The sequence below is a fragment of the Polynucleobacter necessarius genome (assembly GCF_900095215.1).
Taxonomy (GTDB): domain Bacteria; phylum Pseudomonadota; class Gammaproteobacteria; order Burkholderiales; family Burkholderiaceae; genus Polynucleobacter; species Polynucleobacter necessarius_H.
Genome location: NZ_LT606949.1, coordinates 1137674 through 1599046 on the forward strand (window position 1 = coordinate 1137674; position 461373 = coordinate 1599046).

Annotated in this window: 443 protein-coding genes, 3 tRNA genes, 2 other RNA genes, 78 pseudogenes and 1 riboswitch (2 of these 527 only partly in view); of the genes and pseudogenes, 224 read left to right on the forward strand and 302 right to left on the reverse strand. The window is 46.8% G+C overall.

Annotation, left to right across the window (positions count from 1 at the left end; all coding sequences use genetic code 11):
• The 4 genes and pseudogenes from rsfS to rng form a co-directional block, all read left to right on the forward strand.
• On the forward strand, positions 1 to 331 hold the 3' portion of the coding sequence (gene rsfS, locus DXE35_RS06185) for a ribosome silencing factor (protein WP_114689906.1). It extends 59 nt beyond the left edge of the window; the window shows 331 of its 390 coding nt (coding positions 60-390); its start codon lies beyond the left edge, outside the window; its stop codon occupies positions 329 to 331.
• Positions 332 to 351: 20 nt separating this feature from the next.
• A complete protein-coding gene (gene rlmH, locus DXE35_RS06190) occupies positions 352 to 795 on the forward strand; it encodes a 23S rRNA (pseudouridine(1915)-N(3))-methyltransferase RlmH (RefSeq protein WP_114689907.1) in 444 nt (147 codons plus the stop codon).
• A pseudogene (locus DXE35_RS06195) lies at positions 788 to 1433 on the forward strand (Maf family protein). The gene rlmH and the pseudogene DXE35_RS06195 overlap by 8 nt, the downstream one beginning before the upstream one ends.
• On the forward strand, positions 1430 to 2893 hold the full coding sequence (gene rng / locus DXE35_RS06200; RefSeq protein ID WP_114689908.1) for a ribonuclease G: 1464 nt from the start codon (positions 1430 to 1432) through the stop codon (positions 2891 to 2893). Before DXE35_RS06195 ends, rng begins: the two are co-directional and overlap by 4 nt.
• 20 nt (positions 2894 to 2913) lie before the next feature.
• On the opposite strand, the gene msbA is transcribed toward rng, so the two are convergent.
• Positions 2914 to 4677: a lipid A export permease/ATP-binding protein MsbA gene (msbA, locus tag DXE35_RS06205; RefSeq protein WP_114690395.1), complete on the reverse strand. Its 1764-nt coding sequence runs from the start codon at positions 4675 to 4677 to the stop codon at positions 2914 to 2916.
• A gap of 10 nt (positions 4678 to 4687) precedes the next feature.
• Here msbA and DXE35_RS06210 point away from each other — a divergent pair, with 10 nt between their 5' ends.
• From DXE35_RS06210 to DXE35_RS06220, 3 genes are read left to right on the forward strand one after another with little or no spacing between them, the layout of a single operon-like run.
• Positions 4688 to 5449 (forward strand): glycosyltransferase family 2 protein, encoded by a 762-nt coding sequence (locus tag DXE35_RS06210; RefSeq protein ID WP_114689909.1) that lies wholly within the window; start codon positions 4688 to 4690, stop codon positions 5447 to 5449.
• Positions 5446 to 6225 (forward strand): glycosyltransferase family 2 protein, encoded by a 780-nt coding sequence (locus tag DXE35_RS06215; protein ID WP_114689910.1) that lies wholly within the window; start codon positions 5446 to 5448, stop codon positions 6223 to 6225. The genes DXE35_RS06210 and DXE35_RS06215 overlap by 4 nt, the downstream gene beginning before the upstream one ends.
• 13 nt (positions 6226 to 6238) lie before the next feature.
• Positions 6239 to 7396, forward strand: coding sequence for a glycosyltransferase family 9 protein (locus DXE35_RS06220; RefSeq protein WP_114689911.1), 1158 nt, complete (start codon positions 6239 to 6241; stop codon positions 7394 to 7396).
• A gap of 14 nt (positions 7397 to 7410) precedes the next feature.
• Here the strand turns inward: DXE35_RS06220 and dnaE are convergent, their stop codons facing one another.
• Positions 7411 to 11028, reverse strand: coding sequence for a DNA polymerase III subunit alpha (dnaE, locus tag DXE35_RS06225; protein WP_114689912.1), 3618 nt, complete (start codon positions 11026 to 11028; stop codon positions 7411 to 7413).
• 3 nt (positions 11029 to 11031) lie between these two features.
• Here dnaE and DXE35_RS11020 point away from each other — a divergent pair, with 3 nt between their 5' ends.
• Together DXE35_RS11020 and DXE35_RS06230 are read left to right on the forward strand one after the other, a co-directional pair.
• On the forward strand, positions 11032 to 11346 hold the full coding sequence (locus tag DXE35_RS11020) for a glutamate--tRNA ligase family protein (protein WP_269459873.1): 315 nt from the start codon (positions 11032 to 11034) through the stop codon (positions 11344 to 11346).
• On the forward strand, positions 11339 to 11980 hold the full coding sequence (locus DXE35_RS06230) for a glutamate--tRNA ligase family protein (RefSeq protein WP_269459874.1): 642 nt from the start codon (positions 11339 to 11341) through the stop codon (positions 11978 to 11980). Before DXE35_RS11020 ends, DXE35_RS06230 begins: the two co-directional genes overlap by 8 nt.
• Positions 11981 to 12000: 20 nt before the next feature.
• On the opposite strand, the gene DXE35_RS06235 is transcribed toward DXE35_RS06230, so the two are convergent.
• From DXE35_RS06235 to DXE35_RS06245, 3 genes and pseudogenes are all read right to left on the reverse strand, one after another.
• Complete coding sequence (locus DXE35_RS06235) at positions 12001 to 13446, reverse strand: DEAD/DEAH box helicase (RefSeq protein WP_114689913.1); 1446 nt, start codon at positions 13444 to 13446, stop codon at positions 12001 to 12003.
• Between the two features lie 6 nt (positions 13447 to 13452).
• A pseudogene (locus tag DXE35_RS06240) lies at positions 13453 to 13856 on the reverse strand (GlcG/HbpS family heme-binding protein).
• A 147-nt stretch (positions 13857 to 14003) separates the two neighbouring features.
• Positions 14004 to 15123, reverse strand: a pseudogene (locus DXE35_RS06245) (pyridoxal-phosphate-dependent aminotransferase family protein).
• Positions 15124 to 15344: 221 nt separating this feature from the next.
• Between DXE35_RS06245 and DXE35_RS06250 the strand changes: the two are divergent.
• Entirely contained in the window at positions 15345 to 16040 is a 696-nt protein-coding gene (locus DXE35_RS06250; RefSeq protein ID WP_114689914.1) for a GntR family transcriptional regulator, read from the forward strand.
• 25 nt (positions 16041 to 16065) lie between these two features.
• Positions 16066 to 19095: pseudogene (locus DXE35_RS06255) on the forward strand (FAD-binding and (Fe-S)-binding domain-containing protein).
• Positions 19096 to 19128: 33 nt separating this feature from the next.
• On the opposite strand, the gene DXE35_RS06260 reads toward DXE35_RS06255, so the two are convergent.
• Genes DXE35_RS06260 through queG form a run of 4 tightly spaced genes read right to left on the reverse strand, consistent with a single transcriptional unit; the run spans position 19129 to position 21407 of the window.
• On the reverse strand, positions 19129 to 19500 hold the full coding sequence (locus tag DXE35_RS06260; protein ID WP_197714000.1) for an AzlD domain-containing protein: 372 nt from the start codon (positions 19498 to 19500) through the stop codon (positions 19129 to 19131).
• Positions 19497 to 19877 carry a hypothetical protein gene (locus DXE35_RS09790; protein ID WP_197714001.1) on the reverse strand — a complete coding sequence of 127 codons (381 nt, stop codon included), beginning with the start codon at positions 19875 to 19877 and terminating at the stop codon, positions 19497 to 19499. Before DXE35_RS09790 ends, DXE35_RS06260 begins: the two co-directional genes overlap by 4 nt.
• A gap of 54 nt (positions 19878 to 19931) precedes the next feature.
• On the reverse strand, positions 19932 to 20282 hold the full coding sequence (locus DXE35_RS09795) for an AzlC family ABC transporter permease (protein WP_197714002.1): 351 nt from the start codon (positions 20280 to 20282) through the stop codon (positions 19932 to 19934).
• 27 nt (positions 20283 to 20309) lie between these two features.
• Entirely contained in the window at positions 20310 to 21407 is a 1098-nt protein-coding gene (gene queG, locus DXE35_RS06270; RefSeq protein ID WP_114689915.1) for a tRNA epoxyqueuosine(34) reductase QueG, read from the reverse strand.
• A gap of 43 nt (positions 21408 to 21450) precedes the next feature.
• On the opposite strand from queG, the gene tsaE reads away from it, so the two are divergent.
• The 6 genes from tsaE (at position 21451) to DXE35_RS09295 (ending at position 24473) form a co-directional block, all read left to right on the forward strand.
• Positions 21451 to 21993 (forward strand): tRNA (adenosine(37)-N6)-threonylcarbamoyltransferase complex ATPase subunit type 1 TsaE, encoded by a 543-nt coding sequence (tsaE, locus tag DXE35_RS06275; protein WP_114689916.1) that lies wholly within the window; start codon positions 21451 to 21453, stop codon positions 21991 to 21993.
• Positions 21993 to 23354, forward strand: coding sequence for an N-acetylmuramoyl-L-alanine amidase (locus DXE35_RS06280; protein ID WP_197714003.1), 1362 nt, complete (start codon positions 21993 to 21995; stop codon positions 23352 to 23354). The genes tsaE and DXE35_RS06280 overlap by 1 nt, the downstream gene beginning before the upstream one ends.
• Before the next feature lie 87 nt (positions 23355 to 23441).
• Positions 23442 to 23517: transfer RNA gene (locus tag DXE35_RS06285), tRNA-Lys, on the forward strand.
• 128 nt (positions 23518 to 23645) lie between these two features.
• Complete coding sequence (locus tag DXE35_RS06290; protein ID WP_114689917.1) at positions 23646 to 23957, forward strand: hypothetical protein; 312 nt, start codon at positions 23646 to 23648, stop codon at positions 23955 to 23957.
• The gene (locus tag DXE35_RS06295; RefSeq protein ID WP_114689918.1) at positions 23935 to 24264 is read left to right on the forward strand and encodes a hypothetical protein; all 330 of its coding nucleotides are present in this window, start codon (positions 23935 to 23937) and stop codon (positions 24262 to 24264) included. The genes DXE35_RS06290 and DXE35_RS06295 overlap by 23 nt, the downstream gene beginning before the upstream one ends.
• 62 nt (positions 24265 to 24326) lie before the next feature.
• Complete coding sequence (locus DXE35_RS09295; protein WP_162784912.1) at positions 24327 to 24473, forward strand: hypothetical protein; 147 nt, start codon at positions 24327 to 24329, stop codon at positions 24471 to 24473.
• A 142-nt stretch (positions 24474 to 24615) separates the two neighbouring features.
• On the opposite strand, the pseudogene DXE35_RS10610 reads toward DXE35_RS09295, so the two are convergent.
• The 4 genes and pseudogenes from DXE35_RS10610 to DXE35_RS06320 form a co-directional block, all read right to left on the reverse strand.
• Positions 24616 to 25899 (reverse strand): annotated as a pseudogene (locus tag DXE35_RS10610) (amidohydrolase).
• Positions 25880 to 26242, reverse strand: coding sequence for a hypothetical protein (locus DXE35_RS06310; RefSeq protein ID WP_162784982.1), 363 nt, complete (start codon positions 26240 to 26242; stop codon positions 25880 to 25882). Before DXE35_RS06310 ends, DXE35_RS10610 begins: the two are co-directional and overlap by 20 nt.
• A 132-nt stretch (positions 26243 to 26374) precedes the next feature.
• Positions 26375 to 26785 (reverse strand): hypothetical protein, encoded by a 411-nt coding sequence (locus DXE35_RS06315; RefSeq protein ID WP_114689922.1) that lies wholly within the window; start codon positions 26783 to 26785, stop codon positions 26375 to 26377.
• Positions 26786 to 27054: 269 nt separating this feature from the next.
• Positions 27055 to 27261, reverse strand: a complete 207-nt coding sequence (locus tag DXE35_RS06320; RefSeq protein ID WP_114689923.1) for an alpha/beta fold hydrolase — start codon at positions 27259 to 27261, stop codon at positions 27055 to 27057.
• 69 nt (positions 27262 to 27330) lie between these two features.
• On the opposite strand from DXE35_RS06320, the gene DXE35_RS06325 reads away from it, so the two are divergent.
• Together DXE35_RS06325 and DXE35_RS06330 are read left to right on the forward strand one after the other, a co-directional pair.
• A complete protein-coding gene (locus tag DXE35_RS06325; protein ID WP_114689924.1) occupies positions 27331 to 27786 on the forward strand; it encodes a histidine kinase dimerization/phospho-acceptor domain-containing protein in 456 nt (151 codons plus the stop codon).
• A complete protein-coding gene (locus DXE35_RS06330; RefSeq protein ID WP_114689925.1) occupies positions 27780 to 28745 on the forward strand; it encodes an ATP-binding response regulator in 966 nt (321 codons plus the stop codon). The genes DXE35_RS06325 and DXE35_RS06330 overlap by 7 nt, the downstream gene beginning before the upstream one ends.
• 878 nt (positions 28746 to 29623) lie before the next feature.
• Here the strand turns inward: DXE35_RS06330 and DXE35_RS09300 are convergent.
• The 4 genes and pseudogenes from DXE35_RS09300 to DXE35_RS06350 all read right to left on the reverse strand — a co-directional run bounded on the left by DXE35_RS09300 (position 29624) and on the right by DXE35_RS06350 (position 32650).
• The gene (locus DXE35_RS09300) at positions 29624 to 29785 is read right to left on the reverse strand and encodes a hypothetical protein (RefSeq protein ID WP_162784983.1); all 162 of its coding nucleotides are present in this window, start codon (positions 29783 to 29785) and stop codon (positions 29624 to 29626) included.
• A 282-nt stretch (positions 29786 to 30067) separates the two neighbouring features.
• Entirely contained in the window at positions 30068 to 30460 is a 393-nt protein-coding gene (locus DXE35_RS06340) for a VOC family protein (protein ID WP_114689927.1), read from the reverse strand.
• A 16-nt stretch (positions 30461 to 30476) separates the two neighbouring features.
• Positions 30477 to 31400, reverse strand: a complete 924-nt coding sequence (locus tag DXE35_RS06345) for a hydroxymethylglutaryl-CoA lyase (protein ID WP_114689928.1) — start codon at positions 31398 to 31400, stop codon at positions 30477 to 30479.
• Positions 31401 to 31435: 35 nt separating this feature from the next.
• Positions 31436 to 32650, reverse strand: a pseudogene (locus DXE35_RS06350) (CaiB/BaiF CoA transferase family protein).
• Between the two features lie 475 nt (positions 32651 to 33125).
• On the opposite strand from DXE35_RS06350, the gene DXE35_RS10620 reads away from it, so the two are divergent.
• The 4 genes and pseudogenes from DXE35_RS10620 (at position 33126) to DXE35_RS09815 (ending at position 35084) form a co-directional block, all read left to right on the forward strand.
• On the forward strand, positions 33126 to 33560 hold the full coding sequence (locus tag DXE35_RS10620; protein WP_231970065.1) for a LysR substrate-binding domain-containing protein: 435 nt from the start codon (positions 33126 to 33128) through the stop codon (positions 33558 to 33560).
• 192 nt (positions 33561 to 33752) lie between these two features.
• Positions 33753 to 33989 (forward strand): hypothetical protein, encoded by a 237-nt coding sequence (locus DXE35_RS06360; RefSeq protein ID WP_114689929.1) that lies wholly within the window; start codon positions 33753 to 33755, stop codon positions 33987 to 33989.
• A 72-nt stretch (positions 33990 to 34061) separates the two neighbouring features.
• Positions 34062 to 34526: pseudogene (locus DXE35_RS10625) on the forward strand (universal stress protein).
• Between the two features lie 162 nt (positions 34527 to 34688).
• Entirely contained in the window at positions 34689 to 35084 is a 396-nt protein-coding gene (locus tag DXE35_RS09815; RefSeq protein ID WP_231970066.1) for an isochorismatase family protein, read from the forward strand.
• A 20-nt stretch (positions 35085 to 35104) separates the two neighbouring features.
• Here the strand turns inward: DXE35_RS09815 and DXE35_RS06375 are convergent, their stop codons facing one another.
• Positions 35105 to 35707 (reverse strand): glutathione S-transferase, encoded by a 603-nt coding sequence (locus DXE35_RS06375; protein WP_114689930.1) that lies wholly within the window; start codon positions 35705 to 35707, stop codon positions 35105 to 35107.
• Between the two features lie 279 nt (positions 35708 to 35986).
• On the opposite strand from DXE35_RS06375, the gene DXE35_RS06380 reads away from it, so the two are divergent.
• The 3 genes from DXE35_RS06380 to DXE35_RS06390 all read left to right on the forward strand — a co-directional run bounded on the left by DXE35_RS06380 (position 35987) and on the right by DXE35_RS06390 (position 37496).
• Complete coding sequence (locus tag DXE35_RS06380; RefSeq protein WP_269459903.1) at positions 35987 to 36811, forward strand: DUF3300 domain-containing protein; 825 nt, start codon at positions 35987 to 35989, stop codon at positions 36809 to 36811.
• An 84-nt stretch (positions 36812 to 36895) separates the two neighbouring features.
• Complete coding sequence (locus tag DXE35_RS09305; RefSeq protein WP_162784985.1) at positions 36896 to 37093, forward strand: hypothetical protein; 198 nt, start codon at positions 36896 to 36898, stop codon at positions 37091 to 37093.
• Between the two features lie 97 nt (positions 37094 to 37190).
• Positions 37191 to 37496 (forward strand): Rap1a/Tai family immunity protein, encoded by a 306-nt coding sequence (locus tag DXE35_RS06390; RefSeq protein ID WP_162784986.1) that lies wholly within the window; start codon positions 37191 to 37193, stop codon positions 37494 to 37496.
• A 53-nt stretch (positions 37497 to 37549) separates the two neighbouring features.
• Here DXE35_RS06390 and DXE35_RS06395 read toward each other — a convergent pair whose 3' ends face one another.
• The 4 genes from DXE35_RS06395 to DXE35_RS10635 are packed head-to-tail and all read right to left on the reverse strand — an operon-like array spanning position 37550 to position 39538.
• Positions 37550 to 37834: a hypothetical protein gene (locus tag DXE35_RS06395; protein WP_114689933.1), complete on the reverse strand. Its 285-nt coding sequence runs from the start codon at positions 37832 to 37834 to the stop codon at positions 37550 to 37552.
• A 20-nt stretch (positions 37835 to 37854) separates the two neighbouring features.
• On the reverse strand, positions 37855 to 38010 hold the full coding sequence (locus tag DXE35_RS06400) for a DUF2256 domain-containing protein (protein ID WP_114689934.1): 156 nt from the start codon (positions 38008 to 38010) through the stop codon (positions 37855 to 37857).
• Between the two features lie 5 nt (positions 38011 to 38015).
• Positions 38016 to 38885: a cryptochrome/photolyase family protein gene (locus DXE35_RS10630; protein ID WP_269459875.1), complete on the reverse strand. Its 870-nt coding sequence runs from the start codon at positions 38883 to 38885 to the stop codon at positions 38016 to 38018.
• Positions 38768 to 39538 carry a cryptochrome/photolyase family protein gene (locus DXE35_RS10635; RefSeq protein ID WP_269459876.1) on the reverse strand — a complete coding sequence of 257 codons (771 nt, stop codon included), beginning with the start codon at positions 39536 to 39538 and terminating at the stop codon, positions 38768 to 38770. Before DXE35_RS10635 ends, DXE35_RS10630 begins: the two co-directional genes overlap by 118 nt.
• 76 nt (positions 39539 to 39614) lie before the next feature.
• Here DXE35_RS10635 and DXE35_RS06410 point away from each other — a divergent pair, with 76 nt between their 5' ends.
• The gene (locus tag DXE35_RS06410) at positions 39615 to 39956 is read left to right on the forward strand and encodes an HNH endonuclease (RefSeq protein WP_114689935.1); all 342 of its coding nucleotides are present in this window, start codon (positions 39615 to 39617) and stop codon (positions 39954 to 39956) included.
• A 15-nt stretch (positions 39957 to 39971) separates the two neighbouring features.
• On the opposite strand, the gene DXE35_RS06415 is transcribed toward DXE35_RS06410, so the two are convergent.
• From DXE35_RS06415 to DXE35_RS06425, 3 genes are all read right to left on the reverse strand, one after another.
• The gene (locus DXE35_RS06415; protein WP_114689936.1) at positions 39972 to 40346 is read right to left on the reverse strand and encodes a hypothetical protein; all 375 of its coding nucleotides are present in this window, start codon (positions 40344 to 40346) and stop codon (positions 39972 to 39974) included.
• On the reverse strand, positions 40346 to 40573 hold the full coding sequence (locus DXE35_RS06420; RefSeq protein ID WP_114689937.1) for a hypothetical protein: 228 nt from the start codon (positions 40571 to 40573) through the stop codon (positions 40346 to 40348). The genes DXE35_RS06415 and DXE35_RS06420 overlap by 1 nt, the downstream gene beginning before the upstream one ends.
• A gap of 84 nt (positions 40574 to 40657) precedes the next feature.
• Positions 40658 to 41887, reverse strand: a complete 1230-nt coding sequence (locus DXE35_RS06425) for a dicarboxylate/amino acid:cation symporter (protein WP_114689938.1) — start codon at positions 41885 to 41887, stop codon at positions 40658 to 40660.
• Positions 41888 to 41909: 22 nt separating this feature from the next.
• On the opposite strand from DXE35_RS06425, the gene DXE35_RS06430 reads away from it, so the two are divergent.
• Both DXE35_RS06430 and DXE35_RS06435 read left to right on the forward strand, forming a co-directional pair.
• Complete coding sequence (locus DXE35_RS06430; RefSeq protein ID WP_114689939.1) at positions 41910 to 42554, forward strand: hypothetical protein; 645 nt, start codon at positions 41910 to 41912, stop codon at positions 42552 to 42554.
• A gap of 146 nt (positions 42555 to 42700) precedes the next feature.
• A pseudogene (locus DXE35_RS06435) lies at positions 42701 to 43361 on the forward strand (alpha/beta hydrolase).
• On the opposite strand, the gene DXE35_RS06440 reads toward DXE35_RS06435, so the two are convergent.
• From DXE35_RS06440 to pmbA, 3 genes are read right to left on the reverse strand one after another with little or no spacing between them, the layout of a single operon-like run.
• Complete coding sequence (locus DXE35_RS06440) at positions 43354 to 43758, reverse strand: sulfite exporter TauE/SafE family protein (RefSeq protein ID WP_197714008.1); 405 nt, start codon at positions 43756 to 43758, stop codon at positions 43354 to 43356. The pseudogene DXE35_RS06435 and the gene DXE35_RS06440 sit on opposite strands and share 8 nt — an antisense overlap.
• Positions 43759 to 43787: 29 nt before the next feature.
• Positions 43788 to 44870: a TRAP transporter substrate-binding protein gene (locus DXE35_RS06445; protein ID WP_114689940.1), complete on the reverse strand. Its 1083-nt coding sequence runs from the start codon at positions 44868 to 44870 to the stop codon at positions 43788 to 43790.
• Between the two features lie 50 nt (positions 44871 to 44920).
• Complete coding sequence (gene pmbA, locus DXE35_RS06450; protein ID WP_114689941.1) at positions 44921 to 46267, reverse strand: metalloprotease PmbA; 1347 nt, start codon at positions 46265 to 46267, stop codon at positions 44921 to 44923.
• A 73-nt stretch (positions 46268 to 46340) separates the two neighbouring features.
• Between pmbA and mog the strand changes: the two genes are divergently transcribed.
• Positions 46341 to 46925 (forward strand): molybdopterin adenylyltransferase, encoded by a 585-nt coding sequence (mog, locus tag DXE35_RS06455; protein ID WP_114689942.1) that lies wholly within the window; start codon positions 46341 to 46343, stop codon positions 46923 to 46925.
• Positions 46926 to 46986: 61 nt separating this feature from the next.
• On the opposite strand, the gene orn is transcribed toward mog, so the two are convergent.
• Entirely contained in the window at positions 46987 to 47583 is a 597-nt protein-coding gene (gene orn / locus DXE35_RS06460) for an oligoribonuclease (RefSeq protein WP_114689943.1), read from the reverse strand.
• 15 nt (positions 47584 to 47598) lie between these two features.
• Here orn and DXE35_RS06465 point away from each other — a divergent pair, with 15 nt between their 5' ends.
• Positions 47599 to 48849, forward strand: coding sequence for a M48 family metallopeptidase (locus DXE35_RS06465; RefSeq protein ID WP_114689944.1), 1251 nt, complete (start codon positions 47599 to 47601; stop codon positions 48847 to 48849).
• A 2-nt stretch (positions 48850 to 48851) separates the two neighbouring features.
• Complete coding sequence (gene rsgA, locus DXE35_RS06470) at positions 48852 to 49865, forward strand: ribosome small subunit-dependent GTPase A (protein ID WP_114689945.1); 1014 nt, start codon at positions 48852 to 48854, stop codon at positions 49863 to 49865.
• On the opposite strand, the gene DXE35_RS06475 is transcribed toward rsgA, so the two are convergent.
• The 8 genes from DXE35_RS06475 to rpsP form a co-directional block, all read right to left on the reverse strand.
• On the reverse strand, positions 49810 to 50769 hold the full coding sequence (locus DXE35_RS06475; protein ID WP_114689946.1) for a CobD/CbiB family protein: 960 nt from the start codon (positions 50767 to 50769) through the stop codon (positions 49810 to 49812). The genes rsgA and DXE35_RS06475 overlap by 56 nt on opposite strands.
• Before the next feature lie 254 nt (positions 50770 to 51023).
• Positions 51024 to 51197: an NUDIX domain-containing protein gene (locus DXE35_RS10640; protein WP_331851956.1), complete on the reverse strand. Its 174-nt coding sequence runs from the start codon at positions 51195 to 51197 to the stop codon at positions 51024 to 51026.
• 24 nt (positions 51198 to 51221) lie between these two features.
• On the reverse strand, positions 51222 to 51365 hold the full coding sequence (locus tag DXE35_RS10645) for a hypothetical protein (protein ID WP_231970069.1): 144 nt from the start codon (positions 51363 to 51365) through the stop codon (positions 51222 to 51224).
• An 11-nt stretch (positions 51366 to 51376) separates the two neighbouring features.
• Positions 51377 to 51502 carry a hypothetical protein gene (locus tag DXE35_RS11025; RefSeq protein WP_269459877.1) on the reverse strand — a complete coding sequence of 42 codons (126 nt, stop codon included), beginning with the start codon at positions 51500 to 51502 and terminating at the stop codon, positions 51377 to 51379.
• A gap of 62 nt (positions 51503 to 51564) precedes the next feature.
• Positions 51565 to 51960, reverse strand: coding sequence for a 50S ribosomal protein L19 (gene rplS / locus DXE35_RS06485; RefSeq protein WP_114689947.1), 396 nt, complete (start codon positions 51958 to 51960; stop codon positions 51565 to 51567).
• Between the two features lie 135 nt (positions 51961 to 52095).
• A complete protein-coding gene (trmD, locus tag DXE35_RS06490) occupies positions 52096 to 52842 on the reverse strand; it encodes a tRNA (guanosine(37)-N1)-methyltransferase TrmD (protein WP_114689948.1) in 747 nt (248 codons plus the stop codon).
• Positions 52843 to 52854: 12 nt separating this feature from the next.
• Positions 52855 to 53409: a ribosome maturation factor RimM gene (gene rimM / locus DXE35_RS06495; protein WP_114689949.1), complete on the reverse strand. Its 555-nt coding sequence runs from the start codon at positions 53407 to 53409 to the stop codon at positions 52855 to 52857.
• Positions 53410 to 53501: 92 nt separating this feature from the next.
• Positions 53502 to 53747, reverse strand: a complete 246-nt coding sequence (rpsP, locus tag DXE35_RS06500; protein ID WP_011902362.1) for a 30S ribosomal protein S16 — start codon at positions 53745 to 53747, stop codon at positions 53502 to 53504.
• A gap of 227 nt (positions 53748 to 53974) precedes the next feature.
• On the opposite strand from rpsP, the gene DXE35_RS06505 reads away from it, so the two are divergent.
• Both DXE35_RS06505 and DXE35_RS06510 read left to right on the forward strand, forming a co-directional pair.
• Positions 53975 to 54499 carry an META domain-containing protein gene (locus tag DXE35_RS06505; protein ID WP_114689950.1) on the forward strand — a complete coding sequence of 175 codons (525 nt, stop codon included), beginning with the start codon at positions 53975 to 53977 and terminating at the stop codon, positions 54497 to 54499.
• A gap of 25 nt (positions 54500 to 54524) precedes the next feature.
• A complete protein-coding gene (locus DXE35_RS06510; RefSeq protein ID WP_114689951.1) occupies positions 54525 to 54971 on the forward strand; it encodes a hypothetical protein in 447 nt (148 codons plus the stop codon).
• Positions 54972 to 55039: 68 nt separating this feature from the next.
• On the opposite strand, the pseudogene DXE35_RS06515 reads toward DXE35_RS06510, so the two are convergent.
• The 5 genes and pseudogenes from DXE35_RS06515 to DXE35_RS06535 all read right to left on the reverse strand — a co-directional run bounded on the left by DXE35_RS06515 (position 55040) and on the right by DXE35_RS06535 (position 61241).
• Positions 55040 to 56825 (reverse strand): annotated as a pseudogene (locus DXE35_RS06515) (acyl-CoA dehydrogenase).
• 63 nt (positions 56826 to 56888) lie between these two features.
• A complete protein-coding gene (locus DXE35_RS06520; RefSeq protein WP_114689952.1) occupies positions 56889 to 57824 on the reverse strand; it encodes an electron transfer flavoprotein subunit alpha/FixB family protein in 936 nt (311 codons plus the stop codon).
• Positions 57825 to 58574, reverse strand: coding sequence for an electron transfer flavoprotein subunit beta/FixA family protein (locus DXE35_RS06525; RefSeq protein ID WP_114689953.1), 750 nt, complete (start codon positions 58572 to 58574; stop codon positions 57825 to 57827).
• 55 nt (positions 58575 to 58629) lie between these two features.
• Positions 58630 to 60279: pseudogene (locus DXE35_RS06530) on the reverse strand (acyl-CoA synthetase).
• A 42-nt stretch (positions 60280 to 60321) separates the two neighbouring features.
• Positions 60322 to 61241 (reverse strand): annotated as a pseudogene (locus tag DXE35_RS06535) (histone deacetylase family protein).
• An 84-nt stretch (positions 61242 to 61325) separates the two neighbouring features.
• Between DXE35_RS06535 and DXE35_RS06540 the strand changes: the two are divergent.
• Positions 61326 to 62570, forward strand: coding sequence for a lytic murein transglycosylase (locus tag DXE35_RS06540; RefSeq protein ID WP_197714009.1), 1245 nt, complete (start codon positions 61326 to 61328; stop codon positions 62568 to 62570).
• A 7-nt stretch (positions 62571 to 62577) separates the two neighbouring features.
• Here the strand turns inward: DXE35_RS06540 and cysM are convergent.
• The 22 genes and pseudogenes from cysM to gyrA form a co-directional block, all read right to left on the reverse strand.
• Positions 62578 to 63489 (reverse strand): annotated as a pseudogene (gene cysM / locus DXE35_RS06545) (cysteine synthase CysM).
• A gap of 110 nt (positions 63490 to 63599) precedes the next feature.
• On the reverse strand, positions 63600 to 63941 hold the full coding sequence (locus DXE35_RS10650; protein ID WP_331851957.1) for a ComEA family DNA-binding protein: 342 nt from the start codon (positions 63939 to 63941) through the stop codon (positions 63600 to 63602).
• A gap of 152 nt (positions 63942 to 64093) precedes the next feature.
• On the reverse strand, positions 64094 to 64672 hold the full coding sequence (locus tag DXE35_RS06555; RefSeq protein ID WP_162784987.1) for an alpha/beta fold hydrolase: 579 nt from the start codon (positions 64670 to 64672) through the stop codon (positions 64094 to 64096).
• Between the two features lie 157 nt (positions 64673 to 64829).
• Positions 64830 to 65531, reverse strand: a complete 702-nt coding sequence (locus tag DXE35_RS06560) for a hypothetical protein (RefSeq protein WP_162784988.1) — start codon at positions 65529 to 65531, stop codon at positions 64830 to 64832.
• Positions 65532 to 65617: 86 nt separating this feature from the next.
• Positions 65618 to 66055, reverse strand: coding sequence for a hypothetical protein (locus tag DXE35_RS06565; RefSeq protein WP_114689956.1), 438 nt, complete (start codon positions 66053 to 66055; stop codon positions 65618 to 65620).
• A gap of 44 nt (positions 66056 to 66099) precedes the next feature.
• Positions 66100 to 67128, reverse strand: a pseudogene (locus DXE35_RS06570) (CHAT domain-containing protein); the annotation flags it as partial.
• A gap of 15 nt (positions 67129 to 67143) precedes the next feature.
• Positions 67144 to 67524 (reverse strand): hypothetical protein, encoded by a 381-nt coding sequence (locus tag DXE35_RS06575; RefSeq protein WP_114689958.1) that lies wholly within the window; start codon positions 67522 to 67524, stop codon positions 67144 to 67146.
• Between the two features lie 141 nt (positions 67525 to 67665).
• Positions 67666 to 68415, reverse strand: a complete 750-nt coding sequence (locus DXE35_RS06580; RefSeq protein ID WP_114689959.1) for a tetratricopeptide repeat protein — start codon at positions 68413 to 68415, stop codon at positions 67666 to 67668.
• Between the two features lie 163 nt (positions 68416 to 68578).
• Complete coding sequence (locus tag DXE35_RS06585; protein WP_114689960.1) at positions 68579 to 69196, reverse strand: hypothetical protein; 618 nt, start codon at positions 69194 to 69196, stop codon at positions 68579 to 68581.
• A 180-nt stretch (positions 69197 to 69376) separates the two neighbouring features.
• On the reverse strand, positions 69377 to 70396 hold the full coding sequence (gene rfaD / locus DXE35_RS06590) for an ADP-glyceromanno-heptose 6-epimerase (RefSeq protein WP_114689961.1): 1020 nt from the start codon (positions 70394 to 70396) through the stop codon (positions 69377 to 69379).
• Positions 70393 to 71322 carry a D-glycero-beta-D-manno-heptose-7-phosphate kinase gene (gene rfaE1, locus DXE35_RS06595; RefSeq protein WP_114689962.1) on the reverse strand — a complete coding sequence of 310 codons (930 nt, stop codon included), beginning with the start codon at positions 71320 to 71322 and terminating at the stop codon, positions 70393 to 70395. Before rfaE1 ends, rfaD begins: the two co-directional genes overlap by 4 nt.
• 52 nt (positions 71323 to 71374) lie before the next feature.
• On the reverse strand, positions 71375 to 72739 hold the full coding sequence (locus tag DXE35_RS06600) for a UDP-glucose dehydrogenase family protein (RefSeq protein ID WP_114689963.1): 1365 nt from the start codon (positions 72737 to 72739) through the stop codon (positions 71375 to 71377).
• Positions 72736 to 73968 (reverse strand): lipopolysaccharide assembly protein LapB, encoded by a 1233-nt coding sequence (gene lapB / locus DXE35_RS06605; protein ID WP_114689964.1) that lies wholly within the window; start codon positions 73966 to 73968, stop codon positions 72736 to 72738. The genes DXE35_RS06600 and lapB overlap by 4 nt, the downstream gene beginning before the upstream one ends.
• Positions 73969 to 74039: 71 nt before the next feature.
• Positions 74040 to 74378: pseudogene (locus tag DXE35_RS06610) on the reverse strand (integration host factor subunit beta); the annotation flags it as partial.
• A gap of 52 nt (positions 74379 to 74430) precedes the next feature.
• Entirely contained in the window at positions 74431 to 76104 is a 1674-nt protein-coding gene (gene rpsA / locus DXE35_RS06615) for a 30S ribosomal protein S1 (RefSeq protein WP_114689966.1), read from the reverse strand.
• Between the two features lie 143 nt (positions 76105 to 76247).
• Complete coding sequence (gene cmk / locus DXE35_RS06620; protein ID WP_114689967.1) at positions 76248 to 76910, reverse strand: (d)CMP kinase; 663 nt, start codon at positions 76908 to 76910, stop codon at positions 76248 to 76250.
• 4 nt (positions 76911 to 76914) lie between these two features.
• Positions 76915 to 78234, reverse strand: coding sequence for a 3-phosphoshikimate 1-carboxyvinyltransferase (gene aroA, locus DXE35_RS06625; protein ID WP_114690398.1), 1320 nt, complete (start codon positions 78232 to 78234; stop codon positions 76915 to 76917).
• Between the two features lie 8 nt (positions 78235 to 78242).
• The gene (locus DXE35_RS06630) at positions 78243 to 79124 is read right to left on the reverse strand and encodes a prephenate dehydrogenase (RefSeq protein WP_114689968.1); all 882 of its coding nucleotides are present in this window, start codon (positions 79122 to 79124) and stop codon (positions 78243 to 78245) included.
• The gene (gene hisC, locus DXE35_RS06635) at positions 79121 to 80242 is read right to left on the reverse strand and encodes a histidinol-phosphate transaminase (RefSeq protein ID WP_114689969.1); all 1122 of its coding nucleotides are present in this window, start codon (positions 80240 to 80242) and stop codon (positions 79121 to 79123) included. The genes DXE35_RS06630 and hisC overlap by 4 nt, the downstream gene beginning before the upstream one ends.
• Before the next feature lie 55 nt (positions 80243 to 80297).
• Positions 80298 to 81377 (reverse strand): prephenate dehydratase, encoded by a 1080-nt coding sequence (gene pheA, locus DXE35_RS06640; protein ID WP_114689970.1) that lies wholly within the window; start codon positions 81375 to 81377, stop codon positions 80298 to 80300.
• Positions 81377 to 82474: a 3-phosphoserine/phosphohydroxythreonine transaminase gene (serC, locus tag DXE35_RS06645; RefSeq protein WP_114689971.1), complete on the reverse strand. Its 1098-nt coding sequence runs from the start codon at positions 82472 to 82474 to the stop codon at positions 81377 to 81379. Before serC ends, pheA begins: the two co-directional genes overlap by 1 nt.
• 25 nt (positions 82475 to 82499) lie before the next feature.
• Positions 82500 to 85208, reverse strand: a complete 2709-nt coding sequence (gene gyrA, locus DXE35_RS06650) for a DNA gyrase subunit A (protein ID WP_114689972.1) — start codon at positions 85206 to 85208, stop codon at positions 82500 to 82502.
• Between the two features lie 159 nt (positions 85209 to 85367).
• On the opposite strand from gyrA, the gene ompA reads away from it, so the two are divergent.
• From ompA to ssrA, 4 genes are all read left to right on the forward strand, one after another.
• Positions 85368 to 85931, forward strand: a complete 564-nt coding sequence (gene ompA, locus DXE35_RS06655; RefSeq protein WP_114689973.1) for an outer membrane protein OmpA — start codon at positions 85368 to 85370, stop codon at positions 85929 to 85931.
• A 95-nt stretch (positions 85932 to 86026) separates the two neighbouring features.
• Positions 86027 to 86716: a bifunctional 2-polyprenyl-6-hydroxyphenol methylase/3-demethylubiquinol 3-O-methyltransferase UbiG gene (gene ubiG / locus DXE35_RS06660; protein WP_114689974.1), complete on the forward strand. Its 690-nt coding sequence runs from the start codon at positions 86027 to 86029 to the stop codon at positions 86714 to 86716.
• 8 nt (positions 86717 to 86724) lie between these two features.
• Positions 86725 to 87252, forward strand: coding sequence for an HAD family hydrolase (locus tag DXE35_RS06665; RefSeq protein WP_197714010.1), 528 nt, complete (start codon positions 86725 to 86727; stop codon positions 87250 to 87252).
• Between the two features lie 92 nt (positions 87253 to 87344).
• Positions 87345 to 87703: a transfer-messenger RNA gene (ssrA, locus tag DXE35_RS06670) on the forward strand.
• Positions 87704 to 87791: 88 nt separating this feature from the next.
• Here the strand turns inward: ssrA and DXE35_RS06675 are convergent.
• The 8 genes and pseudogenes from DXE35_RS06675 to DXE35_RS06710 all read right to left on the reverse strand — a co-directional run bounded on the left by DXE35_RS06675 (position 87792) and on the right by DXE35_RS06710 (position 94496).
• Positions 87792 to 89387, reverse strand: coding sequence for a TonB-dependent receptor family protein (locus DXE35_RS06675; protein ID WP_114689975.1), 1596 nt, complete (start codon positions 89385 to 89387; stop codon positions 87792 to 87794).
• A gap of 197 nt (positions 89388 to 89584) precedes the next feature.
• The gene (locus DXE35_RS06680; protein ID WP_162784989.1) at positions 89585 to 89794 is read right to left on the reverse strand and encodes a TonB-dependent receptor plug domain-containing protein; all 210 of its coding nucleotides are present in this window, start codon (positions 89792 to 89794) and stop codon (positions 89585 to 89587) included.
• 138 nt (positions 89795 to 89932) lie between these two features.
• Positions 89933 to 90055 (reverse strand): hemin uptake protein HemP, encoded by a 123-nt coding sequence (gene hemP / locus DXE35_RS11425; protein WP_162784990.1) that lies wholly within the window; start codon positions 90053 to 90055, stop codon positions 89933 to 89935.
• Between the two features lie 60 nt (positions 90056 to 90115).
• Complete coding sequence (locus tag DXE35_RS06690; RefSeq protein WP_114689978.1) at positions 90116 to 90553, reverse strand: energy transducer TonB; 438 nt, start codon at positions 90551 to 90553, stop codon at positions 90116 to 90118.
• A 289-nt stretch (positions 90554 to 90842) separates the two neighbouring features.
• A pseudogene (locus tag DXE35_RS06695) lies at positions 90843 to 92015 on the reverse strand (methyltransferase).
• Positions 92016 to 92869, reverse strand: a pseudogene (locus DXE35_RS06700) (pirin family protein).
• A 41-nt stretch (positions 92870 to 92910) separates the two neighbouring features.
• Positions 92911 to 93462 carry a carboxymuconolactone decarboxylase family protein gene (locus DXE35_RS06705; protein WP_114689979.1) on the reverse strand — a complete coding sequence of 184 codons (552 nt, stop codon included), beginning with the start codon at positions 93460 to 93462 and terminating at the stop codon, positions 92911 to 92913.
• A 20-nt stretch (positions 93463 to 93482) separates the two neighbouring features.
• Positions 93483 to 94496, reverse strand: a complete 1014-nt coding sequence (locus tag DXE35_RS06710) for a tripartite tricarboxylate transporter substrate binding protein (protein ID WP_114689980.1) — start codon at positions 94494 to 94496, stop codon at positions 93483 to 93485.
• An 88-nt stretch (positions 94497 to 94584) separates the two neighbouring features.
• On the opposite strand from DXE35_RS06710, the pseudogene DXE35_RS06715 reads away from it, so the two are divergent.
• From DXE35_RS06715 to DXE35_RS11030, 9 genes and pseudogenes are all read left to right on the forward strand, one after another.
• Positions 94585 to 95362 (forward strand): annotated as a pseudogene (locus DXE35_RS06715) (sulfurtransferase).
• A 138-nt stretch (positions 95363 to 95500) separates the two neighbouring features.
• Positions 95501 to 96439 (forward strand): annotated as a pseudogene (locus tag DXE35_RS06720) (Bug family tripartite tricarboxylate transporter substrate binding protein).
• A 59-nt stretch (positions 96440 to 96498) separates the two neighbouring features.
• Positions 96499 to 97211 (forward strand): annotated as a pseudogene (locus tag DXE35_RS11495) (MmgE/PrpD family protein); the annotation flags it as partial.
• Positions 97212 to 97343: 132 nt separating this feature from the next.
• Positions 97344 to 97655: a hypothetical protein gene (locus DXE35_RS11500; RefSeq protein ID WP_462803960.1), complete on the forward strand. Its 312-nt coding sequence runs from the start codon at positions 97344 to 97346 to the stop codon at positions 97653 to 97655.
• Positions 97656 to 97890: 235 nt separating this feature from the next.
• The gene (locus DXE35_RS06730) at positions 97891 to 98868 is read left to right on the forward strand and encodes a D-2-hydroxyacid dehydrogenase family protein (protein ID WP_114689981.1); all 978 of its coding nucleotides are present in this window, start codon (positions 97891 to 97893) and stop codon (positions 98866 to 98868) included.
• 19 nt (positions 98869 to 98887) lie between these two features.
• On the forward strand, positions 98888 to 99430 hold the full coding sequence (locus DXE35_RS06735) for a chromate transporter (protein ID WP_114689982.1): 543 nt from the start codon (positions 98888 to 98890) through the stop codon (positions 99428 to 99430).
• A 21-nt stretch (positions 99431 to 99451) separates the two neighbouring features.
• Complete coding sequence (locus DXE35_RS06740) at positions 99452 to 99949, forward strand: chromate transporter (RefSeq protein ID WP_231970071.1); 498 nt, start codon at positions 99452 to 99454, stop codon at positions 99947 to 99949.
• Positions 99950 to 100075: 126 nt separating this feature from the next.
• Positions 100076 to 100780 (forward strand): annotated as a pseudogene (locus DXE35_RS06745) (Bug family tripartite tricarboxylate transporter substrate binding protein).
• 36 nt (positions 100781 to 100816) lie between these two features.
• Positions 100817 to 100948, forward strand: coding sequence for a hypothetical protein (locus DXE35_RS11030; RefSeq protein ID WP_269459878.1), 132 nt, complete (start codon positions 100817 to 100819; stop codon positions 100946 to 100948).
• A 41-nt stretch (positions 100949 to 100989) separates the two neighbouring features.
• Here the strand turns inward: DXE35_RS11030 and crcB are convergent.
• The 4 genes and pseudogenes from crcB to DXE35_RS09310 all read right to left on the reverse strand — a co-directional run bounded on the left by crcB (position 100990) and on the right by DXE35_RS09310 (position 102515).
• Positions 100990 to 101364: pseudogene (gene crcB / locus DXE35_RS10660) on the reverse strand (fluoride efflux transporter CrcB).
• 13 nt (positions 101365 to 101377) lie between these two features.
• On the reverse strand, positions 101378 to 102154 hold the full coding sequence (gene ygiD / locus DXE35_RS06755; RefSeq protein WP_114689984.1) for a 4,5-DOPA-extradiol-dioxygenase: 777 nt from the start codon (positions 102152 to 102154) through the stop codon (positions 101378 to 101380).
• A gap of 10 nt (positions 102155 to 102164) precedes the next feature.
• The gene (locus DXE35_RS09375; RefSeq protein ID WP_174220942.1) at positions 102165 to 102302 is read right to left on the reverse strand and encodes a hypothetical protein; all 138 of its coding nucleotides are present in this window, start codon (positions 102300 to 102302) and stop codon (positions 102165 to 102167) included.
• Between the two features lie 45 nt (positions 102303 to 102347).
• On the reverse strand, positions 102348 to 102515 hold the full coding sequence (locus tag DXE35_RS09310; RefSeq protein WP_162784991.1) for a hypothetical protein: 168 nt from the start codon (positions 102513 to 102515) through the stop codon (positions 102348 to 102350).
• Between the two features lie 30 nt (positions 102516 to 102545).
• On the opposite strand from DXE35_RS09310, the gene DXE35_RS06760 reads away from it, so the two are divergent.
• Together DXE35_RS06760 and DXE35_RS06765 are read left to right on the forward strand one after the other, a co-directional pair.
• Entirely contained in the window at positions 102546 to 103208 is a 663-nt protein-coding gene (locus DXE35_RS06760; RefSeq protein WP_114689985.1) for a site-2 protease family protein, read from the forward strand.
• Between the two features lie 69 nt (positions 103209 to 103277).
• A complete protein-coding gene (locus DXE35_RS06765; protein WP_114689986.1) occupies positions 103278 to 103724 on the forward strand; it encodes a c-type cytochrome in 447 nt (148 codons plus the stop codon).
• Positions 103725 to 103728: 4 nt separating this feature from the next.
• Here the strand turns inward: DXE35_RS06765 and DXE35_RS06770 are convergent, their stop codons facing one another.
• Positions 103729 to 104454: a cytochrome b/b6 domain-containing protein gene (locus tag DXE35_RS06770; protein ID WP_231970072.1), complete on the reverse strand. Its 726-nt coding sequence runs from the start codon at positions 104452 to 104454 to the stop codon at positions 103729 to 103731.
• Between DXE35_RS06770 and DXE35_RS11035 the strand changes: the two genes are divergently transcribed.
• Both DXE35_RS11035 and DXE35_RS11040 read left to right on the forward strand, forming a co-directional pair.
• Complete coding sequence (locus tag DXE35_RS11035) at positions 104453 to 105193, forward strand: MFS transporter (RefSeq protein ID WP_269459879.1); 741 nt, start codon at positions 104453 to 104455, stop codon at positions 105191 to 105193. The two genes, DXE35_RS06770 and DXE35_RS11035, sit on opposite strands and share 2 nt — an antisense overlap.
• A complete protein-coding gene (locus DXE35_RS11040) occupies positions 105112 to 105660 on the forward strand; it encodes an MFS transporter (protein WP_269459880.1) in 549 nt (182 codons plus the stop codon). Before DXE35_RS11035 ends, DXE35_RS11040 begins: the two co-directional genes overlap by 82 nt.
• Before the next feature lie 29 nt (positions 105661 to 105689).
• Here DXE35_RS11040 and DXE35_RS06780 read toward each other — a convergent pair whose 3' ends face one another.
• Positions 105690 to 106634 carry a 3-hydroxyacyl-CoA dehydrogenase family protein gene (locus DXE35_RS06780; RefSeq protein ID WP_114690399.1) on the reverse strand — a complete coding sequence of 315 codons (945 nt, stop codon included), beginning with the start codon at positions 106632 to 106634 and terminating at the stop codon, positions 105690 to 105692.
• A gap of 85 nt (positions 106635 to 106719) precedes the next feature.
• Between DXE35_RS06780 and DXE35_RS09820 the strand changes: the two genes are divergently transcribed.
• The 9 genes and pseudogenes from DXE35_RS09820 (at position 106720) to DXE35_RS10685 (ending at position 111419) form a co-directional block, all read left to right on the forward strand.
• Complete coding sequence (locus DXE35_RS09820; protein ID WP_197714011.1) at positions 106720 to 106944, forward strand: hypothetical protein; 225 nt, start codon at positions 106720 to 106722, stop codon at positions 106942 to 106944.
• Positions 106934 to 107101, forward strand: coding sequence for a hypothetical protein (locus DXE35_RS11430; protein WP_197714012.1), 168 nt, complete (start codon positions 106934 to 106936; stop codon positions 107099 to 107101). The genes DXE35_RS09820 and DXE35_RS11430 overlap by 11 nt, the downstream gene beginning before the upstream one ends.
• 45 nt (positions 107102 to 107146) lie before the next feature.
• Complete coding sequence (locus DXE35_RS09830; RefSeq protein ID WP_197714013.1) at positions 107147 to 107452, forward strand: NAD(P)-dependent oxidoreductase; 306 nt, start codon at positions 107147 to 107149, stop codon at positions 107450 to 107452.
• 216 nt (positions 107453 to 107668) lie between these two features.
• Positions 107669 to 107998, forward strand: coding sequence for a beta/alpha barrel domain-containing protein (locus DXE35_RS10665; RefSeq protein WP_231970073.1), 330 nt, complete (start codon positions 107669 to 107671; stop codon positions 107996 to 107998).
• Positions 107998 to 108600 carry a dihydrodipicolinate synthase family protein gene (locus DXE35_RS10670; RefSeq protein WP_231970074.1) on the forward strand — a complete coding sequence of 201 codons (603 nt, stop codon included), beginning with the start codon at positions 107998 to 108000 and terminating at the stop codon, positions 108598 to 108600. The genes DXE35_RS10665 and DXE35_RS10670 overlap by 1 nt, the downstream gene beginning before the upstream one ends.
• Positions 108601 to 108631: 31 nt before the next feature.
• Positions 108632 to 109596, forward strand: a pseudogene (locus DXE35_RS06795) (TAXI family TRAP transporter solute-binding subunit).
• Between the two features lie 67 nt (positions 109597 to 109663).
• The gene (locus tag DXE35_RS10675) at positions 109664 to 109930 is read left to right on the forward strand and encodes a hypothetical protein (RefSeq protein ID WP_231970075.1); all 267 of its coding nucleotides are present in this window, start codon (positions 109664 to 109666) and stop codon (positions 109928 to 109930) included.
• 66 nt (positions 109931 to 109996) lie between these two features.
• A complete protein-coding gene (locus tag DXE35_RS10680; protein ID WP_231970076.1) occupies positions 109997 to 110785 on the forward strand; it encodes a TRAP transporter large permease subunit in 789 nt (262 codons plus the stop codon).
• Positions 110754 to 111419: a DUF3394 domain-containing protein gene (locus DXE35_RS10685; protein WP_231970077.1), complete on the forward strand. Its 666-nt coding sequence runs from the start codon at positions 110754 to 110756 to the stop codon at positions 111417 to 111419. The genes DXE35_RS10680 and DXE35_RS10685 overlap by 32 nt, the downstream gene beginning before the upstream one ends.
• A 78-nt stretch (positions 111420 to 111497) precedes the next feature.
• On the opposite strand, the pseudogene DXE35_RS06805 reads toward DXE35_RS10685, so the two are convergent.
• A pseudogene (locus tag DXE35_RS06805) lies at positions 111498 to 112628 on the reverse strand (mandelate racemase/muconate lactonizing enzyme family protein); the annotation flags it as partial.
• Between the two features lie 148 nt (positions 112629 to 112776).
• Between DXE35_RS06805 and DXE35_RS11435 the strand changes: the two are divergent.
• From DXE35_RS11435 to DXE35_RS06825, 4 genes are all read left to right on the forward strand, one after another.
• Positions 112777 to 112986: a hypothetical protein gene (locus DXE35_RS11435; RefSeq protein WP_415070306.1), complete on the forward strand. Its 210-nt coding sequence runs from the start codon at positions 112777 to 112779 to the stop codon at positions 112984 to 112986.
• On the forward strand, positions 112970 to 113215 hold the full coding sequence (locus tag DXE35_RS11045; RefSeq protein ID WP_269459881.1) for a 3-hydroxyacyl-CoA dehydrogenase NAD-binding domain-containing protein: 246 nt from the start codon (positions 112970 to 112972) through the stop codon (positions 113213 to 113215). The genes DXE35_RS11435 and DXE35_RS11045 overlap by 17 nt, the downstream gene beginning before the upstream one ends.
• Positions 113216 to 113240: 25 nt before the next feature.
• Entirely contained in the window at positions 113241 to 113516 is a 276-nt protein-coding gene (locus DXE35_RS06820; protein ID WP_231970163.1) for a hypothetical protein, read from the forward strand.
• A 65-nt stretch (positions 113517 to 113581) separates the two neighbouring features.
• Positions 113582 to 115051 (forward strand): M23 family metallopeptidase, encoded by a 1470-nt coding sequence (locus DXE35_RS06825; RefSeq protein WP_231970078.1) that lies wholly within the window; start codon positions 113582 to 113584, stop codon positions 115049 to 115051.
• 81 nt (positions 115052 to 115132) lie between these two features.
• On the opposite strand, the gene DXE35_RS06830 is transcribed toward DXE35_RS06825, so the two are convergent.
• Positions 115133 to 115573 (reverse strand): universal stress protein, encoded by a 441-nt coding sequence (locus DXE35_RS06830; RefSeq protein ID WP_114689991.1) that lies wholly within the window; start codon positions 115571 to 115573, stop codon positions 115133 to 115135.
• Between the two features lie 86 nt (positions 115574 to 115659).
• Here DXE35_RS06830 and DXE35_RS11050 point away from each other — a divergent pair.
• The 3 genes and pseudogenes from DXE35_RS11050 to DXE35_RS11060 form a co-directional block, all read left to right on the forward strand.
• Positions 115660 to 115902, forward strand: a pseudogene (locus DXE35_RS11050) (SulP family inorganic anion transporter); the annotation flags it as partial.
• 70 nt (positions 115903 to 115972) lie between these two features.
• Positions 115973 to 116374 (forward strand): SulP family inorganic anion transporter, encoded by a 402-nt coding sequence (locus tag DXE35_RS11055; protein ID WP_269459905.1) that lies wholly within the window; start codon positions 115973 to 115975, stop codon positions 116372 to 116374.
• A complete protein-coding gene (locus DXE35_RS11060; RefSeq protein WP_269459882.1) occupies positions 116296 to 117330 on the forward strand; it encodes a SulP family inorganic anion transporter in 1035 nt (344 codons plus the stop codon). The genes DXE35_RS11055 and DXE35_RS11060 overlap by 79 nt, the downstream gene beginning before the upstream one ends.
• Here the strand turns inward: DXE35_RS11060 and DXE35_RS06840 are convergent.
• Positions 117327 to 118049 carry a sulfite exporter TauE/SafE family protein gene (locus DXE35_RS06840; protein WP_114689992.1) on the reverse strand — a complete coding sequence of 241 codons (723 nt, stop codon included), beginning with the start codon at positions 118047 to 118049 and terminating at the stop codon, positions 117327 to 117329. The genes DXE35_RS11060 and DXE35_RS06840 overlap by 4 nt on opposite strands.
• A gap of 75 nt (positions 118050 to 118124) precedes the next feature.
• Here DXE35_RS06840 and DXE35_RS06845 point away from each other — a divergent pair, with 75 nt between their 5' ends.
• Complete coding sequence (locus tag DXE35_RS06845) at positions 118125 to 118889, forward strand: helix-turn-helix domain-containing protein (protein ID WP_114689993.1); 765 nt, start codon at positions 118125 to 118127, stop codon at positions 118887 to 118889.
• A 257-nt stretch (positions 118890 to 119146) separates the two neighbouring features.
• On the opposite strand, the gene DXE35_RS06855 is transcribed toward DXE35_RS06845, so the two are convergent.
• The 3 genes and pseudogenes from DXE35_RS06855 to ccoP all read right to left on the reverse strand — a co-directional run.
• Positions 119147 to 119350, reverse strand: a complete 204-nt coding sequence (locus DXE35_RS06855) for a FixH family protein (RefSeq protein ID WP_114690401.1) — start codon at positions 119348 to 119350, stop codon at positions 119147 to 119149.
• A 25-nt stretch (positions 119351 to 119375) separates the two neighbouring features.
• Positions 119376 to 120835: pseudogene (ccoG, locus tag DXE35_RS06860) on the reverse strand (cytochrome c oxidase accessory protein CcoG).
• 27 nt (positions 120836 to 120862) lie between these two features.
• Positions 120863 to 121534: pseudogene (ccoP, locus tag DXE35_RS06865) on the reverse strand (cytochrome-c oxidase, cbb3-type subunit III); the annotation flags it as partial.
• On the opposite strand from ccoP, the gene DXE35_RS06870 reads away from it, so the two are divergent.
• Positions 121502 to 122209, forward strand: coding sequence for a Bug family tripartite tricarboxylate transporter substrate binding protein (locus DXE35_RS06870; protein WP_231970080.1), 708 nt, complete (start codon positions 121502 to 121504; stop codon positions 122207 to 122209). The pseudogene ccoP and the gene DXE35_RS06870 sit on opposite strands and share 33 nt — an antisense overlap.
• On the opposite strand, the pseudogene DXE35_RS11505 reads toward DXE35_RS06870, so the two are convergent.
• The 7 genes and pseudogenes from DXE35_RS11505 to DXE35_RS10710 form a co-directional block, all read right to left on the reverse strand.
• A pseudogene (locus DXE35_RS11505) lies at positions 122169 to 122279 on the reverse strand (AtuA-related protein); the annotation flags it as partial. The gene DXE35_RS06870 and the pseudogene DXE35_RS11505 sit on opposite strands and share 41 nt — an antisense overlap.
• 7 nt (positions 122280 to 122286) lie before the next feature.
• Positions 122287 to 123652: pseudogene (locus tag DXE35_RS06875) on the reverse strand (acyclic terpene utilization AtuA family protein).
• A gap of 7 nt (positions 123653 to 123659) precedes the next feature.
• Positions 123660 to 124415 (reverse strand): annotated as a pseudogene (locus tag DXE35_RS06880) (2OG-Fe dioxygenase family protein).
• A gap of 35 nt (positions 124416 to 124450) precedes the next feature.
• Positions 124451 to 125248: pseudogene (locus tag DXE35_RS06885) on the reverse strand (tripartite tricarboxylate transporter substrate-binding protein).
• Between the two features lie 6 nt (positions 125249 to 125254).
• Positions 125255 to 125416 carry a hypothetical protein gene (locus DXE35_RS10700; RefSeq protein WP_231970081.1) on the reverse strand — a complete coding sequence of 54 codons (162 nt, stop codon included), beginning with the start codon at positions 125414 to 125416 and terminating at the stop codon, positions 125255 to 125257.
• A 9-nt stretch (positions 125417 to 125425) separates the two neighbouring features.
• Positions 125426 to 125773, reverse strand: coding sequence for a hypothetical protein (locus DXE35_RS10705; protein ID WP_231970082.1), 348 nt, complete (start codon positions 125771 to 125773; stop codon positions 125426 to 125428).
• A gap of 250 nt (positions 125774 to 126023) precedes the next feature.
• Entirely contained in the window at positions 126024 to 126671 is a 648-nt protein-coding gene (locus DXE35_RS10710; protein ID WP_231970083.1) for a TAXI family TRAP transporter solute-binding subunit, read from the reverse strand.
• Between the two features lie 115 nt (positions 126672 to 126786).
• On the opposite strand from DXE35_RS10710, the pseudogene DXE35_RS06895 reads away from it, so the two are divergent.
• Positions 126787 to 127548: pseudogene (locus tag DXE35_RS06895) on the forward strand (SDR family oxidoreductase).
• A 3-nt stretch (positions 127549 to 127551) separates the two neighbouring features.
• On the opposite strand, the gene ccmI reads toward DXE35_RS06895, so the two are convergent.
• The 18 genes from ccmI to DXE35_RS11235 form a co-directional block, all read right to left on the reverse strand.
• On the reverse strand, positions 127552 to 128742 hold the full coding sequence (gene ccmI / locus DXE35_RS06900; protein WP_174220943.1) for a c-type cytochrome biogenesis protein CcmI: 1191 nt from the start codon (positions 128740 to 128742) through the stop codon (positions 127552 to 127554).
• Positions 128743 to 128747: 5 nt separating this feature from the next.
• A complete protein-coding gene (locus DXE35_RS06905) occupies positions 128748 to 129221 on the reverse strand; it encodes a cytochrome c-type biogenesis protein (protein WP_415070113.1) in 474 nt (157 codons plus the stop codon).
• Positions 129218 to 129745, reverse strand: coding sequence for a DsbE family thiol:disulfide interchange protein (locus DXE35_RS06910; protein ID WP_114689995.1), 528 nt, complete (start codon positions 129743 to 129745; stop codon positions 129218 to 129220). The genes DXE35_RS06905 and DXE35_RS06910 overlap by 4 nt, the downstream gene beginning before the upstream one ends.
• Positions 129742 to 131661: a heme lyase CcmF/NrfE family subunit gene (locus DXE35_RS06915; protein ID WP_114689996.1), complete on the reverse strand. Its 1920-nt coding sequence runs from the start codon at positions 131659 to 131661 to the stop codon at positions 129742 to 129744. The genes DXE35_RS06910 and DXE35_RS06915 overlap by 4 nt, the downstream gene beginning before the upstream one ends.
• Positions 131658 to 132092 carry a cytochrome c maturation protein CcmE gene (ccmE, locus tag DXE35_RS06920; protein ID WP_114689997.1) on the reverse strand — a complete coding sequence of 145 codons (435 nt, stop codon included), beginning with the start codon at positions 132090 to 132092 and terminating at the stop codon, positions 131658 to 131660. The genes DXE35_RS06915 and ccmE overlap by 4 nt, the downstream gene beginning before the upstream one ends.
• Positions 132089 to 132277, reverse strand: a complete 189-nt coding sequence (ccmD, locus tag DXE35_RS06925) for a heme exporter protein CcmD (protein WP_114689998.1) — start codon at positions 132275 to 132277, stop codon at positions 132089 to 132091. Before ccmD ends, ccmE begins: the two co-directional genes overlap by 4 nt.
• Positions 132277 to 133047, reverse strand: coding sequence for a heme ABC transporter permease CcmC (gene ccmC, locus DXE35_RS06930; RefSeq protein WP_174220944.1), 771 nt, complete (start codon positions 133045 to 133047; stop codon positions 132277 to 132279). Before ccmC ends, ccmD begins: the two co-directional genes overlap by 1 nt.
• A complete protein-coding gene (ccmB, locus tag DXE35_RS06935) occupies positions 133044 to 133709 on the reverse strand; it encodes a heme exporter protein CcmB (protein WP_114689999.1) in 666 nt (221 codons plus the stop codon). The genes ccmC and ccmB overlap by 4 nt, the downstream gene beginning before the upstream one ends.
• The gene (gene ccmA, locus DXE35_RS06940) at positions 133706 to 134353 is read right to left on the reverse strand and encodes a cytochrome c biogenesis heme-transporting ATPase CcmA (protein ID WP_114690000.1); all 648 of its coding nucleotides are present in this window, start codon (positions 134351 to 134353) and stop codon (positions 133706 to 133708) included. The genes ccmB and ccmA overlap by 4 nt, the downstream gene beginning before the upstream one ends.
• Before the next feature lie 195 nt (positions 134354 to 134548).
• Positions 134549 to 135121 (reverse strand): YceI family protein, encoded by a 573-nt coding sequence (locus DXE35_RS06945; protein WP_114690001.1) that lies wholly within the window; start codon positions 135119 to 135121, stop codon positions 134549 to 134551.
• A gap of 46 nt (positions 135122 to 135167) precedes the next feature.
• Entirely contained in the window at positions 135168 to 135755 is a 588-nt protein-coding gene (locus DXE35_RS06950) for a YceI family protein (RefSeq protein ID WP_114690002.1), read from the reverse strand.
• Positions 135745 to 136293 (reverse strand): cytochrome b, encoded by a 549-nt coding sequence (locus DXE35_RS06955; protein WP_114690003.1) that lies wholly within the window; start codon positions 136291 to 136293, stop codon positions 135745 to 135747. Before DXE35_RS06955 ends, DXE35_RS06950 begins: the two co-directional genes overlap by 11 nt.
• Entirely contained in the window at positions 136293 to 136847 is a 555-nt protein-coding gene (locus tag DXE35_RS06960) for a flavodoxin family protein (protein ID WP_114690404.1), read from the reverse strand. The genes DXE35_RS06955 and DXE35_RS06960 overlap by 1 nt, the downstream gene beginning before the upstream one ends.
• A 27-nt stretch (positions 136848 to 136874) precedes the next feature.
• Positions 136875 to 137288 carry a MarR family winged helix-turn-helix transcriptional regulator gene (locus tag DXE35_RS06965; protein WP_114690004.1) on the reverse strand — a complete coding sequence of 138 codons (414 nt, stop codon included), beginning with the start codon at positions 137286 to 137288 and terminating at the stop codon, positions 136875 to 136877.
• A gap of 144 nt (positions 137289 to 137432) precedes the next feature.
• Positions 137433 to 138068: a metal-dependent hydrolase gene (locus DXE35_RS06970; protein WP_231970084.1), complete on the reverse strand. Its 636-nt coding sequence runs from the start codon at positions 138066 to 138068 to the stop codon at positions 137433 to 137435.
• A gap of 251 nt (positions 138069 to 138319) precedes the next feature.
• Positions 138320 to 138730 (reverse strand): carboxypeptidase regulatory-like domain-containing protein, encoded by a 411-nt coding sequence (locus DXE35_RS06975; protein WP_114690005.1) that lies wholly within the window; start codon positions 138728 to 138730, stop codon positions 138320 to 138322.
• A gap of 170 nt (positions 138731 to 138900) precedes the next feature.
• Entirely contained in the window at positions 138901 to 139518 is a 618-nt protein-coding gene (locus DXE35_RS11230; RefSeq protein WP_331851939.1) for a zinc-binding dehydrogenase, read from the reverse strand.
• Positions 139481 to 139780 carry an alcohol dehydrogenase catalytic domain-containing protein gene (locus tag DXE35_RS11235; protein WP_331851940.1) on the reverse strand — a complete coding sequence of 100 codons (300 nt, stop codon included), beginning with the start codon at positions 139778 to 139780 and terminating at the stop codon, positions 139481 to 139483. Before DXE35_RS11235 ends, DXE35_RS11230 begins: the two co-directional genes overlap by 38 nt.
• Positions 139781 to 139979: 199 nt before the next feature.
• Between DXE35_RS11235 and DXE35_RS06985 the strand changes: the two genes are divergently transcribed.
• Together DXE35_RS06985 and DXE35_RS06990 are read left to right on the forward strand one after the other, a co-directional pair.
• Positions 139980 to 140354 (forward strand): DUF2237 family protein, encoded by a 375-nt coding sequence (locus tag DXE35_RS06985; RefSeq protein ID WP_114690006.1) that lies wholly within the window; start codon positions 139980 to 139982, stop codon positions 140352 to 140354.
• 16 nt (positions 140355 to 140370) lie between these two features.
• Entirely contained in the window at positions 140371 to 141279 is a 909-nt protein-coding gene (locus tag DXE35_RS06990) for a histone deacetylase family protein (RefSeq protein WP_331851941.1), read from the forward strand.
• Between the two features lie 29 nt (positions 141280 to 141308).
• On the opposite strand, the gene DXE35_RS06995 is transcribed toward DXE35_RS06990, so the two are convergent.
• From DXE35_RS06995 to DXE35_RS09315, 8 genes and pseudogenes are all read right to left on the reverse strand, one after another.
• A complete protein-coding gene (locus DXE35_RS06995; RefSeq protein ID WP_114690008.1) occupies positions 141309 to 141860 on the reverse strand; it encodes a phasin family protein in 552 nt (183 codons plus the stop codon).
• Positions 141861 to 142011: 151 nt separating this feature from the next.
• The gene (locus DXE35_RS10715) at positions 142012 to 142260 is read right to left on the reverse strand and encodes a hypothetical protein (RefSeq protein ID WP_231970085.1); all 249 of its coding nucleotides are present in this window, start codon (positions 142258 to 142260) and stop codon (positions 142012 to 142014) included.
• Positions 142247 to 142579 carry a lipid-binding SYLF domain-containing protein gene (locus tag DXE35_RS10720; RefSeq protein WP_231970086.1) on the reverse strand — a complete coding sequence of 111 codons (333 nt, stop codon included), beginning with the start codon at positions 142577 to 142579 and terminating at the stop codon, positions 142247 to 142249. The genes DXE35_RS10715 and DXE35_RS10720 overlap by 14 nt, the downstream gene beginning before the upstream one ends.
• 5 nt (positions 142580 to 142584) lie before the next feature.
• Entirely contained in the window at positions 142585 to 142779 is a 195-nt protein-coding gene (locus tag DXE35_RS07005) for a hypothetical protein (RefSeq protein WP_114690009.1), read from the reverse strand.
• Complete coding sequence (locus tag DXE35_RS11440; protein ID WP_114690010.1) at positions 142754 to 142999, reverse strand: linear amide C-N hydrolase; 246 nt, start codon at positions 142997 to 142999, stop codon at positions 142754 to 142756. The genes DXE35_RS07005 and DXE35_RS11440 overlap by 26 nt, the downstream gene beginning before the upstream one ends.
• A pseudogene (locus DXE35_RS07015) lies at positions 142996 to 143325 on the reverse strand (linear amide C-N hydrolase); the annotation flags it as partial. The pseudogene DXE35_RS07015 and the gene DXE35_RS11440, both read right to left, overlap by 4 nt.
• Before the next feature lie 50 nt (positions 143326 to 143375).
• Positions 143376 to 143501, reverse strand: a complete 126-nt coding sequence (locus tag DXE35_RS11065; RefSeq protein ID WP_269459883.1) for a hypothetical protein — start codon at positions 143499 to 143501, stop codon at positions 143376 to 143378.
• 42 nt (positions 143502 to 143543) lie between these two features.
• Positions 143544 to 143693, reverse strand: coding sequence for a hypothetical protein (locus tag DXE35_RS09315; RefSeq protein WP_162784993.1), 150 nt, complete (start codon positions 143691 to 143693; stop codon positions 143544 to 143546).
• A gap of 294 nt (positions 143694 to 143987) precedes the next feature.
• Between DXE35_RS09315 and DXE35_RS07020 the strand changes: the two genes are divergently transcribed.
• On the forward strand, positions 143988 to 144665 hold the full coding sequence (locus tag DXE35_RS07020; protein ID WP_114690012.1) for a DUF1345 domain-containing protein: 678 nt from the start codon (positions 143988 to 143990) through the stop codon (positions 144663 to 144665).
• A 231-nt stretch (positions 144666 to 144896) separates the two neighbouring features.
• On the opposite strand, the gene DXE35_RS07025 is transcribed toward DXE35_RS07020, so the two are convergent.
• From DXE35_RS07025 to DXE35_RS07045, 4 genes are all read right to left on the reverse strand, one after another.
• On the reverse strand, positions 144897 to 145343 hold the full coding sequence (locus tag DXE35_RS07025) for a hypothetical protein (RefSeq protein WP_114690013.1): 447 nt from the start codon (positions 145341 to 145343) through the stop codon (positions 144897 to 144899).
• Between the two features lie 317 nt (positions 145344 to 145660).
• Positions 145661 to 146023: a hypothetical protein gene (locus DXE35_RS07030; protein WP_162784994.1), complete on the reverse strand. Its 363-nt coding sequence runs from the start codon at positions 146021 to 146023 to the stop codon at positions 145661 to 145663.
• Positions 146024 to 146566: 543 nt separating this feature from the next.
• Positions 146567 to 146875, reverse strand: a complete 309-nt coding sequence (locus tag DXE35_RS07040) for a hypothetical protein (protein ID WP_162784995.1) — start codon at positions 146873 to 146875, stop codon at positions 146567 to 146569.
• A 140-nt stretch (positions 146876 to 147015) separates the two neighbouring features.
• On the reverse strand, positions 147016 to 147372 hold the full coding sequence (locus DXE35_RS07045; protein ID WP_114690017.1) for a hypothetical protein: 357 nt from the start codon (positions 147370 to 147372) through the stop codon (positions 147016 to 147018).
• A gap of 279 nt (positions 147373 to 147651) precedes the next feature.
• Between DXE35_RS07045 and ahpC the strand changes: the two genes are divergently transcribed.
• Both ahpC and DXE35_RS07055 read left to right on the forward strand, forming a co-directional pair.
• Positions 147652 to 148215 carry an alkyl hydroperoxide reductase subunit C gene (gene ahpC, locus DXE35_RS07050; protein ID WP_114690018.1) on the forward strand — a complete coding sequence of 188 codons (564 nt, stop codon included), beginning with the start codon at positions 147652 to 147654 and terminating at the stop codon, positions 148213 to 148215.
• 109 nt (positions 148216 to 148324) lie between these two features.
• Positions 148325 to 149322, forward strand: a pseudogene (locus DXE35_RS07055) (FAD-dependent oxidoreductase).
• A gap of 75 nt (positions 149323 to 149397) precedes the next feature.
• On the opposite strand, the gene DXE35_RS07060 reads toward DXE35_RS07055, so the two are convergent.
• Together DXE35_RS07060 and DXE35_RS07065 are read right to left on the reverse strand one after the other, a co-directional pair.
• On the reverse strand, positions 149398 to 150063 hold the full coding sequence (locus tag DXE35_RS07060) for a YoaK family protein (protein WP_114690019.1): 666 nt from the start codon (positions 150061 to 150063) through the stop codon (positions 149398 to 149400).
• A gap of 7 nt (positions 150064 to 150070) precedes the next feature.
• Complete coding sequence (locus DXE35_RS07065; protein WP_114690020.1) at positions 150071 to 150358, reverse strand: DUF1622 domain-containing protein; 288 nt, start codon at positions 150356 to 150358, stop codon at positions 150071 to 150073.
• 111 nt (positions 150359 to 150469) lie between these two features.
• Between DXE35_RS07065 and DXE35_RS07070 the strand changes: the two are divergent.
• The 4 genes and pseudogenes from DXE35_RS07070 (at position 150470) to DXE35_RS07080 (ending at position 153007) form a co-directional block, all read left to right on the forward strand.
• Positions 150470 to 151142, forward strand: a pseudogene (locus DXE35_RS07070) (NAD(P)H-dependent oxidoreductase).
• A 144-nt stretch (positions 151143 to 151286) separates the two neighbouring features.
• Positions 151287 to 151907 carry an amidohydrolase family protein gene (locus DXE35_RS07075; RefSeq protein ID WP_114690021.1) on the forward strand — a complete coding sequence of 207 codons (621 nt, stop codon included), beginning with the start codon at positions 151287 to 151289 and terminating at the stop codon, positions 151905 to 151907.
• Positions 151840 to 152247, forward strand: a complete 408-nt coding sequence (locus tag DXE35_RS09320; RefSeq protein WP_162784996.1) for a hypothetical protein — start codon at positions 151840 to 151842, stop codon at positions 152245 to 152247. The genes DXE35_RS07075 and DXE35_RS09320 overlap by 68 nt, the downstream gene beginning before the upstream one ends.
• The gene (locus tag DXE35_RS07080; RefSeq protein ID WP_114690022.1) at positions 152183 to 153007 is read left to right on the forward strand and encodes an amidohydrolase family protein; all 825 of its coding nucleotides are present in this window, start codon (positions 152183 to 152185) and stop codon (positions 153005 to 153007) included. Before DXE35_RS09320 ends, DXE35_RS07080 begins: the two co-directional genes overlap by 65 nt.
• 143 nt (positions 153008 to 153150) lie before the next feature.
• Here the strand turns inward: DXE35_RS07080 and DXE35_RS07085 are convergent, their stop codons facing one another.
• From DXE35_RS07085 to rpsU, 11 genes and pseudogenes are all read right to left on the reverse strand, one after another.
• A complete protein-coding gene (locus DXE35_RS07085; protein ID WP_231970088.1) occupies positions 153151 to 153510 on the reverse strand; it encodes a phasin family protein in 360 nt (119 codons plus the stop codon).
• A gap of 402 nt (positions 153511 to 153912) precedes the next feature.
• Positions 153913 to 154569: pseudogene (locus DXE35_RS07090) on the reverse strand (nitroreductase).
• Between the two features lie 83 nt (positions 154570 to 154652).
• Positions 154653 to 156291: pseudogene (locus tag DXE35_RS07095) on the reverse strand (OsmC domain/YcaO domain-containing protein); the annotation flags it as partial.
• 677 nt (positions 156292 to 156968) lie between these two features.
• On the reverse strand, positions 156969 to 157388 hold the full coding sequence (locus DXE35_RS07110) for a DUF2971 domain-containing protein (RefSeq protein WP_162784998.1): 420 nt from the start codon (positions 157386 to 157388) through the stop codon (positions 156969 to 156971).
• A 22-nt stretch (positions 157389 to 157410) separates the two neighbouring features.
• Positions 157411 to 157782 (reverse strand): hypothetical protein, encoded by a 372-nt coding sequence (locus DXE35_RS07115; protein ID WP_162784999.1) that lies wholly within the window; start codon positions 157780 to 157782, stop codon positions 157411 to 157413.
• Positions 157783 to 157820: 38 nt separating this feature from the next.
• Positions 157821 to 158777, reverse strand: a complete 957-nt coding sequence (locus DXE35_RS07120) for a hypothetical protein (RefSeq protein WP_162785000.1) — start codon at positions 158775 to 158777, stop codon at positions 157821 to 157823.
• 202 nt (positions 158778 to 158979) lie between these two features.
• Positions 158980 to 159474 (reverse strand): GNAT family N-acetyltransferase, encoded by a 495-nt coding sequence (locus DXE35_RS07125; RefSeq protein ID WP_114690405.1) that lies wholly within the window; start codon positions 159472 to 159474, stop codon positions 158980 to 158982.
• 390 nt (positions 159475 to 159864) lie between these two features.
• Entirely contained in the window at positions 159865 to 162252 is a 2388-nt protein-coding gene (gene rpoD, locus DXE35_RS07130; protein WP_231970089.1) for an RNA polymerase sigma factor RpoD, read from the reverse strand.
• A gap of 245 nt (positions 162253 to 162497) precedes the next feature.
• Positions 162498 to 164465 carry a DNA primase gene (gene dnaG / locus DXE35_RS07135; RefSeq protein WP_114690028.1) on the reverse strand — a complete coding sequence of 656 codons (1968 nt, stop codon included), beginning with the start codon at positions 164463 to 164465 and terminating at the stop codon, positions 162498 to 162500.
• Between the two features lie 48 nt (positions 164466 to 164513).
• Complete coding sequence (locus DXE35_RS07140; RefSeq protein ID WP_114690029.1) at positions 164514 to 164960, reverse strand: GatB/YqeY domain-containing protein; 447 nt, start codon at positions 164958 to 164960, stop codon at positions 164514 to 164516.
• A gap of 142 nt (positions 164961 to 165102) precedes the next feature.
• Complete coding sequence (gene rpsU, locus DXE35_RS07145; RefSeq protein ID WP_114690030.1) at positions 165103 to 165315, reverse strand: 30S ribosomal protein S21; 213 nt, start codon at positions 165313 to 165315, stop codon at positions 165103 to 165105.
• A gap of 74 nt (positions 165316 to 165389) precedes the next feature.
• On the opposite strand from rpsU, the gene tsaD reads away from it, so the two are divergent.
• Positions 165390 to 166463: a tRNA (adenosine(37)-N6)-threonylcarbamoyltransferase complex transferase subunit TsaD gene (tsaD, locus tag DXE35_RS07150; RefSeq protein ID WP_114690031.1), complete on the forward strand. Its 1074-nt coding sequence runs from the start codon at positions 165390 to 165392 to the stop codon at positions 166461 to 166463.
• 1 nt (position 166464) lies between these two features.
• Here tsaD and folE2 read toward each other — a convergent pair whose 3' ends face one another.
• The 4 genes from folE2 to xseB are packed head-to-tail and all read right to left on the reverse strand — an operon-like array spanning position 166465 to position 170408.
• Positions 166465 to 167292: a GTP cyclohydrolase FolE2 gene (folE2, locus tag DXE35_RS07155; RefSeq protein WP_114690407.1), complete on the reverse strand. Its 828-nt coding sequence runs from the start codon at positions 167290 to 167292 to the stop codon at positions 166465 to 166467.
• A gap of 25 nt (positions 167293 to 167317) precedes the next feature.
• Positions 167318 to 169219, reverse strand: a complete 1902-nt coding sequence (dxs, locus tag DXE35_RS07160; protein ID WP_114690032.1) for a 1-deoxy-D-xylulose-5-phosphate synthase — start codon at positions 169217 to 169219, stop codon at positions 167318 to 167320.
• 52 nt (positions 169220 to 169271) lie between these two features.
• Positions 169272 to 170174, reverse strand: coding sequence for a polyprenyl synthetase family protein (locus tag DXE35_RS07165; RefSeq protein WP_114690033.1), 903 nt, complete (start codon positions 170172 to 170174; stop codon positions 169272 to 169274).
• Complete coding sequence (gene xseB, locus DXE35_RS07170) at positions 170175 to 170408, reverse strand: exodeoxyribonuclease VII small subunit (RefSeq protein ID WP_114690034.1); 234 nt, start codon at positions 170406 to 170408, stop codon at positions 170175 to 170177.
• Positions 170409 to 170574: 166 nt separating this feature from the next.
• Here xseB and DXE35_RS07175 point away from each other — a divergent pair.
• Both DXE35_RS07175 and DXE35_RS07180 read left to right on the forward strand, forming a co-directional pair.
• Positions 170575 to 171673: pseudogene (locus DXE35_RS07175) on the forward strand (aromatic ring-hydroxylating oxygenase subunit alpha).
• Between the two features lie 67 nt (positions 171674 to 171740).
• Positions 171741 to 172571, forward strand: coding sequence for a sulfurtransferase (locus DXE35_RS07180; RefSeq protein ID WP_114690035.1), 831 nt, complete (start codon positions 171741 to 171743; stop codon positions 172569 to 172571).
• Positions 172572 to 172587: 16 nt separating this feature from the next.
• Here the strand turns inward: DXE35_RS07180 and DXE35_RS07185 are convergent, their stop codons facing one another.
• The 4 genes and pseudogenes from DXE35_RS07185 to polA all read right to left on the reverse strand — a co-directional run bounded on the left by DXE35_RS07185 (position 172588) and on the right by polA (position 176681).
• Positions 172588 to 173361, reverse strand: coding sequence for a ZIP family metal transporter (locus DXE35_RS07185; RefSeq protein ID WP_114690036.1), 774 nt, complete (start codon positions 173359 to 173361; stop codon positions 172588 to 172590).
• A 5-nt stretch (positions 173362 to 173366) separates the two neighbouring features.
• A pseudogene (locus DXE35_RS11445) lies at positions 173367 to 173633 on the reverse strand (dienelactone hydrolase family protein); the annotation flags it as partial.
• A 99-nt stretch (positions 173634 to 173732) separates the two neighbouring features.
• A pseudogene (locus DXE35_RS11450) lies at positions 173733 to 173816 on the reverse strand (twin-arginine translocation signal domain-containing protein); the annotation flags it as partial.
• 36 nt (positions 173817 to 173852) lie between these two features.
• A complete protein-coding gene (gene polA / locus DXE35_RS07195; RefSeq protein WP_114690038.1) occupies positions 173853 to 176681 on the reverse strand; it encodes a DNA polymerase I in 2829 nt (942 codons plus the stop codon).
• A gap of 137 nt (positions 176682 to 176818) precedes the next feature.
• Between polA and DXE35_RS07200 the strand changes: the two genes are divergently transcribed.
• The 3 genes from DXE35_RS07200 to DXE35_RS07210 are packed head-to-tail and all read left to right on the forward strand — an operon-like array spanning position 176819 to position 178964.
• The gene (locus tag DXE35_RS07200; protein WP_231970090.1) at positions 176819 to 177172 is read left to right on the forward strand and encodes a hypothetical protein; all 354 of its coding nucleotides are present in this window, start codon (positions 176819 to 176821) and stop codon (positions 177170 to 177172) included.
• A 41-nt stretch (positions 177173 to 177213) separates the two neighbouring features.
• Positions 177214 to 178188, forward strand: coding sequence for a homoserine kinase (locus DXE35_RS07205; RefSeq protein WP_114690040.1), 975 nt, complete (start codon positions 177214 to 177216; stop codon positions 178186 to 178188).
• Positions 178185 to 178964 carry a BPSS1780 family membrane protein gene (locus tag DXE35_RS07210; RefSeq protein WP_114690041.1) on the forward strand — a complete coding sequence of 260 codons (780 nt, stop codon included), beginning with the start codon at positions 178185 to 178187 and terminating at the stop codon, positions 178962 to 178964. The genes DXE35_RS07205 and DXE35_RS07210 overlap by 4 nt, the downstream gene beginning before the upstream one ends.
• Positions 178965 to 178972: 8 nt before the next feature.
• Here DXE35_RS07210 and DXE35_RS07215 read toward each other — a convergent pair whose 3' ends face one another.
• Positions 178973 to 181348: a UvrD-helicase domain-containing protein gene (locus DXE35_RS07215; RefSeq protein WP_114690042.1), complete on the reverse strand. Its 2376-nt coding sequence runs from the start codon at positions 181346 to 181348 to the stop codon at positions 178973 to 178975.
• Positions 181349 to 181372: 24 nt separating this feature from the next.
• On the opposite strand from DXE35_RS07215, the gene DXE35_RS07220 reads away from it, so the two are divergent.
• Positions 181373 to 184264 carry a valine--tRNA ligase gene (locus tag DXE35_RS07220; RefSeq protein WP_114690043.1) on the forward strand — a complete coding sequence of 964 codons (2892 nt, stop codon included), beginning with the start codon at positions 181373 to 181375 and terminating at the stop codon, positions 184262 to 184264.
• A 31-nt stretch (positions 184265 to 184295) separates the two neighbouring features.
• Positions 184296 to 185180 carry a UTP--glucose-1-phosphate uridylyltransferase GalU gene (gene galU, locus DXE35_RS07225; RefSeq protein ID WP_114690044.1) on the forward strand — a complete coding sequence of 295 codons (885 nt, stop codon included), beginning with the start codon at positions 184296 to 184298 and terminating at the stop codon, positions 185178 to 185180.
• An 86-nt stretch (positions 185181 to 185266) separates the two neighbouring features.
• Here galU and DXE35_RS07230 read toward each other — a convergent pair whose 3' ends face one another.
• Positions 185267 to 185512 carry a sulfurtransferase TusA family protein gene (locus DXE35_RS07230; protein ID WP_415070135.1) on the reverse strand — a complete coding sequence of 82 codons (246 nt, stop codon included), beginning with the start codon at positions 185510 to 185512 and terminating at the stop codon, positions 185267 to 185269.
• On the reverse strand, positions 185509 to 188133 hold the full coding sequence (alaS, locus tag DXE35_RS07235) for an alanine--tRNA ligase (RefSeq protein ID WP_114690045.1): 2625 nt from the start codon (positions 188131 to 188133) through the stop codon (positions 185509 to 185511). The genes DXE35_RS07230 and alaS overlap by 4 nt, the downstream gene beginning before the upstream one ends.
• A 122-nt stretch (positions 188134 to 188255) precedes the next feature.
• Between alaS and DXE35_RS07240 the strand changes: the two genes are divergently transcribed.
• The 3 genes from DXE35_RS07240 (at position 188256) to DXE35_RS07250 (ending at position 192080) form a co-directional block, all read left to right on the forward strand.
• The gene (locus DXE35_RS07240; protein WP_114690046.1) at positions 188256 to 188717 is read left to right on the forward strand and encodes a tripartite tricarboxylate transporter TctB family protein; all 462 of its coding nucleotides are present in this window, start codon (positions 188256 to 188258) and stop codon (positions 188715 to 188717) included.
• Between the two features lie 19 nt (positions 188718 to 188736).
• Positions 188737 to 190239 carry a tripartite tricarboxylate transporter permease gene (locus DXE35_RS07245; protein WP_114690047.1) on the forward strand — a complete coding sequence of 501 codons (1503 nt, stop codon included), beginning with the start codon at positions 188737 to 188739 and terminating at the stop codon, positions 190237 to 190239.
• Between the two features lie 71 nt (positions 190240 to 190310).
• Complete coding sequence (locus DXE35_RS07250) at positions 190311 to 192080, forward strand: glutamine--tRNA ligase/YqeY domain fusion protein (RefSeq protein WP_114690048.1); 1770 nt, start codon at positions 190311 to 190313, stop codon at positions 192078 to 192080.
• On the opposite strand, the gene DXE35_RS07255 is transcribed toward DXE35_RS07250, so the two are convergent.
• The gene (locus DXE35_RS07255; RefSeq protein ID WP_114690049.1) at positions 192061 to 192948 is read right to left on the reverse strand and encodes an NAD-dependent epimerase/dehydratase family protein; all 888 of its coding nucleotides are present in this window, start codon (positions 192946 to 192948) and stop codon (positions 192061 to 192063) included. The genes DXE35_RS07250 and DXE35_RS07255 overlap by 20 nt on opposite strands.
• Positions 192949 to 192984: 36 nt before the next feature.
• Between DXE35_RS07255 and DXE35_RS07260 the strand changes: the two are divergent.
• Positions 192985 to 194025 (forward strand): annotated as a pseudogene (locus tag DXE35_RS07260) (CDP-6-deoxy-delta-3,4-glucoseen reductase).
• A 65-nt stretch (positions 194026 to 194090) separates the two neighbouring features.
• Positions 194091 to 195284: an acetylornithine transaminase gene (locus DXE35_RS07265; RefSeq protein ID WP_114690050.1), complete on the forward strand. Its 1194-nt coding sequence runs from the start codon at positions 194091 to 194093 to the stop codon at positions 195282 to 195284.
• A 25-nt stretch (positions 195285 to 195309) separates the two neighbouring features.
• On the opposite strand, the gene DXE35_RS07270 is transcribed toward DXE35_RS07265, so the two are convergent.
• The 7 genes from DXE35_RS07270 to DXE35_RS07300 form a co-directional block, all read right to left on the reverse strand.
• Positions 195310 to 196026: an ABC transporter ATP-binding protein gene (locus DXE35_RS07270; RefSeq protein WP_162785001.1), complete on the reverse strand. Its 717-nt coding sequence runs from the start codon at positions 196024 to 196026 to the stop codon at positions 195310 to 195312.
• A complete protein-coding gene (locus tag DXE35_RS07275) occupies positions 196023 to 196802 on the reverse strand; it encodes an ABC transporter ATP-binding protein (protein ID WP_114690051.1) in 780 nt (259 codons plus the stop codon). The genes DXE35_RS07270 and DXE35_RS07275 overlap by 4 nt, the downstream gene beginning before the upstream one ends.
• A complete protein-coding gene (locus DXE35_RS07280; RefSeq protein ID WP_114690410.1) occupies positions 196799 to 197890 on the reverse strand; it encodes a branched-chain amino acid ABC transporter permease in 1092 nt (363 codons plus the stop codon). The genes DXE35_RS07275 and DXE35_RS07280 overlap by 4 nt, the downstream gene beginning before the upstream one ends.
• Positions 197883 to 198818 (reverse strand): branched-chain amino acid ABC transporter permease, encoded by a 936-nt coding sequence (locus DXE35_RS07285; RefSeq protein ID WP_114690052.1) that lies wholly within the window; start codon positions 198816 to 198818, stop codon positions 197883 to 197885. Before DXE35_RS07285 ends, DXE35_RS07280 begins: the two co-directional genes overlap by 8 nt.
• 83 nt (positions 198819 to 198901) lie before the next feature.
• Entirely contained in the window at positions 198902 to 200080 is a 1179-nt protein-coding gene (locus tag DXE35_RS07290) for a branched-chain amino acid ABC transporter substrate-binding protein (RefSeq protein ID WP_114690053.1), read from the reverse strand.
• A 29-nt stretch (positions 200081 to 200109) separates the two neighbouring features.
• The gene (ispH, locus tag DXE35_RS07295) at positions 200110 to 201051 is read right to left on the reverse strand and encodes a 4-hydroxy-3-methylbut-2-enyl diphosphate reductase (protein WP_114690054.1); all 942 of its coding nucleotides are present in this window, start codon (positions 201049 to 201051) and stop codon (positions 200110 to 200112) included.
• A 3-nt stretch (positions 201052 to 201054) separates the two neighbouring features.
• The gene (locus tag DXE35_RS07300) at positions 201055 to 201501 is read right to left on the reverse strand and encodes an FKBP-type peptidyl-prolyl cis-trans isomerase (protein ID WP_114690055.1); all 447 of its coding nucleotides are present in this window, start codon (positions 201499 to 201501) and stop codon (positions 201055 to 201057) included.
• An 82-nt stretch (positions 201502 to 201583) separates the two neighbouring features.
• On the opposite strand from DXE35_RS07300, the pseudogene radC reads away from it, so the two are divergent.
• The 3 genes and pseudogenes from radC to rpmG all read left to right on the forward strand — a co-directional run bounded on the left by radC (position 201584) and on the right by rpmG (position 202773).
• A pseudogene (radC, locus tag DXE35_RS07305) lies at positions 201584 to 202138 on the forward strand (RadC family protein).
• 222 nt (positions 202139 to 202360) lie between these two features.
• Positions 202361 to 202594 (forward strand): 50S ribosomal protein L28, encoded by a 234-nt coding sequence (gene rpmB / locus DXE35_RS07310; RefSeq protein ID WP_114690056.1) that lies wholly within the window; start codon positions 202361 to 202363, stop codon positions 202592 to 202594.
• Positions 202595 to 202605: 11 nt separating this feature from the next.
• Entirely contained in the window at positions 202606 to 202773 is a 168-nt protein-coding gene (rpmG, locus tag DXE35_RS07315) for a 50S ribosomal protein L33 (protein WP_114690057.1), read from the forward strand.
• A 107-nt stretch (positions 202774 to 202880) separates the two neighbouring features.
• Here rpmG and DXE35_RS07320 read toward each other — a convergent pair whose 3' ends face one another.
• The 3 genes from DXE35_RS07320 to purN are packed head-to-tail and all read right to left on the reverse strand — an operon-like array spanning position 202881 to position 206288.
• The gene (locus tag DXE35_RS07320; protein WP_114690058.1) at positions 202881 to 204074 is read right to left on the reverse strand and encodes a DesA family fatty acid desaturase; all 1194 of its coding nucleotides are present in this window, start codon (positions 204072 to 204074) and stop codon (positions 202881 to 202883) included.
• Between the two features lie 28 nt (positions 204075 to 204102).
• Positions 204103 to 205662, reverse strand: coding sequence for an RsmB/NOP family class I SAM-dependent RNA methyltransferase (locus DXE35_RS07325; RefSeq protein WP_114690059.1), 1560 nt, complete (start codon positions 205660 to 205662; stop codon positions 204103 to 204105).
• Positions 205659 to 206288, reverse strand: coding sequence for a phosphoribosylglycinamide formyltransferase (gene purN, locus DXE35_RS07330; protein WP_114690060.1), 630 nt, complete (start codon positions 206286 to 206288; stop codon positions 205659 to 205661). The genes DXE35_RS07325 and purN overlap by 4 nt, the downstream gene beginning before the upstream one ends.
• A gap of 39 nt (positions 206289 to 206327) precedes the next feature.
• Between purN and DXE35_RS07335 the strand changes: the two genes are divergently transcribed.
• The 6 genes from DXE35_RS07335 to DXE35_RS07360 are packed head-to-tail and all read left to right on the forward strand — an operon-like array spanning position 206328 to position 212868.
• Positions 206328 to 207278 (forward strand): bifunctional riboflavin kinase/FAD synthetase, encoded by a 951-nt coding sequence (locus DXE35_RS07335; RefSeq protein ID WP_114690061.1) that lies wholly within the window; start codon positions 206328 to 206330, stop codon positions 207276 to 207278.
• Entirely contained in the window at positions 207253 to 210132 is a 2880-nt protein-coding gene (gene ileS, locus DXE35_RS07340) for an isoleucine--tRNA ligase (RefSeq protein WP_415070310.1), read from the forward strand. Before DXE35_RS07335 ends, ileS begins: the two co-directional genes overlap by 26 nt.
• A gap of 11 nt (positions 210133 to 210143) precedes the next feature.
• Positions 210144 to 210635: a signal peptidase II gene (gene lspA, locus DXE35_RS07345; protein ID WP_114690063.1), complete on the forward strand. Its 492-nt coding sequence runs from the start codon at positions 210144 to 210146 to the stop codon at positions 210633 to 210635.
• 9 nt (positions 210636 to 210644) lie between these two features.
• Positions 210645 to 211856: a bifunctional phosphopantothenoylcysteine decarboxylase/phosphopantothenate--cysteine ligase CoaBC gene (gene coaBC, locus DXE35_RS07350; protein ID WP_114690064.1), complete on the forward strand. Its 1212-nt coding sequence runs from the start codon at positions 210645 to 210647 to the stop codon at positions 211854 to 211856.
• A 49-nt stretch (positions 211857 to 211905) separates the two neighbouring features.
• On the forward strand, positions 211906 to 212355 hold the full coding sequence (dut, locus tag DXE35_RS07355) for a dUTP diphosphatase (RefSeq protein ID WP_114690065.1): 450 nt from the start codon (positions 211906 to 211908) through the stop codon (positions 212353 to 212355).
• Between the two features lie 3 nt (positions 212356 to 212358).
• Positions 212359 to 212868: a nucleoside deaminase gene (locus DXE35_RS07360; protein WP_114690066.1), complete on the forward strand. Its 510-nt coding sequence runs from the start codon at positions 212359 to 212361 to the stop codon at positions 212866 to 212868.
• Positions 212869 to 212935: 67 nt separating this feature from the next.
• On the opposite strand, the gene clpA is transcribed toward DXE35_RS07360, so the two are convergent.
• Complete coding sequence (clpA, locus tag DXE35_RS07365) at positions 212936 to 215242, reverse strand: ATP-dependent Clp protease ATP-binding subunit ClpA (RefSeq protein WP_114690067.1); 2307 nt, start codon at positions 215240 to 215242, stop codon at positions 212936 to 212938.
• Positions 215239 to 215595, reverse strand: a complete 357-nt coding sequence (gene clpS / locus DXE35_RS07370; RefSeq protein WP_114690068.1) for an ATP-dependent Clp protease adapter ClpS — start codon at positions 215593 to 215595, stop codon at positions 215239 to 215241. Before clpS ends, clpA begins: the two co-directional genes overlap by 4 nt.
• 279 nt (positions 215596 to 215874) lie before the next feature.
• Between clpS and DXE35_RS07375 the strand changes: the two genes are divergently transcribed.
• The gene (locus DXE35_RS07375) at positions 215875 to 216078 is read left to right on the forward strand and encodes a cold-shock protein (RefSeq protein ID WP_114690069.1); all 204 of its coding nucleotides are present in this window, start codon (positions 215875 to 215877) and stop codon (positions 216076 to 216078) included.
• Positions 216079 to 216160: 82 nt separating this feature from the next.
• Complete coding sequence (locus tag DXE35_RS07380; RefSeq protein WP_114690070.1) at positions 216161 to 216613, forward strand: DUF192 domain-containing protein; 453 nt, start codon at positions 216161 to 216163, stop codon at positions 216611 to 216613.
• A gap of 97 nt (positions 216614 to 216710) precedes the next feature.
• Here the strand turns inward: DXE35_RS07380 and ppnP are convergent, their stop codons facing one another.
• From ppnP to argF, 3 genes are all read right to left on the reverse strand, one after another.
• Positions 216711 to 217016 carry a pyrimidine/purine nucleoside phosphorylase gene (gene ppnP, locus DXE35_RS07385; protein WP_114690071.1) on the reverse strand — a complete coding sequence of 102 codons (306 nt, stop codon included), beginning with the start codon at positions 217014 to 217016 and terminating at the stop codon, positions 216711 to 216713.
• A gap of 30 nt (positions 217017 to 217046) precedes the next feature.
• Positions 217047 to 218279 (reverse strand): argininosuccinate synthase, encoded by a 1233-nt coding sequence (locus tag DXE35_RS07390; RefSeq protein WP_114690072.1) that lies wholly within the window; start codon positions 218277 to 218279, stop codon positions 217047 to 217049.
• 78 nt (positions 218280 to 218357) lie between these two features.
• On the reverse strand, positions 218358 to 219305 hold the full coding sequence (argF, locus tag DXE35_RS07395) for an ornithine carbamoyltransferase (protein WP_174220945.1): 948 nt from the start codon (positions 219303 to 219305) through the stop codon (positions 218358 to 218360).
• 174 nt (positions 219306 to 219479) lie between these two features.
• Here argF and DXE35_RS07400 point away from each other — a divergent pair.
• A pseudogene (locus DXE35_RS07400) lies at positions 219480 to 219773 on the forward strand (DUF3579 domain-containing protein).
• A 73-nt stretch (positions 219774 to 219846) separates the two neighbouring features.
• Here DXE35_RS07400 and rpsT read toward each other — a convergent pair.
• Positions 219847 to 220113, reverse strand: a complete 267-nt coding sequence (gene rpsT, locus DXE35_RS07405; RefSeq protein ID WP_114690074.1) for a 30S ribosomal protein S20 — start codon at positions 220111 to 220113, stop codon at positions 219847 to 219849.
• A 150-nt stretch (positions 220114 to 220263) separates the two neighbouring features.
• On the opposite strand from rpsT, the gene murJ reads away from it, so the two are divergent.
• Both murJ and DXE35_RS11455 read left to right on the forward strand, forming a co-directional pair.
• Complete coding sequence (gene murJ / locus DXE35_RS07410) at positions 220264 to 221817, forward strand: murein biosynthesis integral membrane protein MurJ (protein ID WP_114690075.1); 1554 nt, start codon at positions 220264 to 220266, stop codon at positions 221815 to 221817.
• Positions 221818 to 221822: 5 nt separating this feature from the next.
• A pseudogene (locus DXE35_RS11455) lies at positions 221823 to 222667 on the forward strand (SirB1 family protein).
• 13 nt (positions 222668 to 222680) lie between these two features.
• Here DXE35_RS11455 and DXE35_RS07420 read toward each other — a convergent pair.
• The gene (locus DXE35_RS07420) at positions 222681 to 223325 is read right to left on the reverse strand and encodes a VTT domain-containing protein (protein ID WP_114690076.1); all 645 of its coding nucleotides are present in this window, start codon (positions 223323 to 223325) and stop codon (positions 222681 to 222683) included.
• Between the two features lie 58 nt (positions 223326 to 223383).
• Between DXE35_RS07420 and miaA the strand changes: the two genes are divergently transcribed.
• Complete coding sequence (miaA, locus tag DXE35_RS07425; protein ID WP_114690077.1) at positions 223384 to 224388, forward strand: tRNA (adenosine(37)-N6)-dimethylallyltransferase MiaA; 1005 nt, start codon at positions 223384 to 223386, stop codon at positions 224386 to 224388.
• A 15-nt stretch (positions 224389 to 224403) separates the two neighbouring features.
• Here the strand turns inward: miaA and purM are convergent, their stop codons facing one another.
• The gene (gene purM / locus DXE35_RS07430; RefSeq protein ID WP_114690078.1) at positions 224404 to 225456 is read right to left on the reverse strand and encodes a phosphoribosylformylglycinamidine cyclo-ligase; all 1053 of its coding nucleotides are present in this window, start codon (positions 225454 to 225456) and stop codon (positions 224404 to 224406) included.
• Between the two features lie 73 nt (positions 225457 to 225529).
• On the opposite strand from purM, the pseudogene DXE35_RS11075 reads away from it, so the two are divergent.
• The 7 genes and pseudogenes from DXE35_RS11075 to panB all read left to right on the forward strand — a co-directional run.
• Positions 225530 to 225991, forward strand: a pseudogene (locus DXE35_RS11075) (AI-2E family transporter); the annotation flags it as partial.
• Between the two features lie 61 nt (positions 225992 to 226052).
• Positions 226053 to 226520 (forward strand): AI-2E family transporter, encoded by a 468-nt coding sequence (locus DXE35_RS11080; protein WP_269459884.1) that lies wholly within the window; start codon positions 226053 to 226055, stop codon positions 226518 to 226520.
• An 11-nt stretch (positions 226521 to 226531) separates the two neighbouring features.
• On the forward strand, positions 226532 to 227287 hold the full coding sequence (hda, locus tag DXE35_RS07440; RefSeq protein ID WP_114690411.1) for a DnaA regulatory inactivator Hda: 756 nt from the start codon (positions 226532 to 226534) through the stop codon (positions 227285 to 227287).
• Positions 227288 to 227305: 18 nt separating this feature from the next.
• Positions 227306 to 227986, forward strand: a complete 681-nt coding sequence (locus DXE35_RS07445; RefSeq protein ID WP_114690079.1) for a histidinol-phosphatase — start codon at positions 227306 to 227308, stop codon at positions 227984 to 227986.
• Positions 227983 to 229383: a polynucleotide adenylyltransferase PcnB gene (gene pcnB / locus DXE35_RS07450; protein WP_114690080.1), complete on the forward strand. Its 1401-nt coding sequence runs from the start codon at positions 227983 to 227985 to the stop codon at positions 229381 to 229383. Before DXE35_RS07445 ends, pcnB begins: the two co-directional genes overlap by 4 nt.
• 52 nt (positions 229384 to 229435) lie before the next feature.
• The gene (folK, locus tag DXE35_RS09835; protein ID WP_197714015.1) at positions 229436 to 229765 is read left to right on the forward strand and encodes a 2-amino-4-hydroxy-6-hydroxymethyldihydropteridine diphosphokinase; all 330 of its coding nucleotides are present in this window, start codon (positions 229436 to 229438) and stop codon (positions 229763 to 229765) included.
• A gap of 215 nt (positions 229766 to 229980) precedes the next feature.
• The gene (gene panB / locus DXE35_RS07460; RefSeq protein ID WP_114690081.1) at positions 229981 to 230799 is read left to right on the forward strand and encodes a 3-methyl-2-oxobutanoate hydroxymethyltransferase; all 819 of its coding nucleotides are present in this window, start codon (positions 229981 to 229983) and stop codon (positions 230797 to 230799) included.
• A gap of 24 nt (positions 230800 to 230823) precedes the next feature.
• On the opposite strand, the gene dnaJ is transcribed toward panB, so the two are convergent.
• From dnaJ to hrcA, 5 genes are all read right to left on the reverse strand, one after another.
• Complete coding sequence (gene dnaJ, locus DXE35_RS07465) at positions 230824 to 231960, reverse strand: molecular chaperone DnaJ (protein ID WP_114690082.1); 1137 nt, start codon at positions 231958 to 231960, stop codon at positions 230824 to 230826.
• Between the two features lie 100 nt (positions 231961 to 232060).
• On the reverse strand, positions 232061 to 233983 hold the full coding sequence (dnaK, locus tag DXE35_RS07470) for a molecular chaperone DnaK (protein WP_114690083.1): 1923 nt from the start codon (positions 233981 to 233983) through the stop codon (positions 232061 to 232063).
• A gap of 156 nt (positions 233984 to 234139) precedes the next feature.
• Positions 234140 to 234691: a nucleotide exchange factor GrpE gene (gene grpE / locus DXE35_RS07475; RefSeq protein ID WP_114690084.1), complete on the reverse strand. Its 552-nt coding sequence runs from the start codon at positions 234689 to 234691 to the stop codon at positions 234140 to 234142.
• Positions 234692 to 234759: 68 nt separating this feature from the next.
• Entirely contained in the window at positions 234760 to 235854 is a 1095-nt protein-coding gene (gene hemH, locus DXE35_RS07480; protein WP_114690085.1) for a ferrochelatase, read from the reverse strand.
• A gap of 51 nt (positions 235855 to 235905) precedes the next feature.
• Positions 235906 to 236910, reverse strand: a complete 1005-nt coding sequence (gene hrcA, locus DXE35_RS07485) for a heat-inducible transcriptional repressor HrcA (protein WP_114690086.1) — start codon at positions 236908 to 236910, stop codon at positions 235906 to 235908.
• A gap of 37 nt (positions 236911 to 236947) precedes the next feature.
• Here hrcA and DXE35_RS07490 point away from each other — a divergent pair, with 37 nt between their 5' ends.
• The 3 genes and pseudogenes from DXE35_RS07490 to DXE35_RS11510 all read left to right on the forward strand — a co-directional run.
• On the forward strand, positions 236948 to 237853 hold the full coding sequence (locus DXE35_RS07490; protein ID WP_114690412.1) for an NAD kinase: 906 nt from the start codon (positions 236948 to 236950) through the stop codon (positions 237851 to 237853).
• Positions 237854 to 237879: 26 nt separating this feature from the next.
• Positions 237880 to 238212, forward strand: coding sequence for an AAA family ATPase (locus DXE35_RS11245; RefSeq protein ID WP_331851942.1), 333 nt, complete (start codon positions 237880 to 237882; stop codon positions 238210 to 238212).
• A 430-nt stretch (positions 238213 to 238642) separates the two neighbouring features.
• Positions 238643 to 239094: pseudogene (locus tag DXE35_RS11510) on the forward strand (DNA repair protein RecN); the annotation flags it as partial.
• 18 nt (positions 239095 to 239112) lie between these two features.
• Here DXE35_RS11510 and glnE read toward each other — a convergent pair.
• Positions 239113 to 241926 (reverse strand): bifunctional [glutamate--ammonia ligase]-adenylyl-L-tyrosine phosphorylase/[glutamate--ammonia-ligase] adenylyltransferase, encoded by a 2814-nt coding sequence (glnE, locus tag DXE35_RS07500; protein WP_114690087.1) that lies wholly within the window; start codon positions 241924 to 241926, stop codon positions 239113 to 239115.
• Positions 241927 to 242003: 77 nt separating this feature from the next.
• Here glnE and DXE35_RS07505 point away from each other — a divergent pair, with 77 nt between their 5' ends.
• The 4 genes from DXE35_RS07505 to DXE35_RS07520 are packed head-to-tail and all read left to right on the forward strand — an operon-like array spanning position 242004 to position 249671.
• Positions 242004 to 246167 (forward strand): YhdP family protein, encoded by a 4164-nt coding sequence (locus tag DXE35_RS07505; protein WP_231970092.1) that lies wholly within the window; start codon positions 242004 to 242006, stop codon positions 246165 to 246167.
• A 6-nt stretch (positions 246168 to 246173) separates the two neighbouring features.
• Positions 246174 to 247007, forward strand: coding sequence for a carbon-nitrogen hydrolase family protein (locus DXE35_RS07510; RefSeq protein WP_114690088.1), 834 nt, complete (start codon positions 246174 to 246176; stop codon positions 247005 to 247007).
• An 18-nt stretch (positions 247008 to 247025) separates the two neighbouring features.
• On the forward strand, positions 247026 to 248516 hold the full coding sequence (gene tldD, locus DXE35_RS07515) for a metalloprotease TldD (RefSeq protein ID WP_114690089.1): 1491 nt from the start codon (positions 247026 to 247028) through the stop codon (positions 248514 to 248516).
• A 30-nt stretch (positions 248517 to 248546) separates the two neighbouring features.
• Positions 248547 to 249671 carry a 3-deoxy-7-phosphoheptulonate synthase gene (locus tag DXE35_RS07520; RefSeq protein WP_174220946.1) on the forward strand — a complete coding sequence of 375 codons (1125 nt, stop codon included), beginning with the start codon at positions 248547 to 248549 and terminating at the stop codon, positions 249669 to 249671.
• Positions 249672 to 249677: 6 nt separating this feature from the next.
• Here DXE35_RS07520 and DXE35_RS07525 read toward each other — a convergent pair whose 3' ends face one another.
• Positions 249678 to 250277, reverse strand: a complete 600-nt coding sequence (locus DXE35_RS07525; protein WP_114690090.1) for a cob(I)yrinic acid a,c-diamide adenosyltransferase — start codon at positions 250275 to 250277, stop codon at positions 249678 to 249680.
• Positions 250278 to 250295: 18 nt separating this feature from the next.
• Here DXE35_RS07525 and DXE35_RS09325 point away from each other — a divergent pair, with 18 nt between their 5' ends.
• The 8 genes and pseudogenes from DXE35_RS09325 (at position 250296) to proC (ending at position 254840) form a co-directional block, all read left to right on the forward strand.
• The gene (locus tag DXE35_RS09325) at positions 250296 to 250466 is read left to right on the forward strand and encodes a hypothetical protein (RefSeq protein WP_162785002.1); all 171 of its coding nucleotides are present in this window, start codon (positions 250296 to 250298) and stop codon (positions 250464 to 250466) included.
• Positions 250454 to 250819 (forward strand): annotated as a pseudogene (locus tag DXE35_RS07530) (FAD-linked oxidase C-terminal domain-containing protein); the annotation flags it as partial. The gene DXE35_RS09325 and the pseudogene DXE35_RS07530, both read left to right, overlap by 13 nt.
• The gene (locus DXE35_RS11515) at positions 250819 to 251289 is read left to right on the forward strand and encodes an FAD-binding protein (RefSeq protein ID WP_331851944.1); all 471 of its coding nucleotides are present in this window, start codon (positions 250819 to 250821) and stop codon (positions 251287 to 251289) included. The pseudogene DXE35_RS07530 and the gene DXE35_RS11515, both read left to right, overlap by 1 nt.
• 18 nt (positions 251290 to 251307) lie before the next feature.
• Positions 251308 to 251583 (forward strand): hypothetical protein, encoded by a 276-nt coding sequence (locus tag DXE35_RS11520; RefSeq protein ID WP_331851945.1) that lies wholly within the window; start codon positions 251308 to 251310, stop codon positions 251581 to 251583.
• A 21-nt stretch (positions 251584 to 251604) separates the two neighbouring features.
• On the forward strand, positions 251605 to 251736 hold the full coding sequence (locus DXE35_RS11525) for a hypothetical protein (RefSeq protein ID WP_331851946.1): 132 nt from the start codon (positions 251605 to 251607) through the stop codon (positions 251734 to 251736).
• Positions 251737 to 251972: 236 nt separating this feature from the next.
• Positions 251973 to 253251 (forward strand): annotated as a pseudogene (glcF, locus tag DXE35_RS07540) (glycolate oxidase subunit GlcF).
• Positions 253248 to 253974: pseudogene (locus tag DXE35_RS07545) on the forward strand (YggS family pyridoxal phosphate-dependent enzyme). Before glcF ends, DXE35_RS07545 begins: the two co-directional pseudogenes overlap by 4 nt.
• A complete protein-coding gene (gene proC, locus DXE35_RS07550; protein ID WP_114690091.1) occupies positions 253971 to 254840 on the forward strand; it encodes a pyrroline-5-carboxylate reductase in 870 nt (289 codons plus the stop codon). The pseudogene DXE35_RS07545 and the gene proC overlap by 4 nt, the downstream one beginning before the upstream one ends.
• A gap of 7 nt (positions 254841 to 254847) precedes the next feature.
• On the opposite strand, the gene ubiA is transcribed toward proC, so the two are convergent.
• Both ubiA and recG read right to left on the reverse strand, forming a co-directional pair.
• Complete coding sequence (ubiA, locus tag DXE35_RS07555) at positions 254848 to 255711, reverse strand: 4-hydroxybenzoate octaprenyltransferase (RefSeq protein ID WP_114690092.1); 864 nt, start codon at positions 255709 to 255711, stop codon at positions 254848 to 254850.
• A gap of 10 nt (positions 255712 to 255721) precedes the next feature.
• Entirely contained in the window at positions 255722 to 257818 is a 2097-nt protein-coding gene (gene recG / locus DXE35_RS07560) for an ATP-dependent DNA helicase RecG (protein WP_114690093.1), read from the reverse strand.
• A 30-nt stretch (positions 257819 to 257848) separates the two neighbouring features.
• Between recG and queA the strand changes: the two genes are divergently transcribed.
• The 5 genes from queA (at position 257849) to secF (ending at position 263386) form a co-directional block, all read left to right on the forward strand.
• Positions 257849 to 258895 carry a tRNA preQ1(34) S-adenosylmethionine ribosyltransferase-isomerase QueA gene (queA, locus tag DXE35_RS07565; protein WP_114690094.1) on the forward strand — a complete coding sequence of 349 codons (1047 nt, stop codon included), beginning with the start codon at positions 257849 to 257851 and terminating at the stop codon, positions 258893 to 258895.
• Complete coding sequence (tgt, locus tag DXE35_RS07570) at positions 258892 to 260049, forward strand: tRNA guanosine(34) transglycosylase Tgt (protein ID WP_114690095.1); 1158 nt, start codon at positions 258892 to 258894, stop codon at positions 260047 to 260049. The genes queA and tgt overlap by 4 nt, the downstream gene beginning before the upstream one ends.
• Positions 260050 to 260183: 134 nt before the next feature.
• On the forward strand, positions 260184 to 260510 hold the full coding sequence (gene yajC / locus DXE35_RS07575; RefSeq protein WP_114690096.1) for a preprotein translocase subunit YajC: 327 nt from the start codon (positions 260184 to 260186) through the stop codon (positions 260508 to 260510).
• A gap of 38 nt (positions 260511 to 260548) precedes the next feature.
• Entirely contained in the window at positions 260549 to 262408 is a 1860-nt protein-coding gene (gene secD / locus DXE35_RS07580; protein WP_114690097.1) for a protein translocase subunit SecD, read from the forward strand.
• A gap of 3 nt (positions 262409 to 262411) precedes the next feature.
• Complete coding sequence (gene secF, locus DXE35_RS07585) at positions 262412 to 263386, forward strand: protein translocase subunit SecF (protein ID WP_114690098.1); 975 nt, start codon at positions 262412 to 262414, stop codon at positions 263384 to 263386.
• Positions 263387 to 263431: 45 nt separating this feature from the next.
• On the opposite strand, the gene DXE35_RS07590 is transcribed toward secF, so the two are convergent.
• On the reverse strand, positions 263432 to 264772 hold the full coding sequence (locus tag DXE35_RS07590) for a 3-deoxy-D-manno-octulosonic acid transferase (protein WP_231970093.1): 1341 nt from the start codon (positions 264770 to 264772) through the stop codon (positions 263432 to 263434).
• Positions 264769 to 266148 (reverse strand): adenylosuccinate lyase, encoded by a 1380-nt coding sequence (purB, locus tag DXE35_RS07595; protein ID WP_114690099.1) that lies wholly within the window; start codon positions 266146 to 266148, stop codon positions 264769 to 264771. The genes DXE35_RS07590 and purB overlap by 4 nt, the downstream gene beginning before the upstream one ends.
• A gap of 94 nt (positions 266149 to 266242) precedes the next feature.
• Between purB and DXE35_RS07600 the strand changes: the two genes are divergently transcribed.
• Positions 266243 to 266857, forward strand: a complete 615-nt coding sequence (locus tag DXE35_RS07600; protein WP_114690416.1) for a glutathione S-transferase N-terminal domain-containing protein — start codon at positions 266243 to 266245, stop codon at positions 266855 to 266857.
• Positions 266858 to 266931: 74 nt separating this feature from the next.
• Here the strand turns inward: DXE35_RS07600 and mnmA are convergent, their stop codons facing one another.
• The gene (gene mnmA, locus DXE35_RS07605; protein WP_114690100.1) at positions 266932 to 268044 is read right to left on the reverse strand and encodes a tRNA 2-thiouridine(34) synthase MnmA; all 1113 of its coding nucleotides are present in this window, start codon (positions 268042 to 268044) and stop codon (positions 266932 to 266934) included.
• Positions 268045 to 268221: 177 nt separating this feature from the next.
• Between mnmA and DXE35_RS07610 the strand changes: the two genes are divergently transcribed.
• The 3 genes from DXE35_RS07610 to DXE35_RS07620 are packed head-to-tail and all read left to right on the forward strand — an operon-like array spanning position 268222 to position 271118.
• Positions 268222 to 269352 carry a Re/Si-specific NAD(P)(+) transhydrogenase subunit alpha gene (locus tag DXE35_RS07610; RefSeq protein ID WP_114690101.1) on the forward strand — a complete coding sequence of 377 codons (1131 nt, stop codon included), beginning with the start codon at positions 268222 to 268224 and terminating at the stop codon, positions 269350 to 269352.
• A 25-nt stretch (positions 269353 to 269377) separates the two neighbouring features.
• Entirely contained in the window at positions 269378 to 269719 is a 342-nt protein-coding gene (locus DXE35_RS07615; protein WP_114690102.1) for a proton-translocating transhydrogenase family protein, read from the forward strand.
• Positions 269720 to 269750: 31 nt separating this feature from the next.
• Entirely contained in the window at positions 269751 to 271118 is a 1368-nt protein-coding gene (locus DXE35_RS07620) for an NAD(P)(+) transhydrogenase (Re/Si-specific) subunit beta (RefSeq protein WP_114690103.1), read from the forward strand.
• 137 nt (positions 271119 to 271255) lie between these two features.
• On the opposite strand, the gene groL is transcribed toward DXE35_RS07620, so the two are convergent.
• Together groL and DXE35_RS07630 are read right to left on the reverse strand one after the other, a co-directional pair.
• A complete protein-coding gene (groL, locus tag DXE35_RS07625; protein WP_114690104.1) occupies positions 271256 to 272881 on the reverse strand; it encodes a chaperonin GroEL in 1626 nt (541 codons plus the stop codon).
• 28 nt (positions 272882 to 272909) lie between these two features.
• Complete coding sequence (locus tag DXE35_RS07630; RefSeq protein ID WP_114690105.1) at positions 272910 to 273200, reverse strand: co-chaperone GroES; 291 nt, start codon at positions 273198 to 273200, stop codon at positions 272910 to 272912.
• 324 nt (positions 273201 to 273524) lie between these two features.
• On the opposite strand from DXE35_RS07630, the gene DXE35_RS09840 reads away from it, so the two are divergent.
• The 8 genes and pseudogenes from DXE35_RS09840 (at position 273525) to DXE35_RS10745 (ending at position 279002) form a co-directional block, all read left to right on the forward strand.
• Complete coding sequence (locus tag DXE35_RS09840) at positions 273525 to 273695, forward strand: hypothetical protein (protein WP_197714016.1); 171 nt, start codon at positions 273525 to 273527, stop codon at positions 273693 to 273695.
• A complete protein-coding gene (locus DXE35_RS07635) occupies positions 273679 to 274368 on the forward strand; it encodes a diguanylate phosphodiesterase (RefSeq protein WP_197714017.1) in 690 nt (229 codons plus the stop codon). Before DXE35_RS09840 ends, DXE35_RS07635 begins: the two co-directional genes overlap by 17 nt.
• Before the next feature lie 14 nt (positions 274369 to 274382).
• Complete coding sequence (locus DXE35_RS07640) at positions 274383 to 274991, forward strand: response regulator transcription factor (RefSeq protein WP_231970094.1); 609 nt, start codon at positions 274383 to 274385, stop codon at positions 274989 to 274991.
• 6 nt (positions 274992 to 274997) lie between these two features.
• Positions 274998 to 275519, forward strand: a complete 522-nt coding sequence (locus DXE35_RS07645; RefSeq protein WP_114690107.1) for a type 2 periplasmic-binding domain-containing protein — start codon at positions 274998 to 275000, stop codon at positions 275517 to 275519.
• Positions 275520 to 275550: 31 nt separating this feature from the next.
• Entirely contained in the window at positions 275551 to 275892 is a 342-nt protein-coding gene (locus tag DXE35_RS07650; RefSeq protein ID WP_114690108.1) for a hypothetical protein, read from the forward strand.
• Complete coding sequence (locus DXE35_RS07655) at positions 275892 to 277424, forward strand: response regulator (protein ID WP_114690109.1); 1533 nt, start codon at positions 275892 to 275894, stop codon at positions 277422 to 277424. Before DXE35_RS07650 ends, DXE35_RS07655 begins: the two co-directional genes overlap by 1 nt.
• A 49-nt stretch (positions 277425 to 277473) precedes the next feature.
• Positions 277474 to 278073, forward strand: a complete 600-nt coding sequence (locus tag DXE35_RS09845) for a D-alanyl-D-alanine carboxypeptidase (protein ID WP_197714018.1) — start codon at positions 277474 to 277476, stop codon at positions 278071 to 278073.
• A gap of 74 nt (positions 278074 to 278147) precedes the next feature.
• Positions 278148 to 279002, forward strand: a pseudogene (locus tag DXE35_RS10745) (D-alanyl-D-alanine carboxypeptidase/D-alanyl-D-alanine-endopeptidase).
• Here DXE35_RS10745 and DXE35_RS07665 read toward each other — a convergent pair.
• The 7 genes from DXE35_RS07665 to DXE35_RS07695 form a co-directional block, all read right to left on the reverse strand.
• Positions 278948 to 280021: an L-threonylcarbamoyladenylate synthase gene (locus DXE35_RS07665; RefSeq protein ID WP_269459906.1), complete on the reverse strand. Its 1074-nt coding sequence runs from the start codon at positions 280019 to 280021 to the stop codon at positions 278948 to 278950. The pseudogene DXE35_RS10745 and the gene DXE35_RS07665 sit on opposite strands and share 55 nt — an antisense overlap.
• A 32-nt stretch (positions 280022 to 280053) precedes the next feature.
• Positions 280054 to 281238, reverse strand: a complete 1185-nt coding sequence (locus DXE35_RS07670) for a 5-(carboxyamino)imidazole ribonucleotide synthase (RefSeq protein WP_114690110.1) — start codon at positions 281236 to 281238, stop codon at positions 280054 to 280056.
• A gap of 4 nt (positions 281239 to 281242) precedes the next feature.
• The gene (gene purE, locus DXE35_RS07675; RefSeq protein ID WP_114690111.1) at positions 281243 to 281737 is read right to left on the reverse strand and encodes a 5-(carboxyamino)imidazole ribonucleotide mutase; all 495 of its coding nucleotides are present in this window, start codon (positions 281735 to 281737) and stop codon (positions 281243 to 281245) included.
• Positions 281738 to 281823: 86 nt separating this feature from the next.
• A complete protein-coding gene (locus DXE35_RS07680) occupies positions 281824 to 282723 on the reverse strand; it encodes a phosphoribosylaminoimidazolesuccinocarboxamide synthase (RefSeq protein WP_114690112.1) in 900 nt (299 codons plus the stop codon).
• 7 nt (positions 282724 to 282730) lie between these two features.
• On the reverse strand, positions 282731 to 283795 hold the full coding sequence (gene fba, locus DXE35_RS07685) for a class II fructose-bisphosphate aldolase (RefSeq protein WP_114690113.1): 1065 nt from the start codon (positions 283793 to 283795) through the stop codon (positions 282731 to 282733).
• A gap of 62 nt (positions 283796 to 283857) precedes the next feature.
• Complete coding sequence (gene pyk / locus DXE35_RS07690; RefSeq protein WP_114690114.1) at positions 283858 to 285294, reverse strand: pyruvate kinase; 1437 nt, start codon at positions 285292 to 285294, stop codon at positions 283858 to 283860.
• Between the two features lie 2 nt (positions 285295 to 285296).
• On the reverse strand, positions 285297 to 286508 hold the full coding sequence (locus DXE35_RS07695) for a phosphoglycerate kinase (protein WP_114690115.1): 1212 nt from the start codon (positions 286506 to 286508) through the stop codon (positions 285297 to 285299).
• 212 nt (positions 286509 to 286720) lie between these two features.
• On the opposite strand from DXE35_RS07695, the gene DXE35_RS07700 reads away from it, so the two are divergent.
• The 5 genes from DXE35_RS07700 (at position 286721) to DXE35_RS10750 (ending at position 289738) form a co-directional block, all read left to right on the forward strand.
• Positions 286721 to 287644, forward strand: coding sequence for a branched-chain amino acid transaminase (locus DXE35_RS07700; protein ID WP_114690116.1), 924 nt, complete (start codon positions 286721 to 286723; stop codon positions 287642 to 287644).
• Positions 287645 to 287667: 23 nt separating this feature from the next.
• Positions 287668 to 287856, forward strand: coding sequence for a zinc-finger domain-containing protein (locus DXE35_RS07705; protein WP_114690117.1), 189 nt, complete (start codon positions 287668 to 287670; stop codon positions 287854 to 287856).
• 46 nt (positions 287857 to 287902) lie between these two features.
• Complete coding sequence (waaF, locus tag DXE35_RS07710; RefSeq protein WP_114690118.1) at positions 287903 to 288943, forward strand: lipopolysaccharide heptosyltransferase II; 1041 nt, start codon at positions 287903 to 287905, stop codon at positions 288941 to 288943.
• 139 nt (positions 288944 to 289082) lie between these two features.
• Positions 289083 to 289394, forward strand: a complete 312-nt coding sequence (locus tag DXE35_RS07715) for a nuclear transport factor 2 family protein (protein ID WP_231970095.1) — start codon at positions 289083 to 289085, stop codon at positions 289392 to 289394.
• Positions 289395 to 289441: 47 nt separating this feature from the next.
• Positions 289442 to 289738, forward strand: a complete 297-nt coding sequence (locus DXE35_RS10750) for a DUF2946 family protein (RefSeq protein WP_269459885.1) — start codon at positions 289442 to 289444, stop codon at positions 289736 to 289738.
• A 278-nt stretch (positions 289739 to 290016) separates the two neighbouring features.
• Here the strand turns inward: DXE35_RS10750 and DXE35_RS07725 are convergent, their stop codons facing one another.
• A complete protein-coding gene (locus DXE35_RS07725; RefSeq protein WP_114690119.1) occupies positions 290017 to 291714 on the reverse strand; it encodes a M48 family metalloprotease in 1698 nt (565 codons plus the stop codon).
• A gap of 65 nt (positions 291715 to 291779) precedes the next feature.
• Between DXE35_RS07725 and DXE35_RS07730 the strand changes: the two are divergent.
• Positions 291780 to 292052 (forward strand): annotated as a pseudogene (locus DXE35_RS07730) (cyclic pyranopterin monophosphate synthase MoaC); the annotation flags it as partial.
• Positions 292053 to 292160: 108 nt separating this feature from the next.
• Here the strand turns inward: DXE35_RS07730 and DXE35_RS07735 are convergent.
• The 12 genes and pseudogenes from DXE35_RS07735 to DXE35_RS09860 form a co-directional block, all read right to left on the reverse strand.
• Positions 292161 to 292733, reverse strand: a complete 573-nt coding sequence (locus DXE35_RS07735) for an alpha/beta fold hydrolase (protein ID WP_162785003.1) — start codon at positions 292731 to 292733, stop codon at positions 292161 to 292163.
• Entirely contained in the window at positions 292720 to 292977 is a 258-nt protein-coding gene (locus tag DXE35_RS09330; RefSeq protein WP_162785004.1) for an alpha/beta fold hydrolase, read from the reverse strand. The genes DXE35_RS07735 and DXE35_RS09330 overlap by 14 nt, the downstream gene beginning before the upstream one ends.
• A 41-nt stretch (positions 292978 to 293018) precedes the next feature.
• Positions 293019 to 293537 carry a pilin gene (locus DXE35_RS07740; protein ID WP_114690122.1) on the reverse strand — a complete coding sequence of 173 codons (519 nt, stop codon included), beginning with the start codon at positions 293535 to 293537 and terminating at the stop codon, positions 293019 to 293021.
• A gap of 117 nt (positions 293538 to 293654) precedes the next feature.
• Positions 293655 to 294362 (reverse strand): TerC family protein, encoded by a 708-nt coding sequence (locus tag DXE35_RS07745; protein WP_114690123.1) that lies wholly within the window; start codon positions 294360 to 294362, stop codon positions 293655 to 293657.
• Positions 294363 to 294453: 91 nt separating this feature from the next.
• Complete coding sequence (sucD, locus tag DXE35_RS07750) at positions 294454 to 295347, reverse strand: succinate--CoA ligase subunit alpha (protein ID WP_114690124.1); 894 nt, start codon at positions 295345 to 295347, stop codon at positions 294454 to 294456.
• A gap of 15 nt (positions 295348 to 295362) precedes the next feature.
• Positions 295363 to 296532 (reverse strand): ADP-forming succinate--CoA ligase subunit beta, encoded by a 1170-nt coding sequence (gene sucC / locus DXE35_RS07755; protein WP_114690125.1) that lies wholly within the window; start codon positions 296530 to 296532, stop codon positions 295363 to 295365.
• A gap of 188 nt (positions 296533 to 296720) precedes the next feature.
• Positions 296721 to 297242, reverse strand: coding sequence for a recombination regulator RecX (gene recX / locus DXE35_RS07760; protein WP_114690126.1), 522 nt, complete (start codon positions 297240 to 297242; stop codon positions 296721 to 296723).
• A 16-nt stretch (positions 297243 to 297258) separates the two neighbouring features.
• On the reverse strand, positions 297259 to 298350 hold the full coding sequence (gene recA, locus DXE35_RS07765; protein WP_114690127.1) for a recombinase RecA: 1092 nt from the start codon (positions 298348 to 298350) through the stop codon (positions 297259 to 297261).
• A 206-nt stretch (positions 298351 to 298556) separates the two neighbouring features.
• Positions 298557 to 298633: transfer RNA gene (locus DXE35_RS07770), tRNA-Met, on the reverse strand.
• A gap of 204 nt (positions 298634 to 298837) precedes the next feature.
• A pseudogene (locus DXE35_RS07775) lies at positions 298838 to 301741 on the reverse strand (FAD-binding and (Fe-S)-binding domain-containing protein).
• Between the two features lie 105 nt (positions 301742 to 301846).
• Complete coding sequence (locus DXE35_RS09335) at positions 301847 to 302020, reverse strand: RraA family protein (protein WP_162785005.1); 174 nt, start codon at positions 302018 to 302020, stop codon at positions 301847 to 301849.
• Positions 302021 to 302102: 82 nt separating this feature from the next.
• The gene (locus DXE35_RS09860; protein WP_197714022.1) at positions 302103 to 302357 is read right to left on the reverse strand and encodes a hypothetical protein; all 255 of its coding nucleotides are present in this window, start codon (positions 302355 to 302357) and stop codon (positions 302103 to 302105) included.
• Between the two features lie 234 nt (positions 302358 to 302591).
• On the opposite strand from DXE35_RS09860, the gene DXE35_RS07785 reads away from it, so the two are divergent.
• Positions 302592 to 303068, forward strand: a complete 477-nt coding sequence (locus DXE35_RS07785) for an MOSC domain-containing protein (protein WP_197714023.1) — start codon at positions 302592 to 302594, stop codon at positions 303066 to 303068.
• Positions 303069 to 303227: 159 nt separating this feature from the next.
• Here the strand turns inward: DXE35_RS07785 and DXE35_RS07790 are convergent.
• Positions 303228 to 304896: pseudogene (locus DXE35_RS07790) on the reverse strand (MFS transporter).
• A 232-nt stretch (positions 304897 to 305128) separates the two neighbouring features.
• On the opposite strand from DXE35_RS07790, the pseudogene DXE35_RS07795 reads away from it, so the two are divergent.
• A pseudogene (locus tag DXE35_RS07795) lies at positions 305129 to 306727 on the forward strand (gamma-glutamyltransferase family protein).
• Here the strand turns inward: DXE35_RS07795 and DXE35_RS07800 are convergent.
• Complete coding sequence (locus DXE35_RS07800; RefSeq protein ID WP_114690128.1) at positions 306714 to 307343, reverse strand: trimeric intracellular cation channel family protein; 630 nt, start codon at positions 307341 to 307343, stop codon at positions 306714 to 306716. The pseudogene DXE35_RS07795 and the gene DXE35_RS07800 sit on opposite strands and share 14 nt — an antisense overlap.
• A 90-nt stretch (positions 307344 to 307433) precedes the next feature.
• Between DXE35_RS07800 and maiA the strand changes: the two genes are divergently transcribed.
• Positions 307434 to 308114, forward strand: a complete 681-nt coding sequence (maiA, locus tag DXE35_RS07805; RefSeq protein WP_114690129.1) for a maleylacetoacetate isomerase — start codon at positions 307434 to 307436, stop codon at positions 308112 to 308114.
• Here the strand turns inward: maiA and DXE35_RS07810 are convergent.
• From DXE35_RS07810 to DXE35_RS07820, 3 genes and pseudogenes are all read right to left on the reverse strand, one after another.
• Entirely contained in the window at positions 308085 to 308978 is an 894-nt protein-coding gene (locus DXE35_RS07810; RefSeq protein ID WP_197714024.1) for an AEC family transporter, read from the reverse strand. The two genes, maiA and DXE35_RS07810, sit on opposite strands and share 30 nt — an antisense overlap.
• A gap of 62 nt (positions 308979 to 309040) precedes the next feature.
• Positions 309041 to 309545: pseudogene (locus tag DXE35_RS07815) on the reverse strand (gamma carbonic anhydrase family protein).
• A 56-nt stretch (positions 309546 to 309601) separates the two neighbouring features.
• Positions 309602 to 310751, reverse strand: a pseudogene (locus DXE35_RS07820) (ammonium transporter).
• A gap of 363 nt (positions 310752 to 311114) precedes the next feature.
• On the opposite strand from DXE35_RS07820, the gene DXE35_RS09865 reads away from it, so the two are divergent.
• Positions 311115 to 311297: a Rap1a/Tai family immunity protein gene (locus DXE35_RS09865; RefSeq protein WP_197714025.1), complete on the forward strand. Its 183-nt coding sequence runs from the start codon at positions 311115 to 311117 to the stop codon at positions 311295 to 311297.
• A gap of 62 nt (positions 311298 to 311359) precedes the next feature.
• Positions 311360 to 311605: a glycine zipper domain-containing protein gene (locus DXE35_RS07830; RefSeq protein WP_231970099.1), complete on the forward strand. Its 246-nt coding sequence runs from the start codon at positions 311360 to 311362 to the stop codon at positions 311603 to 311605.
• Here DXE35_RS07830 and DXE35_RS07835 read toward each other — a convergent pair.
• The gene (locus tag DXE35_RS07835) at positions 311598 to 312050 is read right to left on the reverse strand and encodes an OsmC family protein (protein ID WP_114690131.1); all 453 of its coding nucleotides are present in this window, start codon (positions 312048 to 312050) and stop codon (positions 311598 to 311600) included. The genes DXE35_RS07830 and DXE35_RS07835 overlap by 8 nt on opposite strands.
• 51 nt (positions 312051 to 312101) lie before the next feature.
• On the reverse strand, positions 312102 to 312512 hold the full coding sequence (locus tag DXE35_RS07840; RefSeq protein ID WP_114690418.1) for a rhodanese-like domain-containing protein: 411 nt from the start codon (positions 312510 to 312512) through the stop codon (positions 312102 to 312104).
• A 58-nt stretch (positions 312513 to 312570) separates the two neighbouring features.
• Between DXE35_RS07840 and DXE35_RS07845 the strand changes: the two genes are divergently transcribed.
• From DXE35_RS07845 to DXE35_RS07885, 9 genes are all read left to right on the forward strand, one after another.
• Positions 312571 to 313833, forward strand: coding sequence for a putative Na+/H+ antiporter (locus tag DXE35_RS07845; RefSeq protein WP_114690132.1), 1263 nt, complete (start codon positions 312571 to 312573; stop codon positions 313831 to 313833).
• 66 nt (positions 313834 to 313899) lie between these two features.
• Complete coding sequence (gene miaB, locus DXE35_RS07850) at positions 313900 to 315249, forward strand: tRNA (N6-isopentenyl adenosine(37)-C2)-methylthiotransferase MiaB (RefSeq protein WP_114690133.1); 1350 nt, start codon at positions 313900 to 313902, stop codon at positions 315247 to 315249.
• Positions 315236 to 315709, forward strand: coding sequence for an rRNA maturation RNase YbeY (ybeY, locus tag DXE35_RS07855; protein WP_114690134.1), 474 nt, complete (start codon positions 315236 to 315238; stop codon positions 315707 to 315709). Before miaB ends, ybeY begins: the two co-directional genes overlap by 14 nt.
• A gap of 23 nt (positions 315710 to 315732) precedes the next feature.
• On the forward strand, positions 315733 to 316572 hold the full coding sequence (locus DXE35_RS07860) for an HlyC/CorC family transporter (RefSeq protein ID WP_114690419.1): 840 nt from the start codon (positions 315733 to 315735) through the stop codon (positions 316570 to 316572).
• A 38-nt stretch (positions 316573 to 316610) separates the two neighbouring features.
• Entirely contained in the window at positions 316611 to 318113 is a 1503-nt protein-coding gene (lnt, locus tag DXE35_RS07865) for an apolipoprotein N-acyltransferase (protein ID WP_114690420.1), read from the forward strand.
• 59 nt (positions 318114 to 318172) lie between these two features.
• Positions 318173 to 319063: a glycine--tRNA ligase subunit alpha gene (gene glyQ / locus DXE35_RS07870; protein ID WP_114690135.1), complete on the forward strand. Its 891-nt coding sequence runs from the start codon at positions 318173 to 318175 to the stop codon at positions 319061 to 319063.
• A gap of 27 nt (positions 319064 to 319090) precedes the next feature.
• Positions 319091 to 321229 (forward strand): glycine--tRNA ligase subunit beta, encoded by a 2139-nt coding sequence (gene glyS, locus DXE35_RS07875; RefSeq protein ID WP_114690136.1) that lies wholly within the window; start codon positions 319091 to 319093, stop codon positions 321227 to 321229.
• On the forward strand, positions 321226 to 321804 hold the full coding sequence (gmhB, locus tag DXE35_RS07880) for a D-glycero-beta-D-manno-heptose 1,7-bisphosphate 7-phosphatase (RefSeq protein ID WP_114690137.1): 579 nt from the start codon (positions 321226 to 321228) through the stop codon (positions 321802 to 321804). Before glyS ends, gmhB begins: the two co-directional genes overlap by 4 nt.
• A complete protein-coding gene (locus DXE35_RS07885) occupies positions 321801 to 322535 on the forward strand; it encodes a lysophospholipid acyltransferase family protein (protein ID WP_114690138.1) in 735 nt (244 codons plus the stop codon). Before gmhB ends, DXE35_RS07885 begins: the two co-directional genes overlap by 4 nt.
• A gap of 4 nt (positions 322536 to 322539) precedes the next feature.
• Here the strand turns inward: DXE35_RS07885 and rsmA are convergent, their stop codons facing one another.
• Genes rsmA through DXE35_RS07905 form a run of 4 tightly spaced genes read right to left on the reverse strand, consistent with a single transcriptional unit; the run spans position 322540 to position 328275 of the window.
• The gene (rsmA, locus tag DXE35_RS07890) at positions 322540 to 323316 is read right to left on the reverse strand and encodes a 16S rRNA (adenine(1518)-N(6)/adenine(1519)-N(6))-dimethyltransferase RsmA (protein WP_114690139.1); all 777 of its coding nucleotides are present in this window, start codon (positions 323314 to 323316) and stop codon (positions 322540 to 322542) included.
• A gap of 3 nt (positions 323317 to 323319) precedes the next feature.
• Complete coding sequence (gene pdxA, locus DXE35_RS07895; protein ID WP_114690140.1) at positions 323320 to 324327, reverse strand: 4-hydroxythreonine-4-phosphate dehydrogenase PdxA; 1008 nt, start codon at positions 324325 to 324327, stop codon at positions 323320 to 323322.
• Positions 324302 to 325747 carry a peptidylprolyl isomerase gene (locus DXE35_RS07900; RefSeq protein ID WP_231970100.1) on the reverse strand — a complete coding sequence of 482 codons (1446 nt, stop codon included), beginning with the start codon at positions 325745 to 325747 and terminating at the stop codon, positions 324302 to 324304. Before DXE35_RS07900 ends, pdxA begins: the two co-directional genes overlap by 26 nt.
• An 8-nt stretch (positions 325748 to 325755) precedes the next feature.
• Positions 325756 to 328275, reverse strand: coding sequence for an LPS-assembly protein LptD (locus DXE35_RS07905; protein WP_114690142.1), 2520 nt, complete (start codon positions 328273 to 328275; stop codon positions 325756 to 325758).
• A gap of 32 nt (positions 328276 to 328307) precedes the next feature.
• Between DXE35_RS07905 and DXE35_RS07910 the strand changes: the two are divergent.
• From DXE35_RS07910 to ruvB, 10 genes and pseudogenes are all read left to right on the forward strand, one after another.
• Positions 328308 to 329325: pseudogene (locus DXE35_RS07910) on the forward strand (aminoglycoside phosphotransferase family protein).
• Positions 329326 to 329357: 32 nt separating this feature from the next.
• Positions 329358 to 330041 (forward strand): N-acetylmuramate alpha-1-phosphate uridylyltransferase MurU, encoded by a 684-nt coding sequence (murU, locus tag DXE35_RS07915; RefSeq protein ID WP_269459907.1) that lies wholly within the window; start codon positions 329358 to 329360, stop codon positions 330039 to 330041.
• Positions 330034 to 331401: an aminopeptidase P N-terminal domain-containing protein gene (locus tag DXE35_RS07920; protein ID WP_114690144.1), complete on the forward strand. Its 1368-nt coding sequence runs from the start codon at positions 330034 to 330036 to the stop codon at positions 331399 to 331401. Before murU ends, DXE35_RS07920 begins: the two co-directional genes overlap by 8 nt.
• Before the next feature lie 17 nt (positions 331402 to 331418).
• Complete coding sequence (locus tag DXE35_RS07925) at positions 331419 to 332576, forward strand: FAD-dependent monooxygenase (protein WP_114690145.1); 1158 nt, start codon at positions 331419 to 331421, stop codon at positions 332574 to 332576.
• A gap of 128 nt (positions 332577 to 332704) precedes the next feature.
• Positions 332705 to 333721: pseudogene (gene dusB / locus DXE35_RS07930) on the forward strand (tRNA dihydrouridine synthase DusB).
• Positions 333722 to 333780: 59 nt separating this feature from the next.
• Positions 333781 to 334020 carry a helix-turn-helix domain-containing protein gene (locus DXE35_RS07935; protein ID WP_114690146.1) on the forward strand — a complete coding sequence of 80 codons (240 nt, stop codon included), beginning with the start codon at positions 333781 to 333783 and terminating at the stop codon, positions 334018 to 334020.
• A 46-nt stretch (positions 334021 to 334066) separates the two neighbouring features.
• Positions 334067 to 335647 carry a bifunctional phosphoribosylaminoimidazolecarboxamide formyltransferase/IMP cyclohydrolase gene (gene purH / locus DXE35_RS07940; protein WP_114690147.1) on the forward strand — a complete coding sequence of 527 codons (1581 nt, stop codon included), beginning with the start codon at positions 334067 to 334069 and terminating at the stop codon, positions 335645 to 335647.
• Positions 335648 to 335678: 31 nt separating this feature from the next.
• The gene (gene ruvC, locus DXE35_RS07945; RefSeq protein ID WP_114690148.1) at positions 335679 to 336197 is read left to right on the forward strand and encodes a crossover junction endodeoxyribonuclease RuvC; all 519 of its coding nucleotides are present in this window, start codon (positions 335679 to 335681) and stop codon (positions 336195 to 336197) included.
• A gap of 47 nt (positions 336198 to 336244) precedes the next feature.
• The gene (gene ruvA / locus DXE35_RS07950; protein ID WP_114690149.1) at positions 336245 to 336826 is read left to right on the forward strand and encodes a Holliday junction branch migration protein RuvA; all 582 of its coding nucleotides are present in this window, start codon (positions 336245 to 336247) and stop codon (positions 336824 to 336826) included.
• Positions 336827 to 336844: 18 nt separating this feature from the next.
• Positions 336845 to 337915, forward strand: a complete 1071-nt coding sequence (ruvB, locus tag DXE35_RS07955; protein ID WP_114690150.1) for a Holliday junction branch migration DNA helicase RuvB — start codon at positions 336845 to 336847, stop codon at positions 337913 to 337915.
• On the opposite strand, the gene tyrS is transcribed toward ruvB, so the two are convergent.
• On the reverse strand, positions 337912 to 339144 hold the full coding sequence (gene tyrS / locus DXE35_RS07960; RefSeq protein WP_114690151.1) for a tyrosine--tRNA ligase: 1233 nt from the start codon (positions 339142 to 339144) through the stop codon (positions 337912 to 337914). The genes ruvB and tyrS overlap by 4 nt on opposite strands.
• Before the next feature lie 76 nt (positions 339145 to 339220).
• On the opposite strand from tyrS, the pseudogene DXE35_RS07965 reads away from it, so the two are divergent.
• Positions 339221 to 340346, forward strand: a pseudogene (locus DXE35_RS07965) (anhydro-N-acetylmuramic acid kinase).
• On the opposite strand, the gene erpA reads toward DXE35_RS07965, so the two are convergent.
• The 4 genes from erpA to rplM all read right to left on the reverse strand — a co-directional run bounded on the left by erpA (position 340347) and on the right by rplM (position 342820).
• A complete protein-coding gene (gene erpA, locus DXE35_RS07970) occupies positions 340347 to 340721 on the reverse strand; it encodes an iron-sulfur cluster insertion protein ErpA (RefSeq protein WP_114690152.1) in 375 nt (124 codons plus the stop codon).
• Positions 340722 to 340801: 80 nt separating this feature from the next.
• Positions 340802 to 341860: an N-acetyl-gamma-glutamyl-phosphate reductase gene (argC, locus tag DXE35_RS07975; RefSeq protein ID WP_114690421.1), complete on the reverse strand. Its 1059-nt coding sequence runs from the start codon at positions 341858 to 341860 to the stop codon at positions 340802 to 340804.
• A 120-nt stretch (positions 341861 to 341980) separates the two neighbouring features.
• A complete protein-coding gene (rpsI, locus tag DXE35_RS07980) occupies positions 341981 to 342382 on the reverse strand; it encodes a 30S ribosomal protein S9 (RefSeq protein WP_114690153.1) in 402 nt (133 codons plus the stop codon).
• Positions 342383 to 342391: 9 nt separating this feature from the next.
• A complete protein-coding gene (gene rplM, locus DXE35_RS07985) occupies positions 342392 to 342820 on the reverse strand; it encodes a 50S ribosomal protein L13 (protein ID WP_114690154.1) in 429 nt (142 codons plus the stop codon).
• 420 nt (positions 342821 to 343240) lie between these two features.
• Between rplM and DXE35_RS07990 the strand changes: the two are divergent.
• Positions 343241 to 343663: pseudogene (locus DXE35_RS07990) on the forward strand (OsmC family protein).
• Here DXE35_RS07990 and rnpB read toward each other — a convergent pair.
• From rnpB to DXE35_RS08055, 13 genes and pseudogenes are all read right to left on the reverse strand, one after another.
• An RNA gene (gene rnpB / locus DXE35_RS07995) (RNase P RNA component class A) lies at positions 343664 to 343971 on the reverse strand.
• A gap of 67 nt (positions 343972 to 344038) precedes the next feature.
• Positions 344039 to 345097, reverse strand: coding sequence for a dihydroorotase (gene pyrC, locus DXE35_RS08000; protein ID WP_114690155.1), 1059 nt, complete (start codon positions 345095 to 345097; stop codon positions 344039 to 344041).
• A gap of 1 nt (position 345098) precedes the next feature.
• A pseudogene (locus DXE35_RS08005) lies at positions 345099 to 346446 on the reverse strand (glycerate kinase type-2 family protein).
• Between the two features lie 9 nt (positions 346447 to 346455).
• A pseudogene (locus DXE35_RS08010) lies at positions 346456 to 348282 on the reverse strand (ABCB family ABC transporter ATP-binding protein/permease).
• A 37-nt stretch (positions 348283 to 348319) separates the two neighbouring features.
• Positions 348320 to 348763: a dihydroneopterin triphosphate diphosphatase gene (gene nudB, locus DXE35_RS08015; protein WP_114690156.1), complete on the reverse strand. Its 444-nt coding sequence runs from the start codon at positions 348761 to 348763 to the stop codon at positions 348320 to 348322.
• A 51-nt stretch (positions 348764 to 348814) separates the two neighbouring features.
• Positions 348815 to 350596, reverse strand: coding sequence for an aspartate--tRNA ligase (gene aspS / locus DXE35_RS08020; protein WP_114690157.1), 1782 nt, complete (start codon positions 350594 to 350596; stop codon positions 348815 to 348817).
• Positions 350597 to 350612: 16 nt separating this feature from the next.
• The gene (locus DXE35_RS08025; RefSeq protein ID WP_114690158.1) at positions 350613 to 351266 is read right to left on the reverse strand and encodes a DUF502 domain-containing protein; all 654 of its coding nucleotides are present in this window, start codon (positions 351264 to 351266) and stop codon (positions 350613 to 350615) included.
• A gap of 52 nt (positions 351267 to 351318) precedes the next feature.
• Positions 351319 to 352905, reverse strand: coding sequence for a ubiquinone biosynthesis regulatory protein kinase UbiB (gene ubiB / locus DXE35_RS08030; RefSeq protein ID WP_114690159.1), 1587 nt, complete (start codon positions 352903 to 352905; stop codon positions 351319 to 351321).
• 3 nt (positions 352906 to 352908) lie between these two features.
• Positions 352909 to 353529 (reverse strand): ubiquinone biosynthesis accessory factor UbiJ, encoded by a 621-nt coding sequence (locus DXE35_RS08035; protein WP_114690160.1) that lies wholly within the window; start codon positions 353527 to 353529, stop codon positions 352909 to 352911.
• 53 nt (positions 353530 to 353582) lie between these two features.
• Positions 353583 to 354488, reverse strand: a complete 906-nt coding sequence (locus DXE35_RS08040; protein WP_114690161.1) for a Tim44 domain-containing protein — start codon at positions 354486 to 354488, stop codon at positions 353583 to 353585.
• Positions 354489 to 354556: 68 nt separating this feature from the next.
• A complete protein-coding gene (gene ubiE, locus DXE35_RS08045; protein WP_114690162.1) occupies positions 354557 to 355300 on the reverse strand; it encodes a bifunctional demethylmenaquinone methyltransferase/2-methoxy-6-polyprenyl-1,4-benzoquinol methylase UbiE in 744 nt (247 codons plus the stop codon).
• The gene (locus DXE35_RS08050) at positions 355300 to 355698 is read right to left on the reverse strand and encodes a gamma-butyrobetaine hydroxylase family protein (protein ID WP_114690163.1); all 399 of its coding nucleotides are present in this window, start codon (positions 355696 to 355698) and stop codon (positions 355300 to 355302) included. The genes ubiE and DXE35_RS08050 overlap by 1 nt, the downstream gene beginning before the upstream one ends.
• Positions 355698 to 359537 (reverse strand): DUF3683 domain-containing protein, encoded by a 3840-nt coding sequence (locus DXE35_RS08055; RefSeq protein WP_114690164.1) that lies wholly within the window; start codon positions 359535 to 359537, stop codon positions 355698 to 355700. Before DXE35_RS08055 ends, DXE35_RS08050 begins: the two co-directional genes overlap by 1 nt.
• A 134-nt stretch (positions 359538 to 359671) precedes the next feature.
• Here DXE35_RS08055 and ilvA point away from each other — a divergent pair, with 134 nt between their 5' ends.
• From ilvA to queF, 3 genes and pseudogenes are all read left to right on the forward strand, one after another.
• Entirely contained in the window at positions 359672 to 361192 is a 1521-nt protein-coding gene (ilvA, locus tag DXE35_RS08060) for a threonine ammonia-lyase, biosynthetic (RefSeq protein ID WP_114690165.1), read from the forward strand.
• Positions 361193 to 361219: 27 nt separating this feature from the next.
• A complete protein-coding gene (locus DXE35_RS08065; RefSeq protein WP_114690166.1) occupies positions 361220 to 362128 on the forward strand; it encodes a 5'-nucleotidase in 909 nt (302 codons plus the stop codon).
• 30 nt (positions 362129 to 362158) lie between these two features.
• Positions 362159 to 362987: pseudogene (queF, locus tag DXE35_RS08070) on the forward strand (NADPH-dependent 7-cyano-7-deazaguanine reductase QueF).
• A 123-nt stretch (positions 362988 to 363110) separates the two neighbouring features.
• Here queF and ssb read toward each other — a convergent pair.
• The gene (gene ssb, locus DXE35_RS08075; RefSeq protein ID WP_114690167.1) at positions 363111 to 363566 is read right to left on the reverse strand and encodes a single-stranded DNA-binding protein; all 456 of its coding nucleotides are present in this window, start codon (positions 363564 to 363566) and stop codon (positions 363111 to 363113) included.
• An 81-nt stretch (positions 363567 to 363647) separates the two neighbouring features.
• Positions 363648 to 364832 carry an MFS transporter gene (locus tag DXE35_RS08080; protein WP_114690168.1) on the reverse strand — a complete coding sequence of 395 codons (1185 nt, stop codon included), beginning with the start codon at positions 364830 to 364832 and terminating at the stop codon, positions 363648 to 363650.
• A 37-nt stretch (positions 364833 to 364869) separates the two neighbouring features.
• On the opposite strand from DXE35_RS08080, the gene uvrA reads away from it, so the two are divergent.
• Positions 364870 to 367767: an excinuclease ABC subunit UvrA gene (uvrA, locus tag DXE35_RS08085; RefSeq protein ID WP_114690169.1), complete on the forward strand. Its 2898-nt coding sequence runs from the start codon at positions 364870 to 364872 to the stop codon at positions 367765 to 367767.
• A 38-nt stretch (positions 367768 to 367805) separates the two neighbouring features.
• Here uvrA and DXE35_RS08090 read toward each other — a convergent pair whose 3' ends face one another.
• On the reverse strand, positions 367806 to 369788 hold the full coding sequence (locus DXE35_RS08090) for a monovalent cation:proton antiporter family protein (protein ID WP_114690170.1): 1983 nt from the start codon (positions 369786 to 369788) through the stop codon (positions 367806 to 367808).
• Positions 369789 to 369801: 13 nt separating this feature from the next.
• Here DXE35_RS08090 and DXE35_RS08095 point away from each other — a divergent pair, with 13 nt between their 5' ends.
• The 9 genes from DXE35_RS08095 (at position 369802) to rapZ (ending at position 376268) form a co-directional block, all read left to right on the forward strand.
• A complete protein-coding gene (locus DXE35_RS08095; protein WP_114690171.1) occupies positions 369802 to 370794 on the forward strand; it encodes a KpsF/GutQ family sugar-phosphate isomerase in 993 nt (330 codons plus the stop codon).
• A gap of 23 nt (positions 370795 to 370817) precedes the next feature.
• Positions 370818 to 371390 carry a KdsC family phosphatase gene (locus DXE35_RS08100; protein WP_114690172.1) on the forward strand — a complete coding sequence of 191 codons (573 nt, stop codon included), beginning with the start codon at positions 370818 to 370820 and terminating at the stop codon, positions 371388 to 371390.
• A 3-nt stretch (positions 371391 to 371393) separates the two neighbouring features.
• Entirely contained in the window at positions 371394 to 372035 is a 642-nt protein-coding gene (lptC, locus tag DXE35_RS08105) for an LPS export ABC transporter periplasmic protein LptC (protein WP_114690173.1), read from the forward strand.
• A 2-nt stretch (positions 372036 to 372037) separates the two neighbouring features.
• On the forward strand, positions 372038 to 372616 hold the full coding sequence (locus DXE35_RS08110; protein WP_114690174.1) for an LptA/OstA family protein: 579 nt from the start codon (positions 372038 to 372040) through the stop codon (positions 372614 to 372616).
• The gene (gene lptB / locus DXE35_RS08115) at positions 372613 to 373380 is read left to right on the forward strand and encodes an LPS export ABC transporter ATP-binding protein (RefSeq protein ID WP_114690175.1); all 768 of its coding nucleotides are present in this window, start codon (positions 372613 to 372615) and stop codon (positions 373378 to 373380) included. Before DXE35_RS08110 ends, lptB begins: the two co-directional genes overlap by 4 nt.
• A 192-nt stretch (positions 373381 to 373572) precedes the next feature.
• On the forward strand, positions 373573 to 373896 hold the full coding sequence (hpf, locus tag DXE35_RS08120) for a ribosome hibernation-promoting factor, HPF/YfiA family (RefSeq protein ID WP_114690176.1): 324 nt from the start codon (positions 373573 to 373575) through the stop codon (positions 373894 to 373896).
• A gap of 33 nt (positions 373897 to 373929) precedes the next feature.
• Positions 373930 to 374391, forward strand: a complete 462-nt coding sequence (locus DXE35_RS08125) for a PTS sugar transporter subunit IIA (RefSeq protein ID WP_114690177.1) — start codon at positions 373930 to 373932, stop codon at positions 374389 to 374391.
• Between the two features lie 8 nt (positions 374392 to 374399).
• Positions 374400 to 375374: an HPr(Ser) kinase/phosphatase gene (gene hprK / locus DXE35_RS08130; protein WP_174220947.1), complete on the forward strand. Its 975-nt coding sequence runs from the start codon at positions 374400 to 374402 to the stop codon at positions 375372 to 375374.
• 3 nt (positions 375375 to 375377) lie between these two features.
• Positions 375378 to 376268, forward strand: a complete 891-nt coding sequence (gene rapZ / locus DXE35_RS08135; RefSeq protein WP_114690179.1) for an RNase adapter RapZ — start codon at positions 375378 to 375380, stop codon at positions 376266 to 376268.
• Here rapZ and mutY read toward each other — a convergent pair.
• Positions 376213 to 377358 (reverse strand): A/G-specific adenine glycosylase, encoded by a 1146-nt coding sequence (gene mutY / locus DXE35_RS08140; RefSeq protein ID WP_114690180.1) that lies wholly within the window; start codon positions 377356 to 377358, stop codon positions 376213 to 376215. The two genes, rapZ and mutY, sit on opposite strands and share 56 nt — an antisense overlap.
• A pseudogene (gene mutM / locus DXE35_RS08145) lies at positions 377343 to 378177 on the reverse strand (bifunctional DNA-formamidopyrimidine glycosylase/DNA-(apurinic or apyrimidinic site) lyase). Before mutM ends, mutY begins: the two are co-directional and overlap by 16 nt.
• 35 nt (positions 378178 to 378212) lie before the next feature.
• Here mutM and DXE35_RS08150 point away from each other — a divergent pair.
• The 6 genes from DXE35_RS08150 (at position 378213) to pth (ending at position 383178) form a co-directional block, all read left to right on the forward strand.
• Positions 378213 to 379718, forward strand: coding sequence for a lipoprotein insertase outer membrane protein LolB (locus tag DXE35_RS08150; protein WP_114690181.1), 1506 nt, complete (start codon positions 378213 to 378215; stop codon positions 379716 to 379718).
• On the forward strand, positions 379706 to 380596 hold the full coding sequence (gene ispE / locus DXE35_RS08155) for a 4-(cytidine 5'-diphospho)-2-C-methyl-D-erythritol kinase (protein WP_415070313.1): 891 nt from the start codon (positions 379706 to 379708) through the stop codon (positions 380594 to 380596). Before DXE35_RS08150 ends, ispE begins: the two co-directional genes overlap by 13 nt.
• 5 nt (positions 380597 to 380601) lie before the next feature.
• Positions 380602 to 380678: transfer RNA gene (locus tag DXE35_RS08160), tRNA-Gln, on the forward strand.
• A 54-nt stretch (positions 380679 to 380732) separates the two neighbouring features.
• On the forward strand, positions 380733 to 381698 hold the full coding sequence (locus tag DXE35_RS08165; RefSeq protein WP_114690183.1) for a ribose-phosphate pyrophosphokinase: 966 nt from the start codon (positions 380733 to 380735) through the stop codon (positions 381696 to 381698).
• A gap of 136 nt (positions 381699 to 381834) precedes the next feature.
• Positions 381835 to 382476 carry a 50S ribosomal protein L25/general stress protein Ctc gene (locus tag DXE35_RS08170; protein WP_114690184.1) on the forward strand — a complete coding sequence of 214 codons (642 nt, stop codon included), beginning with the start codon at positions 381835 to 381837 and terminating at the stop codon, positions 382474 to 382476.
• A 111-nt stretch (positions 382477 to 382587) separates the two neighbouring features.
• Positions 382588 to 383178: an aminoacyl-tRNA hydrolase gene (gene pth, locus DXE35_RS08175; protein WP_114690185.1), complete on the forward strand. Its 591-nt coding sequence runs from the start codon at positions 382588 to 382590 to the stop codon at positions 383176 to 383178.
• Positions 383179 to 383195: 17 nt separating this feature from the next.
• Here the strand turns inward: pth and DXE35_RS08180 are convergent, their stop codons facing one another.
• The 6 genes from DXE35_RS08180 to DXE35_RS08200 form a co-directional block, all read right to left on the reverse strand.
• Positions 383196 to 383462 carry a YfhL family 4Fe-4S dicluster ferredoxin gene (locus tag DXE35_RS08180; protein WP_114690186.1) on the reverse strand — a complete coding sequence of 89 codons (267 nt, stop codon included), beginning with the start codon at positions 383460 to 383462 and terminating at the stop codon, positions 383196 to 383198.
• A gap of 25 nt (positions 383463 to 383487) precedes the next feature.
• Positions 383488 to 383985, reverse strand: a complete 498-nt coding sequence (gene coaD, locus DXE35_RS08185; protein WP_114690187.1) for a pantetheine-phosphate adenylyltransferase — start codon at positions 383983 to 383985, stop codon at positions 383488 to 383490.
• A 122-nt stretch (positions 383986 to 384107) separates the two neighbouring features.
• Positions 384108 to 384395, reverse strand: a complete 288-nt coding sequence (locus DXE35_RS10760; RefSeq protein WP_331851958.1) for an RsmD family RNA methyltransferase — start codon at positions 384393 to 384395, stop codon at positions 384108 to 384110.
• Between the two features lie 18 nt (positions 384396 to 384413).
• Positions 384414 to 384590 (reverse strand): hypothetical protein, encoded by a 177-nt coding sequence (locus tag DXE35_RS10765; RefSeq protein ID WP_231970101.1) that lies wholly within the window; start codon positions 384588 to 384590, stop codon positions 384414 to 384416.
• Positions 384568 to 385905: a M16 family metallopeptidase gene (locus DXE35_RS08195; protein ID WP_114690188.1), complete on the reverse strand. Its 1338-nt coding sequence runs from the start codon at positions 385903 to 385905 to the stop codon at positions 384568 to 384570. The genes DXE35_RS10765 and DXE35_RS08195 overlap by 23 nt, the downstream gene beginning before the upstream one ends.
• The gene (locus DXE35_RS08200; protein ID WP_114690189.1) at positions 385905 to 387269 is read right to left on the reverse strand and encodes a M16 family metallopeptidase; all 1365 of its coding nucleotides are present in this window, start codon (positions 387267 to 387269) and stop codon (positions 385905 to 385907) included. Before DXE35_RS08200 ends, DXE35_RS08195 begins: the two co-directional genes overlap by 1 nt.
• Before the next feature lie 39 nt (positions 387270 to 387308).
• Between DXE35_RS08200 and ftsY the strand changes: the two genes are divergently transcribed.
• Together ftsY and rpoH are read left to right on the forward strand one after the other, a co-directional pair.
• Positions 387309 to 388226 (forward strand): signal recognition particle-docking protein FtsY, encoded by a 918-nt coding sequence (gene ftsY / locus DXE35_RS08205; protein WP_231970102.1) that lies wholly within the window; start codon positions 387309 to 387311, stop codon positions 388224 to 388226.
• 104 nt (positions 388227 to 388330) lie between these two features.
• Positions 388331 to 389254, forward strand: a complete 924-nt coding sequence (rpoH, locus tag DXE35_RS08210; protein ID WP_114690191.1) for an RNA polymerase sigma factor RpoH — start codon at positions 388331 to 388333, stop codon at positions 389252 to 389254.
• A 35-nt stretch (positions 389255 to 389289) separates the two neighbouring features.
• Here the strand turns inward: rpoH and DXE35_RS08215 are convergent, their stop codons facing one another.
• Genes DXE35_RS08215 through DXE35_RS08235 form a run of 5 tightly spaced genes read right to left on the reverse strand, consistent with a single transcriptional unit; the run spans position 389290 to position 393310 of the window.
• Positions 389290 to 389874, reverse strand: coding sequence for an SCO family protein (locus tag DXE35_RS08215; protein WP_231970103.1), 585 nt, complete (start codon positions 389872 to 389874; stop codon positions 389290 to 389292).
• Between the two features lie 7 nt (positions 389875 to 389881).
• The gene (gene cyoE, locus DXE35_RS08220) at positions 389882 to 390775 is read right to left on the reverse strand and encodes a heme o synthase (RefSeq protein WP_114690422.1); all 894 of its coding nucleotides are present in this window, start codon (positions 390773 to 390775) and stop codon (positions 389882 to 389884) included.
• A gap of 2 nt (positions 390776 to 390777) precedes the next feature.
• The gene (locus tag DXE35_RS08225; RefSeq protein WP_114690193.1) at positions 390778 to 391899 is read right to left on the reverse strand and encodes a COX15/CtaA family protein; all 1122 of its coding nucleotides are present in this window, start codon (positions 391897 to 391899) and stop codon (positions 390778 to 390780) included.
• Entirely contained in the window at positions 391899 to 392555 is a 657-nt protein-coding gene (locus DXE35_RS08230; protein WP_114690194.1) for a hypothetical protein, read from the reverse strand. The genes DXE35_RS08225 and DXE35_RS08230 overlap by 1 nt, the downstream gene beginning before the upstream one ends.
• Positions 392552 to 393310, reverse strand: a complete 759-nt coding sequence (locus DXE35_RS08235; protein WP_231970104.1) for an SURF1 family protein — start codon at positions 393308 to 393310, stop codon at positions 392552 to 392554. The genes DXE35_RS08230 and DXE35_RS08235 overlap by 4 nt, the downstream gene beginning before the upstream one ends.
• Positions 393311 to 393374: 64 nt before the next feature.
• Between DXE35_RS08235 and DXE35_RS08240 the strand changes: the two genes are divergently transcribed.
• Complete coding sequence (locus DXE35_RS08240) at positions 393375 to 393587, forward strand: twin transmembrane helix small protein (protein ID WP_114690195.1); 213 nt, start codon at positions 393375 to 393377, stop codon at positions 393585 to 393587.
• 63 nt (positions 393588 to 393650) lie between these two features.
• Here DXE35_RS08240 and DXE35_RS08245 read toward each other — a convergent pair whose 3' ends face one another.
• From DXE35_RS08245 to DXE35_RS08270, 7 genes are all read right to left on the reverse strand, one after another.
• Positions 393651 to 394505, reverse strand: a complete 855-nt coding sequence (locus DXE35_RS08245) for a cytochrome c oxidase subunit 3 (protein WP_114690196.1) — start codon at positions 394503 to 394505, stop codon at positions 393651 to 393653.
• A gap of 30 nt (positions 394506 to 394535) precedes the next feature.
• Positions 394536 to 394730, reverse strand: coding sequence for a DUF2970 domain-containing protein (locus DXE35_RS08250; RefSeq protein ID WP_114690197.1), 195 nt, complete (start codon positions 394728 to 394730; stop codon positions 394536 to 394538).
• Positions 394727 to 395311, reverse strand: coding sequence for a cytochrome c oxidase assembly protein (locus DXE35_RS08255; protein WP_114690198.1), 585 nt, complete (start codon positions 395309 to 395311; stop codon positions 394727 to 394729). Before DXE35_RS08255 ends, DXE35_RS08250 begins: the two co-directional genes overlap by 4 nt.
• A gap of 14 nt (positions 395312 to 395325) precedes the next feature.
• On the reverse strand, positions 395326 to 395541 hold the full coding sequence (locus DXE35_RS11085; RefSeq protein ID WP_269459886.1) for a cytochrome oxidase small assembly protein: 216 nt from the start codon (positions 395539 to 395541) through the stop codon (positions 395326 to 395328).
• The gene (gene ctaD, locus DXE35_RS08260; RefSeq protein WP_114690199.1) at positions 395441 to 397060 is read right to left on the reverse strand and encodes a cytochrome c oxidase subunit I; all 1620 of its coding nucleotides are present in this window, start codon (positions 397058 to 397060) and stop codon (positions 395441 to 395443) included. Before ctaD ends, DXE35_RS11085 begins: the two co-directional genes overlap by 101 nt.
• A 42-nt stretch (positions 397061 to 397102) precedes the next feature.
• Positions 397103 to 398257 carry a cytochrome c oxidase subunit II gene (gene coxB, locus DXE35_RS08265; protein ID WP_114690200.1) on the reverse strand — a complete coding sequence of 385 codons (1155 nt, stop codon included), beginning with the start codon at positions 398255 to 398257 and terminating at the stop codon, positions 397103 to 397105.
• Between the two features lie 179 nt (positions 398258 to 398436).
• On the reverse strand, positions 398437 to 399189 hold the full coding sequence (locus DXE35_RS08270) for a class I SAM-dependent methyltransferase (protein WP_114690424.1): 753 nt from the start codon (positions 399187 to 399189) through the stop codon (positions 398437 to 398439).
• A 332-nt stretch (positions 399190 to 399521) separates the two neighbouring features.
• Between DXE35_RS08270 and DXE35_RS09340 the strand changes: the two genes are divergently transcribed.
• The 3 genes and pseudogenes from DXE35_RS09340 to DXE35_RS09345 all read left to right on the forward strand — a co-directional run bounded on the left by DXE35_RS09340 (position 399522) and on the right by DXE35_RS09345 (position 400457).
• On the forward strand, positions 399522 to 399821 hold the full coding sequence (locus DXE35_RS09340) for a hypothetical protein (RefSeq protein WP_162784913.1): 300 nt from the start codon (positions 399522 to 399524) through the stop codon (positions 399819 to 399821).
• Positions 399822 to 399832: 11 nt separating this feature from the next.
• Positions 399833 to 400003: pseudogene (locus DXE35_RS10770) on the forward strand (ComF family protein); the annotation flags it as partial.
• Between the two features lie 21 nt (positions 400004 to 400024).
• Positions 400025 to 400457, forward strand: a pseudogene (locus tag DXE35_RS09345) (tRNA (cytidine(34)-2'-O)-methyltransferase).
• A 44-nt stretch (positions 400458 to 400501) separates the two neighbouring features.
• Here DXE35_RS09345 and DXE35_RS08280 read toward each other — a convergent pair.
• The 4 genes from DXE35_RS08280 to DXE35_RS08295 are packed head-to-tail and all read right to left on the reverse strand — an operon-like array spanning position 400502 to position 402750.
• Positions 400502 to 401524 (reverse strand): NAD(P)H-dependent glycerol-3-phosphate dehydrogenase, encoded by a 1023-nt coding sequence (locus DXE35_RS08280; RefSeq protein ID WP_114690201.1) that lies wholly within the window; start codon positions 401522 to 401524, stop codon positions 400502 to 400504.
• A gap of 25 nt (positions 401525 to 401549) precedes the next feature.
• A complete protein-coding gene (gene secB, locus DXE35_RS08285) occupies positions 401550 to 402062 on the reverse strand; it encodes a protein-export chaperone SecB (protein ID WP_114690202.1) in 513 nt (170 codons plus the stop codon).
• 20 nt (positions 402063 to 402082) lie between these two features.
• Positions 402083 to 402337, reverse strand: coding sequence for a glutaredoxin 3 (gene grxC / locus DXE35_RS08290; protein WP_114690203.1), 255 nt, complete (start codon positions 402335 to 402337; stop codon positions 402083 to 402085).
• Positions 402337 to 402750: a rhodanese-like domain-containing protein gene (locus DXE35_RS08295; RefSeq protein WP_231970105.1), complete on the reverse strand. Its 414-nt coding sequence runs from the start codon at positions 402748 to 402750 to the stop codon at positions 402337 to 402339. Before DXE35_RS08295 ends, grxC begins: the two co-directional genes overlap by 1 nt.
• A 34-nt stretch (positions 402751 to 402784) precedes the next feature.
• On the opposite strand from DXE35_RS08295, the gene gpmA reads away from it, so the two are divergent.
• The 3 genes and pseudogenes from gpmA to DXE35_RS08310 all read left to right on the forward strand — a co-directional run bounded on the left by gpmA (position 402785) and on the right by DXE35_RS08310 (position 405695).
• The gene (gpmA, locus tag DXE35_RS08300; protein ID WP_114690205.1) at positions 402785 to 403474 is read left to right on the forward strand and encodes a 2,3-diphosphoglycerate-dependent phosphoglycerate mutase; all 690 of its coding nucleotides are present in this window, start codon (positions 402785 to 402787) and stop codon (positions 403472 to 403474) included.
• A gap of 12 nt (positions 403475 to 403486) precedes the next feature.
• Positions 403487 to 404920 carry a S41 family peptidase gene (locus DXE35_RS08305; RefSeq protein ID WP_114690206.1) on the forward strand — a complete coding sequence of 478 codons (1434 nt, stop codon included), beginning with the start codon at positions 403487 to 403489 and terminating at the stop codon, positions 404918 to 404920.
• Between the two features lie 22 nt (positions 404921 to 404942).
• Positions 404943 to 405695 (forward strand): annotated as a pseudogene (locus tag DXE35_RS08310) (HesA/MoeB/ThiF family protein).
• Positions 405696 to 405699: 4 nt separating this feature from the next.
• On the opposite strand, the gene ptsP reads toward DXE35_RS08310, so the two are convergent.
• The 8 genes and pseudogenes from ptsP to DXE35_RS08350 all read right to left on the reverse strand — a co-directional run bounded on the left by ptsP (position 405700) and on the right by DXE35_RS08350 (position 413230).
• A complete protein-coding gene (gene ptsP / locus DXE35_RS08315; RefSeq protein WP_114690207.1) occupies positions 405700 to 407451 on the reverse strand; it encodes a phosphoenolpyruvate--protein phosphotransferase in 1752 nt (583 codons plus the stop codon).
• A gap of 4 nt (positions 407452 to 407455) precedes the next feature.
• Positions 407456 to 407725, reverse strand: coding sequence for an HPr family phosphocarrier protein (locus tag DXE35_RS08320; protein ID WP_114690208.1), 270 nt, complete (start codon positions 407723 to 407725; stop codon positions 407456 to 407458).
• A gap of 17 nt (positions 407726 to 407742) precedes the next feature.
• Positions 407743 to 408165, reverse strand: a complete 423-nt coding sequence (locus tag DXE35_RS08325) for a PTS sugar transporter subunit IIA (RefSeq protein ID WP_114690209.1) — start codon at positions 408163 to 408165, stop codon at positions 407743 to 407745.
• A gap of 4 nt (positions 408166 to 408169) precedes the next feature.
• Positions 408170 to 409112 (reverse strand): annotated as a pseudogene (gshB, locus tag DXE35_RS08330) (glutathione synthase).
• A 28-nt stretch (positions 409113 to 409140) separates the two neighbouring features.
• The gene (gshA, locus tag DXE35_RS08335) at positions 409141 to 410439 is read right to left on the reverse strand and encodes a glutamate--cysteine ligase (protein ID WP_114690210.1); all 1299 of its coding nucleotides are present in this window, start codon (positions 410437 to 410439) and stop codon (positions 409141 to 409143) included.
• Between the two features lie 105 nt (positions 410440 to 410544).
• Positions 410545 to 412014, reverse strand: coding sequence for an ammonium transporter (locus DXE35_RS08340; RefSeq protein WP_114690211.1), 1470 nt, complete (start codon positions 412012 to 412014; stop codon positions 410545 to 410547).
• 16 nt (positions 412015 to 412030) lie between these two features.
• Positions 412031 to 412366, reverse strand: a pseudogene (locus tag DXE35_RS08345) (P-II family nitrogen regulator); the annotation flags it as partial.
• Positions 412367 to 412390: 24 nt separating this feature from the next.
• A pseudogene (locus DXE35_RS08350) lies at positions 412391 to 413230 on the reverse strand (TorF family putative porin).
• Between the two features lie 263 nt (positions 413231 to 413493).
• On the opposite strand from DXE35_RS08350, the gene DXE35_RS08355 reads away from it, so the two are divergent.
• Positions 413494 to 413748 (forward strand): accessory factor UbiK family protein, encoded by a 255-nt coding sequence (locus DXE35_RS08355; RefSeq protein WP_114690212.1) that lies wholly within the window; start codon positions 413494 to 413496, stop codon positions 413746 to 413748.
• Positions 413749 to 413775: 27 nt separating this feature from the next.
• Here the strand turns inward: DXE35_RS08355 and DXE35_RS08360 are convergent, their stop codons facing one another.
• The 7 genes and pseudogenes from DXE35_RS08360 to DXE35_RS08390 form a co-directional block, all read right to left on the reverse strand.
• Positions 413776 to 414318 carry a hypothetical protein gene (locus DXE35_RS08360; protein ID WP_231970106.1) on the reverse strand — a complete coding sequence of 181 codons (543 nt, stop codon included), beginning with the start codon at positions 414316 to 414318 and terminating at the stop codon, positions 413776 to 413778.
• A 44-nt stretch (positions 414319 to 414362) separates the two neighbouring features.
• On the reverse strand, positions 414363 to 415373 hold the full coding sequence (gene lipA, locus DXE35_RS08365) for a lipoyl synthase (protein ID WP_114690214.1): 1011 nt from the start codon (positions 415371 to 415373) through the stop codon (positions 414363 to 414365).
• Positions 415370 to 416014, reverse strand: a complete 645-nt coding sequence (gene lipB, locus DXE35_RS08370) for a lipoyl(octanoyl) transferase LipB (protein ID WP_114690215.1) — start codon at positions 416012 to 416014, stop codon at positions 415370 to 415372. The genes lipA and lipB overlap by 4 nt, the downstream gene beginning before the upstream one ends.
• 16 nt (positions 416015 to 416030) lie before the next feature.
• Positions 416031 to 416297 carry a DUF493 family protein gene (locus tag DXE35_RS08375; protein WP_114690216.1) on the reverse strand — a complete coding sequence of 89 codons (267 nt, stop codon included), beginning with the start codon at positions 416295 to 416297 and terminating at the stop codon, positions 416031 to 416033.
• A gap of 21 nt (positions 416298 to 416318) precedes the next feature.
• Positions 416319 to 417032 carry an alpha/beta hydrolase gene (locus tag DXE35_RS08380; protein WP_114690217.1) on the reverse strand — a complete coding sequence of 238 codons (714 nt, stop codon included), beginning with the start codon at positions 417030 to 417032 and terminating at the stop codon, positions 416319 to 416321.
• 86 nt (positions 417033 to 417118) lie between these two features.
• Positions 417119 to 417351, reverse strand: a pseudogene (locus DXE35_RS08385) ((2Fe-2S) ferredoxin domain-containing protein).
• A 149-nt stretch (positions 417352 to 417500) separates the two neighbouring features.
• Entirely contained in the window at positions 417501 to 418364 is an 864-nt protein-coding gene (locus tag DXE35_RS08390; protein ID WP_197714026.1) for a VanZ family protein, read from the reverse strand.
• A 139-nt stretch (positions 418365 to 418503) separates the two neighbouring features.
• Here DXE35_RS08390 and DXE35_RS08395 point away from each other — a divergent pair, with 139 nt between their 5' ends.
• The gene (locus tag DXE35_RS08395) at positions 418504 to 419289 is read left to right on the forward strand and encodes a biotin--[acetyl-CoA-carboxylase] ligase (RefSeq protein ID WP_114690218.1); all 786 of its coding nucleotides are present in this window, start codon (positions 418504 to 418506) and stop codon (positions 419287 to 419289) included.
• Positions 419286 to 420095: a type III pantothenate kinase gene (locus tag DXE35_RS08400; protein WP_114690219.1), complete on the forward strand. Its 810-nt coding sequence runs from the start codon at positions 419286 to 419288 to the stop codon at positions 420093 to 420095. The genes DXE35_RS08395 and DXE35_RS08400 overlap by 4 nt, the downstream gene beginning before the upstream one ends.
• Here DXE35_RS08400 and rfaE2 read toward each other — a convergent pair.
• Entirely contained in the window at positions 420092 to 420580 is a 489-nt protein-coding gene (rfaE2, locus tag DXE35_RS08405) for a D-glycero-beta-D-manno-heptose 1-phosphate adenylyltransferase (protein WP_114690220.1), read from the reverse strand. The genes DXE35_RS08400 and rfaE2 overlap by 4 nt on opposite strands.
• A 155-nt stretch (positions 420581 to 420735) precedes the next feature.
• On the opposite strand from rfaE2, the pseudogene DXE35_RS08410 reads away from it, so the two are divergent.
• Positions 420736 to 421239 (forward strand): annotated as a pseudogene (locus DXE35_RS08410) (glutathione peroxidase); the annotation flags it as partial.
• A 47-nt stretch (positions 421240 to 421286) separates the two neighbouring features.
• Here DXE35_RS08410 and DXE35_RS08415 read toward each other — a convergent pair.
• Genes DXE35_RS08415 through argS form a run of 3 tightly spaced genes read right to left on the reverse strand, consistent with a single transcriptional unit; the run spans position 421287 to position 424320 of the window.
• On the reverse strand, positions 421287 to 421934 hold the full coding sequence (locus tag DXE35_RS08415) for a thiol:disulfide interchange protein DsbA/DsbL (protein WP_114690222.1): 648 nt from the start codon (positions 421932 to 421934) through the stop codon (positions 421287 to 421289).
• The gene (locus tag DXE35_RS08420) at positions 421931 to 422557 is read right to left on the reverse strand and encodes an SPOR domain-containing protein (protein WP_114690223.1); all 627 of its coding nucleotides are present in this window, start codon (positions 422555 to 422557) and stop codon (positions 421931 to 421933) included. The genes DXE35_RS08415 and DXE35_RS08420 overlap by 4 nt, the downstream gene beginning before the upstream one ends.
• Positions 422558 to 422592: 35 nt before the next feature.
• Positions 422593 to 424320: an arginine--tRNA ligase gene (gene argS, locus DXE35_RS08425; protein WP_114690224.1), complete on the reverse strand. Its 1728-nt coding sequence runs from the start codon at positions 424318 to 424320 to the stop codon at positions 422593 to 422595.
• 35 nt (positions 424321 to 424355) lie between these two features.
• On the opposite strand from argS, the gene DXE35_RS08430 reads away from it, so the two are divergent.
• Entirely contained in the window at positions 424356 to 424673 is a 318-nt protein-coding gene (locus DXE35_RS08430) for a DUF1840 domain-containing protein (RefSeq protein WP_114690225.1), read from the forward strand.
• On the opposite strand, the gene metH is transcribed toward DXE35_RS08430, so the two are convergent.
• Positions 424670 to 427420, reverse strand: a complete 2751-nt coding sequence (metH, locus tag DXE35_RS08435) for a methionine synthase (RefSeq protein WP_114690226.1) — start codon at positions 427418 to 427420, stop codon at positions 424670 to 424672. The two genes, DXE35_RS08430 and metH, sit on opposite strands and share 4 nt — an antisense overlap.
• The gene (locus DXE35_RS08440; protein ID WP_114690227.1) at positions 427417 to 428481 is read right to left on the reverse strand and encodes a homocysteine S-methyltransferase family protein; all 1065 of its coding nucleotides are present in this window, start codon (positions 428479 to 428481) and stop codon (positions 427417 to 427419) included. Before DXE35_RS08440 ends, metH begins: the two co-directional genes overlap by 4 nt.
• A 114-nt stretch (positions 428482 to 428595) precedes the next feature.
• Between DXE35_RS08440 and DXE35_RS08445 the strand changes: the two genes are divergently transcribed.
• On the forward strand, positions 428596 to 429006 hold the full coding sequence (locus DXE35_RS08445; RefSeq protein WP_114690228.1) for a PhaM family polyhydroxyalkanoate granule multifunctional regulatory protein: 411 nt from the start codon (positions 428596 to 428598) through the stop codon (positions 429004 to 429006).
• Here the strand turns inward: DXE35_RS08445 and DXE35_RS08450 are convergent.
• Positions 428918 to 429982 (reverse strand): annotated as a pseudogene (locus DXE35_RS08450) (MBL fold metallo-hydrolase). The gene DXE35_RS08445 and the pseudogene DXE35_RS08450 sit on opposite strands and share 89 nt — an antisense overlap.
• A 42-nt stretch (positions 429983 to 430024) precedes the next feature.
• On the opposite strand from DXE35_RS08450, the gene DXE35_RS08455 reads away from it, so the two are divergent.
• On the forward strand, positions 430025 to 430219 hold the full coding sequence (locus DXE35_RS08455) for a DUF1289 domain-containing protein (protein WP_114690229.1): 195 nt from the start codon (positions 430025 to 430027) through the stop codon (positions 430217 to 430219).
• Positions 430220 to 430236: 17 nt separating this feature from the next.
• On the opposite strand, the pseudogene DXE35_RS08460 reads toward DXE35_RS08455, so the two are convergent.
• Positions 430237 to 430994: pseudogene (locus DXE35_RS08460) on the reverse strand (alcohol dehydrogenase catalytic domain-containing protein).
• 87 nt (positions 430995 to 431081) lie between these two features.
• On the opposite strand from DXE35_RS08460, the gene DXE35_RS08465 reads away from it, so the two are divergent.
• The 4 genes and pseudogenes from DXE35_RS08465 to DXE35_RS09875 all read left to right on the forward strand — a co-directional run bounded on the left by DXE35_RS08465 (position 431082) and on the right by DXE35_RS09875 (position 432578).
• The gene (locus DXE35_RS08465) at positions 431082 to 431378 is read left to right on the forward strand and encodes a hypothetical protein (protein WP_114690425.1); all 297 of its coding nucleotides are present in this window, start codon (positions 431082 to 431084) and stop codon (positions 431376 to 431378) included.
• A gap of 60 nt (positions 431379 to 431438) precedes the next feature.
• A pseudogene (locus DXE35_RS08470) lies at positions 431439 to 431888 on the forward strand (flavin reductase family protein); the annotation flags it as partial.
• 27 nt (positions 431889 to 431915) lie between these two features.
• Positions 431916 to 432143, forward strand: a complete 228-nt coding sequence (locus DXE35_RS09870) for a glutathione S-transferase N-terminal domain-containing protein (protein WP_197714027.1) — start codon at positions 431916 to 431918, stop codon at positions 432141 to 432143.
• Positions 432144 to 432215: 72 nt separating this feature from the next.
• A complete protein-coding gene (locus DXE35_RS09875) occupies positions 432216 to 432578 on the forward strand; it encodes a glutathione S-transferase family protein (RefSeq protein ID WP_197714028.1) in 363 nt (120 codons plus the stop codon).
• Positions 432579 to 432595: 17 nt separating this feature from the next.
• Here the strand turns inward: DXE35_RS09875 and DXE35_RS08480 are convergent.
• The 12 genes and pseudogenes from DXE35_RS08480 to DXE35_RS08515 form a co-directional block, all read right to left on the reverse strand.
• Positions 432596 to 435623, reverse strand: a pseudogene (locus DXE35_RS08480) (efflux RND transporter permease subunit).
• Between the two features lie 119 nt (positions 435624 to 435742).
• Positions 435743 to 436419, reverse strand: a pseudogene (locus DXE35_RS11530) (efflux RND transporter periplasmic adaptor subunit).
• On the reverse strand, positions 436407 to 436964 hold the full coding sequence (locus tag DXE35_RS11535; protein WP_462803959.1) for a hypothetical protein: 558 nt from the start codon (positions 436962 to 436964) through the stop codon (positions 436407 to 436409). Before DXE35_RS11535 ends, DXE35_RS11530 begins: the two are co-directional and overlap by 13 nt.
• On the reverse strand, positions 436942 to 437232 hold the full coding sequence (locus DXE35_RS09880; RefSeq protein WP_197714029.1) for a hypothetical protein: 291 nt from the start codon (positions 437230 to 437232) through the stop codon (positions 436942 to 436944). The genes DXE35_RS11535 and DXE35_RS09880 overlap by 23 nt, the downstream gene beginning before the upstream one ends.
• The gene (locus tag DXE35_RS09885; protein ID WP_197714030.1) at positions 437195 to 437659 is read right to left on the reverse strand and encodes a TolC family protein; all 465 of its coding nucleotides are present in this window, start codon (positions 437657 to 437659) and stop codon (positions 437195 to 437197) included. Before DXE35_RS09885 ends, DXE35_RS09880 begins: the two co-directional genes overlap by 38 nt.
• Positions 437660 to 437710: 51 nt before the next feature.
• Complete coding sequence (locus DXE35_RS09890; RefSeq protein WP_197714031.1) at positions 437711 to 437956, reverse strand: hypothetical protein; 246 nt, start codon at positions 437954 to 437956, stop codon at positions 437711 to 437713.
• Between the two features lie 163 nt (positions 437957 to 438119).
• Entirely contained in the window at positions 438120 to 438398 is a 279-nt protein-coding gene (locus tag DXE35_RS09895; protein WP_197714032.1) for a hypothetical protein, read from the reverse strand.
• A 192-nt stretch (positions 438399 to 438590) separates the two neighbouring features.
• Entirely contained in the window at positions 438591 to 440423 is a 1833-nt protein-coding gene (gene glmS / locus DXE35_RS08495) for a glutamine--fructose-6-phosphate transaminase (isomerizing) (RefSeq protein ID WP_114690230.1), read from the reverse strand.
• On the reverse strand, positions 440423 to 441967 hold the full coding sequence (glmU, locus tag DXE35_RS08500) for a bifunctional UDP-N-acetylglucosamine diphosphorylase/glucosamine-1-phosphate N-acetyltransferase GlmU (RefSeq protein ID WP_114690231.1): 1545 nt from the start codon (positions 441965 to 441967) through the stop codon (positions 440423 to 440425). Before glmU ends, glmS begins: the two co-directional genes overlap by 1 nt.
• Entirely contained in the window at positions 441964 to 442872 is a 909-nt protein-coding gene (gene ttcA, locus DXE35_RS08505) for a tRNA 2-thiocytidine(32) synthetase TtcA (RefSeq protein ID WP_114690232.1), read from the reverse strand. The genes glmU and ttcA overlap by 4 nt, the downstream gene beginning before the upstream one ends.
• A 26-nt stretch (positions 442873 to 442898) precedes the next feature.
• Complete coding sequence (locus DXE35_RS08510; RefSeq protein ID WP_114690233.1) at positions 442899 to 443294, reverse strand: dihydroneopterin aldolase; 396 nt, start codon at positions 443292 to 443294, stop codon at positions 442899 to 442901.
• A gap of 23 nt (positions 443295 to 443317) precedes the next feature.
• The gene (locus DXE35_RS08515) at positions 443318 to 444139 is read right to left on the reverse strand and encodes an SDR family oxidoreductase (RefSeq protein ID WP_114690234.1); all 822 of its coding nucleotides are present in this window, start codon (positions 444137 to 444139) and stop codon (positions 443318 to 443320) included.
• 25 nt (positions 444140 to 444164) lie between these two features.
• Here DXE35_RS08515 and DXE35_RS08520 point away from each other — a divergent pair, with 25 nt between their 5' ends.
• Positions 444165 to 445352 carry a class I SAM-dependent methyltransferase gene (locus tag DXE35_RS08520; RefSeq protein WP_114690235.1) on the forward strand — a complete coding sequence of 396 codons (1188 nt, stop codon included), beginning with the start codon at positions 444165 to 444167 and terminating at the stop codon, positions 445350 to 445352.
• Here the strand turns inward: DXE35_RS08520 and DXE35_RS08525 are convergent, their stop codons facing one another.
• The 4 genes and pseudogenes from DXE35_RS08525 to DXE35_RS10775 all read right to left on the reverse strand — a co-directional run bounded on the left by DXE35_RS08525 (position 445353) and on the right by DXE35_RS10775 (position 449384).
• Positions 445353 to 446486: a polynucleotide adenylyltransferase gene (locus tag DXE35_RS08525; RefSeq protein ID WP_114690236.1), complete on the reverse strand. Its 1134-nt coding sequence runs from the start codon at positions 446484 to 446486 to the stop codon at positions 445353 to 445355.
• Positions 446486 to 447394 carry a complex I NDUFA9 subunit family protein gene (locus DXE35_RS08530; RefSeq protein WP_114690237.1) on the reverse strand — a complete coding sequence of 303 codons (909 nt, stop codon included), beginning with the start codon at positions 447392 to 447394 and terminating at the stop codon, positions 446486 to 446488. Before DXE35_RS08530 ends, DXE35_RS08525 begins: the two co-directional genes overlap by 1 nt.
• A 31-nt stretch (positions 447395 to 447425) precedes the next feature.
• Positions 447426 to 448211: pseudogene (locus DXE35_RS11540) on the reverse strand (lytic transglycosylase domain-containing protein); the annotation flags it as partial.
• Between the two features lie 846 nt (positions 448212 to 449057).
• A complete protein-coding gene (locus DXE35_RS10775) occupies positions 449058 to 449384 on the reverse strand; it encodes a hypothetical protein (protein ID WP_231970108.1) in 327 nt (108 codons plus the stop codon).
• Positions 449385 to 449477: 93 nt separating this feature from the next.
• On the opposite strand from DXE35_RS10775, the gene DXE35_RS08540 reads away from it, so the two are divergent.
• Positions 449478 to 450095 carry a 5-formyltetrahydrofolate cyclo-ligase gene (locus DXE35_RS08540; RefSeq protein ID WP_231970109.1) on the forward strand — a complete coding sequence of 206 codons (618 nt, stop codon included), beginning with the start codon at positions 449478 to 449480 and terminating at the stop codon, positions 450093 to 450095.
• A gap of 1 nt (position 450096) precedes the next feature.
• Here DXE35_RS08540 and metF read toward each other — a convergent pair whose 3' ends face one another.
• The 3 genes from metF to metK all read right to left on the reverse strand — a co-directional run bounded on the left by metF (position 450097) and on the right by metK (position 453812).
• Positions 450097 to 450927, reverse strand: a complete 831-nt coding sequence (metF, locus tag DXE35_RS08545) for a methylenetetrahydrofolate reductase [NAD(P)H] (RefSeq protein WP_114690239.1) — start codon at positions 450925 to 450927, stop codon at positions 450097 to 450099.
• 31 nt (positions 450928 to 450958) lie between these two features.
• Positions 450959 to 452404, reverse strand: a complete 1446-nt coding sequence (gene ahcY, locus DXE35_RS08550; protein WP_114690240.1) for an adenosylhomocysteinase — start codon at positions 452402 to 452404, stop codon at positions 450959 to 450961.
• Positions 452405 to 452465: 61 nt separating this feature from the next.
• Positions 452466 to 452578, reverse strand: a riboswitch (S-adenosyl-L-homocysteine riboswitch).
• Positions 452579 to 452645: 67 nt separating this feature from the next.
• On the reverse strand, positions 452646 to 453812 hold the full coding sequence (gene metK, locus DXE35_RS08555) for a methionine adenosyltransferase (protein ID WP_114690241.1): 1167 nt from the start codon (positions 453810 to 453812) through the stop codon (positions 452646 to 452648).
• A 204-nt stretch (positions 453813 to 454016) separates the two neighbouring features.
• Between metK and DXE35_RS08560 the strand changes: the two genes are divergently transcribed.
• Genes DXE35_RS08560 through dapF form a run of 3 tightly spaced genes read left to right on the forward strand, consistent with a single transcriptional unit; the run spans position 454017 to position 455798 of the window.
• A complete protein-coding gene (locus tag DXE35_RS08560) occupies positions 454017 to 454514 on the forward strand; it encodes a lysophospholipid acyltransferase family protein (protein ID WP_197714033.1) in 498 nt (165 codons plus the stop codon).
• On the forward strand, positions 454456 to 454884 hold the full coding sequence (locus DXE35_RS08565) for an LpxL/LpxP family acyltransferase (protein ID WP_231970110.1): 429 nt from the start codon (positions 454456 to 454458) through the stop codon (positions 454882 to 454884). The genes DXE35_RS08560 and DXE35_RS08565 overlap by 59 nt, the downstream gene beginning before the upstream one ends.
• 59 nt (positions 454885 to 454943) lie before the next feature.
• On the forward strand, positions 454944 to 455798 hold the full coding sequence (gene dapF, locus DXE35_RS08570; RefSeq protein ID WP_114690426.1) for a diaminopimelate epimerase: 855 nt from the start codon (positions 454944 to 454946) through the stop codon (positions 455796 to 455798).
• A gap of 12 nt (positions 455799 to 455810) precedes the next feature.
• Here the strand turns inward: dapF and pyrE are convergent, their stop codons facing one another.
• Positions 455811 to 456479 carry an orotate phosphoribosyltransferase gene (gene pyrE / locus DXE35_RS08575; RefSeq protein WP_114690242.1) on the reverse strand — a complete coding sequence of 223 codons (669 nt, stop codon included), beginning with the start codon at positions 456477 to 456479 and terminating at the stop codon, positions 455811 to 455813.
• Between the two features lie 8 nt (positions 456480 to 456487).
• Between pyrE and DXE35_RS08580 the strand changes: the two genes are divergently transcribed.
• Complete coding sequence (locus DXE35_RS08580) at positions 456488 to 457270, forward strand: exodeoxyribonuclease III (protein ID WP_114690243.1); 783 nt, start codon at positions 456488 to 456490, stop codon at positions 457268 to 457270.
• A gap of 25 nt (positions 457271 to 457295) precedes the next feature.
• Here DXE35_RS08580 and DXE35_RS08585 read toward each other — a convergent pair.
• The 5 genes and pseudogenes from DXE35_RS08585 to argB form a co-directional block, all read right to left on the reverse strand.
• Positions 457296 to 458614, reverse strand: a pseudogene (locus tag DXE35_RS08585) (AmpG family muropeptide MFS transporter).
• 15 nt (positions 458615 to 458629) lie between these two features.
• Positions 458630 to 459223, reverse strand: a complete 594-nt coding sequence (gene metW / locus DXE35_RS08590) for a methionine biosynthesis protein MetW (protein WP_114690244.1) — start codon at positions 459221 to 459223, stop codon at positions 458630 to 458632.
• Positions 459220 to 460359 carry a homoserine O-succinyltransferase MetX gene (metX, locus tag DXE35_RS08595; protein ID WP_114690245.1) on the reverse strand — a complete coding sequence of 380 codons (1140 nt, stop codon included), beginning with the start codon at positions 460357 to 460359 and terminating at the stop codon, positions 459220 to 459222. Before metX ends, metW begins: the two co-directional genes overlap by 4 nt.
• Entirely contained in the window at positions 460356 to 461006 is a 651-nt protein-coding gene (slmA, locus tag DXE35_RS08600; RefSeq protein ID WP_114690246.1) for a nucleoid occlusion factor SlmA, read from the reverse strand. Before slmA ends, metX begins: the two co-directional genes overlap by 4 nt.
• Positions 461007 to 461016: 10 nt before the next feature.
• A protein-coding gene (gene argB, locus DXE35_RS08605) for an acetylglutamate kinase (RefSeq protein WP_114690247.1) crosses the window boundary here: on the reverse strand, positions 461017 to 461373 show its 3' end. Its footprint extends 549 nt past the window's final position; the window shows 357 of its 906 coding nt (coding positions 550-906); the start codon falls outside the window, past its right edge; it ends in the stop codon at positions 461017 to 461019.

Genomic DNA, 461373 nt, shown 5'->3' on the forward strand with positions numbered 1-461373 from the left:
AGATATTCGCGTTTATGACACCTCCAAACTCAGCGAGTTATTTGATCGCGTGATCATCGCCACGGGCTCAAGCAATCGCCAAACCCGTTCTTTAGCAATGTCCGTCAAAGAAGCCGTGAATACTAAAGGTGGAGAGGTCATTGCTATTGAGGGTCTTGAAACTGGTGCATGGGTATTGGTAGATTGTGGGGATATCGTCGTGCACATTTTGCAACCGACACTACGCTCTTACTATCAACTTGAAGGTATGTGGGGCGCCAAGCCCGTGCGCGTCAAATTGGCGGGTAGCAAAGGTCTTGCCAAAGCCAGCGAATCTGAAGAAGGCGAATAAGTTCGTCGTCACCCGCATCAATGCGCCTCACGATAGTTTCAGTTGGTCATAAGATGTCCGAGTGGGTTGCTACCGCAACCCATGACTACATCAAGAGAATGCCTGCAGACTGCAGCATCGACATCAAAGAGATCAAGCCAGACCTCACACCAGATAAAGAGGCCATCAAAATCGCAGCGGCTATTCCGAAGGGCTCTAGAGTCATCGCTCTAGATGAGCGCGGCAAAGATCAAACCACTCAGAATTTGGCCACTCAGCTAGCCAACTGGCGTCAAGAAGACTTTGATATCACCTTCTTGATTGGAGGCGCAGATGGACTGGATCCGAGCTTGAAAACCACTGCGAAAGCGATGTGGCGTCTGTCCAGCCTGACACTGCCCCATGCTATGGCTAGAGTATTGCTAGTGGAACAACTCTATCGAGCCTGGACTATCCTGCAAGGTCACCCCTACCATCGTGAGTAAACAATTGAATCCAGCGAACTCATTTATTTACCTCGCTTCCAAAAGTCCGCGTCGCCAAGAACTTCTCAAACAAATTGGCGTGCACTTTGAAATGTTCTTGCCTGCCCCAGGAGAAGATAGCGAGGGCATTGAAATCCCCCTGCCCTCCGAAAAAGCACGCGCCTATGTAGAGCGTGTTACCTTGGCCAAAAGTGCCGCAGCGCTATCTCGTTGGCAAAAAAGTTGTCTACCGTGGGCTCCAATCCTCTGCGCGGATACTACAGTGAGTTTACCCAATAGCGTAGATGGTGCAATTCTGGGTAAGCCGAGCAATGCTGCGGATGTTGCGCGTATTCTGAACATGTTGAGCGGCAAAGTTCACGAAGTATTAACGGCGGTTGCCGTTACCGCGAACCCCGCACAAAAACCGATCGTTTTAGTCCAGATCTCACGCGTTGAATTTACAGTCTTATCTCCCACACAGATTGACGCCTATATCGCCAGCGGTAAGCCCTTTGGCAAGGCGGGGGTCTATGGTATGCAGGGTCTTGGGGGTACTTTTATTCCATCAATTCAGGGCAGCTATAGCGGTATCATGGGTCCTGCCACTTTACGAAACCCAACAATTACTTGAAATTGCCGGTCTGACTCGCGTATGAATGAAGAAATACTGATCAATATCACTCCACAAGAAACGCGCGTTGCTTTCATTCAGCAAGGAGCAGTACAAGAACTGCAAATTGAACGTACTCGTCAACGAGGAATCGTTGGAAACATCTACTTAGCTAAAGTGGTACGTGTATTGCCCGGAATGCACTCCGCATTTATCGAGATCGGCCTAGAACGCACGGCCTTTATGCACGTCGCGGATATCACTCAAAACAATCCTCAGGCGCAAATTGCAAAGCTCTTGTTTGAAGGTCAAACACTTTTAGTTCAAGCCCTGAAAGATCCCTTGGGCACTAAAGGCGCACGACTCACAACCCAACTCAGTATTGCCGGACGCAATTTAGTTTATTTGCCCCCTGCGGGTAGCGACACCGCCACTGAAAAATACATCGGCGTCTCTCAGCGCATCGACCAGCCCGAAGAACGCGAAGCGATCAAAGCCCGTCTTGCTGACCTAATGGCGCCCGATGAAAAGGGCGGGATTATTGTTCGCACCAGCGCACAAGACGCATCAGATATCGAACTTCAGCACGATATGCTTTATCTGCGCACCACTTGGGACAACATCCATGCGGCCATGAAACACAATCCCGCACCCACCCTGCTCTATCAGGATCTGAGCCTAGCTGAGCGGGTATTGCGAGATGTTGCCGGAGAAGCGACGACCCAGATCCGCGTGGATTCCGCTGAAAATTTCGAGAAACTAAAAACCTTTACCAATGCCTATATGCCCAACCTCGGTGGCAAGATGACATTGCATCGCGGCGAGCGCGCCCTCTTTGATTTATTTGATGTTGATGCTGAGATTAATAAAGCGCTTGGTCGTCGAGTAGACCTCAAGTCTGGCGGCTATCTCATGATTGATCAAACCGAGTCCATGACGACAATTGATGTCAACACGGGTAGCTATGTTGGTGCGCGTAATCTGGATGACACTGTTTTCAACACTAATCTTGAAGCCGCTCAAGCAATCGCACGTCAACTTCGCTTACGCAATCTAGGTGGAATCATCATTATTGATTTCATCGACATGGTTGACAAAGATCATCAAGAATCTGTGCTACATGAACTCAAACGCAATCTTGAGCGCGATCATGCTCGCACTTCAGTGAGCGACTTCTCTGCTTTAGGTCTGGTGGAAATGACTCGCAAGCGCACCCGTGAATCTTTAGCCCATATCACCTGTGAGCCTTGTGCTACCTGCCTTGGCAAGGGGGAGGTTAAAACCGCGCAAACTATTTGTTACGAGATTTTGCGAGAAATTGTGCGTGAACATCGCCAATTTAACCCTCGAGAATTTAGGATCGTAGCTGCACCCGATGTCATTGACCTCTTCCTGGAAGAGGAAAATCAATTCCTAGCGCAATTAGGCGACTTTATCGGCAAGCCAATCACCCTCCAAGCTGAGGGCAGCTTCCGCCAAGAGCAATACGATATTGTTCTTAGTTAAGTAGCTTTCACTAATTAATATTAAGCGTTTGAGAATTGGATGCGATGTAAATTCGCATACAGTCCATCCCGCTTGATTAAATCCTCGTGTGAGCCGTTCTCAACAATCTGCCCGTGCTCTAAAACCACAATGCGATCAGCATGCTCAATAGTAGATAAGCGATGGGCAATGACTAGAGTGGTTCTGCCAGACATCAGACGATCAAGCGCATCCTGCACCTGACGCTCAGATTCCGAGTCCAGCGCGGAAGTAGCCTCATCCAAAATCAAAATTGGGGCATTTTTATAGATCGCACGGGCAATAGCCATGCGCTGACGTTGCCCACCAGATAAGCGATTGCCGTTATCACCCACCATCGAATTAATCCCCTCTGGCAACTCCTTAATCAGAGAGGTTAAATTAGCGGCCTCCAAAGCCTCCGTCACGCGGCCGCGATCAATACTCTCTTGATCACAAGCGCCATAAGCTACGTTGGCAGCTATCGTATCGTTAAAAAGAGTCACATCTTGACTCACAAAAGCGATTTGACGCCGCACATCAGATAGAACAATATCCTCTAATGGAATATCGTCTAGGTAAATATGACCACTCGTGGGCTTGAAGAATCGCGGCAATAAATTGACGAGAGTCGATTTACCGCCCCCAGAAGGCCCTACAAAAGCAACCACTTCGCCTGGCTTGATTGTGAGATTGATATGACGCAATGCGTCTTTTCGTCCAGCCTCTTGTTCGTACGCGAAGCCGACATCATCAAAACGAATCGCGCCTTTTGCTTTTTCTAAAGATTGCATATTTAACTTGCGATCTTCATCTTCTTCAAACGGCTGATCCATTAAAGAAAAAATCATTTCTGCAGCCGTGAGTCCACGTTGTAGCGGCTGATTGATATCCGCCAGGTGTTTTAGCGGAGAAATCACCAGCATCATGGCGGTAATAAAGGCCGCAAAACCACCGACTGTCGTACCTTCTGTGGTGGACTGCATTAACGCAATGACAAGTACTACAGATAAAGCCATTGAGGCGATCAGTTGAGTAATGGGCTGATTTAAGCCCCCTGCCACAGCAGACTTTAGAGCAAACTGACGTAAGCGTTCCGCCTTTTGCTTAAAGCGTTCCATCTCATAATCTTCTGCGCCATGTACTTTGACGATTTTGTATCCAGCAGCAGCTTCCTCGACAATATAAGCAAGCTCACTAGTCAATGTTTGCTGCTCTCGATTAAGCGATCTAAGGCGGCGATTAATCTTGCTCACAATAAAAGCGATCACTGGAAAAATAACCAAGACGACTAATGTCAGTTGCCAGCTTAAGTAAATCAAATATCCCATTAAACCCACTACGGTGAGCGAGTCGCGTACCAGGCTAATTAACATTCCACCCATAATCGAGAGAACGTTATTCACCTCAAAAACAACAGCGTTAATTAAATTGGACGCTGAGCTCTGCTGATAAAGAGCGGTCTTTGCATGCAATAGTGTGCGAAACATTTGCTCGCGTAACTTTAGGAGCACAGCATTAATAACTCGAGTCAACAGATAGTTAGATAAGAATTGGGCCAAACTGCGCACCAAGGCTAAACCAACTAGAAAAACGGGTACTTGCCAGAGCTTAGTATTTAGTTGTCCAGTAAAGCCTCGGTCTAGCAAAGGCTTCATTAAGGCTGGAATAGAGGTTTCAGCCCCAGCAACCAGAGCCATAGCTAAAAGCGAGCCGATAATGAGGCTAATATGGGGCTTGAGGTAGGTAATTAAGCGATTTAGGGCGGTACGGTCTTGAGCATTCATATAATGAATTATGCCCACCTTATCAGTCATACTCATCACCCGCAATGAAGAGGCCAATTTGGCCGATTGTTTGGCCTCCCTAGAGGGGATGGCGCAACAGATCGTAGTGGTCGATACCAATAGCTCGGACCGCACCCTCGAAATAGCCAAAAATCATGGGGCTACCCTATCTCAGCCGCCTGACTGGCCTGGTTTTGGCCCCCAAAAGAACCGCGCCCTAGATCTTGCGACTGGTGATTGGATTTTATCCTTAGATGCAGACGAAAGACTCACCCCAGCCATCAAATCGGAAATTCTGACAGCGATTCATCACAGCGCTCATGTGGATTGTTTTGCAATCCCTAGGCTATCCTGGTATTGCGGTCGCTTTATCCGTCACTCTGGCTGGAGTCCAGACTATGTCGATCGTCTTTTTAAGCGTGGCACCGCACGCTTCTCGGATGATCTGGTTCATGAACGCCTAATCCCGAATGGCCAGGTGGCTAAGCTCAAAAATCCCATGCTGCATTACAGCTTTATGAACTACTCTCAAGTTCTGCAAAAGCTGGATCGCTATTCCACTGCATCCGCAGAGCACGCTTTTGCCAGGGGCAAAACAAGCGGTCCCTTTAAAGCAGTTCTGCATGGCGTCTGGGCCTTTATTCGCACTTACATTATTCGCGCGGGATTTTTAGATGGGGGCCAAGGATTTTCTTTAGCAATATCAAACGGTCAAGGGACTTACTATCGCTATATCAAGCTCTGGCACCTTAACCAGGAAGCAAGCAAATGATTTCGATTTTGCTGGCCACCTACAACTGGCCACAAGCACTCAAGCTCTGTCTTGAATCCCTTGCTACACAAACCGATCAGAAATTTGAAGTCATCATTGCAGATGATGGCTCCACCCAAAACACTAAAGAAGTTATTAATACTTTTAGAGATTTGCATTCCATTGCAATCACCCATCTATGGCAAGAGGATCAAGGCTTTCGAAAAACCCAGATCCTCAATAAAGCCATTGCCGCAGCTCACGGCGACTATTTGGTTTTTCTGGATGGCGACTGCATTGTGCAGCCCGACTTTGTGGCGCGTCATCGTCAGCTGGCACAAAAAGGATATTTGGTCACCGGCAGCAGAGTGCTTTTAAATGAAAGCCTTACCAAGGAATTGCTCGCCTGGCCCCACTGGGACTTTGTGCGCTTTAGCGCCAATCTGATTAACAAAAGACTGAGCGGCGGCATTAATAAGTACTGGCCTCTCAAAATAAAGCTGGGTAACGTCGCCTGGCGTGACTATAAACAATTTGTCTGGCGTCGGATTAAAGGCTGTAATTTAGCCTGCTGGAAAGTGGATGCAGCGGCTATCAACGGCTTTGATGAAACCATGACCGGTTGGGGTCATGAAGATGCGGACTTTGTCTTTAGATTGCAGCATAACGGCATTCGCCGCAAATCAGGCTCTTTGTCCACAGAAGTCCTGCACCTCTTTCATAAAATCAACGATCAAAGCAATGCCGCCGAGAACACACGGCGCGTGCGTGAAAAGATTTTGGCAAAGGCGCTATAAGCTGTCCACAAGCATGACCACCTACTCTAAGCTAAAACCCAAAAAAGTCTTATTCATCGCCACCAGGCAAATTGGTGATGTGCTTGTCACCACCCCACTCATTAGCAAAGCTAGAGAGCTGTGGCCAGATGCAGAGTTTCACTTCTTGGGCTATCGCGGCAAATTAGACATGTTGCACGGCAATCCCGATATCACTGAAATCATCGAGACCTCCGATCGCCCAGACTTTAGTGAATATCTCACTCTCTTTAATCGCTTATTCCAGCGCTATCACCTAGCGGTAGTGACTCAACCGAGTGATCGAGCTTATCTCTATGGCCTGGTAGCCGCCTTTAGAAGAGTTGGCATCCTTGGTGGTCATCCTCAAGGCAAAGATGCTCAAGGTCCACACAAGCGCAGCAAGAGTGAAAAGCAAAACGCATGGAAGAAGTTCATTTGCATGCACACTGTGGATGTTGATTACTTTAAGCAACACGTCATCGCTGAAAAACTAAGATTACTAGAAACTTTCTTCAAGAATCCTGCTGACTTATTTTCCAAACCGATCTCAGTGACGCCTCCCGCTGGCGAGCCATTAACCCCAGCGATTGCAGGTGAACTGCAACAACCTTACATTGTAGTACATCCAGGGCCATTGACCGCGTACAAGCGTTGGCCGCTGGCTTACTGGCAAACGTTAATTACCTGGCTTGCGAGCCAAGGTTTGCAGGTCGTCTTGAGTGCCTCGCCCGCCAAACAAGATGTGCAACTAAATCACGACATTATTTCTTTGCTTAATGAGGAAACAAAAAAGCAAGTGATTAATGCTGCGGGTAAATTATCGATTCCACAAGCAGGCACACTTATTCGGAGCGCAGCTTTATATATTGGGGTTGATACATCTATCACGCATTTAGCTGCAGCTTGCAACACCCCAACGATTACCCTCTTTGGAGCTACGCCACCCACTAACTTTGGCCCATGGCCTAATGACTTTATTGGCGAACAACCTTACCAATTACGCACTCGGACACAAACCGTCGGTCATGTCACTATTTTGCAAGGCCCTGGCGACTGCGTTCCATGTCGTAAAGCGGGATGCCTTGATAAAGCGGATAGTTATAGCGAGTGTTTGGATCTACTCGAACCGCAACAAGCAATAGAAGCAATTCAGAAAGCGTTAGCAAGTTAGAGCAACGCTAGCGCTTAGTGATACTGAACTTGCACCGGATCTTTTTGCTTAGAAGCCAATATCTGATTGAGGCTGTGTAAGCAAGCGTCATCTGGATAAATTCGGAGCTCTTCTGGGAATTGCATTAAGCAAGCCCCTCCATTGGTGGTAACGGCAGCAGTCAACATTAAACCCTGCATGCCATCGTTAGATCCTGATGCAGCTGGAGCAGCAGCGCTGACTTTTGGATCTCTGACGCGATTTGTCATGAGATAAGGATTAATTTGATTGCTGAGCATTTTGATATCAATCGCATGATCGATACAGACATGCACATTGCGGGCAAAGCGCATGCGCGCCCCCGTGATATCCATTACCGCCTCGGACACAATCCGCATACCGCCAGAGAATTTATCGGGAGTGACATTCACTTTGGCCACTAAAAGTTCATCTTCCTTTAACCATGAGCGATTAGGCTCATACACTTCGCTATACAAGGTAACTTCCAGAGCTGCGGTGCCATCATCAATAGTCGCAATCATCATGCGGCCACGCTGGCCGGTCAACATCCGCGCGGAAGTAATAATGCCGGCAATCAATTGATCCTTGCCTTCGGTAATCTTGGCTAGCGGCTGACGAATAAAGTGGGAGGTCTCCTCACGATAGGCATTAAACATGTGGCCAGTTAAACAGAGTCCTAAAGCGGTTTTTTCTTCTTGCAGGCGCTTTTTCTCAGACCACACTGGCTGACGCACCAGCTCCGGCAGATGGCGATTTTCTTCGCCCGCCACTTCAAACAGACTCACTTGATGTATCGATGCTTCCGCCTGTTCTGCGGCTTCAATCGCCCTTGCTAAAGAAGCCAGCAAGGTGGAACGAATGTCGTATAAATTTCCACCAGCCGGTACCGAATCGCGATACAAACTATCGAAGGCACCAGCGCGCATCAACGCTTCAATAGCACGACGATTGACTTGTCTACGATCGACGCGTGCGCAGAAATCAAACAGATCTTTAAATGGTCCGCCAGTTTCACGCGCTTTGACAATTGACGCAATCGCCGCTTCACCTGTGCCACGAACCGCCCCTAATCCATAGCGCACATGGCTAATTGGAGAATCTGGCGCCGCATCTGTCGCGCGTAATGGCGTAAACTCATAAACACCAGTATTAATATCTGGCGAGAACACTCGAATGTTATTAACCAAGCAGTCGTCATAGAGAATCTTCACCTTATCGGTGTCATCCATGGCGAGTGATAAGTTGGCCGCCATAAATTCAGCCGGGTAATACGCCTTCAGCCAAGCAGTTTGATACGCTAAGAGCGCGTATGCGGCAGCGTGGGACTTATTAAATCCGTAGCCCGCGAAACGCTCCATCAAGTCATAGATTTCGTTCGCCTTGCTCTCAGAAATGCCGCCAGCTTTTGCACCATCACTAAAGATCTTGCGATGCTGCGCCATCTCTTCTGGCTTTTTCTTACCCATCGCGCGACGCAACATATCCGCACCACCCAATGAGTAGCCACCAATCATCTGCGCCATCTGCATCACCTGCTCTTGGTAGACCATGATGCCGTAGGTCTCTTGGAGAACAGGTTCAATCCGCGGATCGAGATATTCCACTTTTTGGCGACCGTGCTTACGCTCAATAAAGTCTGGAATCAAGTCCATTGGGCCTGGGCGATATAAAGCCACCAAAGCAATAATGTCTTCAAAGCGGTTTGGTTTGGCTTCACGAAGCATGCCTTGCATGCCGCGGCTTTCCAGCTGGAACACAGCAACCGTATTCGCACGCTTTAGTACGTCAAATGCTTTTTCATCATCGATCGGAATCTCGCCGATATTCCAATCCTTACGGTCGGCATGCAAAGCTTTAATCCAACGCTCTGCCGCCGCCAAAATGGTGAGTGTTGTTAAACCCAAGAAGTCAAACTTCACCAAACCAATTGCTTCCACATCATCTTTATCGAACTGACTAATGACGGAGCTACTGTCTTGATCCTTGGTTTCTTGCGTATAGAGCGGGCAAAAATTGGTGAGACGTCCTGGAGCAATCAAGACACCACCCGCATGCATACCCACGTTACGCGTCATACCTTCTAACTGTTGCGCCAGAGAAAGCAATTGACGCACTTCATCTTCATTCTTTTCGCGCTCGGCTAATTGTTTCTCTGCCTTCTTTGCCATTTCAATGGTCATGTACTGACCTGGCTTATTCGGTACGAGCTTAGCGATACCGTCAACGAAGTTATAGCCCTGCTCTAGAACACGCCCCACATCACGAATCGCCGCTCTGGCAGCCATCGTACCGAAGGTAGCAATCTGACTCACCGCATCTTTACCGTACTTATCTTTCACGTACTGAATCACACGGTCGCGACCATGCTGACAGAAGTCGATATCAAAGTCGGGCATGGATACCCGCTCTGGATTTAAGAAGCGCTCAAAAAGCAAGTTGTAACGCAAGGGATCAAGGTCGGTAATGCCGAGTGAATACGCTACTAAAGAGCCTGCACCAGATCCACGACCGGGACCAACTGGCACACCATTATTTTTAGCCCAATTAATGAAGTCCGCCACGATTAAGAAGTAACCTGGGAAACCCATTTGAGAGATGGTCTTAACCTCGAAGACCAAACGCTCGTGATAGCGCGCCATTTCTGTTGCGCGCTCTTCTGGATCCGGGAAGTTGCGCTCCATGTGGCGCTTCAGACCAATCTCGGATTGCTGCAACAAATAGTCTTCCAAAGTAATTCCAGGCGGTATTGGAAAATCCGGCAGACGTGGCTGACCCAAGACCAAAGATAGATTACAGCGCTTAGCGATTTCAACTGAGTTCGCCAATGCAGCTGGCAAATCCGCAAAACGCTTTTCCATTTCTTCTTGGGTTAAGAAGTATTGCTCTTCATTAAATTTTTTGGTTCTACGTGGATTGCCGAGTAACTCTCCTTCAGCGATACAGACACGGGCCTCATGCGCCGTGAAATCACTTCTTTGCATGAACTGCACTGGGTGGGTTGCCACTACCGGTAAATCCAGTTCGCTGGCCAAATGACAAGCGAGTTGCAACTGTTTTTCATCTTGAGGATTGCCGCCACGCTGCACTTCAATGTAGAAGGATTTCGGGAAGAGCTTTTCATAGCGTAGAGCGGCGATCTTAGCTTGGCCTGCTTGGCCAGCCAATAATGCCGCACCAACCGCACCCATACGTGCGCCTGAGAGCGCAATTAATCCATAAGAAAGGGTACGTTTGGCAGCCTTATCTTCTGCTTTAGCCGCAGGTTCACTAAACCAAGCCGAATCGACTTCGGCGCGGCCGCGGGATTGATTGTCTAAAGATGCCCTACTGAGCAACTCACATAAATTCAGGTAACCAGAATGGTTTTGCACCAAGAGTAATAAACGATGGGGTTGATCTGGATCCTGAGGATTGCTAACCCAGACATCGGCACCGGCAATCGGTTTAATGCCGCTAGAACGAGCAGCAGTATAAAAACGCACCAAACCAAATAAATTACTCAAATCCGTCATGGCCAGGGCACCCATCTGATCTTTGACGGCCGCTGCGACCGCATCATCAATGCGAACAACCCCATCCGTAATTGAAAACTCGGAATGGACGCGAAGATGTATAAAACGGGGTAAAGCCATGAGATGATTTTAGCTGTGCCGACACCCAAAAACCTTCCATCCCCAGCCGGCGGCTATCGCGGGCGATTTGCCCCCTCTCCTACCGGCCCTCTCCATGCCGGATCGCTCGCTACCGCCTTAGGAAGCTGGCTAGATGCCCGTAAAAATGGGGGTAAATGGCTTCTCAGAATCGAAGATTTGGACACCCCTCGTTGCATCCCCGAGGCAGCCCAGCAAATACAGTCGCAGCTGCTCGCCTGCGGCCTTATTTTGGATGAGGGGATAGCACCAGTCACAGCACCAAGAGGCCTACCAAAGGGCTTTGGAGCGCTTGAATGAGTCCAAATCACTATATCCCTGCATCTGCTCTAGGCAAACTATCGCCAATACCCTAGCCAACCTAGGAATAGACGCTCCCCGTAATCAAGAAATGGTCTACCCAGGCACTTGTAGGCCCGCCACTCTCACCAAAAATCCCCCAGAAATTCTCAGGGATACAAAGAAAGCCTGGCGCATAGCCCTGCCCAAAAATTGTCATATTGAATTTGAGTATTTAGCCCTAGGTCCACAAAGCCAAAACCTCAACACGGAAGTGGGTGATTTTGTTTTGCGCAGAAGCGATGGTTTATTTACCTATCAACTAGCCGTTGTTGTTGATGATGCCGAGCAAGGCATCACGCACATTGTTCGTGGACAAGATTTACTCAGCAACACCGCTAGACAAATGTATTTACAAGAAGCACTCGGATACCCAAGACCAGAGTACCTGCATTTACCTTTAGTGCTAGATGAGCATGGCGAAAAACTCAGCAAGCAAACTCTAGCAACTCAAATCAATACGCAAGATGAGAAGCATGCGTTAATGGAATTGCGCAAAGCGACAAAACATTTAGGATTGAACAACTTGCCATATGGAGAGAATGTCACGATGACAGAGTGGCTGTTAGCAGCCACTCATACATGGAAAATCTAACGAACTTAGTTTTTCCTTCTTTATTTCTGCTTAAAGCCACCGAGCAAAGCACCCACCGCTGGCTTAGCGGGTGTGATGCCTACTTTTTTCTCTTCTGATTTCGCCTCTGTAGTAGCCGAAGCAGACGCAGAAGGAGCGCTAGGCTCATAAGGATTATAGAAGAAAGGGTCAGACATTTTGGCTGACGCACAGCCAGAATGTGAGCAACTTGATGACGACACCCCTTGAGGTAATGGCTTCACATCCAATTTGCGCTGCATCAACTTTTCAATTTCATCGAGCAAGCGCTTTTCACTGGGGTCAACCAGGGCAATGGCGTCACCCTGACTACCTGCGCGGCCAGTACGTCCAATACGATGGACAAAGTCTTCCGCATTAAATGGCAGCTCGTGATTAATCACGCAAGGCATGTCGGGGATATCTAAACCGCGAGCAGCTACGTCCGTTGCCACCAAAGCTTCAATGGCGCCGGATTTAAATGCATCCAAAGTTAGGGTTCGCTCAACCTGACTCTTATCGCCATGAATCGCGCCCGCTTTCATGCCATCACGCTCTAATGCGCGTGACAATTTTGCGCAACCCAAACGGCTATTGGTAAAGATGATACATTGACGCGATAAGCCGGCACGTGTGCGCGCTTCCAATACATCGACAATTGCGCGCTGTTTGTCTGCAGACGAGACCATATGCACTACTTGCTTGACAGTGTCAGCAGCCGCATTTTGACGAGCCACTTCAACGATAACTGGAGTGCGCAAATAACTTTGTGCCAGTTTTTTAATTTCTGGCGAAAAAGTCGCCGAGAACAAAAGCGTTTGTCTTTGCGCCGGAATTAAATTAATGATGCGTTGCAAGTCAGGTAAAAAACCCATATCAAGCATGCGGTCAGCCTCATCTAATACCAAGATTTCTACTTGAGATAGGTTTGCGACTTTAGAGCCAATGTGATCAAGCAAACGTCCTGGAGTAGCAATTAAGATTTCCACGCCATTACGCAAAATACCAACCTGCTCTTTCATATTCACGCCGCCATAAACCACTGTGGCGCGAAGGTCGGTGTATTTGGAGTAGTTAGCGGCATTCTCAGCTACCTGCACAGCGAGCTCACGTGTTGGCGTTAGCACCAGCGCACGAATTGGATGATGTGCCGGTGACGCGCGATTACTGGCGTGACGCAAAATCTTTTGAATAATCGGCAATACAAAGGTGGCCGTCTTACCAGTACCGGTTTGCGCAGCCCCCATCAAATCACTGCCCGCTAAAACATGTGGGATGGATTTGGCTTGAATCGGAGTTGGTGTGGTATAGCCCTGCTCCAGAACCGCTTTTTGAATTTTCGAGTCTAAACCAAAGTCAGCAAAAGTGATTGTTGCGGAAGTATCAGCAGTAGTAGCGTTAGTAACACTAGGGGTAGCGACCTCGCTAACCCCTGTAGATGAATTTATTTCAGTAGCAGTATTTGTCAAGGTAACTTATAGGATGGCCGAAATGCCAGCCTTAGCAGTTTCAGCATCCTCGGTCGATTTAACGCCGGAAACGCCGACTGCGCCGATAGTAAACCCATTTACATCGATATTGACCCCACCCTCTAACATGCCCGAAATATGTGGGGCAGATAAAAAGGATGTACGGCCATTATTAATAATCTCTTCATAGACGCGGCTCTCACACTTACCCATTGCGGCAGTGCGTGCTTTTTCTTGAGCAATGCAAGCAGACACCGGAGCGCAACCATCGCGACGAATCAAACCCAACATATGAGCACCATCATCACCAACAGCAATCGTCACTGCCCAATTATTTTTAGCAGCGTGTTATCTGCCGCGTCCAAAATCTTGTGAACATCAGCTTGAGTTAAATAAGGTTTAGTAGCCAACATGGTTAATCTTTCTTTGTCTCGAATATGTTTTATATGATGAAAGTGCTATCTATACAGAGCACCTGAATTATAAGGGGTGTAGCCCGACTCCGGTCTAGAGGCCTTGCTACATCCTGTCTCCTCAAAATGAATGGATTCTTTAGGTTAGTTAAGGAACTCTTGGGCGGCAACCACACCGCTAGCCTTCGGCTTATAACCTATAGACCCCAACTTCATCTCTACTCCACTTAAGGCGGCCATCAAGCTCAATTCATTGCAATCGCCTAAATGACCGATACGAAATGCTTTGCCTTGGATTTTTCCAAGGCCAGTGCCCAATGAGAGGTTGAACTTCTCCAATGTATGCTTGCGCAATACATCCGCATTCATACCTTCAGGCGTCGCAATACAGGTCAATACTGGTGAATAGCAGTCTTCATCTTGACACTGAATTTCTACACCCCAAGCTTTTACCGCTTCACGACAAGCCGCAGCCAAACGTTGATGATGCGCAAAGGTCGTATCCAACCCTTCGGCCATCATCATGTCCATCGCTTCATGCAAGCCGTACATTAAATTGGTGCTTGGCGTTGTTGGCCAGTAACCCGTTTTATTGGATTCGAGAATTTCATCCCAAGCCCAATACGCTTTAGGCATTTTGTTGTTTTTACTTGCCTCAATTGCGCGCGGCGACAAGGCATTAAAGCCAATCCCTGGAGGCAACAGCAAACCTTTTTTGTGAGCCAGAGATGGTGACGTCAGCGCCCCACTTGTCGTGCTCATAGTCCGCTGAACCCAATCCAGATACGCTGTCTACGAGCAATAGCGCTGGATGTTTCAAGGAGTCAATTGCCTTACGCACTGCGGCGATGTTTGATGTGACACCAGTAGAGGTTTCGTTATGCACAACACAAACGGCTTTGATTTCATGACCAGCTTTACCAACTACTTCGACATCCAAGCCAAGGCGCTTACCAAAAGCGCGCCATAAGTGCGCGAACTGACCAGTTTCGTAGAACAACACTTTGTCACCAGGACTCAGTACGTTTACCAAAGCACCCTTCCAAGAACCCGTTCCGGAAGCGGAATAAATAATCACAGGCTATTCAGTTTTAACAATCTTTTTAATGTTTTCTAAAACCTTCAGACCAAAGGCGCCAAACTCAGGTCCGCGATGRTCAATGCTTTGGTAGCTGATGGCACGCAGTACGCGTGGAGGAACAGGGCTGGGGCCAGGAATGTGTAAAAAATGGCGTCCTGATGCATGGTTATCAAGTTTCAACATGCTTGGTCTCACTTTTATATGGTGGCTTTATAGATCGTGAGTAGGGAGTTATTTCTGGCACTAGTGTATGACAATTTTTGCCAATTTTCCATTTTGTATACAAATTATTTAAAATAATCCTATAAATAAAAGAAAAAATAGGCATTTAAAGCCCATCTTTATGGTTTATGATGACTGATGCTTAATTTTGTATACAAATATAGAATTTAGGGGATTCCAACATGGTAGCCATAGAACAGCCTAATTCTCAGAACTTGCATGAGGCCACCTTTCAGAAGCTCAGATCGCTCTTGGTCGAAGGAAAGATCGCGCCCGGGAGCAAACTCAATGAACGAGAACTCGCTGAGAGCCTAAATGTTTCTCGCACTCCTATGCGAGAGGCCATTCGTCGACTGGCTGCTGATGGCTTAGTTGAACTCATTGCCAATCGTGGCGCCATCGCAGTACAACTTAGCCTGGAAGATGTCATTCACACTTTTGATGTAATCGCTGACCTCGAAGGATTTTCTTGTGAACTAGCGGCAAACAATATTAGCGATGCCGCCCTCTCTGAATTAGAGGCCCTCCAATATGAAATGATGGCTTCCTATGCGCGTCGTGATTTATCGAGTTACTACAAGCTCAATCTGCGTATCCACCATCTAATTAATCAAGCAGCAAATAACTCAGTGCTCTCTAGACTCTTCACACAAGTCAATGCGCGCATCGAAGCCTTACGCTTTCGCTCCAATCAAGATGGCGTCAAATGGGAGAAGGCGGTTGAAGAACATCAAGAAATGCTCAACGCCCTTAAAGCCAGGGATGCTGCACGCATGCGCAAGATCATGATTCAGCATGTGATGAACAAACGCGATGTTGTAGTGCAATTACTCAAATCAGAAGCAGAAATAAAAGATGCGGAGATAACCAAGTTATGAATAAGCCTATAGACCTCAAAGAATCATGGTAGAACAGGCCGAGCTAGCTAAGCGCTTGCGCCAAGAGACTTCTGGCGAAGTAATGACCGATAGCGCCAGTCGTGGCCGTTACGCAACCGATGCCTCCATCTACCAAGCAATGCCGGTTGCTGTGTTTGTGCCAAAGACTGCCCAAGATATCGCGAGTGCGATTCAGATTGCCGCTGAAATGGGTGTGCCTGTACTACCCCGCGGTGGTGGCACCAGCCAATGCGGTCAAACCACTGGCGCAGTCACTGGTGATTGATAACACCAAATATTTCAGAAATGTTTTAGACCTCAATCTTGATAAAGGCTATGTTGAAGTTGAACCAGGCATCGCGCTGGACCATCTCAATAGCTTATTGAAGCAACATGGCCTCTGGTATCCAGTAGATGTTTCTACTGCGGCACAAGCAACGATTGGTGGCATGGCTGGTAACAACTCTTGCGGTAGTCGCTCCATTGCTTACGGCAATATGGCGCATAACATATTGGGTATTGATGCATGGTTAGCCAATGGACAAGTAGCGCAGTTTGGTAATTACGCCAATAGCACTGCGGTCGCACAACAATTGAGCGACCCTGTTAAAAATCTAGCCACTACACTGGCCCCCGAGATTGAGAAGTGCTTTCCGAAAGTATTGAGACGGGTTGCAGGATATAACCTCGATATCTTCAATCCCCAAAGTGAATTGCCTTACACCCAAGATGGCAGTATGAACTTAGCCCATTTATTAGTGGGCAGTGAAGGCATCCTGGCTTATTACAAGTCACTCAAACTCGCGCCTTTACCCCAACACAAAGTACTAGGCATTGTGAACTTTGCGAGCTTTTATAAGGCAATGGATAGTGCCCAGCATAGTGTGAAGCTAGGCCATACCGCTGTTGAGTTGGTTTATCGGACCATGATTGATTTGGCGCGCAGTAATCCCAGTTTTAAGACAACCATTGAAACCACCTTAATCGATCACACAGCGCAAACTCCTGCAGCTATTTTGTTAGTGGAGTTTTCTGGCGAAGCGCATGCACTGCTTTTGGAAAAGCTTAAGGCCTTACAAGAACTCATGAGCGATCTGGGCTTACCTGACTCCGTTGTGTCGATGCCTGATGCTAGCCTACAGAAGCACCTATGGGAAGTACGCAAGGCGGGGCTCAATATCATGATGAGCCTCAAAGGGGATGGCAAACCAGTGAGCTTTATTGAAGACTGTGCCGTACCGCTTGAGAGTCTTGCTGATTACACCAAAGCATTGACAGAAGTATTTGCCCAATATGGCTCGCGTGGCACTTGGTATGCCCACGCATCCGTAGGGATATTACATATACGCCATATTCTGGATATGCAGAAGAAGCATCAGCGTTGGTTCGTAAATACAAAGGTGCTTATAGTGGTGAGCATGGTGATGGTCTATGCCGTGGCGATTGGATCTCCTGGCAGTTTGGCCCTAAGATCACCGAAGCCCTTTCAGAAATCAAATACGCATTCGACCCCAATGGATTATTTAATCCAGGCAAGATCGTCAATCCACCAAAAATGGATGACTCCATCAACTTTAGATTTCCGCCAAGTTATAAAGTTATTCCATTGCAGCCAGCACTCGACTGGTCTGCCTGGAACGTACAAAACGATCCCGTTACAGAAAAAACTACCGCACCAGGCACTGGCGGCGATCCAGCTATGGGTTTAGCCAAAGCAGTCGAGATGTGCAACAACAATGGTCACTGCCGCCAGTTTGATGCGGAAGTGATGTGTCCTAGTGATCGCGTTACCCGTGACGAGAGACACCTTACTCGTGGTCGAGCCAATACCTTACGTCTTGCGCTATCTAATCAGCTCGATCTAAAGAGCGGAACCACAACCGATTCTTCTCCATTGGCCAGCGAGGCCATCAAAGAAGTGATGGAGCTATGCGTCAGCTGTAAGGCTTGCCGCCGTGAGTGCCCCACTGGTGTGGATATGGCGAAGATGAAGATTGAATTTCTTTCTGCCTACAAAAAGCGTGCGGGTCACTCATTGCGTGATTTGGCGGTTGCCTATCTTCCTAAGGACGCCAGCACGATTAGCAATATTCCATTTTTGCCAAGCCTTCTTAATCTGCGCAATCACATTACACCGATCGCCAGGCTCCAAGAATGGGTTATGGGCATCTCAGCACAAAGGAGCTTGCCGATCTGGAAGAGCAAAACATTCTGAAACCAAAAGGTAAAAGATACTTATCAATACACTCCTGAACAATTGGCAAGCAATGAACATGGTACAGGCGTTGTGCTATTGGGCGATACGTTTAACGCCTACTTCGAAGATGAAAACCGCCAAGCGGCATTGAAAGTACTTAATGCCGCAGGCTATCGCGTGCATATCCCGCATAAAAGTCAATGTGAGAGTCAAAGCAAGAGCCAGCAAAATAAGAATCAAGACAATACTTGCTCTAAAGAGTTTTGCTGCGGTAGAACCTATTTAGCAGCAGGCATGGTTGATAAAGCTAAGACCACTTTGGGTGAGCTGGTTGATCATCTGGCACCTTTTGCGGAAAAGAACACCCCTATTATTGGTTTAGAACCCTCTTGTCTATTTACTCTAAAAGATGCAGCATTGGTCATGGGCTTTGGCGAACGTGCGATTACTGTCTCTAAACAAGCACAGTTGCTAGAAGAAGTGTTGGCGAACGAAGCAAAGGCTGGCAATCTCAAGCTAAACCTGCAAGCAGCTGATAAATCAGTGCTGTTTCATGGTCACCGTCATCAGAAGCCCTTTGCTGCAGTTACCCCCGCAATGGAATTGCTCAAACTCATACCCAATGCAGAGCCCAAACTCATTGAGTCATCGTGCTGCGGTATGGCGGGTAGTGTTGGCTACGAGACAGAGCACATTGATGTGTCTAAGCAAATGGCAGAAGCCAGTCTTTTGCCTAGTATCTGTAAGTCGCCAGATAGCTGGGTAATAGCTGATGGCAAAAGCTGTCGTCACCAGATTGCTGATAGCACCCAAAGAGAAGCGGTACATATCGCCAGAATCTTGGCGGCGCACTTATAAAGCAATCAAAGAAATAGGCAAGAGATGGTGTGATTAGCGAATCACGCCATAGCCCACCATCAACAAGGTTCCAGTCAACAAGGCTAGGACCAATCGCTTAGTAAGCTTAGAGACCATCACGGCAATCGCCAAGGCGCAAATCAAAATGCGTATCCACAAAGGTACGGTTGCCATCAGACCGAGCGGCATCATAATCAAACGGACTGTGAGTGCAGCAACCATTGCATAAGTTACAGCAGCCAGCCACCGAAAGATCTCGCTGTCCTGATTAATGCTTTGCGACAAACATACCCCAATGGCGCGACAGAAATACGTACCAAGACATGCCCCAATCAAGGCAATCCAAAGACCCCAACCAGAGAGGGCATCACTCATGTGCTTCAAAGTATCAGCTACCCCGCTCATCCGATCACTCCCGCTTTTTTGCGCAAGTACTTGCGATCAATAAAGTAAGCAATCGTGCCCGCCACTAAACCAGAGGTTAATAAACTCGTATCACGATCGACAATGAAGAAGATTGGGCCAAAGATGCAGCCCAGTAAAAGTGCAATGCGATTAATCCAAGGCTTTACTTCAGTAAAAGTGAGCAAGAAAAATAGTGGGTTAATAAATACAAGGCCAAGAGTGATGTAGGCAGGCACCATGCCAGCCAACAAGTAACCCAGAATGGTGCCCGGAATTGAAATTAACCAACACAGCAAGCCAAGCCCAACAAAGTAGCCCAGATGATGCTTAATCTCAATCGCATGAAACTCGCGCATCGAGATAGCCCATGCTGTCATTGCCAACAAATGCACTGAGGCATATAGACTGCGATTGCGATCTTTTTGATGAAACTACGGAAAGAGCGTCACCGTCATGGTGATAAAACGTGTCGAAGTTAATGTGCCCGCCAGAGCGATCGCAAAAACAGATGATCCAGTAATTGCCATCTCAAGCAAGACAACCTGCCCCGGTAATGCGCACATAAAAAATGAAGTGAAGGTCGTAAACCAAACATCAAAGCCATTGGTTTTACCCATCGCCCCAAAACCCACCATGTCGGCAAAGAGTACGATTGCGGGAGCGCCTGCGGCATCGCGTATGCCAGACCAAAAAGCATCACTGGCATTTTTGAAGCGTTGGACCATAGCCTCTTCTAGCGCGATTTCACTAGGATCAATATATGGCTGGTCTTGGGATGACATGGAATCCTTGTAAAAGATTGTGAATATTTATGCTGACCGGGCTTTTTGACCTAAAGCCCACTCAATATGTTCAGTCACTAAATGGTCAGCGCTTGGAAGCGCTGCGCTTAATGCCTCGGCAATGGCACTCACCTCCACTCCATTCGCTAACGCATTACCCATTGCTACCGCCAGATTGCGGCGCCAACGGCTGTAGCCAATTCTCCGAATAGCGCTACCTTCGTGACGTTGCTCAAACTCTTCCTCGGTCCAAGACCATAGCTGCAAGAGTGTTGCCTGACCTAAACCATTACGTTTGGCAAAGTCAGGTAACTGACTTCTCTTGGCAAACTTATTCCATGGACAAATCAGCTGGCAATCATCGCAGCCATATACGCGATTACCCATGGCTTTTCTGAACTCAACTGGTATGGCATCAGGATTTTCAATGATTAAGTAAGAAATGCAGCGACGCGCATCCAATTGATATGGCGCGGTAATAGCTTTGGTTGGACAGACATCTATGCAGGACGTACAAGTGCCACAATGCACTTCAATCTCTTGGCCAATCGGTAGCGGCACATCCACCAAGATCTCACCTAAAAAAAAAGTCGAGCCAGATTCTCGATTAAGTAGAAGCGTGTGCTTACCACGCCAACCTAAGCCAGCTTTACGCGCTAACTCCACTTCCATCAAAGGTGCTGAGTCAGTAAATACACGATAACCGAGCTTGCCAATGCGCTCTTCAATGAGTTTGGCAAATTCTTGTAAGCGATTACGCAGCACCTTGTGATAGTCGCGCCCTCGGGCATAGATTGAGACAACGGCCTGAGTTGGATCTTCTAGTCGTTGCCACTCAGCATCAAAATCCGTTTCTGGTGGCAAGTAGTTCATCGAGACGCAAATGACCCGCACCGTACCAGGAACTAAAAGCTCAGGATTGGAACGCAATTGAGCATGACGCTGCATGTATTCCATCTGGCCGTGACGACCGTCAGCCAGCCATTCCTGCAAACGCTCTGCTGCAGGACCTAAATGGGTATCGGTAATTCGCACGCCATGAAACCCCAATGCCAAAGCCTGACCATCAAGCCAATCACGGAGATTAGACGCATCTAAGGATTGAGGGGTGGCAGATAGTGGCATATGAAATACAGAATGTAGCGCAATCATTGAATAAACTAGGGGAATGGTTCAAACACCGATAATCCCCTCTCCAATTACTGCAATAGAACTCGATTGTAGACAGGAAACTGGTACCGCCATCCTTGCCAAACAATTGGCCGCCAGCCTCGAGAAATTTCTGACCCAACAGGCGAATTCTCACCTTAATATTTCCTTAGAGGGTGATTTGGGCGCCGGCAAAACTACTTTTGCCAGATATCTGATCCAGGCACTCGGTCATGATGGCAAAGTAAAGAGTCCCACCTATACATTGTGCGAGCCCTATCCACTGCAATTAAAAGATCAAGTTCTTACCGTTCACCATTTTGATTTGTATCGCATGCGTGATCCACTCGAATGGCAAGAGGCAGGATTTGCTGAGCATTTTGATGCTCCTGGCATCTGCATGATTGAGTGGCCAGAAAAAGCGGAAGGTACTTTGCCAGATTTTGATATTCAGATTCAACTGTCTGCTGGCGCGGATGAAAACGAACGCGCTATCAAGATCAATGCCATCACTGAATCTGGAAAAATGGCATTACAAGAACTCAAAGCAATGCGCAAGTAATGAATTTGCAATACATGACCGCAAAGACAATAAATCTCTCGAAAAGACAGGCACTCAAGACTTCAGCGAAGTTTTTGAGCTTTGCCTTATTACTTACAGAGCTTGATCTTGCCTGGGGCGCTAAGATTCTTGGTGTGCGCGTCTGGCCTTCTGAGGATTACACCCGCGTTACCTTGGAATCAGATACACCACTACCGATTACCCAGCAGATACTGACCAACCCAGATCGCTTTGTAGTGGATGTTCAGGGCTTAGAACTCAATCCCACGCTGCAAGATTTAGTGGCCAAAGTAAAACCCAACGACCCCTACATCTCTCAAGTTCGGGTGGGGCAATTTCAGCCAGGGATAGTGCGCTTGGTGTTTGACTTAAAAGAACCGATCAAACCACAACTCTTCACCTTGGATCCCATTGGTGAGTATAACTACCGCATGGTATTTGACTTATACCCCACTACTCCACCCGATCCATTAATGGCTTTAGTGAGAAGCAGCGCCAAAAAAAAAAGCGCACTCGAAAAATCGAATGAAGAAATCGATCTGATTGCGCAGTTCGCCACCAAGAAAGAAAAAGAGCTTGCCAAGACTCCAGCGCCGCTAGTTTCTCAATCGATTCCAGAGATTAAAGAGGCTCCAGCGGGTGCTAAATATAAACGTTTAATCACGATTGCGATTGATCCTGGTCACGGCGGTGAAGATCCTGGCGCCATTGGTGCGGCGGGCTCTAGAGAAAAGAATGTCGTGCTCGCCATTGCAAAGAGACTCAAGGACAAGATTGAAGGCGAAGCCTATATGCGCCCTTTCTTAACCAGAGATGGCGATTACTTTGTGCCACTGCATGTCAGAGTACAAAAATCCAGACGCGTTGAAGCGGATTTATTTGTTTCCATTCATGCGGATGCCTTTATTGAAAGAAATGCCAAAGGCGCTTCCGTATTTGCACTCTCGCAAATGGGAGCCAGTAGTACCACCGCACGCTGGATGGCCAATAAAGAAAATGCTTCCGACTTGATTGGTGGCATTAATATCAAAACTCAAGATCGGCAGGTTGCCAATCTACTCCTCGATATGTCGACCACCGCGCAAATTAAAGACTCTCTGCAAGCGGGCAACTCCATCTTGAGACAAATCGGGGGATTTGCACCCCTACACAAGCCCAAAGTAGAGCAAGCTAGTTTTGCCGTTTTAAAGGCCCCAGACATCCCCTCCATCCTTGTGGAAACCGCTTTTATCAGCAACCCACAGGAAGAGGCCCGCTTAAACGACGATAGCTACCAGGACAGGATCGCAGAAGCTATTTTGAATGGAATTAAGGACTATTTTTCCAAAAATCCACCAGTCGCCAGACGGGTAAATTCATAAGCCACTTGTAACTACAATGGCTGACGGGCTGACCTAGCAGACCTTAGGGACGCAAACAAACTTCTTGCTATAATTCATGGCTTAATTGGGTCGGTGGCTCAGTCGGTAGAGCAGCGGACTTTTAATCCGTTGGTCGCGAGTTCGAATCTCGCCCGACCCACCAGTTATACAAAAGCCTCTAGAGACATCTAGGGGCTTTTTCTTTTGCCAAGCAACATAATTGACAAAGCCCTTTTCCATTGAAACATTCAAACACTTTTTTAAAATCATGCTATGATGAAATCATGCTGCATGAATATAGAGGAGAATGCCATGGGCGCAGTCATTGATCATCAAGTCATTAAATCCATTGGATCTAGTGGACAGATCTCGCTTGGTAAAGAGCATGCGGGACGCCAAGTATTAGTAGAAACTCCCGAACCTGGCGTTTGGGTAATTCGAACCGCCACGGTTGTTCCCGATAATGAACGCTGGATGCATACACCCTCTGTTAAAAAGGATTTATCAGCAGCATTGGCTTTGGCACAAAAAACACCAGCCAAAGCAACTGACCTTTCTAAATTAAAAATGGCTAAAGCTCATGGCGCGAAACGCAAAGCCTGAGCCCTTAGTTGAGCTTGATCTAAATAGCCCTATCTTCCAATCTACTTGGGAGAGCCTAGAGCCAACCGAGCAAGAGAAAGCTTTTGCTACTTTTGAGCAAATCACGCAATTGACCTGGAACCAGGTTTATCGCGACAAGGGATTGAGATGGGAAAATATTCATAGCATTCCTGCACCAAAAGGCATTGATGCACTCTACTCATTTCGAGTTAGCAAATCAATCCGAGGAATTGGCTTTAGAGAAGCTCATTTCCTCAGCGTGTTATTAATTGCACCAGATCATGATGCCGCATATGGAAAAAAGTAACTCACCGGAAAAGTCTTTAACGATCTCGCAAAAGAGAGCATCAACCATCAAAGACATTCGCAATGCACCAGATCCCGATATCGCTTGCAATGCAACGCGCTGGGCAAGCAGCGATTGACCTAGCCATTCAAACAAACACTGCAATCGTAACCATGATTGATGGCAAGATTGTCAGGATCCCAGCCGCGGCACTGATTAAGCAGCGCTAACTTAGCGCCTAAGCACCGTTGGTCGCGAGTTCGAAAACGAAGTTTCGACGCAGTCAATCTCGCCAGACTCACTAGTTATATAAAAGCCCCTGGAGAAATCTAGGGGCTTTTTCTTTTTAGGCTGGGGAAATGCGGTGACTGTTCAGGACTCAATAGGTGATCTACTAGATGTTTCTAGTGGGGATGGTCTACGCTGGGTGACCATAAGCGTTTTTTCCAGCATCACTAAATCAGCCTGCTTACCAACTTCCAAGTTTCCTATTTTGTCATCGGAGAACATTTCATAGGCAGCATTAATGGTAACTGCACGAATAGCGTTATCAACTGTGACTTGCTGATTGGCACCCAAAACCTGACGAGGTGGTTTTTGCCATAAACGTCCCGCACCCTCAGAAATGTAATTCAAAGGTCCTACATTTGAGACCGGGGAATCACTATGGTAGGCAAAGCGTCCGCCAGCCCTCTTAAAGTCTGCCGATGGATCAATACGATCCGCTCTATCGTGGCCAACAATCTGATTATGGAAAGCCTCGCCCCAATAATCAACGTGCCCAATAGTAAATCCAGGTATCACACCTAACTTCACTGCTTGTTTAACCTGATCAGCTCTATTGATTGTGAAGTGCTCGATACGCAAACGTCTTTTAGCTGGGTTTGGATTTCCTGCAAGCAATTTCTCATAATTACCCAAAGTTTGATCAATAGCACCATCACCATTGGCATGTACCGCAATCTGCCAACCTGGATCAAAATATTGTTTTATTTAGCCATATAAATCCTCTGTTCCAAAATCAAGATCGCCACGATTGGTCGTATCTTTTGGATAGTTATATGGTTGATTTAATGCGGCAGTCAATCCCTGAGTCGAACCATCAGAAATATATTTCACGCTAACAAATCTCAAGCGATCATCCCCATCTCCAGGTTTAACTGAGTTACATTCCTTTGGAATGGCTGGGCCGTAGAGGTATGCGCGAATACGAATTGGCAACCCTTCGTTAGCAGATAACTCTTTGCAAAGTTTTAATTCATTCTCAAGACCAAGATTAAATCCCAAGGTAATTTCAGCAGAGGTAGTAACGCCTGCCGCAGCAATCATTCTTGTAGTTTGCTTAAAAGCCCCAGCCAATTCAGACGGAGTTGGTGCGGGCATTTTTGCCATAAATGGCGCATAGGTAGGCGGCTCAATCAACACACCTGTTAATTTTCCGCTGGCATCTTTTAGATACTTGCCACCGCCATTCGGGTTTGGCGTATTCTCATTCACACCAGCAAGGTCTAGAGCTTTATGGTTGACATATCCAATATGACCAGATTGCTTGACGATAAAAATAGATACCGTAGTCGATACCTTATCCAATACGTCAGCATTGAGTTCTGCCATAAATGGCGTGGTTCGCGATGGATCAACACAAAAACCCACCATCTATTGTGTCATAAGGCATAGTGAAGTTCGATAGATTTAAGCCCATGACCTCACCAATAGTGGTGTCCAGAATATGAATATGAGGCTCAACAAAACCTGGAATCAACGTTTGACCCTGCAAGTCAACCACCTTAGTAGTGTTTGTTTGCCACTCTTTAGTTACAGCCTGTTTGCTACCTACAGCCACAATCTTGCCGCCCTGAACTGCAAGCGCTTGGACTTCTTCGTTCTTCGCATTCACCGTCAAAATGGAGCCACCATAAAAAATAGTGTCTGCAGAATGATTGGCGGCAATAGAAATATTGAAATGAGAGGCAAGAAAAGCCAATAAAACTAAACTCATATTTTGAATAGATATCTTGTAGCGCACGAATTACCTCCGCTAAAGAGCTCTTAAATTTTCAAACAATATTATGACAGACCGGTATTTGTTTCTCGCCCGACACACCAGTTATACAAAAGTCTCTAGAGAAATCTAGCTCGCCAATTTACAATGCTTACCAAGCTCATTACACAGACGCATCACGCCATCAACAATCTGTGTTGTCTGGGGAGTACGACCAGACACTGTCGATCCAACAATAATTAACTGAGACGTATCATCCTTTAGTGGCTTAATAGCCAAAGTTGCCGCTTGAGCACACTGACTAATGTTAAGCGTTAGTTTTTGCTGATCTGAATTGACGATGTTGACATTCTGATTCTTTTGAATTGTATTTATTGCTACATCAAATACACGTTGTGCCGGCGCATCTAGTATCACCGTCACAACTTTAGCAAGAGGCTTATCGGGTGATGACTGGTTCTGAGTAACTTGCTCAATTCGACCTATGGCATGTATAGCCACAAAAATCCACTGCGCAAATGCAATCTCCGGTACCAGCAAAGAGAAGGCAATGACTGGCAGACTCGTAATTTTTTAAATTTCATAGATCGCCCGAAAATGAATTGAATTACAAAAACAACCCATTTCACTATACAGAAAAACAATGCTGGGATAGTTTGATTAAGCACACCTTCCAAAAAATACCCTAGGCAAACGACTACTCCTCCATGCTCTATTGTCCAGAGCTTGAATTTTGCCACGCCAAAGCATCAAGTTACAGGACAAAATAAAACCACCCGAAGGTGGTTTTAAAAATATCTAAGTCTGATTTATTTCAGAAATGCGTTAACAGTTTCTGAAAAACGAGTGTGCTGTTGAAATACGAATGCATGACCACCATCATAAAAAGCTAACCACGCATAACGAATTTGACTTGCAATCAACTGAGAGTTTTTCGGAATATCAATCACATCGTAACGACCATCCGTAACCAGGACTGGAAATTTAATATTTTTGAGGTCTTGAAATTCTGTCACAGCCTGCTGGGTTTTGGGCTGTTTGATTGCGGCTACTGTCTTACCATTTAGTTTGCAATGTATTTATTAATGAGCTCCACAGCGGTATTCGTTGGCCTGTATGGCTACTCTGTGCAGCGTTCAACCGTTCTTTGCTTTGCGCTACCCATCTTTAGCTGTCAATTTATCGCATCGATTGTTCCCCTAATCATGTTTCCGTGGCCTATTCAATTAGGTAACTTTGCATTCTTCCTATACACCATCAAAATGGCTTCCTATTTTTCGAAGTCCTGGGTAAAGACGGTTAGCTTGCATATACAAAACCAATCTCTCAATAAGGCACTTGAGGACGAACGCAATACTGCAATTGCCGCCAATATTGCAAAATCAAAATTTATAGCCACTGCTAGCCATGATTTGAGACAACCACTTCATGCGGTCAATATTTACTTGGACTTATTTGAACCAAACAAACTCGGCTCTCTAAAGAAAAAATTAATTTTCTTCAGGTTAGGAAAAGCATTCAGACCCTCAACTCCATGTTAAAGTCCCTATTGGACCTGAGCAAGTTAGATGCAGGAACTTCTTACAAGCTTGAAAAACCATTTGAATTGATAGAGCTTGTTGGATTTTTATCAAATACTTACACCCCGATTGCCAATAACAAGAAATTGGTTCTCCAGTTTGAATTTATGAATATGGGAGTTAATGGCGATAAATTACTTCTACAGCAATTGCTGGGAAAGCTGATCTCAAACGCCATTCAATACACAGCCTCGGGATTCATTCTTGTTAAATTAGCGTCTAATAACGATTGTTTGCATATCACGATTGAAGATACTGGGTACAGAATTGACGCTGCATTACTCGATAAAATTGTCGATGAGTTCTTTAAGGTGGACAGTACCCGCAATATGGATGATGGACTCGGCATAGGTCTTTCAATTGTCAAAAGACTCTGCAAAATCTCCAATACAGAACTATCTGTGAAGTCGCTACTGGGATCTGGCACGACCTTTAACCTCCAAACACCCTATCCGAACAATGCCTTGCCTGATAACGTTGAATCGCTAACTAACGATATGCCTCGCAAAATATCGGACTCGCAAGACCACCTTTTGGAAGCCAAAACGATTGCGGTATTTGAGGATGACCACACCATTTTTGATGCCTACAAACAAGCCTTAACCCAGAATGGGTTCCAGGTTCTGTCTCTTTCGGAGAATAGCCAGGCACTAGCGAGACAGCTAGCAGACATTAATCACATTGACTGTATTTTGAGTGACTATCGACTGGCAACCACTACCGGTGATCTCATCATTCAACAACTTCGCGATAGTTTTGTGATGGAAATTCCTGCCATCATTATTACGGCCGATACCTCACCGCAGCATATTCAATTATTCAAAGAATTAAGCATCGATATGCTCTACAAACCCATTGGCTACAGTGAGATTGTTGAGGCAATTACGCTGCTTTTAAAAAATCACCAAAACCAAAGATAAAAATGTCCGCCATTCAATTTCGCCTCATCATAGCTCTGCTAAGCACATTAGTATCAACCCATGTTTATGCAGACTCAAAGTCAAATCCTTGGGTAGGGGCTTACGGTCAAATTGGAAGTTTATTGGCTACGAAAGCTATATTCCTAAAAGTGTTAGCGGCACAACGTCAATTGGCAGCTATGCATTCCCTAACACCGCAACTGCCAACCATGCAAATGGACCTGCTGCGAATATCCGCATTGGTTATAAATTTGGTATTGGCGAAAACTATGTACTTGGAATAGGGGCGGCCTTGTACCCAGGGCATTCAAGATCAGTAGGCTCAACTCTTGCAAGCACTTTACCCAGCGGGTCATCTATAAAACCTGGAACATATGATGTGTCAAATGTATTTAGCGTTGCCCTTCTCCCGGGCTATGTAATTAATCAAACGCATCTCATTTATACAAAGATAGGAGATATGCAGGATCAACTCTCAATTCCAACTCTCCAGGAAACTACCATCAACAAACTAATCGAGTAAATGGCACTGTTTACGGCCTAGGATACCAGTAATTCATCACTGAATTCATCTATGCGTTCGGCGAAGGAAACTATGCTGTAAATAGATCACAAGCGGTATCGGTCCAACCTGATAGCGGAGCAATTGTTAGATTTACAGCCGATGCCACTGGGTACGATTTCATCTTTGGTGTTGGTTATCATTTCTAAACGCTGCAGATACTAGCGTAGTCGAAAAAAAACCACCTCGAAAGGTGGTTAGCAATATTCAAATATCTGTCATGGAAATGTGAATAGTTAGGAGCCTCTTTTATAAGGCCTAACAACCGCGGGAAACTTGACCCGAATCAATATTCCACGTGGGTAGAACTAAAGTATTAGTCCTGAGTATTGCGCACATTACCCATCGCATCTGAGTGGGCGCTTGGAACAGCATGGATTTGCTCATCCGCGTTGAATTTATTGAAGGCTGAGGCACTTGCGAATCCGATTAAGAATGCAGATACAGCGACGATGACATTTGTACTAAGTTTGCTCACTTTACTGCCCCGTATACATTAAAAAAATGAAAGCTAATTTCTCGATCCGGGAGAATAATAATTCATAAATTCGCAAAAAATCATGACAAACACATATCATAGAACTAAAGTATTAAGCCACTTCAGTAGGCCATATAGAGCTAAAGTTTTATATCTAAAACGCGTCTTCAAGCTAACCCTTCAAGCCATCCAATATTCATTGAAGAATTTTTATCCGAAGAGCCTGACTGCGGCATCCAACAAGGCAAAGGATGGTCACTGCAATACCTAGAGCATCTGGATTTAAATTAATTCCGATATTTCAATCAGGTTTTGATCTGGATCACGAACGTATACAGAGTTAATTTTTTGTCTCGCCCCAGTACGGGTGACGGGACCTTCAATAATTGGCCTTGACTCTGCCGCCAGCCGTTCAATGACTTTTTCAAGTGGGCGGTCCGCAATAAAGCAAAGATCAAGAGATCCTGGGGTTGGAAGATCAGCCTTGGGCTCAAACTCCTTGCCTTTGATATGCAGATTAATTTTTTGATTGCCGAACTTCAAGGCCTTGCGCTCAACAGGTGGAGTGCCGACAACAAAAGATTCTAACTTCATGCCCATCACGCGAGTATAAAAATCAACGCACTCTGCCTCTTTTGCAGCAGTAATCACCAAGCGATCTAAATGGTCAATCATGATCTTTTCCTTTATCTTATTGAGCGCGACGCAATTTATCTACGTAACTTGGCTCTGGATGCAAGGTATAGGTGCTACCTGCTTTAGCCACTTGCCTCGGAACTTCGTGTCCCACAATTTTCGGCAACTCTATAGCAAGTTGCAGCAACCTCAGAATATTCATGTCACTATCATAACCCATAGCATCGAGCATATGAATCGCATCTTCACTAGAAATATTGCCACTAGCGCCAGGCGCATAAGGGCAGCCACCCAAACCGCCTAAAGAACCATCAAAGCGCACAATACCTGATTGCACGGCAGCCAATACGTTCGCCAGACCCATGCCTCTAGTATTGTGAAAATGCATAGTCAACTGCAAATTGGGAAAGCGTTTTTGTAGGGCCTCACTCATCCTCTTTACTTGATCTGGGTTTGCCGTACCGGTGGTATCGCAAATCGTCAGCCCCCTCACACCCAGGTCCGCAAAACGCTGTGCAAATTCCTCGACAACCGTTTGCGGAACTTCTCCCTCCATAAGGCAATCAAAACAAGTGGAGAGTGAAACATTAATCGGCGTTCTGACATCAACATATTCAATGACTTCTACCAATCCAGAAAAACTCTTTTCTCTACCCATACGCAAATTGGCTAAGTTATGAGTCTCGGAAGTAGACATCACCAGATTAAATTCATCGGCCCTTGACTCAAAGGCGCGCTCATCCCCTCGAAGGTTTGGCACCAACACGTTGTACTCGACTCCAGGTACACGCTTGATGCGCCCCATCACCCACAACATCGGTATAGCCTTGGGCGAAGTAAAAGAGGTCACCTCAATTTTGGCAAAACCGCATTCGCTCAGCTCATCAACCAATCTCACCTTATTGTCAGTGGGTACAAAATTGGCTTCAATCTGAAAACCATCTCTCATTACTACATCATTGAAATAAATTCTGGTCATAGGGCTTTTTTCTCTATTGATTTCTCTATTATTTTTTATTCGAATTCTGAGTGAGGTTCTGATTTCGTAAAAGCGATTCCACGCTCTTTTAAAGAGGCGATCTGCTCTTTGCTCAAACCAATGCTATTTAATATTTCATCCGTGTTCTGACCAATATCGGGCGCAAGTGTTTTAATTGAGCCTGGCGTACGCGATAGCTTTGGAAGCACCCCAGGAACATCTAACGTTGTGCCATCTTGCATCCGAATCATTTGAATATTTTCTCGAGCTGTGTAATGAGGATCGCTCACAATATCAGCTACGGTATAGATTCGGCCTAATCGTACTGCAACTGAATCAAGCATCTCCACAGCCTTGGTGGTACTCAGTGTTTTGGTACACTCGCCAATTGCCTGATCCAGCTCAGCAATCCGCTTCACACGACCATCATTATTTTCTATCTGGGGGTTTACCTAAGTCTTCGCGCCAAATCAATGTCATCAAGCGCTTAAAGATACTATCGCCATTACCAGCAACCAATACATAGCCGCCATCAGCGCACTGGTAAGCATTGGTTGGTGCGATGCCCGGCAATGCGCTGCCAGCCGCTTCACGCACCTCGCCGAACGCGCTGTACTCAGGAAGAAAACTCTCCATGCAATTAAATATCGCTGCATACAAAGCAATATCAATAACTTAACTTTTGCCGCTAGTATGCCTTTCCTGCAAGGCTAGCAAAATACCAATCACACCATGCAAGGAGGCCAGAGTATCGCCAATGCTGATGCCCACTCGCACCGGCACCCTACCAGGTTCATCGGTTGGATGACGCAAACCACCCATTGCCTCGCAACTACGCCAAATCCCGGCTTATCTCTATAAGGGCCGGTTTGACCATAACCACTAATGCGTAGAACAATTAATCTGGGATTGAGCTCGAGTAATTTCTCTGGATCAAGACCCCAACCTTCTAATGTTTCAGGACGAAAATTTTCAATTAAAACATCCGCCTCTTTAATCAGAGTGCGAACTATGTCTTGAGCCTCAGCTTGCCGCAAATCCAAAGAGAGTGAACGCTTGTTGCGACACTGTACTTGCCGCCATACTGATGTGCCATCTTTTCAAAGTCGCCACTTCCTTAGCGCATCGCCAACTTTAGGCGGCTCAATCTTAATCACATCAGCACCAAAATCCGCCAATGTTTTAGCGGCGAATGGCCCAGCAATTAACTGCCCCATTTCGATCACTTTTAATTTTGCCAATGGCTCCATGAAATCTCCTGCATTTGCTTTGACACCAATTTACCCTTCTTGATAGTGGCTGAAAATTGCTATTTACAGGGGTATGCTTCTCATTCTGCGAAGGTATAGGTAAAATAAATCGATGAAATCCTCGCTAAACCACGCCAGAGTGGACTTTGTTACTCTCCAACTATTTTGTTCAATTGTGCAGTCTGGCAGCATTACCAAGGGTGCCAAAGAGTGCAATTTAGCCATGTCAGCCGCCAGCAGACGCCATTTCTGAGTTTGAAGAAACGGCTGGCATGGCGCTACTGGATCGCACCGTCAAAGGGGTCACGCTGATACATGCTGGGCATGCCGTCATGCAACATGCTCTACGACTATTTCAGGGTTTTGAACAACTGAGCAATGAATTAGAGGAATACTCCAAAGGCGTAAAAGGGCATATGAGGCTACGGGCTATGGGCCAATATGTGCGCCTTAACAGAATTTTTACCATCAGCGCTTGCCAGTTTTTTTAAAGCCTTATCCAGAAATACAAGTAGAGGTGGAAGAGCAGATCAGCGGTGATATTGTGCGAGCCTTGATGGATGGAATAGCTGATATCGGCGTATTTGCTGAAGGCCCTATTACCAGTGGCTTAGATACACACATCATGGGGAGCGATCAATTGGTGATCGCCTGCAGCGGAGATCACCAATTAAGCAGCAGAAAAAAAATTTCGTTTGAAGAATGTCTTCAATATGATTTTGTGGGTCTCAATAGAGACAGCTCATTACTCGAGCTAACTTCGCGCAGCGCCGAGAAACTCGGCAAAAGAATGAACCTACGCATTCAGGCTCGAAGCTACGATGCGATGTGCCAGATGATTGCCGTCAACTTAGGCGTGGGGTATTGCCAATCCAGGCCTGCACCGCTCAAATCAAAGCCATGGGCTTAAAAGTGATTGGTCTGCAAGATGCCTGGGCAAAGCGCAACCTGCTTGTGGCCACTAAGGCCAACATCAACGACTCCCCAGCTACCGCCCTGCTGAGCCAGCATTTACTAGGGTAGTTAAGACCAAAATTCCTGAGTACTTTTCTCTGGCGCTAATTTGCATGACATCCTCCGCGGATAGGCATCAGATGAAAACATGACTATTATTTTTTTACTTCTCTCTCCAGCATTATTTGCATTATTTTGGATTGTCCGTTTTCAGATATGCGCTGCTCGTCGCAGACGATTGATCTACACCTATGGCATTGACTCCAAGAAACTCCGTAAATTAAGTTGTAAGGAGGTAACGCAACTGCGCAAGCGCATCGCAGTACTGGATGGCAAAAAAGATGCTTATGAACTTGAGGGGCTAGTTAAACATTATAGACCTTGAAACAATGATTACCAACCAACTGCGTTGACTTAAACCCAACTTAGATAATCACAAACAAAGAAAGGTATAAAAATGAAAATACTACTTCCAGTTGATGGCTCCAAATCCTCTTTAAATGCAGTCAAATATGTCGCTAAGCTTGCCAAAAACTCTCGTAGCCCGGCCAAGGTTACTTTAGTTAGTGTCCATGACGATATCGGCCTTAATCATCTCAAACAATTCGTATCCAAAAGCGTAGTTGACGACTATTTACGCGAGATCAGTGAAAAAAAATGAAAACCGGCGCACAAAGTTCTCGATGCCGCTGGAGTTAAACACAATATGGCTATTAAATGCGGACATATCGCTGAACAGATCATGAATTTGGCTAACAAAGACAAAGTGGATTTGATTGTTATGGGCGCCAAAGGACGCAGTGGCTTACTGGATCTTCTGGTTGGCTCTGTAGCGCAGCGTGTCTCCGGCTCTGCAAAACAACCTGTTTTATTGGTGAAGCAATCTCCCTTCGCCAATCAACAACAAAGAACGGCTGACTGAAAAGACCCTTACTTACAATGGTAAAAATAATTCCAAGTCGCTCTACTCTTGTTTTAATTGATTTACAAAGTCGATTCATGCCCTCAATTCACCAGGGTGATGAAGTTCTTAAACAATCCAACAAGATCTCTAAGCTAGCCAAACTTCTGCATGTACCTATCATTGGAACTGAGCAAAGCCCCAAAAGTCTCGATCACAAGACGGAAGAAATCGCGCGCTTTTGCCAAACCACCATATCAATCAAAAGAACATTTCGATGCTTGCCAGGACGGCTTGGTCAATGCGCTGTCCAAAAATAGAGAACACCTTATTCTTGCCGGATGTGAAGCCCATGTATGCGTTATGCAAACCGCTTTAGAACTGTTGCGGCAAGGTTTTAAGGTTTCCATTCTGGTGGATGCAATTGGCTCAAGAAGGCCTTTGGATCGAGATATCGCCCTTCATCGGCTTGGCTCATCTGGAGTATTCCTTCTAACGGTTGAGATGCTGGCATTTGAATCGTTAGAAACCGCAAAAAATGATTCTTTTAAGGCTGGACTCGAGATTATCAAGTCGTAAATATTGATTCTTGATTCTGGCTAATCCATCCAAACTGGATGCTTGTGCATCACTGCATTAAATAATTCAGATGCCAAATGTTGGTTTAGCCATCTCTTAATTGCTGGTATGGGTAGCCGCTCAAATCGTTTTGGATCAACCATGGAGAACTGTCTAATAAAAGGAAAGATTGCCACATCCACCCAGGTCATTTTGCTTCCAAGTAGATACTGAGCGTTTTGTAAGCTCTGCTGCATGGGCAGCAACATCACTTTAAGCGCCTCACTCAAAACCGCCTCTTGATCTAAGTTTGGATATCGATTCGGATACTTATATTGATCTAGCAAGATCTTAAATAGACCATCATTCTGATTAATCCAATTCTGGGCAATCACTTCATCCACATTGCCCAAACCAGCAGGATCAGAGTGCTCAATTGCCCAACGCATGATATCGACACTTTGCTCAAGAACAACATCGCCTATGCAAAGCACCGGCACAGTTCCCTTTGGGGATCGCGCAAGCATGGATTGGGGTTTATTGCGCAGGTCAATCTCACGATGCTCGACGTCAATCCCTGCGTATTTCAAGGCCATACGCGCTCGCATTGCATAAGGGCAGCGGCGATAGGAATACAAAATCATTGAAATGGCGCTTAAATAAACAAAATGTACCCACTTTAAATCCTCTTTAGCACCTTACAGTGGATTGCTCCAAAATTCTATGGAGTATCTCAAGATTGAGTAGAATAATTTTTCTATTCACACACAAGGATGCGCTAATGATTGCACAAAAAAACGAGGAATTCCCTCTCAATTACTAGCGGGAATCTTAATGATCGCACTAAGCCTGCCCGCTGTCGTACCAGCTGCTTTTGCTCAAAGTAGCGGCCAAGCCAAAGCAAGTAAGCAGTCCCGATCGCAATTAGAGAAGCGCTCGTTGCTCCAATCGCTTTGTATCCAGATTCATTAGTCTCGCAAATACTGATGGCCTCCACTTATCCTCTGGAGGTATCTGAGGCTACCAATTGGTTGCGCAATAACAGCACCATCAAGGGTGATGCGCTCAATAACGCCCTGCAACAACAAAACTGGGATCCAAGCGTGAAGTCTCTCGTTTCATTTCCACCAGTTTTGGAAATGGTGGGCTCGCAACGCAGCTGGACTCACAATTTGGGTAATGCTGTATTAGCCCAGCAATCAGATACGATGACTGCAATTCAAGCTTTGTGCGCCAAAGCCAAAAAAACTGGAGCGCTGCAATCGAACTCCCAAAAAACTGTCACAACCAAAGGAAGCGGCTCGTCTGAAACGATTGTGATTCAGCCGGCTAATCCACAAATAGTCTATGTGCCATCCTATAACCCAACCGTGGTCTATGGTGTCTGGCCTTATCCAGCATATCCACCAGTTGCTTACTATCCTCCGGGTTATGTAGCCGGCACCGCGCTACTCTCTTTTGGCGTGGGTATGGCAGTTGGCGCAGCACTATGGGGCGGCTGTCATTGGGGCGGCGGCTGGGGTGGTGGAAACTCACTCACTATCAATAACAATAACTTCCATAACTTCAACCGCAACACCAATAACAACTGGTCGAGTAATAGAAGCGGTTCAAATGAATGGAAGCCAGATACACAACGTCGCAATGCCAATATTGGTGGAGGTGGTACCAATCGAGATGCGGAGCGTGATCAACTACGCCAGAATCTTCAAAAAATAGCATCAACGGCAATGATCGCAACAATCTAGGTAGCTGCGACGGCGGACGCAACGGTGGAGATCGAAATCTAGGACAGAACGATCGCTCTGGTGACCGCAATCTAGGTAATCGCGATGATGGACGAAGCAACTTTAGAAATGACTCCAGCGGCTTTGGCGATGCCCGCGGCGCTAGATTTAACGGCGGCGGTGATCGCTTTGGCGGTGGCGGTGATCGCTTTGGCGGTGGCGGTGCCCGCTCAGGCGGCGACCACTTTGGTGGTGGCTTTAGAGGCAGACGCTAAGTCAAACATATTCAATTTAAAAAATTAAGGCCAATACGAAAGAACTATCATGAAAAAAATAAATCTTATTAACGACAATTACTAGCGCTGTTTTGGGCTTCTCAAGCCACTCTCAAGCAGCCAATATGATCAGCACACAAGAGCTATTGCAAGACTGTAAAGGTACGAATGGCACTTTTATTACCTGCGAAATTTATGGTCAAGCCGTCTACGATACTTATTTAGTCACGCGTAACCCTAAAGCAGCCCCTGAATTTATTTGTGTCAAGCAACCTGCACCAACCCGCAAAGAAGTGATACAAGAATTTGTTAGCTGGGCAGAAGCAAATACCAAGTATGCAACTGAACCAGCTGCAGATAGCGTTTTGCGTTTCTTGGCTGGCAAATTTCCATGCGGCAAATCACTCAGAAATAGCAGCAACGTGATGTAGCAATAAAGGCCGCCTTCGAGTGGCCTTTATTTTTTTAGAAGTACAGCTGGCAATTAATAATTTACTCTTTGCCAGCCGCTTGGACAGGCTTGAGTTTGTGGATAGTAAAGCCCGTTCTCAGGGCAATAAGCGGCAGTTTGAGTTGGCGGCAGATAAACGTATTGAGTGCCGTAATAAAGGGGTGCAGGTCTGTAATAGGCGTTTGCAATAGCAACTCCGACAACCGCGCCGACCGCGAAAGGCGCCCAGCCTCTATGCCAGCCACCACTATGACCACCATAGTAGTAACCACCCATCCAGCCATGAGCGCCAGCAGATGTAGCTGCGCCAGCGAACATAATAATTCTGCGTCCAAGCCCTAAGTTGCCTTTTTATGCCTACAGACATCAGAGCAATATTTCACCGCTTCCCAGTTTTTCGCCCAAGACTTTCTCCAGGTCATTTCTTTTGTACAAACGGCGCAAACTTTAGTCGGCAGAAAACTTTTATTACCTGTAAACGATGTTTTATTCATAGTGATTAAAGGTCGTTTAATCGATTCAAAATCTGTTGAGCATGCAGCGTAATCTCTTTTTGGTCCTCATCACTAATTCGCTTGAGATTGGCCGTCATTAACCTTGTTCTTGGACTAGTCTCAAATTGATCGCGATGCTTGATCAAAAAATTCCAATACAAATTCGTGATGGGGCAGGCATGCTCTCCATAGCGAACCTCGGGCTTGTATTTACAAGAGTCACAATAGTTACTCATGCGCTTGATATACGCGCCACTTGCAATATATGGCTTGCTAGTAAATCGACCACCGTTCGCAAATAAAGCCATCCCTGCCGTATTGGGTAGTTCAACCCATTCAATTGCGTCGACATCAATCGCCAAATACCACTCACAGACTTCCTGCGGCAATATTTCAGCCAATAGAGCAAAGTTGCCCGTCACCATTAAACGCTGAATATGATGCGCACATCCATATTGCAGTGTTTGACCAATCGCATCTTTCATACAAGACATCTGCGTCTGCCTAGTCCAATACCACTGAGGCAAGGAACGTTCGTGCTGATAGTAATTATCTTGTGCCATCTGCGGCATATCTAGGTAATACATGCCGCGGACAAACGTTGAAAGGTCTAAGGAGTACTTTTTCCACGCCACCAATACCGCGTCAACCACCTCGCGAGGGTTTAACAACTTGAGGTTTAATGCGCTCGACAAAATGGAGTGCCACCCAAACGGCGTATCTGTCCACATGGCGTCTTGATAAACACCAAAGTTTCTTAAGCGATATTCAACGAAATATTCCAAGGCTTGTATCGCTTGCTTTCTAGTGACAGGCCAATGAAACGCATCAAGAGAGCCAGGGTGATCTGGATAGACTTTTTGCACCAGGTCCAATACTTCTTGTGTAATAGCGTCAACTTCAAATGAGGCTGGAGCATCAATGATGCCGGGTCCTTTTTCGGAAAAGGTTTGCGATTATCTTGATCAAAATTCCACTGGCCGCCCTCGGGGTTGACTTCTTTATCAACCAACACGTTGTGCCTCTTACGCATCAAGCGATAGAAATACCACAACCTAAACTCTTTTTTGTTCTGAGCCCACTCAATAAACTCCCGATTCGGGCAATAGAAATGCTCATCTTCGCGCATATCTAAATCAATACTTAGCCCCTGCGCCAATTCCTCCAGCGCCCGCTTAAGACGCCATTCACCGGGTTCAATACAGACCACTCGCCCTACCTTCTTTTCCAAACTCTGCTCTTTGATGGCCTCGATGATCGGCAGTGGAGAATTTTGAATATAGACAAGCGGATACCCCTGTTTTTCAAGAGCGCATGCAAAGTGACGCATCGCCGATAAAAATAAAGCAATCTTGGCTTTATGAGACAAAACGTACTGCGCTTCATTAGCCGATTCAATCATGATGATTTCATCGGATTGCGGATTCAAATCGCGAAAAGCAGCACTCCGCAGATCAAGCTGATCGCCAAGAATCAGAATGAATCGCTCAGGCTGTTTCACTAGAGTTGTATGGGTAAGTTTTGACACTCGGCAAGTTTAAGACTTATTTACTAAACTAGCTTGAACCCATAACTTTGATTGGCCGCACACTCGAACCGATGACATGATTGGAAAAATTCGTCAAAAACTCATTGCCTTAGACCAACCGGTCTCGCAAAGACCTGTGGATGTCATTTGCGCAATCTGCGAACGACCCATTCCGGAATCGCAAAAGGATGCGCATCACCTCATTCCCAACTCCAAAGGTGGGAAAACAACGGCATATCTCCATCGCATTTGTCACAAGCAAATCCACGCCCTACTCACCGAGACGGAGTTAGCTCAGCAATACCCGCACCCTGAAATATTGAAGGAACATCCGAAGATGAAGAAATTTATTCGATGGGTTGAGAGTAAGCCAAACTCGTTTTACGAAAAGACTCGAAAGAGCGCTCGCCTAAAGTAAGCGAGTCTTTTGAAATTAATACTCTAAGTCCAAACTTTCGACGACAGCCGTTAAAGCGGTGACCGACACAAACGCTTTTGAATGCGCCCCTTGGGCATCCAAATCCTCCCAGTTAAATTCCAGAGAGAAATGAGCGGACTCCACAATCAACTCGTAGCTGATTGAAGGTTTATTGCCGTCCTCTTTCGATTCTTCGCTGACCGGAACCCTCAGTGACTCAATGGCGGCAATTAATGTACTGACCTCGTTGCCAGTGAGCTCTCGCGTACGCAGCACATCATCCGTGCGTTTAATGGAGATCTTAGAGACTTCGTCTATTGTGACTTCGTATTGATTTAAACCTAGATCTTCCCAAACAGTGAGCTCAAGAGCAATGGGATACGTTTTCATTAGTCCACCTCATCAACATGGGGTTCATCAAAGTGCGCTTTTTTAGGCTTGAGCTTTGCTTCCATCTGAACCCACTTGCTTTGGTGAATTCGATAGGAGCAATCTTCAGCATGATTTTCCAGCAAACCAAAAATGATAGTGGTTGGAATTTTGCAGTGCAGGCATCGATATGTATGTTGATGCTCTTCGCTCTTCTCTTGAGGGTAATCAATATAAAACGGCTTCATTACAAGCGCCCTCCATGCAGATCAAAGAATGCGTCCATATTACACCCGAGATCTCTTCAAGTGTGACCGAATTAGGGGCATTTACTAACCCTCTAACTCACCTTCCCATTTGGAGATAACGGCCGTCGCCAAGCCATTGCCCAGGACGTTCGTTGCGGAACGCGCCATATCCAGGAAGTGATCTACCCCCAGAATTAATAGAACACCTGCTTCCGGCAAGTTAAATTGCGACAAAGTCGCCGCAATCACCACTAAAGAGGCTCGTGGCACACCAGCTATTCCCTTGGATGTAATCATTAATACCAACAGCATTAATAGCTGTTGACTGAGTTCCATCTCGATACCATATACCTGCGCGATAAAGACTGCGGCAAAAGTGCAATACATCATGGAGCCATCCAAATTGAATGAATAGCCAACAGGTAAAACAAAAGAGGCGATTTTATTTTTGCAGCCAAAACGCTCAACCCTCTCCAATGTCATCGGATAGGCCGCCTCGGAGCTAGCAGTAGTGAAAGCGAGTAGCGCTGGCTCTCGCAGCATGCTTACTAAATGTAAAGTGCGCTTTTTCAATATCAACGCACTAATCAAAATAATCACTATCCAGAGAGCGAAAATTGACGCATAAAAGCTGAGCATAAATTTGCCGTAAGTCATCAAGATACCGATGCCATTCTCGGCAATAACGGCTGAGACAGCCGAAAATACGGCGACTGGTGCAAGCTTCATGACCGCTGTAGTAATTCTCAGCATGATGTGCGAGAGTATGTCGAGATTACGAATAAATTCATCGGCTCGCGATCCGATGCCGGCGACGCCAACGCCAAAGAAAAGAGCAAATACAACAATTTGCAATATCTCGTTTTTTGCCATTGCATCAAAGATGCTGACTGGGAAAATGTGTCGCACAAAGTCTGGCAGGTTCAAGCCATTTTTATTTAAGCCCGTACTCGCTGCAATCTCAGGCAAAGTTAACTCAACTCCAATGCCTGGCTGCAAAATATTGACCATCACCAATCCAAGCAACAGGGATACAAAAGACATAGAAATAAACCAGGCAAAGGTTTTTAAACCCACACGACTAATCGTTGAGGCATCCCCCATTTTGGCGATACCCACAACTAAGGTAGCGAATACCAATGGAGCAATAATCATTTTGATTAAACGCAAAAATACATCCGTCACAATGGAAATGTAGCGCACATACTGCTCGGGGAAAGTGGTTCCGGCACCATATAAATTCACTAAGTAGCCGGCCAGCACACCCAAGACCATTGCCCAAAAAATAAAGTTGGTTAGCTTTTTAGAATTCATGAATGGCCTATAGACAATTGAAATGCATCACGAGATTCTACTCAGTTATCGCCCTTCCCTAGTGAAAGTGCCGAGAGATTTTAGCTCTACTGTGGTTAGACTGAGTAAATCACTCACCTTCATGGCTCAAGACAATATGATTTGGTTAGGCTTGGCAACAGCCATTTTCCTGGGTGCACTAGTTTTTAGCCCTCCCCGCGCCTTCGGAAAGCCGCCCCTCACATGGCTGGCTCCGGTCGCCATCATCTTCCTCGTAGTTGCCTGGAATATTTCACCCACGCTACCTGGCCAGCCTCCCGGGAAGTTTTATGGCCTCATCTTTCACTTTTATGGCGCTTCCTTACTCACTGCCATGTTTGGACCAGCGATCGCCCTATCCATTCTTTTTCCCGTAGCCTTTTTTGGGATCTACCTCATTCAGGGTAGCTATGAAGCTGCCGCCCAACATTATTTAATGGTTTGCGTACTCACCACATTCTTCGCCTATATCTCCATACAAATTATTCAACGGTTTATCCCAAAGCATTTATTTGTTCTCATTTTGGGCAATGGCTATGTGACCACTTTTGTGAGCGTGATTTGCTCGGGCACCTTCTTACTTGTCCTTGTGCTGGTAATTGGTGAAGCAGGGCAATTAGATCTTGAAGGCTGGTTATTTGGCTCTTAATGATTATTGCATTTATGGAGGGCTCTTTATCTGGAATGCTTTTGGCGATTTTGCTGATTTTCAGACCGCATTGGGTATCCCCTTACAACGAAGAAATCTATATGAGTCGATAATGCTCAAGTCACATCCATCAACAGAAGAGCAACATGCTCCCTTGTATTGCATTAGAAACCAACCCCCACCCAACCGCTGCCATTATTTGGCTGCATGGCCTTGGTGCTGATGGCAATGATTTTGTGCCGATCGTCCCCGAACTAAAACTCACCGGATGCCCTAGAATTCGCTTCGTATTTCCGAGTGCGCCAAGCATGCCAGTTACCCTCAACGGCGGCTATGTAATGCCAGCCTGGTATGACATTATCGGCAGAAACCTCATGGATCAAGAAGACGCTGCTGGTATTCAGAAATCAGCTACAGCCATCATTAAGCTAATCAAAAAAAGAGGCTGATCGCGGATATCACAAGATTGTCTTGGCGGGCTTTTCACAGGGCTGCGCAATGGCGCTACATATTGGCTTGCGTTTTCCACACAAGCTGGCAGGCATCATCGCTTTATCAGGCTACCTACCCTTAGCAATGACCGCTAATATTGAAAAGCATTCGGCTAACTCAAGCACACCCATCTTTATGGCGCATGGCACTTTTGATCCCGTGGTGACATTTGATCGCGCTCAAGCATCTCATGTCATGCTAGAAACAATGGGTTCTCAGGTAGATTGGAATGAATATCCCATGGAGCACTCTGTCAATCATGAAGAGCTTATGGATATTTCTCGCTTTTTACAGCGAGTACTGACAACTACATAAGTCCATCTGCAATCAATTTAACGTCAGCAATCAGCAAAAAGAATTTCACTATACGGTAATACCCCTTCATTGAGATTCGCTTTGCCAAATAAAATCCAAAATAGACGCCAATAGGTACACAAGGCAATAGGATGATTGAGGTTGCTAATTGCCGGTAGTTAAGCAAGTCTAAATAAGCATAAGGACCTAACTTTCCAAAATTGATGATGGTAAAAAAGACACCCCAGGTCGATGTATAGACCATTGGCAACAGCTTTTCCCTCAGCATATAAACCGTAATTGGTGGACCGCCAATGTGGGCGACAAAGGAAGTAAATCCAAAGGATGAGGCGATCATTGTTTTAGTGTATCCCTGATTGTGGTTAAAACCAAAATCAATTAAAAGAAAAAGGCTCACATGGAGCCTTTTTTCCAGAGAGTTTTCCCTTAAAGCTTCTTACTAAAACTATATTTTGAAAAAGCTTGCTCAGCTACATTGAACCACTGAGCCTCCATGTTTCGGAATGCACGATAGTCTTCAAAAATCTTTTTAAACTGAGGATTTTTTGCAGACTCTTCCGCATAAGTTTCCTGGCTGGCCTTAAAGCAAGCATCCAAAACAGTGGTATTAAATTTACGCAGTACAGCACCATTTTGCAACAGTCGCTGCAATGCAGGCGGGTTAAGCGCATCGTACTTGGCGCACATATCGGTATGCGCCTCAAAACAGGCGGCCTCCCATGCAGCCTTATAAGCCGGCGGCAAAGAGTCCCACTGCTTCTTATTAACTAAAAATGAAAGCCCGGCTGCGCCCTCCCAGAAGGCTGGATAGTAATAATTCTTCGCTACTTTTGCTAAGCCTAATTTCTCATCATCATATGGACCAACAAATTCTGCGGCATCAATCGTGCCCTTTTCTAAGGCGGAATAAATCTCGCCCGCAGGTAGCTGCTGTGGAACCACACCGAGTTTTGAGAGCACCTGCCCCGCAAAACCAGCAATACGGAATTTCAGTCCTTTTAAATCCTCTGGTGATTTAATTTCTTTACGAAACCAGCCGCCCATTTGCGTACCAGTTTGGCCACCCAAAAAATTAACAATATTGTAACTAGCGTAGAGCTCACGCATCAACTTCATGCCGTTGCCATGAAGCATCCAAGCGGACTGTTGTCTAGCAGTCATTCCAAAAGGGACGGCAGTATCAAATATAAAAGCGCTGTTTTTACCCAAGTAGTAATAACTCGCCGTATACCCACACTCCACCGTACCGTTTTGCACCGCATCGAGTACTTGAAGCGCTGGGACCACCTCTCCAGCGGCAAATACTTTGACATTAAATTTGCCATCAGTTGCTTTACGTAGAGCGCTTGCAAATACTTCTGGCGTGCCAAATAAAGTATCTAATGATTTAGGGAAGCTGGATACCAAACGCCAGTTTAGGGTTGGTAAATTTTGCGCTATCGATGGGGCAGCTAACGCTGCGGCGCCAGCACCAATAGTGGCTTTCTTTAAAAATGAACGTCTTTGCATTACCGCTCTCCCCTTTAAAAAAATAGTAAGTTTGTATTTAGCTACTGCGTTTATTTTCCACCAACTGTCATGGAGCTCAACAGAATCGATCCTGTTTCCTTAGTGCCACGAATGAGTGTGTCGCTGCCGATGAGCTGAATATCCATCAACATGTCTCGCAAGTTGCCGGCAATTGTTACTTCCTCAACAGGATATTGAATTTCACCATTCTCCACCCAGTAACCAAATGCGCCGCGAGAGTAGTCGCCCGTGACGTAATTGACGCCCTGACCCATTAACTCAGTGACCAATAATCCAGTGCCCATTTCTTTTAATAAGGCAGGCAAACCCCCTTTTGGGGGTTTCTTACTCTTTAATGTGAGATGGTGTGAGCCTCCAGCATTACCGGTAGTTTGCATACCCAATTTACGAGCGGAATAAGTCGATAAAAAATATCCTTCCAGGATTCCCCTATCCACGACAGTACGGGCAGAGGTTTTGACACCCTCCTCGTCAAACGGTGCACTACCCATCATTGACCTCAAATGCGGCTCTTCAAACAAGCTGACATGCTTTGGCAATACCTGCTTACCTAAACTGTCGAACAGAAAACTAGAGCGACGATACAAGGCACCCCCTGATACAGCCTGCACCAAGCCGCCCAATAGACCAGCAGCTAAAGGCGCTTCAAAAATCACAGGGCAACGTCGTGTCGTTAATGACCTCGCCTTAAGACGCGACAGGGCTCGCTCTGCCGCATATTTCCCAATGGCGACAGGGTCAGCCAATTCCCCAGGAATGCGAGAACTGGAATACCAGTCATCGCGTTGCATATGCGCTTTCTTACCACCTTCGCTAGCAATTGGCGCGCAAGAAATATAGTGGCGAGAAAATGGATATCCGCCCATAAATCCATGTGTTGTCCCCATCATGAAATGCGCATGGTGCGCAGATACAGAAGCGCCATCACTATTCTGAATTTGCTTACTTACAGAAAATGCAGCGCCTTCGGCGCTTCGCGCGATTTCGATAGCGCCGGCCGCATCGATATTCCAAGGATGAAATAAATCGAGATCTAGTGGATTTTTTTCTAAGAGTTCAGCTTCAGCCGGTCCCGCGCAAATATCTTCCGCTGTATGTTGCGCAATGTGATAAGCGGCGTCTACCGTCGCCTTCAAAGATTCTTTCGAAAAGTCGCTCGTGCTGGCATTGCCTCGCTGATGCCCCAAAAACACAGTAACGCCTACCTGCTTATCTAGGCTTTGCTCAATGATCTCCACTTCGCCTTTGCGAACGGTAACCGAGAGGCCTTGCCCCTCAGAAATTTCAGCTACGGCATCTGAAGCACCCGTTCTTTTGGCCTCTTTGAGCATGAAATCGATGATTTCTTGAAACTGGTTAGATGTGTATGTAAACATACCCTAATAATAGCTAGAATAGAAACATGAAGCATACCGAAGCCCTAAACGAAACAGCCAAAATGAGGTCACAATCGGCCTCATTTCCATCTCAGATCGCGCCAGCAAGGGCGTCTACCAAGATGAAGGCATCCCTGCCCTACAAACCTGGTTGATGAAGGCGATTAGCAACCCCTGCGTATTTCATGAGCGCTTAATTGCTGATGAATCCGAGATCATTACTGAAACGATCGTAGAGCTGGTAGATGAGCTGGGCTGTGATCTGATGCTCACCACAGGCGGCACAGGCCTCTCAAAACAGGACGTCACTCCAGAAGCGACGCGCGACGCCAGCACCCGTGAAATGCCCGGTTTTGGCGAACAAATGCGCCAAATTAGCTTGAACTTTGTACCTACCGCAATTCTGTCGAGACAAACCGCCGTCCTTCGGGAGATTGATGGGCATGCCGCCCTAGTCATCAATTTTCCCGGACAACCTAAAGCGATTGCAGAAACACTCGAAGGCCTCAAAGATGAAGACCGCAAATCGATTGTTCCCGGTATTTATGCCGCCGTACCTTACTGCGTCGATTTAATTGGCGGCCCTTATATCGAGGCGAATGAGTCAGTCATTAAAGTCTTCAGACCCAAGAGTGCTATTAAAAAAATAAGTCAATGAAAAAAGGTCCGCATTGCGGACCTTTTTTCTTACCTCGTCAAACCAGTTAATCTCTTGTTACTTACTGCGGAAGCGGGACGATAAATTTCTCGCGATAATACTTCAACTCCTCAATCGATTCTTCAATATCTGCCAGAGCAGTGTGCGCCTGCTTCTTAGTAAAGCCTTTAACCAATTCCGGATGCCAGCGTTTGCACAACTCTTTTAGCGTCGATACATCGATATTTCGATAATGAAAGTAAGCCTCTAGCTTAGGCATGTACTTCGCCATAAAACGTCTATCCTGCCAAATCGTATTGTTACACATTGGAGCAATGCCAGGTTTAATGTATTTTTTTAAGAAGGCTATGCACTCCGCCTCGACAGTAGCCTCATCTTGAGTAGATGCCTTCACTTTATCTATCAAACCAGAGCGCCCATGAGTGCCTTTATTCCAGGCATCCATCGCGTCCAAAACCGCATCCTCTTGATGCACTACCCAAACGGGCGCCGTGGCGATGGTATTGAGATGGGCGTCCGTGACAATAATGGCAATCTCCAAAATCCGCTCATTCTCGGGATTGAGGCCTGACATCTCCATATCCACCCAAATGAGATGCTCATTGGCTGGCGCCGGTTTACGTTTTGGTACTGCCGAAGGGTTAATTTGCTCGCTCATATCTATAATGATCTCATGACATTCACAATTATTTTTCTAATCGCTTTTATCGCTAGTTTTAGCCTACGCCACTGGCTCTCTCAACGCCAAATTCGCTATGTAGCGCAACATCGAGATGCCGTTCCTGTGGATTTCGTTGAAAATGTAACTTTAGCTGAACATCAAAAAGCGGCTGACTACACTATCGCTAAATTACGACTTGGTATTTTAGAGAATGGAGTCAGCGCCGTTATTTTAATTGGCTTCACCTTATTGGGTGGACTTCAAATTCTGAATATGGCATTGCTGCAGCTCTTGGGTGAAGGCATTGACCAGCAGATCGCCTTATTGGTATCCATTGTGATCATCTCCGGGATACTAAATATTCCCTTCTCCTGGTACAAGCAATTCCACTTAGAGGAACGTTTTGGCTTTAATCGGATGGGCAAAAAACTCTTTTTCTCGGATATGTTTAAGGGCATGGCAGTTGGCGGCGCGATTGGCATTCCGCTACTCTGGGTGATTTTGACTTTAATGGCGAAGGCAGGTAATGTATGGTGGCTATGGGCATGGGCGGCTTTAACCGCGTTTAGTTTTCTTATGCAGTGGGTCTTTCCCGCTTTTATCGCCCCACTCTTTAATCAATTTCAAGCCCTAGAAGACGGGGCCTTAAAGACGCAAATTGAAGCACTACTCACACGCTGTGACTTTGCGAGCCAAGGGTTGTTCGTGATGGATGGCAGTAAGCGTAGCGCTCATGGCAATGCATTCTTTGCCGGCATGGGCAAAGCCAAACGCATTGTGTTTTTTGATACTTTGATTGAAAAGCTCAACCCAGGCGAAGTGGAGGCGGCCCTCGCCCATGAGCTGGGCCACTTCAAATGCAAACACATTCGCAAACGTCTCTTGGTTTCATTTGTATTGAGTTTTGCGATGTTCGCCCTCTTGGGCTGGATCAGCACTAAAGCCTGGTTCTATGACTTAGGCGTGATACCCAATCTCAACGGCTATAACGGCGGCCTCGCATTGGCGCTCTTTATGTTGGTATCACCAGTGTTTAGCTTCTTCTTTACACCTCTTTCTAGCCTAGCATCGCGCAAACATGAATATGAAGCCGATGACTTTGCCGCTGAAAAATCTTCTGCAAAGGATCTGATTACCGCGCTAGTAAAGCTGTATCAAGACAATGCTTCAACCCTAACGCCAGATCCGATCTATACCGCCTTCTATAGCTCGCATCCCCCTGCTCCATTGCGCATCGCCAACTTACAACGGTTTAGCTCCTAACGATGGAACAGTTTCATGCGCTACTGATTGCCTCCTATGGAAGGCATTATTTAGCGCAGCGTTTAATTACTGATGCCTGTGGTCATGACTCTCCTAGCGGCCCATTAATTCAAGTCAGCACGCCAGCCAAGCAACACATTGGTGCTGTGGGTGACCGCATGTTGTTGGAAATGACTTCAGCCGATCAAGCGCGCATTATTCAAATTGAGCCTCGCGAAAATTTACTCTATCGCTCGGATGCGGTTAAGAGCAAGTTGATCGCATCAAACGTGGATCAAATTCTGGTAGTGCTTGCAACACAACCCGCCTTCTCACCCGACCTGTTGGGTAGAGCGGTTGTAGCTGCCGAAGCCAATCAAATTGGCTTGCACATCTTGCTCAATAAATGCGATTTCAAAGATAATTTGGTGCAAGCGCGCAAAATCATTGAACCATATGCGCGCATGGGATACCAAGTAAGTGAAGTCTCCGCCAAATTTGACTCAGCCTCTATTGATGCATTGCGTCCCATCTTGCAAGGCAAGGTCTCTGTTTTTTTGGGCCAGTCTGGTATGGGCAAATCCAGCTTGCTCAATGCCTGGATTCCAAATGCCGCTGCGCTAACTCAAGAATATTCCGTGCGTTTAGATACCGGCAAGCACACTACTACTGCCTGTCGTTACTTTGAACTACCAGAAACTTGGGGTAGAGGTGAAACTGGTAAGCTTGGCGCACTGATCGACTCTCCAGGCTTTCAGGAGTTTGGTTTAGCCCACATGTCAGTCAGCGAATTGCAGCATGCGTTTAGAGAATTCAAAGACCTACTCGGTAAATGTCGCTTTCATAACTGCGCCCATTTATCTGAGCCTGATTGCGCGGTACGAGAAGCGGTAGACAGAAATGAAATAGCGCCAGAAAGACTGGCGCTATTTAGACAGCTGCATTCGGCTTCAAAAACAGCCGATGTGCAAATTCAGGGAATTAGCCAAGCCAAAGAGCGATGGTCAGCATTAGCAACAACGCCATCCAAGCAATAACCAAGCGCCATACCAACCCTACCGCGGAACGCATAGTGCGCTCAGTGGGCTCAAGACCCACCTCATACACTACTGGCTCACCCGCTTCAGCCATACGCAATGCCTCATCACTGTCAGGCTCGCTCATAGGTGCACCCAGGCGAACGCCTAGCGCGCCACTGCCGGCTGCCAAAATGACTGCTGATAATGCATAAGACCATTTTTGCGTGAGGTAACGCCAGCCATATACTGCGCCTTCGAAGTTACCCACAATTGCAAAGCCCATGGCGGTAATGCGAGCGGGAACCCAATCCAACACGTAGAAGAAATGACGAGCAGATTCACTTAAGCTGAAATCCCCGCGATCAGACCAGCGCTGCGCAGCGATATCCGCCAAGCGATAAAGCACAACGCCTGCAGGACCCATTGGCATCATGAACCAGAACAGTACGCCAAAGACATGATGATGCGAACCAATAATGGCGCGCTCCAAGGCCAATGAAATCACTTCCGTCTCAGTTAAATTAGATGCATCTAATTCAGGACCATACCACTCACCCAACGCTGCACGAGCGGCAGGCAAGTCATGCGCCTCTATCGCCTCATGTACCACGGTAAACGAATGACTGAACTGACGAAAGCCAAAAAATAAATACACAATGACGATGTTCCAGATGAAACCCAAGATAGGAAACGTCACCATACAGGTAACGTAGACAATGAAGACTAAAAAGGTTGGCAGTATGAACACCACCATGCAGGCCATGCGAGCGCCGACAGGACTTGCACCCTCCTCAGACTTGCCACCGAACTCAGCGGCGACCCAATCTAACCAGCGAGCACAGATACGCGCAATCCAATGGTTTGACGTCACCGGGCGATATTGCTCAGCAATGAGGGCGCAGAGAATAGAAAAGAAAGTCATACTTTTAATAAATGATAAAGGTTACACAACATTCCCGCAGTAGCACCCCAAATAAAGCGGTCCTCATAAGGCATTGAATGCAAACGTCGTCCACCCTGCTCACTTTGCCACAACCTCACTTGATGATTAGCGGGGTCTAACAAAAAAACTCAGGGGCACTTCAAAAACATCAGCCACTTCAAACTCATCCAAGACATATTCTGCCTGAGCCTGGACTAATCCTACTGCCGGAGTGACACTATAGCCAGAAACAGTTAAATACTGAGGTAAGTGACCAATAATCTCACCCGATCGGGATCGAGCCCAATTTCCTCCTGACTCTCACGTAAAGCAGGGTCATTAGGACTTTGATCTTTAGGATCCATCCGACCTCCGGTAAAACTAATCTGCCCAGCGTGATCACGTAAATGGTTCGTTCTTTGCGTTATTAATACCGATAAACCATCCTCTTTTCATAAAAGAGGAATGAGCACCGCTGTTTTAGTCACTTTTCCCGCAGCCTGTCGTTTGGCAATAATATCTGCCGCAATAACATGACGGTTCTCATCCGTAATTTCAGGTTGCCATTGTGGCAGCGCTTGGAGACGCGCTCTCAAACCCGCTGGCTCTAGGACTCTTTTGCTACCTTTTTTTCATCAGCGCATACCTGATGAATTGGAATTGCCTGCGCATCAAATCCGGGAGGTGCGGCAACATTGATTGCATCATCTTCAGGGCTTGGGGTCTTGGGCATGTTCATATTCTAAGGCAACAAAAAAGGCGACCGAGGCCGCCTGTTTTACTTCGATCCGATATTTATTCTGAGGCTGGAGCTGCTGCTGCAGTCTTACGTGCAGGCAATTTCTCTTTAATACGCGCAGACTTACCTGAACGATCGCGCAAGTAGTACAACTTCGCACGACGTACATCACCGCGACGCTTCACTTCAATACCAGCGATCAATGGTGAGTAAGTTTGAAACGTACGCTCTACGCCTTCGCCAGAAGAAATCTTGCGAACGATAAAGCTGGAATTGAGTCCGCGATTACGCTTAGCAATCACAACGCCTTCAAAGGCCTGGGCACGCTTACGTGTACCCTCAACTACGTTAACGCTAACAACTACAGTGTCGCCAGGAACAAAGCTTGGCAATACTTTATTAGCACTTAAGCGAATAATTTCTTCTTGCTCAATTTTTTCGATCAAATTCATTTTTAATCCTTAAACATCATATTAACGTTTAATCCCGAAACCGAAGTCAACGGACCTAATAGAGGATGCAGTTAAAACAATTTCACTAAACCAAAAACCAAACCACCCATTCACTTCCGCAACTACTAAAAGTATTTACAGCGAGCAAAGAAATTGTTCATCTTCTCGGGTTAGCAACCCTTTGGCTCTGGCCGATTCAATTAAGTCCGGTCTTAACCTGAACGTCAGCTCTAAAGACTTCTGCCGACGCCAATCCACTATTTTAGCGTGATGTCCGCCTAAAAGCACGTCTGGAACAGATAAATTTTCATATATTTCTGGACGGGTGTAGTGGGGATAGTCCAAAAGACCATTCATAAAGCTATCCTGAGTGGCTGATTCGCCATCTCCAAGAGCCCCTGGAATCAGCCTAATGACTGCATCCATCATCGCCATTGCAGGAATTTCACCACCAGAAAGCACAAAATCTCCAATAGAAAGCTGTAAATCCACGTTTCGCTCAACAAAACGCTGGTCGACAGCCTCATATCGACCACAAACAAAGCTTAAATTACCGTAATTGAGGATATCTGTCGCTATCTTCTGGGAAAATCGCTCTCCCTGTGGGGCTAGCAAGCAAATTGGCCCGCTTTCGATGCCTGCAGCTTGATGAGCTGACCGAATTCCGACAACCGTGTCCTCCAAGGGTTTGGCCATCATCACCATGCCAGGACCACCGCCATAGGCACGATCATCCACCGTTTTACGATGATCCGAACAAAAGTCTCGGGGATTCCAAAGATGCACGCTTGCCAAGGATTGCTCGCATGCTCGACCAGTAATGCCCCACTGCGTTACAGCGGAGAATATTTCTGGAAACAAGGTCACAACATCAAAGCGCATATCAGTCTCGATTTATTGCCAGTCGATGGTGATTGTTTTATTGGGCAGGTCGACGTTTTGCACCACTTCTTTTACAAAGGGCACTAAATATTGAATTGTCTTTGTTTGCGCATCACCAATCGCAATCACGCCATGTGCGCCATTTTCAGTAACGTCAATCACATCACCTAAGATTTCATCTTGCAGATTGATTGCTTTGCATCCAATGAGATCTACCCAGTAATAAGAATCCGCATCCGCCTTTGGAAAGGCATCGCGCGCAACCAGAATACGAGCTCCCTTTAATGCAAGCGCTTGATCGCGATCGGTAATGCCGTCCAATGCGAGCACCACATTTCCACTATGCATCTTGGCGCTCTTGACTTTGTATTGCGTCAATGAAGCTTGTTCTGTAGACACAGCAACGCCAGAATCCCTACGCGGAATAAGAGATAACCAAACCAATTTAGAAGAAAGAAGTGCTACAGGTTCTGAAGAGTGAGGTCTTACCTTCACTTGACCCTGCAAACCTTGCGCCTCAGAGATGGCGCCAAGTTCAATTAAATCATTTAAGGAAGGCGTACTCATTTGCAAGACACCTTATTTTCCCAAAATAGCACTACAAGACATTCTGCCACTAAAAACTCCACCGCAACGATGAAGTTTGTAGCAAAAGAATATTAAACAGCTGGATTGTTTTTAATCAAACGCACTACCGTTGGGGAGATTTGCGCACCAACACCAGTCCAGTAAGTCAAACGATCTTGAGCAATACGCATTGCTTGTTCAGTAGCCGCTGCTTGTGGATTGAAATACCCAATACGCTCGATAAAGTTCGAGTCACGACGGTTGCGCTTATCAGTAGCAACGATGCTGTAAAAAGGGCGCTTCTTAGAACCGCCGCGTGCCAGTCGAATGACGACCATACTTATTCCTTAAAATCTAAAATGAAAACAGGTTAATTACAACCCAATGAAATTTCTACAAAAAAACTTTGGGCTCCAGTTCACCAAATACACAGATACGGTGGAGCGGAAAATCTCATATTTTACACGAAAACCCCTACTTTTTCCACCTATTTACGCAGACAAGACAGTAAAATAGAATGCGGGCAAAGATAAACAATATATTAAAAACAATAACTTAGACAAATATGATCGCTAAATCCAGTCATTCGAACTACATTAGAAGCCATATAAATAAGCTCTTTCCGCTAATTGCTTGTCTTGGCCTGGGGCTTTTAGGGGGCTGCGCTAACGTGATACCCCCTTGTGGAGCCAAAATCAGCCCTCCAAGCAGCGAACTCAAAAACACTAAATGGGAACTCACTCGCTGGAATCTACCCCCCAACAGCAATGGAGAGGTGCGTACCCGCCAGATTCCCCAGGGTGATGCCAGCAACCCCATTCAAATTATTTTTGACGCCAATGGTCAGCGTGTCAGCGGCTCTACAGGATGCAATCGTTTTACCGCCACACTCGATGAAGACGCTCGCGGCTTCTCTCTCAAACAAATCGCGAGCACTAAGATGGCTTGTAGCCCGCAACGCATGGAACTGGAGAATGACTTTCTCTATGAACTCAATGACTATCGCAGCATTGTGCGCAATGGCGATCAATTGCTCATGATTGGCACTGATCGCGAAGTACTCCGCTTTACACAAAAACAAAATAAATAAGCATCAAAAATTTACAGAAACATTCATGAAAAAATCCAAACTTCTTTTTTGCGCACTCGGACTACTCTTACCTGGAAGTGGCCTCCACTGCTTTTACCTGCAAGGACTAAAATCTTTTTGGGCATGGGTTCAGTTATTTTCTTTAATTGGTGGCGCAGCGGGCTGGGTGATCCTAAAAGACGCTCATTTTCATTCGGCTCCAGGATGGGTGCTTATTACCTTTGGCTTCATCGCCATTGAAGCGAGCTGGTTAACTACGATTGCATATGGCTTACGTCTAGATGAAAAGTGGGATGCGCAATTTAATCCCGGCATTGAGGAGCATCGTCGCAGCCGCTCGGGTTGGCTAGAAATATTGACCGTCATCTTCTCCCTGGTCTTTGGCGCAGGTGTGATGATGACTTTTTTAGCCGTATCTTTTGAGCAATTTTTTATTTCTCAAATCCACGAAGCAAAAAAGCTATCCCAATAATTGCAGATAGCTTTGTTTTTGCGCGAACCGCTCTCTTAGTGGCGGTTTTTTATTTTCTTTTAGATTGTTTAGAACTGCTCTACTTCTAAGGCATTAGTAGAGTGACCGCTTTCTACAATGGATGTAGCCAAGGCTTGTGCTTGCGGCATTAAATTCTCCGCGAAGAAACGCGCCGTAGCAATCTTTGCGTTATAGAAACGAGGGTCGCCATCACGCAAACGTTCCGCAGCCAAAAGCGCTCTAGCCATTTGCCAGCCACCCAATACCAAGCCCGACAAACGGAGGTAAGCAAAGCTACCAGCGTAAACCGACTTCGTGTCGGTCTTTGCATTTGCAACAATGTAGGCAGCTGCCTGATCAAATGCCGCGCGAGCTAAAGTAAGCTGCTTCAACACGGCTTGAGCATCAGCCGAACCACTTGCCGCCAAATCTTTTTCTGTAGCGGCAATTTTCTGAGACCACTCTTTCGCAATAGCGCCACCATCGCGCACTGTTTTTCTACCCACCAAGTCGTTTGTCTGAATCGCGGTAGTACCTTCGTAAATTGTCAGGATACGAGCATCGCGATAGTGTTGTGCGGCGCCAGTTTCCTCAATAAAGCCCATGCCACCATGGACTTGAACACCTAGGCTAGCAACTTCAATAGACATCTCTGTAGAGAAGCATTGGACAATCGACACTAAAAATTCATAAATAGCCTGGTTGGCTTTGCGTACAGCCTCATCTGGAGCTGCATGCTGCGCATCATAAGCAGATGCGGCATAGAAGCCAATGCGCGTGATGACTCGGTATAGGCGCGCATTGTCATGAGCATGCGCTTCACATCTGGCTGATGAATAATTGCCACAGGCCTAGGAGAACCAGCTAAGTCACGACTTTGGACGCGATCTTTAGCGTATTGCACTGCTTTTTGATATGCGCGCTCAGCCACCGCTACACCCTGCATGCCAACCGCAAAGCGCGCGGCATTCATCATCACAAACACGTATTCAAGGCCACGGTTTTCTTCGCCAACTAAGTATCCAATCGCGCCACCGTGATCACCAAACTGCAACACCGCTGTTGGACTCGCTTTAATACCAAGCTTATGCTCAATCGAAACGCAATGCACATCATTACGCTCACCTAATGAACCATCAGCATTGACCAAGAACTTCGGCACCACAAATAAAGAAATCCCCTTCACGCCTTCAGGCGCATCAGGCGTTCTTGCTAACGCCAAATGGCCAATATTTTTGGCCATATCGTGCTCACCGTAAGTGATGAAGATTTTGATGCCAAAAATTTTATAAGTGCCATCGCCTTCCGGAACCGCGCGAGAACGCACCATTGACAGGGCTGAGCCGGCCTGTGGCTCGGTGAGGTTCATCGTTCCAGTCCACTCACCAGCAAGCATCTTCGGAACGTATTGCTCCTGCAGCTCTGGGCTCGCGGCCGTCAACAAGGCTTCAATAGCGCCATCAGTGAGCAATGGGCAGAGTGCAAAAGAAAGATTGGCGGCATTGACCATCTCTAAACAAGCAGTTGAGATGAGTTTTGGCAAACCTTGTCCACCAAACTCCGCCGGATGAATCGCGCCTTGCCAGCCTGCAGCAGCGTATTGCTCAAACGCGTTCTTAAACCCTGGGTAGTAGTCACTACACCATCCTTCAATGAGCTAGGGTTTTGATCTCCCGCCCAATTGAGAGGCGCCACTACATCCTGATTGAATTTCGCGGACTCTTCCAAAATAGCTGGCGCCAAATCTACGTCCGCTCCTGCGTCAGGATAAGACGGATAAGCAACGACATCCGATAGCCCAGCTAGTTCATTCATGACAAACAACATATCTTTCACTGGCGCTACGTATGGCATTACAACTCCTTGTAATTCAAATTCAATAATTCAAATAAATATTCTGGCGATACAAAATACCGCTTAACCCAGGGCTTTTGTCAGCTCTGGCACAGCGGTATTCAGATCGGCTACCAAGCCATAATCGGCAACGCCAAAAATTGGCGCTTCCGGATCCTTATTGATGGCAACGATCACCTTAGCATCTTTCATGCCCGCCAAATGCTGAATAGCGCCAGAGATACCAACGGCGATATAAAGTTGCGGAGCCACAATCTTGCCAGTCTGACCTACTTGATAGTCGTTTGGAACATAGCCTGCATCAACTGCTGCGCGAGAAGCCCCCAACGCCGCACCAAGTTTGTCGGCCAATGGGGTAATGATTTCTTGATACTTCTCACCAGATCCCACTCCCCGACCACCAGAGACAATGATCTTGGCCGCAGTCAGTTCTGGACGATCAGACTTGGTGAGTTCACGACCCACAAAGGATGATTGCGCCTTGCTATCAGCAGCGGCAGCTTGCTCAACAGCAGCTGAACCGCCAGTGGCAGCTGCAGGATCAAAGCCAGTGGTGCGCACAGTAATCACTTTAATTGGATCGGCTGATTGCACGGTAGCAATCGCATTGCCCGCATAAATTGGACGCTCAAAAGTATCAGCCGAGACTACCTTAGTAATATCGGATAGCTGGGCAACATCTAACTTAGCTGCGACGCGTGGCAATACATTCTTACCGTTAGCAGTTGCTGGGGCCAAGACGTGACTATAGTTGCTTGCAATCGCGAGGATTTGCGCAGCCAAAGGTTCGGCCAATTGATCAGCCAGATTTGCCGCATCAACCTGAATCACTTTACGAACGCCAGGAATTTGAGCGGCCGCAGATGCAGCGGCATCAGACTGATTGCCAGCTACTAAAACGTCAACTTCTGGTGAGCACTGCAAAGCAGCTGCTACCGCATTTAAAGTTGCAGCTTTTAAGGATTGATTATCGTGTTCGGCAAGAACTAGCGCCGCCATTTAGATCACCTTCGCTTCATGTTTAAGTTTTTCTACCAGAGCTGCTACATCAGCAACCATCACCCCTGCGGAGCGCTTAGGCGGCTCTTCTACTTTAAGTATTTTGAGGCGTGGGGCAATATCCACACCCAACTTTTCAAGCTTCACGATATCAATTGCCTTTTGCTTGGCCTTCATGATATTCGGCAAAGTCACGTAGCGTGGCTCATTCAAACGCAAGTCAGTCGTAATAACTGCAGGCAATGAAAGCGCAATTGTTTCTAGGCCACCATCGACTTCACGAGTCACGGTAGCTTTACCATCAGCAACAACCACTTTAGACGCAAAAGTTGCCTGAGGGATATCTAACAAACTAGCCAGCATCTGACCTGTTTGATTGCTATCGTCATCAATCGCTTGTTTACCTAAAATAATGATCTGCACCTGTTCTTTTTCAGAGAGTGCCTTGAGAATCTTCGCTACAGCTAAAGGCTGCAAGTCGGCATCTGTTTCAACCAGGATGGCACGGTCTGCACCAATAGCCAAGGCAGTACGGAGAGTTTCTTGACACTGGATTGCACCAGCACTCACGACAACCACTTCAGTGGCAACGCCAGCCTCTTTTAAGCGCACCGCCTCTTCAACAGCAATCTCGTCAAAAGGATTCATACTCATTTTGACGTTAGCCAAATCCACACCGGAGTTATCCGACTTCACTCGAATTTTGACGTTGTAATCGACAACGCGTTTTACAACTACTAAGATTTTCATTGGGAATTCTCAATAATAGTTAACGATTTATTTTATCCGCCCCGCAGACTAAGTTCTAGACATCAATAGCGGTGGCAGAGCCAGCCTGCTTGCGCAACTCAAACTTCTGAAGCTTGCCAGTGGAGGTCTTCGGCAACTCGCAGAACACAATCGCTCTAGGAACCTTAACGCCAGCCAAATGCTGCTTGCAATGGGCAATAATTTCCTCGGGAGTGACCTCTGAACCAGGCTTGATTGCCAGGAAGGCGCAAGGGGTTCCCCCCCCACTTCGGATCTGGCCTAGCAACCACTGCGGCGGCATTGACTGCCGGGTGACGGTAGAGGACATCCTCCACCTCAACATAGGAAATATTTCCCCCGCCAGAAATAATGATGTCTTTACTACGGTCTTTCATTTTGACGTAGCCATCTGGATTCATGACAGCCAAGTCACCAGAATGGAACCAACCCCCTTCAAATGCTTCTTTGGTTGCCTTCTCGTTTTTTAAATAACCCTTCATGGCGATATTGCCCTTGAACATAATTTCGCCCATGGTTTCACCATCCGCCGGAACCGGTTTCATCGTTTCTGGATCCAGAACTGCGATTGCTTGTTGCATGTGATAACGCACACCTTGACGCGCATTTAAACGAGCGCGTTCGCCGATATCTAAATCATTCTACTCGTCTTGCTTAACGCACACAGATGCCGGTCCATATACCTCGGTCAATCCATACACCTGAGTTAAGTCAAAACCTAACTTTTCCATGCCTTCAATAATCGACGCAGGAGGTGCTGCGCCAGCAATTAAACCTTGAACACCGGTTGGTACACCGGCCTTTAATTCATCTGGCGCGTTGACCAAGAGGTTATGAACAATAGGGGCAGCGCAATAGTGACGCCATGGTCTTTAATGGCTGCAAAAATATGTTGTGCATCCACGCGACGCAACCACACGTTCACACCGGCGCGCGCAGCAATCGTCCACGGGAAACACCAACCATTGCAATGAAACATCGGAAGGGTTCAAAGGTATACAGGGTGTTTATTGATATCCCAATCCAAGACATTCGATACCGCGTTGATTGCGGCGCCACGGTGGTGATACACAACCCCCTTAGGATTACCAGTAGTGCCTGAGGTGTAATTCAAGTAAATCGCCTGCCATTCATCGGCAGGCACTTGCCACGCAAATTGAGGGTCACCTGCAGAGAGTAATTTTTCATCAGTGAGAGTGCCTAACTTTTCACCGGGCACATCAAACTCTTTTTCTTCAACGTCAATCACCAAGAAGGCACGACCGGATTCTTTTTGAGCAATCTCCAGCGCTTTTTTCATCACAGCCGAAAACTCTGGATCCACAATCACCCCTTTTGCTGCACCATGATTGAGCATGAATGCGATTAACTCAGCATCTAAACGGGTGTCAAGGGCATTCAATACCGCGCCCGCCATAGGAATACCAAAGTGCGCCTCTACCATTGGAGAGGTGTTTGGCAACATAACCGCTACCGTATCACCTAAGCCAATCCCGTGTTTTTGCAAGGCACTTGCCAAACGACGGCAACGCTCATAAGTTTGCTTCCAGGTCTGACGCAACTTCCCATGAATGATCGCCGTTTTATTCGGATAAATTTCCGCCGAGCGCTCTAAAAAAAGTAATGGGGTGATTGGGGTGTAGTTGGCTGGATTGCGATCCAAACCCTGTTCATAAATATTTGCCATTTTCAGCTTTCGATTTCGTTTTACTAATTTACATTCACTATATTAAATATCGGCCAAGGCCTTAATGTGAGCCACCACACTGCGACCTAAGGCGGAAAGGTTATAACCACCTTCTAAGCAGCTCACGATTCGACCTTGCGCGTAGTCATTAGCGATTTCTTTTAAGCGCTTAGTTATCCAGACATAGTCATCCTCAACCAGGCCCATTTGACCCAGACCGTCTTCGCGGTGCGCATCAAAGCCCGCTGAAATAATAACAAGCTCTGGCTCAAAAGTACGCAACGCTGGCAACCATCTCTCTTCCACAATCGAACGTACTACATCACCGCGTGTCGCCGCAGGCAGAGGCACGTTTACCATATTATTGACGTGATCAAGGCCGCTATAGGGGTAAACAGGATGTTGGAAGAAGCTGCACATTAAAACATTGGGGTCATTGAAAAAAGCGGCCTCCGTTCCATTGCCATGATGGACATCAAAATCAATAATAGCTACGCGCTCGATGCCACGCATTTCCATCGCATAACGGGCTGCAATAGCTACGTTGTCGAACAAACAAAATCCCATAGAGCGAGTTGGCTCTGCGTGATGTCCTGGCGGCCTTACCGCGCAAAAGACATTTTCAACCCCAGCCTTCATTACAGCATCTACACTCGCAATGGCCGCACCTGCTGCTCGTAATTAAGCTCTATAGGTATGGGGTTCATGATGGTGTCACCATCCAGCATGAAATAACCGCTCTCAGGGGCGCGATCTCGCACGAATGACACGTGGTCTGGACTATGCACTAACTCCAGTTGATCCTCAGTTGCCAAGGGGGCGTTCAAATGATGTAAAAATCGGTCAACGCCGCTGCGGATCAACTGATCATTGATCGCCTGAATTCGTTCTGGACATTCTGGATGATGGCTACCCATCTCATGTTTCAACAAGTCCGGATGAGTTATGTATCCTGTTGTCATTACTCAAAAATCCTCAATAGCAAATTTGTAATTTTTATAATCTAATAAAACGTGCTCAACTTTCGAAAATCCAACCCCTGCCAGATGAACTTTCGCATCTCCTGCTTACTCTTTGCTCTTTTGTTAGCGGGTTGCTCTAGCAACCCCACACAGCCAACCCAATCGCAACAGTCCATCGTAAACCAGACGGATGATGCGGTCACCGAGGCGCGTTTTAGCCAAAACCTCAACGCACTACTAGGGGCAGTCTCCCAAACCCAAGAAATCCCCCTCCCAACCCTAGAAATCGGCTTTCTAGATGCTAAAACGATTCCATCTATTCGCAAATTGGTATTACCCCCATCGGGGACGTTTAAGAAGAACTGGATGGCTTATCGTAAGCGCTTTATTGAACCCGTTCGCCTAAAGGCTGGTAGGGCATTTTGGGAGCAAAACCAGGCCTTTTTGAGCCAAGTGGAGCAAGACTCGGGGGTGCCTGCCGAAATTATTGTGGCCATTATTGGTATTGAGACCATCTATGGACGCCAAACAGGCAACTTTAGAGTGAAGGACGCACTCTCCACCCTTGCCTTTAGCTATCCAGAAACCCCCAATAAATCAGCACGGAAACAACTCTTTAAAGATCAACTCAAAGAACTGATTCTGATGTGCTGGACAGAGGCTGGCGGCAAGCTGCCTGCGAAAAACAGTAGTCAAGGCGTGAATAGCGCCCGATTTAGCGCATGCTTAAACCAAAACAGCTCTTACGCTGGCGCCATCGGACTGCCGCAATTCATGCCCAGCAGCATACGGAGCTTTGCGATCGACGGAGATGATGACGGGCAAATTGATCTCAAACAAAGCCCTAAAGATGCTATTGCCAGCGTTGCCAATTTCATGAAAAAACATGGTTGGCAAACTGGGATGCCGATTTCCTTTCCGGTTCATGTCAGTGGCATCAATGCTGCAAAAGCACTGGCTGATGGTGAACCTCAAGTGAAATTTACTGTTCAAGAGCTCATTGATCAAGGCATCTTGACCAAGCAACAAGGCAATCTACAGAGTGGTGGTGTAGAGCCTCAGAGCAAAGCATTTATTATTGACCTTCCCTATCCCGATAAGGATGGTCACGACCAGGTGCAATATGTTGTTGGCTTACATAATTTCTTGACGATTGTGCAATACAACCGCAGTTATTTTTACGCGCAAAGTGTGGCTGAATTTGCGGAAGCCTTGGGATACAAAAACCAGAGCGTGGTACCAGTAGAAAGCGTTAGCAAATCGACTGCGCATATCAAAAATACGGGCACTCCATCCAAGCCAAAAAATCAAGCTCAAAGAAGAAAGTGAAGTCTACCTAAGCCGGAAACACGCCAGTGGATAAGTAACGATCGCCACGGTCGCAGACAATAAAGATGATGGTGGCATTTTCCACTTGACGCGCAATGCGCAAAGCAACAACTAAAGCGCCTCCGGCCGATATCCCGCAAAAAATACCTTCCTCAACCGCTAAGCGGCGCGTCCTCTCTTCCGCATCTGCTTGAGATACATATTCAATTCGGTCTACCTTATCGCCTTGATAAATTTTGGGTAGATACTCTGGCTCCTACTTTCGAATGCCTGGGATTTGTGAGCCCTCTTCAGGCTGCGCGCCAATAATCTGAATGGCGGGATTCATCGACTTCAGGTAAGTTGATACCCCAGTAATGGTGCCAGTCGTACCCATAGCAGAAACAAAATTGGTAATCTGTCCATCCGTGTCGCGCCAAATTTCCGGGCCAGTGGTTTCAATGTGCGCCCTGGGATTGTCGGGGTTGGCAAATTGATCAAGCAATCGACCACGACCTTCGCTTTGTAATTGCAATGCGTAATCTCTTGCGAATTCCATGCCGGCCGAGGCTGCGGTCAACATCAATTCAGCGCCATAAGCCGCCATACTCTGACGACGTTCAATGCTTTGATTTTCTGGCATAACCACAATCATTTTATAACCCAACATGGCTGCAGTCATTGCCAGAGCGATGCCCGTGTTACCACTAGTAGCCTCGATTAAGGTATCGCCAGGTTTAATTTCACCGCGCTCTTGCGCGCGTGAAATCATCGACAGCGCAGGTCGGTCCTTCAGCGACCCGGCTGGATTATTTCCATCTAACTTACCCAAAATTACATTATTACGATTCTCATTTTCCAAGCCAGGAATGCGCTGCAAACACACCAAGGGCGTGTTGCCAACAGTTTGTGAAATAGTGAAGTAAGAAGGTTTGCTCATAAGGCCATTTTAGCCATAAGCCGCCTTACACGTGAAAGGGTTTAATTTCGGCGACCCGCTCCCGAACGCTCCGGCTGATTGCGAGGATTAGCTTGATTACGAGAACCGCGTCAACCAGAGGCGCCACCCTCCTTCTTGGTGCGACCGTTAGGCTCTCGAAAAGAACTTGGTGCCTCAATGGTGAAACCGTGATCCACCATTTTTTCCACTGACTTCATACCAATACCACGCACGCGTTTTTGCAGATCATTGGCATCCTGAAAATGTCCGCCATCCAACCGTTCAGCAATAATCGTTTTTGCTTTTGCAGGGCCAATTCCTTGGATGCTCTCCACTTCAGTTTGAGTGGCAGTATTTACATTAACAGGTGAAGCCAGTGCAAAGCCTGCGCTAAGAAGAGACAGGGCTCCAACAATAATTCCTGATCTAAAGTTTTTTAATAATTTATCTATATTGAATCATTGAGTCATTTTTTCTCCCGTAATAAATAAAAAATCCACGGACACAAGGTGTGCGTGGATCGTTTACAACGACTTGGAGAATGAAATGTTGACTCAATTTTTATGCAGACATACCAATCAGTATGTACTGATAAAGCACTAATCTAATGACTCAAAATAAATTGGGCTGCACGCTTAACTAACTCCGACTCGGTCTGATTAAACCCATGGTCAGCAAAGGAGTCGCAAACATTACCTTCACTAACACCGCCCTCGATGAGCTCTAATTGAGAAACTTGATTTTTAGACATCCCGGAAATGATGCGTTGAGATGCCGATACCGGCGTTCCCAGACATGCATCCTGCGCATGATAAATCGCCTCTATAGGCAAATCTACGTCGTCACTTAACGTAGCGGTTTTCACGGTGCGCGCAATAATCATGCCCGCCACCAATCTTGACTGCTCATTCAGTTGATTTGCGAAATAAGTAGCGGTAGAAGTGCCCATGCTGCGTCCAAAAATCCAAATAGGTAGCTTTGTGTTATTTTTGTAATAACGGACTACTTCGACAACCCTTTCTAGGTGATCCGACCGACCATGTAGATCGCCTCGTTTTAACTCGCCTAAATCGTATGGAGTGTCGACTAAAACCGCATCAATTTGATATTGCGACCAGAGATTAGCTGATCGAACAAATGTATGTCGATTTTGAGTTGACCCATCTTCCTTTAGCCGTAACATTCCTCCCCCTCCAGGGAATAGCAGCACCAATGCCTTTGGATTGGACGATGGAATAAGTAAGGTTCTTGTGGGTACATCTTGTTGATGGGGAATGTCCAATACCTGCGACTGCGCGGCGGTAATCGTAAGAAGACAAAGGCAGATCGCCCATATAGCCTTAACTACCAATGATGTCATTAAGACCGGTGTAAATGGATACGGCAGTGGTACCCAACGCGACAACAGTGCCACCATACTCGTGCAGAGTTTTTAGCAAACCATGAACATTCTTTACAGAAGCGCCACCATCCTTAAAATTAAGCGAAGCCACCGTCATCATTGAGCTCGGCAAACCGGCCTTACGCGCTCTTTTTTTTGCAGCGTATGCAACGCCACCAAGCAACATACCCGTTAAGAAACTAAACGCAATGCTGGCGGAATATTCCAAAACCTCTTTCCACTCAAATAAATTCTGTGGCCATATAGGTGAGCGGTCAACCAAGCTGGTAATCCAACTCATGCCAATAACTGAGGCGATAGCTAGAAAAATCACCCCAATAAACCAAGGTAATAATTTATGTGGGTGCTTTTTAAATAAAGCATAAGCAAACGGCAGGGGCAACACCATTGAAATAATACGCAAGTAAAGCATCTTAGTGTCATAGACCACCGCAATCAGCCAGTGTGCCAGCAACAATAACAACAGCGGCACCAATAGATATAGGGCAATATCCACAACCCAACTCATGATCGATCTATTTTCTAGTCTTTGATTTTGGGCATCTACCATATGCTCAAGCTCTGCAATTCTCAACTCATAAAGTTCTGAACTTGGAATCGCCGCTAATTCTTCCTCCAAATCCGCAACCTTGGCCATCATAGGTTTAAATAAGTAGAGATCACGGCTACAGGTTTTGCAGACGTAAACCTCTTCAGAAACCTCCGATAGGCAATATGGGCAATTCATTATTTATTTACCACCAAATTTAATACTGAATTCGTTTCACGACCCTCAGAATCTTTAACAGTTACACGTATTGTGTGAGTGCCAGGCGGGACATCCGCTTTTGCAAAATCAATACCATTGGCTGAAATTGCACCTTTTAAACGAGGGGTGAGATCCACGAATGGAGACTTCATATAAACCACCTTCACCGAGCTTGGATCGATCTTCGCATCACCACGCGGCTCAAAATTGACTTTAAAATCAAATGGTGAAACTGCTGGAGTGTCTGCCTCTGAAGACGCTAATTTAATCGCCAGCCCTCGAGAAATTCCACGCGTCGCCAAAGTCCCGGCTGCAGGCGGCAATGCTGCCTCTTTAGCGCTGATCAACGGAGCGGAGATAGCCAATTGAGAGGCAGTGAATACGCGCGAGGCAAACAATACTTTGGCGAGTTTCATAAAAGCGTTCAATCATTAATATTACTTAACAGGTAGATCTTAAATCAATCGCCAACCACAACAAATGGCGCCCGGAATAACGGGTGGGCATAGGCGTACTTCATATTGCCACCCTCTTTCATGCCGCCTTGATCAATTTGATTGAGCATGGCCTTCCTGAGAAGTTCAGCCTTACTAATACCCTGAGCCTTTTGTTGATTCTTAAATAAATCGGTCATCATTGTTCTAGAAGCCACCGAGTCTACCGGCCAATTGGACACCAAGAGCGCCTTGGCTCCAGCAAAAAAGAAAGCCTGCCCCAAACCAGAAAACGCTTCAGAACCGGCACCTTCACCAGCAGCGGTATTACATGCTGATAAAACTACCCAGTCAGCATCTAGCTTCAAGGCAATCACTTTGTCCATAGTCAGCAAGCCATCATCCTTGTCGCCAGCGACATCCGGGGAAGATAAGGCAAGAGCTGGTTGAGTCAAACCATTTAATTCCCCCGGCACTAAGCCGTGAGTTGCGCACATCACAACCTTACGATTAGACAGGTCCGTTGACATCACTTGCTTCACGGAAGCCTGTTGATGCAAAAAGATATCGCCATCACCAGCGCCAATTGCTTTACCAATTTCTTCCAGCTCAGTACTGGTATCTGGTAGGCGGGGTAAGAGCGCTAATTCCGCAGAGCTAACACCAGATGTTTTGGGAGCGCTACGCAAATGAAGCGGAATACCACGAGTCGCTAATTGCGTGGCTTTAGCTTGTTTTTGCGCTGACTTTTCTTGCTCACTACTCAAGTAGGGGTCGCCAAAGCCAATAAAGTTTTTACGATTAGGGTTGCCAGCAGGTAATGCCCGCAAGGCTGTCAAAGCTGTAACAGAGGGTACTTGAGCTACCGCAATATCTCTCGTTAGCCAAGGAACAGTCTTATACCCACGAAATGGAGTAGCCCCGCCTTTTGCTGGTTGTGCAGTTGGCTTTGTAACCAGCAAAGATAATGGCAGCTGCCCAAGCTCAGCATGAGGTATCGTCAACATTGCTTTCTTGCCAGTAAACGCGCTTTGCACTGGTGCTAGTACTTGTTGATATAGTGGGTTTGCTCAAGCTACATCAAATGGCGGAATTTCATCAATCGTGGCAACTCCCGAATCCAATGATTTGCGTAACTGAGCTACTTCTTTGGCTACTTGTGTGCGACCAACGGCAAGCTGAGCAAACTGAGCTGACCTATCTTTGGTAATCGCCCAAACATATGCTACGTTATCGCCAAAATACCAAGAGACTAATACTTCATCAGGCTTAAGCGCTTTTTGAGTACGCTCGATTGAGGCGGGTTTAGGCTCCAACAATTCAGCATAATCAGGGAACTTGCGCTCAATCTCTTTCTTCAGATCTTCACGCTGCGATTTGAAGCCGGTAATATCTGCCCGTATTTTTTCTTGAACAGCTGGAAGCTGTTGATTAGGAGGAGCAGAAAGCAAGCCTGTTAATAAATCCGATAGGGTATTAATACGCTGCTGTAAATCTTGCTAGCGACGCGCCAATGATGCCAATTGTGGATCGGAGATATTGGCTCGAGCAGCGCTAGATGTTAACGCGCGCTGCACACCACTACCTCGAGCTCAGTCAACAATCTGAAATGCCTCAGCAGCCGCAAGACCAGAGGAATCCGCTTTAGCTTGCTGGGCTAACGCAGCAAGATAACTCTCCAGAATAAATGTCATTCTTTGGGTTTGACGAATGCTCTCGGTTGCGTTTTCAGCATCGTTGCGTGACTGATCAAGAAGAACTGGCACTGAAGTTTTAAATTCAGCCAAGGCTTGAGCGGACTGTCCGGATACTTGAAGAGCGGCAGCATTAAATGCCGTCAACATCGCTAATCTTGTAGAGCCCTTTTCCATTCTCACGCCATCTTTCGCCAGCATGGAAGCAGTCATCGTTGCAGCTTTAGAAGCATTTCCAGTTTTAATAAGCGCTAGCGCCCAGTCTAAATCTTGTGAGGGATAACGAGCGGCAATTTCAGGGTCGTCTTTACCCCCTTCAACCATTTCAGAAAAGACTTTTTCCGCTTGAGCATATTTGCCGTCAGCAACCAAAGCAGAAGCCAATGTCTTGCGTGCACCTGCAATTAAAATAGAGCCAGGATAGTTTGTAGACTGCTGAGCCACCTTAAGAGCTGCATTACCCAACAGGACAGCCTCTGCATTTCTACCTTGCTCTGCCACTACCAGAGTTAAAGTTAATAGCACCTGTGCAGTTCTACCCGAATTAGGGCCAAATTGCGTAATCGCCAGCATAATTGCCTCACGAGACCAGAACTCCGCATCAACGAATCGTCTTTGCCCTAGAAAAGCGCGGGCCATGTCATTCATGAAATAGACACGCTGGGTATAAAAATTCCTAACAGCTGTACTCGAGTCCTAGACTACCCTCACCTCATTGTCCAAAGCATCTTTTCCGCGATCCTTAATGCCATCTAGGACCTGCTGATTTAAATACAGAGCCATTCTAAGACTGCGCTCAGCCTGGAGAAATTTACCGTCCGCCAAAAAATAGCGCGCGAGTTGCCTCAACCCCTAGTTCCCAATTAATCCGATGCAAATAATTAGCATTACGCGCAACACTAACCAGATTGCTATATTCATTCTCAAGTGTATTTAGACCTGTTTTCGCGCAATCAAAATCACCAAGGACTAGGCAATACCGAACAATCTGCCGACCAAATGAAAGCTTCCACCCTCTAATACTCTGCGGAACCATGGTCAGGCCTTGCTCACTAATCTTTTTAGCCTCAAGGGCATTACCTCTAAGGGCTTCTTGCTGAGAATACTGAAACAACTCATCAATTCGAAGTGCTACATTAGAACTTGGAAACTCAATTACAGTCTTCTTAAGACTCTCAAGTGCGCCCTTGCTATTCGCCAGAACCTCTTCAGCTGCAGCTCTTCGATAATAGTAGTGATTGAGAACCTCTTTATCATTCGCGCTTGGCACTGGCAAGGCTAGAATTTTTGTGGCTTTTTCAATAAGAGTTTTATCAGTCCGCGCCTGACTAAGAACTAGCAATATATCCCTTACATCTCTTGGGGGAGCCTTCACACTTTCAACATCAACCTCATCTTTACCAGGAAGGGCAAATGAGGGGTTAGACACCAATAAAATTGTGCAGCACAACAATCACGATGGACATAGTGAGTGCTTGAACATAAAAATCCCCTAGTTTTTATAATCAACACAGTAGATCAAAAACCAATGGTTCGCGGAAGGAGGGCCTAGTATTCCCACCTAGTTAAATAGAAAAATCGGCATCCAGAATGGATGCCGATTAATAAACTAGAGGGGATTTGCTAAAAACCCCGAATTCGCCTCTAGCCATTCAAGATAGCGACCCACACCCTGCTCCACATTTAGGAAAGGCTCAGAATAACCAGCTGCACGCAACTTCGTCAGATCAGCTTGCGTAAAACACTGGTATTTCCATTTGAGTGCGTCCGGAAACGGAATGTACTCGATGGCTTTTTCTTTTACTAATTCTTCTAAGCTCGCTGGTGCTGCGTTATCCAATTTACGCATAGCATTCGCTACCGTATGTGCTACATCATTAAAGGGTTGGGCGCGTCCACTACCTAAGTTAAATATGCCGCTGATCTCTGGGTGATCCAAGAAGAAGAGATTTACTTTGACCACATCTTCAACAGACACAAAATCACGACTTTGTTCGCCAGGGCCATAGCCACCATATGCACCAAAGAGCTTTACATGACCATTCGCCTTGTACTGGTGATATTGATGAAATGCCACTGATGCCATACGACCTTTGTGAGACTCCCGAGGACCGTACACATTGAAATAACGGAATCCAACCACTTGCGCTGCATTGGCTTTTTCAGCAAAGCGCTTACGAATCACTTGGTCAAATAAGAACTTAGAGTAGCCGTAAATATTCAACGGCTTCTCGTGCTCACGACTCTCCACAAACACATCGGAACCACCATAGGTTGCCGCGGAAGAAGCATATAGCAACTGCACTTTTTGGGCGGTGCAAATATCCAATAGATCCATGGTGTAGCGATAATTATTCGCCATCATGAAAATACCATCGGTCTCCATGGTGTCGGAACATGCACCTTCATGAAAAACCGCTCTTACCTTACCAAAGCGACCACTTTTAAAGACCTCTAAAAACTCATCTTTATCGAGATAGTCAATGATGTCCAGATCGGCAAGATTGCGATATTTATCAGCTGGGCGAAGGTCATCGACTGCAATGATATTTTTCTCGCCGCGCGCATTGAGCGCTTGAACAATGTTTGCGCCGATAAACCCAGCGGCGCCGGTTACGATAATAGTCACTGTAATTCCTCTGAAATAACGGTTGCAGTACCCAGCTTACCAACCACAATGCCACCAGCACGGTTTGCCAAGGCCATTGCCTTTTCTAATGGCCACTTCGCAGCTAAAGCCACTGCCAAAGTCGCAATTACGGTGTCTCCCGCACCAGACACATCAAATACTTCACGCGCCTGCGCCTTGACATGGCTCACGCCTGCATCGGTATACAAACTCATGCCCTCTTCAGAGCGCGTTAATAGCAAGGCTTGTAGGTTGAGTGATTTTCTGAGGTCTTGGGCTCTCTTGGTGAGGTCTTCTTCACTAGTCGACTGACCAACGACTTGACGTAGCTCACTCCGATTTGGCGTTAAGACGGTAGCCCCACGATATTTCTCGTAATCCTCACCTTTAGGATCGACCAAGATCATCTTGTTTTGCGCTCTTGCTTGCTCAATCATATGAGCTACCTGACCCAATGCACCCTTGCCATAATCCGACAGAATCACCACGTCAACATCACCAACCAATTTTTCAAAACGCTCTAATTTATGCGCAAGCGCTTTTGCACTAGGAGTCTCTTCAAAATCCAAGCGGATCAATTGTTGGTGGCGAGCAATCACACGCAACTTCACAATCGTTGGAACATCAGCATCAATCTCTAACTGGCTATCAACACCACCCGCTTTTAATAGCTCGACTACTCGCTTACCAGGTTCGTCATTACCAACAATGCCCAGGATAGTCGCCTTAGCATCGAGCGCAGCAACGTTGCGCGCCACGTTCGCAGCACCGCCCAGACGCTCATCAATCTTGCCTACCTGAACCACAGGTACAGGCGCCTCTGGAGAAATCCGATTGGTGTCGCCCAACCAATAGCGATCTAGCATCACATCACCCACAACTAGTAGGTGAGCTTTGGAGAATTGGTCTCGATTTGCTTTTTCCATTTGGCTATTTTTATTTTCTATTTATTTCGCTTTGCACCACTTCAATGCTAGTTTAATTATGTCGCCCAATACCATGGTACTCAATACCTAATTCTTGCATAGAAGCTGGCTCATAGAGGTTGCGACCATCAAAAATGATGGCACGCTTGAGTTTTTGCATCACTTGCTCAAAGTCTGGACTTCTAAATGCTTTCCATTCGGTAACGATGATTAGAGCGTCCGCATCATCTAAGGCGATCATCGGGTTATCGACCATGGACACTTGCTTACGACCCTCTGGATTGCCCTTAAAGTCCAACTCTAAGGCATGTCCTGCTTCAGGCATAGATACTGGGTCATGAGCTACTATCGTCGCGCCACGTTTAACGAGCTCTTGAATAATCACTCGACTAGGGGCTTCGCGCATATCGTCGGTATTGGGTTTAAAGGCTAAGCCCCAGAGCGCGAACTTCATGCCCTTCAAGTCTTTACCAAAACGCTTTTCGATCTTTGCGACCAAGATGTACTTTTGTAACTCATTGACCGCCTCTACAGCGTCCAAAATCTTCAGATCTCGGCCATGCTCTTTAGCGGTCTTGGATAAGGCTGATACATCCTTAGGAAAGCAAGAGCCCCCATAGCCTGTACCGGAGTACAAAAAGCCATAACCAATACGAGAGTCTGAACCGATCCCTTGGCGCACCGCTTCAATATCAGCGCCTACTAAGTCTGCTAAGTTAGCTAACTCGTTCATAAAGGAGATGCGGGTGGCCAACATGGCATTGGCTGCGTATTTAGTGAGTTCCGCGCTTTTGATATCCATGTAGTACGTACGTTCATGGTGACGATTAAAGGGGGCGTAGAGCTTGCGCATTTGCTCTTTAGCGCGAAGACCTGCTGGCGTACTGTCCGTACCAATCACAATACGATCAGGGCGCATAAAGTCTTCTACGGCGGCACCTTCTTTAAGGAACTCGGGGTTAGAGACAACAGAGCACAGCTCAGGAGAGAGGTTTCTCTTTTCTAACTCTTCGGTAATGGCAGCTTGTACTTTATCGGCGGTACCGACTGGCACAGTCGATTTGTCGACAATCACTTTAGACGTAGTCATATGGCGCCCGATCTTGCGCGCCGCTGCCACGACATACTGAAGATCGGCAGAACCATCTTCATCTGGCGGGGTTCCTACCGCGATGAACTGAATATCGCCATGAGCTACTGAAGCGGCGATATCGGTAGAGAACTGCAAACGTCCAGCAGCGCGATTGCGCTCAATCATTTCTTGAAGGCCGGGCTCGTAAATTGGGACTCCGCCAGCATTAAGGATCTCAATCTTTTTAGGATCAACGTCTACGCAAAAGACATGATTGCCTTGCTCCGCTAGGCATGCGCCTGTAACGAGACCTACGTAACCGCTACCGATGATGGTGACTTTCAATTGATCTCCAGTTTTCTTTGCATTGAAGGGCCGCTTGGCGCGGCGCCCTCACTGCGTCTTGGTGAATAAGCTTCCCAATGATTGCAGCCTGGACATTGCCAATAAAACCTTCGCGCTCTAAAGCCGCAATTTCCACAAGTGTAACGAGCCAAACTCGTTGTCCTTTGGCGCAATAAATTCAAAATGGATTGCAACTCCAGCAGTCTTTCTGGATTAGCGATACCATCCTCTAAGGCAAGACGGGTTTCTGCCATCTTCGACAAAGCAATTAAGGTCGGGGAATGCTGTATTATATCAGAGAGCATGACATTTGCCGCTTGAGGCCCTCTAATTTTCATTAGATGTTTATGCACAATATCTAGTAACTCACCACTGGCCTGAGTTTTAAGCAACTCACAGAGGCGATCCAAACCTTCATTCTCTTTATTGATTGCTGCATGCGCCAACATCCAGCGATCCGCCAATAAGTGCATGTATGCAGGATGGGCACTAGCAATCAGACTCCAAGCCTCAATTGCTTGAGTGGGTCTATCCATGGCCATTAAATAATCACCCTGCAAGATTAGAGCGCGAGCATGATTCGGTACAGCCTGGAGTGCATACTGTATGGATTGCTCAGCACCAACCAAGTCTTTTCGACGCAATGCCTCCTGCCCAAGCTCACAGTGAAATTGCGCAATTTCGGTATGGTGTGATTTGCCCTGCAAACTCTCGAGCTCATGCGCGGCGATGATCGCCTTTTTCCAATCATGCTCAATCTGATACATCTCCAGCAAACTTTCTTTTGCTGGCTCAGCATATTTGCCACTACCCACACGATTGAGTGATGCCTCCGCCCTATCCAACAAGCCGGCACGCAAAAAATCGCGGCCTAATTCATAGGCGGCATGATCACGATCACGCGGCTTTAAATCATCACGATTGGCTAAGTGTTGATGCACTCGAATGACGCGCTCGGTCTCACCACGACGACGGAATAAATTACCTAATAAAAAATGTAGCTCAATCGTTTCCGGATCTAGTTGCGCGATTTTGACCAGCGTTTCAATGGCCTGATCAGGCTGCTCGTTAAGCAAAAAACTTAAGCCCTTAAAAGTAGAGCGCTGCTGACGCATGCGCTCACGCTCGTCCATCCGACTCTCTAGACGCAAATCCCAGCGTGCGGCGAACCAACCAATGCCAAACATCACTGGCAATAGCAATAACCAGGCGGTAGCTATCTGAATCATGATGTACAGAATTTAAATAATAAAAAAAAATGGTCCGCATGGACCGCTGAGGTTTAGCCTGAATCTTAGGCACCAGAACCCTCTTTGAGGCCCGCCTGCTTCAACGGCTTGTAATCTACTCGCTCGCGCAACTCTTTGCCAGGCTTAAAGTGCGGAACGCGTTTTTCTGGAATCAATACTTTCTCACCAGACTTCGGATTGCGACCGGTACGCGCAGGACGATGGTGAAGCACAAAACTTCCCACACCGCGCAATTCAATACGCTTACCCTCAGCCAAAGCATGAGTCATTGTATCCAGCAAAGTTTTTACCGCCAATTCCACGTCCCTAGGTAAAAGCTGCGGAAATTGTTCCGAAAGACTCTCCACTAGTTCGGAGCGGGTAATTGCTTGTTGCTCTTGATCTGTCATGATCTATCAATAAAAAATCGCCGCTCCCCCAATGAAAAGCGGCGATATTGATTTAGCCTTGATTATCCAATTTTGCTTTTAACAAAGCGCCCAAATTGGTTGTGCCAGACTGCGCATCACCTTGGAGCTTGCTCATTGCATCTTGTTGATCAGAGCTGTCTTTTGCTTTGATTGAAAGATTGATTACACGTGACTTACGATCAATATTGATGATCATTGCAGTTACGCTATCGCCTTCTTTCAATACATTACGTGCATCTTCAACGCGATCGGTTGAGATCTCAGAAGCGCGCAAGTAAGCTTCAACTTCATCAGCCAAGTGAATTGTTGCGCCCTTAGCATCAACAGCCTTCACAGTACCAGTTACAAGGCTACCCTTGTCGCTGACAGATGTGTAGTTATTGAATGGGTCGCCAGACAATTGCTTGATGCCGAGAGAGATACGCTCTTTCTCAACGTCAATTGCCAATACAGTGGCTTCAACTTCATCACCTTTTTTGTATTTCTTAACAGCTTCTTCGCCTGGCTCATGCCATGAGAGGTCTGAGAGGTGAACTAAACCGTCGATACCGCCAGGCAAGCCAATAAACACGCCGAAGTCAGTAATAGACTTGATTGCGCCAGTGAGCTTATCGCCTTTTTGCTGCGCACGTGAGAACTCTTCCCATGGATTTGCTTTGCACTGCTTGATGCCCAAGCTAATACGACGCTTGTCTTCATCAATATCGAGAACCATGACTTCAACTTCGGTTCCTAATGCAGTAGCTTTGCTTGGAGCAACGTTCTTGTTAGTCCAGTCCAGTTCAGAAACGTGTACCAAACCTTCGATACCAGATTCGATTTCAACGAACGCCCCGTAGTCAGTCAGATTAGTTACCTTACCGAATAAGCGGGTGTTTCGTGGATAACGACGAGCGATGCCAACCCATGGATCATCGCCAAGTTGTTTCACGCCGAGTGAAACACGGTTCTTCTCTTGATCGAACTTCAAAATCTTAGCGGTAACTTCTTGACCAACAGTCAACATCTCGCTTGGGTGACGCACACGACGCCATGCCAAGTCGGTGATGTGCAAGAGGCCATCGATACCACCGAGGTCAACGAATGCGCCGTAATCAGTGATGTTCTTAACGAGGCCAGTAACCACTGCACCTTCTTTAAGGTTAGACATCAACTTAGCACGCTCTTCACCTTGGCTAGCTTCAACAACCGCACGACGTGACAACACTACGTTGTTACGCTTACGGTCAAGCTTGATAACCTTGAACTCCATCGTCTTACCTTCGTAAGGGCTGGTGTCTTTGATTGGACGTGTATCAACGAGTGATCCAGGCAAGAATGCGCGGATACCGTTAACCATTACAGTCAAGCCGCCCTTAACCTTACCAGTAATAGTACCGGTAACGATCTCAGCTTTCTCAAGCGCTTTCTCCAAGTTCATCCATGATGCCAAGCGTTTCGCTTGATCACGGGAAAGGATGGTGTCGCCGTAGCCGTTCTCAAGAGCGTCAATAGCAACAGCAACAAAATCGCCAGGAGTTACTTCAATCTCGCCAGCGTCGTTATGGAATTCTTCAACAGGAATAAACGCTTCAGACTTTAAGCCAGCGTTAACAACGACGAAGTTATGGTCGATGCGAAGAACTTCAGCCGAAATAACTTGGCCGGTCTTCATATTCGATCGGGTTAATGATTCTTCAAATAGTTCTGCAAATGATTCAGACATGTGTATTCACTTTGTGCCGCCAGAAGGCCTGACGGGTTAGGTTAAAAAAGTCTCAAAGAAACACGCTAATGAAAGATCGCGTTGTGGAGTTTCTTAAGACGCCAAACTACTGCTTACCGCTCACTACTAAAAACAACTACAAACTAGACGCTTGCAGATTGATACCAACCCAAAACCGTCTTAACCGCTTGATCTATCAATAAATCTGATGTTTCAAGCACTTTTGCACCTTCTGCAACTACTAATGGGGCGGCACCTCGACTACTGTCTCTAGCATCACGCTCCTGCAAATCATGCAGCAAGTATTCAAGTTTAGCAGAAAGTCCCTTAGCTATCAATTGCTTATAGCGTCTTTCAGCCCTGGCAGCGGCGGTTGCAGTCAAAAAAACCTTCAAAACAGCATCTGGGAATATGACGCTGGCCATATCCCTGCCATCAGCTACCAAGCCTGGAGATTGGCAAAAACTGCGTTGCAGACCCACTAAAGCAGACCTTACCTCGGGATGAACAGCCAAAGCAGATGCTCTTAAACCAATGTTTTCTGTGCGAATAGCGTCAGTCACATCCTCGCCATTGAAGAAAATTTGACTATTTTTGAATGAAATCAATAGCTTAGGAACTAAAAGCCCCAGTTCTGGGCCGTTTTTAACGTCAATCCCCTGTTTTTCACTAGCCAGAGCGACTAAACGATAGAGAGCCCCACTATCCAAGTAATGAAACCCCAGCTTTTCTGCGACTAGCGAGGCAACTGTCCCTTTGCCAGAGGCAGTAGGTCCATCAATCGCAATAACGGGGAATGAGTTCATTAAGTTAACCAACAACCTTCGCAAATTCTGCGAAGTAGGTTGGGAATGTTTTCGCTACGCAATTCGGATCATTGATCTTGAGTGCATTCGGCCCAAACGCAGCGAGTGAGAAACACATCGCCATGCGATGGTCATCATAGGTATCGATACCTTCACTTGGTGACTTCCAATCGACTAGCGAAGCTGGGGCTTGCACCACAATGTAGTCAGCGCCGTCTTCAACAATTGCGCCCACCTTTTTCAATTCTTTTGCCATCGCCGCAATGCGATCAGTTTCCTTAACGCGCCAGCTCGCAATATTATTTAAGCGGGTGGGACCTTCCGCAAACAAAGCGGCAACCGCTAACGTCATCGCCGCATCGGGAATCTCCGTGCAATCAATCGTGATACCATTGAGTTTACCGTTGGCATTTTTTACGCCAGACACTTCGATCCAAGCTTCTCCAGCATTGATCTTGGCACCCATCAACGCTAAAGCATCAGCAAAAGCGATATCGCCTTGAATGCTATCTCTGCCAACCCCCAATACCTTCACGGGCCCGCCCCCAATGGCACCAAGGGCTAAGAAGTAGGAGGCGGAAGAGGCGTCACCCTCAACCGATAATTGCCCAGGACTTTTATAAACCACCTCAGATGCTTTTGCGGGAATAAGAAATGATTGCAGGTCTGGACAGGCGACATTCACCCCAAAACGCGCCATCAACTTCAAAGTGATATCGATGTACGGACGAGAAATTAACTCACCAATCACCTCAATACGCACAGGCTCATTTGCCACTAAAGGTAAAGCCATGAGCAATGCAGTTAAGAATTGGCTTGATACATCACCGCGGACTTTTACGACATCCTTAATCTGAATATCTGCCGCCAAAATCTGGATAGGTGGATAACCTTCCTGTAATTTATACTCGATCTTTGCACCCACTTGGCGCAATCCATCTACCAAGTCTCTTATCGGCCTTTCATGCATACGAGCAACGCCACACAAACGATAGTTGCCGCCTTGCATTGCTAAAGCCGCAGCCAATGGACGAATCGCAGTGCCTGCATTACCCATAAAAAGGTCAGCTTCACGCACGGGGAACTTACCGCCACAACCCTCAACGACGCAAACTTTATTTTCTTGATCGGTCACAGTGAGACCCAATTGACGCAAAGCACTGCGCATTACTTGTGTGTCATCAGCATCCAGCAAGTTTGTGAGAGTAGTTGTGCCAGTAGATAAGGCGACCAACAGCAATGCGCGATTAGAAATACTCTTTGAACCCGGCAATACTATCGAGCCTTGCACTCGCTTAAATGGCCCAATACTGATGTCTGGCAAACCACTCATCACAGGACATCCAAATCTTGGCGCGCTTTACTCGCTTTGTTCAATAACTTCTCTAAACCCGCGCCATCGTTTTCGGCAATCAGCTTGCGCATATGGTTAACGATCAACAGGTATTGATCCAACTCTTTCAGAATTGCCGCGCGATTACCCAAGCAAATATCACGCCACATCTCTGGGCTGGAAGCCGCAATGCGGGTGAAGTCTTTAAAGCCGGCGCCTACATGACTCAATTTTTGAGCAACATCTTCAGAATTGACCACACTAGCCATCAGGGCGTAGGACAAGAGGTGCGGAAGATGAGAAACAGCAGCGTATATCGCATCGTGCTGCACAACGCCAATCTTTTTCACCTCAGAGCCGACAGCTTCCCAAAAGCCAGTGATCAACGCCGTATCTTGCGGAGAGTTTTCTTGCAATGGGCAAATAATGGTTTGCTTGCCCTGAAATAAATCTGCCTTGGCGGCGCTTGCGCCATGCTGCGCGCCGCCTGCAATTGGGTGGGCAGGTACAAATTGACATGCTTTTTTACCCAATACTTCTTTGGCAGCCAGAATCACATCACCTTTAGTGCTACCTGCATCGGTAATCATGGTGCGCGGCTCGAGATGCAGCTCAATGACTTCAAAGGCAACTCGCATTTGCGATACTGGCACACAAAGCACGATCACATCAGACTGTTTAGCGGCTTCAACTAAATCCACTACCCCATCAATCGCACCCATCTTTTGCGCTTGATCTAAATTTTCTTTACTACGGCCAACACCCAATACCTTGGTAACTACACCCGCTTTTTTAAGCGCCAATCCTAATGAAGCGCCAATTAAACCAACGCCAACGATAGTGACAGTGCCGTAATTGCTTGCTGGATTAATGATGGTCATTGGGAAAGCATTTCTTTAAAGGCCGCAATGAAGGCTGCATTTTCTTCTGGCAGTCCAATGGAAATGCGTAGCCATTGCGGCAAACCATAGTTACCCACGGAACGAACAATGATGCCGCGCTTTAGCAACTCTAGATTAATGCGCGCACCGGCTTGATCATCCTCACCCACCTTAACTAGAACGAAATTCCCAGCCGATGGCAGATATTGTAAACCGAGTTCTTCAAAAGCTTGGGTCAGTTGTCCGTAGCCCGCGCGGTTTAACTCAAACCCTTGCTGCAAAAATGCTTTGTCCTGAAAGGCGGCAATCGCCGCAGCTTGAGCGAGGCTATTGACGTTAAATGGCTGACGAATGCGATTCAAAAGATCGGTTAAATGCGGTTGCGCAACTCCATAACCAATCCGCAGGCCAGCCAATCCATAGGCTTTTGAGAAACTGCGCGACAAAATCATATTAGGAAAGCGCTTACCCAAAGCAATCGCATCGTAGCGCTGCTCTGGTGTCAGGTACTCGTTATAAGCTTCATCCAGCACCACAACCACATTCGGCGGCACAGCCACCAAAAAGTCTTCAATTTCTTTTTCAGTGAGATAGCTGCCAGTTGGATTATTAGGATTAGCGACAAAGACCAACTTCGCTTTATCGCCTGATGCTTTGATCGCAGCCAGCATGGCTGGCAAGTCATGGCCATAGATATCGGTAGCAGCAACTTCTACCGCTTTAGCGCCTACAACTTGAGTCGCCAATGGATATACGGCAAACGCATGCTTAGAAAAGATCACCTCATCACCAGCCTGAGCAACAGCACGCGCAGCCAATTCCAAAATGTCATTGCTACCATTGCCCAAAGTAATCCAGTCAGTCGGCACACCTAAACGCGCAGCCAAAACATTCTTGAGTTCAAAGCCATTTGAGTCAGGATAACGACCTAAATCGCCAGCTGCTTTGAGCATGGCATCTTGCGCAGACTTTGGCATGCCCAGTGGATTTTCATTGGAAGCCAATTTCACAATCTTGGCTTCATCTACGCCATACTCGCGCGCAACTTCACTGATAGGACGCCCACCAACATAAGGGGCAATCGCATGAATATGTTTTAGACCAATCTTGGAAGTCATTCTGGCTTTACTAATTTATTTACTAAGGACGAAATTAATTACAGTTCATCTTCAATTAAGCAGAGTGCGGATAAGAACCGAGATTCTTATAGAAAGCGGCAACGCCTTTAAGCTCTTCGAGCGCCTTGACTACCTTGGCATCATCAGCGTGACCTGCAATATCGATGTAGAAGTGATATTCCCAAGTGCCCTTACGCGCAGGGCGAGATTCAAAGCGATTCATGGAAACACCATGCTTTGCCAAAGGCGCCAGTAAACGATGCACTGCGCCAGGCTGGTTATCCACCGAAAGCATCAAGGAAGTTTGATCTTGGCCGGTTGCCTGGCAGGCATAGTTACCCACCACCACAAAACGCGTACGGTTGTGCGGATCATCCTGAATTTGGGCAGCAACAGCTTGCAGGCCATAAGCCTCTTGCGCGGGATCACCAGCGATCGCAGCCAAACTTGGATCCGCAGCTGCCATACGGGCTGCCTCTGCATTACTACTCACCGCTTGACGCTTCAGTTGTGGCGCATGAACGCTTAACCATTGCTGACATTGAGCCAATGCTTGCGCATGGGCACACACCGTTGTCACACCGTCCAAATTGCCGCTCTTGGTTAAGAGGTGATGACGAATTGGCAAGACCACCTCACCACTAATGCGCATAGAAGAATCAAGCAACAGATCTAATGTACGTGAAATAGCACCTGCGCTAGAGTTCTCAACCGGAACAACGCCAAACTGCGCTGCGCCCTTCTCCACCGCTTTAAACACCTCATCCAAACTTGCGCAAGGCACGCCTGCAATAGAGTGACCGAAATAGGTTTGCGCTGCTTGCTCAGAAAATGTTCCTACTGGACCGAGGTAAGCAATCGTCTGGCGAGCTTCTAAAGCTCTGCATGCGGACATCACTTCACGCCAAATAGCGGCGATGCCATCCGGAAGCAAGGGGCCCGCATTGATTTCTTGAAGACGCGCTACAACCTGGCGCTCACGCTCAGGACGAAACACTGGCGATGAAAAACCGCCTTTGACATGACCCACCTCTTGAGCAGCTTTTGCGCGCTGTGTCAGCAAATCTAAAATCTGCGCATCTAATGCGTCAATTTTTTCGCGCAAGGGAGCTAAGCGCTGTTCTTCAGTACTCATTAAGCCCGCCTTTCAAAGTCACGCATAAATTCAATTAAAGCCTTTACACCTTCAATAGGCATGGCGTTGTAGATACTAGCGCGCATGCCGCCCGCGGCCTTATGGCCACGCAGAGCCACCAAACCAGAAGCGTTCGATTGCGCTAAAAACTCAGCGTTCAGACTCTCTTCTTTTAAGAAGAAGGTCACATTCATACGCGAGCGATATTCTTTGGTGACACGGTTTTCATACAAACTACTTTGATCTAAGAAGTTGTAGAGCAACTCTGCTTTTTCTTGGTTGCGCTTTTCGATGGCTTTGACACCGCCCTGCTTAAGCAGCCACTTAAAGCCTAAGCCAGCCATGTAGATTGAAAAAGTGGGTGGCGTATTAATCATGGATTGGGTATGAGCCTGCACAGACCAATCCCAAATCGTTGGGGTACTAACCATACTGTGGCCGATGAGGTCTTTGCGCACAATCACAATCGTGACACCAGACGGGCCGATATTTTTTTGCGCACCACCAAACCAGACAGCAGCTTTCGTAACATCCATCTCTGTAGAAAGGATGTTGCTGGAAATATCCGCAACTAAAGGAGTGCCGCCAACATCTGGTACGTCCGGAAACTCAACACCGCCAATAGTTTCATTCGCGCAGTAGTGCACATAAGCAGCATCGTTAGAAAGTTGCCATGTGGATCTTGCTGGAATCGTATTAAATTTTTCTGCGGCGGAAGAACCGGCTAAATGAGCAACGCCGTATTTCTGCGCTTCCTTATATGACTTTTCTGACCAAATTCCAGTTACTACAAAATCTGCCTTAGGGCCGTTCTTAGCCAAGGGCATGAGGTTCATTGGGATTGCAGCATTTTGACCAAGGCCGCCACCTTGCAATAGCAAGATCTCATAAGAGTCTGGAATATTCATCAAGGTACGAAGATCTTGATTAACCTCTTCATACACTTCCATGAACTCTTTACTACGATGACTAATTTCCATCACGCTAGTGCCGAGTCCACGCCAATTGAGCATTTCATCAGCAGCTTGCTTTAATACCTCTTCAGGCAAAGTAGCAGGACCCGCAGCGAAATTAAATATGCAGCGGTCAAAAGTCATAATGCGTCCAGTCTAACGGTGACGCTTAAGCGTCACCTGCCGTATCGTCATTGGCATCAATTGCCGGATCCGCGGATACATCTCCTTCTTCCGCATCATCAGCATCATCATCTGAGTCGCTTTCAGCGATGCGCTGTAAGCCAGATAAGCGAGTGCCTTCATCCACGTTAATCAAGGTAACACCTTGCGTAGAGCGACCCATTTCACGAATTTCAGAAACACGTGTACGCACTAAGACACCGCCAGTGGTGATCAACATAATTTGATCCTCTGGAGACACCAATGCGGCTGCAACTACTTTGCCGTTACGCTCTGAAGTCTGAATCGCAATCATGCCCTTAGTACCGCGACCATGACGGGTATATTCAGCAATTGGCGTACGCTTACCGTAACCATTTTCTGTCGCAGTCAACACGCTACTTGGAATCGAAATACCATTCGCATCCACTACAGCGGCTTCAGCACCTTCTACCGCTTCAGCAGGAGCAACCAACATCGCGATCACTTGATGACCTTCACCTAAGTTCATACCGCGTACACCGCGTGCGGTACGACCCATTGAACGAACATCGTTTTCATCAAAGCGCACTGCTTTACCAGCGTCAGAGAACAACATGACGTCGTGCTGGCCATCAGTAATCGCTGCGCCAACTAAGAAATCGTTTTCATTCAAGTCGACTGCAATAATGCCGGCCTTACGTGGATTAGAGAAATCAGACAAGCGCGTCTTCTTCACAGTACCTAATCTGGTTGCCATAAAGACATACTGATCGTCTTGGTAACCCTTAATCGGCAGAATCACAGTGATTTTTTCGCCTTCGATCAGCGGGAACATATTCACAATAGGCTTGCCGCGAGAGGTGTGACTTCCTTGTGGCACTTCCCAGACTTTGAGCCAATACATACGACCGCGATCAGAGAAGCACAATATCGTATCGTGTGTATTCGCCACAAAGAGTGTTTCAATCCAATCTTCATTCTTAGTAGCAGCAGCCTGCTTACCGCGTCCACCCCGTTTTTGCGCGCGGTATTCGCTCAGCGGCTGACTCTTCATGTAACCAGTGTTTGAAAGTGTCACCACCAAATCTTGCGGTGTAATCAAATCTTCTGTGAAGAGTTCAGTCGCATTCATTTCAATAAATGAACGACGGCCTGTATCGCCACCAGCAATACCAAATTCAGATTGAACTGCTTGCAACTCAGATTCAAGCACTTGAATAACACGCTCTGGCTTCGCCAACAAATCAAGTAAGTCAGAAATCTCCGCCATGACTTCTTTGTATTCGTTAACGATCTTGTCTTGCTCAAGACCAGTCAAGCGTTGCAAACGCATCTGCAAAATTTCTTGCGCTTGACTATCTGACAAGCGATACAAGCCAGTGGTTTGCATACCGTACTCAGGCAACAAGCCTTCTGGGCGATAGGTGTTACGACCGCCCGGAGTATCGATCTCAGCACGCGCCGACATCTCGCGCACCATCGATGAATCCCACGCTTTGCCCATCAACTCTTGCTTAGCAATCACTGGGTTCGCAGCAGCTTTAATAATCGCGATGAACTCATCAATATTCGCTAATGCAACCGCCAAACCTTCTAAAACGTGTCCACGATCACGCGCTTTACGCAATTCAAAAATCGTGCGACGTGTAACTACTTCACGACGATGTTGCAAGAAGTACTCGAGCATTTGCTTCAAGTTCAACAAGCGCGGCTGGTTATCCACCAAGGCCACCATATTCATACCAAAGTTATCTTGCAGCTGAGTGCTATTATACAAATTATTGAGAACAACTTCAGGCACTTCACCGCGCTTCAATTCAATCACAACACGCATACCAGATTTATCTGATTCATCACGCAAATCAAAAATGCCTTCAACTTTTTTCTCGTTCACCAACTCGGCGATACGCTCGAGCAAGTTCTTTTTGTTAACTTGATAGGGCAACTCATCAACGATGATGACTTGACGCGCGCCCTTATCCACATCTTCAAAATGGGTCTTGGCGCGCATCACCACACGGCCACGACCAGTGCGATAGCCTTCACGCACGCCTTGAACGCCATAAATGATGCCGGCGGTCGGGAAATCCGGAGCTGGAATGATCTCAATCAGCTCATCAATTGTGCATTCTGGGTTGTGCAGCACGTGCAAACAGGCTGAAACCACCTCATCCAGGTTGTGGGGAGGAATGTTGGTCGCCATACCTACAGCAATGCCAGAACTGCCATTTATCAGTAAATTCGGCACTTTGGCCGGCAGAATCAGAGGTTCTTTCTCGCTACCGTCGTAATTTGGCCCAAAATCGACCGTTGCCTTGTCCAAATCGGCCAAAAGCTCATGGGCAATCTTACGTAGGCGAATCTCGGTATACCGCATCGCAGCAGCGTTATCGCCGTCTACGGAGCCAAAGTTACCCTGTCCGTCAACCAGCATATAGCGCAGAGAGAAGTCCTGGGCCATTCGAACGATCGTGTCATACACCGCAGCATCACCGTGCGGATGGTATTTACCGATTACATCGCCAACTATACGAGCAGATTTTTTGTAAGCTCGGTTCCAATCGTTGTTTAATTCATACATTGCGAATAAGACCCGGCGGTGAACCGGTTTGAGGCCATCACGCACGTCTGGCAGGGCTCTGCCGACGATGACGCTCATTGCGTAGTCCAAATAGGACCGCCGCATTTCGTCTTCGAGGGATATTGGTAGTGTTCCTTTAGCGGCTTGTTCCATCTGGAAATAATATCATTTTGATGACAGGTAGGCCCTATGCTAAGATTCTGTCAGTTTGTATGAAATTGAGATGTGTCGCTTTGCAGTTTTTGCATCAAGGTAGGGCGAATTACATTTAAGTTTGACTTTAATTAAAAAAGAGATTGTTGAGGACTAAAAATGAACAAAACCCTAAAAGTGTTGCTGGCTTCTGTTATCACTGTTTCTGCTACTGCAGCAATTGCATCTGATAACTTGGAAAACAGCTCTGGCTTGAACTGGAAAAACGGCGACGGCGCATTGTGCTGGCGTGATAGCAACTGGACACCTGCTACTGCAGCTAAAGGTTGCGACGGCGCATTGACTTCAGAACCTGCTGGCGTTAGCCAAAGCAAAATCACTTTGCAAGCTGACACACTTTATGACTTCGACAAAGCTACATTGAAGCCAGAAGGTAAAGCTACTTTGGACAAAATCGCTGCTGACTTGAAGAAAATCAAGTTAGAAGTAATTATCGCTGTTGGTAACACTGACAGCATCGGTACAGATGCATACAACATGGCCCTCGGTCAACGTCGTGCGCAATCTGTTAAGACATACTTGGTAAGCCAGGGTGTTGACGGTAGTCTTATCTACACAGAATCTAAAGGCAAGAGCAATCCAGTTGCATCAAACGCAACTGCTGAAGGCCGCGCTAAGAACCGCCGTACTGACATCGAAGTTGTTGGTACAGCAGCTAAGTAATTCACTTTACTTTTAAAAAAGCCCGCTTCTAGCGGGCTTTTTTATTTACGCTATATTCATAAACTTCTTCAATCGCCTCACGATTACCAGTCAATATGAACGTCGACCAATCCGAAATTGCTAAATTTAGCGCCATAGCCCATCGCTGGTGGGATCCTAATAGTGAATTCAAGCCATTGCACGCAATCAACCCTCTGCGACTCAATTGGATTAAATCCTTCGTGAGCCTAGAGGGCAAGAAGGTGGTCGACATTGGTTGTGGTGGTGGCATCCTGGCTGAATCCATTTCCCAAGCAGGTGCAGATACCACTGGCATTGATTTATCCGAAAAAGCGCTTAAGGTTGCGGAATTGCATGCGCTTGAAGTGGGGGCTCATCTAACTTATCGATCCATCTCAGCAGAAGCGTTCGCTGATGAGCAGTCTGGGCAATACGATATTGTGGCCTGTATGGAAATGCTCGAGCACGTGCCCGACCCTGCCTCCGTAGTGCGCGCATGCGCCAAACTCTGCAAACCGGGTGGCACTTTATTTTTTAGCACCCTCAATCGCAGCCCTAAGTCTTACTTATTTGCCATTATTGGCGCTGAGTACATCCTGAAATTACTCCCAAGAGGCACTCACGAATACGCCAAATTCATCAAACCTTCAGAGCTAGTTGCCTTTACTCGTCATGCGGGATTAGAGCTCATTGGCATGAAAGGCTTGAGTTACAATCTCCTTACCCAGGTATACAGCCTCAGTGATGATGTGGATGTGAATTACATGATTGCCGTTAGGAAGTAAATTCAACAGTGAGGCAGCTTTCCAGCCCATATGCATCAGCTGGTGCGCGCGGCCTGCTAGAGGGCGCCTTTGGAATTAGCCCTGATCATGCGGATTTCAACTTACTGCGGGATGATTTTTTCAATAACTACGAAAAAGCATTGTTGGTAGAGAGTAAGCTATTTGATGGCATTGACCATCTGCTCGATCAAATGGATCAAGCAGGACTCCCGTGGGGAATTATCACCAATAAAAGCGAGCGCTTTACAAATCCCTTCACCGACCTCATGGGCCTTCGTCAGAGAGCTATTTCTACCGTTTCAGGCGACACCACCCCTTATTCAAAACCACATCCTGAGCCCATTCTGCACGCAGCCAGATCTACTAATATCGATCCCACTCGATCAATCTATGTTGGAGGCGATATCAGGGACGTTGTAGCGGGCAAAGCCGCTGGCAGAAGGCAGTGGCAGCCGCTTATGCCTACTGTGGCTGAAAAGAGCCTCCTGAGGCCTTGGGAGCCGATTACATCATCCATAGCCCGGTTGACTTACTAAAAATCATCTTTCCCAATAGGGATTAGGCTAAAAGATATCCAACAATTTAAAGCCAGCGGCTTTAAAATAAGAACATCCTATGCAAGCAATCTGGGACCGACATGGTTTCGACGTGGATTACAAAGCATCAAGGGCATACCGAGGACCCGTTATCTCGTAAATCAATGGGAATGTAATAACTGCTAACGACGAACGTTACGCACTAGCCGCTTAATTGCGGTTGCCCCTGAACTGATTCTCTCTTGGGTCAGGTAGCACAAGCTACATCAGGGTCATATACAAGAGATAAGACTATTTTGTGTCACGAAGAATAGTACGAAAACCTAGTGAATCGTCAGCGAGGAACGTGTCAATCCGTGCCTAACTGATTAAATCAAACGATATGACTAAGTATGTAGAACTTGTTGTAGAGGATTTGCGGACGCGGGTTCGATTCCCGCCGGTTCCACCATTTTTAAGTCTGTAAATGTTAAACGCCACCCTCCTCGGTGGCGTTTAACATTGTTACTCGCGCATTACGCGCACGCATGATCTACGCATCAATTAAATTGGTAGCTCATGCCAGCTTGAAAATTCAGCGGCGCTCCAGCAAAAATACCATCCGGACTTCGGCTAGCAATATAGCGTTTATCAACTAAGTTATTGATTACTCCAAATACTTTCCAATCCTTATTGATTGGATAGTTCGCACTCCAATTCACAGTCGCAAAAGCAGGTATCTCGCCTAAAGTTCCAATCGTATTTTGCGCCACCGTATTAGCTGAATCAGCATATTGGGCAGAAACATAATTCAAACTAAGTAATGTATTCAACCCATTCTTTTCGTAACTGATTCCCAGATTGGAGGTGAGCTTAGGGGTGTAATAAGGAATGCGATTGCCATCTCGTCCCAAGGAATTGGTTCCCACAAACTTTGCCACCGGGATATAGGTTGCATTTCCATTGATGCCCCAGCCGCGCCCCCGGGCATCAGCTAAAGAAGCCTCAGCACCTGGATGCAATCTTTTCCCACCATTCGCTTTTGAAATTCCAGCGGCCAAACTTGGATTCACGATCTGGTTGCTAAAGTTCATACTAAAAATAGCTGAATCATAAGAAAAAGCGCCTGCTCGTCCACGCAATCCCAATTCCATATTGGTAGAACATTCTGGCGCCAACTGCTGATCAACCCCTTTGTCATCAATCGCTGTTGCCAATTGGGCTGGCGCAAAGCCTTTATAAATGCTGCCGTACACCTGAGCCTGGGGAGTTAGTTGCCAGGTTGCCCCAATTTGCGGAATTGTCTCCACATTTTTAGCGCTACCCGATTGACCGGTGATGACATTTGAACGAGTTTGGTTGTAGCTTGCAATTCGCACCCCCGGAATTACGGCAAAGTTTTTAGTTAGCAAAAATCGATTCTGGCCATGCATCGCCAACGAATTCGCTTTATTGTCTTCCTGCAATGAAACTCGACCGGAATAAGCCAAGGTTTGAGAGCTCACCAATTGATTAATTTGAGATTCTGTATGCAAACGGATAGCGAACTCCGCTTCGTTAGTGATGCCTAAGGCTTTGTATGCATGGCTTACCCGAGAATCGATGCCTAGCATTTGAAACTCTCGATTGCGCCCAACTAGACAGTCAGAGCCAACATTGCACGCCTTAAAAATCGTAGCATCTTGGGTTCGATTCAAAATACTTTGTCGCCAATAGTCTCGCGACAACTTGCTCCAATACATCAAAGTATTGATTTTGGTATCTGAATTCAGCTCCAAAGAATGGTTGATATCCACTGCATTTCTTTGGGTAATAAATCGATCGTTTGACGGCAGATTATCTTTACTTCGATTCATGTATTGAGTGGGACGCAGCCCCACATAAGACGTATTGATATTGTTGTCGTAATGCGTGTATTTCAGGCTGAGCCACTGATTTTGCGCAACCTCAATACCTCCCTGTAGGAGAATGTCATACATCTTAAAACCATTGGCCTGATAACCACTAGACTCGGATTGAATCAAATTAATTCCCCCGATTGCGCCGTTCGATGACGACTTCCCTCCTGCCTCTATCTCCGCCAAGCGATAGCCATAATCACCCACTTTGCCGGTTAACTTAAACCCATGAGAAGGTGTTTTGCTGAGGTAGTTCACTACCCCACGTATTGCAAGCCAGATGCGCCCTTTAATACTTCAAGTCCAGAGATTCGTTCTATTGGCGGACTGTAATAAGAGGCATTTGAAATGAATAGGCTCGGTTGAATTGGTGCGTTCCTCCAACAACAATACCTTTGAGCTACGGCTTGGATTCAGGCCGCGAATCGATATTGGGCATTGCCCCAAAACCGCCTTCATCCCCCCCGAATATTGACGCCAGGCACAGTCCGCAAGACATCCTGCAGTGATTGAGGCTGTAACTCCTCCATCTTTTGCTGATTGATAACATCGACCGTACCTGGAATTTTGCTCAAAGCATATTCTTCTGAGCAAACGATATCAATCTTAGGTAGCTCAATATCTTGATCTTTGGCCCAAGCTAAAGAAGAACTTCCATACAACAATGCAAATGATGAAATCCAGGCAAGCCCACATTTTGAGGACGAAAAACTACTTGATGCTTCATATACCATGTGATAACAAAAAATCGCTGGCTATATGCATATGAAAATGCTCTTGCTGGCTAATGACTTATGACAGAATTACTTTGTCAGAATGAGCTTCCCCAGTTTAGTCATTCGCAATTGATAGGTATGGCCCTCATGCAGAATTAAGACTTGCTTCATGCAACCCAATAGGGCCTCACTTGCAATAAGCTGTGGCAATATTTGAGCCGATTGAACACATTTCGGGCGAGACGCTGATGATGTTTAATTGCTCAAGTACTAGACTTCCAATGAAAATTGAATGAGGGTCTGAAAACACTGCGCAGAAAGACTGATGGAATTTTCTGCAATCGGCGCAAATCTCCATTGAACTAAAGTATTCAGCGCCGATCGATCCAGGCCTTCAAATCCCGAGCTTTTAAAGACCTCGACTGCTTGCACAAGACCATGTTCGTTTACACACATTCTGACGATAACCAACCCCTGCTCCCAAAGCCGCCTACTCGCTAGTGGGTAGAGCGGTTTAGGGTTATAAATAACTGACCTAGCATCTCCTTTTGCCTCATGACCCACTCCTCTGCTATCACCCAGGCTTTTGGAATCATTTGAGGTGCTTGAGCTGATGTATTTGCCATTTGAGACCGAACTTGTTTGAGGTTTAGCTGAAAATTGTTGGTGCGAAGATGCGCCCACTCTTTCCCACGCCAGATTTACCATCAGAACCCCCCGGAATCTCTAAGCCTCTACCCACCAGAGATCCGGACATAAGACTCAACAAAACCAACAAATAAGAGATTGCTACCGCTGAAATGAGAACAATATTGCGAGAGCGCGGACTACTAAACAAATGGCATCCTTAAGAGATAAAAGAGAAAAACTGCAGCCCATCTACTGACAAAAGTTGCAGTAAGTGAACTATTACGCTGAATGATTTTAAGGATGATGTGATTGATTAACAACCATAATCCCAATGGGTACGGGGCTTGTAGGGCTATTGAATGTGGTACTACTTAACAGCTAAACGCCAAAGTGAAGTCACTGCCTTTGATCGAGCAGCGTGCAAGGCATCTGTTTTATTGAATACTTTTTGATGTGTTGGTTTGGGATCAATGCGACTCAACACTTTTAATCCAGCCTGTTCAACCCAACTAAGCAACTCCGCTCTTGTTCTCAAACCCAAATGTTCGGCCAAGTCGGAAAGTATTAACCAGCCCTCACCGTCAGCGAGCAAATGATTCTTTCAATTACTCACAAAGCCCTTCAACATCTGACTCTCAGGATCATATACCGCATGCTCTAGGGAGGAGCTTGGTCTAGCGGGCAACCATGGCGGGTTGCAAACAATGAGTGATGCTTTTCCTGATGAAAATACATTGGTTTTGAGAATTTCTATTTTGGATTGCAGGCCTAGACGCTCAATATTTTCTTGCGCACAGGCAATCGCGCGATCATCTAAATCTGTCGCAGTAATTTTTTGAATCCCACGCAACGCCAAAACCACTGAAAGCACCCCAGCACCCACCCCAATATCGAATGCGGTGGAATTTTTCTTGATGGCTGCAGGCAACGGCGTCTTTAACACCAACTCGATATACCCTCCGCGCACCGGCGAAAACACACCGTAATGGGGATGAATACGAATCTCTTCATCGTCCCTTGTTAAAACCTGCACACCCTTCTTGCGCCACTCATGAGCGCTAATCACACCAAGCAATTCGCGCAAAGAGATAACGTAAGCCTCTGATTGAGGGCCATAAGTCTCAAGACATGCTTGAGCTACATTAGGAGCACGCCGCAAAGAGATGCTATAATCAGCATTCACCTGAAGCAAAATCATCCCGAGAATACGAGCGCGCTGTGACTGAGCAAGGCGATAGAGATTGAATGCGTCTGAAGGGCTTTTGATCTTCTCTTTTGCCACCCTGTCAGCTCTGGTGGATTTCTTTGAGGGCTTATCAACTCTTCTTACTAAAGCCTGCAAGAGCCGCTTTGCATTCTGAAAGTCACCTTTGTAAAGCATCGCCGTACCCTCACAGGCGAGGCGATAAACCACATCCGCAGTCAACATATAATCGGCGATTTGAATCCTTTTATGAGGGGCAATGCCGTTTTCAAAATGCCACTTAGCACTATGGGTTTGGCCACCCTCTCCCCACTGAAGAGTTACAGATGAGATCACCTAGGAAACCACAAGGCGATTATTTTGATAATCATCACTGGCCTGCTCTATCTCAGCACGGGTATTCATGACAAACGGTCCATATTGAACAATCGGCTCATGCAGCGGTAAAGCCGCGAGCACAATGAATTGCGCGCCCATAGATCCAGCCCTAGCCTTCAAGCGATCTCCATCCCCAAGCACAATGGCAGCCTGCTTTGGAGCTGGCATCATCGGTCCACCTATCTCCAACTCGCCCTCATACACATAGACAAAAGCATTAAGCTCCTTGAGAATACGCTGTTCAAATTCAGCATTTGAAGTTAAATGCACATCCAAAAATAAAGGGGCTGTAGTAAGACCTTGAATTGGTCCTGGAACTTCCTCGCCATCGTGACCATAGGGGCCAGCAATCACGTTGACTGACCCGCCATTAGCCAAGCTGACTTTGGTATATCCTCCGCTTGAATGTCTTTATACCCGGCCGCTTTCATCTTTTCCTTGGCGGGTAAATTAATCCATAACTGAAAGCCCCGCATAGCGCCGCTCACTTATTGAGGCATCTCAGAATGAATAATGCCGCGCCCCGCAGTCATCCATTGCACGCCACCGGTTTTGAGGTGGCCCTGATTGCCCAAGTAGTCCTCATGCAACATGTGGCCCTCAAGCATATAAGTGACCGTCTCAAATCCACGATGTGGGTGCGCTGGAAAGCCTGCCACATCATCATTGGGGTCATTAGAAGAAAATTCATCTAGCATCAAGAAAGGGTCTAGCCGCACTTGATTTTGACCGCCAAGACTGCGCCGCAATTTCACACCCGCGCCATCCGAAGTGGTAATGCCGGGAATGATGGTTTGAGTATTGCGAATCATATGGATGAATGCTTTGGCTTAGCCTTGACTGGGTGATGTCTTTAAGCCGGTGGGTGATCTTCAGGATTTACGTCTAGCGCAATCAAGAAACGAGACACCATATTGTAAGCAGCAATCACGGTGACTAACGCCACCGTGTCGGCATTTCCCGATGCTTTTTGCAAGCGCTTCATTAACTCCGGATCCACTTTGATATTACGCGTCATCTGAAAGGTCAATTCAGCGGCATCATTTTCAACTGGAGAGTACAAATCTTTTGGGAAATTCGACTGCCAAATGAGGCGCAAACCTTGTACCTGCTCTTCTGTGCCACCCGCTTTCTTAAAGGGTGGGGCATGGTGAAAGCATTCATATTCAGCGCCATTGAGCACCGCCACACCACACATAGCCAATTCACGCAGCTTGGGATCTAAAGAGAGATTATTGCGAATCTCTCCGATACAGTTATTCCAACCATCGGCAATAGGAACGCTATGCAAAAGCATACGATCAAGATTGATAAATTGACCGCCACGTCGTTTGCGAATAGCGGCCACACACTCGGCTGGTTCAGCCAAGTCCATTGGTTGATACGGAATTAAACGTTCTGACATAGATTCTCTTATCAATGCTTTTACTGAGCAGTTTCTTTAATATTGTTTTCAATCACGAACTTACCCCAGATACCAATTTGCTTCCCAATAAACTCCTGAGCAGCTTCAGTGGTGCCTCCAACAATTTGAATGCCTTGAGCCTTAAACTTTTCAGCAACGGCTGGCGTTTTAAGCGCTTTATTCAAAGCTTTGTTCATCGCAGCCACAACTGCTGTCGGTGTTTTTCCAGGGGCCAATACCGCCCACCAAGCTGGTGCGCTCAATCCAGGGAAGCCACTTTCCGAAATGGTTGGAACATTCGGCAAAGACGGTGATCTTTTGGCTGTAGTGATAGCCAACGGAATGACGCCACCACTATCAATATGGGGTTTCACCAAAAATTCAGAGCCAACCGCTAATTCAACTTGACCGCCTAAAGCGTCCTGCATCAAGGGACCGCCGCCACGATAAGGAATGTGATTCCAATCAAAGCCCGATTGCTTCGCGAGACGAGCCATAGCCAAGTGCCCTAAGCTTCCAATACCAATGGAGCCATAACTAAATTGCTTACCAGTCTTGGATAAATCAACCAACTGCTTAAAGCTGGTGATGCCAGATTTTTTACTGGCAACCAACACCATTGGTGATGTTCCCACCAAAATCACTGGCGCAATATCTTTGATAGAGTCGTAGGGGAGCTTATCTTTGAGGCTAGGATTAACACCGTGGGTATCGAATACCACTGCAAAGGTATAGCCGTCTGGATCAGAACGCGTCATTGCGGAAGTGCCAATCACACCCGAAGCGCCACCAACGTTTTCAACAATGACGTTTTGCTTTAACTCCGACTGCAAAGCATGCGCCAAGACACGAGCAACCTGATCGACAGAGCCGCCAGGAGGAAATACCGCAATTAAACGAATCGGCTTTTGAGTAGGCCAAGCGCCCACGCCTGCGGTTTGTGCAAACGCAAAACTACTGAACCCTAAAACCATCAATGTGGCTAATAGACTGTTTTTAAAGCTTCTTTTGGCTATTTTTGCTAAATCCAGCATGGATTTGTCTCCTGTCAATAAGACATTAAGGTTAACACCCCCGCAGCCTATTTGCTCGATAATTCGAGGGTATCCAAGTGAGAGAAAAATGAAGTCGATTCTAAATATTGCCGCCTATTTATTTGTCAGCCTAAATGTGACTTGCCAGCACTTCGCGCCAAAATGCTGGACGAATGGAATACACACCAGCTCAAAGGCACCATCCTACTAACAGGTGAAGGCATCAATCTGTTCCTGGCCGGCAAGGCGGATGAACTGCGTGGCTTTCTAGATTGGTTGCGCATGGACCCCCGCTTTAAACCCCTTGAGGCAAAAGAGAGCTGGTCTGAGGATCAACCTTTCAAAAAATGCTGATCAAACTGAAAAATGAAATCATCTGCATGAATCACCCGGCGATTCGCCCAGAAGAGGGTCGCGCTAATTTCATTAGCCCTAAAAAATTACAAGAGTGGTTAGATCGTGGCACTGATGCTTGAGGTCGCCCTGTAGTCATGGTGGATACGCGCAATGCTGTTGAGGTCGACTACGGCACTTTTGAAAATGCTTTGCATTTCAATATCGAAAAGTTCACGGAGTTTCCCGCGGCTATCTCGGCACATAAAGAAGAATTAGCTGATAAAACGCTGGTGAGTTTTTGAACCGGCGGGATTCGCTGCGAAAAATCAGGCCTATATATGCGAGAGATTGGCATGCAGCACAGCTACCAACTAGAAGGTGGGATTTTGAAGTATTTCGAAGAGGTTGGCTCGGCTCATTACCAGGGTAGCTGCTTCGTCTTTGACGAGAGAGAGGCTCTTGAGCCAAACCGCGATTCCATCCCTGTAGAGCGCTCTATTCAAAAAAAACTGAAGGCTAATGCAGTCTAAGCAGAACCCAGGCCATAAATGAATTAACACGCTGTACAAAATTAATAAAAAACAATAATGCGGACTCGAGACATGTCTAAAACAATTAATCGGCAAAAGCCGATTTTTTTGTCATCCCTACTCTTTGCATTACTGGGAATGACAATCACCCTAAACTCCCAATCACAAAGTGCGGCCATCCTCTATCCAGTAAAGCCAATCAAATTGATTGCGCCAGTGGCGGCTGGTGGCGGTCTAGATAACATTGCCCGTGCTGTTGCGGCAAAACTTTCCCGCCCAATTGGCCAAACAGTGGTTGTGGAAAACATAGGTGGCGGAGGTGGATCAATCGCTTCACAAGCAACTGCAAAAGCCCCGGCGGATGGCTATACCCTCATGATTGCGTATGTTGGCACACACGGCACCAATCCCGCTGTGCGTAAATTGCCTTATGACGCCCTCAAAGATTTCACACCCATCGGCATGATTGGCGCGACGCCCAACGTCCTCATCATTAATCCTGATTTGCTAATCAAAAATTTCAAAGCGTTTGTAGATTACGCAAAAAAGAATCCCGCTAAGTTAAGCTATGGTTCCGCAGGTCCAGGCACATTGACCCACCTTGGCATGGAACAGCTAAAGTTAGCGGCCGGCATATTTATGGTGCATGCACCCTATCGCGGCGTAGGCCCTGCTTATACGGATTTATTGGCTGGCCAAACTCAAGCCATGTTCCCAACTTTATTTACAGCGCTCCCCTACATCATCACCAATCGCGTTCGCAGTCTAGCGGTTACTGGCTCAAAGCGCAGCATCGCCGCTCCCAATATTTCCACCTTCAAAGAGTTGGGTTACAGCGGGTTTGATGGACAATGATGGTACGGCTTAGTTGGCCCGGCAAATTTACCGCCTGCCATCACAGCAAAGCTAAATACCGAACTCAACAAAGTTCTCGCATTACCAGACTTCTTAGAAACAATGACCAATGAAGCGATGACTTTAATGCCAATGACACCACCTCAGTTTGCCAACTACATTAAAGAAGATATCGCGCGCTGGGCCAAAGTTGCCAAAGATCGCAATATTGAAATTGATTAAATTTTTACGCGCCTTTTTCTAAAAAATATTTCCCACCCATTCACAGGGACTTTTTTTATATGTCTCACGCTATCGCCGCAGCAGCTGATCTCAACGCCCCACCAGCAACTAAAATTTTGGCTGAGTTTGTGCATGCTCACCCAAGTCAAGGCTGGACCCCAGCAGTTGAACATGAAGCTCACCGCACATTTTTACACTGGCTTGGTTGCGATATTGGCGCAGCTAACCATGAGAGCGTGGAATCTTCATTGGCCGCTATTCGTGAATTTCAACCTGCGCCACAAGCCACCATTCTGGGTCGCAAAGATAAAGTGGATATGGGTGGCGCCGCTCTTATAATGGCATCAGCTCGCACACATTCGACTTTGATGACACCCATCTCAAAACGGTGATTCATCCAGCAGGCCCAGTAGCTTCAGCGATCTTAGCCCTTGGGGAGCAGATCGGTGCCAATGGTCGCCAAATGATCGACTCCCTCATCCTGGGAATTGATGTGGCTTGCCCTGTAGGCAATGCAATGTATCCAGATCACTACCATCGTGGCTGGCACATCACCGACTCCACTGGTATGCTAGGATCTGCCGCCGCATGCTCCCGCCTAATGGGTCTTGATCTACAAAAAACAACTAGGGCCTTAGGTATTGCCGCCTCACAACCCGTAGGTATGCGCGCACAATTTGGCACGATGACCAAACCGTTTCATCCGGGCGGCGCAGCACGCGCTTGTCAACTTTCCGCCTTATTAGCAAAGCATGGATTCACAGCAAGCCCTAAAGCACTCGAAGCTGGTCTTGGCTATATACAAACTGTTTCCACTAAATACGATTGGTCAGAAATTGATCGCGCCCTAGGCAAGTCGTTTGAAATTTCCCTAAACACCTACAAGCCTTTTGCTTGCGGCATTGTGATTCACCCAGCAATTGATGCCTGCGCCCAATTACGCGCCCAGGGAGTGAAGGCGGATGAAGTGGAGCGCATTGAACTACGCGTTCATCCGCTGGTGCTGGAATTAACTGGCAAGAAAACACCTAAAGATGGTTTAGAGGGCAAGTTCAGCGTTTATCACGGCTGCGCAGTGGGCTTAATTTTTGGCCAAGCTGGCGAAGGTGAATACGCTGACGAGATCGTAAACCGCCCTGACGTGGTGGCATTACGCGCCAAAGTTAACGCCACTACCGATTTAGCGAAGCTTCTGTTGACGTTACAGCCTTCTTAAAAGATGGCAAAGAAGTCCACATCTTCGTTAAGAATGCGATCGGCTCTGTTGAGAATCCAATGAGTGACGCGAACCTGGAACAGAAGTGCACCAGCGTGGCTGAACCCATCATCGGTAAAGAGAAAACCCCGTCAACTGATTTCCGCACTCTGGAAATTAGGACAAGCATCCGATCTCACACAAATCCTCAGTCTTTGCGCTCCTGATTAATTTCACTTGAAAGTTTTTTTCATCTATGGCTTCATTACCAAATATCGTTGTTCTTGGCGACTATGAGCGTGCACTACGACGATTTTCTAACTGGGATAAGTTGGATCAACAAGCAAATCTCACTATCCATCACGAGCCTTTGCGTGATGAAGCGCCATATGAAGTAGTCAAAGATGCGGATACGATCGCCATCGTGAGAGATCGCTCCCCTTTTAATGAGGCGATGATTGCGCGCTTACCGAAGCTTAAATTTTTAATGTTTACCGGTGAGCGCAATGGACCTCTCGAAGCATCAGCCCTGGTTTCTAGAAACATTCCTATGGCTTGCACACCTGGCGGCCTCTCCAAAGCAACTACAGCGGAGCTCACTTGGGCATTAATTTTGGGTGCAGCCAAACGCTTGGTGGAAGAAAACAAATTGATTGCTTCTGGTGGATGGCGCGATGCGCTATCTCTCCTACCAATGCTCTCCGGTGAACGCCTGGGCATTATGGGCTTGGGCGCTATTGGCAGCCGAGTAGCTCGCGTTGGCGCCGCATTTGGCATGGAAGTGGTCGCCTGGAGTCCACGCATGACACCGGAACGCGCTGCTGCAGAAAACGCCAAAGCCGTGAGTCTAGAAGAATTGCTCAAAACCTACAAAGTGGTATCGATGCATTTAGTAGCCGGCCCCGGAACCAATGGCCTGATTAGCGCAGACCAATTAGCGCTCATGCGGCCTGATTCGATTTTAGTACACACCTCTCGCGCGGCATTGATTAATATGACCGACCTACAAAAAGCATTGGCTGCAGGCAGACCGGGCCAAGCTGCAGTGGATGTATTTGATGTTGAACCTCTCCCAGAAAAAGATGCACTGCGTAACATCCCCAATCTTCTAGTCACTCCTCACCTTGGATTTATTGCTGAGCCTATTTTTGCTACATTCTCTAAAGGCATCACCGAAACCCTGGAAGCATGGCTAGAAAATAAACCAGCGCCCCATCCCTTTCAACCACAGTAATTCTTTTTTTTATTCATGCATGCAAGCGATAACACTAACCCCCAAACAATTATTTATTGGGTTTAGCAAGATCGGCGTGTCTGGATTTGGTGGCGTACTTCCTTGGGCGCGCCGTACGATTGTTGAGCAAGAGAAGCGGCTCAGTCCTGAAGAATTCAGTGCCATGCTAGGCATTTGCCAAATAGTTCCAGGACCTAAGATCGTTAATTTAGGTGTTTGTGTAGGCAGTCGTTTTGCGGGCGTGCCAGGCGCTATCGCTGCGGTGCTCGGCTTATTGCTGGGTCCTGTGGCGATAGTCATCCTATTAGGCATTCTCTATGAATACTTCAGCTATATGCCGATTGTTCAAGGTCTGCTTCGAGGCATCTCCGCAGTCGGAGTGGGTCTTATCGCCAGCACTGGTTTCAAAATGATGCATTCAGAATTAAAATACCCTCCTATGCTCTCAGTCATCATCCTGACTGTTTTATCGGCAAGCTATTTTCATTTGGGCTTAGGCTTGGTGGTTTTATTAGCGTCACCATTAGCATTTTTTCTAGCATGGAAGAAGGTAAAGAGATGATTGGTACTCTTGTTAGCTTTTTTGAAACTCTCTGCCTTCTCTTTGGTGGCGTTTGGAGGCATCAATGTGCTCCTTCCCGCTCTATATGACCTCTCCGTAAATCAAGAGCATTGGATTCATAGCCAAACATTCGCGGATTACTTCGCGATTGCCCAAGCTGCGCCCGGACCAAATCTCATGACCGTTACCCTGATTGGGTGGAAGGTGGGTAGCGTTGTCGGTGCGGCAATCGCCACAATAGCGATTGCGTGGCCATCTTCGATCATGATCTATTTCTTGCAGCGCTCAATTTTGGGCATACGAGACATTCAAAAACAGAAAATGATTCAGGCGGCGGCCGGCGTTCTAGCAGTTGGCTTAGTCCTATCCGCAGCGTGGGGGATCGCCCTGCAGATTAATAGCGGCACAGCTGCTTATTTATTGACCATTGGTACGATTGTGATTACTGTATTTACACGCTGGCATCCGCTTTACCTCATTGCAATTGGCGGAGCATTGGGTGTCTTAGGATTTATTTAAACAGATAGCGGAAAAGATATGAAATTGATTCAAAACTCCACCATTTTTCTAGTGAGCTTGCTCACTGTTTTCTGCGGCACATCTTTTGCGCAAAGCAATTAACCAGCTAAACCTGTTAACTTTATCGTGTCTTATGGTGCTGGTGGTAACGCTGACTCAAGAAGTCGTCAAATCGCACAGACAATGAGCGTCCTCTTGAAACAACCGATTGTGGGTGATAACAAACCAGGCGCTGGCGGCAACATTGGCACCGAAGCCATTGTTCGAGCTGCGCCAGATGGCTACACCATTGGCATGGGCAATTTCGCGCCAATGGCGGTGAACAAAACACTTTTTGGTAATTTGCGATACGACCCTGAAACTGATTTAACACCCATCATCTTGATTGAAAAAGGTCCCCTAGTTTTAGTGGTCAACTCCAACTCCCCTTATAAAACAGTTCAAGATATTGTTCCGGCCGCAAAAGCAAAACCCGGCACCCTCACATTCTCCTCCGGCGGGATTGGTGGTAGCCATAAACTTTCAGCGGAACTATTTGAAATGAATGCTGGCATTTAAATGATTCATGTGCCCTATACGAGTGGCTCAGCTGCCTTAACCGACCTCATGGCTGGTAACGTAGACCTGATGTTTGATCAAATGTATTCCGCGGTACCCAGCATTAAAGCCGATAAGATTCGTCCACTTGCTATCACTAGCAAAAAGCCCTCCCCCCCCCTGCTTCCTAATGTTCCAAGCTTTTCAGAGTTAGGCTATCCAAAGGTTGAGGTTCTGAATTGGCAAGGGTTGATTGAGCCTAAGGACACACCAAAAGCAATTATTGATAAATGAAATCCGACTGCAAATGAGGCGCTTAAAGATCCCCAGTTGCGTGACCTCATGTTGTCACAAGGCAATGAAATTGGTGGAGGTAGTCCAGCCGACTTTGCCTCTCTCATCAAAGCGGAGGTATCTAAATGGAGTGCTGTTGTCAAAACAGCCAACATCAAACCAGAGTAAAAAAATAAGGGTACAAGAACAAAGGGGCCTAGGCCCCTTTTTTATGTGATAGCTTGGTAAGTCAAAATACCTAAAAAAGTGAGAACGAGAGAGCCAACTAAGTTTAAAAGAGCAGTACCCAGCGCCCAAGTAAATTCACCACGCTGCATAAAACCTACTACCCAGAAAAACTAGAGAAAGTAGTGAGACCGCCCAAAAAGCCAGTCACTACCAGCAATTTCCACTCGGGCGAGAGATGGGGGGTTATTGCCAAAAAATGCTACCGCAATGCCAATCAAGTACCCACCAACCATATTCGAAATAAAGGTGCTCAAAGGTAGTGAAGATGCTGCACCCACAGTGAGAAAATTAAAACCCGCTCTTAGTAAGGCGCCAAACCCTGCTCCAAAAAAGATTGCAAAGATAGGTAGCCACATAATCCGCTCTTTATTAAATGGAAAAACACAGCATACTGATAGAACCCATCTCGATCCCATCCGTAAATACCTTTGCTTGCTCGCCCTCATACTGCAGAGCCAATGTATACAAAGCGGGCCAGTAGTGTTCTGCAGTCGGGATCGATAAATGAGCGGCTTCACCATAGCGCTCCCAATCAATTAAGGGCCCATGATGATTTGCATTTATTTTTGCACTGAAAAACTCATTAAAGTCTTGTGCCCATGGGTAAGGTTGAGCGTCATCCTGCCAACGAATGGTGCGCAAGTTATGCACCACATTGCCGCTCGACAAAATGAGAATATTTTCATCACGTAGTGGGCGGAGCTGTTTAGCAAGCTCGTAATGCTCTCGCGCCGATATCGATCCATCTAAACTCAGCTGCACTACCGGCACATCCGCATATGGATACAGATATTTCAGGACAGACCATGCGCCATGATCAATGCCCCATTCATTCTCTTCGAGCACCACCGGGACATTTAATAATTCTTGGACGCGATCAGCCAAAGCGGGACTGCCTGGCGCAGGATATTGAATATCAAAGAGCGCTTGCGGAAAGCCGCCGAAATCGTGAATCGTTTTGGGTTTATTCATTGCGGTAACCCATACTCCGCGGGTTACCCAATGCGCTGAAATCACCAATATTGCGTCAGGACGATTAAGTGATTTTCCTAGAGCAGACCATGCCGCTGTATAGCGGTTTGGCTCTATGGCATACATCGGACTGCCATGGCCAGCGAATACCGCAGGTTGGCGATGGCTAGTCATTTAATGCTAATTAACCGAATACGTAACACGTATGAGCCGCAACCAAAGCAAACAAAATAGCCAAGCTTGTAGCAGCTCCGAACATCACGATCAATGTAATGATCTTTTTGTTGATTTCTTCTTTTGATTCGTTATGCCATTCGTTCATGCTAAATCCTCTGTAAACACATTAATGCATAGGGATAATTATCCACTATCGACCGCGACCTGCCTTGCGCATCATGCCCTTTCCGCCACCAAACCCCGCCTGAGGCCTTCCAGCTGGACCAGATGGCCCTTTTGGAGCGGGTGGACGCGCCGGTGGCTTGGTAATAGCCGCCTTTACTGGGGTTTTTGAATCGGGTTTCTTTTCGTCAGTCACTTTAAGCTCCTATGGATATCATATATTGCCATGATTACTGACTATTCTATCCAAGCTGTCGCAATTAATGCGATTCCCCTAATTTTCGCCATCACCATCCACGAAGCAGCCCATGGTTACGCTGCCCGCAAATTTGGGGATAACACAGCCTATATGCTGGGACGGGTCAGCCTAAACCCAGCCAAACATATAGACCCCGTAGGAACCATCTTGATTCCACTGGTCTTAATGCTGACGGGATCCCCTTTTTTAGTTGGATACGCCAAACCAGTACCCGTGAACTTTGGCCGCCTCAGAAACCCCAGACTTGACTCAATCTGGGTTGCTTTGGCAGGCCCGGGATCGAATTTCATCCAAGCTCTTATATGGCTGACTCTTTTAATCCTATTGGTGGGGTTCGGTGTAAACGAGAAATTTCTAATCTCAATGTCACAAGCGGGCATTACTTGGAATCTAGGCTTACTCGTATTTAATCTATTTCCCTTGCCTCCTCTAGACGGTGGTCGCGTTCTGGCAAGCCTGCTTCCCGCACGCCAATCTATTGCCTTGGGCAAAGTAGAGCCCTGGGGCTTTTTTATAGTTTTAGGACTGGTATTCACAGGGGTGATAGGCGCCTTATGGATAAACCCCTTGATGAACTTCTTTGAATGGCTCATTCTTTTACTAACAAGCCCCTTAAGAATGATTTTTTAAGCCCAGCAGAAATCAATATTGTGAGATATCATGTGCTCAGCAGTCCCACTTTATCAAAGGAGAGTCGTCATGAAACTTCAAAAAGTTGCTATCGGCGCAGCAGCATTCCTAGCATTCAACGGAACTGTATTTGCGCAATTTCAAAATGCGGAAAAAGCTGTTGACTATCGTGAAAGTGTTTTTACGGTGATGGCCACCCACTTTGGACGCATTGGCGCGGTAGTGAAAGGTGAAGCGCCCTACAACAAAGATGAGGTCGCAAAGAATGCCGCGATCGTAACGATGATGTCCACACTCCCATGGCAAGCGTTTGGCCCCGGAACAGAAGGTGGCAAAGCAAAGCCTGAAGTATGGTCAGATAACGCAAAGTTCAAAGCCGCTGCAGATAAAATGCAATTGGCTGTAATGGGCCTAAATAAGGTCGCCCAGTCTGGCGATCTAGAGAGCATCAAGAAATCATTTGGCACAGCAGGATCCACCTGCAAAAGCTGCCATGATGATTTCAAGAAAAAATAAAGAGTTACTTAGTCATGAAGTAACCTACGACTACAGCGATTAGACTTAAAAGCAGCAAAGCAAAAGTACGCTGTAGCACTCCATCCTTGGAGGCGAGACCCAAGTCGGAAGGCAAGTAATGAACCTCCTCGCTTGGGTCAATTTCTTTATCGCCACTGATCATGGGCTTGATGAGATTTTCACCTTTAAATTTTTTGTAAAACCAAATTGCCGCGACATGAATCGTAATCAAGGTGTAGATCACGACTTGAGTGCCCTCATGAATTTCGGATAAAAACGAAACTACAGAGCTAGACGCATACTTCGCGAAAGGCCCTTGAAAAGCTACCTCATCATCTACAAATAAACCCGTTATCACTTGCACACTCAAAACAAAGAGCAAGGCAAACACAGATAAGGCACCTATTGGGTTATGCCCAAGCGTGCGAGGCGACTTTCCTTGTAGATATTGAAGAATAGATTTTTTAGTGGGCAAGAAAGAAAGGAAGCGTGCATGGGTAGAACCAACAAAACCCCAAACTATTCGGAAGATCAACACAGTCAAAACGCTATAGCCAAAATAGGCGTGCCATTGAATCGCATTACCACCAAGATTGACGCTAATACAGCTACCAATAATGCATAGCACCAGAAGCCAGTGAAATAAACGGATTGGCAAATCCCATACGCGAATCATTTTCTTCATCCTTACAGGATAACTCGCTTTTCCCGTAAAATGGAGGGAATTCATGAATCCTGGCAAAGCCTTTAGAACTCTACTGCTGTACCGCATTGGCGCGACACTCAGCTACCAAATTACGATGGTGGCGGTAGGGTGGCATCTATACGAAATCACGAATAGCGTTGTCTCCCTTGGTCTTGTGGGCCTCGCAGAACTCATTCCTTACTTCGCACGCGCACTCTTCTATTCCGGGCATGCAGTCGATCACTACTCTCGCAAATGGATAGCAGCAATCGCCTGCATCACTCATATCGCGGTAGCTTTATTTTTGACGGTCATAGCGCTGGACTGGGTTGCTCCACCGGTACCATTGATCTACACGGCAGTTGCGTTGATTGGGGTTGGTCGCGCCTTACTCAGACCTTCTTATCAAGCGCGTTTTGGGCAAATTATTCCAAGAGATCAATTACCTCGTTACACGACATATGCCTCATCCGCTTTTCAGATTTGTGTTGTGGCTGGCCCTGGACTAGGCGGCCTGATGATTGGCTTTGCCGGCCTCGAATGGACTTACCTACTCGCCGCTTTTTGCGGGGCTATCGGTTTATATGGAATCACTTTCATTACCGCCGCTCAAGAAAAAACGGGTAATTTATGCGGTCACTTTCTGAAAAGTTTTTTGAGGGCTTTCATTACGTCAGAAAACATGAGCTCATCTTGGGAATCATGGCGCTTGATATGTTTGCCGTTCTCTTTGGTGGCGCAGTTTCTATTCGTCCGGCTTTTGTTAAAGAAGTGCTCAACTTAGGACCCGAAGCCCTCGGTATATTGCGCGCCGCCCCAGCCGCAGGGGCAGTGATTACCGGCATCTATTTAGCTCGGCGACCTATCCTCACAGATTCAGGAAAACATCTCCTGATTTCAGTTGCGGGATTTGGCGCCGCTGTTATTACTTTTGGGATCTCCAGCAATTTATGGCTATGCGCCTTTTTTCTATTTATCTCCGGCTGTTTTGACTCCGTATCAGTAGTGATTCGCGGTAGCATCATGCAGCTCACCACTCCAGATCATATGCGCGGCAGAATTAGCGCTATCAATGGAATCTTTACTGGCTCCTCGAATGCGTTGGGCGCGCTTGAATCTGGTATTGCGGCTAGCATGATGAGTTTAGTACCATCCATCGTATTTGGTGGGGTAGCAACGATCGCTATCATTTTAATCACGTATCGCCTCGCCCATCCCCTAAGCAAGTTACACCTTAACGATATTTCCTAAAACGAATTTCTTCGATTTACATCTTGCCGCTACTCTTTAATTTCCGACAAGTCCTTCTGAATAATCTTCAATCTAGCGCGTAACGTGTCTTGATAGCGCTCACGCTCCACTTTAATAGATTCCGCAGTCCACGTAAAAAATCCTTCGCCGGTTTTCATACCAAACTTACCGCTAGCAATACGTTCGCTTAAGCATTCCGCAATCGTCGGCGAGTTATTCAAGGTTGGATAAATAGTTGCGCCGCCCGCACCATGCACCTCCAGGCCCGCATGGTCTCTTTGCATCGCAGGACCTGCCGCTATATAGCGAAAGCCAAAGCCAAAACGCACCGCCTTATCAATATCTTCGAGCGTGCAGATACCGGCATCCACCATCGCAAAGGCTTCACGCGATAAGGTATGTTGCAAACGATTCGCCAGAAAACCAGGGAGATCTTTTTTCACAGTGGCCGGCACCATGCCGCAGGCAGTCATCAGTCGCGACAGACTTTCGCCAACCATCGGCGAAGTTTTCTCATCATAAACCACCTCAACACAAGGCACTAAATGCGCTGGCATAAAGAAATGCAAGCCAATCATGCGAGCGGCCGTCTTTAAACCGCTTGCGATTTCGCTGATGGGAAAGCTGGTGCTATTACTTGCCAACACCGCCTCCGGCTTTGCATATTTTTCCAGCTTGGCAAACAATTCACCCTTAATGTCCAAACGTTCTGGTACACACTCGATTACCAAGTCGATATCCGACCAATCGACCTCTTCCAAGGAGCCAGCAACAGAGAGAAAATGAATGCGATGTTCGTATCCAAGCTCAGTCATCGTGTTGGAAAAGTAATCAGACAGAAGGGCGCGTCGCCCAGTGGTTGACTCTACCACCTGGACTGCGCAACCGCCTCGCGCGCAAACGGCTGCAACGTCTGCACCAATCGTGCCAGCACCAACAACTACTACCTTAGTTTCGGCCGGGGTAAATAACATGAATACCATCCTAAAGGGGTGCAGACTTTTTCTGAAAAATCCTCTTACAATGGGATCATTATTTCAATAAAAAAGTTAGTGGGACATGATCCCCGTCAATTCGGTGCTACAGGTCGGCCATTTCCCTGAAATTATGCAGACTGAAATTAATCGACGCTTCACTCCCGTTTATCACCCCAATCCAGACGCTCCAGCGCCCGCTGGAAACTTTCAAACAATTCTGATTCGCTCCAATACCAAGCTTCCAGAGGCCTTAGTTCAACAAATCCCAAGCATTCGTATGGGTAGCTACCTGTGGAGTGGGTTATGACAATCTGCTTTTAGGCTATTTAAAGTCAAAAGGCATCAAAGCAAGCAATACACCTGGCGTCTTAAATGATGCGGTCTGCGAGCTTGCGAGAGGGATGATGTTTGCGCTACTGCGTCAGATTCCTGAGGCTCAGGAATACGTGAAAAGTAGCGCATAGTCAAAATCGCCATTTAGATTAACCACCACCCTTGCCGGCAAGCGCGTGGGTATCGTTGGCCTGGGTCGCATTGGACAGGACCTAGCTAAGCGCCTAGAGCCCTTCAAAGTCAGGATTGCTGATTCAGGACCCAATCCGGAACCTTTGCCTTATACCTACTATCCAAATGTGACGGAATTGGCGGAAGATTGCGATGTCTTATTTTTGGCCTGTCCAGCCACACCAGAAACAAACCAGATGATTAATGCGAAAGTGCTGGAGGCGCTGGGTCCGGATGCTTACTTAATCAATATTGCCCGCGGGAGCGTAGTTGACGAGAGCGCTCTTTCTTTTATATGCGCTGCAACATAAAAAGATTGCTGGCGCCGCTTTAGATGTTTTTTTAAAATGAACCTAACCCAATTCATGCATTTTTAACGCTTGATAATGTATTGTTAACTCCACATATTGGAAGTGCTGCATCGGAAACACGAATAGCCATGACCAACTTAGCTGTAGATAATTTAGAAGCCTTCTTACAACAAACACTTCCATCGGAAGTGAATAACTAAAAAAAACGGAGCCAGTATGACGATTTCTTTGCACCCATCCACTTTACCTGCGGTGCTCTCCCCTGTAATTACCCCATTTAAAGCAGATGGCAGCCCAGACGCTCCAAAATTATTAAAGCAATGCCAGTGGCTTGAAGCCAATGGTGTTAGTCAAGCCATCTGTGGCACCAACTCAGAAGCCAACTCGATGTCCGCGCCACAAAAAATGAGCACTCTCACCGCATTGATTGAGGGTGGCTTAAATCCAGAGCACCTCATTCCCGGTACTGGCGCCACCTCCATTGATGCGACAGTCAGTCAATATGACACGTCATGCGGTAAATCACAAATGCGCAGGCGTTATTAATGTTGCCACCTTTCTACTACAAAGATGTTTCAGATGATGTGCTGTTTGCCTACTTTTCTGAGGTCATCCAAAAAGTGGATAGCGCGGCACTACAGAGTTATATCTACAACATTCCCCTTGTCACCAAAATTCATTTAAGCCTCTCTTTGCTTGAGCGTTTAGCAAAAGAATATCCAAAGACCGTTGTAGGCATGAAAGACAGCTCAGGTGATTGGTCATATACAGAATCCGTCATTAAATTATTAGCTCCTCATGGTTTCCGCGTCTACGCCGGTAGCGCAGTATTTTTGATGCGCGCTCTGCGCGCTGGTGGTATCGGCTGCATTTCCGCAATCGCCAATATCAATCCCAAAGCAATTGCTGATTTGGCGGCCCACTGGAGAGAATCTAATGCCGATGAGCGTCAAGCGGCTCTAGATCAAGTGCGCAACGTATTTGCTAAGTATCAAATGATGGCCGGTATGAAGACAGCGGTCGCGCATTACAGTAAAGACCCTGAATGGCTCAGCGTGCGCCCACCACTCATGCAATTAAGCGCCGAGCAACAAGCGCAATTACTAAGCGAGCTCCAAGCGATTCATTTCAGCATGCCAGGGCTGTAATTTAACAATATAAATTCATTAGGAGATAACAATGAAATTACTTAAAGTCATCGCCTTATCACTAAGCCTTCTTTGCGCGAGCGTCAGCGCTCAAAATATTTCCATTGCAACTGGCGGTACTGGTGGCGTCTACTACCCAATGGGTGGTGGCCTCGCTTCGGTGCTCTCCATCAAGGTTCCCGGAATGTCCGCCACAGCGGAAGTGACTGGTGGCTCAGTGGATAACTTAAACCTCATTGGCACAGGTAAGCCTTATGTTGGCTTTTCTATGGCTGATGCGGCCAAAGATGCTCAAGTGGGTGAAGGCAAGTTCGCCGGCAAAAAAGTAGATCTGCGCACCTTAGTGGTTCTATATCCAAATCTCATGCATATGGTCACAGTGGACTCTACCGCCATCAAAACCATGAAAGACCCGAAGGGCAAACGGATTAGCACTGGCGCTCCGGGTAGCCCGACAGAAGTGATGGCGTTTCGCTTGCTAGAAGCTGCGGGTCTTGATAAAGACAAGGATGTAAAGCGTGAGCGTTTAAGCGTAGCTGAATCAGTGAACGCTGTGAAAGACCGCAAGATTGACGCTTTTTCTGGGTTGGTGGCTTACCAACCGCCGCAGTCACCGATTTAGCCAATAGCCCAGGCATGAAAATTGTCAAGGTTGATACTTCAGATGAAGTGCCCATCATGAATAAGAAATATGGCAACTTATATTTCTCCACAGTCATACCTAAGGCAATGTATAGCGGCATGGCTAAATACAATAAAGTGGCGGCTGTAGCCAACATCTCGGTTGTCAATGCCAATATGCCAGATGAACAAGCGTACAAGATTGTCAAAACGATGTTCGACAATAGGCTGGATTTAGTTCGTACCCACCAGGAATACATGAATGTCAGCCTAGAAAATCAAAAAGTAAAATCAACTCCAGTTGATTTTCATCCAGGCGCCCTGCAGTACTGCAAAGAAAAGAACGTCAAGGTCAATGAAGTCTGTTTTACATAAAGTGGTGAGTTAATCTCACCCCTTGTGCTTTAAAGTAGCGCATAAATATACATAAATAGCTTGAGACATGAATCAAAACGTTATCGATAACGAAACCCAAGAAAAATTAGACGCCTTCATCACACAAGAAGAGGGCGACTCCAATGATTACAAGGGGGTACTAGCCAAGTTCATCACACTCGTTGCGGTAGGCATGTCTTTGTTCCATCTTTATGCCGCTTACTCCATCATTCCAACACAGCAACTGCGCGTAATTCACGTTGCCCTGGTCCTATTTTTGGTTTTCTTAAGCTTTCCAATCGCTGCTCGCTTTAAAAATCGCCTCATGATTTGAGACGTCTTATTCGCACTTGGATCCATCGCTATTGCTTATTACATTCTCAGCGGTGGCGATGATTTCATGGACAGAAATACCGCCCCCAACTCCACTGATGTGATGATTGGTATTGGTCTCATCCTGCTAATCCTTGAAAGCGTCAGAAGCACTAATGGCATGGTGCTGGTAACGGTTACCGTTTTGTTCCTGCTCTACGCATTATTTGGTAATTACTTGCCAGCGCCCTGGACTCACAAAGGCTATGGTCTGGATCATTTAGTAGGTGATATGTATATGACCATCGAAGCCATCTATGACACTGCGGTTGATGTCTCTGCAACGCTGATTATTCTCTTCACTATTTTTGGCGCCTTCCTGCAATTCACCGGCGCGGGAAAATTCTTTATTGATTTCTCATTTGCCGCGATGGGCGGTAAGTCCTCTGGAGTGGGCAGAACGATCGTGACGTCTTCATTTCTATTGGGTGGGCCATCAGGATCGGGTGTAGCTACTACCGTGACCGTTGGCTCAGTTGCAGCCCCCATGCTGGATAAAGTGGGTTACGAAAAAAATGCTGCAGGCGGACTATTGGCAGCCGGTGGTCTAGGCGCCATCATCTCGCCACCAGTACTGGGCGCAGCAGCATTTTTGAGTGCTGACTTTCTACAGATTTCCTATTTAGATGTGTTGCTCATGGCGACCATTCCAACCATTCTGTTTTATCTTGGCTTATTTGTCATGGTGGAAATTGATGTTCGTAAATATGGTATGAAGAATATTCTCTACCGGTGTATTGGCGATTGCTGCCACATGTGCTGGAGCTGGGCTTATTGTTGGCACAGTGACCTTGACAGGCCTTGGTCTGAAATTTAGCTCAATCGTCATTCAATATGCGGGCGGATCTCTTCTATTAACAACCATCTTTACTGCTTTAGTAGTTTGGGTAGTTGGTCTGGCTGTCCCCGTTACAGCCTCATACATTATTTGCGCAGTGATTGCCGCTCCCGCCCTCATTAATTTAGGCGTGCCAGTCTTTGCTGCCCATATGTTTATCTTCTACTATGCAGTTCTATCCGAGGCATCACCTCCAACCGCACTCTCTCCATTTGCGGCAGCAGCTATTTGCAAAGGCAATTCTTATAAGACGACTTTGCAAACTTGCAAGCATGTTGCGCCAGCTATTCTGGTGCCCTTTATGTTTGTGTTGGATCAGTCAGGCGTAAGCTTATTGTTCACGGCCTCAACAAATGCATTGGAGCAAGCTGATTGGATGCAACTTGCTTGGGTATCCTTTACCGCTGTTGTTGGCATTATCTATCTAGCTGGTGGACTGCAAGGTTGGTTCATTGAGAAAACCAAAATATTTGAGCGTGTCATTATGGTGATCTCCGGTGTCGCTCTGGCCTATCCATCCACAGAAGCGGACTTGGTTGGCTTTATTGGAGTTGGCGTAATACTGGTGACTCAAACAATCATGCACCTTAAGCTAAACCCGCGATCTTCCTAGAAAGACGCTTTTCTTAAAACAATAAAGCCCGCTATTGCGGGCTTTATTGTTAGATGACCGCTCAGTCTTCCTAGATTGGGCAATCTTGGTCCATGCAGCCTTGCCTGCGTATTTCTTCACAGCAGCCTCATCAAACTCAAACCACAAACCAGGCGTTTGATGCAATATCAAGTCACCATTTTTAAAGGTGAGTTACTTATTGATCAATTTACGGAAGTTAAGCACCTGGTCGTCTAAGAAGAATTCCACAAAACGCGCATTAGGGGTGGCAGCTACCAAAGGCGGATGTAGGTCATGCATCCAGTGCGGGCAAACCGTTACCCCTTTTAAGTCAGCATATGCGGAAATTCTTCTCCACTCAGCGATGCCGCCACAACCCGCGGCATCGGATTGCAGAATCGCGACGCCACCAGCATCAATTAACTCTCTAAAGCGCCAGCGCCCCACTTCCATTTCACCAGTAGCGACATTGATTTTAGTTTGACGCGCTAATGCAGCATGCAAATCAATCGCGTCCGGCGAAAAAGGTTCCTCAATCCAATAAGGGTTATAGGCTTCGAAGCGTCGCACGTACTCTAGAGCGATTGGTAAATCACGCCAGGCATTAGTGGCGTCCAACGTGAGCAGCACATCATCACCCACTGCTTTACGCGCAGCCTTAACGCGAGCTTCCTCCTCGGACGGAGATAGGCGACCCACCTTCATCTTGACTGTTTTAAAGCCCTGCTTTACATAGGACTCCATTTCTTTGCCTAATTTGGCTGGAGTCTTACCTTCTAAATAGTAGCCGCCACTGGCATAGGCAGGTACACGATCATCCATCACTGAGCCCAAATATTGATGAAGCGGCAAACCCACTGAACGCGCATTAAGATCCCATAAGGCGGTATCTAAAATAGAGATGCCACGCATTACCGCGCCTGTTCGACCTTGTAGAATGGATTCGTTATGCATTTCCATCCAAAGGCCTTAGCTGCGGTGACTATTCTGGCCAATTAATTTTGGAGCCAGTAATTGCTCGACCGCAATTTTGGCGATATCACCACCAGCGCTGCCGACATAACAAAAGCCAATGCCTTCGTTACCATCTTTGCCGCGAACTTTTACCATGCAGTAGTGACGCTCAGAAACAGTGCGAGCAGAAAATGAGGTGACTTTATCCAAAGGCACCGCCACAGAAGCAACTTGGATGGATTCAATAATCGGCATCTACACTCCTTAATCAAAAAATGATTGTATCTAGAAATTCCATTGCCAGCATAAGCCTGATTAAGGAATAATGACTACACTCCATTACGCAATAAATAGATTAAACAGGCTAATCATGAGTAAAGTAGTTGTCATCGGAACAGGCACAATGGGAGTGGGTATAGCCGCCGGATTTATAGCCAGCGGCGCAAATACTATCATCCTGGGCCGCAGCGCGGACAAGGCGTTGACCTGCCTCAATTCCGTTAAGGCATGCGCGGAATCTATGCATTCTGAATGGGGCAAAGACAAACTCCACATTACAGAGCGGCAGCATCGAAGATTGGCGCGACCGGAATGTGGTGGATTTAGTCGTTGAAACGGTTTCAGAACAATTGAAATTGAAACAAGAGATCTTCGCATTACTAGATCAACGGGTTTCCCCACATATCCGGATTGGCAGCAATAGCTCAGAATTTCCCATCAGCGATATTGCCAAAGGCTTGCCTAGCGCGCACCGCATGTTTAACACCCACTACTTTATGCCTGCGCACATCGTGCCACTAGTCGAGATTGTCGCCGGGCAACATTCCACCGGAGGATATTGACACAGCGGTTCGCTACAGTTTTGGATTGCGGTATGCGGCTGTAGGGCCCATGACCCAGAACGAAATTTCTGGGTGGGCAGGCATGACTCTGACTGCAAAATTAATCTACCCCTCTTTATCCAATATTGCCGATCCACCTAGTTGCGTAACGAGTTTAGTTAAAAGTGGCAAAACTGGCATTGCTAAAGGAGCAAGCTTTAGAACCTGGTCTACCGATGAAGCGGCTACAACCCTACGGAATTACGAACAAAGACTGAAGGCAGTCTTTGAAGTGCTTAAAGTAGCGCCAGACCAGGAGTAAATTCAATTTGCTGCAACACAGCATATTTATTCGGCAGCGCCCTCACATTATTAGATAATTGAGGGGTGAATAAAAAAGCATCTTTTAGCTCCCTGTTTACCAAGGGAGTCATCGTTTTATCTGGCTGCGCCTTTCTGAGCTCAACTCCGGTCTTAGCTTACGCGGCACAAGCCAAAAACAACCAAACCCAAAGTGCCAACCAGACGCGCAAGAAGGTGACTGTCCAGAGCACTAAATCGGTTGGATTTCAAGACAAATCGGCTGGAGCAGGCTCAAAGACCAATAGCATGAGCCTAAACCCATCCTTGTTTCAGCGTAAAGCCCCTGATGAGCTCATGCTGGATAGTGACGCGAATTTAGATTACCGTGTATCGCAAGGATGCCTACGACGCAATTTCAATGAAGACAATCTTCCAGCCAGTGTCGGCATCGATAACCGTCAATTTTCTGAGTTCTTTAAGAATCAGACCAAAACATTTTTTGATCATATGCGAGGTGATTGCATTCCCTACGCAGTGGCTTTTGGTAGTCGCAATCGTTTTGATTCACTTAGCATCATGAATAGCCCCATTCAAGATAGCAAAACTGAAGTGTGGACATTTACACCTTCAGCTGTTGGTGGATTTTTAATTCAACAAGATTACCTAAAAGATGAATCTAAACGATTGGCCGAGATTCGGATTCCCTTGAGAGATGTCTTGTACGATCCGCGCAAGGTTAGCGATCAGTTACCAGTTGAACTCGTTTGGGAATTAAATTCACTGATTAAGCAAATCTATCCGAAAGAAAATAATTCCATCGAAAATACGAATCGCGTGGTGCGCTTAATTGTGGACTTTGGTGATCGAGAAAAATGGGCGCAAATTCGGGCGGCGGAAATTATGGATCCGGTAAGCAAAGAAGTTTACGCAAACGCTTTTTGGCTAGAGCGCGACGACGTTCCAGGGGGCTTCTTCACCGGTTCCGGAGAATCCCTTGAGCGTTCCTTTTGGACGAACCCCTTAAGCTATCGCCGTATCTCTCGGGGCGTTGGCATGGTCAGAGCCTCCTCTAGCAAGCGGAGCAAAAGCCCTGCACCAACCACCAAGCCGGCTGCAACTACTTCAGCACCAGCATCAGCACCCAGACAGCGTTATCGCGCCCATATGGGAATTGACTACTCTGCACCGATTGGGACACCCATCTTTAGCGTTGCCAATGGCAGAGTAGCGCATATTGGTTACAGCGGTGCGTTTGGTAACTTGATCGTGTTGGAGCACCCAGGCAATTACCATACCTACTATGCCCACTTAAGTAATTACAACGTAGAGCTTGAATTAGGGAATGAAGTGCGACGGGGCTTAGAGATTGGTTATGTGGGCTCGACAGGAAGATCCACTGGACCACACCTGCATTTTGAATTAAGAAAGAATGGTATTTACGTAGATCCCTACGGCTCAAAAACTCAACTCGATTTATGGTCCATGCGCGATAACGAAAGTGGCCAACTCACTAGAGACATCCTTTTGCTGGGTAGTCCGATCAAATCCAATTAAGTAGACTATTGAAACACCTCAATTTCAATTTGCTGCAATAAAAAAGGGTCCTCTTGGACCCTTTTACTAAGTGGCAAATAATTAACCCAAGACTAGCACAGGCAGCTTTGAGTGAACGATGACCTCATGAGTCTCGCTGCCCAATAAGATACCTTTGATGCCAGTACGCTTATGGGATGCCATCACAATGACATCTGCCTGAGCTTTTTTGGCACCATCCAAAATTCCCTCGGATAAGTTTCTATTAGCAATATGAAGGCTTTTCACTTTCAGGCCAGCACCAAGTGCAGTCGTAGACTTCTTAAATACGTCTTTTGCGTAAGCCTCACATACTTTTGTATGCTCTTTTTGCGAGATTCCATATCCCATGGCGCTATCCGAATAAACCATAGGCGGCAAAGGATCGGAAACGTAAACAAGTGTTACCGCAGCCCCATCAGCTTTAGCAAGCGCAGCGACTTTTTTCAAGGATTTTCTGATGACATCCGAACCACCTACTGGCACCAATAAATGTTTAAACATAACCGCCTCCTTTAAATTGAACTACTTATCTACTGTTTCTATCATAATGCTTATTATTAGCCTATAAAAGAATAAAAGTAACTTAATTGCTCAAGAATTTCGCTATCTATATCTCATTCGGGGATGCGACCTATGTTTTTTGTCCTCAGCTATTTAATTCATTTGGCGGGCACAACCGCGCCCTTTTCGCTAAGGATGTTTTGGCTGGATTAACGGTTGGTGTGGTCGCCATACCGCTGGCGATGGCTGTTGCAATTGCTAGCGGTCTTAAGCCAGAAGCAGGGATTTTTACCGCCATTATTGCTGGCGGACTCATCTCCATGTTGGGTGGTAGCCGCATTCAAATTGGCGGACCAGCCGGTGCTTTCATTGTTATTGTTTATGGCATTGTCGAGCGTTATGGAGTGCCGAACTTATTGCTCGCTACCGCGATGTCGGGGGGTATTTTTATTTTTGATGGGCGTATTTCGTCTCGGGACGCTAGTGCGCTTTATTCCAATCGCCGTCATCATCGGATTCACTAACGGGATCGCTTTTCTGATTGGCATTTCTCAAATCAAGGATTTCTTTGGACTCCAAATTGAAAAAATGCCTGCTCAATTTTTTCAATCGATTCACACCCTCTATTTGGCGGCCAATACCTTTAACCCCATTGCACTTGGACTGGCCTGTGGAAGTCTTGCTTTACTCGTTCTCTGGAAGTTATTCCAGAATCCCCTAGGTTGGCTGTCACATCTGCCAGGAACGGTAGTAGCTATGGTTGTAGCCACTATCATTACAAGTATTTTAACTTTCCAGTAGATACTATTGACAGCCGCTTTGGAGGCATTCCCTCCGCCATACCCTCTTTTGAATGGATTCCAGTAAGCTGGGATAGTGCCCAGTATATGGTTACGCCTGCCATAACATTAGCGCTATTGGGGGCGATTGAATTTTTGCTCTGCGCACGGATTGCTGATGGCTTAATTCATGATCGCCACGACTCTAACCAAGAGCTCATGACCCAAGGCGTTGCCAACTGCACCGTTCCATTTTTTGGCGGGATGCCAGCCACTGGAACAATTGCCCGAACAGTAACCAATATAGAAAGTGGTGCTACCACTCCAGTTTCCGGAATTGTGCATGCGGCAACCCTACTGATCATCGTTTTATTTGGCGCACCTCTTGCCAAAAACATCCCCCTTGCCAGCCTTGCCGCAATCTTGATGTACGTTGCTTGGAATATGGGCGAGTGGAAAAAGTTTGTCGACCTCAAGCAGTTTCGACTGCCTTATCGCATTACCATCTTAAGCGTCTTTATTCTCACTGTTGCGTTAGATCTTACTATCGCGGTCGAAGTAGGCTTACTGCTCGCCTTCATTACCTTGATCTATCGTATTTCTAGCCTATCACGTTGCGAGCTTGCTTTGCCAAGTGACTTCCCAGGACTTCATAACCAACAAGGCCGTATTGATGCCTACCGTATTCATGGAGCCATCTTTTTCGGGGCAGTCAAACTACTAGAAAAGATTGAGGCAAATCTACCCACGCAAACTCTTTTGCTCGACTTGAAGAATGTGATCTACGTTGACACCTCTGGCATGGACACAATTATGGAGCTTGCGCACTTGTGCAAGATTCTCAACATCCGCCTGATCATTTGTGGATTAGCGCATCAACCCCTAGAGATGGCGGAACGCAGCGACTTTATTAGCACACTACCGCAAGATGCTTTCCACCCCGATCTTGCCTCAGGAATAGCGGCAGCGACATTTTAAGAAATACAGAAACCACCTTTTAACAAAGCCTCAGGCAAAGCCCAGGCGCGGTATAAAGCAAAACCACCAGCAATTAACAGAAGCGAAGCTTCCAAATATCTCACCCAAAGATACCGACCAAACTGAGTAAGATCTGCGGAAAATTTCGAGATCAATAGTAGATTGGGTAAAGTGCCCAAACCAAATGCCAACATCAGCGTAGAGCCAGTCAAAATATCTCCCGACAAAAAAGCGAGCGGTAGAACGCTATAAACCAAACCGCAGGGCACCAAACCCCAAAGCATGCCGCTAAACCAGCGTGAAGGACCACTAGCCAAACGACCTAGATGCTTAGCCCAATAGCTTGCCATTTTGGCACTGAGCCATTTACCCCAAAGCGGACCTTCTGTTTTGCCCACCCTCAGCAGATGAATGCCCAGCAGAATCAAGATAAACGAGGTAAGCGCAAATAAAGGGCGCTGGATTGGAATGAGATTTTGTTGCCAAACTACCACCCCGATAGCGGCGGCAATACCACCCAATATGAAATAGGTAGTCACACGCCCCAAATGCATGATCAACTGCAGGTAAAAAAAAGCGTTTTTTTTTGGCCTCAGAGGCATCTCTAGGGCAGCTGGACGCTCAATAGCAGCCGCGATACCACCACACATCAAGGCGCAATGCCAACGGCTCACAAGGGCGTCCAAAAAGACAGTGAATAACAGGCTAGTGGTTAGCATAAAGTCGACAGGTATAGGTGAAATCAATGATTTTGATATTAATAGAATAAACTGCTCGTATAGATCTCAGTAAATATGAATTACAAGCCTACCGACACCCCAACCAGCCAATGCTCAGCATGTGTACTGGATCAGTTTTGCCTTCCAGTCGGCCTAAGCAGTAGTGAAGTATCAAAAATCGATAGTCTAGTCAAAGAACGCCTTCACCTACAGAAAGATGAAAATCTCTATCGCCATGGCGACCCCCTCAGCTACGTATACAGCGTTCGCTTTGGCACACGCAAAACAGAATTCAGTCTGCAGGATGGTCGCCAGCAAGTCATCGGCTTTCATCTGCCTGGAGAAATTTTGGGTCTGGATGGAATTGGTGAGGGTCATTATCAATCTGATGCGATTGTGCTAGAAGAGAGTGAAGTCTGCATCATTCGTTATGCAGCTTTTGAAGATTTAGCTCGTCAAATTCCAGTTCTGCAAAATCAGTTTCATAAAATCATGAGTCGTGAGTTGACTCAAGACCAACGTCATCTACTCTCTCTTGGCACCATGCGCGCAGAAGAACGATTGGCGGCATTTTTATTAAGCCTTTCCCAGCGCTTAGCTGCGCGCGGCTATCTCAATAATGAATTTGATTTACGCATGAGTCGCAATGACATTGGTAGCTATCTTGGCATTCAGATTGAAACCGTGAGTCGTATGCTGTCTCGCTTTGCCGAATCCGGCTTAATTCAGATTAAACAGCGTCATATCAAACTGATTGATATGAATGGGCTATATGAGCTAGCGGGCATTCCAAATACGGATCGCCACGGCTGTGTCAGCGCGGAAATCCCAATCAAGTAAGCTTAAAAGCCGCGATCGATTGCCTTATTATCTGGCACCTCAATACCAGGCAATATATAGGCGGTAAGCGCACTTGAGACCGCGCAAAAAACCCAAATCGAAAAAAATCCAATGGTGTAAATTCCCTCATCTGAAATGTCAGGATGATGGCCAGAAAAATAGCAAATCTTGTGTATTTACCATGGTAAACAGCAGACCTTCCGCCATACCAGCCACCAAAAAGGATGGCCATAAAATCCAGATCAGTAGGCGGTACTTCATTTTTGCGCCTGCGCGTCTTTAAGCTGCTCTACTTTCAAACCCTGCTTCACAACGCCATCACGCAAAGGTTTATCGGCATACATATTAATTGCTAAATAGATAGTAATGATGCAACCAATCATCGAAACCGCAGGACCGCTGATGAGCAACCATGGCCACAATTGTTTAAACCAAGGTTTAGTAGTTTGCTGTTCTGACATAGACATCCTCTCCATTGCTCTTAGCTTAACGGGGAATAATAAAAGTTGATTTCTCTTCGCGGGTTCTAATAATTTCTTTATCACCTACGACTTCTTGTGCTGTTACATCACAATGAATTGGGTAATTACCAGAATTAGTTTGGCCAATAGTAGTACTGACTTTGATGGGCAACAATTGATTGCTTGCCGGTGCCACTTCAATTTCTTGGATTTCCTTGCCTTGCGAATTCAAAATTCTGAGATCATCCAGGCCCGTAGCCTTCACTCGCACCTTCATTGGATGCTCGGAGGCGTGCATAATTTGAATACGATAAATATTCTCAATGCGCACACCCTCAACCTCTCGAGCCAAAGCCCCACGATCCCGCATCACATCCACCCTTAATGGGTTGCGGGTCGCCAGGGAAACTAAAAAAAAGCGGAGGTGAGCACAGTAATAAAGGCCGTATAAATCAATACCCGCGGGCGCAAAATATGGCGGATAGCGCTTTGATTAGACTCTTTATTCTCAACTGCGCGCTCTGTCGTATAACGGATCAAGCCTTTCGGATAGTTGGCCTTCTCCATTACCTGATTGCAAGCATCAATACATGCACCGCAACCGATGCACATATATTGCAGTCCATCCCGAATATCAATGCCGGTAGGACATACCTGGACGCAAATACCGCAATCTACACAGTCACCCAATCCCAAAGCATTATGGTCAGCAGACTTACTGCGACTACCTCTTGGCTCACCACGCACTTTGTCGTAAGTCACCAAGAAGGTGTCTTTATCCACCATCACACTTTGGAAACGCGCATAGGGGCACATGTACTTGCAAACTTGCTCACGCATAAAGCCAGCGTTACCCCATGTGGCGAATCCATCAAAACACAACCAGAAGGTTTGCCATGGGCCGAGTGATAGGTGCAACAAAGACACGCCCAAAGTTTCAATCGGAGTAAAGTAACCAATAAAAGTAAAGCCCGTCCAGAAAGCGATTAATAGCCACAGAAAATGCTTTGTGATTTTTAAGCGCCGCTTGCGGAAACCCCATGGCCACTCTTCGCCATCGAAACGGATTCGGGCGAAGCGATCGCCTCCCACCTTACGCTAGATCCACATAAAGATCTCGGTATACACCGTTTGTGGGCACGCATAGCCGCAGAAAAGACGCCCAGCAACAGCCGTAAATAGAAATAACGCTAGCGCGGAAAGAATGAGTAAAAGCGTAAGGTAGATCACGTCCTGCGGCCAAAACACAAGACCAAAGATATAAAACTTACGCTGAATTAAATCGAAGAGTACTGCTCGACGGTCATTCCAACTCAACCATGGCAAACCATAAAACAATAATTGGGTTGCAAAGACAAGTATGAAGCGCCAGCGGGCAAAAAAGCCCGACACTGAACGCGGGTAAATCTTTCGCCGGACCTCGTAAAGAGACTCCTCAATAACTTCTATCGGAACGGGTTTTCCACCCGGCGAATTATCTGACACTAATATATCTGACACTAATAACTTTACTTACTTAGCTGCTGCTGGCTGTTTATTGTTGGATAAACCCCAAACATAAGCAGTCAGTAACTGAATCTTCTCAGGGCTCAGGACTTTATCTTGCGAAGGCATTTGTGCCATGCGACCTTTGGTAATGGTCTCAACAATGGTTGCCTCTGAACCACCATATAACCAAGATTTGTCGGTTCAATTCGGAGCGCCCAATGCGATATTGCCTTGGCCATCAGGACCATGACATGCAGCGCAATTGGCTTTAAACACGTCAGCGCCACGAGCCGCTTTCAAATCATCAGCAGGTAAACCCGAGAGGCTACGAACATAATTCGCCACATCGAGAATTTGCTTGCTATCCAATTGTGGGAATGGAGGCATTACACCAGCACGGCCATTAGTAATAGACGCTTTGATATTTTCAGGTGAGCCACCGTAGAGCCAATCACCATCAGTCAAATTCGGAAAGCCTTTAGAACCACCTGCATCTGAACCATGGCACTGTGCGCAGGAATTCAAGAATAAGCGTTGACCCATTTCACGCGCCTTTGGATCGGCGGCTACTTGCTCAACGTCCATCTTTACATATTTAGCGTAGACAGGCTTCAATTCATCATTAGCGCTAGTCATGAACTGCATTAAGGCGCCAGCCTGTTCATGGGCCTTACTAGCCCCCTGGTAATTGCCGATAAGTACCCATCCAAACCTATCAAAGCGATTGTTCCATTTGCCCCTGGTAGCGCCACAGACCAAATTGGGAGAGCCTGTGCCGCCAAGATAGCTGAATCCTTAGGTCAGCCAGTAGTCATTGAAAATAGACCAGGCGCTAATGGTTTGATCGGTGCAGACCTAGCGGCGAAATCCCCAGCCGATGGCTACACCTTACTTTTTGGAACAAACAGCACCAATGCGGCATTAAAAAGCTTGGTAAAGAATCTTCCATACAACCAAGATACCGCATTCACGCCTATCGGCTACTTTGGATCGGTACCACTCATTGTCGCCATCAATAATGATGTGCCCGCAACATCACTAAACGGTTTTGTTGCTCTTGCAAAAGCAGATCCTGGAAAAATGACTTTTGCTTACGCCAGCACATCACAACGCGTTTCCTCTGAAATGCTGGCAAATGCTGCCGGCATCAAAATGACTGGGGTTTCTTACAAGAGCAGGCCAAATGCAATGACTGATTTAATTGGCGGTCAAGTCAATATGTTTACTGCCGCCTTTGCCGTGACCTTACCTCAAGTTCGGGCTGGAAAAATTCGAGGGCTTACAGTGACTTCGCTTAAACGCTCCACCGCCATTCCTGCATTACCAACTGCAATAGCGAAAAATCCTCCGGACGATAAACAATCACGCTGATATTAGATCGATTAGCTTTATCACCGGTTCTAGCATGAGCAATCTTGTAGAGAGGTATGGTTTTTGACATTCCGTCTTCAGCCCCCAAAGAACTCATAAGATGCATGAACCAATTCTCGCGGGACAAAGCAAACCAAGGTATTCAAACGGGGTTTGAGACTTGTGCGCACCCCACCACCACCTGCCGGACCACAGGTATATAGCGCGGTTACCTCTCGAAAAACCCTCAAAGCCTGATTCCGATCGTTATGAGCGGCTGCCACGCGAAGACGAATATCTGCAAAATTTTCATTGGATTTAAGTTAAGGACTATCGCCTGAATCACTGGCAAAAACACTGGATGAACCAATAAAATCGATTCTTAAGTCCAAGCCTTCTAAACGCTATCGAATAATATTAGCAGCCAATTGCACACGTTGATAAGCATTAAATCCAGCATAAGCAATTTCCGCTTCCGCAAACCAACCTCCATGAATACATAAGTTGGCTTTTAAAGTAGCAGGTCTTGGATGCCCCTGAATACCATTCACCAAAACTCTATCCCCGCCTAAATCCTGAATCTGCGCGTGAGTAATGTCAGCAACAACGTCTGGAGTTAAATACTCCGCCGGATTATGAAGTTCGTATAAGAGTTGCTCTGTTACCGTCATGCGGTTAACAAACCCACCTGTCAACGGAGGTTTAGTGACACAAATTGTTCCGTACGTATCAAACTCCACAATCGGAAAGCCAATCCTGGCCAGTCCAGGAACATGTTTCACTCCGGGATCCGAAAAATAACCTCCCGTAACTTGAGCGCCACACTCCAAAAGGTGTCCTGCCATAGTGGCTGCCCCCAAGAAGCCCCAGTCGCTACAGTCTTTTTTAAAGTGCGCCATTAAAGGGCCGACCGTTAACGATGGATCTGAGACGCGACCTGTCACCACAACTTGCGCCCCGGCTATTAAAGCGTCAGTAATTGCTTTCGCACCAAAATAAATATTTGCACGAACTAATGTATTTTTCGTAAGTATTTTTTGATCTGCTGGAGAGAGCCAATTTCCTATCGCGGAACGGAACTCTACCGCAGAAATATCATCACCTTTAACAATTGCGATCCGAATATCCGGTAAACCTTGTTGTTTGGCAATAGAGGCAATTAGTTTTGCTGCACCTTCTGGATTGGCTGCTCCAAAATTTCCAACGATGGGTATTCCACCGTTGACACAATCCGCTAAAACAGGCCCTAACATTTCCGCCAGTAAAGGCTCATAGCCCAGTTCAGAGTTCTGATGACGCTCCAATGGCGCTAGTGCTAAAGTTCGCTCAGCAAGGCTTTCAAAAATAAGGCAGCCTGGCCCCACCCTGGCTTAAAAACTCATCAACTAGCGGTCTCGCAACATTAGTTCGGTCCCCGGAGAATCCGACAGCACAAGCAATATGGTAGGTATCAGTCACTTTTATGATGGATTTATTGCTGGCTACGATTTGGAGAATATTGAAAGCCGTTAGAGCGGTAAGTTAATACCAAGGTATCTCGATACCCATAATTTTCCAAAGGCTGAATAGGTGTTGACTCATGGATCATGCGTTGATCATTCATCAGCAATAAAGACCAAGGTTGAGTGAGCGTAAAGCGTAGTCCTGCAGAGCCAGTTGTATCAAAGATGCTGGTCTCCCCACCTTTGATACCAACGCGGTCTAGAAGAAAGACCGCCACAAAATCCACACCATCCCGATGCGCGCCCTCAGGTGTTGGACGCCCAATACCATCGGCTGTATCAATGCGACACTGATGCGCCTCAACAAACCACGTATTGACAGACTGAAGACCATTTAAAAAATGGGCAAGTCCCAGCAATACTGATTGCCAAGCAGGGTTATTCAATAACTCGACTTGGACTGGCTAAAACCAACGCTCGATTCCACCATGCAGCGCGTTGCAATCTAGTAATTGCCAATGCGCGCGATGCGGAACCAAGTTAAGGTGATCACCTCGAATCTCGTAACTGGCGTGACGACGGAAACGATAGCGGCCACCATCCTTGAAATAAGGATCGCGCGGCAGACTCTCCCAATAGCTTGCGAGCTCTCGAAGATCATTTAGATCTAAATGACTAAATTGCGCAACAGTCTCCGCGGATACGACTGCGAAACCATCATTGCGCAAAGCTTGATCAATCTGTTTTAAAGGGGTCAGTGGAGGCGCAAGGCCATCAATCGTCATGGGTTTATTTTATTAGGTCAAGCAGCCAGAATGGGTTAATCCAGTTGCGCGCTAGATGCCTTGACAATTTTTGCCCACTTGGCTAACTCGTCTTTCAGAAAAACACTTAACTTCGTAGTGGGTACTGGACTTAAATCCAAACCCTGCGCAATCAACTTTTCACGCACCTCTGGTTTAGCCATCGTTTTATCCATTGCCGCCTGCACTTTCTTAACCACATCCGCATTCACGCCAATCGGCGCAAATATTGCCACCCAAACCTCTCCTACGCAATCCGGATAGGTTTCTGCAATGGTCGGTATTTAAGGAGCGGCACTAGAGCGCTTGGCGGAGCTGATAGCGATTGCCTGGAGTTTACCCGCTTTGATGCAATTTAATGCAGATGGCAAACTTGCAAATGCCCATGGTACTTGCCCACCCAACACATCATTGATCGCTGGAGCCACGCCGTTGTAGGGAATATGTTGCATCTCTATGCCAGCACTGACATTGAGCATGGCGCCCAATAAATGACTAATCGTGCCATTGCCCGCAGAGGCGTATGAGAGCTCGCCCGGTTTTTTCTTGGCGGCGGCTACAACATCGGCCAAGGTTTTATAAGGCGAACCTGGAGGTGATGCCAAAACATAGGGTGTGGCATCAACATAATACAGCGGCACAAAATCATTAACGGGATCAAAGCCAGGGGTTTTATATAAAGAAGGGTTAATAGCTTGCGCGCTGTTAATGGTAAGCAGTAAGGTGTAGCCATCCTTAGAAGAGCGTGCCACACTTTGCGTGCCAATATTTCCACCAGCGCCGGGCCTATTCTCAACCACGATTGCAGTGCCAATCGCTTCTCAAAATGCAGGCGTAATTAAACGCGCAACAATGTCCTTTGTTCCGCCAGCAGCCTGAGGAACAATCATTGATATTGGCTTATTTGGATAGCCTTGCGCGCACACCCCAAAGGAAGCAACGATACCCAATCCCAATAAATACTTCTGAATTTTTTTATACATGATTCCCCCTTAATGGACCAAGTTCAAGCGGCCGCGAACTTCACCCATATGCCCCTTAAGGTCATAAAGCTCTTTGGCATCTAACATAGCGACCTTGATATTGTTAACGCGTCTTTCTATAACCTCCAGACCCTTAAAGTTCTTTTCTTGCAGATCTGGATTTTGAGCATTTCTCTCGATCACTTTCAGTTCTTCGTACACCTGAGCCAGCTTTAAGCGCAATAAAAAATTCTTCGCCGCCGGAATATAAGCGAATAAGGGAATCAAAATCACTAAAAATGGAATAACAATCTTGACAAAGCGCCCCCCATACGGCAGTCCAAAATGGCAAATGTCGATGCAAGAATGAGGGGCCATCTTTTAAATCAATCTCAGCATCGACATACAGCGGAAAATCCAATCCAGCGCTTGATGGAAATTCACCCACTTTTTGCAAGAGTGAATAGGATTTCCAAATATCGTATGAAGCGCAAAGCAGGAGGGAAACTAACGCTGGGTTAACATTTTCATGCGCAACCAAAGTGGCCGTTGCAGCCATAACCTGTATATCTTGACGGGGTTGGTCATACTGAATGCTCAATAAACCTCTTGGTACAGTGACCTTGGATCAATAAGGCCAATTACGAGTGTAGGCATCTGCCTGATCAAAACCCATCAAACGGATGCCTGGAACAGAGTAAAACTTTCTTAGAATTGGCGTCTCTGCCGCAGCCACAACAAATACTGCATCTAACTCACCACTTCTCAATTGAACAATCGCATCATCCGGCTTAAGCTTCTGCGCGCCAATTTCTTTATCAGTGATGCCACTGGCCTGAAGCAAATCTTTGACGAGTGCCAGTGTGCCGCTTCCATCGTTGCCAATCGAAACGTTTTTCCCTTTTAACTGACTTAATAGTTTGAGTTGACCACCATCACCTTTGAAGGCATCTTCGCGATACCAAACCCAATTAGTAACTCCTCCCTGCACCATCCCAAAATCAACACCCGATTTCGGATCATTTAAGAGCGCCAAATTATCCAGGGTACCGCCAGTAGAGCGCACCTTGAGGTCCACGCCGTCTTTAGCTAATTCGGCTTTCAGACGTTCTCCAAATTGGTAATACAAGCCAGTTGGCAAGCCGGTAGCCATTTCAGTTGATTTTGGTGGTGGGGGTATCAGAATCCACAGCACTCCAAAAAGGATGATTAGCAGCATGAAAAAGACTGCCACTATAGCCATAGGGTTGTAAATTTGTCTTTTAATGAAATTCATTTCAGTCTCTTTTGTTTTTTGCATTATGCCCAGAGCATGGCATTAGGAAAAGGTTTCAAAAGCGACTGCCCAAATCAAGATAAGATGATGCTGTTTAGAAGCCCTAAATACCATCATGAATTTAGCAAAAACCAAGGTAGCCCTAGTCACTGGCGCGGGAACTGGGATTGGAAAAGCAGCCGCTAAGGCCCTTCTCAAAGGGGGCTATCCAGTAGTCTTCACAGGACGTAGTTTGGAGAAATTGGAGAGGGCTATAGCTGATATTGGCGGGGATCAAAGCAACTGCCTTGCCGTCTCCTGCGACGTGGGCAAACCTGATGAAGTCAAAAAACTATTTCAATAACTGAAAAATCGATTCGGGCGCATTGACGTTCTATTTAATAACGCCGGTATGGGTGCCCCCGCTATCCCGATGGAATATCTCACATACGAACAATGGATGAATGTAGTGAATGCGAATCTTTGCGGAGCATTCTTATGTTCTCAAGAAGCGATCCGCATGATGAAAGCGCAATCTCCCCAGGGCGGCAGAATTATTAACAATGGATCTATTTCCGCTCATTCGCCAAGACCCATGTCCGCACCCTATACCGCGACAAAACATGCTATGAGCGGCTTAACGAAAACAATCGTCTTGGACGGTCGGCCCTTTAATATCGCCTGCGGTCAAATCGATATTGGCAATGCCGCCACTGAAATGACCGAGCGCATGGCCGCCGGAATTATGCAGGCGGATCAATCCATCAAAGTAGAACCGCGCATGGATGTAGATCACGTTGGCGAAGCGGTACTTCATATGGCTCAATTGCCACTAGAAAACAATATTCTCTCCATGACCATTATGGCTACCAACATACCTTATGTTGGTAGGGGCTAAGTCTTACTGGCGAACTTGATCCACCAGTAGGCGCACATTATTCGCGCCGACTTTAACCGTCTGCACAGTGGACATTAAATCCCCCACCTCTGGCTTAGCCATTCCTGTTTTCGAAATACGTACCTCAATACTGACCTCAGACAACCGAGACAAAGGCGCGCTTGGATTCATTGCCAAAGCATCATTCAAAGTGAAGCTCATTGGAAAATTGGCGGCAGGCACTTTTAAAATAGCGGCCGGCATGCGCTCACCGAGCTTACGAGCAATCACCATCACAATGTCATCTCGTTTAATTTTTAATTTCAGCTCAGCAGATAACTCAATCTTGCCACTGATTGCCTTACCTGCCGTAGCAGCAGGGCTTGGAGCGGTAAGACCGCCTTTAGTGCGCGCCTCAGCAATAGAGCCTTGAATAGCGCGCGCTTCATCTGTATTTGGCGGAAACTGTTGCGCCAATTTCCCCCAAACCTGTACAGCTGCTTTGTAGTTTCCAGCGTTATAAGACGCCGTCCCAGAAAGCCAGAGCGCCATCAAATTATTGGGGTCCAGTTTTAAAGCCTGGTTAATTAACTGCAGAGGCTTTCCAACAAAGCTACCGTTCGCGTTACTTGCCAATACATCCGCATAGTCAGCCAACCGCTGTGGATCGGAATCAATAAAGCTACCTGCCCGCGCATAAGCTTTGGCAGCATCTTCATTGAGACCCAAAATGCGATAAGAGCGGGCAAGCATAGCCCAGCCTTTCAGGTTGCCTGGATCCTTTTCCATTTTGATGGCAAATTCTGCCACCATTTTTTCAACACCTTCTTGGGTAACAGGCGTCTCAGAATTTTTCTGGGCTACACGAACAACGTCACCCAAAGAAAAATAGAGGGCCGAAGACAGCAAGGCAATAAAGACACAAAGACCAATGGCAGTTTTCTTCGCGGAACCAGCAACCTCGCGATCATCTTCTTCAACTGTGTCCTGAAAAAGTCGTTGGCGCATCTCTGCATGCGCGATTGCATAATCAACAGAGGCAATTACGCCGCTCTGATGCTCGGCTTCCAATTTATCGAGCTCCTCGCGATAGATGGCAGCGTTCATCTGGCGACGTGAGGTTGCTTTACTCTTGGCCGGCAAAATAAAGGGACGCAAAAGCAATACCAAAACCAACACGAGCAACAGGAAAGCGGGAATCAAAAAGCTAGTCACTCGATTTATCCTTCTTTCCTACCGGTCGCATTCAGCAATGCATCGATTTTCTGATTATCCGCATCCGTCAGGATTGCAGTAGGAGCGCTACTATTTCTACGACGTAAATACATCAATAAGCCAGCGATGCCAATCGCCAGAATAGCAAATGGTCCAATCCACAGCAGCCAGGTCACTGGCTTAACAGGTGGACGATAAAGCACGAAATCGCCGTAACGCTCAACCATGAAGGAACGGATCCGATCATCACTCTTACCTTCTTTAATCAGAATCCGAATTTCACGACGCAAATCATTCGCCAAATCAGAGCGTGAGCCTGCCAAAGATTCGTTTTGACATACCAAGCAACGCATTTCTTCTGAAATGCTAATCAGGCGCTGCTCCGTTACCGGATCATCCACTAGTGGCGCAGCCTCATTAGCAAGGACGCTACCCAGACTGCATACACCAACCGCGGCCAAGACAATTGGCTTCATCATTTCTTGAGCTCGCTCAACATGGGATAAATCTTTTGGTTCAACAAATCCATTGTTAATGGGCCAATATGCTTAAAGCGAATCACGCCTGTTTTATCAATGATGTAAGTTTCTGGAACTCCATACACCCCATAATCAATACCAACACGGCCATTTCCATCAAATGCTGAGAGCACATAAGGGTTGCCTTGTTTAGCCAACATCGCTAAAGCATCCTCACGCTTATCTTTGTAATCCAAACCAATCACTGGCGCCATTTGCGATTTGGCTAGCTCGCCCAAAACAGGATGCTCTTCACGACAGGCGACACACCAGGATGCCCACACATTCAGAATCCACACCCGGCCCTTCATCCTAGCTGGTGAAAACGTTTTGCCGGGCTCAGCCAATTGAGAAATCTCAAACGCAGGAGCTGCTTTATTGATCAAGGGAGATGGCACTTCGTGAGGATCACGATTCAATCCGATAGCCAAGAAAACAACTAGGCCAAAAAATAAAATCAGAGGAATTAAAAATTTTGCCTTCATGCAAGCTTACTCTTCAATTTCAGCCGATAACGCTTATCTGACATAGCCAATACACCGCCCAAAGCCATTAATAAGCAACCGCCCCAAATCCAGTCAACGAAAGGCTTGTAGTAAACACGTACTGCCCATGATTGATCACCCAACTCTTCACCAAGCGATACATAAATGTCACGTGTCAGCCCAGCATCAATCGCCGCTTCCGTCATTGGCATCGTCGAAGAAAAATAGCTTCTCTTTTCAGGGTAGAGACGAATGGGTATTCCGCCATCTTTTGACAGCAAGAATGTCCCGCGCATGGCCTGATAGTTTGGGCCGCGTGCCGCATTAACACCCTGCAACTTAATTTGATAACCACCAACCATCACGGTATCGCCCGCTGACATGCGAACGTCTTTCTCTTCTTGATACGCACCTACCATCGTGACGCCAATGACAAACACGGCAATCCCCAAATGGGCCACCTGCATCCCAATAAATGAGCGGGTGGGTTTACCTGCTTTCGCTTGACGCAGGATTTGCATACAGCCCGATGCAATCACCCAAAATGCCAATACGAAACCCATGCCTGCAAGCCAAGTAAATTGGCCCATGAGCAAAGGAATGGCAATGCCCGCGACCAAGGCAATGAGGCCAGCAATCCACAAACGCTTGATGATGCTGATTAAGTTGCTTTGCTTCCAGCTTGCCCAAGGACCAATACCCATCAACACCAATAAAGGAACCATGACGGGAACAAATACGCTATTAAAGTAAGGAGACCCAACAGAAATCTTGCCCAGATGCAAAGCATCAATCAGCAGAGGGTATAAGGTGCCAAGCAAAACAGATCCAGCGGAAACCACCAAGAAAACATTGCCCAACAAAATAAAAGTTTCTCTTGAGCTTAAGCTAAATTTACCGCCCATTGAACTCTTAGGCGCGCGCCAAGCGTAAAGCAATAAAGAAGAGCCCACTACCAGCGACAAGAAGATCAAAATAAAAAGACCGCGCCTCGGATCAGTGGCGAATGCATGCACCGAGGTCAATACTCCGGAGCGAACCAAAAATGTGCCTAGCACAGATAAAGAGAATGCGGTGATCGCCAGGAGCACAGTCCAACTCTTAAAGCCGCCGCGCTTGTCAGTAACAGCCAAAGAATGTAGTAATGCCGTGCCGACAAGCCAAGGAATAAATGAAGCGTTCTCTACAGGATCCCAGAACCACCAGCCACCCCAACCTAATTCGTAATAAGCCCACCATGAGCCAAGAGCAATACCGAGGGTAAGAAAAACCCAAGCAGCGGTAGTCCAAGGACGCGACCAACGCGCCCATGCGGAGTCCAGCCTACCTGACAACAAAGAAGCAATCGCAAAAGCACAGGCAACCGAGAAGCCAACATAGCCCATGTAGAGCATCGGCGGATGAAATACCAAACCAGGATCTTGCAAAAGTGGATTGAGGGAGCGACCGTCTTGCGCAGCAGGCAATAAACGCTCAAATGGATTTGAAGTTGTTAATACCAATAACAACAAGCCGCTAGTGACCAACCCTAGTACGCCAATGACGCGCGCCACCATAAAGTCATCCAACTCTTGAGAAAGCTGCGCAACCAAAATAGTCCAGGTAGCCAATAAGAAGATCCACAATAAGAGCGAACCTTCATGACCAACCCAAACCGCACCCAATCGATAGATCACCGGCAACTGGGAATTGGAATGCTCGGCAACATAGAGCACAGAGAAATCATTAACGTAAAAACTCCAAGCCAATATTCCGAAAGCGATTGCTAATAATAGGAATACTGTTTGCGCAGCCGGTCTTGCTAAAACCAACCAATCGCGGCGACCATAGTGCGCACCGAGTAGAGGCAACGCCCCTTGAATCAGAGCAATGCAAAGCGCTAGAACTAATGCGTAATGCCCAAACTCAGGAATCATTTAGCACTTCCATTTTTTTGCGCTTGATCTAAGGCGTATTTAGCCTCAGGAGGCATATAATTTTCATCATGCTTTGCCAGAACCTCGCTAGCAATAAATGCCCCACTGGCATTCATACGACCTTGGATTACGGCGCCCTTACCCTCTTTGAATAAATCGGGAAGAATGCCGGTGTAAGCGACTGGAATATCTTTAGCCATATCGGTAATCACAAAGTGCACTGTTAAGCCATCACGCTTTAATGAACCATCTTTCACCATGCCGCCAATTCGAAAAGCCCGACCCTGAGGTGCTTTTCCGGCTGCCACTTCACTTGGGGTGACATACAAAGCGATATTGCTATTCATAGCATTCAAGATCAGCATCGCAGCAACCCCTATTACCAGGAGTGCGGCAACAATAATTAACGCGCGTTTATATCTAGGCTTCACTTACCAATCTCTTTATCAAACTGCTCTGCTAATTGTTCTTGCTTTAACTGGCGCACGATCGCTCTAAAGCGAGCGCGTACAAATAAAGGCTCCAATACCAAAACCAGTGTGCAAACACCAAAACTGCACCAAACATAAAGCGCGTAACCGCCCATAGCAAAAAACTCAGCTGGACTATTCCACATCAGCTTCTCACCTCAATGAATTGTCTCACCCAATCAGCATGAGCTTCACGCTCCAAAATGATTGTCCTTACACGCATTAAGGCAACCGCAATGGTGTACATCCAAAGGCATAATGCCATCAATAGCATTCCCCAAAGCATGGCTTGAGCCATCGCTGGCGCCTTAGTGAGAGAAACCGATGCGCCTTGATGCAAGGTATTCCACCACTTCACTGAAAAATAAATAATTGGCACGTTAACTACGCCGACTAATGCCAAGATAGCGCTAGCCTTATCAGCACGACGAGGATCGTCGATAGACGACTGTAGCGCAATAAAGCCTAAATACAAAAATAAAAGGATTAACTCTGAAGTGAGGCGCGCATCCCAAACCCACCAAGCACCCCACATCGGCTTGCCCCAAAAGGCACCAGTCCATAAAGATAAAAATGCCATCCACGCGCCTATGGGTGCCAGCGCTTTCGCCATCATGGCGGATAAACGGGTATTAAAAATGAGCCCGAGCCCTGCCCATGCAGCCATCACCAAATAAATGAACAGCGACATCCACGAAGCAGGTACGTGAATAAAAATAATACGGTAGCCCTGTCCTTGCACTGCATCGACTGGCGCCCCAAAGAAACTCACCCACAAACCAGCAGCGCCAAACAAGAAGGTCAAAACCCAAAATAAAGGAATGAGCTTGCCCGCCACCGGATAAAAGGTGTTTGGGCTAGATAACTTAAACCAGTTAATCAAGCGGTGGTTAGAAAAAGAATTGATCTGACTCATTCAATCGCAATCTTGACAGCGGCACTACTTACCCAAGGAACAAATGCTAAAGCCAAAATCAATAATGCACCTAGCAAGGAAAAATGACCTGAAGCATCTAAACCCACACTATTCGCATAAACAGCACCAGCGCCAAAAATAAGTACAGGAATAAACAGAGGAAGTATTAACAAACTGAGCAACACACTTCCACCACTGACCCCCAAGGTCAATGCCGCGCCAATCGAACCTAGCAAGGATAGCACTGGCGTACCCAATAACAGGGTACCCATCAGCACATACAAAGAGCTGACATCCAGATCAAACTGAATACCGATAATCGGAGCTAAGAGTACGAGTGGTAAGTCGCACACCATCCAATGGGCAATGATTTTTCCAGTCACCAGCAACACTAGGGACTGAGGGGATAAAACAAGCTGCTCCAATGTGCCGTCTTGATAGTCTGCCGCAAACATCCGATGCAAACCCAATAAGGTAGATAACAGAGCGGCAACCCAAAGAACGCCTGGCGCCATTTTTCGGAATAAAGCGGGATCAGCACCTATTCCCAAAGGAAACAAGCTGGTGACCACCACAAAAAAGAATAAAGCGGTAAGCACCTCGCTCTTACGGCGCATTACCAGCAACAAATCGCGACGAATAATTGCTAGCAAGGCCTTCATAGATCGAGCGTCCTCACCTGTGGAAGGCTGACTTCTTGATGGCTAGTTAAGATCACCAAACCACCTTGCTCGATATGTTCTACTATTAACCCTTGCAATGCCTGCACCGCATGGATATCCAGCGCATTGCATGGCTCATCCAAAATCCATAACTTTGCTTGACGCGTCAGCATGCGGGCCATCAAAACGCGACGCTTTTGTCCGGCCGATAAACAACTCACCGGCAGGTGCTCACGCGCGCGCAATCCAAAACGCCAGAGAGCAGCTAGGGCCTTCTCATCTGACAACTCAATACCATCCAGCGCCGCATAAAACTGAATATTTTCTAGCGCAGTGAGATCTTCTTTTAGGGCATCGCGATGCCCTAAAAACAAAAGCTCACGATGATAGTTAGAGACGTCTTTTGCAATAGCTTGGCCATTCCACAAAATCATCCCAGCCTCTGGTGTGGACAACCCTGTCAGCAACCTTAAGAGGCTAGTTTTCCCAACGCCATTCTCACCACGCACATGCAAACATTCCCCACTTGAAATCGTTAAATCGAGATCCTGGAATAGGTGTCTTGCACCCCGAATACAGCAAAGCGTACGAGCTTCAAGCCTGAAATGCGGATTGTTTGAAGGGGAATAAGTGTCAACTGTCATGAGAGCTAGTGGCTTAAATAACCACCCCTGGCATTGTCCAAGAGCCCTAGAGGACTGTCAAACGCGCTAAAGTGGAATTGATGGAAATAATCCCTTTTAATTCATATACTTATGTAATTATAAACCCAGGAGAACGACAAAGAAACAATCACCCGAAGGTGGTTTTTTTGGACTACATCAAGCCTAAAGAAGGATTTAGTCTTGTTTAGACGCCTCAATAGCGATCAAAATCGTGACATCGTCACCTACGTGCGGAGCATATTTACCCATATTGAATTCTGTACGCTTCATTTTGGTTTCAGCATTAGCGCCACAATACTCCGCTCCAGTCATTGGATGTTTTTTGCACTCAAAGTGAGTAATTTTTAAAGTAACAGGCTTGCTCACACCTTTCAATGTCAATACGCCTTTTAAGGCAACTGGCTTCTCACCTTTAAAAATCATATCGTTTGATTGAAAGCTAGCAGTCGGACATTGGGTGGTCGACAAAAAGTCTTCGCTCTGAATATGGCTATTAAATACTGTGGATCCTGTATCGACAGACTTGGTATCAATCGTGATATCAGCGCTTCCTTTTTTAGCCGCTTGGTCAATAGTCACTGTACCTGCGACAGTATTAAAACGACTAGTTTGATTTGAAAAACCTAAGTGGTTGTATTCAAACTGTGCGAAGGTGTGATTTGCATCAGCAGTGTAAGTTGTTGTCGCAGCAAAAGCCGAGCTAAGACCAACAGCTGCAAATAAAGCGATCAGTAATTTTGATGCCATGTAATTCTCCTACTTAGAAATTGAAGAAATAAATTCAGTTGTAAAACTATTTTTGATTTAAGACTAAGCGCACATTCACGGGGACTTCATTAGCAACTGCAGAGGTGTCAGCCCAATTACCAGCACCCAAACCAAAATCCAATCTCAGCACCTGAAAGTTGGCGTCAAACACCATTTGCTTACCGTGTGGCTGATATTTCACGGCAATCAATAGCGAAACAGTTTTGCCCTTAATGGTTAATGTCCCGCGGATATCCAAGCTATTAGAGCCTGTTACCTTGACCGAATCAGTCGCATAGCTAGCAGTAGGAAACAGCTTTGTACTAAACCAATCCTTTCCTTTTGCCTCTTCTTGCAGCTCATCGCCACCCGCATTAAAGCTGGCAATATCAATGACGAGATTAGCTTTGGCTTTTTCAGGTTCATCTGGATTAAATGAAATCTTCCCAGAAAACTTTCCAAAACCCCCGGATATCTTGGAGCCCATCAACTTACTGGTAAAAGTAATTTGGCTTTTTGCAGAATCGATCGATGAATACTCCATCGCATACGAAGAACTTGCCACTCCAAAAATCACAATCATCAAAAATGCTTTAAGCGCTGATGAAACTCGTAAGTAAAAATTACTTTTCATTTTTAGATCCTCCGAAAGTCATGCGACTCAATAGACCATCCTTATCGATGAATTGATGCTTTAGCGCTGCCAAAATATGGAGTTCAACTAAAGCCATTAATCCATTCGCCAGAAACTCATGGACCTCTTTTAACTGATGGCCCAAGGCTTTATCTTTACCCACCAAGTCTGGCAGCTCAAATAAACCAAAATAGTTCACCGTATACCCTTTAGCAGAGCTCATGAGCCAGCCCACTACCGGCATTACCGCCATCAATAGATACATGGCAATATGGGTGAGTTGCATGATGCGCTCTTGCCATACTGGCATCGCTAGATTCAAAGCGGGCGCGGGATGAGTGGCTCGCCATAGCAGGCGCAGGACTACCAAAAAGAATATGGTGACGCCAAACCATTTGTGCCAGCTTAAACCTGTAATTCTGGTGGGACTCAAAGGCATATCATCTACAGCAATTGCGATCGACCAGGTTACAAAGATCAAAAGCGCCATCACCCAATGCAGAAGAATGGCGACAGAGGTGTATCTTGCTTTATTCATTAGCCACGCAACTGCTTTGGGATTTTTGCGATACGCTCACCATAAAGTCGAGCAGTTTCTAAATCGCCCGCACTCACTTCATCAGCACTTGCATCAGACGGGGTTTGCATCATTGCGCCAGAGAATGAACCAACATAGTTCACATGATTACGTTGAGCGGCCTTAGAGTTTGAAGGCATCAATCCAGTACCTACCCACAAACCTGAATGATGCATAGCCAAGGTGAAGAAATAATGCAAAGTGGAATGTTTATCACCATTCATGGTGTCGGAGTTGGTAAAATCGCCGAAGACTTTGTCTTTCCATCGCCGAGAGAACCACTGTTTAGAGCTAGCATCAGCAAACTTCTTAAACTGCCAACTTACAGTGCCCATATAGGTTGGAGAGCCAAACACAATCGCATCAGACTCATTTAATGTAGCCCACTGCGCATCGGAAATATTACCTTCAGCATCAATCGCTACCAAGGTGCCATTTGCGCCCTTGGCAATTGCCTCAGCCTGCTTAACGGTATGGCCATCACCACTATGAAATACCACAGCTACTTTAGTCATCATCTTCTCCTGTTGTATCAACTTTAATTAAAAGATGTCTCGTAACAATTTGAGAGACTTGTCAAGTTGCTTCAATTCATCTGGTGCTAATTTTTTGAAAGCCTCATTCAAATACTGCAAATGCTCTGGAAATACTTTTTCAAAAAGTGTTTGACCTGATGGGGTCAATCCAATTAATTGACTACGCGCATCCTCGGTGTTAACTTGACGATGTATCAAACCTTTCGCCTCTAATCGCTCCAATACGCCAGTCAATGTTCCTTTGGTAACCAATGTCTTTTCTCCCAGTTGCTTGCAACTCATCGGCAATTGATTTCCCAAGGTTGCAATCACCTCAAACTGAGTCATCGTCAACCCCAACGATTTGATATGAGGCGCTGAATAGCGATCAAACGCTTGATAGGAAGAAACCAGGTTTCTTAGGACTGGTAAGAAGTTCATTTGCGTTATATAAAGTACTAATTAGGACTAGTTTAGTACTAATGCGAACTAAATGCAAGCAGTGGCAATAAAAAAACCCCACAACTTATGCGGGGTTTTTCCTTTGAGCCGTAAATAACGCTCCTGAAGCCTCATTTAGACCACCTAGAACTGAACCGTTTCTCCTTCGGTCATAGGAATGATCCTAATATTGCTACCCTTCATGGATTCCTGGAATTCCGCCAAAGTACCTTTGGTCATCGGATTGGAGTTGTAGTGCATAGGGATAACCATCTTCGGCTTAATCCACGTACGCAATGCATAAGCCGCATCATCTGGCGCCATTGTGACATTACCCCCAATTGGAACCATCACCAAATCTGGCTTGTAGTGTTCACTAATAAATTTCATATCACTAAATAAGCCGGTATCACCCATGTGCCAAATCTTAAATCCATTCTCTAGCTCAATGATGTAGCCCATAGGCTCGCCCGTTGGGTGCGATTCCACTTTGTCTGTCGCAGGATTTTTCCAAACCCGCAATGATGAATGCTCAGCTTGTACTGCGGCGACTTTAATTCCAGGCGCCGGAGTAACGCGCCCTGTTTTATTAAAACGATGGCCTAAATCTGCTGGCAGAATTCCCAAAGTAGTTAAAGGGGTCACCATATCAGCAGGGCCATACAACTTAATGTTGTGCATCCTGGCTACTGTTGGAGCATCGCCAATATGATCCACGTGCGTATGTGTTACTAGCAGCACATCAATGGGGCCTATCGCCGCTAAATGATTCTTATACATTGGGGGGTGTCTTTGGTCCGACCGTAATCCAGGGGTCGATCAAAATCATTTTTCCCTGCGGACTTTTGTGCGGGATTTTGGGCGATAGCAAACGATGATGTCGAAACAAATGCGACAGCCAACAATGTAGTCAATGCATCTTTAGTTGCAAAACTCTTCATGATGGCGTCTCAGAATAATGGTATTTATTAGAGCACTATAGACCAAGTTGAGAGTTAAAGCATATGACGCAATGCGTCATTTTCAGGATCTTATTTCCAGAAAACCGATAACGTTTGTGATGAGTCAGACTTAATGGATATAGATCGTTTTTGCACTACACTTTCATAGCTTGCTTCAAGCGTATAGTCGCCCGGCACGAGATTAACCAACATATATGGTCTCTCCGCCTGAGCATCAAAAATCACTTGTTTCGTTGAGCCCATGATTTTGATACTTGCACCAAAGATCCAAACACATCTGCCATTCTGAATTTGCGATAGCTCCAACAATAGCGGCCACTGTTTTGCTTCAGCCAAAATCGCGGTTGATTCACCCTCACCTACGCCACCAGTGATATAGGAAACACCTTTTGAATGCTGCGTATCTGGAATGTGCGCTAAGGCCCAAGAAGTCGCTAAGAGCAGCTGAACAGAGATGATGATTGTGAGAAGCGCTTTCATACTTCTATCTTACGACTGATTGGGCCAGAAAAAAGCCCCGGCAACGCGGGGCTTTCCTAAAACTAAACGCTGACGACTTAAGGAGTCATCACAATAGCGCCGGAGACTTTTCTACCCTCAGCAGCACGATGGGCATCGGCAGCTTGCGCCAATGAAAACTTCGCGCCGATCTACACTTTGACATGGCCTTTAGCAATCGCATCGAATACCGCCTGGGCATTTTCTTTCAACAGGGCCGCAGTTGCGTTATTTGGAAACACTGACGGTCTTGTTAAGAATAAACAGCCCTTCTTGATTTCCGGCTGAATCTCTGGGGCTGGACCTGAAGCGGAGCCAAATAGGGCAACGGTTACAAATGGAGCAGTGCAATCTAAAGAACCTAAGAAGGTGGTTTTCGCAACGGAGTCATAAACCACATTTGCTTTTTTACCGCCAGTTGCCTTAATCACTTCTTCAACCCAGTTTGGCTGTGAGTAATCCACCACCGCATCGCAACCAGCCTCCTTGGCGGCAGCGAACTGCGCATGGGAGCCAACAGTACCAACCACAAAGGCGCCCAACGCTTTTGCCCAACCAGCCAAAATTTGACCAACGCCACCAGCAGCTGCGTGCACAAGCACCACATCGCCCGCTTTTACCTTGTAAGTTTTCTGAACAAGATATTGCGCAGTCATCGCTTTAAAGAAAACGGCGGCAGCCACTTCATCCGAAATGCCGTTAGGAATCAACACCAATTTATCAGCTGCAACATTACGAACGCTGGCATATGTGCCAATACCGGCGTTCATATACACAACGTGCGCCCACCTTAAAGTCAGTAACACCTTCGCCCACAGACTCCACAACGCCAGCAGCCTCATGTCTCAGGCCCGTAGGCATCTCCAGTTGGTATACGCCAGAGCGCTGATACACATCAATGAAATTGAATCCAATAGCGGTTTGACGAATTTGCACTTCACCTCTTGCTGGTAGCGGTAATTCTTTATCAATCACCTTGATTACGTCAGCACTACCTAGTTCTGTCAGACTAACAACTCGAGCTTTTGTCACATGTCACCTAATTATTTTTTATTGAGAAAAAAATTATCATACAGTAGAGGCATCTTTTTAATTCCTGCCTCAGCACTGCCACCTAACTACTGAATAAACCCTCTTGGAAAGAGTGACACAAATTCCAGGGTTTTGCTTTGGGTGAGCAAATTTATCGCTCATTTAATCCACTGACTGATACCAAACTTTCAAGGCAGCCATGCAAAACGAAATCGCGCTCAATGTATTTGGAGAGCCCCTCACACCCTGCTCCTTCGATCCTCTAACAGGGTTGTTTAGGGATGGCTGCTGCAAAACCAATGAAGAGGATGTGGGCAGTCACCTAGTGTGCGCCATCGTGACGGATGCTTTTTTAGAATTTAGCCTACACCAAGGGAATGATCTCATTACCCCAAGACCTGCATATCAGTTTCCAGGATTGATTGCGGGAGACCAGTGGTGTTTATGCATTAATCGCTGGGTAGAGGCATTCAATGCGAATTGCGCACCCTTTATTAAATTAGAGAGCACCCATATCAAAGCACTTGAAACAGTACCCCTCAATATTCTTAAGGAATATGCGAGAGAAATATAAAAGAAATAAAAGTAGCGTGAAAAAAAAGAAAGCGTTTTATACCGACCATTTTGTATTACCGCTTTCCGCGGGACATCGCTTCCCCATGGAAAAATATTCACGCCTACGGGATTTGGTCGGCACGCAAGCCGAGATTGAGCTTGTTGAAGCACCCCCTGCCACAGATACACAAATTCTGTATACGCATGATCCAAGCTACCTCCTCAAAGTCATCAATGGAACACTTTCAGAACACGAGCAAAGGGATATTGGTTTCCCATGGAGTGCGCAGATGGTGGAACGCTCCCGGCGCTCCGCTGACGCCACAGTCGCTGCAGCCAAAACCGCTTTACACGCAGGCATCGCAGCCAATCTTGCGGGAGGCAAACACCATGCTTATTGCGATATGGGTAGTGGATTTTGTGTATTTAATGATTCCGCTATTGCCGCGCGCACCCTCCAAAAAGAAATCAGCTCCTCTTTAAAAGTGGCCATCATTGCTTTAGATGTCCATCAAGGCAATGGCACCGCAGCCATTCTGCAGAATGATGACTCCATCTTTACCCTTTCTATTCATGGAGAAAATAATTTTCCATGCAAGAAAGAGCACAGCAATTTGGACTTAGGGCCAGTGGATGGCTGTGATGATGCACTCTACATGCGCTCTTTAGAAGAATGCCTAGACCAACTGGATACCCGCTTCAAAGCCGATTGCATCATCTTCCTAGCAGGCGCAGATCCTCATGAGGGCGATCGCTTGGGCAGGCTAAAGATTAGTCAGGACGGGATGCGTCAGCGAGATGAGCTAGTTTTTCAATACGCCCTAGACCGCCAACTGCCCATCGCATGCTCGATGGCGGGCGGTTATGGCAAAGAAATTGAATCCACTGTGGAGATTCATTTCCAGACCATCAAAACCGCCCTGCAATTTCAGAAAAAATATTAAACGCAGTCTTTCAGCCGCAGCCAAAAACTTCAGCTCTTCTTTTTAGAAGAACTTTTTGGGCTAGAAAGGTTGATGACGTTCTCAACGCTCTTCTCAAAATTAGTGAATGATTCAGCCATTGCAGCACGTATTAACTCAAAGTTTTGTAAGGCATTATTAAATGAGGTTTTAAAGACAGACACATAAGCCTCACTACCAATTGGCGCATTATCTGTCGCATCATTCACAAAATGAATGAGATCCACCTTGGACTCCTGAATCATGGTCTCCGCAATATCAGCAAGTTCCTTGTTGCCACTCTTAAGCACTTGCAGCAATTGATTGTGATATTGCATCACTTCTTTGGCCGCATCTTGTAGCACCTCAGCATGCACGCACTCAAAAGCGGCTTTAGGATCTTGGGTTTTCATCAGCTCAGACACTCTTTTTTGAATCATTCCCGCCAACTCTTGTACAGCCTGTTGATTAATTTGCGCGATTGCTTGAGCGCTTTCCATCGCTACACGCCCAGCAGCCTTAGTCGCATCGATGGCGCTTTGTTGTCCTGGCGTCGCTTTCATATCAAATGGTTTCTTGCTCATATCAACCTTTCAGGCAGGTAGTAAAGTCATCTACCAATCTACTCTCCTATAGGCGGGTTTCTATAGAGGAATACCAGTAGATAATCTAACCGCCTAAAGAAAAACCCCGAGTATCACTAACCTGGGTTTAAAAACAATCCGGAATAAAGCTTTATTTCGAATCAGATTTCTTTTTAGGAAGGCTATTTAAGGTGGCCGCATTATTGAGTTGTTGATCAACTAAATAGAGAGTGCCGCCGGATCCAGACGAGAAATTAGCATCCACGTCGATACCGCCACGCTGACCATCAATTGAAGTCAATAAAAACTGATCAATCGCGCCAGGCGTCTTGAAAATCGCCACTTGATACTGATCCTGATAGCCAGCCCCTAGACCCTCGCCAGTTTTAAGCGCCTGCATAAAAATTAGGATCTTTACGACGTTTGTCGAACAATACACCTTCACCACGCGCCACCACCAACAACACAATATTCACATTGGTAGTAGTAAAGACTGCGTAACCAGCCGCCTCATCCATTTCTTTTTGAACTGAAGGCTTTTGCTTTATGAAAGCGGCAAGGCTGGTCTTCGATCTCTGCAACGTAGCATCTCGCTTTTGGATGATTTCCGCAGGAGTGAGCGGCTTACCATCCTGATCGGTTGCTTGGCAACCAGATAGAAAAATCGCTGCAGTTAAGCTTGCAGCAACTAATTTTGTAATTGAGGCAAATTTCATCATGTGTGTTAGTTAACAGCTATCGTAGAGAGGGGTTTGTCCAATGTGATGTATTTGATCTCTTTGGCATTGACATCGATCGTTTTCAAATCAAAAGTGTAAATATTGGTGGTCTCAAACATTTTCACGTTGTAGGTCATGCTTTTGTTATCAGCCACAACAGACCACTCGGTAATTTCAATACCACCTGCGCCGCCAACCATAAGAGGTCGTGGCCGGCAAGCTGATGGCGCCAGGAGGAATATCAAAACTTCCCAGGATGTGCCAAGCAGTATTCACCTGTTGAGTTGTTGGATAGGCAGTTGGAACCGATTTACTAAGAAATAAAGCGCGCATGAAGCGGCTTGGACTCAAGTAATCCCCTGGCAGACCATGTAAACCACTGCCTGAACTTGGTGACACATAAGTAACACCATTAATCACTGGTGAATTTTTTTCACATTGGTCAAATTTGCATAGTTACCAATGTTATTGAGCTGATCACTAAATGCTGGATCATTCGTCAAGACACCAACAGGATTGTCAGTGATCACCAATTCGCCCTTGAGATATTCAACCACAATGCTCTTGCCATTCGCATCATGCAGTGTCATATGCACTGCGGCAGTTTGATTGCGATATGCCGGAATAACGGAACGATTTACCTTGATTTTCTGAAAGCCAGCCTTTACTTCATCCACAGTGGCGAAGTTGGTTAAGGCATAAATCAACATCTGAATGGAAGCAATGCTGCTCGCAGAATCAGCGGGGCTAACAGCCTGATATACCGCCGTATTAGGTGCATTTAATACACCGCCAACTAGACCTTTTCATTCATGCCATCTACCAGAACTGGCATGCCCAAACCATTCATGCCGGCAACGGCATACTTAGTTGTCCAATTGAGGCCTGTCCCAGGCTTACCATCCACACCAACACCAGGCATCGGTAAGTTTCTTGGAATGACTGTGATTTGTGAATTCAGCGGTCAACCAAACTCCATAGTGCGGCCATAAACAAAACCGCCATCACTTTCTTTTAATAAGAAGCTAGTACAGGCATTGCTCACCATTGGCGCAAATGTTAATGAAGCCGCTACTGAAGAAGCGGCGACTATTTTGAGCATGTGTTGATTCATATTTTTTCCTTTAAAGGATTGTGTGCGCTAAAAGAGTAAGCATTCCTAACTACATACCCGCTGAAGCCATCCACAGGTATCGACGCATCGGCCTCGGCAGGTTTTGTAAGCACATAAGACAAAACACAGGCGGCTAAAACAATCAGCACACCCGCAACTACACTCCAAGTTCTATTGTTTGAGCGCAATCTAAAATCCTTTTCTATTTACCGAGAACCTCCTCCAGAGACCTCTTTTGGAGGATTAGTACAGCCCGGATAATGGCCTCCATATTAAGTGCATACTAGAGCCACCATGAACGTATCTCTCTGGACACAATATTGGCATCAGATAGGTGCTACCCATAGACTGCTGATAGTCGCCATAACTGGAATTGGGTCGTATTTCCTGTTGCCGGCAGAACTGAGCCCAACTGTCCGCCTGGCCCTATCTTGGGTGCTCGCAGGCAGTCTTTATTGGACCCCAACCTACATCATGATGTATTTCTCCACACAAGAAAACATCTTCCAACTCTCCAAAAAAGAGGATGCTGGCGCAGCAATGATTTTGCTCATCATCGTGCTGGCATCGGTGGCCAGTTTGGTAACGATCGTGATCATTCTTTCGGGCATCAAAGCACTCCCGACCAATCTGGCCATACGTCATGTTGGGCTGGTTTTAGCAACCTATGTCATTTCTTGGCTTTACGTTCACACAGCCTTTGCCCTGCACTATGCAAATGTCTACTACCAAGAATTTGAAAAGAATAAAGACGCACCATTACTCTTTGCCTCTAAATTAAAGCCCACTTATGTGGATTTTCTTTACTTATCAATGGTGATCGGCATGACTTGCCAAACCGGGGACATCAATATCGCCAGCTCCAGAATTCGCCTCCTAGTCATGATTCAGGGCATGACTGCTTTTGCATTCAACGCTTCTTTACTTGCTCTAGCGATCAATCTCATTTCATGGGTAGTGGCTTTAAATTAAATCTCCTGTTAATGAACAGTCAAAAAGCAATCGCCATCAAACAAAAGCCAACCCGAAGGTTGGCTTTTTAAATTCCACTGCGTTAGCAATACGGCATTACTTCAGCACAACCAGTGTCACTGTTGCTCGAGCGCCCCAACCGGATGGACCACCTGGGGTGTTGCTCACGTAATAGATTGGACCCGCCCCAAAGGAAAGCGGCACGCCATCAATTACAACCAAGTTAGAGGTTCACACATACAAAGGATTAGAGGTGCGATGTGAATCGTAGTTATATTGCCCCTCCATATTGTCTGTAAACGTCCAAGCATCCTTGGTGGTATATGCCACAAATGGCTGTCCGTACAAATTATTTTGCGTACCAAAGGCTGGGTTACCACCCATATTCCATGACTGGTAGCCAAGCAATCCATAAGTCCATGGTCCATCGCGATTGAGTATAACTGCTGTTACGCCAGCGCCAGTCTGCTGGGAGCCAAACTTACCGCTATTACCCGATGGAGATACCGCATATGGGCCAACACCCCAAATCCAAGAAGAATTCGTATTGGGCGCATAAAAGGACCATAGGGTCACACTGGCAATGCCATAGCCTGAAAAAGCCTGACCTGGCGCATATTGAACACTCGTCTCTCGCACGCCCGCCACAATCGGACGCACAAAAAAACGTATCGCCACCACCTAAATTAAATGGCATCACTGGCTGAACTAAGAGGGTTTGCTCAGAGCCACCTTGATTAAGACCGACACCACGATTGAATTCGTATTGCAGCGGTACAGAAATCATATTGGCAATCGGATGAGCCAACTTCTTTGCAATGTCAACTTTATCGACCGCTGGTTTAGGCGCAGCTAATGCTCCAGAATTTTCAGCTGCAATGATTCCCGCGCGCGCTGGAATTTCTTGGGCGCTAGCTACGGATGCAATAAAGCTTGCCGCAAAAAGAATACTTATCGTTTTGAAAATCTGAGTCATAAAATAAACTTATTAATTATTAGAATTTAAATGTTGCACCCAGCTGCGGGCCTTTAAACGTGGTTTTTTGCAAAAGGCTATCGCCATTCATGTCGTAATACATCATTCGATAAGCAAGAGATATATCAACCCACTTTTCAAAAGTTTTTCCTACATCAAGAACGCCCTGCCAAGTCATGTTGGGTGTGCCACCACCGCCGCCGATATCAGCATCAAAAGGAATGTACCAAGTAGAGTCAGCGATACGGTAGCGACCTTTAAAACCACCAATCGGATCAAGGGTGGCAATAGTTTTAGAGTCGACCACGCTTTTAGAGATTCCATCCGCAGACACGGTAAGCGCGAGCGTAGCAGTTGCAGAAATTCCTCTTACTCCAACCACACCATCTACATAAACATTCTGATTATTGAGAACAGTATAGGTACTCCAGTAATAATATTTTGTTGCATGGTTACTTTATGTGCCAAACTAGCTGGTATAGCTCCTGCCTGCGTTGGTACAGTGAGAGTGGTATTGCCAGTAGTTGGCAAAGTCGCAGAACGGGATCACCCATAATGCCCCAGTTGCCGTAATGCGCTTCTGCAGCAATCATGCGACCTGACTTTAAGTCGCCCAACACATTGCTAGTAGAGAGCTTTGCTGTATTGAGATAGCGATCGTTATAAAGAGCGCGGAGGAAATGCCGTACCCCCAAAATACGGAGTTACTTCAAAGCGCCATTCATCCGCAATTTTTGGAAGGGGCGAGAGACCTTAATCAGCATGAGCTAAGTTCAAGGTGGCAAAAACTGCTGAGACAGAATAAAAATGCTGCCAGATTTTTTATTCATAAAAGCTCTTTTGGGACAAAGTTGGAGGTAAATAATTTAATACTAATTTTGGTAGTCATGATAGACTGTAGAGCCAATTAGGCTGGGCTTAAACGCTAAAAATTGAATGATATCTTTGCATATGTTGACCAATCATATTGACGATAGGTTTGCACCACTTGTTTGCTGGCACCAACCGCAAAAACCCATTGCTTAGCGAAGCGATGGGTCACAATAGCATCAATCGGCACAAACCATCCCCCGCCCGGAGAGTTATAAACCATGCCGTTTTCATCCCAAAAACGCAGCATCGTACTTGGGGACAATTGCAAACCAAGCGTGGGGAATAACTGCAAAGTTCTCATTAATGGTGGCTGACTAGGATTAACGTTGGGACTATTATTTTTGCCTTCAAAACCATACATATAGCGCATTAAAGGCGAGAAGTCCGTCACATGAAGGAGGCTATCGACTTCCTGGATAAAAGACCACCCTAATTGCGGGCCAATCGCCCACTGCCCATTATTACCAAATGGAAATATCACACAACCGCCCACCAAGACATTCAAGGACTGTAAAAAAAGTTCTGTTTTGCCCCCCAGATGGTGATCAAGGTGTTGCCGGCACTGTACTGCCCAGCATTATTCGCAGATGAAATAGAGTTGTAATTAGACGCATAAGAAGTATCTAGACGAATACGTCCACGCCACTCACCCACTTCAAGAGGGTTGTAATACCGCAACCTCAAAATATTTTGATAATTGTCATTACCATCGTAATTGTGATAACCAAAAAATTTCAATACCTTGCTGTTAGTTAATTGCTGAGAATCATTGTCAAACTTTAACATCGGACCCAACAAATCCTCAGCGTAGCTTGCTGATACAAAAAGACTAATGAGGAGTGATAAAAGAAATTTCATATAAGGCGGCATCGCTCATAAATGATATTTACAGCGATTATTTTTCAAACAGAGACACTTATATAGCTTTAATGCATCCGAAGATCCTATAGGCATATATGGCCTTAAAAATTCAATCTAAATGGCAATTTCAGCCTTAGATTTGGCAAATGATCAGTTATCTATAAATTAGATTACAAATATCAAATTTATTCATTAGACAAATAATCAACTCAGGTTCAAAATTCACCCATGTATTCGTTACCCAATACATTGATTAACCAAAACAAGGAGCACAGTATGTCCATTGTCAATACCGCAGTTCAACCATTCAAAACTGAAGCTTTCCATAACGGCACGTTTGTCACTGTTACTGATGAAACCCTCAAGGGCCATTGGTCAGTTCTCATTTTCATGCCAGCAGCATTTACTTTTAACTGCCCAACTGAAATTGAAGACGCGGCAGAGAACTATGCTGAATTCCAAAAATTAGGCGCTGAAGTGTATATCGTGACAACTGATACTCACTTCTCACACAAAGTTTGGCACGAGACTTCTCCTGCTGTTGGTAAAGCCAAATTCCCACTCGTTGGCGACCCAACACACACATTGACAAACGCTTTTGGCGTGCACATCCCTGAAGCAGGCTTGGCATTGCGCGGCACATTCATCATCAATCCAGAGGGCATCATCAAGACAGCAGAAATTCACTCCAATGAAATCGCTCGTGATGTATCTGAAACATTGCGCAAGTTGAAAGCCGCTCAGTACACAGCCGCACACCCAGGCGAAGTTTGCCCAGCGAAGTGGAAAGAAGGCGCAGCAACATTAACCCCTTCTCTGGATCTCGTAGGCAAGATCTAAGTCGCTAAGTTAAATAGCTAGTCCATAGACTCTCTTTTTAAGAGAGTCTATTGGAGAGGACCAGATCCTGCCCAATAGACTCACCTAAAAAATACTCCAGAAATACATCATGCTCGATACCAATATCAAATCTCAATTCAAGGTTTACTTCGAAAAGATTGTTAGCCCGATCGTTCTCGTCGCTAGCGTAGATGAAGGCGAGAGCTCTCAGCGGATGCTCGAACTCTTGCGTGAAGTAGCTGAACAGTCTGACAAGATTACTGGTAAAATAGATGGTAAGGCTGAACACATTCCTAGCTTTACCGTTAGCAAAGTTGATCAGGAGGCCCGCATTATGTTTGCCGACTTACCAATGGGTCATGAGCTGACCTCCTTCATCTTGGCCATTTTGCAATCGAGTGGTTACCCAGCAAAAGTTGAGCAAGAGGTGATTGAGCGCATCACCAAATTAGAGGGTAAACACCACTTCCAGACATTTATTGCTTTGTCGTGCCATAACTGCCCTGATGTTGTACAAGCACTCAATCTGATGGCGGCTCTCAACCCAAATATTACTCATGAAATGATTGACGGCGCCCTTTATCCAAGCGTAGTCGATCAATTCCAAATCATGGCCGTTCCAACTGTCATCCTCAATGGCGAAGTATTTGGGCAAGGCCGCATGACCGTGGAAGAGATTGTGGCCAAGCTAGATACAGCTAGCCCTAAAGAAGAGGCAGCGCAACTTTCTGCTAAAGATCCATATGACGTATTAGTGATTGGTGGTGGACCTGCTGGTGCCGCAGCTGCGATTTATGCGGCACGAAAGATCGCATCAACAATACCGAGCACACCCTTAAGCTAGAAGGCATCTTGGTGCAAATTGGTTTATTGCCAAATACAGATTGGCTCAAAGGCGCGATTGATTTATCCAAGCATGGCGAAGTCATTGTGGATGCCAAGGGTGAAACTTCTTTGCCTGGTGTATTTTCGGCAGGAGATTGCACTACCGTTCCCTACACGCAAATCATCATTGCAATGGGCGAGGGAGCCAAAGCATCGCTTGGAGCATTTGATTATTTGATTCGCTCATCCGTTACCGAGCCAGTAGAAGCAGCTCCCGCCTAATTAGATATTCAGCGAGATCAGCAGTAAAACAAAAGGAGTCTTCCGACTCCCTGCCTGCTAATTACACCTCATCTATTATGCAGGCATACGTTCTTGTGCAGAACTATAAAAAACCAGCATTGCGATCGACATCATAAGCAACGCTAAACCGAGTGACCACACGGAATGAATATTTGCAAGGTATCCACCAATCGCGCCAGTAACAATAAATAAGAAGATGCTCATAATTCTGCTTAACCATCGATCACTCTTCGCACCAGCCAGGGATGATTCTGCAATGAGGGAAGTATAAGTTCCAGTAAATACATTGGTTGCTAGATCAGGAACCTCATGTATTCTAACGATGCTAGCCATAGCGCCCATCGCCATTGAGAGCAGATTAACCAACATATCCTTCAGCAGGGCATGGCTTTCTGGCTCACGCCACAAGGAAAGAGCAACTGCCAAAGCCAACAAAAACCAGACAAGCCAAAATGCTTTGAGTGATTTTTTGCCTTCTCCAAAAACGCGCATCAAACGAGAAGCTAAAATAATACCGACCGTAAAACCACCCAATGCTCGAATGTATTTAAATCCTTGCGCAATCGGTTCTCCATTTGCCAGCGCAATTGCAAACATCAGCAAGTTGCCACTCATCATTGCAGCAAAAACGCGATGCAAACCGACAAAACAGGTGGCATCAACCCAACCGCAGACACAGCTCAATAAGTAAAGCCCATATTTACGATCAATTATTGGCATCGGAGTTTTAACAGTAGTTCCTTACAACGATAGCGCCTAACACCGCAACACTAGTTAATGTTAGACTCATGGCCACTGTCCGAATCACGTCCCCCGCTACCAGCACTTCAAGGCCCAAAATAAGACAGCGAACACTTTGGATGCGAAAAGTCTTATAGGCAATATCAGCGATCTGGGTTATCAAACCTTTTGCAAAACCAGATGAGACCCCAAAAAAACACCGATGGAGACCACCGCAACCCCCAAGGGCATCCATCACATCACTGACACCACGAATAATTTCAATCTGATTCATGTTCTCGTCTTTTTAACTGGAATGCCTACATATTAGCTCGTTTAGCGCGAAGACCCGTTATAAATTACACTGAACTATCTTTATGTATTCACCAAATCTAGAGGAATCTGAATGAGTTTAATTGACAAACTACAGTGGCGTTACGCAACCAAAAAGATGAACCCCACAAAGTCCGTACCACTGGAAAAAAATAGAGCAAATTCTGGAAGCCATTCGCCTGACTGCTAGCTCTAGTGGATTGCAGCCATACGAAGTATTGGTTATCACCAACAAAGCCATCCACGAAAAGATTAAGGCCATCTCTTGGGACCAAACGCAAATAATAGATGCCTCCCATTTACTTGTTTCTGCCGCTTGGGATACCTATACGGCGGATCGCATTAACCAATCCTTTGATATGACCGAGAAGCTGCGCAACTTTAAGAGCGAAGCTGGTGATATCTATCGTCAAAAGTTACTTACTGGCTATACGGTTAGAGATGCTGAAACCAATTACAACCATGCTGCGAAACAAGCTTATATCGGTTTAGGTACTGCGCTAATCGCAGCCGCCTATGAGCCAGTAGACTGCACCCCAATGGAAGGCTTTGATCCGGCAGCGTTGGATGAGATTCTGAATCTCAAAGCCCAAGGTTTGCGTAGCGTTGTCATGTTGCCACTAGGCTATCGCAAGGCGGATGAGGACTGGCTGGTCAATTTGAAAAAAGTGGGAAGACCCAAGGAAAGCTTCATTAGCTGGATCAAGAAGCATCTAACTCTTCCTAAAAGCCAACCAAGCAGTTGACGTTTTTATTAGCCAATTCGCTTTTGAAGGGTGAATTTCACATTCACCACATTAAGGTTGATCCTATATCAAACCTGAGATATACGATACTGATTAAATCAGTACATTGTTGACTCCTTATTTAATAGAACCTAGGGGCGATCTATGAATAACCTATACAAAGCAGTTCTTCTTAGCCTCTTTGGCGCACTTCACTGCTTTAGCCCGCTCACTCAAGCGGTCGAATCAGCGGACGTTGTCTTTATGAATGGGCAGATTGAAACTCTGAATGCAAAACAGCCTAGAGTGAATGCCGTCGCTATCAAAAATGAAACTTTTCTTGCGATTGTCTCGGATCAAAAAATCAAATCGTATATAGGTCCTAATACTCAGGTTATTGACTTAAAGCAGCAGCTGACAGTTCCCGGCTTTGTGGATGCGCATACCCACCCTATGGAGACAAGCTGGCTAAAAGAAGTGTGGGTAGATGCTCGCTATCCTGGAACCAATTCGGTAAAGCAGGCTTTACTCAATATTGCCGAACGGGTGAAAGCAACATCTAAAGACCAATGGATTTATGTAGCCGGAGTTTCGGCCAGTGAAAATAAGTTTGCCGAGAAACGTCTTCCTACCAAAGCAGAATTAGACCAAGTTGCACCGAACAACACAGCCATTATGGCCAATGGTGCGCATATGGCGATTGCCCATAGCGCTGCGCTTGCCAAAATGGGAATTAAAAAAAGGGGTAACAAAACTACGTCATGGTGCTGGGGTACTCGCCGATAAAGATGGCGAACCTAATGGTGTCATCGCTGACGGCATGGGTGACATTCCTGGCAGCCCTACCCCACCAGAAATCGCCCGCTACTACGCAACCGATATCGCCAAGTTCTGGAACTCCTACGGCTTTACTTCCGTCATGGCGATCACGCCCGCTGCCGCCATACCGGTAATGCAAAGCGTTTCAGTAAGCACACCGACGCCCAATATTCGATACACCGCTTCCGTATGGGCTGAGCCCAATGGTGAAGGCATGCCGAAAGATTTAAGCGTCTTTGAGGATGCCCGCGAAAGCCAATCCAGCTTACTATCGCTTTGCCGCCATCAAGGCATGGGTGGATGGTGAGAATGATTGCAGAACAGGCTTCATGTATGAACCTTATGTAGGTATTCAAGATACAGACCCACCTGGTGGCAAAGGCACTTTGGTTACCAATCAAACTTTGGCAAATCGGTTTTCCGCCTTAGCAAATAAAAATCAGAAGATCAGCATGCTGCATTGCTCCGGCGATGCCGAAGCGGATATTGGGCTCAACGCCTATGAATCTCTTAGCAAGACTCAAACCAGCAACACTATCAAACGCATTGAACACTTTGGCATGTTTCAGCTAACGCCAGCACAATTGAAGCGCGGTGTAGCTCTTAAGAAGAATAATTTTCACCTCTCATCACAACCCATCTGGTTACTTGAATTGGTCAGTGCCGATTATGAAAACATGGGTACAGCAAGAGCAAAAACTGGTTATCAATTTAAAACCATGATTCGCGCTGGACTTGAGCCTGCAGCAAGCACTGATATGACAGGCATCTACCTTGGCAATATCGACCCCTTCAAAGCAATTTATGCAACCGTGACAAGACAATCCGATATGGGCATCTTTGAGCATCAAGAAGCTATCAGGGTTCGCGATGCCATCAGAATATGGGCCATCTGGCCAGCTAAAGCAGTTGGCGAAGACAAAGTTACAGGCAGCATTGAAGTTGGCAAATATGCTGATATGGCCGTACTCTCTGACAATATTTTTACCATTCCAAAACACTCTCTCAAAGATGTCAAAGCATCTATGACTGTTGTTGGCGGAAGGGTCGTTTACAAATCCAACTAAAAGGTCAACCCAAAAAGCGTATCTCAGGAAAAATAAAAGCCACCCGAGGGTGGCTTTTACTGAAACGGTAAAACTAACTAGCTAATTTAAGCAGTCAATTAAGCAGCTTTACGGCTTTTTGCAGCTGGCTTAGCAACAGCGTATTAACCTTGAATGTTTGCCAAAGCAGCATCAACGTTCTTTTCAAAGTTAGCAAATGCGTCAGTTGCAGTTGCACGAACTTGGTCGCACTGTTGGAGTGAAGACTCAAATGCAGTTTTGAATGCAGAAACAAAAGCCTCAGAACCAGCAGGAGCTTGTTTAGTAGCTTCTTTAACAAACTTCACCAAGTCAGCACGCGCGTCATCAATAGAAGCGTCAACTACTTGAGCAACTTCTTTGTTACCGGTACGCACTACTTTGTTTACTTTAGCTTGGTAAGCAGCAGCGTATTTAGCGGCTTCTTGAGCAGCTTCTGGCTGAGCCAATTTAGCCAACTGTTGTGCGTCTTTGATTGCCAACAATTGTGAGCTTGCATCTTGAGCAACAACTAAAGCATCTTTAGCGGCAGCTTGGTTGATTTCAGCTCATTCTTGAGCGCTTTCAACAGCAACTTGTGCCAAATGTTTAGCGTTTGCGATAGCTTTAGCTCGTGCAGCTGCGAATTGGTCATTTAATTGAGTTTGAAACATGATTTATTCTAACTTTAAGTAAATGGGTTGTTTATTGCGACGCACCATTTTAAGCGTCCCATTTTCCAAATGCAAGATATTTTTGTTGCAAAGCAACATATTTTTTAGTCACCATCATTTCAAGCGTTTAAATGAGGTTTTTCAAGGGCTTAGCCAGTATCCCTATCATTGGAGATGCCTCTAAAAAAGCTGAGATTTCCTAAAAATCAGTCTAAATTACCCAGCCAAAACGGCTCACTTTACCCAGGCGGTAAAGTCCTCGGCATTCACTCTAGGGGTAATAAAGGTGTTCACAATGTCAGCTTTATCGGCATAACCTAGCGCCATACCGCATACCAACATTTCATTCTCTTTTGCACCAATAGAAGGCAGGATGATCTTTGCATAATCATTCCAGGCTGCTTGCGGGCAAGTATCCAAGCCCTCGCCTCTAGCAGCGACCATGATGTTCTGCAAAAACATTCCATAGTCCAACATAGAGCCTCTACCCAACTCTTTGTCGATCGTAAACAACAGACACACCGGAGCACAAAACGCCTCAAAGTTTTTGCGATGCTGAGCATGCATCTTCTCTTTGTCGCCTTTGGTGATTCCGAGTAGACCATATAAACCCAAACCCTTTTCACGACGTCTATCGATGTAAGGACTGAACCATTTCGCAGGGTAATACTCATAGGCTGGCTGATACTCTTTAGCCAGCTCTGGATTGGCAGCAATGCCGTCATATACAGCGCAAACTTTTTTGCATAACTCTTTAAGTGCGTCGCCTTCTACAACATATGCTTTCCAAGGTTGAGTATTAGTGCCGGAAGGTGCGCGTGCAGCTATATTCAGTCACTTGATGATGATCTCTTTAGAGGCCGCCTATTTTGTAAATGCCCGCACAGACATGCGGGATGTAATTGCCTCGGCTGGAGTTAATGCCTTCATCACTTACCCTTTAACTTTTTAGCATTTATGTCTACTGAATCATTTCAAGATATCTTACTAGCTCGCGCCTGATGTAGTTTCTTATAGCTATCCAATAGGCGCTGGTGTCTATCCAGGCCCTCTAAGCTCAAACCAGTGGGCGTTAGCCCATAAAAACGCACGCTACCGTCGATAGAACCCATCACGGCATCCATTCTGGCATCGCCAAACATGCGGCGGAAGTGCAATGCGTAATCCGCCATCTCCAACGCTTCATCGAGCATCACTTCGAGGGCCGCATTCAAGACTTGATAAAACAACTTGCGTTCGACAGTATTGTCGTTGTACTGCAGGAAAGCCCCCCACTAAATCATGCGCCTCTTCAAAGCGTTGCAGGGCGAGATTGATTAGCAACTTCAACTCGAGCACCGTGAGTTGGCCACAGACAGTATTCTCATTAAATTCAATCCCAATCAGCGTAGCGATATCCCCATACTCATCGAGCTCGTTATTCTCCAGACGATCGAGTAAAGACATTAAGCCGGCATCATCTAATTCTGATAACCCGAGAATATCGTTTCGAAATAACAATTCCTTATTGGTGTTATCCCAAATGAGGTCTTCCACTGGGTAAACCTCAGAATATCCAGGCACTAAGATTCGACAGGCAGTAGCGCCCAATTCGTCATATACCACCACATATACTTCCTTACCCATCTCTTTCAGGATGCCAAATAGAGTATCGACCTCTTCGGCATTTGAGTCTTTACCTTTGCCTGAAAAATCCCAATCTACAAATTCATCATTCGATTTAGCGCTGAAGACGCGCCATGACACGATGCTACTGAAGTCGATAAAGTGCTCAACGAAGTTATTGGGTTCGATTACCGCTTCGCTTGTAAAGGTGGGCTGGGGTAAATCATTCAGACCCTCTAGGCTGCGCCGCCACTACAATAGTTCAGTCAGACTACGCTCTAACGCTACCTCTAAGCTGGGATGCGCACCGAATGAAGCAAAGACCCCGCCTGTGCGTGGATTCATTAAGGTAACGCACATCACTGGATAGATGCCGCCAAGCGATGCATCCTTCACCAATACTGGAAAGCCTTACTCTTCTAGGTTCTGCATGCCTGCCCAAATTCCAGGGTATCGTGCCAACACTTCCTTTGGGACATCTGGCAAAGCGATTTCACCTTCAATAATTTCTCGCTTAACCGCTCTCTCAAAAATTTCCGACAAACATTGCACTTAAGCTTCGGCGAGCGTATTACCAGCACTCATGCCATTGCTCAAAAATAAGTTTTCAATCAAATTCGACGGAAAATAAATTGTCTTGCCATCGGATTGACGAACGTACGGCAAAGAACAAATGCCGCGTTGCTGATTCCCAGAATTGGTATCCACCAAATGCGATGCGCGCAACTCGCCATCCGGGTTGTAAATCTTTAAACAGTACTCATCCAAAATTTCAGACGGTAATGCATCTTTTGGTCCAGCCTTGAACCACTTTTCGCTGGGATAGTGCACAAACGGCGCATTGGCAATCTCCTCCCCCCAGTAAGCGCCAGCATAAAAGTGGTTATTACTAAGACGCTCTATGTACTCTCCCAGGGCTGATGCCAGCGCACTTTCCTTGGTTGCGCCTTTGCCGTTGGTGAAACACATCGGTGAATGTGCATCGCGGATATGCAAGGACCAGGCATTGGTATTGAATAATGTAAACAACCAAAACTGCAATTTCATTTCATACCAATAGTAGATAATTCGCAGCCCACCTCGCTTGCCTTTACCTCTATTTGAATCGCCAAACCTTAACTTCCGCAATCCTCCGGTCCCCGCAATCACATCTCCAGATTTAGGCATGATAAGCAAGAAGTTTTGCAGCTTTCTATACTCATCGTCCGTTATATAATCCTGGCGATAACGCTCAAACGAGGGCAATTCAACAAACAGTGCTTTGATTTCATACTATACGCAACTTGCGTATAAGTCAATAAGCCTAAAACTAGTAGGTTTTAGGGGTATAAGCACACCCCGCCCACTTATTACCCACCTTAAGCGACATTGCCATACGGCACTATGCTATCGCTGGAATTATGGCTAAGCGTGGGGATGACTGGAGGATTGCGGGGGTGAGCGTTACTTAAAGTAACGCTTGGGATTAGTGCATCAAATGGCATCAACCCTTATGTATTGTTTTGGTAACTCCAAATTTAGTAACCGCCAAACTCAACTTATGAACACGAACAGGTTGGGAATCTTCATAAAAATTATGTATTAATTTCTGGAAATGCTCTTTAGTTTGATTGCACTTAACCAACATCAACACTTCTGTAAGGCGCAATTTTTCTGAAAATAACTCAAAATACATGCCTTTTGACCTATGTGAATTTTTCAATACGGGGAATAATTCTCTGCTCTTTTTCATAAGCCCAGCCATTAAACTTAATTGCAAAAATATCTAAAGCATCCTTTTTTGACAAATGGCTTTTGCCATCAAATGTCACTCTATTTCTATATCTAACTTTAATTAGATCGCTTTCATCTACATCAAACCCCAAACCTATACCCCTATGGTCATCTGCGTAATGTGACCACATTAATGGTGACGTATAGTCGCTAGAAAATGAAACTACTCCATATGTATTGTTCAAAACATCAACGGATTGCATATTGCAATTGCGCATATTTTTATCGCGTAAATGGATACAAGAGAGCTCGAAAGGATCATTAAGCTCCTTAAACCTTGAAATCTTTAGCCACCGTTTCTCAATAGCCTGAATCGCCCACTCTTCTTTCATGCATTTATAAAGCCTCATGAAATTATTCACTCAACTTAGATTTAAATGTTTGAGATGCCTCTGAAAGCATCTGATGAATAGGCATCTTCTCGTCATGTTTGCCATCAAGAGTAGCCGAAGCATTATAAGAAATTACATCAATTGCTCGATCCATTAGTTTTTCAATTAGAGAAGAATCATCTAACTTAAGATCTGTAATCTGTTTTTTATCACTCTCATAAGATTTAGCCATCGCCTCTTTATGTGAGTGCCCTTCAAGCAATCGTTTGTTTTCGCTCCTTCTCTTATTAACAAAGTAGGCAAACCAAATCACAGGAGCATAGATTGGTAGCTTCATTAAAAATGCCCTGCGTAATTCATCCAGATTTTTAGAGTTATCTGGTGCAAAATACATTGCCATAGAAAGCAATGCAATTAGAGAAATGTAGAAAACTACCGAATACGCGATGATATATCCTCGGTATGAGCGCTTTTTTTTGCAGAGTACTCACTTGCTAATCCCGCACTTGCGGCGCCAGGAAGTAAATCCTCTACCTTAAGATTTAATGCATCAAACTTTGCCTGCTGATCAAGCTCAATTTTTGATAATTGATTTAATCTTTCATCAATTTCATTTTTTAGACTGGGTTGAGGCTCTCCAGAAGGGGCTGGCAAGCCATAGACTTTTGAATAAAAATCTTCCAGCTCTTGTCGTTTGGACTGAATTTCATTGAATGCATTTTCTGATGCTTCTTTAGCTGCTTGGATAGTTTTTTCACTTTCTGAAACAATATTTTTTAATGCAGGCGCACCATCCTTATCGACCAATAAATCTTCATATAAAGCTTTAATTTGCTCACTCTTAGAAGTGGGCTCACGTAGAAGATTTTCAAATTTTGCATCTTTCCCTTCGATACCCTCAACCCCAAAGAGACTATGTTGCAAATCAGAGATTTGTTTGTTAACACCCAGAATGTGTTCCTGAGCCTCATTTACTTTAGATGTAGCAACATTAATTTGCTCAAGATTCGCTTGGGCATTTTTCTCGAACGCCTCGAGCGATGAATTGATTGAGGCTGTGTAGGTTTTTAATGCTTCATACAGCGCTTTTGCAGAATCAGCATCTGAAATGATGTATGGCTTTATATACGTCAATATGTTATCCGCTGCATCATTTGCAGTTGCTAAATTTGCATTATTGTTCGATGTCGCATATTGATTAATTTGCTGCAAACAGTTATTTGCTTGAGTCTTAGCGTTATCCAATATAGATAATGGCATTAAATCGGGGTCTACAGATGTCAGAATGCTGTCGATATAAGAATATATTTTGCTTAATCTACCAACCTCTTCCGTCGTAGCTGTAGCAGTTGGGTCGTCAATGGCTATCTGTGAAATAGCTTCATTCAATTGGTTCCACACCTCATGGAACTGATGAGCTTCAAATGCGATCGACCATCTTGACATACTAAACCTACCTTTTAAGCTTATCTGACACTTCAATTAGATATGAAATTCATATAGATATCCAGCGATTAAAGGACAAAACCCCCACCATTTCTGATGAGGCTTTGCTTTTCTGGTTGGCCCACCAGGACTTGAGAACCTGTTTCTAGGAGGCCTGATTGCTAATACCCAACTTGAAGTAAGTGGTTCCAATCACCGGGCTCTCGTAGTAAGGCTTAATTTTCATGAAACCCAATCTTTCATACAAAGAAATAGCCTTCTCCATTGTTGGCAAAGTATCCAATAACAAACATGAATACCCAGCAGTCTTTGCGTGAGGAGTAATTAGATCAACCAAATGCTTACCAATCTGTAAATTGCGATACTGCGGCCTCACATATAAACGCTTCATTTCACATGCCTTGGGACATTGAGTCAAAGCAACCTGGCGAACTGCCACACATCCAGCCAATTGATCATCTACATAAGCAAGAAGAATAATTAGGCCTTTTGGCTCAGCATATTTTCCCGGCAAAAGTGCCAGCTCTTGCTCAAAGTCTTGATATGCCAAATCAACCCCAATAGCACCCGCATACTCACGAAATAGCTCTCGAACTAATTCCATATGCGTTTGGGATGTGGCGTTAATAAATTTCATCATCAAAATAATGATATCAAATAAAAAGCCACTCCGAAGAGTGGCTTTGTTCTTGGTGGGCCCACCAGGACTTGAACCTGGGACCAAAGGATTCCGGTTTGTGTAATTTTCATTACTCCCTGGACTATGCCTTCATCATATCGATTGCTCGACTTAGATGGGTGCCGTCTAGTCTCTACACGTTCAAAGTATTTCTACTAAGCTTCGCTCGGTGTTGCCATATTCGTTTAAAACGATTTGTGCATTTAGTCAAAAATACATTAACCCGTTTAAACGACTTTAGGTTTCTCCGAATTTGACACCATCCCTTATGCAGTTTCCACGCATAAGGCACAACTTTCGCTATGAGTCCTCTGCTCTAACCAACTGAGCTATGGGCCCGTTAGTCTTTGATCAATCTTCTTCGAGGAAGGTCTTGAATTTGTCACTACGGCTTGGGTGACGCATCTTGCGGAGAGCCTTCGCTTCAATCTGACGAATACGCTCACGTGTAACGTCAAACTGTTTACCTACTTCTTCGAGAGTGTGATCAGTACTCATCTCAACACCAAAGCGCATACGTAATACTTTTGCTTCACGCGGTGTCAATGAATCAAGCACGTCTTTCACCACATCACGCATAGAGTCATGCAATGCGGCTTCAGCCGGAGCCAAGGTATTACCGTCTTCAATGAAGTCGCCCAAATGAGAGTCCTCATCATCACCAATTGGCGTCTCCATGGAGATAGGCTCTTTAGCGATCTTCATGATCTTACGAATCTTATCTTCCGGAATCTCCATCTTCAGCGCCAAGGTTGCCGCATCTGGCTCATGGCCAGTTTCTTGCAAGATCTGACGGCTGATACGGTTCATCTTATTGATCGTCTCAATCATATGAACTGGAATACGGATCGTGCGAGCCTGGTCAGCGATCGAACGAGTAATCGCCTGACGAATCCACCATGTCGCATAGGTAGAGAACTTATAGCCACGACGGTATTCAAACTTATCCACCGCCTTCATCAAGCCGATATTGCCTTCTTGAATCAAATCCAAGAACTGCAAACCACGGTTGGTGTACTTCTTAGCAATGGAAATAACCAAACGCAAGTTAGCTACAGTCATCTCACGCTTCGCTTCACGAGCACGCTTCTCGCCCGCGAGCATTTGCTTGTTCACTTCTTTCAACTCTGGCAATGGAAGGACGACATTCTTTTGAATATCAATCAATTTCTGTTGCAACTCTTGAATCGCTGGAACATTACGCTGTAAGAGCGCACTGTAAGGCTTGTTCTCTTTCAATAACTTGTCTGTCCAAGCGAGGTTCATTGACATCTTAGGGAAGTCTTTTAATACCTCACCACGATTCACGCCAACCTTATCCACCAACAAGCTCACGATACCGCGCTCGAGCTTCCAAACCTGGTCAACTTGTGAACGCATGGTGTCGCACAGCTTCTCAACACTCTTCGCTGTTAAACGGAAACCCAGCAGCTCAGCGCGAATTACATCTTGTGCTTTAACGTAAGCAGGACAGTTGTAACCATCTTTATCGAAGGCGCGACGCATTTTCTCGGCTTGCGTACGAACAACCGCAAACTTCTCTAAAGAAATCTGCTTCAATTCTTCTAATTGCTTGGCATTTGCTGTCGCAGCACCACCGCCGCCACCGCCACCTTCTTCGCCGTCTTCAGCATCTGGATCTATCTCTGGCTCATCTGGTCCAAGCTTAATATCTTCCGCATTTGGATCAAGCAAACCGTCGACAAACTGGTCGATCTCCATCTCGCCACTAGCGATCTTGTCAACGTTACTCAGAATCTCAGCAATCGTTACAGGGCAAGCAGCCAAAGCCATCACCATATCTTTAAGGCCGGCTTCAATCTTCTTCGCAATAACGATCTCGCCTTCGCGAGTTAACAGGTCTACTGTACCCATCTCACGCATATACATACGTACTGGGTCGGTTGTGCGACCAAACTCGGAATCCACTGTGGATAGAGCTGCTTCCGCCTCTTCCTCAGCCTCCTCTTCAGATGCTGCGGCAGATGCGTTATCAGACAGAATTAGTGTTTCTGCATCAGGAGCCTGTTCGTAAACAGTAATACCGATGTCATTGAGCAAGCTAATCAAAGTTTCTAATGCATCAGCATCAGACAACTCGTCAGACATCACGTCATGCATCTCGCCATGGGTTAAGTAACCCTTGGACATACCCATCTTGATCAAAGTCTTCAAGCGAGCACGACGTAATTCTTGCTGCTCTTCTGTGCCCAACTGTTGCGCGGCAAATTCTTTTAAAAGCGCTTTTTCTTTTGCCTTACGCTCACGCGCTTTTTGACGATCCGTTAATACTGGCTCTGCAGCTTCAGCGGGCGCATCCGCTTTTGCTTTGCGGCCACGCTTCTTTTCTTCTTCAACCACTACAGGCGCTTCAGCTTCTGCGACCTTGGCTTTTTTGCCCTTCGTTTCTTTGGCTTCTTTCATTTCTTTTGCTGCTTTAGCTGGCTCAGCCTTAGGTGCCGCTACCGCTTTACCTTTTTTAACTGGCTTTACTTTCACTTCCGCTTTAGCAGCTTTTGCAGGCACTTTGGCAACAGGTTTAGCGGGAGCGGATTTTGCAGCCGCCTTTACTGGCTTGGCTGGTGTCTTCGCTTTTGGAGCTGGGTTAGCTGGGGCTTTTGCCTTAGGTGCTGGCTTGGCCGGAGCTTTTGCTTTAACAACAGGCTTTGCAGCCGCCTTTACTGGCTTGGCTGGTGTCTTCGCTTTTGGAGCTGGTTGTTTGGTCTTGGTATTCGGCATTTATTAGCACTTGCTCACATTACTGTTGTTGATATCGACTGATTAAACACAGCCCCGTAGTCATTCTTTTACTCACTTACCCGCTTACCCCCAAATGTCATCAAAATAAAGTGCAAGTTGCTGAATTAAAGCGATTTTTTGCTTTTGAACAGAGGATTATAGTCGATTGCGACTTTTTTTACCCCCTTCCCACCTAAAAATATGGGGTAATTTCAGGGGATTTCTAGGGTAATTTTCAGAAATTCTTATGAGAATTTCAGCTTTTCGCCCAATTCCCGATAGCGGGCCTTGTCTTGCTCGGTGGCAACGCTTCCCGCGATCTTTTGAGCAATTTCAGTCATTTCTTGCTTGAGATGGGTTAACTCTAGTTTTTTGAATGCCCCTTCTAGATCGGCAGCCGCCCCTTCAAGCTCTAAATCCGAGCCCATCACGCGATTTCGCAGAACTTCGTACAAGGGTGCAAACTCGCTACGAGACAGTTGATCCTGAAACATTGCAAATGCACCCGCTCCCGCAGTAGCCGGCGTATTACCCTCACCTGGAATGAGTTCCACCAAATCACACTGCGACAAAAGATCTTTCATTAAGGCATGTGCTTTTTCAGATCTTTGTTCGGCAGCCTTTAATGCGAGTGCGCGCTTATTCGCATCCAATGCTTTACCCAAGTGTGGAAACTGAATAATGACGCGCAACATTTGCTCAGCCAAATCTGTTGGCGCTTTTGGCGGTTCCATATTTTGCGTGGTAACTCGCTTTGCGGATCCCTTGGATGCTTGCCAAGGCGCACTCTGTCGATTGCCGTTACCCGAAAAATTATTCTGACTATTTTGACTACCTTGACCGCTTTGAGTACGCGCTTGCATTGATTGATATTGTGTTTGTCGCGTGGGCGCAGGTGCAACTGTTAAACCACAAAATGCCTCGAGCTCTGCATGGGTTGTATTGGTCCGAATCGCCAACTCACGCAAAATTTGTGTGCGCAATGCAATTGGCGGCATGGAGAATAAGAGCGGCTTAGCAGCATGATGCGTATGGGCCCTACCTTCTGGGGTCGTTAACTCATGATCCTCGCTCACTACCTTAAAGAAGAATCTCGAAATCGACATCGCTTCTTTAATCACCTTCTCAAAAGCGGGTGCTCCGTAAGCACGCACATAACTATCTGGGTCATGTTCTGTGGGCAAAAATAGAAAACGAACTTCTTTGTCGTCCGATATTAATGGCAAGCATGTTTCAAGCGCACGCTGCGCGGCCCGTTGACCTGCAGCATCACCATCAAACGAAAACACCACTTTATCGGTTTGACGCAATAACATCCGTACATGGTTCGCAGTACACGCCGTTCCTAAAGTTGCAACTGCATTAGGGAATCCCAATTGCGCCAATGCAACTACATCCATGTAACCTTCACAAACGAGGACATATTCTTGCGCGCGAATCGCTTGTCTGGCTTCAAACAAACCATACACAGTATTGCCTTTTGAGAACAAAGGGGTCTCAGGAGAATTTAAATACTTTGGCTCACCTTGATCCAGAATGCGCCCACCAAAACCAATCGTTTGACCTTTGGGACTGCGAATCGGAAACATGATGCGATCACGGAAACGGTCGTACCGTTTCACATTTGCGCCCTCGGACTGCTCACCCTGAATCAAGAGGCCGCCCTCTAACAAAGTCTTTGCCACTTCATCATTGGAATAAGACCCAAAAACCACCTCTAAACCCTGCCAGCCATCAGGCGCATAACCCAAGGCATAGCGCTTAGCGATCTCACCAGTCAAACCGCGTCCTTTGAGATATTCAACGGCGCGAGTATTGCCTTTCAGTTGCTGACGATACCAATCCGCGGCAGAACTCATCACCTCGCTGAGCGCCATAGCTTGCTGCTGTCTTGCCACGTCATTGGCAGTGCGCTCTTCACGAGCCACATCAAGGCCTGCTGACCGCGCCAAATCTTCGATTGCATCTACGTAACCGAGACCCGAATACTCCATCAAGAAACTAATGGCAGATCCATGTGCGCCACACCCAAAGCAGTGATAGAACTGCTTTGTATGGGATACTGAAAATGATGGAGACTTCTCCGAATGAAAGGGACAAAAACCTTGAAAGTTCGCGCCCGCTTTTTTTAACTTAACATGCTGCCCAACCACATCAACGATGTCCACCCGATTTAAGAGATCGGCGATAAAGGATTGTGGGATGAGTGCCATAAGGCGAGTATGAAGCTGTTTTGCTTGCTTAGCTAGTCAGCGAATTACTTACTTTGCTAGCGCGGCTTTTACCAAGCCAGAAACTTTACCCATATCGGCTTTGCCAGCCAACTGGCCTTTGAGCACGCCAATCACTTTGCCCATGTCCTGTGGGCCAGCAGCGTCCGTAGAAGCCACTGCCGCAGCGACCGCAGCTTCAACCTCAGCATCAGACAACTGGGCTGGCAAGTAGGCTTGCAAGATCACCATTTCGGAAGCCTCAACCGCAACCAAATCATCACGTCCTGCTTTTTCAAACTGAGAGATCGAGTCTTTGCGTTGCTTAATCATTTTTTCAACAGTAGCAATCACACCAGCATCATCCACTACGATGCGCTCATCGACTTCGCGCTGTTTAATTGCCGCCAACAAAAGACGAATCGTTCCTAGGCGCTCAGTTTCTTTTGCGCGCATAGCGTTTTTCATATCTTCGGTAATTTGATCTTTTAGGCGCATGACTTTATTCCTATTAATAAATATAGAACGTAGAACGGATATCTTTTGATACTGAACAGCGGCGATTAAAAAGCAAAAACCCGCTGCGCTTCACCGTCAGCGGGTTTCAAAGCTTCTCGGTGAAAAGAGCTTTTAAATTCGATTAGTAAAGCTTCTTAGGCAACATTTGGCTGCGAATACGCTTGTAATGGCGCTTAGCAGCTGCAGCCTTCTTACGCTTACGCTCAGCTGTTGGCTTCTCGTAGAACTCGCGCGCACGCAAGTCTGTCAAAAGGCCATTCTTTTCAATGGTGCGCTTGAAACGGCGCAATGCCACTTCAAATGATTCGTTTTCGCGGAGGCGGACTGTAGTCATACTTATTTAACTCGTATATGCTCGATAAAAAATATCGAAAAATTAACTGAATTGTGATTTTAGCACGACCAAAAATGATTGTTTTAGGAATAGAAACCTCTTGTGACGAGACCGGGGTGGCTTTATACAACACCATGCCTTGGGAAGAGGGTAAACCGGCCTTCCAAGGCATACTTGGCCAGGGCTTGCACTCGCAAATCGCCATGCACCGGGACTATGGCGGCGTTGTTCCTGAATTGGCCTCCCGCGACCACATTCGCCGTGTTTTGCCCCTTTTGAACCAATCTTTAGCCGAATCCGGCCTCAAATTAGCTGATATTAATGCCATAGCCTTCACCCAAGGCCCTGGATTGGCTGGCGCCCTCCTCGTGGGCAGCGCTTTTGCCAAATCCCTAGCTCAAGGCCTTAATTTGCCGTCTATTGGGATTCATCACCTTGAAGGACATCTTCTTTCACCGCTGTTAGGTCAAACCGCCCCCCAATTTCCCTTTATCGCACTGCTCGTGTCAGGTGGCCACACCCAGCTCATGAAAGTCTCCGGCATCGGGCAGTACGAACTACTAGGCGAGACCTTGGATGACGCAGCAGGAGAAGCTTTTGATAAAACTGCCAAATTATTGGGATTGGACTATCCGGGCGGTGCAGCGATTTCAAAATTAGCGGCGCGAGGTCGATCTGGAATATTTGATTTACCAAAACCCATGCTGCACTCGGGCGATTTGGATTTTTCTTTTTCAGGGTTAAAAACCGCCGTTCTGAATCAAGTAAAAAAATTCGATGAGAAAAAGATTATCGATACTTCTGAGATAGCGCAATTTCATGCGGATCTGGCGAGAAGCTTTGTCGATGCAATCGTGGCGGTATTGGTTAGCAAATCAGAGAAGGCGCTCAAGCAAACGGGATGCAAACATTTGGTGCTTGCCGGTGGCGTCGGCGCTAACTTGCAACTACGAAATGCTCTCAACGACAAAGCCGCACGCAATGGTTTTGAAGTGCACTATCCACCACTTAAACTCTGTACCGATAACGGTGTAATGATTGCTTTTGCTGGTGCATTGCGAATGCTAACCAAAAATAATGGCTCCACAACTTCTGGAGCCTTTGATGTCAAACCCCGTTGGGATTTGCAAAGCAATAATCTGAAATAAATTATTGCTTGTGGCTGATCCGCGCGAACGCACTGTGATTATGGATAGATTCAAAGTTCTCCGCTTCAACCACAAAAGACTGGATACGCTGATCCGCCTTGAGATTACCAGCCACATCCCGTACCAAATCTTCTACAAATTTAGGATTGCTGTAGGAGCGTTCGGTAACCCACTTCTCGTCGGGGCGCTTTAATAAGCCCCATAACTCACTGGAGGCTTCACTCTCAGCGGCAACAACTAAATCTTCCACTGTCATTTGAGTATTCGGATCCAAAGAGACCGTCATCGTGACATGTGAGCGCTGGTTATGCGCACCAAAATCAGAAATTTCTTTTGAGCATGGGCACAAACTCATCACAGGCACTTGTGCACGCAAACCTAATGCAACATCAGTGGCGCCTGCCGCATTATGTTTTACAGTAGCCATCCAAGCGACTTCGTAATCCATCAGACTTTCAACACCGGATACTGGCGCAGCTTTTGTCACAAAGTGCGTGTATGTAAATTGCACATGCCCTTCTTTGGCATCGAGCAATGGCAGCATCTCACGCACCATCGCCACCACTGAAGTGCTATCAACCGCAATATCTTGCTTTTGCAACAAAGCCATGAAGCGGGACATATGCGTTCCCTTCACGTGCGCAGGCAAAGCGACATCCATTTCGAAAAGACCTACTGATGGAAAATTTCCAGTCTTGCTGCGAATAGTGAGCGGATGACGCACACCACGAATACCCACTCGCTCAATCGGCAAAGCGCGCTCATCCCGAGTGGATTGCACGTCGGACATTGCATTAGGCTTCAAACGAGCGGGGTTAATGTCATTCATAGCTCTATTTTCAGGCAAAACAGGCTTATTTGCCCACAAGCACAGAATTTGGTGTCAATACCGCCGGAAAACGCTGTTTGATAGAGTTGGCAATACCTTCTACATCCAAGCCACACTTGGTCATCAGTAAACCGTAGTCACCATGTTCAATAAATGCATCAGGAAGACCTAATTGCAGGAGGGGTTTATGAATTCCGAGGTTTGATAACGCTTCTAAACAGGCGCTACCAGCGCCGCCAGCAATCGCGCCATCTTCAATCGTGACCAAATAATCATGATCTGCCGCTAGAGATTGAATCAAATCTACATCAAGCGGTTTAACAAAACGCATATTGGCAACCGTCCCGTTAATACCCTCGGCCATTTCGAATGCGGGATAAAGCAAAGTACCAAAAGCCAATATCGCCACACGTTGTCCAGCTGGCGCAGTCGATTTGCGACGAACTTCGCCTTTGCCTATCGGCAAAGTACGCAATTCTTTAGAAGGAGTTGCGCCAACACCAGATCCGCGTGGGTAACGCACTGCGCTTGGATGCGGCTGATGAAAAGCAGTTGTTAATAAATCCCAGCATTCCGCTTCATCTGCGGGCGTCATCACCAGCATATTCGGGATGCAGCGCAAGAATGGGATGTCATATGCACCAGCATGAGTTGCGCCATCAGCGCCTACCAAGCCTGCACGATCGAGCGCGAACAGCACTGGTAAATCTTGCAAAGCCACATCATGAATTAACTGATCGTAGGCACGCTGCAAGAAAGTGGAATAGATTGCCACTACTGGCTTCATCCCTTCGCAGGCCATGCCGGCTGCAAACGTCACCGCATGCTGCTCAGCGATACCAACATCGTAGTAACGCTTCGGAAAATTCTTTTCAAACTCAACTAAGCCAGAGCCTTCACGCATTGCCGGAGTAATACCAATCAACAAAGGATCGGCATGCGCCATATCGCATAACCATTCACCGAATATTTGAGTGAACGTTTTCTTGCTGGCAACTGCTTTTTTAACGCCTTCTTCTGGATTGAATTTGCTAGGGCCGTGATACAGCACTGGATCCGCTTCGGCTAACTCATAGCCTTGGCCTTTTTTAGTCACCACATGCAAGAACTGCGGGCCGCGCCCTTCAAGCGCTAAGCGACGTACGTTCTGCAACATGGGAATCAAGGCATCTAAGTCGTGACCATCAATCGGACCAAAGTAATTGAAGCCAAACTCTTGGAAGATAGTGGATGGAGAAACCATACCCTTGGCATGATCTTCAAGACGTTTAGCGAACTCACGTAAGGGTGGCGCGATCGATAAAACACTGTCAATCCCTTTTTTGGTTGCGGAATAAATATTGCCGCTAAGCAATCTAGCCAAATGGCGATTAAGCGCGCCCACCGCAGGAGAGATCGACATATCATTGTCATTCAAAATGACAACTAAAGGCAGATCGTCATACACGCCTGCGTTATTCATTGCCTCAAATGCTTGGCCGCCTGTCATCGCGCTATCACCAATGACGGCTACAGCAACATGTCTCTCGCCCTTTGTTTGAAACGCGCGCGCCATACCCATGGCAGCGGAAATACTCGTAGATGAGTGGCCAGTACCAAAAGCATCAAACTCACTTTCTGAGCGGTGTGGGAATCCCGAAAGGCCTTTGTATTGACGCAAGGTGTTCATGCGCTCGCGACGACCTGTCAAAATTTTATGCGGATAACTTTGATGCCCTACGTCCCACACAATCCGATCATCTGGTGTATCAAAGACGTAATGCAAAGCGATGGACAATTCGACCGTTCCCAAATTGGACGATAAATGACCACCTGTTTTTGAAACAGAATCTAAAACAAATTCGCGCAATTCATCCGCTACTGCGGGCAACTCTTCACGCGAGAGTTTTTTAAGATCGTCAGGGGAATGGATGGAATGTAAAGTCATGAAATCTAATAATGTGTACTGATTTATCTCTCTTATTTCTCTTCCATCTTTCTTACTTACCGCGATTAACAACTAAGAGAGCTAAATCTTTTAATGCCTGCGCTGATACGCCAAAACTATCCAAGCTAGCAATAGCTGCCTCTTGCAGCTCCTTAGCTTGTTTCTTTGCATAGTCTAAACCCATCAAGGTCACATAGGTCGGCTTATTGGCGGCAGCATCTTTGCCGGCCGTCTTACCCAATGTCTGTCTGTCAGCAGTGGCATCGAGTACATCATCCACAATCTGAAATGCCAATCCCAGGGATCTTGAATAAGTTGCGAGATGCGTCATTTGCGTCTTATCCAGATGAGCGGCAATACCGCCTAATTCCACCGCGCAAGATAATAGAGCGCCGGTCTTCATTGCATGCATTTGCTTTAGGCCAGCGAGATCTAACTTTTTGCCGACACTTTCCAAATCAATCGCCTGTCCACCTGCCATCCCCCGCGAGCCAGAGGAAGCGGCTAAAGCGGCAATCATTTGCAGACGTACTTGAGCGTCGCAGTTTGCATTGGCTAGGATTTCAAAGGCGCGCGTTTGTAACGCATCACCAACTAATAGCGCTGTTGCCTCATCAAATGCTTTATGCACTGTTGGACGACCACGGCGCAAATCATCATCGTCCATGCAGGGCAAATCATCATGCACCAATGAGTAAGCGTGGATACATTCAATTGCCACAGCGGCGGCGTCCAATGACTCAGCTCTAGCCGCATCTCCATTTTCACCAAGTTGACCAGCGGCATAAACCAACAAGGGACGTATCCGCTTGCCCCCACCTTGCGCCGCATAACGCATCGCCTCATGGAAGCGATGGGGGATCGTTTGGGCGGAATCGAGCAAGCGCTCTAAAGCCAACTCGGTTCGCTCAGAGTAAGAGCTCACCCGATCTTGAAATTGAAAAGCAGTAGTCAATTAAGCCTCGAACACTCGAACCTGTTGCTCAACTTGCGTCAACATTCCCTGGCAATGCTTCAGCAAGGCTGCACCCCGTTGATAAGCCAGCAAGATCTCTTCTAGGGAAAATTTTCCAGCTTCCATGTCAGAAATTAGGTTTTCAAGCTCCTTCACAGCCTGTTCATAACGCAAATCTGGGTCAATCTGGACCTCTAGACCAGGTTTTTGACCCTCAGACTTCTTGGTTGCCATAAGCTTATTTCCTTCCTATTTCCAACACGGATAGCGCTACATATTAAAGCGAGAACCCCTTTGCATGGGTATAATCGACCCATTCCTTGCCAATATCTCTCGATCCGTCGATGGTTGGATTGGTTATTCCGCTTAGCTTCGGCTGACGTTTTCGGGGGTGGGGAGAATGACTAATCTGGCTACCGCGCAGAAGCTTGCGCCGTCCAATCTAAAACTGCCGGTTTCGGCATATTTTGACGCTGACTTGTATCAGCAGGAAATTGAACTGCTTTTTAAGCAGGGGCCTGGCTATGTTGGCCACGAACTCATGGTGCCTGAAATTGGCTCCTATCAAACTTTAAGCGCGGAAAATGAAGGGCGCATCCTGGTTCGCAATGAATCTGGAATCGAACTGCTTTCCAATGTTGGTCGCCATCGTCAAGCGCTGATGCTCAACGGTCGCGGCAAAGCCGACAATATTGTGTGCCCATTGCATCGATGGACTGATGACTTGAGTGGCAGCTTATTGGGCGCCCCACACTTTGAAGACAAGCCTTGTTTACATCTAGGCAAATCCCTTTTGCAAAATTGGCAAGGCCTGCTATTCGAAGGCCCACGCGATGTGCGCGAGGACCTCGCGACACTAGGCGTTGCCGATGATCTGAAATTTGATGGCTATGTACTTGACCATGTTGAAGTGCATGATTGCAACTACAACCGGAAAACATTTATCGAGGTGTATCTCGAGGACTATCACGTAGTGCCGTTTCATCCTGGCTTAGGTAAGTTTGTTTCTTGCGAAGATCTTCGTTGGGAGCTTGGAGACTGGCATAGCGTGCAGACCGTTGGTATTCATAAAGATTTAAAAACACCGGGTTCACCAACCTACCGCAACTGGCATGAAGCAGTGCTTCGTCAATTTGACGGCACAGCCCCACGGCATGGCGCTATCTGGCTTACCTACTACCCCAATGTGATGGTGGAGTGGTATCCAGGCGTGCTCTGCGTCTCAACATTGCATCCGATTGGGACTGGTAAAACACGCAACATCGTCGAGTTCTACTATCCAGAAGAGATTGCTTTATTTGAGCGCGAGTTTGTGGAAGCTGAGCGCGCCGCTTACATGGAAACCTGTATCGAAGACGATGAAATCGGCGAGCGTATGGATCAAGGACGCGCCGCGCTCTATGCGCGCGGCCATTAATGAGGTTGGTCCATATCAAAGTCCAATGGAAGATGGCATGCAACATTTTCATGAATGGTATCGCCGTGTCATGAATTTTTAAGGCGCATAATCTCAGAAAGTTTGATAGCCACACCCAATACTCTCATCACTTAAAAATAGGAAGCATCATGACTCCTCAAATTACCGCAAACCAGTTAGAAGAAATCATTAATAGTGGCGAGAATGTTTTGCTCTGTGATTGCCGATTTGATCTAGCCGATCCTTTGAGCGGCAGAAAATCCTACGAAGAAAGCCATATTCCCGGCGCAATCTATGTCGACCTCGACAAAGACCTATCGGGCAATAAGACCGGCACCAATGGTCGCCACCCCCTACCGAGTCCAGAAGCCTGGGCACAAACTAAAACACGGCTAGGCATCAGCCCAAATACACTGATAGTTGCGTATGACAAACAAGGCTCCGTCTATGCCAGCCGCTTATGGTGGATGCTCAAAGCCACTGGTCATGCCAGTGTCCGCGTGCTGGATGGCGGTTTAGATGCCTGGAACGGCCTCATGGGCTCGACCCCAAGAACACCCATTCCTTGTAATCAAGTGATTGCATCGATGCCTTATACCGGCCTGGTTCTGGTGAATGAGGTTGTTGGCAATCTTGAAAGCAAGAAAAATAAAATCATTGATGCTCGTGCCGAAGATCGTTTTCATGGTCAGAACGAAACACTGGATCCCGTTGGCGGACATATCCCTGGCGCAATGAATCGCTTCTTTAAAAACAATCTCAATGCGACTGCGTTTAAAACTCCAGAACAATTATTTAAAGAGTATTCGGAATTTCTGGGTCCGATTAAAGCTTCTCAAGTCATTCATCAATGCGGATCTGGAGTTACCGCTTGCCACAATCTCCTGGCAATGGAAGTCGCTGGCTTTAAAGGCTCACGTCTGTATGCGGGCAGCTGGAGCGAGTGGTGCGCAGATCCCAAAAGACCTGTTGAGCTTTAAGTCGATTGATTTTGGGTTAATGCAGCAGGGACAGTAGAACCACAAATCCAACCCCGCAGGCAATCAAAATTGTTTGACGTAGTGATTCAGCCCAGTGTGGGCGACGGTGCATTTGTGGAATCAAATCGCTCACGGCAATGTAAATAAAACCACTGGAAGCAATGACGAGTAAATATGGCATCGCTGCATGCGCCTTATCCAAACAGAAATACGCCAAGACGCCGCCAACCACGGCAGATAAGCCACAAATGAAGTTGTACAGCAAGGCGCGAGCCCTTGAGAATCCGGCGTTGAGCAAAACTATGAAGTCGCCAATCTCTTGCGGGATTTCATGGGCAATGATGGCGATCGCGGTGAAGATACCTACTTGATAGTCCGCCATGAAGGCTGCGGCAATCAAGATGCCATCGACAAAGTTATGAATACCATCACCAACCAAAATCATCCACCCACTGCGTCCAGCATTTTCCGCATCATGCCCATGATGGTGATGGTGACCATCGTCTTCGTGATGGTGATCGTGGCGCAACAAAGCGATTTTTTCTAATAAGAAAAAACCAAGCAAGCCAGCAAGCAAGGTTGCGAATAAGAGTTGAGACCTTGCGCATTCGATGCTAAATGCCTCTGGCAAGGAGTGCAGCAAAGCGGTTGCCAACAAAATACCAACCGACAAACTCACCATGTTATTAACCATCTTCGACAACATAGCCAAAGAGCAACTTGCAGCCACTAAAACGCTAGCGGTTCCCGCTAAGGCAGTGACCAAGAGAATGCTTTGTAAGACAGTCATCTGGCTTACGCCACTCCGATTTTTTTAAACCAGGCAAGACACTTTTCCAACCCATCCTTTGCGGGACCTTCGCGATAGGTGGCGCGGTAGTCCGCATGGAAAGCATGCGGCGCATCAGGATAAACCTCGAATTGGCAAGCCTTCGCTGCCGGATTTTTGGAAGCCGCTTGCGCTAAAGCCGCACGCATTTGATCAATACTTTCCAAAGAAATACCGGTATCGGCCGAGCCATATAAACCCAGCACTGGCGCTTTTAATCGTGAAACGTAGGCTGGCAACTGAAAGCTACCCACTGGGATCATCTGCTCACCCGCTTTAAGACCATTGAAATCAGTCTCGATAGCTGCGGCTATCACCGGCTCTGACGCCGCTACAAATCCGACGCCAATAGCGGTCGCACTCACGGCCGATGCCTTCATAAAATGACGACGGCTATTTTGGATATCTTCACTCATGATCTTGTCCCCTCGCTTGCATTGCGTATTTGGCGATTAGTGCGCCTCTTCCCAATTATCGCCAATCCCAATACTAACCACCAAAGGCACTTTCAGCTCCGCCACGTGACACATTAAATCCGGCAACTTGGCCTGTAACAGCTCAATCTCATCCATGGGCACATCAAACACCAATTCATCGTGCACCTGCAGGAGCATTTTGGTTTTCAGCTGCTCTTTTTCGAGCCAATCCTCAACCGCAATCATGGCTAACTTGATTAAATCCGCGGCTGTACCCTGCATCGGGGCGTTGATGGCAGCGCGTTCAGCCCCCTGGCGACGCGGCCCATTAGAGCCTTTAATCTCTGGCAACCAAAGACGACGCCCAAAGACCGTTTCTACATAACCATTGTCTCGTGCTTCAAGGCGGGTACGCTCCATATACTGCGCAACCCCTGGATAACGATCGAAGTATTGAGCAATATAGTTTTTGGCAACCGAGCGCTCAATACCCAAGTTACCCGCCAATCCAAAAGCACTCATGCCGTAAATAAGGCCAAAGTTAATCACCTTGGCATAACGACGCTGCTCACAATTAACATCATCTAATGGTACGCCAAAGATTTCCGCGGCTGTAGCTTGGTGTACGTCTTTACCGTCTCTAAAGGCAGCTAAAAGATTTGCATCTTCAGCGATATGCGCCATGATGCGCAACTCTATCTGCGAGTAGTCGGCCGACAATAATTTACAACCTTCCGCCGGAATAAAGGCCTCTCGAATACGCCTACCCTCTTCGGTACGCACGGGAATATTTTGCAGATTCGGATCACTTGATGCGAGGCGGCCGGTGACTGCCGTAGCTTGCGAGAAGTTGGTATGAACTCGTCCTGTTTTTGGATCAGCCATGCGAGGTAGCTTTTCAATATAAGTCGACATCAACTTCGCCAAACTGCGATAGTCCAGAATGCGTGCTGGCAATGGATAGTCTTCAGCCAGCTTCTGCAAAACCTCTTCATTTGTAGATGGCGCGCCTGATGGCGTTTTCTTGATGACGGGTAATTCAAGTTTTCCAAATAAAATTTCGGCGATTTGTTTAGGTGACTGGATATTGAAGGGCTGACCAGCAAGCCGATGAATTTCCCCTTCCAACTCTAAAAGACGCTTGCCTACTTGCTGCCCTTGTTTAGCCAAGCGAGCCGAATCAATCCGAATGCCATTGCGCTCCATCATGCCCAACACACGCATAGCGGGCATTTCCACTGTTTCATAAATGTAGAGTAAACCGGGGTTTTCCTGAATCTGCGGCCATAACTCTAAATGCAGGCGCAAAGTGATATCCGCATCTTCTGCCGCGTAATCTGTAGCAATTTTCAGGTCCACCTGATCAAAGCCAATCTGATGAGCCCCTTTGCCACAAACCTCTTCGTAACGAATGGTTTTCATCCCTAGGTGACGCTCTGCCAGGCTATCCATATTGTGCGGCAGGTGCGACTCAAGCACATACGACTCTAGCAAAGTATCGAATGCCAAACCTTTTAAAGTGATGCCATAGTTTGCAAAAATATGAGCGTCGTACTTCAGATTTTGACCAACCTTTAAATGCGTTGTACTTTCTAACCAAGGCTTCAACTTTGCACGCACAATATCGCGATTGAGCTGCACTTCACCATTGCGATGCGCGACTGGAATGTAACAAGCCTCACCTGGTTTTACTGATAAAGAAATGCCGACCAATTCAGCTACAAGCGCATCTAGACTAGTAGTTTCAGTATCGACCGCGGTTAAATTTGCAGACTCAATTTTTTTCAGCCACTTCTCCAAACCTACTTCATCGACTACGCATTCGTAGTGTCGCTCGCTCGCATCTTGAGAGTCGCGGGTTTCTTGCGACAAATCTTTGGTTGGTGAACTCACAATGGCGCGAGATTTTTTCTCTTCGCCAGCATTACCATTAGACGCATCTGAAATCGGACTGCCGGCTAAATCAAAAATGATCGTCTCAGCCTGATCATCTGGGCTTGTCAGCTGCTTTTCCACATCACGCAACCAAGTCTTAAACGCGTATCTTTCGAACAACTCGCGCAGCAAAGGGGCATCCTCTGGCTTGGCATGTAGATCATCCAAGCCAGGCAAATGAGGCGATAAATCACAATCTGTTTTGACAGTAATGAGTTGTCGAGCTTGCGGAAGCCAAGGAAGGGTAGCGCGCAAGTTTTCACCAACAACGCCTTTGACTTGATCAGCATTGGCCATCAAGTTATCAAGATTGCCAAACTCCGCTAACCATTTATTCGCTGTCTTAGGTCCCGCTTTAGGAACGCCTGGTACGTTATCGACAGCATCACCAATGATGGATAAATAATCCACAATCAATTCAGGAGGAACGCCAAACTTTTCTTTAACACCTTCGATATCGAGTTTTTCATTCGTCATCGTATTAATGAGCGTGACCGAGGAATTGACCAATTGCGCCAAATCTTTATCCCCGGTGGAAATAATCGTTTCCCAACCTGCTTGCGTCGCCTGACAAGCTAGAGTTCCGATGACGTCATCTGCCTCCACCCCATTGACCATGAGTACCGGCCAACCTAACGCTTTGACCATGGCATGAATGGGCTCGATTTGCTTTACCAAGGCTTCCGGCATTGGCGAGCGATGCGCCTTGTATTCCGAGTACATTTCATCCCGGAAGGTTTTCCCTTTGTCATCAAAAACACAGGCAATATGGTCGGCCTTGAGCTCAGACCGGGCCCGGCGCATCATCTTGACCATGCCATAAATAGCCCCAGTGGGCTCTCCAGCCCCATTTCTGAGGTCTGGCATAGCCTGAAAGGCGCGATAGAGGTAGTTAGAGCCGTCTACCAACAAGAGTCTATGTTTAGTCATGCCGCAATCGTACAATCTAGTGGTGAATTGCCTACAGGTATGGTTAAGGAACCAACCGAGAGTAGGCTTAAAAAGGTGAAAAAATGCATTATTTAACGAACTTCATTGGCCACGCACTAATTCACAATCTAGCTTTAATGAGCTTTTTAATAGTTTTTGGACTTTTTGCTAGCACCTCAACGCAAGCTCACAATAACAGCCAGGCACTGAGCCAATCCGAATTAAATCGCATCAATAATCAACCACTCGCTCCCGCAGTCAGTACCACTGGTGCGATGAATACCCCAGAGACTCGCAAGCCAAACTATCAGTACAAGGATAAAAACGACACTACCGTTACCGAGGACAAGGATGTCAATGCACCTACGCAAGTGGATGTCAAAACACCTTACACCAGCTATGAAATGGCACCGCCCACATCAGTAATGCCAGGACCACCAAAGGAAACCGATCTGATTAGCGTACCCAGCATCAGCATCCCCCTTAGATAAAAATTGTTTCAATCGTTTCTTTAATTTAGTCAACTTAGTCTATGGCCGTATTTACTCCAATCGAGCTTGAGGATATTTCTCAATGGATTGATCAAGATTTTGATATTGGCCAAGCTAGCGACATTCGCGGCATTCATGGCGGCATTGAGAACTCCAATTTTTTCTTAGACTCTACAAAAGATGGCAAAACGCAGGAATATGTTTTAACCATTTTTGAAAGATTGTCGGCGCAACAGTTGCCTTTTTACTTGGAACTCATGCGTCATCTGGCGAATAAAGGCGTGCCCGTTCCAAAGCCCATTGAGAACAAGCAAGGTCAGATTCTCTTTACATTAAAAGGCAAGCCAGCCGCCATTGTTACCAAGCTGCCAGGCCTGTCTAGACTACAACCCGCAGCCAATCATTGCGCCCTCGTTGGCGAAATGTTGTCGAAGATGCATTTAGCTGGAAAAGATTTTTCAAAGAACCAGGAAAATCTGCGTAGCCTAGATTGGTGGCAAAAAACAATCCCTTCAGTTTTGCCTCACCTAAATACGTCACAAAAAGAATTAATCACTCATGAATTAAAAACTCAAGAAGAATTCTTTTCTTCAGGAACCTATGATGGCTTACCGCAAGGCGCTAGCCATTGTGACCTGTTTCGCGACAACGTCTTATTTTATCCAAAGGGATCCGATGCTTCTCAAGATGAACTGGGCGGCTTCTTTGATTTTTACTTTGCTGGCACTGGCAAATGGTTATTTGATATCGCCGTGACTGCAAATGATTGGTGTCTTGCAGACAATAAACAAGATTTAGATCCTGTGCGTCTAGAAGCATTCATGAAAGCATATCAATCGGTGCGCCCATTGACTACAGAAGAGCAAGCCAGTTGGCCACTGATGCTGCGTGCGGCGGCATTGCGCTTCTGGGTTTCCCGTCTGTGGGACTTTTATTTGCCACGCGATGCGCAAATGCTGAAACCACATGACCCTACACACTTTGAACGCATTCTTTTAAGTCGTCGCTCCCTATGAAACTGAATTACGTAGCTCCCAAAGAAGGCTATACCTGGATTAGACAAGGCATGTGGCTCTTCAAACAAAATCCCTGTGGATTCTTGATGCTGGTCTTTATGTATGTCTTTGCCGCGCAGCTAGCAGTCATCATTCCGGTGATCGGCGTTTTTGCAGTACTACTACTTACACCAACACTTTCGGTGGGATTCATGACTGCCTGTCGACAAGCAATCCTACAAGAACGTATCAAGCCGATGGTCTATTTAATTGCATTGCAGTCCGGCCCGATGATTCGCAAAAGAATCTTGCAGCTAGGTTTGCTCTATGCCGGCATGATTTTATTGCTCAGCTTTATCTTAAGTCTTATGGTGGACTTCGAATTACTTCTCCCATTGATGACTAGCGATAATCCCATCACTCCCGAAGCATTGCGCCAAGTATATTTGATACTTTTCTTTGGCACGATGCTTTATGTACCCGTGGCTATGCTGATGTGGTTTTCGCCAGTTCTGGTTGCTTGGACGGATATGCCCGTTCCTCAAGCGCTCTTCTCAAGCGCTTTAGCTTGCTGGGCGAATAAAGCCGCCTTCTTTTTATATCTCTTGATTTGGAGCGCTATTCTGATTGCCATCCCACTAACGGTTGGCATGATTTTTGAGGCCTTCAGTTTATGGCAAGTAGCCTCTTTCGTCATTGCGCCAATCTCCATGGCGGGATTAACAGTAATGCACTGCTCTTTCTATGCCACTTGGAAAGCCTGCTTTACTGAAGGTGAAGCAATACCTTCTGCTTAGTTAAGCAATCAATCGATCGCGGCAAGCTTCGCAATACTGAGTTGCAACCATTTAATGCCATGGCGCTTGAAATTCACTTGCGCTCTTGCATCCGCATAAACACCTTCTAAACCCGTGACACGCCCCTCACCAAACTTGGTGTGGAACACATTCTGACCAATGGTAAATGGATAATTTCCACGCGGTGGAGAGGCCAATCTTTTCACTTCCATCGACGCTGAGCCAACTCGCTCCACTCGTTTAGCGGGTCTTGGACGCTCAGCGCCCGAATCAAAAAAGTCATTCGATTCATATTCACGTTGACGGGTGTAGCCATCTTGCCAAGTGGATCCTGACCTAGAATTACCACCACCCCAGCGAGCATCCCTTGCTGTGGGCGTAAGCCACTTCAAGGAACCCGAAGGTAGCTCTTCTAAGAAGCGGGAAGGCATATTGTAGCGCACCTGACCATACAACATACGCGATTGGGTGTGGGACAGGTAAAGCCGCTCCTTGGCACGCGTAATCGCTACATACATCAAGCGACGCTCTTCTTCCAAGCCATTCTGCTCATTTACGCTATTCTCATGCGGAAATAAGCCCTCCTCAAGTCCGGTAATGAAAACTGAGGTGAACTCTAAGCCTTTGGCAGAGTGGACTGTCATTAACTGAACCGCATCTTGACCCGTCTGCGCTTGGTTATCGCCAGCCTCTAGGGAAGCATACGATAGGAACACTGCCAACGGTGAAACCTCTACCGTATCCGGCGCATTTTCTCCTGGCAACATAGCTGCCGTGGCATCTTGACCATACCCTTCTTCAGCGATAAATGCTGTTGCGGCATTAATCAATTCTTGTAAGTTCTCTACGCGATCTTGTCCCTCGCGCTCAGAGAGGTAGTGTTGAATCAACCCACTATGTTGAATTACAAACTCAACGGTTTCCGGCAAGGTATTGTGGCGAGTCGCCTCACGCATATGATCGACCAAGCGCACAAATCCGCCAAGTGCCGCACCCGCTTTACCCTCCAATGTCGAGGCAGCCGCATACAAAGAGCATTGCTGTACTCTGGCAGCATCTTGCAATGCCTCAATTGAACGAGCACCGATACCGCGTGTTGGAAAATTCACCACCCGAGAGAATGACGTATCGTCATTAGGATTTTCAAGCAAGCGCAAATAAGCGAGCGCGTGTTTAATTTCAGCACGCTCGAAGAAGCGTAAACCGCCATACACACGATACGGAATGCCCGCAGAAAACAACGCGTGCTCAATGATGCGAGACTGTGCATTACTGCGATAAAGCAAAGCGACTTCAGTGCGTTTAATGCCGCTATTAACTAAAACTTTAATCTCATCAACCAACCAAGCCGCTTCTGCATGGTCGCTTGGCGCCTCATAAATAAGGACCGGATCGCCATGCCCAGCATCGGTGCGCAGATTCTTGCCAAGACGCTCAGCGTTGTTCGCAATCAAATGATTTGCGGTATCCAAGATATGGCCTTGGGAGCGATAGTTCTGTTCTAGCTTTACCAGCATTGGATGAAATTGCTTTTCATAGAGACGCATGTTTGCGACATCGGCGCCACGGAAAGCATAAATACTTTGGTCATCATCGCCAACAGCGAACACAGAGCTACTGCCCATGCCACTAACGTTTACTTTGCTAGCATCATGACCTGACAATAATTTGAGCCACGCATATTGCAAGGCATTGGTGTCCTGAAACTCATCAATCAGAATATGACGAAAGCGCTCTTGATAATGAGTGCGAATGGGTTCGCTGTACTTGAGCAATTCGTAACTACGCAATAAGAGCTCCGCAAAATCAACCACGCCCTCGCGCCGACACTGCTCATCGTAAGCCGCATAAAGTTGCGCCATCTTCGCTTGAAAGTCATCGCCAACTGATAAATCTTTTGCGCGTTGACCGCGCTCTTTAGCATGCGCAATAAAGTACTGCAGCTGCTTGGCGGGATACTTCTCGTCATCAACTTGTAAACCCTTCAAAAGACGCTTAATCGCCGAGAGCTGATCCTGGGTATCCAAAATGTGGAAGGTTGATGGTAAGCCCGCTTCTTGATGGTGCGCTCGCAATAATCGATTACAAAGGCCATGAAAGGTGCCTATCCACATCCCACGGGTATTGATGGGGAGCATCGCGCTTAAGCGCAGCATCATCTCTTTGGCGGCTTTATTGGTAAAGGTCACCGCTAGGACGCCAATAGGATATACCTGACCGGTCTGAATCAACCAGGCTATACGGGTGGTGAGCACGCGGGTCTTGCCGCTCCCGGCTCCAGCCAAAATCAAGGCTGACTTGGCTTGGCCATTTTCATTTACGGGCGGGAGGGTCACTGCCTCGCGCTGTTCTGGATTGAGGTTCGCGAGCAAGTCTGAGTACATCAGCCCAATTATAATTTGCCTCTTATGCCAAATGCCTCAAATACCCCTAATTCACCAGCGGCCAGCTCAGCAGGCGAGCTCGCCAAATCCTACGAACCAGCCCCGATAGAGGCCTACTGGGGTCCAGAATGGGAATGCCATGGTATTGCGGATGCCACGATGGACGCAGGCAAGGGGGATTTCTCAATTCAACTCCCCCCTCCAAATGTCACCGGCACCCTGCACATGGGTCATGCTTTTAACCAAACCATCATGGATGGCTTGGTACGTCACGCTCGCATGTCAGGCAAAAACACTTTATGGGTGCCCGGCACTGATCACGCTGGCATCGCCACACAAATTGTGGTTGAGCGCCAACTCGATGCGCAAAAAGTTTCTCGACACGACTTAGGTCGTGAAAAGTTTTTAGAGAAAGTATGGGAGTGGAAAGAAACCTCCGGAAATACGATTACCAGACAAATTCGTCGTCTCGGCGCTTCAATCGATTGGGGCAAAGAATATTTTACGATGGACAGCACGATGTCCAAAGCAGTGGTTGAAGTATTTGTCCAACTGCATGAGCAAGGTTTAATTTATCGTGGCAAACGTTTGGTCAACTGGGACCCCGTTCTCGGTACCGCTGTTTCTGATTTGGAAGTAGTCAGCGAAGAAGAAGATGGCTCAATGTGGCATATTCGTTACCCACTGGCTGATGGCTCCGGTCATCTCACTGTCGCCACTACGCGCCCAGAAACCTTATTGGGTGACGTTGCGGTGATGGTCAATCCAGAAGACGAGCGTTATAAACACCTCATTGGTAAATCAGTTCATTTGCCACTATGCAATCGTCAAATCCCCATCATTGCAGACGACTATGTTGATTTGAACTTTGGCACAGGCGTTGTCAAAGTCACTCCCGCGCACGACTTTAATGACTATGCGGTAGGTCAACGCCATCAACTGCCAATGATTAACATCCTCACTGTGGATGCCAAAATTAATGAGAGCGCTCCCATCGCTTACCAAGGCATGGAGCGTTTTGCAGCACGCAAACAAATCGTTTCTGATTTAGATGCCGCTGGGTTACTTGAAAAAGTTCAGCCACATAAATTGATGGTGCCACGCGGTGATCGCACGCAAACTATTATTGAGCCGATGTTGACTGACCAGTGGTTTGTGGCGATGTCCAAACTCAGTCCAGACAATCAATATCAACCTGGCTCATCCATTGCAGGCGCAGCTTTAGATGCCGTCACCAAAGGCGACATCAAACTCGTTCCTGAAAATTGGATAAACGCTTATACCCAGTGGTTTGAAAATATCCAGGACTGGTGTATCTCGCGTCAACTCTGGTGGGGTCATCAAATCCCCGCTTGGTATGGCGATGATGAGCAGACATTTGTAGCGCGCTCTGAAGAAGAAGCAAAAACCAAAGCGGCGGCGGCTGGTTATAATGGCAAACTCAATCGTGATCCCGACGTATTAGATACCTGGTTTAGCTCTGCGCTTGTGCCATTTAGCTCACTTGGCTGGCCAGACGAGACTCCCGCCTTAAATCACTTTTTACCTTCATCTGTCTTGGTGACTGGTTTTGACATCATCTTCTTCTGGGTAGCGCGCATGGTCATGATGACTTGCCACTTCACTGGCAAGGTCCCGTTCCATACGGTTTATGTGCATGGATTAGTACGTGATGCCGAAGGCCAAAAGATGAGTAAGTCTAAAGGCAATACCTTGGATCCGATTGATTTAATTGACGGCATTCAGATTGAAGAATTGGTAGGAAAACGAACTACTAGCCTCATGAATCCGAAACAAGCTGAGAGCATCAGCAAAAAAACGAAGAAAGAGTTTCCGGGTGGTATCCCCGCATTTGGCGCTGATGCCTTACGCTTTACTTTCGCATCTTTAGCATCGCTTGGTCGCAATATCAATTTTGATCAAAAACGTTGTGAAGGCTATCGCAATTTCTGCAACAAACTCTGGAACGCGACTCGCTTTGTGCTCATGAATTGCTCAGGCAATGACGAGGAGAACGGACTTGGATTATGCGATAACCAGTGTGTACCCGATGGCTATTTAGATTTTTCACCAGCCGATCGCTGGATCGTCTCTCAACTTCAAAGAACCGAAGCAGAAGTGGCTAAAGGCTTTGAAAACTATCGTTTTGACAATATCGCCAGCAGCATTTACCAGTTTGTTTGGGATGAATATTGCGATTGGTACTTAGAGCTTGCTAAGGTGCAATTGCAGACTGGAACTCCAGCGCAGCAACGTGCCACTCGCCGCACCCTGTTACGCGTTTTAGAAACCATCTTGCGCCTGGCGCATCCATTAATTCCGTTTATCACTGAAACGCTTTGGCAAACAGTTGGCCCTAAATCTGGGAAAGAATTGGTCAAGCAAGCTAAACAGACTATTGCGCTCCAGCCTTATCCTGTTGCTCAACCTGAAAAAATTGATGAACAAAGCGAAGCTTGGGTTGCGCAAATCAAAGCGATTGTGGATGCCTGCCGTAACCTGCGTGGCGCGATGCAAGTACCTCCTGGTCAAAAAGTACCGCTTTGGATTCATGGTCCACGGGAATTGTTAGCAAACGCGACGCCTTATTTAATGGCACTCGCCAAGCTAACAGAGGTCAAGATCTATAGTGAAGAATCCGCTCTAGAAAAAGATGCTCCTGGAGCGCCAATTGCCTTGGTAGGGAATATCAAGCTCTTGCTCAAGATTGAAGTAGATGTTGCCGCCGAACGCATTCGCTTGGGCAAGGAAATTGAACGTCTAGCGAATGAAATCAATAAAGCCAAGGGCAAGTTGACAAACGAAAGCTTTGTGGCTCGCGCCCCAGCTGAAGTAGTTGCCCAAGAAAAACAGCGCCTTGTTGATTTCGAGCAAAATCATAAGAAGCTTGTTGCACAATTAGAGCGTCTGAAATAATAAGCGGTCAAACATAGCGATTGGAAGTCATATGCCATTAAGCACCAAAGCAGTCAACAAAGCAGTCTTTCCTGTCGCGGGCTTAGGCACACGATTTTTGCCAGCCACAAAAGCCAGCCCGAAAGAAATGTTGAATGTGGTCGATAAACCACTTATTCAATACGCCGTTGAAGAGGCCATCGCCGCTGGCATCACCCAGATGATTTTTGTCACCGGTCGCAGCAAACGCGCCATTGAAGATCACTTTGATAAAGCGTATGAATTAGAGGCTGAACTCGAAGCCAAGAATAAACAAGCCCTCTTAGAAATCGTTCGCAGTGTTAAGCCAAGCCATGTAGATTGCGTGTATGTTCGTCAACCAGAAGCCCTGGGCTTAGGTCACGCAGTCCTATGCGCGGAAAAATTAGTGCGCGATGAACCCTTCGCCGTCATCTTAGCGGATGACTTATTGGATGGCCAACCGCCAGTCCTGAAGCAAATGCTGAAAGTATTTGACGAGCAAAATGGTTCAGTTTTAGCGGTAGAAAAAATTGATCCCGCCAAGAGCAGCTCATACGGCATTGTTTCTGGTGCCGAGGTTGGTAAAGGTATTTATCGCCTAAATGGGATTGTGGAGAAGCCGCAGCCGAAAGATGCGCCATCCAATTTAGCAGTTGTAGGACGCTACGTTCTGTCATCAGAGATCTTTGCCAATATTCGCAACCTCAAGCCTGGCGCTGGCGGAGAAATTCAACTCACCGATGCGATCGCTTCTTTGCTGACAGAAGGGCCTGTATTTGCTTATGAGTACGATGGGGTACGTTACGACTGCGGTAGCAAGTTGGGCTATCTCAAAGCTTCTGTTGAGTTTGCTTTGCGTCATCCAGAAGTTTCCGCTGACTTTACCGCTTATCTTAAAAGCCGCTCATTGCTGTAACGCTTCCGCGGCAAAAGAAAAAGGCAGCGAATCATCTCTGCCTTTTTTATTCAATCTTAGCGCAACCTAGAGCAGGGAGGCCCCTCCTATCTACGCTTCATGAAGAAGACCAAGACATCGCCTTCGGTAGTGCTGGCGAGTAGCTCATTACCGGTCTGCTTAGCAAATGCAGGAAAGTCATGAGCAGCCCCAGCATCAGTTGCCTTAATCTTCAAGACTTCGCCCGAGTGCATGGTTGCTAACGCTTTTTTAGTGCGCAAAATCGGTAATGGGCAGTTCATGCCAATGGCGTCCACTTCCGCATTAAAAGCAATATTGACCGCTTCGCTCATTTACTTGCCACCCAATCTTTAACGCCAGCTAACGCGGTTCCAAGCTTACTTGGATCATTGCCGCCAGCCATCGCCATCTCAGGTTTGCCGCCGCCTTTGCCACCCACCTGCTGAGCGACAAAATTCACTAAATCACCCGCTTTAACTTTACCAATAGAGTCAGCGGTTACGCCGGCGATTAATCTTACCTTATCACCTTGAACCGATGCCAACACAATGGCGGCAGTTGTCAACTTAGCCTTAAGGGCGTCCATCGTTTCGCGCAATACGCCAGCATCAGCGCCATCCAAACGGGCGGACAACACTTTGAGGCCGTTCACATCAATTGCTTGCCCAGCCAACTCATCACCCTGGCTTGCGGCTAATTTGGAATTGACTTTCTCTAGTTCACGTTCAGCTTGACGCAAGCTTTCTTGCAGTTGCGCAACCCGATTGACCAAATCCCCAGGATGGGTTTTCAGAATCGCTGCGGCTTCGTTGATTTTGTCTTCAAGACCTTGCAGGAAATGCAATGCATGATTTCCGGTTACCGCCTCAACACGACGGATACCAGCAGCGACACCGCCCTCAGAAACAATCTTTAAAATACCAATGTCTCCCGTGCGCGCTACGTGCGTACCACCACACAATTCCTTGGAAGAGCCAATCTCCAGCACGCGGACTTCATCTCCATATTTCTCGCCAAAGAGCATCATGGCACCGGTCTTTTGCGCATCATCTAAAGACATGACCTTGCCTGAGGTGGCACTGTTTTCCAGGATCTCTTGATTGACGATATCTTCAATACGGCGAATTTGCTCAGCCGTAATGGGCGCATTATGGGTAAAGTCAAAACGGGTCTTAGTAACATCTACTAAGGAACCCTTTTGTTGCACATGATCACCTAGCACCTCACGCAATGCTTTGTGCAAGATATGGGTGGCGCTATGGTTGCGCATCGTATCGGTTCTCTGTTGGGTATCAACTAGGGCATTAATCGAATCGCCCACTTTGAGCTCACCCTCAAGTACTTCACCTTGATGGCCAAATACATCAGCTTGAATCTTGAGGGTATCTTCAACCGCGAAGAGGATGCTTTCATTGCGCAGCTCGCCTTTATCGCCAACCTGGCCACCAGATTCAGCATAGAAAGGGGTGTTATCTAAAGCGATTACAGCTGCATCCCCAGCCTTAACTGATGGGACTGCCGAGCCATCCACGTACAGGGCAGTCACTTTCGCACCCTCATGTTTTAAGGTGTCATAACCATGGAACTGGGTTGACTGCCCTTTGTAGTCCAAGCCCTGAGCTACCTTGAACTTACCAGAAGCTCTTGCTCGATCACGTTGCTTTTGCATCGCCACCTCAAAGCCATCGGCGTCGACAGTCACCCCACGCTCACGACAAACGTCAGCAGTTAAATCTAATGGGAAGCCAAAAGTGTCATGTAAGCGGAAAGCAGTTTCACCATCAACCATCCTTGCGCCGCCAGCCAACGCGCCATCCAAAATTTCCATGCCATTCGCAATCGTCTGGAAGAAACGCTCTTCTTCTTGCTTGATGACTTCACTCACCTTGTCTTGCGCAGCGCGTAATTCTGGATAAGCATCACCCATCTCTTTTACAAGCGCAGGCACCAGCTGATAAAAGAATGGTTTGCGAGCACCCAGTTTGTATCCATGACAAATCGCACGACGCGCAATGCGACGCGATACATATCCACGACCTGCGTTACCTGGAATCACACCATCCACTACGATAAAACTACAAGCGCGAATGTGGTCAGCAATCACCTTCAATGAGGGACTATTAGCATCGCAGTTTTCACCGCCGGCAGCAGCTACCGCTTCCTTGGAAGCCTTGATTAGATTGACGAAGAGGTCGATTTCATAATTGGAGTGCACGTGCTGCAAAACTGCCGCAATGCGCTCAAGACCCATACCGGTATCCACGCTAGGCTTAGGCAATAGGTACATAACACCCGCTTCATCGCGGTTGAACTGCATGAAGACGTTATTCCAAATTTCGATAAAACGATCGCCATCTTCATCTGGACTTCCGGGAGGGCCACCTGGAATATGCTCACCGTGATCGTAAAAAATTTCAGTACAAGGCCCGCAGGGACCTGTGTTACCCATCATCCAGAAATTGTCTGATGCGTAACGCGCGCCTTTGTTGTCGCCAATACGAATGATGCGATCAGCGGGAACGCCGATTTGCTTATTCCAAATCTCATAAGCCTCATCATCTTCCGCATATACGGTGACCAAAAGCTTCTCTTTTGGCAACTTGAATACTTGGGTCAATAAATCCCATGCAAATTGAATGGCGTCCTTCTTGAAATAATCCCCAAAGGAGAAATTACCCAACATCTCAAAAAAGGTATGGTGACGAGCCGTATAGCCCACGTTATCCAAGTCGTTATGTTTTCCACCCGCCCTAATACACTTTTGGGCAGTGGTAGCGCGCTGATAAGGGCGCTTATCAAAGCCCAAAAACACGTCTTTGAACTGATTCATACCTGCATTGGTAAATAGCAGGGTTGGATCGTCCCCCGGCACTACCGGGCTGGATTGGACGATTTGATGGCCTTTTTTGGCGAAGAAATCCAGGTAAGCCTGGCGAATTTGGGAGACTTTCATGGCGATAATTATCGCATTGGCACTAGCCTAGGGCAAACGCCTGGCAAGAAGGGTCAAACCTGCATTACAATCCCACAACATCAATAAAAATCGGCGCCTAAGTCGACAACAAGGAGAGCAACTTGAAAATTCGCAATCAACGGGATTTTGGGGCTGGGGTCATGTATATGGTCATTGGCCTCTTCTTCGCGATCATGGCCACCCAATATCCAATGGGAACCGCGGCCAAAATGGGTCCGGGCTACTTCCCGTTCTATGTAGGCATTTTGATGTTCCTATTAGGCATTCTGGTAGCTGTGAAGGCCTTAGGTTCAAAAGCGGCTATCGAATCCATCCCTAAATTCAATTGGCGCATCATTGCGCAAATTACGGGTGCGGTCGTGCTCTACGGCCTCCTGTTGCCACGCCTCGGATTCTTAATCGCTGTAGTGGTATTGGTTTTTGTTGCAGCTAGCGCCAGCAGAGAATTTACCTGGAAGGGTACATTAATTAATGCAGCCTTCTTGGTGACATTGACCTATTCGGTATTTGTATTTGGCCTGAACCTTCAGTTCCCAATCCTACCTGTATTCCTAGAGCAATAACGAACCGGGACTCTGAAAAATGGATTTATTTGCTAACTTAGCTCTCGGTTTCGATACCGCGTTCACACTACAAAACCTATTGTACTGCCTTATCGGCTGCATCTTGGGAACATTGATTGGCGTATTGCCAGGCCTCGGCCCGATCGCAACGATTGCGATGCTGTTGCCAGCTACTTACGCATTGCCTCCGATTGCCGCTTTGATTATGTTAGCTGGTATTTATTACGGCTCACAGTACGGCGGCTCTACAACAGCGATTTTGCTCAACATTCCAGGGGAGACGTCTTCGGTGGTCACGGCGATTGACGGCTATCAAATGGCACGAAATGGCCGCGCTGGTGTTGCGCTCTTTACCGCTGGTATAGGTTCATTCTTCGCAGGTTGCGTAGCTACTTTAGTATTGGCAGCTTTTGCTGCACCACTCTCGCAGGTTGCGTTTAATTTTGGTCCTGCTGAATACTTCTCGTTGATGGTTTTAGGCTTAATTGGTGCGGTTGTGCTGGCATCCGGCTCTTTGATCAAAGCGATTGGCATGATCATCTTGGGTCTCTTGATGGGCTTGATTGGTACTGACGTGAACTCTGGTGTATCACGCTACGCGTTTGATATTCCTGAGTTAAGCGATGGCATCGGCTTCGTTGCAGTATCGATGGGCGTATTCGGTTTCGCAGAAATCATGGGCAACATTGAGAAGTCTGGTGAAGATGAAGGCTTCCTCAATAAACTCACCAGCATGGTCCCAACCAAGAACGATGTGAAGCGCATGATTCCCTCTATCTTGCGTGGCACAACCATCGGCTCCATCTTGGGCATCTTGCCTGGCGGTGGCGCAGCCTTAGCGGCCTTTGGTGCTTACTCTGTTGAGAAAAAATCCTCGAAACACAGTGCTGAATTTGGTAAGGGTGCGATCGAGGGTGTGGCCAGTCCTGAAGCGGCAAATAATGCTGCGGCTCAAACATCATTCATTCCATTGCTCACCTTGGGTATTCCACCAAATGCGGTGATGGCCTTGATGGTTGGCGCGATGACTATTCACCACATTCAACCAGGTCCACAGGTAATGACCAGCAACCCAGCTCTGTTCTGGGGTCTGATTGCCTCTATGTGGATTGGTAACGTGATGTTGATTCTCTTGAACTTGCCTCTGATTGGTATCTGGGTGAAGCTCTTGAAGATTCCTTATCGCTTCCTCTATCCAGCGATTTTGGTTTTCTGCTGTATTGGTGCTTACACCGTGAACAACACTGTGTTTGACGTTTATGTGACTGCGGGCTTTGGCTTGATTGGCTACCTGTTCTTCAAACTCGATTGCGAACCTCCTCCATTGCTTTTGGGCTTCGTACTCGGACCAATGATGGAAGAGAACTTCCGTCGTGCCCTATTGCTGTCCCGTGGCGACTTCTCCACTTTCGTAACCCGTCCACTGTCCTTGGGCCTGCTAATCGCGGCAGCCCTCCTGGTGGTGATCGTGGCTCTGCCAGCAGTGAAGAAAACACGCGAAGCGGCATTCGTGGAAGATTGATTCCAGAACACCTCTCCAGAAATGAGTCCGCTGTAGTTAGCTGGCTTTTTCTTTTTCTCTACAATGTGGCTATGCCCCAAGATAGCAAACCCTCCAAAGCAAGCAGCACTGTAGCTGAGCCATCCAACTTCTTACGTCAGATCATTGACAACGACTTAGCAAGTGGCGCATTCTCAGAGCGCACCAACTTAGCTGGCGAAGCTATTCCATCGATCATCACTCGTTTTCCACCAGAGCCGAATGGCTATTTACATATTGGTCACGCCAAAAGTATCTGCTTGAATTTCGGCTTAGCTGCTGATTACAACAACCAAGCTGGTGGTGCGCGCTGCAATATGCGCTTAGACGATACCAACCCAGTGAAGGAAGATGTTGAGTACGCCGATAGTATTTTGGATGCGGTGAAATGGCTGGGCTTTGATTGGGGAACCCACCTTTACCATGCGAGCGATTACTTCGATCGCCTCTATGAGTTTGCCGAAGTCTTGATTCAGAACGGCAAAGCTTATGTTGATAGTCAAAGTGCTGACGACATTCACACTAACCGCGGCAACTTTGGCCAAGCCGGAAAAAATAGCCCTTATCGCGATCGTAGTCCCGAAGAAAATCTAGCCCTCTTCCGCGAAATGCGTGATGGCAAATTCAAAGACGGTGAGCATGTGCTTCGCTTAAAGATTGATATGGCGCATCCAAACATCGTGATGCGTGATCCGGTGGTGTACCGCATTCGTCATACCGATCATCACCGCACTGGCAGCAAATGGTGCATCTATCCCTTATATGACTTCACACATTGCATCTCCGATGCACTAGAAAATATCTCTCACTCTATCTGCACATTAGAGTTTGAGAATAATCGTCCGCTATATGACTGGATTGTGAATTCCCTGAAAGAGCTGGGCGTCTTCAAGGACCCCGTTCCACATCAATATGAATTCGCTCGCCTCAATCTCACTTACACCATCACTAGCAAGCGAAAGCTATTGCAATTGGTAGAAGAAAAACACGTTGAAGGCTGGGATGATCCACGTATGCCAACAATTGTAGGTATTCGTCGTCGCGGTTATACCCCAGAAAGCATACGCTTGTTCTGTGAACGCATTGGGGTTTCTAAAGCGGATCGCTGGATTGATATGAGCACGTTAGATCAAGCCCTACGCGATGATCTAGAAGCAAGGGCACCCCGTGCTACTGCCGTCCTCAAACCACTCAAGCTCGTCGTGGAGAACTTTGACGCCTCCGCCAAAGAAGCTTGCTCAGCTCCGCGCCATCCCAATCATCCTGAGTGGGGTAATCGAGAATTCAATTTCACGCGCGAATTATGGATTGAAGCGGATGACTTCATGAAAGAACCTATCAAAGGATTCTTTAGACTATATCCACCGATTGGAGATCAACCGGGTAGCCGTGTACGTTTGCGTCATGGTTTTGTCGTCGAATGCACCGGTTTTGAAACCGATGCGCAAGGTAACGTAACGCAAATCAATGTGACCCACTTTCCAGACAGCAAGAGTGGCACCCCAGGATCCAATAACTACAAGGTTAAGGGCAATATCCATTGGATCAGTGCTGCTGAAGCGATTCCTGCTGAAGTACGCCTCTATGACCACCTCTTTACCGATCCACATCCGGATAGCGGCGACAAAAACTTCTTGGATGCGATCAATGTCAACTCCAAACAAACCATCGCTGCTTATTTAGAACCTTGCATGAAAAATGTCAAACCAGAAGATCATTTCCAGTTTGAGCGCCATGGATATTTTGTCGCGGATAAGCATGCTTCAAACCCGGGCAAACTGGTATTTAACCGTACGGTTTGCCTTAAGGATTCTTGGAAATAGTTTTCAAAAAATGCGCTACGCTCGGGTAGCGTAGTGGCGTTTTGAGTTCTTGCAATCGCTGATTGGTAACCCTGCGCGATTCACGCATAAATGACCACAGCATTGGGCTGACGATTTTTTGCAGCTCACTCGCGGGCAATCTCGGCGCCCTTTCCAATTCAAAAGCATCCGCTACTTCATCGAAGTAATCGCCCATCTTGGTTTCACCACCGTCGCAAGCATTAATGATGCGCTGAGGCTTTCCGTGATAAACAGTCGCGCAAACCAGTCTAGCCAAATCATCACTGTGAAGATGGTTGGAATAGGCGTCTTCCTCTGGAAGTAAGGCTGGTGTTTGCGCCTTGAGTCGATCAATTGGCAAACGATCGGCGGCATAAATTCCGGGTACTCGCAAAATAGCGACAGCCACCCCATTCGCAGGACCCCACAAGCGAAGAGCACGCGCAGCATCCACCTCTCTCTTGGCGCGCTCACTTTGAGAATTGACTGGGGTGATTTCACTCACCTTTTCACCCCGATGGTCACCGTATACCCCAGTAGTGCTGATATAGACCAAGCGCCTGACGGCATTAGAGCCTTGGGCTAAAATTCCGATTAGGTTTCGGGTTCGGCAATCACGATTTCCGCTATTTTGCGATGGCGCCAAGTGAATCACGGTTTGAGCTAAACCACTGAGGCGCCACAAAGAATCTGGTTTATCCAGATCACCCAAAATGGGAATCGCGCTAACCTTCCTCACTTCCTGAAAGCGATTCTGTTGAGAAGTGAGTGCATAAACACGATGACTTCGCGAAAGCTGTTTAGCCACTCGAAGACCAATATCTCCGCAGCCAATAATCAGGATTGAAGGTTTGTCAAAAGATTGCATAAGTAACATCGTAATGATTTATTGAAAGGAATGAGAGTGTCTTATCAGGTCACGCTCAAAACGAGCGGCAAACAATGTACCGTCAATCCAGATGAAAATCTCCTGGAGGCTGCTTTACGCCAAGGAATCAACCTGCCTTATGGCTGCAAAAATGGGGCTTGCGGCTCTTGTAAAGGCAAAGTCTTAGATTGACAAGTTACCAATGGCCAACATAGTGAGAGCGCCCTCAACAAAGCAGATGAAACCGCTTGGGGCATTTTGTTTTGCTGCTCACACCCTCAGTCAGACCTTCTAATTGAGGCGCGCGAAGTCCAGGGGGCTGGAGATATTGCGATGCGCAAAGTACCTTGTCGCGTCAATACCATTAGCAAACCAAGTGACGATGCGGCGATTCTGAAGCTGGAACTCCCTGCGGCAGAGCGCTTTCAGTTTCTCGCAGGACAGTATTTAGAGTTTCTCCTCACAGACGGTCAACGCCGCGCTTACTCCATTGCCAATGCGCCAGAGCAAGAAGGCCCGCTTGAACTGCATATTCGCCACTTGCCTGGCGGCTTATTTACCGATTTTGTATTTGGTGCTGTTACCCCTGCGCTAAAGGAAAAAGATATCCTGCGTTTTGAAGGCCCGCTAGGAAGCTTCTTCTTGAGATAGGATTCCAAGAAACCGATGATCTTTGTTGCAGCCGGCACAGTATTTGCGCCTATCAAATCCATCGTCGAACAAATGCAAGCCAAGAAAATCGAGCGGCCAATCCATCTGTACTGGGGCAGACGTCGTCCTAGCGATTTGTGCTTGGATAAGTTATGCAAGACTTGGGAACAGGAAGTCGCTCACTTTAAATACATCCCCGTCATATCAGATGCCTTAGCGGAAGATGCTTTGCAAGGTCGCACTGGCTTTGTTCATCAGGCTGCAATGGCTGACCGTTCCGACATGAGGGACTTTCAGGTCTATGCCTGTGGCGCTCCAGTCATGGTGAACGCCGCCAGAAACGACTTCTCAAGCAAATGCCAGCTGCCTGAAGAAGAATTCTTTGCCGACTCTTTCACTAGCGCGGCCGATTTAGCCACAAACTAGACTGCAAAAAGTTAGATAATAGAAGCCTTACCAGCTCATTGGACCACACCCTTAGTTAAGCCGATATGAATAAGCCAAACCAGACTATTGATACCCACTCAGTCATGTTTATTACACCTCGCCCAGAAGTGGTAATGGTGGAAGGTAAAGGATCATGGTTAACAGACAACAATGGCAAGCGCTATTTGGACTTCTTACAAGGCTGGGCAGTGAACTGTTTAGGTCATGGCAACTCAGGCATGATTAATGCGCTCAATACGCAAGCCAAAAAACTCATCAATCCAAGTCCCGCGTTTTACAACGAACCCATGATTGGCTTGTCTAATCTGCTGACAGAAAACAGTTGCTTTGACAAAGTGTTCTTTGCCAACAGCGGCGCTGAAGCCAATGAAGGCGCGATTAAGCTAGCGCGCAAATGGGGTCAGCTCAATAAATCTGGCGCATTTGAAATTATTACTTTTGATCACAGCTTTCATGGTCGCACCTTGGCAACGATGAGTGCCTCTGGCAAACCAGGCTGGGATACGATGTTTGCGCCACAAGTGGCAGGCTTTCCAAAGGCGGACTTGAATGATTTGGAGTCCGTAAAAAAACTGGTGACCGATCAAACAGTGGCGGTCATGCTAGAGCCAGTTCAAGGCGAAGGCGGTGTCATTCCAGCGACAAAAAAATTTATGCGCGAGCTGCGTAAGTTCACCAAAAAAAATAATATCCTCCTCATTGCCGACGAAGTTCAAGCTGGTTGTGGCCGAACAGGCTCTCTTTTCGCCTATCAGCAGTACGGGATTGAACCTGACATTATGACTTTGGGCAAAGGTATTGGCGGAGGCGTACCTCTAGCTGCTCTATTGGCAACCGATGTGGTGGCTTGCTTTGTGCCCGGCGATCAGGGGGGCACTTATAACGGCAATCCATTAATGACTGCGGTCGGCATCAGCGTCATTGAACAGCTTTTGGCTCCGGGATTTTTGGAGAGCGTGAAAGCTAAGGGTGAATTGCTCAAAACAGCATTACTTAAGTTGGCCGCCGAGTTCAATCTTGAAGGTGAGCGTGGTGAGGGCTTATTGCGCGCCCTCATGCTTGGCAAAGATATTGGCGGCAAACTCGTTGAGCTTGCACGTGACCGCAGCCCAGCAGGTTTATTGATTAACTCACCAAGACCAAACCTATTGCGCTTCATGCCAGCCTTGAATGTGTCTGACGATGAGATTCGTCAGATGTGCGGTATGTTGCGCGAGTTACTCAAAGAAGTCACCTAAAACTGAGCGCCTCTCAATCGCCTACTTACTCACCCAAGTAGGCGGTTCTCACTCTTGGATCCTCTAGCAATTCTTTTCCAGATCCGCCGAGGGTGATTAAACCGCTCTCCATCACATAAGCGCGGTCTGCCATCTGCAAAGCCAAGCGTGCATTCTGCTCCACCAACAATACAGTCATTCCATTGGCTGATAAGCTGCGAATAACATCAAAGATCGTCTCCACCATAATCGGCGACAGGCCCATAGATGGCTCATCTAACAATAGCAATTTGGATTCCGCCATCATTGCCCTACCCATCGCTACCATTTGTTGCTCACCACCAGAAAGTGTGCCGGCCAACTGAGATAAGCGCTCTTTTAGCCTTGGGAAATAGGTATAAACCTCTTCCAGTTTGCGTTCGATTCCTTTGACGTCTGTTTGTAAATAGGCGCCCATTTGTAGGTTTTCTAAAATCGTCATGCGCTTAAAAACACCACGCCCCTCGGGCACCATGCCCAGCCCCAAGTGAACCAACTCATAAGCGGGCAACTTGCTGGTTTCCTGATGCGCAAAATGAATTTCGCCGGCAGCGGGAGTGAGCAAACCTGAAATGGCCTTGATGGTTGAACTTTTTCCAGCACCATTCGCGCCAATTAAGGCAACTAGCTCACCTTGATTCACATGCAAGTCAATGCCTTTGACGGCGTTAATACCGCCATAAGACACCTTAAGACCCGTTACTTTTAATAGAGCGCTCATCATGCAGCCCCTTGCCCAAGATAAGCCCTAATCACCTCTGGATGCGCACGCACATCCGCAGGCTCTCCTGAGGCAATCACTTTGCCGTAATCAAGCACGGTAAGGCTATCGCAGATACCCGTTACCAAGCTGACATCGTGTTCAATGAGCAAAATCGTTTTGCCATCTTCACGAATGCGCAGCAGTAATTCGCGTAACTCCAATTTCTCGGTAGCATTCATGCCCGCCGCTGGCTCATCGAGCGCCAAAAGCTTGGGCTCGGTGGCCAAAGCCCTCGCAATCTCCAGGCGTCGCTGATCCCCATAGGAAAGATTGCGCGCCTGCATATCTGCAAACTTGTTAATACCCACATAAGCCAAAAGCATCTGCGCCTTATCTCGAATCGCCTGCTCTTCACGTCTTGCGGATGGAAAGCGAAAGATTGCCCCCAGCAATCCAGCCTTAGTGCGGCAATGGCAACCCACCATCACGTTTTCTAGAACAGTCATTTCTCCAAAAAGACGAATGTTTTGGAATGTCCTCGCCAAACCAGATTTGGTCACCTCAGATACCGATTCCGGAAAATACGATTTGCCATCAAATAAAAAAATTCCAGAGTCCGCTGGATATAAACCAGTGATCACATTAAAGAATGTTGTCTTACCAGCGCCATTAGGGCCTATCAAACCAATAATTGCACCTTGGGGTACTCGCAAGCCAACAGAGTCTAAGGCCTGTACACCACCAAAACGTTTAGAGACATCAGTAACATCAAGAAGTAAGTGATCTGAAAGTGTCATTGCCTTACCCCGCCCTTTTGCCAAATACCACCTGGACGATAGAGCATGATCAAAAGCAAGACTAAGCCATAAATCAATTGGCGAATGATTTCGACATCAACAATCACGTGACCGAATAAAAACTGCTGAACTGGCTGAGCAATACCCCGCAACACCTCTGGGAATACTGACAATAGGACTGCACCCAAAATCACTCCTGGAATGTGGCCGATACCCCCCAGAACCACCATAGCCAAAACCACAATAGATTCCCAGAGAGTAAAAGACTCTGGTGATACAAAGCCCTGGAACGCAGAGAACAGCACACCTGCAACCCCAGCAAAAGAAGCTCCAATCGCAAAAGCTAGTAATTTCATATTGCGCGTATTAATGCCCATCGCTTTAGCGGCGATCTCATCTTCACGAATGGCGATCCAAGCACGCCCAATGCGAGAGTCCTGCAAATGCAAACAAACGGTGGCTACCGATATCGCCAGCAATAAAAATAAATAAAACACCAAATACAAGACTGGAATCTGGATAAAACTCAAGTCCAAAGGCTTGGCAAAAGAAATACCGAATAATTGAATAGGGTCTATTCCAGAAATTCCCTTAGGGCCATTGGTGAGATTTAAAGGGCGATCAAGGTTATTCATAAAGATACGAATAATTTCACCAAAACCCAAAGTAACAATTGCCAAGTAGTCTCCGCGCAATTGCAAAGTAGGCAAACCCAAGATCAATCCACACAAGGCCGCCAAAATAATAGAGAACACGGCCACCATCCAGGGTGAAAAGTGCATTCCACCCGGAAAGCTTGCCGCGATAGTTTCAAACTGAGTTGGCAAGTGCGGAGAAGCCAATAAAGCAAAGCTATAAGCACCTAATGCGTAAAAGGCGATGTAACCCAAATCCAGTAGGCCCGCAAAACCAACCACCACATTCAAACCTAAGGCCAGGACGATATAGAGCAAGGCAAAGTCAAGTACTCGCACCCAATAGTTACCACCACCTGCACCGACCACCCAAGGCAAGAGCGCTAAAACGATCACACCAATCCACAGATAAGCTGCATGACTGAGACGGTTAGCAAAAAGGTTTTTAAGCACGATCAGCAACCTTTTCGCCAAACAGTCCCGTGGGTCGCAAAACCAATACCAAGATCAACACCAGGAAAGCAAAAATATCTTGATAGTTAGAACCAAAGACCCCACCAGTGAGCCCACCAATATATCCAGCGCCCAATGATTCGATCAAACCCAGGAGCAGGCCACCGAGCATAGCGCCTTGTAAATTTCCAATGCCACCAAGAACGGCAGAGGTAAACGCTTTTAAGCCGGGAATAAAGCCCATATAAAAATGAACGTTGCCATAGTTACTGGCAATCATGACGCCTGCCAATCCCGCTAATGCCCCGCCCAACATAAAAGTAATCGAGATCACGCGATTGGAATTGACGCCCATTAGCGCGGCAATCTGAGTTTGCTCCGCTGTAGCGCGCATTGCCCGGCCAAGCTTTGTTTTTTCTACCAGAAACAACAAACCTGCCATCACCAGGAAGGCAGCCACAATAATCACAATCTCTTTTCCGGTGATCGTCGCGCCACTACCCCACAAATCAATCGGAGCAGAAGGGAGCAGCTGTGGATAAGTCATGGGATTGCGCGACCAAATGATCATCGCAATCGTTTGCAACAAAATAGACATTCCAATAGCGGATATCAGTGGCGCTAAACGTGGCGCATTGCGTAAAGGACGATAAGAAATCCGCTCAATCCAGTAACTCAGTCCGGCGCAGACCACCATCGTGACAGGCAACACAATTAATAAAGTCAACCAACCAGGCAAGTCACTTGTCAAATTCAGAATCAAGCGCAATAGAGAGAGCGAAACCATCGCGCCAATCATCAACACTTCGCCGTGCGCGAAATTGATAATCCCCAGCACGCCATACACCATGGTGTAACCCAGAGCAATTAAGGCATAGATGCTACCGAGCACTAAGCCGTTAATGATCTGTTGAAGAAGAATATCCACGAGGGTTGAGAATGAATGAGGTCTTGGTAGAAAAATAGCGCCGCCGCACAACAACAGCAGCAACGCTATTTTTAAAAGTGTTTTTACATCTTAATAACGTCCAGGACAGTTTTCTTTTTGTCTTTAAAGTCATATAAGGTAGTCACGCCCTTTTGCATGTCACCGTTGCCGTTGAAGGCAATATCACCCACTAAACCTTGCATATTTGTAGCTGGCATCGCGGCCAAAATCTTGGCTGGATCGGTTGAGTTTGCGCGCTGCATCGCGTCCACCAAAACATAGACTGCGTCATAAGTGAAAGGCGCATAGATCTGCACATCGGAATTAAAGCGTTCTTTGTGGCGCTTTTGGAAGTCAGCTCCTTGCGGCATTTTCGATAAAGCCATACCAACTTCAGAGCAGGTGACATTGAGCACAGCCTCGCCAGCCAACTCCGCAAGTTTTTCAGTACACATACCGTCACCACCGACTACCCTCGCCTTAATGCCCAACTCTGCAGCTTGTTTCGTGAGCGGGCCACCAGTAGCATCCATGCCGCCGTACATGATGACATCGGGCTTGCTTCCCTTAATCTTTGTCAAAATGGCTTTAAAGTCTGTGGCCTTATTATTGCTTGCTTCACGAGTAACCACTTTCATTCCTGCGGCTTTAACGGTTTTCTCAAACTCATCCGCCAAGCCTTTGCCATATTGAGTGGAATCGTCAATGATCGCTACAGTCTTTGCTTTCAGAGTATTCGCAACATAATTAGCTAGTGCTGTGCCTTGCTGGGCATCAGTCGCCACTAAACGATAGGTCGTTTTAAATCCTTGCTTAGTATAATCAGGATTAGTGGCCGATGGAGACACTTGGGTAATGCCTGCATCGCTATAAATACGCGAGGCCGGAATACTGGTACCAGAATTCAGGTGCCCCACTACGCCCACCACCTTGGCATCCACTAGTTTTTGCGCCACCTGTGTAGCCGTCTTTGGATCTTCAGCATCATCCTCGGGCACCAAGGTCAACACCACTTTTTTTCCATCAATGGTTAAACCGGCTTTATTAATTTCTTCAAGCGCTAAGCGAGCACCATTCTCATTGTCCTTACCCAAGTGGGCAATAGGGCCAGTCAACGGGGCGACGTGACCGATCTTGACTTCAATGCCATCGACTGGAACTGCCGCAGACCTATCGCCACCCTTGCCGCAAGCCGCTAAGAGCAAAGCTGAAGCCGCTAATGCAAAAGCACTGCTTGAAAAAGTAATGTTGGATTTGTTCATGTACAGCTCCTCTATTATGAATGGATGCTTCAATCAACTAAATTTTTAGGCAACGAAAAAGTAATATCTTCAACTACACCATCGAGCGCACGCACTTGTCGTGGACCAAATTTCTGTATACGACTAACAATCGACTGAGCCAAGACTTCTGGCGCAGAAGCGCCGACAGTTAAACCGACACGCTTTTTACCAGCAAACCATTCTGGATTGAGCTGCTCCGGGGAATCCACCATGTAAGCAGGAACGCCAAGCTTTTCAGCCAGCTCTCGCAAACGATTGGAGTTCGAGCTTGTGGCGCTTCCCACCACAATAACCACTTCAACTTGTGGCGCCATAAATTTCACGGCGTCTTGACGATTTTGAGTGGCGTAACAAATATCTTGTTTGCGGGGTTGAACAATATTGGGAAACTTTTTTGTTAAAGCTTCAACAATCTCCTTTGTCTCATCCACTGACAGTGTTGTCTGGGTTACAAAGACGATCTTCTCATCAGCAGGAAATGGTAACGCGCTCACATCTCCAAGCTTCTCAATTAAGAACACACCTTCTTTTACCTGACCCATGGTCCCTTCCACTTCTGGATGCCCGGCATGGCCAATCATCAGAACCGTGAAACCCTCTTTACACATTTTGACGACTTCAAGATGAACCTTAGTCACCAAAGGACATGTGGCGTCATAGACCTGCAAACCCCGAGCTTCGGCGTCTTTACGCACTTCCTGAGAAACGCCGTGAGCACTAAACACGACAATTCTACCTTTAGGAACTTCGTGCAGCTCATTCACAAATACCGCGCCCTTATCGCGCAGCTCATTCACCACATATACGTTGTGCACAATTTCGTGACGCACATAAATTGGCGCACCGAAACGATTCAGCGCTTCATTCACGATATTAATTGCACGGTCAACGCCTGCGCAAAAACCGCGCGGCTGAGCCATCAAAATTTCTGTGTTATTGGAATCACTCATGCTTTATAGGATCGCTACAATCTCTGCTTCAAAAGTCACAGGTCTGCCGGCAAGGGGATGATTAAATTCAAACCATGCGCCCTCATCATTAATCGATTGCAAAACGCCTGCGTACTGAGCGCCACCCGGCGCATTGAACTCAATCACATCGCCTGGATTAAATTCCACATCGTCATCACGACCTTCTTTCAGCGCCTTGAGCGATACCCACTGCACTAAATCCTCCTTGCGCGCACCAAAACTTTCTTCAGGCGCAAGGAGTGCACTTTTTTTCTCACCAACCCCTAAACCCAGCAATACCTTTTCAAAGCAAGGAGCAAATTGTCCAGATCCCATCAAAACCGTCGCAGGACGATCGATAAAGGTGTTGATGTAATCCTCCCCATTGGGCAAAGTGAGCCGGTAGTTCAGAGTCAAGTAGGAATTAGGCAAAACGGTAAGCTTGGTCATAAGGTGATTGTATCTAGGCCTGCGCTAGCTGTGCACTCCCCCATTAACAGGTTGGCCAAAAAATCAGCAACCTAGAGAAAAACTGCGATTAAATGGTGCGGGGGCACTTTCAGACGCTGAATGACTCACCATCTTTCTGCGGGTAGGTGTGAAAGGAAAAAGCGCAGTTGCCCTAGCTCAGGATCTCCTGCATCACTTTGGGAGTCTGCCTAAACTTCTAGCCAGCAGCCCTGCAGAGCTCACTCAACTGCATGGGATGGGACTATCCAAGTGGTCGCAAATTCAAGCGGCGCACGAACTCATTAAACGGAGTCTTGAGGACGGCTTAACCCAAGACCCCATCTTTTCCTCACCCAACCATGTCAGAGAGTTCTTGCAGGCCAAGATTGGCCGCCTTCCGCATGAGGTCTTGCTGTGCCTCTACCTTGATTCCCGACTGCATCTGATTGAATGTGATGAGCTCTTTAGGGGCTCCATTACCCAAACAACCATTTACCCCCGAGAAATCCTCAAAGAGACCTTAGCGAAAAATGCCAGCGCCCTCATCGTGGCGCACAAGCATCCCAGCGGAAACCCATTACCTAGTGACGCAGACCAAGAATTAACGAAGGTACTACTCAATGCCCTACAATATTAGTGTATATTCAGCTTTTAGACCACTGCATTGTGAGTAGGAGCGGTTTGTTCTCCTTTTCAGATTCAGGCCCTTATGGATAATGGGATTAAATGATAGTAAATACTAACTTATTGGCCTATTTTTCCAATAGAGGCGCTTTTTAGACCAAATCCCGCTTACAAAAGCCATGTAGCTGGGCCTGATACAATCTTCTTTTTTCGCAATTAAAAATGGAGTTATGTCATGGCAAAAGTTTGCCAAGTCACTGGGAAAAAGCCGATGGTTGGCAACAATGTATCCCATGCAAACAATAAAACGAAGCGTCGCTTTTTGCCGAATTTGCAAAACCGTCGTTTCTGGGTTGAATCTGAAAACCGTTGGATTAGCTTGCGCTTAACCAATGCTGGTTTGCGCGTTATCGACAAGAACGGCATCGATTCTGTGTTGTCTGATCTCCGTGCACGTGGCGAAATTTAAGGAGCGCACAAATGGCTAAAGGCGGCAGAGAAAAAATCAAGTTGGAGTCATCAGCAGGTACTGGTCACTTCTACACCACTTCAAAAAACAAGCGCACTAAGCCTGCGAAAATGGAGATCATGAAGTTCGACCCAACCATTCGCAAGCACGTTGCTTACAAAGAAACAAAGCTGAAGTAAGGCATTGATTTAATACTGACTTTCAGTAAATAAAAAACCCGCTACATCAGCGGGTCTTTTATGGCCTAAATTTTTCTAAAATTTTTTAGTGTTTATTTTCTTAGAAATTAAATGTAACGACGCAATCTCAAAGAGAACTCACGTAAGTTAGTTAAACCACTCTCTTCCGCACGCTGGCACCAAGTGTGCAATTGAGATAACAACTGCTCTTTAGTGGCTGAGGAACGACTCCAGATGGCTTGCAGATCACGACGCATTTCAATCATTTTGCGCAATTGAGCGTTACTGGCCATTAACTCCTCAAGCTTTAGCTTCTCTTGCTCGGTTAAACGAGATTCGTCCTTAGTCAGCCAAGTACGGGCATCGCCTAAATGCGCCGCCAAGACTTGCATGTGCTGCACTTCATTACTAAAGAAGCTGCGCAATGTCTTGCTGTAACGCGCCATGATTTCATAACGGTTCGCAATGATAGCTTCGAGCGTATTTTGGTCTGCGGGACGGAGATCGCTCAGCACTGGTTTAGGTGGAGTCTTTTTCACCGTCGCCAAACCGACTGCACTCATTATCTGAATGTACATCCAGCCAATATCAAACTCGTACCATTTATTGGATAGCTTGGCGCTGGTAGCGAAGGTGTGGTGATTGTTATGCAACTCTTCACCACCAATCAAAAGACCCCAGGGCACAATATTTCTGGCAGCGTCTTCGCAATCAAAATTACGATAGCCCCAGTAGTGCCCAATGCCATTAATGATGCCGGCTGCGGTAATTGGAATCCACAACATTTGGACCGACCAAACGGTGAAACCAAGCGCGCCAAATAAAAACACATCAATGATGAGCATGATGGCAACACCATGCCACGAGAACTTGGAATAGATATTGTGCTCAAGCCAATCATCTGGAGTGCCGTGACCAAACTTATCTAAAGTTTCTTGATTGCCCGCTTCTTTTTTATAAAGCTCTGCACCGCGCGAAAGTACGGTCTTGATTCCCAAAACCTGTGGGCTATGGGGATCATCAACAGTCTCGCATTTGGCGTGGTGCTTACGATGAATCGCGGCCCACTCCTTGGTAACCATGCCAGTAGTTAGCCAGAGCCAGAAGCGAAAGAAATGCGAAACGATTGGATGCAGATCCAAAGCACGGTGCGCTTGGCAGCGGTGCAAGAAAATAGTCACGGCGGCAATGGTGATGTGTGTGGCTACCAGCGTGAAAACGGTAATTTTCCACAAAGACCGATCTAAATATCCATTAGCAAGCCAATGGAGAAGCAAATCAAAACCTGAAGCTGTATTCAAAATGGATTCCCTAAAGAGATCAAAACTGCTATTTTAGTTCTTTAGGGGTGCCCTTGTGTTTGACCTTAAGCTCTTTTTGACCGCCTGTTTGTGCCTCAACCGAAGGGGCGGCAGCCTTTTTCTGGAAAACCGCCCCAAAAAAACCATCTGTTCCATGAATATGAGGCCATAACTGCCACCAAGGATTATCAAGACTACATCCTAAAGGCAATTTTTCCTTTGGAAATAATGGCGTAAGAACTTCTGCAGCTGGAACAGCCTCAAATTGTGGGTGATTTGCCAAAAACTCCTCGGCAATAGCCTGATTGTCTTGGGGCAACAGACTGCAGGTGGCATAAACCAAACGTCCGCCGGGCTTTAATAGACGGGCTGCGGAGGCCAAAATACTTCTTTGCTTTTGGTTCAGCTCCAACACTGCTGCAAGGGTCTGACGCCACTTCAAGTCAGGGTTTCGGCGCAATGTACCCATGCCGCTACAAGGGGCATCCACCAGTACACGATCAATCTTTCCGGCTAAGCGCTTGATCTTGGCGTCATTCTCGCTATCAATCCACACTGGATGAACATTTGAGAGACCGCTACGAGCCTGTCTGGGCTTCAAATTGGCCAAGCGACGCTCTGATGTATCTAAAGCATATAAACGCCCTGTGGAGCGCATAAGTGCCCCGATTGCCAAAGTCTTGCCGCCAGCACCAGCGCAAAAGTCCACAACCATCTCACCACGCTTAGGAGCGAGCAAGTAAGCCAAGAGCTGACTGCCCTCATCTTGCACTTCAAACATGCCTGCTTTAAAGCCAGCTGTATTTTGCAAAGCGGGTTTACCCATGATGCGCACGCCATCAGGTGCATATGGGGTTGGAATCGCTTGATAGCGGCCACCTAATGCATTCATCTGCGCGAGCAATTCTTCGCGATTGGTTTTCATGGTGTTCGCGCGCAAATCCAATAGCGCTGGATGCATTAAAGATTTTGCAAGCTCTTCACGTGTTTCTTCACCAGGATATTTTCCAAACGCATCCCATAACCACTCTGGCAAATTATTACGAACAAGTGGATTTAATGCAGCAGGATCAACCGTCGCAAAACGTTGTAGCCACTCATACTCGCCTGGCTTTAATACGTGCGCCAAGTCAGCAATCGCGCTCTCTGCGCGGTTCCCAGATCCCAAACCACCTTCAGACAAAGCGGACAGCAAACCCAATAGGGATAAGCGTCTAGCCTGCGAACCTTCACCACTAGAGGCAAATTGGGAGAACTCATTTTTACGACGCAAGATAGCAAATGCGCTCTCAGCAATCAAAGCGCGATCACGATTTCCCAGCTGTGGTTCTGCCCAGAAATAGCGACTCACCACCCGATCAGCCGGCTGGTCAAAACTGAGCAATTCAGGCAGCAGACGCTCCAGATGCATCGCATGTTGCGGCAATGCCTTTGCATTGGAAAAATTCTTCTGACCTTCGGGCGCGATGAGATTGCCACCAGCATTGCGACGCTCGGGACGACGCAATGGATCTTTCGATTTCGTCGCGTAACTTTTGTGTGGATCTAGTCTGTTACCAGATCTACGGGGTGGACGTTCTGCACTCATAATTTAAAAAATTGCGACTCTGGGGGTTGTAACTTCACTTGATTACCTTCTATTCGCAATCGTCCATCAAGAAACCATTTTACGGCCCGCGAGTAAATGTGATGTTCAGCCGCCAAAACACGGGCTGCCAAGGTGTCTGCGTCATCCCCATCGAGCACTGGAACTGAGGCCTGACAAATGATCGGCCCCTCATCCACGCCTTCGTTCACGAAGTGCACGGTGGCGCCATGCTCCTTCACACCCGCCTCCAAGGCGCGCTCATGGGTGTGCAATCCCGGAAAAGCAGGCAACAAGGCTGGGTGGATATTGATTAAGCGGCCATCGAAATGACGAATAAATTCAGGGGTCACAATTCTCATAAAGCCGGCCAGAACCACCAAATCCGCCCCCAGAGCATCAATCTGCTGGATTAATGCCGCATCAAAGGACTCGCGAGTAGCATACTCCTTATGCTCAATCGCATAAGCTGGAATACCCTGCGAGCGAGCAAAATCAAGACCCTTAGCCGATGAGTGATTCGCTATTACCCCAGCAAAAGTGACCGGCCATTGCTCTTTTTGAGCTGTTTGGACAATGGCCTCGAAATTAGATCCGCGGCCCGAGATTAAGGTGACGATAGAAGGCATGCCCACAATATAATTGATGGTTACCTTGAAAGCGATTTTGTGAACATATTCCGTGGCCCCACCCAGTTTTCCGCAGGACCCGCTTGTGCCCTAACCATCGGCAATTTCGATGGCGTGCACAGGGGTCATCGCGCCCTACTCAAGACACTGGTTGATGGCGCCAAGACTCGAGGCTTGGTTAGTTGCGTGATGACTTTCGAGCCTCACCCAAAGGAATTCTTCTCTCCGGAACAAGCGCCACCCCGCATTCTCAATTTGCGGGACAAATTAGCAGCCCTTGCCGAACTGGGAATTGATCACGTGGTGGTTGAACATTTCAACTCCGCTTTTGCAAAACTGCCCCGAGAAGAATTTGTCTCTGAAAGTATTGTCAAACGCCTCAACGCCAAATGGATTGTGATTGGTGATGACTTTTGTTATGGCGCTAAACGCGCGGGTAACTTTGCTAGCTTAAAAGCTGCTGGTGAAAAGTACGGCTTTGAAGTGTCTAGCATTCAAACCATTCAAGAAAATGGTGATCGTATTTCTAGCTCAGCTCTACGCGCGGCACTCGCCAGTGGCGATATGTCATTGACAGAAAAATTATTAGGCCGTCCATACGGAATTTCTGGACACGTTATTCATGGCCAACAACTTGGTCGTGAATTAGGCTTTCCCACTTTGAACTTAGCGGTAGCTAATCACTTGCATCACCGCAAACCCGCGACGACTGGAATCTTCACCGCGCAAGTTTTGGGATTGAGTGATAAACCCCTGCCTGCGGTAGCCAGCCTAGGTGTTAGGCCCACAGTGGAGGACGAAGGCAGGGTATTGCTAGAAACCCACATCTTTGATTACAACGCGGATGTGTACGGAAAAATCATTACCGTAGAGCTATTAGAAAAAATCCGCGATGAGGCGAAGTACCCAGACCTCGAAACCCTTACACAAGCGATTGCAGCAGATGCAGCGCATGCCAGAAATTATTTCCAGAAAAAAGCTTATGTCTGAAAAAGAAAACTCTTATCCCGTTAACTTACTTGATACCTCCTTCCCTATGCGAGGGGATCTTGCTAAACGCGAACCACAGTGGGTAGCTGCGTGGCAAAAGAATACGCTCTACGAAAAAATTCGTGCGGCACATGCCAATCAACCCACGTTCATTTTGCATGATGGCCCTCCTTATGCAAATGGCGACATTCACATTGGTCATGCGGTCAATAAGATTCTGAAGGACATGATTGTGAAGTCGCGTTGGCTTATGGGCTTTGACTCGGCCTATGTGCCCGGCTGGGATTGCCATGGCATGCCAATTGAGATTCAGATTGAAAAAGAGTTTGGTAAAAATTTACCAACTGCTGAAGTGCAATCTAAAGCGCGCGCTTATGCTCATGTTCAAGTTGAGAAGCAGAAGAAAGATTTTGAGCGCTTGGGCGTATTGGGCGACTGGAATAACCCCTATCTCACCATGAACTTCCGCAATGAGGCCGACGAAATCCGCGCTCTTGGCAAGATCTGGGAGAAGGGTTATGTCTTCCGCGGCTTACAACCAGTGAACTGGTGCTTTGATTGTGGTTCCGCCCTGGCTGAAGCTGAGGTTGAATACCAAGATAAAACTGACCCAACAGTCGATGTTGGTTTTGCATTGGATGATGCGCAGCGACCACAATTAGCTAAAGCGTTTGGCCTTACCGATTTACCGAATAAACCAGGTCAGATTGTGATCTGGACAACAACCCCTTGGACCATTCCCGCCAACCAAGCGATGAATGTCCATCCAGAACTCACATATGCGTTGGTCGATGTCGGTGATAAGTTACTCATTCTTGCTAAAGAGCGCGTTGAAACTTGTTTGCAAGACTATGGCTTGGAAGGCAAAGTAATTGCCACTTGCCAAGGCGCTCAGTTAGCGAATATTTCTTTTTGGCATCCGCTAGCGACATTGCATGAAGGCTATAAACGCCTCTCTCCAATTTATCCAGCTGAATATGTCACGCTTGATACGGGTACCGGCATCGTTCACTCTGCACCCGCTTATGGCGAGGAAGACTTTAAATCCTGTAAAGCCAATAAGCTTGCTGACAAAGATATCCTGAACCCAGTGATGGGCAATGGTGTGTATGCATCTTGGTTGCCATGCTTTGCCAACGAATACATCTGGACAGCCAATCCAAAGATTATTGAAGCGATGCGTGAAGCGGGTAGCCTCTTGCGCGACAAAACCTATACCCACTCGTATATGCATTGCTGGCGTCATAAGTCGCCCATCATTTACCGCGCCACCTCACAATGGTTTGCGAGCATGGATAAGAAATCCTCCGATGGCAAAACCAGTTTGCGTGAGACTGCGTTAGCTGGCATTGAGAACACTGAGTTCTTCCCAGCTTGGGGTAAGCAACGTTTACACAGCATGATTGCCAACCGTCCGGATTGGACTTTGTCACGCCAACGTCAATGGGGTGTGCCAATGGCTTTCTTTGTTCACAAAGAAAGTGGTGAGCCACATCCACGTACTGTTGAGTTACTTGAAGAAATTGCAAAGCGCGTAGAAAAAGAAGGTATCGAGGCCTGGCAAAAATTGGAAGTTGCCGAGCTCCTTGGCGATGAAGCCGCGCAATACGAAAAGAACCGCGATACCTTGGATGTTTGGTTTGACTCCGGCACAACGCACTGGCATGTCATTCGTGGCTCGCACCGCGATGAATTACTCACCACTGATGCAGAAACACAAAATGGTCGTCTGGCAGATTTATATCTCGAAGGGTCAGACCAACACCGCGGCTGGTTCCACTCCTCATTACTTACCGGCGCGATGCTGGATGGCAAGCCACCATACAAAGCACTCTTGACTCACGGCTTTACGGTCGACGGGCAAGGTCGCAAGATGAGTAAGTCTGTGGGAAATGTGATTGCGCCTCAACAGGTGGCAGACAAGCTGGGCGCAGAAATCATTCGCCTCTGGGTTGCTTCTACTGACTACTCTGGTGAAATGACGATCTCAGACGAGATCCTCAAACGCGTTACCGAGAGCTACCGCCGCATTCGCAACACCTTACGTTTCTTATTGGCAAACTTATCGGACTTTGATCCCACTAAACATGCGATGCCCGCTGATCAGTGGCTGGAAATTGATCGCTATGCGGTTGCACTTGCTAACGACTTGCAAAACGATGTGGAATCCCATTACAAAGCATATGAATTCCAGCCTGCGGTCGCCCGCATGTTGACTTTCTCTTCTGAGGATTTAGGCGGCTTCTATTTGGATATTCTGAAGGATCGTCTCTATACCAGCGCGCCAGACTCACCCGATCGTCGCGCCGCACAAAATGCTTTATTCCATATCACCCGCAATCTGTTGAAATGGTTCTCGCCATTCCTCTCCTTTACCGCGGAAGAAGCCTGGAAAGATTTCCCACATGGCTCTGGAAACAAGCCATCGGAATCCATCTTCATGGAAGAATTTGGTCAATTCCCTGAAATTGCTCATGCTGATGAATTGCTCGCGAAATGGAGTCGCATTCGGGAGCTCCGCTCTGAAGTTACCAAGGCGATTGAAGTGGAACGTGAGGCAGGCACTGTTGGTTCGTCATTACAGGCCGAGCTTACTATCAAAGTCGGTGATGGTTACTTTGCCATCCTACATTCGCTGGAAGATGATTTGCGTTTTATCACGATCACCTCTAGTGCCAACATTGAGTTGAGCAACGAAGGCTTAGAAGTTTTAGTACGGGGCAGTCAACACAAGAAGTGTGGTCGCTGCTGGCATCACACCAAAGATGTTGGCAGTCACGCTGATCATCCAGAGTTATGTGGTCGCTGTATTAGCAACTTATTTGGCGCTGGCGATCACCGCCTGTTTGCGTAAGAACCGTCAATATGAAAAGTCTCCCCTTGCTTCGCTATCTGGCAATCGCCGTCATCGTGCTCTTGCTCGACCAGCTGAGCAAGCGGTCGGCATTAAGTAATTTGCAGATGGGTGTTCCTGAGCCTGTTTTACCCTTTATGAACTGGTTGCTCCTCTTTAACCCAGGCGCGGCTTTTTCATTCTTGGCGCAAGGCTCTGGCTGGCAACGCCGGTTTTTTGCCGCGCTTGGCATTGCCGCGTCGATATACATTATTTGGATGCTCTATAAAAGTCAAAGCGATAAGCTGCTCTGTATTGCCCTCGGCCTAATCTTAGGTGGCGCACTAGGGAACGTCGTGGATCGTGTGATGTATGGCGCTGTGGTCGACTTTATTGACCTCTATTACGCCAATTGGCATTGGCCAGCATTTAACATTGCTGATAGCGCTATTTGCGTAGGCGCTACCCTTATTATTTTGGGCGAATTGCGCAAGTCATTTGGCAAATCAGCCCAATATCATTAAGCTGGCGCCATGCAATCACTTATCAATAAGAAGATCGTTCTCGGCATCTCCGGCGGTATTGCGGCCTATAAGGCCCCAGAGCTAGCACGCCAATTGATGCAGGAGGGTGCCTCAGTGCAAGTGGTCATGACTGCAGCTGCGCAACAATTTGTAACGCCAGTAACCATGCAAGCACTCACTGGTAATCCAGTGTATTTAAGCCAATGGGATAGCGGTATTCCGAATCATATGGCGCACATCGAGTTGTCACGTTCTGCGGATGCGATTGTAATAGCGCCCGCAAGCGCAGACCTCATGGCAAAGCTATCCTTAGGTTTGGCAGATGACTTATTGACTACTCTCTGCATTGCGAGAGACTGCCCGCTGTTGCTAACTCCAGCAATGAATAAGCAAATGTGGGAACATGCAGCCACCCAAAGAAGCGTGCAAAGACTTACTGATGATGGGGTAACCCTTCTCGGACCTGCTAGCGGCTTTCAGGCTTGTGGCGAAGTTGGAATGGGCCGCATGCTCGAGCCCGCCGAAATCACCGAACAAGTGATTGCCTTCTTTCAGAAAAAATCGCTAGCGGGCAAAAAAGTATTGATTACCGCCGGCCCTACGTTTGAAGCAATTGATCCAGTACGATGTATTACCAATCACAGCTCAGGCAAGATGGGTTTCGCCATTGCAAAGGCCGCTCTTGAAGCGGGAGCTCAAGTCCATTTAATTGCCGGACCTTGTGATCTCGCAACACCACTAGTGGCTACCGGCAATATTGTCCGCACAGATGTAGTTAGCGCTAAAGAAATGCATGCGGCCACTCTCAATGCGATTGATTGCGATATTTTCTTTGCGGTGGCTGCTGTTGCAGACTGGGGCATTGCCAACCCAGCGAAAGAGAAGATTAAACGCCAAGGCAACCAAGCACCAAACCTCGAGTTTGTAGCGAACCCAGATATCTTGCTTGATGTTGCAAAAGCAGTAAAGACCAGAAGTGGGAAGCCTCATCCTTATTGCGTGGGCTTTGCGGCCGAATCAACAGATTTAGAAAAGCATGCTGATGAAAAGCGTAAGCGCAAGGGCATTCCAGTGATTGTTGGCAATATCGGCCCGGATACTTTTGGCAGTGATCTCAACCAATTGCTGGTGATTGATTCTGCAGGCAGCAAAAAAATCGCCAAGGCTGAAAAAATTCAGCTGGCACGCCAACTGATTCAGTTAGTTGCCAAAAAAATCTGATCTTTATATCTTGTAGTTTTTTATTCATTCCCCAGCTTTAGGAAACTCCATGCAATCTCTCCAAGTCAAAATTCTCGATGAACGTATGCGCGACCAATTGCCAACTTACGGCACGCCTGGGAGTGCAGGCCTAGATCTACGCGCCTGCATAGAGGAAACCATCGAAATTGCACCAGGCCAAACTGTCTTAGTACCAACTGGCTTAGCGATCTATGTGGAAGATCCTCGTTATGCGGCATTCATTCTTCCGCGTTCAGGTTTGGGTCATAAGCATGGCATCGTCTTAGGTAACTTAGTGGGCCTTATTGACTCCGACTACCAAGGCCAATTGATGGTGAGCACTTGGAACCGCGGCTCAACCCCCTTCAAACTTGAACCCATGGAGCGCTTAGCTCAATTGGTGGTGATGCCTGTACAACAAGTGGAGCTCAAGATAGTTGAAGAGTTCACCGAGAGCAGTCGTATGTCGGGTGGCTTTGGCAGCACTGGCAGAGCCTAAATAATGAATCGACGCGGCGCATTAATTTGTTTATGCGGCATAGGTTTGACCAGTATCACTCGAGGTGCGATAGCAAAAACCAATCTTTCGTCGCTTCCAATAAAACAAAATGAAACTGCCATGCGCGCTGCAATTGCCATGGCAGTACAAAATGCTTCCTACCCATTTAGCGCCGTAATTACTAACGCCAAAAGCGGAACAATACTTGCTAAAGGCGTAAATCAAACTTCTCAAAATCCGGTGCTTCATGGAGAAATGGCCTGCATCAATAACTATGTCAGCCAACAAGGGAATAAGAACTGGGGCGACTGTATTCTCTACACCACTGGGGAGCCATGCCCCATGTCCATGAGTGCATTGGTATGGGCCGGTATTGGTGGCGTTGTCTATGGCAGCTCAGCAGCCACCATTAAAAAATCAGGGCAAAGCTTTACGAGCACGAGCAGCAGAAGCTTTAATTTCCTTACCTTGAAACTTTTCATTCTCCGCTGTATAAGTTTCGAAAGCTTCTAGTAATTTATCGTGATGAGACATATTTCCCCTTTTGGTTGTCATTTTTTCGTTGCAATGAATACGTTATTTAAATTTCTTCAACTGGCGCCACATCCGCTTTAGTTGCCTTACCTGGCAACACTGGCGCATCAAAGTTCAGTAGCACTTTACCATCCGCGTCAATATCGACGTCCATATGGCCGCCTTGGGCTAGCTTGCCAAACAAAAGCTCATCGGCAAGCGCTTTACGAACAGTGTCCTGAATAATGCGTTGCATTGGGCGAGCACCCATCAATGGATCAAAGCCATGCTTAGCCAAATGCGCACGTAATGCAGGACTGAAAGTGACATCGACCTTCTTCTCGTGGAGTTGCTCTTCAAGCTGCATCAAGAACTTATCCACTACGCGCATGATGATGGACTCATCGAGCGCCTTAAAGGAAACGATTGCATCCAAACGATTGCGGAACTCGGGAGTGAAGAACTTCTTGATATCCGCCATCTCGTCGCCAGACTCACGCGCATTGGTAAAGCCAATGGTGGACTTCTGCATTGCTTCAGCGCCAGCATTCGTAGTCATGATGATAATCACATTACGGAAGTCCGTCTTGCGACCATTGTTGTCCGTCAAAGTGCCGTGATCCATTACCTGCAACAAAATATTGACGATATCTGGATGAGCCTTTTCGATTTCATCAAGCAGGAGTACGCAATGCGACTTCTTATTTACCGCCTCAGTGAGTAAACCACCTTGATCAAAGCCCACATAGCCTGGAGGCGCACCAATCAAGCGACTGACCGCGTGACGCTCCATGTATTCGGACATATCAAAACGCAGCAGTTCGATACCCAGAATGTAAGCAAGCTGCTTAGCCACCTCAGTCTTACCAACGCCTGTTGGACCCGAGAATAAGAATGAGCCAATCGGTTTATCAACCTTGCCAAGACCGGCACGCGTCATCTTAATGGCGCTAGCCAAAGCCTCAATCGCAGCGTCCTGACCAAACACTACGCTCTTAATATCGCGATCTAAGGTCTGCAACTTACTACGATCATCTACGGTAACGGACTGTGGCGGTATGCACGCAATCTTGGCTACAATCTCTTCAATCTCAGGACGACCAATGGTTTTCTTCTGCTTAGACTTGGGCAGAATGCGTTGAGCAGCCCCAGCTTCGTCGATCACATCGATTGCCTTATCGGGCAAATGACGATCATTGATATAGCGAGCAGAAAGTTCCGCAGCTGCCACCAAGGCACCAGCCGCATACTTCACGCTATGGTGCTCTTCAAAACGAGACTTCAAGCCACGCAAGATTTGCACTGTTTGATCAACTGTAGGCTCAACGACATCCACTTTCTGGAAGCGCCTCGATAAAGCCGCATCTTTTTCAAAGATGCCGCGATATTCAGCGAAGGTAGTTGCGCCCATACATTTCAACTGACCATTAGACAATGCAGGCTTTAGCAAATTGCTTGCATCCAACGTTCCGCCTGATGCGGCACCCGCACCGATCAAGGTGTGAATCTCATCGATAAATAAGACGCCATGAACGTGATCTTTGAGAGACTTGAGAACACTCTTCAAACGCCGTTCAAAATCACCACGATACTTAGTGCCAGCCAGCAGCGCACCCATATCCAAAGAGTAAACCATAGCATTGGCTAAAATATCAGGCACGTCACCTTGCACAATTCTCCAGGCGAGGCCTTCAGCGATTGCTGTTTTACCTACGCCAGCCTCTCCCACCAATAGTGGATTGTTTTTACGACGACGGCATAGCACCTGAATAACGCGCTCTACTTCACTCTCGCGCCCAATTAAAGGATCAATCTTGCCTTGACGAGCCAAGGCGTTGAGATTTTGCGTGTACTGCTCAAGCTGGCTCTCTTTGCCTGAAGACCCAGACTCTTCGGCCTCTTGGGTTGATTCAACTGGCTTTACATGCTCAGCTTGATCTTTACGCACACCATGGCTAATGAAGTTTACTACATCCAAACGAGTGACGCCTTGTTGTTGCAAGAAGTAAATCGCATGCGAATCTTTTTCGCCAAAGATGGCAACCAATACATTGGCGCCAGTCACCTCTTTCTTGCCATTCGATGTCGACTGTACGTGCATGATGGCACGCTGAATCACGCGCTGGAAACCTAATGTGGGCTGAGTATCCACCTCATCTGTTCCGGGCACTACCGGGGTATTGTCATTAATGAAGTTTTTAAGCTGAGCGCGTAGCTCTGCGATATTGACCGCGCAAGCCTTTAAAACCTCAACTGCTGTAGCGTTATCCAATAAGGCTGCCAGCAAATGCTCGACCGTCATGAACTCATGTCGCGATGCCCTTGCGTCAACAAACGCCATGTGCACGCTCACTTCTAATTCTTGGGCAATCATGCTTCCTCCATAGTGCACTGTAATGGGTGACCCGATTCACGGGAGAGTTCAATAACCTGATGCACTTTCGTAGCAGCAACATCGCGAGTCAATACCCCGCAAACGCCTTTGCCAACTAGATGCACTTGCAACATGATGCGTGTAGCTGTTTCATAATCTTTATTAAAATACTCCTGAATCACCATCACCACAAATTCCATTGGCGTGTAATCGTCATTCAATAGCAAAACTTTATACATCGACGGCGCTTTGACTTGCTCGACCTGTTTTTCGAGAAGAATGGTGTCTTCAACATACGGATTGCTGGGGTTACCAGTAGTAGGATTTTTTGGTGCGCGACTCATGAGAAACATTCTAAACACAGATATGGAAACTTTAATCTCCTGGGGTCTTGTTGTGAAAAACACGCAAAAAACCCCATTTAACCCCATATTGGGGCGTTTTTCGATAAAAAAAAGGGGGTATTTACTAGGGGGTATGGGCATATAACTCCTTGACACCACTTCAAAAAGGGCAAACAATCAGGGGGTAGGCTTCAAGAGAGGTTCTATTTAGGCGTGTTGTGGATTGAGACTGATTAAAAAGTATTTACCCTCATCACGGTTGTTTTAAGTTTATGTAATGGAGTTCGCATGGCGACCGGAATTGTTAAGTGGTTCAATGATGCAAAAGGTTTTGGCTTTATCAAACCTGATGGTGGTGAAGAAGAGTTGTTCGCGCATTTCAGCGCAATTACTATGCCTGGGTTCAAAACCCTCAAGGAAAACCAAAAGGTAACGTTTGACATTACCCAAGGTCCTAAAGGCAAGCAAGCCACCAATATCCAAGCGGCTTAATAGTCCTTAGATCATTATTAAAAACCCAGGATTCGTTCCTGGGTTTTTTTCGCCTGCAATTTGCTTCAATTAAAATGCGCCTATGCATACATCTATCCCACTCTTACGCCAATTAGTTATATCAATGCTTTTACTTGGATCGAGCATTGCATCGGCTCAAGTTAACACAGGCCTACCCATCTTTGAACTCAAAGCAGGCATCTACCAAATTCAGGCCGAACTAGCTGATACTCCTAAAGCCCGAGAGGTGAGTCTCATGAATCGCACTAGCATGCCAGCGAATTCTGGAATGCTATTTATCTTCGAACAAAAAGCAGGTCATTGCTTTTGGATGAACAACACCAAGATTCCATTATCAATCGCATTCATTGCCGATGACGGGAAGATTGTGAACATTGAAGAGATGCAGGCCGAAACTACCAATAATCACTGCCCCAAAGCAGCGGTACGTTATGCCTTAGAAATGAACAAGCAATGGTTCTCTGAACGGGTGATTGTGCCGGGCACCGTCATTAGCGGCTTACCAAGAAGATAAGCTGCTTTACTTGGCGCCTCTAACTCTCACCAAGGATGATTAAGAATAATAAAAAACGCAGACCTCGGTCTGCGTTTTGTTTTTGCAATTCTTTGATTTATTCAAAGTGGCAAACGTAATGCACAGGTTGTTCAGCGCGAATGATGAAATAACCACCCTTTTTTACTTCCCAGCTTTGACCGGCCTTGAACTCTTGCTCAGGCGCGCCATTGATGCTGACAAAAGCATTGCCATCAACCACTTCCATGCTCTCTTTGATACTCAGATCAAAACGCAAAGTGCTTGGCAATACCACGCCGACTGACTTACGAACGCCATTAGGCAATGTCACGGTATGGGAAACGCATTTACCATCAAAAAATACATTGGCTTTTTTACCTACGGAAACTTGATCAAATTGCATTGCAGTTCTTTCTCTTCTGTTTAGTTCTATTTATTTCTTGGCACGCTTACGTTTTGCTGTTTCAGCAATACGCATACGCAATGCATTAAGCTTAATAAAGCCGCCCGCATCCGCTTGGTTATATGCGCCGCCATCATCATCAAAGGTGACGATATTTTGATCAAACAAAGTATTGGCTGAATCGCGTGAGATCACGGATACCGAACCCTTGTAAAGCTTCAAGCGCACTACACCATTGACAGCCTGTTGCGTATGGTCAATCAAAGTTTGCAATGCAAGACGCTCTGGGGCCCACCACAAGCCGTTGTAAATCAAGCTTGCATAGCGTGGCATCAAATCATCTTTCAAGTGAGCCACTTCACGATCCAAAGTGATACTTTCAATACCGCGGTGAGCCTTCAAGAGGATAGTGCCGCCAGGGGTTTCATAACAACCACGGCTCTTCATACCCACAAAACGGTTTTCCACGAGATCTAGGCGGCCAATGCCATGCGCGCCACCAATGCGATTGAGCTCCGCCAATAACTCGTGTGGTTTATACGCCTTGCCATTAATGGTGACAGGATCGCCAGCCTTAAATTCAATTTCGATGATCTCTGGCGCATCTGGCGCATTCTCAGGAGAAACTGTCCAACGCCACATGGATTCTTCGGCTTCTGCGTTTGGATTCTCTAAATGACGACCTTCGTAACTGATGTGCAAAAGGTTGGCATCCATGGAGTAAGGTGAGCCACCCTGCTTGTGCTTCATCTCTACTGGAATGCCATGCTTCTCTGCATAAGCCATTAATTTCTCGCGTGAGAGAAGATCCCATTCGCGCCAAGGGGCAATTACTTGAATTCCCGGCTCAAGCGCGTAGTAGCCCAACTCAAAGCGCACTTGGTCGTTACCTTTGCCGGTGGCACCATGCGAAACAGAATCCGCACCCGTTAAACGAGCGATCTCAATTTGCCGCTTAGCGATCAAAGGGCGCGCAATAGACGTACCCAATAAATATTCGCCTTCATAAATCGTGTTCGCGCGGAACATTTGAAAAACAAAGTCACGCACAAACTCTTCGCGCAAGTCATCGATAAAGATGTTTTCTGGTTTGATACCAAATTGCAAAGCCTTGGCGCGTGCTGGCTCCAACTCTTCACCCCGACCTAAGTCAGCGGTAAAAGTCACGATCTCGCAACCATAAGCATCTTGAAGCCACTTCAAGATCACGCTAGTGTCTAAACCACCGGAATACGCTAAGACTGTTTTTTGAATATCGGACATTTTTTATCCAATCAAAAAAATTAATTAAAAACTTACTAAGACAAATTTCTGAATATTTTATTGCTTACGGTTGATCGCTTAGTCCAAACGGCCACAGAGCAAATATTCCATCAGCGCTTTTTGAATATGCAAACGATTTTCCGCCTCTTCCCACACAATGCTTTTCGGGCCATCAATAACTCCCGCTGAAACTTCTTCACCGCGGTGCGCTGGCAAACAGTGCATAAATAAAGCGGCAGGCTTAGCCAATGACATCAACTCTTCATCGACCATCCAATCCTGGAATGCATTCATGCGTGAGGTGTTTTCAGCTTCATAGCCCATGCTAGTCCATACGTCGGTAGTCACCAGGTCAGCGTCTTTACAAGTCTCTTTAGGATCATCGCAAATTGTCAAATGCTTTGCTGCATTCGACGTTAAACGCGCCGGATCGAATTGATAACCTTCTGGCGCGGAAAAACGCAATTGAAAATCCAAGGATTCGGCAGCCTGAAGCCAGGTATAGGCCATATTGTTGGCATCACCAACCCAAGCCACTGTCTTACCCTGAATAGGTCCACGCGCCTCAACGAACGTAAAAATATCCGCCAATACCTGACATGGATGAAATTCATTGGTTAAGCCGTTAATTACCGGAACACGGGAGTTAGATGCAAAGCGCTCAATAATCTCCTGGCCAAAGGTGCGAATCATGATGATATCGGTCATCCGCGAAATTACCTGCGCAGCATCCTCCACAGGCTCACCACGACCCAATTGAGTATCGCGAGTGTTCAGGTATACCGCATGACCGCCAAGCTGGTGTATGCCCGCCTCGAAAGACAGACGCGTACGAGTGGAGTGCTTCTCAAAAATCATCGCCAAAGTGCGGTCATGGAGCGGATACCAAGCTTCATAACTCTTGAACTTCGCTTTGAGCCATGCGGAACGCTTCAATAAATAATCGTATTCCTCACGGGTGAGGTCGGAAAACTGCAGGTAGTGCTTTACCTGACCGGGCGCTTGAGGCTTTGCCAAGGATGTCATAGTTGAGCTTTCTACTAAAGTTTTGGCTTGCATTTTTTTCTTCAAACATTCGGCTGCACGAAAATGGCTCCTAAAGTCATCTTACGGCCAACTCAGGCTGTTAAGCTAGAGGACTTAGTAATACTATTGTCTACAACCATCATTACGCGAACTTGAACCACAAAAAGCCTTTTCATTCAAGGCATTACCACTTCTGGCAAACCATTTCGGCCCAGCGATTGGGCGGAGCGTCTGTACGGAGTGATGGCTACTTTCCGCCCTCCCGGCGATTCCGGGGGACCTCGCTTCACTTAGTCGCCCTATGTCAGACCTGTGCTTATTGCAAAAGTGAAATGCGTTGTTATCGATGCCAGGCTAGGGGATCTAGATCCTAGAGCGCTAGACTTTGTCATGAACTTTGCCAAAGACAATAGTCTACCGATCGAAGAGGCATATGAGTTCAACCCAACCGCCCCAGCCCAGCCTTAAAAACAAAAACCCGCTCTGATGAGGAGCGAGCCTGGGTCGAAACTACTTCGACCAGCCTAAAACTACAACTGTATTACGCTGCCATCGCCTTGATAGCTGCGGACAAACGTGACTTCTGGCGAGCCGCAGTATTTTTGTGAGCAATCTTTTTATCAGCAATCTTGTCGATTGTTGATTGAGTTGCCGCAAATACTTTCGCTGCAGCTGCTTTATCGCCAGTTTCAATCGCTTTACGAACTGCCTTGATGGAAGTGCGGAGCTTTGAACGCAAACTGGAGTTATGTTTGTTTTGTTTGACTGCTTTGCGTGCACGCTTACGCGCTTGTGCTGTATTGGCCATCTTTAAACCTTGCCTCTATAAATTGCAAATGCGATTAGTTAAAAATCTTGCGGACTTGCTAGATTCATAAGCAAGCTCGCCAAAAGCCAAGATTTTACCGTAAAGGGGCAAAAAAGCCCAGCCGACCGATAAATAGGTGAAAATCGCCTCATGAATCTGCTTTCTGCCGCCGCCAAGGTTAGCTCTCTGACCATGCTGTCCCGCATTACGGGATTGCTCCGGGAGACCCTGATAGCCCGTAGTTTCGGGGCTTCCGAGTGGACGGACGCCTTTAATGTGGCTTTTAGACTGTCCAATTTGCTACGTCGGCTATTTGCTGAAGGGGCTTTTTCTCAGGCTTTTGTGCCCATTTTGGGTGAAATTTACACAAATGAGGACCAAAGCAAGGCCAAAATCCTGATTAATGCGGTCTCTACGCTGCTATTTTGGGCGTTGCTGCTCACGGTATTGTTGGGAGTTATTGGTGCACCCCCGCTCATTTTTGTCATTGCCACAGGCTTTAAATGGGGTCCAGCCTACGACGTCAGCGTTGTCATGACCCGCATCATGTTCCCCTACATTGGACTGATTTCCATGGTCTCGCTGTCGGCGGGCATTCTGAATACTTATCACCGCTTCGCCATTCCTGCCTTCACACCCATTTTACTCAATCTAGCCTTAATCGGCAGCGCTATCTTTTTGGCGCCCCATTTAGATCAGCCAATTTATGCCTTGAGCATTGGAGTTTTATTGGGCGGCATTCTCCAGCTAGCAATTCAGATTCCAGCGCTTGCGCGCATTGGTCTTTTGCCACGCATTGGTCTTTTGCCTGGCGCAATAAAGAGCGCCATCACCAATCCAGATGCAAGACGCGTTTTACGCTTAATGGGGCCCGCGGTATTCGCTGTGTCTGTCGCGCAAATCTCTCTCATCATCAACACCAATATTGCCTCACGCTTGCAGGCGGGCAGCGTGTCTTGGCTATCGTATGCAGACCGCTTGATGGAGTTTCCGACGGCCTTGCTTGGTGTTGCTCTCGGCACAGTGCTTTTGCCAAGCCTCAGCAAAGCCAACGCCAAAAAAGATTTAGTTCACGCTGGCGAATTACTCATCTGGGGATTACAGCTGACATTTTTACTGGCCGCACCTTGCGCGCTGGCGCTCTTCATTTTTGGAGAACCCTTAGCGGCAGTGTTGTATCACTACGGAAAGTTCAACGCACTTGATGTCTTGATGACACAGCGCGCATTGGCAGCTTATGGAGTTGGCTTGATTGGTTTAATTCTGGTGAAAATTTTGGCGTCTGGCTTTTACTCGCGCCAAGATATCCGCACACCAGTCAAGATTGGTTTGCTAGTTTTAGTGGCCACCCAATTGGCTAACTTAGTTTTTGTACCCTGGCTTGGTCACGCGGGGCTTGCCCTCTCTGTGGGAACTGGCGCATGCCTTAATGCCACATTGCTTTGGGTAGGGCTGCATAGACGCGGGGCGCTACCTAGCTCTGCCTGGACCAAGTACTTAGGCCAATTACTTTTCGCCCTCATTCCATTCGGAACGGTGCTTTTCTATGCTGCGGGTGCGCACAATTGGATCGCCTTGCAATCTGATCCCTGGACTCGCATTGGTTTATTAGCTGCATGGCTAGGCATCGCCGCCATTGTTTACTTTGCCTCTCTGGGATTGGTAGGAATTCGCTGGCAAAAATTCTTGCGTCATGCAAAATAGCCTTTATGCCAACACAACAACTCGACTACTTCACCTCATTATAGTTGCTGAAGACGAACACTTTCCCTTAACCGAGGCTGCGATTGCTGTCGCTCAACACGCCTATCCCGATTTAGATGTACAAGGCGTATTAGACAAGTTGGATCAGCTGGGGAATAAATTAAAGTTGCGTGTAACGCCAGACACATCACCAGTTCAGCGCCTGCAAATACTTAAGCATTTCTTTTATACCGAATTGGGCTTTGGTCCAAATCCCAATGATTTTTATGTCCCTGAAAATTCGTACTTGCATTACGTACTTGAAAATCGCAGAGGCATTCCCATCTGATTAGCTATTCTGATGATGGAGCTAGGCAATCAAATTGGTTTAAAGATTCGAGGCGTTTCATTTCCGAATCACTTCATGATGCGTATCTCCATACAACAGGGTGCAGTCATTATCGATCCATTGACTGGTGAATCCCTATCCAAGGCTCAGCTCCAAGAAATGCTCGATCCCTACGTGGATGCCAAAGGCTATCGTGGCGAACTGAGTCTGCCACTCAATATCTTCCTACGTGCATCCAGTTCGCGTGAAATGCTGTCGCGCTTCCTCAGAAACCTCAAAATGATTTACTCGGAGCATGAACGCTGGGAACGCCTGTTAGGCAGACAGGAACGTTTAGTTATTCTGCGGCACGACTCTATAGAAGAAATTCGCGATCGCGGACTCATCTTTGCGCAGCTCGAGTATTTGCGCCCAGCCCTGGAAGATATGCATCGCTATCTCAGCGAACCTCCGGTGGCTGAAGATGCAAGCGATATTCGTGAGCACATTGCTACGCTCGAAAGCCAAACTAAACTGCACTAAAGAAAAATCAGTTTTAGTTTTTCTTGCGTTGAAAAATTTTATAGATCGCCGCGAAAGCGACGGGAATAGCTGCGGCACCAACGCCCACCAAAACGATCACATTCAGGTTCTGACGTATTACCGGAATATTGCCAAAGAAATATCCGGCAATGACCAAACCAAATACCCAGAGTGCGGCGCCCGTAATGTTGAATAACTGAAAGCGTGAGAAGTTCATTTCCGATACACCAGCAACGAAAGGCGCAAAGGTACGAATAATGGGCAAAAAGCGTGCAAGGATGATAGTCTTGCCGCCATGCTTTTCATAAAAGGCGTGGGTTTTCAACAAGGCGCCCTGATCAATCCAGCGCGACTGGGTACTGAACACTCTTTTGCCGATCCAGCGACCAATAAAATGGTTCACCGTATTGCCTGCAACCGCGGCAATCAATAAGCCAATACATAAAGTCCAGATATTGAAATGCTCAGTGGCGCAATAAGCACCCGCGACAAACAAGAGTGAATCACCCGGTAGGAACGGCGCAACCACTAAGCCAGTCTCAGCAAAAACAATCGCAAATAACAAACCATAAGCCCAAGGGCCGTATTGCTGAATGACGATATCGAGATGTTTATCAATATGCAGCAATAAATCACTGATTTGCAAAAAGGTATCCATAAACTCGCTCTCTAACTGATGGGTTGTTGCGGATATTAACAGGCTCTTATAATTAGGTATGCCAACTGAACCCTACATTCAGCCTATGCATGCTCTAAATGAAGCCCCCATTCTTTGTATTGTTGGGCTCACTGGCGCAGGCAAAACCCATCTCGCTATGTCTCTAGCAGAACATGCGAAATCTATTGGCTTAACAATTGAACTCATCAGCATGGACTCCGCATTGGTCTATCGCGGCTTAGATATCGGCAGCGCTAAACCAACTAAAGCAGAGCAAGCGGCTGTGATTCATCATCTGATTGACATCATGGATCCCACTGAAGTGTATTCAGCCGCTCGTTTTGCGAAAGACGCGAAACGACTCTGCGTAGAAATTCGTGAGCGAGGCAATGTTCCTGTAGTGGTTGGCGGCACCATGTTGTATTGGCGCGCTTGGGCACATGGTCTTTCGTCGCTACCACCAGCCAATCCAGAAATTCGCGCTCAATTGGATGAAGAAGGCAAGACAATTGGTTGGCCAGAGATGCATGACAAACTGGCCAAAGTCGATCCTGAAACCGCGGCCCGCTTAATGCCCAATGACTCACAACGCGTGCAACGTGCTTTGGAGGTTTTTCAAATCACTGGCAAGCCGATGTCCAAACTATTGTCCGACTCGCCAAGCGAAGACGGTAGAGAGGGTTCAGCTATTCCCTCTTGGATTAACTTAGTGTCACTAGAGCCAAGCGATCGTAAGCGGTTACATTTGAATTTAGACAAGCGCTTTGATGAAATGCTTGCCGCTGGTTTTATGGAAGAGGTGAGAGCGCTACGCGCTAATAATGGTCTGCATGCGGATCTACCCGCGATTCGTTCTGTCGGCTATCGCCAAGCCTGGGAATTTCTGAACAGTGAGATTGATGCCGAGCAAATGCGCTACAAAGCATTGGCGGCGACCAGACAACTTGGCAAGCGACAACTCACCTGGCTGCGCGCAATTGAAGGAAGAAAAACATTTGACCCCTTCAACCCCGAAGAGCTGAAGGCGGCTTTAGATTACTGCAAGCACACTCTCAAAAAATAATTGAGATGGATCGTTTTAGATAACGATCGTTTGTGGCGCATCCTTTGGACGCTCCACGACTTCGCCTACAGTCCAAGCCTTAAGGCCTTGCGCAGTTAATGACTTGATTGCGGTATCAGCTTGATCAGGTGAAACAATGACTACCATGCCGATGCCACAGTTAAATACACGCACCATCTCCGCATCAGCAACGCCACCCTTCATTTGCAACCAACGGAAGAGCTCTGGCATTTGCCAACTATCGCGATGCAAAACTGCTTGAGTATTTTCTGGGAGTACGCGAGGAACGTTATCGACCAAGCCGCTGCCAGTGATATGCGCCATTCCTTTTACGTTGATTTCAGCAATCAACTTTAAAAGTGGTTTTACATAAATTTCAGTTGGCGCCATAACGACATCGCCCAATGGACGGCCGCCCAAGTCATCGCTTGGTTTTGAGCCAGCGCGTTCAATAATTTTGCGCACCAATGAGTAACCATTAGAGTGCGCGCCACTTGAGCCAATCGCTAATACAACATCACCGGGAACAATCGTCGCACCAGTAATGATTTTGGATTTCTCAACCGCGCCCACTGCAAATCCAGCCAAATCATATTCGCCTGGAGGGTACATACCTGGCATTTCCGCAGTCTCGCCGCCAATCAGCGCGCAACCAGATAATTCGCAACCTTTAGCAATCCCGCCAACTACGGTTGCGGCAGTGTCTACAGTCAACTTGCCACAAGCAAAGTAATCCAAGAAGAAAAGGGGCTCAGCGCCTTGTACCAGAATGTCATTCACACTCATCGCTACCAAATCTTGGCCGATGGTTTCATGGCGATTCCACTCAAAAGCCAACCTAAGCTTAGTACCTACGCCATCCGTACCGGAAACTAATACCGGCTCTTTGTAGCGCTTAGGCACCTCAAAAAGGGCTCCAAAACCACCAATTCCCGCCAAAACGCCTTCGCGCATGGTTTTCTTGGCAAGCGACTTAATACGATCAACCAGGTCGTCCCCAGCGTCAATATCAACGCCAGCGTCACGGTAGGAAAGGCCTTTGGAGGAAGAATTAGTAGATGAAGTCATATCAGAGCCGGAATATTAGTCAAAAGTGCTACTTCGTCAGTAGAATCATTGCATTCTAGAGGATTGAAGCAAGATGGCTGAAATTTTTACCCCTTTTCTCACCGCATTCATTCTGGCGTATGCCTTACGCCCTGTTTGCCTGTTGCTTGAGCGACATCGACTGCCTCGGGCGCTAGCTGCTGCCCTCAGCATGCTCATCGGACTCTGCCTCATTTTCTTCATCCTGATCAGCCTGCTCACATATGAAATTCCCCTCATTAAGGCCAAATTACCTGATTGGATTGCCAATACCCAAGCCTGGTTAGGCCCAAAACTGAGTGATTTGCACGTCAATTTTGATTGGAACACCCTCAAAACCAGCGCCACCCAAAAAATCACAGAACACATTAATGACAATGCCAACAGCTTAATGTCCTCCACCATCAACACCGTTTTAATGTCAGGAAGCTCGGTCATCGCTCGTTTTGTGAATGCAGTGTTGATCGTATTTGTGATGTTTTGTTTGCTGATGGACTGGAGTCATTTTTTCGGGCTCGTCAAAAGCATAGTCCCTGTACGCGCACAAGAAACTGTTCACCACTTAGCAATGCATACCGATGGATTGCTTTCGCAATCTTTCTCAATATTTGCGCGGCATGTTGATTGTGATTTCCATCATGGCTGTTTTCTACAGCGCTGGATTAAGCCTTATTGGCGTCAAAGGTGCCGCTGCTCTGGGCGTTTTCACCGCGCTCATGATTGTGATGCCATACATCGGCATCACCTTAGGTCTCACGCTTGCGACCTTATCAGCACTGCTTCAGTTTGGTCCAGGCACTGAAATTATTGGGGCGCTCATTTTGTTTGGCATTGGCCAATTCCTAGAGGGCTTCTTCCTAACGCCTCGCCTGGTTGGCGAGCGCATTGGCTTGCATCCTGTAGCGGTCTTATTTGCGTTGCTTTTATTCGGTAAGTTATTTGGCTTCTTTGGCGTCTTGTTGGCTCTACCTATTAGCGCCGTCAGTCCAGTCTTAGTGAAATATTGCTGGTCTATCTACACGCAAAGCACTTGGTATCAAAAATAAATTTGGCAGCAATGAATACCACTCCGCTTCCAAAACAATTTGCGCTAGACATTAGTCACTCTCCTCAAGCTAGCTTAGAAAACTACCTCCCCGGAAAAGACCTCGCGTTAATTTCCGTCTTACAAACTATTGAGCGCTCTTGGAATAAGCCCACCTCTGCCGGCGCGGACAACCCACTTAATCAACGCTGGATTTACTGGTGGGGACCTGAAGGCTCTGGACGAACTCATTTACTTAACGCCATTGGAAACGCGGCTAAGCGGAATGGCCTCACTCACATTCCACTGACTCCAGCGGAACCCGCTTCATGGGTTCGACTTGAAGACAATATCAACGCGATATCGCAAAGCAGCTCGCCCACAGCCATCACAGTGGATGATGTCGATCAATTAGATGATCGACTCATGGGATCCTTGTTTCGCATCCTGAACACAGTACAAGCCAGTAAAGCGATACATATTTTTATGGCTGGCAAGACTGCCCCCGCGAATCTAAAGCTTCGCGAAGACTTGCGTACCCGTCTAGGCTGGGGTTTGGTCTTTCAGACGCAGCTTTTGGACGATGATGAGAAAATACAGGCGTTGGGTGCGGCGGCCAAAGCACGCGGGCTGGTTTTATCACCTGATGTATTGCCTTGGTTGCTAAGCCGCTTGTATCGAGATATGCCCAGCTTAATGGCCTTGATTGATGCCTTAGACGCCTATTCTTTGGAAACTAAACGTGCTGTAACCTTGCCTCTTGTACGCGAGCTCTTGCAGCCTAAATAATTCACTCAGTAATCATTTGTGACCCAGGTAGCCCTTTTCGATTTAGACCACACCTTATTGCCCTGCGATAGTGACTATGAATGGGGTCAATTTTTGGCTCGCATCGGCGTTGTTGACAGCGAATACTATGCAAGACAAAACGAACGTTTTTATCAAGACTACAAAGAAGGCAAACTCGATATTCATGAGTTTCTGCGTTTTGCCCTAAAGCCGCTCTCTGAGCACTCTCGTGCTCAACTAAAAGATTGGCACGATGCCTTCATGGAAGAAGTGATTAACGGCCAAATAAGACAGCAAGCGATGGATCTCATCAAACGTCACCAAGATGCTGGCGACCTCTGCTGCGTAATCACCGCCACCAATAGTTTTGTGACGCGTCCGATCGTTGAACGTTTTGGCATTGAGCATCTAATCGCGACCGAGCCTGCCACGACAGATAATCAGCCCTTGTCTAACTACACTGGTGAAGTCAAAGGCATCCCGAATTTTCGTGAGGGCAAGATCCAGAATCTACACGACTGGTTAGCATCCCAAAAATTGTCATTGGATCACTTGCCATATAGCTACTTTTATTCTGACTCGATGAACGATTTACCTTTACTTGAAAAGGTAAGTCATCCTGTCGCGACCAATCCAGATGATCGCCTTCGCAATGAAGCTAAGCAGCGCAACTGGCCCATTCTTGCATTGGTTGCATGATCACTAAATTTATCAAACGCATTTTGCGGCGTGACCCCATGGTCAAGCACACCCACGCCAATAACACTGGCGCGCCAAAGCGCATTCCTAAAAAAGCGCATCGGATTGACCCTCATTTACTTTCTAAGAACGCGATAAAAGTAACGCACACTTTGCAGCAAGCAGGTTATGAGGCATTTATTGTTGGCGGCGCGGTTCGCGATCTTGCCCTGGGTATTAGTCCAAAAGATTTTGATGTCGCAACCAATGCCACACCAGATCATGTACAAAGATTGTTTCATAAAGCGCGTCTGATTGGTCGCCGCTTTCAGATTGTGCATGTCACCTTTTTTGGAAAAGGACACCCTGAAATTATTGAAGTATCCACCTTTAGAGCCCTGCTAGATAACGCTGGAGACCATGTAGCGGAAAGTGGCCGCATTCTACGCGATAACGTCTGGGGATCACAAGGTGAAGATGCTGCGAGACGTGATTTCACAATTAATGCGATGTATTACGACCCTTCTTCAGAGACCGTGCTTGACTATCACGGCGGCATGGCTGACATGCAAAAGAAAACGTTGCGCATGATTGGCGATCCTGCTAAACGCTATCGTGAAGATCCCGTGCGCATGCTCAGAGCGGTTCGCTTTGCTGCCAAAACTGGCTTTGCATTAGATAACGCTACCCGAGCTCCGATCGCTCAGCTTGGCAAACTATTAAATGACGTTCCATCGGCCAGACTATTTGACGAAATTCTCAAACTCTTGATGTCTGGTTACTCTTGGCGAGCGATTCAAGGACTCAAATCAGCGGGACTCCATCATGGCCTTCTGCCGCTCCTAGATCACATCCTAGATGAAGGCAAAGATTCCAAAGATGCCAATGAGTTTGTAAAACTTGCATTAGCCAACACCGATCAACGCATTCAGTCTGGCAAAAGTGTTTCAGCAGGTTTTTTGTTTGCCACCTTACTTTGGCCAGATTTATTAAAAAACTGGAAAGCCAACACCAGTAAAGGTATGGCCAATATTCCCGCATTACATGATGCGATGGATGACACGATTGCCACCCAAAGTAGCGGCATGACTATTCAGCGGCGTTTTGAAAGCGATATGCGCGAGATTTGGTCTATGCAGCCACGCTTTGAGAGACGAGTCGGACGCTACCCCTATCGCCTCATTGAATCCCCACGCTTTAGGGCGGGTTATGACTTTATGCTGCTTCGTTGCGCTACTGGCGAGTTAAACCCAGCAATCGGTCAATGGTGGACGGCATTCATTGCAGCAGACCCTGCTGGACAAGATGAGCTCATGGCTAGCGCTAAAAACGAAACCGGAAATACTCCCAGTCCAGCTAAAAGACGGCGCCGCAGAAAACCAAAATCAGCAGCGCCCTCAGAAGGTGCGGCGAGCTAAGCAGACTTAGAGAAATTTCAGTAAAGTAGTTTCACCTCTAGTTTGGAATCGTATGGCACGAGCTTTTATCGGATTTGGCGGCAATATCGGCGACACGGGTCAGCTCATTACTGATGCCATTGTTTGCTTGGCTTTGCCCTCTGAACTGCAGATCCTGGAAAAAAGCTGCTTTTACCAAAGCGTTCCGGTAGAGGCGACTGGCGGCGACTACATCAATGCCGTCATTGAAGTCGAGACCGAACTAACTCCCTATGGCCTTCTCCATGTTTGCCAAACCATTGAACAAGAGTTTGGTCGCGAGCGGCACTATACCAATGCTCCGCGTACCTTCGATCTGGATATCCTCTCCTTTGAGGGAGTTATCCAAAACGAGACAGAGTGAATGCTCCCGCACTCTAAAATCATTGAGCGCTCATTTGTACTGCTTCCCCTGCTTGAAATAGCTCCCGATAGCTTTCTGCCCAATTGGGGCGAACTCAAGACATATTTACATAATGTGGCTCACCAAAGAATTGAAAAACTTCCCTGCAGGAACTGCAATTGCGGGGACAAAGATGTTTATAGCCAATCGGCCCATTAATTCATTAAACTCTCGCCATGAGTTACTTACAGGGCGATAAGCCAATCACAATCACCAAGCTCCTCGCAATGCATGCTGAGGGTGAAAAAATTTCTATGCTCACAGCATATGACTCAACCATGTCCGCCCTTCTCAATCGCTGCGGAGTGGAAACGATTCTGATTGGTGACTCGCTCGGCAATGTGATTCAATGTCATTCGAGCACAATACCCGTTACCGTGGAACAAGTGGCTTATCACACCGAGTGCGTAGCGCGCGCCAACACCCATGCCTTTGTGATCGCCGACCTTCCATTTGCCAGTTATGGTGATCCAATACAAGCGTTAGATTCAGCGGCAACTTTGATGCGCGCGGGCTCAGATATGGTCAAACTGGAAGGTGGTGGCGAATGGCAAGTCGAAGTCATTCGTCATTTAGTGGAGCGCAGTGTTCCTGTCTGCGCGCACCTAGGCTTATTGCCACAATCCGTGCACGTCTTAGGTGGATACAAGGTTCAAGGCAAATCCAAAGATGCTGCAAGCATCATGCTTGAACAAGCACTTGCTTGTCAGGAAGCTGGCGCTCAAATGCTTTTGCTGGAAGCCATCCCTTCATCACTAGGCGAAAGAATTACTGCCGAACTACCTATCCCAACGATTGGTATTGGCGCTGGTCCAGATTGCTCTGGTCAAGTATTGGTGCTGCAAGATATGTTGGGCATAAGCCCAGGCAAGCCACCCAAGTTTGTCAAAAACTTTATGGATGGCCACCAGTCTGTGGAAGCCGCAATTAAGGCTTATGTACGAGAAGTGAAGTCCGGGAAATTTCCCGGACCTGAGCATGGCTTTGCAGGCTAATCGCCCGCAAGCCACAATCCGTTTTTAACTAAAGAAGCTCTTCACACCGTCAAACCAACCCTTTTGCTGAGGGCTATGTTTGTCGCCACCAGATTTGAGGCTATCGTCAAACTTCTGCAGTAATTTCTTCTGCTCGTCAGTCAATTTCACTGGGGTCTCAACCAGAACATGCACGAAGAGATCACCCACCAAAGTTGAGCGCAAGCCTTTAATTCCTTTATTGCGCAAACGGAATGTTTTGCCCGTCTGCGTTCCCTCTGGAATCGGAAACTCCACGCGCCCAGAAAGAGTTGGCACCTCGATTTCACCGCCGATAGTCGCAGTTGCAAACGAGATCGGCATCTGCACATGTAAATCGCTGCCATCACGTTCAAAAACTGTGTGTGGCTTGACGCGCACCTCTACATAAAGATCGCCGGCTGGACCACCATTCATACCTGGTTCGCCATTGCCAACAGAGCGCACGCGCATGCCATCATCAATGCCTGCGGGGATTTTGATTTCCAGTGTCTTCTGCTCTTTATGTTTTCCACTGCCATGACAAGTTTTGCAAGGCTTCAGAATGTACTCGCCAGTGCCACGACACTTGGGGCAAGTTTGTTGCATGGAGAAGAAACCTTGCTGTACACGCACCTGACCATGACCGCCACAAGTAGTACATGTTTCCGCTTTAGTTCCCGGCTCCGCACCAGTGCCATGACAAGGTTTGCAATTGCTCCAGCTAGGCACACGAATTTGGGTCGTATACCCTTCGGCAGCCTGCTCGAGCGTAATGTCCATGTTGTAGCGCAAGTCTGCGCCCTTATAAACCTGTGGACCAGATTGACGACCGCCACCTTGACCGAAAATATCACCGAAGATGTCGCCAAAGGCATCAGCAAATCCACCGCCTCCAAAACCACCCCCGCCAAAGCCGCCACCCATAGATGGATCGACCCCCGCATGACCATATTGATCATAAGCAGCGCGCTTATTAGGGTCAGTTAAGGTTTCGTAGGCTTCCTTAACCTCTTTAAATTGGGCTTCGGATGTTTTGCTATCGGGGTTGCGATCTGGGTGATGCTTCATTGCCAACTTACGATAAGCTTTTTTGAGCTCTTCATCGCTGGCACCTTTTGCCACACCAAGCACTTCATAAAAATCGCGTTTACTTTTAGGCACGGCCTATTCCTCTCAACAACCTGAATGACACAAGTCGGCACGAGGCCGACTTGTTATTTAAGTACATCAAAACTACGTTAATGAATGTCTAATTTCAGAATTACTTCTTGTCATCAACCTCTTTAAAGTCAGCATCAAGCACATCAGCGTCAGGTGCTACGCCAGGAGCGACACCAGCAGCGGCCCCACCAGCTTTAGCTTGTTCAGCAGCCATGACTTTTTCGCCCAACTTCTGACTTACTTTACCCAAAGCTTCGGTCTTGGCATCAATGGCTTCTTTATCGCTACCTTTGATCGCTTCGTCTAAGTCCTTGAGAGCTGCTTCAATGGCTTCGTTTTCGGAAGCTTCTAAGCTAGCGCCATGCTCTTCCAAAGCTTTCTTGGTTGAGTGAGCCAAGGCATCTGCAGTATTGCGCGCAGTAACCAACTCCAAAGCCTTCTTATCTTCAGCGGCATTGGCTTCAGCATCTTTAACCATGCGTTGAATTTCTTCTTCGGTCAAGCCAGAGTTCGCCTTAATGGTGATCTTGTTCTCTTTGCCAGTAGTTTTGTCTTTTGCTGTTACATGCAAAATACCATTGGCATCGATATCAAAGGTCACTTCAATTTGTGGCATACCGCGTTGTGCTGGAGCAATACCTTCAAGATTGAATTCACCGAGCAGCTTGTTCGCAGCAGCCATCTCACGTTCACCCTGGAAGCACTTAATAGTTACAGCAGGCTGGTTGTCTTCGGCAGTGGAGTAAACCTGTGAATGCTTAGTCGGAATGGTAGTGTTCTTGGGAATCATCTTGGTCATTACGCCACCAAGAGTCTCGATACCCAATGACAATGGGGTAACGTCCAAGAGCAATACGTCTTTACGATCGCCGGATAACACGGAACCTTGAATTGCAGCACCAACGGCAACTGCTTCGTCCGGGTTAACGTCTTTACGTGGCTCTTTACCAAAGATTTCTTTTACCTTGTCTTGAACCGCAGGCATACGAGTTTGACCGCCAACCAAAATTACGTCGTCAATATCAGCTACGTTTACGCCAGCATCTTTAATCGCGGTTAAGCAAGGACCAGCCGTACGATTGATCAACTCTTCCACTAAAGACTCCAACTTGGCGCGGGTCAATTTCAAATTCAAATGCTTAGGACCACTAGCATCGGCTGTCACATATGGCAAATTGATTTCAGTTTGTTGTGCGGATGACAATTCGATCTTAGCTTTTTCAGCAGCGTCTTTCAAACGTTGCAATGCCAATACGTCTTTGCTCAAATCAACGCCTTGCTCTTTCTTGAACTCGGCAATGATCCAGTCAATGATGCGTTGATCGAAGTCTTCACCACCCAAGAAGGTATCGCCGTTAGTAGAGAGCACTTCAAATTGCTTCTCACCGTCAACGTTGGCAATCTCAATAATGGACACGTCAAATGTACCGCCACCCAAGTCATACACAGCGATCTTACGATCCACTTTGTCTTGCTTGTCCAGGCCAAATGCCAAGGCTGCCGCAGTTGGCTCGTTAATGATGCGCTTTACATCTAAACCAGCGATACGACCGGCATCTTTAGTGGCTTGACGTTGACTGTCATTGAAGTATGCAGGAACCGTAATCACCGCTTCTGTCACTTCTTCACTAAGATAGTCTTCAGCGGTTTTCTTCATCTTGCGCAAGATTTCAGCGGACACTTGTTGTGGCGCCATTTTCTTGTCACATGCCTCAACCCAAGCATCACCATTATCTGCTTGAATAATTGCGTATGGCATTAAGCCAATATCTTTTTGCACCTCAGGATCAGTAAATTTACGACCCATCAAGCGCTTCACTGCGTAGATAGTGTTTTTAGGATTGGTTACTGACTGACGCTTTGCGGGCGCACCAACCAATACTTCGCCATCCTCAACGTAAGCGATGATGGATGGGGTTGTGCGAGCGCCTTCTGCGTTCTCAACAACTTTAGGTGCATTGTTTTCAACGACTGAAACGCATGAATTGGTGGTTCCTAAGTCGATACCGATAATCTTTCCCATAATTGCTCCAAAAAATGAAATTGTTTGTTGTACTAATGAATATTTCGATACCCAGTAGATGGAGTCTAAAAAAGGAATTTCAAGAGGAGAAATAGCAAAAAAGGCAGAAATCTGCCTTTTTTATGTCTTTTTGGGCGGTTTACCCCACTGTCTAGCTTATTTTGGGGCGCTAACCGTCACTAAAGCAGGTCTGAGGACGCGATCAGCGACCGTATAACCTCGCTGTAGAACTGAAACCACGGTATTTGACTCTTGTGCGGAAGGCACTGAGGCGATGGCCTGATGGTGATACGGGTCAAATTTATCCCCAATCGTAGGATTAATTTCTGTCATGAGACCCTTTTCAAAAGCGGAGAGCAATTGCTTGAGGGTAATCTCCAGACCTTCTTTAAAAGCCTTGGCATCGCCAGCATCGGTACTCAATGCCGCATAGAGGCTATCAGTCACCGGCACCAAATGCTCCGCAAAACTTTCAATCGCAAACTTGTGCGCCTTAGCAATATCTTCCACAGCACGGCGGCGAATGTTTTCCCCCTCAGCTTTAGCACGCAAGAAATTATCCTGCAGCTCGCCAATTTTTTGATTCAATTCGGCGATCTCTTGCTCTGGAGTTTTCGTAACCGGCTCGGCCGACGCTGCTTCACTTGCAACTGGATCGGCGGCAGAATTTTCTTGTTCTGGGGATGGGTTTTGATTTTCTTGTGTCATGGGTGCTATTTTACTTTTCTATAAAAAAATGACTATTACTTTGCAATATGGGGTCAATTAACGCTATTTCAAGCCTTGGATTTTTCGGCTAATTCGGCTCTTTCATTGCGCTGAGCTAATTCACTATCAGACTCCACCCCTAGAGGCCAGCCTTGCAAATGCTGGTGAGCGATATCCCCTAAAGCCTCAATCCACTTTGGGTTGCTGTTCAAACAAGGGATATAGCGATAGTCTTTGCCACCATGCTCCAAGAATATTTCGCGGGTTTCCATGGCAATTTCTTCAAGCGTTTCTAAACAGTCCGCCGGGAATCCTGGGCAAAAAATATCGACGCGCTGACAACCCTCTTTAGCCAGCTTTTCAATTGTTGGGACTGTATAAGGCTTTAACCACTCCGCCTTACCAAAGCGTGATTGGAAGGTCACGATATATTGACCAATCTCCAAACCCAATGATTCTCCGAGTAGGCGACCAGTTTTCAAACACTCACAATGATAAGGATCACCCTTCATCAGATTGCACTTAGGCAGACCGTGAAATGACATTACTAAGCGATCGCCCTTGGCAAAATCAGGGCGCTCCTCTTTATCCCAACTAGTTAAGACTTGATCACGTAACGCAGAAATATAAGCAGGATTGTCGTGATAGTGCTTTACCAATCGCAACTCAGGTTGATCTCGCCAAGCACTTAATACGTGGAAGACTTCATCAAAGCTGGATGCTGTAGTGGTAGCGGAATACTGGGGATACAAAGGTAGTAGCAATAAACGCTCCATACCTTGCGCCTTAAGGTCCTGAAGGACGACCTGGGTTGAAGGCTGCCCATAACGCATCGCCAAATCCACCAAAACCGTGTGACCCGCATTCGCAAATTGATCGCTAAGCTCTTTCGCTTGAAGACGAGAGTAATGCATTAAAGGGGAACCCAATTTAGGCAACCAAATAGAAGCATATTTTTTGGCAGACGCACTACTACGAATCGGCAAAATAATGCCGTTCAAAATACACCACCAAATGATGCGCGGAATTTCTACCACGCGGGGATCAGACAGCAATTCTTTTAAATAGGCGCGCACCGCTTTAGATGTTGGTGCCGATGGCGTTCCCAAGTTCAGTAACAGAACTGCTGTTTTGGAAGCGCGTAAATGCGGGTTCTGATTCAAGATAATTGGTCTCTATTAATGATTTTTAAATGTGAAAAGTTAGGTCTATGTTTAGGAGCTTAAAGCGCCAGACAATAATTTAGAGGTGATATCGGCAATCGGGATCACCCTGTCGTACGCCATACGGGTTGGCCCCATGACCCCAAGAGTGCCGACTATCTGGTCATCAACGCTATATGGGGCGCTGATCACAGCCAGATCCTCATAGGGCAAAAAATCACTCTCGCCTCCAATAAAGATCTGAATGCCATCCGCATGACTTGATACATCGAGCACTTGCGTCAACACTGATTTTTGCTCCAATATGTAAAACATCTTGCGCAACTTATCGAAGTGAGAACTTAGATCACCAACATTCAATAAACGACGTTCGCCAGACAGCACGCCGCGACCCATATCGTAATCAGCAACACCGCTTTGCAACGCCGAGGCCATCAAACCTGAGATATCGGCGCGCAAATTATCTAGGTCGGATTTCAGATGCAGGCGCACCTGATCAAAACTGTTTCCAGCACAATGGATATTAATAAAATTACCCGCTTCAACGAGTTGACTTGGGGTGTAATCCTGAATGGTGGGCAATATGCGATTTTGCACATCACCCTCTGGCATCACCATAATCAACAAAATTTTGCCCTCACCCAAACGCAAGAACTCAATATGCTTAAAAACCTGGGAACGCTTTGTGGTCATCACGACACCAGCAAAATGGGTCAAGCTTGACAAAATCTGCGCTGCGGAGGTCAAGACCCGTTGCGGAGAATCCGGCAATAAGCCTTTTTCAACCTCGCGGGCGGCCATTTCTTCCAGGGGTCGAACTGTCACCATGGTATCCACAAACAATCGATAGTCTCTTGGAGTAGGTATACGGCCAGCGGAAGTGTGGGGGCTCGTCACTAGACCCATATCCTCCAAATCGGCCATGACATTAGGGAGAGTGGCTGCCGACAGGTCTAAACCAGAATATCTAGATAGAGTACGGGAGCCAATTGGCTGACCATCCTCGATATAGCGCTCGATGAGGGTTTTGAATAGGGCGCTGGAACGTTCATCCATGGTGGAAGGGATTTTATGCCTATGGTTTAATCGTTATATGTTAAGCCCATCCCCAAATTCCACCAATAAGGCATTTAGCCGGGTTGCGCTTGTCGGCAAATTCCAGGCTGATGGCATCGAAGCACACCTTAAAGACTTAGCTAAGTTGCTCTCTGACTTAGGTTGCGAGGCTTTTATTGAATTCGATACGGCTACCCATCTCGCTCTTTCTGGCTATCCAACCAAAACAGTACGTGACTTTGTGGGCGAAATTGATTTAGTAGTTGTTCTAGGTGGTGATGGCACCATGCTTGGTCTTGCCCGACAGTTGGCAGGTAGCAATGTTCCCTTGGTGGGAATTAATATGGGCCGACTGGGCTATATGACTGATATCCCAATCCAATCCGTTCGCACTACCTTACCAAAAATAATTGCAGGCGATTACGAAGCGGATACTCGCACTTTGTTGGATGCGGTTGTGCTTCGTAATGGCAAAGCAATTAATCGCGCCCTCGCCCTAAATGATGTGGTTGTTAATCGCTCTGGTATTTCTGGAATGGTAGAACTAGCAGTGTACGTTAATGGTTCGTTTATGTACAACCAACGTTCTGATGGCTTGATCGTATCTACTCCTACTGGCTCGACAGCGTATGCCCTCTCAGCCGGTGGCCCAATTTTGCATCCGCATGTGGCTGGCATTTTATTGGCGCCAATTGCTCCGCACTCACTCTCCAACCGCCCAATCGTTTTGCCGCAAGATAGCGTCACTGTCATTGAAGTGGTTGACGGTCGCGAAGTGATTGTCAATTTTGATATGCAATCCCAAACCAATTTACAAAGCTGCGATAAGATTGAAGTGCGCCAATCCAATAAAACAATTGATCTGCTTCATCCAAGCAATCACAGCGACTACAAAACCTTGCGCGAGAAGCTGCACTGGAATGAGTATCCGTCGACATTCTGATGTCGAGTGTTTTGCTACGCTAATACATGCTTCAAACTATCTCACTTCGTGACTTTGTCATTGTCGATCAACTAGAGCTCGATTTTTCCACTGGATTTACAGTGCTCACCGGCGAGACCGGGGCTGGTAAATCCATACTGCTAGACGCGCTGAGCTTGGCGTTGGGAGAGCGCGCTGATAACAGCCAAATTCGCGAAGGTTCAAACCGAGCGGAAATCCCCGCCCTTTTCCGCATTGAACCAGACCAAGCCAAGGCCTTGAATCAATGGCTTGATGCGCAAGGTTTTCCGCTGGAGGCTGATGGCCAAAGCCTGGTACTCAAAAGAACAGTGGAGGCCAGCGGTCGTAGCCGGGCATGATTCTAGTCTGGGCGATATTAGCCAATCCCTGGAATCAGCGAGCATTCAGCTAGATGAAGCCATTCATGGGCTCAATCGCTACTTACAAAAAATTGATATTGATCCTGCTCGCCTAGCGCAGGTCGAAGAACGCATGCAGGCATTGCATAGCGCGGCGCGCAAGTACCGCACTGAAACCGATGACCTACCAAAACTTCTTTTAGAGACATCTGAAAAACTAGATGCCTTAGCGGCCTCGCAAAATATTGATGCGCTTCGAGAGCAAGTTAAACAAGAGGAAGCAGCTTACTTGAAGTTTGCGAAACAACTGTCACAAAAGCGCGTTAAGGCAGCAAAAGAGTTAGGTGACTTAGTCACCAAGGCAATGCAAGATCTATCTATGGCAGGCGATCGCCTAGAGATTGAATTGTTACCACTCAATGAGGGCGGATCTCATGGTCTCGAGCAGGTGGAATTTTTAGTAGCGGGGCATGCTGGCAGTACGCCCCGTTCACTAGCGAAAGTAGCGTCTGGAGGTGAGCTGGCGCGTATTAGTCTCGCTATTAGCGTCATCACTAGTAAAGCCTCATTTACACCGACCCTCATATTCGATGAGGTAGATGCAGGTATCGGCGGAGCAGTTGCCGAAACCGTTGGCAAACTATTCCATCAATTGGGTCAATCACACCAGATTTTATGTGTGACCCACTTGCCGCAAGTCGCTGCGCAAGGCAATCACCACTTCAAAATCAGCAAATCCCAAAGTGGCGAAAAGACAGTGTCGCAGGTTCAATCCTTAGGCAGATCGGAGCGCGTCGAGGAAGTAGCCAGGATGCTAGGCGGCGCCACAAAATTACAGACACCACTCGTCGCCATGCTCGCGAGCTCCTAGAGAAAAACTAAACCAATCTCTTCAGCCCTCTAGGTAATATGAGATGGGGCGTTAAATATCTCCAACCAAAGGGCTTGCACAGCATCTCTCGCGGCAAGGAGTTCGGGTTCATTCTCTAAATCGACGCGGGATTTTTCCACACCATCCAAGCGCAGGCGATGTTGTCTCGCTCTAAGGAGGCGATAAGCATCGCCAACACATCGTGCGGCCTCTTGAGTAATCAAACCCACCTCACTAGCGATATGCAACAAAGCAATATTGCCAAGATTACCAATCAGTTTTGGGTGCTGGTGAGCATAGACCAGCACCAGGAACTGCACGATAAATTCAATATCCACCATACCGCCAGCGTCATGCTTCAAATCAAATGCGGAATTAGCATTGGGATGTCCTGCATGGACTTTACGACGCATCTCCAAAATTTCCGCTCGAAGCTGCTCAATATTTCTCTGCTGACTTAAGACTTCAGAGCGAACTGAATCAAAGAATGCTCCCACGCTTGGATCGCCAGCCGAGAAACGAGCTCTAGTGAGAGCTTGATGTTCCCAAACCCACGCCGCGTTATCCCCTTCGCGAAGTTGATACTTTTTAAAAGCGTCAGCATTGGTTACTAAAAATCCAGCTGCGCCATTGGGGCGAAGACGAGTATCAATTTCAAATAAGCTGCCGGTGGACGTAAACGCGGTGAGCCAATTAATCATCCGCGTAGCTAGCAAAGCGTAAATTTCTTGAGCTGCGTCATCCGATTCATCCGCTTGATATAAAAAGATAATGTCTAAATCAGATGCATAACCGAGCTCTTTACCCCCCAACTTGCCATAAGCAATAACAGCAAACGGTGAATGCGCATCAGCAGGCAGATCAAATTTCTTCGCCACGCTAGGCCAGATACGCTCAAAGGTAGTTTGCAGGATTAAATCTGCTAAAGCGGATAAATGGTCGCTCACCTGCTCTACCGGCAAGGCGTGCGGAACGCCAATACCAAGATCGGTTAGCAACGTAATAAAGGTTTCATTGTGATGAGTCACTCGCAAAATATCCATTGCTTGCTCAGAGCCATCACCCTCAGCCATCACATCATCAAGTTGGATGTTGAGAGTGGATCGCACGTCACTCCAATACTTCTCGGGCTCCTCAATCAGCGCCCTTTCGGATTGAGAGTGCAACAAGTGATCAAGCAAGTGGGGATGGCGCGTGAGATATTGCGCACCCCATTGAGACGACTTCAATAAATCCAACACATTGGAAAGCGCTCTCGGATACTCAGCCAAAATAGATAAGTAGGCGCTACGTCTGGCTATCGCCTCAAGCAAATCAAAGAAGCGCAATAGGATTTGATCGGCATGGGCAGAGGTATAGCCATCAGTTTGTAGTCGCTCTACCGCTTTGCACATCAAGTTATCGAAAATTAAACGACTTTTTTCAGGTAATTGTTTTTGCTTTGAACTATCTACCCACGACTCCCAGCGAGCACATGAGCGGGGAAAGAATGTTTGATTATGAGCCCAGCCCAAAGCCAATGGCCTAATTTCAAGACGCGCACCATCGTCGAGCAAAAACGCTTTCTCAAATAACTGAGCCACGCTATTTTGATGACGCTCTAATTCGGCCATCAATCCATTAGCCTGCGCTCCTTGACCTAGCATTGAAACCGCCAAACGCGAACGCGCCTCTTCATCCTCTGGAAGGTAGTGGGTTTGCTGGTCATCCCAAACTTGTATGCGATGCTCTAAGCGCCGCAAAAAAATATAAGCCTCATGCAATAACTTCACTTCGTCGGCGGGCAAAATGCCGCATTGCCGAACAAGCTCAAGCACTTCTAGACTTGGGCGCACTCTAAACCGAGGATCTGTACCACCCCTCATCAGTTGGAACATTTGCGCCAAAAATTCAATCTCTCGAATGCCGCCACGCCCCAGCTTGATGTCGCGCGAGCGACCCTGATGCCGAGAGGATCGCTTTTCCGCTTCCGCTTGAATCTGCGCATGCAAGTCGCGAATAGAGGCAATGACACCATAGTCCAAATGCCTGCGATACACAAAAGGACGAATCAGCTGCTCAAGCTCCTTTTGAGAGTGGGCAAAATCGGGAGAATCGGAAAGTGGGGCAATTAATCTGCCTTTAATCCAGGCATAACGCTCCCACTCCCTTCCCTGAACCAAGAGATATTCCTCCAGCATATCCAAGCTACATACCAACGGCCCTGAATCCCCATTGGGGCGAAGACGCATATCTACCCGGAACACAAATCCATTTGCATCATGCTCAGCAAGCAGCTTAATCAGTCGCTTACCCATCCGAGTAAACCATTCGTGATTAGACAAACTCTTAGGTCCGCCCGTAGTCTCGCCCTCATGCTCATATAAAAATATTAAATCGATATCGGACGAGAGATTTAATTCCAGGCCACCCAACTTACCCATACCCACAACCATCAGCGGCATCTCATATTGAGTGGTGTTGCTCCAAGGTAGGCCGAAACGATTTTTGAGGTCTTCCCGAACAAAAGCAATGGAAGCGGAAACAGCCAATTCAGCAAAATGGCTTAGCGCGTGAGTCACCTCTTGCAGGTCGGCCATTCCATTTAAATCTCGAAATGCCACCCACAACATCAAACGCTGTCTTACCAAACGTAAATTGGACATCCAGTCAGCCTCATCCAGCATATTGGATAGAAGACCAATCTGACATTCCTCGAGTAATCGCTTCATTTCCGGTACATCAACCTTTTTTTGACCCTGAGTGCGAAGCCACTCTATCCATTCGGGGTGCGCGCTTAGCCAACGTCGCACATAAGTCGAATGCTGCTCTAAAAATGCAATTTGTTGGGAAAATTCATTCATACCCCATCTTAATCCGACACGGAAACATCTGGCCAGAAGCCTGGCGATGACTTCAAGGCTGACGGATAATAGAGCCCATGCTGCAAAACATTGTTCCGCCTCGCCTCAAGGCTGCGCTTGCTAAACGCCCTCAAGGCGCAAGTCGAGCCTGGCGTAAGCGCGCGCTTATTTTGGCTGGTGCTCTATTGACTCTTTTCGTGCTGGCGAACGCAGGGGTGCGCTTTATTGTTTGGCCACCACTCGAACAATCTACAGCATCAGTTGAACGACTTATTAGCGCCCGAATTGGTGCTGACGTTTCGATGGATTCGTTGCAAGTTTCATGGACTGGCATTAGACCCAATTTTGAAATTGAAGGTTTGCGCTTCAATGGCCCCGATACGACAAAGCCACTTTTGTTTATTCAGAAAATCAATGGGCAGTTAAGTTGGTCAAGTTTTTATCATCTCGCACCATTCTTCCATGAGCTCAATTTAGAAGGCGCTGAAATTTATGCTCAACGCGATCAGAAGGGCATCATTACCATTGCCGGAATTTCTATTGACGGAAAGCCTAACGACTATTCAGCGGAAAATTGGCTCTTTTCTCAAAACGAAATTCACATTAGCGATGTCAAGCTGCTTTGGGACGATCAACTCAAAAAACGGGCTAGCACTTCAATTGATATTCAAAGCCTGTCCCTTAGCAACGGCATGCGAAGCCATACAGGATCACTGAGTGCCCTAACCCCCTGGACTAAAGGCCCTGTCTTGCTCGAGATTGATTTAGTCCATCACATTGGCGGGCAGGCTGGCAATTGGCGCGACTGGATTGGAACCATCTCTTGGAATTTGAACGCGCTCCAGCTTGGGCAAATTGCCAAAGCATTTACTCTTCCACTGAACACTCTAGAAGGGGTAATGAGTTCCAGCGGAAAATTAAAAATCGACAACAGCAAACCTGATGGCGGTGAAATTTATCTGGCTGCTGATAATTTAACGATTCAACTCTCCAAGAATGAAGACGCAATCGCGCTTGGCAGATTGGAAACAAAGCTAGCCCAAGAAACCGAGGGGGGCATGATTGCAGTGACTACAAAGTCATTTGCTTGGCGCGACACCGAGAGTCCCGCAACATCTCCATTAGAGAATCTCAGCCCCATGACTTTCCGCTGGAGACCTCCAGCCGCGGATGGTGAAATTAAAGAGTTTGGCTTTTCCTCGCCCAAAATTTTGGTGGAAGATATCGCTTTATTTGCGCTCAATCTCCCGCTCTCCAAAAAAGTGCATCAATGGATCAAGGTATCGCGCGCGGATGGTGAGTTACAAAATTTAGACATCAGCTGGTCAGAAAGTAAATCCCCCATGTCAGCCCTCAATATTCCCAGTGGATGGTTTAAGTCCAATAAGGTGGACTTCACTGTTAGCGGCAAATTAGTTGACGTTAGTTTTATTGGCATCAACAAAACAATGCCCTCCGCATACAAACTTTCAGGCTTCCTGAGTGCGGATCAAAATAAGGGGAGTTTCTCAGTTGAGTCTAGCGGTCTTGAGTTAGAGATCAATGATTTACTGGTTGACCCCAAAATAAAACTGGATAAAGCTAGCGGCCAAGTTTCATGGTCAAAGCAAAAAGGCAATTTGGCTATTAACGCAACACAATTGACGCTCAGCAATCCTGAGATCACGACAACGCTCGATCTAAATTACCTCATTGGCGAGTCTAAAAAGCCAGACTACATGACTTTAGATATGGGCTTTGCGCAAGCCAATCTGAAGACTGCTTACCGTTATTTGCCAGTGGGCATGGGAGCTGAAGCCAAAGCCTACCTAAGCAAAGCATTTGATGCTGGCATCATTACAAAAGGTAGCCTACACATCAAAGGCGATCCTAATGCAGTTCCGTTTTCTCAAATGGGTACGGGCGAGTTCACACTTAATCTCCCTGTTATTGACGCCACTTTCAGTCCAGTACCCACCTCATCGCCTGGGCAAGGTATTTGGCGTGCATTTAACAAGGTGAATGGCGTTATCAATATGCAGAACGCCAACTTTAGTGTGGATATTGATCAAGCGAGCTACAAGCAAGTAGCCCTGAGTCAATTTCATGCCGAGATACCGAGCGTGAGTGCAAAACAATTAATGCTGACGGTAAACGGTGAAGCGGAAGGTGATGCTCCGCAATTATTAGATTACCTATTCTCGTCGCCCGTCGGTAAAAGACAAATTGAACTCGAGAAAAATCTCAAAGTAACGGGACGTACCAATTTAAATCTAGGTTTAAAGATTCCACTGAGTGGTAGCGGAGATACCGCTACCAATATTCAGCTGAGCTTCCCAGGCAATCGGGTTCAATGGGCTGACTTGCCGCCCTTTGAGAATCTGAAGGGGAAAATTCGTATTACCGAAGTCAATCCTGAGCTTGAAGATATCACTGCGAATTTTCTGGGAGGTGCCATTCAAATTGCAAGCGCAGCCACCAACCAAGATAATCAAAACTACAAAATCTCCGGTGATGTTTCAGCTAGCTTTATTAAAGATTACTTCGCGACCGATACCGCAGTAGAGGCATTCCCAATACTGCAGGCCATGAGCGGAGTCGCGAGATACGACGGCACCATTCATTTCAACAAAGGCAATAGCGAAACCAACCTAAAAATAGATATGCGTGACTGGAGTAGCGCCGCACCTTTGCCTGTCAAAAAACAAGCTGGTGCAGCGCTGTCGGGGCAACTTATCTTAAAAACCTTTGCAAAAACGAAAACCAATTCAAATCGTCTATCTTGGAATGGGAAGATTGGGCATTCCTATTTCATTCAAGGCGCAATAGCTAGTGATGACACTATTCGTCATGCGGTAGGAATTGGAACACCCGCCATTCCTCCACAACAAGGCTTTCAGCTAAATGTAGTCAGCAATGAACTGAACTTAGATGTCTGGCAAGATTTTTTAAGTCAGCAAAATAGAAAAAAGGCCACATCTAGCACTAACGCTAGCAGTACAAACAGCATTCAAGTTTCCGCACAGGTCAAACAATTAACATTATTGGATCGCATATGGCAAGACTTGAACATAACGGCAAACAATAAAAATTCCGCTTGGCAATTGCGCTTAAGAGGCTCGCCCCAAGTGGCTGGCAATATTCAATACCAACCCACCACTCAGTCACAAGGCAGCCTTATCAGCGGAAGGTTAGCGCGCTTAAAAGTTCCCGAAAAGGTAATTGCCATAGCTCAACCCTCAAATCAGAATAAAAAAATCTCTGTCAGCAAAAATAAAATTGAGCCAGGTTCAGTGCCTAGCATAGACCTCACTATTGACGCATTTGATTGGAATAAAGCCCACCTCGGTCAAGTAAAAATTAAAACCAGAACTACAGGCAATGTTCTCAATATCGATTCTGTGCAATTTAATAACCCACAAGGCAGTTCAACCACAACTGGTAGCTGGGTGGGGGGCACACAAAATACATCTGCTCACACAAACTTAAATGTGGATCTGGATATTAAGGACGCCGGCCAAATCATTGGTCACTGGACTAACCAAAAATCAGTAGAAGGTGGGCAAGGCAATTTAAAAGTCAATGCAAATTGGGATGGGTCGCCATTTAATCCCCAATACGACACCCTTGCAGGCAAGGCAAGCCTAAGCTTGCAAAAAGGTCGTTTCTTAGAGGTAAATACGAGCGGCGCAAAACTTCTCGATGTTCTCAGTCTGCAAAGTTTATTTAGGTTTGCCACCCTAGACCTTCAGGGTAGTGTTGGCAATATTGTCACCAAAGGAACCCCATTTAACTCCATTGACGCTTCTTTTGATATCAATGCTGGAGTTGCTCAAACCAAGCAATTCAATATGAGCCTGGATCAAGCTCGCGTTGCCTTGAATGGACAAATCAACATTCCAAAACAAACACAAGATTTGCGCGTCACCATCTTCCCAACAATTGATGCGACAGCCGGCTCTTTAGCGGCATTTGCCATCAACCCAATCGTAGGGCTTGGCGCTTTAGTTGGTCAGTATTTAATTACCAGCCAAATTAACCGCAATCTTCAGTCTGACTATTTAGTGCAAGGATCTTGGGATAATCCAGAGGTGATTCCCTTAGATCAAAAGGGTCAACCAGTTGACTCTAAAACCTTAGAGACGATTCACAGTAAAGATTTGCTGAAAGAGCAAACCAAACCAGGCAGCAGCAAGGGCCCGCAAAGCACTCCAAGCAATATCAACAATTCTGATTCCACCTCTAGCTCCATTCCCAACTAAATCAATATGAGCAAATCTGAAAATTCCGCGGATCTGAAGATTGCCTCTATTCAAATGGTGTCCACACCCGATGTACAGGAAAATTTAGCTACGGCAAGCAGACTCATTACTGCTGCTGCCGCAGACGGAGCGCGAATGGCCGTCCTACCGGAATATTTTTGCATCATGGGCCTCAAGGACACGGACAAAGTATCCGCTCGAGAAAGCATCGGGAGCGGCCCCATTCAGGAGCAACTCTCCCATATTACAAAGACAAATAATATTTATCTAGTAGCCGGCACGATTCCATTGGCAGCCAAAGATCCAAATAAAGTGCTTAATACCACTCTAGTATTTGATCCTGCTGGTCAGCAAATTGCCCGCTACGACAAAATTCATTTATTTGGTTTTCAAACAGCCACTGAGCGCTATCAAGAATCGGAAACCATTGAAGCAGGCAATGAGCCTGGGCTACTCAAAATTTCAGTCAATGGAAATGAATGGGTTTTTGGATTGAGTATTTGTTATGACCTGCGTTTTCCAGAACTCTATCGCGTACTTGGGCAAGTAGATTGCCACATCATCCCTGCCGCATTTACCTACACTACAGGTAAAGATCATTGGGAGATTCTATTGCGCGCCAGGGCGATTGAGAACCAAGGTTATGTCTTAGCATCCGCGCAAGGAGGCAAGCACCAAAATCAACGTCGCACTTGGGGAAACAGCATGCTCATTGACCCTTGGGGCGAGGTCTTGGCCAATCTTCCAGAAGGAGAGGGCTTTGTTTCTGGAGTTTTGTGCAAGGATAAATTAAACGAGGTACGCTCTAAGTTACCCGCACTTGCGCATCGCAAGCTTTAAAGAAAAACGCCTAATCACATGAATTCACCAGAAGCACTATTTCCCGCCAATTGGACTAAAGCCAAAAAGCAAGCAGACCTGATTCAATTAGCCAAATCTATTTTGCTCGAACCAACAGGATTGTCCGAGCAAGATTTACACCACACTTTTAGAAGCTTGTTTACCCATCGACTCGATGATGCGGATCTGTACTTTCAACACACCCGTAGCGAAAGTTGGAGTCTTGAAGAGGGTATTGTTAAATCGGGCAGCTTCAATATTGACCAAGGTGTTGGTGTGCGAGCTATCTATGGCGATAAGACCGCATTTGCGTATTCAGATGAAATTAACTTAGAGGCTTTAAATAAAGCAGCGAAGGCAACTCGAGTCATAGGCCCAGCGGATGGCAAGCAAGCGGTTTCCAGAAAGCTTTTTAATCCTGTATCCAACAAGCTGTATTCAGATATCAACCCCTTGGATTCACTCCAACCCAAAGAAAAAATCGCGCTACTAGAAAGTATGGAACGTCGCGCTAAAGCGCGTGACCCACGCATCATTCAAGTAATGGCAAGTCTTGCGGGTGAGTTCGATGCGGTCTTAGTTGTCAGAGCGGATGGTTTATTGGCTGCCGATGTGCGCCCACTGGTTCGGGTCTCAGTGCACGTCATCGCAGAACAAAATGGTCGACGTGAATCAGGGTCTTGGGGCGGCGGTGCTCGTCACGACTATCTCTACTTCGATCAAGAATTGATTAATCGCTATGTTGATGAGGCTGTTGATGGTGCATTAGTTAATCTCGATTCTCGCCCGGCTCCCGCAGGCCCAATGACCGTGGTGATGGGTCCTGGTTGGCCTGGCGTCTTATTGCACGAGGCTGTGGGTCATGGTCTTGAAGGGGACTTCAATAGAAAAGGATCATCTGCTTTTGCCGGTCGCATTGGAGAGCGCGTTGCCGCTAAAGGCGTCACTGTAGTGGATGATGGCACTTTATCTGGACGCAGAGGTTCTTTGAATATCGATGATGAAGGCACTCCTGCGCAATGCACCACCTTAATTGAGGATGGCATCTTAAACGGTTACATTCAGGATCGTCTGAATGCGCGCTTAATGAAAATGCCCCTCACCGGCAATGGTCGTCGCGAAAGTTTTGCCTCACTCCCAATGCCACGCATGACCAATACTTATATGCTCGCCGGCAAAGATGATCCCCAAGAAATCGTAGCCAGCATTAAACGCGGCTTATACGCAGTCAACTTTGGCGGCGGTCAAGTGGACATCACTAGCGGCAAATTTGTTTTTTCCGCCTCAGAAGCTTATTGGGTCGAAAACGGCAAAATCCAATACCCCGTTAAAGGCGCTACCATTATTGGTAGCGGTCCAGAGTCTCTAAAACAGGTTTCCATGATCGGAAATGACCTCAAACTCGATGGCGGCGTGGGGGTTTGCGGCAAAGAAGGGCAAAGCGTTCCGGTTGGCGTTGGGCAGCCTACCCTGAGAATCGATAACCTGACCGTAGGTGGAACTGCCTGAGATTCGCTAATTACGGCTTAAAATGGTCCTATGATCCAACAAAACACAAATCCCGTTAATTGGTACTCCGCTGTTGATAAGACATCGGATACCGACGATCAACGCATCGACAATATTTCTGTTCTGCCTCCGCCAGAGCATTTAATTCGCTTCTTCCCTATTTCCGGAACACCAACAGAAGCGCTGATTAGCAAAACTCGCAAAAAGATTCGCGACATCATTCATGGCAAAGATGATCGTTTACTCGTCATCATCGGACCATGCTCCATTCATGATCCACGCGCGGCGCTGGAATACTGTCAACGTCTACTGGCTGAACGTGAACGCTTTGCTGGCGAACTAGAAATTGTGATGCGCGTGTATTTTGAAAAGCCACGTACAACTGTTGGTTGGAAGGGATTGATTAATGACCCATACCTGGATGAAAGCTATCGCATTGAAGAAGGACTGCGTCTCGCTCGTCAAGTGCTAATGGAAATCAATCGTCTTGGTATGCCGGCCGGTAGTGAATTCTTGGATGTGATTTCTCCGCAATATATTGCCGATCTCATCTCATGGGGCGCAATCGGTGCTCGTACAACCGAGAGCCAAGTACATCGCGAATTGGCTTCCGGCTTATCAGCGCCTATCGGATTTAAAAATGGCATCGATGGCAATATCAAAATTGCCACTGACGCGATTCAAGCGGCAGGTCGTCCACATCACTTCTTATCCGTTCATAAGAATGGTCAAGTCTCTGTTGTGGAGACTAAGGGCAATAAAGATTGCCACGTCATTTTGCGCGGCGGTAAAGAGCCAAACTATGAAGCGAAGTTTGTACAGGCTGCCTGCTCTGAGCTTGAAGCAGCCAAGCTTCCAGCCAGCCTGATGGTTGACTTATCACACGCCAACTCCAGCAAAAAGCATGAGCGTCAAATCGTCGTTGCTGATGATGTGGCACAGCAAATTGAGTCTGGATCACATCAGATATTTGGCGCAATGATTGAGAGTCATTTGAATGATGGTGCGCAGAAATTCACTCCAGGTAAGGATGATCCAAGCAAGTTAGAGTACGGTCGTAGCATTACCGATGCTTGCATTAATTGGGATGATTCAGTGCAGGTATTAGAACGTCTTGCTACCGCAGTGAAGAAACGCAGAAGCAAGAAAAAATAATGTCAATTAATCAATGACACTGCTAAAAGAGGCTAATTTATTTAGTCTCTTTTTTTCGTGCTTCCAAAGCACATCTGATCCGCCAGCCGCGCGATTCAATATGCGCGTAAGCACAAAGAGCACATCAGATAAACGATTGACGTATTGGCGAGTGGAGTCATACAAAGGCTCTTCCCAACCTAAGCGCACAATCGAACGCTCTGCTCTGCGGCAAACTGTGCGGCAAACATGGGCCTGCGCAGCTGCGCGAGTTCCGCCGGGCAAAATAAATTCGGTTAACGGTGGCAGCTGCTGATTATATTTTTCAAGCCAAACATCTAGCTGAGCGACATGTTCAGGATTGAGCAGTTTGTAATTGGGCATACAGAGCTCTCCACCAAAATCAAATAAATCATGCTGCACCTGCAGAAAAAGCTCACGCAATTCCGTAGAAACTGAAGCCGGGATATCTTCTGTCATCAAAACCCCGATTTCGGAGTTCAATTCATCGATATCGCCCATAGCGCAGATCCGCAGGTGATCTTTCTCGACGCGACTGCCGTCGCCTAAGCCCGTCATCCCAGCATCACCCGTTCTAGTAGCGATTTTTGATAGTCGATTTCCCATAAGCGTAATTATAGGTAAATGGCTAAAATGATTCTTATGAATATGGTGACGCCACCCCCCGAATTAGCCGCTATTAGCGCCCTTCAATCGAAATTGGTATCAGCCTTACGCCCAATCCTTCCGGAGCATGTCCTGTTATGGGAGCCGGAAGACACCATTCCCTATGAATGTGATGGCTTGGCTGCTTAAACGTCTTTCATGCGGGCGATGGCAATATGCATCCTTTGATTTTATTTAACGGCGCCCATCAAGATGAGTGGCATCGCACTGAAGAGTTCGGTACCGAAATTTTGGAAGCCTGCGTAGAGCTCGGCGGCACCATCACTGGTGAACACGGTGTTGGCATCGAAAAAATTAATTCCATGTGCGTACAGTTTGGCGAAGGTAAACGCGAATCTTTCTGTGGCGTGAAGAGCGCCTTTGATCCAGAAAAATTACTCAATCCTGATCAGGCAATGCCAACCGTAAACCGCTGCGCTGAATATGGTCGCATGCGTATTAGCGGTGGCCAACTCCCTCATCCAGAATTGGAGCGATTCTAATGAGTCACTCCAATCCACAAATTAATGCATTCCGTGAGCAAATTCTGAATGCAGCCAAGAATAAAACCCCACTCTCTATTAAAGGTGGGGGCACTAAATCTTGGTATGGCAACCCCAATCACTACACCAAACTGGATACTCGTTCCTACTCAGGCATTTTGGAATACCAACCAGAAGAATTGGTCATCACTGCTTGCGCCGGCACTCCACTAAAAGAAATTGAAGCGGCACTCAAAGAAAAAAATCAGGTTCTTGCTTTTGAACCACCTCACTTTGGCGAAAACGCTACTTTCGGCGGTGCGCTTGCCGCTGGCTTAGCGGGCCCAGGACGCATCACGGTTGGCAACTTCCGCGACTTTGTATTAGGTGCTCGCATTCTGGATGGCAAAGGGCAAGATCTTTCTTTTGGCGGCAAGGTGATGAAAAACGTTGCGGGATATGATGTTTCTCGCTTGCTACCAGGCTCTTGAGACACGCTATCTCTTTTATTGGAAGCCTCAGTCAAAGTATTGCCAAAACCTGCGGCGACAGGGACATTGCGTTGCAAGATCTCCCAAGAAAAAGCTTTAACAGTTTTAAATGAATGGGCTGGTCAGCCACTGCCACTTTTAGCGAGTTGTTGGATTGGCTCAAGCAAAGGTGGTGATGGTGCACTCGCTATTCGTCTCGCAGGCGCTGCGGCCGGTGTGCAAGCTGCGATTCCGTTGAGGAGCGCTTTGATTGATGGCAGCGTCATTAATGAAGAGACTGCTGACAATTTCTGAAATGATTTGCGCGAGCAAAAAATGTCTGCCTTCACCAATCTAGACGCGGATCAAACTTTGTACCGCTTAGCGCTACCCGCCGCTTGCGGACCAATCGCCATGCCAGGCGCAGCTGATGAAATCACTCTAGAGTGGCATGGTCAACAACGCTAGATTAAATCGCCCGGTGACGAGGCTACCTTCACAGCCATTAAAGCCATTGCCAATTCTCATGGTGGACATGCAACTCGATTTAGACAGGGTGCAAATGTAGACCCCTCCTATCAGCGCTTCACATTACTCTCAGAGCAATCCCATTCCAAAGCGCTTGAGGCAGTGCAAGAACGCCTGAGGTCCGCCTTTGATCCTGATGGCGTATTTGCCACTAAACGTCTTTCATAAGTATTTCTATGCAAACTCAACTCGCCCCTCAATTTGCCAACACGCCGGAAGGTATCGAGGCAGTCCGCATTCTGGGCAAATGTGTTCACTGTGGTTTTTGTACTGCCACCTGCCCTACTTATCAACTGCTGAGTGATGAGTTGGATGGTCCACGGGGACGCATCTATCTCATTAAGCAAATCGCTGAAGGCCAAGCGCCAACAGAAAAGACGCGTCTTCATTTAGATCGCTGCTTAACTTGTCGTAATTGCGAAAACACTTGCCCTAGCGGTGTGCAATACGGCAACTTGGTTGATATCGGTCGTAAATGGGCAGAAGAAAATACACCTGCACGCCCATTAACGCAAAGACTTACGCGTTGGGCCTTAAAAGAAGGCCTAACCAAGCCCGCTTTATTTAATACGGCAATGGCCTTAGGGCATCTAGTGCGCCCGCTCATGCCAATCGGCATGCAACGCAAGATTCCAGTGACCGTCAATAAAGCGTTAGCAAACTCAACTGATCCGCATGCAAGACCTACAACCGCGCATCAACGCAAAATGCTTCTATTAGAAGGTTGCCGTACAGCCTTGTATGTTGCCGACTATTAATTCCGCGACAGCGCGCGTACTGAATGCGTTAAAGATTCAACTCATTAGCGCCCCGAATGCGACTTGCTGTGGCGCACTACGTTATGACCTCAACGATCAAACTGGTGGCCTGGATAATGCCAAGCAAAATATTGATGCATGGTGGCCTGTAGTTGAAAACGGTGTCGAAGCGATTCTGATGACTGCCTTTGGTTGCGGTGTGATAGTGAAAGACTATGGTCACCGCTTTGCAAATGATCCTACTTATGCCGCTAAAGCAAAAAAGATCTCCGACCTAACCAAAGATATCTCTGAGATTTTTCCCTCATTGCAAAATGAACTTGTACAACTTGTGGGGGTAGATCCCAAGCCAGGCGTGGTGTATCACCCACCCTGTACCCTACAACATGGTCAACAAATTCGCGGTAAGGTTGATGGGCTGCTTTCACGCATTGGTGTTGGCGTACGTTTGTGCGCAGACAGTCATCTTTGCTGCGGTTCCGCCGGCACTTATTCAGTGACTCAACCAGAATTATCCAAACAACTACGCAAAAATAAGTTAACCCACTTAAACGCTGCTTGCGAAGAATCTGGCGCTGAAGTCATTGTTTCCGGAAATATTGGATGCATTACCCATCTACAGCAAGAAGACACGCCAGTAGTGCATTGGATCGAAATCGTAGACCAGCTAGTCAGCAAATCTTCCAGAGCCTCATGAATTCCATTGTTGTAAATCTGATGCAAGTCAGAGAGCGAATTGAACTCGCCGCCTTGGCGGAAAAGCGTGAGCTTGAAGAAATTGAACTTCTGTCGGTTAGCAAAACCTTTCCCGCCTCAGCGGTTGAGGAAGCAATGCATGCCGGTCAATCCGCTTTTGGCGAAAGCTATGCTCAAGAGGCTGTTGAAAAAAATTGAGAAGCTTGCCAAATTACGCCATTGGCTAGTCTGGCATTTCATTGGGCCCCTTCAAAGCAATAAAACCAGAGAAGTAGCTCAGCACTTTGACTGGGTTCATAGTGTTGATCGCCTCAAAATCGCGGAACGTCTAGCTGCGCAACGAGGTGAATTTCCAGACCTGGCTCCATTGCAGGTTTGCGTACAAATCAATGTCATCCAAGAAGACAGTAAGAGCGGTGTTGCTTTGACAGAAGTCGAAGCGCTTTGTAATGCCATTACCACTTTGCCCAATTTGGTACTGAGAGGCCTAATGGCTATTCCCGTCCATAACCCTGATTCAACTCAGCAACGCCAAGCATTTGCTGCTGTACGTGACTGTGTCCAACAAATTCAAACTGCACACGCCACTGAGTTGGGATATCAATTTTTCGACACCCTTGCGATGGGCATGTTAGATGATTTAGAGGCTGCCATCCTGGAGGGGAGCACGATGGCTCGTGTTGGCACGGCCATTTTCCGTAAGCGCGATAAGATAAACACATGAGCACAAATAAAACCATGCAAAACAATAGCAATGTCCACATTACATTTATCGGTGGTGGCAATATGGGGCGCGCCATGATTAGCGGCATCCTTGCCAACGGCTTCGAACCCAATCAAATATCGGTTGTAGAAGCAAACGCCTCTACCGCCTTAAAACTGTACGAAGACTTTGAAGTGCAAGGCATTGGTGCCATAGAGCAAATCGCTTTTGAATTCACCAAAAATAATGTGGTTGTTATGGCAATCAAGCCACAAGACTTTAATGTTGTTGCTAAAGGGTTGGCGTCAAAGCTAAAGCATGCCACCGCACCTGGGCCATTAATTCTGAGTATGGCTGCTGGCATTCGCTTAAAAGATATGAGTCGCTGGCTAGATCACACGCGTTGCGTACGAGCTATGCCTAATACACCAGCATTAATTGGCAAAGGCATTACCGGACTCTTTGCGGATGCCGCCGTTGATGAAACTGACCGCGCTTTAGCTGAAACGATCTGCCATGCCGTAGGTCAAGCGGTATGGGTATCGGAAGAAAAGCTGATGGATGCGGTCACCGCCGTTTCCGGTAGCGGTCCCGCCTATGTCTTTGCATTCCTTGAGGTGATGCAATCTGCTGGTGAGAAGCTTGGACTGGACGCGGCAACAGCCCGCAGACTAGCTTACGCAACCCTCGAAGGAGCTACACAGTTGGCTCATAACTCCGATGAACATGCGGGCGTATTGCGTGAAAGAGTGACCTCTAAAGGCGGCACTACTGCAGCAGCACTAGATGTGATGAAGCAGCAAGGTTGGCATGAGATTTTAGAAAAGGCGATTGATGCAGCCAGTCAACGCGGTAAAGCGATGGGCGACGAGCTAGGTAAAAGTTGACGACTTACTAGTTCAAACCTAAGCCCAACACAATTCCCAAAAATAAAAATCCACCCAACCAGTTATTGTGGCGGAATGCTTTAAAGCAATCCTCTCTATTGCGAGTGGACACTAATTTAAGATGATAGATAGTGCAAGCTAGCGCCGCAAACCAGCCCACTAAAAAATAATTGCTCAAGCCCGCTAGTTGGGAAACGCATAATTGGCTTAAGAACAATATTCCATAGCTAATTGCAATCGCAATGACATCGTGCCGCCCAAAAGTGATGGCGGATGTACGCAAGCCTAGACGCAGATCATCATCCCGATCAACCATAGCATAGGCGGTGTCATAGGCAATAGCCCAGAAGATGTTGCCAATAAACAAGATCCAAACCTCTAGCGGGATGAAATCCAAAATCGCCGCATACGCCATTGGGATACCAAATCCAAAGGCAATTCCCAGGACAGCTTGGGGGATTGCAAAAAATCGTTTAGTAAAGGGATAGATAAAGGCGACCACCAGCGCAAGGACTGAGAGTTGCTTTGTAAATGCGTTTAAGGGTTGGAGTAGCAAGAAAGCAATGAAAGCCAAAACGCCAGCCACTGCCACCGCTTCTTTTCCAGAAATTTTTCCACTCGTTACTGGACGCCCTTGCGTTCTTTTGACATGGCGATCAAAGTCTCGGTCCGCATAATCGTTGATTGCGCAACCTGCGCTCCGCATCAAAAACGTACCTACAGTAAAGATCAGTAAAACTGATAAATCAGGCACGCCGCTACTTGCCAACCAAAGCGCCCAGAGCGTAGGCCACAATAGCAAAAGCGTGCCAATAGGCTTATCCAGCCTAATTAAATATCCATAAGAAATGAAGCGCTCTTTTAAAGTCATCGTTTAATTATCAAGCCTTTAAGAACTCAGCCCGAGATCCAAGCCAGCGCTCTAAATGACACTCCACTAAATCCGCATGCTCAGCTAGCAAGCGCTCAGCGGCCTGCTGAGCCAACTCAATCAACCAAGCGTCACGCTGCAAATCCACAAAGCGCAGCATGGCATCTCCTGACTGCTTGGCGCCTAGCAATTCCCCTGGGCCCCGCAGCGATAAATCGCGCTCGGCAATCACAAATCCATCGGATGCCTCACGCAATGTTTGCAAACGCTCCTTGGCGGCCATGGATAAGGGCTCGGCATACATCAAAATACAGACAGAGTCTGCGGATCCTCTTCCAACGCGCCCGCGCAATTGATGAATTTGGGCATACCCAAAACGCTCTGCATGCTCAATTACCATCAATGCCGCGTTAGGCACATCCACCCCCACCTCAATCACCGTGGTGGCAACCAAAAGCTGAATCTCATTGGCCTTGAAAGCAGCCATTACTGCAGCTTTTTCTTCAGCCTTTAATCTACCGTGCACCAAGCCCACTTTAAAGTCGGGCAAAGCTTGTGTGAGCTGCTCAAAACTTTCTACCGCCGTCTGCAGCTGTAGCACTTCAGACTCCTCAATGAGAGGACACACCCAATACGTCTGCAATCCTTTTGATAACCAACTTTGCAAACCACCAATTACCTCATCGCGACGACTGGCTTTCACTACCTTGGTCGCAATCGGCTTACGACCAGGCGGCAACTCATCAATGACCGATACATCTAAATCGGCGTAGTAAGTCATTGCTAGGGTGCGCGGAATAGGTGTTGCCGACATCATCAATTGATGACAGTAAAACAATTCTGATCCAACACGTTGCTGAATCTCTAAACGCTGTCTCACGCCAAAACGATGTTGTTCATCAATGACTGCTAAACCTAGTTTGGCAAAACTTACCTGCTCTTGAATCAAGGCATGCGTACCAATAATCAGCTGAGCCTGCCCGCTCTCAATCCTTTCTTGAGAAAGTCTTTTTTCTTTTGCTTTTAAGCTACCGGATAACCAAGCAATCTGAACGCCTAGGGGCTCAAACCATTCCCTCATTTTGAGATAGTGTTGCTCAGCCAATATCTCAGTTGGCGCCATGATGGCGGCCTGAAAGCCATGGTCCATCGCCCGCGCTGCAGCCAAAGCAGCCACTACGGTTTTGCCGCTACCGACATCCCCTTGTAGAAGGCGATTCATCGGGAAAGATTGGGAGAGATCATGAGCAATCTCTGACCAAACACGTTCTTGAGCATGCGTTAGCTTGAAAGGTAACACTCGCAGCAAGCCCTCTTCAAGACTGTGTTTTGTTTCTTTCCCTTTGCCTGCCTTAGCTTCACCTTCGCGTTTTGCAAAACTGGGGGCATTTCGCTCGCGACGAATCGCATGCGCTCGCTTTAGAGAAATTTGTTGAGCCAGCAATTCTTCAAACTGAACTCGACGCCATGCCGGGTGGGTGCGCTCTAATAATGATTGTGTATTAGCGTCGGCTGGTGGCTGATGCAAATAGGTAATCGCTGCTTGCAGACTGGGCCAATCATGACTTGGCAATAATTCCGCCTTGAGCTTGCCGGGCAAAAACTCCGCCAAACTCTCTCGCAAACTAGGGTCGCGCAAAGCTTGAGTAACCGCTTTGCGAATAATGGTCTGTGATACACCGACACTAGCTGGATAAACTGGCGTTAAGCTAGCGGGTAATGGCGCATCTGGCACTACAGCACGCACAGTTGGATGGACCATTTCAGGGCCCTGAAAACCCTCACGCACTTCCCCGCGAACTCGAATATGAGCCCCAACTGCCATTTGTTTCTGTTGGCTAGGATAAAAATTGAGAAAGCGAAGATTTAAAGTCTCAGTCTCGTCCTCAATGGTGACAAGCATTTGTCTTCTAGGGCGAAACAGGACTTGATTGCGAATGACTACACCCTGAGTCTGAGCCGAGGCAAATCTACCCTGATGCAAGGCTTCCTCAATAGTGAGCAACTCAGTCTCATCCTCATAACGGGACGGTAAGTGCAAAGCAAGGGCCATAGGGCTGTCTAAACCCATCTTTTGGAGTGTGCTTGGCGCTTGTTTAGTAGTCATCGTTAAAATCTAATACCTGATGGTAATGCTATGCAACTTTCTGACTTCAATTACGAACTTCCCACCGAACTAATCGCCCAACATCCCTTGGCGAATAGAACCGATAGCCGCCTCTTAGAGGTCAAGGCAGACGGGGTAAATCACATCCAATTGGTAGACCGACAGTTTACGGACATTCTTAGCCTTGTTAAGTCAGGGGACTTATTAGTCTTTAATGACACCAAGGTCATTCCAGCACGTCTACATGGCAAAAAAGAGACGGGCGGGAATGTTGAGCTGCTCATTGAGCGAATCAGCGGTGAGAAGCAGGCTTGGGTACAAATTAGAGCTTCCAAGGTGCCAAAGACGGGTACTTTTGTGCACATTCATAACCAGACTGGCGAATCCTTCACCGTCGAAATGATTGGCTATGACGGGCGTTTTTATGAAGTCCGCTTTCCGGAAAATGTATTGTCCTTGCTTGAACGCTTTGGAGAGCTCCCACTCCCCCCTTATATCAAACATCAACCTGACGGCGAAGACGCACAGCGTTATCAAACAGTAGTAGCAAAAAATCCTGGAGCGGTTGCAGCCCCAACAGCAGGCCTTCATTTTGATGAATCTATTTTTCAAAAAATCAAAGATTTAGGCGTCAATCAAGCAAGTGTCACCTTACACGTGGGGGTCGGCACATTTACCCCAGTGCGCGAAGAAGATCTTTCAAAACACAAGATGCACTACGAGTGGTTCTCCATTCCCACTGAGACCTTGCAGGCAATTGAAGCCACTAAGAAAAATGGGGGGCGAGTGATCGCGGTTGGCACCACTAGTCTGCGCGCCCTGGAAAGCCAAGCGGCCACTGGGCAAAATAATGGCGCAACCAATCTCTTTATTACCCCAGGCTATCAATTTAAAACGGTGGATTGTTTGTTAACCAACTTTCATCTGCCAAAATCCACTTTATTAATGTTGGTGAGCGCCTTTGCGGGAATGGATCATATTCGCGCTGCTTATCAACACGCCATTCACCAGAAATATCGTTTCTTCAGTTATGGAGATGCCATGTTTCTTTGTCGATTCGAGAATACAAATCCATGACCAAACCCGTTCACTTCAATATCTTGGCGCGTGACTCCCCAAGCCCCGCGCGACTTGGTCAGCTAGATCTACCGCACGGTAGCGTGCAAACACCCATCTTCATGCCTGTAGGAACCTATGGCACGGTAAAGGCAATGACGCCACGCGATCTGAATGAAGCTAAGGCGCAAATTATTTTAGGCAATACATTTCACTTATGGTTAAGACCAGGCTTGGATGTGATTCAAAAACATGGTGGTCTACATCGCTTCATGGGCTGGGACAAGCCGATCCTGACTGACTCTGGTGGCTTTCAAGTATTTAGCCTTGGTGCTCTACGTAAGATTTCCCAAGAAGGCGTCACTTTTGCATCACCAATTAATGGCGACAAATTATTTATGTCGCCAGAAGTATCAATGGAAATTCAAGCGGTACTCAATAGTGATATCGCCATGCAGTTTGATGAGTGCACTCCTTACGAAATCAAAGGTCAACCAACTTCTGAAAAAACAGCACGTGCTTCACTAGAGATGTCGCTACGTTGGGGTGATCGCTCCCTCAAACGCTTTCGCGAACTCAATACCGGTAATGGGCTTTTTGGTATCGTGCAAGGTGGCATGTTCGAGAACCTACGTGAAGTTTCACTAGATGCGGTTAGTCAACAAGGCTTTGATGGGATCGCTATTGGTGGTCTCTCAGTTGGGGAGCCAAAACCAGAATTTGAGCGCATCCTCAATTTCACCGCACCAAAGCTGCCAGAACACATGCCACACTACCTCATGGGTGTAGGTACTCCAGAAGACTTGATTTTGGGCATTAGTCTAGGCATCGATATGTTCGATTGCGTAATGCCCACCCGTAACGCCCGCAATGGCTGGCTCTTTACCCGTTTTGGCGACCTAAAACTGCGTAATTCTGGGTATAAAGACGATGATCGCCAGGTTGACCCTACTTGCGTCTGCTACACCTGCCAAAATTTCACAAGATCCTATCTACATCACCTCCAAAAGGCGAATGAGATCCTGGGTTCTCAACTTAACACCATCCACAACCTGTCTTACTACCTCCAGCTCATGACGGAGGTTCGCGAAGCCCTTGGTAAAGACCGTTTTAGCGCCTATCGCGAGGAATTTCACAGTAATCGCCAGCGTGGTGTTGAGCCCGGACAGGACTAATAGCCCTACAGGGGGCAAAACCCCCTGCAAAACACCTCCAAAGCCCCACACAGTTTAGAATTGCGGGTTACGGCCAAGCATGTAAAGGTCGAAAAACACAGCAGTTTTTAAATGGTAATTAATGGAGGTTTTGTATGTGGATTAGTAACGCTTTTGCCCAAGCTCCTGCAGCCGGCGCAGATTCCGGTGGCTTGATGAGCTTCCTCCCTTTGATTTTGATGTTTGCGGTTTTCTACTTCGTCATGATTCGCCCACAAATGAAGCGTCAAAAAGAAACTAAAGCCATGCTTGAATCATTAGGCGTTGGTGACGAAGTGGTGACTGTTGGAGGCATCATGGGCAAAGTAACCGCGTTGAAGGACCAAGTCGTTACTTTTGAAATTTCCGCCGGTACTGAAGTGCAGTTGCAAAAAGGCGCTATCACTACAGTATTGCCAAAAGGCACGCTGAAGTCTGCTTAATGCATTTGCTTAATACGTCTTAGTAAAAGTATCTCAATATGAATCGCTACCCTCTCTGGAAATATCTAGTTATCGCTGTCGCACTACTCATCGGCGGACTATATTCACTACCCAATTTCTATGGTGAGGCTCCAGCAGTTCAAGTCTCGTCTGCCAAACCAACCATCAAGGTTGATTTGGCAACGCAGTCTCGTGTAGAAAAGATTCTGACTGAAGCCAACATTAATAACACCGGCGTTTTCTTTGAAGTCGCCGGCAATGTGGGCTCTATCAAAGTACGCTTTAACAACACTGATATTCAATTGCGCGCACGCGATCTCTTGCAACAAAAATTGAATGTGGAGCAAAACGATCCCAATTACACCGTTGCGCTCAATTTGCTATCCAACACTCCAGGCTGGCTCAACGCAATCAATGCCCTGCCAATGCCATTGGGTCTTGACTTACGTGGTGGCGTGTACTTCCTGCTTCAAGTGGATATGAAGGGTGCAGTTCAGAAAAAGGTGACTTCTCTCGCAACCGATATTCGCAGCCAATTACGCGATAAGAATATTCGTCATCAAGGTAGTGAGCGTGGCGCGGACTTCATCTCCATTACTTTTGGCAGCACTGCCGATGCAGAAGCTGCCCGCTCCGTTTTACTCACTGCTCAACCAGAATTAGTCTGGCAAGTGAAGCCTACTGGCCTCTCACCAAAAGTAGTTGGTGAATTTAAACCAGCCGCATTAAAAGAAATTCAAGACAACGCGGTAAAGCAAAACATCATTACATTGAATAAACGTGTAAATGAACTGGCCGTTAAAGAACCAGTCATTCAACAACAAGGTGCCGAGCGCATTGTTGTGCAATTGCCAGGGGTACAAGATACCGCCCGCGCGAAAGATATTATTGGCCGCACCGCCACACTGGAATCGCGTCTAGCTGACCCACTGGTTTCCACAATTGCTTTAGGCGAAACCCCGCCTCCAGGCATGGATACCTTCCGCTTTGGTGAAAATCGCTTAGGCGTATTTAAAAAATCAGTGATCTTCAGCGGTGATCGTATTACGGATGCCAGCGCAGGCTTTGATCAAAACCAACGCCCTGCCGTCAATATCTCCCTGGATGCCGCTGGTGGTCGCGTAATGCAAGAAGTCACCCGTGAAAACATTGGCAAGCCAATGGGCATGATCCTGTTTGAGAAGGGCAAAGGCGAGGTTCTAACCATTGCTACGATCCAAACTGAGTTTGGCTCTAAGTTCCAGATCACCGGACAACCAACTACCGAGAGCGCGAATGACTTAGCGCTTCTCTTGCGTGCTGGCTCTTTAGCGGCCCCCATGGAAATCATTGAAGAACGCACAATCGGCCCAAGCCTTGGTGCGGAAAATATTGAGAAGGGCTTTAAGTCGCTCTTAATTGGATTTGGCGCAATCTCTGTTTTTATGGTTGCCTATTATCTCTTGTTTGGCACGTTCTCTGTTGTTGCTTTAGCAGTGAACTTATTGCTCCTCATCTCTGTGCTATCCATGTTGCAAGCCACACTCACCTTGCCAGGCATCGCTGCGATGGCATTGGCTTTAGGTATGGCGATCGACTCGAACGTATTAATTAATGAGCGTATTCGTGAAGAGTTACGTAATGGTGCCTCACCACAAACAGCGATTGCTGTTGGTTTTGATAAGGCATGGGCAACCATTCTAGATTCCAACGTCACCACATTAATTGCTGGTTTGGCTTTGTTAGCATTTGGCTCAGGCCCTATTAAGGGCTTCGCCGTAGTTCACTGCTTTGGCATTCTGACTTCAATATTCTCGGCTGTTTTCTTCTCACGCGGCCTTGTCAACCTCTGGTACGGCAGACACAAGAAGATTCAAAAACTCGCTATTGGCCAAGTTTGGCGTCCACAGGAGAAGTAAGCCATGGAATTTTTCCGCATCAAAAAAGATATTCCCTTCATGCGCCATGCTTTGGTGCTCAATGCGATTTCTTTAATTACCTTTTTAGCAGCAGTTTTCTTGCTCTGGCATAACGGCCTACACCTCTCCATCGAATTTACCGGTGGTACGGTCATGGAAGTCAGCTATCCACAAACTGCGCCTTTGGATTCCATTCGTGCGAAAGTTGAGAAGCTGGGTTATGCCGATACTCAGATTCAAAACTTTGGTAGTTCACGCGATGTCATGATTCGTTTGCCGCTGCAAAAAGATGCCGCAGACAAGCTCATTTCATCGGCCGATCAAAGCACCGCGGTAATGCAGGCATTAAATCCAGCAATAACTGGCGTGAAGCTTCAGCGCGTTGAATTTGTGGGGCCACAGGTTGGTCAAGAGTTGGCGATTGATGGCCTCAAGGCCTTGGTCTTCGTGATCATTGGCATCGTGGTTTACCTCTCCTTCCGCTTTGAATGGAAGTTTGCAGTTGCCGGCATCATCGCGAACTTACATGACGTCGTCATCATCCTGGGCTTCTTTGCTTTCTTCCAATGGGAATTCTCCCTCTCGGTATTGGCGGCGGTTCTGGCGGTGCTTGGCTACTCAGTCAACGAATCTGTGGTGATTTTTGACCGCATTCGTGAGAACTTCCGCCAATACCGAAAGATGAATACCCGTGAAATAATTGATAACGCGATTACTAGCACTATCAGCCGCACCGTTATTACTCACGGCAGTACTGAGATGATGGTTTTGGCTATGCTGATCTTTGGCGGCCCAACACTCTTCTACTTTGCCTTGGCGCTAACCATTGGTATTTTGTTTGGTATTTACTCTTCGGTCTTCGTTGCTGCGGCATTAGCGATGTGGCTCGGTGTTACACGTGAAGATTTAATAAAGGGCGACAAAAAGCCGGATGACAATGCCAGCAACGATGACCCTAACTACGGGGCGCGCGTTTAAACGCAAACTGCACTAAACAACGCTTTAGCTCAGAGAAAAGTTTTGTTAATCAAGGGCAGCTAAGATTCTGTTGGTTGCGCCTTGATGTTCAATTGAGTAAGTCTTAGCGGACACACTCATCTTTGCCAGATCGGCAGTATTCAGAAGCAGCTCCTTTAGAGACTCCATTAAAGCAATCGGCTCGGATAAGAGCAATTCACCCTTAATTCGCTTAGCTGCACCGCCAGCAATCGCATCCAAGGCAGCCTGCTGAAAGTTATAGGTATGCTCACCCAATAACACAGGACATCCCGCAGAACAGGCTTCAATCAGATTGTGGCCCCCAAAAGGAAGCAAACTTCCCCCCATCAGCACCAAGTCAGAAGCGCTGTAATACATCGGCATCTCACCCATGGAATCACCTAAAACAATATCTAAATCAGGAGATGCATTTGGAATGCCGGGCCATTCACTGCGTCTGCGAAACTTTAAGCCAGTATTGTTGATCTGCTCTGCCACCTCAGAGAAACGTTCTGGATGACGCGGCACTAAACAAAGGAGAGGAGGAATTTGGAAGGCATGGTTTAAGAGCAAATCTTTCCACGCCTGCAGAATGACGACCTCCTCACCATCACGAGTGCTAGCAGCACACACCATGAGACGATCACCAGTATGCAATGCTTCTTTCCAACGCTTTCCTTGCTCTACTAGATTGATATCCAATGGCACATCAAACTTGAGATTACCGACAATCTGCACATTGGTGACGCCTAAGCTACGGTAACGTTGGGCATCAAATTCAGTCTGAGCCAAGATGCCCGCAAATGCCTGAAACAAAGCCCGTCCAGCCTCGCCAAATTGATTTACGCGACGCGCACTTCGCTGTGATAAACGGGCATTTACCAAGAAAAGAGGTAAATCCATCTCTTTGCAACGAAAGACCACCGTTGGCCAAGCTTCAGTCTCCATAAACAAGCCAAGCTTCGGCCTAAAAGTGCTCAAGAAATGCTCCACAGCCCAACAAATGTCATAAGGCAAATAGACTTGTCGCATTTGTCCTGAAGCGATCGCTTTAGCGAATAACTGTTTACCAGTGCGACGCCCATTCAAAGTCATATGCGTCAGCAAAATAGATTCGCCTCTGGCCAGATAAGCATCGATCAAAGGTTGAGCAGCGCGAGTTTCACCTACCGATACGGCATGAACCCAAATCGCGCCCTGGGTGATTGGCTTGCCATAACCAAAACCGAGCCGCTCTGGAATATGATGTAGATAAGAAAAAGCATGGCGAGAGCGCCACACTAAACGCAAGAAAGCCAGCGGCAGCAAGAGGTGCCACAGCAGTTGATAAACAGCAAACCAGATCCGGGGCTTGGCCCCGTATTCTGAATTGGTAGTCAAACTCACTTTTTCAGACGTTCGGTCAATTCGACCGCCTTGCCTAAATAGGAAGATGGAGTCATATCCAGCAGACGCGCTTTTGCATCTTCAGGAATCTTCAAGCCACGAATAAAGGTTTGTAAATCTGCTTGATTAATGCCCTTACCGCGAGTCAATTCTTTGAGTTGCTCATAGGGATTCTCGATGCCGTAACGACGCATCACGGTTTGTACTGGCTCAGCCAATACTTCCCAACAAGCGTCCAAGTCAGCAGCGATTGCAGCAAGATTCACCTCTAACTTGCCAAGGCCACGCAAAGCACTGTCATAAGCCAATACGCTATGCCCAAATGCAGGACCTAGATTACGCAATACGGTGGAATCAGTGAGGTCACGTTGCCAACGAGAAATCGGTAATTTTTCTGCAAGGTGACGTAGTAATGCGTTAGCTACGCCCAGGTTGCCTTCAGAATTTTCAAAATCAATTGGGTTCACTTTATGCGGCATAGTTGAGGAACCAATCTCACCTGCTTTAGTGCGCTGCTTAAAGTAGCCAAGAGAGATATAGGCCCAGAAATCACGATCGATATCCAAGAGGATAGTGTTGGCGCGAGCAATCGCATCAAAGAGTTGCGCCATGCCATCGTGCGGCTCAATCTGAATGGTGTAGGGATTAAAAGTAAGTCCAAAACGCTTTTCCACCAAATTCTTCGAGAAATGTTCCCAATCAAAATCAGGGTAAGCAGATAAATGCGCGCTGTAGTTGCCAACCGCGCCATTCATTTTGCCTAATAGCGGCACTGCCGCGATCGCGTCAATCGCGCGCTCTAAACGCTTGGCGATATTGGCAATCTCTTTACCGAGAGTGCTCGGTGAAGCCGGTTGACCATGCGTACGAGAAAGTAGTGGAACCTTGGCATGCTCAATCGCCAAATCAGTTAACACTGAAAGAACTTTTCTTAGTTGTGGCACGAGCACTTCATCACGCGCACCACGCAACATCAAACCATGAGAGGTGTTGTTAATATCTTCAGAGGTACAAGCAAAGTGAATGAACTCACTTGCTTTTAATAAGTCTGGTCGACCCGCTACTTTTTCCTTTAGGAAATACTCAACCGCTTTAACGTCATGATTGGTAACTGCTTCGATATCTTTAATGCGCTGCGCATCGGCATCTGAAAAGTTTTCAGGCAGGGATAGTAAGAAAGCTTCATCGGCAACATTAATTTTGGGCACATCAGGCAAGCCGGCAGCAGCCAAAGCCAATAACCAATGAATTTCCACAAAAACGCGCTGACGCATAAAAGCTGCTTCAGAAAGCCAAGGACGTAAAGCATCTAGTTTTCCGGCATAACGACCGTCTAAGGGGGAAAGAGCATTAAGGGTAGAAAACGGCTGACTCACGAATATTGCCTGTGCATTGAAGATGTCAATAAAAGCTAATTTTAATGTGTTTGGCGCCCTGCAAAGGCTAAATAGGATGGCTATACTTGAGCCAATGAAACTTATCGTATCCCCCACTAGCCCTTACGTACGCAAAGTACGCATTGTTTTTAACGAGAAAAAGGTCAATATCGACCTTGAATTAGAGAATGTCTGGGCCGCAGACGCCAAAATTGGCGCTAAGAACCCCCTAGGGAAGATTCCCTGCCTGATTTCTGACGATGGCGAGGCTATTTATGACTCCCGAGTCATTGCTGAATACGCGGATGGCTTAAGCCCTGTCAGCAGACTAATTCCGACCGATAACCGCGAACGTGCCGCAGTCAAGACCTGGGAAGCGCTAGCTGATGGAATTATGGATGCCGGAATTTTGGCTCGCTTAGAGCGTACCTCGCGCCCAGCAGAAGAGCAAAGCCAAACCTGGGTTGATCGCCAAATTGGCAAAATTGATGCCGCCCTTCGCGAGATGTCTGAACAGCTTGGCGAAAACGCATGGTGTCATGGCAAGCAAATGACCTTAGCGGATATCGCAGTCGGTTGCGCAATCGGATATCTCTTGTTTCGCTTTCCAGCAGTCAAATGGCAAACGCAGTATCCAAACTTAGATCATCTGTATCAAAAGTTATTACAGCGACCTTCGTTTATTGAAACTGAACCACCAGCCGCTTAATTCACTTTTCGCTTCGTTAACAATGCCAATCAAAATTGATTGGCATTTTTGTATTCGCTGTCTGCTAATGAAATCTATGCGGAAATAATTCCACCACCCAAACAAATATCGCCATTGTAGAGAACGGCAGATTGTCCTGGTGTCACTGCCCACTGCGCATCTGGAACAGTCAATTCAAAACTGAGCGCGTCATTGCCCGCCATAAAAGTACATGCAGAATCGACTTGACGATAACGCGTCTTAGCGGAATAACCCCCCGGCGTTGGCGCTTGTCCAGACACCCAGCTAGCATCCATTGCGGAAAGCCTGTTAGCCAATAACCACGGGTGTTCGTGGCCTTGCGCCACATACAAAGTGTTATTCGGAATATCTTTGCGGGCCACATACCATGCATCGCCGTTGCCATCTTGACTGCCGCCCAAGCCAATGCCTTTACGTTGGCCCAAAGTAAAGAATGCTAAGCCCATATGCTCACCAACAACCTTACCCTCTGGAGTTTTAATAGGGCCTGGCACACGTGGCAAGTAGCGATTCAAGAATTCCCGAAAAGGACGTTCACCAATAAAACAAATTCCAGTGGAATCTTTCTTTTTGGCGTTATGTAAACCAATTTGTTCTGCAATTTTTCTCACTTCCGTTTTCGGAATCTCGCCAAGCGGGAACATGACATTCGCTAACTGCTGCTGCGTTAAACGATGTAAAAAATAACTTTGGTCTTTGCTAGCGTCAACCGCTTTCAATAGCTGCACTTTCCCACCTTCATGGCGCACACGGGCATAGTGACCCGTTGCAATAGCATCCGCCCCCAAGCTCATGGCATGATCCAAGAAGGCTTTAAACTTAATTTCAGCGTTACACAAAACATCAGGATTAGGGGTTCGCCCTGCAGCATATTCACGCAAAAACTCAGCAAATACCCGTTCACGATATTCAGCAGCGAAATTAACCGCTTCAACATCAATTCCGATCATGTCAGCCACCGAAACCACATCCAACCAATCCTGACGAGCAGAACAGTACTCGTTGTTGTCGTCATCCTCCCAATTTTTCATAAAAAGGCCAATCACTTCAAAGCCTTGCTCCTTGAGCATCCAGGCCGCCACCGACGAATCTACCCCTCCAGACATGCCAATAACGACTTTCTTGGTCTGGGGAGACGGGATTGAGGAAGAATTGAGCTGGATCATCAAAAAATGCGAGAATTCAATATAAGCTGACAGACCGTATTGTAGAAGTCTTAGCCTAATTTCACAGGATTTTAGGCAAAAACCAAGCAAGCGGACTTAAGGGTAAGTAGATAGGTTCAATTGGGCCTATTTAACTAAAATAGATTTTTTGAAAAATTTTGCTTTTGGAGACATGTCATGCACATAGGAGTGCCACTGGAAACAAGGCCTTTGGAGACTCGAGTAGCCGCCACACCAGAAACCGTTAAAAAACTCATCGGCCAAGGTCATACCGTCGTCATTCAAAAAGACGCCGGAGTAAGAGCGAGTCAACCTGACTCTGCATATGAAGCTGTTGGCGCAACTATTGGTAGCGCAGCTGACGCGTTTGGCGCGGAGATTGTTCTCAAAGTACGCGCACCCGAAGCAGCTGAACTAAAGCAAATTAAATCTGGCGCTGTGCTTTTGGGCATGCTCGATCCATTTGATAACGACATGATCGCCGCAATGGCTGCGCAAGGCGTTACTGCATTCTCTCTAGAAGCTGCGCCCCGCACAACACGTGCGCAAAGCATGGACGTCTTATCCTCTCAAGCAAATATTGCCGGATACAAAGCAGTAATCGTTGCCGCCAATGAATACCAACGTTTTATGCCTATGTTGATGACTGCGGCAGGAACTGTTAAAGCGGCACGCGTACTCATTTTGGGTGCTGGTGTTGCCGGCTTACAAGCTATTGCAACCGCAAAACGCTTAGGCGCTGTGATTGAAGCGTCTGATGTACGCCCAGCAGCTAAAGAACAAATCGAGTCATTGGGTGCTAAGTTTGTTGACGTTCCCTATGAGACTGATGAAGAGCGCGAGATCGCTCAAGGCGTTGGCGGCTATGCCCGCCCAATGCCTGAAGCTTGGATGAAGCGTCAAGCGGCTTTGGTTGCTGAACGCGCGCAACAAGATGACATTGTGATTACTACCGCATTGATTCCAGGACGTAAGCCCCCAGTCCTTTTGCATAGTGACACAGTTGCCAATATGAAGCCAGGCTCTGTAGTCATCGACTTGGCTGCCGGCAAAGGCGATAACGGCTCAGGCAACTGCCCTCTCACTCAAGCAGATAAAGTGATTGATGTGCACGGCGTGAAGATTGTGGGCTACACCAATTTAGCCAGCATGGTTGGCGCTGATGCCTCAGCACTGTATGCACGCAATTTGCTCGACTTCATGAAACTGATTGTCGATAAAGAAGCCAAGTTGGTTATTCCAACGGACGATGACATCGTTACCGCTTGCTTGATGTGTCGCGATGGCCAAGCCATCCGCAAAAACTAACAGTAAAAAATACTAAGGAAACATTATGGATCTCGCTGCCTTTCAAAGCATCCTCACCGTTCAAAACATTACCGTATTTGTGCTGGCCATTTTTGTTGGCTATCACGTAGTGTGGAACGTTACCCCAGCATTACATACGCCTCTGATGGCGGTGACCAATGCCATCTCTGGCATCATCATCGTTGGCGCGTTACTTCAAACTGAAGTCATCGGTGGCGATGAAATCACTCTAACCAGCATCATTGGTGCGGTTGCAGTGTTCATCGCGTCTATCAATATTTTTGGTGGCTTTATGGTCACCCGTCGTATGCTTGAAATGTTCAAGAAAAAAGCGCCTAAGGCAAATGCAGCTGATGCTGCTAAATAAATAGAACAAGACCTATACAGAGACCAAAACTATGTCAAACATAACCGCTATTTCTTATCTCGTTTCATCGGTGTTGTTCATCCTCGCTTTGCGTGGCTTATCTTCACCAACAACTTCTCGCCAAGGCAATACCTTCGGCATGATTGGTATGTTGTTAGCCGTTGTTACGACCTTCTTCATTCCCGACTTCAAGCCAGCCATCTCTTTGATCGGCACTGCGATTGTCGGTGGCGCCATTATTGGAACGATTGCTGCTAAGCGTGTGCAAATGACCAAGATGCCTGAGTTGGTTGCATTGATGCACTCCTTCGTGGGTTTATCCGCAGTCTTAATTGCAATCGCTGCCGTCTTCAATCCCGCTCATGACCATACTGGCGCACAGAAGATTGAACTCTTTATCGGCGCGTTTATTGGCGCCATTACCTTTACCGCATCTATCATTGCATTTGGCAAGTTATCCGGCAAGGTCAGTGGCAAGCCAGTCAGTTTTGCTGGTCAACATTTCCTCAATTTGATATTGGCCGTGTCGATGGTTGGCGCCGCTATCGCTTACTACATGGGTGATAGCCACGCAGCCTTCTTGGCGATGTGCGCGATTGCTTTGGTATTGGGCGTGACCTTAATCATCCCAATTGGTGGTGCCGATATGCCAGTGGTTGTGTCCATGCTTAACAGCTACTCTGGTTGGGCGGCAGCGGGTATTGGATTTACCCTAAACAACCCAGTGTTAATTATTGCCGGTGCTTGCGTAGGCTCTTCTGGCGCCATCCTGTCTTACATTATGTGTAAAGCGATGAACCGCTCTATTCTGGCTGTGTTGGTTGGTGGCTTTGACGCCGAAGCAGCCGCAGGTGGTGGCGATGACGGCGGCCCTAAGAACCACAAATCAGGTTCACCTGAAGATGCCGCCTTCCTTATGGAAAATGCGGACACCGTCATTATTGTTCCTGGTTATGGCTTGGCAGCAGCTCGCGCGCAGCATGCTTTAAAAGAATTGACTGAGAAGTTAACTCACCATGGCGTTACTGTGAAGTACGCAATTCACCCAGTTGCAGGTCGTATGCCTGGCCATATGAACGTGCTTTTGGCTGAAGCTGAAGTTCCATACGATCAAGTATTTGAGATGGAAGATATCAATAGCGACTTCGGTCAAGCTGATGTGGTGTTGGTACTTGGTGCTAATGACGTTGTCAACCCAGCGGCACGTACACCAGGTAGCCCGATCTTTGGTATGCCAATCTTAGAAGCATTTAAAGCAAAAACCATTATTGTGAATAAGCGCTCTATGGCCGCTGGTTACGCTGGCTTAGATAATGAACTCTTTTACATGGACAAAACGATAATGGTCTTCGGTGATGCGAAGAAGGTCGTGGAAGAGATGGTTAAGACAGTTGAGTAATTCAACTCAATACCTTAAATAAAAGACCGCCTTCGGTCGGTTTTTTTATTGCTTGGATTTTGGGATTCAATAAAAAAAAGCCCGGTCTTTTGAACCGGGCTTTTTGTTTCTACAGCAAGCTAGCTGGAGATGGGCTATTACATCATGCCGCCCATATCAGGCATGCCACCACCAGCAGACTCATCTTTTGGCGCTTCAGAAATAGCGCAATCAGTAGTCAACAAGAGGCCAGCAACAGAAGCTGCGTTTACCAATGCAGTTTTGGTTACCTTAGTTGGATCAATAACGCCTTGTGCAACGAGATCACCGTATTCACCGGTAGCTGCGTTGTAGCCGTTATTGCCTTTGCTTTCTTGCACAGCATTCACAACAACACCTGCATCTTCGCCAGCATTGCTCACGATAATACGCAATGGCTCTTGTATAGCGCGCAATACGATGCTGATACCTGCGTCTTGATCAGCGTTATCGCCTTTCAGACCTTTGATACCCTGCATTGCACGAATCAAGGCTACACCACCGCCAGGAACAATACCTTCTTCAACAGCTGCGCGAGTTGCATACAATGCGTCGTCAACACGAGCTTTCTTTTCTTTCATCTCAACTTCGGTAGCGGCACCAACACGAATCACAGCAACACCGCCAGCCAACTTGGCTACACGCTCTTGCAATTTTTCTTTGTCGTAGTCGCTAGTCGCCTCTTCGATCTGAACACGAATGTTCTTCACACGAGCTTCGATCGCCTTAGCATCGCCAGCACCGTCAATAATGATTGTGTTTTCTTTTCCTACTTCGATACGCTTCGCTTGACCCAAGTGCTCAAGAGTAGTTTTCTCGAGTGTGAGGCCGATTTCTTCAGCGATCACAGTGCCGCCAGTCAAAATCGCGATGTCTTCCAGCATGGCTTTACGACGGTCACCGAAACCAGGGGCCTTAACAGCGCAAGTTTTGATGATGCCGCGAATGTTATTCACAACCAAAGTTGCCAAGGCTTCGCCTTCAACATCTTCTGCAACGATCAACAATAGACGACCAGACTTTGCTACTTGCTCGAGTACTGGGAGCAAATCACGGATGTTGGAAATCTTCTTGTCAAACAAGAGAACGTATGGGTTTTCCAATACGGCAACTTGTTTTTCTGGTTGATTAATAAAGTAAGGAGAGAGGTAGCCACGGTCAAATTGCATACCTTCAACTACTTCGAGCTCATCTTCCAAAGACTTTCCATCTTCAACAGTGATAACGCCTTCTTTACCTACTTTTTCCATTGCTTCAGCAATACGCTGACCAATGCTGTGGTCGCTGTTTGCAGAAATAGAACCTACTTGAGCGATTTCTTTACTGGTTGTACAAGGCTTGCTGATTTTTGCGAGCTCTTCGATTGCAGCTGTTACAGCTTTATCGATACCACGCTTCAAGTCCATTGGGTTATGGCCTGAAACTACGTATTTCATACCTTCACGAACGATGGACTGAGCCAAAACAGTAGCGGTAGTTGTACCGTCACCAGCGATGTCAGCAGTTTTGGAAGCAACTTCCTTAACCATCTGCGCGCCCATGTTCTGGAGCTTGTCTTTGAGTTCGATTTCTTTTGCTACGGATACACCGTCTTTAGTGATGGTTGGTCCACCGAATGAACGCTCGATCACCACGTTGCGACCTTTTGGTCCCAAAGTTGTCTTCACTGCATTAGCAAGAATGTTGACGCCTTCAACCATCTTGGTGCGGGCGATATCTCCAAATACAACGTCTTTTGCTGCCATGATTAGATTCCTCTCTTAAATACCAAAATTACTTCTGTACAACAGCCATGATGTCGTCTTCACGCATCACGATGAGTTCTTCACTCTCAACTTTTACTGTTTGACCTGCATATTTACCAAACAACACGCGATCGCCTACTTTGACGTCAGGTGCGTTTAATTTGCCGCTGTCATCGCGCTTGCCTGGGCCTACTGCCAATACTTCACCTTGATCAGGCTTCTCTGCAGCAGCGTCAGGAATGATGATTCCGGAAGCAGTTTTTGATTCTTGATCTAAACGCTTGATGATTACGCGATCATGTAAGGGACGCAAATCCATCTCTCTTCTCCTATGTTAGTAAGTGTTAACTATTTAAATAAACTATATAAAGCAATGCTTTACAATCTCATTACACGGAATTCAAGGGTAACTTACAAATTCAAATAAACTACCTTTTTAGCACTCGCATGTAGGGAGTGCTGATTATATAGGTCTGATTCCCGGGATTTCAAGGGCAGATCACCATAAATTCTTTGGGGATTTCGCCCCTATCTATACTGTGGACAGGCAGATAGGTCGATTCCTACAGATAAATCAGTCCAAAGCCCTTACCGCTCAAATCCGTCCTGCCTAGACTGGATAGTCACCGCTTGGAGAATCCTGATGAGCCCGAAATCACGGATGTACACGCTTGTAAAGGCATGGAAGAACAAACCCTTCAACGAAGTACGAGACGCCTGTGGCGACCCCTGGTTTGGCTTGAGTAGCCAAGCACTCGAAGAACACCAATCCTGGTCTAAACGACAAGCGATTAGCCATGAACCCATTTTTTAACTGCAAGGGAACAAAACTGACAGGATCTTTATTTAGACCATTGCTTACGACTTCGGACAGGCAATTACTGCGTCTTTTTATGGAAGGCCTAGACACCATCGCCTATTGGCATCGCAGTGGTCGCTTTATTCCTGGAATTTTGCCAATCCCAACACATACCCTTGCTTCAAACGGGTATGTAGATGCCATGAGTGAACTCATTTTGAACTCGCGCCTGCCTGTTGGATTGGTGGCAATTGGTATGTCATCCATTCCAGGATCAGAAAATCTCGATGCCTGCAAAAAGGGATTACTCCGCTTACGCAGACTGGGTGTCTTACTTCATTTCCTCAATTACTCGGGCAGCATTGCAGAGCTGCACTGGATTACGGAGATGCAATTAGAGGGGGTGCATATCGATATGAGGACGATTCGCGAGCACGATCTAGCAAGCAATGAACGCTCCCAATTAAGGCAATCACCCTGCTCACCCACACAACTCTATGCGAGCAATATTGGGCTAGTCACAGATTTAGAAAACGCTTCAACCCTCATTGCGGATCATGCCTATGGAGGCCTGATGATGGCGCCACTGAGTCGCCATCAGATGCGGCAAATTAACGATAGTCGAATCACTAAAGCCATTTTTTCGATGCATCCTCATCAACGCCTAAACCACAATGGAGACAAGTAATAAGAAAACGCGTGATGTTGGTAGACGACCATCCAGCAATGCTGATGGCCCTTAAAGGTATGTTGCAAGACCAGTTGTTGTTTGAGATTGCGGGACAAGCTCAGAATGGCGAAGAGTGCCTAAGATCCATGAAAGAAGTTAACCCGAATATGGTGATCCTGGATTTGGATATGCCCAAGACCGGTGGCTTTGACGTTATCCGCCGCATCGGACTACTGTATCCCGATGTTCGTATGTTAGCTCTCTCTAGTATGGATGAGGCGGTATATGGAGGCAGAGTACGCTCACTAGGTGGCCATGGCTTTGTCAATAAAACCGCCGGGGCCGATGTCATCTTACCAGCCTGCGTTGCCATCTCCCAAGGCTATAACTTTTTCACGCACGGCAAAAATGGCAACAGCTCATTAAGTGATAACGATAAGCTCGCACTCATCTCAGATCGCGAACTGCAAGTCATGAAATACCTTGGTCAAGGTAATACCAAGCAACAGATTTCAGACATACTGCATATCAGCAATACGACCGTAGCCACATACAAAACGAGAGTCTTTGACAAACTAGTAATTAACAAGATTGCCGATCTCATTTTGTTCTGCCGTATGAATAAGATCATCGAAAGCTAAACGAGTATGCGTCGATCTATCAAGCGGATTGCTTTATTTCTCCTGTTCAGTGGATTCATTGGCAATGCCTTTGCCAATTTACTGAGCCCATCCGAGCAAAGGTGGATCGATGCCCGTCCTGTAGTACGTTTTAGCATTCATGAAAAATATGCCCCTTATTTAGAACTCAAGGAAAAAGGCCAATCTGGGGTTTTTCATGCACTGTTAAGCAAGTTCAGCGAATTTACCAATCAAGAATTTCTGCCGCAGTGGCGTAAAAGCGATCAGGAAGGTTTACAACAATTAGCTAATGGGGAAGTCGACTTCATCATTGATCCACCCACACTAGATGATGAACATCTCCAGTTTGGCTCTTTATCTGAAGCGATCTTTTGGGGTCACGACGCTATTGTGACAAGGCGCTCAAAAAGTGATGCGCCTATTGAGCCAATCAATATCGCCTACTTTGATCGTGGCTATGAAAATCCCCCAACACCGATGCATGCTCAGGCGAACGTTTCGAGTTATGCCGACAAATTAATTTTTTGATCTACTCAAAAGTGATATTGAAGCGCTTGTCATGCCGCTACGTTTAGCGCGACAGCTGATTCAGAAGGTCAATGATGATCAATTACGACTGAATGGGCTCTATAGTCGCGAACCCTTTGAATATCACTGGCTGATTTCTCATCAAGATGAGCCATTGCATACCGTATTTGAGCGCTTTCGCAATGGTCTGCACCCAATAGAGTCACGCAATCTCTTTGATGCCTACCAAGATGAGAATCTAGTCCAAGCAAACCAGTCGAATTATCAAAAACTTGCGTGGTTATCCGCCATAACGACACGCTTTGGCGGAATCTTTTTGGTTTGGCGCATGCAAAGAAAAACGAACTACATACACAAGAAACCGAGAGCTTGATGAACTCTAAAGAACTTGCTGAAAAAGCAAATGCTGCCACATCCTCCTTGCTAGAAACAATGAGTCATGAAATTCGCATACCCATGAATGCCATATTAGGGGTGCAGGAGCTATTGCTGAGCAGCCGCCTTCCTAAAAATGAAAAGGCATTACTCAAAAGCGCGCATTCCTCAGCGGAGTCTCTTTTGGGAATACTGAATCAGGTTTTAGATCTTTCCAAAATTGAAGCGGGCAAATTGACACTAAATTTAGAGCCTTGCAACCTGAATTCTTTAATTGACGGTATTGACTCGTCATTTTCAGCGGTTGCTCAGATACAGGGTCTCACCCTCCACACCTCTAAAGACCCCCGAATTGCCGAGGTGTTGATGATTGACGCTCTACGTCTTCGGCAAATCCTACAAAACTTAATCAGCAGCGCCATTAAATTCACCGATCAAGGGGAGATTTACCTCTCTATCAGCGTCCTAGCGGATGATCATGCAGGGCAGCTCATTGAGTTTAGGGTGATTGATACCGGCGTAGGGATTGGGTCGGAAGATATTACGCTTGCATTACAAGCATTCGAACCAATACCGGGCACTAGCGAACAACGCAATGGCACTGGTCTCGGCCTCACAATCACCAACCACTTGGTCACTTCAATGGATAGTCAACTCTATTTCGATAGCGCCCCTGGGCTTGGTAGCAATATTCATTTCTGCGTAGCCTTTCCTCGCACCAGCATTGCCGCAGTCATAAACAAACCAACGAACACTACAAGCTCCAGAAAGCTTGTTTCAACATATCGCAGCGAATCGAATCAGGCTTTGTGTGCTTTAGTAGTGGAAGATCATCCTGCTAGCAGGCAAATTATTTCACTGCCATTAGAAGCGTTTGGCATCGAGGTAACGGTTTGCGATAACGCCCATGCTGCTCTAGAGCTCATCACCCAGAGCAATTTTGATCTCTTGCTAACCGATCAATCTATTCCAGGCATGGAAGGTTCAGAATTAGCGAAACGCATTCGCGATTTAGGACATCGCGATCTCATCATCATTGGCATAACAGCCGATATCTACGCCCTGGATTCACGTCACCAATTCTTTGCAGCCGGTATGAACGGTGTCCTAATAAAACCACTGAGTCTCATGACCCTTGCAAATGAGTTAACCCGCTATTTCGTATTGAAGGAACTTAGCGAAAAAGAAGCTCAAAATATCGGAAATGAAGAATACTCATTTGAAGCATTTGCCAATCTCCTAAAACAAAACCCTGATCACGTTTTAGTCATCCTAGATGAAATTAAGAAGGTGCATGATGAAACCCTTCAAGTCCTAAAAAACGAAAACCACGATCAAGAAGCTTTCCAAATGCTGGTTCATAAGGTGAAAGGTGGTTCACAACTATTGGACGCCAAATCATTTGCAAACGCCTGCGAAGCCCTAGAGCGAGAAGATGATTTAAACGCCGGGATCAATGCCTTTATTCAATTATTAAAGAAGCAAAACCAAGTAATTGAAAGTCATAAGTCTCAATATGCGGCATGCTAGTGTTTGCGGCAATACCCACCATTGATTGGGTGGGTTTCTTCTATGGGGCATGCGCCCTTATTGTCTTCGTACCCCAGCTTTAATAGCAAGTTCACTCTGCTTCGCCAACTCCTTTGCTGCCACCAATCAACAGACGCCTTTAGCCCTTCCTCAATCCGTAGCTAGCAGTCTTGAACGCAACCAAATTCCGAAAGATGCCATTAGCATTTCGGTGATTGAGATTGAACCAGGCAAGCCTGGCAAACACGTTGCCAAGAATATTCTGGACTGGCGCTCTGAAGTAGCCATGAATCCCGCTTCAACAAGGAAGCTACTCACTACCCTTTCGGGCCTAGATATTTTGGGACCCCAATATCGTTGGCGCACCAATCTTTATACCGATGGTGTTATTCGTCAGGGTGTCTGGAAGGGCACTTTGTATTTGCAGGGCACAGGTGATCCGAAGGTAGTGCCTGAAGAGCTCGCGAAGATGATGAAAGATATGCAGAGTCTTGGTGTGCAAAAGATTGATGGCAATTTATTTTTGATCGCAGCGCATATGCACCCAGCGTCATGGAGCACAACACCATTGATGGCGAATCTTTGCGCGCTTACAACGTACCGCCAGATCCATTACTCTATGCTTTCCGAACCCTGTCCTTTCAGCTAGGAAAATCACGCACCGCAGACTTTATTGACATTAGTTACACGCCAGCACTATCGCAATTGAAGGTAGTCAATCAAATGCAGCTAGTCGATCGCTCTTGTGATAACTGGAAAAGTGGTATCCGCTTTAATTTAGATCCCGAGGGCATTAGCAATACCGATCAAGCCTTGACTGCGCAGTTCTCAGGCGCTTTTCCCAATACTTGTAAAGGCGTGAACTTTAATATCGTTGCCTTAGATGCCAATACCTTCTTAACACAAGGCTGTGCGGCCGCCCGGGAATTAGCTGGTGGTAGCTGGGCTCAGCCTCCTGTTGGCAAAGATGGTGCCGTGCCTCTCGCCGCACGACTCCTGCTGCAGCTTGAGGGTATCAAGCTGGCTGATGATGTAGTTGATATTAATAAGTATTCCAACAATGTCATGGCTCGCCAAGTTCTTTTGACTGTGGCACTGGAAAAAATGGGTAAGCCAGCCACCACTGCCAATGGCGACTTAGTTATTCAGAGCTGATTGAAGCAAAACGGTTTGAACTTCAAAGACTTGGTGATTGAAAATGGCTCCGGCTTATCCCGCAACGAAGCTATCTCCGCAGAGCAGATGAATCAACTCCTATTAAGTGCTCGCAATCTACCTGTGGCGGAAGTGTTTTATAACAGCCTACCGATAGCCGGCACTGACGGCACGATGCGCAACCGCCTCATGAATCAATTGCGTAAATTCCTGCATCTGAAGAAGAAGCCTGAAGCCCGAATTAAAACCGGCTCGTTGGCGGATGTACGCGCAATCTCGGGTTATGTCTTGAGTAAATCCGGAAAGATGTATGCAGTGACTTCATTTATTAACCACCCCAATGCCTGGAGAGGTCTTGAAGCCCACGATCAGGTGTTAACGTGGCCGCTAGAAGATGGTCCTGAGCCGAAACACGCCCGCTGAAGGCGGTCTCTAACGCCATCCCACTTCTCACCTGCTGGAGGCTCTGGAAACAAAATCAAATCCCACCCTGGCTGATCTAAGTCACGCAAAGAGCGATACAAGCGACTGGCAAAAGCAGTGCTATCACTTGGCACTTCAATCTCTTCACAGTGTGCCGATCGATGCCCGTCTTCACTTAATGAGGATTCAGAATCCCATACCGCCACAGCCACACGAGAGTTAATATCCGGAAACTCGCTTAAAGCATCCAACACGCGACCTGGAGCATATAAACGCAAAGGAGTAGTTGGTGCGTAATGCGCCTTCAGACTTCCGGATATCTTGGGAAGATCCTCCATAGCTTCATCACTCTTGAGTTCGTTAGGCTGATAGACATTCACCCCTGTCTTTGCCAAGATCTCACTTGGTGTAATCGCTCCGGGTCTGGGCAATACCGCTTTATCACCGGATGACAAATCAATAATGGTTGACTCAATGCCAATCTCACAATCCCCACCATCCAAGATCATTAAATCGAGCACATCTTCAAATTCAGCACGGACGTCTGCGGCGCTTGTAAGTGAAACCTTGCCAAAGCGATTAGCTGATGGCGCTACAACACCACCTTTAAATTTGCGCAACAACTCTTGAGCAATCGGATGGGCAGGCGCACGAATGGCGACTGTATCTTGACCGCCCGTTAAATCATTCAGAACACTTTTATCTTTCTTAAAGACTAGCGTTAAAGATCCCGGCCAAAATGCGTTAATCAGTTTTAAGGTGTCTTCAGATAAATCTCTGGTCCAAGGTGCCAAGATTGGAACCCAATCCACTTGCGCCTGGTCAAATCTATCTGGCGCAGCCAAATGCACAATTAAAGGATGATTCGATGGTCTACCTTTAGTGGCAAATACTTTGTGAATCACCTGTGGATTTTTGGCATCCGCCCATAAACCATATACCGTCTCGATAGGAAAGGCGACTAAACCGCCATCACGCAAGGTTTGTACTGCTTCGTTAATGACGGCGGATGATTGCAGTGGCGTACTGCCAGATCAGTCCGTAGACATTTCTAGGGCTCGATCCCTAATTCAGTAGCAACGGATACACAATTTTGGCGTGCTTCATTCAAAGCCTCACCAAGACAATTGATATGGCCCATTTTACGGCCCATGCGCGGTTCGGACTTTCCATACAAATAGAGTTTTACATCCGGATGGGCTAACACTTTATTCCAAGCAGGCTCTTTTGATTGATCTTCACTACCCTCAAACCAAAGGTCGCCGAGCAAGTTCAACATTGATACAGGAGCTAATTGACGGGTATCACCTAAAGGCAAGCGCGCCATCGCTCTAACCTGCTGCTCAAATTGGCTGCTAACACAAGCATCCATGGTGTAGTGGCCAGAGTTATGGGGACGTGGAGCGATCTCATTGGCAATGATGTCGCCATTCTTTAATACGAAGAACTCAACGCAAAGCACGCCAACATAATCAATCTTCCGAATGAGCGCTTTAGCCGCTTCAACAATCTTTTTCTCTTGTCCAGGATTGAGTGAGGGCGCTGGCACAGTCGATGTATGCAAAATACCATCGCGATGAATATTTTGGGAGACTGGATAAGCCACTACCGCATCGTCATAGCCACGCACAACCAATGCGGAAACCTCAAAATCCAAATCCATCCGTTTTTCTAATACACAAGGCACTTTACCAAAATCAGCCCAAGCCACTGGCAAATCAGCAGCTGTATAAACAGTAATCTGTCCCTTACCATCATAACCCATGCGCGCAGTCTTCAATATTCCAGGAAATAAATCAGCCGGAATGTGCGCGATATCGGCATCATGCTCAATCACAAAGTTTGGCGCAGGACCAATATTGGTTTCTGATTTCCAGGTAGAGAGGAAATTTTTCTCGGCGACGCGGTTCTGCGCCAGGGAGACACAGCTACTGCGCGGCGCCACAAATACACCTAAAGCCTCTAACTCATCAAGCGCTTGAGCTGGCACGTTTTCAAACTCAGTACTTACTGAGTCACAAAGCGCAGCCATTGCTTTTAGGGCGGCAGAGTCTGTGTATTCGGCTTGAATAAATTTTTCCGCGATAGAACCTGCAGGACTGTCAGAACCGGGATCAAGTACGCAAACCTTGTAGCCCATTGCTTGAGCAGCTTGCGTAAACATCCGACCCAACTGACCACCACCTAATATTCCTAAATATGAACCCGGCAAAATGGGTTCCATACGCTCTGCCATGTAATTAATATCCCGGCAAATTCATTGAACGCGCGGTATCAGACTGCTTCGCACGGAACTCTTCTAATCTTTTGCCCAGCTCCACATCATGCAAAGCCAAACCAGCGATAACATGCAAAGCGGCATTGGCCGCACCAGCTTCACCAATGGCGAATGTAGCCACCGGAATGCCTTTAGGCATTTGCACAATCGAATAGAGCGAGTCTTCACCACGCAAATATTTGCTGGCTACTGGCACACCATAGACTGGAACAATGGTTTTGGATGCAAGCATGCCTGGCAAATGGGCTGCTCCACCTGCCCCAGCGATGATCGCCTGCAAGCCATTAGCTTGCACCTTTTCGGCATACTGAAACATGTCATCTGGCATGCGGTGTGCGGAGAGCACTTTAGCTTCATGAGCAATCCCAAACTGCTCAAGCATTTGAGCGGCGTGTTGCATGGTATCCCAATCTGAATTGGATCCCATCACTATTCCGACAACTGGCTTCTTGCTCATTTACCTCTCCAAATACCTCAATCTTAACTACGCGTTTCTCAGGGACTCCATTATCTCCGAGTTAAGCCTGCAGTGAAACCTCTGCATTAAGCCTTCTCCGTTAACCTAGTTAAGGCTTCACGGTACTTTTCAGCGGTCTTCTCAATCACATCGGCCGGCAATTGCGGCGCAGGCGCTGTTTTAGGCCAGAGCTTGCCATTAACCTGGACTGTTTCCAACCAGTCACGGACAAACTGCTTGTCATAAGAAGGTGGATTTGAGCCGACATAGTAAGTCTCAGCCGGCCAGAAACGAGAGGAGTCGGCGGTCAGAATCTCATCCATCAAGACCAATTGGCCGTTAGCGTCTAACCCAAACTCAAACTTGGTATCCGCGATGATGATGCCGCGAGTAGCGGCGTATTCAGAAGCTTCTTTGTATAAACGAATACTGACTTCTCGAATTTGATTGGCTAATTTTTCACCAATGAGCTCTACTACTTTTTCAAATGAAATATTTTCATCGTGCTGGCCAAATTCTGCTTTAGCTGCTGGAGTAAAAATGGGCTCTGGTGATTTCTGAGCATGCTCTAAACATGCCGGTAATGCAATTCCACAGACCTTGCCGGTTTCTTTGTAATCCTTCCAACCACTTCCCGCCAAATAGCCACGCACTACCGCTTCTACCAAAATTGGCTTCAGACGCTTGGCCACTACCGCGCGACCCTTAACCTGATCCACTTCATCAGCAGCCACTACTGTTGTTGGATCAATACCAGTCAGGTGATTGGGAATGACGGCGGCTAATTTATCAAACCAAAAGTTAGCCATTTGATTAAGGACCACACCCTTTTCAGGTATAGGCTCACCCATCACCACGTCAAACGCGGAAAGGCGATCAGTTGTGATCATTAACAACTTGTCATCATCTAATGCATAAACATCACGCACCTTCCCTTTAGATAACAAAGGCAAGGACTTAATCGAGGTTGTGTATAAAGCGGGCATATTTAAATCACTTCACAATTTGAGTTAATTTGCCGCTCTTATATAGCTCAGCCATCTTCTCTAAAGAAATCGATTTAATTTTGGAGGCTTGGCCAGCGGAACCAAAAGCTTGGAAGCGAGCAATACAAACTTTCTTAGCGGCTTCACGCGCTGGCTTCAAATAATCACGGGGATCAAACTTCGATGGCTTTTCAATAAAGTAACGGCGAATCGCACCAGTCATTGCCAAGCGAATGTCAGTATCAATATTAATTTTACGAACGCCATTCTTAATACCTTCTTGAATCTCTTCAACAGGAACACCGTAAGTCTCTTTCATATCGCCACCGAATTCACGAATCTCAGCTAACAGCTCTTGTGGAACACTGGAAGCGCCATGCATCACTAAATGTGTATTCGGAATACGCGCATGAATTTTTTTAATGCGGTCGATGGCCAAGATATCGCCAGTAGGTTTCTTGCTGAACTTGTATGCGCCATGGCTAGTGCCAATCGCGATTGCCAAGGCATCACACTGGGTTGCCTTCACAAAATCAGCAGCTTGCTCAACATCAGTTAATAACTGCTCACGAGTCATTTTGCCGTCAGCACCATGGCCATCTTCTTTGTCGCCCTGCATGGTTTCTAGTGAACCCAATACACCCAATTCGGCTTCAACAGTAACTCCAATGGAGTGGGAAAACTTCACCACCTCTTTGGAGACATCCACGTTATACTCGTAGCTAGCAACTGTTTTGCCATCAGCCTCTAAAGAACCATCCATCATCACGCTTGTGAAGCCACTCTTAACTGCAGCCATACATACTGCGGGACTTTGACCATGGTCTTGATGCATGACGACTGGAATATGGGGATAAGCTTCAACGGCGGCAGAAATGAGATGACGTAAGAAAGCTTCACCAGCGTATTTACGAGCACCCGCGGAAGCTTGCATGATCACCGGGGAATCCGCTTCATTCGCCGCTTCCATAATCGCAGTCACTTGCTCTAAGTTATTCACGTTAAATGCGGGCAGCCCGTAACCATTTTCAGCAGCGTGATCCAAGAGTTGTCTTAAAGATACTAAAGTCATGATGTTCTCTTAATTAAATAGTAATTTGGTTTATAGATAAATTGGTTGATGTCTCGCGTGACTTACTTGACGTGAATAATCTTGAGAGTATTGGTTTCGCCGGGCTCTCCCATTGGCTCACCAGAAGTCAAAACAACGGTATCGCCTTTTTTGACTGCGCCCATTTTTTTCAAGCAGGCTTCTACCTCTTGCAAAGCGGTATCGCGATCCTTGGTGTAGTCCAAACCAATTGGTGTCACATTGCGATAGGTGCTGAGTGCACGCTGAGTAGCTATTTTCGATGTCAGCGCGAAAATCGGCACATGAATATTATGACGACTCATCCAAATAGCAGTTGAGCCCGAATCCGTTAAAGCCGCAATCGCATTGGCATTCAAATGATGAGCCGTAAAGAGGACGCCGAGCGCAATCGTTTGATCAATTCGGGTAAAAGTCTGATCCAAGAAATCAGTATCGAATTTCAAAAGATCGGATTTCTCAGCTTCCACACAAATTTCCGCCATGGCCTTGATTGTTTGCACTGGATACATCCCTGCGGCAGACTCAGCAGAAAGCATCACGGCATCAGTACCATCTAACACTGCATTGGCCACGTCACTTACTTCAGCACGTGTAGGTACTGGCGCATTGATCATGGACTCCATCATCTGCGTAGCGGTAATCGTAAATTTATCCGCCTCATGCGCCCAAGCAATCATGCGTTTCTGTAGCGCTGGCACTGCGGCATTGCCCACTTCAATTGCCAGATCACCGCGGGCAACCATAATGCCGTCGCTCTCAGCAATGATGCTTTTAAGCGCTTCTGGTTCAATCGCTTCCGCACGCTCTACCTTAGCAATAGTTCTGACTTTGCCAACGCCATGCTTGGCGCTAGCGGCATCGGCCAGCTTGCGGGCATAGGCCATATCGGCGCCATCCCTCGGAAAGCTGATTGCCAAGAAATCCACACCCATGGCAATCGCCGCATCTAAATCAGTAATATCTTTTTCAGTTAACGCAGGAGCGGTTAAACCACCGCCAGCACGATTGATACCCTTGTTATTCGAGAGCGGTCCGCCTTGCTCAACAATCGTAAAAATTTCTCCGCCTTTAACGCCTTCAACCGTCAAAACAACTAAGCCGTCATTCAGCAAAAGACGATCACCCGGCTTTACATCACCCGGCAACTCTTTGTAATCAAGACCCACTTTGGTTTGGTCGCCCAATTCACAAGCGATGTCCAAAGTAAATTTATCGCCCTCTTTGAGCAAAATTTTGTTTTCTACAAATTTACCAACGCGAATTTTTGGACCCTGTAAGTCAGCCATGATGCCCACTTCTTTACCTACTTCGGCAGAAATGGCGCGCACTAAGTCATGGCGCGCTTTATGGTCAGCTACAGTTCCATGAGAGAAATTCATGCGTACTACATCGACGCCAGCACGAATCATGTCACGCAAAACTTCGAGCTTTTCAGACGCAGGCCCTAGGGTTGCAATGATCTTTGTCGCTCTCAACATATTTAGTCTTTCGCTCTTTCGGCAAGTACTGCAAAGGCTGGCAAAGCTTTGCCTTCTAAAAACTCTAAGAAGGCGCCACCACCAGTAGAGATGTACTCCACTTGATTCTCAATGCCATATTTCGCGATTGCTGCCAAAGTATCACCACCGCCAGCAATCGAGAAAGCAGGTGAGTGCGCAATGGCTGCAGCCAACATTTTGGTGCCACCACCAAACTGATCGATTTCAAACACCCCCAGCGGTCCATTCCAAACAATGGTGCCAGCGTGAGCGAGCATGATGGATAAACGCGCGGCAGTCTTTGGACCAATATCTAAGATCATGTCGTCTTCCGCCACTTGATCCGAGGGTACACGGTTTGCACGGGCCAAGGGAGACAATTCATTCGCAACAACAACATCTTCCGGAATAGGGACATGAGCGCCACGCTTTTCCATGATGTCCATAATTTCTCTGGATTCATCAACTAAATCCGGCTCTGCAAGTGACTTGCCAATAGGCAAGCCTTTAGCCAACATAAAGGTATTAGCGATGCCGCCACCAACAATCAGCTCATCTACTTTTTCTGACAAAGCCTTCAGAATAGTGAGCTTCGAAGAAACTTTAGACCCCGCTACGATGGCCACCAAAGGACGCTTAGGGCTTGCCAATGCGCGACTGAGTGCATCCAATTCAGCAGCCATCAAAGGGCCAGCACAAGCTACGGGAGCGAACTTTGCAACGCCATGAGTAGTTGCTTCGGCGCGATGCGCAGTGCCAAATGCGTCGTTGACATAGACATCACACAAGGCAGCAATCTTTTTTGCCAACCCATCGTTATTCTTTTTTTCGCCCACATTTAAGCGACAGTTTTCCAGTAACACTACCTCGCCAGGATTAACCTCAAATCCGCCATCAACCCAATCGCTAATTAAAGGCACTTTACGATTGAGCAAACTAGCAATGCGATCGGCAACCGGAGCCAAACTATCTTCAGGTTTAAATTCACCTTCTGTTGGGCGTCCTAAGTGCGAAGTCACCATCACGGCTGCTCCAGCATCCAAACACATTTGTACCGCCGGCATGGATGCCCGAATTCGAGTGTCTTCAGTAATCTTTCCAGATTCATCCTGAGGGACATTCAGGTCAGCGCGGATTAAAACCCGATTACCCTTTAATTGGCCTGATTGAGCTAATTCGCTTAAACGCTTAACTTTAAATAAGGATGCCGGCATGAGTCTGGGTAAATAAGATGGTTTATGGGGAATGCTCCATTCTAAAGGCTCCGACCTACCTACCCCCAAGGATTCAAGCCGACAGACCGCCCAGCCTGCTCTACAATAAAAGCACTGCAATGCATTCTGAGCCGAAAGACCAAAAACGACCGGCCAAATGCCTTGCTTAAACCGTTTTTGCAGCTAATGAATAGGCACAAAAGGTAAAAAAAATGTCGATGTCCGACCGCGATGGCTTTATTTGGACTGATGGGAAGCTAAGCCCTTGGCGTGAGGCTAATGTTCATGTGTTGACACATAGCCTGCACTACGGAATGGGCGTATTTGAGGGCATCCGAGCCTATAAAACCCCCAAAGGAACAGCCATTTTCCGCCTTCCGGAGCACGTAAAACGCCTATTTAATGGCATCAAAATATTCCAAATGAATATGCCCTACAGCCAGGAAGAGGTTACCAAAGGCATTATTGACGTGGTTAACAGCAATAAGCTAGAAGCTTGCTATATCCGTCCAATTATCTTTATCGGTTCCCAAAATCTGGGAATTTCGCCTAAAGGCAATAGTATTCATACCGCGATCGCCGCCTTGGAATGGGGCGCCTATTTGGGTGAAGATGGCATTAACAAGGGTATTCGGGTCAAAACATCCTCTTTTACCCGCCATTTTGTTAATTCATCCCTGGTGCGTGCCAAAGCTTCCGGCTACTACATCAACTCCATCTTGGCCAATCAAGAAGTCACCGCTAATGGATACGACGAAGCCTTATTACTAGATACCGAAGGTTATGTTTCCGAAGGTTCTGGCGAAAACCTCTTCATGGTTCGTAACGGCATTGTGTACACACCAGACTTGGCCTCTTGCTTGGATGGCATCACCCGTGATTCCGTGATGCAAATTGCCAAAGACCTTGGTTATGAAGTTCGCGAAAAACGTATCACTCGTGACGAAGTGTATTCAGCTGATGAAGCATTCTTCACTGGTACCGCTGCTGAAGTTACTCCAATTCGTGAATTGGATGACCGCACCATTGGTGATGGTAAGCGTGGTCCGATCACTGAAAAAATTCAGGAGACGTATTTCGACGCGGTATACGGCAGAAATGATAAATACAAATCTTGGCTCACTTACGTTAAATAATTGCAGGAATTAGGAAATAGCATATGACTCAAGCTCAAGTGGTAATGGTGGATGGCAAAGATTTACCATTGCATTGCCCCACCAATAAAACACCAACCTGGAGCTCGCATCCACGCGTCTTCCTAGATATCACTGAAACCGGCGAAGCGAAGTGTCCCTACTGTGGCACAGAGTACAAGCTCATTCCCGGCACTGAGCCGCACGGTCACTAAGTCTTATCAGCACCTCTTCATGAGGTGCTGAGTCGGAATACATCACATGCACAGTATTCTGATCATCGCCCCCAACTGGATTGGGGATGGCGTGATGACCCAGCCTCTACTGGCAAGTCTCAAATCCCAATATCCAGATTCAAAAATTGATGTACTTGCTAGCACTTGGGTTGCCCCTATCTATCGTGCTTGCCCTGAAGTGCATGAAGTCATTGAAGCCAAGTTTAAGCACAAGCAATTGCAGTTGGGCTTACGCAAACAGTTAGCCAAAGAACTTGCGACAAGAAAATATGAAGCCTGTTTTGTATTGCCCAATAGCTTTAAATCAGCGCTAATTCCTTGGCTTGCCAACATCCCTTTTCGAGTGGGCTATCGCGGCGAATTCCGTTTTGGTTTAATTAATGTCGCCCTAGACAATCCAAGCAAAGTGAATCGCCCACCCATGGTCGAGCACTATCTTCAATTAAACGGGCTTTTGGATGGCGAACCAACTGGATTAGTAAACACCACTCCGACACCAAAGTTAAATGTATCAGCTGCAGCCAATCACTCGGTGCAAGCAAAACTACAAAACACCCGCATCACCGCTTCGGATATTTATGTCCTGTGTCCAGGCGCCGAATATGGGCAAACCAAACGCTGGCCCACTCGTCATTTTGCAGAATTAGCCCTGAACATCATTGCCAGCGAGCCAAGTGCGCAGGTCATTCTCGTGGGAGGCAAGGGCGATCATGCGCTTGCCCAGGAGATATACACCCAAACCAAGCAAAATCAGCGAATGCATAACTGGTGTGGCGATACCTCGCTTGACGAAGCAATCGCCCTCATCAGCCAAGCCAAGGCAGTCATCAGCAACGACTCCGGCTTGATGCATATTGCGGCAGCCCTCAAAACTCCTCAAGTCGCCATTTTTGGATCGAGCGATCCAGCCCATACTCCGCCTTTTTCCGATAAGGCCAAGGTGATCTGGCTTAATCTGGCTTGCAGTCCATGTCATAAAAGAGAATGTCCTTTAGGGCATTTGCAGTGCTTAAACGATATTTTGCCGGCGCAGGTATTCGCTACGCTGAATTCATTGAAGCCCTAACTCAGGAAAAGTAAGCGATGCCTAAACTTGCCATACTCTTTCATAGCGCCGATGATGTCGTAGAGGCTTGGCGAGACGCACTTAGCCAGCGCGACGTTCAAAGCGTTTTAGACATTTGGCTGGACGATGATTCCATTATATGCGTTTTGCCGGAAGGCATCGCCTGACTGGTCATGCGGAAATTCGCGAAGGCTTAGAAAGATTGCTCGCAAAACAACCCTTATTTTTAGAGCCAATTGCTTGTATTAGTCACTCTGTTTTAGGTGCCACAATGTATGACACTACTGAAGCAGTGCACCTATGGGTATATCAAGTAGAAGCAGGATTTTTTCTCAATATCACGCTCGTACTGCTACAAGATAGTCAGGGTTGGCGCATCGCGCACTTGCACGCCAGCCACTCGACTGACGCAACTTTCGACCCCCCATCAGCGCCACACAGCTTGCACTAAAGACTATGGATGATCAAGTACTGCTGTCACTGATGAAGTGACCCAACGTGCCTAATTGCTTTGGTTGGCTTGCCTTAGATCGCCGTGGCCAATGGCGAATGCGCGATGAATTTACTCAACAGAATCATCTTCCCGGACAAGTAATTCAACATATAGCACTTAATCACTTTATCGCCCGCAACTATGCATGCGATGAACTCGGTAGATGCTTTTTTCAAAATGGTCCGCAGCGTGTTTTTATTACCCTTGACGCCACACCATGGGTATCCCGGATCATTCCAAGCGAAGAAGGCTCTCAACTACTTACTCAATGCGACAACGCTCTTGATCCAGATTCAGCCTGAAGCGATGAAAACGGCAATATTTATATTGTTGGAAAAGTAAGTCAAACGATTTATGAAAGCAAGAGCGATAAGCGAGATCAATTTATCAAAAGAGATTCACAAACAATCGCTCTTTTGCACGATCATGATCTAGATCATTTCTCTGCATTAGCCAAACTACGTGAAGACGCTTGTAGTTTTTCTGGATCCTGGATTTGGCAAGGAAAACAACTTCCTCTTGACCCCATACACTCCAGCGAATTGGCTAGCCGCTTTAACTACATAGCAAAACCACAGCCTTAGCCTGGCATCTGCTTGCCTTGTTCCTTGAGCTCATCTTGATATTGCCTTTGCATTTCTCGCAAACGCGCGTCAATACTAGATCCTTGATAAAAATCAGCACCACCAGCTGAGCGTGCAATGCGAAGTTGCTCAATCGCCGAAGGCCATGCTCCTTCCAGAGCATATTTTTCGCCAAGCGCATAGTGACGCATTGGGACATTGCCAGCCTGATCGTAGGACGTAGAGAGTAAATTCCACCATACTATTTCGCTAGGCTGCGCTCTTGTGCGCGCTTTTAACCAATTGATAGCGTCGTTGGTGCGACCGAGTTTGAGTTCAGCATTAATCATTGCTGCCCCTGCCGCATAAGAGTGAGGAAAGGCTCGTAAAGTAGTCTGGGCTATTTGCAACGCTTCATCACCCCTACCTTTAGCCAGCGCCAACTCAGAAGCGGTGACGTCTAAAGAAAGGCTCTGCCTTTGAATGGGGGATCCTGGAGCGCTAGCCTTCTGAGCCAAATTGCGCGCCTGCTGTAAATCCGCTTCCGCCTGATCAATTTTTCCCTGGCGTTGCGCTACTAAAGCTAAGCCATAAAAACCTTCTAACTGTTTGCCAATTGGCTGCTGCTTACTCAAGCTATCAAAAGTATTCTTGAGGTCATACATACCGCTAGATGTGCCTGCCTGCTCCATACGAGCCCGGGCTTTAATGAAATAAAACTCGACTGAAGTTAGCACATTACGCGATGCAACCGTACGCGCCCGATCTTGCATGTCGGCAATTCGATCAGTTGTTAAGGGATGGGTACGCACATAACTGGGGACACCCTGATCCATAATTCCAGTCGCTTTTTGCAAGCGCTGGAAAAATCCTGGAGCGCCATTCACATCGTAGCCGCTAGCATCCAATATCTGAAAGCCAATACGATCGGCCTCACGCTCAGCATCTCTTGAATAGGAGAGTTGATTATTAATAGCCGCCGCTTGACCACCCTGCATGAGGCCAGCTGCGACCTGAGGATTGCGGGATGCGGCTAAAGCACCCAACACCATACCAGCTAACGCAATCATCATATTGGTAGTGTGCTTGTCCATTTGGCGAGCGAGATAACGCTGGAATACGTGGCCTGTTTCATGCCCCATAACTGAAGCAACTTCTGAATCCGATTCAGCGCTCACAATCAGCCCTGTATGAAAACCGATGAAGCCTCCAGGCAATGCGAACGCATTAATACTGCTGTCTTTAACGGCAAACACTTCGAAGTTATAGGCACCACTACCCTGTTCATTAGCCCCGCCTAATTGCAGTGTCTTTGCGGCCTGTAATAAACGACGCTCCATCTGATTTAAAAAATCGTAAATGGGTAAATCATTCGAATAATCAACATCAGGACGAATCTGACGCATGATCATCTCGCCATACTTGCGCTCGTCAACCCGACTCAGAGCATCGCCCCCTGGATCGCCCATATCAGGCAAAACGATGGTTGGCTGACTACGCATAGTGTTACGAGTTGGAGCATTGGCCGGACGCGCATCGGGCGCTTGCATTGCCCTGCCAATATTCTGAATGGCAGCTGAATTACCCTCCACAGAAACATCTCCAGCAGGAGCGGCGTACACGGGAGATCCAGAGCAAGCAAGGCCCAACATCAGCTGAACAGCCAAGGTGCGGCGCAAAAAAGAGGTTTTTGGAACTGACTTTATGTATTGCATCTCTATATGGTAAAACTTATCCCACGAACAAACTAACTCATTTTGATGCCAGCGGGCAAGCCCACATGGTAAATGTTGGCGATAAACCAAACACCCATCGCATTGCCATCGCTACCGGCAAGATCACCATGCTACCTGAGACTTTTCAGATGGTGTCGGTTGGCTCCCATAAAAAAGGGGATGTTCTCGGAATTGCCAGAATTACCGGTATTCAAGCATCCAAGAGAACGGCAGACCTTATCCCACTTTGCCACCCCCTAGCCCTTACTCACGTTAGCCTTGAATTTGCCACCAATCCCAAAAAAAGCAGCATTACTTGTCAAGCAAGAGCGGATAGTGGAAGGCCAGCAACGCTTCGTAACTGAATTACCTCGGCTTTAAAAACTGCACATAAGCGGTCGCCACTTCTTTTGCTTCTTCAAGCATGAGTAAATGACCTGCTTTTTCTACAATGTAGTGACGGTTTTTTTAGGATATTTTTGTTGCAACTTCCGTATATCCTCGACTTCAAAAATGCTATCCTCTCTTCCCAACATGATGAGTGCCGGAATCGGTGAACAGGAATTTATTTCAATCTCATTCATATACAAGTTAACGATGTCCCACACTTGCTGATAGTGACGATTAGCCTTTTGATAGTCGGCAATTAACCCCTGTTGGACGGCCTCTGACAAAACTGGCGGCTTATAAAACAATAACTGCATTTCTAGATTTAACTGATCGACCGAGATAGGGATGAACGGGTTTATACCCTGATAGAGTGCGCTCTTGACCTGGGTACTCCAATCACCAACCACTAGAGGTGCCCCGATAAATGCAAGCGAGCGCACCTGAGAACGATGCATTCGAGCATATATACTCGCAATAGCGCCTGCCATCGAGCTTCCAGCTAGGTCTAATTTTTGAATATGCAAAGCATTTGTAAATTGATGCAGTATTCCAGCTTGATTTTCTAATTTGTAATCAACGATTGGAAAATGCGTACTCTTTCCATATCCCGGCAAATCAGGAGCAATCACGATAGCCGGCTGCAGATAGTTGACATGCAAGCTCTGACCATTGCTCTTTCTGCGCAAAAAGACCATGCAATAAAAGAATAGGTGCGCCATTACCCGCCTGTAGATATTCAATCGTGCCACCGCCAACTGGAGCCGTCTTTACTTCAATATTGCATGCGCTTAAAGCAAGCTCAGCGCTCCAGCTAAAGCCCAATAACAATATAAGTAAAGCGGCCAGGCAATACTTCAGAAATATCTTTTTCATAAGTTCTACTATACAAAAGCGGCCCTGGGGCGGGTAGTGGATTATTTTCCTATCCTACATTCTGAAGGCAACAACTGAGAAATCAAATTCGTTTCCGTGGATCTGCAAGACCATCGACCAGCCCATGTGGAACCTTCAGACTTTGATAGGTCTAGTGGCTTGGGAACGTTGGCATCAGGCTCATTTGTTGGGACTAGATGCAAGGTGTTCTTGCCATCTGGGGCGACACTCATTTGATAATCAATCGCGATAGCTACCGAGGGTGTAATTTCAATTAGCTTGACGCTGCGAGTAGGTGTAAACGTAAAAGATCCATGGGTTGCATCATCCATCGGCACCGTTCCCCTGCTGGCAAATGCCTCGGTTACTGTCAGCTTAGCGCTAGAGGATAAATTCATGCCATCTACTACACGACTTCGCGCAATATAGTCTTGATATTGCGGTACCGCTATAGCAACCAAAATACCAATGATGGCCACGACAAACATCACTTCAATCAAGGTAAATCCCGCATCTTGATTTTGCTCTCCGCTTTGAATGTCTTTGATCAGATTCTGCATCCTCTCAACCTCCTCGTGAAATGCCTCATGATTCAAGTTCAGCAGAGCACACGCAAGGAAGTGGAACACAAAAAAGCCGGCTTTGACTGCCGGCTTATCTGATTTAATGCGGAGAAATTATGCCGCTTCTTTCTTTTGCTGTTTCTTTTTAAGATATGTACCAACCAGAAGCACAATGGCGACTCCAATACCCTCAAAGATCATGTGCGCATCTTCCAGCGCGGCCTGTACTGGCTCTTTAATTGCAGGATCTTCCACCAACATTCCGCCTGCAAGCAAGCCTAACAAACCAGCACCGAGAGTGATGATGATAGGGAAGCGATCCATTGCCTTCAAAAGCATGGCGCTACCGAAAATAATCAATGGAATAGATAAACCCAAGCCAATGATCAACAATACCAAGCGAGTTTCTTCTGGACCCTTTTGAGCTGCCGCTGCCACAGCCAAAACGTTGTCCAAACTCATCACCAAATCGGCTACCAAGATAGTGCGAATCGCACCCAAAATATTTGGGTGAGCATGCATACCCTCTTCTTCGCCACTATCCGCCAAAAGCTGAATGCCGATATAGAGAAGCAAAATAGCACCAATAATCTTGAGATACGGCAGGGTTAATAGCTGAACCGCGGTGATCGTGAGAACTACGCGCAAGATAATCGCTGCAGCACTACCCCAAAAGATCGCTTTCTTTTGTTGGGCTGGCGGCAAATTGCGTGACGCAAGCGCAATCACTACGGCGTTATCGCCTGATAACAGAATATTGGCTACGATAATTGATAAAAGAGCAGCCCAAAATGCTGGCCCTGAAAATACTAAAAAATCCATGATGTCTCCTACGTTTTTGATGTTTTATTTTTGACTGCTAGATACCGCAAAAAGGATGCTGTTTTATCATCGTCCTTTTCCCTGCCACTAATTACAACATGGCTTTCAATAAAGCAGCCATTTCTGATGGGTTCTTTGTTACCTTAAAGCCACACTCTTCCATAACGGCAAGCTTGGCATCCGCAGTATCAGCACCACCAGAAATCAATGCGCCTGCGTGACCCATACGTTTGCCTGGAGGGGCTGTTACGCCAGCAATAAAGCCAACAACTGGCTTCTTCATATTGTCTTTGCACCACCGAGCCGCTTCAGCCTCGTCTGGACCACCGATTTCACCGATCATGATCACTGCATCAGTGTCTGGATCTTCGTTGAACATTCTCATGATGTCGATATGCTTCAAACCATTGATTGGATCACCACCGATACCTACCGCTGTGGACTGACCCAATCCAATCGCAGTCAATTGACCCACTGCTTCATAAGTCAAAGTACCGGAACGGCTAACTACGCCAATACGACCCTTCTTATGAATGTGGCCAGGCATGATGCCAATCTTGATTTCGTCAGGAGTAATAATGCCTGGGCAGTTAGGACCAAGCAATAAAGTCTTCTTGCCGCCAGCCGCTTCTTTCGCATACATCTTGTTGCGCACTTCAAGCATGTCGCGCACTGGAATGCCTTCAGTAATACAGATAACGAAGTCGAGATCAGCTTCAACCGCTTCCCAAATCGCAGCAGCAGCACCTGGAGGCGGAACATAAATAACAGAAGTAGTAGCGCCAGTTTGCTGAGCAGCCTCTTTAACAGTCGCATAAATTGGAATGTTAAAAATAGACTCGCCTGCTTTTTTAGGATTTACACCGGCAACAAAACAGTTTTTACCGTTTGCGTATTCCTGACATTTTTCAGTATGGAACTGACCGGTCTTACCAGTAATACCTTGTGTAATGACTTTGGTGTTTTTATTAATCAAAATAGACATATTGAAATTCCTGGATTATTGGTTTTTGGCAATAGCGGCAACTACCTTAGTAGCGGCTTCAGCCATTGAATCGGCGCTAATAATTGGCAAACCAGAGTCAGCAAGAATCTTCTTGCCTAGCTCTTCGTTTGTACCCTTCATACGCACAACCAAAGGTACTGTGAGGTTGACTACTTTACATGCAGTAACAACACCGTCAGCAATCACATCACAACGCATAATGCCGCCGAAAATATTTACCAAAATCGCTTCAACGCTCTTGTTTTTCAACATGATCTTGAATGCTTCGGTTACTTTTTCCGCTGTAGCACCGCCGCCAACGTCCAAGAAGTTTGCTGGCTCTCCGCCGAACAACTTAATGGTGTCCATGGTGGCCATCGCCAAGCCTGCGCCATTCACTAAACAGCCGATATTGCCTTCGAGAGAAATGTAAGCAAGGTCAAATTTAGAAGCTTCGATTTCAGCAGCATCTTCTTCATCGATATCACGATAAGCAACGATTTCTGGATGACGGAATAATGCGTTAGAATCAAAGTTGAACTTAGCGTCCAATGCCTTGATCTTGTCATTGCCTTCAAGAATCAATGGGTTGATTTCAACCAATGAAGCATCGGTATCCCAGTAAGTCTTGTACAAGTTTTTGAATACATCACGCGCCATTGGAATAGACGCCTCAGGAACGCCAATACCTTTAGCAACACTGTCGCAATCCGCATCTGTCAAACCAACCAATGGATCAACAAATACCTTGATAATTTTTGCTGGATGAGTTTCAGCCACTGCCTCAATATCCATGCCGCCTTCGCTTGAAGCCATGATCACATTCTTTTGTGTGCCACGGTCTGTAACGATACTGAAGTAGTACTCTTTTTTAATATCAGCGCCATCTTCGATGAGAAGGCGATTGACTTTTTGCCCTTCTGGTCCAGTTTGATGCGTCTTGAGCTGCATGCCCAAAATTTCAGAAGCGTATTTCTTCACTTCATCCATGCTTTTAGCCAATTTCACGCCGCCGCTTTTACCGCGACCACCTGCATGAATCTGCGCCTTTACAACCCAAACTGGGCCACCCAATTTCTCAGCAGCTTTCACTGCCTCATCAACACTAAATGCGGGAATGCCGTTAGGAACAGGCACATTGAATTGGCGAAGAAGTTCTTTGCCTTGGTACTCGTGAATTTTCATAATTACTCCGAAACGGTATCTTTTTTAGCAAGCGATGAGGATTAGTCAAACCGATGTCGCCACAATCTCATACTTACTCTAGAACTGGCTAAATATGCCAAATTTGAATAAATGCGAACGGCTTGACCGACTCCGTAAGTCTATCATGCTGCAACGCCGCAAATAAGGTTTTCCGATCCGTAATTGCCCTAATCGGAGGTTTGGCCGCCAATGACTTTGGCGACAACATCAGACCCAAATCCTTTGGAAGCCAGGAATCGATATTGACGCGCTCGCTCCTTCTGCTCTGTGGCGCGTTGGCCATATTTGCGCGCCCAAAGATCATAGACACGCTGAAATTCGGTCTCTTTGAGATCTCCGAGTAACTTAGCCGACTGATTGGAATCCACTCCTGCCCTATCGAGCTCGTCGGCAATCTTGCGCATCCCGTAGCGCTCACTACGACGACGCACCAAGGCTTCCGCAAAACGCTCATCCGACAACCAACCCCTGGCCTCAAAGTCATCTAAAACTGCCTCAATCTGAGCATTTCTAGATTCCGGCGTTTGCTCAGCTTGATCGCCACCCAACTTACTCCACCTTGCCTCTGATTCAGCCAGCTTGACTGCCAACCCATTACGACTGTATTCACGTAAAGACAAAAGACGCAAAGCCCGAGCTTTGAGACTCGGGCTTTTTTTGGGTTTCTTATTGCTACTTAATTCTGACATTGAGTGTTCAGCGCGATTATTCGACTTCCTCTTCCTCGCTCAGTACATCAGTGACTACTGCTGAGCCAACCTTAACACCTAATTTCTCACGAATTTTGGCTTCGATGTCCTTAGCAATGGCTGGATTCTCTTTTAAGAACTCGCGCACATTGTCTTTGCCTTGGCCAATGCGATCGCCGTTATAGCTATACCAAGATCCTGACTTTTCTACGAGATCAGCTTCAACTCCCATATCAATGATTTCGCCTTCTCTAGAAATACCAGTGCCATACATGATGTCAAAGATGGCTTCGCGGAATGGAGGAGAAACTTTGTTCTTCACCACTTTCACGCGAGTTTCGTTACCAAAAACCTCATCACCTTTTTTGATGCTACCAATACGGCGAATGTCTAAGCGCATAGAGGCGTAGAACTTCAGAGCATTACCGCCAGTAGTGGTTTCTGGTGAACCAAACATCACACCAATCTTCATGCGAATCTGGTTAATAAAGATCACAGTGGTATTGGTGCGCTTGATTGCGCCAGTCAACTTACGCAAAGCTTGGCTCATCAAACGAGCCTGTAAGCCAGGCAATGAATCACCCATATCGCCCTCGATCTCGGCCTTAGGTACTAAGGCTGCGACAGAGTCAATCACAATTAAATCAATAGAGCCTGAGCGCACGAGTGCGTCAGCAATTTCTAATGCTTGCTCACCAGTGTCTGGTTGAGAGATCAACAGATTATGAACGTCGACACCAAGCTTGCCAGCGTACTGAACATCTAAAGCATGTTCGGCATCAATAAATGCGCAAGTGCCGCCGAGCTTTTGCATCTCTGCAATCGCATGCAATGTGAGTGTTGTTTTACCGGAAGATTCTGGGCCGTAGATTTCAATGACGCGACCACGCGCAAGACCGCCAACCCCAAGAGCGATATCTAATCCGAGTGAACCGCTAGATACCACTTGAATATCTTGACCAATTTCAGCATCGCCCAAGCGCATGATTGAGCCTTTACCAAATTGCTTCTCAATTTGCGCCAGTGCGGCTGTTAATGCTTTTTGCTTGTCTCCACTCATTCCTTCAAATTCTGAAGAGGCTGATTTTCTTTTGTCATCCAAGGCCATTTTTGATTCCCTTTCCGCTATGTACTGGGCTTTTTTCCGAAGTTTTATCTACTCTGTGTAACAACTTAGGATTTACTGTATATAAAAACAGTACTCTTTGCAAGCGACTTTTCAACCGAATTTACGGATTTTTAGCTAGGCCACCCTCAATTAGGGCCAAATCCAATGAAAAAGGCCACTGCTATAGGGGCAGTGGCCTTTGGGTTTGGTGGCGAATCAGGGATTTGAACCCCGGACCTGCGGATTATGATTCCGTCGCTCTAACCAGCTGAGCTAATTCGCCGAACTCATTATTTTATCGTAATTTAGCCTTGAGAGCCATTTCGAGCCGCCTAGATTCTTCTTCCCCTGAAAAACGGTGTTTTTGCGGCAAATCCACGGTACACATCTTATGTACAGAAATTGTCGTTTTAAACGACATCAGCATTTGAGTCGGGTGAAAGCAAACGCCATCCAATCCAAGTCTAAAAGCAATGCTACTTAACTATTAATTTTGGATCTTAATGGCTATATTCAATAACTCCGCTAGATGCGTTACTTTTCGCCCCGTCTCCTGCTCAATTTGTTCTCTACAACTAAAACCATTAGTCAAAATAATGGTTTCTTGATCTGCAAAACGTACCGCTGGCAATAAGACCAATTCACCAGCCGCCTTGGAAATCTCAATATGCTCTGGATTACAGCCAAAAGAACCGGCCATGCCACAGCAACCGCTATCAATATAATTCGCTTGAACTCCAAGCTCTGCTAATAGTGCAACATCGCCCTTAGTTCCAAAAAAAGATTTTTGATGACAATGTCCATGCACTAATACATTGGCATTTAATTTTGGCGGCTTATAACCCTGCTCATGCAAAAAATCGCCTAACAAGTAGGCGCTTGATGCCAAGGGCTGTGCTCGCGGATCATTTGGAAAGAAGAGCTCATCTTTAAAAAAATACAGCCGGGCTCTAAGCCGACCACTGCTATTGGAGAATCATCCCCCGTTTTGATTTGATCGCCAATAACATCCAAAATCTTTTGTAGATTTTGTTTTGCCAGATCCAAGCAGCCATAGTCATAAACATAAAGAGGTCGTCCACAGCACAAGGGCTCTTTAGGTAAAATTGTCTCAAACCCCGCATGAGCAAGTACCTCTACGGCAGCATGAGCGACCTCTGGATGGAAATGCTCGCAGAAGGTATCAACCCAAAGCATGACTTTCTTCTGCCCTACTTTTTTCGGTTGAGATTTTACAAATTGCTTTCTAAACGTTTCATCAGCAAAGGCAGACAGACTGCGCTCTTGCGCCACGCCTCCAACCCACTTGGCAACACTGGATAAAACTGGGGTTTGCATAACACCATGAATCAGCCAAGCAAATTTACTGGCTAGTGGAGCACAATCCCCAATACGCCCCATCGTCAATGCTTGACGCGGCCTACGATTCTGTTCGTGATAGTGCGATGAAAACTCTGCCTTATATGAGGCCATATCTACGTGGGCAGGACAATCGCTCTTGCACCCCTTGCAAGCCAAGCAGGTATCTAACGCCTCTTTTAACTCCTCGCTATCCCAGCCATCCCCAATGACTTCGCCTTGAATCATCTCCCAAAAGGAGTCTTGAACGGCCACGGGTAGAGAACCACTCTTCTTTGGTAGCGCGGTAGCTTGGACACATCGTGCCCGCTTTTTCGCTACGACACTTACCCATACCTACACAACGCTCTACTGCTCTTTGGAAACCATTACCTTCTTGGCTTAAGAAATTCAAACGGGTATTCATATTGACTACCTTGTACTCTGGACCCATACGCAGGTTTTCATCGACACGATAGGGATTCATTGCTTTTCCAGGATTGAGTCTATTTTCTGGATCCCAAATGCGCTTGAACTCACGCATAGCTTCCATTAGCTCTTCGCCAAACATAATCGGCAAAAATTCTGCCATTGCTTGACCGTCACCGTGCTCACCAGTCAATGAGCCACTATACTAAGCAACCAATATTGATGCGTCACGGATAAAAGATCTAAATTTAGCAATGCCTTCGGCAGTACGTAAATTAAAAGTAATCCGCGTATGTACGCAACCATCCCCAAAGTGGCCATAAAGAGAAGTCTCATAGCCATAAGAATCAATTAGAGCTTGGAAGGCTCGTAAGTAATCGCCTAGACGTGATGGATCAACTGCAGCATCTTCCCATCCAACTACGGGATCAGGAGCGTTTGGATCAATTGATAAATGTGTAGCAGATACCCCATTCTCAGGAATGGACCAAATACGTTTTTGCATTAGAGGATCTGGCACAACCCAGGTCGATGGCTTGGGACCCTTTGACCTAGCCTTAAAGCATTATTCAGCCTTTTGCGCCTGGGCTATTGCGCCTTCTAGCATATCGTCGCCAAACTCTACGACAACCCAAGCATTACCAGCTGGCAATAAATCAATTTCTGCTTTTGCTAAGTTTCTTGCTTGCAAACCCCGAATGCTTTTGTAATCAAGACCTTCAATCGCCAGGGGATTAAATGATTGATACTCTGGTACAGCATCACCAGTAACATAAATGTCTTCACACCCTAAAGCCAACACAACCCGTTTTGCAGGACTCTTTACCAGTCGCATCTTTGCAGATAAGGTGAGCGCACAGGTACCTTCGGTACCGACCAATGCCCGAGCAACATTAAATCCATTTTCTGGCAACAACTGATCCAGGTTGTACTCAGAAACTCTTCGCTTGATATTAGGAAAGCGGGTGCGAATTAAACCAGCATAACGATTACGCAAACTCAATAGATCTTTGTAGATCGGCCCTTTTCTACCGCCAGCAGTAATGATTTCTTCTAGCGCTTGATCGGATGTTGGGCCGACCCAAAAACGCTCGCCGTCATAAGTCAGAATTTCCAGCGCCTCAGTATTCTCAAGTGTCTTTCCTGCCGTCACAGAATGAGCGCCACAAGAATTATTACCAACCATGCCACCCGGTGTGCAACGGCTATGTGTAGATGGGTCTGGTGCAAATGTCAAACCATGCACTTCTGCAGCATCTCTGAGTGAATCACAAACTACGCCAGGCTCTACTACAGCATGACCCGCCTTAGGATCTAAAGAAAGAATGTGATTGCAATACTTGGAAATATCAAACACCACGGGGTGGTTAACGGTTTGACCATTCATTGAAGTGCCAGCACCGCGCATGAGCATTGCCGCTTGATTGCGCTGGCAAATTTCTACGCCCTTTACTCACTCTTCGATATTGCGCGGTGTAACTACGCCAATTGGGATCTGACGATAATTCGATGCTTCGGATGCGTATACCGCCTGGTGCGCCACATCAAAATGCACAGAGTCTCTTAAAGCCTCTGTTAATTCAACCTTTAATCGTTCCCACTGTGAAGTGCCACCCATGGCCATTCCTTAAATTTCATACTGCATCTTGTAACTTAAAAACCGCTCAAAGGCGGCGTCAAAATAGGAAAACTATAGCTACACTTGCTGCTTCATAACAAAATATTGGTATTACCAATACTTGCGCGCTTTTTGCTTCAAAGTAGCATCAACCCATACATCATCATATTTTCCCTCGATGATGGATTGAATCATTTTATGCTCGGTAGCTTCTTTTTCTTTACCCAATTTGACCCCAACCATTGAATCAGCAGGCGATAAAGCAATGACTTCATCGCCGCCCACTCCAAGCTATACACCAGAACACTTTTACCCAGAAAAACCTTATACAGTAAGCGGGGCTCATCCCTAAAACATCGTTGCGCGCTTATTTAATTGGGAAAGCGCTGACAGCCTCTTCGCGGCCATACAAAACATTAAATTCGATCTTTTTAGCTAGAAAGAGTTTTTTTAAGACTTCATCCTTGTTATCAAAAACAATGGCCGTCTGCTCTGGATAGCGAGAAAAGGGATCACTAGTAACATCCACTGGTACCCCATCAATCTTGATTTGCCTTATAGAACGCTTATAAAACTTGTCAGGACGTATAAAAATGAGGCGTTTTACATATTTGTCCAGCATCAGCTTTTGGCCCTGCTCGTTAGTCTTATAGTAGTGTAGATCAGCTCTTCTTTGCCATTGGTCGTCATATCTCGCTCTTCATCCCATTTGGCGTAAGCTACTGGATTAAGAATCAGTACAAGCAATGTTGCGATAAGCAATCTATAAAAGCGCATGATTTACTCTCTTTGATTTATCGTTTGATCTTGTCAGTCATTTACCCTTATGCGTCTTATATCCATCTCCGCAGGAAACGTGGCTCCGCTACTTGGTAATCACCATCCCAACTACAAATCGGTCACTTCAGCTATCCGCAAGAAAGTAGTAAGCACTTTAGAAAATACCGCTCAAGTTGATATTACAGTCCTTGGCGTCAAGGGTGACGAGCAAGCTGACTTATCTGTTCATGTCGGAATAGAAAAAGCCGTCTATGTTTATACCGCTGAACATTACGCCTTTTGGAATGAACTACTCAGTAGAGAAACCAAAGTGCCAGTTAGCCTGCAACATGGCGCTATCGGCGAAAACCTCACTATCGAGGGCTTAGTGGAAACTGATGTCTTTGTTGGCGACAAATTAATCATTGGTGACCTTGAGTTCGCTGTGGTCAAGCTACGTGAGCCTTGTTTTAAATTCAACGCCGCAGTTGGCCATAAAGGCGCTGGTAAAACGATGCTGCAATCTGGCTTTAGTGGCTGGTATCTGCGTGTTCTAAAAAAACCGGGGTATTGACGGCTGGCGCCGAAATCACTTTCATCCCTGGCGGAAGAGAAGTATCGAGTACCCATCAAAATCAAAAACTCTTAAACAACCGCAATCAAAAAGATTTGTGGGAATAAAAAACCCGACCATTTCTGATCGGGTTTCTGATTTGATGCGAACTAAAACTGCTTAGTCACGTGCGTAGATATCTACGTCTTTGGTTTCACGTACAAACAGTGTACCGATTACCAATGTCATCGCAGCGATGATGATGGGGTACCAGAGACCGTAGTAAATGTTACCGTTTTGCGCAACCAAGGCGAAGGAGATCGTTGGCAACAAGCCACCGAACCAGCTGTTACCAATATGGTATGGCAAGGACATAGAGGTGTAACGAATGCGGGTTGGGAACATCTCAACCAACATCGCGGCATTGGGCCATAAACCATGGTGACCAAGATCACCAAGTACACCAACAAGAGCAATCCAGCAACGTAGTGCACGCCAGCTGGATCAGCCTTAGCTGGGTAACCAGCCGCGTTCAATGCGTCACGAATTTACTTCTTGAACTCAGCATCTTTTGCTGTAGCAGCTGCTGGGTCCATGCCTACTGGTGTGTAGCCAGTGATTTCTGCATCACCGATCTTCACAACAGCCAAACCACACGCAGGGCCAGGAATCGTTCTGTAGCTAGCAGAGTTAGATGCCATCACTTGTTTTGCGATATCGCAAGCACTCATGCACTTCGCCGTACCAGTTGGGTTGACTGGAATGTACATTCATTCACGTCAGCAGTAATAGTTGCTGGTGAAGTTGCCATTGCCTTTTCCAACGCTGGGTTAGCGTAGTGTGTCCAAGCGTTAAACACGGAAACTGTAGTGTTCGGGATGTAAGTAATTACAGCCAATAACAAACCGCCCATGATGATCACTTTACGGCCGATCTTGTCAGACAAGCTACCGAAGATCACGAAGAATGGTGTGCCGATTACCAATGAAGCAGCAATCAACAAGTTTGCAGTCTTAGGATCTACTTTCAACACCTGTGTGCGGTAGAACAAAGCGTAGAACTGACCTGTGTACCAAACCACCGCCTGACCTGCAACCAGACCAAACAATGCCAAGATAACAATCTTCAAGTTCTTCCATTGACCAAATGACTCGGACAAAGGAGCTTTAGATAATTTGCCTTCTTCTTTCATCTTCTTGAAAGCTGGAGACTCATTCATGGACAAACGAATCCATACAGAGATCGCCAACAATGCGATAGAAACGATGAAAGGAACGCGCCAGCCCCAAACATCAAAGTCTGGACCAGTAAATTCACGTGTGAACAAAATCACGAGCAAGGAAAGGAACAAGCCCAAAGTAGCAGTTGTTTGAATCCAAGCTGTGTAAGCACCACGACGACCATGAGGAGCGTGTTCTGCAACATAAGTAGCAGCACCGCCGTACTCGCCATCCAAAGCCAAACCTTGCAGCATACGTAATGCGATCAAGATTACTTGGGCGGCAACGCCGATAGTTGCGTAGTTAGGCAGAATACCCACAATAAAGGTTGCGCCACCCATTAAAAGGATGGTGACCAAGAAAGTGTATTTACGCCAAATCAAATCGCCTAAGCGACCGAATACCAACGCGCCGAATGGGCGCACGATGAAACCAGCAGCAAACGCTAACAAAGCGAAAATGAAGGCAGAGCCTGCATCTAGACCAGAGAAGAATTGCTTAGCAATAATTGCCGCAAGTGAACCGTACAAGTAAAAGTCGTACCACTCAAAAACCGCACCTAAAGAGGAAGCAAAAATAACTTTGCGTTCTTCAGCGGTCATTGGGGCTGCTTTAGTTGATGTTGACATCAGCAGCTCCTAACTATTTTTATTAAATAAAAAACAACGGATCGATTATGCTTTGAAAAAATTCAAAGAAATCAAATAGTTAGGGTAATTCCTCATCAAATAGGATCGGGGTTTTCCCGAGAAATCAGGAAACTACAGGCAATTACACAACAAACATTAGCTTAGCGTCTAATACTTAACCGAGAGTAAGAGACGCTTTGAGCGATATATACATATTTAGAGACAAATAACCATGCAACAAAAATGGGGGATTCGAGGAATGACGGTGGCTCCCCATTCCCTTGCTGCTGAATCAGCGCTAGCGGTACTGCGTGAGGGCGGCAACGCATTAGAGGGCATGATCGCGGCTGCCGCAACCATCGCTGTGGTCTACCCACATATGAATTCCATTGGTGGCGACTCTTTCTGGGTGGTGCACTCTCCTGGTAAGGCCATTGGAGGTATTGATGCTTGTGGCGCTGCTGCAGGCCTAGCCACTAAGCAGTGGTATGCGGAGCGCGGCATTACTAAAGACATTCTTTTTCGCAGCGCAGTTGCGGCCAACACAGTTGCCGGCACGATTTCAGGTTGGGGTGCTGCTCATAAACTTTCTAAGCAAGGCCTTGGCGGAAAGATTCCTCTTGCTCGCCTATTGGCTGATACGATTCATTATGCGGAAGCAGGTGTATCTGTTACCTATAGTCAGTCCAGTCTGACAGCCAAAAAACGTGAGGAGCTCAGTCCCACCTCTGGGTTCGCCAAAACTTTTCTCGTGAATGGCAAAGCGCCAGCTTTAGGGAGCATCTTTAAACAGGAGCGTCTCGCCAAAACCCTGCGACAAATCGCCAGCAAGGGTACGGATGATTATTACCGCGGTGATCTTGCGCAATTGCTAGCAAAAGAATTAACGGATATGGGCAGCCCTCTGCGCTTAGATGACTTACAGCGTCACCATGCAAAACGCATTGACCCTTTGGAGCTTAAACATAGTCTAGGTACGGTCTACAACATGACCCCACCAACACAGGGTGTTGTTTCCCTCATGATTATTGGCATCTTGGATCAATTGAATTTAAAACGCTTTAAGGTCGATAGCACCAAATATGTGCATCAATGTGTTGAAGCAACTAAGCAAGCGTTTCAGATTCGAGATCAGTCTGTGACAGATCCCTCGTAGATGACTAAGAATGCGCAATCTTTTTTGTCGCCTGCATTTTTGAAAAAACTTGCCAAAAATATTGATCCGCATAAAGCGTTGCCGTGGGGTCAAGGCAAAGGGCCGGCTGACACTATCTGGAGGGGTGTAATTGATGGGGATGGCAATTGCGTTGCCTTCATTCAAAGTATTGATCACGAGTTTGGCGCGGGTATTGTTCTCCCAAAATCTGGTGTGAATTGGCAAAACCGAGGCTGCAGTTTTTCTATTGATCCCAACACACTCAATCACCTTGAGCCTTACCGAAAACCATTTCACACACTCAATCCAGCAATGGCTTTATTCAAAGATGGTCGCTCAATGGTGTATGGCACGATGGGTGGCGATGGGCCACCTCAAACACAATGCGCCGTCTTTACCCGCACTGCTACTTATGGCCTCGATCCGCAGGATGCGATTAGTCGTCCGCGCTGGTTGCGCGGTCGCACTGGGGGTCAAAGAAGCGATAGCCTAAAGCTAGAGTCTCGCTTTATCCCTTGGGTAGCGAAGGAATTACATGCCCTAGGCCATGAGATAGAAATGCTCGATGCGTTTGACGCAACTGTGGGACATGCGGGGTGCATCATTCGCGACCCATCTGGCACATTGCGAGGTGGATGGGATCCCCGCAGCGATGGCGCAGTTAGCGCGTTTTAGTAATAAACATTTTGGGCACGCGCAGATCCCAGTAAATAGCGGCTGCGCGTAACCCAAATATTCCAAACATACAAATTACTGAACCCTCGACTACATATTGAGGAAGAAAATTCAGCACTAGAGCATAAGCGCAGCAACCCAGAGTGACGGGAATTGCATAAAGCTCATGTGACATGAGTAAGGTTTTTCTGCCTGCCAGAACATCGCGCAGCAACCCACCGCCTATCGCAGTAACAACGCCCAAGATCACTGGCGCGACAGGTAATCCAAAATCCATATTCCAAGCTTTATCTGCGCCCTGAATCGCAAATAGCGCCGCACCAAAACCATCGATATACAGCATCCAACGATAAATTTGTGGCTGAGTGAAAAATGATTCTGCAAAGAAAGTAAGTGCGCTAGCATCTAAAGCAAGCCAAACATACATTTGATTCTCAGACCAGAAAACGGGGGCTTCCAAAATAATGTCACGAATAGTACCGCCGCCGATAGCGGTAATGAGCCCAAGAACTAAAACACCAAAGAGATCAACGCCACGATCCGCAATCGCAAGTATGCCAGTCACGGCAAAGGCCATAGTCGCGATGATGCCAATCCAAAAATTAATCTCTTCCATAGCAAAGAGTCTAAAGCACTTTGCAAGCGCGCAGACGGAAATATCCTTCCTCAATATACTGTTAGCCACGAGTTCAAATAAGGTGTTGATATGGCCCCCAAGCTTTATAGCGTTTGGCGTAGCTCAGCCGCATTTCGCGTGCGTATTGTCCTCAACCTGGAAGGCATGGATTACGAGACAATCCCAGTGCATCTCAGCAAAAATGGTGGCGAGCAAATGGGTGAGGTATATGGCCATCAAAACCCCAATCGCCTAGTACCCCTATTAGAGATAGGCGAAAAAAGTATTCACCAATCACTCGCGATTATTGAATATCTTAAAGACACGCAAGCAGAGCCTGCACTACTGCCGAAATTGGCTATCGATCGCGCTTGGGTACGCTCTCTCGCCATGGATATCACGAACGACATTCACTCCATTAATAACTTACGCGTACTACGCTATCTCATTAAAAAACTTGACATCAGCAATGAAGCCAAAGATGAGTGGTACCGACATTGGATCCAAGTAGGACTAGAAAGTATTGAAAAACAATTAAGCAAAGATTCCAGAGTCGGAAGATTTGCTTATGGCGATGGGCCAGGTTTGATCGATGTTTGCTTGGTGCCTCAGATATTTAATGCCCTAAGCTCACAGGTTGACGTAGGAAGCTACCCCACCCTAATGCGCATCTTTGATAAGTGCATGAAATTACCCGCCTTCATCGATGCATCCTGGGAAAAACAAATGGATGCGGAAGGTTTAAACCCTACTGCTCCACCACCGAAATAATGAGAGGGTTAATAAAGAACTCACGGTTGTAATGAGTACTACCCTAGACATGACGCTCCCATCTGCCTTGTAATACTGAGCCAACATAAACGGTCCTGTGCCTGTGGGAAGTGCGCTCAAAATAATGATTGCGCTAATCCATAGCTCAGACAAACCCAGGATAGGACCGGGAATGATCCAAGCGATTAAAGGCTGAAGAATTAACTTTGCCAAACTAATGGTCCAAGCTCTGCTTGGATTAGCAGCACTTTTTTGCATGAGAAATAAGCCGATTGAAACCAAAGCACATGGCGTAGCAGCGACAGCTAAAAATGTGATGACTTGCGCGATCGGGTCATACAAAGTCAATCCACTGGAAGCCCACATCAAACCAGCGACTGGGGCGATAAACAATGGATTGGTACACAAAGACTTGATCACGCTCAGCGCTATCTCATGAGTCTTCTTGTGCGACAAGATGCCAATCTCAATGAAAACTGTTGTCAGTGCAAACATCACCAAAACAATGAAGGTAGAAATAATGGCTGGCGCCAACCCATCCTGACCAAGAGCGAGAACACACAATGGAATGCCCATATATCCCGTATTTGAATAAGAGGCACTCAAACCATCAAAGCTGGCTGCCGTCAAGTCTCGATAACGTATCCAGATAACCAGGAGCACTAAGGCAAAAACAATTAAACAACTCAGGAAAAATGCGGTTATAAAGCCAGGCTGCCACAGCGTTTGCCAGCCACTATTGGCGGCAAAGTTAAAGAGCTGAGCCGCTAGAGCCATCCAAACGACAAAACGATTTAACTCGATGGAGGAATTCACACCCAACTTGCCCGCACGCCCACCAACATACCCAATCAGGATCAACAAAAAAACTGGCAGGACTACATTAAATACGTAGAGCAAAATATTTAACGGGAGAAAGTAGAAGATTAGGAAATTTTTTTCAATGTCTTAACATAGCGCCCCGCAATGTCATGAATGCCCGCTATTTGTTCCGCAGTCAGCTCTTTCACGGCTTTAGCGGGTGCTCCAAAAATCATGGCACCATCGGGAAATTCTTTGCCTTCGGTAACTTAGAGCGCCCGCGCCCACTAAGCAGTTTTTGCCAAGCTTGGCGCCGTTCAACACAACCGCGCCTATGCCGATCAAACTGCCATCGCCAATCTGGCAACCGTGCAACATCACTTGATGGCCAACGGTGACATGCTTGCCAATGATGAGTGGGTAACCGGGGTCAGCGTGCAAAACTGATGCATCTTGCACATTGCTACCTTCACCGCTTTGAATAAGGTCGTTATCGCCACGGACAACCACCTTTGGCCAAATGCTCACATCTTGGTAGAGCTCTACTTAGCCGATCACTTCCGCGCTCTCGGCAACCCAAGCGCCGCCCGCTAAATGATGGGCATTTCCGTCTAGTTCAAATATAGCTATGACTCATTATAGGTATGAATCTGGCTATAGATGAACGGTAAGCCTCCTGCCGAGAATTACCAGTTTGGCTCGCGATCCGGTGTGGAAGAGATGCGATGCACGCTTAAATCAGCGCCCTCAAATTCCTCTTCTTGAGACATCCGAATACCCAAGAGAGCCTTCAGGGAGCCGTAGACCACAAAACCGACGACTAAGGCTATGCCAACACCCATTGCGCTCCCAATGAGTTGGCCTGTAAAAGTAATTCCGCCGATACCGCCAAACGCTTTGGTGCCAAAAATACCGGCAGCCAAACCACCCCACAAACCGCACAAGCCGTGCAGCGGCCAAACACCAAGAACATCGTCCAGTTTCCAGCGGTTCTGCGCCAAGGTGAACATATACACAAACAAACCACCAGCAACCAATCCAACAAACAAAGCGCCAAGTGGATGCATTAAGTCCGAACCAGCACACACTGCAACTAAGCCAGCAATGGGGCCGCTATAGGTAAAGCCAGGATCGTTACGACCAACCACCCAAGCAGCTAAGGTGCCACCTACCATTGCCATCAAAGAATTCATCGCCACTAAACCACTAATCTTGTCGATCGTCTGCGCGCTCATCACATTAAAACCAAACAAACCTACCGCCAAAATCCAGACGCCCAAAGCCAAGAAAGGCGTGCTTGATGGCGAATGCGCAGAAATGCGACCTTCTTTTGTATAGCGACCACGACGCGCGCCTAAAAGAATCACGGTAGACAAAGCAATCCAACCACCCACCGCATGCACTACCACCGATCCGGCAAAGTCATGACACTCTTCACCAGTCAAACCTTTTATCCAAGCCTGAATGCCAAAGTGTTCATTCCAGGCAATGCCTTCAAAGAGGGGGTATACAAAACCCACCAATACAAAAGTAGCGATGAGCTTCGGATTAAATTTAGCGCGCTCCGCAGTGCCGCCTGAAATAATGGCGGGGATTGCCGCGGCAAAGGTAAGCAAGAAGAAAAACTTCACTACCTCATAACCGTTCTTCTCGGCCAGAAACTCCGCGCCAGAGAAAAAATTCACGCCATACGCAATGCTGTAGACAATAAAAAAAATATGCAATGGTTGAAATTGCGAAGTCGACCAAAATTTTGACCAAAGCATTTCCTTGGTTTTTCTCACGCACGGTTCCTAGCTCTAAGAACGCAAATCCCGCATGCATAGCAGGAACCATGATGGCGCCGAGCAAAATAAATAAAGCATCACTGCCGGATTTCAAAGTTTCAATGAAATTTCCCCTCTAATTTTTTGCCTCATTATGGGGAATGCAAAACCTACCGTCAGCTCAGATTGCACTTATTTAGTGCATAAAAGAGCCTATTTATTATGGTTTTAAACACACTTAAGGGAGAACCCATGAAAAAAAGTCCTGGTTATTTTGGCCGCTATCGGCGCTTTTTCTGGCTTAGCGCAAGCCGAATAAAAAATTCAAGTACTGAGCGCACAAGAGCTTGTAAACGTTTGCAAACTGCCGGCAAGCCCAGAATCACGTAGTTTCTGTGTTGGCTACACCACCAGCGTCTACGATACTTATTGAATGACTCGTCACCCGCAACGCGCGAAGCCTTTTATCTGCGTAAAACAACCTGCTCCACAACGTGACGCCGTGATCGCAGATTTTGTTAAATGGGCTGGAGAAAATCCACAAACTACCGATAAACCTGCTGCAGGTGTTTTCTTAGGATTTTTGGCCAACCGCTTTCCTTGCGGCAAAAAGTAATCCACAACCCTTTGCCAATTCAATATTTTTTAAGGATCAGTCGATATGAAAAAATTATCGCAATGACAGCAGCAGCTGTAGCTATTACTGGTTGCTCTGGTATGAGCAATACTGAACAACGCACATTATCAGGCGCATCTATTGGCGGAGTTGTGGGCGGCGTAGGCACAGCCATCTTCCACGGCAACCCAATTTGTGGTGTTGTGGGCGGCGCGGCAGTTGGCTCGGCATCCGGCTACGCTTATGATGCTTACAAGAAAAATGAAGGTGCTAACTACAACGCTGGCAAAAATAATCAGCCTAACTAAGCTTTAAACACTGGTCGCTCCAGACCAGTGACGCAATACCGAACCCAGCTCGTATTAACTTACCAGCTGGGTTTTTTATTTGGATCTGTCCTACTAGTGCTTTATGAATCGGGCATTTATTTGCGATCTCCAGCAAGCGCTCTTTCTCTTCCGCGGTTAAATTTCCCAGCAATTCAATCTCGCGAGAAAATGTTTCTACATCACCTACGCGGTCGATATCCACCGTCACAATCGCATTCTCTAAATTCATAGACTTGCGACCGGCATACATTTTTAAAGTCATCGATGTACAGGCCGCTAAGGCAGCACCAAGATACTCATGAGGACTTGGCCCAGTTCCAGAACCCCCCTTAGCAATTTCCGCATCTGATAAAAAATGAATATCTCCCGTGCTTAATTTCTGCTGAAGCGGGCCTTCGCCAAATTGTGAGATTACTTTTCTCATAAAGATCCCCAATAAATTACTAATAATGTTGGAACATCATTTAAGCCGACTTTAACCGGAATCGGGTTTACTTGCTTTTTCTATGGTTGGTAACTGCGCTTTCTTCCATCCGCTAAAACCGCATTCTAAATGACATATATTTGGAACGCCCATTCTCGGTAATTGCTGGGTCGATAAAGCCGACCGCCAGGCTGAAGCGCAATACAACACTAAACGCTTGCCTTCGCCAAAAATTGGCTTGTAATACGAGCTATCAGGATCAACCCAGAACTCCAACATCCCTCTAGGGGCGTGAAACGCGTTTGGGATCATCCCCTCCCGCTCTAATGCACGAATGTCACGAATATCCAAAAACACGACATTCGGGTCCGCCAATAATTGCTGAGCATTTTCTAAGGGAAGCGTCTCGATTTCAGACATAGCGCTCTGAATAAGCTCTTGATATCCAATCTTTAATTTCAACAAAATCTCCTACATTAATCATGCCTCATTCTTGCCAAGCACCTGCTACCATTCTGCTATGAGCTTTACCCCTATCGAACTTGGCGCAAGCGCTATTTTTGCAATCGCAGTTTTACACACTTTTTGTACTGGTTATTTTGAAGCACTTGCCAAAAAATCTCCACGACATGCTGGTCTCTGGCATCTTCTTGGTGAAGTCGAAATTGTTTTTGGTTTTTGGGCCGCTATCTTGGTTATTTTTATTTCCCTCTACGTGGATTTGAATACTGCCAAAGACTTTTTAAACAAACGTAATTTCACTGAACCACTCTTTGTTTTTGCCATCATGATTGTGGCTGGCACAAAACCCATTCTGTATATTTCCACCCAAATTTTGCATTTGCTAGCCCATGCACTGCAATCGGCACTCCGTATCCGCAGTGCTCCGGTCTTATATTTTCTAACGCTTGGAGCCACGCCGCTCCTAGGCTCATTCATCACAGAGCCTGCCGCCATGACCTTAGCGGCCTTTTTGCTGCGCGACTTGGTTTATCGCCACAAATGCTCTAAAGCGCTTCTGTTTGGAACTCTTGGAGTGCTCTTTGTCAATATCTCGATCGGCGGAACACTAACCAACTTTGCGGCACCGCCAGTTTTAATGGTGGCGTCCACTTGGGAGTGGGGCTCTGCATTTATGTTTACTAATTTTGGCCTAAAGTCTTGCATTGCGATTTTTATTAATGCGCTCGCGGCCACGCTTTTGTTTCATCGCCAACTCATTGAGCCAAATACCGATAAAAAAGAAGCTCGCGTGCCTCTAACTGTTATTTTGATGCACTTACTTTTTTTGGCTGGAGTAGTTGTGTTTGCGCACGATCCAATCATTTTTATGTGGATTTTGCTTTTCTTTATCGGATACACCACGGCTTACCCAAAACACCAAACCCCTCTGGTTCTGAAAGAGGCGCTACTGGTTGGCTTCTTTTTAGGTGGCTTAGTGGTATTGGGCGCTTTGCAAGGTTGGTGGCTAAAACCTATTCTCGAAATGATGAGCCCTACCGCTGTCTTTTATGGCAGTCTTGCTCTCACCGCATTAACCGATAATGCCGCTCTCACCTACTTAGGCTCCTTGGTTACCGGCACTTCACCAGAGTTCAAATTGGCTTTGGTAGGTGGTGCGGTAGCGGGCGGTGGTTTAACCGTCATCGCCAATGCGCCCAACCCAGCAGGGATCGCCATCTTGCGACAGCATTTTCCAAATGGCGCAGTATCCGCCCTCTATTTGTTACTAGCTGCCCTTCCGCCCACATTCGTCGCCATCTTGGCATATGGACTCCTCTGAGATCTTTATCGGACTTCAGCGGTAAAATCTGAGCTTCGCCCCCAGCTATAAACCTGAGAACGGCATATGAAAAAGCTCTATATCAAAACCTTCGGCTGTCAAATGAACGAGTACGACTCGGGCAAGATGGCCGACCTCTTGCATGCCGATGAAGGCATGGTCATGACAGATCGCCCAGAAGATGCTGACGTAGTACTTCTCAACACCTGCTCTATTCGAGAAAAAGCCGAAGACAAAGTCTTCTCAGATTTAGGTCGACTTCGTGAACTCAAAAAAACTAAGCCCAATCTACTGATTGGTGTTGGCGGCTGCGTTGCCAGCCAAGAGGGCCAACAAATTGTGAGTCGCGCGCCTTATGTGGATGTTGTCTTTGGGCCGCAAACATTGCATCGCCTCTCGGACCTGATTGCTGAGCGCCGCAAAACAGGCGTATCGCAAGTAGATATCTCCTTTCCTGAAATTGAAAAATTTGACCACCTTCCCGCATCACGCCAAACTCGTGGTTCGGCATACGCCTCAATCATGGAAGGCTGCTCCAAATATTGCAGCTACTGTGTAGTGCCCTATACCCGTGGTGAAGAAGTCTCAAGACCATTTGATGACGTACTGACGGAAGTGGCTGGACTTGCCAGCAAAGGCGTAAAAGAAATTGTTCTTCTCGGTCAAAACGTCAACGCTTATTTAGGGAAGATGGGCAACACTGATGAGATAGCTGACTTTGCGCTGTTGATTGAATATATCGCTGAAATTCCAGGGGTTGAGCGCATTCGATTTACCACCAGTCATCCAAAAGACTTCACGCAAAGACTCATTGATGTCTACGCTAAAGTACCCAAGCTAGTGAACCACTTACACCTCCCCGTGCAGCACGGCTCAGATGCCATGTTGTCAGCAATGAAGCGTGGCTACACAGCATTGGAATTCAAGAGCATTATTCGCAAAATGAGAGCTGTTCGCCCTGACCTCACACTATCAAGCGACTTTATTGTGGGCTTTCCAGGCGAAACAGAAGCTGACTTTGAGAAGTTGTTAAAGATGGTGGCAGAACTCAATTTCGATAACAGCTTTTGCTTCATCTTCAGTCCACGCCCAGGAACGCCAGCTGCCAATCTGCATGATGACACGCCTTATGAAGTCAAACTCAAGCGTTTACAAACCTTACTCGCGCTGGTTGAAGGCCAAGCAAATCAAATCAGTCAAAAGATGATGGGCAATATTGAAAGGGTGCTGATTGAAGGTCTTGCCAAGGATGGCACTAACCTACAAGGACGCGCCGAGAACAATCGCGTCATTCATTTCACAGCACCCGATCAAGATATTGAGAAGTTGATCGGTCAGATGGTGGATATTCGCATTACCGAAGTCCTAAACTACACCCTCAGAGGTGAATTAGCAGAAGCGCATGCCACTCATTAAGACAATAACTCCATCAAAGCTGGCAATAGATCTACAGTACGCTAGCCCCGCAATTGAAGCGGCGATTGGCAATATCGCCTCAGCCACCCCGATAAAAAGATGGGTGAAAAACGTGACACCACTTAGCGGTCAAATGACGCTGCGCTTTGTCAATGCCGCAGAAGGTAAAAAATTGCACTTGGCTTTTCGTAAAAAAGATTACGCTACCAATGTATTAACCTTTCCTTACGAGCTCTCAAAAAATACTTTAGTGGCGGACGTGATTTTTTGTCTCCCAGTGATACGAAGAGAAGCAAAAGCGCAAGGTAAGCCGCTCGAGGCCCATCTAGCGCATTTAATTGTGCACGCCTGCCTTCATGCACAAGGCTACGATCATGAAGTCAGCAAGGACGCCAAAAAGATGGAGGCATTGGAAATCCAAATTCTCCAAAAAATGGGCTTTGCTAACCCTTACAAATGATTTGTCTTATTTCTAAGCGTTATATGCCTGACCCCAGTAAATCCCTTTTAGATCGCTTGGCTGATTTTTTAACCCCTCAGCCAACCGAACCCAGCAAACGCCGACTAAAGCTCATTGACACCCTACGAGCAGCCCAGGCCGAGTGGCTAATCGATGCAGATGCTTTGTCAATGATTGAGGGTGTTTTTCAAGTAGGGCGCTTGTGCGCGCGTGACATCTTAGTTCCTCGCGCCCAAATTGATTGGATCGATATCAGTCAACCCCTTCCTGAAATCATTAAGCACGTAATCGAAGCAGCGCACTCACGCTTTCCTGTCTTTGAAGGCAATCGAGATAATGTAATCGGTATTTTGCTGGCCAAGGATTTACTACGTCACGCTACTGAAAAAGATTTTCAAGTGCGAGATTGGCTACGTCCAGCGGTTTTTATTCCAGAATCTAAGCGTCTTAGCGTCTTATTGCGCGACCTTAAAGACAATCGCAATCATCTAGCGATTGTGGTTGACGAGTACAGCGGTGTTGCGGGAATCATTACGATCGAGGATGTGCTAGAGCAAATCGTTGGCGATATTGAGGATGAGCATGATGTTGATGAAGAAGCGGATAACCTCATCGCTTTAGACAATGGCGATATTCGCGTTAAAGGCATTACAGAGCTTGAGCAATTCAACAAAACACTGGGCACTCACTTCGAAATAGAAGATATCGAGACGGTGGCTGGCTTGGTGATCCAACATTTAGGACGCGTTCCTAAGATCGGTGAGCTTATTACAATTGATCGCATTGAATTTGAAGTGCAGCGCGCCGACCCAAGACAAATTCATATTTTGCTGGCGCGACAAATCAATAAAAAATCCGATTGAGATTGATCTTGTTTGATCGGCATCCACATCAACATAGCATGAGCATCAAAATATTTTCAGCCTTGACTTTGTTTGTGTTGGGCGCAGTGCTCGCAACCGTTGCTGAGCTGCCTTATGGTGGGTGGATACAGATCCCCATTTTAAGTTTGCTCTGGTGGCGCCTTGACCCCCACACCCCCGTCACGTTCAAAAAACAATTTGCCTTAGGTCTGTGTTTTGGAGTCGGCTATTTTGTTGTAGGCCTCTGGTGGCTTTACATTAGCCTGCATGATGTTGGTGGCATGAATGCGCTACTCGCGTGTATGGGTGTATTTCTACTCTCGACTTATGTGGCCATTTACTTTTCATGCGCCACACTGGCTATTCCCCTACTTAAAAAGAATCGATGCACTGGCCTATTTCTGGCAGCAAGCTGGGTTCTTTCGGAATTCTTGCGCGGCTATATCTTTACGGGCTGTCCATGGATGGGCTTTGCTGAAACCCAATTCAATGGCCCTTTCGCTCCAATAGCGCCTTTCTTCGGTGGATTGGCCTGCACCTTCCTCGCAGTATGGACATCTTGGGAAATCTATCAACTGCGCAAGCATGTCACTTCGAGCGTAGCTCTGATAGCAATAGTCATTGCGACCTCTCAGTCTGCCGGTATATTTACATTTACCAAGCCAACTGGAGAGCCTATAAGTGTTCGATTGATTCAGGGTAATTTTGAACAAAGTCTCAAATTCAATCCTCAAGCGATTGGTCGGCAAATTGATTTTTATGCCGCTGAAATTACGAAACAAGCAGCTGACCTCATCATCATTCCCGAAACCGCATTTCCATGGCCAATACCTAATTTGCCAATCGGTTTATTGGATTACTTGCAAGGTTTTGCCAACAGCAGCAAAAGCAATATTCTGCTAGGCTTAATTGGAGAGGTGTCCGGGGCAAATGGGATGCAGTATTCCAATCGGGCTACAGGACTATCTCCCAACGCGCCACCCTATCAATACGACAAATCCCACCTCGTACCTTTCGGAGAATTTATTCCTCCAGGTTTCCAGTGGTTTGTGAAAGCCTTTCATGTACCGATGAGTGATTTCGCTAGAGGCAACTTAGATCAAGCTCCATTTGCGATTCAGCGTAGAGATCAATTGGATATTTACGCGGCAATTACGATTTGCTATGAAGATGTCTTTGGTGGTGAGCTGGCCTCTCGCATTCGACAGAGTGAGAAGCCCGTCAACCTACTCATCAACATGACTAATCTTGCTTGGTTTGGAGAGTCGCAGGCCTCGAGTCAACAACTCAGACTCTCCCAGCTTCGCTCATTAGAAACCGGCCTTCCAGTCTTACGTGCTACCAATACTGGTATTACGGCAGTCTTAGGCTCTGACGGCAAAGTATTGCAAACACTTCCAGAATTTACCCAGACCACCCTCAGCGCCCAAGTTCAACCCTATTCTGGAAAAACGCCTTACGTTATTTGGGGCAATTTACCTATTCTGGGTGTTTCTTGCCTGCTGATGCTCTTGGGCTTGATTCGCTATAGACGTTTTTAGGCATGTTTAACTCCGGAGTGCTCTAGCCATGTAAAATCAATGGCTTAGCCAGGTTAATCATGCTTACTTTTCAGCAAATCATTCTCAAACTTCAAGATTATTGGGACCAACAAGGTTGTGCCCTATTGCAACCTATCGACCTCGAGGTGGGCGCTGGTACATCCCATACCGCAACCTTCTTGCGCGCTATTGGTCCAGAACCTTGGAAAGCCGCTTATGTTCAACCGTCACGCAGACCTAAAGATGGTCGCTACGGCGAGAACCCAAACCGCTTACAACACTACTATCAGTATCAAGTAGTACTCAAACCCGCCCCCGAAAATATTCTGGACCTCTATCTAGACTCCCTCGCCGCATTAGGACTCGACCTCAAAGAAAACGATGTTCGCTTTGTGGAAGATGACTGGGAAAACCCAACTCTGAGCGCTTGGGGTTTAGGCTGGGAAGTTTGGGTGAACTGCATGGAAGTGACGCAGTTCACTTACTTCCAACAAGTCGGCGGCCTAGACTGCAAGCCTGTTCTTGGCGAGATCACATACGGTATCGAACGTTTGGCAATGTATATCCAAAATTGTTCTAATGTTTATGACTTGGTGTGGGCGGATGGCATCTCTTACGGGGATGTCTACCATCAAAACGAAGTTGAGCAATCTTGCTACAACTTTGAACACTCCAATACGGATTTACTCTTTGCAAACTTTACCAACTATGAGAGTGAAGCTAAGCGCTTGATGGAAGTTCCGCTGGCGTTGCCAGCTTATGAAATGGTCCTGAAGGCGGCGCATACCTTTAACTTACTAGATGCCCGCGGTGCCATCTCCGTCACGGAGCGTGCAGCCTACATCGGACGCATTCGCAATCTCTCGCGCGCTGTTGCCCAGGCCTACTTTGAGTCAAGAGAAAAACTGGGTTTCCCAATGTGTCAACGTCAAGCTAAAGTCCAGGCTTAAGCACATCGAGATTTCCGCATTCCATCTATGAGCACATCCAATTCAAAACCTCAATCAGCGACTTTATTGATTGAAGTATTTACCGAAGAATTACCCCCGAAGTCTTTGCGCCGCTTAGGCGATGCATTTAGCGAAGGCATCTTTACCGCTCTCAAGTCAGCTGGTTTAGCGTCCGACGCATCCAAAGCGACAGGTTTTGCTACACCACGTCGCCTAGCGGTTCAAGTAACAAATGTTTTGGATCAAGCGCCAGACTTTCCTGTGAGAGAAAAATTACTGCCTACTAGCATTGCATTTGATACCGAAGGAAAAGCAACAGCTCCCCTGCTAAAAAAATTAGGCGTACTTGGATATGTCGATGTGGATCTCGCTACTTTAGAAAAAGCTGGCGAAGGCAAAAATGAAGCTCTCTACCTAAACGTTATTGCCAAGGGTGCTGCACTTGAACAAACCGCTCAAGCCGCTCTTGAACAAACATTAAATAAGCTGCCAATTGCGAAAATGATGCACTACCAAGTGCTACAGAAGGATGATCAATTGGCGGATGTGCAATTCGCACGCCCCGCTCACCGCATCATTGCGCTCCATGGTGGCACCATCCTCAATATCAGCGCCTTGGGTATTCATGCCAGCAATTTAACTGAAGGGCATCGCTTCCTGGCGCCCGGCAATGTCACAGTGACCCATGCGGATCAATACGAAGCAGATCTGCAATCTAAAGCGAAGATTGTTCCTAGCTTTAATCAACGTCGTGCCCAAATTGAAACTGCTCTATTGAAGGCAGCTGGCGACGACCTAGTCTTGATGCCAGATAGTCTTTTGGATGAAGTAACCGCGCTAGTTGAATGGCCAGCTATTTATGAATGCCATTTTGATCAAGAGTTTTTAGAAGTACCACAAGAATGCTTGATTTTGACAATGCAAACCAACCAAAAGTATTTTGCATTGACAGATAAGCAAGGCAAATTACGGAATCGCTTTTTGATTGTTTCTAACATTGAAACCAATAAGCCGGATGCCATCATCTCTGGTAACGAGCGCGTTGTACGCCCCCGCCTATCAGATGCTCGCTTCTTCTTCCAGCAAGACCAAAAACGTCCATTGGCTTCTCGCGCACCCGATCTAGGTAAGGTGGTTTATCACAACCAACTAGGTACTCAGCTCGATCGTACTAAGCGCGTTCAAGGACTTGCAGTTGGGATCGCCAAAAAACTGGGTGCGGATGAAAAATTAGCTTCCCGTGCCGCTGAAATTGCGAAAACAGATTTATTAACTGATATGGTTGGTGAGTTCCCCGAGCTCCAGGGAATTATGGGTCGCTATTACGCTACGCACGATGGCGAAAACGCGGATATCGCTAGCGCGTGCAGCGAACACTATATGCCCAGATTTGCTGGTGACACATTACCGCAAACCCAAACCGGAACTATCCTGGCAATCGCCGACAAACTAGAGACTTTGGTTGGTATTTGGGGTGTAGGTCTGGCACCAACAGGCGACAAAGACCCTTATGCCTTACGTCGACACGCCCTTGGCATTTGCCGCTTGCTCTTAGAAAAAAATCTTTCACTCAATTTGCCGGACTTAATCGAACTAGCTCGTGCGCAGTTTCCGCAAGCTGATGTGCAAGAAAAAGCGAAGGCCGCCGATACCTATGCCTTCATCATTGATCGTTTACGCGCTTACTTGCGTGACCAAGCAGTTGCTGGCAAAGCGTTTACCAGCGCCGAGATTGACGCGGTTCTCAGCCAAGATCCAGCACACATCAACGACTTAATCGAACGCTTAACTGCCTTGCGAGAATTTAACGCCCTTGCAGAAGCCGCCCAACTCGCGGCCGCCAATAAGCGCATTAGCAATATCCTCAAGAAAACAACTACTGCTATTCCCGCGGCTTGTTCAGCAAAATTGCTGCAAATTCCAGCAGAGGCTGCTTTACACCAGGCATTGGAAGCAGTCACTCCTGCTCTTACTGCGGCCTATGAAAAACGTCAGTTTGTTGAGCTCTTAAAGTCTCTCGTAGCTTTAAGCGGTCCAATTGATCAATTCTTTGCCGATGTGATGGTGATGGACCCTAATCCTGAGCTACGCGATAACCGCTTAGCCCTCCTGCAACAACTTCACCAGAAAATGAATCTCGTTGCCGATCTCGGCAAATTAGCATGAGCACCAGCTCTTCTAAATTAATCATTCTGGATCGCGACGGTGTGATCAACGAAGATCGCGATGATTACGTGAAGTCGGTCGACGAATGGGTGCCAATCCCCGGGAGTCTGGAAGCGATTGCCTTATTGAACCAAGCGGGCTATCAAATTGCTGTTGCCACTAATCAATCCAGCCTTTCGAGAGGTTATTTCTCTATCAATGAATTGCATGCGATGCATAGCAAAATGGATGCCTTGCTGAAGCCTTTTGGTGCGAGAATCGATAGCATCTTTTTCTGCCCTCACCAAGATTCACATCAATGCGATTGCCGCAAGCCAGCGCCAGGTTTGATGAGAGAAATTGCTTTGCGCTACAAGAAAGTAGATAGCACTAAGCCGTTGATAGGAGTGCCTATTGTTGGAGACTCATTACGTGACCTCCAGGCTGGAATCGCTTTAGGAGCAAGCCCACATTTAGTGCTCACCGGTAAAGGTGAAAAAACGCTCGTAACAGGCAACTTACCTGATGGCACGCAAATTCATGCCAATCTCTTGGCATTTGCAAATGCACTTCTAGACAATCAGGCTTCAGCATGAAATTGATTCGCTCGATCCTCTTTGCCTTATTTTTCATCATCTTCACGCCAATCTGGTCAGTGTTATGCATGATCGCTTTCCCGTTTTTAAGTCCTGAAAATCGCTACACCTTTATTGGACTCTGGAACAAAGTCGTGATCGCTTTATTAAAGCCACTGTGCGGCATTCATTACGAGATCCGTGGCATGGAAAATATGCAGGCGGCAATCAACGAACGCGTCATTATTCTCAGCAAGCATCAATCCGCTTACGAAACCATTGCTTATATCGCATTATTGCCCAAGCAACTTTGTTTTGTCTTTAAGCGTGAGTTGCTCTGGATCCCATTTTTTGGCTGGGCATTAGCCTTACTCAAAATGATCCACATTAATCGCTCCAATAAGCAAACTGCAGCGCATTCAGTAGCCACCCAAGGCCGCAAACGTCTGAGCGAAGGCAAATGGATCATGCTCTTTCCCGAGGGCACCAGGACTCCGACCGGACAAACTAAACCATACCGCAAGGGTGGCGCACGTCTTGCAAGCGCGACGAATGCCTTAGTGATTCCAATTGCCCATAACGCTGGTCGCTGCTGGCCAAAAAATAGTTTTATCAAACAACCGGGCACTGTCATTTTTTCAATTGGGCCCGCAATTAGCTCGGATAACAAATCAGCAGAACAACTTCAACAAGAAGTAGAAGGTTGGATCGAATCTGAAATGCGTGTGATTGATCCCGACGCTTATAAGTAAATTTTCAAGCGGCTAGAACTGTAGCCCACTCGATATAACGGTCTACTGAAATATCCTGTGCTCTTGCCTTGAGCTCGACCTCAGTCAAGCTTAGTCTATCCGCAAATGCTTGCAAATTAGTACGCAACATTTTTCTTCTTTGGGAAAAAGCTGCCGCCACTACTTTTTCCAAAGCGATCCACTGGGCATCATTCAAGGCGAAATCTCTTCTGGGAATCATTCGTACTACAGCCGAATTCACCTTGGGCTGAGGATCAAAGGCTCCCGGAGGAACTTCCAACACCAGCTCCATATCGTAGCGGGCTTGGAGCATCACGGAGAGACGGCTGAAATCTGAACTGCCGGCCTTAGCAACCATTCTTTCGACTACTTCGGCTTGCAACATAAATACTTGCTCATCAATTGCAGTCGCGGCAGATACCAAATGAAACAATAAAGGCGAGAAAATGTTATAGGGCAAATTTCCCACCACCTTACATAAGCCCTGCTTACCTGAACGACTCTGCGCCCATGCTAAGAAATCAAACTTGAGAGCATCCCCCTCAATGACGGTCAAGCCCTTAAGATTTTTTTCATTCCAAAAGGCCACTAAATCACGGTCAATTTCCAGCAAGTCTAGATGATCCAGATTGCTTAACAAAGGTAGCGTTAGCGCACCTAAACCAGGGCCAATCTCAATCACGTGCATATCTGTGCTGGGGTTAATGAGCGCAACAATGGAATAAATAATTCCGTTATCTTGCAAAAAGTTTTGTCCAAATCGTTTGCGTGCACGATGCATGTATTAATGTTGCTTTCTTTTATTTACAGCCAATTGATAGGCTAAACGCAGTGCTTCAAGCATTCTGCCGGATTCAGCCATGCCCTTACCAGCGATATTTAAGGCAGTTCCATGATCCACAGAGGTGCGAATGATTGGCAAGCCTCCAGTGACATTTACGCCATTACCAACAGTGACGAATTTAAATGGCGCCAAACCTTGAGCGTGATACATCGCAATAAACGCGTCACCTTCAGCAATCGATTCAGCATCAAACATCGTATCCTCAGGGTAATGACGGGATACCTGAATGCCCATCTTCCTGGCGCTTTCAATTGCCGGTGAGATGATATCAAGCTCCTCACGCCACAAGTAACCAGACGCGCCCGCATGAGGATTTAAACCAGCCATTTGAATCATCGGCTTCTCAATTCCAAATTTTTCTCGTAGATCTCGATTGACGATTTGAATCGTATCCAATATGAGCTCAGTACTAAGAGCTTGTGGCACCTCTTTTAAAGGAAGATGAGTGGTGACTAAAGCCACTCGCAAATCCCTTGGCGATGGAAGCCCTAGAAAGCCAGCAGGCAATTGCGCGCACAACATCATCACCACATGGGCAATATGACAACGCTGCGCTAGATATTCTGTATGCCCAGTAAAGGGCGTGGCAGCATCATTAATAATGCTTTTTTGAATTGGGGCGGTCACTATGGCATCAAAGCGCCCTTGCAAGCAGTCGTCAATAGCCAGATTCAATAGATAAATGACGTACTGAGCATTTTGAGAATTCAGAACTCCCGGAACTGAAGCCGTCGTAAGCTCAACATCTTGAATTTGCAATCGATCAGATAACTCTGGACTCAAATCCCCAGGTAGCCTCAATAACTGATTACTGCCCAACAAGGTGATTCGAGCATCGGACTTCTCGTGCAAAAACTCTACAGCGGCGGCAAGAGAAATCTCGGGACCAATGCCGGCTGGTTCGCCAGTGCTTATTACCCGATTAACGAGGAGCGCTGCTTGCCGCATCTTCCACGTTCAGGATTTTGACAGTTGCGTTATCGCGCAACTCACGCGTCCACTCTTGGTAGGCTTGTTCAAACTTTCTTGCGCGAATAGCCGCACGCGCAAATTGACGTTGTTTCTCAACGGTAAGCTGACCCTCGCGGCGATCCAGCACTTGAATCAAATGCCAACCAACTTCAGATTTCACGGGGTTACTAACTTCACCAATTTGCAGGCGATTCATGGCTTGTTCAAATTCGGGAACCAAGTCTCCAGGACTCATCCAGCCTAGCTCACCACCATTTGCAGCCGAACCATCTTCAGAGTATTTTTTAGCCAACTCAGCGAAGTCGGCGGTTTTTGCTCGAACCTGAGCACGATAGCCTCGCAGACGTCTCTCCGCATCTTGGTCGGTTAAACCAGCGCGACTTCTCAGCAAAATATGACTGGACAAAGTTTGAGTAATGGGTATGTTTTGCGGAGTAGAAGAACCCGCATCTGCTGCTGTGGCTTGTTGATGGGGCGGAGCCGCGCCAGCCGCCCTGCGATCCAACACTTTCAACACATGGTAGCCCGCAGGGCTTTTAACAACTGCATTAGCCACTTGACCACTACCGGTATTTCGAACCGCTTCATAAAATAATTGCGGCAAGCGATCGGGAGTGCGATAGCCTAACTCCTGAAATTTAATCTTAGGATTTTCTTTTGCTGCCATAGCACCCAATTGCAAGAAATCCACATCGCCTCGAGCATCTCGCAGCAAGATATCCGCTTTCTTTTTGACATCAGCCTGCGCACCGGCTTCCGCTCCAGCATCAACTGGTATAAAGATTTGGGCTACATCGATTTCTTCTAGTTCACCTTTGGCGGCAGGCGCTGATCGAGGCGCGCCACCCGCAGTCATTGCTCTCGTGCGTTCAGCAATAAAGTTATCTATTTCAGCATCAGATATCTTGACCTTCGCCTCAATCTCACGCTCGCGATAACGCGTAACAATAACGTCATCCCGCAGCATCTGCTTATAGCGCTCGAATGTACTTCCCGATGCGATGACTTTAGCTTTAAATTCGGCATAACTTAACCTGTTCTTAGCCGCAATATCGCCAATAATTTTGTCCAACTCTTTATTAGTAACTTTGATTCCTTCTTGTTCAGCGTTTTGCAGCTGAATCTTTTCAAGAATCAGTCGATCCAAAATGGCTTTTCTAACTGATCCATCCTCGGGCAACTTGACGCCTTGTTTTTTTAACGCGGCAATTCGATAATCAATTTCTTTACGCGTCACGAAACCGGTATTTACAACTGCGGCAACACCATCAATATTGCGAATCTTGCTTTCGGCAACACCATTGGTCTTTACTGCGTCCTGAGCAAAAGAAGCATGCAAAAATAAGCTCAGGCCAAGAAAAACGGCATGAACACTAATTTTTTTAAAACGATTCATACAAAGCATTATTGATAGTTCTCGTATATTGAAGGTGGTATAGGCTTGGAAGTAGGCATATATCCAGGAACATTTAGCTTCATGATATCAACTGGATTGCTTCCAGCGCTACCAAAGCCCCTAAATTCGACCTGGAAGAGTACCTGGGTGGTGGTTATTTGGGAAGTATGCAAGACTTGAGAATAGGCGCCGCGAAAAGTCCAGCAATCTCTGCTCCACTCCAAAGCAACCAGCGCATTCAGAGTCTTGGCAGTTAAGGCGTCGTATCCCCAGCGACCCAAAACAGAAATTTCCCGAGTAATAGGCCATTGACCTGAAATATTGTATTGATCCATAGTAGTTGCCGCTGGAACAAAGGTTTGATTATTTTGAATAGATGCCTGAACTGGAGGTGACCAAACATTGCGGTATCCGAAATGCAAACTTCTGCCCTGAGTTGGGCGCCAACTACCACCAACCGTAGTCCGAACAAAGCGATTCAATTGTGTGTTGTATTGACCAAAGACGTCAGCGCTAAAGTTGCCAAGCAATCGCACAGAACCAGAGACTAAGGCATCAGAATAAGTTGTTGGATTCAGAATGTTGCCATTTAATCCAACCTTCTGACCAGTGAACTGCTGCTTCTGAGCAAGTGTTACGTTAGCGCGCTCAGCTCCAGTATTCGCCTCGATCATGCGACTTGTGATGCCAAGAGTGACCGCATTGTTATCCGCTATACGGTCATTACCGATAAAAGTATTTTCACTAAAGATTTGGGCAACACCAAAGCCCGCATCCGCTGTATCGAACAATGGTGTCTGCGCTTGACTTTGATACGGTGTGTAAACATAGAAAGCGCGAGACTCCATAGTCAACAACATATCTCGACCAAAAAAACCTTTTAACTCAGTAGCGTCTCTTTCAAATGCCAATCCAAAATCCAAGCTAAAGGTTGGGATAGTAAATCCTTGTGCAACTGGAGCCCCGGCCGCTACAAATGGAGTGGCGTTGTACATATTTGACTGAAAACTCAACTTTGGAGTGAGGTAATAACCTGGAGTCACTTTCGGCAGAGCTAGAGCCCCTTTGACCACCGTTCTATCGGCTTGACTGTATACGCCTGGAGCAGTAGCAGCCACATTACCTGCAATGTTATGTGCGAATCGAGTGTAATCGGCGGAAAAAGTAGTGGCAGCACCCGTCGGTAGAGTGAGATACTTTCCACTGGTGCCAGCTACGGCTGGTGTAAGTCTATTGTTATATACAGCAGTGATATTTGGTAATATGTTATAAGGGGTCGGAACTGGGGTTTGGTCTGGTTGCAACGTTTGGAAAGTAAGCACTCTTGCTGAAACAACCCAATTACTCAAACTGCCCGTTAAGCCCTTGGTAGTGCCAACCTCTTGACGAAATTGATTTGTCACAGCGCCAGCAATACTTTGGGAGAAATCGGTCGAATAAAAGTTATCCGATACTCGCGAGATATTAGCGTAACCAGACCAAGCACCCGGGAGCGGTATTCCACCAGGCCCAACACCGCCGCTAAATACCTGTCGTTGCTGCCAGTCATAACGCCAACGATCAGTTCCCGTTTTATTGTCATGCGCTAAATAATCGCCAGCTAAAGTGCCGCTGTATTTGGTATCCAGGAAGCGATAGTTTGCCCCTATCTGCAAGCCACGTTCACTCATGTAACGGGGAAGTATCAACAAATCTCTGTTGGGCGCAATATTGACGTAGTACGGCTGAGTTACGTCAAAACCATTATTAGAGTTGTATCCAGCAACCGGAGCCAAGATGCCAGAGCGCCGCTGATTAGAAGTGGGGGCAATAAAGTAAGGAACGTAAGCAATAGGTACATCAAAGAAACGCATCACGCCATGCGTACCAACCATTTCTTTTTGTTCATTATCAATTTCTAAGGTGCTGACCGAGAAATACCAGTCCATGTTTTGCGGAGTGCAGGTGGTGTACGTTGCTTTATCAAAAACAAAAATATCAGAGTTTTCAACAGTGAGTTTTTTTGCCGTGCCATTGCCACGGCTATCGCGCAGTTCATAGGTAGGCGTTTCCATTTCACCTTCACGAGCATCCACTTTAAATTTAGCAGTTGGGCCTTTAAAAGTGGTGTTGCCTTTGCTTAATTCTGCATTACCTACTAGGTCAGCGATATCGGTATCAGGATCATAAATAATTTCGTCCGCTTTAATGACTCCACCATTGCGGCGCATTTGCGCGCGACCTTTAAGCCTCATCTTGCGATCAACCACACCATCAATCGAATCGCTTGATGTAAAGGTCAGAGCCTTACCATCATCCAAAGGCAATCCCGTACGCAATTGATCGTCCAACTGCAAAACGGTGACATTGCCACGATCGGGCAATAAAACGGTATTAGCAGCAGCCTGCGCATTTTGAGGTAAAGGAGCGGGTGCTTGAGCGCGTCCGCAAATGGCAAATTGAAGCAATGCCACCCCCGTCATTACGCGCAGGGTTACATACAAAAAAAGAGGGGCGCGAAGGCCGGCGCGAAGGCGATAATGACTCATAGATCCAGACCGCCTTATTATACGAGTCGACCATGACTGACTCACGCTTAAACACCCTCCGTAACTGGCTAAAAGCCCTAGAAGCTAACTGACAATTAGATCTCGACTCTTTGGTGCCCGCTTCGGCTGATGCCAGCTTTCGGCGCTATTTCCGAATTACGTCTAAAAACCCCGATTTTGGGACCTTGATAGTAATGGATGCCCCACCCCAACATGAGCCTTTAGATGCCTTCATCAAGGTCGATTTCTTGCTCGAGGAGGCGAGTTTAAATGTGCCAAAAATTCTCGAACAAAATGTTGCTGAAGGCTTTTTGTTGTTAAAAGATTTGGGAACTAACACTTACTTAGCTGAACTCAATAATGAAACAGCTGATTCTCTCTACAAAGATGCGACACATGCGCTCGTTCTCATGCAGTTGGCAAGCAAACCAGATGTCTTGCCAAATTACGATGCGGCTCTTTTGCAACGAGCGCTAGATTTATTTCCAGAGTGGTATTTAAAGAAACATCTCAATATTGAACTGAGCGGACAACAAGCAGAGCAATTAAAAAGAATCGTTTGAACTGATTATTGAGAATAATTTAGCTCAAGCAAAGGTCTATGTTCATCGTGATTACCACTCTCGTAATTTGATGGTGACAGAGAAGAATCATCCTGGAATAATTGACTTTCAGGATGCGGTTTATGGACCCATTACTTATGATGCTGCTTCACTGTGGCGTGACGCCTATATTGCATGGCCAGAAGAGCGAGTGATTGACTGGGTCATTAAATTCTGGGAAGAAGGTCGTAAAGCGGAACTTCCAATGCCAAATGATTTTGGCCAGTTCTATCGCAATTTTGAATGGATGGGTTTACAGCGCCACCTCAAGGTTCTTGGCATCTTCGCAAGCCTATTTCATCGCGATGGCAAAGATGGCTATCTAAAAGACATACCGCTAGTGCTTGAATACGCCATCGCCTGCGCAAATCGTTATATCGAATTAAAACCATTGGCCCGCATTCTTGAATCCACCGGGATCAATAAAAGAATAATCCGCGACACATGATGAATCAGAGCGATCTCATTCCTTGTTTTTGACTGGCAGCTGGCAGAGGTGAGCGCATGCGTCCTCTTACCGATTCCTTACCAAAACCACTTTTAACAATCCAACATAAATCCCTGCTGCAGTGGCACTTCGATGCCTTGGCTAAGGCAGGCATTCAAAATGTAGTCATAAACCACGCTTGGTTTGGCGAAAAAATTGAATCGACTTTGGGTGATGGGCGGCAATTTTGTCTCCGTATTCAATATTCCCCCGAGGGACAGGCCCTAGAAACAGCAGGTCGAATTTGCAAGGCATTACCCATCATCGCCCCTGCAGACTATTTCCTCGTTATCAACGGTGATGTATTTAGCCCGAACTTGCCAATTGCCCAGCTTTTGGAAATGATCACCAAAATGCGAACGGATGCCAGCAAGCCCTTGGCGCACTTATTGATGGCCCCAAATCCCGTTCAACATCCCGAGGGTGATTTTTACTTACAAGACTCCATAGTTAGTAGCGCGGGGGCTATAGGCGCTGAAAAGCTGACTTTTTCTGGCATTGGGATTTATCAAAAGGATCTATTCAAGGGCCTTGAAATGGGGGCGCTTTCCAAGCTCGCGCCTTTATTAAGAACCGAAATGGAGCAAAATAAAGTGTCTGGTGAAAAATATATCGGTCCATGGCACGATGTAGGCACACCACAACGCTTACAAGAGCTCAATGCAGCCTATGAATAAAACGGATATTTATCAGCTTCGCAGAAATCAATTAGCAAAACAAATTTTCGCCAAGACTGGCGGAGGCATTGCTGTTGTATCTACCGCGCCCGAATTAGCACGCAACCGCGATAGTGAATTTCCTTATCGCCATGACAGTGACTTTTACTACCTAACAGGCTTTGAAGAACCAGGCGCGACGCTCGTAATGAAGGTGATAGGCAAAGGAAAAAATCTCCAATTGCAATCTCACCTATTTTGTAGACCCAAAGATCCAGAGAGGGAAATCTGGGATGGAATTCGTCTAGGTCCTGAGGTAGCCCCAGCGACTTTAGGCATTGAGTATGCTCACAGCAACCACGGGCTAGATCAAAAACTAGGCGAGCTATTAGCTGATCAAGATGCCGTTTATGTCCGCCTAGCGGAAAGCGCGGAAGCCGATAGGCGCTTACGTCATTGGATGCAACAAGTACGAGGCCAAGCGCGCTCTGGAGTAAACCCACCCTCAGAGTTTCATGATGTTGAAGCACTTATTCATGAAATGCGTCTATTTAAAGATGCGCACGAGACCGACATCATGCGCCGCGCCGCCGCCATCTCTGCGCGCGCACATGTACGAGCGATGCAAATTTGTAAACCTGGCATGCGCGAGTATCAACTTGAAGCGGAGTTACTGCATGAGTTCCGCAATAGTGGCGCGCAAAGCGTGGCATACAACAGCATTGTTGCTGGGGGCGCGAATTCCTGCATTCTTCACTATCGTGCAGGCTCAACCGAATTACGTAGTGGTGACCTTTGCCTCATTGATGCTGGCTGCGAATTAGATGGATATGCATCTGACATGACTCGAACCTTTCCAATAAGCGGAAAATTTACCGGCCCACAACGCGCTCTATACGACATCACATTAGCCGCGCAAGAAGCTGCGATTGCTATGACAAAGCCTGGTAATACTTTTATGCAACCACATGAGGCCGCGCTGAAAGTGCTTACCCAAGGCTTGCTAGACGAAAAACTACTCAAGCTCTCAGAATTGGGTTCACCGAATAACGCGCTTGAAACCGGCGCTTATCGTCGTTTCTATATGCATCGCACCTCACATTGGTTGGGCATGGATGTGCATGACGTGGGCTCTTACCGTGAAGCTGGGAACGCCCCCTCTGGCGAAGATAAGCCTTGGCGTATTTTGAAGAGCGGCATGGTGATTACAGTTGAACCCGGTCTCTACGTCAGACCTGCGCCTGATGTAGATGAAGCCTTCTGGAATATTGGTATTCGCATTGAGGATGATGCCGTCATTAATGATTCTGGATGTGAGTTAATTTCCCGTGGCGCACCTGTCAAAGCGGATGAAATTGAAGCACTCATGAAAAATATCTAAATTGATTGATATAAAAAATGAGTTCATCTAGTTGCGATATTTTGATTCAAGGTGGCGGTCCGGTTGGGTTTGCTTGTACTGCCTGGATCTTGCAGAAATTTCCTGATGCAAAACTAACATTGCTTGATCGCAACCCAATCAATGATGACGATTTAGCGAATACTGATAGTCGGGGAATTGCTCTTTCGCACGGCAGCAAACTATTGCTAGATACAATCAACGCATGGCCAAAAGAATGCGCCCACATTCATCGCGTACATGTTTCACAGGCTGGACGCTTTGGTCGGGCGTTAATGACGCGTGAAGAACTAAATCAAGATGCACTAGGGCACATCATTCGCTATCGCGATATTCATATCACGCTTCGCCAAGCCATACGGGTCATACAGGCGAAAAGTCCCCACTTTACTTGGAAGCATATTCACAAGGACGCCGAAGAGACCGCAATTCAGGCCAAATGTATTGTGCATGCTGAAGGTGGTTTATTTAAAAAACAAGATTGGGTTGAATCTGGGCGTGACTACGGCCAATCAGCTCTCGTAGGATTAATTGAAGTTGAAAACGCGTCGTCCCATCAAGCTTGGGAGCGCTTCACCGCCGAGGGCCCTCTGGCAGTTCTGCCAAGTCATTACGGCCAAAATATTTTGAACCTGGTTTGGTGCGGCTCACCAGAATCTTCACAACAACGTTTACAACTTAGTGATGAAGATTTTTTATCAGAGCTACAAAAAGAATTTGGCTCGCGTATTGGGCGCTTCTTAAAAATTCAAGATCGTCGTTTATACGAACTGGGTTTGAACTATCGCAAAGAAATCACCAAAGACAATGAAGTTTGGATTGGTAATGCCGCTCAAACCCTGCACCCAGTAGCGGGTCAAGGTTTGAACTTAGGATTACGAGACGCCTTTTTGTTAGCTGGAAAATTAGTTGGCGTATTTTCTGGGTCGGCAGAAGATCAATCGTCAGTCAATTTACAAAATGCGCTCCATGAATATACCCAAAGTCGCAAAGCCGATAGAACAACCACCATTGTTCTCACAGATTTCATGGCCAGAGTATTTACCTCAAATCTGGCTCCGGTAGTATTCGCTCGTGGGCTGGCTTTGAGCGCTCTTCAATGGCTTCCACCAGTCAAAACAGCCTTAGCTCACCAAATGATGTTTGGTAGGCGCTAAAGGGCTCAAATCACCCTCCAAAGATAAACATTCTCCGTTTGATCTATAGCAAGCAATCTGCCTAAAAAATAGGCATACTTGAGGTCAACTGTGCTAAAGTGTCATGCTTTCCGCCCCAGTCCTGTCAGATGAATATCGGTCCTCACCTCCTCGCAAATAAGTTATTTGTGGCCCCTATGGCTTGGGTAACGGACCGCCCATTTAGGCAGCTTTGCGAAAAATTGGGCGCTGGTTACGCAGTTTCTGAAATAGTGGCGTCAAACGTCCTGCTTTAGAAAAGCGAGAAAACACAACGCCGCGCCAATCATCTTGGCGAATTCAAACCGCTTGCCGTCCAAATTGCGTGATCTGATCCGGCGATGATGGCGGCGGCCGCAAAAAGCAATGTTGACCATGACGCGCAAATTATTGATATCAATATGGGCTGTCCAGCCAAGAAGGTTTGCAATGTTGCAGCGGGATCGGCTTTGCTACGCGATGAGCCTTTGGTACAGCAAATTTTAGAAGCAGTGGTAAGCGCAGCTGGCATTGGACCAGATGCAGTGCCGGTGACTTTAAAGATTGGCACAGGCTGGGATCGCGAACATAAAAACGCAATCGAGATCGCGCGTCTCGCAGAAAAGTCTGGCATCTCCATGTTAACAGTGCATGGTCGTGCGAGAGCCGATCTATATCACGGCGAAGCAGAATACGACACTATTACTGCAGTCAAAAACAATGTAAGCATTCCGGTGGTTGCAAATGGCGATATCAATAGCCCAGAGAAAGCGGAGCAAGTCTTAAAGATCACCGGGGCCGATGCCATCATGATTGGACGCGCCGCCCAAGGTCGTCCATGGATTTTTCGCGAAATCAATCACTACCTCGAAACAGGCGGTAAGCTTTCCACCCCTGAAATCAATGAGATCCAGGCCGTTATGAATGCCCATCTCTTGGAACACTACGAGTTTTATGGCGAGCATATTGGTCTTCGTACCGCTCGTAAACACATTGGCTGGTATTGCAAAGGTTTACGTGATTCCCATGCCTTCCGTCAGCGCATGAATACCGCCGACGATTGCAAGACCCAATTACAAATGGTCAATGACTATTTTGACCAGATGAAATCGCATTCTGACCGTTTATTATTTTTAGAAGCAGCTTAGACCTGAATTAATTTAGTTTTCTTATTTTTATTTTTTTGTTTTTGTATTGATAGATTGTTATGACTAATAAGCACCCGATTACCGAATGCATTGAAACCCAATTACAGGACTACCTGAATGACCTTAAAGGAACGGCGCCAACTGATATTTATCAAATGGTATTGGCCGTTGTTGAAAAACCGATGTTGGAATTAGTAATGCAACATGCCAAACAAAATCAATCCTTGGCTGCCCAATATCTTGGCATTAATCGCAACACCTTACATAAAAAGCTAGTTGAACATCAGCTACTCAAGTAAATCCTTATAACAAAACCATTTCTTTTAATTAAATCCTCCGAAAATTATGATCCGTACAGCCCTCCTCTCCGTCTCAGATAAAAATGGCATCGTACCTTTTGCCAAATCCCTACATGAGCAAGGTATTAAACTGATTTCTACCGGCGGGACCGCAAAACTCTTGGCCGCAAATAATCTACCAGTGGTTGAAGTCTCTTCCTTAACCAAGTTTCCAGAGATGCTGGATGGTCGTGTAAAAACCCTCCACCCCATGGTATACGGCGGTCTATTGGCTCGTAGAGATTTTCCAGAGCATATGGCAGCCTTGAATGAGCATGGTATCGACATGATCGACATGCTCGTCATCAATCTCTATCCATTCAATGAGACCGTTGCCAAGGAAAGCTGTTCATTTCAAGAGGCGGTAGAAAATATTGATATTGGTGGCCCAGCCATGTTGCGCGCTGCCGCAAAGAATCATCAAGATGTCACTGTGTTGATTTCACCAGAAGATTACGCTCCAGTGTTGGCCGAAATGAAGACCAACAAGAATGTGGTTTCTTATAAGACCAATTTGGCTTTAGCTAAAAAAGTGTTTGCGCATACCGCTCAATATGACGGTGCGATTGCAAACTATCTCTCAGCATTGGGTGATGACTTAGATCATAAGGCGCGCACTGCTTATCCAGAGACTCTGCACCTTGCCGTTGAGAAAGTGCAAGAGATGCGTTATGGTGAAAACCCACACCAATCTGCTGCGTTCTACAAAGACATCTACCCAGTTGATGGCGCACTAGCAAATTACAAACAGCTACAAGGTAAAGAGCTCTCCTATAACAATATTGCCGATGCTGACTCTGCTTGGGAATGCGTCAAGAGCTTTACTGGCAATGCTGATGGCGCTGCAGCTTGCGTCATCATTAAGCATGCCAACCCTTGCGGTGTAGCGGTTGGTGCTACGGCGCTTGAAGCCTATCAAAAGGCATTTAAAACCGATCCTAGCTCTGCCTTTGGCGGCATCATTGCCTTTAACGTTCCCTGTGATGGCGCTGCTGCAGAAGCAATCTCCAAACAATTCGTAGAAGTATTAATTGCCCCTAGCTTTAGCGATGAAGCTAAAGCGATTTTTGCCGCAAAGCAAAATGTTCGCCTCCTAGAGATCCCATTGGGTGCTGCATTTAATACTTTTGATTTCAAACGTGTTGGCGGTGGCTTGCTTGTGCAATCTCCGGACGCTAAAAACGTACTCGAAAATGAAATGCGCGTTGTGAGCAAGCACCTGCCTACCCCAAGCGAAATGCATGACATGATGTTTGCGTGGCGTGTCGCTAAGTTTGTTAAATCGAATGCGATTGTGTATTGCGCTAATGGCATGACACTCGGCATCGGCGCAGGCCAAATGAGCCGTGTAGACTCAGCTCGTATGGCAAGTATTAAGGCGGAAAATGCTGGCTTAAGCCTCAAGGGCTCAGCGGTAGCCAGCGATGCTTTCTTCCCATTCCGCGATGGCTTGGATGTGGTTGTGAATGGTGGTGCTAGCTGTGCGATTCAGCCAGGCGGCAGTATGCGTGATGACGAAATCATTGCGGCAGCGAATGAGCATGGGATTGCCATGATCTTTACTGGCACACGTCACTTCCGCCACTAAGCAATAAATCATCCTAAAGTCTGCAACTCAAATGCGCTGGATTGGAATCGACCCAGGTTTACGGACAACCGGTTTTGGCGTCATCGATGTCGATGGCCAAAAGCTGACCTACGTAGCCTCTGGGACGATTGAGAGTGGTGATCCAACCAAAGGCTTGCCCGAGCGTTTAGGCGCTTTGTATGCTGGCCTGAAAGAAGTTCTAGAGACATATAAACCAGAGTCCGCCGCGATCGAAGAAGTCTTTTTAAACATCAATCCTCGCTCAACCCTCATGCTTGGTCAGGCAAAGGGTGCCGTCATTGCTGCCCTGGTCTCCGAAAAACTCCCGGTAGCCGAGTACAGCGCTCTGCGAGTAAAGCAAGCGATTGTGGGCACTGGCCGTGCGGCTAAGCCGCAAGTACAGGAGATGGTTAAGCGTTTACTTAGATTAAATCGCGCTCCAGGGACGGATGCTTCTGATGCATTAGGCGTTGCCATCTGTGCAGCCCATCATGCGCAAATGCCAAAAGCAATTACAACTGCCTTAGCCCCCAAGAAGCGCAGCAAATAAAGAATAAGCAAAAAATATCTAAAGATATTACAGGTTAAGATCTCTACATGATTGGTCGCATTCAAGGCACTCTCGTTTCAGTTCACCCTCCTCGCCTCTTGGTGGACTGCCAAGGCATTGGTTATGAGGTCGATGTACCAATGAGCACTTTGTATCAGCTGCCTCAAGCTGGCCAAAAAATTACCCTACTGACCCATTTCCAAGTGCGTGAAGATGCGCAACAACTCTTTGGCTTTGCCACCGAAACTGAGCGTGAGGCATTTAGGCAACTCATCAAGATTAGCGGTGTTGGCTCCCGTACAGCACTAGCCGTGCTTTCTGGCATGAGTGTGAATGAACTTGCCCAAGCTATTGCACTCCAAGAAGCCGGTCGATTAACTCAAGTACCTGGTATCGGCAAGAAAACCGCCGAACGTCTTTGCTTGGAACTCAAAGGTAAGCTAGCCCCTGATCTTGGTATTGCTGGCGGCAAGTCTCAAGCGATTGAAGCGAGTAGTGAGGTGTTACAAGCACTCTTGGCTCTAGGCTACTCAGAAAAAGAAGCGCTCCTTGCGTTAAAGCAGATTCCGTCGGATACGAGCGTTTCAGATGGTATTCGCATTGGCTTAAAGTACCTTGCAAAGCTATAAAACCACTACACTTGCAGCATGGCAATTCACACAGACGACCTAAGCTCTATTCCTGAAGATTTACCGGAAGGAAATGACCGCATTGTGAGCGGATCAGCAGGCAATGCTGAAGCCGTCTTTGAAAGAGCGCTGCGCCCAAAACAACTCGATGAGTATGTTGGTCAAACTAAAGCACGCGCCCAATTAGAAATTTTTATCAGCGCAACCAGAACTCGCCAAGAAGCCTTAGACCACGTTCTCTTGTTTGGGCCTCCTGGTCTTGGTAAAACCACCTTAGCCCACATCATTGCCAGAGAGCTTGGCGTGAATTTGCGCCAAACCAGCGGCCCAGTCCTGGACAGGCCAGGTGATCTTGCTGCCTTGCTCACCAATTTAGAAGAAAACGATGTTCTCTTTATTGATGAGATTCATCGCTTATCTCCAGTTGTAGAAGAAATTCTCTATCCTGCGCTTGAAGATTACGGCTTAGACATCATGATTGGTGAAGGCCCTGCCGCTCGCAGCGTGAAGATTGATCTCAAGCCCTTCACGCTCATTGGCGCAACTACTCGAGCCGGAATGCTCACCAACCCATTGCGCGATCGCTTTGGCATTGTGGCAAGACTCGAGTTCTACACCACCGAAGAGCTCACCAAAATTATTGATCGCTCCGCAAGCCTGCTAAAAGCTAACATTGATCCAGAGGGCTCAGTAGAAATTGCGAAGCGTGCTCGTGGCACTCCGCGCATTGCCAACCGTCTACTCCGTCGTGTTCGTGACTATGCAGAAGTCAAAGGCACTGGCACGATTACTAAAGCTATGGCGGATGCTGCGCTGAAGATGCTGGATGTGGATCCAAATGGTTTTGATGTCATGGACAGAAAATTGCTGGAAGCGATCCTGCATAAGTTTGATGGCGGCCCTGTGGGTATTGATAACTTAGCAGCAGCCATTGGTGAAGAACGGGACACAATTGAAGATGTTCTTGAGCCCTACCTCATTCAGCAAGGCTATCTGCAAAGAACATCACGTGGCCGAGTAGCCACTCGCCAAGCTTATGAACACTTTGGTTTAACACCGCCCAGCGGCAATGCTAGCTTAGATATTTAAGCTAGCGTCACTTTTGCAAACTTGCGTTTGCTAATCTGCACCACGTAAGTACCCGCCGCAACTTTTAACTGTTTATCAGTAATCGTTGCGCCATCAATCTTCACACCATTTTGCTCAATGTTGCGATTGGCTTCTGATGTTGATCGAGCTAAGCCAGCGGCCTTCAACAGATTGGCGATTTGCATTGGCGCTCCAGAAAGATTGATTTCTGGAATGTCATCTGGCACACCACCTTTAGCACGGTGATTAAAGTCTTCTAATGCCTTTTCTGCAGCAGCCTGTGAATGAAAGCGCGCAACAATTTCTTGTGCGAGCAGTACTTTGCAATCTTTAGGGTTTCTGCCGGCAGCCACTTCTTGCTTCATCAAATCAATTTCAGCCATAGGGCGGAATGACAACAATATAAAGTAATCCCACATTAATTCATCGGAGATACTCAAGAGCTTGCCGAACATCTCACCAGCAGGCTCACTGATGCCAATGTAATTACCTTTGGACTTACTCATCTTGTCCACGCCATCCAAGCCAACCAGCAGCGGCATAGTCAAAATACATTGTGGCTCTTGGCCATACTCACGTTGAAGCTCCCGCCCAACTAAGAGATTAAATTTCTGATCAGTGCCACCGAGCTCTAAGTCACTCTTCAAAGCAACAGAGTCGTAACCCTGCATCAATGGGTACAAGAACTCATGTACAGAGATGGGTACACCACTACGGTAGCGCTTTGTGAAGTCATCGCGCTCTAACATTTGTGCAACGGTATATCGCGCTGCCAATTGAATCATGCCGCGCGCGCCTAATGGATCGCACCACTCACTGTTGTAGCGCACTTCTGTTCTAGCAGGATCAAGCACCATGCTTGCTTGACGATAGTAAGTCTCGGCATTGACAGCGATCTCTTCGGCCGTCAAAGGTGGGCGAGTTGCGTTGCGACCCGATGGATCACCAATCATGCTGGTGAAATCACCGATCAAGAAAATAACGGTATGGCCTAAATATTGTAACTGACGCAACTTATTTAAAACAACCGTGTGGCCCAAATGAATGTCAGGCGCAGTTGGATCCAGCCCCAGCTTGATTCTGAGCGGGGTCTTGGTAACCTGGCTGCGAGCCAACTTCTGAACCCAGTCCGCTTCAACCAATAACTCATCGCAGCCACGTTTGGTAACTGCGAGCGCCGCAAAGACTTCAGGGGTCAAAGGATATTTTTGTTCTGGTTTAGCTGTCATGCTGATTCGGATTGCTGATTCAGGTAAATGAGTAGTTAAATTGCTACAGCATAATTGTCGCATTCCTGAGAGCGCTATGAACAAACTCCATTCCCTCTACATCGGCCTGATGTCTGGCACCAGCCTAGACGGGATAGATGCTGTTCTAGCCAAGATTGAACCCAAGGGGGAAGCAAGCGCCCTAGATTCTGTGAGTACCCCATTTAGCCCCGATTGACGTAAAGCGCTATTTGAGCTTCAAAGTCCTGGCGCCAACGAGGTCCATCGAGAAAAACAGGCTGGGAATGCCCTAGCCCTGGCTTATGCGGATGCTGTTGAACTGCTTCTAAAAAAAGGTTAATCTGCGAGCTTCAGATATTGCCGCGATTGGCGCGCACGGCCAAACCATTCGTCATCAACCTCATTTAGGCGATATGGCCTATACGCATCAAACACTCAATCCTGCCTTATTGGCAGAAAAAACGGACATCGATGTCATTGCGGATTTCAGAAGTCGAGACATGGCTGCTGGTGGACATGGCGCGCCTTTAGTGCCCGCATTTCATGCACAACAATTTGTAGAAGATCAAAACTTAGCCATGCTCAATATTGGTGGCATCGCCAATCTCACCTTACTTCCTCAGAGTGGCGAAGTGAGCAGTTTTGATTGTGGTCCTGGAAACATGCTGATGGATGCGTGGATACAGGAACATCAAGGCAATGCATTTGATGAGAATGGTAACTGGGCATTACAAGGAAAGGTTAATGAAGCATTACTCACAAAAATGTTGGCCGACCCTTTCTTTGCAAAAACTCCGCCCAAGAGCACCGGCAGAGATGACTTTCATCTGAATTGGTTGCAAGAAAAAATGGGGGATGAAAATCATCTTTGCGAAGATGTACAAGCAACCTTGCTACATCTGACAGCACACTCAGCTCTTGAATCCTGGGCGCATCATGCCCAAAAAACCCAGAAGCTGATTGTCTGTGGTGGTGCCAGAAATAATGCGCTCATGAATTTACTCAAAATAAAAGCGCAGCATTTGTTCAAACACCCATTAGAAATTACAACCAGCGACTCTACTGGCATTGATCCGCAGCTAGTTGAATGGCTGGCCTTTGCATGACTTGCATGGGCTCACAAAGAAAAACGGCCAGCAAATTTGCCAGCCGTTACAGTAGCGAGGGGTCCTAGAATTTTAGGCGCTTGCTATCCAGCTTAGTTAAGCAGAGAAAGAGGACCCGCAACCACAAGTAGTTTTCGCATTCGGATTCTTAATCACAAACTGCGATCCATTAATGTCTTCTTTGTAATCAATCTCAGCACCAACTAAATATTGGAAGCTCATTGAATCTACTAACAAAGTAACGCCATGCTTTTCAAAGAGCGTGTCGTCTTCATTTACAGCATCATCAAATGTGAAGCCATACTGAAAGCCAGAGCAGCCACCGCCTTGTACGAATACGCGCAACTTCAACTCTGGATTGCCTTCTTCCGCAATCAAGTCAGCCACTTTTGCAGCAGCGGCATCCGTGAACACCAATGGGGTTGGTGGCTCAGCCAAGTCTTCTGCGGGTTTTGTCGCTAATTCGGTCATGATGTACTCCTAATTCAAAAGGCAATGTCTTATTGTAGGCTTTAAATGCCCAGCTTGCTGAAGGGTTATTCCCTTGCAAATTAAGGAGATACAGCAATCTGCGTCAAGCCTGTAGTTTCTGGCAAGCCAAACATCAGGTTCATACACTGCACACCCTGGCCCGAGGCACCCTTCACCAAATTGTCCTCAACCACCAAAATCACTAAAGTGTCACCACCGCCTGGGCGATGAATCGCAATCCGAATGCCATTACTGCCGCGCACGGAACGGGTTTCCGGATGACTGCCAGCTGGCATCACATCGACAAACGGCTCGTCTTTATAAAATTGCTCGTACAGATTTTGGTAATCAACCTCTTTACCGGCATCAGTCAACCGCACGTAGAGCGTTGAATGAATCCCTCTAATCATTGGCGTCAAATGCGGCACAAATGTCAAACCAATCTGATCATGGCCCGCAATGGCTTTTAAGCCCTGCTCAATCTCAGGAAGATGACGATGGCCTTTAACGCTATAGGCTTTAAAGTTATCAGCAGCTTCGGATAACAGCGTACCGATCTCTGCTTTACGTCCAGCACCAGAAGTGCCTGACTTTGAATCAGCGATGATGTGTGTGCCATCGATCAAATGCTTGCCGCCAGTTGATGTAGGCGACAGCAATGGTGCAAGACCAAGCTGGACAGATGTTGGATAGCAACCAGCCAAACCCACTACACGCGCTTTCTTAATGGCATCGCGGTTAATTTCTGGCAAACCATAAACGGCTTCAGCCAAAATATCTGGGCAACCATGCTCCATGCCGCACCACTTGGCAAACTCTTTGGTGTCTTTTAAACGAAAGTCAGCCGCAAGATCCAAGACCTTTACATTATTAGCAAGCAACTCTTTTGCTTGCGCCATAGCAACACCATGCGGAGTTGCAAAGAATACCGCATCACATTCGTTGAGCTTTGCTTCATCAGGCGTCGTAAATTTCAGCTCAACACGGCCACGCAAAGATGGGAACATCTCAGCCACTGGCATGCCAGCTTCTGTGCGAGAAGTAATTGCAGTGAGTTTTACCTCGGGATGCTGCGCTAATAAACGCAACAGCTCCACCCCGGTATAACCTGTGCCGCCAACGATGCCTACCTTAATCATGTCTTTCTCCAAAATACCGACCATGAGAAGTTTCTCTCAAAACCTCTGAATACCCCAATTGTAGAAACAAAAAGGGCCGCTTGCGCGACCCTTTCGATAAAACTTGAGCGACTGAAAGAATTAGCGCTTGCTGAACTGCTTACGACGACGCGCGCCGTGCAGACCAGCTTTTTTACGCTCAACTTCACGAGCGTCGCGAGTTACCAAGCCTGCTTTAGACAGAGTTGGCTTCAAAGCGTTGTCGTAGTCGATCAATGCACGAGTAACACCATGACGAACCGCACCAGATTGGCCAGTTTCACCGCCACCAGAAACGTTTACTTTGATATCAAAGGTCGTTAAGTGAGCTGTGAGAGCCAAAGGCTGACGAGCGATCATGCGTGATGTTTCACGAGCAAAATAAGCATCGATAGGCTTGCCATTAACAATAATGTCGCCTTTGCCAGATTTAATGAATACGCGCGCAACAGAACTCTTGCGGCGACCAGTACCGTAATTCCAATTTCCGTAATTAATAGCCATTTGGTTTCCTTAAATCTCTAACGCTTTTGGCTGTTGAGCCGTATGCGGATGATTGGCGTCGCCGTAGACTTTTAATTTCTTGATCATGGCATAGCCTAGCGGGCCTTTGGGCAACATACCTTTCACAGCCTTCTCCAATGCGCGACCTGGGAAACGGTCGTGCATCTTGTCGAAGTTAGTCGAGCGAATACCACCTGGGTATCCGCTGTGACGGTAATAAATCTTGTTCAAGCCTTTTGTGCCAGTGACACGGAGCTTAGAAGAATTGATGACAACAATAAAGTCGCCAGTATCAACGTGTGGGGTGTATTCAGGCTTGTGCTTGCCGCGTAGACGGAGTGCCACTTCACTGGCGACACGACCGAGGACTTTGTCCGTAGCGTCAATCACGAACCATTCATGCACTACCTCATGGGATTTTGCAGAAAAAGTTTTCATGATTTCTCAAATTGTTATGGTCAAAAAAATTACCCCAACCAAATTACGTCCACCTTGGCCCTGCTTATGTATGCAAGCTCGCAGATTCTGCAATTCAACTGGTACAACAAATTACTGCTGACCGGCTCGGTAATTCAGTAAAGCCTTGAATTGTAACCCAAAAAAACCCAGGAACGAGTCCTGGGTTGGAATCCACCCATGTTTGGGTGGAGGAGACACCGGGAGGTAAGTCACAGTCTTATACAAGACTGACTACCAATATGGTTATTGTATCCATATGTATGGTGCGATGCAAGAATATTGACCAAAATCAATTTTTTGCTGTTTTTTTAGTTGTTTTTGCTAGCAAACGAAACACTGTAAATATTGGTAAACTATTGATAATATTGATTAATTTAAGAGAAGTTAGGGGTCACTACTATGGAATGTCGAGTATCTTGGTTGAGTAATGGCGGCATGGCTTTTTCAGCCGAAACCGGCAGTGGTCACCTCGTAAATATGGATGGCGCCCCTGAAGCGGGCGGCAGAAACCTAGGCCAAAGGCCAATGGAGCTACTTTTAGCCAGTGCAGGCGGTTGCTCTGCATTTGATGTGGTTTTAATGCTACAAAGGTCTCGATAGGCCATTAGCGGCTGTGAAGTCGCCCTCCAGGCTGCACGGGCTACAGAAGACCCCAAAGTCTTCACCAAGATCAATTTGCACTTTACGGTCAAAGGAAAAGACCTAGACCAGGCGAAAGTGGACCGCGCCGTAAAGTTCTCGCATGAGAAATATTGCTCCGCCACTACTATGTTGGCCAAAACGGCTGAACTCACTTACAGCGTGGAAATTATTTCAGAATAAGTGCAGAGTCAATCGATAAGCCGGATTCTGTCGCCTAGCTTTGCATCTAGGGGCAATCATTCCTCTAGGCCGGCAGTTACCTGACGGCTCAAGCTCCCTACCCGCAGACTCAGCGGGACGCCTCATCGCCTGCTTACTTGGGATTGCTCCAGGTGGAGGTTACCGCGTTTCACCGTAACTAAATGCGCTCGTCTCTGTGGCCCTATTCCTCACGTCGCCGTGGATGGCCGTTAGCCATCACCCTTCCCTATGGAGTCCGGACTTTCCTCCCCCTCAATAAAAGAGGCAGCGATTGCCCAATTGACTCTGCGCCTGCAGTCTAACGCAGTCAGGAAAATTTGGCCAAGAAAGGAATAAAGTTCAGGCATTCTGTTTTTACATGAGTGTCCAAGCAATCGTTTCGCCAGCACGCAGCGGAACAATCGTGGCATCACCCAATGGCAATTCAGCAGGAATATTTTGGGCTTGCTTTGCCAATGTAATTGTTTTGCTATTGCGCGGTAATGAGTAAAAATCAGGGCCAAAGAAACTCGCAAAGCCTTCTAACTTATCCAACTTTCCAACGCTTTCAAATGCTTCAGCATATAAACCAAATGCGTTAAATGCACTGTAGCACCCTGCGCAACCACAAGCAGCCTCTTTAGCGCCCTTAGCATGTGGTGCACTATCGGTCCCCAAGAAGAAACGAGGACTACCGCTAGTGGCAACTTCCATTAGAGCAACCCGGTGCTCTTCACGCTTGAGTACTGGCAAACAATAATTGTGTGGACGAATGCCACCAGCAAAAATCGCATTGCGGTTCATAAGTAAATGTTGCGGCGTAATTGTGGCGGCAATAGTGTTTTTTTCAGCGGTCGAAGCATCACGCACATAGTGAGCAGCTTGCTTAGTGGTGATGTGTTCAAACACAATCTTTAGCTCAGGAAATTTTTTGCGCAAAGGCTGTAATACAGTATCGATAAAGACTGCCTCACGATCAAAGATATCAATATCAGAACTGGTTACTTCACCATGCACCAATAAGGGCACACCAAGCTCTTGCATTACCTCGAGAGCTGCATGGCAATGCTTTAGATCGCTCACACCTGCATCGCTGTTTGTTGTTGCGCCTGCAGGGTATAGCTTAAAAGCAGAAATTCCTGCAGTCTTAGCATTACGCACTTCATCAGTAGAGGTATTGTCTGTGAGATACAGGGTCATCAATGGAGTAAAACTACTTCTCCCCAAGGACTTTAAATTGGCTTGAATGCGTGATTGATAAGCGTTAGCCAATTCCACAGTGGTCACTGGTGGCTTTAAGTTTGGCATGATGATGGCACGCGCAAATTGCCGTGCAGTATCAGCCAATACATCTTTCATCACCTCGCCATCGCGAATATGTAAATGCCAATCATCTGGCTGAATCAATTGAATTTGAGTGAGGCTATTAGACATATTATTTTTCTAGCAAGATGATGCGAAAGTCATTCACATTCGTAAGTGTAGGGCCATTTTCCACCAAAGCGCCTAATTCCGCAAAGAAGCCATAACAATCATGCGCTGATAAGAATTTTTCTGGCGATAGACCTGCAGTTTTGGCAGATTGATAGGCGGCGCCATCAAACCAGACTCCGGCATTCTTCTCTGCCATCAATACCATCCGTATCGGCTGCTAAGGCTGCGATATTGGGTAAATCAGAAGTTGCAGCAAACAGAGAGAGTAGGTATTCGCTAGAACGGCCCCCACGCCCTTTAATTCCAGATGGAATAGTGACGGTACATTCTCCACCGGATATTAGGGCAAGCGGTTTTATTCCTTTAGCTACATGGTCATGCACTAAAGCAGCCTGCTCAACGCCAATCTCTTGCGCCTCACCAGTCATCGTATCCCCCAGAATGATTGGTTCATATCCCTGAGCATGAGCATACTCAGCGGCAGCTTCTAGGCTTTTATAAGCGGTTGCAATCACATGATTCGCTACTTGAGCATTCACTAAATCAGCATCTTTTAGCGTTTCGGGCTTTTCACCCACTAAACCTTGTTTGAGATGATTGATTACAGCTGTCGGAATAACAGACTCATTCAGATCATACTTTTGCAAAATATTAAGAGCATCTAAGTAGGTTGAATAATCAGCTGCGCACGGACCACTGGCGATATCCGCAGGAGAATCTCCCGTCACATCGGAAATTAATAAAGCCTCTACTATTGCGCCACGAGCAATTGTCACTCTCGCCAAATTACCACCCAAGATTGCGGATAAATGCTTACGTACTACATTCATTTCCTCAATTGGGGCACCACTACGCAAGAGGGCCTCTGTAGTCTTGCGCATGTCATCAATCGAGATTCCTTCTTGCAGCAAAGTCAACAAACTAGAGCCTCCGCCAGATACCAAGGCAATCAACACATCGCCCTGTTCGAGCTGATTGGTTAACGCATAAATCTCTTTTGCCCCATTCATACCCGCCTGATCTGGTACTGGGTGTCCAGCCTCAACGATTTTGATATGAGATGTTGGCGAGTTATGTCCATAGCGCGTCAGTACAACGCCTTCTAATTTCACTTGCGGCCAATTCGTTTTTGCATAGGCTTCTAAAGCGCTTGCCATAGAAGCGCTGGCGTTGCCAGCACCAACTACCAGGCACCTACCTTGAGGCTCTTCCCCTTTGGGAAATATCGGTGCCAAATATTGCGGAACAATCACTTGTGGATCAGCAACCGATACGGCTGCGGCAAAGGCGTTTTTTAAAATAGCTTCTTTGCTAATTGAATCAGAAAGTGAAGTGGCGTCTTGAGTCATTAAGCTATTCTAATCAAGAGTGGCGCGTTCCTGCATTTGCCACCTCTCCGCATACTTGCCCTTCTCCGCTAGCAACTCTTCATGCGTTCCTCGCTCCAAAATCTGCCCATGATCCATCACCAGAATTTGATCAGCATGAATAATTGTGGAAAGTCGGTGCGCAATGATGAGGGTCGTACGGTTTTTGGCTAGGCCAAGCAATTCTTCCTGAAAAGCGCGCTCTGTTTTAGAGTCCAGAGCTGAAGTAGCTTCATCGACAATCAGCATAGCGAGCTTTTTGCGGAGGGTGCTAGCAATTGTCACGCGTTGCTTTTCACCGCCAGATAACTTTAGACCCCGTTCGCCCACTTGAGTGTCATAACCCTCTGGCAAGCGCTTGATAAAGCCGTCGATTTGCGCCGGCTCTAGCAGCTTCCTGGACTTCTTCTATTGTTGCGGAAGGATCGCCATAAGCGATGTTATATCCAATCGTATCATTGAATAAAACCGTATCTTGTGGAACGATGCCAATCACTGTGCGCAAGCTAGCTTGAGTGACATTTTTAATATTTTGTCCATCAATCAGAATTTCTCCTGACTGAACATCATAAAAACGAAACAACAGTCTCGCCAAAGTACTTTTACCCGCTCCACTTTGCCCAACTACAGCAGTACTTTTCCCGACGGGAATGTTGAAACTAACATCACGCAAAATTTCACGCTTAGAGCGTCATAGTGAAAAGAAACATACTCAAACCGCACATCGGGGCCATTGCCACGATGATGAATCTGTAGGGATTTTGCGCCCAGAAAATCCGCAATCTCTTTATCGATATTGAGTAAAGAGAACATCCGATCCATATCCGTCAAAGGCTGCGTAATCTCTTGATAAATCACTCCAAGACAATTAAGCGGCATATAGAGCTGAATCATTAAGGTATTGACCAAAACTAGGTCACCCAAAGTCATGGTGCCATTGACAACGCCTACGGTAGCACGACAGAGAATGAGCATTAAGCCAACCGCAATCATGATCTGCTGTCCCAGATTCAGAAAAGCCAAAGTCTTTTGCGACTTCACCGCTGCCGCTTGATAGCGCAACAGATTCTCGTCATAACGACTCGATTCAAAAGCTTCGTTACCAAAATACTTGACTGTCTCAAAGTTCAAGAAAGAATCAATCGCTGTTTGATTGGCCTTTGAGTCAATATCGTTCATGGTGCGACGGTAATGTGTACGCCATTCCGTCACCACAATCGTGAAAGCAATATAAAGAATCAACGCGACTAAAGTGATTGCAGCAAACCAAATGTCGTAGGAGTAGGCGAAATAACCCAGCACCAAACAAAACTCAATAAGCGTTGGCGGAATGCTGTAGACCGAATAAGAAATGAGCGATTGAATACCGCGTGTGCCACGCTCAATATCTCGACTCACATCGCCAGTCTGGCGAGCCAAATGAAAACTGAAGGCCAATGAATGCAAATACTCAAAAACTTGAAGCGTCACTTTTCGAACGGCGTTTTGGGTGACTTTGGCGAACAGGGCTTCACGTAGCTCAGTAAATAGAGGTGCGGAAATTCTAAATAAGCCATAAGCGACAATAATGCCTAGAGGCACAACCAGAAGCGTCTAGGATGAGTTTGCCTTAATGCCTAAGGAGTCGATCCACTCCTTCATCACAATCGGAATGCCCAAATTGGCAACCTTGGCGGCCACTAAGCAGCTAAGGGCAATGATGACCCGATAACGATACTCAAAAAGATAAGGAAGGAGGTCGCGGATAACGCGCCAGTCACCTCGTTGAGGCGTTTTTGAATCTGCGCTACCGTGATGATGTCCCGATGAATGTCTCATCGCTCTACCTTATTCCTAATTGATCATTTAATTCAGCCTAGTCAGCCGAAAACAATTTCAGAATAGCCTCACCATTGCTGCGTGAGAAACATTTCTTTGCGGCATCCTCATAAGACAGCCACTCATATGCGACATGCTCTCTGGGGGCGAGAGTAATTGAAGTGTTGTCTGGAGCTTTTAGCGCAAACCAATGCTCAGTATTTCGGGTGACGCCGGGAGCATAACGAAAGCGCCATTCAGGGTAAATTTCATACTCGATTTGATGATGCATATTTTGCAATGCACCTGTCGGCAGCTGATTTACGGCAATGCCCGTTTCTTCAAAAACTTCGCGAGTGGCAGCCAAAGCAAGATCTTCATTCGGCATATCAAGACTACCGGTTACCGACTGCCAAAAGCCCGCTCTATCGGCGCGCTCTATCAATAAAACATCCCTATCTGATTTGTAGATAACTACTAAAACCGAAATAGGGATTTTCAAAGCTGAGGGATAACGGCTACTTAAGCTGTTTTAAGCGGCAGGTGCAGCTACTTAACGCAAGCGGATATGCAACTCACGCAACTGACGCTCATCCACCGGGCTAGGAGCCTGAGTTAATAGGCATTGCGCACGTTGCGTTTTAGGGAAGGCAATCACATCACGAATCGATTCGGCGCCCGTCATCATCGTGACAATACGATCTAAACCAAACGCAATACCGCCATGTGGAGGCGCGCCATACTGCAGAGCATCCAACAAGAAACCGAACTTCGCTTGCGCTTCTTCAGCATTAATCTTCAACGCGCGGAAGACCTGACTTTGAACCGCCTCTTGGTAGATACGTACTGAGCCACCACCAATTTCGCTACCGTTCAATACCATGTCATACGCTTTGGCTAAACACTTGCCAGGATCAGATTCCAAGTACTGCATGTGCTCATCTTTAGGGCTTGTGAACGGATGATGGCAAGCAACCCAACGCGCTTCGCCTTCATCGTAATCAAACATCGGGAAATCAACCACCCATAATGGCTTCCAGCCTTCGGTAAAGAGACCATGCGCTTTACCCCAAGCAGATTGGCCAATGCGCAAACGCAGATTACCAATAGCATCATTCACTACTTTTTCTTTGTCAGCGCCGAAGAAAATGATGTCGCCATCTTTTGCCCCAGTGCGCTTCAAAATGCCCTCAATCGCTGCATCATGCAAATTCTTCACAATAGGCGACTGCAAACCATTGCGCCCTTCAGCAACTGAATTGACCTTAATCCAAGCCAAGCCTTTAGCACCGTAGATGCTGACAAACTGAGTGTAATCATCAATTGCGCTACGGCTAATTTCAGCGCCACCAGGAACACATAGGCCAACAACACGCCCGCCAGCTTGATTAGCCGCACCGGAGAAGACCTTGCAATCAACGTCTTTCATCAAGTCAGTCAATTCAGTGAACTCAAAGTTCACACGTAAATCTGGCTTATCAGAGCCAAAACGCGCCATACCATCTGAATACGGCATGGTCGGAAATGGATTGGGCAATTCCACATTCATCGTTTTTTTGAAGATATGACGAATCATGTTTTCAAACAAATCACGAATCTCTAACTCGCTTAAGAACGCAGTTTCACAGTCGATCTGCGTAAATTCTGGTTGACGATCGGCGCGCAAATCCTCATCGCGGAAACACTTGGTAATTTGATAGTAACGATCAAAACCAGCCACCATAAGCAATTGCTTAAACAACTGTGGAGACTGTGGCAATGCGAAGAATTGGCCGTCGTGCACACGAGATGGCACTAGATAATCGCGCGCGCCCTCTGGGGTGCTTTTGGTAAGCATCGGCGTTTCGATGTCGATAAAGCCTGCATCATCTAAATAACGACGACACTCCATTGCTACGTTGTAACGCAAACGCAAATTCTTCTGCATTTGTGGACGACGTAAATCCAATACGCGACGAGTGAGACGAGTTGTCTCTGACAAATTTTCATCATCAATCTGAAACGGTGGAGTTACAGATGCGTTCAAGATCACCAAGTTGTTGCACAGAATTTCTACTTTGCCGCTAACTAAATCCACATTCTCAGTGCCAGAAGGACGTGCGCGCACAAGTCCTTTAATCTGAATACAAAATTCACTACGCACCTGCTCTGCAATGGCGAACATTTCTGGATGATCTGGATCACAAACCACTTGCACGAAACCTTCGCGGTCACGCAAGTCAATAAAGATCACGCCTCCATGGTCACGACGGCGATTCACCCATCCAGAGAGCGTGACTTCTTGACCAATCAGTGAATCAGTTACCTGACCGCAGGTATGGCTTCGCATCGACATAACACTTTCCTATAAATCAAAAATGGTGTGGCAACTGGGATCCAGCTAAACCACCAGAACTATTGGGATGGACAGAGCCCATTGAAACAATATGCTTCAAAGCCTCTTCCACACTCATCTCCAATTCAATGGTTTGCGCACGGGGTACGATCATAAAAAAACCGGAAGTGGGATTTGGAGTTGTTGGCAAAAACACGTTAACGTAATCTTCACCTAATTTAGCAGCGACTTCCTTTGCAGGTGTACCCGTTTTAAAAGCAATCACCCATGAATCAGCATGGGGGTAACGAATTAATAAGGCCTTACTAAACGCTTGACCACTTCCTGAAAACAAAGTGGATGACACTTGTTGAACGCTTGAATAAATTGAACGCACAACTGGGATGCGATTAATTTGCTTGTTCCACATCCGAATCCACCACTGACCAGCAAAGCTGATTGCCAAAAATCCAGTGAGCATGATTACAGACATCACAATCAAAATACCCACACCTGGCAGCTCACGGAAATGCTGGAGATCTGATGCGAATTGGCGAGGGAAAACGGTAATCATGGCCTGCATTACAGAACCAAATACGCCATCGAGCAGGCTCAAGCCCCATGCAATCACCCAAATGGTGATCGACAATGGTGCCCATACGAGGATGCCAGCGATAAAGTATTTTTTCATATGTTCTGCCTAAGTCGCTATTTTAACGGGTTAGCAGCCAATCAGCGAGAGACTAATAAATGCCTAGGCTGATGATCAAAATTCCGGCTAAAAACCCGCCGGCAAACAACAAGGCGCCCGCCAAAAGGCGATGTGTGCGTCGCTCCTGCAGTAAAAGGGCCTTTAAAACCTCTAATTCGCCATTTTGGTCTTTTACTTGAGCTCGGCCTTGCGCCAGGCTATCCGCAATTAGCCGGGGCAATGTGGGCAAAATTTTGGCCCAAGTTGGCGCCTCTTTCTGTAAACCATCCAATAGACCGCGCCAACCTAACTGCTTGCTCACCCACTTTTCCAGGATTGGCTTAGCTGTTTTCCAAAGATCGAGGTCGGGATCCAATTGACGAGCCAATCCTTCAACATTCAAAAGGGTTTTTTGCAGCAAAGTCAATTGCGGCTGAATTTCCACCTTAAAGCGGCGTGAGGTCTGGAATAAACGCATCAAGACAATACCCAAGGAAATCTCTTTGAGCGGACGATCAAAATACGGCTCGCATACAGAGCGCACCGCGCCTTCCAATTCTTCAACGCGGGTATTAGCAGGAACCCAACCGGACTCGATATGCAATTGGGCAACACGGCGGTAGTCTCGGTTAAAGAAAGCCAAGAAATTCAGAGCTAGATAATTTTTATCTGACTCACTCAGAGCGCCAACAATTCCAAAGTCAAGTGAGATGAAGCGGCCAAATGTTTCTGGCTCCAAGCTAATCATGATATTTCCTGGATGCATATCCGCATGGAAAAAACCATATTCAAAAACTTGTGTAAAAAATATTTCTACGCCATCAGCAGCCAGCTTTTTAAAGTCAACGCCCGCTTCACGCAAGGCTGTGGTTTTTCCAATCGAGATGCCATACATTCTTTCCATGACAATCACATTGGTATGACACAAATCCCAATACATTTCAGGGATCATTAATTTTTTAGAGTCGACAAAATAACGGCGCAACTGGCTTGCATTCGCAGCCTCACGCATGAGATCTAACTCATCATGCAAATACGTATCAAACTCCTCCACGTTCTCGCGCGGCTTTAAGCGACGACCATCCTCAGAGCCTTTTTCAATCACTTTAGCCAAGTCATACATCAAAGCCAGATCACCCTCAATCACCGGCAGAATGCCAGGGCGCAAGACCTTAATGGCTACAGCACGACCTTCCCATTCAGGATGTTTGTGTGTGCCGCGCAACACTCCAAAATGCACCTGCGCTACAGAAGCGCTGGCAACGGGAGTGGCATCAAAGCTAATAAAAACTGCTTCAATGGGTTGGCCTAAATCTTCTTCAATTAAGCGACGAGACTCTTCATTAGAGAATGGCGGGACTTGATCTTGAAGCTTTGCCAATTCATTCGCGATATCTTCTGGCAACAAATCACGACGCGTAGACAGCACTTGCCCAAACTTCACAAAAATTGGGCCCAAGGCTTCAAGCGTTAGCCGAATACGCTCACCTCTTGGCAAATGAGTGCCCGGTGAAATCCAACAAAGCACGGTGAAAAAACCACGACGAATTTCAGGCTTTAAAAGATCGCGCAGAAGCGGTAATAAACCATAACTCCAGGCGGTAAAAAAAATGAAATAGAGGCGAGCAATTCGACGCACGATTTATTTAGCCTTTTGCTCTAAGAGCTGAATGCGCTTTTCCATGCGATCCACAGATTCACGCAATGCGCTTAATTCAGATTTACGAACCATGAAGTCTCGCTTATTTAAAAGCACTTTTTTCTCTTCACTCACATACTCCACTACATTGTCCAGCAAATCGGCGGCGGCAGAACGTGTAGCAGAAACCAACTTTTTGCCATGCCTAACAGCAAAGTTAGCAGGGGCATCGCCCATCAAGCGCGCTAAATCTTCTTCGTATTCCCATCGCAGCTGCCCCGCAAGCCGACCCAATAATTGAGCCAAGTCGGCATCACCAGTAATTTTGACCGCCTTAAAAGCCTGCTCTCGCAATGATCCGCTGCTTCCAGCTAAATCACTTAAAGCTTTAGCGGAAACCTCTAAGGTGAGCGCAGGGACATCAACTGATTGCAGGCTAGTCAACAAGCCATCAGGCTTGATCTCGAAGCACAGATCACCCAGTGGCAACCGCAACACAATCGTTTGATTCTCATGCCGCGCTAATTCAGCCCTGGCCCAAGGCTCAGCTCCAAGAACGTGGTTTATTCCCCGGCAAGTAGCACCAGAAGCGATCGTATGGGTGGTTGAAAAATGTGTATTCATAAGTGTGAAAAACCCGCACAAGTGCGGGTTTTCCGACGGAAAGCACCTCAAGCTTAAACCAACTGGGAGATACCCGCCAGTACCCAGCCACCAGGGCCATCAACTGGCTTGCTTAAATTCCAGATTTCGGAGAAATCACTTGCTGGAGCACCCTGCTGCTCGCGAATCATGCCACTGAACTGAACACTACAGCAATAATGCGCATCTGCCGTCTCAATACCTAAAAGTTGCGCATTAATCGTCACGACATCAGTTTGATTACTTGTATCCGACCGACCCGCTAAATCCTGCTGAATAGTCGCAAACATTTCTGGCGTAGTAAACTCGCGCAAAGAGGCGAGATCGCCTTGATCCCACGCTTTTTGCAAAGTAACAAAATATTGCTTGGCGTTCTCAAGAAATGTTTGTTGATCAAAGCCTGGGGGCAAGGTTGATTGAAATGGCTCAGGCTCAGCCCCCACCCCACAAAATGGATTTGCGGCAGGGGTAAAGGCCGGCTCCTGTCTTGGCATCTCAACAGAATTACGCTGCGCGCCTGGGGCAGGCGCATTGGAATTTTGTCCGGCACCAGATAAGGCTGGCAACATTTTGCGCATGATGAACATAATTGCAAAGCCCGCCAACATCCCAATCAGCAAACCTGTAATCAGTGAAGAGCCAGCCTCTCCTAATCCAAAATGGAACAGGTAGCCAATTCCTAAGCCGGCTGCCAATCCACCCAAAATACCGCCCATGCCGGCAAAACGACTAGGCGCAGGCGCTTGAGGTGTTTTGGCTGGAGCTGCAGGTTGCGCTTGCTGCGCAGGCTTCTGAACTGGCGCAGCTTGTTTTTGCATTGGAGCACTAGGTGCGCGACCAATGCTTTTGCCACCACCTAAACGTGCCGCATCTACATGACCCACTGTCGCAAATATCAGCGCAAGACTGAATAGAGTCGCTTTGAAAAAATGTTTGTTCATTGATATTTACCCCTTCTTATAACTGCTGAACTTCTTTAGTTTTTAAGAGTTTAAAAACTATACAACCATCAGTATTTAATACCAATATGTAGGGCAACGATACCCCCAGTCATTCTGTGGGTTTCCACCTCATCAAAACCCATCCCCAACATCGTTTCTTTGAGAGCTTGGGCATCCGGATGCATGCGAATGGATTCCGCCAAATAGCGATAGCTTTCTGAGTCCTGCGCAATCTTTTCTCCCAACCAAGGCAAAACCTTGAATGAATAAGTGTCATATACCGGCTGCAAAAAGGCATCAGGTTTTGAAAACTCCAATACCAATACACGCCCCCCCGGTTTAATGACACGGCGCATTTCGCGCAAGGCGACATCTTTGTGAGTCATATTGCGCAAACCAAAAGCGACAGTGACGACATCAAAATGATTATTGGGGAAAGGGATTTTTTCAGCATCAAACTGCACACAGGGCAAAGCCATCCCGCGATCTAAGAGGCGATCACGACCAACCCCCAGCATGGAAGCATTGATATCGCTCAACCAAACTTGCGCATCCGGATTGCGACCCCAATCAGCGGCTTTCGCAAACGCAGCGGCTAAATCACCTGTACCGCCAGCAATATCCAACACTTTTTGTCCAGAACGGACATTGGCGCGAGCAATCGTTATCTTCTTCCAGACGCGGTGCAACCCAAATGACATCAAGTCATTCATCACGTCGTATTTACTAGCTACCGAATGAAAAACCTCAGCAACCTTACCCGCCTTCTCGGCCTCATCAACACTTTGATATCCGAAGTGAGTTTTACTCATTAGTGACTTCCACAAGAATAGTCATGCGAATGTCCTGCCTGCGCTATAGGGGTGTCTCGATCAAGACCTGCAGTAGCCAATTTATCCAAATGTTCTTTCCATAATTGTTCTTGGTTTTCAGCCAAAAACAATAAGTAATCCCAAGTGTACAAACCAGACTCATGCCCATCTGAAAAGATCGGCTTAAGCGCATAGTGACCCACAGGCTCAAGGTTTGCAATTAAGACATCACGCTTACCCGTTTGCAATGTTTCTTGTCCAGGCCCATGGCCTTGCACTTCAGCGGATGGAGATAGCACTCGCAGCAACTCAAAAGGTAAGCGATAGACTTTCCCATCCTCATAAGAAAGCTCCAAAACTTTGGATTGCTGATGAACAACAATATTGCTTGGCATCATTAAACGAGAACCCTCTCAATACCGCCTTGGTTTGCTTTGGCCACGTAGTCTTGCATCCAATCTTTACCAAGCAGCTTGTGAGCCATCTCAACCACAATGTAATCCGCTGTTGTATCACTATCCGCATCAAAACGTGTAAGGCCTTGCAAACAGGATGGGCAGCTAGTGAGCACTTTAACGTCGCCAGTGAAATCGCCTTTGCGCAATTCATTGGCGCCTTTTTCCATCTCAATTTGTTTGCGGAAACGTACTTGAGTAGAAATATCAGGGCGAGTCACAGCCAAAGTTCCGGATTCGCCACAGCAACGATCATTCTTCTGAATAGCTTTGCCATCTTCTAGCTGAATGAGTTCATTCACGGTCTTCAAAGGATCTTGCAATTTCATTGGAGAGTGACAAGGATCGTGATACATGTATTTCACGCCCGTGACACCAGAAAGCTTGACACCCTTTTCCGCCAAGAATTCATGAATATCGACGATGCGACAGCCAGGGAAAATTTGCTCAAACTGATATCCAGCTAGCTGGTCATAACAAGTACCGCAAGAAACCACTACGGTCTTAATGTCTAAGTAATTGAGGGTATTGGCAACACGATGGAATAACACACGGTTATCCGTAATCATCTTCTCGGCTTTATCAAAATCGCCATTACCTCTCTGTGGATAACCGCAGCAAAGATAACCTGGAGGCAGAACAGTTTGTACACCCACATTCCACAACATGGCTTGAGTCGCTATGCCCACTTGAGAGAACAAGCGCTCAGATCCACAACCCGGGAAATAAAACACCGCCTCGGTATCAGCAGAAGTCGTTTTCGGATCACGAATAATCGGAACGTAATTTGCATCCTCAATATCCAACAAGGCACGCGCAGTCTTCTTCGGAAGATTGCCTGGCATCTTCTTGTTCACAAAGAAAATTGCCTGCTCTTTAACGCTCGGTTTACCCACCGTCGCAGGTGGATGCGTGGTTTGTTGTTTAGCAAATGTCCGCAGCACATCATTACCAAAACGCTGCAACTTATAACCCCAACCAATCATCGTCTTACGCGCGAGATGAATAGCTTCCGGGCTAGTGGCGTTAAGGAAGAACATTGAAGCAGCAGTCCCTGGATTAAAACGCTGCTGACCCATCTTGCGCAATAAATTACGCATATTCATGGTGACAGCACCAAAGTCAATCTTGACTGGACATGGCGTTAAACATTTATGACACACCGTGCAATGCGCAGCTACGTCATCAAACATCTCCCAATGACGAATCGAAACGCCACGGCGTGTTTGCTCTTCATATAAGAAGGCTTCAATTAACAATGAAGTCGCCAAAATCTTATCGCGTGGACTGTAGAGCAGGTTTGCTCGTGGCACATGGGTTGAGCAAACAGGCTTACATTTGCCGCAACGCAAACAATCTTTCACGCTATCCGCAATCGCCCCAATGTCGCTTTGCTGCATGATGATCGACTCATGTCCCATCAAACCAAAGCTTGGCGTATAGGCCATGCTGAGATCGGCATGCGGCATCAACTTGCCTTTATTAAAGCGGCCTTCTGGATCAACGCGATTTTTATAACCACGGAAATCGTTTAATTCAGCTTCGGTCAAATACTCTAGCTTGGTAATACCAATGCCATGCTCACCAGAGATCACGCCATCTAGCGAGCGCGCTAGTTTCATGATGCGATCTACAGCACGATGCGCATCTTGCAACATCTCATAGTCATCGGAGTTCACAGGAATATTCGTATGCACGTTACTGTCACCAGCATGCATATGCAACGCAACGAATACACGCTTGCGCAAAATATTCTTATGAATTGCTTCGAGCTCAGCGAGGATCGGCTCAAATGCGAGACCGCAAAAAATAATACGCAACTCAGAACGTACTTCTTCTTTCCATGAAGCGCGCAAGCTATAATTTTGCAGTTGCGGAAAATACGTATCCATCTGCGTCAGCCATTCAGCCCAACGCGTGCGAACTTTTGCAATTAACTCTAAGGCCTGCTGAACGCGATCACCCAGGATGTCCGCAGTGGGACTTTCATATTCCTCATCGCTTTTACCTAGGGGTAAGGCGCTCTTTTTCAAAAAGCTTTCAAGGCCATCTAGTACTTGCAGCTTGTTCTTCAGTGACAACTCAATATTGATGCGATCGATGCCGTCGGTGTACTCACCCATGCGCGGCAGCGGAATCACAACGTCTTCGTTGATCTTAAAAGCGTTGGTATGACGTGCGATGGCCGCCGTACGGGCGCGATCTAACCAAAACTTTTTACGCGCTTCCGCACTCACGGCGACAAAGCCTTCGCCAACACGCAAATTGGCCATGCGCACTACTTCACTCGTAGCAGCAGCAACAGCTTCTTCATCATCGCCAGCAATGTCGCCAATCAATACCATCTTTGGCAAGCTATTGCGTTTCGATTTAGTGGAATAACCCACTGCACGCAAGTAGCGATCATCCAAATGCTCAAGACCAGCCAATATCGGGCCGCCTTGCTTACTTTGGGTTTCGAGGTAAGCCTTAATTTCAAAAATACTTGGAATGGCTTCACGTGCTTGTCCAAAGAACTCCAAACAAACGGTGCGCATATACTTTGGCATACGATGCAATACCCAAGTTGCACTGGTAATCAAGCCATCACAACCCTCTTTTTGCACACCAGGCAGACCCGCTAAAAACTTATCGGTAACGTCTTTCCCTAAACCTTCCTTACGGAAACGTTTGCCTTCAACTTCCAATAATTCTTTTTTAAGAATGCGTTCACCTGGCTCACTATTGCCATCTGACCAAGTCAATTGAAAACGTACTGTTGCTACATCATGGATCTTGCCCATGTTGTGGGCAAGTCGTTCAACGTCTAACCAGTTGCCGTGAGGATCAACCATGCGCCAACTAGCAAGATTGTCCAAAGCAGTTCCCCAAAGCACCGCTTTTTTACCACCCGCATTCATCGCAATATTACCGCCAATACAACTTGCATCCGCAGAAGTAGGATCGACCGCAAACACAAGACCAACATGCTCTGCGGCATCCGATACGCGACGCGTTACAACGCCTGCGCCAGTGAAAATCGTTGAGACTTCATGATCAAGCTCTGGTAATTTTTTGAGCTTCACTCCACCAATATCTTGTAGCTTCTCAGTATTAAGTACCGCGGACATCGCATACAAGGGAATAGCGCCACCGGTATAGCCAGTGCCACCTCCACGAGGAATAATTGTGAGACCCAATTCAACACAAGCCTTCACCAATCCTGGAATTTCGGATTCATAATCTGGCTTTAAAACTACCAGCGGGAATTCAACACGCCAGTCTGTTGCGTCAGTAACATGCGCGGCACGAGAGACACCATCAAAACAAATATTATCCGCAGCGGTATGACGACCCAACTCTTTGCGAGCGCGCTTGCGGATCTGCTGAACTTCTTTAAATCCGTTCTCGAAATTTTCAATAGCGCGATAAGCGGCGCTCAATAAAATTTCCACTTGATCCGCAGAATCGCCAATATTGCGTTTCTTGACTTCACCCAAACGATGCCAAAGAGCGTCCGTTAACTGCTTGCGGCGATTAAGGCTATCTAGCAAATCATCTTGCAAGAATGGGTTACGCTGAACCACCCAAATATCACCCAGAATCTCAAAAAGCATACGAGCTGAACGGCCTGTGCGACGAACGCCACGCAATCCATTTAGAACACGCCATGACTCCTCGCCCAATAAGCGAATAACAATCTCTCGATCGGAAAAGGAGGTGTAGTTGTAGGGTATTTCACGCAAACGGGGGAAACCCGCCTCAGCGTCCAACAACTGGTTTAAAGCTAGTGGGGCGTTCATAGCGACATATTTGATAAATAATCATTTTAATTGAGCAAACCTGATACTGGCAGGATTCCTGGAAAGCCGCTCTCAAAAGGGATCAACCCTTGCAAATCTAATGACTTAGGAGCCATCCGTGGTACGCTCATCAGATGGCAACGAACTATTTAAAGAAAATTTTATCGGCTCGCGTCTATGACGTAGCCAGGGAAACCGAACTTCAGCTCGCCCCAGAACTGACTAAGCGTTTGGGTAACCAGGTTCTCCTAAAACGAGAAGATAACCAACCGGTTTTTTCCTTCAAACTGCGTGGCGCCTATAACAAGATGGCCCATTTACCCCCAGAAGCCCTAAAACGCGGGGTTATTGCCGCTTCCGCGGGCAATCATGCCCAAGGCGTAGCCCTTTCAGCCGCCAAAATGAAGTGCAAGGCCGTGATTGTGATGCCGGTGACCACCCCTAGCGTCAAAATCGATGCCGTCAAGGCTCGCGGCGGGTCTTGGGTAGAAATCATCCTCCATGGCGAGTCCTATAGCGATGCTTTTAAGCATTCTGAGGTTTTAGGCAAAAAGCGGGGCCTAACTTTTGTTCACCCCTTTGACGATCCTGATGTCATCACCGGCCAAGGAACCATCGCCCATGAAATTTTTACCCAGTACGACAAACCCATAGATGCAGTATTTGTCGCAATCGGTGGTGGCGGTCTTATCGCCGGTATTGGTGAGTACATCAAAGCGATTAGCCCAAAGACAAAAGTAATCGGCGTTCAAGCATCAGACTCTGATGCCATGAATCAGTCCCTCAAAGCGAATAAGCGCATTGAGATGAAGGATGTTGGTTTGTTTTCTGATGGCACCGCTGTGAAGTTGGTTGGCAAAGAAACTTTCCGGATCTGCAAAAAAGTAGTTGATGAAATTGTCACGGTCGATACCGATGAAATCTGCGCGGCAATCAATGATGTTTTCACTGATACTCGCAGCATTCTGGAGCCAGCTGGCGCGCTCGCCATTGCGGGCATGAAGAAGTATGTCGCGAAAAAACGCATTAAGAAGAAAACCTTAGTGGCTGTGGCTTGCGGGGCGAATATGAACTTTAGCCGCTTGCGTTTTGTGGCTGAACGCGCAGATGTTGGCGAGTTCCGCGAAGCAGTATTTGCAGTGACCATTCCTGAAGAGCGCGGCTCTTTCAAACGCTTCTGTGAATTACTTGGCAAGCGCAATGTCACTGAATTTAACTATCGAATTGGCGATCAAAGTGAAGCACATATTTTTGTTGGCATCAGCACACAAAAGGCGGGTGATAGTGAAGCAATTGCAAAGCATTTCCGTAAAGCAAAATTCGCGACAATTGACTTAACTCACGATGAGCTAGCGAAGTCGCATTTACGTCATATGGTTGGCGGACATTCTGCGCTTGCAAAAGATGAATTGCTTTATCGTTTTGAATTCCCAGAGCGCCCAGGCGCTTTAATGAAGTTTTTAACCAGCATGGCGCCCAACTGGAACATTAGCTTGTTCCACTACCGCAATCATGGTGCTGACTACGGTCGTATCTTGGTGGGTATTCAAGTGCCAAAGAACGAGCAAAAGAAATTCCAAAGCTTCTTGGCTGGCCTAGGCTATCCACATGGGGATGAAAGCAATAACCCTGCTTATCGCTTGTTCCTTAAATAAGATGAACCTCTAAGACCCTATTCATCAATGTCATATACGCTCACCGGAAAACTCGTCGTCGCGATCTCCTCGCGCGCCCTGTTTGATTTCGAAGAAGAAAATCGCATTTTCGAATCAACCGATGACAGTGCCTACATGAAGCTCCAGCTTGAGCGCCTTAGCGAGGCTGCTCAAAAAGGCGTGGCATTCACCTTGGTTAAGAAGCTGCTCGCCTTTAATGAAGAGGGTGAGCAACGCGTTGAGGTAGTCATTCTTTCTCGTAATGACCCAGTTAGCGGCTTACGCGTTTTCCGCTCTGCGGAGCATCATGGCTTGCACCTAGAGCGTGGCGTATTTACTAGGGGACGTCCGCCATATCACTACCTACGCTCATTGCATGCCAACCTCTTCCTATCTGCCAATGAAGATGATGTGCGAGCAACCATTGATGCCGGTTTTCCAGCGGCACGCGTTTTTCCAGAATCGAGCAAAACCTCTGAATCTCACCCGAATGAAATTCGCATCGCCTTTGACGGAGACGCAGTCCTCTTCTCTGATGAAGCAGAACAAGTTTTCCAGAAAAAAGGGCTTGAGGCATTTGTCGACCATGAAAGCAAAAAGGTTGATATTCCTTTGCCTCCGGGGCCGTTTAAACCTTTACTAGAGGCCTTGCACAGACTGCAACGCTCTACCAGTGAAAACGGAATGCGTATTCGCACTGCACTAGTAACTGCACGCTCTGCTCCAGCACATGAGCGCGCCATTCGCACTCTGATGGCATGGGGCATTGATGTCGATGAGGCGATGTTCTTAGGCGGCCTATCCAAGAGCGAGTTCCTTCGAGAATTCGAACCTGACTTCTTCTTTGATGATCAAACTGGTCACTGCCAGTCTGCCGCATCAGTAGCCCCAACAGGTCATGTTGTGTCAGGCGTATCGAATAAGCCAAAGAACTAAACGGAACGAATCAACAGAAAAAAGATATTGATGGCAACGCTTCCGCTCGGTCAATCTACGCAATACCCAGATCAATACGATCCGAGCTTGCTATACCCCATCCCAAGAATTGAGAACAGAAAAAAACTGGGTCTTACAGAAAATCAAGTGCTGCCATTTGTGGGCGTGAATATATGGAACGCCTTTGAGCTGAGCTGGCTTAATAAAAAAAGCAAGCCTCAAATTGCTTTGGCAGAGTTTCAGATTCCTGCTGACTCACCGAACATGATTGAGTCCAAGTCATTCAAGCTGTATCTCAACAGCCTCAACAGTGCACGCTTTGAGAATGAGAATGAAGTTAAAGAGCGACCCATCACAGACCTCTCGACCGTCTCTGGCAGCAAGATTACTGCCCGCATCAACCCAACGGAAACCATCTCTAAAAATGGGATGCAAGAAATGGGTGGGATTTTGATGGATCGACTAGATATTGAAATTGATCCCAGCCTACCAGCGGACTCAAGTCTGCTGGGCGTCAATGAATCTTTTGGTCCAATTGAGCAATGTCTGGTTTCTCACCTTCTCAAATCCAATTGCCCAGTTACTGGGCAGCCTGATTGGGCCAGCGTGCAAATTCGCTATCAAGGCAGACCCATCCTTGAAGAAGGTTTATTCCGCTACATGATTGGCTTTAGGCAAATTAGGAGAATTTCACGAACACTGTGTGGAAACTATATTTACCAACATCAAGCGTCAGTGCACACCAGAGAAGTTATCTGTGTATGCGCGCTACACACGTCGTGGCGGCTTGAACATTAATCCCTTTCGCACGGATCACAATTCTCCGTGGCCAGAAAACATTCGACACGCACGGCAGTAAACAATTTACGAAGCCAAAAGTAAGCAAATAAAAAACCCCTTGTAGGAATTCCTAGAATGGGTTTTTAGCGCTTAACTCACCAGCTAATGACCGGTGAGTTATTTCGCAATGCTTGAGGGTCTCTCAAAAAGGAATATCGTCATCCATAGCGCCTAGTGAGGCAGCGTTAGATGATGCTGGAGCAGACTGCTCAGCCGGCTTTGCGCGTGCATAGCTTTCGCCACCATCACCGCTTCCGCCTACTGGCTTACCACCGAGCATTTGCATTGTTTCCGCAACGATCTCTGTGGAATACTTTTCCTGGCCACTAGCATCAGTCCATTTACGTGTACGTAAACGACCTTCAACATAAACCTGTGAACCTTTTTTGAGGTACTGACCAGCGATTTCTGCAAGCTTGCCAAAGAATGCAACGCGATGCCATTCTGTGGTTTCTTTCATTTCACCAGTTTGTTTGTCTTTGTAGCGATCGGATGTTGCTACTGAAATATTTGTAACGGCGTCGCCGCTTGGCATATAACGTGTTTCTGGATCACGTCCTACGTTACCTACGATGATGACCTTATTTACCGAAGCCATGTTGTCTCCCGAAGAAAAATACTGCTGTTATTACTACTAAAAAATAAACTGCTCGCTTTTATTTAATCAATGAAGCTGCGGTTATGTCTTTGTGGCTACATCCTTTGATTCAGTTGCTCTTGTTGGTATTTCACCCATCGACCAAGCAATTATCATCCAGCAAATTAAGAGTGCCGCACCCATAACAAAGACCGATAAATCACCATGGCTATCCATCAAATAGCCACCAATAACTGCTCCTGAGAACAGGCCAATCGATTGGGTAGTGTTGTAAACACCCAATGCAGTACCCTTCGATTCTTTGGCAAAACGCGACACCAACGAAGGTTGCAAGGCTTCAAGCAAATTAAAACCTACAAAATAAATCAGTAATGCCGTTGCAATCATCATGACGGAATTTGCTTGAGTAAAGATTGATTCCGCAATCAACAATAAAACAATCGCAATTAACAAGACTGTTCTTAACTTTTGCCTCTTTTCACCGTAAATAATCGCGGGCGCCATGAAGACAAATGAGAGCAACACGACTGGAAGATAAATTTCCCAATGCGAAGAAAGTGGTAATCCTGCCTGCACTAGTAAACGCGGCACTACTAAGAACATCGCCACCTGTGTTGCATGCAATACAAACACACCTAGATTTAAACGCATCAACTCCGGACGGAAAAATACTTCCCTCAAAGAAGCTTGCTGAACTTTGGCTTCGAGTTTGCTTGTTGGCAAAACGTAATAAGCGACAAACATCGCAATCACGCCCAATACAGCCAGAACAACAAAAATTCCACCTAGGCTGATTGCGCGATAAATAGGGGCGGCAATCACCAGAGACAAGGCAAATGAGAGGGCGATACTACCGCCCACCAAAGCCATTGCTCGAGTGCGAACTTGCTCACGGGTTAAATCGGCCACCCAAGCTGAGATAGCAGCCGAAACCGCACCGGCACCCATAATTCCTCGACCAATCGCAATCCAAAGCAAATCATCCTTGGCAGCACAAATCAGGGCGCCAGCCACAAATAAGGAGAGCCCCCATAAAACGACTGGTGTACGCCCAATTCGGTCGGACAGGCGACCAAGGGGGATGTAAAAACAAGCCTGAACGATATTGAAGATTCCGAGGGTCAACCCCACCCAGAGCGCATGCTCGCCGCCGGGCAAACCCCGCGCATGAATACTAAAAATGGGTAATAGCAAGAACAGGCCGAGCATACGGAGGCCAAAAATGCCTGCTAAGGCCAGAGTGGAGCGAAGTTCAGAAGGATTCATGGGAAAGAGCTATATTAACAAGTTACGCTAAAAAATCATGAATAACGAAATCAAGATCCGCGGTGCCCGCACCCACAACCTCAAAAACATCAATCTAGACATCCCTAGGGAGAAATTAGTTGTCCTGACTGGTTTATCCGGTTCTGGCAAAAGCTCCTTAGCTTTTGACACACTCTATGCGGAAGGTCAACGCCGCTATGTTGAATCTCTTTCGGCCTATGCCCGCCAGTTCTTACAGCTGATGGAAAAGCCAGATGTCGACACGATTGAAGGGCTTTCTCCTGCGATTTCGATCGAACAAAAAGCAACTAGCCATAATCCACGTTCAACCGTCGGCACCGTTACTGAAATTCATGATTACTTGCGATTGTTATTCGCACGCGCTGGTACGCCGCATTGCCCTGATCACGACCTTCCATTAGAAGCGCAAAGCGTTTCACAAATGGTTGATACCGTGCTGTCGATGCCGAAAGATACCAAGTTAATGATTTTGGCTCCAGTAGTCAGTGAGCGTAAAGGCGAATTCGTCGACCTCTTTCAAGACTTGCAAGCGCAAGGCTTTGTGCGTTTCCGAGTACGCTCAGGTGGTGGCACCGCTAACACAGCTAAATCAGAAATTTTTGAAGTCGATCAATTACCCGCGATGAAGAAAAACGATAAGCATTCGATTGAGGTGGTGGTAGATCGTATTAAAGTGCGTCCTGATATTCAACAACGTTTAGCGGAATCTTTTGAAACTGCTCTACTCCTGGCAGACGGTAAGGCCATGATTGTGGATATGGATACTGGCAAAGAGATGATTTTCTCCAGCAAGTTTGCTTGCTCAGTGTGCTCCTACTCCCTACAAGAATTAGAGCCGCGCCTTTTCTCGTTTAATAACCCGATGGGTGCATGCCCCTCTTGTGATGGCCTAGGTCATCAGTCTTTCTTTGATCCAAAACGCATCGTTGCGCATCCCGATTTATCGCTGGCTTCTGGCGCTATCAAAGGGTGGGATCGTCGTAATCAGTTCTACTTCAAATTACTGCAAACCCTTGCCAAGCATGGAGGCTTTGACGTAGAGAAGCCTTTTGAATCACTTTCCAAGAAACAACAAGATCTGATTCTTTTGGGCTCTGGTGACGTCACCATTCCATTTGAATATATCAATGAGCGCGGCAAGAACAGTATTCGTGAACATTCATTTGAAGGTATCGTCGCCAACTTTGAAAGACGTTATCGCGAAACCGATTCCATGACAGTGCGTCAAGCACTCTCGCGCTATCAAAATGTGCAAACCTGCCCAGAATGTAACGGTAGCCGTTTGCGCAAAGAAGCTCGCTTTGTCAAAGTGGGTGAGAAAAAACAATCGCGTGCCATTTATGAAATCAGCGCCCTGCCACTAAAAGAAGCCAAAGAATATTTTGAAGCACTCGAACTCAAAGGCGCCAAGCGCGAAATTGCCGACAAGATCGTCAAAGAAATTAGCGCTCGCTTACGCTTCTTAAATGACGTAGGCCTGGATTACCTCTCTCTCGAGCGTAGTGCTGACACCCTGTCAGGCGGCGAAGCCCAGCGTATTCGCCTGGCAAGTCAAATTGGTTCTGGCTTAACTGGGGTGATGTACGTCTTAGATGAGCCTTCGATTGGACTACATCAACGCGATAATGATCGCTTAATCGGCACTCTCAAGCATCTACGCGATTTAGGGAACAGCGTTTTAGTGGTGGAGCACGATGAAGATATGATTCGCGCATCCGACTGGGTCATTGATATTGGCCCCGGTGCTGGAGTTCATGGTGGTGAAGTTGTAGCTCAAGGTACACCCGCGGAAGTGGAGGCAAATACCAAATCGTTAACTGGCGCCTATCTGGCTGGGCGCGAAGCAATCGCTGTTCCTGAAAAACGAATTCCAGTAAACGATCGCTTTTTAGAAATCATCGGCGCACGCGGCAATAATCTGCAATCTGTGCACGCCAAGATTCCAGTTGGATTGTTAACTTGTGTCACAGGGGTATCTGGCTCAGGTAAATCCACGTTAATTAACGACACCTTGCATCATGCGGTTGCTCAACATCTTTATGGTTCGAACGCCGAACCAGCAGCGCACGATGCCATCAAAGGCCTAGAGCACTTTGATAAAGTCATGAGCGTTGACCAATCCCCTATTGGCAGAACACCAAGATCCAACCCTGCAACCTACACGGGCCTCTTTACCCCTATCAGAGAGCTATTTGCTGGCGCTCCTGCCTCACGCGAGCGCGGCTATGAAGCGGGTCGCTTCTCTTTTAATGTCAAAGGCGGTCGCTGTGATTCTTGCGAGGGCGATGGCGTTCTCAAAGTCGAAATGCACTTCTTACCAGATGTGTATGTGCCCTGCGATGTTTGTCATGGCAAGCGCTACAACCGCGAAACCTTAGACATTCGCTACAAAGGCAAAAATATTCATGAAGTGCTGTCGATGACTATCGAACAAGCGCATAAATTCTTTGAGGCGGTTCCTGTAGTCAATCGCAAACTCAAAACACTACTGGATGTGGGTTTGGGTTACGTCAAGCTAGGACAAAGTGCAACTACCCTATCTGGTGGCGAAGCACAGCGCGTGAAGCTCTCACTTGAACTCTCTAAGCGCGATACGAACAAAACATTATACATCCTGGATGAGCCAACTACTGGCTTGCATTTCCATGACATTCAGCTCCTGTTAACCGTCATTCAAACGCTCAAGCAACAAGGTAACACGATTGTGATTATTGAGCACAACCTCGATGTCATTAAAACGGCTGACTGGATTATTGACTTAGGCCCTAAAGGCGGTGCTGGTGGCGGACAGATTATTGCTACCGGTACACCTGAAGAGGTTGCGAAGAATGAAGTGAGCTTTACTGGTCGCTACTTGGCACCATTGTTAACTCGTAAAGCACCGGCGCCCGTAGCCAGTAAAAAGAAAAAATAGTGTGGGCTAGCAATCTCGTATTGCGAGCTTTATCGATCTCAGATTAATTTGGCTTCAGCCAAATCGGTTGCCTCTGAATTACCTGAGATCACCAAGATGTCATTGGATTCCAGTCGCAAATCCAGAGTTGGCTCTAGCTTCACATAATCCGCATTACGACCTTTGCGACGCACCGCTTGAACATTAACGCCCTCTTTATCAAGGTCCAGCTCGCTCAAGGTTTTGCCGATTGCCTGTGAATGTGGCAACAAAGTAATCGCGTGTAAACGCCAGGACTCATTTGAGCCAAAGTCATCATCTGCAGCACCGCGGAAGTAGCCCCTTAACAAGCTATAGCGCTCCTCACGGGCGGTTGTGATCCGCCGCACCACCTTACGCATCGGCACACCCATAATGAGCAACACGTGTGAGGCAATCATCAGACTGCCCTCAATGAGTTCAGGCACGACTTCAGTAGCGCCAGCAGCTTGAAGCTTAGCGATATCTGCATCATCCCTAGTGCGGACCAAGACAGTCATCCCTGGGCGCAAGTGCTCCACCTGACGAAGTACTCGCATACTTGCTGCAGTATCTGCGTAAGTGATCACCACCGCTTTCGCTCTGGATAAACCAGCAGCCACCAAATAGTTTTCACAACTGGCATCGCCATAAACTACATTGTCACCAGCAGCGGCAGCTGCTTTAACCCGGTCAGGATCTAAATCTAATGCGATGTAGGGAATTTTTTCTTGATCTAGCATGCGCGCTAAACTTTGACCCGAGCGACCAAAACCACAAATGACAACGTGGTTTGCATTGCGAACACTCTTCGCGGCAACGCGAGTAAGTGCGAGCGATTGCAGTAACCATTCATTACTGGAGAAGCGCATCGCGATGCGATCGCTGTATTCAATGAGAAATGGCGCGCAGAACATGGAGATCAACATTGCGGCTAATACCGCTTGACTCAAAGTAGGGTCAACCAAATCCAGACCATCAATTTGATTCAGCAATACGAAACCGAATTCACCCGCCTGAGTCAAGCACAAGCCCGTTCTAATGGAGATCCCCGGGCTTGAGCCAAAGACCCTGGATAACAAGGCGATTAGGCTGAACTTAAAGGCCAGGGGGCCGACCAACAAGAGCAGAACCAGCACCCATTGGTCGCGAATGACATTGAAGTCGAGCAGCATACCAATCGTAATAAAGAACAGGCCAAGTAGAACATCGCGGAACGGTTTGACATCCTCTTCCACCTGATGACGATAAGGCGTTTCAGAGATCAACATGCCAGCCAAGAATGCGCCAAGCGCCAAGGACAATCCGAAGTGCTCAGTTAGACCCGCCATACCTAGAATGATCAACAAGAGGTTGAGCATGAATAGCTCTTGTGAGCGCAGTTTGGCAACCAACCTAAACCAATGACTCATCAAGCTTTGGCCAATAAAGAAAATCAATACCAAAGCAACAGTGATTTTGATCGATGCCGCGGTAAGCGCTACAAATAAGTCTGAAGGATTTTTTCCGAGCGAGGGCAGCAAGATCAATAAAAAGACCACTGCCAAATCTTGGAACAACAAAATACCCACGACATTGCGGCCATGCTCAGTTTCTAATTCAGCGCGATCCGAAATTAACTTCGTCACAATTGCGGTTGATGACATTGCCAGCGCTCCACCCAAGGCAATTGCGGCATGCCAAGAAAGGGGGTAAATCCAATTCATCACCAAGCTTGCCGGGATAGCCAACAACATGGTCAGAATGACTTGGCTACCGCCAAGACCAAATACGATCAATCGCATGGCCCGCAATTTATTCAGGTTAAATTCCAGGCCAATTGAGAACATCAAGAAAACGACGCCAAATTCAGCCAAATACTTGACTGTGGCTGAATCATTTGCCAGACCAAAGGCATGTGGGCCAATTAGGACACCAATAGCCAAATAGCCCAAAATAGGGGGCAAACCAAAATAGCGGAAAATAACCACTCCGGCCACACCCGAGGCCAGGAGAATGAGGGTTAATTGAAGGACTGACGGCATATATACTTACTCGATGATAGCTAAGAATCGTGAACGTACTCTAACGCTTGCGCGCGACACCCTCACTATTGAGGCTGCTGCACTGCAAACAATACGTGATCGCCTGGAAGGGGTCAATGCGGACGCCCTTATATTGGCGGTAGAACTGTTACATGGCTGCAAAGGCAGAATAGTCGTATCAGGCATCGGCAAGTCGGGTCATATTGCCCGGAAAATTGCCGCTACCTTCGCCTCTACCGGCTCCCCCGCCTTTTTTGTTCATCCCGCCGAAGCCAGTCATGGTGATTTAGGTATGGTCACTAGAGATGATGTATTTGTGGCGCTCTCTAACTCGGGCGAAACAGACGAGCTTCTCACTATTGTCCCCATAGTGAAGCGCACTGGCGCAAAACTGATTGCCCTTACTGGCGCACCGAATTCTTCTCTTGCCAAGCTCGCGGATGCTCATCTCGATACCAGCGTTGAAAAAGAAGCATGCCCTTTAAATCTGGCGCCCACCACCAGCACAACCGCAGCCCTTGCAATGGGTGACGCATTGGCAGTCGCCTTGTTAGACGCCCGAGGTTTTGAGGCTGCAGACTTTATTCGATCTCATCCTGGTGGCAGACTAGGACGCAAACAACTCATGAATGTGAGTGAAGTGATGCGCAGCCTTGCTGATACGCCGAAGATTTCCATCAATGCCTCGCTGCAAGATGCTCTATTGGAGATGACTGCAAAACGGATGGGTATGGTTGTTATCTTGGATGACAAAGAAAAAGTATTTGGCATATTGACTGATGGTGATTTACGTCGTCTTTTAGAAAAGACAACCAATCTTGGCGACATCAAACTCGCAAGCGCCACTACTGCTGACCCACGTACGATTCTAGCAGAGTTACTCGCTGAAGAAGCGATTGAAATGATGGAAAAACATCGCATCAATCATCTCGTCGTTACTGACGATAAAGGTCATTTGCTGGGCGCTTTAAATCTGCATGATTTATTCGCAGCCAAAGTGATTTAATTTTTTAGCAATCGAACTTTCTCATGCCTAGCACCTTTAATACTCATAACACCAACCCCCTAGCCCAATACCCACAAGCTTGGGATCGCGCTAGCAAAGTAAAAATCTTGGTTTTAGATGTGGATGGCGTGCTAACAAACGGGCAAGTCTGGATTAGCGCCGATGGTAAAGAAGCCTTAAAAGCCTTTGATATTCAAGATGGATTAGGCATCAAATTACTAGAGCAGTGCGGCATTCCAACCGCCATCATCACCGGCAGAAATTCCAAGATGGTTTTGGCTCGCTGCGAAGAGCTAGGCATTAAACACGTTCACATGGGCGTTGAGAAAAAGGCGATCGCATTGGAAGAGGTTATTAAATCTTTAGGCCTGACTTCAGCAGATTGCGCTGTGATGGGAGATGATTGGCCAGACCTGCAAATGATGAAACACGCCGGTCTGAGAATTTGTCCAGCACAAGGTCACGAGGCGGTTAAAGAGTTTTCGCATTTAGTAACAACCCAAAGTGGCGGCAATAGCGCCGTACGCGAAGCATGTGATTTCATTCTCAAAGCACAAGGTCGTTATGAAGCACTCCTCACTAAGGCGCGCAGCTAAGTAATGCAACTCAACCCTCAGCAAATCAAACTTGGTATTGCTCGCACACTCTTGCGCCTATTGCCATTAATTTTGATGGGGGCGCTCACGCTAGCAACTTATTGGTTGGTACAAAAAAATACCCCTCTTGAAAAATCCCCTTTAGATCGCGTATGTCTCCACGAGCCAGATTACACCATTAAGGACGGAGCACTCTCCGCTTTAAATGAATTAGGCAACACCAAATATCGCATTCTGGGTGTGAAGGTAACTCACTACGATGACGACGCTTCTATCGACATCCTGACGCCTCGCATGCGCCTGTTTCAGACTGAAAAGGCGCCGGTAACCGTTAAGTCCGATACTGGGCATCTTGATGGGGATCTCACTATTTTGGATTTAAATGACAACGCTACGATCTTTCGCCCAGCTCAGGATGCGACTGCATCACAGCCGGCCACCCTAAGGATGTTGGCTAGCTCGAGCTATTTCAGAGTATTGATCAACGATGACATTATTGAAACTGATAGACCAATTACCCTTGAGCAGGGGATGTCGATCATGCGCTCCACAGATGGCGGAGTCTTTAACAATGTCGAACAAAGCATGGTGCTCAGTGGTCAAGTCAAAGGGCGCATAGAACGCGCCCCACGGAGCAATCCATAAATATGTTTGCATTCAATTTATTGCTACCTCGTGTTGTTGTCACCCTTTTTCTCTCTCTTGTTTTGGGTACTTTTATTGCCATTCCTGCTTATGCCGAAAAAGCAGATCAAGATAAGCCCGTCATACTCGAAGCGGAAAAAGTGTCTGCAAATGACGTCAAGCAAGTCTATGACCTCAATGGTCAAATCTTACTCATTAAGGGCAGCATCATCGTTACCGGCGAGGATGGCCATATTGCAGTAGACCCTCAAGGTTACGAGTTTGTCGATGTCGTAGGCACCCCCGAACAAGTGGCGAGCTTTAGACAGCGCCGCGAAGGAGTGGCAGACGAGTTTATGCAAGGACGAGGCGCGCAGGTGACTTATGATGCAAAGACTGAGTTCTTAACCCTCACAGGCGATGCCAGTTTGAAGCGCTTGCTCAACATGCAAATGCTCGACCAACTCAATGGCTGGAGAATTGAGTACGATGATGTTAAGCAATCCTATCGGGTCGTACCCCCAAAAGATGCGAAGCCAGAAGACCCACCCTTAGCAAGAGCCATTCTTTTACCAAGACGAAAAGCAACACTAGAGAAATGACAACGGATTTAACTAAAGCCAATCATGCGCCCACACTCAGCGCCCATAACCTTCAAAAACGTTATGGCTCTAGAACTGTGGTTCGAGATGTATCCGTACAGATGAGATGTGGAGAAGTGGTTGGCTTGCTTGGCCCAAATGGCGCCGGCAAAACAACCTCCTTCTATATGATTGTTGGACTTGTTCCATTGGATGGCGGCAACATTGTTTTAGATGGGACTGATATTACCCATTTGCCTATTCATGAAAGAGCCCGCATGGGCCTCTCTTACTTGCCTCAAGAAGCTTCCGTATTTAGAAAGCTCAATGTAGCTGAAAATATCCAAGCCGTTCTTGAGCTACAAGTTCAAGGCGGCAAACCCATCAGCAAGGCTGAGATTGCCAATCGGCTAGATGAACTCTTAGGCGATCTCCAAATTAGTCATCTTCGCAATAATCCAGCCCTGTCTCTATCTGGCGGAGAGCGTAGACGCGTGGAGATTGCGAGAGCATTGGCTTCCCAGCCAAAATTTATCTTGTTAGACGAACCCTTTGCCGGCGTTGACCCTATTGCTGTTGGGGAAATTCAACGAATTGTGCGCTTCCTGAGAGACCGCCAAATTGGGGTGCTCATCACCGACCATAATGTCCGCGAAACCCTAGGCATCTGCGATCACGCTTACATCATCAGTGAAGGTAGCGTATTGGCCGAAGGGAAGCCAGACCAGATTATTCAGAACGATGCCGTTAGAAGAGTCTATCTGGGCGAAAACTTCCGGATGTAAGCCAAGCAAGGCTTCTTACTTTTTAAATAATAAATTTTGCTTTTCCCTCTTGGTTTTCAGCAAATTCGCTGATACGCTGGAGGCACATGGTTTATTTTCCAAAAAAAACAGCTCAAAAATTACAGGGGCTTGCTGCGCACCCCGGGCATCAGTATGCGCACGCATCTATAGCATCTATCAAAGGAATCGCTAATGAATTTGAAAATTAATAGCCGTCATGTGGAAGTGACCCCTGCCATGCGCTCTCATCTTGAGGCGGGACTAGCCAAAATTCGTAAGCACTTTGATCATGTGATTGATGTGTCCGCCTTCTTGGTGGTGGATAAAGCCAAAGAAAAAGATTTACGCCAAAGTGCTGAGATCACTATTCACCTTAAGGGGAAGGACTTGTTCGCTGAGGCGCACAATGCCGACCTCTATCACGCAATGGACGCAGTGGTTGATAAGCTGGAACGTCAGGTTGTCAAACACAAAGAAAAAATCCAGTATCACCATCATGAAAAGCATTTTGAGTGATTCCGTTCGTCAGGACACCTATAATCAATTTACATGGATGCCCTGACCAATCTTTTTACTCCCGACTGCATTGCATTAGACATTCCCGCCAAAAGCAGGTCTGATGCATTTGCAGCCGCCGGAGACTTATTCGCCAAACAAACCGGCATCGAGACAAATTCCGTGGTGGAGTTCCTGAATGCTCGTGAAGACCTAGGCTCTACCGCACTAGGCGCCGGCGTAGCGATTCCCCATGGCCGAGTTAAAGGCCTAAAGCAGCCGAGTGCGGCCTTTATGCGCTTACAAGACCCGATCGAATTTGCCGCACCTGATGACGAACCGGTATCGATTCTGATTTTCTTATTAGTTCCTGAGAAAGCTACTCAGCAACATTTAGACATCTTATCTTCGATTGCTCAGATACTATCGGATGCAGATGCTCGCCAGAACTTGCTGTCATCCGCGGACCCTGCAAAAGTTTGCGAGCTTCTGCAACACTGGGGTACAGCAAAGTGACTCAGCCCTTGCTCCTAGACGGAGTAACTGCTCATCAGATTTTTGATGACAACGTTTCAGATTTAAAACTTTCCTGGATTGGCGGCCTAGAGGGTGTCGATCGCACCTTTCCGCCAGAGGCCGTAAAAGCGGCAGCTGCCAGCTCAGACTTGGTGGGTCACTTAAACCTCATTCACCCAAGCCGCATTCAAATCTTTGGTGAGCAAGAGGTTGATTACCACGCCGCCTTAGAGCCAAAACAAAGGCAAGATCAAATTGCCAGCTTGATCTCCAAAACGCCACCCTGCGTCATTGTCGCTGACGGCAAAAGCGCAGACCCCGACTTGCAATTGTTCTGTCAGCGTTCTTCAACACCTTTATTCACCACTGCAATTTCCGCCGCAGAGGTAATTGATCACTTACGCACCTACCTAACCAAAATTGGCGCCCCGCAAATTACGATGCATGGCGTCTTTATGGACATCCTAGGGCTAGGAGTCCTCCTCACCGGTGCATCGGGGCTTGGAAAAAGCGAATTAGGTCTTGAATTGATTTCTCGTGGGCACGGTTTAGTAGCGGATGATGCGGTTGACTTTGCACGTTTAGGTCCCGATTACATTGAGGGCCGTTGCCCAGTCATCTTACGTAACTTGCTTGAAGTGCGTGGCCTAGGATTGCTAGACATTCGCACGATCTTTGGCGAAACCGCCGTTCGTCGCAAATTAAAACTTCGCCTCATTGTTCAACTCGTCCGCAGAAACGATGGTGAGTTCGAACGCCTGCCTCTGGAAGCCCAACATATCGATGTCTTAGGCATTCCGATTCGCACCGTCAAGATTCAAGTGGCAGCTGGTCGTAACTTAGCGGTACTTGTTGAAGCAGCGGTACGCAATACGATTTTGCAGCTTCGGGGAATTGATACCCTGAAGGAATTCATTGAACGTCAGCGCGTTCAGATGAATGCGGAAGCAGATGCAGTCAAGTCACAAGGTCGCTTACTTTAAGCCATGCAGATTAATCTGATTACCGGAATCTCAGGCTCAGGTAAATCGGTATCCCTGAGGGCTTTTGAAGATGCGGGATATGACTGTGTCGACAATCTTCCGGTTTCGCTTCTAGAAAACCTCATCTCCACTCTTGAAAAAGCGCAGTGTGAACAAGTGGCGGTTGCGATAGATGCTCGACGTTGGCAATCTATTGCAGACCTGCCATCAATTCTTGAGAGCTTACGTAAAAATCATCAGGTTCGAGTAGTTTTCTTAAATGCCGATACCAATACTCTGATACAGCGCTTTTCAGAAACCCGTCGTCGTCACCCTTTATCTTCCAGCGCTAAGCAATCTCAATCAGCAACCCTCATCGAGGCGATTGAAAAAGAGCGCAGCCTATTAGAACCCTTGCGCGCCCAGGCCCATAGCATTGACACCAGCAACATATCTGCTCATGCGCTGCGCTACTGGATTCAAGATCTTCTCAAAGACAAGCCCGCGGGCCTTACTGTTGTCTTTGAATCGTTTGGCTTTAAAAAAGGCGTACCTAGTGAGGCGGATTTGGTTTTTGATGTACGCTGCCTTCCAAACCCCCACTATGACAAAGTATTGCGTCCGCTGACCGGCAACGACAAGCCGGTCAAAGAGTTCTTGGAAAAAATTCCAGAAGTCGTGAATATGGAAGCCGATATCACGCAATTTATTCATCGCTGGCTTCCGCACTATATAGCGGATGGCCGTAGTTACTTAACAGTGGCTATTGGTTGCACCGGAGGTCAACATCGCTCGGTCTATCTCGTAAATAGACTCGGCGAATACTTTCGCAATCAAAAAGACTTTAGCAACTTACCACTTAACTTTTTAGATCGTCATCGCGAACTAGACTCAATTCCTGCAGCAAAAGTTTAATCGGCTGCGGGAGGCCATAACGTCCCAGCTGACTTAAGGCCACCCACTTCAAATCTGAATTTAAAAAGGTTAATTCTTTTGGGGTGTTTGTCTGCCAAATGCGCATCCATAAACGCCGATGAGTAAATACATGCTTTACTTCATTCACCCTGATTACCGATTTACAAGCCTTAGTTAATGCCGCAATCTTCTCTTCGGGCAAAGTTGCCTTAAAAAGCTCCTGCGGAGTTAAACAAGCCTCTGTAGTGCCAGCCGCCCTGGACACCCAAGGTGATTCAGGCAAAGACCAGAGCCCACCCCAGATGGCTTTGCTGGGACGTTTCTGCAAAAGCACCGAATTACCCCAACGTATTAACAACATATCGCAATTGAATTCGGGAGATTTTGTCTTCTTTGTTTTTTGTGGAAGCAAAAGCACTTGATCGCTTAAATTGGCCCGACAATCTTTTGTGAATGGGCATTTCTTTTCAGAACCTAAACAAACTGGTTTACGCGATATACACCAGGTTGCTCCAAAATCCATCAACGCTTGCGTATACACCGGCATATCAGTAGGTTTGATCGGCAGCAAATCCGTTGCCAAGCTCCACAGTTGATCGTTCACTGCTTTTTCTTGAATAGCCCCATCGATGGCAAATAAACGCGCCAGAATGCGTTTGACATTGGCATCCAAAATTGGCGCTCTTTCATGAAAAGCAAAAGCAGCAATCGCGCCAGCAGTAGAACGCCCAATCCCTTTTAATTGCTCCAGCAAAACGGGATCACCTGGAAACTCCCCGTCAAACTCCGCCATCACTTGCTTGGCACAGGCATGCAGATTTCTCGCACGAGAGTAGTAGCCCAAACCCGCCCACTCCGCTAATACCTCATCAATATCAGCAGCAGCTAATTTTTTGACAGTTGGAAAGCGCTTTATAAAACGCGGGTAGCGCTCTAGGACTGTGGCCACCTGAGTTTGTTGTAACATGATCTCAGAAACCCAGACAGCGTAAGGATCACGATTGCCCAGCCAAGGCAAGCCCGAGCGCCCGCTGATTGCATGCCAAGCAATTAACTTGGGTGCGAATGTTTTAATCAGCGTTTTTGACATTGAGGACAAAAGTAGGTAGAGCGCTGGCCCTGCACTATCTGGCTAATGGGTGTTTTACATGCCTTACATGGCAAGCCTTTGCGGTCATAGACCTTAGTTTGAACCATGAAGTGTCCCGGATCGCCATCACTATTTACAAAATCTTTTAATGAACTGCCACCAGCATCAATCGCTTTTTTAGTATCGATCTAACCGCTTTCGCGAGACGGGAACATTGCGGTCGAGTTAGCTTACCAGCCGCCTTCGCGGGATGAATGCCCGCCTCAAACAAACCCTCTGAACAGTAAATATTGCCAACACCAACAACAACCTGACCAGCTAATAGAAAGTGCTTTACGGCAACACTACGCTTGCGGGATGTTTGATACAAGACCTTCGCGCCTAGTTCACCAGAAAACTCTGGAGAAAAAGGTTCTACCCCTAGTTTTTGCAATAGAGTAAATTTTTCAATGGGTCCTTTTAATTTGGGATGCCACAAAACAGCGCCAAATTTTCGAGGATCATGCAAACGCAAACTCAACTTGCCAAACTCGAGCGTTACTCGATCATGCGTCTTGAGAGAATCTGAACTTGGGAGCACCCGTAGAGTTCCCGTCATACCCAAATGAATGAGCAAATAGTCTGTATCCATTTCCAATAGAAGATACTTCCCACGCCTCTCTATGGAGCTTACTTTTTGCCCAGGTAAGTTTTTAGTTAGGTTGGTGGGCACGGGCCAACGCAAGCGCCCATCAATAATTTTGACGGCGCTAACTTTACGCCCCTCAAGGTGGGGGCGATTCCAAGTCTGGTGACCCCTACCTCTGGAAGTTCTGGCATAAAGAGATTGTAGATTCGCGGATTAGAATGTGCTTATGAGCAAATTCACACTGAAACCTCTATTGCAAGGTTTATTCCTGGCGGCCTTGACTGGTGGAGTCGCTGCACTCGCCCATGCCCAGCCTCAACCAAATGGATTGCAAACAGGTGAAGCGGTATTTGAGGTGCTTGCCTCGGAAATTGCCCTGCAGAGAGGAGAAGCCGGTTTGGCGTACAACACTTATCTCGAGATGGCACGCCAATACAAAGATCCGAGACTGGCGCAAAGAGCGATGGAAATAGCCATCGCAGGCGGCTCTCCGGATTTAGCAATGCAAGCGGCCAAGACTTGGGACGAGCTATCCACAGCCTCAGATACAAAACCCAAAGAAGTTTTAGTCACTCTCCTGGTCCTCAGCAACCGCTGGTCTGATGCCATCAAGCCGGCCATCGCTTTACTTCACCAACAAACGCCTGCCCAACAAGAAAATACATTGCTGCAGTTACAGGCACTGCTCGCTAAAGCCAAAGATGAAGCCGAAGCATTGCGCGCCTTTTATGAAATCGCATCCACCGTCAAAATCGCGCCCAAAGACTCTGGATTGCTTTACACCTACGCCATGTCTGCTGAAAAAGTGGGTCGTATTGATGTCATGGAAAAAACCTTGCGCGATATCTTGCGCAAAAACCCCAATGATGTGAATTCTTTAAATGCGCTGGGCTACTCCTTGACTGATCGCAACGTAAAGCTTTCCGAAGCGTTCACACTCATCAGCAAAGCACATCAGCTTTCTCCAAAAGATAGCTTCATTCTGGATAGCTTTGGTTGGGTGAACTTCCGTCTTGGAAAAAATGTGCTTGCGTTAGAGAAACTGCAGCAAGCCTTTGCCATGAAACCAGAAGCGGATATTGCGGCGCATACCGGTGAAGTGCTATGGGTCATGAATCGACACGCTGAGGCGGAAGCGATGTGGCGGCAGGGACAAAAATTGGATGCAAATAATCCAACCCTCAAAGAAACATTAAAGCGCTTTAAGCCCGATTGGAATAGGGGTGATCAAGCCGCCAAAGGCTCATGGGACGGACGCTTCGCCGTAAAGGTGATTGGCTTAACAGAGTCTCAAAACCAAGGTGACTCCGGTGGCTTTACCCTTACGCAAGAATCATTAAAAGATGTATTAGAAATACGTAACCATATGGGTTGCTCGATTGCAAAAATTACTATTACGCCAGGTGAAGCTACATTAGAAAGCGACGGCAAGATAGTGACCGAGGTTGATGCCGATACCTTAGTACAAAACACTTTGGGACTACCACTACCCGCGCGAGGCTTATCCAATTGGTTAAGAGGCGAAGTTCGCGCCGGCAGCGAAGCAAGTGTTGATAGAAATGCGAAGGGCCAGGTGAGCAAAATTAGTCAGGATGGTTGGGACTTAATCTACACATGGAGCAATACCAACCAACTAGAAAAACTCACCATGACACGCAGCTCAAACATTGGTTCGATTGATATTCGACTGGTATTTGATCGTCCGAATGATTCAGAGAAATACAAACTGTGAGCAGTGATTTTTTAACGCTCCGTTCGCCAGCTAAGCTCAATCTTTTTTTACATATCCTCGGGCGAAGAGATGATGGCTATCATCTTCTTCAATCCGTTTTTCAGCTGATTGATTGGTGTGACACACTCCACTTAAAACGCATTTCTGAAAATGAAGTACGCAGAATCAATCCCATTGCTGGCGTTCCACTTGAACAAGACCTCGTTGTTCGCGCGGCAAAATTATTAAAAGATTTTTGCAATTTTGAAGGCGGCGTTGAAATCAACCTGCAAAAAGAAATTCCGATTGGCGCGGGTATGGGGGGCGGCTCCTCGGATGCGGCAAGCACCTTAATTGGACTAAATGCCATTTGGAATCTGAATTTATCTACAGAAACACTTTGCGAACTAGGATTAAAACTGGGAGCAGACGTCCCCTTCTTCATTTTTGGGAAAAATGCCTTTGTTGAAGGCATTGGGGAGAAAATCCAAGAAATTGCCCTCGAAACCCCCCACTTTTTAGTCATATTCCCCAACCAAGGAATCGCTACCGCTAGCATTTTTCAAGACCCAGAATTGACCCGAGATCACGCTCAGATTAAGATTACAATTGATGGCTTTCTTGCATCGCCATTGTTGTATCAATCGAATGATTGTGAGGCTGTAGCGATGCGGATTTGCCCAGCAGTGAAGCAAGCTTTGGATTGGATTACCAAGGCAGTACCGGGCTCACATCCCCGAATGTCTGGTTCTGGAAGTAGCGTTTTTGCAGTCTTAGATCCTAAGACGGACATCGCAAAACTAGAAAATCTTCTACAAAATCTTCCTGAAGGGTGGGTAGGTCGGGTTGTTCTGGGGCTAAATAAAAATCCCGCTTACAATTTGATTTCTTCAGATTGACCTATAGGGGAATCGCCAAGCTGGTTAAGGCACTGGATTTTGATTCCAGCATACGAAGGTTCGAATCCTTCTTCCCCTGCCAAATACTGTAGAACCGACACAGATAACCTTTTGACCCTACAAAACCCCTAAAACTATGTCCTCCATAAACGCAGATTTATTGACTCTTTTCACAGGCAACGCAAATCCCGTTTTGGCCGAGGCTGTAGCCAAAGAGCTCAATCTCCCCATGGGAAAAGCCTTTGTTGGCCGTTTTTCTGACGGTGAGATCCAAGTCGAAATTCAAGAAAACGTCCGCGGCAAAAATGTCGTGGTTATCCAATCAACCTGCGCGCCTACAAACGACAGCTTGATAGAACTCATGATCATGATTGATGCCCTAAAACGAGCATCTGCAAGCCGTATAACCGCAGTGATTCCTTACTTCGGATATGCTCGTCAGGACCGTCGTCCACGTTCTGCACGCGTTGCGATCTCCGCACGCATTGTGGCCAATATGCTGCAATCCGTCGCCGGTATCGAGCGTGTTTTGACCATGGATCTCCATGCTGACCAAATTCAGGGCTTCTTTGATATCCCTGTGGATAACATCTATGCCTCTCCAGTTTTATTGGCCGACCTGCAGGCGCAGAAGACTCAAAAAGACCTGATCATCGTGTCCCCAGACATTGGTGGCGTTGTACGCGCCCGTGCCATGGCTAAACAATTAGGCACTGATTTGGCGATTATTGATAAACGTCGCCCTAAAGCAAACGTATCTGAAGTGATGCATCTAATTGGCGAAGTAGAAGGTCGTCACTGCGTCATCATGGATGACATCATCGATACCGGCGGAACCCTCTGTAAGGCCGCTGAAGCGCTGAAAGAGAGGGGTGCCAAGGGCGTTACCGCCTACTGTACTCACGCAGTCCTCTCAGGCGGTGCTGTGGCTCGTATTGCCGCATCAGAATTAGATGAATTGGTTGTCACTGACACCATCCCCCTGACCCCAGAGGCGATGAAAGTATCCAAGATTCGCCAATTGAGCGTTGCCCCGATCCTCGCTGAAACCCTTTCACGCATTAGCAAAGGTGATTCAGTCATGTCGATGTTTGCCGAATAAGCCAAAAAACGCTGTTTTACCCCGGTTTTTGGCAGTTTTAAGCCTTTTGTAGGCAAAAATGTCCTTTCCAACGATATAATAAAAGGATTTTCTGTTTGGTCGCGAACGGAAATTAATCTCAACTAGGGAATTTAATATGAAAGTTGTAGCCTTTGAAAGAAGCGTACAGGGAACGGGTGCGAGCCGCCGTCTGCGCAATTCCGGAAAAACTCCGGGAATCGTTTACGGTAGTAAAGATCCAGCCTTGGTCATCGAGTTCGACCACAACGCGTTGTTCCATGCTCTCCGTAAAGAAGCATTTCACTCATCCATTTTGGATTTGGAAATTGGTGGCAAGACACAGAAAGTGTTGTTACGCGATTACCAGATGCATCCATTTAAGCCCTTGGTTTTGCACGTTGACTTCCAGCGCGTATCCGCGACTGAAAAAGTTCATATGCGCGTTCCATTGCACTTCACAAACGCTGACACTTCAGCAGCTGTGAAATTGCAAGGCGCAGTAATTAGCCACATCATGACTGAGCTCGAAGTTTCTTGCTTACCAGCAGACTTGCCAGAGTTCATCGAAGTGGACTTAGCGAAGATTGAAGTGGGTCACGGTATTCATGCTAAAGACATCGCATTGCCAAAATGCGTTACCTTGGTATTACATGTTGAGCAAGAAAACCCAGTGATTGCAAACGCACGTATCCCAGCAGTTAAAGCTGCTGAGCCTACAGATGCGCCTGCTGCACCAGAAGCAGCTCCTGCAGCTGAAGCGCCAAACGATAAAGCTTAATTTATTAGCTCAATCGCTTGGATTAGAAGGCCTGCGCAAGCGGGCCTTTTTATTGCCCCAAATTTTTATTCTTTTTTTGGCGAAATACTTTTATATCTTTAAACTCTCAGCATGACTAAAGTCATTGTTGGCTTAGGCAACCCTGGAGATGAACACGAAGCGGATCGGCACAATGCTGGCTTCTGGTTTGTCGACGCTTTAGCAAAACAATTAGGCGCTCGCTTTGAGTCAGAAAAACGCTTTCATGGAAAAGTAGCGAAAGCAAAATGGGAAGGCGAAGATCTTTTTCTTCTCAAGCCCAGCACTTACATGAATCTCAGTGGCCAATCTGTAGGCGCGCTCTGTCGCTTCCACACAATGACTCCTGCGGATATTTTGGTAGTTCAGGATGAGCTTGATCTAAAGCCCGGAACTGCACGTCTCAAATTAGGTGGCGGCACGGGCGGGCACAATGGCTTAAAAGATATTCAGGCGCATTTAAGCACCCCCGATTATTGGCGCTTACGTCTGGGTATTGGCCACCCTAGAGACTTGGCAGGCGATGGGCGACCCATGGATGTCGCGGACTATGTATTGCGTAGGCCGCAACTAGCCGAGCAAAAACTCATTGATGCCAGTATTGAAAATGGATTGGATATATTGCCGCTTTTTTTAAGGGGTGATACTCAAACCGCCATGATGGAGCTGCACTCTAAGGGCTAGCTCTTTAAGTTGCTCAGTTACGCTGTTTTAGCCTTTTTCTCAGCAGTCAGTTGACGAAATTTCGCCATTAATTGATATTGAGATTCGACAAACTCGGGATTAAATGGAATGCAATCTACTGGGCAGACTTGACGGCACTGAGGCGCATCATAGTGACTGACACACTCAGTACATTTATTGGGATCGATTTCATAAATCTCCAGACCCATATAAATTGCATCGTTCGGGCATTCCGGTTCGCATACATCACAGTTGATGCATTCGTCCGTAATCATTAAAGCCATAATTTACTTACCAAGCTTCATTTGATCACTCTTTTTTCTGAGCGCCAGTGGCAATTTTTTTGACGAGCCATTTTTCCACTGAAGGAAAAACAAACTTACTGACATCCCCACCCATGGAAGCAATTTCACGCACAAAGGTACCGGAGATAAATTGATACTGGTCCGACGGAGTTAAGAATAAGGTTTCAACATCCGGCAACAGGTAGCGATTCATGCCCGCCATTTGGAATTCGTATTCGAAATCTGAAACTGCGCGCAAGCCACGCACAATCACACGTGCCTGATGCTCACGTGCGAAATCTTGTAGCAGACCAGTAAAGCCAACCACTTTGACATTGGGGTAGTGGACAAGCACTTCCTTGGCAATATCAATGCGTTCTTCTAAAGTAAAAAATGGACGCTTACTTCGACTGTCGGCAACCCCTACAATCAAATCTGTAAAAATACTAGATGCGCGGCGCACCAAGTCTTCGTGACCACGAGTAAATGGATCAAATGTTCCAGGATATACAGCAACAGTCATAACGCTCCTAAGGCTTTATCAGCTACAGGCAAGAGTTTAGCTTCTTCCACTACGAAATAGACAAGCTTTTACTTGTCCAGCCTCTAAGTATTTTCCACAATGCCAATCTGGCAGTAGGGCCCCTATTTCTTCGCGCGCTCGGCTAAAGGGAAATTCCACATAAATACCGCCCCCGCAGCATCATCGCAAACTCTGCCCGCCTTCTTAATAACTGCTTTATCCAGCAAGCTAGCATCCTGAAATGGGGGATCAATAAAAATGAGATTGCTAGAACGATCCGCCTGCTGCTTGAGAAACTCAAGACTGTCTCGTTGCAATATTTCCACGATCCCAGTAGCTGGAGATGACTGCAATAAAGCGGGGTTGACGCTGAAGTTTGCACAAGCTTTTTTATCTTTTTCAAGCAGTATTACTAAGTCAGCACCCCTTCAGGCTACCTCAAAACCCAAAGCACCCGTTCCCGCAAAAAGATCCAAGCAACGCAAGCCAGGTAAATCCAAAACCGTTAGCAAACGACTTCTCCAATTGCCACCAATAATTCGAACTGTCTTGGGTGGCTCTGTTTTCAGATTTTTAGCAGGCTTATTTATTTTTTGCCACCACAACAACAATTTTCATCCGATCCATTGCCAGATATTTTTGAAACGCTGCTTTCACTTGCTCCAAGCTTACTGCCTCTACTTGCTTAGTCCAAACATCCATCGTATCTAGCGGCAAATGATTCCAAGCAATTGAGGAAACGTTATCCAACAATTTACGATTGTTATCAATACGCAATGGGTAACCATTGATTAAATTTGCTTTGGCAGCTTCAAGCTCAGACTGCTTTGGTCCATCGGCAATAAATTGAGCGATCGTTGAGCTCATGACATCCAAAGCCAGAGCGGCTTGATCGCTATTGGTTTGCAAACCCGCCTGGAAAACTCCATTCTCTTGTCCTGGGGCAAAGTAACTAAATACACTATAAGCCAATCCACGCTTCTCGCGAACCTCAGACATTAGGCGTGATACCAAAGCACCGCCACCCAATACGTAGTTACCAACTAGCAATGGAAAATAGTCGGGATTACTACGCGCGACCGCAGTCATACCCATCGCAATATGAGCCTGCTGAGAATCAAATGGGATTTGTATCTCTCGCTCGGCTAATGGCTCAATGAGGGAACGCTGTAGCTCGGGGATTTTCGCAATAGGCTGACCTGCCCGTGGAATCTGCTTTAACAAAGCCTGCACGATGTCAGTAGCCTGAACACGATCAACATCGCCTACTATGCTCAAGATCATGCGATCACCACGATAAAACTGTTTATGGAATTTCACTAAATCACTAGGAGTGACTGCGCTTACTGACTGCACTGTTGGCGAATCTGCCAAAGGATAGCTGCCATAAACTGATTTTTTAAAGCGCCGCTCCAGCACAAAATCTGGCTTTGTTTCGGCTTGACGCAAATTTGTAATGGTTCTTTGCTTTTCACGCTCCACAATTTTCGAGTCATAAGTCGGCGCACTCAGCATTGCTCCAGCCAACCGCACCGCTCTATCACGCAAGTCTTTTCTGCTCAGGCTACGAATCCGCAAAATGGCTCGCTCCCCGCTCACGGATAAACCAATATTGGCGCCCAAATCCGCTATTTCATCGGCAATTTGGGCTTCTGTTAAGACCCCTTTTTCACCCTTGGCGCCATAATTCATCAGACCAGCAACCATATCCGCCAAACCACTCTTGCCGGCAGGGTCATAGCGATCACCCGCATCGATACTGACCTCAATATCCACCATGGGCAATGCTTTGGTTTGAACTAAATAGGCTTGAGCACCTTTGTACGAATCCAACTTTTCAATAGGCAAGATGGCATTGGCATTTCCCACAATGCCCAAGCTGAAGAGGCAAACTGAAATGATCTTCCAGCAGACTTTCATTACTTGCCCTCCTTGGTTACTGATTTACGTGTCTGCGGATCCAAAGTAGCAATTGTTAAACCTGCATCAACCAGGTATTTTTTAGCAACCGCCTGGACTTGTTCAGGAGTAATGGTTTGCATCTTCTCCAACATATACTCAATATCTTTCCAAGAAAATTCAGCCATCTCAGTGCTGCCAATTTCCATTGCTTGTCCAAAGATAGAGTCGCGCTTATAAATTTGTTCGGACAAAATTCGTACTTTGATTCTTTTAAGTTCTGACTCCAATATTCCTTTTTGCTTTAACTCTTCAAGCACTTTACGAATACTAGTTTGAGCCTGCTCCACCGTTTTACCTTTAGCCATCGTTGCGCTAATCAGAAACAGCTGGGGCCCACGAGAGATCATGTCGTAACGCACGCCAATATCATTGACTACTTTTTCTTGTTTAACGAGGGTGCGATTTAAGCGAGCATTGTCATATCCATCTAACACTGCTGTTAGAAGCTCTAGCGCATAGGACTCAACATCATCCAGCTTGCCCGGCTGAAGACGTGGAACCTTCCACGCCATAGCGAACTGGGCGCTATCTGCGGGCGCCCTCACCTGGACCTGCTTAATACCTCTTTGGGTTGGCTCAATTTGTGGTTTGCGAACCGGTAATTCATGAGGGGCAGCGACGCCATAATATTTTTCTACCAAGCCTAAAACGTTTTTCGCATCCACATCACCAGCAATAACTACAGTTGCATTATTTGGCGCATACCAACTGCGGTACCAATCACGCGCATCCGATGCCTTCATATTTTGTAAATCATTCATCCAGCCAATAACAGGGTAACGATAAGGAGAGTTCATGAAGGCGGTCGCCATTAATGATTCATTGAGCAAACTACTTGGGTTGTCTTCTGTGCGCAAACGACGCTCTTCCATGACCACTTGAATTTCTTTCAAGAACTCCGCATCGTCAAAATTGAGATTTGACATGCGATCAGCTTCAAGTTTGATGACATCTTCTAATTTGGATTTTTCCACCTGCTGAAAATACGCGGTGTAATCACGTGAGGTAAACGCATTCTCACGCCCACCTACAGCGGCCACTAAGCGTGAGAATTCGCCCGCCTTCACGCTGTCGGTGCCCTTAAACATCATGTGCTCCAGTACATGAGCCACCCCCGTATTGCCATTGACCTCATCCATAGCGCCGGCTCGATACCAAACCATATGTGCCACTGTGGGCGCGCGGCGATCCTCCCTAACGATCAATTTCAGACCATTACTTAACCGATACTCATGCGTATCGGCTGAAGGAGCACCAGCGGCCAAATTAAATTGCGCAAAAAAGATGAATGCAAAGGAAATTCGAAGTACATTGGAAAGCATCTGCTAAATCACCCATATCACAAGAATTGAATTGATAAGATGCATATTTTAAATTGTATCGATTATATGTTCGGCTTACGTAAAACCCTCGGCTCTCTTTTTAAATCAAGCAAGGTTGATGAATCTTGGTTTGATGCATTGGAAGAATCACTGATTCAAAGTGATGTGGGCCTACCTACAACTGAACAACTCATCAGCAAACTACGTAAAGCAGCCAAATCCGAAAAAGCTTCCAGTCCTGAAGAGTTACGAACACTCTTAATTCAAGAAGTCAGCACGCTATTAACCGCTATTGAACCATCACCAAACCCGCTATTCACAAGCGATAAGCCTAACACCCCAGAGGTATGGCTGGTTGTAGGGGTAAATGGCGCAGGTAAGACAACGACCATTGGCAAACTCTGCAGACTCTTTCAGTCTCAAGGCAAATCTGTCCTCCTAGCTGCTGGCGACACCTTTAGAGCCGCCGCACGCAATCAACTCCAAGAGTGGGGCGGACGCAATCAGGTGGATGTCATTACCCAAGAAGGCGGTGATGCTGCCGCTGTTGCCCATGATGCGATTCATGCAGCCATCTCGCGTCAAAGCACCATCCTCATTATTGATACTGCTGGTCGCCTAGCCACTCAGGACAACCTAATGGAAGAGCTTAAGAAGGTGAAACGCGTCATCAGTAAAGCGCTACCTGGAGCGCCCCACCACACACTACTCGTTTTAGACGGCAATACAGGGCAGAACGGGTTAAGCCAAGTAAAAGCCTTTCATGCCGCTCTGGGCCTCACCGGCATCATTGTGACCAAGCTGGATGGCACCGCCAAAGGCGGCGTTATTTGCGCCATTGCCCACACCCTACAAGATGGGCAAAAACCCGCTGTTTTAGCCCTAGGCAAAGGCGAGGGAATTGATGATTTAGCCCCCTTCACAGCAGGGCACTATTCATCAGAATTATTCAATTAAATCAATCACTTATAGATATATCCAATAGCATCAAAACCGTTAGCACTCTCTTGACAAGAGTGCTAAAATGGAATTTTATTAACACCTCATATTTATAAGAAAAAATGGTTCAAAAGAAATCTGACAAACCGAATTTGCAAACGCTGCCAGTCGCGCAGACTGCGGCGGCGTCTGCATTTCCAATGCTGCCAACGCTTGGTGTTGGCACTCTCGATTCATACATTGCGTACGTTAATCGCGTACCAATGCTCAGCGCCGCGGAAGAGCTACATCTTGCGCAAGAGTTTCGTCGCACAGAAAATGTAGATGCCGCTAAAACTTTGGTGCTCTCCCATTTGCGCTTGGTAGTTTCTGTTGCTCGGCAATATCTTGGCTATGGCATTCCACATGCCGACCTCATTCAAGAAGGCAATATTGGTTTGATGAAAGCGGTAAAACGCTACGATCCAAGCAATGGCGCTCGCTTAGTGTCTTACGCAATCCATTGGATTAAAGCGGAGATTCATGAGTACATCCTCAAGAATTGGCGTTTAGTGAAGACAGCGACCACCAAAGCACAACGTAAATTATTTTTTAATTTACGCAGCAACAAACCGACCTTAAGCGCATTAACTCCGAGCGAAGTAGAAGCTCTGGCTAACGCGCTTGATGTCAAAGGCTCTGACGTTAAAGAAATGGAAATGCGTCTTGCTGGTGGTGATGTTGCGCTGGAAGGCGATGATAGCGATGATGAGTCTGCTTATGCGCCCATTCAGTGGCTTGCAGACTATTCTCAAGAGCCTACAGCTCGTATCGCCAGCGCTGAAACTGATGCACTACAAGGTCCTAAGCTAGATCAAGCGCTGATGGCGTTAGATGAGCGTAGCCGCAATATTGTGCAGTCTCGTTGGTTGGCGATGGATGCTGAAGGCAATGGCACAAAGACGCTACACGATCTAGCTGATGAATATGGCATCTCAGCTGAGCGCGTTCGTCAAATTGAAACTGCTGCCCTCAAAAAAATGCGCGGCTTGCTACAAGCAGCCTAAATAAAAAGGGTTCGCTTAAGAACTCTTTTTATTTTTTACTTCAGCAATTCTTTCAAATCATGCGCCAAGGTCTCTGGACCTTGTGCGTGCTTGATATATAAACGTAAGCGCCCCTCGGGATCAAACGCATAACTTCCTGCCGTGTGATCCATGGTGTATGAGCCAGGCTTGGTTCCGGGCATCTTTTTATAATAAATCTTGAAGTCCTTAGTGACCTTCTCCAACGCAGCTTCATCTGCAGGACGCAGACCCAAGAAACGGGGATCAAATGCGGGCACATACTGCTTCAAAATTTCCGCAGTATCGCGCTCTGGATCTACCGTTACAAAAAGCACTTGAACCTTGTCTGACTGAGGCCCCATCAAGGTCATCACTTGCTGCATCTCCGTCAAAGTCGTTGGGCAGATATCAGGGCACTGGGTGTAGCCAAAGAACATCGCCACCACTTTGCCCTTAAAGTCAGCCAAGGTTCTCACCTTTCCATCAGGGTCAACCAAGATAAAGTCTTTACCAAATGCAGTGCTACCCGTGATATCAATATTTTTGAACTCTGGCTTTGGACTGCAAGCAGTCAATACAAAACACAAGGCCGCCAAAAAACAAATGCGTAGCAAATTCATATTCATCTCAGAGGAAATAGTGATCTATTAAAAGCGCCGCGAAGAGCAGCGACAAATAGGTAATGGAGAAGCGGAAAATTTTCTTAGCCAAAGCATCGCTATACGAAATAAATAGCGCAAGCACATAAGCCAAGAACAACAATCCCAAAATGATGGCGGATATCAAATACACCATACCGCTCATGCCATAGATATAGGGCAACATCGTAGCCGCAATCAAGATGAGGGTATAGAGCACTATATTTAAGAGTGTGAAGCGCTCTCCATGGGTGACCGGCAACATTGGCAGACCAGACTGCACATAGTCATCACGACGATATAAAGCCAATGCCCAGAAGTGTGGTGGCGTCCATACAAAAATGATTAACACCAAAAGCCAAGCTTCCGCGGAAAGCGTATTTGTTACTGCCGCCCAACCCAATGCTGGCGGCATGGCGCCAGCTAAACCACCAATGACAATGTTTTGTGGGGTCGCGGGCTTCAGGAGCCAGGTATAGATCACTGCATAACCAACAAACGTAGCAAGCGTTAGCCACATTGTGAGTGGGTTGCAGAAATTCCACAAAATAATCATCCCGAGCGAACCCAAAACAATTGAGAAAACAATAATGTGAAATGGTGTTACCTCGCCTGTAGCGGATGGACGCCAAGCGGTACGCTTCATCTTCGCATCAACTGCTTGCTCAATTAAGCAATTGACTGCAAACGCTGCGCCTGCCAAGAGCCAGATGCCCACAATGCCACCGAAGAGCACGGGGTAAGGAACCATTCCCGGCGTCGCCAAGAACATCCCAATTACCGCGCAAAAAACGGCGAGTTGAGTCACTCTGGGTTTAGTTAAAACCCAATATTGACGCCAACGCGGCATTGCCACTGGTGCGCTTGTTTTAGAGTCACTCATATTTATGCCATCTTCTTTTGAATAAAAGGCTTCCAAGAGGCCCAATAACTCATTCTGACCAAACAGAATGCCAAAGCAGCAGAGCCAGCGGTATGCAATAAAGCCGCCAACACAGGCCACTGAAACACCACATTCGAAATACCAGTCACCACCTGGAGAAGGAGCGCTCCTAGCAAAAGCTTAGCGATCTGATTTAAGCCTGATAGAACGGGCGCTGCCAGCTGAAGAGCCCTGACCACCAAGATGCCGAGCACCAATAAGACAGCGACTGCAAATAGGCGATGTGCCCAATGAATCGTTTGTAAAGCGACAGTGGAAATAAATTCACCATTGGCATTTAAGCCTAGCTGACGCCAAAGAGCAAAGCCTTCACCCCAATTTGTCTCTGGCCATGCGCTACCCAAGCAAGTTGGAAAATCTGGACAGGCCAAGACCGCATAGTGGGTACTCACCCAAGCGCCTAAAAAAACCTGAATAAATAAAACAATGAAAGCGAGCAATAACATTGGCGCCGATAGTGGTCGCACTCGAATCACACGAACCGCAGAAGACTTATTCTCCCAAGTCTGTTGTGCATAAGCCGTTAGACAAGCCAACAAAACTAAAGCCAACATCAAATGTACAGTGACAATAATTGGCTGCAACTTCAATGTCACCGTCCAAGCACCAAATGCTCCCTGAACACAAACTAACAACAGCAGTCCCAAACTACCAAGCAAAGGCTTACCGCCTAAGCTCCTTAGCTTGCTATATGCAAGCCCTACTTGCACCAAAATCAATGCGCCTACCGTCATTGCCAAGTAACGGTGAACCATTTCAATCCACGCCTTAATCACCGTCACAGGCCCAGTAGGTAAGGCGCTCTCAGCCTGCTGAATCTCGCTAAGAGCATGTAAAGGATTAGAAGTACCGTAACATCCAGGCCAATCAGGACAACCCAAACCCGAGTCGGTTAAGCGCGTAAAGGCGCCAAACACAATCAGATCAAAGGTCATGAAGACCAATACCCAATTGAGTTTTTGGAAAAAGCTATAGCCTGGTTTTCTCCAAAGATAAAGCAATGGCAAGCCCGCAAAGACAATTGCAATGGCCGCCAACTCCAGAAACAAAAGCAAACTTGGCATTACAAATTCTCGCCTTTGTGATTTAACTTCAAGAGTTTTTCTAGATCCTTCTTCATACTAGAAAACTCTTTAGGAGAATTCGTAACCGGGAAATACATCATCTTTGCAGGGCTCGGATCAATTAATTGGATTTCCTTGCCCGCACCATCTTTATTTAACCAAGATTCAAATTCAGCCCAACTCTTAGAGTCTGATGGCAATGAAACAATCTTCAAGCCTGCTATTTTTTCGTCATAAACCTTGCTTACTTCTGGATCCACAGGCTTGTCATCCGTATTGACCCAGATCAGCTGCAAGCGTTTACTCTGTCTGCCCATAGCAACCCTTACTTGACGCATCAAGAAGAGAGCCTCAATACATTTCTCATCCTTTATTTGGCACTCCCCCGCTGGACGGGCAATCAAAAGCGTCCACTTGCCTTGCATAGGCGTATCAAGCCACGCAGTATTGAAGTCTTGAGCTGGGTAAACCAAGGTTCCAAAATTGGTTTTACCCCCTTCTGGCTTAATTACGTAATAAGCAAAATAAGAGGCAATGACTGGAGAGGCGCAAGCCAGAAATAACAACAGCATCTGAATGCGGCCACGACGAGTGCGCGCATTAATTACAGATGAATCTATCTGCGACGCCGGAATTAATAAATCTTTATCACTCACTCTTGATCCCCTCGATGCCCATTACTAACACTTTGTCGTTGATATTGACGCAAGCCCGTGAACAGCCAAAATAAAAATCCAGTAAAAGCCAAGGCAAACCACTGGAATGCATAAGCATAATGGCGATCGACCCCACTCGTCAGAGGCGCCCAATCTCGCAGCAAACCATCTTCCGCGCCAACTTCTACTTCACGCAAGATAAAGGGGGATTGGCTCCAACCACGGAGCTTACCTTCGCTTTCTAGATCGAAGTTTTGCACAATTCGGGGCTTGCTTACATCAACATCAATCTTGTTATTTCCCAGCTCATAGACTTTGCCAGGATGAGCGAATACGATGCCCTCAATATTGACCACTCTGCTTGGCGTCTTTACGGGTGGCAAGGTCTCGCGATTTTCATTGTTGCGTGGCGCCCACCCTCGATTAATCCACAGAACCTCATCTTTGCCCTCAAGCCTCAAAGACATCATCAGATAAAAGCCTGACTGCGCTGTAGCGCTTCCCGCTGGCGGAATAGGTCTAGGTCGGTTATCCAACCAAACAGCTGCATTCGGCAGGTACTGACCTCGGGCAATCATACGGCGTTCACTAGCCTCCTCCAAGCTCCAAGGCCCTGCATTCGCATTCAAGATCGGCATTTGCTGACGAGCCAGTAAAGTAGCCGCCATGGCAATTTTGGTATCAGCCCTACTCAATTGCCAAATACCTGCYCCACAGCCAACCGCCATGACCAGTAAGGCTGATAGAGTAGCCACTATCCGCTTTGCAACGAGAGCTTTAAAAAGACTATTCAAGAGATTTAAAAAATAAGGATTTGAAATGAAGTGGCTTATTCCAATTGCCCTACTAATGATTGTTTTTAGCTTAGGATCGGCCTTGTATTACATGATGAAAGACCAGGGTAACAGCTCGCGCATGGTTCATTCGCTCATGTTGCGGATTGGACTGTCCATCGCCTTGTTTATCGGCATTCTTCTAGCGCACTACTTCGGCCTGATTGAAGCCACTGGAATCAAAGTGGACGCTAATTAAGTAGCGCCATTAGATTGAGCACTAAAAACAAATCGGGGCTTTAAAGCCCCGATTTTTATTTGTTTATATCCAGTAAACAGCGATATAAAGACCGAGCCAGACTACGTCGACAAAGTGCCAGTACCAAGCAGCGCCTTCAAACGCGAAGTGATGCTTAGAAGTGAAATCGCCACGAATCATACGACGCAACACGATCGCCAACATGGTGGCACCAAGGAAAACGTGGAAGCCATGGAAACCAGTCAGCATAAAGAATGTGGAGCCGTAGATACCTGAAGTCAACTTCAAGTTCAACGCATGGTATGCGTGGTAGTACTCATAAACCTGGAAGCCAAAGAAAACTGCGCCCAAACCAACTGTTGCAGCCAAGAAAACAATGGCTTTCTTCATATGGTTCTCAACCAATGAATGGTGAGCAATCGTGATAGTCACGCCAGAACTCAACAACAATAGAGTGTTGATCGTTGGAATTGGCCAAGGACCCATTGTGGTGAATTTCTCAACCAAACCAGCAGGACCATCATTTGGCCAAACCGCTTGGAAATCAGGCCACAGTAATTTGCTCTCAACATCACCCATCCAAGGCATTGCAATATTGCGCGCATAGAAGAGAGCCGCAAAGAATGCGCCGAAGAACATGATCTCAGAGAAAATGAACCATGCCATTGACCAACGATATGAGATGTCTACGTTAACGCCATTCTTGCCAGCGTTTGACTCCGCAATCGTGTCGCCAAACCAGTTGTAGAGGACGTAGAGAACAAAAGCTACGCCCGCGAGGCATAGGGGGCCGCCCCAAGAGGCATGATTTACCCATCCAGAAATACCAAAACCAAAGGCAAGTAAGCCGAATGCGGCCATTGCTGGATGTCTAGATAGTCCAGGGACAAAATAGTATGGGGTTGAATTGGATGACATCTTATTCTCTCTATTCAATCAAAAAAATAATCAATGGGACACAACTGCTTTCACTATCAACAGGAGAACGCCCATAAAAATCAAGGCACCGACAACACCTGCAATGATAATGTGCACAAAACTTAATGAAGCTACATCTTCCTGCAAACCTGCTTTTTTACGCACACCCAAAAAGCCCCACATTACGGCTTTCATAGACTGCATAAAACTACTTTTCTTCTTCATGAAGCCACCTTTAATTTTGGGGCTGGCGGGATGCCACCTAAACCCAACTCAAAGAAGGTATAGGACAAAGTGATTGTTTTTACATCATCAGGCAAGCCTGCATCGATTACAAAAACCACCGGCATCCTCTTCGTTTCATTTGCTGCAAGCGTTTGTTCTTGAAAACAAAAGCACTCTAATTTCGTAAAAAACTCCGTTGCACTTTTGGGCGCATAGCTTGGTATTGCTTGAGCGCGCACTGTACGACCGAGATTATTAGTTACTTCATAAACAATCTCTGTCATTTCGCCAGGATGAACTTCTAAAAAATTCTTCACCGGTTTAAAAGTGAACGGCCCACGGCTATTTGAGTCAAACTCAATAGTCACCGTACGAGAATAATTAACCTGTGTATTGCCTACCTTATTAGGGATAAAGGAACGAATACCATAATCATTCTTGCTGGTGACCACATTAATCCCAGTAACCTCACACAAGGCTTTATACATCGGAACTAATGCATAACCAAAACCAAACATCATTACTGCTGCTACCAAAAGCTTCAACAAAATCTGTCGATTTAACGTTTGCGTTGTAACCATCCCAATAAGCTGGATTAACCCAACATACTCCGTTTAATCACAATACCAATAAAAAACGTCACTACAACACTCAAAAGAATCAAGCCCATCCTGCGGTTATTCGCAGCAATGGCCTGCTTCCTTGATGAATTAAATTCCTGCTTCACGCATTTGCTCAGCGCTAGGCGGAGTTTCAAAAGTGTGATGTGGCGCTGGTGAGGGCACAGTCCACTCAAGACCTTTAGCTCCATCCCATGGCGTCATCGGCGCTTTTTCACCTTGACCGCGGTACGCTGGCATAACAACGAAGAGCAGAAAATAAACCTGTGCCAAACCGAAGCCCAAAGCACCGATCGAAGCAATCATGTTGAAATCTGCAAATTGAGTTGGGTAGTCGGCATAACGACGTGGCATACCTGCCAAGCCCAAGAAGTGCATTGGGAAGAAGGTAATGTTAAAGAAAATCATGGAAGCCCAGAAATGGATCTTGCCGCGAGTTTCACTAGCCATGTAGCCAGTCCACTTAGGACACCAGTAGTAGAAACCAGCGAACAGTGCGAATAATGAGCCTGCTACCAACACATAGTGGAAGTGAGCAACGATGTAGTAAGTATCTTGAATACCGATATTAATTGGCGCCATCGCGCACATCAAACCAGTAAAGCCACCCATAGTGAAAACGAAGATAAAACCGATAGCCCACAACATTGGCGTTTCAAAGGTCATTGACCCTTTCCACATTGTTGCAACCCAGTTAAAAATCTTCACGCCGGTTGGAACAGCGATCAACATAGTTGCATACATAAAGAACAATTGACCAGTTACCGGCATACCAGTGGCAAACATGTGGTGAGCCCAAACGATGAATGACAAGATCGCAATCGATGCGGTCGCATAAACCATGGAGCTATAACCAAACAAAGTTTTTCTGGAGAAAGCGGGAACGATTTCACTGATGGTTCCGAATGCCGGAAGAATCATGATGTAAACCTCTGGGTGACCAAAGAACCAGAAAATATGCTGGAACATGATTGGGTCGCCACCACCAACAGCCGAGAAGAATGAAGTACCGAAATGACGATCAGTCAGAACCATCGTGATCGCGCCAGCCAACACAGGCATCACAGCAATCAATAAGTACGCAGTGATCAACCAGGTCCAGCAGAACATTGGCATCTTCATCAACGTCATGCCAGGAGCGCGCATATTCAAAATGGTTGCGATGATATTGATCGCACCCATGATGGATGAAGCACCCAACAAGTGGAGCGCAAAAATCGCCATATCCATGCCAGGACCCATTTGTGAGGTCAATGGAGCATAGAGCGTCCAACCACCTGATGGAGCGCCACCAGGAACAAGGAATGAACTCAACAACAATGTTGCCGCCACTGGAAGAATCCAGAAGCTAAAGTTGTTCATACGGGCAAATGCCATATCAGACGCGCCGATTTGCAAAGGCACCATCCAGTTCGCAAAACCAACGAAGGCTGGCATGATCGCGCCGAACACCGTCACCAAACCGTGCATGGTGGTTAATTGATTAAAGAACTCTGGACGCAAAAATTGCAAACCTGGTTGGAATAATTCCAAACGAATTCCCAATGCCATCACACCGCCAGCCAACAAGCTCACAAATGAGAAGATCAAATACATCGTGCCGATGTCTTTATGGTTGGTTGCAAACAACCAACGACGCCAGCCATGTGGCATATGATCATCATGCGCGTGATCGTGTGCGTGGTCGTGGGTAGTAGAGACTGTGCTCATGGAGTACTCCGGTTTCGTTTTATCTGTGTTAGTTAATCTGAATTACTTGCCGCCGCGCGCAGTAATAATCTCTTGGGTCTGAATCACTTCACCCGTCTTATTACCCCATGCGTTACGTGTATAGGTCATGACCGAAGCGATATCGCCATCCGAAATCACACCAGCCAAATTAGGCATCGCGCCCTTACCATTGATAAGGATGTTGAACTGACCAGCTTTAGGACCTAAAACAACTTTGCTACCGTCTAACGCTGGGAACGCGCCCGCACCTTTGCCGTTTGGCTGGTGACAAGCTGCGCAGTTCGCTGCATACACTTTAGCGCCGCGCTCTTTTTGCTCATCTAATGTGTAAACCTTAGATGGATCATCGCCGCCAGCACCCATTTCTTTTTTCTCTTCGACCCACTTGCTGTAGTCCTCTTGAGACACCACTTTCACAACGATAGGCATAAAGGCATGCTCGGCGCCGCAGAGCTCAGAACACTGGCCACGGAATGTGCCGATCTTTTCAGCTCTAAACCAAGTATCACGAACAAAACCTGGAATCGCATCTTGCTTAACGCCAAACGCTGGAATAGTCCAAGCATGAATCACGTCGTTAGCAGTAGTAATCAAACGAATCTTCTTACCAACAGGAACAACCATTTCGTTATCCACTTCCATCAAATACGCATTTGATTTTGGCGCGAGGTTATTAATAGCTTCGCGTGAAGTAGACATTGTTGAGAGGAAGCTAATGCCCTCGCCCTCACCTTTAATGTAGTCGTAACCCCACTTCCACTGGTAACCAGTAGTCTTAATAGTGATGTCAGAGTTTGTGGTGTCTTTCATTGCTACAACTGTTTTTGTTGCAGGCAATGCCATACCAATCACGATGAGCAATGGAATAACTGTCCAAATAATTTCAACAGTGGTGCTCTCGTGGAATGAGGCTGATTTATGAGCTAATGATTTGCGGTGCTTCAAGATGGAATAGAACATCACTCCAAAAACGCCCACAAAAATCAATGCGCAAATTGCCAACATCATCCAATGCAACCAGTGGATCTCTTGCATGATTTTGGTCACAGCGGGCGCAAAATTCAGCTGATTAACAGCTGGGCCACCAGGCATGTTCTCTGCTGCATGAGAAAAAGCAGTGCCAAAAGCTACTGCGAAATAGAGCGAAGCCCTAGTGACTTTTCCAAATAAATTCATCTGATTCTCTATTTATTGTCGTTAGCAAAGCGGCAAAAATGCCACAAAATCCCCAAACAACGGTCTCAAGCCAATACATACTGCCGTGATTATAGGCTTAATTAAGCGCAATAACAAACAGGGTTAACCCATCTTGATCCAATCTTGGCGAAGGTTTAAATGATAGTAAGCGCTTACACTTAAGCAGAATCTGTCCTAGTCTTGCGCCCAATTTGATTTAGATCAATGTAGGCCACGTTGTCCTTAGCCTTTGCCAGATGCTTTCCAACGGCCCATGCGTGCCCGTAAACCACCTCTAAGGTAAGTTTTTGCGGCAAAACATCCATTGCAGTCATTTCAATAGGGGCGGAATGCATCAATTTCAGAGCGCTAACATCTTCGAGCAATAACTCAGGCTTCTCGTAGTCAAGAGTTAAGCATTCCATATCCATCACTGGGTCGGAAAACCGTTCAGCCAACAGGGCATCGCTCATATCGTGCATATCCCATGGACTCAATAAATTCTTTAGCTTCAATGCCGGCACAGCAAGGGAGCGCAACTCCTTAGCGGTGTCAGGACCCAAATAGCTAAATGTAATTAAACCGCCCTCGCGCAGTACACGCCAGCACTCCTGAAGGAAATGTTTTGGATCAGCTAGATCCTGCAAAAGCAAGTCGCTAAAAATTAAATCAACAGAATTGTCAGAAATATCAAATTTTCCAGTGGATATGTAGCCAACTAATTTGCTAGTACTGCCATCAAAAAAGGATCGCCAATTAGCCAACGCTTTGGCACTCCACATTTGAAAGTTCGAAACCCCTTCATTTGTGACACTCAATAATTGAGCCTTTGGATACCGCTTAGCCAGCGCACCCAAATGCTTGCCAGGAAAATCCGGCACTATCAAAATATCTTTGACATCGAGCTTAACGATGTCCAGCTTTTGCAGCATGCGATCTGCAATTTCGTCTTGTAACCATCTGATGGGCTGGGTCATTGGCTCAGTATACTCAGCGCCTCATGTGATTTCCAGAGAACATTTTTCAAGCCATCTGTGAACGACTATTGCCAACAGCTTGCATCACTTGTCAGAAATTCCAAGAACTCTCCATCTGCACTCACTGCTTGGATGTATTGCGTAATGAGGGTCTATTCAATTACCAATGTTGCTACCAATGCGGCATTGCACTTCAATCCGAAGAGATTACGCAACAACGATGTGCGCCTTGTCAAATACTATTACCGCATTTCGATGAAACGTATTGCCTAGATCGCTACGAAGGAATGCTGCAAATCCCTTTGCATGAATTCAAATATCAAAAGCGGGTTGCTTTTGCGCATGCGCTCAGCAAGGCTTGGAATTTACTTCTCTCATGGCAACTAGAACACACTACCGCCCACTTCTTACCGCCTGTGCCACTAAGCGCGCAAAAACTGGCGCAACGCGGATTTAATCAAAACTGGGAAATAGCTAAACGGATTCAGTGTGGGAGACAAATTCAAAAGTCGCCTTACCTTATATACTTCAGCGCCATCATTATTCGGGACACCAAGCGGGCAGCTCTCTTAGCAACCGACAATTAGCCATTCAAGAAATGTTTTATATTGAAGAAGCGCATATTGAGCAAATTCAAAATAGAACTGTCATCGTGTTTGATGATGTGATGACTAGCGGAGCAACTCTCAATGAAATTGCCCGCGTTCTGAAGGACAATGGTGTATCTCGCGTAATTAATTGGGTGTTACTCCGAGCTGCGCGACCAATCGAAAGAGTGCAAGATGTTTATATTGTTTTATTTGAACCAGAGATTCCACCCAATACCGGCAACATCATTCGCCTCTGTGCGAATACAGGAGCGAAGTTGCATTTAATTGAGCCCCTTGGATTTCCAATGGGGGATGCGAAGCTTCGCAGAGCCGGCCTGGATTATCACGAGTTCGCACGGGTTAAGGTTCATCAAAATTGGGCGCAGTTTTTTAAAAGATGAGCAACCCAATCCTGCGCATCTTTTTGCATTAACCACCAAAAGATCTGGAAAGTTTCATGAAGACAAATATTCAGAAAATGATTACTTCGTATTTGGCTCTGAAACCAAAGGCATTACAGAAGAGGTGAGCGATTCCATTCCCGCGGCCAATCGCATGCGTTTGGCGACGCAAGATAGCAGTCGTAGCTTGAACTTATCTAATACTGTAGCGATTGTGGTTTACGAGGCCTGACGCCAGAATGGTCTTGGAGGCGGTCAGTAAAAACGACTAGGGGGTTACGACTCGATTTTAGGATCGCGCCCCATGAGCTTTTTAACGGCATCCTGTGGCTTCAGTTTTCCAGAGAGCACTTCGCGCATCATGGCGATAATGGGCATCTCAATTCCTAAACGTTTCGCCAAATCCCCCACTGCTGCCGAACACAGAACACCTTCAGCAACATGACCAAGACTGGCAAGGATTTCTGGCAAGGATTTGCCAGCAGCTAACTCAAGACCAACGCGACGATTGCGCGAGAGATCACCGGTAGCGGTCAAGATTAAATCGCCAACTCCCGTTAAGCCCATACAGGTTTCGGATTTGCCGCCTGCCGCTTTGACTAGACGCATCATCTCAGCCAAACCCCGCGTGAGTACTGCGGCACGCGCATTCAAACCCAAATCTAAGCCATCGCCAATGCCGGCCGCGATAGCCAATACATTCTTAATCGCGCCACCCAATTCAACACCGACTAAATCGTCGCTGGAATACACCCGCATATTGCCGTGATGAAAAACCGCCTGAACCTTCTCGCACAATTGAGGGAATTTACTTGCAATAGTTAATGCGCAAGGCATACCTGCGCCAACCTCGCGCGCGAAGCTTGGGCCAGATAAGGCGCCGTAAGAACGCGTGATGCCATGCGCATGAAGTTTGCTTTCACGTTCGACAACTTGATGCGGCAATAAAGCGGTATTAGGCTCTAGGCCTTTACATAACCAAATGATATTCAGTGGATGCTCAGCAATCTTGAGAGCTTCCGAGACGGTTTCGGAAAGTCCCGACATGGGTGTCGCAATCAACAGCAAATCATCACTCGACAGTCTTTGGATTGCCGCGGAAAAATCACTCTCGTACGTCAGCCCTTCGGGCAATTTGATGTTCGAGAGATAGGCGCGGTTTTCACCGCTTTTTTGAATATCTTCTAACTGTTGTTTACTGCGAGACCACAAACAAACTTCGCCATCTTGTAGGTGGCGAGCAGCTTGCGCAGCCATCGCCGTTCCCCAAGCGCCAGCACCAAGCAGTGTCACTTTCATGATCTGTGGGCTAACTTAAACCAGCTTAGTGAGGCTTGCCATCAGTTTCAGCACCCTCTTTCGCAGCAGCTTCTTGTTGCGCCTGCATCACGCGATGCTCATACATGCCATGGAAATTAATCTCATTCAAATGAATTGGCTGGAAGCCTGCGCGACTAATAGTGTCGGCGATATTTGAACGCAAGTATGGATAAAGAATTGTTGGGCATGCGATACCAAGCATTGGATCAATTTGCTCAACAGGAATATTGCTGAACTCAAAAATACCCGCTTGTTTTGCTTCTACTAAAAACAATACTTTCCCATCAACCTTGGCGGTCACGGCAGAGCTTAAAGCAACCTCGAAAATACCCTCGCTCAAAGGGGTAACAGAAATATCAATCTCAACCTGCACTTGTGGCTCTGACGCAACCAGCAGAATTTGTGGCGCATTTGGCTGTTCAAGAGAGACGTCTTTTAGATAAATACGCTGAATACGAAATCCAGGCTCTTTAGATTGGTCGGCGCCTGCTTGCGGTTCGGATGATTGTTCAGTCATTGCTAACTTTCTTTAATCTATTAAGCCAATAAAGGATCAAGCGTTCCAGCACGCTCCAATGCTACCAAGTCATCGTAGCCGCCAACATGGGTATCGCCAATATAAATTTGGGGAACAGTACGGCGACCAGTACGGGTCATCATGACTTCACGTTGAGCAGGATCGCGATCGATCAAAATCTTTTCCAGATTGCCAACGCCTTTTTTGATCAATAGCTTTTCAGCCATAACGCAATATGGGCAAACTTGAGTACTATACATTGTCACTGGAGGCATTAAATCTCCTTACCATTAACCAATGGTAGGGCTGCCGCTTTCCAAGCCTGCACACCACCATCCAAAGCACCCGCCTCAGCAAAGCCCAACTTTTGGACTTCAGCCACGAGTTTTCGTGACTGAGCGCCTGTCTCACAAACCAGAACCACAGGGTGCTTACGGTCCAATTTGAGCTTTTCAATAGCAGCAGTCAAGTCAGATGCATTAGCAAATTTGGCGCCTGGGAGATGCCCCGCCTTAAAGGCTTCCTCTGAACGCAGATCAAGTACATAAGCTCTGCGTCGGTTAATCCAAATCGTCGCTTCGGTGGGTGACAAGCCTTTTCCACCAATAAGCGTAGATAATGAGGGAAGGAAAAGCGCTATGCCTGAAACCAGCAGAAGGGCAATGAGCGCTAAATTATCAATTTGCATGAGAAAGTTCATCACGGAATTATAGAATGGTTCTATGAAACAACTTATCCTTATTCGTCATGGCGAATCCGCCTGGAACCTTGAAAACCGCTTCACTGGCTGGGCGGACGTTGACTTAACCCCTAAAGGCGCAGAACAAGCCCTAGCAGCAGGTGAAAACCTCAAAAAAGCAGGCTATGAATTTGATATCGCCTATACCTCTGTTTTAAGGCGCGCTATTCGCACCCTCTGGAACGTACAAGACACAATGGACTTAATGTGGCGTCCAGTGGTTCACAGCTGGCGCCTCAATGAACGTCACTATGGCGCCCTCACCGGACTTAACAAAGCGGAAACCGCTGAAAAATACGGAGACGCGCAAGTTCACATCTGGCGTCGCTCTTATGACGTGCGTCCACCTCTGCTAGAGCACGAAGATGAGCGCAATCCAAAAAATGATCCACGCTATTCAAAACTCAATTCTTCCGATATTCCATTGGGAGAATGTTTGAAAGATAACGTGGAGCGTGTGTTGCCATTGTGGAATGAATCTATCGCGCCTGCGTTAAAATCTGGTAAACGTGTTTTGTTGGTTGCGCATGGCAATAGCATTCGCTCTTTAATTAAATATCTAGACCAAATGTCTGATGAAGCCATCATGGAGGTAAATGTCCCTAATGGTATTCCGCTGGTTTATGAATTAGCCGACAACCTCAAACCTATTCAACACTTTTACTTGGATTAAAGCCGAAGAGATATGCGCCAATTTCTAAAGAATTTTGCCCTGATTTCTGTGGGTCTGATCGCTGGTGTGGCAGCTACGATTCAGCTCTCTGCGACCGCCCAGCAAGGCTCTCAGTTACCACTGGATGAGCTGCGCACCCTATCCAATGTCTTTGCGCAAATCAAACGTGAATATGTTGAGCCCATTGAAGATAAGCAATTATTGACCGATGCAGTCAAAGGCATGGTGAGTAGTCTTGATCCGCATTCCACCTTCTTAGATAAAAAAGATTTTTCAGAAATGCAGGAGCAGACCTCTGGAAAATTTGCCGGCATCGGAATTGAAATTACTTCTGAAGATGGTGTTGTTAAGGTGCTCAATCCGATTGAAGATAGCCCGGCAGCTCGTGCTGGACTCCAAGCCGGAGATTTAATCATACGCTTAGATGACAAACCCATGCGCGGCATGTCTCTCGATAAAGCGGTACGCACTATGCGCGGCACACCTGGAACCAAAATTACTTTGACGGTATTTCGTAAAAGCGAAGAGCGCAGCTTTCCAGTAACCATTACTCGGGCAGAAATTAAAGTTCAATCAGTCAAAACCAAAATTCTTGATAACGATATTGCTTGGGTAAGAATCACGAGCTTTCAAGAGCGTACCGTTCCTGATCTCGCTAGAAAATTGACTGATATTGCCAATCAAGATCCAAAGCTAAAATGCATCATTCTTGACCTCCGCAATAATGGTGGCGGTTTATTACAAGGCGCGGTAGGTGTCGCTGCTGCATTCTTGCCTGCAGATGCAATCATTGTCTCGACTAAAGGCCAATCGCCTGATTCAAAGCAGGTATTTAACGCCACTCCAGCCATATATCGCTTGAATGAATCCGGAGATCCTTTGGCTGGCGTACCAGCGATATTCAAAAAACTACCAATGGTAGTTTTAGTAAATGCCTATTCCGCATCCGCTTCTGAGATTGTGGCCGGAGCATTGCAGGACTACAAACGCGCGACCATCATTGGAAAAACTACCTTTGGAAAGGGATCTGTGCAAACTGTTCGCCCGCTGACCAACGATTCCGCCCTAAAAATTACTACCGCTTATTACTACACTCCAAGCGGCAAATCTATCCAAGCATTTGGAGTGAAGCCAGATATTCCAGTGGATCAAAATAAAGATGGCGATCCAGATGATGTATTAATCACTCGCGAGATTGATAGCGAAAAGCATCTGCGCAATAAACAATCTGCTGAAGACAAGTTAATTAAAGATCGTGAGCAACGTCGTCTTGAAGAATTACGGCGCATTGAAGACAAAAATGCCAAGAAGACTCTCGAAGAAAAAGAGAAAGAAAAAAACAAGAAGTCGCCTGAGCTTGGTAGCGCAGATGACTTCATGCTTTCTCAAGCGGTGGCCTTTATTAATGGTCAACCTGTGAAGCGCTCTTCATCTAAGCTCGAGTAATTTGCAAGTTCACGACCAGCATATGAATGACGAGCAGTTACTTCGCTACTCTAGGCATTTACTGCTTGAAGAAATTGATGTCGCCGGCCAAGAACAGCTTCTAAACGCGCATGCATTAGTGATTGGCGCTGACGGCCTGGGTAGTGCTGCCGCCCCCTATTTAACAGCGGCCGGCGTAGGTCACATCACCCTAGTGGACCATGACGCTATAGAGCTAACTAATGTACAACGCCAAATCATGCACGCTGAAGATAGTATCGGCAAAAGCAAAGTGGCCGCTGGAAAAGAATTTCTGCAGCGCCTCAATTCCAGCATTCGAATTGAAACTATTCAGGCTAAAGCAACTAGTCCGCTACTAGATGAGCTGTTACCAGGTGTGAGCATTGTTTTAGATTGCACAGATAATTTCTCCACTAGGCATCTCATTAACGCCGCTTGCGTCACACATCAAGTCCCGCTGGTGTCTGAATGAGCCCTGAAGTTTGATGGTCAAATAAGCGTCTTTGATACTCGAAATCCTCATTCACCCTGCTATGCCTGCATCTTCTCGCCTGATGATCAGTTTGAAGCAGTGAGTTGCTCTAGCATGGGAATCTTCTCACCTTTGGTGGGAATTATTGGAGCAATGCAAGCCGCTCAAGCTTTGCAACTCTTGATTGGTTTTGGAGAGTCCTTAGTGGGGCGAATGTTGCTTTGGAACGAGCGCACAACCAAAATCGATGAAATCCGCATTAGCCGCAATTCCGCATGTTTAGTGTGCGACTCGGAACGCTAATCGATCAAGACAGCAAGCGCTCTAAAGCCTGTGCCTGCTCCTCAGACTCATAAGCCCTCAGAACTCTAGGAACGCGGGCTCTTAATAAGCCAACATTCGCCTTCAAAATCTCGCGCTTGACCAATAACAACTGACTAAAGTGCATCGAGAAGTCAGTTAGCCCCAATGCCAGCAATAGTCGAGTTGAAGCGGGGTCTCCAGCCATCTCGCCACAAACTGCCACCGGCACATTTGCGCGTTTGGCTTGTTCAATAATGTTTGATAACAAATTCAATATGGCTGGATGCAAGGGGTCGTACAAATGCGCGACCGCATGATCGACACGATCAATCGCCAGGGTGTATTGAATTAAATCGTTTGTGCCAATCGACAGAAAATCAAATCGATTGATAAATAACGGTAGCACTAAAGCGGCAGCTGGAATTTCAATCATGGCGCCCACTTGAATATTGGGATTAAATGCTTTTCCGCGCTGATGTAATTGCTGTTTCGCTTTTTCAATCAATCTAAATGTTTCATCAATTTCTTTCCCATGCGCCAACATCGGAATCATGATGCGCGCTTGACCATGTGCTGATGCGCGCAAGATCGCCCTGAGCTGAGTTAAAAAGATTTCAGGCTCGGTTAGGGACCAGCGAATCGCCCGCAAACCTAATGGCGATGTGCCTGTTTGCGAAATGCCTCCACCACCACCAAAAGCCTTATCAGCGCCAACGTCAATCGTTCGGATATTGACTGGGAGGCCATGCATTAAATCCACCACGCGACGATATTCTTGATATTGCTGCTCTTCGTCAGGCAGTGCCTGCTTGCGATCCATGAATAAAAACTCGGAGCGGAATAAGCCAACTCCTACAGCACCTAACTTAACTGCTTGAATCGCATCTTCTGGCAATTCAATATTGGCGAATAACTCGATCTCAACGCGATCCGCTGTTTCCGTTTTGGCATGTTTTAACTGCTGTAGTTTGCGAGCCTCTTTTAAGACTTGAGTTTGCAGTTTGCGATATTCGGCTAGAAGATGCTCATCAGGAGCGACCACAACAACCCCTCGTTCACCATCCAATACGAGCCAATCCCCATGACGAATCATGTCACTCGCATGTCGCACACCCACTACTGCCGGGATTTCCATGCTGCGCGCCACAATGGCGGTATGGGAGGTCTTGCCGCCAAGATCCGTGACAAAGCCCGTGAAGGCGCGCTCTTTAAAGCGGAGCATGTCATGCAGAGCAATGTCATGAGCAACAATAATGGACTCAACCCCAATATCGCTTACAGGCAACAAATCGGAATCACCTAAGGAATCTTTTTGTTGGGCATTTAGAGCCTTGATCACGCGCTCGGCAACCTGCCGAATATCATTAGCGCGCTCTTTTAGATATGCATCCTCGATTTCAGCGAACTGCTGCAAAAGATCATTGAGTTCGGTAGTTAAAGCCCAGGCTGCGTTTAACCTTTGAGTGCGAATTAATTTAATAGGCTTTTCAGCTAAAGCGGGATCAGCCAATATCATGCCGTGCATATCTAAGAATGCAGCCATCTCTTGGGGTGCATCTTTTGGCAGACCTTGACGCAACTGTTCAAGCTCTAAGCGCACTTGATCAAATGCATCTAATAACTTTTGAGCCTCCGTCTCTTCTTTGCCAGCCTCAACAAGGTAATGACTTACTTCCAATGCTGCGCGAGAAATCAGTACCGCCTTGCCAATGGCAATGCCTTTCGATACCGGAATGCCGTGCAATGCAAAAGTCATTTATTTATTCGCCTTCACCAAAGCGGTCATTAATTAATGCAGTGAGTGCCTGCAAAGCTTCGTCTGCCTTCTCACCCACAGTTTCGAGAGTCACTGTACTGCCCATTCCCGCCGCTAACATCATGACGCCCATAATGCTCTTGGCGTTAATTTGACGCCCATTCCGTGACAAGAATATGTCACAGGGAAACTGCGCTGCTAGCTGAGATAGCTTTGCCGATGCGCGAGCATGCAAACCCAATTTGTTGATGATTTCAATTTCTGCAACAGGCATTAAATAATGACCCCTCTTTATTCTTGATTTACTGTTGCGCCCAAACGCAAGATTCCATGCTGCCCGCCAAAAAGCGCTTTTTGCGCTAACTCTTCTAGACCTTCTCCCCGATGAGAGATGCAGCGCATCAGCATTGGGAGATTAAGTCCCGCCAAGACAATCACAGGCGCATTTAAGCCAGACAAAGGGCCCATAGCTTCCAGCTTGGATGCAACATTCGCAGGAGTAGCGCCCATTACATCGGTCAAAATAAGCACGCCATTGCCGGTGTTCACCCCATAAGCAGCCTTGAGTACGCGATCAAAACTGGCCTTGTTATCTTCGTGAGGTGGAATATCAACTGCCCGAACACGTTCAGGCAAAACACCAAGGGTATGCTCAGCAAATCCCAGCATTGCACTTGCAACCGGTGTATGAGCGACGATGACAATTCCAGCCATATTTTTATACCAATTCTTTCTCTAATGCTGTCAACCAAAATTGCGCAACATTAAAGTTGCTTTGGTCAGTAATTTCAACAAAACAAGTCGGGCTCGTCACATTAATTTCGGTGAGATAGCCACAAATTAAATCTAATCCAACCAAGAATAATCCACGTCGGCTTAAGATGGGCGCTAATTTTTCTGCAACTTTTTTCTCAGTCTCGGTTAAAAGCATTGCGACACCCTTTCCGCCGGCCGCTAAATTACCGCGAATTTCACTACCCTGAGGAATGCGAGCCAGCGCAAATGGCACAACCTCGCCCCCAACTAAAAGTACGCGCTTATCACCCTGAGCAATTTCCGGAAGAAAGCGTTGAACCATTAACGTTCTTTCGCCATTTTCTCCAAGCGTCTCCACAAGACTGGCAAGGTTAAGCCCATCAGCCCCCACCCTAAATACACCCATGCCACCCATGCCGTCTAAGGGCTTTATAACGATATCGCGGTGAGTTTGATGGAACTGCTCAACAGCAGCCAATTCACGCGTAACCAAAGTGGGCGGAATAAGCTCCGGAAATTCTGTAATGGATAACTTTTCCGCATGAGCTCGAACGGCACTTGGTTCGTTAAATACTTTTGCACCTTGAAGAACGGCAGCCGACAGCAACCAAGTGATATTGAGGTACTCAATATCAAATGGAGGATCTGTGCGCATGAGTACCGCAGCAAAAGACTTCAGTGCTCGAGACTCGATGTCGCCCAACTCAAGCCAAGCGGTAGAACTTGGTTTAATCGCCAAAGACTGGCAATCAGCAACAACGAAGTCATCTCTCCATAAAAACATTTCTGCTTTGACAAAACCGCAAATGATGCCCCGCCTCTTGCGCCACGCGCATCATCGCCAGCGTGGAATCTTTTTGAATCTTGAAAGACTCCAGTGGATCTGCAATAAAAAGAAGGTCCATTTTTTCTATTGAGAAATGAGTGTTTTATTTATGCGGCTTCAGCATTGGGGTCAGTACGTTCTAACTCCAATGATGCGGCAAGAAGCGCCAAGCGAGCAACAACGCCATATAAGTAGAAACGATTAGGGGCTGCGCTTCCTGGCTTAGCGCCTAGGTCTGGCATTGAGTTTTGCTCGAATGCCAAAGGGACAAAATGCATGCCAGGCGCATTTAGATTTTCATCTGGGCCACGATCAGTATGTACGCGATAGAAGCCGCCGATCACATAACGATCGATCATGTATACCACTGGCTCAGCGACTGCCTCATTGACCTTTTCAAATGTGTAGACGCCTTCCTGAATCAATACATCGCTTACCTCAAGACCTGCCTTAACCACACTCATTTTGTTGCGATCTTTACGGTTCAAGCCTTTTAACTGAGCAGGATCATTCACTACCATCACACCCATGCCGTACGTGCCCGCATCGGCTTTCACGACTACATATGGCTTCTCTTGGATGCCATATTCACGATATTTTTTCGCAGTCTTTTTCAGAACCTGCTCGACCGCGGTTTGTAACTCGTCCTTACCCTTGCGCTCATGCAAATTAATATTCGAGCAGCTCGAAAAATAGGGGTTGATCATCCACGGATCGATATCTACTACTTTGGCAAACTTCTTTGCCACCTCTTCATAAGCGGCAAAGTGATTCGATTTACGACGAACATGCCAGCCTGCATATAGTCCCGGCAGCAAATATTGCTCGTAAATATTTTCTAGAATCGGAGGAATCCCTGCCGATAAATCGTTATTCAACAAGATAGAGCAAGGATCAAAATCCTGTAAGCCCAAACGTTGCTTCTTCAGGCCGAGTCGAGAAAGCGGCTCCATGAGCAAGCGATTGCCGTCAGGCAACTCAATCCAGGTGGGCTTCTTAATTTCTTCTGAAAAAGTACCGAGGCGAACATTCAATCCAGCTTGACGCAAAATTGAAGAGAGCCGATCGGTATTTTGCAAATAGAAAGTATTGCGAGTGTGCGGCGCTGGAATTAATAGTAAATTTTTTGCTTCAGGACAGATCTTTTCAATGGCAGCCATCGCCGCTTGTACAGCCAAAGGCAACATTTGCGGCGAAAGGTTATTAAACCCACCAGGTAAAAGATTGGTATCTACCGGAGTCAGCTTAAAGCCAGAATTGCGCAAATCAACTGAACAATAAAAAGGTGGCGTATGTTCTTGCCACTCCAGCCTGAGCCAACGCTCAATAGTTGGGGTCGCTTCTAGAACCTTTGACTCTAGTTCGAGCAAAGGGCCACTAAGTGCAGTAATGAGATGTGGAACCATTCCACCATTGTAAGATTATTAAAAGAAAGACGCGGGATCCAGGGATCCCGCGCTTCAAAACTAGGTAGTTAACCAAAACCACCCAGTGAGGGGTAAATCTACAGGTTAAGACTCGTAAGCAGACTCACCGTGAGAGCTAATATCCAAGCCCTCGCGCTCTTGGTCTTCCTTGACGCGCAAACCAATCACAATGTCGCCTAATTTGAAGACAATGCAAGAAACCACGCAAGACCAAATTACAGTCACAATCACGCCTTGGCTTTGAAGCCATAACTGACTAGCAATAGGGTAATCAGGGGCAACAGCATTTGCCACATAATCCCAGATACCTGGTCCGCCCAATGCTGGATCAGCAAACACGCCGGTTAACAAAGCGCCTAAGATGCCACCAACGCCATGCACGCCGAACACGTCCAAGCTGTCGTCTGAACCCAAAATTCGCTTAAGGCCAGAAACACCCCATAAGCAAACCACACCAGCGGCAGCACTGATGATAAGTGCGCCCATTGGACCAACAAAGCCAGCGGCAGGAGTAATAGCAACCAAACCAGCTACGCATCCAGAAGCGGCACCCAGCATGGAAGGATTGCCTTTTGTAATCCACTCAGCAAATGACCAACCCAATACTGCGGCAGCCGTTGCCAATAATGTATTTACGAACGCCAGCACTGCACTGCCATTTGCTTCAAAAGCTGAGCCAGCATTAAAACGAAACCAACCAAACCACAAGAGTGACGCGCCCATCATGACGAATACCAAATTGTGCGGCTTCATTGCTTCCTTGCCATAACCCAGACGCTTGCCAACAACATATGAACCTACTAAGCCAGCGATCGCAGCATTGATGTGCACAACAGTGCCACCAGCAAAATCGAGAACACCCTTTTGCCATAACCAACCAGCACGCGCTGTAATTGCTTCAAGCGATGCAGCATCTTTGATGTCATCAGGACCAGGCCAGAACCAAACCATGTGAGCGATTGGCAAGTAGCTGAAAGTAAACCAAAGAATCACGAACAAAATGATTGCGGAGAACTTTGCACGCTCAGCAAACGCGCCAATAATCAAACAGCAAGTAATGGTTGCAAATGCAGCTTGAAAGGCCATAAACACATATTCAGGGATAACAACACCTTTACTAAAGGTGGCTGCTACGGATTCTGGGTTAATACCTTGCAAGAACAAGCGATCCAATCCACCAATAAATGCCGCGCCTTCACTAAATGCAAAGCTATAGCCATAAAGAGACCATAAGACCGTTATCAATGAAAAGATAAACATACACTGTACGAGTACAGAGAGAATGTTCTTGCTGCGTGTTAAACCACCGCAAAACAAAGCCAAACCAGGCAAAGTCATCAGAATTACTAATGCAGTACACACTAGCAACCAAGCTGTATCCGCTTTATTGCACTTTTCAGAGCAAAGTACTGCAGCAGGTTCTGCCGCAGGAGCGGTTACAGCAGGTTTTTTAACTTCATCAGCATACGCTGGAGAAGTCAACATTACACCAGTAACACCAATAGCCAAAGCCATTGCACCACCAGCGACGAGTCGTTTCATCCAAGTTAACATTTTGAACCTCTCTGTAAAGTGCTGACGCGCCGGTTTCACCGGTACGAATACGAATGACGTGCTCAACTGGTGAGACAAAAATCTTGCCATCACCAATCTTGCCTGTACGCGCGGATTTTTCAATCGCCTCAATCGCACGCTCCAAGATTCCATCTTCAACAGCAGCTTCAATTTTTACTTTAGGTAAAAAATCGACAACATACTCAGCACCGCGATACAACTCAGTGTGACCCTTTTGAAGACCAAAGCCTTTAACTTCAGTAACGGCAATGCCCGAAACTCCCACTTCCGAGAGAGCCTCGCGCACTTCGTCAAGCTTGAATGGCTTGATGATTGCGCTAATTAATTTCATACGTTTCTCCGTTTAGAGTGGCAATTAGAAGGTTTTTGTTAAATAAATCAAATCTGTTTGACCGCCAAGGTTTCTTCCAGATGGTGATGAGTACGCATCAACATTCGCGTAAGAACCTGTGCCTTGCTTAACATTAGTACCCACATAGGCAGCAGATGCAGACCGGCCACCACCAAAGTCTTTGGTTAGGCCCAGCTTCCAATCAACATCGCTAACCGATGCTTGACCAGCTTGGTAGTATTGGCCAGCAATCTTTTGATTGCCAACGTGTCCATTCAAAGTGATGCCATAGAAACCAGTGTCGTAGTTAGCAGTTACATCAAGATAATTAGATCCTGTGCTACTCGTAAAGCCGAATGTATTACTTAGGGCGTAAGAGAATTTCAAAAACCCAGTAACAGGACCGAACGTTGCATTTTGCGCAACGTAAATTTCTGTTGTATTTGGGTTCACAGCACCAGCAACAATTCCGCTGGTTTGGTAATAGTACTGCAAGATACCAATATCTGAAGCAAGCCCCTCAGCAATTCAATCCTTTTTAAAGCCGCCATAAAAATCCATCTCGATAGGCGCGCTCTTAACTGCGTTAGCATCTGACACCCAGCTGATAGAAGAGTTCCAGTTACCGATATACAAACCGCTTTCATGAGCATAGTCAAAGCCACCTTGAATAGCTGGCTTGTCATTCGATGGAGAGATGCCGCGATAGATATAGTTGTTAGTAACAGTAACGTTCTCAGCAATTGGGCTGCCTGCATCCTCGGGATCAGTAGGCGTATCGGCCGCGAATGCTGATGTGCATGCTAGTCCGCTCAACGACGCAACCGCTGCGGCAGAGATTGCTGTCTTTTGAATTGTTCTCATGTGTTACTCTTTACTAGTTTCAAATCAAAATGGGTTAAATGCTTATTGCATGGAGTGATAATGACGGTCGGGCCTATTTTGAATTGCCGCGGATTCCCATAAATAATGCTCTTGCACTTATTTGGTGCTCAATCCTGCACCTGATGTGTGAATTTTGATCATTTTTTGGGGTGTTACCCCTTTTGATGCATTGTTACCAATCCAACTTAAAATATGAATCCGCATCTTTTCTGCAACTTTCAATAGAACTGCGAACATTCATCATGCAAAAACCTGGCGAAATCCTCGAACAAATCCAACGTATCGCTAACGATATGCAAAACAAGGTTGGTGACGCGATTCGTCATTCGCCTGCTCAGGAGATTGAAAAGAATGTGCGCGCCATGATGAACCAGGGATTTCAAAAAATGGACTTAGTGACGCGCGAAGAGTTTGCGCTTCAAACTAAAGTACTCGCGAAGACACGTGAAAAGTTAGAAGCGCTTGAAGCTAAAGTGGCGGCGCTTGAAAAACAGTAGTAGCCAACTACTGTCAAAAATTCAATTTTAGAGTTTTATTCTGGGGGAAAAATCACTAAAGAAGTTTTCATACTCTTCTTTAGTGAAAAAAGTTTTTGCATTTCCTGAACCTGCATGTGTATGCAGGATAGATATTTGATAGATCCAACTATCCCCATTAGGGGCTACGCGATGAATCCAACGAACGCGCATCAGTTGTTGTGATTTCCCATCTTTCTTTAAGGCAAGAAAATAGTCTTTAATTGGCAAGCGTTGTCGTTCGGCTGTTTTATCAAACCCATCCTCAACAACACTCTCGCCACCAGATGCCTTTGCCCTATCAATTAAGTTGGCCTGCAATTGCGAAAGCAGCGTATTTAGTGAAGCGCTTTGACTTACTAGCAGCTGAATAGTGCTGATCGAGTAAATGTCATCATCCATTTTTACCGCTTCACGCGTTTGCAAAAACTCTTGATCAAGATAGGGGATGCGGCGCTCTAATTTATCGGGCTTACCTGGAAATAAAGCGGTATATCTTTCTTGAGGAGATCGGACTGTGCGCCAATCTAGCCTGGGACTACAAGCAATCAAAAAAAATAGAGGCGTCAGTAAAACAACGACTCTAAAGACCCCCTCTAAACAACCCCAGCTCCATGTGCCTGTTGATCCGCATGATAGCTTGAGCGCACCATCGCGCCGACGGCTGCATGGGAGAAGCCCATGGCATAAGCCTTTTCTTCAAACATCTTAAATACATCTGGATGGACATAACGCGTGACAGGCAAATGATGTCCAGAAGGAGCAAGATACTGGCCGATAGTCAGCATGTCGATATTGTGCTCGCGCATATCGCGCATCACTTCCAAAATCTCTTCATCTGTTTCGCCCAAACCCACCATCAAGCCGCTCTTAGTTGGTACATGAGGAAAGCGCACTTTAAAATCTTTTAAGAGTTTTAAAGAATGCAGGTAGTCTGCACCAGGTCTGGCTTGTTTATATAAACGTGGCACTGTTTCAAGATTGTGATTCATGACATCAGGCAATCCACTAAGTGCATGCTCCGCAAAAATATCCAACGCCTTATCCAGGCGTCCACGGAAGTCCGGCACTAACATCTCGATGCGGGTATTAGGCGAAAGAGCGCGTGACTGAGAGATGCAATCCACATAATGTATAGCGCCACCATCGCGGAGATCATCGCGATCTACGCTAGTGATGACAACATAATTGAGTTTAAGCGCAGCAATAGTACGCGCTAAATTAGCCGGTTCTTTTTCATCGAGAGGATCGGGCCTACCATGCCCAACATCACAAAATGGGCAACGACGCGTGCACTTATCACCCATGATCATGAAAGTTGCAGTGCCTTTGCCAAAGCATTCGCCGATATTAGGGCAGCTCGCTTCTTCGCAAACGGTTACCAACTCGTTCTCGCGCAAAATCTTTTTGATTTCAGAAAAACGGGAATTCTTAGAAGCAGCTTTAACTCGAATCCAATCTGGTTTTTTTAGAACCTCCTCTAGAGGAACAATTTTGATTGGAATGCGCGCGGTCTTCTCCCTGGATTTTTGCTTGCGAGATGCGTCGTAGTTGAGGTCTTGGCGCACCTCAATAGTTGTGCTGGAGTCAGGCTTATTTGTTGTCATGATGGGATCAGTTGCTTCTGTAAATGCTGCACAAGCCTTTGGCTAATAGTGTCTATATTGTCCTTGATCCCAAGGGTTTGCATATCAACCGTCTTTAAACCCTGATAGCCACAGGGGTGGATGCGCTTGAAAGCCTCCAAATCCGTTGCTACATTTAAGGCAAGACCATGGTAGGAGCAGCTTTTGGAGACCTTCAGGCCTAATGCGGCAATCTTGGCGCCAATCCACTCCGAGGGCACTCCAGATTGCTCAGAGACATAAATTCCAGTGGCGCCAGGATGTCTTTCTGCCTGAATTCCAAAATCTGCCAGCGCATCTATCACCGCCTGCTCAATCCGTGAAACCAATTCTTTGACGAAAATTCCGAGACGTCGAAGATCCAGTAGTAGGTAGACCACAATTTGGCCGGGACCGTGATAAGTGATCTCACCACCCCGATCAACCTGAACCAGGGGAATATGATTGCTTGGTGAGTGAAGATTGCCCGCGTCCCCAGCCAAACCCAAAGTGAACACCGGAGGATGCTCTAAGACCCAAATCTCATCGGGCGTTTCGTTTGTGCGCTCTTTAGTAAATGCTTGCATCGCCTCATACGTAGACGCGTATTCCGCCAATCCCAGTTGTTTTACTAGAGCCGACATTAGTTAAATTGGTTGATTACAGAACAACACTAACCAACGGATGCGTATATAAAGTTCTATAGAGCTCATCTAACTGCTCACGACTAGTGGCGGTAATTGGCAAGGTGATACCCAGATAGTTGCCGTCTTTAGAGGGCCGTTGCTCAACCTTACTTTCATCGAATGTTGGATCGAATTGCTTGGCGATATGAATAATCGCAGGCAAATATTCTGGGTTTGTTTTACCCATTACCTTGATTGGAAATAAAGAGGGATATTCGATTAAAGATTTTTCTTCAGTCATGGCTTTACTTTCTATATTTAATTATTTGCGGTGATCTGGCATGCCCAACCAAGCGCCGGTAATAATGTTACGAATGCAATGTAAGCGACGATGGAAGAAATGATCGGCACCAGAAACCACCTGTACTGTGCGCTCTTGTGGGCGCGCCCAGTCTAGAACGTCAATCAGTGGAATGGTTTCATCCAATTCACCATGAATCAAAATCGTATCCGCGGGAACTTGAGCCAACGTCCATTTACCAGCGGCGCTACCTACCATCACAAGACGCTCAGCTGGGCGCCCCAGATCCGCAAGCCTTTGCACTACATGGCTGCCAACAAAACTTCCAAAAGAGAATCCTGAAACAACCAATGGCAAAGTATTTGCGTTGGCCACCCACGGCTGACTTGCAGTCGCTTCGCATTGACTCCAGCTAGATGGCGTACGCATCCAATCAGTCACATGAAGTAAATCTTCTAGCTCACCAACACCATCATCATGCACTCCCGCAGTTCCACCTACGCCGCGGAAGTTTGGACGTACGCTAACGTAACCGAGCTGGTTGAAGGCGCGTGCCATTGTTTGGGCCACCTTGTTATCCATTGTTCCGCCCATCAAAGGATGTGGGTGAGCAACCAGAGCCAAACCACGTACTGCGAATAAAGGCTCGTTTTTTAATTCATCCGGAAGATCAATAGACATTTCCATTGAGCCAACAATGCCTTGAATATGAATTACTTTTGTGCGGCTATTCATAAAACACTTTCAATTATTTGAAATCACTAAGTCAATTGCAAGCGCTCAACTACGCGTCCTGCGATTCAATGGGATTGGATAATTTCCTAAACATCTTCAACGTCAACCAAGGTATACCAAATACCCTCTGGGTAGATCACCATTACAGGGCCATCAGCACATCTATCTACACAGCCAGCCTTATGCACGCAGATCTTTCCCGGGCCTGCAAGACCAAGCTCTTTCACTCTTTTTTTGCATAATCAAATAGAGCAAAGGCGTTGTGCTGAGCACAACAATCTTCACCGTTACTACGCTGGTTTAAACAAAAAAAATAAATGGTGTGACAAACTCATAGAAAAATTATATTCATCAATGTTTGGATTTAAGTTCTGTGGCACTGCGAAGCATCCAAATTAGCGCCAGAGGTAGCCATACTACCGAAACCCACTGCATGAGTTCATTAAAGTGCAATAAACGCCCTTGATGTCAGTGCCTAAGGGTCAAAATGAAATAGGGGTTATCAGGCAAAACATTCACCGCTATGGTGATACCAAGCAAGCAAACCATGGTCATCCAAAAGCGATTGCTTTGCTTTAACTGTAGAGCCCATCTCAATAAAACACTTCCCAACACCATGCTCCAGAGAGCGCCCGTAGTGAGCCAGATCAAGCTGAACTCAGCGCCAAACTGAAGCGCCGTAAACCATATCTTAATTAGCACGGTCAAAGCTAAAAGTCCGTTGAGGATGCGCCACTGAGTAGCCTTTGCGCGTAGCCCCCAAGAAAGTAGCAATGCAACTCCGAGCCAACAGAGTGAGGTGATCACCATCTCTTGAGCTACGTGATTGATTACCAAAGTACCCCAATCAACTGAGCCAAAAATGGCATGTCCCCATGCGCCCGTTCCCAGCCATGAGCTTTGCGGATAAATTTGCGACCACGGGAATAACAGAAATAAAGCGCACGCCGCCCAATCCAAGCCAAACCACTGATCAAATCGACGACGCATAGCACTTCCAGAAAGCCACTGCGGTCCCGGAGGAATGGCCAATAAACCACCGAATAAATTAGCCCACCAATCCATCTGACTCGGTATGCGAGTCGGCAGCCAAGACTGTAGCGTTTCTACGCCCAACGCTAGAGCTGCGCTCAGCCCAAGGGCAATCCCTAAAGCTACAAAGTTACGCCAGCGCGGATAGGCGGCAAACATCACCAAAAACCCAAAAGGGATATAAGCCAGAATATTGACTGCTACATCAAATAAAGTAATAAAACGAGGTAACGGGGCATCCAACCAGGCCCAAGCGGATATTCCATTCTGGAAATCAAACTCAAAGGGGTTGAGGCTCACGTAGAGGATCAAGAGCGCGTAACTGAGACTAATAGCCCTAGCCAATGGCATAGCTTGCAGCGGCCATACCAATTTCCGGGGTCGTTGCTCTTTTTGATCCACCCCACAATTCTAGGTCAGACCTTTCTACAATGACGGAATGACTGCAAATTGCATACTTGAGCGCGTTATTGAGACCAGATCAACCAATGATGATCTTTTAGAACGCTGGCGCGCTGGCCAGTTAATTGACCCCGTGGCTCGTATTGCCCATAAGCAAACAGTCGGCAAGGGGCGTGCGGGTCGGTCGTGGTTAGCCAATTCAGAGGATTCACTGTGCTTTTCTTTAGCCTTCCCCTTTAAAAGAACTCCTGCCGAACTTAGCGGCTTGAGTCTACTGGTTGGTCTGGCAGTAATCTCGGGCATTGCCCAAGCCTGCAATCTCAGCGAATCACAACTGCATCAGGCAGGCCTACGTCTAAAGTGGCCAAATGATTTATTGCTTAATAACAGCAAACTCGCCGGCATCCTCATTGAGGGCGGCCAAGCAAAAACAGGCGATACAACCTGGATGATTATTGGTGTTGGCATCAACTTAAGTAACGCAGAATTTATTGCAGCAAATCTGGGCAGCGGACTCAAGGCCATCTCACTTGATCAGATTACAAAAACACTACCTGATACAGAATACCTCTGGCTTAAATTAATTTCCTCACTCGAAAAACATCTTGCGGAATTTGATCTCTATGGATTTCAATCCTGCAGAGAACGCTGGATGACATGGGATGCCTATCGGGATCAAAGTGTATGCATTTCAGGCGCCGGCAAAAACTCCACCTATGGAATCGCAAAAGGCGTTGATGAATCCGGGGCGTTACTATTGCAACAAGAAAACAAAACGATTGCCATTCATGCGGGTCATGTTTCATTGCGGATTCAATCATGAGCCTTTATTTATTCTTTGATGTTGGCAATACCCGTCTCAAGTGGGCGGCCGTGGAGTCCACTGAAAAGCCAAACGTCCAACAAAAAAAATTGTGGGCTTACTCTGGATCTGTCAGCAGCAAATCTTTGCAATCGACAGAGCATCCCGCTGAACTTGCAGACTATATTTCCAAGACACTACCCAAGCCAGACGCTATAGGCTTTAGTTGTGTTGCAGGTGAAGACGCAATCGTCAATCTCAAATCACTATTTCCGCAATGGAGCGATTTGAAGTGGCGGGAATTAAAAGGTGATAGCGCTTACCCAGGAATGCGTAGCCTTTATCAAGACTCCAGCAAACTGGGTGCCGACCGCTGGGCCGCGCTCATTGGGGCTCGAGCCTTATCCAGCTATAACACTTTGGTTGTAAATGCAGGCACCGCCACCACCATTGATTTGCTGGGCTCCAACGGCCTTCATTACGGCGGCTGGATCTTGCCTGGCCTAAGCCTAATGCAAGAAAGCTTACAGAGTAAAACGGCTCAACTCCCTTTAGCGGTTCGCGAAGAAACCAGACAAGAATTTGGCATCAACACGAATGAAGCGATTATCGGCGGATGCGATGCAGCGCAGATCGGCGCCATTCACTACGCACTACTGCAAGCTAAAAAAATGAATTGCCCAGTTGAAAGAATTTGGCTTGATGGTGGCAACGCCAAAATTCTGTTGGATCAAATTAAAAAATCGGATTTACAAAACTGGTCTATTGAGCAAACGAATAGCTTAGTGCTGCGCGGAGTCTGGGCTTGGCTGCTTGCAATCCTTTAAGAGCGGATCTTACCTAAAAGGCTTGTGGTTGAGCGCTCATATAGAAATGGGATAGCGATTGCTTTGCCGCCCCAACTTTTGACTAGGCGGGTTTCTGCCAAGGCATCAATCTCATAATCTCCGCCCTTGACATAAATATGTGGGCGAATTTTTTCAATTAGATTTACTGGTGTTTGCTCAGCAAACAACACGGCCATATCAACGCTCTCCAACGCTGCTAATAGGGCCTGACGATCTGCTTCAGAGTTAATCGGCCTGTCATCGCCTTTACCCAACATCTTGACTGAGGCATCTGAATTCACGCCCACAACCAAGCTGGCCCCCAAGGCACGTGCCTGCGCTAAATAACTAGCGTGACCGCGATGCAAAATATCAAAGACGCCATTCGTAAACACTAATGGCCTAGGGAGATTCGCCAAACGAGTTGCAAGCTGATCTGGCTGGCAAACTTTGGCTTCGAAAGAGGGTGGTGACAACTGACTCATGAATCAATATTAATGGCAATTATCTCATGCCAGCAATATTAGCCAGAATGTCTTAGACTTGGCCCCTATCCAATGAAATTTAAAGGCGCAATATGTACCGCTATCTATTGAACTGCCTATTTGGCTTATTCGCCCTCTTCTATGGACTCTAGATTGCCAATGCAACCAGCTGCGGTCCACTGCTATCGCATGCCTTTCCGCGCCTGCAGGATGAGGCACCACAAAATCTCTGCCAATATCAAGGCAAAGTCATTCTGGTGGTTAATACGGCAAGCTTCTGCGGGTTTACAAGTCAATACGAAGGTCTTGAAAAAATTTACGCCAAATATCAAGATCAAGGTTTTGTAGTTCTAGGTTTTCCATCCAATGATTTTGGACAACAGGAGCCAGGCAGCAATAAAGAGATTGCAGATTTTTGCAAAAACACTTACGACGTCAAATTTCCGATGTTTGCTAAAAGCACAGTCTCCGGCAACAATCCAAATGCCTTATTCAAGATGCTGATTGCCAAGACAGGCACAACGCCAAAATGGCATTTTTATAAGTACTTGCTAGACCGCAATGGCAATGTTGTTGACTCTTATGGAAGCATGACTAAACCAACTAGCAGCAGCATTACCAATCCAATCGAAAAACTGTTGGGAGAAAAGGTTCAGTAATTCAAATGGATTACCATCCATTGCCACACCAGGAAATAACTTAGAGCTTACTGCTTGTATTTATTCTTGCGAATTTTCTCTTCCAAGTACTCCATCACTGCGATTGCTTTCGCCTTAGAACCGGCTATAGAGTGTGAGGTTACATATTTACCTTGCATCACAATAGTAGGCACGCCATCAATTCGATAGGCTTCAGCCAGCTGTTTAGCGGCCCGCGCTGTCGAAATCACCGCAAAGGAACGATACGTCGCTAAGAAAGTGTTGCGATCTATTCCTTGTGAAGCAACCCAATCCGCAATCTCTGACTCCGTTAAAAGACGCTTGTTTTCCTTATGCGTGGCATACATGACTTTTTCATTAAGAGCATCGCCTTTGCCCATGGCTTCAAGGGCATAAAACAATTGGCTGTGCGGCATCAAATCATCACGGAAAGCAACCGGAACTCTTTTAAAGACAACATCTTTAGGTTGGTGTTTTACCCAGCTACTAAGCTCAGGCTCAAAGTCGTAACAGTGAGGGCAGCCATACCAAAAGAATTCGATCACCTCTACCTTGCCTTTAGTTTCTACCGGCTGCGCCACGGGCAATATACGATAGTCAAAGCCTTCTTGAATTTTTTGACCTTGCGCACTGGCAAAGCCACTTAAAGAAAGGAGTGCGAATAATGTAATTACACGTCTGCTACATGAAATCATGATTTACTAGATTTAATTAAAGTTGGTTTAATGCCAATGCCATTTAATTTGTCACGAACTGAGTTACTCTCTTCAACACTGTTGTAAGGGCCTACACGTACGCGCCACAGCGTATTGCCATCACTTGTCACGTCACTCAACTGGGCTTGAATGCCCTGTATCGCCAAATTTGCTTTTTGCGCATCTGCGTCTGCACGCTTTGTAAATGCGCCTACCTGCAAGAAATAAATAGCGTCTGATTTAGCAGTCGAAGTGGAGGAGGCATCTACAGGTTTGTCGGCGGACTTTTTGCCATTAACCAAATCGGCAATCGGATCTGCTGAAGCAGGGGCTGGTGACTTGCCCTGAAGCGGCTTATTTAAATCCACCGGCTCAGCAGGTGTCGCTGTTTCGCCCTCAGCAGGCGCAGCAGAAGGCTTAATAGTCAAAGGTAGGCTTGGGGCGCGCATGCCGGGCCGCTCTTGAGGCGTATTTTTGGAAAGATAAAAAGCGATAACAAACGCAATTCCAAGACCAACACCTAAACCCAAAATAAAGCCTAAGATAGTGCCGCCATATTGGGCATCTCTAGCATCAACCCGATGTTGAACGAAGCCAGTTTGCTGATTCGGTGTTTTCATCATTTCCTCATCTTACATCTTCACTTCGCACATTGCCATTACATCTTTTCTGGCGCTGATACCCCAAGTACTTTTAAGCCATTCTGTAAAACCTGACGGGTTGCAGATAGCAGCGCTAGACGTGCCAATTTTAAATTTTGATCGTCAACCAATACACGATCAGCGTTATAGAAGGTATGGACGTCACCCGCTAAATCACGCAAGTAAAAAGCCAAGGCATGAGGCGCCAATTCTTCGGCGGCAGTTGTCAACAGCTCCGGATACTCTGCCAAACGGCGGAGTAAATGATCGGACACCTTGCTTTGCAAAAGCGAAAGATCTACTGCAGCCAAATCAGATATTTGACCACCCCATTGTTGCAAGATTGAACTAATTCGAGCATGCGCATACTGCACATAGAACACCGGGTTCTCATCATTTTGCTGTAAGGCTAAATCGATATCGAAAAAAAATTCAGTATCTGCCTTACGAGAAATCAAGAAAAAGCGTACTGCATCACGTCCGCGCTGCAAAGCCAATTCTCTTTCTTCTGGCGTCATCTCTGGCGTAACCCCGCCAGACCATTCAACCAAATCACGCACCGTGACATACGAGCCTGCGCGCTTAGAAATTTTCACTTCTTCACCGTGACGCATCACCGTCACCATTTTATGCAGCACATAATCTGGGTAAGTTTTAGGAATATCCCAACCGCGCTTCTGGGCTACGCCCTGTAAACCTGAGCGAACACGGGCAATCGCTCCATGGTGATCTCCGCCCTGGACATTAATCACCTTATGAAAGCCACGGTTCCATTTGCTGATGTGATAGGCGACATCAGGCACAAAGTACGTAAAGCTGCCATCAGATTTACGCATGACACGATCTTTATCATCACCGTCATCTGTAGTCTTTAACCATAAGGCGCCTTCAGATTCATAGGTCTTACCAATGCTTTGCAAATCACCCACAATTTGCGCCACGCTACCATCGGTATACAAAGAAGATTCTAAGTAATAGCAATCAAACTTCACGCCAAACGTTTTGAGATCAATATCTTGTTCGTTACGCAAATAGGCAACGGCAAACTGGCGAATCGCTTCAATGTCATCTTTAAATTCTGGAGAAGCTTTAAACGCAGCGGCAATCTCCGCAATATATTCGCCGTTATAGGCTTGCTCAGGCCACTTCGCGTCACCTGGTTTTAAGCCTTGTAAACGAGCCTGAACTGACAGCGCTAAATTCGCAATTTGCACACCGGCGTCGTTGTAATAAAACTCGCGGTGAACTTTGATACCCTGGGTCGCCAACAAATTCGCCAAAGCATCGCCAAGCGCCGCCTGCCTTCCGTGACCGACATGTAACGGCCCCGTTGGATTGGCTGAGACAAACTCAATCATGGCACTAGAAGTAGACCCGTTACTTAGCTCAGACTCGCCAAAATGCGTTCCCGCAGAAAGTATTTCCTTTACCACCGTAGTTTTAGCGGCATTGCTTAAGCGGAAATTAATAAAACCAGGGCCAGCGATTTCACAAGACGCAATCAGCTCATTGAATCCCGCTTGCTGCTGGAGGCGTTCAACTAAGGCTTGTGCGAGCGCGCGTGGGTTGAGTTTCCAGGCCTTAGAAAGCTGAAGGGCGATATTACAGGCGACATCTCCATGATCAACAGCTTTAGGACGTTCTAGACGCGGGACAGGGGCCTCTTCTAGGCCGCGCTCCTGAGCTAAGCCTGCTAGGGCAGCACTGAGCATTTCAATTAAGCGATTTTTATTAGTAGACAACATAGATAAGTGAGTTTATCAGGTGGTAAGCTATCGAAATGATCTATCAATTTCGCTCAAAAGCTGGTCCAGCCGTCATCATGCTGGCGGACCTGACCAAACGAATTGTTGATATTTTGGGGCGTCCTTTAGAGCCTTGCGGGATTCTGACGATTGAACAGCTCCCAGACCTGATCACTGCGCTAGAAACCGCCATTCTCAAAGACCTTGAAGAGCGAGCTAAGGTAAATGAAGACGCCGAGAATGGGTCTGAGAAGCCGAAGCTAGCCGATCGTCTTGGTCAACGCGCCTACCCATTCCTAGAGCTGATGAAGCAAGCTAGGGCCAAAAACGAACCAGTGATGTTGGGCGTTTAATCCAACAAACTCGCTAGCTGGCGTCGGGTATCTTCGACACTTTGGCCTCGGCGCTTCGCCAAGTCTTCCACCTGATCATCGGAAAGCTTGCCCACATTAAAGTAGCGCGCATCTGGATGAGCCAAATAAAAACCGCTGACGCTGGAAGCCGGATTCATGGCCATAGATTCGGTCAGAGTCATGCCAATATCCTCAGAGCCAATAACGCGTAATAAATCCTCTTTAACCTCATGAGCAGGACAAGCAGGATAGCCAGGGGCTGGACGAATACCGCGATACTCTTCATTAATCATCTGATCATTGGTCAAAATCTCATCGGTTGCGTAACCCCACAGATCAGTACGAACACGATGGTGCATCAATTCAGCAAATGCTTCTGCTAAACGATCTGCTAAGGCCTTCAACATAATGGCGCTGTAGTCATCATGCTTTGCTTGAAACTCAGCCACTTTCTTTTCAACACCATGGCCTGTTGTCACCGCAAAGCAACCAAGATAATCCGTCACACCAGAATCTTTTGGCGCAACATAATCAGCCAAACAACGATTAGGTCTACGTACACCATCCACTACCGGACGCTCAGACTGTTGACGTAAGTTATGCCAAACAAATAAAGGATGTTCGCGCGCTTCATCGCTATACAGAACGATGTCATCACCAACCGTATTGGCTGGATAAAAAGCAACTACCGCATCGGCCTGAAGCCATTGACCCTTAATGAGTTTGTCGAGCAATACTTTGGCATCCGCATAAACCTTGCGCGCCTCAACCCCCACAATCTCATCATCAAGAATTGCTGGGAATTTACCCGCCAAATCCCATGTCTGAAAGAATGGTGTCCAGTCTATGTATTTAGCAATATCACTCAGCACGAAGTTTTTAAATACGCGACGGCCAATAAACTTGGGTTTTTCCGGAACATATGAGGCCCAATCAATCATCTCGCGATTTGTACGCGCCGCTTCGAGAGAAATTGTTGGCGTCGCTTTCTTATTCGCATGCTGCTCACGAATACGCACATAGTCATCGCGCAAATCCTGAATAAACTTCTTCGCACTCTCATCTGATAGCAAACTAGAAGCGACAGAAACCGAGCGAGAAGCATCCGGCACGTAGACTACTGGTCCGTCATAATGAGGGGCGATCTTCACGGCAGTGTGTACACGAGAAGTAGTTGCACCACCAATCATCAACGGGATTTGACGCTCACGGAAATAGTCATCGCGCTGCATCTCTTTCGCGACATAAGTCATCTCTTCGAGCGATGGCGTAATCAAACCAGACAGACCAACGATATCGGCATTCTCTTCCTTCGCACGCTTTAGAATCTCTGCGCAAGGAATCATCACACCCATATTGGCAACTTCAAAGTTATTGCATTGCAGAACAACAGTCACAATATTTTTACCAATATCGTGCACATCCCCCTTCACGGTCGCCATCACAATCTTGCCCTTGGCTTTGGCATCGCCACCAGCAGCAATGTGTTGACGCTTTTCTTCTTCGATGTACGGAATCAGAATGGCAACAGCCTGTTTCATCACGCGCGCACTCTTAACCACCTGAGGCAAGAACATCTTGCCGGCACCAAATAAATCGCCAACGACATTCATGCCGTCCATTAGCGGACCTTCAATCACTTCAATTGGTCTACCGCCAGCACCCATAATTTCCGCACGCAACTCTTCCGTATCTCCTTCAATGAAGGTGGTAATACCCTGTACCAGAGCATACGTAAGACGTTCGCGCACAGGAGCTTCGCGCCATACTAAATTTTCAACTTGCTTTGCGCCGCCGCCCTTAAATTGATCAGCGATTTCAAGCAAACGCTCCGTTGGCGTTTTGCCATCTTTCTCTTTAAAGCGATTAAGAACAACGTCCTCAACACGCTCACGTAATTCAGGATCCAAATCGGCGTATACACCCAGCTGGCCTGCATTCACGATGCCCATATCCATACCAGCCTGAATGGCGTGGTACAGGAATACAGTATGAATTGCCTCCCGCACGCGGTCATTACCGCGGAATGAGAAGCTCACATTAGAAACACCGCCGCTGACTTTGGCGCCCGGCAAATTCTCTTTAATCCAACGAGTGGCATTAATAAAATCCACCGCATAGTTGTCATGCTCTTCAATACCGGTAGCAATCGCAAAAATATTTGGATCAAAAATAATATCTTCAGCAGAAAAACCAATTTCGTTAACCAAAATCTCGTAGCAGCGCTGACAGATTTCAGTCTTACGCTTAAATGTATCAGCCTGACCAACCTCATCAAAAGCCATGACTACTGATGCGGCGCCATAGCGACGAATTAAGCGCGCTTGCTTTCTGAAAGGCTCCTCACCCTCTTTAAGGGAGATGGAGTTAACAATGGGCTTACCTTGAATACATTTCAATCCTGCTTCAATGACGCTCCACTTCGAGGAATCAATCATGATAGGAACACGAGCGATATCAGGTTCCGAAGCAATTAAATTCAGGAAGCGTGTCATCGCCGCTTCAGAGTCCAGCATCGCTTCATCCATATTGATGTCGATGACTTGCGCGCCATTCTCAACTTGTTGACGTGCTACTGCGAGCGCTTCATCAAATTGATTATTCAAAATCATGCGGGCAAATGCTTTTGAACCAGTGACGTTAGTGCGCTCACCGATATTGACGAACCCAACATCGGCTGTAACGTTAAATGGCTCAAGACCTGAAAGCTTCATAGCCGGCATCAATTTTTTGTCTATCTTACTCATGCTGCCACCTGCTCATTTTCACGATAGAAAGCGCGTGGCTTTCTTTTCGCGACAGCATTTGCAATTGCGCGAATATGATCAGGCGTAGTACCGCAGCAGCCACCAACTACATTGACTAAGCCGTCCTTAGCAAAGCAATCAACCAAGCTAGAGGTAATCTCTGGGGTCTCATCAAAGCCGGTATCACTCATGGGATTCGGCAAGCCCGCATTAGGATAGCAAGAGACAGCGGCATCGCAAATACGCGCCAACTCTGCGATATAAGGACGCATCAAGGCAGCACCCAGGGCACAGTTCAAACCAAAGGTGAGCGGCTTGATGTGACGCAAGCTATTCCAAAACGCTTCAACGGTTTGACCAGACAAAATACGTCCAGATGCATCGGTCACTGTACCAGAAATCATCACTGGTAAACGCTCACCAGTCTCCTCAAAAAATTCATCAAGCGCAAAAAGTGCAGCCTTGGCATTCAGCGTATCGAAAATCGTTTCGACTAAAAAGAAATCTACGCCGCCAGCAAATAAACCTTCAATTTGTTCGCGATAGGAAGCACGTAAAGCATCAAAAGTGACATTACGTGCACCTGGATCATTTACATCTGGTGAAATACTCGCGGTCTTAGGTGTAGGCCCAATCGCGCCAGCAGCAAAACGTGGCTTGTCAGAAGTGCTATATTTTTCACAAGCAGCGCGTGCCAATCTAGCAGAGACTTCATTCATCTCGCGAGCTAGACCAGCCATTTTGTAATCTTCCTGCGCTACTGAAGTCGCGCCAAAAGTATTGGTCTCAATAATGTCTGCACCCGCATCTAAATACTGCTCATGAATCTTGCTAATGATTTGGGGTTGAGTCAGAACCAATAACTCGTTGTTACCTTTAATGTCGCCAGGATGATCGGCAAAGCGTGCGTTCCCCGGAAAACCACGGTAGTCGGCTTCAGTTAACTTGTATTGCTGAATCATGGTGCCCATGGCGCCATCCAAAATCAGAATGCGCTGCTTTAAAAGCTCAGGCAGCTTTTGACCGCGGGTGTAAGGCTGGAACAAACCATTAGATTGCATTGTTAAACCTGGATTAATCTCTAGAATCCCTTATTCTATTGGAAAAGCCACTTTTCATTTACCACGGAGCCCCTATGGTTTAGAACCATTCCAGAATTTAATCAAAACCTAGAAATGTTTAAAACCATGTGGGGGCAAGGTGCGGCAGGTCAAGCTGGACAGTTTCCCTTTACAGCGGATGCATCAAAGGCTGCCGGGGGCTTTGGAGCCGCATTTCCCGGCCTAGATGTAGATGAGCTAGAAAAACGCATTAAAGACCTGAAAAGCGTTGAAAACTGGCTCAATTTGAATCTGAATATCCTTAAATCCACTATTCAAGGCCTCGAAGTTCAGCACGCAACGATGATGGCGCTCAAATCCTTTGGAGATGCCGTATCAGCAGCGGGCGCAGCGGCAACTGGTGCTAGCGAATCATCTGAAAGCAAAACAACTAGCGCTAAACCGCAGAAAACCGCAACACGTCGTCGTCGCAAAGCTGGCGACGCAACTTATCTCGACGAAGTAGGTAATTCAGATGAGCAATAGCTTCACCCATCGCAAACGTGAATTGATGAATATTTAATTCACGCTTCAATAAAACCGGCACAATCTCTCGCGCATGCGCCGGTTTTTTACATGCACCTAAGGGATCCGCCAAACACTCATCATGATGCGTTTTTAATTGGGCAATACGTGGTCTAATTCCAGTAAATGGCTTGCCATGCGATGGCAGCACCAAAGTGTTTTCAGGTAAAGCTAGATATTTTTCGATCGAGTCCAAATATAAGCCGAGAGGATCGGCGTCTGGATCCGCATCATAAACACTCACGTTAGTAGAGATGCGGGGCAACAACATATCTCCGGAGATCAGCACGTCCAGCTCTTTACAAAAAAGCGAGGCATGTTCAGGCGTATGCCCATAACCCATGATGACTTGCCAGGCACGTCCACCAATCAAAATATCTTCGCCATCAATAATGCGACGATATTGACGCGGCACCCCTGGAACCATATTATACTAATTTGAACGCGCCCGAATTTTTTCTAAATCTTCTGGCGCCGTTAAGCCATGTCTGTGAAAATGATCTGCTGAGCCACCACTGCCAGCGCGAGCACCAACTGCAGCACCACCTTCTTTACAGCATAACCATTGAGCAGTTAGGTAGTCTGTCATGGAGATCCACATAGGCACATTCCACTTTTCACACACCCATTGCGATAAGCCTACGTGATCAGTATGCATGTGGGTCACAGTAACGCGCAACACCGGCAAACCTTCAAGTTGAGTAGCGAATCATTGCTCCCAAGAGGCTCTGGTCTCATCACTCGCAATGCCACAATCAACAATCGTCCACCCAGCCATACCATCAATTTCATCACGCAGCAGCCAGAGATTGATGTGATCTAGGGCAAATGGCAAACGCATTCTGAGCCAACGAATACCCGGCGCAACCTCAATACTAGCGCCCACTTCCGGAAGCGCATCTCCTAATGGATAATGGATTGCAGCTTCAGCATTTATTTTGTTTTGAGTATTCATGGTTTAGCGTAATTGCTTTGATTTTTGACTTCTAGGTTTGCGTTTCCAACAGTTCCATCGCTTTGCATTAATTGGTATGACATTAATCCTGAAAATGGTTTTTGTCGTGGCTGCTATCGTACCTTGACTGAAATTGCCGATTGGTCAGATCTGACCAATCCTGAAAAGCTCGAGGCATTAGCGCAAATCCCCAATCGCAAACCTCAAGCTCCACAATAAAACTGATTTTTATTTCTTTATCTATTCACGTCGACGATCAAACGTCCACGCACATTCCCCGCCATTAATTCTTGTGCGTATTTAATGGATTCCTCAAGCGTAATTTCGTGAGAAATTTCATCTAAAGTCTTCAGATCTACTAGCTTGCTCAGCTGCTCATAAGCGGCTATTCGCTTTGCGCGGGGCACAGTCACACTATTAATTCCATATAAAGTAACGCCACGTAAAATGAATGGCGCAACAGTGAAAGGGAAATCCATTCCTTGATGCTGAGAAGCGTAATTGCAAAGCTGTCAACGCCCCCGCGGCACCCGTTACCAAAACTTCACCATCGCTCGGTTTAAGTCCATGCTTTTGCAGCGCCATGACACAAAGCATGGCGGTATAACCAGCAGTGCCAATCGCTAATGCTTGTTTAGCGCTAAACCCTTTCGGCAGAGGTATCAACCATTCAGCCTTGACACGGGCCTGCTGCCCTCAACCACCCCAATGTCCCTCGCCAACTCCCCAACCATTCAGAAGCACCATATCGCCAGCTTTAAAGTCAGGACTAGAGCTTTCTATCGCCTCGCCAGCAAAATCGACGCCAGGCACCATTGGCAAGCTACGAACCACTGGGCCTTTACCAGTAATAGCGAGCCCATCCTTATAGTTGAGGGTGGAATAAAGCACCGTTACGCGAACATCTCCCTCTTGGAGGCTGGCCTCATCTACTTGAACTATTTCTGCGCGATACCCTTTGATCATCCTTATTTACCAAGATTGCTTTAAACATGTTTCTTCCTTTTTGAATGAGGCATTTCCCCGAAGCAATTGCTTAATAGGTTTATCCTAACGAGCATTGCTAATTATGGAGGTTTCCATGAAAAAAATTCTACTATTAACTGCGATTTCTACTTGGGCGTTAGCTGGCTGCTATTCCACCCAGCTCAATATGTCTATGGGTAATATGCGACTCATCAGCGCAAGCGCGGCACCGCACGATGTCATGGACTTTGCTACCAAGACCTGTAAAGATGATTTCTATGAAGACGACAGCTTTTTATCCAAAGCAGGCAAAGAGTATCGCTTTAAGTGTGTTAAAGCCGAAGAGAACGAAATCTTGACTCCCATTCCCGGCACAACAATTGCGGCAGCCGCTCAAACTGACGCTAAGTAAGTAGAGCCAATGACCCCATTTACCTCACAATAGTTACGCAAAGGATTTTCATCATTTGCAACCGGGGTCACCGTCATTACTTGTCTTGATGAGGAAAATAATTCTCACGGCATTACGCTCAGCGCCGTTAATACTGTTTCGCTTGAGCCGCCGCCAATCCTCTGAAGCCTCAAGCAGCAGTCACGCCTCATGCCCTGGGTAGAGCTAGGAAGAGAACATCTGATGCACGTACTGGAGCGCTCCCAAGAAAACTTGGCTATGTATTTCGCCACCGTGAAAACAGATCAATTTAACGACGTTGACCACAAGCTTGCGGCTATCGGCCTTACTCAAATTGATCATTGCGTAGCCTATTACGAATGTGAAACTGTCTGCGTTCATATTGGCGGCGCTCACAATATCCTTGTCGCCAAAGTGATTAATCTAAAAAATCATCCTGAACGAGAGCATCTCATTTTGGCTCATAGTAAAGTTGTTGGCCTCGATTTCACAGAAACCAAAACTAATTAATCTGTATTAGCTTCGCAAGGAAAGTCCATGTTGCGTTTATGGGGTCGTAAAACTTCAATCAATGTTCAAAAAGTGCTGTGGTGTCTTGCTGAGTTAGGGCTACAAGAAGGTCAAGATTTTGAACGCATCGATGCCGGACTTCACTTTGGCATCAATAACACGCCAGAGTTTTTAAAACTCAACCCCAATGGCTTAGTACCAACGCTAGAAGATGGCAATGTAGTGCTTTGGGAATCCAATACCATCTTTCGTTAGTTAGCCAGGCAGTACAATAAAACCGGACGTTTTAAGACAGCTCTCAAGACTCAGTATGCATCTGAAAGGTGCATGGACTGGCAGCCAGGAACAATGTGCCCCGCACTACGCATTGCCTTTCTTGGTCTGACAAGAACACCAGAAGCTGAACGCAATTACCAAGCTATTCTGAAAGGCTACCAAGAAACAAATCGGTTACTTAGCTTATTAGATCAAGCGCTAGAAAAAAATAAGTATGGCTCAGGCAATCAATTTCACATTGGCGATATTGTTATAGCTCTTTGTGTAAGTCGCTGGATACTTTTGGATAACACCTTTCCGCAACAAACTGGGGAACGTGCTGAGCTGAAGAATATTGACGCCTGGATAAGTTACCTAGAAGAGAAAACTTGCTTTAACGATATTGTTGAAAAAGAACTCAATATCGTTAAATAGTTTTTTTACTTAGCTCTTTACTGCCGCTTAAATTTCTTCTCGTGGTGATCGGCACCAATAAACAAGTACATTGCCAGCACAACAAAAAGTGTAAATAGCGTACCAATCGATAATCCCGTAAAGATCACGATATCAATCGATTTTCTACCCGCAGCACCCGCTCCAGATGCAATCACCAAAGGCAGAACTCCCAACACCATGGCGGCGGTAGTCATCAAAATGGGGCGCAAGCGAACGCTACTAGCCTCCACAATGGCGTCAAGTTTGCTGCGCCCTGCCTCTTGCAATTCATTCGCAAATTCCAAAATCAAAATACCGTGCTTACTAATCAACCACATCAAGGTCACTAGACCTACTTGGGTATAGACGTTCAAAGTAGTAAGCCCTAAATTAATAAAGATCAGAGCCCAAAATCAAGCAAGTGGCACAGAAACCAGAATCATAATCGGATCACGGAAACTTTCGAACTGCGCAGCAAGCACTAAGAACACAATCAAGATCGCGAAGAACATGGTGACTAAGAAGCCTCCTGACTCAGCCATAAATTAGCGTGATGGGCCTGCATAGTCCATGGTGTAACGATTAGGCGCAACCTCTTGCAAGGTTTGACGCATGTACTCCAATAAATCAGCTTGTGCAAGAAATGGGGTGCTTACACCTGAAATCGTCGCAGAGTTCAATGGCTGAAAGTGGTTAATCGATTGCGGCACCACTCTTTGTGTAATCGTTGCAATAGTGCGAGCCTGAACCATGGCGCCACTCGGTGTACGAATGTAGTAATCTAAAATTTGATCAGGGTTTAGACGATCGACTTGTTTCACTTCTGGAATTACGCGATAAGAGCGTCCAGCAACGGAGAAATAATTCACATAGCCACCACCCAAGGCGGCAGACAATGCGGCGCCAACTTGTTGCTTGGTCATGCCTAATGCATCTACTTTTTCTCGATCAATTTCCAATACGTCTTGTGGCTTATCAATCTTTAAGTCGGAGTCCACAAAAAAGAAGTTGCCACTACGGGGCGCTTTATCCAATACCGCCTGCGAAACTTCATTTAACTGCGCATACGATTCAGTGGTATTGATAACCACCTGCACAGACAAGCCTTGAGCACCAGGCAATGCCGGGAATTGGAAGGCGGCAACGCGCGCACCTGCAATCGTGTTCCGCTTCTGCTGCATATCCTCTTGAAACTTAGTGGCGTTACGACTGCGCTCACGCCAATCTTTTAATAAGATGCCCCCAAAGCTGGAGGTTGGACTCGTAATCTGAAATGCTTGTTCGTATTCTGGCTCTGCGGCAGCAATTGCGTAAATTTGGTCCGCATAGGTCTGCATTTGCGTAACCGTGCTATTGGGGGCTGACGCCTGCATCAAAACAATACCCTGGTCTTCTGTTGGCGCTCATTCAGAACGCGCAGTTGCATAAAGATAAGCAACCCCGCCCAATAAGATCGCGCCCATCACAATAATGCCAAGTGCTCAATAAATCACGCAAAGTGCTTTGATAGCCGTGATGCACCTTATCAAAGATACGATCAATTTTTTGCACAAACGATGAAGCTTCTTGCTCTTCTGTGAAGATGCGAGAACACATCATGGATGAAAGCGTCAATGCAATCAATCCAGAAACAGCAACCGCACTCGCTAGAGTGAAGGCGCATTCAGTAAAAAGCGCTCCTGTTAAGCCACCCTGGAAGCCAATATGGATATATACCGCAATCAACACTACCGTCATCGCCAAAATCGGACCGCCCAACTCACGAGCGGCAATTAAAGAAGCCTCCAAAGGAGACTTTCCTTCTTTCATGTGACGGTCAACGTTTTCAACTACGATGATCGCGTCATCCGCCACCAAGCCAATCGCCAAGACTAAAGCTAAGAGAGTAAGCAAGTTAATGGAATATCCCAGAACCTGCATTAGAAAGAAAGTGCCGATGAGCGACAAAGGCATCGCAATCACTGGAACAGCAACAGCACGAGCACTACCCAAGAATAGATCAATAACAATCGTCACAATTACCAAGGCTTCCAGCAAAGTAGAAATCACCTCATCAAGTGAGCTAGTAATAAATTGGGTTGAGTCGTAGACAATCTTGCCGGTCATACCAATAGGCAATTGCCTCTGAATTTCGGGGACGACATCTCTCACTCGTTGCGCCACATCTAACAGATTGGCCTGTGGTGTGACCTTAATCGCGCTAAATACTGAGCGCTTGCCACTAAAAGCAACCTTGGTGTTGTAGTCCTCAGATCCCAAAGTGACACTAGCCACTTGATCTAAATAGACAATATTGACGCCATTTTTTTAATTACCAACTTACGGAACTCATCCAAAGTATGTAAGTCGGTACCAGCGACCAAGTCGACCGAAACCATGTCACCCTTGGTGCTGCCAACCGCTGAAAGATAGTTATTTGCAGACATTGCGCTGTAAACATCGTCAGCACCAACACCCAAACCCGCCATCTTTTCACGATCCAGCCAAGCCCGCACAGCAAATTTGCGACCACCCGTAATTTCAGCGTTTTGCACGCCCTCAACTGAATCGAGTTTTGGCTTTACAACGCGCAGCAAATAATCGGTAATAGCGTTATTCGGAATTTCATCACTATAGAAGCCCATATACATCGCAGCCGTAGACTGACCAACTTGTACAGTCAAAATAGGTTGCTGAGCCTAAGGCGGTAATTGATTCTTTACAGCGCTAATTTGCGTTTGTATTTGCGTTAAGGCTGCATTAGAGTCGTAGTTCAACTTTAGTGTCGCAACAATCGTGGACACTCCACGCACACTGGTTGAGGAGAGATAGTCAATGCCTTGCGCTTGAGCTACAGATGCTTCCAGTGGCTGAGTAATAAAGCCTGCGATGGTTTCTGGATCGGCGCCATAGTAAGCCGTTGTAATCGTCACAATCGCATTCTGCGTTTGTGGATACTGATTTTACTGGCAAAGAACCTATTGCTTTTAAACCAAAGATTAATACCAGGGCGCTTACCACCATGGAAAGCACGGGCCTACGGATGAATATGTCAGTCCAATTCATCTGCTATTTATTCCTGCGGCTTTGGATCAGGTGAATTTGCTGGCTGCACCTTGTTATTGATAATCAGCTGGGTGCCATTCTTCAACTTCAGCTGGCCACTGGTAACCACTGTTGCGCCTTCATCCACACCATTTGAGAATGGCGACCTGATCACCACGCGTCAAGCCAGTCGTGATAAATACCTGTTGAGCTTCAATCGCAGTCTTGCCTTGCTTATCCTTTTTACCCGTGGGTTTAGCGATGAAGACTGTAGAAGCATATGGGTTATAGGTAACGGCAGTTTGAGGCAGAGTGAGGTATTTCACTTGATCACCAAGCTTGATGTTGACGTTAGCAAACATCCCCGGCAGGATTTTCTTATCGGGATTTGCAAGCTGCGCCTCAACCTGGATATTGCGAGTGTTCGTCTCTACTTTTGGACTGACAGCAGTGAGCTTCCCTGTAAAGCTAGCATCCTTAAATGCATCGGTTGTTACTTTCACCTCTTGCCCAACCTGAATTTGCTGGCGTTAGTTTGTGGCAAGTTGAAATCCACAAAAATAGAGTCTAAGGTTTGCAAGGTCAACAACTTATCACCGGGGTTCACGTACTGACCTGGGTTGATCGCAACAATGCCGACGCGCCCACTAAATGGCGCTTTCAAATTTTTCTTCGCCACTAAAGCAGTTGGCTGTTCAACTTGGGCCTGTTTGGACTTAGAGTCTGCCGCGCTAGTATCAAATACGTTTTTACTCATTGCCTGAATAGCAAGCTGCTGTCTATCGCGCTCATTAATGACTTTAGCTAAATCAGCCATTCCTCTTTTAGTGAATTCAGCTGAGCAACATCCGAGGCATCATTTAATTTCATCAGCAGCTCGTCTTCTTTAACATCTTGCCATGACTGCACGGGCACTGACTGCACTAGGCCGCCTAGCTCAGTGCTGAGCTCAACACCTCTAAACGCGCGCACATTACCCACACTAGTCAACTTTGGTTGCCATTCAGAAGGAGCAATCACCATTGTGGATACAGTTACTGGAGGCAAACCCATACCCGCCATGAAATGCTTAATCATGAGTGTCTTTAGTTGATTGAAAGCGAAGATCAAACCTAGTAATAAAAATACGCCACAGAGCCTAATGGTCATACGGCGCTGCAGTGGCTCCATGGCCATTAACTTTTCATGAGCTTTAGTACCACGCCATTTTTGACCCATGCGCGCCCAAAATGCTTTTGCTTTTTCCCAGAGAGCAATTGCTCTCTCGCGTAATTTCCACTCAATCGCTTTACGTTGCATCCATGCCCATACGGCAAGGACCAAGGCAACAAGCTTGTTCTTAATTTTTTCCAGAAGTTTCATTTTGATCTTTGTTCGCTATGTCTTTTGATTTCAAAGCGGGGACTTCACGATTCCACCAGCCGCCACCGAGTACCGCAAATAATGCTGCCGTGTCTGAGAAACGAGTAGCTTGCGCTGAAACCGATTTCACTTTAGCTTGTTGATACTGATTTTGGTAATAGAGCGCCGCCAAATAACTAGCCGTGCCTAATTTATATTGCTGCTGGACCAGGTCTAAAGTTTCATATGCGTCACGCTCCGCATCGGATGCTGCCTTGCGCTTGCGCACCAGTCTCTAATGCGCGTAATGCATTAGCTACCTCTTGAAATGCATTTAAGACTGTAGCTTGATATTGAAAAGCGGCTTGCTCGTAGTTTGCAATGGCGTCACGACGTTGCGCCAATAAAGCACCACCCTGAAACAGGGGTTGCAAAATGCCGCCCCCAAGAGTCCATAGGGCTGAGTTTGGCCCAAACAAACCATTTGAAGTTAGCGCAGCGGCCCCGATGGAGCCTGTGATATTAAATTGTGGCAATAAGTTGGCTGTTGCAACACCCACAAAGGCATTCTGAGCCTTTAACTGAGCCTCTGCTGCGCGTACATCCGGACGTTGGCGCACTAAGCTTGAGGGGACCGATAAGAGAAGCTTTTCCGGAAAATGCAAATTAGCCAACTCAAACTTCGCAATATTTGCATTACTCGGAATCTCACCCACCAATACAGCTAATTGATTGCGAGCAAATGCCAGATTGCTTTCGTAATTAAATCAGTCTACTTGGGATCTGGCAACTACTGTGCGCTGTGATGTGACATCCACTTTGGAGACTGTGCCAATTGCCAATTGCTTCTCTGTGACTTCGGCAAGATTGGTTTGGGCTTTTAGAATTTCTTCTGTGGCTTGCATCTGCGCACGAAGTGCCGCCTCTCTCACTGCGCTGGTCACCACATTCGCAGTAAGAGAAAGATAAGCGCCCTCTAGCTGAAACTGCGCAACCTCTGCTTGCGCGCGCACCTTCTACCGCCCTACGTGCGCCACCAAAGACATCAAGCTTATATGTCACATTCACTGTAGCGTTGTAAAGGTTGTAAGTGTCCGTGCCGTACTTCATTCCGTAAACTGCTGATGGCTGTCTCTGCCTCAATGCATTAGCGCCAACACCAATCGCTGGAAAATATTAACCGCCAATTTGCACATTGACATTTTCTTGAGCGGCACGCAATGCGGCATCAGCTGCGCCTAACTTCGGATTTTGCTCAAGCGCTTTCTTAATCAACGCATCGAGCTCGGGAGAGTTATAGAGCTCCCACCATTGCGCCTCAATATCAGCACCCTCGACAAACTCTTGATCGCTACCACCTGGTACACCAGGTGCGGGAGTCAGTTTTTTTAGATAAAGGTGTTTCGGTATATGAAGAAGTCTTCGGCGCCTCAGGTTGTTTAAAGTCTGGGCCAACAGCGCACGCAGAAAGCGAAAGTAATTTCAAACGTAAGAATCGGGGTATCGACAAAAACATGAGTTACAACAAATATCCTCTTTTACAAGAGTTATTTGAACACAAAAATGCCATCAGGGCTTCGTAACGCACTGATTTATCTACTGAATTTTGTGCACAACTTTTGGTGAATGTCAAATAAGTCAAAAAATTTATTCAACCGTTACACTCTTTGCCAAATTTCTGGGTTTATCAACATCCGTTCCACGTGCACAGGCTGTGTGATATGCCAGCAACTGCAGAGGAACTACATGCAAAATAGGTGAGAGATTGCCATAGTGCTCAGGCAGCTTAATGACATTAATACCCTCGGTGCTTGCGATATTGCTATCTTGATCAGCAAATACATAAAGCTTGCCGCCGCGCGCTTTTACTTCTTGCATATTGGATTTCAACTTTTCCAATAGAACATCATTTGGCGCAACGGTAACCACAGGCACCTTGTCCGTAACTAGAGCTAATGGACCGTGCTTTAACTCACCCGCTGGATAGGCTTCAGCATGAATATAAGAAATTTCCTTGAGCTTAAGTGCGCCCTCAAGCGCAATCGGATAGTGCATTCCGCGACCCAAGAAAAGCGCGTTCTCACATTTAGCAAATGCATCGCTCCACGCAATAATTTGTGGCTCAAGGGCTAAAACCGCATGCAAGGCCTTTGGTAAGTGACGCAGCTCACGCAGAAATTGTTTTTCTTTTTCAGCAACAATTCTGTCGCCGCGCTTTGCCAATGAAACCGCCAGCAGATAAAGTGCCAGGAGTTGCGTAGTGAAGGCTTTCGTTGAAGCAACGCCAATCTCAGCGCCCGCCTTCGTTAAGCAATGCCAATCGGTTTCACGAACCATGGCACTGCTTGCTACGTTACAGATTGCTAAGGTGTACCGATGACCAAGCGTCTTGGCATGGCGCAGGGCGGCCAAGGTATCAGCCGTTTCACCAGACTGAGAGACCACCACAATTAAAGTTTTTGGATTGGGTACTGTGGTTCGATAGCGATATTCACTCGCAATTTCGACTTGCGTTGGAATGCCTGCGATATCCTCTAACCAATATTTAGCTACGCATGCAGAGTAATAACTAGTGCCACAAGCCAAGATCAAAATTTGATCAAATGCTTTCCAGTCTTCGGGATTTGCATTAAATAGCCCCGGACCAAACTCGGCAATATTGGCAAGCGTGTCACCGATAGCGCTAGGCTGCTCAAAAATTTCTTTTTGCATGTAATGCTGATATGGGCCTAGATCCACTGAGTCAGTTTGCGCAGGCATCGGCTTTAGCTCTCGTTGAGCAAGTTGGCCAGCTTGGTCAATCACCTCAACCCTGTCGGCCTTAAGGACTGCAATATCACCCTCATCCAAGTACAACATCGAATGAGCGCGACCCGCCAACGCCAAGGCGTCAGAAGCCAAAAAGTGCTCACGATCACCAATCGCCACCACTAAAGGCGACCCAACGCGTGCGCCCACTAGAGTGCTTGGATTATCTTGAGCAATAACGCCAATCGCATATGCCCCATGTAATTTTGAAAGCACTGCTTTCACTGACTGTGCAATATCTTTTTGCCCACTCGCTACATATTGCTGATGAACTAAATGCGCAATTACTTCAGTATCGGTTTCAGAGGTAAATTCATAGCCAGCGACCTTTAAGTCAGCACGAAGTGCTTCGTAGTTCTCAAGAATGCCGTTATGAACAACTGCGATTAAGCCATTAGAAACATGTGGATGCGCATTTTGAGTATCTGGCTTGCCGTGCGTCGCCCAGCGCGTATGCGCAATACCAAGTGTGCCAATGAAGTCTTTGCCCTGCTCGGCCAACTCGGAAACGCGCGCTGTAGTGCGAGCCCGCGCAATCGGATGCTTAGCATCATTGCCGTTGATAACCGCGAATCCACAAGAGTCATAACCGCGATACTCAAGACGGCGCAAACCTTCGACCAAAACATCAACAATATTCTTATGAGAAGCCGCACCAACAATACCGCACATTATTTTTTACCCTTAACAGTCTTCTTGACAGTTTTCTTAACCGCTTTTTTGACAGCCACTTTCTTGATGACTATTTTTTTAGAGCTTGCTTTTTTAGCTACCGGTTTTTTTGCGGATGACTTTTTAATAGCGCTTTTCTTTTCCTGCTTAACAGGACGTTGCCACTGAAATGAAATTTGCTTTGCCCTAGATACTGTCAGTTGATTTGCCGGCGCATCCTTGGTGAGGGTGGTGCCTGCACCCAATGTAGCTCCACGACCGACGCGCACGGGCGCAACTAACTGGGTATCCGAACCAATGAACACGTCGTCTTCAATAATGGTCTGATGCTTATTCACACCATCGTAATTGCAAGTAATTGTGCCAGCACCAATATTAACTCTTGAGCCAACAATCGAATCTCCAACATAAGCCAAATGATTGGCCTTACTGTTAGCGGCAATCCTGCTGTTCTTCACTTCCACAAAATTACCAATGTGCACATCATTTGATAAGTCTGCGCCGGGGCGTAAACGTGCGTAAGGACCAATCACGGACTGGTTGCCCACCTTTGCTCCATCGACATGACTGTAAGCATGAATGCTCACATCCTTGCCAATCACGCTATTGCGAATCACACAGTAAGGGCCGATCTTTGTGCCATCGGCCAAAGTGACACAGCCCTCAAATACGCAACCCACATCAATTGATACATCCGTGCCGCACTCTAAGATTCCGCGCACATCGATGCGGGCTGGATCCGTAAGAGAGACTCCCGCATCCATTAATTGATTCGCGATATTCAGTTGATGCACACGCTCGAGCGCAGCTAGTTGATCGCGACTATTAACACCAACGGTTTCAAACTCATCGTCGGCCTGCGTGGTACGAATGGGTACACCATCTTTAACCGCCATGGCAATCACATCCGTTAAGTAATACTCACCCTGCGCATTGCTTGCACGCAAAGACTTGAGCCACTTCTTTAATGAGTTTGTTGGCAATACCATGATGCCGGTATTGATTTCTTGAATTGCTTTTTGCGCTGGAGTTGCATCCTTCTCCTCAACAATCTCTTTTACGGCACCCTCGGCATCGCGCACGATACGGCCATAGCCAGTAGGGTTGCTTAGGTTTTGCGTCAGCAGTGCGAGCGCACCATCTTGCCCGAGAACACCGTCTGCCAATTTTGCCAATTTTGCAAGCGTCTTTTGGGTAGTGAGCGGCACATCGCCATACAAAACCAGAGTAGACTTTTGAACATCTAACTTAGGCAATGCTTGCAATAGCGCGTGACCAGTCCCTTTTTGCTCAGCTTGGAGCGCAGTCACCACTTCGCTAAAGCCAGGATTTTCTTTGCTGGTATTCAGTAAAAATGTTTTCACATCAGCCGCGCCATGTCCAACTACAACAACAGGACCCGTTTTTGACTTCTTGTCTTGAAGCGATAGAGCAGTCTTAAGAACGTGCTGAAGTAAAGGTTTTCCTGCCAAAGTTTGCAGGACCTTGGGTAGCACGGATTTCATCCGATTTCCTTGCCCAGCAGCCAATATGACGATATTCATAAAGGGGGATTATAAATCGCCTGAATCATGGTTCCGCAGGCTAATTCGTCTAATTCAGCCTCATCTATCGCCTTGTCGCCAGAGGATCTGGCAGCAATACCGGATAGCTCGGTAGAAATCTCTAGGTTTTTGAAATCAAAGGCCTCGCGATCCATTAAATGAGATGGGACGATATGGTGCATCGAGCGAAATAAGTTCTCCACCCGACCTGGATGCTTCTTTTCCCACTCGCGTAGCATTTCTTTCATAACCTGGCGCTGGAGATTAGGCTGACTTCCACATAAATCACATGGAATGATGGGGAAGTTCATACCCCCCGCATAACGTTCCAATAACTTTTCCGGGACATACGCCAAAGGCCGAATCACGATATGTTTGCCATCATCCGATCGTAATTTTGGCGGCATACCCTTGAGTTTGCCCGCATAGAACATATTGAGCATCAAGGTTTCTAAAATGTCATCACGATGATGGCCTAAGGCAATTTTAGTTGCGCCCAACTCATCCGCAACGCGATACAAAATGCCACGACGCAATCGCGAACATAAGCCACAAGTAGTTTTGCCTTCAGGAATAACGCGCTTAACAATGCTGTAGGTATCTTGCTCTTCGATGTGATACTGAATGCCCAAGCCCTTTAGGTAATTGGGCAATATTTCCGCGGGGAAATTAGGCTGCTTCTGATCTAAGTTGACTGCCACTATTTCAAAACTGATGGGCGCGCGTTCACGCAGCTTCATCAAAATATCGAGTATGGCGTAACTATCTTTACCACCTGATACGCACACCATAACTTTATCACCATCTTCAATCATGCCAAAGTCACCAATAGCTTGACCTACCAAGCGACAAAGCTTTTTCTCTAACTTGTTTTCTTCGAAGACAACTTTACGAATATCGCCCATATGAATTCAATTCTTTTCTAAATCTTTTAAGAAGCCTTGATACGAAATGCTTCCACACCCACTGAATGACAGTCGGGATACACATCCGGCTTTGCCGTGCTCACACGTGCTGCCAATACTTTGGGGTGCAGCAACATCGCAGTCACGATGTCGTCGCAGAAGGTTTCCTGCAGGTGAATATGGCCCTGAGAGGCTCTGGACTTAATGGTTTCGCGCATAAAGTCGTAATCCACGACTTCATCCAATTGGTCTTGGGTTGGCGTATTCATAGCCAAGGGAATATATAAATCCACATTTAGAATAACGCGCTGCTCCGCTTTTTTCTCAAAGTCATGAACGCCAATGTTGATATAAATTTCATAGTTACGCAGAAATAAACGACGACAGTCAACAAGGGCGGGATGAGAAAGAATAGCGTGCATGAATATTTACTTTTTTAAATGACTTAATTCGTTTTGAACATCACATCTCGTGATGAAGGCAATAAATGTTGTCCGCCGTCAACAGACAAAGTTGTTCCAGTAATAGCATTTGACTCAGCTAAAAATACCGCTGCTTTTGCAATGTCTGCGGGTGTTGAAGATTTTCCTAATGGCGTCATTTGATGCGCTTTAGAAAAACCATCATTTGTTTGGTCGCCTGATGGCAATGAGATTCCCGGAGCCAACCCAACCACACGCAGATGTGGCGCAAAATCCATGGCCAACAACTCAACCGAAGAAAGTAGTGCCGCCTTAGATAAGGTGTAGGACAAATAATCTGGATTGAGATTAATCAACTTTTGATCTAGCAGTTGAATGACTGCTGGAATTACCATCGACACTTCGCCTGATTGGATTGGCTTATTTTTTTGAAACTCAAACATTAATTGAGATAGCAAGATTGGAGTCATCAAATTAACTTGCATATGATCTTGCAAACTTTTTCCACTCAATGGGGTATTTGAATTGGCGCGATCGTACTCAAAGATAGCAGCGCTGTTTACGAGGCAACCCAAATGAGGAAAGGTATTGCTAACAGCACTAAAAAGGCTCTTGGTTGAGGTTTCGTCTGCTAAATCAGCCTGAAAAGCATCCGCCTTAACCCCCAAAGACCTAATTTCCTCAACAGTTTGAGCCGCTTCTGGACCCGATAGCCCATAATGAACAGCAACATCCCAACCCTGGCGGGCAAACTGCAGAGCAATTTCTCGACCCAGACGCTTTGCAGCGCCAGTCACTAAAACTGCTGTTGGTTGCGGGGATGGGGCTGTTGAACTAGGGTGCACTTAAATTCTCTTAGACTATCGAGATATGGATATTACATTGACCAGCCTTGAAACGGAGCATAGCGCCCTTCTAAAGGCCAAAATAGCCGCTCAGATCGCCTCGCAAGGCGGCTGGCTACCCTTTTCCCGCTACATGGAAATGGCGCTCTATGAGCCCGGAATGGGCTATTACAGCGCAGGCGCCCACAAGCTGGGTGCTGGCGGCGACTTTACGACAGCCCCAGAACTAAGCCCCCTATTTGGTGCCGCCATCTGCTCAACCCTTCTACCGGTACTTGAAGGACTCCAAGAAAAAGGGCTTCCCGCTCAAATTCTGGAATTTGGTGCCGGCACTGGAAAGCTAGCCACCTCCATCCTGACCCGACTGAATGATCTTGGATTTAATTTAGATCGTTACAACATCATTGAAATTTCCCCAAATCTAGCGCAACGTCAACAAGAAAAAATTGGCGACACCATTCAGCAACTCACTCTTCATACGCCATGCAATTGGCTCGCAGAATTACCAGAAAATTTTAAGGGCGTCATCCTAGCCAACGAAGTCATTGATGGCATTCCTTGCGATACCATCATTTATCAAAATGGATTTTGGTATTGGTACGGCGTTGGCCTTGAGGATGATAAATTCATTTGGAAAATAGGCGCGCCAGTTGAGCAAGCATTACTTTCAGAGAGCCTTCTTACGGGAAACTTTTCAGAAGGCTATATCACCGAACTGCACGCGTCAGCAAATGCATGGATGCGACAAATTGCCAAGCATTTAGATACCGGCTTATTTCTGACGTTTGACTATGGCTTTCCAGAGAGCGAGTACTATCACCCCCAAAGACTTGAGGACACCTTAATGGCGCACCATCGCCATCATGCGATTCAAGATCCATTTCATCTTCCAGGCCTTTGTGATTTGACTACGCACGTTGGGTGGTCGCAAATTGCGCGCAGCGCATTGGCTGAAAACGTAGATGATGTTTACCTTACCAACCAGGCTGCTTACCTGCTAGATGCAGGCATTGGCGATATTGCGTTGGAAATTGGCGACCCCAGTGACCCGGAAACCTTTCTACCAATATCTAACTCTTTACAAAAACTATTATCAGAAGCGGAGATGGGTGAGCTCTTCAAAGCATTTGCATTTTCTAAAAATTTAGAAAGCCTGCTGCCAGGTTATACGCTCGAAGATCTACCGGGCCTGCGCGGCAGAAATAGACTCTAGTTATTTTGGATGTAGAGCCGCTGTAACTGCAGCCAATCTGGCAGCACCCAATGCAGCTCCAATGCGCTCACCATTGGAGCGATCCTCCGCTGCTACACCAGCAATAATTTCCGCAGTATTGATTGCTTGCGCATTGCGCATCGCATTTACCAAAGGTAAAACTGAGAATCCTAATTTATCTGCAAGATTCAAAATGGCCTGAGCACGATCAGGCTTGCGCCAAAGATCTGCGCGATTAAACCAACCCAAAACATCTACTGCTTGATAAGCAGTATTGCGACTTTGATTGATTAGTCCTTTGGGATCGCTGAATATTTCACAGAAATCTCGAACCTCAATTGGCATGCGTACACAATCAGCCCAAGAACGAATTTCACTCGCAGACAACTCCATAAGGGTCATTGCACAGCGCTCTTCCAAGCTATTGCCGCCATCAGAAAAATAGGCGATTAATTGCTCTCGAAATGGCTCTTCAGCCAATTTGGCAGCCAATGTAGCCGGCAATAAAGTGCTAGCAGCGCCAGTATTTAATAAAATCTGAAAGAGGTGCATCGGATTAGAAGCAACCAAGCCTCTTGCAAGCTCCTGCCAAATACGCTCGGCTGATAGGGCCTTTAACTCGCCCGATTGGGTAATTGCTTTTAAGGCGGCAAGCGTTTCATCGGCCACACTAAATTCAGGGAAACGGGCGGAGAAGCGCGCGATCCGCAATAGGCGCAATGGGTCTTCCGCAAATGCGTCTGATACATGACGAAATACTTTAGCCGCCAAATCTTCTTGACCGTTATAGGGATCAATAATAGGACCGAATTGCCTTCCATCAGCGCCCACTTCTTGCGCCATCGCATTGATAGTCAAATCGCGACGTTCTAAATCTTGCTCCAAGCTTACCGAAGGATCGGCATAAAAATGAAAGCCTTTATAGCCTTTGCCTGTCTTGCGCTCAGTACGAGCAAGCGCGTATTCAGCTTGTGTCTCTGGATGCAGAAAAACAGGGAAATCTTTTCCTACGGGGCGATAACCCTTGGCAATCATTTCTTCTACGCTTGAGCCAACGACAACATAATCAATATCATGCACCGGCAAACCCATCAGGGTGTCCCGTATGGCTCCGCCCACAGCGTAGATTTTCATTACCGCATGCCCTCTAGGCTACGACGACTTATTTTGAATACTTCTGTCAATGCATCCACACCATTTACCGGCAAGGTGTTTGGCAATTGCATTGAAGCGATATTGTCGCGCGATATTAAAGTGGGTCCCGGCAAAAACTCAAATGCTAAGGCCTGCAAATAAGCGACAAAAGCCGACACAGGAATAATGGCGCAACTGGTTTTTTCCTTACGAGCGGCAAACTCCACAATTTCTTTCATGGTGTAAACCGTTGGGCCCACCAAGTCATAAGATTGGTGAATCGTTTGCGGCATAGAAAGAGAGTGGACAAATGCAGATGCGACATCATCCACACACACCGGCTGAAACTGAGCTTGATGATTCGCCAAAGGCATAGCCGGAAATAACCTGGTCAACTTAGCAAACAAATTAATGAATTGATCTTGCGCACCAAAGATCACTGACGGCCTCAAAATAGTCCAATCTAAATTGCTTGCTTTCACAGCAGCCTCGCCATCGCCTTTACTGCGTTGGTACATAGAAAGTCCATGAGAATCGGCCCCCAATGCACTCATGTGCAAGTAGCGCTTCAGGCCGTGCAGCTGCATCGCCGTAATAATATTTTTTGGTAAATCCACGTGAGCGGCTTTAAAGATTTTGCCATAGGGCTTGGCTGGCTTATCGTGCAAAACACCAACTAAATTAATGACCGCCCCATCGGTCTTGATCCGTCCACAGAGACGTTGCGGTTCGTCAAACTCGTGAATATCAGCCTCTTCTACATGAATTTTAGGCAGCATGCGCAACTCTCGAGCCGCAGCTAAATGTCCAGTTGGAATCAGCACGGAATAGCCCGCCAGTTGAAGCTGTGCGGCAATTATTCGCCCGACAAATCCATTGCCGCCAATCAATAAGATGTCATATTTCATCTGAAACTTTCTTGACGTAATAAAGTTTTCTTTAAGGAAGTTCGGATTGAGTGGCAGCCTTCGGCGCAATTACACCTAAACGCTGCTTTAAAGATTGTGTTTGACCATTCATGACCGAGGAATAGTAATTTGCATTAGAGAGTACATTTTTTACATACACGCGCGTCTCGGTAAATGGAATGGTTTCAGCCAAAATGGCGCCCTCAGTCGGGCCAGATAACTTTTCACGCCAAGCCTTTGAACGCGAAGAGCCAGCGTTATACGCCGCGGAAGCCAGAACCCAGGATCCATCCAGATCAATGAGGACCATATTCAAATCATTACTACCCAATGTCAGATTGGTATTGGTGTCACTCAGCTTGTCGTTAGTGTAGTTGGTCATGCCAATTTTTTTGGCGACATACTTTGCCGTATTGGGCATCACCTGCATCAAACCAGACGCGCCTACAGAAGAAGCGGCATGTATAATGAAGCGAGACTCTTGACGAATTAAGCCATAGGCCCATGCCAGATTTAAATCAATCTGGCGAGCAATTGGAGATAGCTCCTCTTTGTATGGAGTTGGGTAGCGCAAACTAAAGTCATGGTCTTGCTTTGTGCGATCGGCGGTATTCACAACACGGTCGTATAAATTAATGCGCTTCGCATACTCAGCAGCGGCCAGCAACTGCTTATCAGTCATATTGCGCAACTCCCAATTCCACTCGCGATTACCTTCAAAGCGAAGATTCATGGCATATAAGCGCTCACCGCGTACAAAACCTTTGCACCTAGCCATTGCGTCGATTTCCTGCTCAGTTACTTGAGTTTTCGCAGGGGCATGATTTGATTTTCCCAATTCTTCGCGCGCCAACTGACCATAGAAGTTGTACTGATCTGCAATTAACTCAAAACTATCTTTAGCTTTAGCATCCTGACCCTCTGCCTTTAATGCGCGACCGTACCAATATGTCCATGCAGGATCTTTAGCGCGCACTACGGGATTCATGCCATCAATCGCATTCTTGACCAAAACCCAATCTTTGGCACGCAAACCGGCACGGACTTTCCATTCTTGAGATTCAACTGAAAGCAACTCGTTATAACCAAGATCTTGTTGTAAACGATAGGCATCATCCGCATTGGGATCTAACGTTTTGGCCAAAAATTGCCCGATCACGCCCCATGCGACAGTCTGATTCTCCTTGCTGTAGCGTGATACGTTTTGAGAAAAATCCCGATAGGCTTTAGCAGGGTCTGCTTTAGCAGCCTTAACAATATCGGCAATCGGATCCTCACCACCAATACGACGCGCCATAGTGTCATAACCTCTCTCACTAGCAGCACACCCAATCGCCTTAGCCTCGCTTGGGGACATGCCTCCGGCAGCAACTAACGATGGCACCAACTCCTGACAAGCCTGTCCAAAGTAACTCGGGTCAAGCAACACAGAACGAGAATCCATTACTAACTTGGTTGGATTTTCACCTTGCGATAACTTTGATAATAAGGAATAGCGCTTCACTTGGGTATCGTCATTTAATACAAACTTGGCATACTCCGCGTCAAAGCGCGCCCAATCCTTGCGCTTACCTAAAACCAGTAGCCAATCGTTACGCATGCGATCAGCCAAGGCGGTGCCTTGATATTGATTTAAAAATGCCACTACCTGCGCATCGGCACTTTAATCATTGCGTGCGCCACCAGCGCTGTCAAACAATTGTGGTTTGATCCGGAAATAGGCGACGTAATCGTCAAATGGGTAGTTAACCAAACTAGAATAGAGTTGCTGAGTCCGGAATATATCATTCTTTTTCGCAGCCTCGCGTAAATCGATAAACATCCGATCGGTATCGGTAATTTCTGCATGGGCAATCTTGCTTTCATAGGATTGAGGCAAGCTGGGCTTTTTTAACTTGTCTGCAAAACTACTGGATATGTTGAGCGCAAGACCAAAAATCAGACTCTTGGCCAATGGCAGGTACTTGCTACTGAATATTGCGGATTTCATTCTCGCTATCTCACCATATATCTACTTGCACGACCGCAGTCGGGCAATATCTTGATTACTATACCTTCTAATTTTCGCCTGATAATGCTCGATATGCACGGGAATTCACCAAAAACTCTTCGTCAAGACTTGCTAAAACAGCGCACTGCGTTTGCAGCTGAGCAAAATTACGCTCAAATTCAAGCCCGTCTAATTGATCATCTCAATCAGTTGCTATCCGATCAAGGTAAATCTTGGCAATCTATTGCCCTCTATTGGCCCATTCAGGATGAAATCGATTTACGCTCTACTTTGTTAGCTTGTGTCAAAAACGCCCCTAACCGAACCCTCACGCTGCCATTTGCGCGCCCAGATAAGCATCTTGATTTTTATCAATGGTGTCAAGGGGATCAACTCCTCCCAAGTAAGCATGGCGTGCCAGAGCCCAATCCCAATAATTCCCTAAGACCGCAAATCAACCCTGACTGCATTTTTATTCCCTGCGTAGGGTGGTCGAGTTCCGTGGTGAATGGCAAAATGCATTACTGGCGCCTAGGCTACGGCGGTGGATATTTTGACCGCACGCTTGCTGAGCGCAGAAAAAAAAATCCCAAACTTGTCTGCATTGGGATTGGATTTGATTGGCAACAATTAAATGATGCTCAATGGGCGGCTCAGACTCATGATGAGCCACTAGATATGCTCCTGACAGAGTCAGGCCTACTTCGATAAATTACTTTGTTAGATCTAAGTTATCAGCAATTGCCAGTACAGCATCCGCCTGATTCAGTGAGTAGAAATGAATACCGGGCGCACCAGCAGTTAGCAGCTGATCGCACAAGTCCGTTACCACCTCTTCGCCAAACGCACGAATGGACGCAATATCGTCACCATACGATTGCAGACGCAAACGAATCCAACGAGGAATTTCTGCACCACAAGCATCCGAGAATCGCAATAATTGACTGCTATTCGTGATCGGCATAATGCCAGCGATGATGGGTTGAGTCACCCCTAGATCATATGCTTCATCTACAAAACGGAAATAAGCATCGCTGTTATAAAAATATTGAGTAACCGCAGAGTTAGCGCCTGCCTTCATCTTTTGCACAAAGAAATCAACATCGCTAGCAGGCGACTTCGCCTGGGGATGCGTCTCTGGATATGCCGCCACATCGATATGAAACCAATCACCGGTTGCTGCACGAATAAATTCAACTAACTCGTTGGCATGATGAAACTCGCCGTACTGACCCATGCCAGATGGCAGGTCACCACGCAAAGTCACAATACGCTTCACGCCAAACGCCTGATATTGCTTGACCATTTCGCGCACGCTTTCACGCGAGCTGCCAACACAAGATAAGTGGGGAGCAACTGCTGCACCGGCAGCATGAATATCGCTCACCACTTTCAAAGTGCCAGACTGAGTAGATCCACCGGCACCAAAGGTCACGGAATAAAACGTAGGCTTGAGTGTTTCAGAAAAACGCTCACGCACAAGATGCAACTTACGCTCACCCTCAGGTGTTTTAGGAGGGAAGAATTCGACGCTTAATTCCATGATTTTTTGCCTAGATATCTATTTGATTGGATTAATAACGATAGTGGTCGGCCTTGTATGGGCCTTCCTTCGTTACGCCAATGTAAGCAGCTTGCTCATCAGTCAATTCGGTTAACTGCGCGTTCAGTTTCTTCAACTGTAAGCGAGCAACTTTTTCGTCCAAGTGCTTGGGCAATGTGTAAACGCCGATTGGGTATTTATTGGTCCCAACCGCATTCCACAATTCGATTTGCGCAATCACTTGGTTTGCGAAAGAAGAACTCATCACATAAGAAGGATGTCCTGTGCCGCAACCAAGATTTACCAAGCGGCCTTTAGCCAAAATGATGATGCGCTTCTCAGGAATCCCATTTGTAGCCGGGAAAATCACATGGTCAACTTGTGGCTTAATCTCTTCCCACTTGTATTTTTCAATACCAGCAACATCAATTTCATTGTCAAAGTGCCCAATGTTACAAACGATAGCTTGGTCTTTCATCTTCGCCATGTGGTCATGCGTAATCACGTGGTAATTGCCTGTTGCAGAGACAAAGATATCCGCTTTATCAGCAGCGTAGTCCATAGTTACAACACGATAACCTTCCATCGCAGCCTGCAATGCGCAGATTGGATCTACTTCAGTAACCCAAACTTGGGCAGATAAAGCGCGCAATGCTTGAGCTGAGCCCTTACCCACATCGCCGTATCCACAAACCACTGCAACCTTGCCGGCGACCATCACGTCAGTAGCACGCTTAATCGCATCAACTAAAGACTCGCGGCAACCATAGAGGTTGTCGAACTTGCTCTTGGTTACCGAGTCGTTTACGTTAATCGCTGGGAACTTCAAGTCACCCTTAGCGAACATTTGATACAGGCGGCGCACACCAGTAGTGGTTTCTTCTGTAACGCCTTTGACTTTTTCTAAGCGCGTGGAATACCAAGTTGGATCTTGTGCCAATTTTTTCTTGATGGCCGCAAACAAGATGGTTTCTTCTTCACTAGTAGGATGGTTCAAGCAAGCTTGATCTTTCTCGGCGCGCGCGCCAAGGTGCAACAACAAAGTAGCATCGCCTCCATCGTCCAAAATCATATTGGTGTAACCGCCGTCCGCCCACTCAAAAATACGGTGCGTAAAGTCCCAGTACTGCTCAAAGGTTTCGCCCTTAATCGCAAACACTGGTGTGCCGTTAGCAGCGATTGCAGCAGCAGCATGGTCTTGTGTAGAGAAAATATTGCAAGAAGCCCATTGCACTTCGGCGCCAAGCGCCTCTAAGGTCTCGATCAACACCGCAGTCTGAATGGTCATGTGCAATGAACCAGTAATACGTGCGCCACGCAGCGGCTGTTGTGCGGCAAACTCATCGCGAATAGCGATCAAGCCAGGCATCTCAGTTTCGGCAATCGCGATTTCTTTGCGACCAAAGTCGGTCAAGGAAATATCAGCAATCGCGCAACGAGTTGCAACAAAATTATTTAAATCAGAAACGGTATTCATTAATGCTCCAGCTAAATACGATCCAATGCTGGAGTAGAAACTCGCTAGCCATTGAATCATGGGTTAGCGAGCGCGGTTGCAATTAGCAAACCCCGGGGATTACCTTAGAGTCCACTCCCTTCAAGCCTGGGGAAGTGCTGGGTCTCAGCATTCCTTGCAACGCTCCTTGAAGGTATGCCATAATTGTAAACAATTACGGCATATTTCGCCTCAATACAACTACAAACTGCTTATTTCCTACTTACAGACCCGCTGCGGCACGTAATGCAGCTGCTTTGTCTGTTTGCTCCCAAGTAAATTCTGGCTCTTCACGACCAAAGTGGCCATAAGCAGCAGTCCTCTTATAAATTGGGCGCAAGAGATTGAGCATCTTCACGATACCTTTTGGACGCAAGTCAAAGTGCTCGGAAACTAACTGCGCAATCTTCTCATCGGAGATCTTGCCCGTGCCAAATGTGCTTACCATCACTGAAGTTGGTTTAGCAACACCAATCGCGTAAGAGATCTGGATCAAGCACTTGATTGCCAAACCAGCAGCAACCACATTTTTGGCGACATAACGACCTGCGTATGCAGCAGAGCGGTCAACTTTAGATGGATCTTTACCAGAGAAAGCGCCACCACCGTGAGGGGCTGCACCGCCGTAGGTGTCTACAATAATTTTGCGGCCAGTCAAACCACAATCCCCTTGCGGACCGCCGATTACAAAGCGACCTGTTGGATTAACCAAGAAGTTGATAGCGCCTTTGATCAAATGCTTAGGTAATACTGGTGTGATAATCTCTTCAATAACAGCTTCACGCAATTTCTCGAGAGAAATATCTTCATCGTGCTGAGTAGACAACACAACAGTGTCGATAGAGTCAGGCTTACCATCAACGTAACGCAATGTCACTTGTGACTTAGCGTCTGGACGCAACCAGTGCAAGCGACCATCACGACGTAATTGAGATTGACGCTCTACCAAACGATGAGATAAATGAATTGGCAAAGGCATCAACTCCGCAGTCTCATCGCAAGCGTATCCAAACATTAAACCTTGGTCGCCAGCGCCTTGATCTAAGCCATCATCATGCGCCGTATCAACGCCTTGAGCGATATCAGGACTTTGCTTGTCGTAAGCCACCAATACGGCACAGCCTTTGTAATCGATGCCATAAGCGGTGTTGTCGTAACCAATTTCACGCAAGGTGTTGCGCGCAACCTGTATGCAATCAACGTTAGCGTTTGTAGTGATCTCACCAGCCAAAACCACTAGGCCTGTGTTGCACAAAGTTTCTGCCGCAACGCGTGCAGTTGGATCTTGAGCCAAGATGGCATCTAAGATTGAATCAGAAATTTGGTCTGCTACTTTATCGGGGTGACCTTCAGAAACGGATTCTGAGGTAAAGAAGTAATCATTTGCCATTGCATATTCCTTAAGTTATTAACACGATCATTGGGACAACTCACGTGCCAGGAATCACAATGGCGACGCTTTAGCAGAATTTATGAATCGCTCTACAAGTTGTCTTAACTCAGCGATGAGGGGATTCTATCCGAAAAGCGACAAATTGAGCAAGACACACCAAAATCCCCACACTAAGAGAGCGGCATTGAATATCATTAGGGGGTGCGAAAACTCCTACTCAAGCTCTGTCTCAATGTGATTGCCGTGCTTCCGCTCGCTCTCGTACAGGCGATTGGCTCATTTTTAGGCATATTGGCTTATGTGGGCTCTAAACAATATCGCTCACTCTTTAGGCCTCAATATGAAGCCGTCATTCGTTCTCGAGGCCTGCCATTCAAACCGTGGGAAGCGGTAAGGGCTTCTGAAATGCTGTTTTCAGATAGTTTGTGGATTTGGCGTAATCCCGCTAAGGCGCTTAAATTAGTTGAAGTACCAAACTGGGATGTTGTGGAGCAGGCAATTAGCGATGGGCATGGTTTGGTCATGCTCACCCCTCACCTAGGTGGTTTTGAAATCATTCCTCGTGTACTAGCACAGCACTTTCCCGCAACCATTCTGTATCGTCCCTCACGCCAAGAATGGCTTAACGAAGTGGTGGAAGATGGGCGCGACCACCCCAATTGGTTGCAAATCCATCGAAAGCCAAAGCCGACTCCGTGACCTCATTCGAGAAATTCAGACGGGGAACTTTATTTTTATTGCGCCTGATATTGATCTTGGTCAACAGGACTCTGTCTTGGTGCCTTTCTTTGGCATTCAAACCAACAACACCACCTCAGTCTCTCGTTTAGCAAGGTTGAGTGGGGCTGAAATATGTCTTATGACAACTACCCTAAACCAAGATCGCAAAGGCTACACCTGCCGCATCAGCGCACCTTTGCCCAACTTTCCAAGCGATGATGTTGAAAAAGACACCGCCCGTTTAAATCAATACATCGATGAACTTGTTCGCGCAAGACCAGCAGAGTACTATTGGGTACATAAGCGCTTTAAACATAGGCCGCCCGGCGAGCCTAGTCTTTACGATTAAACGGAAATATTTTGAGCACCCCTACATACAACCCAGCACGCAAGTTACGCTTCACCAAAATGCATGGTGCTGGCAATGATTTCATAGTGCTCAACGGTATTGATCAAGACCTCAGCGACATTACACGCGAGCAGTGGCAAACCTTAGCGCATCGCCAATTCGGCATTGGCTCCGATCAAATTCTGTTGGTTGAAAAAGCTACTCGCTCAGACGCTGATTTTCGGTATCGCATCTTTAATGCGGATGGCGGCGAAGTGGAGCAATGCGGCAATGGTTCGCGTTGCTTTGTACGTTTCGTGCAAGAACAAGGCTTATCCAATAAAAATCCGCTACGCGTAGAAGTGGCGCATACCATACTCACACTTAAATCCCATGCCGATGGCCAGGTAGAGGTCGATATGGGTGCACCCATTTTTGAACATAGCCTCATTCCATTTAATGCCGCAGGTTTAGCCAGCATTCAAGAATTTCAAGAAACGCTATACGCGCTTCCACTAAATCAGCCCGCCACTCATGACAGCCTAGTCGGCGTTCTATCGATGGGCAATCCGCATGCTGTCCAAGTGGTTTTGGATGTTGATAGCGCTCCTGTTTTAGAAGAGGGCTCTGAGATTGAAAGCTTTGCAGCTTTCCCTAGAAAAGTGAATGTAGGTTACTTGCAAGCACTCAATCGCCATGAAATCAAATTGCGCGTCTTTGAGCGCGGCGCCGGCGAAACTTTAGCTTGCGGCACAGGTGTATGCGCCGCTGTTGTGTCCGGCATTCGTCGCGGCCTTCTGGACTCACCAGTAAAGGTGCATACCCGAGGTGGCGATCTGCAAATTACTTGGGCCGGCGTAATGGATGGAGTGGCTCAGCCAGTCATCATGACCGGCCCGGCCGTTACTGTGTTTGAAGGCGAAACAACTGTCTAAGGGCAAGCGCCCTTAGATTCCGTATTTTTCCCGGTAAGCCTTTACTGCAGGCAAATAATTTGTAAGCTTGGCATCACTTGAATTGGTCAAGAAGGACATTAGGCCGGTCAAGTTTGCAATCGCAATTACTGGCAACCCAAATGCTTGCTCAACTGCCTGTACTGCTGATTTTTCCCCAATGTCCACCGCATTACCCGAACGCTCCATCCGGTCTAAAGCAATCAATACCGCTGCAGGTTCTGCGCCCGCTTTACGAATGAGGTCTACTAACTCTATCACCGAGGTTCCAGCAGAAATCACATCATCAATAATGACTACGCGACCTTTCACTGGCGCACCAACCAATACCCCACCTTCACCATGATCTTTCGCTTCTTTGCGGTTGTAGGCATAAGGAACATTGATACCCTCATCCGCCAGGGCGATGGCCGTGGCAGCTGCAAGCGTAATGCCTTTATAGGCAGGGCCATAAAGCATATCGAATTGCAATTTGGATTCTTGTAAAGCTTTGGCGTAGTAACGACCCAGCGCGCTTAGGCGCGCACCATCATTAAATTCACCCGCGTTAAAGAAATAAGGCGAGAGTCTTCCTGCTTTGGTTTTAAACTCACCAAAGGACAAAACCTTGGCCTCTAAGGCAAAACGTATAAAGTTATCTTGATTTGAATTATTTGAGCTCATAGGCCTACATGTTACGCATCATTTCCGCGAACCTCAACGGTATCCGTTCCGCAGTCAAAAAAGGCTTTCTACCATGGGCCGTCACGCAACAAGCGGACTTCATTTGCATGCAGGAGCTCAAGGCTCAACGCGATGACTTAGAAGATGCCATTCTCAACCCGGATGGACTGCATGGCTACTTTCATCATGCGGAGAAAAAAGGCTATAGTGGCTGCGGCATTTATACGCCCCATAAACCCGATGAGGTCATATATGGCTATGGCAATGCAGAGTTTGATGCCGAGGGGCGTTACGTGGAGGCGCGCTTCGAAAGGTTGTCTGTTATTTCAGTCTACATGCCGTCTGGCTCAAGCTCCCCTGAGCGACAAGAGGCTAAATATCGCTATCTTGATAGCTTTCTGCCGCATCTTGTAGCGCTTAAAAAATCGGGGCGTGAAATCGTGCTTTGCGGTGACGTGAATATCGCCCACCAAGAAATCGATTTAAAAAACTGGAAAGGCAATCTCAAAAATTCGGGCTTCTTGCCTGAGGAGCGCGCATGGCTCACTAATTTATTTAGCAAAGTGGGGTATGTTGATGTCTATCGCCAACTGGAGCCTGAAGCAACTGAGACTGGTTACACCTGGTGGAGTAATCGTGGTCAAGCTTATGCGAAAAATGTAGGATGGCGGATTGACTATCACTTCACCACTCCAGGCATCGCTGCCACCGCCAAGAAAACCGCGGTATACAAAAATGAAAAATTCTCAGACCATGCGCCACTTACTGTGGATTACGACTGGAAGCTATAAGCGGCAATAAAAATCGGACGAAAAATTACTCGTCTTCTTTTTGGATCTGAACGAGCTTGAAATGCATCGTTGCCCAAATCAACAGCAGGACTCGAGCGCCAATGATGGCGGTGCCATAGAAGAATGCTTGATATCCAAAGTTGTCGACAAACACTCCGGAAAAGCCCGCCAGCCATTTAGGCAATAGCAATATCATTGAGCTAAAAAGGGCGTACTGAGTTGCCGAGTAACGAATATTGGTGAGAGAGGATAGAAAGGCGATAAAAGCTGCGCTCGCAATACCCGCACTTAAGTTGTCCGCAGAAATCACCCAAATTAACCCATGCAAATCATGGCCTTGGGTGGCCAACCAAACAAACAGCAAATTACTTACCGCAGAGAGAATCGCGCCCACAAAGAGAATGCGCAGGACGCCAAAACGCAGAGTAAGCACGCCACCAACAAAGGCACCAACCAAGGTCATGACTACGCCAAAAACTTTGCTCACCGCCGCCACCTCATCCTTGGTGTAACCCATGGCCACATAAAACGGGTTAGCCATAATGCCCATCACCACATCACTAATACGATAAACGGCAATTAAGGATAAAATTAAGATGGCGTGCCAGCGATAGCGGCGCGTAATAAATTCTGCAAAAGGTTCAACCAGAGTTTGATAGAGCCACGCTGTGGCAGTGCGCACTTTTGCCAACTCATACTTGATCGGCCCTTTACTTAAAAGGGTTGTAATAACGCCAATGCCAATAGACGCAGCCATACAAAGATAAGCAAATTGCCATGCACGGGCGTCATAACCGCTACCGGTTTCAGCCCGGGCAGCAAGCCAAAGAACACCGGCACCAGCCCAGATCAGAGCCAGTCGATAGTTTGATAAGTTGCCGCCAAGGCTGCTTGATGATCGCTATTGGCTGACGCAATACGAAATGCATCCAATGCACTATCTTGAGTGGCAGAGCCAAATGCCACCAACAGCGCACACCAAACTACCGAATTGAGCACAAGCTTCGGATCTAGAGTCGACATGCCAACAAGCCCCAATATGATGAGCGCTTGCGCAAAGAGTAACCAGCTACGCCGACGCCCAAACAACTTTGTTAACAGCGGAATTTGTAAGCGATCCACCAGGGGTGCCCACACCCACTGAAAGGCATACATGAAACCAACCCAAGTTAAGTAGCCGATGGTGCTGCGATCAATCCCTGCTTCGCGCAACCAAAAACTGAGAGTGCCAAAAATAGGCAACAAGGGGAGGCCTGCGGCAAATCCCAAGAACAGCATACGCAAACAAGGCCATTCGAGATAAACCCGAAAGTCTTTTAACCAAGATTGGACTGCAGTTAACACCTTTGAATTTTTATTTTACGCACGACGAATGCGGAATAAGGCGAGACTGCCAAATAAATTTGGCATAAAAGTCACTTGACGACCTTCATGCAGAATACATTGATCGAGAATCTTCAGACCAAGACTAGAGGCCAGTTTTTCAAAATCAGCAACCGTCAGCACACGCACATTTGGCGTGTTGTACCACTGGTATGGCAAGCTCTTCGAAACCGGCATACGACCCATGCCTACGGCTAGGCGATGCGACCAATGTCCAAAATTTGGAAAAGAAATAACCGATTCTTTTCCAACGCGAACTACTTCTCGCAAAATCTTTGCAGTCTGATGAATGGTTTGCAAAGTTTGCGACAGCACTACCGTGTCAAAGCTATCGTCTTCGAAAAGCGCTAGGCCGCCTTCCAAATCCTGCTGCATTACATTCAAGCCATTTTGCACGCAAGACAATACGCGCGTATCATCAATCTCAACACCATACGAATGCACTGGCTTTTGTTTTTGCAAAAACTCTAAGAAACTGCCATCACCACACCCCAGGTCAAGCACCTGGCTATTGGGCGCAATCCAATTGGCAATAGCGGCAAAGTCAGCGCGCTTATTAAAATTGCTCATGCCCAAGACCCACTCATTTGTTTAAAGTAAGCTCGGACTAGATTGTGATAACGCGCGTCATCCAATAGGAAAGCATCGTGACCATGAGGTGCATCGATTTCAGCGTAAGTAACTTCACTCTTATTGCTCAGCAAAGACTGCACAATCTCGCGACTACGATTTGGCGGGAAGCGCCAATCAGTGGAAAAACTAACTACCAAAAACTTAGCCTGAACCTCTGCCAGAGCGCGATTCAGGCTACCTTCGTAACGACGCGCGGGATCAAAATAATCGAGTGCGCGAGTAATAAGCAAATACGTATTGGCATCAAAATAAGTCGAAAACTTATCGCCCTGATGGCGCAAGTAGCTCTCAACTTCAAACTCGACATCAAAACTGAAACGATAGGCATTGGACTCGCCATTAGGACGCTGCAATTCACGTCCAAATTTTTCCGCCATATCGTCGTCAGACAAATAGGTAATGTGGCCAACCATACGCGCCAAACGCAAGCCACGCTTTGGCACAACACCGTGTTCGTAATAGTTGCCGCCATGGAAATCGGGATCCGACAAAATGGCGTTACGCGCCACTTCATTAAAAGCGATATTTTGCGCACTTAACTTTGGCGTCGATGCCACAACAACGCAATGATCCAAACGCTTAGAAAACTGAATGGCCCAAGCCATTGCTTGCATGCCGCCCAAGCTACCGCCCATCACTGCGGCAAACTTGCGAATGCCTAATTTATCGGCGAGACGGGCTTGTGTATTTACCCAATCTTCGACAGTCACGACTGGAAAATCGGCGCCATACGGTTTGCCAGTTGCCGGATTAATACTCATAGGCCCCGTAGAGCCAAAACAAGAACCTAAATTATTTACGCCGATAACAAAAAAATGATCGGTATCCACTGGCTTACCAGGACCAATCATGTTGTCCCACCAACCGATATCGGCGGGATCTTCTGGGCTTGGTCCAGCTACATGATGTGATGCGTTGAGCGCATGACAAACCAGAACAGCATTACTTTTATCGGCATTGAGTTTCCCGTAAGTTTCAATGACTAAATCGTAGCCAGACAAGAGGGCGCCACTCTGCAAAGACAGGGGCTCGGCAAAATGAATAGTATTTCTGGAGAGATGTAGCTCGCTCATTCTGAGAGGAGAAGGCGCAAACTAACATCGGAGGCTTCGGTGGGCAGCTTCTTAAATCCGCTCCGGGCAAAGCGATGCCAACGACCTAAAACAAAACTCATCAACATGGCGGCACGAATGCTGACCTCTTCCGGACCTAGCTGCGCCCAATTACCACCTTGAGTTTGAGCGATACGCAAAGCCTGTTTAAGAGAGGCTTCAACACGATCCAACACTTGAGTAATGCGCTCCTGCAAATGATCATCCTCTTGCAATAAGGCGTCGCCCAATAAAACCCGAGTCATGCCGGGATTCTTTTCAGCGACAAACAAGAGCATTTGCAAAATGCCGCGCGCCTGAGCAAGGCCAGACTCTTCCTGTTGATTAATTTGATTAATCAATCCGAAAACGGTTTGCTCAATAAAAGAAATCAGCCCTTCAAACATTTGCGCTTTACTTGTGAAATGACGGTACAAGGCTGCTTCTGATACCTGAATTTGGGCCGCCAAAGCCGCGGTAGTAACGCGCTCACCCTTAGGGTTTTGCAGCATTTCTGCGAGGACCTGCAGAATTTGCAGCCGGCGCTCGCCTGGCTTAGGGCGATTGCGCGTATTACCAGCGTCAGCGTTGCTGTCGTTGATATCTGCCGGCTCTAAAGATTCACGCATGGTTATCTTCTTATCTCGAGCGAATCATCGTTCCGAACGCTTGCTCGGTCAGAATTTCTAACAATAAAGAATGTTCAATGCGGCCATCAATGATGTGCACTGAGTTAACTCCGCTCTTCGCCGCGTCTAATGCAGAGGAAATTTTTGGCAACATACCACCAGAAATGGTTCCATCGGCCAATAGCCCATCGATCTCACGCGCGGTAAGATCAGCCAACAAAGTGCCATTCTTATCCATCACACCAGGAATATTGGTCATCATGACCAACTTCTCCGCGTGCAGAATTTCAGCCATCTTGCCAGCCACCAAATCAGCATTGATGTTGTAAGCCTGGCCCTCTTCACTAAATCCAATTGGAGAAATCAC

Excerpts from the sequence above, each read along its gene's own strand:
- rlmH (WP_114689907.1), top strand. The coding sequence starts at position 352 with ATGCGCCTCACGATAGTTTCAGTTGGTCATAAGATGTCCGAGTGGGTT.
- rng (WP_114689908.1), top strand. The coding sequence starts at position 1,430 with ATGAATGAAGAAATACTGATCAATATCACTCCACAAGAAACGCGCGTT.
- msbA (WP_114690395.1), bottom strand. The coding sequence starts at position 4,677 with ATGAATGCTCAAGACCGTACCGCCCTAAATCGCTTAATTACCTACCTC.
- DXE35_RS06210 (WP_114689909.1), top strand. The coding sequence starts at position 4,688 with ATGCCCACCTTATCAGTCATACTCATCACCCGCAATGAAGAGGCCAAT.
- DXE35_RS06215 (WP_114689910.1), top strand. The coding sequence starts at position 5,446 with ATGATTTCGATTTTGCTGGCCACCTACAACTGGCCACAAGCACTCAAG.
- DXE35_RS06220 (WP_114689911.1), top strand. The coding sequence starts at position 6,239 with ATGACCACCTACTCTAAGCTAAAACCCAAAAAAGTCTTATTCATCGCC.
- dnaE (WP_114689912.1), bottom strand. The coding sequence starts at position 11,028 with ATGGCTTTACCCCGTTTTATACATCTTCGCGTCCATTCCGAGTTTTCA.
- DXE35_RS11020 (WP_269459873.1), top strand. The coding sequence starts at position 11,032 with ATGATTTTAGCTGTGCCGACACCCAAAAACCTTCCATCCCCAGCCGGC.
- DXE35_RS06250 (WP_114689914.1), top strand. The coding sequence starts at position 15,345 with ATGGTAGCCATAGAACAGCCTAATTCTCAGAACTTGCATGAGGCCACC.
- DXE35_RS06260 (WP_197714000.1), bottom strand. The coding sequence starts at position 19,500 with ATGAGCGGGGTAGCTGATACTTTGAAGCACATGAGTGATGCCCTCTCT.
- DXE35_RS09790 (WP_197714001.1), bottom strand. The coding sequence starts at position 19,877 with ATGACAGCATGGGCTATCTCGATGCGCGAGTTTCATGCGATTGAGATT.
- DXE35_RS09795 (WP_197714002.1), bottom strand. The coding sequence starts at position 20,282 with ATGTCATCCCAAGACCAGCCATATATTGATCCTAGTGAAATCGCGCTA.
- queG (WP_114689915.1), bottom strand. The coding sequence starts at position 21,407 with ATGCCACTATCTGCCACCCCTCAATCCTTAGATGCGTCTAATCTCCGT.
- tsaE (WP_114689916.1), top strand. The coding sequence starts at position 21,451 with ATGGTTCAAACACCGATAATCCCCTCTCCAATTACTGCAATAGAACTC.
- DXE35_RS06280 (WP_197714003.1), top strand. The coding sequence starts at position 21,993 with ATGAATTTGCAATACATGACCGCAAAGACAATAAATCTCTCGAAAAGA.
- DXE35_RS06290 (WP_114689917.1), top strand. The coding sequence starts at position 23,646 with ATGAATATAGAGGAGAATGCCATGGGCGCAGTCATTGATCATCAAGTC.
- DXE35_RS06295 (WP_114689918.1), top strand. The coding sequence starts at position 23,935 with ATGGCGCGAAACGCAAAGCCTGAGCCCTTAGTTGAGCTTGATCTAAAT.
- DXE35_RS09295 (WP_162784912.1), top strand. The coding sequence starts at position 24,327 with ATGCACCAGATCCCGATATCGCTTGCAATGCAACGCGCTGGGCAAGCA.
- DXE35_RS06310 (WP_162784982.1), bottom strand. The coding sequence starts at position 26,242 with ATGAGTTTAGTTTTATTGGCTTTTCTTGCCTCTCATTTCAATATTTCT.
- DXE35_RS06325 (WP_114689924.1), top strand. The coding sequence starts at position 27,331 with ATGAGCTCCACAGCGGTATTCGTTGGCCTGTATGGCTACTCTGTGCAG.
- DXE35_RS06330 (WP_114689925.1), top strand. The coding sequence starts at position 27,780 with ATGTTAAAGTCCCTATTGGACCTGAGCAAGTTAGATGCAGGAACTTCT.
- DXE35_RS06340 (WP_114689927.1), bottom strand. The coding sequence starts at position 30,460 with ATGATTGACCATTTAGATCGCTTGGTGATTACTGCTGCAAAAGAGGCA.
- DXE35_RS06345 (WP_114689928.1), bottom strand. The coding sequence starts at position 31,400 with ATGACCAGAATTTATTTCAATGATGTAGTAATGAGAGATGGTTTTCAG.
- DXE35_RS06360 (WP_114689929.1), top strand. The coding sequence starts at position 33,753 with ATGACTATTATTTTTTTACTTCTCTCTCCAGCATTATTTGCATTATTT.
- DXE35_RS06375 (WP_114689930.1), bottom strand. The coding sequence starts at position 35,707 with ATGATTTTGTATTCCTATCGCCGCTGCCCTTATGCAATGCGAGCGCGT.
- DXE35_RS09305 (WP_162784985.1), top strand. The coding sequence starts at position 36,896 with ATGATGGACGAAGCAACTTTAGAAATGACTCCAGCGGCTTTGGCGATG.
- DXE35_RS06390 (WP_162784986.1), top strand. The coding sequence starts at position 37,191 with ATGATCAGCACACAAGAGCTATTGCAAGACTGTAAAGGTACGAATGGC.
- DXE35_RS06395 (WP_114689933.1), bottom strand. The coding sequence starts at position 37,834 with ATGTTCGCTGGCGCAGCTACATCTGCTGGCGCTCATGGCTGGATGGGT.
- DXE35_RS06400 (WP_114689934.1), bottom strand. The coding sequence starts at position 38,010 with ATGAATAAAACATCGTTTACAGGTAATAAAAGTTTTCTGCCGACTAAA.
- DXE35_RS06410 (WP_114689935.1), top strand. The coding sequence starts at position 39,615 with ATGATTGGAAAAATTCGTCAAAAACTCATTGCCTTAGACCAACCGGTC.
- DXE35_RS06415 (WP_114689936.1), bottom strand. The coding sequence starts at position 40,346 with ATGAAAACGTATCCCATTGCTCTTGAGCTCACTGTTTGGGAAGATCTA.
- DXE35_RS06420 (WP_114689937.1), bottom strand. The coding sequence starts at position 40,573 with ATGAAGCCGTTTTATATTGATTACCCTCAAGAGAAGAGCGAAGAGCAT.
- DXE35_RS06425 (WP_114689938.1), bottom strand. The coding sequence starts at position 41,887 with ATGAATTCTAAAAAGCTAACCAACTTTATTTTTTGGGCAATGGTCTTG.
- DXE35_RS06430 (WP_114689939.1), top strand. The coding sequence starts at position 41,910 with ATGCATCACGAGATTCTACTCAGTTATCGCCCTTCCCTAGTGAAAGTG.
- DXE35_RS06445 (WP_114689940.1), bottom strand. The coding sequence starts at position 44,870 with ATGCAAAGACGTTCATTTTTAAAGAAAGCCACTATTGGTGCTGGCGCC.
- pmbA (WP_114689941.1), bottom strand. The coding sequence starts at position 46,267 with ATGTTTACATACACATCTAACCAGTTTCAAGAAATCATCGATTTCATG.
- orn (WP_114689943.1), bottom strand. The coding sequence starts at position 47,583 with ATGAGCGAGCAAATTAACCCTTCGGCAGTACCAAAACGTAAACCGGCG.
- DXE35_RS06465 (WP_114689944.1), top strand. The coding sequence starts at position 47,599 with ATGACATTCACAATTATTTTTCTAATCGCTTTTATCGCTAGTTTTAGC.
- rsgA (WP_114689945.1), top strand. The coding sequence starts at position 48,852 with ATGGAACAGTTTCATGCGCTACTGATTGCCTCCTATGGAAGGCATTAT.
- DXE35_RS06475 (WP_114689946.1), bottom strand. The coding sequence starts at position 50,769 with ATGACTTTCTTTTCTATTCTCTGCGCCCTCATTGCTGAGCAATATCGC.
- DXE35_RS11025 (WP_269459877.1), bottom strand. The coding sequence starts at position 51,502 with ATGCCCAAGACCCCAAGCCCTGAAGATGATGCAATCAATGTTGCCGCA.
- rplS (WP_114689947.1), bottom strand. The coding sequence starts at position 51,960 with ATGAATTTGATCGAAAAAATTGAGCAAGAAGAAATTATTCGCTTAAGT.
- trmD (WP_114689948.1), bottom strand. The coding sequence starts at position 52,842 with ATGCGCTTTGATGTTGTGACCTTGTTTCCAGAAATATTCTCCGCTGTA.
- rimM (WP_114689949.1), bottom strand. The coding sequence starts at position 53,409 with ATGAGTACGCCTTCCTTAAATGATTTAATTGAACTTGGCGCCATCTCT.
- rpsP (WP_011902362.1), bottom strand. The coding sequence starts at position 53,747 with ATGGTCGTCATTCGACTGGCACGCGGCGGTTCTAAGAAGCGCCCTTTT.
- DXE35_RS06505 (WP_114689950.1), top strand. The coding sequence starts at position 53,975 with ATGATCGCTAAATCCAGTCATTCGAACTACATTAGAAGCCATATAAAT.
- DXE35_RS06510 (WP_114689951.1), top strand. The coding sequence starts at position 54,525 with ATGAAAAAATCCAAACTTCTTTTTTGCGCACTCGGACTACTCTTACCT.
- DXE35_RS06520 (WP_114689952.1), bottom strand. The coding sequence starts at position 57,824 with ATGGCGGCGCTAGTTCTTGCCGAACACGATAATCAATCCTTAAAAGCT.
- DXE35_RS06525 (WP_114689953.1), bottom strand. The coding sequence starts at position 58,574 with ATGAAAATCTTAGTAGTTGTAAAACGCGTTGTCGATTACAACGTCAAA.
- DXE35_RS06540 (WP_197714009.1), top strand. The coding sequence starts at position 61,326 with ATGAACTTTCGCATCTCCTGCTTACTCTTTGCTCTTTTGTTAGCGGGT.
- DXE35_RS06555 (WP_162784987.1), bottom strand. The coding sequence starts at position 64,672 with ATGTTACGGCTAAAGGAAGATGGGTCAACTCAAAATCGACATACATTT.
- DXE35_RS06560 (WP_162784988.1), bottom strand. The coding sequence starts at position 65,531 with ATGATGGCCAAGGTTGCGGATTTGGAGGAAGAATTAGCGGCGATTCCA.
- DXE35_RS06565 (WP_114689956.1), bottom strand. The coding sequence starts at position 66,055 with ATGAAACTCGCCAAAGTATTGTTTGCCTCGCGCGTATTCACTGCCTCT.
- DXE35_RS06580 (WP_114689959.1), bottom strand. The coding sequence starts at position 68,415 with ATGAATGACATGGCCCGCGCTTTTCTAGGGCAAAGACGATTCGTTGAT.
- rfaE1 (WP_114689962.1), bottom strand. The coding sequence starts at position 71,322 with ATGGAAAAAGCAAATCGAGACCAATTCTCCAAAGCTCACCTACTAGTT.
- lapB (WP_114689964.1), bottom strand. The coding sequence starts at position 73,968 with ATGATTCAGATAGCTACCGCCTGGTTATTGCTATTGCCAGTGATGTTT.
- rpsA (WP_114689966.1), bottom strand. The coding sequence starts at position 76,104 with ATGTCTGAATCATTTGCAGAACTATTTGAAGAATCATTAACCCGATCG.
- cmk (WP_114689967.1), bottom strand. The coding sequence starts at position 76,910 with ATGAACTCATTCCCCGTTATTGCGATTGATGGACCTACTGCCTCTGGC.
- DXE35_RS06630 (WP_114689968.1), bottom strand. The coding sequence starts at position 79,124 with ATGACCATCATTAATCCAGCAAGCAATTACGGCACTGTCACTATCGTT.
- hisC (WP_114689969.1), bottom strand. The coding sequence starts at position 80,242 with ATGACTTCCAAGATTGGTCTAAAACATATTCATGCGATTGCCCCTTAT.
- pheA (WP_114689970.1), bottom strand. The coding sequence starts at position 81,377 with ATGAGTACTGAAGAACAGCGCTTAGCTCCCTTGCGCGAAAAAATTGAC.
- serC (WP_114689971.1), bottom strand. The coding sequence starts at position 82,474 with ATGACTTTTGACCGCTGCATATTTAATTTCGCTGCGGGTCCTGCTACT.
- gyrA (WP_114689972.1), bottom strand. The coding sequence starts at position 85,208 with ATGGAACAAGCCGCTAAAGGAACACTACCAATATCCCTCGAAGACGAA.
- ompA (WP_114689973.1), top strand. The coding sequence starts at position 85,368 with ATGAACAAAACCCTAAAAGTGTTGCTGGCTTCTGTTATCACTGTTTCT.
- ubiG (WP_114689974.1), top strand. The coding sequence starts at position 86,027 with ATGAACGTCGACCAATCCGAAATTGCTAAATTTAGCGCCATAGCCCAT.
- DXE35_RS06690 (WP_114689978.1), bottom strand. The coding sequence starts at position 90,553 with ATGGTAAATCTGGCGTGGGAAAGAGTGGGCGCATCTTCGCACCAACAA.
- DXE35_RS06705 (WP_114689979.1), bottom strand. The coding sequence starts at position 93,462 with ATGTCAGAACGTTTAATTCCGTATCAACCAATGGACTTGGCTGAACCA.
- DXE35_RS06710 (WP_114689980.1), bottom strand. The coding sequence starts at position 94,496 with ATGCTGGATTTAGCAAAAATAGCCAAAAGAAGCTTTAAAAACAGTCTA.
- DXE35_RS06730 (WP_114689981.1), top strand. The coding sequence starts at position 97,891 with ATGGCTTCATTACCAAATATCGTTGTTCTTGGCGACTATGAGCGTGCA.
- DXE35_RS06735 (WP_114689982.1), top strand. The coding sequence starts at position 98,888 with ATGCAAGCGATAACACTAACCCCCAAACAATTATTTATTGGGTTTAGC.
- ygiD (WP_114689984.1), bottom strand. The coding sequence starts at position 102,154 with ATGACTAGCCATCGCCAACCTGCGGTATTCGCTGGCCATGGCAGTCCG.
- DXE35_RS09375 (WP_174220942.1), bottom strand. The coding sequence starts at position 102,302 with ATGAACGAATGGCATAACGAATCAAAAGAAGAAATCAACAAAAAGATC.
- DXE35_RS06760 (WP_114689985.1), top strand. The coding sequence starts at position 102,546 with ATGATTACTGACTATTCTATCCAAGCTGTCGCAATTAATGCGATTCCC.
- DXE35_RS06765 (WP_114689986.1), top strand. The coding sequence starts at position 103,278 with ATGAAACTTCAAAAAGTTGCTATCGGCGCAGCAGCATTCCTAGCATTC.
- DXE35_RS11035 (WP_269459879.1), top strand. The coding sequence starts at position 104,453 with ATGAATCCTGGCAAAGCCTTTAGAACTCTACTGCTGTACCGCATTGGC.
- DXE35_RS06770 (WP_231970072.1), bottom strand. The coding sequence starts at position 104,454 with ATGAATTCCCTCCATTTTACGGGAAAAGCGAGTTATCCTGTAAGGATG.
- DXE35_RS11040 (WP_269459880.1), top strand. The coding sequence starts at position 105,112 with ATGGCGCTTGATATGTTTGCCGTTCTCTTTGGTGGCGCAGTTTCTATT.
- DXE35_RS06780 (WP_114690399.1), bottom strand. The coding sequence starts at position 106,634 with ATGTTATTTACCCCGGCCGAAACTAAGGTAGTAGTTGTTGGTGCTGGC.
- DXE35_RS09820 (WP_197714011.1), top strand. The coding sequence starts at position 106,720 with ATGATCCCCGTCAATTCGGTGCTACAGGTCGGCCATTTCCCTGAAATT.
- DXE35_RS10665 (WP_231970073.1), top strand. The coding sequence starts at position 107,669 with ATGACGATTTCTTTGCACCCATCCACTTTACCTGCGGTGCTCTCCCCT.
- DXE35_RS10670 (WP_231970074.1), top strand. The coding sequence starts at position 107,998 with ATGTTGCCACCTTTCTACTACAAAGATGTTTCAGATGATGTGCTGTTT.
- DXE35_RS10675 (WP_231970075.1), top strand. The coding sequence starts at position 109,664 with ATGAATCAAAACGTTATCGATAACGAAACCCAAGAAAAATTAGACGCC.
- DXE35_RS10680 (WP_231970076.1), top strand. The coding sequence starts at position 109,997 with ATGGACAGAAATACCGCCCCCAACTCCACTGATGTGATGATTGGTATT.
- DXE35_RS11435 (WP_415070306.1), top strand. The coding sequence starts at position 112,777 with ATGGGAGTGGGTATAGCCGCCGGATTTATAGCCAGCGGCGCAAATACT.
- DXE35_RS06830 (WP_114689991.1), bottom strand. The coding sequence starts at position 115,573 with ATGTTTAAACATTTATTGGTGCCAGTAGGTGGTTCGGATGTCATCAGA.
- DXE35_RS11055 (WP_269459905.1), top strand. The coding sequence starts at position 115,973 with ATGGAGTGCCGAACTTATTGCTCGCTACCGCGATGTCGGGGGGTATTT.
- DXE35_RS06840 (WP_114689992.1), bottom strand. The coding sequence starts at position 118,049 with ATGCTAACCACTAGCCTGTTATTCACTGTCTTTTTGGACGCCCTTGTG.
- DXE35_RS06845 (WP_114689993.1), top strand. The coding sequence starts at position 118,125 with ATGAATTACAAGCCTACCGACACCCCAACCAGCCAATGCTCAGCATGT.
- DXE35_RS06855 (WP_114690401.1), bottom strand. The coding sequence starts at position 119,350 with ATGTCAGAACAGCAAACTACTAAACCTTGGTTTAAACAATTGTGGCCA.
- DXE35_RS06870 (WP_231970080.1), top strand. The coding sequence starts at position 121,502 with ATGGGCCTTACTAGCCCCCTGGTAATTGCCGATAAGTACCCATCCAAA.
- DXE35_RS10700 (WP_231970081.1), bottom strand. The coding sequence starts at position 125,416 with ATGTATAAAAAAATTCAGAAGTATTTATTGGGATTGGGTATCGTTGCT.
- DXE35_RS10705 (WP_231970082.1), bottom strand. The coding sequence starts at position 125,773 with ATGGCCCCTCATTCTTGCATCGACATTTGCCATTTTGGACTGCCGTAT.
- DXE35_RS10710 (WP_231970083.1), bottom strand. The coding sequence starts at position 126,671 with ATGAATTTCATTAAAAGACAAATTTACAACCCTATGGCTATAGTGGCA.
- DXE35_RS06905 (WP_415070113.1), bottom strand. The coding sequence starts at position 129,221 with ATGATGAAGCCAATTGTCTTGGCCGCGGTTGGTGTATGCAGTCTGGGT.
- DXE35_RS06910 (WP_114689995.1), bottom strand. The coding sequence starts at position 129,745 with ATGAAGGCAAAATTTTTAATTCCTCTGATTTTATTTTTTGGCCTAGTT.
- DXE35_RS06915 (WP_114689996.1), bottom strand. The coding sequence starts at position 131,661 with ATGATTCCTGAGTTTGGGCATTACGCATTAGTTCTAGCGCTTTGCATT.
- ccmD (WP_114689998.1), bottom strand. The coding sequence starts at position 132,277 with ATGTGGAATAGTCCAGCTGAGTTTTTTGCTATGGGCGGTTACGCGCTT.
- ccmC (WP_174220944.1), bottom strand. The coding sequence starts at position 133,047 with ATGAGTCAGATCAATTCTTTTTCTAACCACCGCTTGATTAACTGGTTT.
- ccmB (WP_114689999.1), bottom strand. The coding sequence starts at position 133,709 with ATGAAGGCCTTGCTAGCAATTATTCGTCGCGATTTGTTGCTGGTAATG.
- ccmA (WP_114690000.1), bottom strand. The coding sequence starts at position 134,353 with ATGACAGTTGACACTTATTCCCCTTCAAACAATCCGCATTTCAGGCTT.
- DXE35_RS06945 (WP_114690001.1), bottom strand. The coding sequence starts at position 135,121 with ATGGCATCAAAATTACTGATCGCTTTATTTGCAGCTGTTGGTCTTAGC.
- DXE35_RS06950 (WP_114690002.1), bottom strand. The coding sequence starts at position 135,755 with ATGAAAAGTAATTTTTACTTACGAGTTTCATCAGCGCTTAAAGCATTT.
- DXE35_RS06955 (WP_114690003.1), bottom strand. The coding sequence starts at position 136,293 with ATGAATAAAGCAAGATACACCTCTGTCGCCATTCTTCTGCATTGGGTG.
- DXE35_RS06960 (WP_114690404.1), bottom strand. The coding sequence starts at position 136,847 with ATGACTAAAGTAGCTGTGGTATTTCATAGTGGTGATGGCCATACCGTT.
- DXE35_RS06965 (WP_114690004.1), bottom strand. The coding sequence starts at position 137,288 with ATGAACTTCTTACCAGTCCTAAGAAACCTGGTTTCTTCCTATCAAGCG.
- DXE35_RS06970 (WP_231970084.1), bottom strand. The coding sequence starts at position 138,068 with ATGTATAAGAATCATTTAGCGGCGATAGGCCCCATTGATGTGCTGCTA.
- DXE35_RS06975 (WP_114690005.1), bottom strand. The coding sequence starts at position 138,730 with ATGAAAGCGCTTCTCACAATCATCATCTCTGTTCAGCTGCTCTTAGCG.
- DXE35_RS11230 (WP_331851939.1), bottom strand. The coding sequence starts at position 139,518 with ATGAACGCCGGTATTGGCACATATGCCAGCGTTCGTAATGTTGCAGCT.
- DXE35_RS06985 (WP_114690006.1), top strand. The coding sequence starts at position 139,980 with ATGCAAAACGAAATCGCGCTCAATGTATTTGGAGAGCCCCTCACACCC.
- DXE35_RS06995 (WP_114690008.1), bottom strand. The coding sequence starts at position 141,860 with ATGAGCAAGAAACCATTTGATATGAAAGCGACGCCAGGACAACAAAGC.
- DXE35_RS10715 (WP_231970085.1), bottom strand. The coding sequence starts at position 142,260 with ATGCAGGCGCTTAAAACTGGCGAGGGTCTAGGGGCTGGCTATCAGGAT.
- DXE35_RS10720 (WP_231970086.1), bottom strand. The coding sequence starts at position 142,579 with ATGATGAAATTTGCCTCAATTACAAAATTAGTTGCTGCAAGCTTAACT.
- DXE35_RS07005 (WP_114690009.1), bottom strand. The coding sequence starts at position 142,779 with ATGGTTGGCGGCGCAGGTGGTATTGAAATTACCGAGTGGTCTGTTGTG.
- DXE35_RS11065 (WP_269459883.1), bottom strand. The coding sequence starts at position 143,501 with ATGCCTGGTGTTGGTGTGGATGGTAAGCCTGGGACAGGCCTCAATTGG.
- DXE35_RS09315 (WP_162784993.1), bottom strand. The coding sequence starts at position 143,693 with ATGAATCAACACATGCTCAAAATAGTCGCCGCTTCTTCAGTAGCGGCT.
- DXE35_RS07020 (WP_114690012.1), top strand. The coding sequence starts at position 143,988 with ATGAACGTATCTCTCTGGACACAATATTGGCATCAGATAGGTGCTACC.
- DXE35_RS07040 (WP_162784995.1), bottom strand. The coding sequence starts at position 146,875 with ATGTATGGTTTTGAAGGCAAAAATAATAGTCCCAACGTTAATCCTAGT.
- DXE35_RS07045 (WP_114690017.1), bottom strand. The coding sequence starts at position 147,372 with ATGAAATTTCTTTTATCACTCCTCATTAGTCTTTTTGTATCAGCAAGC.
- ahpC (WP_114690018.1), top strand. The coding sequence starts at position 147,652 with ATGTCCATTGTCAATACCGCAGTTCAACCATTCAAAACTGAAGCTTTC.
- DXE35_RS07060 (WP_114690019.1), bottom strand. The coding sequence starts at position 150,063 with ATGCCAATAATTGATCGTAAATATGGGCTTTACTTATTGAGCTGTGTC.
- DXE35_RS07065 (WP_114690020.1), bottom strand. The coding sequence starts at position 150,358 with ATGAATCAGATTGAAATTATTCGTGGTGTCAGTGATGTGATGGATGCC.
- DXE35_RS07075 (WP_114690021.1), top strand. The coding sequence starts at position 151,287 with ATGAATAACCTATACAAAGCAGTTCTTCTTAGCCTCTTTGGCGCACTT.
- DXE35_RS07080 (WP_114690022.1), top strand. The coding sequence starts at position 152,183 with ATGCCCGCGAAAGCCAATCCAGCTTACTATCGCTTTGCCGCCATCAAG.
- DXE35_RS07110 (WP_162784998.1), bottom strand. The coding sequence starts at position 157,388 with ATGAAAGAAGAGTGGGCGATTCAGGCTATTGAGAAACGGTGGCTAAAG.
- DXE35_RS07115 (WP_162784999.1), bottom strand. The coding sequence starts at position 157,782 with ATGTATTTTGCACCAGATAACTCTAAAAATCTGGATGAATTACGCAGG.
- DXE35_RS07125 (WP_114690405.1), bottom strand. The coding sequence starts at position 159,474 with ATGATGAAATTTATTAACGCCACATCCCAAACGCATATGGAATTAGTT.
- rpoD (WP_231970089.1), bottom strand. The coding sequence starts at position 162,252 with ATGCCGAATACCAAGACCAAACAACCAGCTCCAAAAGCGAAGACACCA.
- dnaG (WP_114690028.1), bottom strand. The coding sequence starts at position 164,465 with ATGGCACTCATCCCACAATCCTTTATCGCCGATCTCTTAAATCGGGTG.
- DXE35_RS07140 (WP_114690029.1), bottom strand. The coding sequence starts at position 164,960 with ATGCGCCTAAAAGATCAAATTACCGAAGATATGAAAAACGCTATGCGC.
- rpsU (WP_114690030.1), bottom strand. The coding sequence starts at position 165,315 with ATGACTACAGTCCGCCTCCGCGAAAACGAATCATTTGAAGTGGCATTG.
- tsaD (WP_114690031.1), top strand. The coding sequence starts at position 165,390 with ATGATTGTTTTAGGAATAGAAACCTCTTGTGACGAGACCGGGGTGGCT.
- folE2 (WP_114690407.1), bottom strand. The coding sequence starts at position 167,292 with ATGAATGACATTAACCCCGCTCGTTTGAAGCCTAATGCAATGTCCGAC.
- dxs (WP_114690032.1), bottom strand. The coding sequence starts at position 169,219 with ATGACTTTACATTCCATCCATTCCCCTGACGATCTTAAAAAACTCTCG.
- xseB (WP_114690034.1), bottom strand. The coding sequence starts at position 170,408 with ATGGCAACCAAGAAGTCTGAGGGTCAAAAACCTGGTCTAGAGGTCCAG.
- DXE35_RS07180 (WP_114690035.1), top strand. The coding sequence starts at position 171,741 with ATGACTCCTCAAATTACCGCAAACCAGTTAGAAGAAATCATTAATAGT.
- DXE35_RS07185 (WP_114690036.1), bottom strand. The coding sequence starts at position 173,361 with ATGACTGTCTTACAAAGCATTCTCTTGGTCACTGCCTTAGCGGGAACC.
- polA (WP_114690038.1), bottom strand. The coding sequence starts at position 176,681 with ATGACTAAACATAGACTCTTGTTGGTAGACGGCTCTAACTACCTCTAT.
- DXE35_RS07200 (WP_231970090.1), top strand. The coding sequence starts at position 176,819 with ATGAGCTTTTTAATAGTTTTTGGACTTTTTGCTAGCACCTCAACGCAA.
- DXE35_RS07205 (WP_114690040.1), top strand. The coding sequence starts at position 177,214 with ATGGCCGTATTTACTCCAATCGAGCTTGAGGATATTTCTCAATGGATT.
- DXE35_RS07210 (WP_114690041.1), top strand. The coding sequence starts at position 178,185 with ATGAAACTGAATTACGTAGCTCCCAAAGAAGGCTATACCTGGATTAGA.
- DXE35_RS07215 (WP_114690042.1), bottom strand. The coding sequence starts at position 181,348 with ATGTACTCAGACTTGCTCGCGAACCTCAATCCAGAACAGCGCGAGGCA.
- DXE35_RS07220 (WP_114690043.1), top strand. The coding sequence starts at position 181,373 with ATGCCAAATGCCTCAAATACCCCTAATTCACCAGCGGCCAGCTCAGCA.
- galU (WP_114690044.1), top strand. The coding sequence starts at position 184,296 with ATGCCATTAAGCACCAAAGCAGTCAACAAAGCAGTCTTTCCTGTCGCG.
- DXE35_RS07230 (WP_415070135.1), bottom strand. The coding sequence starts at position 185,512 with ATGAGCGAAGCGGTCAATATTGCTTTTAATGCGGAAGTGGACGCCATT.
- alaS (WP_114690045.1), bottom strand. The coding sequence starts at position 188,133 with ATGAAAGTCTCCCAAATTCGCCAGGCTTACCTGGATTTCTTCGCCAAA.
- DXE35_RS07245 (WP_114690047.1), top strand. The coding sequence starts at position 188,737 with ATGGATTTATTTGCTAACTTAGCTCTCGGTTTCGATACCGCGTTCACA.
- DXE35_RS07250 (WP_114690048.1), top strand. The coding sequence starts at position 190,311 with ATGCCCCAAGATAGCAAACCCTCCAAAGCAAGCAGCACTGTAGCTGAG.
- DXE35_RS07255 (WP_114690049.1), bottom strand. The coding sequence starts at position 192,948 with ATGCAATCTTTTGACAAACCTTCAATCCTGATTATTGGCTGCGGAGAT.
- DXE35_RS07265 (WP_114690050.1), top strand. The coding sequence starts at position 194,091 with ATGAATAAGCCAAACCAGACTATTGATACCCACTCAGTCATGTTTATT.
- DXE35_RS07270 (WP_162785001.1), bottom strand. The coding sequence starts at position 196,026 with ATGATGAGCGCTCTATTAAAAGTAACGGGTCTTAAGGTGTCTTATGGC.
- DXE35_RS07275 (WP_114690051.1), bottom strand. The coding sequence starts at position 196,802 with ATGACACTTTCAGATCACTTACTTCTTGATGTTACTGATGTCTCTAAA.
- DXE35_RS07290 (WP_114690053.1), bottom strand. The coding sequence starts at position 200,080 with ATGAACAAATCCAACATTACTTTTTCAAGCAGTGCTTTTGCATTAGCG.
- ispH (WP_114690054.1), bottom strand. The coding sequence starts at position 201,051 with ATGAGTGATTCCAATAACACAGAAATTTTGATGGCTCAGCCGCGCGGT.
- DXE35_RS07300 (WP_114690055.1), bottom strand. The coding sequence starts at position 201,501 with ATGACCAAGCTTACCGTTTTGCCTAATTCCTACTTGACTCTGAACTAC.
- rpmB (WP_114690056.1), top strand. The coding sequence starts at position 202,361 with ATGGCAAAAGTTTGCCAAGTCACTGGGAAAAAGCCGATGGTTGGCAAC.
- rpmG (WP_114690057.1), top strand. The coding sequence starts at position 202,606 with ATGGCTAAAGGCGGCAGAGAAAAAATCAAGTTGGAGTCATCAGCAGGT.
- DXE35_RS07325 (WP_114690059.1), bottom strand. The coding sequence starts at position 205,662 with ATGAGTGCAGAACGTCCACCCCGTAGATCTGGTAACAGACTAGATCCA.
- purN (WP_114690060.1), bottom strand. The coding sequence starts at position 206,288 with ATGCCTTCTATCGTCACCTTAATCTCGGGCCGCGGATCTAATTTCGAG.
- lspA (WP_114690063.1), top strand. The coding sequence starts at position 210,144 with ATGAAAAGTCTCCCCTTGCTTCGCTATCTGGCAATCGCCGTCATCGTG.
- coaBC (WP_114690064.1), top strand. The coding sequence starts at position 210,645 with ATGCAATCACTTATCAATAAGAAGATCGTTCTCGGCATCTCCGGCGGT.
- dut (WP_114690065.1), top strand. The coding sequence starts at position 211,906 with ATGCAATCTCTCCAAGTCAAAATTCTCGATGAACGTATGCGCGACCAA.
- DXE35_RS07360 (WP_114690066.1), top strand. The coding sequence starts at position 212,359 with ATGAATCGACGCGGCGCATTAATTTGTTTATGCGGCATAGGTTTGACC.
- clpA (WP_114690067.1), bottom strand. The coding sequence starts at position 215,242 with ATGATTGCCCAAGAATTAGAAGTGAGCGTGCACATGGCGTTTGTTGAC.
- clpS (WP_114690068.1), bottom strand. The coding sequence starts at position 215,595 with ATGTTTCTCATGAGTCGCGCACCAAAAAATCCTACTACTGGTAACCCC.
- DXE35_RS07375 (WP_114690069.1), top strand. The coding sequence starts at position 215,875 with ATGGCGACCGGAATTGTTAAGTGGTTCAATGATGCAAAAGGTTTTGGC.
- DXE35_RS07380 (WP_114690070.1), top strand. The coding sequence starts at position 216,161 with ATGCATACATCTATCCCACTCTTACGCCAATTAGTTATATCAATGCTT.
- ppnP (WP_114690071.1), bottom strand. The coding sequence starts at position 217,016 with ATGCAATTTGATCAAGTTTCCGTAGGTAAAAAAGCCAATGTATTTTTT.
- DXE35_RS07390 (WP_114690072.1), bottom strand. The coding sequence starts at position 218,279 with ATGTCCGATATTCAAAAAACAGTCTTAGCGTATTCCGGTGGTTTAGAC.
- argF (WP_174220945.1), bottom strand. The coding sequence starts at position 219,305 with ATGACATCCTTGGCAAAGCCTCAAGCGCCCGGTCAGGTAAAGCACTAC.
- rpsT (WP_114690074.1), bottom strand. The coding sequence starts at position 220,113 with ATGGCCAATACAGCACAAGCGCGTAAGCGTGCACGCAAAGCAGTCAAA.
- murJ (WP_114690075.1), top strand. The coding sequence starts at position 220,264 with ATGAATCTGCTTTCTGCCGCCGCCAAGGTTAGCTCTCTGACCATGCTG.
- DXE35_RS07420 (WP_114690076.1), bottom strand. The coding sequence starts at position 223,325 with ATGGATACCTTTTTGCAAATCAGTGATTTATTGCTGCATATTGATAAA.
- miaA (WP_114690077.1), top strand. The coding sequence starts at position 223,384 with ATGCCAACTGAACCCTACATTCAGCCTATGCATGCTCTAAATGAAGCC.
- purM (WP_114690078.1), bottom strand. The coding sequence starts at position 225,456 with ATGACTTCATCTACTAATTCTTCCTCCAAAGGCCTTTCCTACCGTGAC.
- DXE35_RS11080 (WP_269459884.1), top strand. The coding sequence starts at position 226,053 with ATGGATTGCTTTCGCAATCTTTCTCAATATTTGCGCGGCATGTTGATT.
- hda (WP_114690411.1), top strand. The coding sequence starts at position 226,532 with ATGAATACCACTCCGCTTCCAAAACAATTTGCGCTAGACATTAGTCAC.
- pcnB (WP_114690080.1), top strand. The coding sequence starts at position 227,983 with ATGATCACTAAATTTATCAAACGCATTTTGCGGCGTGACCCCATGGTC.
- folK (WP_197714015.1), top strand. The coding sequence starts at position 229,436 with ATGGCACGAGCTTTTATCGGATTTGGCGGCAATATCGGCGACACGGGT.
- panB (WP_114690081.1), top strand. The coding sequence starts at position 229,981 with ATGAGTTACTTACAGGGCGATAAGCCAATCACAATCACCAAGCTCCTC.
- dnaK (WP_114690083.1), bottom strand. The coding sequence starts at position 233,983 with ATGGGAAAGATTATCGGTATCGACTTAGGAACCACCAATTCATGCGTT.
- grpE (WP_114690084.1), bottom strand. The coding sequence starts at position 234,691 with ATGACACAAGAAAATCAAAACCCATCCCCAGAACAAGAAAATTCTGCC.
- hrcA (WP_114690086.1), bottom strand. The coding sequence starts at position 236,910 with ATGGATGAACGTTCCAGCGCCCTATTCAAAACCCTCATCGAGCGCTAT.
- DXE35_RS07490 (WP_114690412.1), top strand. The coding sequence starts at position 236,948 with ATGTTAAGCCCATCCCCAAATTCCACCAATAAGGCATTTAGCCGGGTT.
- DXE35_RS11245 (WP_331851942.1), top strand. The coding sequence starts at position 237,880 with ATGCTTCAAACTATCTCACTTCGTGACTTTGTCATTGTCGATCAACTA.
- glnE (WP_114690087.1), bottom strand. The coding sequence starts at position 241,926 with ATGAATGAATTTTCCCAACAAATTGCATTTTTAGAGCAGCATTCGACT.
- DXE35_RS07505 (WP_231970092.1), top strand. The coding sequence starts at position 242,004 with ATGCTGCAAAACATTGTTCCGCCTCGCCTCAAGGCTGCGCTTGCTAAA.
- DXE35_RS07510 (WP_114690088.1), top strand. The coding sequence starts at position 246,174 with ATGAGCAAATCTGAAAATTCCGCGGATCTGAAGATTGCCTCTATTCAA.
- tldD (WP_114690089.1), top strand. The coding sequence starts at position 247,026 with ATGAATTCACCAGAAGCACTATTTCCCGCCAATTGGACTAAAGCCAAA.
- DXE35_RS07520 (WP_174220946.1), top strand. The coding sequence starts at position 248,547 with ATGATCCAACAAAACACAAATCCCGTTAATTGGTACTCCGCTGTTGAT.
- DXE35_RS07525 (WP_114690090.1), bottom strand. The coding sequence starts at position 250,277 with ATGGGAAATCGACTATCAAAAATCGCTACTAGAACGGGTGATGCTGGG.
- DXE35_RS09325 (WP_162785002.1), top strand. The coding sequence starts at position 250,296 with ATGGCTAAAATGATTCTTATGAATATGGTGACGCCACCCCCCGAATTA.
- DXE35_RS11515 (WP_331851944.1), top strand. The coding sequence starts at position 250,819 with ATGAGTCACTCCAATCCACAAATTAATGCATTCCGTGAGCAAATTCTG.
- DXE35_RS11525 (WP_331851946.1), top strand. The coding sequence starts at position 251,605 with ATGTCTGCCTTCACCAATCTAGACGCGGATCAAACTTTGTACCGCTTA.
- proC (WP_114690091.1), top strand. The coding sequence starts at position 253,971 with ATGAGCACAAATAAAACCATGCAAAACAATAGCAATGTCCACATTACA.
- ubiA (WP_114690092.1), bottom strand. The coding sequence starts at position 255,711 with ATGACTTTAAAAGAGCGCTTCATTTCTTATGGATATTTAATTAGGCTG.
- recG (WP_114690093.1), bottom strand. The coding sequence starts at position 257,818 with ATGACTACTAAACAAGCGCCAAGCACACTCCAAAAGATGGGTTTAGAC.
- queA (WP_114690094.1), top strand. The coding sequence starts at position 257,849 with ATGCAACTTTCTGACTTCAATTACGAACTTCCCACCGAACTAATCGCC.
- tgt (WP_114690095.1), top strand. The coding sequence starts at position 258,892 with ATGACCAAACCCGTTCACTTCAATATCTTGGCGCGTGACTCCCCAAGC.
- yajC (WP_114690096.1), top strand. The coding sequence starts at position 260,184 with ATGTGGATTAGTAACGCTTTTGCCCAAGCTCCTGCAGCCGGCGCAGAT.
- secD (WP_114690097.1), top strand. The coding sequence starts at position 260,549 with ATGAATCGCTACCCTCTCTGGAAATATCTAGTTATCGCTGTCGCACTA.
- secF (WP_114690098.1), top strand. The coding sequence starts at position 262,412 with ATGGAATTTTTCCGCATCAAAAAAGATATTCCCTTCATGCGCCATGCT.
- DXE35_RS07600 (WP_114690416.1), top strand. The coding sequence starts at position 266,243 with ATGAAACTTATCGTATCCCCCACTAGCCCTTACGTACGCAAAGTACGC.
- mnmA (WP_114690100.1), bottom strand. The coding sequence starts at position 268,044 with ATGATCCAGCTCAATTCTTCCTCAATCCCGTCTCCCCAGACCAAGAAA.
- DXE35_RS07610 (WP_114690101.1), top strand. The coding sequence starts at position 268,222 with ATGCACATAGGAGTGCCACTGGAAACAAGGCCTTTGGAGACTCGAGTA.
- DXE35_RS07615 (WP_114690102.1), top strand. The coding sequence starts at position 269,378 with ATGGATCTCGCTGCCTTTCAAAGCATCCTCACCGTTCAAAACATTACC.
- DXE35_RS07620 (WP_114690103.1), top strand. The coding sequence starts at position 269,751 with ATGTCAAACATAACCGCTATTTCTTATCTCGTTTCATCGGTGTTGTTC.
- groL (WP_114690104.1), bottom strand. The coding sequence starts at position 272,881 with ATGGCAGCAAAAGACGTTGTATTTGGAGATATCGCCCGCACCAAGATG.
- DXE35_RS07630 (WP_114690105.1), bottom strand. The coding sequence starts at position 273,200 with ATGGATTTGCGTCCCTTACATGATCGCGTAATCATCAAGCGTTTAGAT.
- DXE35_RS09840 (WP_197714016.1), top strand. The coding sequence starts at position 273,525 with ATGAGCCCGAAATCACGGATGTACACGCTTGTAAAGGCATGGAAGAAC.
- DXE35_RS07635 (WP_197714017.1), top strand. The coding sequence starts at position 273,679 with ATGAACCCATTTTTTAACTGCAAGGGAACAAAACTGACAGGATCTTTA.
- DXE35_RS07640 (WP_231970094.1), top strand. The coding sequence starts at position 274,383 with ATGTTGGTAGACGACCATCCAGCAATGCTGATGGCCCTTAAAGGTATG.
- DXE35_RS07645 (WP_114690107.1), top strand. The coding sequence starts at position 274,998 with ATGCGTCGATCTATCAAGCGGATTGCTTTATTTCTCCTGTTCAGTGGA.
- DXE35_RS07650 (WP_114690108.1), top strand. The coding sequence starts at position 275,551 with ATGCCGCTACGTTTAGCGCGACAGCTGATTCAGAAGGTCAATGATGAT.
- DXE35_RS07655 (WP_114690109.1), top strand. The coding sequence starts at position 275,892 with ATGAACTCTAAAGAACTTGCTGAAAAAGCAAATGCTGCCACATCCTCC.
- DXE35_RS09845 (WP_197714018.1), top strand. The coding sequence starts at position 277,474 with ATGCGCCCTTATTGTCTTCGTACCCCAGCTTTAATAGCAAGTTCACTC.
- DXE35_RS07670 (WP_114690110.1), bottom strand. The coding sequence starts at position 281,238 with ATGGCAGAGCGTATGGAACCCATTTTGCCGGGTTCATATTTAGGAATA.
- purE (WP_114690111.1), bottom strand. The coding sequence starts at position 281,737 with ATGAGCAAGAAGCCAGTTGTCGGAATAGTGATGGGATCCAATTCAGAT.
- DXE35_RS07680 (WP_114690112.1), bottom strand. The coding sequence starts at position 282,723 with ATGCCCGCTTTATACACAACCTCGATTAAGTCCTTGCCTTTGTTATCT.
- fba (WP_114690113.1), bottom strand. The coding sequence starts at position 283,795 with ATGACTTTAGTATCTTTAAGACAACTCTTGGATCACGCTGCTGAAAAT.
- pyk (WP_114690114.1), bottom strand. The coding sequence starts at position 285,294 with ATGTTGAGAGCGACAAAGATCATTGCAACCCTAGGGCCTGCGTCTGAA.
- DXE35_RS07695 (WP_114690115.1), bottom strand. The coding sequence starts at position 286,508 with ATGCCGGCATCCTTATTTAAAGTTAAGCGTTTAAGCGAATTAGCTCAA.
- DXE35_RS07700 (WP_114690116.1), top strand. The coding sequence starts at position 286,721 with ATGTCGATGTCCGACCGCGATGGCTTTATTTGGACTGATGGGAAGCTA.
- DXE35_RS07705 (WP_114690117.1), top strand. The coding sequence starts at position 287,668 with ATGACTCAAGCTCAAGTGGTAATGGTGGATGGCAAAGATTTACCATTG.
- waaF (WP_114690118.1), top strand. The coding sequence starts at position 287,903 with ATGCACAGTATTCTGATCATCGCCCCCAACTGGATTGGGGATGGCGTG.
- DXE35_RS07715 (WP_231970095.1), top strand. The coding sequence starts at position 289,083 with ATGCGTTTTGCCGGAAGGCATCGCCTGACTGGTCATGCGGAAATTCGC.
- DXE35_RS07725 (WP_114690119.1), bottom strand. The coding sequence starts at position 291,714 with ATGCAATACATAAAGTCAGTTCCAAAAACCTCTTTTTTGCGCCGCACC.
- DXE35_RS09330 (WP_162785004.1), bottom strand. The coding sequence starts at position 292,977 with ATGAAAAAGATATTTCTGAAGTATTGCCTGGCCGCTTTACTTATATTG.
- DXE35_RS07740 (WP_114690122.1), bottom strand. The coding sequence starts at position 293,537 with ATGCAGAATCTGATCAAAGACATTCAAAGCGGAGAGCAAAATCAAGAT.
- DXE35_RS07745 (WP_114690123.1), bottom strand. The coding sequence starts at position 294,362 with ATGGATTTTTTAGTATTTTCAGGGCCAGCATTTTGGGCTGCTCTTTTA.
- sucD (WP_114690124.1), bottom strand. The coding sequence starts at position 295,347 with ATGTCTATTTTGATTAATAAAAACACCAAAGTCATTACACAAGGTATT.
- sucC (WP_114690125.1), bottom strand. The coding sequence starts at position 296,532 with ATGAAAATTCACGAGTACCAAGGCAAAGAACTTCTTCGCCAATTCAAT.
- recX (WP_114690126.1), bottom strand. The coding sequence starts at position 297,242 with ATGTCAGAATTAAGTAGCAATAAGAAACCCAAAAAAAGCCCGAGTCTC.
- recA (WP_114690127.1), bottom strand. The coding sequence starts at position 298,350 with ATGGCCTTGGATGACAAAAGAAAATCAGCCTCTTCAGAATTTGAAGGA.
- DXE35_RS09860 (WP_197714022.1), bottom strand. The coding sequence starts at position 302,357 with ATGCTGGACAAATATGTAAAACGCCTCATTTTTATACGTCCTGACAAG.
- DXE35_RS07800 (WP_114690128.1), bottom strand. The coding sequence starts at position 307,343 with ATGGAAGAGATTAATTTTTGGATTGGCATCATCGCGACTATGGCCTTT.
- maiA (WP_114690129.1), top strand. The coding sequence starts at position 307,434 with ATGGCCCCCAAGCTTTATAGCGTTTGGCGTAGCTCAGCCGCATTTCGC.
- DXE35_RS09865 (WP_197714025.1), top strand. The coding sequence starts at position 311,115 with ATGACTCGTCACCCGCAACGCGCGAAGCCTTTTATCTGCGTAAAACAA.
- DXE35_RS07830 (WP_231970099.1), top strand. The coding sequence starts at position 311,360 with ATGACAGCAGCAGCTGTAGCTATTACTGGTTGCTCTGGTATGAGCAAT.
- DXE35_RS07835 (WP_114690131.1), bottom strand. The coding sequence starts at position 312,050 with ATGAGAAAAGTAATCTCACAATTTGGCGAAGGCCCGCTTCAGCAGAAA.
- DXE35_RS07845 (WP_114690132.1), top strand. The coding sequence starts at position 312,571 with ATGAGCTTTACCCCTATCGAACTTGGCGCAAGCGCTATTTTTGCAATC.
- miaB (WP_114690133.1), top strand. The coding sequence starts at position 313,900 with ATGAAAAAGCTCTATATCAAAACCTTCGGCTGTCAAATGAACGAGTAC.
- ybeY (WP_114690134.1), top strand. The coding sequence starts at position 315,236 with ATGCCACTCATTAAGACAATAACTCCATCAAAGCTGGCAATAGATCTA.
- DXE35_RS07860 (WP_114690419.1), top strand. The coding sequence starts at position 315,733 with ATGCCTGACCCCAGTAAATCCCTTTTAGATCGCTTGGCTGATTTTTTA.
- lnt (WP_114690420.1), top strand. The coding sequence starts at position 316,611 with ATGAGCATCAAAATATTTTCAGCCTTGACTTTGTTTGTGTTGGGCGCA.
- glyQ (WP_114690135.1), top strand. The coding sequence starts at position 318,173 with ATGCTTACTTTTCAGCAAATCATTCTCAAACTTCAAGATTATTGGGAC.
- glyS (WP_114690136.1), top strand. The coding sequence starts at position 319,091 with ATGAGCACATCCAATTCAAAACCTCAATCAGCGACTTTATTGATTGAA.
- gmhB (WP_114690137.1), top strand. The coding sequence starts at position 321,226 with ATGAGCACCAGCTCTTCTAAATTAATCATTCTGGATCGCGACGGTGTG.
- DXE35_RS07885 (WP_114690138.1), top strand. The coding sequence starts at position 321,801 with ATGAAATTGATTCGCTCGATCCTCTTTGCCTTATTTTTCATCATCTTC.
- rsmA (WP_114690139.1), bottom strand. The coding sequence starts at position 323,316 with ATGCATCGTGCACGCAAACGATTTGGACAAAACTTTTTGCAAGATAAC.
- pdxA (WP_114690140.1), bottom strand. The coding sequence starts at position 324,327 with ATGCGGCAAGCAGCGCTCCTCGTTAATCGGGTAATAAGCACTGGCGAA.
- DXE35_RS07900 (WP_231970100.1), bottom strand. The coding sequence starts at position 325,747 with ATGAATCGTTTTAAAAAAATTAGTGTTCATGCCGTTTTTCTTGGCCTG.
- DXE35_RS07905 (WP_114690142.1), bottom strand. The coding sequence starts at position 328,275 with ATGAGTCATTATCGCCTTCGCGCCGGCCTTCGCGCCCCTCTTTTTTTG.
- DXE35_RS07920 (WP_114690144.1), top strand. The coding sequence starts at position 330,034 with ATGAATAAAACGGATATTTATCAGCTTCGCAGAAATCAATTAGCAAAA.
- DXE35_RS07925 (WP_114690145.1), top strand. The coding sequence starts at position 331,419 with ATGAGTTCATCTAGTTGCGATATTTTGATTCAAGGTGGCGGTCCGGTT.
- DXE35_RS07935 (WP_114690146.1), top strand. The coding sequence starts at position 333,781 with ATGACTAATAAGCACCCGATTACCGAATGCATTGAAACCCAATTACAG.
- purH (WP_114690147.1), top strand. The coding sequence starts at position 334,067 with ATGATCCGTACAGCCCTCCTCTCCGTCTCAGATAAAAATGGCATCGTA.
- ruvC (WP_114690148.1), top strand. The coding sequence starts at position 335,679 with ATGCGCTGGATTGGAATCGACCCAGGTTTACGGACAACCGGTTTTGGC.
- ruvA (WP_114690149.1), top strand. The coding sequence starts at position 336,245 with ATGATTGGTCGCATTCAAGGCACTCTCGTTTCAGTTCACCCTCCTCGC.
- ruvB (WP_114690150.1), top strand. The coding sequence starts at position 336,845 with ATGGCAATTCACACAGACGACCTAAGCTCTATTCCTGAAGATTTACCG.
- tyrS (WP_114690151.1), bottom strand. The coding sequence starts at position 339,144 with ATGACAGCTAAACCAGAACAAAAATATCCTTTGACCCCTGAAGTCTTT.
- erpA (WP_114690152.1), bottom strand. The coding sequence starts at position 340,721 with ATGACCGAATTAGCGACAAAACCCGCAGAAGACTTGGCTGAGCCACCA.
- argC (WP_114690421.1), bottom strand. The coding sequence starts at position 341,860 with ATGATTAAGGTAGGCATCGTTGGCGGCACAGGTTATACCGGGGTGGAG.
- rpsI (WP_114690153.1), bottom strand. The coding sequence starts at position 342,382 with ATGGCTATTAATTACGGAAATTGGAATTACGGTACTGGTCGCCGCAAG.
- rplM (WP_114690154.1), bottom strand. The coding sequence starts at position 342,820 with ATGAAAACTTTTTCTGCAAAATCCCATGAGGTAGTGCATGAATGGTTC.
- pyrC (WP_114690155.1), bottom strand. The coding sequence starts at position 345,097 with ATGTCTAATAGCCTCACTCAAATTCAATTGATTCAGCCAGATGATTGG.
- aspS (WP_114690157.1), bottom strand. The coding sequence starts at position 350,596 with ATGTCGATGCGAAGCCATACCTGCGGTCAGGTAACTGATTCACTGATT.
- DXE35_RS08025 (WP_114690158.1), bottom strand. The coding sequence starts at position 351,266 with ATGAAAAAATACTTTATCGCTGGCATCCTCGTATGGGCACCATTGTCG.
- DXE35_RS08035 (WP_114690160.1), bottom strand. The coding sequence starts at position 353,529 with ATGAATACACATTTTTCAACCACCCATACGATCGCTTCTGGTGCTACT.
- DXE35_RS08040 (WP_114690161.1), bottom strand. The coding sequence starts at position 354,488 with ATGAACAAACATTTTTTCAAAGCGACTCTATTCAGTCTTGCGCTGATA.
- ubiE (WP_114690162.1), bottom strand. The coding sequence starts at position 355,300 with ATGAGTAAAACTCACTTCGGATATCAAAGTGTTGATGAGGCCGAGAAG.
- DXE35_RS08050 (WP_114690163.1), bottom strand. The coding sequence starts at position 355,698 with ATGATGCCAAGCAATATTGTTGTTCATCAGCAATCCAAAGTTTTGGAG.
- DXE35_RS08055 (WP_114690164.1), bottom strand. The coding sequence starts at position 359,537 with ATGAACGCCCCACTAGCTTTAAACCAGTTGTTGGACGCTGAGGCGGGT.
- ilvA (WP_114690165.1), top strand. The coding sequence starts at position 359,672 with ATGGCAACGAACTATTTAAAGAAAATTTTATCGGCTCGCGTCTATGAC.
- DXE35_RS08065 (WP_114690166.1), top strand. The coding sequence starts at position 361,220 with ATGTCATATACGCTCACCGGAAAACTCGTCGTCGCGATCTCCTCGCGC.
- ssb (WP_114690167.1), bottom strand. The coding sequence starts at position 363,566 with ATGGCTTCGGTAAATAAGGTCATCATCGTAGGTAACGTAGGACGTGAT.
- DXE35_RS08080 (WP_114690168.1), bottom strand. The coding sequence starts at position 364,832 with ATGAATCCTTCTGAACTTCGCTCCACTCTGGCCTTAGCAGGCATTTTT.
- uvrA (WP_114690169.1), top strand. The coding sequence starts at position 364,870 with ATGAATAACGAAATCAAGATCCGCGGTGCCCGCACCCACAACCTCAAA.
- DXE35_RS08090 (WP_114690170.1), bottom strand. The coding sequence starts at position 369,788 with ATGCCGTCAGTCCTTCAATTAACCCTCATTCTCCTGGCCTCGGGTGTG.
- DXE35_RS08095 (WP_114690171.1), top strand. The coding sequence starts at position 369,802 with ATGATAGCTAAGAATCGTGAACGTACTCTAACGCTTGCGCGCGACACC.
- DXE35_RS08100 (WP_114690172.1), top strand. The coding sequence starts at position 370,818 with ATGCCTAGCACCTTTAATACTCATAACACCAACCCCCTAGCCCAATAC.
- lptC (WP_114690173.1), top strand. The coding sequence starts at position 371,394 with ATGCAACTCAACCCTCAGCAAATCAAACTTGGTATTGCTCGCACACTC.
- DXE35_RS08110 (WP_114690174.1), top strand. The coding sequence starts at position 372,038 with ATGTTTGCATTCAATTTATTGCTACCTCGTGTTGTTGTCACCCTTTTT.
- lptB (WP_114690175.1), top strand. The coding sequence starts at position 372,613 with ATGACAACGGATTTAACTAAAGCCAATCATGCGCCCACACTCAGCGCC.
- hpf (WP_114690176.1), top strand. The coding sequence starts at position 373,573 with ATGAATTTGAAAATTAATAGCCGTCATGTGGAAGTGACCCCTGCCATG.
- DXE35_RS08125 (WP_114690177.1), top strand. The coding sequence starts at position 373,930 with ATGGATGCCCTGACCAATCTTTTTACTCCCGACTGCATTGCATTAGAC.
- rapZ (WP_114690179.1), top strand. The coding sequence starts at position 375,378 with ATGCAGATTAATCTGATTACCGGAATCTCAGGCTCAGGTAAATCGGTA.
- mutY (WP_114690180.1), bottom strand. The coding sequence starts at position 377,358 with ATGTCAAAAACGCTGATTAAAACATTCGCACCCAAGTTAATTGCTTGG.
- DXE35_RS08150 (WP_114690181.1), top strand. The coding sequence starts at position 378,213 with ATGAGCAAATTCACACTGAAACCTCTATTGCAAGGTTTATTCCTGGCG.
- DXE35_RS08165 (WP_114690183.1), top strand. The coding sequence starts at position 380,733 with ATGTCCTCCATAAACGCAGATTTATTGACTCTTTTCACAGGCAACGCA.
- DXE35_RS08170 (WP_114690184.1), top strand. The coding sequence starts at position 381,835 with ATGAAAGTTGTAGCCTTTGAAAGAAGCGTACAGGGAACGGGTGCGAGC.
- pth (WP_114690185.1), top strand. The coding sequence starts at position 382,588 with ATGACTAAAGTCATTGTTGGCTTAGGCAACCCTGGAGATGAACACGAA.
- DXE35_RS08180 (WP_114690186.1), bottom strand. The coding sequence starts at position 383,462 with ATGGCTTTAATGATTACGGACGAATGCATCAACTGTGATGTATGCGAA.
- coaD (WP_114690187.1), bottom strand. The coding sequence starts at position 383,985 with ATGACTGTTGCTGTATATCCTGGAACATTTGATCCATTTACTCGTGGT.
- DXE35_RS08195 (WP_114690188.1), bottom strand. The coding sequence starts at position 385,905 with ATGAAAGTCTGCTGGAAGATCATTTCAGTTTGCCTCTTCAGCTTGGGC.
- DXE35_RS08200 (WP_114690189.1), bottom strand. The coding sequence starts at position 387,269 with ATGCTTTCCAATGTACTTCGAATTTCCTTTGCATTCATCTTTTTTGCG.
- ftsY (WP_231970102.1), top strand. The coding sequence starts at position 387,309 with ATGCATATTTTAAATTGTATCGATTATATGTTCGGCTTACGTAAAACC.
- rpoH (WP_114690191.1), top strand. The coding sequence starts at position 388,331 with ATGGTTCAAAAGAAATCTGACAAACCGAATTTGCAAACGCTGCCAGTC.
- DXE35_RS08215 (WP_231970103.1), bottom strand. The coding sequence starts at position 389,874 with ATGAATTTGCTACGCATTTGTTTTTTGGCGGCCTTGTGTTTTGTATTG.
- cyoE (WP_114690422.1), bottom strand. The coding sequence starts at position 390,775 with ATGAGTGACTCTAAAACAAGCGCACCAGTGGCAATGCCGCGTTGGCGT.
- DXE35_RS08225 (WP_114690193.1), bottom strand. The coding sequence starts at position 391,899 with ATGCCAAGTTTGCTTTTGTTTCTGGAGTTGGCGGCCATTGCAATTGTC.
- DXE35_RS08240 (WP_114690195.1), top strand. The coding sequence starts at position 393,375 with ATGAAGTGGCTTATTCCAATTGCCCTACTAATGATTGTTTTTAGCTTA.
- DXE35_RS08245 (WP_114690196.1), bottom strand. The coding sequence starts at position 394,505 with ATGTCATCCAATTCAACCCCATACTATTTTGTCCCTGGACTATCTAGA.
- DXE35_RS08250 (WP_114690197.1), bottom strand. The coding sequence starts at position 394,730 with ATGAAGAAGAAAAGTAGTTTTATGCAGTCTATGAAAGCCGTAATGTGG.
- DXE35_RS08255 (WP_114690198.1), bottom strand. The coding sequence starts at position 395,311 with ATGGTTACAACGCAAACGTTAAATCGACAGATTTTGTTGAAGCTTTTG.
- DXE35_RS11085 (WP_269459886.1), bottom strand. The coding sequence starts at position 395,541 with ATGGAGCTAAAGGTCTTGAGTGGACTGTGCCCTCACCAGCGCCACATC.
- ctaD (WP_114690199.1), bottom strand. The coding sequence starts at position 397,060 with ATGAGCACAGTCTCTACTACCCACGACCACGCACACGATCACGCGCAT.
- coxB (WP_114690200.1), bottom strand. The coding sequence starts at position 398,257 with ATGAATTTATTTGGAAAAGTCACTAGGGCTTCGCTCTATTTCGCAGTA.
- DXE35_RS08270 (WP_114690424.1), bottom strand. The coding sequence starts at position 399,189 with ATGCTGCAAAAGCTGGACATCGTTAAGCTCGATGTCAAAGATATTTTG.
- DXE35_RS09340 (WP_162784913.1), top strand. The coding sequence starts at position 399,522 with ATGCTGCAAATCCCTTTGCATGAATTCAAATATCAAAAGCGGGTTGCT.
- DXE35_RS08280 (WP_114690201.1), bottom strand. The coding sequence starts at position 401,524 with ATGAAAGTGACACTGCTTGGTGCTGGCGCTTGGGGAACGGCGATGGCT.
- secB (WP_114690202.1), bottom strand. The coding sequence starts at position 402,062 with ATGACTGAACAATCATCCGAACCGCAAGCAGGCGCCGACCAATCTAAA.
- grxC (WP_114690203.1), bottom strand. The coding sequence starts at position 402,337 with ATGCCTCCAGTGACAATGTATAGTACTCAAGTTTGCCCATATTGCGTT.
- DXE35_RS08295 (WP_231970105.1), bottom strand. The coding sequence starts at position 402,750 with ATGCAAATTGATAATTTAGCGCTCATTGCCCTTCTGCTGGTTTCAGGC.
- gpmA (WP_114690205.1), top strand. The coding sequence starts at position 402,785 with ATGAAACAACTTATCCTTATTCGTCATGGCGAATCCGCCTGGAACCTT.
- DXE35_RS08305 (WP_114690206.1), top strand. The coding sequence starts at position 403,487 with ATGCGCCAATTTCTAAAGAATTTTGCCCTGATTTCTGTGGGTCTGATC.
- ptsP (WP_114690207.1), bottom strand. The coding sequence starts at position 407,451 with ATGACTTTTGCATTGCACGGCATTCCGGTATCGAAAGGCATTGCCATT.
- DXE35_RS08320 (WP_114690208.1), bottom strand. The coding sequence starts at position 407,725 with ATGCCTGTTGCAGAAATTGAAATCATCAACAAATTGGGTTTGCATGCT.
- DXE35_RS08325 (WP_114690209.1), bottom strand. The coding sequence starts at position 408,165 with ATGGCTGGAATTGTCATCGTCGCTCATACACCGGTTGCAAGTGCAATG.
- gshA (WP_114690210.1), bottom strand. The coding sequence starts at position 410,439 with ATGGTTCCACATCTCATTACTGCACTTAGTGGCCCTTTGCTCGAACTA.
- DXE35_RS08340 (WP_114690211.1), bottom strand. The coding sequence starts at position 412,014 with ATGTTAACTTGGATGAAACGACTCGTCGCTGGTGGTGCAATGGCTTTG.
- DXE35_RS08355 (WP_114690212.1), top strand. The coding sequence starts at position 413,494 with ATGCAAAAACCTGGCGAAATCCTCGAACAAATCCAACGTATCGCTAAC.
- lipA (WP_114690214.1), bottom strand. The coding sequence starts at position 415,373 with ATGACAACAAATAAGCCTGACTCCAGCACAACTATTGAGGTGCGCCAA.
- lipB (WP_114690215.1), bottom strand. The coding sequence starts at position 416,014 with ATGTCGGCTCTAGTAAAACAACTGGGATTGGCGGAATACGCGTCTACG.
- DXE35_RS08375 (WP_114690216.1), bottom strand. The coding sequence starts at position 416,297 with ATGACTGAAGAAAAATCTTTAATCGAATATCCCTCTTTATTTCCAATC.
- DXE35_RS08380 (WP_114690217.1), bottom strand. The coding sequence starts at position 417,032 with ATGAATAGCCGCACAAAAGTAATTCATATTCAAGGCATTGTTGGCTCA.
- DXE35_RS08395 (WP_114690218.1), top strand. The coding sequence starts at position 418,504 with ATGACTGCAAATTGCATACTTGAGCGCGTTATTGAGACCAGATCAACC.
- DXE35_RS08400 (WP_114690219.1), top strand. The coding sequence starts at position 419,286 with ATGAGCCTTTATTTATTCTTTGATGTTGGCAATACCCGTCTCAAGTGG.
- rfaE2 (WP_114690220.1), bottom strand. The coding sequence starts at position 420,580 with ATGAGTCAGTTGTCACCACCCTCTTTCGAAGCCAAAGTTTGCCAGCCA.
- DXE35_RS08415 (WP_114690222.1), bottom strand. The coding sequence starts at position 421,934 with ATGATTTCATGTAGCAGACGTGTAATTACATTATTCGCACTCCTTTCT.
- DXE35_RS08420 (WP_114690223.1), bottom strand. The coding sequence starts at position 422,557 with ATGATGAAAACACCGAATCAGCAAACTGGCTTCGTTCAACATCGGGTT.
- argS (WP_114690224.1), bottom strand. The coding sequence starts at position 424,320 with ATGTTGTCTACTAATAAAAATCGCTTAATTGAAATGCTCAGTGCTGCC.
- DXE35_RS08430 (WP_114690225.1), top strand. The coding sequence starts at position 424,356 with ATGATCTATCAATTTCGCTCAAAAGCTGGTCCAGCCGTCATCATGCTG.
- metH (WP_114690226.1), bottom strand. The coding sequence starts at position 427,420 with ATGAGTAAGATAGACAAAAAATTGATGCCGGCTATGAAGCTTTCAGGT.
- DXE35_RS08440 (WP_114690227.1), bottom strand. The coding sequence starts at position 428,481 with ATGCAATCTAATGGTTTGTTCCAGCCTTACACCCGCGGTCAAAAGCTG.
- DXE35_RS08445 (WP_114690228.1), top strand. The coding sequence starts at position 428,596 with ATGTTTAAAACCATGTGGGGGCAAGGTGCGGCAGGTCAAGCTGGACAG.
- DXE35_RS08465 (WP_114690425.1), top strand. The coding sequence starts at position 431,082 with ATGAAAAAAATTCTACTATTAACTGCGATTTCTACTTGGGCGTTAGCT.
- DXE35_RS09870 (WP_197714027.1), top strand. The coding sequence starts at position 431,916 with ATGTTGCGTTTATGGGGTCGTAAAACTTCAATCAATGTTCAAAAAGTG.
- DXE35_RS09875 (WP_197714028.1), top strand. The coding sequence starts at position 432,216 with ATGGACTGGCAGCCAGGAACAATGTGCCCCGCACTACGCATTGCCTTT.
- DXE35_RS11535 (WP_462803959.1), bottom strand. The coding sequence starts at position 436,964 with ATGAAACTTCTGGAAAAAATTAAGAACAAGCTTGTTGCCTTGGTCCTT.
- glmS (WP_114690230.1), bottom strand. The coding sequence starts at position 440,423 with ATGTGCGGTATTGTTGGTGCGGCTTCTCATAAGAATATTGTTGATGTT.
- glmU (WP_114690231.1), bottom strand. The coding sequence starts at position 441,967 with ATGAATATCGTCATATTGGCTGCTGGGCAAGGAAATCGGATGAAATCC.
- ttcA (WP_114690232.1), bottom strand. The coding sequence starts at position 442,872 with ATGGGCGATATTCGTAAAGTTGTCTTCGAAGAAAACAAGTTAGAGAAA.
- DXE35_RS08510 (WP_114690233.1), bottom strand. The coding sequence starts at position 443,294 with ATGCACGCTATTCTTTCTCATCCCGCCCTTGTTGACTGTCGTCGTTTA.
- DXE35_RS08520 (WP_114690235.1), top strand. The coding sequence starts at position 444,165 with ATGGATATTACATTGACCAGCCTTGAAACGGAGCATAGCGCCCTTCTA.
- DXE35_RS08525 (WP_114690236.1), bottom strand. The coding sequence starts at position 446,486 with ATGAAAATCTACGCTGTGGGCGGAGCCATACGGGACACCCTGATGGGT.
- DXE35_RS08530 (WP_114690237.1), bottom strand. The coding sequence starts at position 447,394 with ATGAAATATGACATCTTATTGATTGGCGGCAATGGATTTGTCGGGCGA.
- DXE35_RS10775 (WP_231970108.1), bottom strand. The coding sequence starts at position 449,384 with ATGAAATCCGCAATATTCAGTAGCAAGTACCTGCCATTGGCCAAGAGT.
- DXE35_RS08540 (WP_231970109.1), top strand. The coding sequence starts at position 449,478 with ATGCACGGGAATTCACCAAAAACTCTTCGTCAAGACTTGCTAAAACAG.
- metF (WP_114690239.1), bottom strand. The coding sequence starts at position 450,927 with ATGGAATTAAGCGTCGAATTCTTCCCTCCTAAAACACCTGAGGGTGAG.
- ahcY (WP_114690240.1), bottom strand. The coding sequence starts at position 452,404 with ATGAATACCGTTTCTGATTTAAATAATTTTGTTGCAACTCGTTGCGCG.
- metK (WP_114690241.1), bottom strand. The coding sequence starts at position 453,812 with ATGGCAAATGATTACTTCTTTACCTCAGAATCCGTTTCTGAAGGTCAC.
- DXE35_RS08565 (WP_231970110.1), top strand. The coding sequence starts at position 454,456 with ATGGGCGCGACCACCCCAATTGGTTGCAAATCCATCGAAAGCCAAAGC.
- dapF (WP_114690426.1), top strand. The coding sequence starts at position 454,944 with ATGCATGGTGCTGGCAATGATTTCATAGTGCTCAACGGTATTGATCAA.
- pyrE (WP_114690242.1), bottom strand. The coding sequence starts at position 456,479 with ATGAGCTCAAATAATTCAAATCAAGATAACTTTATACGTTTTGCCTTA.
- DXE35_RS08580 (WP_114690243.1), top strand. The coding sequence starts at position 456,488 with ATGTTACGCATCATTTCCGCGAACCTCAACGGTATCCGTTCCGCAGTC.
- metW (WP_114690244.1), bottom strand. The coding sequence starts at position 459,223 with ATGAGCAATTTTAATAAGCGCGCTGACTTTGCCGCTATTGCCAATTGG.
- metX (WP_114690245.1), bottom strand. The coding sequence starts at position 460,359 with ATGAGCGAGCTACATCTCTCCAGAAATACTATTCATTTTGCCGAGCCC.
- slmA (WP_114690246.1), bottom strand. The coding sequence starts at position 461,006 with ATGCGTGAATCTTTAGAGCCGGCAGATATCAACGACAGCAACGCTGAC.